Annotated in this window: 305 protein-coding genes, 2 tRNA genes, 1 other RNA gene and 3 pseudogenes; 176 read left to right on the top strand and 135 right to left on the bottom strand. The window is 40.5% G+C overall.

Features of this window, described 5'->3' with window-relative positions; genetic code table 11:
* Positions 1 to 126: 126 nt before the first annotated feature.
* Positions 127 to 753, bottom strand: a pseudogene (locus IQ244_RS01535) (ATPase); the annotation flags it as partial.
* A 313-nt stretch (positions 754 to 1,066) separates the two neighbouring features.
* On the opposite strand from IQ244_RS01535, the gene IQ244_RS01530 reads away from it, so the two are divergent.
* Positions 1,067 to 1,243: a hypothetical protein gene (locus IQ244_RS01530; protein WP_193889281.1), complete on the top strand. Its 177-nt coding sequence runs from the start codon at positions 1,067 to 1,069 to the stop codon at positions 1,241 to 1,243.
* A 226-nt stretch (positions 1,244 to 1,469) separates the two neighbouring features.
* Entirely contained in the window at positions 1,470 to 2,378 is a 909-nt protein-coding gene (locus IQ244_RS01525) for a S66 peptidase family protein (protein WP_193889280.1), read from the top strand.
* A 71-nt stretch (positions 2,379 to 2,449) separates the two neighbouring features.
* On the opposite strand, the gene IQ244_RS01520 is transcribed toward IQ244_RS01525, so the two are convergent.
* Positions 2,450 to 2,522, bottom strand: a tRNA-Ala gene (locus IQ244_RS01520).
* 72 nt (positions 2,523 to 2,594) lie between these two features.
* Between IQ244_RS01520 and IQ244_RS01515 the strand changes: the two genes are divergently transcribed.
* From IQ244_RS01515 to IQ244_RS01465, 11 genes are all read left to right on the top strand, one after another.
* The gene (locus IQ244_RS01515; protein ID WP_193889279.1) at positions 2,595 to 3,500 is read left to right on the top strand and encodes a rhodanese-related sulfurtransferase; all 906 of its coding nucleotides are present in this window, start codon (positions 2,595 to 2,597) and stop codon (positions 3,498 to 3,500) included.
* A 315-nt stretch (positions 3,501 to 3,815) separates the two neighbouring features.
* Positions 3,816 to 4,007, top strand: a complete 192-nt coding sequence (locus IQ244_RS01510; RefSeq protein WP_193889278.1) for a hypothetical protein — start codon at positions 3,816 to 3,818, stop codon at positions 4,005 to 4,007.
* A 491-nt stretch (positions 4,008 to 4,498) separates the two neighbouring features.
* Positions 4,499 to 4,798: a hypothetical protein gene (locus IQ244_RS01505; protein WP_228058667.1), complete on the top strand. Its 300-nt coding sequence runs from the start codon at positions 4,499 to 4,501 to the stop codon at positions 4,796 to 4,798.
* A 329-nt stretch (positions 4,799 to 5,127) separates the two neighbouring features.
* Entirely contained in the window at positions 5,128 to 5,736 is a 609-nt protein-coding gene (locus IQ244_RS01500) for a thioredoxin family protein (RefSeq protein WP_193889277.1), read from the top strand.
* A gap of 6 nt (positions 5,737 to 5,742) precedes the next feature.
* A complete protein-coding gene (locus IQ244_RS01495) occupies positions 5,743 to 6,432 on the top strand; it encodes a cytochrome c biogenesis CcdA family protein (protein WP_193889276.1) in 690 nt (229 codons plus the stop codon).
* Positions 6,433 to 6,640: 208 nt separating this feature from the next.
* Positions 6,641 to 7,150 (top strand): DM13 domain-containing protein, encoded by a 510-nt coding sequence (locus tag IQ244_RS01490; RefSeq protein WP_193889275.1) that lies wholly within the window; start codon positions 6,641 to 6,643, stop codon positions 7,148 to 7,150.
* A gap of 330 nt (positions 7,151 to 7,480) precedes the next feature.
* Entirely contained in the window at positions 7,481 to 8,089 is a 609-nt protein-coding gene (locus IQ244_RS01485) for a cytochrome b/b6 domain-containing protein (protein WP_193889274.1), read from the top strand.
* Positions 8,090 to 8,102: 13 nt separating this feature from the next.
* Positions 8,103 to 8,840, top strand: coding sequence for a molybdopterin-dependent oxidoreductase (locus IQ244_RS01480; protein ID WP_193889273.1), 738 nt, complete (start codon positions 8,103 to 8,105; stop codon positions 8,838 to 8,840).
* Positions 8,841 to 8,892: 52 nt separating this feature from the next.
* A complete protein-coding gene (locus tag IQ244_RS01475) occupies positions 8,893 to 9,693 on the top strand; it encodes a DUF928 domain-containing protein (protein WP_228058666.1) in 801 nt (266 codons plus the stop codon).
* Positions 9,694 to 9,724: 31 nt separating this feature from the next.
* Positions 9,725 to 10,648: a DUF928 domain-containing protein gene (locus IQ244_RS01470; protein WP_193889271.1), complete on the top strand. Its 924-nt coding sequence runs from the start codon at positions 9,725 to 9,727 to the stop codon at positions 10,646 to 10,648.
* Positions 10,649 to 10,680: 32 nt separating this feature from the next.
* Positions 10,681 to 11,439 (top strand): DUF928 domain-containing protein, encoded by a 759-nt coding sequence (locus IQ244_RS01465; RefSeq protein ID WP_193889270.1) that lies wholly within the window; start codon positions 10,681 to 10,683, stop codon positions 11,437 to 11,439.
* A 203-nt stretch (positions 11,440 to 11,642) separates the two neighbouring features.
* On the opposite strand, the pseudogene IQ244_RS32310 reads toward IQ244_RS01465, so the two are convergent.
* The 5 genes and pseudogenes from IQ244_RS32310 to ribBA all read right to left on the bottom strand — a co-directional run.
* Positions 11,643 to 11,882: pseudogene (locus IQ244_RS32310) on the bottom strand (universal stress protein); the annotation flags it as partial.
* A gap of 565 nt (positions 11,883 to 12,447) precedes the next feature.
* The gene (locus IQ244_RS01455; RefSeq protein WP_193889269.1) at positions 12,448 to 13,248 is read right to left on the bottom strand and encodes a pentapeptide repeat-containing protein; all 801 of its coding nucleotides are present in this window, start codon (positions 13,246 to 13,248) and stop codon (positions 12,448 to 12,450) included.
* Between the two features lie 10 nt (positions 13,249 to 13,258).
* Complete coding sequence (locus IQ244_RS01450; RefSeq protein WP_193889268.1) at positions 13,259 to 13,900, bottom strand: hypothetical protein; 642 nt, start codon at positions 13,898 to 13,900, stop codon at positions 13,259 to 13,261.
* A gap of 199 nt (positions 13,901 to 14,099) precedes the next feature.
* On the bottom strand, positions 14,100 to 14,456 hold the full coding sequence (locus tag IQ244_RS01445; protein ID WP_193889267.1) for a hypothetical protein: 357 nt from the start codon (positions 14,454 to 14,456) through the stop codon (positions 14,100 to 14,102).
* Positions 14,457 to 14,782: 326 nt separating this feature from the next.
* A complete protein-coding gene (ribBA, locus tag IQ244_RS01440; protein ID WP_193889314.1) occupies positions 14,783 to 16,453 on the bottom strand; it encodes a bifunctional 3,4-dihydroxy-2-butanone-4-phosphate synthase/GTP cyclohydrolase II in 1,671 nt (556 codons plus the stop codon).
* Between the two features lie 375 nt (positions 16,454 to 16,828).
* On the opposite strand from ribBA, the gene argC reads away from it, so the two are divergent.
* Positions 16,829 to 17,887, top strand: coding sequence for an N-acetyl-gamma-glutamyl-phosphate reductase (argC, locus tag IQ244_RS01435; RefSeq protein ID WP_193889266.1), 1,059 nt, complete (start codon positions 16,829 to 16,831; stop codon positions 17,885 to 17,887).
* A 67-nt stretch (positions 17,888 to 17,954) separates the two neighbouring features.
* Here argC and eno read toward each other — a convergent pair whose 3' ends face one another.
* Entirely contained in the window at positions 17,955 to 19,244 is a 1,290-nt protein-coding gene (eno, locus tag IQ244_RS01430) for a phosphopyruvate hydratase (protein WP_193889265.1), read from the bottom strand.
* A gap of 325 nt (positions 19,245 to 19,569) precedes the next feature.
* On the opposite strand from eno, the gene bchM reads away from it, so the two are divergent.
* From bchM to IQ244_RS01410, 4 genes are all read left to right on the top strand, one after another.
* The gene (gene bchM, locus IQ244_RS01425; protein WP_193889264.1) at positions 19,570 to 20,259 is read left to right on the top strand and encodes a magnesium protoporphyrin IX methyltransferase; all 690 of its coding nucleotides are present in this window, start codon (positions 19,570 to 19,572) and stop codon (positions 20,257 to 20,259) included.
* A gap of 254 nt (positions 20,260 to 20,513) precedes the next feature.
* Positions 20,514 to 21,002 carry a hypothetical protein gene (locus IQ244_RS01420; RefSeq protein WP_193889263.1) on the top strand — a complete coding sequence of 163 codons (489 nt, stop codon included), beginning with the start codon at positions 20,514 to 20,516 and terminating at the stop codon, positions 21,000 to 21,002.
* Between the two features lie 21 nt (positions 21,003 to 21,023).
* Positions 21,024 to 21,404 carry a DUF423 domain-containing protein gene (locus IQ244_RS01415; RefSeq protein WP_193889262.1) on the top strand — a complete coding sequence of 127 codons (381 nt, stop codon included), beginning with the start codon at positions 21,024 to 21,026 and terminating at the stop codon, positions 21,402 to 21,404.
* A 111-nt stretch (positions 21,405 to 21,515) separates the two neighbouring features.
* On the top strand, positions 21,516 to 24,548 hold the full coding sequence (locus IQ244_RS01410) for a pentapeptide repeat-containing protein (RefSeq protein ID WP_193889261.1): 3,033 nt from the start codon (positions 21,516 to 21,518) through the stop codon (positions 24,546 to 24,548).
* Between the two features lie 37 nt (positions 24,549 to 24,585).
* On the opposite strand, the gene IQ244_RS01405 is transcribed toward IQ244_RS01410, so the two are convergent.
* The 3 genes from IQ244_RS01405 to IQ244_RS01395 all read right to left on the bottom strand — a co-directional run bounded on the left by IQ244_RS01405 (position 24,586) and on the right by IQ244_RS01395 (position 26,671).
* Positions 24,586 to 24,897 (bottom strand): hypothetical protein, encoded by a 312-nt coding sequence (locus tag IQ244_RS01405; RefSeq protein WP_193889260.1) that lies wholly within the window; start codon positions 24,895 to 24,897, stop codon positions 24,586 to 24,588.
* A gap of 357 nt (positions 24,898 to 25,254) precedes the next feature.
* Positions 25,255 to 26,016 (bottom strand): DNA polymerase beta superfamily protein, encoded by a 762-nt coding sequence (locus IQ244_RS01400; RefSeq protein ID WP_193889259.1) that lies wholly within the window; start codon positions 26,014 to 26,016, stop codon positions 25,255 to 25,257.
* Positions 26,017 to 26,077: 61 nt separating this feature from the next.
* Positions 26,078 to 26,671, bottom strand: coding sequence for a MarC family protein (locus IQ244_RS01395; protein ID WP_193889258.1), 594 nt, complete (start codon positions 26,669 to 26,671; stop codon positions 26,078 to 26,080).
* A 177-nt stretch (positions 26,672 to 26,848) separates the two neighbouring features.
* Between IQ244_RS01395 and ssrA the strand changes: the two genes are divergently transcribed.
* The 8 genes from ssrA (at position 26,849) to IQ244_RS32305 (ending at position 36,344) form a co-directional block, all read left to right on the top strand.
* Positions 26,849 to 27,238, top strand: a transfer-messenger RNA (tmRNA) gene (gene ssrA, locus IQ244_RS01390).
* A gap of 227 nt (positions 27,239 to 27,465) precedes the next feature.
* Positions 27,466 to 28,503, top strand: coding sequence for a low specificity L-threonine aldolase (locus IQ244_RS01385; protein ID WP_193889257.1), 1,038 nt, complete (start codon positions 27,466 to 27,468; stop codon positions 28,501 to 28,503).
* 362 nt (positions 28,504 to 28,865) lie between these two features.
* A complete protein-coding gene (locus tag IQ244_RS01380; protein WP_193889256.1) occupies positions 28,866 to 29,498 on the top strand; it encodes a DUF2996 domain-containing protein in 633 nt (210 codons plus the stop codon).
* A 397-nt stretch (positions 29,499 to 29,895) separates the two neighbouring features.
* The gene (locus IQ244_RS01375; RefSeq protein WP_193889255.1) at positions 29,896 to 30,363 is read left to right on the top strand and encodes a hypothetical protein; all 468 of its coding nucleotides are present in this window, start codon (positions 29,896 to 29,898) and stop codon (positions 30,361 to 30,363) included.
* Between the two features lie 395 nt (positions 30,364 to 30,758).
* Positions 30,759 to 33,569 (top strand): filamentous hemagglutinin N-terminal domain-containing protein, encoded by a 2,811-nt coding sequence (locus tag IQ244_RS01370; RefSeq protein ID WP_193889254.1) that lies wholly within the window; start codon positions 30,759 to 30,761, stop codon positions 33,567 to 33,569.
* Between the two features lie 300 nt (positions 33,570 to 33,869).
* A complete protein-coding gene (acsF, locus tag IQ244_RS01365) occupies positions 33,870 to 34,946 on the top strand; it encodes a magnesium-protoporphyrin IX monomethyl ester (oxidative) cyclase (protein ID WP_193889253.1) in 1,077 nt (358 codons plus the stop codon).
* A 166-nt stretch (positions 34,947 to 35,112) separates the two neighbouring features.
* Positions 35,113 to 36,183 (top strand): DNA cytosine methyltransferase, encoded by a 1,071-nt coding sequence (locus IQ244_RS01360; protein WP_228058665.1) that lies wholly within the window; start codon positions 35,113 to 35,115, stop codon positions 36,181 to 36,183.
* A gap of 2 nt (positions 36,184 to 36,185) precedes the next feature.
* Positions 36,186 to 36,344, top strand: coding sequence for a hypothetical protein (locus tag IQ244_RS32305; RefSeq protein ID WP_228058664.1), 159 nt, complete (start codon positions 36,186 to 36,188; stop codon positions 36,342 to 36,344).
* 165 nt (positions 36,345 to 36,509) lie between these two features.
* Here IQ244_RS32305 and IQ244_RS01355 read toward each other — a convergent pair whose 3' ends face one another.
* Positions 36,510 to 37,676, bottom strand: coding sequence for an IS4 family transposase (locus IQ244_RS01355; protein WP_193889313.1), 1,167 nt, complete (start codon positions 37,674 to 37,676; stop codon positions 36,510 to 36,512).
* Between the two features lie 136 nt (positions 37,677 to 37,812).
* Here IQ244_RS01355 and IQ244_RS01350 point away from each other — a divergent pair, with 136 nt between their 5' ends.
* Complete coding sequence (locus tag IQ244_RS01350; protein WP_228058663.1) at positions 37,813 to 38,796, top strand: hypothetical protein; 984 nt, start codon at positions 37,813 to 37,815, stop codon at positions 38,794 to 38,796.
* Positions 38,797 to 38,812: 16 nt separating this feature from the next.
* On the opposite strand, the gene uvrC is transcribed toward IQ244_RS01350, so the two are convergent.
* From uvrC to IQ244_RS01305, 10 genes are all read right to left on the bottom strand, one after another.
* Positions 38,813 to 40,690, bottom strand: coding sequence for an excinuclease ABC subunit UvrC (gene uvrC, locus IQ244_RS01345; RefSeq protein ID WP_193889252.1), 1,878 nt, complete (start codon positions 40,688 to 40,690; stop codon positions 38,813 to 38,815).
* Positions 40,691 to 40,867: 177 nt separating this feature from the next.
* Positions 40,868 to 41,242, bottom strand: a complete 375-nt coding sequence (locus IQ244_RS01340; protein WP_193889312.1) for a hypothetical protein — start codon at positions 41,240 to 41,242, stop codon at positions 40,868 to 40,870.
* A gap of 87 nt (positions 41,243 to 41,329) precedes the next feature.
* The gene (locus IQ244_RS32890; protein ID WP_265578890.1) at positions 41,330 to 41,455 is read right to left on the bottom strand and encodes a hypothetical protein; all 126 of its coding nucleotides are present in this window, start codon (positions 41,453 to 41,455) and stop codon (positions 41,330 to 41,332) included.
* Between the two features lie 60 nt (positions 41,456 to 41,515).
* Complete coding sequence (locus tag IQ244_RS01335; protein ID WP_193889251.1) at positions 41,516 to 41,965, bottom strand: type II toxin-antitoxin system VapC family toxin; 450 nt, start codon at positions 41,963 to 41,965, stop codon at positions 41,516 to 41,518.
* Complete coding sequence (locus IQ244_RS01330; RefSeq protein ID WP_193889250.1) at positions 41,965 to 42,234, bottom strand: hypothetical protein; 270 nt, start codon at positions 42,232 to 42,234, stop codon at positions 41,965 to 41,967. Before IQ244_RS01330 ends, IQ244_RS01335 begins: the two co-directional genes overlap by 1 nt.
* 67 nt (positions 42,235 to 42,301) lie before the next feature.
* Positions 42,302 to 47,668: an AAA family ATPase gene (locus tag IQ244_RS01325; RefSeq protein ID WP_228058662.1), complete on the bottom strand. Its 5,367-nt coding sequence runs from the start codon at positions 47,666 to 47,668 to the stop codon at positions 42,302 to 42,304.
* A 219-nt stretch (positions 47,669 to 47,887) separates the two neighbouring features.
* Positions 47,888 to 48,133 (bottom strand): hypothetical protein, encoded by a 246-nt coding sequence (locus IQ244_RS01320; RefSeq protein ID WP_193889249.1) that lies wholly within the window; start codon positions 48,131 to 48,133, stop codon positions 47,888 to 47,890.
* Between the two features lie 151 nt (positions 48,134 to 48,284).
* Positions 48,285 to 50,459 carry a peptidase domain-containing ABC transporter gene (locus IQ244_RS01315; RefSeq protein ID WP_193889248.1) on the bottom strand — a complete coding sequence of 725 codons (2,175 nt, stop codon included), beginning with the start codon at positions 50,457 to 50,459 and terminating at the stop codon, positions 48,285 to 48,287.
* Positions 50,460 to 50,541: 82 nt separating this feature from the next.
* Positions 50,542 to 52,362: an HlyD family efflux transporter periplasmic adaptor subunit gene (locus tag IQ244_RS01310; protein WP_193889247.1), complete on the bottom strand. Its 1,821-nt coding sequence runs from the start codon at positions 52,360 to 52,362 to the stop codon at positions 50,542 to 50,544.
* A 1,156-nt stretch (positions 52,363 to 53,518) separates the two neighbouring features.
* Complete coding sequence (locus IQ244_RS01305) at positions 53,519 to 54,226, bottom strand: diacylglycerol/polyprenol kinase family protein (protein WP_193889246.1); 708 nt, start codon at positions 54,224 to 54,226, stop codon at positions 53,519 to 53,521.
* 61 nt (positions 54,227 to 54,287) lie between these two features.
* On the opposite strand from IQ244_RS01305, the gene yidD reads away from it, so the two are divergent.
* The 3 genes from yidD (at position 54,288) to IQ244_RS01290 (ending at position 56,478) form a co-directional block, all read left to right on the top strand.
* Positions 54,288 to 54,590, top strand: a complete 303-nt coding sequence (gene yidD, locus IQ244_RS01300) for a membrane protein insertion efficiency factor YidD (protein WP_193889245.1) — start codon at positions 54,288 to 54,290, stop codon at positions 54,588 to 54,590.
* Between the two features lie 344 nt (positions 54,591 to 54,934).
* Complete coding sequence (locus tag IQ244_RS01295) at positions 54,935 to 55,789, top strand: DUF4114 domain-containing protein (RefSeq protein WP_193889244.1); 855 nt, start codon at positions 54,935 to 54,937, stop codon at positions 55,787 to 55,789.
* Between the two features lie 329 nt (positions 55,790 to 56,118).
* Positions 56,119 to 56,478, top strand: coding sequence for a hypothetical protein (locus IQ244_RS01290; protein WP_322746012.1), 360 nt, complete (start codon positions 56,119 to 56,121; stop codon positions 56,476 to 56,478).
* A gap of 104 nt (positions 56,479 to 56,582) precedes the next feature.
* On the opposite strand, the gene IQ244_RS01285 is transcribed toward IQ244_RS01290, so the two are convergent.
* The 5 genes from IQ244_RS01285 to IQ244_RS01265 all read right to left on the bottom strand — a co-directional run bounded on the left by IQ244_RS01285 (position 56,583) and on the right by IQ244_RS01265 (position 62,826).
* On the bottom strand, positions 56,583 to 57,539 hold the full coding sequence (locus tag IQ244_RS01285; RefSeq protein ID WP_193889243.1) for a glycosyltransferase family 8 protein: 957 nt from the start codon (positions 57,537 to 57,539) through the stop codon (positions 56,583 to 56,585).
* Positions 57,540 to 57,565: 26 nt separating this feature from the next.
* Positions 57,566 to 58,174, bottom strand: coding sequence for a pentapeptide repeat-containing protein (locus tag IQ244_RS01280; RefSeq protein ID WP_322746011.1), 609 nt, complete (start codon positions 58,172 to 58,174; stop codon positions 57,566 to 57,568).
* 416 nt (positions 58,175 to 58,590) lie between these two features.
* Entirely contained in the window at positions 58,591 to 60,108 is a 1,518-nt protein-coding gene (gene trpE, locus IQ244_RS01275; RefSeq protein ID WP_193889242.1) for an anthranilate synthase component I, read from the bottom strand.
* Positions 60,109 to 60,250: 142 nt separating this feature from the next.
* Positions 60,251 to 60,670 carry a photosystem I reaction center subunit II PsaD gene (locus tag IQ244_RS01270; RefSeq protein WP_193889241.1) on the bottom strand — a complete coding sequence of 140 codons (420 nt, stop codon included), beginning with the start codon at positions 60,668 to 60,670 and terminating at the stop codon, positions 60,251 to 60,253.
* 149 nt (positions 60,671 to 60,819) lie between these two features.
* Positions 60,820 to 62,826, bottom strand: coding sequence for a DICT sensory domain-containing protein (locus IQ244_RS01265; RefSeq protein ID WP_193889240.1), 2,007 nt, complete (start codon positions 62,824 to 62,826; stop codon positions 60,820 to 60,822).
* Between the two features lie 646 nt (positions 62,827 to 63,472).
* On the opposite strand from IQ244_RS01265, the gene IQ244_RS01260 reads away from it, so the two are divergent.
* From IQ244_RS01260 to IQ244_RS01245, 4 genes are all read left to right on the top strand, one after another.
* Positions 63,473 to 63,853, top strand: a complete 381-nt coding sequence (locus tag IQ244_RS01260) for a hypothetical protein (RefSeq protein ID WP_193889239.1) — start codon at positions 63,473 to 63,475, stop codon at positions 63,851 to 63,853.
* A gap of 10 nt (positions 63,854 to 63,863) precedes the next feature.
* Positions 63,864 to 65,582, top strand: coding sequence for a caspase, EACC1-associated type (locus IQ244_RS01255; RefSeq protein ID WP_193889238.1), 1,719 nt, complete (start codon positions 63,864 to 63,866; stop codon positions 65,580 to 65,582).
* Positions 65,583 to 65,608: 26 nt separating this feature from the next.
* Entirely contained in the window at positions 65,609 to 65,683 is a 75-nt protein-coding gene (locus tag IQ244_RS33155; RefSeq protein ID WP_322746014.1) for a tetratricopeptide repeat protein, read from the top strand.
* A gap of 406 nt (positions 65,684 to 66,089) precedes the next feature.
* Positions 66,090 to 68,381 (top strand): amylo-alpha-1,6-glucosidase, encoded by a 2,292-nt coding sequence (locus IQ244_RS01245; RefSeq protein WP_193889237.1) that lies wholly within the window; start codon positions 66,090 to 66,092, stop codon positions 68,379 to 68,381.
* A gap of 114 nt (positions 68,382 to 68,495) precedes the next feature.
* Here the strand turns inward: IQ244_RS01245 and IQ244_RS01240 are convergent, their stop codons facing one another.
* Positions 68,496 to 68,810, bottom strand: coding sequence for a DUF2973 domain-containing protein (locus IQ244_RS01240; RefSeq protein ID WP_193889236.1), 315 nt, complete (start codon positions 68,808 to 68,810; stop codon positions 68,496 to 68,498).
* Between the two features lie 258 nt (positions 68,811 to 69,068).
* Positions 69,069 to 69,386: a DUF2605 domain-containing protein gene (locus tag IQ244_RS01235; protein WP_193889235.1), complete on the bottom strand. Its 318-nt coding sequence runs from the start codon at positions 69,384 to 69,386 to the stop codon at positions 69,069 to 69,071.
* Positions 69,387 to 69,740: 354 nt separating this feature from the next.
* Between IQ244_RS01235 and thrS the strand changes: the two genes are divergently transcribed.
* A complete protein-coding gene (gene thrS / locus IQ244_RS01230) occupies positions 69,741 to 71,582 on the top strand; it encodes a threonine--tRNA ligase (protein WP_193889234.1) in 1,842 nt (613 codons plus the stop codon).
* Positions 71,583 to 71,784: 202 nt separating this feature from the next.
* Here the strand turns inward: thrS and IQ244_RS01225 are convergent, their stop codons facing one another.
* Complete coding sequence (locus IQ244_RS01225; protein ID WP_193889233.1) at positions 71,785 to 72,297, bottom strand: DUF29 domain-containing protein; 513 nt, start codon at positions 72,295 to 72,297, stop codon at positions 71,785 to 71,787.
* A gap of 20 nt (positions 72,298 to 72,317) precedes the next feature.
* Positions 72,318 to 72,542: a hypothetical protein gene (locus IQ244_RS01220; RefSeq protein ID WP_193889232.1), complete on the bottom strand. Its 225-nt coding sequence runs from the start codon at positions 72,540 to 72,542 to the stop codon at positions 72,318 to 72,320.
* A gap of 116 nt (positions 72,543 to 72,658) precedes the next feature.
* Here IQ244_RS01220 and thrB point away from each other — a divergent pair, with 116 nt between their 5' ends.
* The 3 genes from thrB to IQ244_RS01205 all read left to right on the top strand — a co-directional run bounded on the left by thrB (position 72,659) and on the right by IQ244_RS01205 (position 76,092).
* On the top strand, positions 72,659 to 73,573 hold the full coding sequence (thrB, locus tag IQ244_RS01215; protein ID WP_193889309.1) for a homoserine kinase: 915 nt from the start codon (positions 72,659 to 72,661) through the stop codon (positions 73,571 to 73,573).
* Positions 73,574 to 73,670: 97 nt separating this feature from the next.
* Positions 73,671 to 74,177: a hypothetical protein gene (locus IQ244_RS01210; protein ID WP_193889231.1), complete on the top strand. Its 507-nt coding sequence runs from the start codon at positions 73,671 to 73,673 to the stop codon at positions 74,175 to 74,177.
* A gap of 301 nt (positions 74,178 to 74,478) precedes the next feature.
* On the top strand, positions 74,479 to 76,092 hold the full coding sequence (locus IQ244_RS01205; protein WP_193889230.1) for an NAD(P)H-quinone oxidoreductase subunit 4: 1,614 nt from the start codon (positions 74,479 to 74,481) through the stop codon (positions 76,090 to 76,092).
* 410 nt (positions 76,093 to 76,502) lie between these two features.
* On the opposite strand, the gene IQ244_RS01200 is transcribed toward IQ244_RS01205, so the two are convergent.
* Both IQ244_RS01200 and IQ244_RS01195 read right to left on the bottom strand, forming a co-directional pair.
* The gene (locus tag IQ244_RS01200) at positions 76,503 to 77,345 is read right to left on the bottom strand and encodes a tetratricopeptide repeat protein (protein ID WP_193889229.1); all 843 of its coding nucleotides are present in this window, start codon (positions 77,343 to 77,345) and stop codon (positions 76,503 to 76,505) included.
* 245 nt (positions 77,346 to 77,590) lie between these two features.
* Positions 77,591 to 78,511 carry a ribonuclease D gene (locus IQ244_RS01195; RefSeq protein ID WP_193889228.1) on the bottom strand — a complete coding sequence of 307 codons (921 nt, stop codon included), beginning with the start codon at positions 78,509 to 78,511 and terminating at the stop codon, positions 77,591 to 77,593.
* Positions 78,512 to 78,526: 15 nt separating this feature from the next.
* On the opposite strand from IQ244_RS01195, the gene IQ244_RS01190 reads away from it, so the two are divergent.
* Both IQ244_RS01190 and IQ244_RS01185 read left to right on the top strand, forming a co-directional pair.
* Complete coding sequence (locus tag IQ244_RS01190; protein WP_193889227.1) at positions 78,527 to 78,667, top strand: hypothetical protein; 141 nt, start codon at positions 78,527 to 78,529, stop codon at positions 78,665 to 78,667.
* Between the two features lie 109 nt (positions 78,668 to 78,776).
* Positions 78,777 to 79,511, top strand: a complete 735-nt coding sequence (locus tag IQ244_RS01185) for a phosphoadenylyl-sulfate reductase (protein ID WP_193889226.1) — start codon at positions 78,777 to 78,779, stop codon at positions 79,509 to 79,511.
* 135 nt (positions 79,512 to 79,646) lie between these two features.
* Here IQ244_RS01185 and IQ244_RS01180 read toward each other — a convergent pair whose 3' ends face one another.
* Positions 79,647 to 80,459: a response regulator gene (locus tag IQ244_RS01180; protein ID WP_193889308.1), complete on the bottom strand. Its 813-nt coding sequence runs from the start codon at positions 80,457 to 80,459 to the stop codon at positions 79,647 to 79,649.
* Positions 80,460 to 80,593: 134 nt separating this feature from the next.
* Positions 80,594 to 82,531: a scytonemin biosynthesis sensor histidine kinase gene (locus tag IQ244_RS01175; protein WP_193889225.1), complete on the bottom strand. Its 1,938-nt coding sequence runs from the start codon at positions 82,529 to 82,531 to the stop codon at positions 80,594 to 80,596.
* 933 nt (positions 82,532 to 83,464) lie between these two features.
* Between IQ244_RS01175 and scyA the strand changes: the two genes are divergently transcribed.
* The 24 genes from scyA (at position 83,465) to IQ244_RS01055 (ending at position 112,268) form a co-directional block, all read left to right on the top strand.
* A complete protein-coding gene (scyA, locus tag IQ244_RS01170; protein WP_193889224.1) occupies positions 83,465 to 85,357 on the top strand; it encodes a scytonemin biosynthesis protein ScyA in 1,893 nt (630 codons plus the stop codon).
* Between the two features lie 268 nt (positions 85,358 to 85,625).
* A complete protein-coding gene (scyB, locus tag IQ244_RS01165; protein WP_193889223.1) occupies positions 85,626 to 86,687 on the top strand; it encodes a tryptophan dehydrogenase ScyB in 1,062 nt (353 codons plus the stop codon).
* Positions 86,688 to 86,720: 33 nt separating this feature from the next.
* Positions 86,721 to 87,698, top strand: coding sequence for a scytonemin biosynthesis cyclase/decarboxylase ScyC (scyC, locus tag IQ244_RS01160; protein WP_193889222.1), 978 nt, complete (start codon positions 86,721 to 86,723; stop codon positions 87,696 to 87,698).
* A gap of 77 nt (positions 87,699 to 87,775) precedes the next feature.
* Positions 87,776 to 89,041, top strand: a complete 1,266-nt coding sequence (locus IQ244_RS01155) for a ScyD/ScyE family protein (RefSeq protein WP_322746013.1) — start codon at positions 87,776 to 87,778, stop codon at positions 89,039 to 89,041.
* Positions 89,038 to 90,426, top strand: a complete 1,389-nt coding sequence (locus IQ244_RS01150) for a ScyD/ScyE family protein (RefSeq protein WP_228058660.1) — start codon at positions 89,038 to 89,040, stop codon at positions 90,424 to 90,426. The genes IQ244_RS01155 and IQ244_RS01150 overlap by 4 nt, the downstream gene beginning before the upstream one ends.
* 152 nt (positions 90,427 to 90,578) lie before the next feature.
* Complete coding sequence (gene scyF / locus IQ244_RS01145; protein WP_193889219.1) at positions 90,579 to 91,739, top strand: scytonemin biosynthesis PEP-CTERM protein ScyF; 1,161 nt, start codon at positions 90,579 to 90,581, stop codon at positions 91,737 to 91,739.
* 229 nt (positions 91,740 to 91,968) lie between these two features.
* Positions 91,969 to 92,691: an EboA family metabolite traffic protein gene (locus IQ244_RS01140; protein ID WP_193889218.1), complete on the top strand. Its 723-nt coding sequence runs from the start codon at positions 91,969 to 91,971 to the stop codon at positions 92,689 to 92,691.
* A gap of 27 nt (positions 92,692 to 92,718) precedes the next feature.
* On the top strand, positions 92,719 to 93,642 hold the full coding sequence (locus tag IQ244_RS01135) for a TatD family hydrolase (RefSeq protein ID WP_228058659.1): 924 nt from the start codon (positions 92,719 to 92,721) through the stop codon (positions 93,640 to 93,642).
* Positions 93,643 to 93,672: 30 nt separating this feature from the next.
* Entirely contained in the window at positions 93,673 to 94,572 is a 900-nt protein-coding gene (gene eboC / locus IQ244_RS01130; protein ID WP_193889217.1) for a UbiA-like protein EboC, read from the top strand.
* Positions 94,573 to 94,619: 47 nt separating this feature from the next.
* The gene (gene tyrA, locus IQ244_RS01125; RefSeq protein ID WP_193889216.1) at positions 94,620 to 95,459 is read left to right on the top strand and encodes a bifunctional chorismate mutase/prephenate dehydrogenase; all 840 of its coding nucleotides are present in this window, start codon (positions 94,620 to 94,622) and stop codon (positions 95,457 to 95,459) included.
* A gap of 21 nt (positions 95,460 to 95,480) precedes the next feature.
* Positions 95,481 to 96,716, top strand: coding sequence for a 3-dehydroquinate synthase (locus IQ244_RS01120; protein ID WP_193889215.1), 1,236 nt, complete (start codon positions 95,481 to 95,483; stop codon positions 96,714 to 96,716).
* Positions 96,713 to 97,954, top strand: coding sequence for a metabolite traffic protein EboE (gene eboE / locus IQ244_RS01115; protein WP_193889214.1), 1,242 nt, complete (start codon positions 96,713 to 96,715; stop codon positions 97,952 to 97,954). The genes IQ244_RS01120 and eboE overlap by 4 nt, the downstream gene beginning before the upstream one ends.
* 18 nt (positions 97,955 to 97,972) lie before the next feature.
* Positions 97,973 to 99,349: an alkaline phosphatase family protein gene (locus IQ244_RS01110; RefSeq protein WP_193889213.1), complete on the top strand. Its 1,377-nt coding sequence runs from the start codon at positions 97,973 to 97,975 to the stop codon at positions 99,347 to 99,349.
* 294 nt (positions 99,350 to 99,643) lie between these two features.
* Positions 99,644 to 101,845 (top strand): anthranilate synthase, encoded by a 2,202-nt coding sequence (locus IQ244_RS01105; RefSeq protein WP_193889212.1) that lies wholly within the window; start codon positions 99,644 to 99,646, stop codon positions 101,843 to 101,845.
* 64 nt (positions 101,846 to 101,909) lie between these two features.
* Positions 101,910 to 102,746, top strand: coding sequence for an indole-3-glycerol phosphate synthase TrpC (gene trpC, locus IQ244_RS01100; RefSeq protein ID WP_193889211.1), 837 nt, complete (start codon positions 101,910 to 101,912; stop codon positions 102,744 to 102,746).
* A gap of 116 nt (positions 102,747 to 102,862) precedes the next feature.
* Positions 102,863 to 103,681, top strand: a complete 819-nt coding sequence (gene trpA, locus IQ244_RS01095; protein WP_193889210.1) for a tryptophan synthase subunit alpha — start codon at positions 102,863 to 102,865, stop codon at positions 103,679 to 103,681.
* Positions 103,682 to 103,842: 161 nt separating this feature from the next.
* Positions 103,843 to 105,072 (top strand): tryptophan synthase subunit beta, encoded by a 1,230-nt coding sequence (gene trpB / locus IQ244_RS01090; protein ID WP_193889209.1) that lies wholly within the window; start codon positions 103,843 to 103,845, stop codon positions 105,070 to 105,072.
* Positions 105,073 to 105,078: 6 nt separating this feature from the next.
* Positions 105,079 to 106,161, top strand: a complete 1,083-nt coding sequence (gene trpD, locus IQ244_RS01085; RefSeq protein ID WP_193889208.1) for an anthranilate phosphoribosyltransferase — start codon at positions 105,079 to 105,081, stop codon at positions 106,159 to 106,161.
* Positions 106,162 to 106,176: 15 nt separating this feature from the next.
* Positions 106,177 to 107,241, top strand: coding sequence for a 3-deoxy-7-phosphoheptulonate synthase (aroF, locus tag IQ244_RS01080; protein ID WP_193889207.1), 1,065 nt, complete (start codon positions 106,177 to 106,179; stop codon positions 107,239 to 107,241).
* 476 nt (positions 107,242 to 107,717) lie between these two features.
* Positions 107,718 to 108,248: a hypothetical protein gene (locus IQ244_RS32295; protein WP_228058658.1), complete on the top strand. Its 531-nt coding sequence runs from the start codon at positions 107,718 to 107,720 to the stop codon at positions 108,246 to 108,248.
* A 344-nt stretch (positions 108,249 to 108,592) separates the two neighbouring features.
* Entirely contained in the window at positions 108,593 to 109,879 is a 1,287-nt protein-coding gene (locus tag IQ244_RS01070) for a hypothetical protein (protein WP_193889205.1), read from the top strand.
* Between the two features lie 203 nt (positions 109,880 to 110,082).
* Complete coding sequence (locus IQ244_RS32290; RefSeq protein WP_228058657.1) at positions 110,083 to 111,021, top strand: DUF6174 domain-containing protein; 939 nt, start codon at positions 110,083 to 110,085, stop codon at positions 111,019 to 111,021.
* Between the two features lie 209 nt (positions 111,022 to 111,230).
* A complete protein-coding gene (locus tag IQ244_RS01060; protein WP_193889204.1) occupies positions 111,231 to 111,704 on the top strand; it encodes a TspO/MBR family protein in 474 nt (157 codons plus the stop codon).
* A 90-nt stretch (positions 111,705 to 111,794) separates the two neighbouring features.
* Complete coding sequence (locus IQ244_RS01055; RefSeq protein ID WP_193889203.1) at positions 111,795 to 112,268, top strand: TspO/MBR family protein; 474 nt, start codon at positions 111,795 to 111,797, stop codon at positions 112,266 to 112,268.
* A gap of 8 nt (positions 112,269 to 112,276) precedes the next feature.
* Here IQ244_RS01055 and IQ244_RS01050 read toward each other — a convergent pair whose 3' ends face one another.
* Both IQ244_RS01050 and IQ244_RS01045 read right to left on the bottom strand, forming a co-directional pair.
* Positions 112,277 to 112,984 (bottom strand): M15 family metallopeptidase, encoded by a 708-nt coding sequence (locus IQ244_RS01050; RefSeq protein ID WP_193889202.1) that lies wholly within the window; start codon positions 112,982 to 112,984, stop codon positions 112,277 to 112,279.
* A gap of 77 nt (positions 112,985 to 113,061) precedes the next feature.
* Positions 113,062 to 114,204, bottom strand: a complete 1,143-nt coding sequence (locus IQ244_RS01045; protein ID WP_193889201.1) for a hypothetical protein — start codon at positions 114,202 to 114,204, stop codon at positions 113,062 to 113,064.
* Between the two features lie 487 nt (positions 114,205 to 114,691).
* Between IQ244_RS01045 and IQ244_RS01040 the strand changes: the two genes are divergently transcribed.
* The gene (locus IQ244_RS01040) at positions 114,692 to 115,312 is read left to right on the top strand and encodes a CP12 domain-containing protein (RefSeq protein ID WP_193889200.1); all 621 of its coding nucleotides are present in this window, start codon (positions 114,692 to 114,694) and stop codon (positions 115,310 to 115,312) included.
* A gap of 72 nt (positions 115,313 to 115,384) precedes the next feature.
* Here the strand turns inward: IQ244_RS01040 and gatC are convergent, their stop codons facing one another.
* From gatC to IQ244_RS01025, 3 genes are all read right to left on the bottom strand, one after another.
* Positions 115,385 to 115,678 (bottom strand): Asp-tRNA(Asn)/Glu-tRNA(Gln) amidotransferase subunit GatC, encoded by a 294-nt coding sequence (gene gatC / locus IQ244_RS01035; RefSeq protein ID WP_193889199.1) that lies wholly within the window; start codon positions 115,676 to 115,678, stop codon positions 115,385 to 115,387.
* Positions 115,679 to 115,791: 113 nt separating this feature from the next.
* Positions 115,792 to 116,313 (bottom strand): photosystem I assembly protein Ycf3, encoded by a 522-nt coding sequence (locus tag IQ244_RS01030; RefSeq protein ID WP_193889198.1) that lies wholly within the window; start codon positions 116,311 to 116,313, stop codon positions 115,792 to 115,794.
* Between the two features lie 130 nt (positions 116,314 to 116,443).
* Positions 116,444 to 117,145, bottom strand: a complete 702-nt coding sequence (locus IQ244_RS01025) for an SOS response-associated peptidase (protein ID WP_193889305.1) — start codon at positions 117,143 to 117,145, stop codon at positions 116,444 to 116,446.
* 212 nt (positions 117,146 to 117,357) lie between these two features.
* On the opposite strand from IQ244_RS01025, the gene IQ244_RS01020 reads away from it, so the two are divergent.
* Positions 117,358 to 117,996 (top strand): glutathione S-transferase family protein, encoded by a 639-nt coding sequence (locus IQ244_RS01020; RefSeq protein WP_193889197.1) that lies wholly within the window; start codon positions 117,358 to 117,360, stop codon positions 117,994 to 117,996.
* A gap of 136 nt (positions 117,997 to 118,132) precedes the next feature.
* On the opposite strand, the gene IQ244_RS01015 is transcribed toward IQ244_RS01020, so the two are convergent.
* On the bottom strand, positions 118,133 to 118,558 hold the full coding sequence (locus IQ244_RS01015; protein ID WP_193889196.1) for an acyl-CoA thioesterase: 426 nt from the start codon (positions 118,556 to 118,558) through the stop codon (positions 118,133 to 118,135).
* Between the two features lie 130 nt (positions 118,559 to 118,688).
* On the opposite strand from IQ244_RS01015, the gene IQ244_RS01010 reads away from it, so the two are divergent.
* From IQ244_RS01010 to truB, 4 genes are all read left to right on the top strand, one after another.
* Entirely contained in the window at positions 118,689 to 119,288 is a 600-nt protein-coding gene (locus IQ244_RS01010; protein ID WP_193889195.1) for an MBL fold metallo-hydrolase, read from the top strand.
* Between the two features lie 25 nt (positions 119,289 to 119,313).
* Positions 119,314 to 119,526, top strand: a complete 213-nt coding sequence (locus IQ244_RS01005) for a toxin secretion, membrane fusion protein (protein WP_228058656.1) — start codon at positions 119,314 to 119,316, stop codon at positions 119,524 to 119,526.
* Positions 119,480 to 119,683, top strand: coding sequence for a nucleotidyltransferase domain-containing protein (locus IQ244_RS32285; protein WP_228058678.1), 204 nt, complete (start codon positions 119,480 to 119,482; stop codon positions 119,681 to 119,683). The genes IQ244_RS01005 and IQ244_RS32285 overlap by 47 nt, the downstream gene beginning before the upstream one ends.
* Before the next feature lie 327 nt (positions 119,684 to 120,010).
* Positions 120,011 to 120,889 (top strand): tRNA pseudouridine(55) synthase TruB, encoded by an 879-nt coding sequence (gene truB, locus IQ244_RS00995; RefSeq protein WP_193889303.1) that lies wholly within the window; start codon positions 120,011 to 120,013, stop codon positions 120,887 to 120,889.
* 211 nt (positions 120,890 to 121,100) lie between these two features.
* Here the strand turns inward: truB and IQ244_RS00990 are convergent, their stop codons facing one another.
* The 3 genes from IQ244_RS00990 to IQ244_RS00980 form a co-directional block, all read right to left on the bottom strand.
* Complete coding sequence (locus IQ244_RS00990; RefSeq protein WP_193889194.1) at positions 121,101 to 121,487, bottom strand: metal-sensing transcriptional repressor; 387 nt, start codon at positions 121,485 to 121,487, stop codon at positions 121,101 to 121,103.
* A gap of 144 nt (positions 121,488 to 121,631) precedes the next feature.
* On the bottom strand, positions 121,632 to 122,033 hold the full coding sequence (locus IQ244_RS00985; RefSeq protein WP_193889193.1) for an HNH endonuclease: 402 nt from the start codon (positions 122,031 to 122,033) through the stop codon (positions 121,632 to 121,634).
* The gene (locus IQ244_RS00980; protein WP_193889192.1) at positions 122,030 to 122,392 is read right to left on the bottom strand and encodes a hypothetical protein; all 363 of its coding nucleotides are present in this window, start codon (positions 122,390 to 122,392) and stop codon (positions 122,030 to 122,032) included. Before IQ244_RS00980 ends, IQ244_RS00985 begins: the two co-directional genes overlap by 4 nt.
* A gap of 376 nt (positions 122,393 to 122,768) precedes the next feature.
* Between IQ244_RS00980 and IQ244_RS00975 the strand changes: the two genes are divergently transcribed.
* Both IQ244_RS00975 and IQ244_RS00970 read left to right on the top strand, forming a co-directional pair.
* Positions 122,769 to 123,992, top strand: coding sequence for an HhoA/HhoB/HtrA family serine endopeptidase (locus IQ244_RS00975; protein WP_193889191.1), 1,224 nt, complete (start codon positions 122,769 to 122,771; stop codon positions 123,990 to 123,992).
* 472 nt (positions 123,993 to 124,464) lie between these two features.
* The gene (locus IQ244_RS00970; protein ID WP_228058655.1) at positions 124,465 to 124,701 is read left to right on the top strand and encodes a hypothetical protein; all 237 of its coding nucleotides are present in this window, start codon (positions 124,465 to 124,467) and stop codon (positions 124,699 to 124,701) included.
* Between the two features lie 282 nt (positions 124,702 to 124,983).
* On the opposite strand, the gene IQ244_RS00965 is transcribed toward IQ244_RS00970, so the two are convergent.
* The gene (locus IQ244_RS00965; protein ID WP_193889317.1) at positions 124,984 to 125,148 is read right to left on the bottom strand and encodes a hypothetical protein; all 165 of its coding nucleotides are present in this window, start codon (positions 125,146 to 125,148) and stop codon (positions 124,984 to 124,986) included.
* Here IQ244_RS00965 and IQ244_RS00960 point away from each other — a divergent pair.
* Entirely contained in the window at positions 125,087 to 126,268 is a 1,182-nt protein-coding gene (locus IQ244_RS00960) for an aldo/keto reductase (RefSeq protein WP_193889190.1), read from the top strand. The two genes, IQ244_RS00965 and IQ244_RS00960, sit on opposite strands and share 62 nt — an antisense overlap.
* Before the next feature lie 136 nt (positions 126,269 to 126,404).
* Here the strand turns inward: IQ244_RS00960 and IQ244_RS00955 are convergent, their stop codons facing one another.
* A complete protein-coding gene (locus IQ244_RS00955; RefSeq protein WP_193889189.1) occupies positions 126,405 to 127,733 on the bottom strand; it encodes a hemolysin family protein in 1,329 nt (442 codons plus the stop codon).
* 317 nt (positions 127,734 to 128,050) lie between these two features.
* Here IQ244_RS00955 and mfd point away from each other — a divergent pair, with 317 nt between their 5' ends.
* From mfd to IQ244_RS00925, 6 genes are all read left to right on the top strand, one after another.
* Positions 128,051 to 131,578 carry a transcription-repair coupling factor gene (gene mfd / locus IQ244_RS00950; RefSeq protein WP_193889188.1) on the top strand — a complete coding sequence of 1,176 codons (3,528 nt, stop codon included), beginning with the start codon at positions 128,051 to 128,053 and terminating at the stop codon, positions 131,576 to 131,578.
* Positions 131,579 to 131,631: 53 nt separating this feature from the next.
* Positions 131,632 to 131,829 (top strand): ribbon-helix-helix protein, CopG family, encoded by a 198-nt coding sequence (locus tag IQ244_RS00945; protein ID WP_193889187.1) that lies wholly within the window; start codon positions 131,632 to 131,634, stop codon positions 131,827 to 131,829.
* Complete coding sequence (locus IQ244_RS00940) at positions 131,826 to 132,209, top strand: type II toxin-antitoxin system death-on-curing family toxin (protein WP_193889186.1); 384 nt, start codon at positions 131,826 to 131,828, stop codon at positions 132,207 to 132,209. Before IQ244_RS00945 ends, IQ244_RS00940 begins: the two co-directional genes overlap by 4 nt.
* 67 nt (positions 132,210 to 132,276) lie before the next feature.
* Positions 132,277 to 132,501: a DUF433 domain-containing protein gene (locus IQ244_RS00935; RefSeq protein WP_193889185.1), complete on the top strand. Its 225-nt coding sequence runs from the start codon at positions 132,277 to 132,279 to the stop codon at positions 132,499 to 132,501.
* Positions 132,498 to 132,722 (top strand): DUF5615 family PIN-like protein, encoded by a 225-nt coding sequence (locus IQ244_RS00930; RefSeq protein ID WP_228058654.1) that lies wholly within the window; start codon positions 132,498 to 132,500, stop codon positions 132,720 to 132,722. The genes IQ244_RS00935 and IQ244_RS00930 overlap by 4 nt, the downstream gene beginning before the upstream one ends.
* 128 nt (positions 132,723 to 132,850) lie before the next feature.
* Positions 132,851 to 133,414, top strand: coding sequence for a Uma2 family endonuclease (locus tag IQ244_RS00925; protein ID WP_193889184.1), 564 nt, complete (start codon positions 132,851 to 132,853; stop codon positions 133,412 to 133,414).
* A gap of 88 nt (positions 133,415 to 133,502) precedes the next feature.
* Here the strand turns inward: IQ244_RS00925 and IQ244_RS00920 are convergent, their stop codons facing one another.
* Complete coding sequence (locus IQ244_RS00920) at positions 133,503 to 134,222, bottom strand: hypothetical protein (protein ID WP_193889183.1); 720 nt, start codon at positions 134,220 to 134,222, stop codon at positions 133,503 to 133,505.
* Positions 134,223 to 134,335: 113 nt separating this feature from the next.
* On the opposite strand from IQ244_RS00920, the gene IQ244_RS00915 reads away from it, so the two are divergent.
* The 3 genes from IQ244_RS00915 (at position 134,336) to IQ244_RS00905 (ending at position 136,168) form a co-directional block, all read left to right on the top strand.
* The gene (locus tag IQ244_RS00915) at positions 134,336 to 134,752 is read left to right on the top strand and encodes a hypothetical protein (protein WP_193889182.1); all 417 of its coding nucleotides are present in this window, start codon (positions 134,336 to 134,338) and stop codon (positions 134,750 to 134,752) included.
* Complete coding sequence (locus IQ244_RS00910) at positions 134,736 to 135,806, top strand: pentapeptide repeat-containing protein (protein WP_193889181.1); 1,071 nt, start codon at positions 134,736 to 134,738, stop codon at positions 135,804 to 135,806. Before IQ244_RS00915 ends, IQ244_RS00910 begins: the two co-directional genes overlap by 17 nt.
* Before the next feature lie 107 nt (positions 135,807 to 135,913).
* Positions 135,914 to 136,168: a hypothetical protein gene (locus IQ244_RS00905; RefSeq protein WP_193889180.1), complete on the top strand. Its 255-nt coding sequence runs from the start codon at positions 135,914 to 135,916 to the stop codon at positions 136,166 to 136,168.
* A 237-nt stretch (positions 136,169 to 136,405) separates the two neighbouring features.
* Here the strand turns inward: IQ244_RS00905 and IQ244_RS00900 are convergent, their stop codons facing one another.
* Together IQ244_RS00900 and IQ244_RS00895 are read right to left on the bottom strand one after the other, a co-directional pair.
* Positions 136,406 to 136,807, bottom strand: a complete 402-nt coding sequence (locus IQ244_RS00900; RefSeq protein ID WP_015115052.1) for a fasciclin domain-containing protein — start codon at positions 136,805 to 136,807, stop codon at positions 136,406 to 136,408.
* A gap of 128 nt (positions 136,808 to 136,935) precedes the next feature.
* Positions 136,936 to 137,256: a hypothetical protein gene (locus IQ244_RS00895; protein ID WP_193889179.1), complete on the bottom strand. Its 321-nt coding sequence runs from the start codon at positions 137,254 to 137,256 to the stop codon at positions 136,936 to 136,938.
* Positions 137,257 to 137,666: 410 nt separating this feature from the next.
* Between IQ244_RS00895 and IQ244_RS00890 the strand changes: the two genes are divergently transcribed.
* Positions 137,667 to 138,488 (top strand): alpha/beta fold hydrolase, encoded by an 822-nt coding sequence (locus IQ244_RS00890; protein ID WP_193889178.1) that lies wholly within the window; start codon positions 137,667 to 137,669, stop codon positions 138,486 to 138,488.
* 152 nt (positions 138,489 to 138,640) lie between these two features.
* On the opposite strand, the gene IQ244_RS00885 is transcribed toward IQ244_RS00890, so the two are convergent.
* On the bottom strand, positions 138,641 to 139,552 hold the full coding sequence (locus IQ244_RS00885) for a cation diffusion facilitator family transporter (protein ID WP_193889177.1): 912 nt from the start codon (positions 139,550 to 139,552) through the stop codon (positions 138,641 to 138,643).
* A 237-nt stretch (positions 139,553 to 139,789) separates the two neighbouring features.
* Between IQ244_RS00885 and IQ244_RS00880 the strand changes: the two genes are divergently transcribed.
* Positions 139,790 to 141,016: an OFA family MFS transporter gene (locus IQ244_RS00880; RefSeq protein WP_228058653.1), complete on the top strand. Its 1,227-nt coding sequence runs from the start codon at positions 139,790 to 139,792 to the stop codon at positions 141,014 to 141,016.
* Positions 141,017 to 141,054: 38 nt separating this feature from the next.
* On the opposite strand, the gene IQ244_RS00875 is transcribed toward IQ244_RS00880, so the two are convergent.
* The 4 genes from IQ244_RS00875 to IQ244_RS00860 all read right to left on the bottom strand — a co-directional run bounded on the left by IQ244_RS00875 (position 141,055) and on the right by IQ244_RS00860 (position 144,370).
* Complete coding sequence (locus IQ244_RS00875) at positions 141,055 to 142,143, bottom strand: alkene reductase (RefSeq protein WP_193889175.1); 1,089 nt, start codon at positions 142,141 to 142,143, stop codon at positions 141,055 to 141,057.
* Between the two features lie 162 nt (positions 142,144 to 142,305).
* Entirely contained in the window at positions 142,306 to 142,869 is a 564-nt protein-coding gene (locus IQ244_RS00870; RefSeq protein WP_193889174.1) for an antibiotic biosynthesis monooxygenase, read from the bottom strand.
* Between the two features lie 84 nt (positions 142,870 to 142,953).
* The gene (locus IQ244_RS00865) at positions 142,954 to 143,700 is read right to left on the bottom strand and encodes a nickel/cobalt transporter (RefSeq protein ID WP_193889173.1); all 747 of its coding nucleotides are present in this window, start codon (positions 143,698 to 143,700) and stop codon (positions 142,954 to 142,956) included.
* Positions 143,701 to 143,923: 223 nt separating this feature from the next.
* Complete coding sequence (locus IQ244_RS00860) at positions 143,924 to 144,370, bottom strand: DUF6640 family protein (protein WP_193889172.1); 447 nt, start codon at positions 144,368 to 144,370, stop codon at positions 143,924 to 143,926.
* Positions 144,371 to 145,035: 665 nt separating this feature from the next.
* Here IQ244_RS00860 and IQ244_RS00855 point away from each other — a divergent pair.
* The gene (locus IQ244_RS00855; protein ID WP_193889171.1) at positions 145,036 to 145,236 is read left to right on the top strand and encodes a hypothetical protein; all 201 of its coding nucleotides are present in this window, start codon (positions 145,036 to 145,038) and stop codon (positions 145,234 to 145,236) included.
* 351 nt (positions 145,237 to 145,587) lie between these two features.
* Here IQ244_RS00855 and IQ244_RS00850 read toward each other — a convergent pair whose 3' ends face one another.
* Together IQ244_RS00850 and IQ244_RS00845 are read right to left on the bottom strand one after the other, a co-directional pair.
* Complete coding sequence (locus IQ244_RS00850; protein ID WP_193889170.1) at positions 145,588 to 146,220, bottom strand: response regulator; 633 nt, start codon at positions 146,218 to 146,220, stop codon at positions 145,588 to 145,590.
* Between the two features lie 3 nt (positions 146,221 to 146,223).
* Entirely contained in the window at positions 146,224 to 148,536 is a 2,313-nt protein-coding gene (locus tag IQ244_RS00845) for a GAF domain-containing protein (protein ID WP_193889169.1), read from the bottom strand.
* A 154-nt stretch (positions 148,537 to 148,690) separates the two neighbouring features.
* Here IQ244_RS00845 and IQ244_RS00840 point away from each other — a divergent pair, with 154 nt between their 5' ends.
* The gene (locus IQ244_RS00840; RefSeq protein WP_193889168.1) at positions 148,691 to 150,907 is read left to right on the top strand and encodes an alkaline phosphatase family protein; all 2,217 of its coding nucleotides are present in this window, start codon (positions 148,691 to 148,693) and stop codon (positions 150,905 to 150,907) included.
* A gap of 364 nt (positions 150,908 to 151,271) precedes the next feature.
* On the opposite strand, the pseudogene IQ244_RS00835 reads toward IQ244_RS00840, so the two are convergent.
* A pseudogene (locus tag IQ244_RS00835) lies at positions 151,272 to 151,502 on the bottom strand (CRISPR-associated endoribonuclease Cas6); the annotation flags it as partial.
* A 252-nt stretch (positions 151,503 to 151,754) separates the two neighbouring features.
* On the opposite strand from IQ244_RS00835, the gene IQ244_RS00830 reads away from it, so the two are divergent.
* The gene (locus tag IQ244_RS00830) at positions 151,755 to 152,327 is read left to right on the top strand and encodes an HD domain-containing protein (protein WP_193889167.1); all 573 of its coding nucleotides are present in this window, start codon (positions 151,755 to 151,757) and stop codon (positions 152,325 to 152,327) included.
* 152 nt (positions 152,328 to 152,479) lie between these two features.
* Here the strand turns inward: IQ244_RS00830 and IQ244_RS00825 are convergent, their stop codons facing one another.
* Positions 152,480 to 153,346: an SDR family oxidoreductase gene (locus tag IQ244_RS00825; protein WP_193889166.1), complete on the bottom strand. Its 867-nt coding sequence runs from the start codon at positions 153,344 to 153,346 to the stop codon at positions 152,480 to 152,482.
* 584 nt (positions 153,347 to 153,930) lie between these two features.
* Between IQ244_RS00825 and IQ244_RS00820 the strand changes: the two genes are divergently transcribed.
* The 4 genes from IQ244_RS00820 to IQ244_RS00805 all read left to right on the top strand — a co-directional run bounded on the left by IQ244_RS00820 (position 153,931) and on the right by IQ244_RS00805 (position 158,162).
* Positions 153,931 to 154,593: a class I SAM-dependent methyltransferase gene (locus IQ244_RS00820; RefSeq protein WP_193889165.1), complete on the top strand. Its 663-nt coding sequence runs from the start codon at positions 153,931 to 153,933 to the stop codon at positions 154,591 to 154,593.
* A 43-nt stretch (positions 154,594 to 154,636) separates the two neighbouring features.
* A complete protein-coding gene (gene mnmE, locus IQ244_RS00815; protein WP_193889164.1) occupies positions 154,637 to 156,055 on the top strand; it encodes a tRNA uridine-5-carboxymethylaminomethyl(34) synthesis GTPase MnmE in 1,419 nt (472 codons plus the stop codon).
* A 466-nt stretch (positions 156,056 to 156,521) separates the two neighbouring features.
* A complete protein-coding gene (locus IQ244_RS00810) occupies positions 156,522 to 156,680 on the top strand; it encodes a hypothetical protein (RefSeq protein ID WP_193889163.1) in 159 nt (52 codons plus the stop codon).
* A gap of 162 nt (positions 156,681 to 156,842) precedes the next feature.
* Positions 156,843 to 158,162: an NAD(P)/FAD-dependent oxidoreductase gene (locus IQ244_RS00805; RefSeq protein ID WP_193889162.1), complete on the top strand. Its 1,320-nt coding sequence runs from the start codon at positions 156,843 to 156,845 to the stop codon at positions 158,160 to 158,162.
* A 134-nt stretch (positions 158,163 to 158,296) separates the two neighbouring features.
* Here IQ244_RS00805 and IQ244_RS00800 read toward each other — a convergent pair whose 3' ends face one another.
* The 5 genes from IQ244_RS00800 to IQ244_RS00780 form a co-directional block, all read right to left on the bottom strand.
* A complete protein-coding gene (locus IQ244_RS00800; protein ID WP_193889161.1) occupies positions 158,297 to 158,656 on the bottom strand; it encodes a hypothetical protein in 360 nt (119 codons plus the stop codon).
* 66 nt (positions 158,657 to 158,722) lie between these two features.
* Positions 158,723 to 158,989 carry a Precorrin-3B methylase gene (locus IQ244_RS00795; RefSeq protein WP_193889160.1) on the bottom strand — a complete coding sequence of 89 codons (267 nt, stop codon included), beginning with the start codon at positions 158,987 to 158,989 and terminating at the stop codon, positions 158,723 to 158,725.
* A gap of 94 nt (positions 158,990 to 159,083) precedes the next feature.
* Entirely contained in the window at positions 159,084 to 160,409 is a 1,326-nt protein-coding gene (gene gntT / locus IQ244_RS00790) for a guanitoxin biosynthesis MATE family efflux transporter GntT (RefSeq protein ID WP_228058652.1), read from the bottom strand.
* A 151-nt stretch (positions 160,410 to 160,560) separates the two neighbouring features.
* Positions 160,561 to 161,928 carry an NAD(P)/FAD-dependent oxidoreductase gene (locus IQ244_RS00785; RefSeq protein WP_193889159.1) on the bottom strand — a complete coding sequence of 456 codons (1,368 nt, stop codon included), beginning with the start codon at positions 161,926 to 161,928 and terminating at the stop codon, positions 160,561 to 160,563.
* A 387-nt stretch (positions 161,929 to 162,315) separates the two neighbouring features.
* The gene (locus IQ244_RS00780) at positions 162,316 to 162,759 is read right to left on the bottom strand and encodes a hypothetical protein (RefSeq protein WP_193889158.1); all 444 of its coding nucleotides are present in this window, start codon (positions 162,757 to 162,759) and stop codon (positions 162,316 to 162,318) included.
* Positions 162,760 to 162,962: 203 nt separating this feature from the next.
* Here IQ244_RS00780 and IQ244_RS00775 point away from each other — a divergent pair, with 203 nt between their 5' ends.
* The 6 genes from IQ244_RS00775 to IQ244_RS00750 all read left to right on the top strand — a co-directional run bounded on the left by IQ244_RS00775 (position 162,963) and on the right by IQ244_RS00750 (position 169,532).
* The gene (locus tag IQ244_RS00775) at positions 162,963 to 164,018 is read left to right on the top strand and encodes a BMP family protein (RefSeq protein WP_193889157.1); all 1,056 of its coding nucleotides are present in this window, start codon (positions 162,963 to 162,965) and stop codon (positions 164,016 to 164,018) included.
* A 36-nt stretch (positions 164,019 to 164,054) separates the two neighbouring features.
* Complete coding sequence (locus IQ244_RS00770; protein WP_193889156.1) at positions 164,055 to 165,518, top strand: ABC transporter ATP-binding protein; 1,464 nt, start codon at positions 164,055 to 164,057, stop codon at positions 165,516 to 165,518.
* A gap of 152 nt (positions 165,519 to 165,670) precedes the next feature.
* Positions 165,671 to 166,636: a hypothetical protein gene (locus IQ244_RS00765; RefSeq protein WP_228058651.1), complete on the top strand. Its 966-nt coding sequence runs from the start codon at positions 165,671 to 165,673 to the stop codon at positions 166,634 to 166,636.
* A 146-nt stretch (positions 166,637 to 166,782) separates the two neighbouring features.
* Positions 166,783 to 167,826, top strand: coding sequence for an ABC transporter permease (locus IQ244_RS00760; RefSeq protein WP_193889155.1), 1,044 nt, complete (start codon positions 166,783 to 166,785; stop codon positions 167,824 to 167,826).
* Positions 167,827 to 167,867: 41 nt separating this feature from the next.
* Positions 167,868 to 168,806, top strand: a complete 939-nt coding sequence (locus IQ244_RS00755; protein ID WP_193889154.1) for an ABC transporter permease — start codon at positions 167,868 to 167,870, stop codon at positions 168,804 to 168,806.
* A 330-nt stretch (positions 168,807 to 169,136) separates the two neighbouring features.
* Positions 169,137 to 169,532 carry a response regulator gene (locus IQ244_RS00750; RefSeq protein WP_193889153.1) on the top strand — a complete coding sequence of 132 codons (396 nt, stop codon included), beginning with the start codon at positions 169,137 to 169,139 and terminating at the stop codon, positions 169,530 to 169,532.
* On the opposite strand, the gene IQ244_RS00745 is transcribed toward IQ244_RS00750, so the two are convergent.
* The 4 genes from IQ244_RS00745 to IQ244_RS00730 form a co-directional block, all read right to left on the bottom strand.
* On the bottom strand, positions 169,501 to 169,905 hold the full coding sequence (locus IQ244_RS00745; RefSeq protein WP_193889152.1) for a DUF2294 domain-containing protein: 405 nt from the start codon (positions 169,903 to 169,905) through the stop codon (positions 169,501 to 169,503). The two genes, IQ244_RS00750 and IQ244_RS00745, sit on opposite strands and share 32 nt — an antisense overlap.
* A 591-nt stretch (positions 169,906 to 170,496) precedes the next feature.
* On the bottom strand, positions 170,497 to 171,132 hold the full coding sequence (upp, locus tag IQ244_RS00740; protein ID WP_193889151.1) for a uracil phosphoribosyltransferase: 636 nt from the start codon (positions 171,130 to 171,132) through the stop codon (positions 170,497 to 170,499).
* Between the two features lie 69 nt (positions 171,133 to 171,201).
* Positions 171,202 to 172,437, bottom strand: coding sequence for a URC4/urg3 family protein (locus IQ244_RS00735; protein WP_193889150.1), 1,236 nt, complete (start codon positions 172,435 to 172,437; stop codon positions 171,202 to 171,204).
* Between the two features lie 72 nt (positions 172,438 to 172,509).
* Positions 172,510 to 173,766 (bottom strand): GTP cyclohydrolase II, encoded by a 1,257-nt coding sequence (locus IQ244_RS00730; RefSeq protein WP_193889149.1) that lies wholly within the window; start codon positions 173,764 to 173,766, stop codon positions 172,510 to 172,512.
* A 453-nt stretch (positions 173,767 to 174,219) separates the two neighbouring features.
* Here IQ244_RS00730 and IQ244_RS00725 point away from each other — a divergent pair, with 453 nt between their 5' ends.
* From IQ244_RS00725 to IQ244_RS00710, 4 genes are all read left to right on the top strand, one after another.
* Positions 174,220 to 174,690: a tetratricopeptide repeat protein gene (locus tag IQ244_RS00725; protein ID WP_193889148.1), complete on the top strand. Its 471-nt coding sequence runs from the start codon at positions 174,220 to 174,222 to the stop codon at positions 174,688 to 174,690.
* Between the two features lie 30 nt (positions 174,691 to 174,720).
* The gene (locus tag IQ244_RS00720) at positions 174,721 to 175,785 is read left to right on the top strand and encodes an ABC transporter substrate-binding protein (protein WP_193889147.1); all 1,065 of its coding nucleotides are present in this window, start codon (positions 174,721 to 174,723) and stop codon (positions 175,783 to 175,785) included.
* A gap of 187 nt (positions 175,786 to 175,972) precedes the next feature.
* A complete protein-coding gene (locus IQ244_RS00715) occupies positions 175,973 to 176,725 on the top strand; it encodes an ABC transporter ATP-binding protein (RefSeq protein ID WP_193889146.1) in 753 nt (250 codons plus the stop codon).
* A 6-nt stretch (positions 176,726 to 176,731) separates the two neighbouring features.
* Entirely contained in the window at positions 176,732 to 177,547 is an 816-nt protein-coding gene (locus tag IQ244_RS00710; RefSeq protein WP_193889145.1) for an ABC transporter permease, read from the top strand.
* Positions 177,548 to 177,604: 57 nt separating this feature from the next.
* Here the strand turns inward: IQ244_RS00710 and IQ244_RS00705 are convergent, their stop codons facing one another.
* The gene (locus tag IQ244_RS00705) at positions 177,605 to 177,844 is read right to left on the bottom strand and encodes a hypothetical protein (protein WP_193889144.1); all 240 of its coding nucleotides are present in this window, start codon (positions 177,842 to 177,844) and stop codon (positions 177,605 to 177,607) included.
* A 202-nt stretch (positions 177,845 to 178,046) separates the two neighbouring features.
* Here IQ244_RS00705 and IQ244_RS00700 point away from each other — a divergent pair, with 202 nt between their 5' ends.
* The 3 genes from IQ244_RS00700 (at position 178,047) to IQ244_RS00690 (ending at position 182,275) form a co-directional block, all read left to right on the top strand.
* Positions 178,047 to 179,390, top strand: coding sequence for an FAD-binding oxidoreductase (locus tag IQ244_RS00700; RefSeq protein ID WP_193889143.1), 1,344 nt, complete (start codon positions 178,047 to 178,049; stop codon positions 179,388 to 179,390).
* A 110-nt stretch (positions 179,391 to 179,500) separates the two neighbouring features.
* Positions 179,501 to 180,781, top strand: coding sequence for an FAD-binding oxidoreductase (locus tag IQ244_RS00695; RefSeq protein ID WP_193889142.1), 1,281 nt, complete (start codon positions 179,501 to 179,503; stop codon positions 180,779 to 180,781).
* A 138-nt stretch (positions 180,782 to 180,919) separates the two neighbouring features.
* On the top strand, positions 180,920 to 182,275 hold the full coding sequence (locus IQ244_RS00690) for a (Fe-S)-binding protein (protein WP_193889141.1): 1,356 nt from the start codon (positions 180,920 to 180,922) through the stop codon (positions 182,273 to 182,275).
* 232 nt (positions 182,276 to 182,507) lie between these two features.
* Here the strand turns inward: IQ244_RS00690 and IQ244_RS00685 are convergent, their stop codons facing one another.
* Complete coding sequence (locus IQ244_RS00685) at positions 182,508 to 182,867, bottom strand: hypothetical protein (RefSeq protein ID WP_193889140.1); 360 nt, start codon at positions 182,865 to 182,867, stop codon at positions 182,508 to 182,510.
* 267 nt (positions 182,868 to 183,134) lie between these two features.
* On the opposite strand from IQ244_RS00685, the gene IQ244_RS00680 reads away from it, so the two are divergent.
* From IQ244_RS00680 to IQ244_RS00670, 3 genes are all read left to right on the top strand, one after another.
* Positions 183,135 to 185,549: an MASE1 domain-containing protein gene (locus IQ244_RS00680; RefSeq protein WP_193889139.1), complete on the top strand. Its 2,415-nt coding sequence runs from the start codon at positions 183,135 to 183,137 to the stop codon at positions 185,547 to 185,549.
* Between the two features lie 48 nt (positions 185,550 to 185,597).
* A complete protein-coding gene (locus tag IQ244_RS00675; protein ID WP_193889138.1) occupies positions 185,598 to 186,851 on the top strand; it encodes a sensor histidine kinase in 1,254 nt (417 codons plus the stop codon).
* 442 nt (positions 186,852 to 187,293) lie between these two features.
* Positions 187,294 to 187,770 carry a hypothetical protein gene (locus IQ244_RS00670; protein WP_193889137.1) on the top strand — a complete coding sequence of 159 codons (477 nt, stop codon included), beginning with the start codon at positions 187,294 to 187,296 and terminating at the stop codon, positions 187,768 to 187,770.
* Between the two features lie 193 nt (positions 187,771 to 187,963).
* Here the strand turns inward: IQ244_RS00670 and IQ244_RS00665 are convergent, their stop codons facing one another.
* The 3 genes from IQ244_RS00665 to IQ244_RS00655 form a co-directional block, all read right to left on the bottom strand.
* Entirely contained in the window at positions 187,964 to 190,732 is a 2,769-nt protein-coding gene (locus IQ244_RS00665; RefSeq protein ID WP_193889136.1) for a hypothetical protein, read from the bottom strand.
* Between the two features lie 674 nt (positions 190,733 to 191,406).
* Positions 191,407 to 192,177, bottom strand: a complete 771-nt coding sequence (locus tag IQ244_RS00660; protein WP_193889135.1) for an SDR family NAD(P)-dependent oxidoreductase — start codon at positions 192,175 to 192,177, stop codon at positions 191,407 to 191,409.
* Positions 192,178 to 192,269: 92 nt separating this feature from the next.
* Positions 192,270 to 192,779, bottom strand: a complete 510-nt coding sequence (locus IQ244_RS00655; protein ID WP_193889134.1) for a GNAT family N-acetyltransferase — start codon at positions 192,777 to 192,779, stop codon at positions 192,270 to 192,272.
* 283 nt (positions 192,780 to 193,062) lie between these two features.
* On the opposite strand from IQ244_RS00655, the gene IQ244_RS00650 reads away from it, so the two are divergent.
* Positions 193,063 to 193,728: a class I SAM-dependent methyltransferase gene (locus tag IQ244_RS00650; RefSeq protein ID WP_193889133.1), complete on the top strand. Its 666-nt coding sequence runs from the start codon at positions 193,063 to 193,065 to the stop codon at positions 193,726 to 193,728.
* Here IQ244_RS00650 and IQ244_RS00645 read toward each other — a convergent pair.
* The 3 genes from IQ244_RS00645 to IQ244_RS00635 form a co-directional block, all read right to left on the bottom strand.
* Complete coding sequence (locus IQ244_RS00645) at positions 193,725 to 194,303, bottom strand: protein-tyrosine phosphatase family protein (protein WP_193889132.1); 579 nt, start codon at positions 194,301 to 194,303, stop codon at positions 193,725 to 193,727. The genes IQ244_RS00650 and IQ244_RS00645 overlap by 4 nt on opposite strands.
* Positions 194,304 to 194,366: 63 nt before the next feature.
* Entirely contained in the window at positions 194,367 to 194,726 is a 360-nt protein-coding gene (locus IQ244_RS00640; RefSeq protein ID WP_193889131.1) for a DOPA 4,5-dioxygenase family protein, read from the bottom strand.
* Positions 194,727 to 194,749: 23 nt separating this feature from the next.
* Positions 194,750 to 195,163: a deaminase gene (locus IQ244_RS00635; RefSeq protein WP_228058650.1), complete on the bottom strand. Its 414-nt coding sequence runs from the start codon at positions 195,161 to 195,163 to the stop codon at positions 194,750 to 194,752.
* Positions 195,164 to 195,312: 149 nt separating this feature from the next.
* Here IQ244_RS00635 and IQ244_RS00630 point away from each other — a divergent pair, with 149 nt between their 5' ends.
* Positions 195,313 to 195,504: an RNA-binding S4 domain-containing protein gene (locus IQ244_RS00630; RefSeq protein WP_193889130.1), complete on the top strand. Its 192-nt coding sequence runs from the start codon at positions 195,313 to 195,315 to the stop codon at positions 195,502 to 195,504.
* Positions 195,505 to 195,760: 256 nt separating this feature from the next.
* Here the strand turns inward: IQ244_RS00630 and IQ244_RS00625 are convergent, their stop codons facing one another.
* From IQ244_RS00625 to sbcD, 3 genes are all read right to left on the bottom strand, one after another.
* Positions 195,761 to 196,015 carry a TIGR03643 family protein gene (locus tag IQ244_RS00625; RefSeq protein ID WP_193889129.1) on the bottom strand — a complete coding sequence of 85 codons (255 nt, stop codon included), beginning with the start codon at positions 196,013 to 196,015 and terminating at the stop codon, positions 195,761 to 195,763.
* Between the two features lie 215 nt (positions 196,016 to 196,230).
* Entirely contained in the window at positions 196,231 to 199,944 is a 3,714-nt protein-coding gene (locus IQ244_RS00620) for a HEAT repeat domain-containing protein (RefSeq protein WP_193889299.1), read from the bottom strand.
* Positions 199,945 to 200,589: 645 nt separating this feature from the next.
* Positions 200,590 to 201,843, bottom strand: a complete 1,254-nt coding sequence (gene sbcD, locus IQ244_RS00615) for an exonuclease subunit SbcD (RefSeq protein WP_193889128.1) — start codon at positions 201,841 to 201,843, stop codon at positions 200,590 to 200,592.
* 713 nt (positions 201,844 to 202,556) lie between these two features.
* On the opposite strand from sbcD, the gene IQ244_RS00610 reads away from it, so the two are divergent.
* The 3 genes from IQ244_RS00610 (at position 202,557) to IQ244_RS00600 (ending at position 208,631) form a co-directional block, all read left to right on the top strand.
* The gene (locus IQ244_RS00610) at positions 202,557 to 204,269 is read left to right on the top strand and encodes a pentapeptide repeat-containing protein (protein ID WP_193889127.1); all 1,713 of its coding nucleotides are present in this window, start codon (positions 202,557 to 202,559) and stop codon (positions 204,267 to 204,269) included.
* Between the two features lie 189 nt (positions 204,270 to 204,458).
* Positions 204,459 to 207,476 carry a UPF0182 family protein gene (locus tag IQ244_RS00605; protein WP_193889126.1) on the top strand — a complete coding sequence of 1,006 codons (3,018 nt, stop codon included), beginning with the start codon at positions 204,459 to 204,461 and terminating at the stop codon, positions 207,474 to 207,476.
* Between the two features lie 174 nt (positions 207,477 to 207,650).
* Positions 207,651 to 208,631, top strand: a complete 981-nt coding sequence (locus IQ244_RS00600; protein ID WP_193889125.1) for a magnesium transporter CorA family protein — start codon at positions 207,651 to 207,653, stop codon at positions 208,629 to 208,631.
* On the opposite strand, the gene IQ244_RS00595 is transcribed toward IQ244_RS00600, so the two are convergent.
* Positions 208,609 to 208,764: a hypothetical protein gene (locus IQ244_RS00595; RefSeq protein WP_193889124.1), complete on the bottom strand. Its 156-nt coding sequence runs from the start codon at positions 208,762 to 208,764 to the stop codon at positions 208,609 to 208,611. The genes IQ244_RS00600 and IQ244_RS00595 overlap by 23 nt on opposite strands.
* Before the next feature lie 506 nt (positions 208,765 to 209,270).
* On the opposite strand from IQ244_RS00595, the gene IQ244_RS00590 reads away from it, so the two are divergent.
* Genes IQ244_RS00590 through IQ244_RS00580 form a run of 3 tightly spaced genes read left to right on the top strand, consistent with a single transcriptional unit; the run spans position 209,271 to position 210,366 of the window.
* Positions 209,271 to 209,480 carry a DUF2997 domain-containing protein gene (locus IQ244_RS00590; RefSeq protein ID WP_193889123.1) on the top strand — a complete coding sequence of 70 codons (210 nt, stop codon included), beginning with the start codon at positions 209,271 to 209,273 and terminating at the stop codon, positions 209,478 to 209,480.
* A 38-nt stretch (positions 209,481 to 209,518) separates the two neighbouring features.
* Positions 209,519 to 209,905, top strand: a complete 387-nt coding sequence (locus tag IQ244_RS00585; RefSeq protein ID WP_193889122.1) for a DUF1257 domain-containing protein — start codon at positions 209,519 to 209,521, stop codon at positions 209,903 to 209,905.
* Positions 209,905 to 210,366, top strand: coding sequence for a ferredoxin (locus IQ244_RS00580; protein WP_096582614.1), 462 nt, complete (start codon positions 209,905 to 209,907; stop codon positions 210,364 to 210,366). Before IQ244_RS00585 ends, IQ244_RS00580 begins: the two co-directional genes overlap by 1 nt.
* Positions 210,367 to 210,839: 473 nt before the next feature.
* On the opposite strand, the gene IQ244_RS00575 is transcribed toward IQ244_RS00580, so the two are convergent.
* Positions 210,840 to 211,124: a YiaA/YiaB family inner membrane protein gene (locus IQ244_RS00575; RefSeq protein ID WP_193889121.1), complete on the bottom strand. Its 285-nt coding sequence runs from the start codon at positions 211,122 to 211,124 to the stop codon at positions 210,840 to 210,842.
* 119 nt (positions 211,125 to 211,243) lie between these two features.
* On the bottom strand, positions 211,244 to 213,217 hold the full coding sequence (locus IQ244_RS00570; RefSeq protein WP_193889120.1) for a sensor histidine kinase: 1,974 nt from the start codon (positions 213,215 to 213,217) through the stop codon (positions 211,244 to 211,246).
* Between the two features lie 295 nt (positions 213,218 to 213,512).
* Here IQ244_RS00570 and IQ244_RS00565 point away from each other — a divergent pair, with 295 nt between their 5' ends.
* Positions 213,513 to 214,199 carry a RibD family protein gene (locus tag IQ244_RS00565; RefSeq protein ID WP_193889298.1) on the top strand — a complete coding sequence of 229 codons (687 nt, stop codon included), beginning with the start codon at positions 213,513 to 213,515 and terminating at the stop codon, positions 214,197 to 214,199.
* Between the two features lie 82 nt (positions 214,200 to 214,281).
* Positions 214,282 to 215,469, top strand: a complete 1,188-nt coding sequence (locus IQ244_RS00560; RefSeq protein ID WP_193889119.1) for a GNAT family N-acetyltransferase — start codon at positions 214,282 to 214,284, stop codon at positions 215,467 to 215,469.
* Positions 215,470 to 215,495: 26 nt separating this feature from the next.
* On the opposite strand, the gene IQ244_RS00555 is transcribed toward IQ244_RS00560, so the two are convergent.
* Both IQ244_RS00555 and queA read right to left on the bottom strand, forming a co-directional pair.
* Entirely contained in the window at positions 215,496 to 216,629 is a 1,134-nt protein-coding gene (locus IQ244_RS00555; RefSeq protein WP_193889118.1) for a tetratricopeptide repeat protein, read from the bottom strand.
* 116 nt (positions 216,630 to 216,745) lie between these two features.
* Complete coding sequence (queA, locus tag IQ244_RS00550) at positions 216,746 to 217,912, bottom strand: tRNA preQ1(34) S-adenosylmethionine ribosyltransferase-isomerase QueA (protein ID WP_193889117.1); 1,167 nt, start codon at positions 217,910 to 217,912, stop codon at positions 216,746 to 216,748.
* A 221-nt stretch (positions 217,913 to 218,133) separates the two neighbouring features.
* Here queA and IQ244_RS00545 point away from each other — a divergent pair, with 221 nt between their 5' ends.
* Positions 218,134 to 218,523: a hypothetical protein gene (locus IQ244_RS00545; protein WP_193889297.1), complete on the top strand. Its 390-nt coding sequence runs from the start codon at positions 218,134 to 218,136 to the stop codon at positions 218,521 to 218,523.
* Positions 218,524 to 218,610: 87 nt separating this feature from the next.
* On the opposite strand, the gene IQ244_RS00540 is transcribed toward IQ244_RS00545, so the two are convergent.
* A complete protein-coding gene (locus IQ244_RS00540) occupies positions 218,611 to 219,156 on the bottom strand; it encodes a YraN family protein (protein ID WP_193889116.1) in 546 nt (181 codons plus the stop codon).
* A 14-nt stretch (positions 219,157 to 219,170) separates the two neighbouring features.
* On the opposite strand from IQ244_RS00540, the gene IQ244_RS00535 reads away from it, so the two are divergent.
* The gene (locus IQ244_RS00535) at positions 219,171 to 219,680 is read left to right on the top strand and encodes a pentapeptide repeat-containing protein (RefSeq protein ID WP_193889115.1); all 510 of its coding nucleotides are present in this window, start codon (positions 219,171 to 219,173) and stop codon (positions 219,678 to 219,680) included.
* A 123-nt stretch (positions 219,681 to 219,803) separates the two neighbouring features.
* Positions 219,804 to 220,169: a Lin0512 family protein gene (locus IQ244_RS00530; protein ID WP_193889114.1), complete on the top strand. Its 366-nt coding sequence runs from the start codon at positions 219,804 to 219,806 to the stop codon at positions 220,167 to 220,169.
* A gap of 7 nt (positions 220,170 to 220,176) precedes the next feature.
* On the opposite strand, the gene IQ244_RS00525 is transcribed toward IQ244_RS00530, so the two are convergent.
* Positions 220,177 to 220,446 (bottom strand): hypothetical protein, encoded by a 270-nt coding sequence (locus IQ244_RS00525; protein WP_193889296.1) that lies wholly within the window; start codon positions 220,444 to 220,446, stop codon positions 220,177 to 220,179.
* A gap of 463 nt (positions 220,447 to 220,909) precedes the next feature.
* On the opposite strand from IQ244_RS00525, the gene IQ244_RS00520 reads away from it, so the two are divergent.
* Positions 220,910 to 221,716: a prohibitin family protein gene (locus tag IQ244_RS00520; RefSeq protein ID WP_193889113.1), complete on the top strand. Its 807-nt coding sequence runs from the start codon at positions 220,910 to 220,912 to the stop codon at positions 221,714 to 221,716.
* A 57-nt stretch (positions 221,717 to 221,773) separates the two neighbouring features.
* Here the strand turns inward: IQ244_RS00520 and IQ244_RS00515 are convergent, their stop codons facing one another.
* Positions 221,774 to 222,235 (bottom strand): hypothetical protein, encoded by a 462-nt coding sequence (locus IQ244_RS00515; RefSeq protein WP_193889112.1) that lies wholly within the window; start codon positions 222,233 to 222,235, stop codon positions 221,774 to 221,776.
* A gap of 420 nt (positions 222,236 to 222,655) precedes the next feature.
* Between IQ244_RS00515 and IQ244_RS00510 the strand changes: the two genes are divergently transcribed.
* Positions 222,656 to 222,931 (top strand): hypothetical protein, encoded by a 276-nt coding sequence (locus tag IQ244_RS00510; RefSeq protein ID WP_193889111.1) that lies wholly within the window; start codon positions 222,656 to 222,658, stop codon positions 222,929 to 222,931.
* Positions 222,932 to 223,024: 93 nt separating this feature from the next.
* Here IQ244_RS00510 and IQ244_RS00505 read toward each other — a convergent pair whose 3' ends face one another.
* The 4 genes from IQ244_RS00505 to IQ244_RS00490 all read right to left on the bottom strand — a co-directional run bounded on the left by IQ244_RS00505 (position 223,025) and on the right by IQ244_RS00490 (position 226,610).
* Positions 223,025 to 223,558, bottom strand: coding sequence for a DUF1634 domain-containing protein (locus IQ244_RS00505; protein WP_193889110.1), 534 nt, complete (start codon positions 223,556 to 223,558; stop codon positions 223,025 to 223,027).
* Between the two features lies 1 nt (position 223,559).
* Positions 223,560 to 224,396, bottom strand: a complete 837-nt coding sequence (locus IQ244_RS00500; RefSeq protein WP_193889109.1) for a sulfite exporter TauE/SafE family protein — start codon at positions 224,394 to 224,396, stop codon at positions 223,560 to 223,562.
* A 72-nt stretch (positions 224,397 to 224,468) separates the two neighbouring features.
* Positions 224,469 to 225,104 carry a cadmium resistance transporter gene (locus tag IQ244_RS00495; protein WP_193889108.1) on the bottom strand — a complete coding sequence of 212 codons (636 nt, stop codon included), beginning with the start codon at positions 225,102 to 225,104 and terminating at the stop codon, positions 224,469 to 224,471.
* A gap of 48 nt (positions 225,105 to 225,152) precedes the next feature.
* Positions 225,153 to 226,610 carry an APC family permease gene (locus IQ244_RS00490; protein ID WP_193889107.1) on the bottom strand — a complete coding sequence of 486 codons (1,458 nt, stop codon included), beginning with the start codon at positions 226,608 to 226,610 and terminating at the stop codon, positions 225,153 to 225,155.
* A 622-nt stretch (positions 226,611 to 227,232) separates the two neighbouring features.
* Between IQ244_RS00490 and IQ244_RS00485 the strand changes: the two genes are divergently transcribed.
* Complete coding sequence (locus IQ244_RS00485) at positions 227,233 to 227,886, top strand: hypothetical protein (RefSeq protein ID WP_193889106.1); 654 nt, start codon at positions 227,233 to 227,235, stop codon at positions 227,884 to 227,886.
* 124 nt (positions 227,887 to 228,010) lie between these two features.
* Here IQ244_RS00485 and IQ244_RS00480 read toward each other — a convergent pair whose 3' ends face one another.
* The 3 genes from IQ244_RS00480 to hisD form a co-directional block, all read right to left on the bottom strand.
* On the bottom strand, positions 228,011 to 228,628 hold the full coding sequence (locus IQ244_RS00480) for a Uma2 family endonuclease (RefSeq protein ID WP_193889105.1): 618 nt from the start codon (positions 228,626 to 228,628) through the stop codon (positions 228,011 to 228,013).
* A 382-nt stretch (positions 228,629 to 229,010) separates the two neighbouring features.
* On the bottom strand, positions 229,011 to 229,763 hold the full coding sequence (locus tag IQ244_RS00475; protein ID WP_193889104.1) for a phosphatase PAP2 family protein: 753 nt from the start codon (positions 229,761 to 229,763) through the stop codon (positions 229,011 to 229,013).
* An 88-nt stretch (positions 229,764 to 229,851) separates the two neighbouring features.
* Positions 229,852 to 231,141: a histidinol dehydrogenase gene (hisD, locus tag IQ244_RS00470; RefSeq protein WP_193889103.1), complete on the bottom strand. Its 1,290-nt coding sequence runs from the start codon at positions 231,139 to 231,141 to the stop codon at positions 229,852 to 229,854.
* Between the two features lie 130 nt (positions 231,142 to 231,271).
* On the opposite strand from hisD, the gene IQ244_RS00465 reads away from it, so the two are divergent.
* On the top strand, positions 231,272 to 231,544 hold the full coding sequence (locus IQ244_RS00465; protein WP_193889295.1) for a hypothetical protein: 273 nt from the start codon (positions 231,272 to 231,274) through the stop codon (positions 231,542 to 231,544).
* A gap of 87 nt (positions 231,545 to 231,631) precedes the next feature.
* Positions 231,632 to 231,907: a clan AA aspartic protease gene (locus IQ244_RS00460; RefSeq protein WP_228058649.1), complete on the top strand. Its 276-nt coding sequence runs from the start codon at positions 231,632 to 231,634 to the stop codon at positions 231,905 to 231,907.
* 52 nt (positions 231,908 to 231,959) lie between these two features.
* Here IQ244_RS00460 and IQ244_RS00455 read toward each other — a convergent pair whose 3' ends face one another.
* The 5 genes from IQ244_RS00455 to IQ244_RS00435 form a co-directional block, all read right to left on the bottom strand.
* Positions 231,960 to 233,858, bottom strand: coding sequence for a DUF3370 family protein (locus IQ244_RS00455; protein ID WP_193889102.1), 1,899 nt, complete (start codon positions 233,856 to 233,858; stop codon positions 231,960 to 231,962).
* A gap of 100 nt (positions 233,859 to 233,958) precedes the next feature.
* Positions 233,959 to 234,276: a hypothetical protein gene (locus tag IQ244_RS00450; RefSeq protein ID WP_193889101.1), complete on the bottom strand. Its 318-nt coding sequence runs from the start codon at positions 234,274 to 234,276 to the stop codon at positions 233,959 to 233,961.
* Between the two features lie 541 nt (positions 234,277 to 234,817).
* Positions 234,818 to 235,063 (bottom strand): hypothetical protein, encoded by a 246-nt coding sequence (locus IQ244_RS00445; protein ID WP_193889100.1) that lies wholly within the window; start codon positions 235,061 to 235,063, stop codon positions 234,818 to 234,820.
* A gap of 71 nt (positions 235,064 to 235,134) precedes the next feature.
* A complete protein-coding gene (locus IQ244_RS00440) occupies positions 235,135 to 235,605 on the bottom strand; it encodes a response regulator (protein WP_193889099.1) in 471 nt (156 codons plus the stop codon).
* Positions 235,598 to 236,110 carry a response regulator gene (locus IQ244_RS00435; RefSeq protein ID WP_193889098.1) on the bottom strand — a complete coding sequence of 171 codons (513 nt, stop codon included), beginning with the start codon at positions 236,108 to 236,110 and terminating at the stop codon, positions 235,598 to 235,600. The genes IQ244_RS00440 and IQ244_RS00435 overlap by 8 nt, the downstream gene beginning before the upstream one ends.
* A gap of 199 nt (positions 236,111 to 236,309) precedes the next feature.
* Here IQ244_RS00435 and IQ244_RS00430 point away from each other — a divergent pair, with 199 nt between their 5' ends.
* Positions 236,310 to 236,555 carry a hypothetical protein gene (locus IQ244_RS00430; protein WP_193889097.1) on the top strand — a complete coding sequence of 82 codons (246 nt, stop codon included), beginning with the start codon at positions 236,310 to 236,312 and terminating at the stop codon, positions 236,553 to 236,555.
* Positions 236,556 to 236,680: 125 nt separating this feature from the next.
* Here the strand turns inward: IQ244_RS00430 and IQ244_RS32280 are convergent, their stop codons facing one another.
* Together IQ244_RS32280 and IQ244_RS00425 are read right to left on the bottom strand one after the other, a co-directional pair.
* A complete protein-coding gene (locus IQ244_RS32280; RefSeq protein ID WP_228058648.1) occupies positions 236,681 to 237,190 on the bottom strand; it encodes an NACHT C-terminal helical domain 2-containing protein in 510 nt (169 codons plus the stop codon).
* Between the two features lie 99 nt (positions 237,191 to 237,289).
* Positions 237,290 to 238,993 (bottom strand): NACHT domain-containing protein, encoded by a 1,704-nt coding sequence (locus IQ244_RS00425; RefSeq protein ID WP_228058647.1) that lies wholly within the window; start codon positions 238,991 to 238,993, stop codon positions 237,290 to 237,292.
* 334 nt (positions 238,994 to 239,327) lie between these two features.
* Here IQ244_RS00425 and IQ244_RS00420 point away from each other — a divergent pair, with 334 nt between their 5' ends.
* Entirely contained in the window at positions 239,328 to 239,732 is a 405-nt protein-coding gene (locus IQ244_RS00420) for a DUF3775 domain-containing protein (RefSeq protein WP_193889096.1), read from the top strand.
* 44 nt (positions 239,733 to 239,776) lie between these two features.
* Here IQ244_RS00420 and IQ244_RS00415 read toward each other — a convergent pair whose 3' ends face one another.
* Positions 239,777 to 240,601 carry a zinc-dependent peptidase gene (locus tag IQ244_RS00415; RefSeq protein WP_193889294.1) on the bottom strand — a complete coding sequence of 275 codons (825 nt, stop codon included), beginning with the start codon at positions 240,599 to 240,601 and terminating at the stop codon, positions 239,777 to 239,779.
* A gap of 101 nt (positions 240,602 to 240,702) precedes the next feature.
* Between IQ244_RS00415 and IQ244_RS00410 the strand changes: the two genes are divergently transcribed.
* The 4 genes from IQ244_RS00410 (at position 240,703) to IQ244_RS00395 (ending at position 243,779) form a co-directional block, all read left to right on the top strand.
* Positions 240,703 to 241,362, top strand: coding sequence for a Uma2 family endonuclease (locus IQ244_RS00410; protein ID WP_193889095.1), 660 nt, complete (start codon positions 240,703 to 240,705; stop codon positions 241,360 to 241,362).
* Positions 241,363 to 241,487: 125 nt separating this feature from the next.
* The gene (gene ilvA, locus IQ244_RS00405) at positions 241,488 to 242,999 is read left to right on the top strand and encodes a threonine ammonia-lyase, biosynthetic (RefSeq protein ID WP_193889094.1); all 1,512 of its coding nucleotides are present in this window, start codon (positions 241,488 to 241,490) and stop codon (positions 242,997 to 242,999) included.
* 102 nt (positions 243,000 to 243,101) lie between these two features.
* A complete protein-coding gene (locus IQ244_RS00400; RefSeq protein ID WP_193889093.1) occupies positions 243,102 to 243,473 on the top strand; it encodes a zinc ribbon domain-containing protein in 372 nt (123 codons plus the stop codon).
* An 87-nt stretch (positions 243,474 to 243,560) separates the two neighbouring features.
* A complete protein-coding gene (locus IQ244_RS00395; RefSeq protein WP_193889092.1) occupies positions 243,561 to 243,779 on the top strand; it encodes a hypothetical protein in 219 nt (72 codons plus the stop codon).
* A 62-nt stretch (positions 243,780 to 243,841) separates the two neighbouring features.
* On the opposite strand, the gene IQ244_RS00390 is transcribed toward IQ244_RS00395, so the two are convergent.
* Complete coding sequence (locus tag IQ244_RS00390) at positions 243,842 to 244,528, bottom strand: HAD family hydrolase (protein WP_228058646.1); 687 nt, start codon at positions 244,526 to 244,528, stop codon at positions 243,842 to 243,844.
* A gap of 18 nt (positions 244,529 to 244,546) precedes the next feature.
* Positions 244,547 to 245,494 (bottom strand): DMT family transporter, encoded by a 948-nt coding sequence (locus IQ244_RS00385; RefSeq protein WP_193889292.1) that lies wholly within the window; start codon positions 245,492 to 245,494, stop codon positions 244,547 to 244,549.
* A 175-nt stretch (positions 245,495 to 245,669) separates the two neighbouring features.
* On the opposite strand from IQ244_RS00385, the gene IQ244_RS00380 reads away from it, so the two are divergent.
* The 3 genes from IQ244_RS00380 (at position 245,670) to IQ244_RS00370 (ending at position 247,570) form a co-directional block, all read left to right on the top strand.
* Positions 245,670 to 246,086: a GFA family protein gene (locus tag IQ244_RS00380; RefSeq protein WP_193889091.1), complete on the top strand. Its 417-nt coding sequence runs from the start codon at positions 245,670 to 245,672 to the stop codon at positions 246,084 to 246,086.
* A 125-nt stretch (positions 246,087 to 246,211) separates the two neighbouring features.
* A complete protein-coding gene (locus tag IQ244_RS00375) occupies positions 246,212 to 247,024 on the top strand; it encodes an inositol monophosphatase family protein (RefSeq protein ID WP_193889090.1) in 813 nt (270 codons plus the stop codon).
* 159 nt (positions 247,025 to 247,183) lie between these two features.
* Positions 247,184 to 247,570: a COG3650 family protein gene (locus tag IQ244_RS00370; RefSeq protein ID WP_193889089.1), complete on the top strand. Its 387-nt coding sequence runs from the start codon at positions 247,184 to 247,186 to the stop codon at positions 247,568 to 247,570.
* 36 nt (positions 247,571 to 247,606) lie between these two features.
* Here the strand turns inward: IQ244_RS00370 and IQ244_RS00365 are convergent, their stop codons facing one another.
* Entirely contained in the window at positions 247,607 to 251,197 is a 3,591-nt protein-coding gene (locus tag IQ244_RS00365) for a CHAT domain-containing protein (RefSeq protein WP_193889088.1), read from the bottom strand.
* A 493-nt stretch (positions 251,198 to 251,690) separates the two neighbouring features.
* On the opposite strand from IQ244_RS00365, the gene IQ244_RS00360 reads away from it, so the two are divergent.
* Positions 251,691 to 252,293 (top strand): DUF3038 domain-containing protein, encoded by a 603-nt coding sequence (locus tag IQ244_RS00360; RefSeq protein ID WP_193889087.1) that lies wholly within the window; start codon positions 251,691 to 251,693, stop codon positions 252,291 to 252,293.
* A gap of 25 nt (positions 252,294 to 252,318) precedes the next feature.
* Positions 252,319 to 253,947: a DUF4335 domain-containing protein gene (locus IQ244_RS00355; protein WP_193889086.1), complete on the top strand. Its 1,629-nt coding sequence runs from the start codon at positions 252,319 to 252,321 to the stop codon at positions 253,945 to 253,947.
* Positions 253,948 to 254,077: 130 nt separating this feature from the next.
* Here IQ244_RS00355 and IQ244_RS00350 read toward each other — a convergent pair whose 3' ends face one another.
* Positions 254,078 to 254,896: a DUF928 domain-containing protein gene (locus IQ244_RS00350; protein ID WP_193889085.1), complete on the bottom strand. Its 819-nt coding sequence runs from the start codon at positions 254,894 to 254,896 to the stop codon at positions 254,078 to 254,080.
* A gap of 695 nt (positions 254,897 to 255,591) precedes the next feature.
* On the opposite strand from IQ244_RS00350, the gene IQ244_RS00345 reads away from it, so the two are divergent.
* The 3 genes from IQ244_RS00345 (at position 255,592) to IQ244_RS00335 (ending at position 258,449) form a co-directional block, all read left to right on the top strand.
* Positions 255,592 to 257,298 carry a CHASE2 domain-containing protein gene (locus IQ244_RS00345; protein ID WP_193889084.1) on the top strand — a complete coding sequence of 569 codons (1,707 nt, stop codon included), beginning with the start codon at positions 255,592 to 255,594 and terminating at the stop codon, positions 257,296 to 257,298.
* Between the two features lie 5 nt (positions 257,299 to 257,303).
* The gene (locus tag IQ244_RS00340) at positions 257,304 to 257,600 is read left to right on the top strand and encodes an ArsR family transcriptional regulator (RefSeq protein WP_193889083.1); all 297 of its coding nucleotides are present in this window, start codon (positions 257,304 to 257,306) and stop codon (positions 257,598 to 257,600) included.
* Between the two features lie 87 nt (positions 257,601 to 257,687).
* Positions 257,688 to 258,449 carry a MinD/ParA family ATP-binding protein gene (locus tag IQ244_RS00335; protein ID WP_193889082.1) on the top strand — a complete coding sequence of 254 codons (762 nt, stop codon included), beginning with the start codon at positions 257,688 to 257,690 and terminating at the stop codon, positions 258,447 to 258,449.
* 127 nt (positions 258,450 to 258,576) lie between these two features.
* On the opposite strand, the gene IQ244_RS00330 is transcribed toward IQ244_RS00335, so the two are convergent.
* Both IQ244_RS00330 and IQ244_RS00325 read right to left on the bottom strand, forming a co-directional pair.
* On the bottom strand, positions 258,577 to 262,110 hold the full coding sequence (locus IQ244_RS00330) for a CHAT domain-containing protein (protein WP_228058644.1): 3,534 nt from the start codon (positions 262,108 to 262,110) through the stop codon (positions 258,577 to 258,579).
* A gap of 460 nt (positions 262,111 to 262,570) precedes the next feature.
* The gene (locus tag IQ244_RS00325) at positions 262,571 to 267,265 is read right to left on the bottom strand and encodes a CHAT domain-containing protein (protein WP_193889081.1); all 4,695 of its coding nucleotides are present in this window, start codon (positions 267,263 to 267,265) and stop codon (positions 262,571 to 262,573) included.
* Positions 267,266 to 267,491: 226 nt separating this feature from the next.
* Here IQ244_RS00325 and IQ244_RS00320 point away from each other — a divergent pair, with 226 nt between their 5' ends.
* Positions 267,492 to 269,264: a tetratricopeptide repeat protein gene (locus IQ244_RS00320; protein ID WP_193889080.1), complete on the top strand. Its 1,773-nt coding sequence runs from the start codon at positions 267,492 to 267,494 to the stop codon at positions 269,262 to 269,264.
* A 14-nt stretch (positions 269,265 to 269,278) separates the two neighbouring features.
* Here the strand turns inward: IQ244_RS00320 and IQ244_RS00315 are convergent, their stop codons facing one another.
* Together IQ244_RS00315 and IQ244_RS00310 are read right to left on the bottom strand one after the other, a co-directional pair.
* On the bottom strand, positions 269,279 to 269,602 hold the full coding sequence (locus IQ244_RS00315) for an ArsR/SmtB family transcription factor (protein ID WP_193889079.1): 324 nt from the start codon (positions 269,600 to 269,602) through the stop codon (positions 269,279 to 269,281).
* A 131-nt stretch (positions 269,603 to 269,733) separates the two neighbouring features.
* Positions 269,734 to 270,486: a PAP/fibrillin family protein gene (locus tag IQ244_RS00310; protein WP_193889078.1), complete on the bottom strand. Its 753-nt coding sequence runs from the start codon at positions 270,484 to 270,486 to the stop codon at positions 269,734 to 269,736.
* 138 nt (positions 270,487 to 270,624) lie between these two features.
* Here IQ244_RS00310 and IQ244_RS00305 point away from each other — a divergent pair, with 138 nt between their 5' ends.
* The 3 genes from IQ244_RS00305 to IQ244_RS00295 all read left to right on the top strand — a co-directional run bounded on the left by IQ244_RS00305 (position 270,625) and on the right by IQ244_RS00295 (position 274,151).
* Positions 270,625 to 272,022, top strand: a complete 1,398-nt coding sequence (locus tag IQ244_RS00305; protein ID WP_193889077.1) for a Rieske 2Fe-2S domain-containing protein — start codon at positions 270,625 to 270,627, stop codon at positions 272,020 to 272,022.
* A 626-nt stretch (positions 272,023 to 272,648) separates the two neighbouring features.
* Positions 272,649 to 272,903, top strand: a complete 255-nt coding sequence (locus IQ244_RS00300; RefSeq protein ID WP_193889076.1) for a hypothetical protein — start codon at positions 272,649 to 272,651, stop codon at positions 272,901 to 272,903.
* A gap of 3 nt (positions 272,904 to 272,906) precedes the next feature.
* Positions 272,907 to 274,151 carry a murein transglycosylase A gene (locus IQ244_RS00295; protein ID WP_193889075.1) on the top strand — a complete coding sequence of 415 codons (1,245 nt, stop codon included), beginning with the start codon at positions 272,907 to 272,909 and terminating at the stop codon, positions 274,149 to 274,151.
* Between the two features lie 46 nt (positions 274,152 to 274,197).
* On the opposite strand, the gene IQ244_RS00290 is transcribed toward IQ244_RS00295, so the two are convergent.
* On the bottom strand, positions 274,198 to 275,067 hold the full coding sequence (locus IQ244_RS00290) for a DUF5895 domain-containing protein (RefSeq protein WP_193889074.1): 870 nt from the start codon (positions 275,065 to 275,067) through the stop codon (positions 274,198 to 274,200).
* 265 nt (positions 275,068 to 275,332) lie between these two features.
* Here IQ244_RS00290 and IQ244_RS00285 point away from each other — a divergent pair, with 265 nt between their 5' ends.
* Both IQ244_RS00285 and IQ244_RS00280 read left to right on the top strand, forming a co-directional pair.
* A complete protein-coding gene (locus IQ244_RS00285) occupies positions 275,333 to 276,037 on the top strand; it encodes a Uma2 family endonuclease (RefSeq protein ID WP_193889073.1) in 705 nt (234 codons plus the stop codon).
* A 168-nt stretch (positions 276,038 to 276,205) separates the two neighbouring features.
* Positions 276,206 to 277,375, top strand: a complete 1,170-nt coding sequence (locus IQ244_RS00280; protein ID WP_193889290.1) for a homocysteine biosynthesis protein — start codon at positions 276,206 to 276,208, stop codon at positions 277,373 to 277,375.
* 92 nt (positions 277,376 to 277,467) lie between these two features.
* On the opposite strand, the gene IQ244_RS00275 is transcribed toward IQ244_RS00280, so the two are convergent.
* Positions 277,468 to 278,484, bottom strand: coding sequence for a hypothetical protein (locus tag IQ244_RS00275; RefSeq protein WP_193889072.1), 1,017 nt, complete (start codon positions 278,482 to 278,484; stop codon positions 277,468 to 277,470).
* Between the two features lie 376 nt (positions 278,485 to 278,860).
* Here IQ244_RS00275 and IQ244_RS00270 point away from each other — a divergent pair, with 376 nt between their 5' ends.
* The 4 genes from IQ244_RS00270 (at position 278,861) to IQ244_RS00260 (ending at position 280,331) form a co-directional block, all read left to right on the top strand.
* Positions 278,861 to 279,736 carry a tetratricopeptide repeat protein gene (locus IQ244_RS00270; protein ID WP_193889071.1) on the top strand — a complete coding sequence of 292 codons (876 nt, stop codon included), beginning with the start codon at positions 278,861 to 278,863 and terminating at the stop codon, positions 279,734 to 279,736.
* A 99-nt stretch (positions 279,737 to 279,835) separates the two neighbouring features.
* A complete protein-coding gene (locus IQ244_RS00265; RefSeq protein ID WP_228058643.1) occupies positions 279,836 to 279,985 on the top strand; it encodes a hypothetical protein in 150 nt (49 codons plus the stop codon).
* On the top strand, positions 279,973 to 280,125 hold the full coding sequence (locus IQ244_RS33315) for an element excision factor XisI family protein (RefSeq protein ID WP_416209751.1): 153 nt from the start codon (positions 279,973 to 279,975) through the stop codon (positions 280,123 to 280,125). Before IQ244_RS00265 ends, IQ244_RS33315 begins: the two co-directional genes overlap by 13 nt.
* Positions 280,095 to 280,331 (top strand): XisI protein, encoded by a 237-nt coding sequence (locus IQ244_RS00260; protein ID WP_416209750.1) that lies wholly within the window; start codon positions 280,095 to 280,097, stop codon positions 280,329 to 280,331. The genes IQ244_RS33315 and IQ244_RS00260 overlap by 31 nt, the downstream gene beginning before the upstream one ends.
* 54 nt (positions 280,332 to 280,385) lie before the next feature.
* On the opposite strand, the gene IQ244_RS00255 is transcribed toward IQ244_RS00260, so the two are convergent.
* The 5 genes from IQ244_RS00255 to IQ244_RS00235 all read right to left on the bottom strand — a co-directional run bounded on the left by IQ244_RS00255 (position 280,386) and on the right by IQ244_RS00235 (position 285,211).
* Positions 280,386 to 280,793, bottom strand: coding sequence for a VOC family protein (locus IQ244_RS00255; protein ID WP_193889289.1), 408 nt, complete (start codon positions 280,791 to 280,793; stop codon positions 280,386 to 280,388).
* A gap of 26 nt (positions 280,794 to 280,819) precedes the next feature.
* Positions 280,820 to 281,419, bottom strand: a complete 600-nt coding sequence (locus IQ244_RS00250) for a tRNA-(ms[2]io[6]A)-hydroxylase (protein WP_193889070.1) — start codon at positions 281,417 to 281,419, stop codon at positions 280,820 to 280,822.
* 485 nt (positions 281,420 to 281,904) lie between these two features.
* Positions 281,905 to 282,621, bottom strand: coding sequence for an SDR family oxidoreductase (locus IQ244_RS00245; protein ID WP_193889069.1), 717 nt, complete (start codon positions 282,619 to 282,621; stop codon positions 281,905 to 281,907).
* A gap of 99 nt (positions 282,622 to 282,720) precedes the next feature.
* Positions 282,721 to 283,428, bottom strand: a complete 708-nt coding sequence (locus tag IQ244_RS00240; protein WP_193889068.1) for a diacylglycerol/polyprenol kinase family protein — start codon at positions 283,426 to 283,428, stop codon at positions 282,721 to 282,723.
* 31 nt (positions 283,429 to 283,459) lie between these two features.
* The gene (locus IQ244_RS00235) at positions 283,460 to 285,211 is read right to left on the bottom strand and encodes a DUF3685 domain-containing protein (RefSeq protein ID WP_193889288.1); all 1,752 of its coding nucleotides are present in this window, start codon (positions 285,209 to 285,211) and stop codon (positions 283,460 to 283,462) included.
* A gap of 103 nt (positions 285,212 to 285,314) precedes the next feature.
* Between IQ244_RS00235 and IQ244_RS00230 the strand changes: the two genes are divergently transcribed.
* Complete coding sequence (locus IQ244_RS00230; RefSeq protein WP_193889067.1) at positions 285,315 to 288,344, top strand: pentapeptide repeat-containing protein; 3,030 nt, start codon at positions 285,315 to 285,317, stop codon at positions 288,342 to 288,344.
* A 60-nt stretch (positions 288,345 to 288,404) separates the two neighbouring features.
* On the opposite strand, the gene IQ244_RS00225 is transcribed toward IQ244_RS00230, so the two are convergent.
* On the bottom strand, positions 288,405 to 288,854 hold the full coding sequence (locus tag IQ244_RS00225) for a Fur family transcriptional regulator (protein WP_193889066.1): 450 nt from the start codon (positions 288,852 to 288,854) through the stop codon (positions 288,405 to 288,407).
* Between the two features lie 487 nt (positions 288,855 to 289,341).
* Here IQ244_RS00225 and IQ244_RS00220 point away from each other — a divergent pair, with 487 nt between their 5' ends.
* Complete coding sequence (locus tag IQ244_RS00220) at positions 289,342 to 289,608, top strand: hypothetical protein (protein WP_193889065.1); 267 nt, start codon at positions 289,342 to 289,344, stop codon at positions 289,606 to 289,608.
* Between the two features lie 250 nt (positions 289,609 to 289,858).
* On the opposite strand, the gene IQ244_RS00215 is transcribed toward IQ244_RS00220, so the two are convergent.
* Positions 289,859 to 290,482 (bottom strand): FMN-dependent NADH-azoreductase, encoded by a 624-nt coding sequence (locus IQ244_RS00215; protein ID WP_193889064.1) that lies wholly within the window; start codon positions 290,480 to 290,482, stop codon positions 289,859 to 289,861.
* 523 nt (positions 290,483 to 291,005) lie between these two features.
* Here IQ244_RS00215 and IQ244_RS00210 point away from each other — a divergent pair.
* Positions 291,006 to 292,901, top strand: a complete 1,896-nt coding sequence (locus IQ244_RS00210) for a S8 family serine peptidase (RefSeq protein WP_193889063.1) — start codon at positions 291,006 to 291,008, stop codon at positions 292,899 to 292,901.
* Positions 292,902 to 293,022: 121 nt separating this feature from the next.
* Here IQ244_RS00210 and IQ244_RS00205 read toward each other — a convergent pair whose 3' ends face one another.
* Both IQ244_RS00205 and modA read right to left on the bottom strand, forming a co-directional pair.
* Positions 293,023 to 293,739: a PEP-CTERM sorting domain-containing protein gene (locus IQ244_RS00205; protein WP_193889287.1), complete on the bottom strand. Its 717-nt coding sequence runs from the start codon at positions 293,737 to 293,739 to the stop codon at positions 293,023 to 293,025.
* A 75-nt stretch (positions 293,740 to 293,814) separates the two neighbouring features.
* Positions 293,815 to 294,729, bottom strand: coding sequence for a molybdate ABC transporter substrate-binding protein (gene modA, locus IQ244_RS00200; protein WP_193889062.1), 915 nt, complete (start codon positions 294,727 to 294,729; stop codon positions 293,815 to 293,817).
* Positions 294,730 to 295,007: 278 nt separating this feature from the next.
* Between modA and ilvD the strand changes: the two genes are divergently transcribed.
* The gene (gene ilvD / locus IQ244_RS00195) at positions 295,008 to 296,699 is read left to right on the top strand and encodes a dihydroxy-acid dehydratase (protein ID WP_193889061.1); all 1,692 of its coding nucleotides are present in this window, start codon (positions 295,008 to 295,010) and stop codon (positions 296,697 to 296,699) included.
* 245 nt (positions 296,700 to 296,944) lie between these two features.
* On the opposite strand, the gene IQ244_RS00190 is transcribed toward ilvD, so the two are convergent.
* The gene (locus tag IQ244_RS00190) at positions 296,945 to 298,342 is read right to left on the bottom strand and encodes an ATP-binding protein (RefSeq protein WP_193889060.1); all 1,398 of its coding nucleotides are present in this window, start codon (positions 298,340 to 298,342) and stop codon (positions 296,945 to 296,947) included.
* A gap of 86 nt (positions 298,343 to 298,428) precedes the next feature.
* On the opposite strand from IQ244_RS00190, the gene IQ244_RS00185 reads away from it, so the two are divergent.
* The 3 genes from IQ244_RS00185 to IQ244_RS32275 all read left to right on the top strand — a co-directional run bounded on the left by IQ244_RS00185 (position 298,429) and on the right by IQ244_RS32275 (position 305,882).
* Entirely contained in the window at positions 298,429 to 299,121 is a 693-nt protein-coding gene (locus IQ244_RS00185) for a response regulator transcription factor (RefSeq protein ID WP_096583860.1), read from the top strand.
* Positions 299,122 to 299,942: 821 nt separating this feature from the next.
* On the top strand, positions 299,943 to 301,526 hold the full coding sequence (locus IQ244_RS00180) for a peroxidase family protein (protein WP_193889059.1): 1,584 nt from the start codon (positions 299,943 to 299,945) through the stop codon (positions 301,524 to 301,526).
* Between the two features lie 390 nt (positions 301,527 to 301,916).
* Positions 301,917 to 305,882, top strand: a complete 3,966-nt coding sequence (locus IQ244_RS32275) for an Ig-like domain-containing protein (protein ID WP_322746010.1) — start codon at positions 301,917 to 301,919, stop codon at positions 305,880 to 305,882.
* A gap of 5 nt (positions 305,883 to 305,887) precedes the next feature.
* Here the strand turns inward: IQ244_RS32275 and IQ244_RS00170 are convergent, their stop codons facing one another.
* Positions 305,888 to 306,115: a DUF2281 domain-containing protein gene (locus tag IQ244_RS00170; protein WP_193889058.1), complete on the bottom strand. Its 228-nt coding sequence runs from the start codon at positions 306,113 to 306,115 to the stop codon at positions 305,888 to 305,890.
* A gap of 219 nt (positions 306,116 to 306,334) precedes the next feature.
* On the opposite strand from IQ244_RS00170, the gene IQ244_RS00165 reads away from it, so the two are divergent.
* A complete protein-coding gene (locus IQ244_RS00165; RefSeq protein ID WP_193889057.1) occupies positions 306,335 to 307,648 on the top strand; it encodes a cytochrome P450 in 1,314 nt (437 codons plus the stop codon).
* A gap of 8 nt (positions 307,649 to 307,656) precedes the next feature.
* A complete protein-coding gene (locus IQ244_RS00160) occupies positions 307,657 to 308,376 on the top strand; it encodes a hypothetical protein (protein ID WP_193889056.1) in 720 nt (239 codons plus the stop codon).
* Between the two features lie 177 nt (positions 308,377 to 308,553).
* Here the strand turns inward: IQ244_RS00160 and IQ244_RS00155 are convergent, their stop codons facing one another.
* Positions 308,554 to 309,696: an NAD(P)/FAD-dependent oxidoreductase gene (locus IQ244_RS00155; protein WP_193889055.1), complete on the bottom strand. Its 1,143-nt coding sequence runs from the start codon at positions 309,694 to 309,696 to the stop codon at positions 308,554 to 308,556.
* Entirely contained in the window at positions 309,697 to 310,596 is a 900-nt protein-coding gene (locus tag IQ244_RS00150; RefSeq protein WP_193889054.1) for an isopenicillin N synthase family dioxygenase, read from the bottom strand.
* A gap of 71 nt (positions 310,597 to 310,667) precedes the next feature.
* Between IQ244_RS00150 and IQ244_RS00145 the strand changes: the two genes are divergently transcribed.
* The 3 genes from IQ244_RS00145 to IQ244_RS00135 all read left to right on the top strand — a co-directional run bounded on the left by IQ244_RS00145 (position 310,668) and on the right by IQ244_RS00135 (position 313,378).
* Positions 310,668 to 311,180: a GNAT family N-acetyltransferase gene (locus IQ244_RS00145; protein ID WP_228058641.1), complete on the top strand. Its 513-nt coding sequence runs from the start codon at positions 310,668 to 310,670 to the stop codon at positions 311,178 to 311,180.
* Positions 311,181 to 311,321: 141 nt separating this feature from the next.
* Positions 311,322 to 313,007: an NAD(P)H-quinone oxidoreductase subunit 4 gene (locus IQ244_RS00140; RefSeq protein WP_193889284.1), complete on the top strand. Its 1,686-nt coding sequence runs from the start codon at positions 311,322 to 311,324 to the stop codon at positions 313,005 to 313,007.
* 188 nt (positions 313,008 to 313,195) lie between these two features.
* Entirely contained in the window at positions 313,196 to 313,378 is a 183-nt protein-coding gene (locus tag IQ244_RS00135) for a hypothetical protein (RefSeq protein ID WP_193889053.1), read from the top strand.
* A gap of 34 nt (positions 313,379 to 313,412) precedes the next feature.
* Here the strand turns inward: IQ244_RS00135 and IQ244_RS00130 are convergent, their stop codons facing one another.
* The 4 genes from IQ244_RS00130 to IQ244_RS00115 all read right to left on the bottom strand — a co-directional run bounded on the left by IQ244_RS00130 (position 313,413) and on the right by IQ244_RS00115 (position 316,809).
* Positions 313,413 to 314,684, bottom strand: coding sequence for a proton extrusion protein PcxA (locus IQ244_RS00130; protein ID WP_193889052.1), 1,272 nt, complete (start codon positions 314,682 to 314,684; stop codon positions 313,413 to 313,415).
* Between the two features lie 86 nt (positions 314,685 to 314,770).
* Positions 314,771 to 315,445 (bottom strand): carbonic anhydrase, encoded by a 675-nt coding sequence (locus IQ244_RS00125; protein ID WP_193889051.1) that lies wholly within the window; start codon positions 315,443 to 315,445, stop codon positions 314,771 to 314,773.
* 88 nt (positions 315,446 to 315,533) lie between these two features.
* Positions 315,534 to 315,827: a P-II family nitrogen regulator gene (locus IQ244_RS00120; protein ID WP_193889050.1), complete on the bottom strand. Its 294-nt coding sequence runs from the start codon at positions 315,825 to 315,827 to the stop codon at positions 315,534 to 315,536.
* A gap of 4 nt (positions 315,828 to 315,831) precedes the next feature.
* Complete coding sequence (locus IQ244_RS00115; protein ID WP_193889049.1) at positions 315,832 to 316,809, bottom strand: sodium-dependent bicarbonate transport family permease; 978 nt, start codon at positions 316,807 to 316,809, stop codon at positions 315,832 to 315,834.
* A gap of 499 nt (positions 316,810 to 317,308) precedes the next feature.
* Here IQ244_RS00115 and IQ244_RS00110 point away from each other — a divergent pair, with 499 nt between their 5' ends.
* The 4 genes from IQ244_RS00110 to IQ244_RS00095 are packed head-to-tail and all read left to right on the top strand — an operon-like array spanning position 317,309 to position 320,208.
* Entirely contained in the window at positions 317,309 to 317,806 is a 498-nt protein-coding gene (locus IQ244_RS00110) for a COP23 domain-containing protein (RefSeq protein ID WP_228058640.1), read from the top strand.
* A gap of 41 nt (positions 317,807 to 317,847) precedes the next feature.
* The gene (locus IQ244_RS00105) at positions 317,848 to 318,636 is read left to right on the top strand and encodes a S1 family peptidase (RefSeq protein ID WP_193889048.1); all 789 of its coding nucleotides are present in this window, start codon (positions 317,848 to 317,850) and stop codon (positions 318,634 to 318,636) included.
* Between the two features lie 7 nt (positions 318,637 to 318,643).
* Positions 318,644 to 319,444: a S1 family peptidase gene (locus tag IQ244_RS00100; protein ID WP_193889047.1), complete on the top strand. Its 801-nt coding sequence runs from the start codon at positions 318,644 to 318,646 to the stop codon at positions 319,442 to 319,444.
* 35 nt (positions 319,445 to 319,479) lie between these two features.
* Entirely contained in the window at positions 319,480 to 320,208 is a 729-nt protein-coding gene (locus IQ244_RS00095) for a hypothetical protein (RefSeq protein WP_193889046.1), read from the top strand.
* Positions 320,209 to 320,294: 86 nt separating this feature from the next.
* On the opposite strand, the gene lptC is transcribed toward IQ244_RS00095, so the two are convergent.
* From lptC to metG, 3 genes are all read right to left on the bottom strand, one after another.
* Positions 320,295 to 321,557 carry an LPS export ABC transporter periplasmic protein LptC gene (gene lptC / locus IQ244_RS00090; protein WP_193889045.1) on the bottom strand — a complete coding sequence of 421 codons (1,263 nt, stop codon included), beginning with the start codon at positions 321,555 to 321,557 and terminating at the stop codon, positions 320,295 to 320,297.
* The gene (locus IQ244_RS00085; RefSeq protein ID WP_096585719.1) at positions 321,554 to 322,186 is read right to left on the bottom strand and encodes an NYN domain-containing protein; all 633 of its coding nucleotides are present in this window, start codon (positions 322,184 to 322,186) and stop codon (positions 321,554 to 321,556) included. The genes lptC and IQ244_RS00085 overlap by 4 nt, the downstream gene beginning before the upstream one ends.
* A gap of 171 nt (positions 322,187 to 322,357) precedes the next feature.
* Entirely contained in the window at positions 322,358 to 323,959 is a 1,602-nt protein-coding gene (gene metG, locus IQ244_RS00080) for a methionine--tRNA ligase (protein WP_193889044.1), read from the bottom strand.
* A gap of 375 nt (positions 323,960 to 324,334) precedes the next feature.
* On the opposite strand from metG, the gene IQ244_RS00075 reads away from it, so the two are divergent.
* The 3 genes from IQ244_RS00075 to IQ244_RS00065 all read left to right on the top strand — a co-directional run bounded on the left by IQ244_RS00075 (position 324,335) and on the right by IQ244_RS00065 (position 327,574).
* On the top strand, positions 324,335 to 325,060 hold the full coding sequence (locus IQ244_RS00075) for a lysophospholipid acyltransferase family protein (protein ID WP_193889043.1): 726 nt from the start codon (positions 324,335 to 324,337) through the stop codon (positions 325,058 to 325,060).
* A 340-nt stretch (positions 325,061 to 325,400) separates the two neighbouring features.
* On the top strand, positions 325,401 to 326,228 hold the full coding sequence (locus IQ244_RS00070; RefSeq protein ID WP_193889042.1) for an alpha/beta fold hydrolase: 828 nt from the start codon (positions 325,401 to 325,403) through the stop codon (positions 326,226 to 326,228).
* 194 nt (positions 326,229 to 326,422) lie between these two features.
* Positions 326,423 to 327,574, top strand: coding sequence for a hypothetical protein (locus IQ244_RS00065; RefSeq protein WP_193889041.1), 1,152 nt, complete (start codon positions 326,423 to 326,425; stop codon positions 327,572 to 327,574).
* Positions 327,575 to 327,705: 131 nt separating this feature from the next.
* Here IQ244_RS00065 and IQ244_RS00060 read toward each other — a convergent pair whose 3' ends face one another.
* Positions 327,706 to 328,368 carry a Uma2 family endonuclease gene (locus tag IQ244_RS00060; RefSeq protein ID WP_193889282.1) on the bottom strand — a complete coding sequence of 221 codons (663 nt, stop codon included), beginning with the start codon at positions 328,366 to 328,368 and terminating at the stop codon, positions 327,706 to 327,708.
* A 239-nt stretch (positions 328,369 to 328,607) separates the two neighbouring features.
* On the opposite strand from IQ244_RS00060, the gene IQ244_RS00055 reads away from it, so the two are divergent.
* From IQ244_RS00055 to IQ244_RS00025, 7 genes are all read left to right on the top strand, one after another.
* The gene (locus tag IQ244_RS00055) at positions 328,608 to 330,092 is read left to right on the top strand and encodes a leucyl aminopeptidase (protein ID WP_193889040.1); all 1,485 of its coding nucleotides are present in this window, start codon (positions 328,608 to 328,610) and stop codon (positions 330,090 to 330,092) included.
* Positions 330,093 to 330,287: 195 nt separating this feature from the next.
* Entirely contained in the window at positions 330,288 to 331,313 is a 1,026-nt protein-coding gene (gene plsX / locus IQ244_RS00050; protein WP_193889039.1) for a phosphate acyltransferase PlsX, read from the top strand.
* Positions 331,314 to 331,404: 91 nt separating this feature from the next.
* Entirely contained in the window at positions 331,405 to 332,403 is a 999-nt protein-coding gene (locus IQ244_RS00045; RefSeq protein WP_193889038.1) for a beta-ketoacyl-ACP synthase 3, read from the top strand.
* Between the two features lie 82 nt (positions 332,404 to 332,485).
* Positions 332,486 to 333,367, top strand: coding sequence for an ACP S-malonyltransferase (gene fabD / locus IQ244_RS00040; protein ID WP_193889037.1), 882 nt, complete (start codon positions 332,486 to 332,488; stop codon positions 333,365 to 333,367).
* A gap of 176 nt (positions 333,368 to 333,543) precedes the next feature.
* The gene (locus IQ244_RS00035) at positions 333,544 to 334,182 is read left to right on the top strand and encodes a lysophospholipid acyltransferase family protein (RefSeq protein ID WP_193889036.1); all 639 of its coding nucleotides are present in this window, start codon (positions 333,544 to 333,546) and stop codon (positions 334,180 to 334,182) included.
* Between the two features lie 101 nt (positions 334,183 to 334,283).
* Positions 334,284 to 335,321 carry an AI-2E family transporter gene (locus IQ244_RS00030; RefSeq protein ID WP_193889035.1) on the top strand — a complete coding sequence of 346 codons (1,038 nt, stop codon included), beginning with the start codon at positions 334,284 to 334,286 and terminating at the stop codon, positions 335,319 to 335,321.
* Between the two features lie 92 nt (positions 335,322 to 335,413).
* Positions 335,414 to 335,707: a DUF2288 domain-containing protein gene (locus IQ244_RS00025; RefSeq protein ID WP_193889034.1), complete on the top strand. Its 294-nt coding sequence runs from the start codon at positions 335,414 to 335,416 to the stop codon at positions 335,705 to 335,707.
* A 59-nt stretch (positions 335,708 to 335,766) separates the two neighbouring features.
* Here the strand turns inward: IQ244_RS00025 and IQ244_RS00020 are convergent, their stop codons facing one another.
* The 3 genes from IQ244_RS00020 to IQ244_RS00010 all read right to left on the bottom strand — a co-directional run bounded on the left by IQ244_RS00020 (position 335,767) and on the right by IQ244_RS00010 (position 337,786).
* Complete coding sequence (locus IQ244_RS00020) at positions 335,767 to 336,321, bottom strand: YdcF family protein (protein ID WP_193889033.1); 555 nt, start codon at positions 336,319 to 336,321, stop codon at positions 335,767 to 335,769.
* A 273-nt stretch (positions 336,322 to 336,594) separates the two neighbouring features.
* A tRNA-Arg gene (locus IQ244_RS00015) sits at positions 336,595 to 336,668 on the bottom strand.
* Between the two features lie 32 nt (positions 336,669 to 336,700).
* Positions 336,701 to 337,786, bottom strand: coding sequence for a tocopherol cyclase family protein (locus tag IQ244_RS00010; RefSeq protein WP_193889032.1), 1,086 nt, complete (start codon positions 337,784 to 337,786; stop codon positions 336,701 to 336,703).
* A gap of 335 nt (positions 337,787 to 338,121) precedes the next feature.
* On the opposite strand from IQ244_RS00010, the gene IQ244_RS00005 reads away from it, so the two are divergent.
* Positions 338,122 to 338,808 (top strand): hypothetical protein, encoded by a 687-nt coding sequence (locus IQ244_RS00005; RefSeq protein WP_193889031.1) that lies wholly within the window; start codon positions 338,122 to 338,124, stop codon positions 338,806 to 338,808.
* Positions 338,809 to 338,955: the final 147 nt, after the last annotated feature.

The following is a 338,955-nucleotide window of genomic DNA, read 5'->3' as shown; positions in this document are numbered from 1 at the left end:
GGTCATTAATGGAGTTCAAACAAGAGGAGAAAAAAGAAACTATAGTACACAACGTGTAAAATTTAACTCTAATTCTTCTACTTAATTGCTTGTTACATAGTTGTAAATTTTCACCACGGCTTACTTAAAGTTGACAGGATTGTTAATTTCATGGGCAATACCAGCAACTAATTGTCCTAAAGCCGCCATTTTTTCATTTTGTAATAATCGAGCATAATTATGTTGTAAGTCTTGAAAGCCAGCTTTGGCAATTTGTGATTGTTCTTCGGCTATCTGTAAATGAGTTAACGTCAAGGCATAAATTTGGGAGTAGGCTAACAGTAATTGATGAAAATCAATTAGTCCATAGCTTCCTGATTGAGTTGCTACTAAAATTGGCTCATATGCCAAATGGAATGATCTTTTTAATGCTTTCTGAGTTGCCTCTACAATTGTTATTTCTCCAGGAATTATCAATAAATCTGGCTGAAGAAAGTTATATAAGTTTTCAATTGGTCTCCGAGAAAATAATCCGAAACTATAGGGGCGGCTCATGTGTTCAAAAAACTTTTGCCGCGAAATCATTCCTACACAAAGCTGCCTTTTATTTAAAATTATTCCTGGAAGTAAAGGTTCCTGTCCGAAGAGTGTCATTAAGTCACCACCTGGACAATCTAACTCAACCTGAACTTTCCACATAGGTAATTCTTGCAAAGTTGACTCTAATCCCAGGTTAAGCTCATTAGCATTTGTGATGTAATGCTTCGCCAGCATAATATCAATCCTTTGCCTTTTAGGTTATGTTTCCAATCTTCGTCCTCAACCATAGTTGCAAATTAAGGTACGAAAAAAGGCAGTATTATCATCTTTAGTTTTCCCAAAACTCAATCACAAATCTTTACTCTAGGAAAGTCAAAAATCTCACGTAGTTTTATAATGCGATCGCACTGACATACTCAATAAACCTAAATTTACCATCTATCTAATGTTGCGAAACCACTCACAACTGCTTATTTCTCCAGCAAGATAGCAGAACTTTTTTGATTAAGCAGAATAGGTAGACATAAATCTCTGCAAAAAGGAAATTATGATGAAGGGTATAACATCTGTGATTCTAGCGGTGTTGATGACTACCGCTATTGGTGGAGTCTCCTTTTCTGATTCTCCATCTGCTAATCAAGCAGACTTGGTAATTGCACAACAAAGGCCTTCTCCTAGGCCGACAACACCTACACCCAGACCTACTCCTACACCTCGAAGATAATCACATCAGCTTATTCTCATCTTTCTCAGACAATTCATTCTCAATTCTAGCGACTGATTTTCCATCGCCTCAATTGAGTTTGTTCAAAATATCCTGTTCAGCAGAGTCAAGAATAATGATTGACTCTGTTTCTCTTGTGAAATGGTATGAGTGTACATCTCAAAGACTAAAGTATATAGTTGGAGTTTTGCTGATTCTGAAATTCTGCCTCCTAAAAAATTTATTGATGAAATCAACAATTTTACCTGCCCCCCTAAAACCTGGAGATTTACTGCGCGTGATTGCGCCTAGTGGTGCTTTACGAGAATTCGATGCTTTTGAGCGGAGTATAGAAATTTGGCGATTGCACGGTTATCGTGTAGAAATTAGCCCTAATATTGAGCAAAGTTGGGGCTATTTGGCTGATAAAGACGAAATTCGCCGCCATCAGTTAGCCGCAGCGTGGCATGACCCTGATTGCCGTGGTATTCTCTGCGCTAGAGGCGGTTTTGGCAGCACCCGCATTTTAGAAAGTTGGGATTGGCATAACAACTCCACATTTCCTAAGTGGCTGATTGGATTTTCTGATATTACAGCGCTGTTGTGGAGCCTGTTCAATGTAGGAATTTCTAGTGTTCACGCACCTGTGTTGACCACATTTGCCAATGAGCCAGATTGGTCGAGAGAGCGACTATTAAATTGGGTAGAAGGAAAGCAGATAGAGCCGCTGAAAGGTCGTGGCTGGGGTGGTGGGATTGTAACTGGGATTTTGCTTCCTGGTAATTTGACAGTTGCTACTCATCTTTTAGGTACACCGCTACAACCTGATTTTGAGGATGTGATTTTAGCCTTTGAAGATGTCACGGAAGCACCATATCGTATTGACCGGATGCTGACCCAGTGGCGGTTAAGTGGTGTGTTAGCAAACGTGCGTGGGATAGTTTTAGGTGGTTTTACGCGCTGTGAACCTCCAGCCAACGTCCCTAGCTTTAGTGTGGAAGAAGTTTTGCGCGATCGCTTGGGTGATTTAGGAATTCCTATTATTTCTGATTTACCCTTTGGTCACGGCGAACAAAATGCGGCATTACCGGTGGGTGTAAAAGTCGTTTTAGATGGCGATCAAGGAATCTTAGATGTTTCTCCCTATGTTTCTTAAAAAGCGGTGCGCCACCTGCTACGAAGGAAACAAACACGCCAACCCCTATATCTTTGCTTTTGGAAATTCAATGGAGGTTAGCGGACTCGAACCGCTGACATCCTGCTTGCAAAGCAGGCGCTCTACCAACTGAGCTAAACCCCCGTAAAATTAAGAAGGTAGTCAAATTTAACTACTTTTAAAATTTTACCTGAAGATTGTTCCATTGCCAAAGGGATGAACCAAGAAAATACCCAGATTGTTGCAACATTTTATAAATTTGTCAGTTTGCCCGACTTTGCCGATAAACAAGAACTTTTGCTGGCTTATTGTCTAGCACAAGGTATTAAAGGGACAATTTTATTAGCAGCCGAAGGAATTAACGGCACAATTGCGGGTTCGCGTCAAGGCATTGATGCTGTTTTTACTTATCTACAGAGCGATCGCCGTTTAGCAGATTTAGAGTCCAAAGAATCTTATGCTCAAACCCCACCCTTTGAACGCATGAAAGTGCGATTGAAGTCAGAAATTGTGACTTTGGGTTTACCGGAAATTGACCCGAATCAGCAAGTAGGTATTTACGTCAGTCCAGCAGAATGGAATGATTTAATTTCTGACCCAGAAGTTACGGTGATTGACACTCGCAATGAGTATGAAGTCAGAATCGGGACTTTTCAAGGAGCGCAGAACCCCCATACAAATTCTTTTCGGGAGTTCCCAGAATATGTTGAACATCACCTCAACCCTAATCAACACAAAAAAGTCGCTTTGTTTTGTACTGGTGGTATTCGCTGCGAAAAAGCTTCATCTTTGATGATTGCCCAAGGATTTAGTGAAGTGTATCACCTCAAAGGGGGCATTCTCAAATATTTAGAGGAAGTCCCCGCCGCCGAAAGCTTATGGGAAGGAGAATGTTTTGTCTTTGATGAACGGGTAGCTGTTCGTCATGGGTTAGAAGCAGGTAGCCATGAGTTGTGTTTTTGTTGTGGACATCCCATTTCGGAAGCCGATAAAACTTCTCCCCATTATGAAACAGGTATTTCTTGCCCCTACTGTTTTGATCAACTGACTGAAGAAAAACGAGTCCGTCAACAAGAAAAATGGCGACAGTATCAACTCCTGCAAGCAAGTCAAGAAGAATGAGAAAAAGTCAGAAAACAGAAGACCGAATTCAGAATCCACGAGAGACATCCTATTGGACTGCTATGTCAGCACACTCATCGTTTTTACCAGAAGCTAGACGAAAAATTGAGTAGCGAATGTAGCTTGGTTCCCACCCACCTAAATTCTGACTCCTGACTCTTGAGAAATATATCCAGCGATCCCACTGATAATTTTTAAGTCATTCCATTGCTGCATGACGAGATCATGCAATTCCAGGTATTATCACTACCAAATTTGGTAGATGATTACTTATATCAAAGCTGTTTAACAAAATTTGGCTTCGGAGTTGTAAAAATGTACGACAAAAGCGACATAGAGATAATGATAGAGAATATGAGTTTATCTGGTGTGCTTAGTATACTTTCGCAGGTCTGTTACGAAAAGGCTGAAAATTTGAGAGATAATTGGCAAGATGTAGAAACAGCTAGAACATGGGAGAAAGTTGGTAGAGCAGTCGGCAAAATCAAAATCAAGACCGATTTATAAATTCTCTCAACCTAACAATCGGGTTTTTGGTGGAAACTCTCAGATGGTAGACGTTCAGAAGTTCCCAAAAACCCGATTCTTCGTCAGGACTTAAGCAGTGAGATGAAGAATTCAGGCTTTAGTCAGGGGTTTAGGGATATATTGAGGTGTAAATTGGCAAAACCTTAACACCCTTATACTTCAAATCCATGTTGGTGAAGCAAAACGTCAAAAACCTACACCTGTCACTTCCCATCTCCCTATATCCAATTGCCACCAGCAAATTTTATGTTGAATTCCTAACTTTTTGCGTAATGCCCAAGACTAAAAGTGTACTAATTAATAGAAATCTTCCAATGGCTGATGAAGTTAGATTGTTAAGTAAAATTAATTTTTGCAAAGTAATTTTAAAAAAAAGTTAATTTATTATCAAAATCTGACTTCATCCGTATGATTATACAGGATGATCCTTGTCTATTTCTTTAGTAAGACTTTTAAGGGGTTTCATAAAGATGATGAAGTTAAAATTTGTTGGTGTGATTGCAAGTCTTGCTTTGATGGGAAGCTTAGTTGCTTGCTCAAGTGGTGATAATCCTGCTTCTACTTCACCTACTGCTACTCCTGCTAATGATACCGGCGGCGCGATGAAAAATGAAGGCGGCGCGATGAAAAATGAAGGCGGCGCGATGAAAAATGAAGGCGGCGCGATGAAGAAAGATGGTGACGCTATGAAGAAAGATGGCGACGCGATGAAGAAAGGCGACGCGATGAAGAAAGATGGTGCTACTCCCGCACCAACTAGCACACCCTAATAGTTGGGTTACTAAGGATACATTAACTAACAAGACAGTTTTTACACAAATAAGAAAAAGTTTGTATCCTGAAGCTGCTTGTGTATACAAGAATTGCTCAAAAAACTTTTTGTAACCATTCTTGAAAACTGTTTAGGCAAATTGGTAAATTTTTATACTGTAAAACTTCCATCTTGGGACTGTTTACAAATACAGATAAAAACTACCAAAGCCATTAATGGGTGCGTACACAACGCACCCATTTCTCCGAAAATTTGTTTCTGTATCTACGTAATCATCCGAAACTCAAAAGTATTCCAGTTGATCTTCGTAACTAGAACAATTGCTTTATGGATAAATATTTCCTCAAGCGCCGCCGACTTCTGACCTATCTAGGGTTAGGTGCAATCGGAGCAGGTGGAGTGGCGATCGCCTCTGGATGTTCTCAGAAAATCGCAATTCCCAATGCTGTTGCGCCTACGCCTAGTAGCGCTCCCACTCAAAGTGTTGCTGCGGTACCTGCTAACGCGCAACTACTCCCCGAATTTCAGGGAATTTCCCAGTGGCTCAACTCCTCCCCTTTAACAACGACTGATCTGAAAGGGAGCGTGGTATTAATTCAATTTTGGACATTTGCTTGTATCAACTGTCAGCGTACTCTGCCATACGTTACCCGTTGGCATCAAGAATATGCAGACAAAGGACTCAAAGTTGTAGGTGTCCACACACCAGAGTTTGCTTATGAAAAAGTGGTTAACAATGTCAAACAAGCCCTGCAAAAACACAAAATTAACTATGCAGTGCCGATAGATAATGAATTCAAAACTTGGAATGCTTACAAAAACGAATACTGGCCGCATTTGTTTTTAGCCGATCGCCAAGGCATAATTCGCTACGACCACATTGGTGAAGGTGCTTATTCAGAAACAGAACAGATGATTCGTCAGCTTTTAGGATAGGTCAAGATGGCAATCACTTCCCTATCGGCCGGATTAGCCATTTTGGCAGGGACTTTAACTGTACTGTCACCTTGTGTTTTGCCTGTTTTGCCTGTTTTGGTGGGGCGATCGCTTTCTACCCACCGCTACGGCCCTGTAGCTTTAGTCACTGGTTTAGTAGCTGGATTTGCCACAGCAGGTAGTTTGCTAGGAATTGCCAGCAGTTGGTTAGCTAATCTGGCCAGTACTTTGCGTTCTCTGGGTATATTTATTCTGTTGTTTTTGGGTTTATTATCAATTTTCCCCAAGTGGAGTTATCTGCTGCTGAGTTATTTGCAATTGGGCAGAATTAAAAGAACCACAGGGGTAGGATTAACGGGAGAATTTTGGTTAGGAACTCAACTTGGTTTGTTGTGGACTCCTTGTGCGGGGCCTGTACTGGGTAGCATTTTAGTTTTAGCAGCCAGCAAGCATGAAATTTGGGGGACATTTACGCTGTTATTGGCTTTTGGTGTAGGAGCCGCGTTACCGTTACTCGCTATCGCTTATGCTGGGCGTTATGCCAGCAAATCTTTGCTAGGTTTGCGTTCTCAAAGTGAAATGTTACAGAGAGTTGGTGGTGTTTTAGTAGCCGCATCTGCGATCGCCATTCTTCTGGGTTGGGATGTGCAAATTCAACTGTGGTTAGCTCCTATGTTTCCCAGCCTCCCACTGTAAAATCTCCAACAACCAGATCAAATTTCTGAGGCAATTTATAAATTCTTGCTAAATTTTCAGGGTTTTCCAGTACTTTCAGTGTAGTTAATAGTAACTTCATGGTAAGTTGCAATCATGACAGTAATTATCCTGAGTATGCAAACTTGAATGTGTTAGTCAACAAGAGCAAGAAATTAACAGAAATATCTGAATTGGAGGCTTTTGAGCCATGCAAAGGAAATTAATAATTTTGAGTTTTGCGGCTTTGGCGATCGCTGGTTGTGCAGAACAGGCAGCTATAAAGCCTACGGAAAATTCTGCCGGACAAGGTGTGCAGAATGTTCAAGTAGCTGAGACTGAACCTGCTAAAGTTCCAGGATCTCCCAAGGAAGCCGAGACACCAACAGTTGTCACATCAGGGAGTTTTGTGAAAGGAGAACACACAACCCTTGGTAATGCCAGCATTATTACTGAGAATGGTAAGACATTTTTAGAATTCGATCAAAATTTCAAGACCGACAGCGGGCCAGACTTGCTGGTAATTCTCCACCGCCAAAAGCAACCCAAAATTTACGGCATTACGGAAAAAGAGTACGTTAGTTTGGGGCGGTTGCAAAAAACCTCTGGTAAACAACGCTATGCCATCCCAGATAATATCAAGATTGCAGAGTTTGCCAGTACGGCAATTTGGTGTCGGGCTTTTAACGCTACTTTTGGTTATGCTGCCTTCAGCAAATAATCTCCAGGCTGGTTAATTATTAGTAATAAATATTAATTGGTAACAGGTAAAGAGTTTAGTCATCATTCTAGTATCAATCAAAAAAAAGCATAAAGTCGAGAAATAAACCTGATATAAGTATTAGGTATCCGTTATTCAATTAGCACCAGGAGATAGATAGAAGGGGTTATGCCTGAGAGATAAGTATTTTTGATTAAGTACTTCACACTTTTTCCAGTAAGTCATCAATAAAAAACTTTCTTTTTTAGCTAGATGAGTAAACTTTTTTAGCAATAAGGCAGTAGAACACCTGAGACATTTTAGGTTTGAATACAAAAATTAGGATTTTCTATGGCTTCTTCTAAAGCTGGTAAACGTAGCAAACCTCCTGCGGGGCCGAAACAAGAGTTATCTGCCAAAATATTTCATGGCATCAACATCGTTAGTTTGGTGGTGATGATTGGCAGCGGATTGCAAATTTACAATGCTAACCCTGTGTTTGGTGGGCGGGGAGCTTGGACATTTCCCAGGACATTCTTACTCGGAGGATGGTTAGGCGGGGGACGCAACTGGCACTTTGCTGCTATGTGGTTATTCGCGTTGAACTTGTTAGTCTATGGCGGTTACATATTTTTCACAAAGCGTTGGGAAAAGCGGTTTGTTTCCCAAGGTGACTTGCAAGTTTTACAAAAAGGGCAAAATCCGAAACGGAAAAACTATGCTTGGCATCGGTTAATTTATACAGGAATTGTCCCAGTACTGATCCTGGCGATCGCCTCTGGATTAGCAATGTATAAACCCGCACAACTACATTGGTTGTCTGGCTTATTTGGCAATTGGCAAATCTTACGCGTAGTTCACTTTGTTACCGTCCCCATTATTGTAGTCTTTGTAATCGCGCATTTTCTGCTATCCCAGAAAGTTGGCGGTTATCGTCTGATTAAATCAATGTTTACTTAGAAGAAGAGGTGGTATGGAAAAATTTACAGACCCGCGCCATCTATTGACACGCCGTCGATTGTTGGAACTATCGGGAATGTCAAGTATGGGGTTACTTCTGAGCAGTTGTGGTACTAACCTACTGTCAGAGCAAATTGGTAGCTTAACTGAGCCGCTGAACCTGAAAGTAGGAGAATTATTACTCAAACCGCAGACACCAGTCCCAGAATTTCCTGTCAGTGCAATTCAACCACAGGCCTTGCTGGTTAATGGTAATAGTACTCCCCAAATTGATCTCGAAACATTTCGCTTGACTATTGATGGTGAAGTCAATCAGCCAATGCAATTAAGTATGGCAGACATCCAAAAATTACCTCTAACATCAATGGTAATCCGTCATGTATGCGTCGAAGGTTGGGCGGCGATCGTCCAATGGGGAGGAGTACGCTTACAGGATTTACTGAATTTAGTCCAACCAAAATCTCAAGTTCGCTACGCCTACTTTCAGTCTGCTGATGTGGATGATACTGGTATCCCATACTATGAAAGCTGGGATATCGCCTCCGTTATGCACCCCCAAACCCTACTGGTTTATCAAAAAAATGGTCAACCTTTACCACCAGATAATGGAGCGCCATTACGTCTAGCCTCCCCCATCAAGCTTGGTTATAAACAATCTAAATGGGTAACTCGCATTACATTAACGAGTAATCTCCGCAGTCAAAAAGGTTATTGGGTTGACCAAGGTTATGAGTGGTTTGGGGGAATATAGTTAAATTTATGAAAATTCCGCAATAGTAGAAGTATATTTGATGCTCGCCGCGATGCCACAAAAAATCTGGCTAATATTCCTCACAGCTATTTTTGAGTTTACTGTCCTCTCTCCTACTAACATTGCGATCGCCCAGCCAGAAACAGAAACTCTACCAACTACTCTAGGGAAGCCGAAAAGAACAGTCCAGTCTGGTACTCGCGTGAGATTACGCCTACCACCATCTTTAGGAAATCCTAATCGAAGAGTACCAGCAGCTACACGCGGGGAAACCTGTGTAGCTAAAAAACAAAATCTCACAGCCTTAATTCCTCAGTCAAACTTAGGATTAACCACACTTGGGAATCCCACCTTATATTTCTTTATTCCCCAAAATGCTGCTAATAGTCTAGAGTTAGTGATTCAAAATGACGATGGCAATGGGCAAATAGTGTACCAGCAGAAGTATCAACCAAATACTCAAGCCGGAATAGTGGGAATACATTTACCACCGGACACTTTAGCTGTAAACCAAAAGTATAAATGGAATTTCTCAATCATCTGTAATTCCAAAGATCCTTCTTTAAGCAAGATTGTCCAAGGTACGATCCAACGTTTTGAAAATCCCTCACTGATGAATAAAATAGCACAAGCGACCCCTCAAGAGCGTGTTCTACTCTACGCAGAAGCAGGGATTTGGCATGATGCGCTTGATACTTTAGCAAGGTTGAGATATTCCCGCCCTAATGATTTAAAACTTAAAGCAGATTGGGAAGCGTTGTTAACAGCACCTGGAGTAGAGTTTGATCAACAACTAGTACAACAACCTTTAATTTCTGAAAAAGAAGCTCCACAACCGTTGTTAAATAATTAAGCAAAATTTCCCCATAGCAGAAGTCAAGCAGATGATCTCCCAAAAACTACAAACAATCGGGATAACAGTCTTAGCCACTACTGTTGGTTTCACGAGCCTTTTCTCAGTAAATACAGCAGTAGCCAGAGAAAAAATTATATTTGTCCCTCCCGTTCTTGGTAGTCCACGGAGATTGATCCCAGCGGGAACACGGGCGTATGAACCACCGTCTGGAGGGAATATAAATATAAATATAGACATCCTCCAAACGCAACCAGCACCAATAGTACCGCCTACTCGTGGTTTTGGTGGTAATGGTGGTAATATTGTTGTTCCCCCTATTAAAAAGACAATTCCGCCAAATCAAAACAGTAACGGAGCATCTGTAGCCGTTCCTAATCAATGTTTGTCAGGGAAAATACCTTTAACAGCTTTAATTCCCGAATCTCAATTAGGATTGACGACCTTATCTAATCCCGCCTTGTTTTTTTATGTTCCCCAAACTTCTGCACCAGAATTAGAGCTAGTTGTTCAGAATGAAACCGAGCAAGAGGTTTACACACAGAAATATAAACCTAACAATAAAGCTGGCATAATTAGCATACGTCTGCCTGTTAATTCTTTAGAAGTAAATAAACAATACAAATGGAAATTATCTGTAATATGTAATCCTACAGACAAGTCTCAAAATAAGGTTGTAGCTGGTTTGGTGCAACGTGTGTCACCAGACTCTCAACTGGTAAAAAGATTACAACAAGCTACTAGACAAGAACGGGCAATGGTGTATGCAGCAGCTGGTATTTGGCATGATGCTCTTGCTACTGTGGCACAAAGGCGCTACTTAATTCCTTATAATCCCGAAATAGCATCTGATTGGGAAGAATTGTTAACTGCAAAAGGTGTCAGCTTGAATCGGCAAATCGTGCAGCAGCCTTTAATTCCTTCCCCAGAAGTATTACAACCCAAAAACAAGTAAAAATTTTCAGATCCAACCGAAAATTGCGTAATATGAACAACCTTTTACCACGAAAATTTTTGTCTACAGCAATCTCTGCAATTGTAGGATTGACAATCTTAAGTTCCATAGTGCCAGTACAAGCAGAAGTCAAAATTAATTTACCAAATTTAGGAAAAGGCCCTGGTCGAAGAGTTCCAGGCGGTTCACGCGGGGTAAATTGTGTAGCCAAGAACCAGTATTTGACTGCTATTGTGCCGATATCGAATATTGGGTTAACAACTACAGCTAACCCTAGCTTATATTTTTATATACCTGAAAATAAAGCACCAGAAGTAGAGTTAGTCCTTCAAGATGAGAATGAGCAAGAGGTCTATAAACAAAAGTATAAACCTAGTGGTAATGCTGGCGTAGTTGGAGTTAGCCTACCAGCCAATACCTTAGCTAAAGGTCAAAAGTATAGATGGAACTTTTCCATTATTTGCAATACCCAAGACCGTTCTTTGGATAAATTAGTTCAAGGAACTATCCAACGCATTGATAATCCACAATTGATGAGTAAGTTAGTAAATGCTTCTCCTCAAGAACGCTTAAAGCTATATGCTGAAGCTGGCATTTGGCAAGATACCCTCGATACTTTGGCACAGTTGCGCTATTCTCGTCCTCAAGATTCAACACTCAAAGCTGATTGGGTGAGTTTGCTAACAACAGAAGGCGTAAAATTAGATACAGAAGTGGCTCAAGCACCATTAGTCCAAGGACAAAATGTGCTGCAACCAATTAATCAAACTTCAGATGTTACTACACCTTAATAGTTCCCGCAAAAGTTTCACTTTTTCTGAGTGAAATTCAATTTATAACCCTAGTTTCATGAAGAAACTAGGGTTTTTGCGTTCAGCACTAAAACTGATACGAACATCAGGTGTAATATCAAGTTCGGATAAATACTTATAATTAAGTTGCACTGGTTTTTGGCTACCAGTGGTGATGTTAATGGAGTATCTGGATTTACAGTCATTTCACCTTGGACTGTCAGAACTGAACAGGGTGCATAATGCAATACGTAATTACTCACACTACCAAGAAATAATTCACTAATTCCACTCAAACCACGCCGACTGATAACTATGACATCAGCCTTCCAAGTTCGAGCGACTTCACAAATCATGCGGCTAGGGTCGCCTAGTTCTTGGGTAAATTCTGCGGCTACACCTTTAGCGATCGCTGGATTTGTCAGTAATGTTAAAAATTCAACTCTTTACTCCTTTACACAGCAATTGTTGAATCATTTCTCCCAAAGATGCATTTTTACCAACAACTAAAGGAATATCTGCAATTTTCACATTACTAAAGGTAAAACAAAAGCTTCTTATTGAGATTCTAAAAAAGATGTTGCTGAATTTAACAATCTATCTAGCATATTAGAGTTTCCATAACAGATAGTGATATCTAAGAACATCTTGCCAGGTTGGTATTAGCGGGTTTTATAGCCACACATTCAATGAAAAAAAACGGGACTTCACGCAATACTCAAACTCTTACATTTTGAGCTTAGTTTTAATCAGCTTTGCTTTCAGGAGTTGGAGTTAATTAATTGGATCTTAGGTCTCACCGTCTTATTTATAGAAAGATAATTTGAGGAACTTGTGAGGATACAGCGACTAATCTATAAATTGTTGGGCGTTGTCTAATTCAAAAATAAATTATGGGGTTTCCTCATCTTGTGAGCTACAGATAATTGTAGGGGCGTTCGCGCTTAGCATTTTCGCAAGGTACGGCCGTTTGCCCCTACCTATGTACTTCGTTTGCCTCGCCCAATATTAATGACATACGTCAGGGATGATTGCATTCTCAAGATTTGCACCGATGAGGTTAGCGCCTCGGAGTTTAGTCCCAGTTAAGTTAGCGCCAGTCAGGTTAGCCCCTGCCAAGTTTGCGCCTTCAAGGTTGGCATAACTCAAGTTTGCACCTGTTAAGTCAGCTTCACTGAGGTTAGCTTGCGGCATATATGCACTACTTAGGTAAGCATAACTGAGATTAGCATTGCACAAATCTGTTTTGTAAAGGTAAGCTCCAATTAAATCTGCTTTGTAGAGGTTGGCTTTGCTGAGGTCGGCTGTAATTAAGTTGGCTTCAATCAAGTTGGCGTAGGCGAGGTTAGCGCGGATGAGTTTGGCTGCACCTAAATCAGCACCTTTGAGGTTAGCGTCTTTCAAGTCAGTGCCGATGAGAATAGCATGGGCGATCGCAGTTTCTTTCAAATTTGCTTCACTTAAGTCCGCACCAATAAAATTAGCATGGCTCAAATCTGCTTGTGTTAGCGTTGCACCTCTTAAGTTAGCCACACTAAAGTTAGCTCCACTCAAGTTGGCTTCAATTAGTTTGGCTTGATAAAGATTCGCGCCGCTTAAGTCTGCACCGTTGAGGTTAGCACGCACAAGTAAAGCCTGACTCAAATCGGCTTTGGTCAAGTTGACTTTTTGGAAATTTGCACCTCTGAGGTTTTCTCCTTGCAAGTTCACAGCGCTGAGGTCTGGTTTAATATGAGGATTTTTCTGTCTCCATTCACTCCAGGTAACTGCACCTGCTTTCAGTAAAACCAGATGCTCTTGATTTGCCATGTTCTCTCCTTTACTCCTGGCGGCCACTATTGGGATGTGTCCGACCAGCTACATTTTCAATTGCGGTTAATGCTCCCCTTGCTCCTGCTAGAATATCCTGTTCTTGTCCACCTAAGTACAGTCTGCCAAAACTACCTACAGCTTGTACTTCTAGGATATTTATGGATGCTGCTTTTTCTGCTTCATTGGCGGCTAATGCGGCGTAAGCAGCCGGTTCAACTTCTAATACATACAAGGTTTGTCCCGCTAGTAGCAGCTGTCCTCGGCGGGTGCGATTTATGAGTTGTGTTTGGTAAGCATCGATGTTGCGGATGATTTGGCTAGAGACAACACGCGGTTTGAGACATTCTTCTCGTCTGACGCCTAACATATTTAAAATGGCTTGACCAGCTGTGCGTGTTTCCCCTTGGGAGCCAGAATGAATTTCTAATAAACCGTATAATCGCTCAACTACCTGAACTCCAGGACGTACAGAAGCAGCTTTTAATGCTACATCTGTAATCTTATTGATTTCAATACCAGGAGAGATTTCAATCCACAGTGATGTATCTCCTGGTAATGGCAAGAAACCTTGAGCTACTGTTCCCATATAGGCTGCGTGTTGAGGTTGCAAGCTGTCAAGAAATACGAAACTGCGTAGTTCTATACCCAAGGTTTTGCTCTCCAGTCATAAGGTAAAGTTTACATATTGCAATAATATGTATGTAACTTTAAACTACCATAAGCTATGGTGAATACCTCAATCTTGGTAAAAACAAAGAAACCCCAGTGTCTTTTGAAAAACTGGGGTTTTGAAATCTCGCAATTTTCATCTATATATATGAGGCATTCTCTAGCAAGAGATCGCCTGCTTAACTCCCTAAATCTAATTGCACCTCTAACCCATTATTGCCATCTGTAGACTGCGCCGCTGGTTGTAAAAAAATGGAAGTACTGGGTAGTAAGATTGAGCGATTGAAGTGCAGTTCTTCAGAGGGTGATTTATTTGTTTGGTTGTTGTTGGAGGGACGGTTGATATTTCCTCCTTCAAAGAATTTCATAAAGTCATCTTCTGCTGTTCTTGTCCCAATTCCTTCTAGAGAATCACTAGTTATTTTGTAGCTTTCCTCATTGACAGTGGGCGCAGATAGTGACTGAGCGCGAACCGGGCTTTCTAAGCTGACAATAGCTGCCACAATTGTTAAAGCAGCAATGATTTTAGCTTGCATAAATTTTATCCCAATTCTGTTGTGTTGCTTGCTGTTATTATTTCAGCAAATAATTTACGTAACTTTTTAGATATAATCTACGTCTGCCAGTATTTTATTTAATATGTAAATTCTCTGTCAATGTTTTATCTAGCTTGATTACAAAACACAATTTATACATGATGAAATTTATAATTATTGCTGCTATTTGATAATAAATATTAAGATTAAAGTATGTGAGTAAAGTTTAATTTTATCTAGCAAATATAAATTCTTGTTAAATAAAAATATCCCCGCTTTCTTGGCAAAGTTGGGGATATAAGTTTTTGGGGGAGAAAATCAAAGCGTTACTCAGATTCTTTGGTAAAGCTATAAATTTTCTGCTTTTCTAGACTATCGGTAATAGATGAAGGCGCAGTATCTAATGATAAAATCTGGCGATCAAGTTGAATTTGCAAATTAGTCAAGGGGTCGCAACCAGAAGAAATCAGAAATTCTAGTTTTTGAATGTAGGGTAAGGTGGCTAGATTATCCAGCACTTGGAAGACTGCTTGCAAATAAGGATGACCAGTTTGCTTGTACCAATCACAACTTGCTACTTTGGCTTGGTCGAAACCTAAGTGTACTGTTAAAGATGGTTCATCGAATAAAGCGATCGCCAATGGACGAGCTTCTTCCTGCAACAATAAATCATTAGTTTTGGCGAAATGGCGCAATTTTTCCAACCGTTCATAACGTTTGGTGACTGATTGGGGGTCATCTTGCCAATGAATGGCGATGGTGACTAGATAGGTCTGCAATAGCATATGACCTAACTTTTTCGCCTTGGTTGCGAGGTAATAGGAATTGTAGTCGTTGGACTCAATTAATAAGGGGACGCGATCGACCACTTCCAAGCCATAACCTTTAACACCAGCAATTTTTCGGGGATTATTGGTAATTAGGCGGATATTTTTGACACCTAAATCCATCAGCATTTGCGCTCCCATACCATAGTCGCGTAGGTCGGCGGGAAAACCTAAACGCTCGTTGGCTTCTACGGTATCTAATCCCATATCTTGTAAGGAGTAGGCTTTGAGCTTATTAATTAAGCCAATACCCCGACCTTCTTGGCGTAGGTAAACAACGACACCTTGACCCGCAGTTTCAATCATGTTTAAAGCGGCTTGCAATTGCATCCGACAATCACAACGCAAAGACCCCAAAGCATCACCAGTCAAACATTCTGAGTGCATCCGCACCATCACTGGTTCGTCTTTGAAAGTAGCGGGATCACCTTTAACAATGGCAACGTGTTCGCAATTGTCCAGGGTGTGGCGGTAAGCGTAGATTTTAAAATGACCGAACTGGGTGGGTAACTCGGCAATACTTTCGCGGATCACAAGGCGATCGTGTTGCAGACGATAACTGATTAAGTCCGCAATACTGATAATTTTTAAATTGTGGTTTCTGGCGTACTCAATTAATTGGGGTAGCCGCGCCATTGAACCATCGGCGTTTTGAATTTCACAAATCACCCCAGCCGGGTACAGTCCGGCCAATCGAGATAAATCCACGGCGGCTTCTGTATGTCCGGCGCGTTTGAGGACACCGCCTGCTTTGGCGCGAATTGGGAAAATATGCCCAGGACGACGTAAATCTAAAGGGGTAGTTGCGGGGTTGAGGGCGACTTGAATAGTCCGGGCGCGGTCTTCGGCGGAAATCCCTGTACTGACACCTAGATGGGGGCCAGCATCGATGCTAACAGTAAACGCAGTTTGATTAGTGTCCGTAATGTTAGTCACCATCAAAGGCAAATCTAGCTCGTCTAGGCGATCGCCTGTCATCGCCAGACAAATTAGTCCTCTGGCTTGCACCGCCATGAAATTAATCATGTCAGGGGTGGCAAATTGGGCAGCACAAATCAAATCACCTTCATTTTCCCGATTTTCGTCATCGACCACCACAATGACGCGACCTGCTTTAAGATCTGCCAAAGCAGCATCAATGGAATCAAATTTAAAATTTGGCTGAGATATAGCAGTATCATTAATGGTTTCTCCCGCTTGAGGAGCTACACTCATTTGCGAGTTTTCGCCCTCAGCCGGAGTGCCATAAGACTGCCGTGTAGGTTTAGGCATTGACACAAAAGACTTCCAGTTAGTGATAGTAAATTTTTTTTAACAATTTCTATATTTTGATTGTAACTCCTTTATACGGCGGAGAATACACTAGCAATGATTTCGATAATATGATTTAGTCCCTACCGTTAAAATTGGGGTTTAGCACGAAAGTGCAATCAGCGTCAAACAGTCATGCTAGAGGGGAAGTAGAGAATAACAAAGGAAAAATGACCATTGACCCTTGACCATTCACTGATAAATTAATCAAAAGCAGATAAGGATTTCAGAATCATGGGCAATTTTAGGCGCGTACCCGTTGGGATTGTTGGCGCGTCAGGCTATGGTGGAGTGCAGCTAGTTCGCCTACTTATGGAACATCCAGAGGTAGAACTAGTTTATTTAGGCGGGGAAAGTAGTGCGGGAAAATCGTTTGGGGATCTGTACCCACATTTGGCTCATATAGTTAATTTGCCAATAGAGGCGGTAGATCCAGAAATTATGGCTCACCGCTGCGAAGTTGTATTTTTATCTCTCCCCAATGGTCTGGCTTGCCAAATTGCACCGCAACTATTAGAAAAAGGCTGTAAAGTACTGGATTTAAGTGCAGATTATCGGTTTAGTAATCTGGCAACTTACACCAGTTGGTATGGACAAGAAAGAAGCGATCGCACTGCTGCGGCCACAGCAGTTTATGGCTTACCGGAACTATACCGTGATCGCATTAGCGAAGCCCAATTAATTGGTTGTCCTGGTTGTTATCCCACTGCCAGCTTGTTAGCATTATCACCACTGTTAAAGCAAGGCTTGATTGTACCGGAAACAGCCATTATCGATGCCAAGTCTGGCACCTCTGGCGGTGGGCGGCAAGCTAAAGTCAACTTGTTACTTGCGGAAGCCGATAACTCTCTAGCTGCTTATGGTGTCGTTCGTCACCGCCATACCCCAGAAATTGAGCAGATTTGTAGCGACTTAGCGGGACATGAAGTGACTGTACAATTTACGCCCCACCTCATCCCAATGGTGCGCGGGATTTTGGCGACTGTCTACGCCACACTCCGCGATCCCGGACTGGCTAGAGATGATTTAATTACAATTTACAACGCTTTCTACCGTAACTCGCCTTGGGTAAAAGTTTGTGGCAGTGGTGTTTACCCGCAAACAAAATGGGCTAGTGGTAGTAATCTTTGCTTTATCGGTGTAGAAGTTGACCCGCGCACAGGTCGTGTAATTGTGATGTCAGCAATCGACAACTTGATTAAAGGGCAAGCGGGTCAAGCTATTCAGTGTCTGAACTTGATGATGGGCTGGGATGAAACCTTGGGGTTGCCCAAGTTGGGATTTTATCCTTGAAGTATGAAGTGTGAAGTATGAAGTATGAAGTAATAAATTTCACACTTCACACTTCTGACTTCAGACTTTATTTTGCCCCCAAACCTACAGCACCAGCATAAATGGCGCGATCGCCTAATTCATCTTCAATGCGGAGTAAGCGGTTGTATTTAGCGACACGTTCGCTACGGCACAGAGAGCCGGTTTTGATTTGACCAGCGCGGGTTGCTACTGCCAAATCAGCAATTGTTGTATCTTCAGTTTCACCAGAACGATGACTAATCACTGACCGGAAACTGTTGCGTGTTGCCAAGTCAATTGTCTCTAAGGTTTCGGTGAGGGAACCGATTTGGTTGAGTTTAATCAAAATGGCGTTACCAGCTTTTTCGTCAATGCCTTTCCGCAAGCGGGTAGCATTCGTGACAAACAAGTCATCGCCCACCAATTGCACCCGTGAGCCTAATTTCTGGGTCAGTAGTTGCCAGTTAGACCAATCTTCTTCATGCAAACCATCTTCAATGGAAACAATTGGGTACTGGTCAACTAGTTGTCCTAAATAATCGATAAATTCAGCGGGAGAGTGAGGTTTACCATCGTAAACATACTGACCATTTTTGTAAAACTCACTAGCTGCCACATCTAAGGCCAAAGCTACTTCTTCTCCAGGTTTGTAACCTGCTTTTTTAATTGCCGCTACCAGCAATTCTAAAGCTACTTGGTTAGATTCTAGGTTAGGCGCAAAACCGCCTTCATCACCCACACCAGTCAGCAAACCCTTTTCATCCAAGACTTTGCTGAGTGTGGCAAATACTTCTGCGCCCCAACGTAATGCTTCTTTAAAGGAAGATGCACCAACAGGGACAATCATAAACTCTTGAAAATCCACATTGTTGGCTGCGTGTGCGCCACCATTAATTACATTCATCAACGGGACTGGTAGCAAATTTGCCAAAGGCCCGCCCAAATAGCGATAAAGGGGAATCCCCAAAGACTCAGCACCAGCTTTCGCCGCCGCTAGGGAAACAGCCAAAATCGCATTTGCCCCTAAATTAGATTTGTTCGCCGAACCATCTACCGCAATCATTGTTCGGTCAAGCAATTCTTGGTTGAGTGCATCCAAGTTTAACAATTTGGGGGTCAGAACTTCTTTAATGTTCTGTACTGCCTTGAGAACGCCTTTACCGCCGTAACGGCTTTTATCATCGTCCCGCAGTTCGTGGGCTTCAAAAGTTCCTGTAGAGGCTCCACTGGGAACCTGCGCTAGTCCCACAGCACCATTTAGCAAATGCACCTCGGCTTCAACTGTCGGTCTACCCCGTGAATCGAGAATTTCCCGTGCCACAATCGCCTCTATGGCTGTATCTACAATGTTACTCATCTGTGCTTTGTCCTTTGTTCGAGTGCGTTCTTAGTGTTGAGCGCATAAAATCCAGTGGATTAACCTAACCGTTAGCATAGGCTGTTCAGCGAATTAATCGGCTGAGATTAAAGAAGATTTCCAGATATCGGGTAAATCGCTCTTCAGATACGCGGACTTTGGATTTTGGATTATTTTTTAGGCAAAAGTCAACAGTAAGTAAAATTGTGGCGAGGAGAAAGAAAGTCAGGACTTACGGATAATAGAGTTTTTCTGATTAAAGCGATCGCTCTGGTTGCCAACAATGATAATTTTAAGGATTGGGAACCCCTAAAAATCGAAGTTTATGAACGCAGCCGACGATAAAACGATTGTTCGTGAGTATTTCAATTCCACAGGGTTTGACCGCTGGAAGCGGATTTATGGTGATGGCGAAGTTAATAAAGTTCAGCTAGATATTCGCTATGGTCATCAACAAACCGTGGATAAAGTTATCGGCTGGCTGAAAAATGATGGCAATTTATCTACGCTATCAATCTGCGATGCTGGCTGTGGTGTAGGTAGTCTCAGCATTCCCTTAGCGACAGAAGGTGCTAAGGTTTATGCCAGCGATATTTCCGACAAAATGGTGGAAGAAGGCAAACAAAGAGCTTTAGAAGCTTTGGGAAATTCCACCAACCCTAGTTTTGCAGTCCAGGACTTAGAATCTTTAAGTGGCAAATACCATACCGTGATTTGCTTGGATGTTCTCATTCACTACCCCCAAGACAAAGCCGATGAAATGATTTCTCATCTTTGTTCTTTGGCAGAATCACGGATAATTCTCAGTTTTGCCCCCAAAACTTGCGCCCTCAGTCTCCTCAAAAAGATTGGCGGTTTCTTTCCAGGTGCCAGCAAGACTACTCGTGCCTATCTACACCGGGAAGCTGACGTAGTGAAGATTATCGAAAAAAATGGCTTTGCCGTCCAGCGTCAAGAAATGACCAAAACTCGCTTCTATTACTCCCGCTTACTCGAAGCTACACGGAATTCTTGAGTGCTGAGTTTTGAGTGCTGAGTGCTGAGTGCTGAGTTAAAAGAAAAGTAGGTTAGGTGTAAGGGTTTTAGTTACATACACCCCTACACCCTTTCACCTTTTGCCTTCTGCCTCCTGCCTTTTGCCTCCTGCCTTTTGCCTTCTGCCTTTTGCCTTTTGCCTCCTGCCTTCTGCCTCCTGCCTCCTAATTAAACTGGAACGTTTATGAAAGTGGGGTTAAAATCACAAGCAAAGTCTCAATTTAAAATCGAGTTATGAAGACTGCTGAAAAATTGGCGGCGGGTTGGCTACTGACACTCGGATTCATGTTTCTAACATTATCTGTCTCTGCGGTAAGTGAGAGAAATACTATGCTCAAACCCATTCCATCAGGGGATGATGCAGATTCAGGTAAGGATTTTGTGAATAAAGAAGCTCTTTATATGTTGGATACTACCGCTAACCAAGGTTTTATTTTTGGTGTGCCAACAATGGTGTTGGGTGGTTGGTTAAGTTTATCTTTATACCGTCGCAATAAGAGTGAACAAAAAGTATTACAGCAACAGGTGAGCGATCGCCTACAATTAATTTTCTATCAAATGTTACAAGAAAATCATGGCAGAGTTACTCTTTTAGGCTTTGCGATGCAGTCACAGCTACCAGCCTCGATGGCGCGGGAATATTTAGACGATAAAGCTAAAGAATTCAATGCGAATTTTAAAGTGAATGAAGAAGGGGCTGTATCATATCATTTTGATGTCTAAATCTGTCGATAAATAAGTCTCATGACGCAGATTTTTTTGAGTGTAGCCGCTGTTTTAGCTGGTTTGTCTGTTGCGGCTGGGGCTTTTGCTTCCCATGCTTTGCGAGAACATATTAGCGAGCGATCGCTGACAATTTTTGAAACTGGCGCTCGCTACCAAATGTACCATGCTCTAGCACTTTTAGTAGTGGCTCTCCTCATTAGTCGCCTCGAATCACCTCCAACTACTTTAATTGCTAGTGGATGGCTATTTATTATTGGTATTGCTATTTTCTCTGGCAGTTTATACGCTTTGAGTTTAACTGGCGTTAAATATTTAGGTGCAATTACTCCCATTGGCGGTGCAGCTTTTCTGGCTGGTTGGGGGGCTTTGGCTATTGCTGCTTGGAATTTGAAATTTTAAGGTTTTTCAACACAAAGGGGCGCAGAGTTTGACACAGAGAACCGCAGAGTGTTTTTAGCCGAAATTTTAAGCTACCCTCTTAAATATTGGTAATTTTGCGGGTCTCTGCCAATGAAAAGGCGCTTGTCACAAGTCTGGGAACGGTTGCAGCAATCTTTCTCTTTTGAGGAAAGTCTTAATACCACAATTGATACTAGCAAAACATTTTTAGATGCGGCAAAAACTCTTCAAGAGAATGGTAACAATTTAGCAGTTTTAAAACCTGTACTGCAACATTCATCTTCTTTATTAGATGTGTTGTGTTCACCGTTGGCGCAGGTGATAGGCGCGGGTTTGCCATTTGTACCGATGGGTATTGCTTTGCTGAAATTGTATCGTCAAAACAGCAAGGACGAACCACCGAACCTAGAAGACTGTGTATTTATAGTTAGTCAAGTTGCTTATTTAGACAGCGTTAAAGAAATTTTATCTTTAGATGTAGGTGTGAATTGGGATGCTCATCTTCAAAATAGTGAAGCAGTCCGAGAAAAACTCCAAAAACTCAACGATATTGAATTAGATTATGAAACTGCCAGTAAAACAATCATCTGTTTTCATCAATCAGAATTAGCACAAGCTTTTAATCAAATCTTATTGGCAAGGTTAGCAGATGCAAATATTACGAATGCGGCAATTTTGACGAAACGAGTCGCTTGGAATACTCACCGCTATCTTGTGAAAGCTTGGATAGAGTCAGGTGATGTTACCAAAAATGTGATTCAAACTTCTTTGAATGAATGGCAAAAAACAGAGCAGAAATTTCAGAGTATTGATGAATATTTAAACAATCAGATTGCCACTAAACCAGAAGAACAAGTTTTTAACGAAGACTTTGCTTTTAAAGATATTTATGTATCACTCAAAGCCAGAGACGTAGATCAAAATGGCAAGTTAGATACTAATATAAAACCTTTTGATTTAGAAACCTGGGCTAAAACTCTTCTCTTTGCTACCAGCCCGAACACACAACGCCAAGTCATGTTTATTCAAGGCGGGCCGGGTAGAGGTAAAAGTGTTTTTTGTCGGATGTTTGCTGATTGGGTGCGACAGAATTTACATCCTGTATGGACACCAATTTTAATTCGGCTGCGCGATATTGAGGATTTTCAATCAAGTTTAGAAGAAACTTTGCGTTCTAGAATTAAAAACGATTTTGCCCAATGTGATGACGGCTGGTTAACAGATGCCAACACCAGATTTTTATTTATTTTAGATGGTTTTGATGAGTTGCGAATTGAGCGCGGCAATAACCAAAGTGTAGACAGATTTTTGCGGCAAGTCGGAACATTCCAAAATGATTGTCACGAAAGTAAAGCAATGAGTCATCGAGTCATAATTACAGGTAGACAGATGGCTTTGCATGGCATTGACCGCCTACCGCCGAACTTGGAACGGGTGGAAGTTGCCGAAATGGATGTTAAATTACAAAAACAATGGTTTGATAAATGGTACAGGAAATTCCCTACCAATAAAACATTAGAATTTATGGATTTTCTGGTGAAACCAGAACATAAAAAATCCTGCCCTCCGCAAATTAAGGAGTTAGCAAAGGAAGCACTATTGCTGTATATGCTGACAGCAATGCACCGAGATAACATTTTAGATATTACTAAGTTTGAGCAAGCCACAGAGACAGAGGCAAAAATATTAGTTTACGAACAGGCTTTAAATTGGGTATTAACTAAACAGCGTGCTGATTCGCGCCACCCTGATTTAAATTATCAACTAACTCGACAACACCCAGAAGCATTACGCCGCATTTTAGCCGAAGCCGCGGTGTGTGTAGTACAGTCAGGCGGAGAAAGTGCTTCAATGCAGATGGTAAAAGCAAGGTTGCAGCAAGATGATGAAGCCAAAGAACTCATTGCTAAAGCCGAGAAAGAACTAGGAGAAGAAGCATTAAAAACTGCATTAGGTGCTTTTTATCTTAAGTCTAACGATAGTGGTGGAGTTGAGTTTTTCCATAAAAGTATTCGGGAATTTCTTTGTGCGGAACGCATTAAACAAAGCTTAGAAGAATGGACAGAATCAGGTAGACGCGGCAGAACTTTTAATGTTGATGAGCAGACAATGGACTGGGAAATTTATGATTTACTCGGTTATGGCGGACTTACACGGGAAATTGTTGAATATCTCACGGGTTTGTTGATTACCAGTGATGAATTTCGCCCAGTAGAGTTATTTAAGCGGTTAGAAAATTTCTATCTGCGTTGGTGCGATGGCGAATTTATTGACGCGCCGCCAGAAAACTTTCCGCAGAAAAAGATGCGGTTGCTGCAAGACCAAGGAATTAAGCAAGGTCAGCGTCAGGTAGATATTTATGCTGGGTTGAATGTGATGATTTTGCTTTTGGAGTTACATCGCTATGCTAGAGGACGGGATGAGTTGAAAGAGGAGATAATTTTTTATCCATCTGGTAAACCACAAGAAAATACTTGGACAACTCAGTTACTTCATGTCATCAACTATAGTAATGGTATTCATTGGGGAAGTTTTACAGATTTATTAGGGCAATTTCTCAAAGGTGCAAACCTCAGAGGTGCAAACCTCAGCAGCATAGACCTCAGTGGCACAGACCTTTGTAGCACAGACCTTAGCGGTGCTTTACTTACCAATTCCAACCTCGGTGACACAGAACTAAGCCACGCAAACCTAAGCCGCGCTTACCTAAGCCGTGCTTACCTCAACAACGCAAATCTTCAAGGTGCAGACCTCAACGATGTAAACCTCCGCAGTGCAGACCTCAGTACCGCAGACCTTAGTAATGTCAATCTCGACCATGCTCACCTCAGCGGCGCAGACCTCAGCGGCGCAGACCTTAGCCACGCCAACCTCAGCTGTGCTATTGTCGAGAGTGCTATCTTGCTAAGTGCAGATCTCAACAGTGCAGATCTCAGTTATGCTATCCTTGCTGGCTCTATCCTCGGTGGCGCAGACCTCAGCAGTACAGACCTCAATGGCGCAGACCTCAGTGGCGCAGACTTAAGTGATGATTTTTTTGGGGATGTCCGCTGGGATGAAAATACAAACTGGGAGAATGTGCAAGGGTTGGATACAGCAAGGAATGTGCCAGAAGCCTTAAAGCAACAGTTGGGGCTGAGTTGAGAGACACAATTAATAATGACGCGGTGATGCGAGACTATTAATGAAGCTCAAAGACTCGTGGGCGAGTATCCAGCACTCTCGCGCGAATATCAAAGACTCGTGAGCGAGTATCAAACACTCTCGCGCCAGTATCAAAGACTCGTGAGCGAGTATCAAACACTCTCACGCGAATATCAAAGACTCGTGGGCGAGTATCAAATACTCTCGCGCCAGTATCAAACACTCGTGGGCGAGTATTCAACACTCTCACGCCAGTATCAAACACTCGTGAGCGAGTATTCAACACTCTCGCGCCAGTATCAAACACTCGTGAGCGAGTATTCAACACTCTCGCGCCAGTATCAAACACTCGTGGGCGAAGCTCAAAGGTTTATTCATGAAATGTTAATTCGACAAGTCTGGTTTGACCTCTCCGACGCGGCTACCGTGTATACACAAATCCTCTGATCCCCCTAAATCCCCCTTCAAAAGGGGGACTTGAAGAAAATTCCCCCCTTTTTAAGGGGGGTTAGGGGGGATCAAAGTGCTACTAGGCAACTTGATAAGACTTGTGTGTACACTGTAGCTCCGACTCGGAGAGGGGAGCCAAGACCTTAATTTCTCGTTGCTCCTCCGTAGCCTTGCCAAGGGGAGGGTGTGCGACAGCGCGGGTGGGGGTATTTCATCTGCCTGAGAATTGCTATATATCTGACCACCGCTATAAAATTCATTCTTCAATAGTCTTCATTCTCAAACGTAGCAGCAAATCATTTAACGCCGCTTTAGCTGTGGGTGCTTCCGGTAATGTGCTGGCTTCATATACTGCTTGTAGCTGAGTGTGTAATCTTTCATATTCTTTGTGATGAAAAGCTAAATCAACATTTGATAAAGTAAAATTTTCTGCTTCTGCTAATTTTTGGGCAATTAAATCGGGAATATAGGGTAAATTAAACACTTCATTTAGAGTAATTAAATTTGCTTCTACTACTCCTGTTTGCATTAAATAAATTCCCGTGAGTAATACACGATAAACATACAGCAACGGCTTAACTCTGGGCGGTTGTTCTTTAGCAAAAAGTTTCCATTGTGTAGTAGCAAAGCCAAAATAATGATGACTATGGTGACGAGTAATACAATCTTTGGCGATAGATTTTAACTCTTGATGTTCTGGGCTTGTTTTTAAGATTAATGGTGAATAAAGCTGCTCTAAGACATAACCATTTTTTTTGAGTAACAGTAAAAAGAACTTTTGAACATCGTGAGTTACTAAATCAATTTCTAAAGAATCAGATACTTGTGAAATTTCAATAGTCTCATTTCCCTCTTCTAACCCAACAACTTCTATCACTGGCAAAATATGCACACCCCGCAAATCATAATCTGAATCGGGGGAAGGAAAGCCATATAAATGAGAACCACTAATGCTGGCAAATAACAACGGGTAAGGTTGTTGCTGAATAATATTGTTAAGAGAATTTGGTAGATTCATACCTTTCAGGAGAATTGCGATCGCTACTTTATTTATATCCAGCTAATCACCTTAAATATTTTTAGTGCAGAAACAACTCTTTAATTCCTGTGCTACCAATTTCTACTGCTAACGCTGCTAACAAAAAACCGAATAACTGGGTGACAATCACTGTACCTTCCACACCAATAAATTTATCAATCTGGTTCGCTAACCGCAAAATTAGCCAAGTGACCAACATCGCCACCACAATACCCAGCACTACACCCAAATGGGGACTCTGGGATTTTGACATTAATAACATCACTGTTGTCAACGTACCCGGCCCGGCTAATAATGGCAAAGCCAGTGGTGTAATAGCCACGTCCCGTCCTTCTTCTTGAATAGGTGTATCGAGTTCTCCCCGAAGCATTTGTAAGGCGATTAATAGCAGTAATAACCCGCCAGCTACCCGCAAAGATGCCATACTGACTTCGAGATAGCTCAAAATATATTGACCAGCAAAGGCAAATAACAACAAAACTGCGATCGCTACAATACTGCCTTTATCAATCACTTTATTTCTATCTTCTGGTGCCATACCCTTAGTTAAAGCTAAAACTATTGGTACATTGCCGACAGCATCTGCTAGAACAAACACCGCAATAAATGTTTGGACAAAAACGGAGGTATCCACAGGAGCGAGAGTTTATCAAGGTTCGATCACAACTTACCTTGAATCTGCCTCTGTTTTCCATAATCCATCGGAATATTGCCATCAAAAGCGATCGCCCAGAATCAGCTTTTAATATTTCTTTGTCATCTTGTAACACATTTGCCGCACCAGGAATTATAATAGGAATATAAAGCACATGGGTCCGTAACGGTTTCGACAGGTTGGCGAACGCTACTCTGTGATTCAGGTCGAGAGTGAGTCCCCTCTCGCAAATCAAGGCTCAAAAAAAAAGTAAATGCGAATAACATCGTTAAATTTGCTCGTCGGGAAGCTCTAGTAGCTGCCTAAAACGCCTCTTATAGGTTCGAGCGTCTCTAGTTTGACTCCGTTAAGGATTAGAGACCAACCCCCAACGGATGCTCTAACAAGCGTTCTCTGGTTGGCTTGTTAGCTAAGATTAAATCAGAGCATCCTACGTTCGGGATAATGAACGATTCCCGCCTTGAGGGTCAGAAAGGCTAAACCTGTGAATGAGCGGGGGGTCAATACCCAATTTGGACAGCAGTTCGACTCTGCTCGGATCCACTAAAGATAATTAACAAATCCACCAAACAATTGTTTAGGTGGATTTTGTTTTAGAGCTATGAAATAGTAGGTGACAGGTGATAGGTGATAGGTTATAGGGTTAAAAGTCTTTTACTTTCTAAGTTCCAATTTCCCGATATCCTAACCACCTTGGCTACTGCGATAAAATTCCGATGATGTCCAGTTGATGAATTATGTTTTGATAGCCATAATTGTTTCTTCAAAATAATATGAGTATGAATGCCGAACAATTTGCTAGTGATAATTACTCCGGTATTTGTCCAGAAGCTCTAGAGTATATGCTGCAAGCTAACCTTGGTAGTGCGCCAGCTTATGGTAATGATGAATGGACGCAAAAAGTTTCTGACTATTTTCGAGAACTATTTGAAATTGATTGTGAGGTATTTTTTACCTTTAATGGCACAGCCGCAAATTCTTTATCTTTAGCAGCATTGTGTCAGTCGTATCATAGTGTAATTTGTCATGAGACGGCGCATATAGAGACAGATGAATGTGGTGCGCCAGAATTTGCTTCTAACGGTTCTAAACTGCTGTTGGCTCCAGGTGAAAACGGCAAATTAACAGCGCAAAGCATAGAAGCCATTGTCACTAAGCGTCAAGATATTCATTACCCTAAACCAAAAGTTATTAGTATTACCCAATCAACAGAATTAGGCACTGTATATTCTATTGCCGAACTTTTGGAGATTAAAGAAGTTGCCCAAAAATATAAATTAAAAATTCACATGGATGGCGCGCGGTTTGCTAACGCTGTAGCGGCGATGAATAAAACCCCCGCAGAAATAACCTGGAAAAGTGGCGTGGATGTGTTGTGTTTTTGCGGGACAAAAAATGGTATGGCTTTAGGAGAGGCAATCCTTTTCTTTAATAAATACTTAGCCGAAGATTTTGATTATCGCTGCAAGCAAGCAGGACAATTAGCTTCTAAAATGCGCTTTATTTCTGCACCTTGGTTGGGTTTATTAGAAACAGGTGCGTGGTTGAAAAATGCTCGCCATGCTAACCAATGTGCAGAATATTTAGAAAATCAATTATTACAAATAGATGGCGTAGAAATTATGTTTCCGCGCGAAGCAAATGCTGTATTTGTCAAACTCCCAGCGCAAGTTATTCAAACTTTAAAAGAGAAGAATTGGCAATTTTATACATTTATTGGCGTAGGCGGAGTACGTTTTATGTGTTCTTGGAATACAACTAAAGCCAGAATGGATGAGTTAGTGCAAGATATTCAGGCAGCGATCGCCTAAACTTGTACAACAAAGTACAAGTAAAAAGGCTTTTTCTCCTAATCGTGATCCGTGCAGCAGCAAGAAGACTAAATCCTTATATGGAACTCATATTTGATTTGGAGAAAAAAACTCAGTCAACTTTTATTGCTTCTTACCTATTGCCTGTTCCCCGTTCCCTGTTCCCTTCCTATACCAGTAATACTCAGTAATCCTAAATTTTGCTAGAGAAATATCAGGTTTTTAACTATGAACCATTGACTTTTGACTATGGACTATTAACTCTTGACTATCAACTAGCTCTTATATGTCAAAATCAAGATAAATTAGTACAGAAAGGTGAGCGATCGCTCTGAAAGCTAGATAAAGGATTGACCTGAGCAATGGCAGACGAAACCAATCACAATCAAGCGGGAGAGGTAGCTCCCAGCACTGTGGACAAACAAGCTCCCACTGTCGCTGAAGCAAACGCCCCCAGCACCAGCGAACCAGTAGCTACAAATATACCTACTGCCAACACACCAGATCCCAAAGCAGCCAACCCCAAAGCTAACCCTAACGCTGCGAAACCAGCCGCCGCTAAAGCCGCAGATGGCGAAGAAAAACCCGCCGCCGCTAAAGCCGCCAAAAAAGAGAAAGCCCCAGCAGTTGAAGATAAACCGTTTCCAGAGTTTATCCAACAAGAGTACTTACCAGCTTTGCAAAAGGCGATCGCAGAGGAAGGCGTAAAAGATTTACAATTGTCTTTCGCTAAACAAAAGCTGCCCATCGCTGGTTTACCAGCGGATGAAGAATACTGGCAAGTTATCGGCAGTTGGCAAAATGGTCAGCGTCAATTTAATGTCTATTTCCCCGATGAAGATATTCAAGGGCAAAAAGGATTTTCCTGCAACGAAGGCAAAAAAACTAGTACCCTTGAGTCCTTCTTAATTGACGAACGCAAAACTACCCTTGACTTGTTGGTATTTGGTTTAGTACGGCGTTTGAACAGTCAAAAATGGTTAGGTAGAAATTAGATATTCTATAAAGAATAACTCCGTAAACTATTGTTACAAACCAATCCTTTGTTTTGCCAAAGGAAGCATATCTCAGGAAGTAATAGAAAGAACCCAATTTGAGGTTTCCTCTTGTTTCCTGAGAATTTTTTTAATATCCTTTTGGCTACTAACACTATGAGAAATGCAACAGATTTTAAATTATTTTTATTTAAAAAAAATACAAAATTTAACCAGCAAATAGCCGGATTTAGAAGTAGTATAAATTCAAGCCTTAGTTCTAGATAAAATCAGTGAAATAGAGTCAGATAAAATACTCTAAATCTCATGGATAGTGTAGCTGCCAAGATATGGTAAGCAGCACATTATTTTATAAATGATAGGCCAAATTCATTGCTGTTAATCAGGAGTTATTGATATGTTTCAAGTTTGGCAAAATTGGCTATTGAAATTATTTTTCGTAGTCACTCTAACTATAACCATGCTTGTTCCTGGAAATGATGCCTTAGCTTCAATTACAGAGCAAATGGGTATTCTATCCAAAATTGGTATGCAACCGCCCGTAGTCTTAGCACTCCCTACAAGCAGTTACTTACGCTTGAAATCTATAAAGAATTTTAGTACTAAACCTGGTCAAGTATATGTCAATATTCAAGAAACTGGACAAACTATGGGGCCAATAGCAATTGCTCCAGGACAAGAATTACCAGTTACTCTTAATTCCTGTTTTAGTAATCTAGTGACTGTAAAATTTGTTGAAGCTACTACAAAATACCAAGGGCAAAAAACAGTTTCTGTTGCGAATTCTACAATTACACCTTTGCAACCACTTGACTACGGATCTTACAAAATGAATTATGAAGTTAATCTAGTAGGCTGCCCATAGTTATATAAATTACATAGTTGAGTATGTTTATAAAACTGGGTAAGTATCAGAAAAAACTTTTCCTTCAAGAATAAACCCAGCAATATTTAGCTCAGAGAAAATTCAATAGAGTTCAGTTAAAGGTAGCCGTTACCTTACAAGGTGCGGCTATTTGAACAATGTCTGTAAGTTGGGAATTTATTGTGCCATAAGCTTCGGCTTATCAGGTTATTGAAACAATATTAGTTAAGCACAGTGTTACAAAAAACTTCTAACACTGTTCAGGTTTAATCATTTATATATTAAATAGCTTGATTGAATCCAATTAATAATTATCTTAAGTACAAATAATTATGAAAAATTACATATTTACCTCTTGCATCATTAGTGCAACAATCTGGTGCAGTCTACCTTTTATGGACTTATCTCAGGCTCAAATTGTTACTGATACAACCTTACCCAACAATTCTGCTGTTGCACCTCTAGATAATATGAACAGATGGAAAATTACAGAGGGTAGTGTAGCAGGTAATAACCTTTTTCATAGTTTTCAGCAATTTAGTATTCCTGAAATGCACACAGCAGATTTTGTCAATCCTAGTGCAAATATTCAAAACATTTTAGTTCGAGTAACTGGTGGAAGCCGTTCTGATATTTTTGGAACTCTCAAAACTTCTGGAATTGGTAGTCCAAACTTATTTTTGCTGAATCCTCATGGAATTTTATTTGGCCCTAATGCTAGTTTAAATGTTGGTGGCTCATTTGTAGCTACAACAGCAAATGCGATCGCATTTGGTAATCAAGGTTCTTTCAGCGCATCTGTGCCAAATAATCCAGCATTGCTCACAGTTAATCCTTCGGCTTTTTTATTCAACCAAATTGTTAGTTCTTCTATTACCAATCAATCTACATATCAAAACCCATCTACACAATCTGTAGTTGGTCTATCAGTTCCTAATGGTCAAAGTTTATTATTACTAGGTGGTAATGTTTTTTTAGATGGCGGAAATTTATCTGCTCCAGGTGGACGAATTGAGTTAGGCGCAGTAACAGGAGAGGGAAGTGTAGAACTGAATGCAAATAATCAGAATCTGCATTTGAGTTATCCCCAGAACTTAGCGCGAGGCGATATTTCAATTATCAATGGATCTGCAAATGTAGTATCTAATGGTGGCGGTAGTTTGACTATCAATGCCAGAAATTTAGAAATTATAGGAAGTAATCTGACAAATGGTATTATCGGCGATGGAACTCAGGCGGGAGATATTACCCTTAATGCAACGGAAAGGATAAATATTAAACAGAGTACAATTAGCAATAATCTTGGAGAACTTTTTCTGTTAGCTACTGGCAATACTGGTGGTATTTATATCAATGCTAAGTCATTTTCTTTAAGTGATAGTTTTATTAGGAGTGATATTGGAGCATTTTTATCTTCAGCCACAGGTGATACAAACGGGATTCATATTCAGGCAGAGTCACTGTCACTTAATAACAGTACTATTAGTAGTGATGTTAATGATGGTTCGATAGGCAACACAGGCGGTATTCAAATTGTGGCTGATTCAGTTTATATAAATAGCGATGTATCAAGTAGCGCGACTGGATTAAGTGCTATCACTTCAGGGAGTGGCACTACAAATGGAGTATTAATAAAAGCAAACAATTCTCTTGTGTTACAGAATAGTTTCATCAACACTCGTTCTAATAATAATAGCACTGGTAATGCTGGCAATATTAATATCCGAGCTAGAGACATATTTTTAACTGATGGTTCTTCTTTGGACACATCTTCATCGAGTACTGGCTCTGCTGGCAATATAGTAATTAATACTCAAGGACTTTTTTTGGATAATAGAAGTTCTATTAGAAGTGAAACCAATGGCATTGCTAATCCAGGACTAATTGATATTACAGCTAGGACTTTAACTTTAGCGAATGGTGCTGCAATTTTATCCAGAACCACTGGTTCAAAAAATGGAGGAAACATTCAAATTAATGCTACTGAGTCAGTCAAACTGATAGGATTTTCTCCAGATTCACAATCAGGATTATTGATTTCAGGGTTCTTTACTAGCACTGAGAATGAAAGGAATCTTACAGCATCTGGAAATGCAGGAAATATTGATATTAAAACTATAAGTTTGCAGGTAATAGATGGAGCAGTCATCAGCGCCCGTAGTAGGAGTGCTGGTGACGGAGGTAACATTAATATTATTGCTAACACCGTTGATTTGGCTGGTGGTGGTCAAATTTTGACCAGTGCATTCAATAGTGGGAATGCAGGTAATATTACTATCGAAGCAAAAAATGGGGTGAGAATTACTGGTAGCGATCGCACTTTTGCAGCGCGTGTGGAACAATTTGGCACTGAATCAATTGATAATGATGGTGCTAATAGTGGTTTGTTTGCTCGTGTGCGAGGTACTGAACGCGCCAATGCTGGCAATATCACAGTAAATACTCGTTCTTTACAACTTAATAATTTGGGAACAATCACCACTGGAACAACCGCTGGTGAAGGCGGAAATATTAATCTCAACATTAGAGATATTGTATTACTGCGAAATAATAGTAGTATTTCCGCCAATGCCGGTACTGCTAACGCCGGAGGTAATGGGGGAAATATCAGTATAAACACTAAATTTTTAATTGCTATCCCTTCTGAAAATAGTGATATTAGCGCCAATGCTTTTAATGGTAGAGGTGGCAGAGTCGATATTACAGCCCAAAGTATTTTTGGGATTGCGTCGCGTTTCAGAGATACTAACTTTAGTGACATTACTGCTAGTTCTCAACTGGGAATCAATGGAGAAGTTACCATTACTACCCCAGAAGTTAATCCTATCCAGGGCTTAAGTGAATTACCTACGACTATTGTTGATAGCTCAAGATTATTGGCAGCGGATTGTTCAAAAGATGACGAGAATAGCAACAGCCAATTTATTGTGACGGGACGTGGTGGATTACCGGACAATCCTTATGACCTTCTAGGTAATGATGTTCTATGGTCAGATACTCGCGGTAGAGAGATTGTAGCGATGAGAAATCAACCTGTAATGACGAAATCACCTTCCATAAACAAAACAGTGGCAATTGTACCTGCCAATGGTTGGGTGTTCAACGGTGCGGGGGAAGTTACTCTAATTTCTGATGTATCTGGGGCGGCCGATAATCCTTTAAGGTCTAATGCTTACGCCTGTCCGAAAGCAACAGCGATGAAATAATTGCCGATTGTTGAGAGTCACAAGAAAAAAGCTTGAAGTATTGTTGCAACTCTTAACGTTTCACATACCAGTTTTCCGTTGCCCCTTGGTAGACTGAAATTTATACAAACTAATTATTGTCCTTTGCTGCGTCTTATGAGAGCATTACCTTTGCTTTCATCTGAGGCAGTCTGGTCTTCTCTCAAAAGGAAAGGCTAGAGCCAAGGGGTTTTCCCTAGGAAGAACTGCCGTTAGCGATCGCAACAAAGGAGCGTCACCCAAAAGGCGTAATCAAGATAATACACTCGTGGCAATCAAGACATGGTAGATTCCCTCAAAAAACCAGGCTTTGAAGAAATACGGCCAGGGATTAAAGTCCCGGCAAAAGAAACCTTATTAACACCACGGTTTTATACTACCGATTTTGATGAGATGGCACGGATGGACATCTCTGTAAATGAAGATGAGTTACAAGCCATCTTAGAAGAGTTCCGCACAGACTATAACCGCCATCACTTCGTTCGGGATGCCGAGTTTGAACAATCCTGGGATCACATCGACGGGGAAACTCGCCAGTTGTTCATTGAATTTCTAGAGCGTTCTTGTACAGCAGAATTTTCTGGCTTCTTGCTGTATAAGGAATTAGGCCGCCGCTTAAAAGATAAAAGCCCCGTCCTAGCTGAGTGTTTCAATCTCATGTCACGGGATGAAGCACGTCACGCTGGCTTTTTGAATAAAGCGATGTCAGACTTTAATTTGTCTCTCGACTTAGGGTTTTTGACCAAGAGCCGCAATTACACTTTCTTTAAACCCAAATTCATTTTCTACGCCACCTATCTCTCTGAAAAAATTGGTTATTGGCGTTACATCACCATTTATCGTCATTTAGAAGCGCATCCCGAAGACAGAATTTATCCAATTTTCCGGTTCTTTGAAAATTGGTGTCAGGATGAAAATCGTCATGGTGATTTCTTTGATGCCATCATGAGAGCGCAGCCACAAATGCTGAATGACTGGAAAGCAAAACTGTGGAGTCGTTTCTTCCTGTTGTCTGTGTTTGTGACGATGTATCTCAATGACATCCAACGCAAAGACTTTTACGCTTCTATTGGTTTAGATGCACGGGAATATGATATCTACGTGATCAAGCAAACCAATGAAACCGCGGGTAGAGTCTTCCCAGTGATTTTGGATGTGGAAAATCCAGAGTTTTATGATCGCCTGGATTTATGTATTCAGAATAACGAAAAATTGAGCGCGATCGCTAACTCTAACACACCCAAATTCCTGCAAATCTTCCAGAAGTTGCCATTATATATCTCCAATGGTTGGCACTTCTTGAAGCTGTACTTGATGAAGCCAATTGATGCTGCTACTGCTCATGGAATGGCTCGTTAGATTTCCAAGATAATTTGATGGGCATGGTATTAGTTAACTAATACCATGCTTTTTTTGTAAATACATTATTTTGCCTTGTGTCACGACGAGTGAAAATAATCTTATTAAAAAAGCTTATGTTATAATATTTTACTCAGACGTTTAGAACAGTATTTTAGTAATTTTTATGGAGGAAGCAAAACTAAAATTTGCTGATTTATTTGCTGGAATTGGAGGTTTTAGATTAGCTTTTGAAAAAGCTGAGTATGAATGTGTATTTTCCTGCGAAATTAATGAAGCCTGCCGACAGGTTTACTTTAATAATTTTGGAGATATACCAGAATATGATATTAGAAAGATTGATATACAAAATCTACCTTACTTTGATGTTTTAACAGCGGGGTTTCCTTGTCAACCTTTTAGTATTTGTGGAAGAAGAAAAGGTTTTCACGACACTAGAGGTACTCTATTTTTTCATATTTGCGAAATTATTGAACATATTAAGCCACCTGTTGTTGTACTTGAAAACGTTAAGCATATATTACATCATGATCAAGGAAAAACGTTAGAAGTTATACTATATTCCTTAGAAGATATCGGTTATGAAGTAAATTACGAGATACTTAACTCTAAGGATTTTGGATTACCGCAAAATAGAGAAAGAGTAGTATTTGTGGCTACGAAAAATAAAAAATTTGATTTTGGCCTTCTCAAAAAAACTTATCCTTTTCCTACTCTAAAAGAATTTTTGTGTACTGGAGGAGATTTTGAATATTTAAATCCTCAAGATTACACAATGATAGAAAACCCCAAACAACAAGCTTCTGGTTTGATTTTTGTAGGTTATCGCAATAAAAATATTTGGAAAACAGGTATTAGACCAAATACAGAGCATTTATCTAGGGTTCATCATCAACCTAATAGAATATATTCTATTAAAGGTGTACATCCAACAATACCTTCTCAAGAGACTTCCGGTAGATTTTTTATTTATATCCCCGAAGAAAAAGCTGTTCGTAAATTAACTATTAAAGAGTGTTATAGAATTATGGGTTTCCCTACTAGTTTTAAAATCCATAGTAATTTAGGAGAGTGTTATAAGCAAATAGGTAATTCTGTGGCTATACCAGTAATGTATGAGCTTGCTAATCAAATTAAGAAACAATTCTTTGAAAATTCAAATCTTGAAAATGTAATCCCTAATCATTATATAAATTCTTATATTGAGCCACATATTCAACTAGAATTGCCCCTTTGATAATGAATCATAGAGAAAAACTTCTAGAAATTTATCAAAATCTACCTGAAATTGAAATTAATCAAATTCAATTACCAGAAGAATATAAAAGTTATCTTGCGGAAATTGCCAAAAAAAGCTTTAGCAGCAAAGGTGCTTATACTGCAATACGGTTCAGTTAAGGCTAAGAAGCTGATTAGTGATGTGAAATTTCGGAGCTTCTACTCGTTTTCCAGTACCTCTGTGTTTTAGTTTTTTAGAACGAAACTTTGATACAGGTTTTTTCACAACTCTGGGATTAATACGGTGAATTCGTTCGGGTAATAAATTATCCAGAATCTCTACGGTTAACCAATCGAAAAAAGGGGGAATTCTTCTGATTGCAAATGTTGAAATTTAGGAATGGCACGACGAAAGACCCGTAATGTTCCTGTAAAACTTAGACGCAAAGGAGGAACAGAAGCACTAGTTGCAGCTTGAAACATCAACACTCTGACTGACCAATGCCCCAACAACCAACCATACACTTCTTGTACAACTTCTCGTGGCTTTTGGGAACGAACATGGGTTTTTCGCCCCAAGAGATGTATTTTTAATTCATCAATGGTATTTTCTACTTCCCATCGTTGATGATATTCTTTGGCTAACAACTCTGCCGGGAATTTTTCAATGTCTAACAAGCTAGTAATCAAGCGATATGTGAGTTGTTCAGTAGGGTTTTCAGGATGCTCAATTGTGTATTCAATAACTCTCACGGCTAGCGGCTGACCCCCTTTTTTTCTTCGCTTTCCACATGGGTAAATCCACGATAGATAGGAGCCGTCTTCTAAAGGTTTTTCTGCCAGAAATTTAACATTCTTCTGGATTCTACCCACATAATCGCAACCCTTGGAAACTGTTGTCTGTACCATTGCATAGGAATGCAAACCCCTATCCCACATTAATAACATCCCGCTCTGTACTGAGCGTAATAATTTCAACGCTCGTACTCGTTCTCCCATACGATATGGACACATTAAAGCATCAAATATTATGTGTGTTCCTGCTTCTACTAAGATGACTAATCTTACTTTTGGGAATGCTGCAATTGCTCCAGGGCGACTGCTCGGACGACCAAAAACTCTTGCATTTTCTTCGCTGTCTGGGACATCAAAACATGTGCCATCAATGACTACAATTCTTAGCCCATTTAGAAATGCTCCTAATGTCTGTTGTGTCGCCATTGGTCGTATTAACTGATGAAATAATTGGCTCATCACTCTTGCGCCTATTCGCTGCCGAGCTTGTGTGATGGCTGACTTACAAGGTACTCGCCAGTATTTCCCAACCTTAATCCATGCCTCGGAGAGACCATCAATCAAGTTCTTCAGTACATCCCGCATTGAGTCTTTCGACCACAAACTCATAGCGATTACAAGGCTTACCACTAATTGTGCTGGTAATGACCGCTTGCGTTCTTCTTCACTTTGAGTTTTAGCGATCGCCTGTTCAATTGCCGTTGCTGGAATAGCCATTTCGATTGCTTTCAGCAAGTCAGCATTTTGTATCTCAGGAGACACAAACGAAAAATCCCTCAGATGCACGATACTTAATTTCCATTCTTGGGAACAATGCCTAATTTACATGACTTTCAGCCTTAACTGAACCGTATTGGCTTATACTGTATTAGTTACTCTCTTAGTACATAAAATTTTAAATCCAGCACAGGATATTCGAAACCACCAAGCCAAAATGATTGGTGGTTTCTCAGGAAGAAGTATAGATACAAAGTACATTACTCCTACATTAACAGAGTTAGGCTTACCAGCAATGGCTGAAAGTGGTTGGCTAACTCGTTCTTTAGAACAACCTTATCCCTATACATTAGAATATGAAGGCAAAATAACTCCTCTGTCTTTAAAAATAGCATTTCTGAATGTTATTGATTTTGTGCAAAAATATCCTGAAAAATCAGAAGATATATTGAAATTACTACTGAAATTGATCAAATCAGCTAAGGATGATAACTTGGTTGAGATTATTAAATTAACCAATCCTGAAAAACTAAATATAAAAAGTATAATCCAGGCTTTAGATGAACAGTTTAACTATAACTATGAAACTTTTGGCGGTTCAAAATTACCTGTTATTGCTTTCTATGCCATCTATCAAATTTTAATTAAAGAAATCTCCAGATATAAGTCATGTACCCTGGGAATATTAGGTAGTCATACAGCTTCTGATAGAACTTCTAAGACTGCGGGAGATATTGAAATATTTGACCAAAATAACCATCTTGTTGAAGCTATAGAAATAAAACATGGTCAAGAAATAACTTTACAGATTGTCTATCGTGCTAGAGAGAAGATTATTAAATATAATCCTGGTAGATATTATATTTTTGCTTCAAAAGATATTAAGCAATCAGACGCAGATAAAATTAATAACCTAATTAAAGAAATTGCATTGGAACATGGCTGTCAAGTAATTGTAAATGGAATTATCCCGACAATCAAATACTATTTAAGGTTAATCGAGTCCATCACTGATTTTATTGAGGGATATTCTCAGTTGATAGTGTCGGATAATGAACTACAAAAAATACACAAGGAAAAATGGAATGAGATTTTAGGCAGATTAATGATTGATGAATGAAAAAAATTCAGCTTTGTCAAGCAGGATGAAAGTAATCGTAAATTTCCTGCGCTAGTCTTGTCCCAATTCCCGCAACTTCGGCGAGTTGTGCGGGTGTGGCTTGGCGGATATAATCAACTGAGCGAAAATGCCCTAATAGTTGCTTTTGGCGATGATGTCCTAAGCCGGGGATTTCATCTAAACGCGATCGCTTTAGTTTATCACTGCGTTGTTGACGATGAAAACTTACAGCAAAGCGATGGGCTTCGTCTCGTAACCTTCTGAGTAATTGGACTCCTGGTTGTTCTGCGTCGGTGGGTAAGGGTTGTGACTCTCCCGGTAGAAAAATCTCTTCACGCTGTTTTGCCAAACTGACAACTCGCAAGTCTTCTAGTAAGTTCATCTCTTGCAACACGGTGACAACAGAGGATAACTGACCTTTACCACCATCAATCATAATTAAATCAGGCCAGTCAGGATTTCCGGCGCGTTGTAGTTGGGTATCTTCGCTATACTTGCGGAATCGCCGTTGAATGACTTCGGCTAAACTGGCAAAATCATCGGAATGGCCAATTGTGACGGTGGGATTTTTAATTTTGTAATGGCGATAGTATTGCTTACCCGGTAAACCATCAATAAATACGACTTGGGAAGCAACCGCATTGGAACCTTGGATATGGGAAATGTCGTAACCTTCAATGCGGTGGGGTAAATCTGGTAAGTCGAGAATATCAGCTAAATCTTGCATAGCTTGATTATTGCGATCGCCCAATTTTTGCATTCTTTGTAATTCGTATTGGGCGTTACGCTCGACCATCTCAATTAATTCTGCCTTAGTTTGGCGCTGGGGCGTGAAAATTGTGACTTTTCTACCCTTACGCTGCGTTAAAACATCCGCCAAAATTTCCGCGTCGGGTAACTCATGCTGTACCAAAATCTCGGCGGGAATTTCCACCGCATCAGCAGTTTGATAATGTTCTTCTAAAACGCGTTGTAAAATTGCACCTGGTTCAGCTTGTGCATCAGCAACAAACGCCAAGCGTCCGACTAATTGTCCAGCGCGAATTTGAAATAATTGAATGCAGGCGTGTTGTGTATCGGCGGCTAAAGCGATCGCATCCCGCGAAACTGTATCATCTGGTAAAGATACTTTTTGATCTGCCGTCAGAGATTTTAACCCAGAAATTTGGTCACGTATCCGCGCCGCTGATTCAAAGTTTAGCGACTCGGCGGCTGTTTGCATTTGTTCGGTCAAAATATCAATTAATTCTTGAGTTCTACCTTGGAACACCATCGCTACTTTCTGCACAGTTTTGCGGTATTCTTCTGGGGAAATCAATTGTTGACAGACACCAGGACAACGCCCCATATCATAATTTAAACAGGGACGGTCTTTAAATAATGGTTGTGGTCGTTGTCGTAGAGAAAAGATGCGCTTACTAATGCGGAGAATTTCTCTTAATAAACCTGTATCTGTATATGGCCCGTAGAATTTATCTTTTTCTTTACCTAGTTGGCGTTTACGTGTGATGAAGATGCGGGGATAATCTTCTGACCAAGTGATACAAAGATATGGATATTTTTTATCATCTTTGAGCAGCACATTAAAGTATGGCTGGTGCTGCTTAATTAAGTTGGCTTCCAACGCCAAGGCTTCAGCTTCGGTATCAGTGACAATAAATTCAATTTCTGTTACTTGTCTCGCCATTGTGGCGATGCGTTCGCTTTTATTGTAACCTTCACGGAAATAGGAACGGACACGCGATCGCAACTTCCGCGACTTACCTATGTATATAATGCGATCGCTGCCATCCCGCATAAAATAAACTCCTGGTTCCGGCGGAATTTCAGCTAGTCGGCTTTCCAGACGCTCTGGATCTTTAACCAGTGGTAGTATTTGAGCAGATGTTGTCACAATTAAATTTTCGGTAATCTTACGCTTTTACCTATCTCTATTTTAAGAAATAAATTGAGCGTTGCGGAATTTGAATATAAAAGGGAACAGGGAACAGGGAACAGTATAGGCGTTAAACAAGGATTTAAACCTACTGTTCCTTATTCCTTCAACCAAAGGTTGGTGAAAGTACACTAATTAACTAGCGATCGCTACTGACTTTTTACGACTGGGACGCTTACGGTCTGATTTTTTCTTTAATCCTACAGCTTGCGCTTGATCACTATCGGAACCATATTGTCCCCTAACAACTTCCTTCATGGCTAATACCGCATTGTGAAATTCCCACTCGGCTAATCTCGCCGCATCAGTCGCCGCACGGTATAAAGCGAGTTTTTCAGTTTCTACTTGTTGCAGCGTTAACATTTTTTGATAAGCTACTTGCAACGTTTCTTCTGTGGCATCAGCACGGGTGGTTGTGTAGTTAATAATCGTTTGCAAACCGTGTAAGGAAGTGGTGTCTTGAGTAATTGTCTGACGAGATAAACGACGTGTAGTATCTTGGGTAGGCATGGATGTTTCCGTATAGGGATACATATTTAAAGTACCCATTGCAACTGTAAAATTATCAGTAGATTACTTTTTTGCCTAGGATAAGATTTAGAGTAAGCGTGCAGTTTGATTGTCAACTGCTACATTGTGAATGTGAATTGTTACATTGATGATGTGAGCAGTCGCATTCATAATGTAAGCGATCGCATTGATGATGTGAGTCGTTACATTCACAATGTAAGTCTCTACATTCGTTATGTGAGTCGTTACATTCACATAATCATGATATTATATTTAACTTAAAAGCCAAGATTCTAAAGTCAGCATTTCTACTTGCTGAATCCGGCGAAAATCATTGTCTGTCGAAACTAAAGTGAGATTATAGTAAATTGTAGTAGCTGCAATCCAAAGGTCATTATCTCCAAAACCAAGGGATTGCAAGTTAAAATTTCGTCGTTGGGCTTTTTCTTTAGGCCCAAAAGCATTTACCAACTTGCCTTTAAGATTGCCATAAACCTCAGAAATTGATAAATTAATCGGATAAATATCAATTGTGTCTAAAAATCCTCTGACCTGCTGAAGATTAGCAATACTTTGATCAGATTTAGCCGCCATGTAAAGAAGTTCTCCACATACTACAACGCTGGTAGCAATGCCCGCTTCGCTATGAGCTTGTAGTTGTTGAATTAAGTTAAAATCACCAAAGATAATGCGACTGCAATGGTTAGTATCGAGTAAGTACATTAAAATTCTGTCTGGGAACGAGTGTCATAAACAAGCTGAAGGCATTCTTCAAAATCGTCTCCCTGCCATGTTTGAGCAAACTTTAGCAAATCTTTAGCTTTAGAACCACGCAAAATTGGTTCTCCCTCTTTTTGCGAAATTTCTAAAGATGAGTTTTGAGATTTCTGTTCTCTAGCTTTAAGATATTCAAGATAATCAAGTGTTTGCTCTAGAATTGATTCAGGTGCTGTTTCAATTGCCGCTAAGAGTTGTGCTTTGATAGAGTTCATGGCTGGCTAGACTATCAGATGTCATGAATATTATTTTAACTTTACTACAATATAAAAAAACAAATTTTTATAACTTAATCTCTTCTGGCAAAATAGTTGAAAGCTTTAATTCTGATTGACAAAGATTGAGATAAATTTGCGCGACTTGATCTAAGGGGTTTTGTTGTAAGCAATTTTGAAAATGTTGGGCGGCTAAGGTAAATTGTTGTGCTTCGTAAAGTGTCAGTGCTGCGGTAAACAATTCTTTAGTTACTAATTTACCTTGGCAAACTTCTGCAACATCGGCGGTAAATACTTCATGAACAGTCACAGCCGTAATTTTACCTTTGACTTTTACCTGTCCAACTATGCGAATATAAGAGCGATCGCAATTTTTTAACCGTTGAAATGTTTGGTCTGTAATTAATAATGGTGTGTTGAATGTTTTTGTTAAGCCTTCTATTCTTGAGGCTAAATTTACAGCATCACTAATTACTGTTCCATCCATGCGATTAAATCCGCCAACTGTGCCTAAAATCAATGAACCAGTGTTAATACCAATGCCAATTTGAATGGGGGTTTTACCTTGGGTTTGCCGTTCTTGATTATAAGTTACTAACGCTTGTAACATGGCAATGCCGGCTTGTACTGCATCATCGGCATTTCCCGCAAATAAAGCCATGATGGCATCGCCAATATATTTATCAATGAAACCATTATGTTGAATAATGATTGGTTCCATACAACTCAAATATGAGTTGATAAATTGAAAGTTTTCGGCGGGTGTTAAAGTTTCTGATAAAGTAGTGAAGGAACGAATATCGGTAAATAATACTGACATTTCTCGCTGGACTTGATCGCCTAACTGCACATCAACAATACTTTTTTTATTGAGAAATTGCAGAAATTGACGGGGAACAAAGCGTTCGTAAGCTTGGTTGAGGGCGGCTAAGTCGGTGTATAAACGAGCGTTTTCAATAGAAATCGCCGCCTGCGCGGAAAGTAAGTTAAGTAACTCTAAACGATCAGGAGTAAATGCGCCTGTTGTTAAGTTATTTTCTAAATAGATAATACCTGTAAGTTTGCCTTGGTTAATTAAGGGCGCACATAAAAGCGATCGCGGTTGAAATTGGCGAATGTAAGCATCGCGGATAAATTCGCCTTTGCGGGCAGCATCGTTAAGCACTACACTAGTTCTGGTACGGATAACATAATTCACAATTGCCACAGATAAAATCTGGCTATCTTCAATTGTTAGTGATTCCAATACCTGAATATCATTTTGCTCAACGCTGGCTTGGGCTTCAATTAAAAATTTACCTTTGGTTTCTAATAACAAAAACCCTCGCTGCGCTCCAGCATTTTCCATTAAAATTTGCATTAAGTTAGCCAGCAATTTATCTAACTTAATTTCTCCTGATAAAGTTTGCGAGGCTTTCATTACCGTCATCAAATCTAGTGAGGCGGAACCGCTGCTACTTGTGACACTGTTGGCGTTGGTGTTTTTGCTAGAAAGATGGGGGATGGTGATTCTTTCTGTCTTGCGGCTTAACAGTTGGGGATATTGAGTTTCTAGATATTTAACTTTAGCAGTTGCGCCCCATTGTAAATAAAGATAGGCAGCATCTTGCATATATCCTTGCGCTACCTTCTGTTTATTTTGGGCAAGATAAAACTTGGCGGCTAATTCATTTGCTAAAGCCGCTTCGTTAGGATAGTTGTTTTCTTGGGCTAAAGTAATGGCAAGATCATAACAAGCGATCGCCTCTGCTGTTTCGCTGTGGACTCGATGCCATTCTGCTTCAACTAATGCTAATTTATGGGCGTAGTTACTTGGTGCAGATTGCGCCCAAGTTTTTAGTTTTTTCTGATTTGCTGTTACCTGCTTGAGTAAGATTTGCCTTTCCGTTACAGTTTTTGTTGATGCTAAGGCTAACCGCGCTAAAGAATCATAAAAGTTGAACCAACCAATGATGAATAATGCCACTACAGCATCTAAATAAGGTATTGCTAATTCAGCATTTTGGCAAGCTGTATTGTAGTCTTCAAAGTAATAATTTAGTGTTAAAAGATGAGTGTACACAGTAAAAGTTGCTGTGCGATAATTAGTCTCGATATGTAGGGGTAACGTTGTAGTTGTATTGTAAAACTCCCCAACTAACTCACAGGGATTGGGATTTTTACCCTGCAAATTGGCGATCGCCTGACGATAAATTTGAATTAAATCAAAAACTGGCTTTTTCTTAAACTTCTGAATTACTTCGAGATAATTAGCTAAACTTTTATCTACTTCTTTTAAATCTTGACCACAAAAATAACTGTGACTAGTACCAACATTCGCAGCAAAAGCGGCATATTCAGTATCACCTGTATCTCGGCCAACTTGAAACGCAATTTGCAATGCAGGTAAGGTATTAGCAATTGGTTCGCGCCAGTGACGCACAAAACTATTCACAACAAACAGCACTCTGGCTTGTAGATTTTTGGCGTTAAAACGTTCTATCAGTTTTAACGCTAACTCACCAAACTCATATCCCCCTGTTAAATCTCCCACTACACCACACAAAATCAAGCCATAAGTAGCATAAGCAAAAGCTGATTCTGGCGCGTTACCATGTATGGCTGAGAGTTCCACCTGTTTAAACACAGTTAAAGGAAACAAGTTTGGCGCTGCGAGATAAGTTGATGAAGCGATACTCGCTAAGATGCGAATAGCCGCTAATTTAGTCGGGTTAGCCAGTCTGGGTAAATCAGCTAAGGTTTGCACCTGTCTACCAGTCAACGCCAGTTTAGTTTTCAACAGTCCCAAAAGAATTTGCAATTGTCCAGGGTTAGCTGCTAAAGGCACCCCCAACAGTTTGAGAACTTGCAAACCTAATTTTGCAGCTGTTAATAATTCATCTCTGGCGACGAGAGATTGAATTTTGATGCTATATACTTGGACTTGATCAATTGTTGTTTGGGCGTGACGTAACACCACTTCAATTAATTCGTCCATATATTCAAACGCCGCCGCCAAATAAGCTGCTTCCACGGCGGCTTCGTGCAGAGATAAAGCCAGAGAATAATGTTGTTGCCAACTTGTTGCTGTTAAACAGTTAATTCCCGTTGTGAGGTATTCCAACGCAGGTTCGTAAGCCGCGGAGGCTTTAGCTTTGTTTCCCGCTGTCAAATTTAACTGGGCTAATTGCTGTCGCTGTGTTGCATCTGTGATTAAATCCAAGCCAAAATTTAATTGGTTAACAATATCAAAAATCTTTTCTTCTTGTTCTGCGGTGGTGACGTTTTGTAATAACAGTTGTCCAATTTGCAAATGAACTGCTTGTTTTTCTTTGGTAGGAATCAGTGAATAAGCTGCTTGCTGGACGCGATCGTGTAAGAATTTGTAGACAACATCTAAATTTGTTAAGTTAGCGGCAACTTCGAGATCGCCCACTTGTAATAATTGATAGTCGTTACCTTGAGGGAAAATTAACCCCATTTCCACCGCTTCCCATAACTCTGCGGCTGTTTCTGGCAAAGATTTTTCTTGGACAATTGCCAAGGTTTTTAAATCAAATTGATTACCAATACAAGAAGCTAACTTTAAGGCTTGCTGAGAAGCTGTCGGCAGTTTTTGAATTTTACCCGCCATCAATTCCACAACGTTATCGGTAATTTGCGCCGCCTGAATTTGGCTAAGTTGCCAATCCCATTCACGCCGCTGAAAATCAAATTGCAGTAATCCTTCTGCATACAGCGACTTGAGGAATTCATTCATGAAGAAGGGATTGCCGTTAGTTTTCTGCTGTAACAGTTGTGCTAAAGGCGTTAACTTCGCCCAATCATGACTATTAAAGGTATCACTCAAGAGTGCATGAATTTGCGGCAGTTCTAACGGTGTTAAGGTGATTTCATGAATGATTACCCCGGCTGATTCTAAAGAAGCGATCGCACTCCGCAATGGATGGGTGGAATCTACTTCATGATCTCGATAAGCACCAATCAACAACAAATAGCGGCTGTCTAACTGACTAGTTAACAACTCAATTAATTGCAAAGATGCACTATCCGCCCATTGCAAATCATCCAAAAACATCACTAAAGGATGTTCTTTTTGGGTAAAGACTGTAATAAAGTTTTGGAAAACCAAATTAAACCGATTTTGCGCTTCTTGTGGTGGTAGTTCCACAACAGGTGGTTGCTTCCCAATAATCAGTTCTACTTCCGAAATTACGTCAATAATGACCTGGCCATTATCACCCAAAGCATTTAATAACTTTTCCCGCCAAATATTTATTTCTGTTTCGGTTGCCGTTAAAAGTTGACGAATTAAAGCCGTGAAGGCTTGAATTAAAGAACTATAAGGAATATTCCGTTGAAACTGATCAAACTTACCGGAGATGAAATATCCCCGCTTTTGGGTAATTGGTTTGTAAATTTCCTGCACTAAAGCTGATTTACCAATCCCGGAATAACCCGCAATCAACATAACTTCGCTTTGTCCATGACTAGCCCGATCAAAAGCTATGAGTAAATCTGTAACTTCTTGTTCTCGTCCGTAAAGTTTTTGGGGAATTTGAAATCTATCAGAACTATCTTTCTCTCCTAATGCAAAAGATGTAATTTCCCCTGTGGTGATGAATAAATCGAGGCATTGCTGTAAATCTACTTGCAAACCAAAGGCGCTTTGATATCTGTCTTCCGCCGTCTTTTCTAGTAATTTCATCACTATTTGAGACAGAACTGAAGGAATTTGCGGATTTATTTTCTGGGGAGGAGTTACTTGTTTAGCAATGTGACTGTGGACGAGTTCTACTGGATCTTCACTAATAAATGGTAATTGTTGTGTGAGTAGTTCATAAAATGTCACCCCCAAAGAATAAAAATCGCTGCGATAATCAATCGCCCGATTCATCCTCCCTGTTTGTTCCGGCGAAATGTACGCCAGCGTTCCTTCTAAGATATTCAGATTAAGTAAAGTAGGATTTTCTTTGGACAACAGTGTTGCAATGCCAAAATCAATAATCTTTGTCTGTTGTGTTTGGGAATTGAGGAGAATATTAGCTGGATTAATATCTTTATGAATAATTTGTTGCTGATGAATTGCACCTAAAGCCGCTGCAACTTGAATTGCAATGTGCAGAAAATTCTCCAGCCCCAGAGATTGTTGATTGAGGAAACTCCGCAGCGGTTGTCCACCAAAATCTTCTAAAACTAGAACGAGAGAATTTTTATATTTTTCGACGCTGTAGGCTTGGATAATTCCCGGAACTTGAAAGCGGCGTGTCAGTTCGTATTCAAGTTTAAACCGAGCGATCGCTTCTGGGGTAGGATATTCCTCCCGCAATAATTTCAACACCACTGGTTGGCGATCGGATTCTCGGTACCCTTGATACACCTGAGAACGAGGGCTATCATACAGTTCTTTTAAGATTTTGTACCCTTCCAGTGCGATCATAGATTGCTCAAGCATCAGAGCTATTTTTACCAGCCTAACCAGTATAGTTTGCACGCTTTTAAAAGTGACAAGAGTGCTGTATTAGTTTTTCTGAATTAGGTTCAGCAAGACTACCTAAAATCAAGGCATTTCGCTCAAAATACAAAAAGCTCAGTGTTTTAGCCGCACTGAGCTAGAATAAACTCTCTAAAATTGTGGGTAATTACCCAGCGTTTAAGCTTAAACCCCTAGTTTTTATTGTCCGCCGCCGTAGTTACCGCCATCATTACTGTAAACAGGACGACAGATGTATTTGGGATAACGGCGAGACTCATTTCCATCAGATGGATATGATGGTTGTCCGTCCGAGGGGAATTGTCCACCATAAGTTGGTCTTCCACCGGATATCGGTCTTCCACCAGCTTGTCCACCAGATAAAAGCTGCTGTTCTTCTGTTGATAAGTCAACAAATAAAGTAGATGTGATGAATTTATTTGACATGATTGTTTGCCTCACTTAGTTAATAGGTAGATAAAACCTATGCTTTGATTATTGATTATTTTATTCTTGAATAAATTATTCTCTGGTTATAGTTTATTTGCTTTTTACTCATTCTTTTGGTTTAGTTTGCACCCAAAATTAAGAGCATTTGCTATTTTAAAAAAGATAAAAACTTTAAATGTTCTCCTTGTTGAGAAAGAAATGTTTCTAGTGTACCTTGTAGTTGCACTTGACCTTGATCGAGCATAACAATCCAATCAGCACGATGCACTACACTCGGACGATGAGTAATTAAAATTGTGGTTTTACCTTGGCGGTATGCTAACAAATTATCTAAGACTTGCGCTTCGCTTACAGGGTCAAGTCCGGCTGTAGCTTCATCTAAAATCAATATAGGTGGATTGGTGAGAATTCCTCTGGCGATCGCTAATCTTTGTCGTTGTCCCCCAGAGAGATTAGCACCAAACTCTCCTAACACAGTTTGATAATTATTTGGCAGTTGACTAATAAAATTATCTGCATCCGCAATCTCACAAGCTTTGACAACTTCCTCAAAAGAAATATGGGGAGTACCTAAGCGAAAGTTATCTAAAATAGAACGACTCCAAAAATGCGGTTCTTGCGGTACATAAACTACTTGTTGGCGTAGACAATCCAGGGCAATATCTTGAATATTATAAAAACCAATGCGAATATTTCCCGAATTTAACTCATACAACCCCGCGATGAGTTTTGCTAAAGAACTTTTCCCGCACCCTGATTTCCCAATCAAAGCAATCACATTTCCCCCAGGGAGTTTCAGAGAAAATTCTTCTAACAAATCAACCCTCCCAGCATGATGAAAGGTGACTTGGGAAAACCGAATATCTGCATCCGCTGGTATTTGTACAGTTGGTTTGGGACTCCCGCCAATAACTTCTGGTGTGGCTTCAATTACTTCCAAAAGCCGAGAAACAGCCGTTTGCGAACGAAAATATTCATCCCCAAAACCAACTAAAGAGTTAATTAAATTTAAAACATTAACTTGTAAAGCATTAAAAGCTAAGATTTGACCAATACTTAATTGTCCCTGAATCACTAATAAGCTACCAAATCCTAATAAAACCACCCCACCAATAGTTGAAATTAATCTCGCAACAGTCCCGTTAATAATACCAATTTGAATAGTACTAAATGTGAGATGTGCTAAACGACCAAAACGACTTTGAAATTCATCCCAAAATTGCGGAGCAGCATTCGTCGTTTTAATTACCTGTGCGCCTTTAAATGTTTCTACTAACACACCTTGATTTTCTGCACCCAAAACCAACAAGCTGCGAGTTTTTTGTTGGAGAATTGGCAAAAAAGGTAAAGTGGATGCTGTAATTAATAAAGCAACTAAAATCACTGCCATTGTTAGCTGCCAACTATAAAACAGCATAATACTGAAAGAAATTACCGCAATAAAAAACTGACTGGGTAATAAAATGACGATTTGCGATACTAACTGATTAATTTCATCAATATCTCTTAATCGGCTCGAAATTTCCCCACTGCGGCGCGATTCATAATAACTCAAAGGTAACTGAAGAATTTTTCGCGCAAACTCCATTACCAATCCTAATTGCAAGCGTTGCCCAAAATGAGCAATCATCATGGATTGTACAACTTGCAAACTACTACTAAATAAGCTACTAATAATAACGGCTGAGATCACAACCGTAAGTAACTGTGTATCTCCCCGAACTAAAACATCATCAGTTAATAGTTGCAGCAAAACCGGACTACCAAGCGCCAGTACACCTAAAACAATATTGATGAGTAATACCTGACTCAGCAAACTGCGATAAGGCAAGACACGCTGAAAAAATCGTCCTAAACCCTGCTTTGTTTCTTCAGGAAACTGTACAAAAAACCGCGTCGGATCAGGCTCTAGTAAGAGCATCACTCCATTCCAAGCATCAGTTAATTCTTCGCGGCTAACATAGCGTAAACCGATCGCCGGATCACCAATTACATACTTTTTCCCCCGCTTACCGTACAGCACAACCCAGTGATAGCCGCGCCAATGAATAATTGCAGGTAAATTAATTTCTGTAATTCTATCTGCGATCGCTGGTGCAGCTTTAACGGCTCTGGCATTAAATCCCAACGTCTCACAGCCGCGTTTGAGTCCTAATAAAGTAGTGCCTAAATGTCCAGTGCCTACCGCTTCTCGGCTTTTACTCATGCTTAAGAAGCGTCCGTAATGTTTGCAAATGCTAACTAGACACGCGGCTCCACAGTCCTCTTCACTAGATTGTAAAACACACTGATATTTCTTCTGGCGTTTAAATAAACCAAACATAATAATTCGTAATTAAGATAAAAAACTTTTTTTATACCTTCTGCCTTTTGCCTTTTGCCTTTTGCCTTCTGCCGTCTGCCTTTTAAATATCTGCAATAAATCTCGCCTTTCGCAGAATGAACTGCATAACAGTTTCTTGACGAGAAATAATATCAGCGCGTCCTTCCATTCCAGGTTTGAGATGACATTGGCGATCGCCTCTACCAACAAATGAAGTTTGCGGTACAATTGTCACTTCATAAGCTGGCGCTGGCTGTAAAGTAGGCGATGTAACGTTTTTTTGTACAGCTAAAGCATCTGGCGCGATTGTGGTTACAGTACCCTGAAGTGTGCCGTAATCTGGATAAGGACAAGCCGAAATCTGCATTTGTACTTGTTGATTTGCTTTTACCTTGTCGATATCTTGCGCGGGTACTCTCGCTTTGATTTGCAATGGTGCATCGAGGGGCGCAATCTGGGCGATCGCTTCACTGGGTTGTACAATTTGTCCAGGGTTGCGGAGTTTAAATTGCAACAAAATTCCCTCACTCGGCGCGCGAATTACAGTCTTACTCAAGTCATTTTCGGTTTGTTGCAGTTGTTTTTGTGTGCTGTCTAATTGTTTGTGAAATTCTGTGCGTTGCTGAAGCAAGGTTTCTCTTTCCTTTTTCAAAGCCGCTATATCTGCTGCTTTTTTCGCCTGTTCTTGCTGAATACGCGCAGACGCGACAGCTACAGGCGAATCACTAGGATTGAGTGCAGTTTTCACTTTAATTAAGTTGGTTTCAGCAATTGTCAGTGCTTGATCTTTTTCTTCTAAGCTATCTTTCGCATTGGCTTTGGCTTGTTCTAACTTAGTTTCCGCCACTTTGACGGCTTGTACTTTTTCTTCTAAACTATTTTTGGCATTTTCTTGAGCTTGAGCAAGTTTAGCTTGCGCCGAAATCACCGCTTGTTCTTTGTCTTCCAGAAGATTTTTCGTATTGGCTTTGGTTTGTACTAATTTAGCTTCCGCTTCCTTGACTGCTTGCGCTTTTTCTTCAAATAAATTAAGTGGCACGGCTCCTAGTGCTACTATCGACTGCAAGCGATCGCGTTGTAGCTTCGCCATTTGTAAAGCTGCTTCGGCTTCTTGCACAGTAACCGTTAAAAGTTGATCACGCTGTAATCTATCTTTTTGCTGTTGGGCGATTTTCAAGGCAGTTTCCGCTGCTTGCACCGTTGATTGGATTAATTTTTCTCGCTGCAAGCGATCGCGTTGCACTCTAGCTAACGATAAGGCGGCTTCTGTTTCCTGCACAGTCGTAGTTAAGAGTTTTTCTCGCCGTAATCGGTCTTTTTGTAATTTTGCTAAAGTCAAAGCTGTTTGTGCTTGCGTCATTTCCGCAAAAGCTTTAATTCGCTGATCTTGATAGTTGCGTTCAGTCCCACTTAATTCTGCTTGCGCCGCGAGAATCGTCCGGTTCATTAATTCTGTTTGCGCCGCCAGTTGCAGATTAATTTCACTTAGTTGAGCATCAATTTGACTGAGTTGTAATTTACCTTTTTGAATACTACTTTGTTGCTGGCTTTTCTGATTTTGCAGTTGCGAATCATCAACATAGGCGATCGCTTGGCCTTGTTTAACTATCTGATTATCTTTCGCATCGATTTTCAGCACAGTTCCAGTAATAGCAGACTCAACAATTTTCAGTTCTCCTAAAGGTCGAATTGTTGCCGGAACTTTAACTGTGACATTGTATTTAAGAATCGAAGCTAAAGTTACTCCCAGCACAACAATACTGATCATTACGCTCCCAGCAACAGTAATCCATTTACCGATACTGGGGATAAATTCATTCACATCAAATATAGGGAGTTGTTCTGAATTCAGGTCACGAAAACTACTATCAGCATAGTTTGACTGAGTGCGTAATAAATTCACTATCTTGCACCTTGTTTTTGAGATTGATATATAAACTGAAGCTTGCATAAATAACTCGAAATTATTTATCTTTACCGTTAGGATGAACGATAAATAATTTTTTTAGTGATGCGCTTCATCATCTGATTGCCAATTTCAGATATGATAAACTAGCTATCTTTAGCAAGAAGTAAAAAAGAATATTTAGACAAAATTGTGTGTACCCCATAGCGAAAAAATAAGCAAATTGCCGATTTTAGCCGTAATGCGATCGCTCAGAGCAATTATTGCCTAAATTCCCTTAATAAAAAGCAGGCAACATCATCACAAATAATCCTTTATAATCAATTATGGGGGAGGAGAAAAGTGTGCCAAACAAGCACAACAATAACTTTTCTCATATCTCTAACGTGGGCAACGCGGAGAGAAAATAGAGGAGAATGCTCAGACTCATTCAAAGGCCTCACTTACCTTGAGCGAGCAATAAATATCTCCTCTCCCCTCTTCTTAATAAGGGCAAAACAATTGCCAAAATTACCTTTAGCACTATCAAAGCACTCATAATTACAAAGAGCGCAGAGATAGCTAATATCATAGAAATTATTCAGCGCAAAAATTGCCAGATCTCATATGTACCAGCAGCAAATACTTTTAGTCGTTGATTATGTAACTCGCTCAACAACTCTGAAACAAATATTGGATGTGACATGATTGTTAGCCTCATTTACGTTTGGTGGATTGACCACCTAAGTAACCAACTATAAGCACTGTTTGTCAGGAAATCATAAATCTATAGATAGAAATAAAAACAATAGTTTTACTACTCGCAGTAGATATAAAAAAATCTTTTATGTGTTCAACATATCCTAGTAGCCTGCAAGAAAAAATCGTACTTCCTGGTGAATAATTCCAGTTTTTGTCGTGAAGAGATTATTTATACAACAAACCTTAAATTATCGGGTGTATTGAAGCAAAACATAAGTCACCCAATTAAGTAGGGTTTGCTGAAAAAGTGATCTGTGAGGACAGGGAACAGGATAAGAAATAACAGAGGTATACTGAGTTTTTTTCTCCAAATCAAATATGATTCCTATATGTGAAGAAAAAGTAACTATGCTAAAATCCTCTTCACTTCTGCCTCCTGCTTCGATAAATATTCACTAAATTCTTTCTCAGTTTAGTTAGCTAACAATAGTTGCATTAATACAAAGGCCAGGCTGGCACTACCTAACGGAACAGTTAAATTATCAACACCCAAAAAGGAAATAGCCTCTAGACCAGTAGCTGCGATCGCTACAACCAATGATACCAGCCAAACTTGCCAGATATTTCCTTGCACACCTAGCAAAATTAAACTACTAACCACGTAGCTGGCTAAGGTCATCGTCAAAGAGCCTTCCCAGCTTTTACTTGCCCCAAAAACTTTATACTTATGTTTACCAACGCGTTGACCAACCAATGCAGCTAGACCATCTCCCCAAGTCATCGCCATAATACCTATCGCCGCATATTGGGGTTGTTGCAAATACCAGAACCACCCAACTAAAATACCAAAACTCACAGCATAAAAAAACGTTCCTAAGCTTTGGCGACCAACACTGTTAATTCCCGGTAAAATCGGCAATCGATAAGATAACAAAGTCACAATACTCGCTAAAATCGAAGCTGTAATGCCTACACTCGCCGGGATATCTAGCCACCAAGCTAACAAAATCACATTGCCAGTACCAATATGAACTATTTTCCTGACTATTTCGGAATCATCAGTAGCAACCCGACTTACCACCCATGAAACTAGAAGGATAAACAATACCCAAACTGCAACTATGGTAATTTGCAGCCACAAAGGGGGAATTGATGTTAAACCAAGGATCAGAGTTAACAAGGATGGTACACGCTAAAAATTTTTACCCTTGTTTCTAATTTATAAGATTTGGGCAACAGAAATGAAAATATTATTTATATGGCTAATTCGGGGTTACAGAATGTTTATCTCGCCGTTGTTTCCCCCAACTTGTCGCTTTCAGCCAACTTGTTCTATGTACGCTATCCAAGCAATTGAGCGGTTTGGAGTGGTACGCGGTGGCTGGATGGCAATTTGGCGCATCTTGCGTTGTCATCCATTTCACCCAGGCGGTTATGACCCAGTACCAGAAATCGCACCATCGGAAACAAAACAACAAGATTGTTGTAGTCACACTCAATTGAATTCTGAAAATGAAACTCAACCAAAACCGCGAAATCACTAAAAACCTTTTGCTGTCATCCGCAATCTCTACAGCCTTCCCACTTGAGCAGTGAATTGCTTGATGAGGAAAAAAGTGAAAAATAGCTTGATTTATCAACACTTGCGGATGAATAAAAATTGTACTTGCGTACTTTTACTTTCGTATTTGTTCAGTAATTATTCCTTTAAAAATCACTTTAAATAATTAACGTTGATGATTGTATTTCCAGTGTATATACATAAGTTTTGTAATTAGTTTTTATTAAATGCTTTCAATATAAAAAAGTGAACAAGTCTCTAAAATAAACTGGACACATTCATGGCTAATCCTTTACAAATGGATTCGTGATTCTAAAAAGGCAAGCTATGAAACACTCATTGTTCACTAAATTACTCGCTGCAACAACTTTAGTAACTGGTTTGTGGGTATCTGCTACACCAGCAAATGCGGTTAACATCCAAAGCAGAAATGAAGCCCCGTCCGATTTTAAAGATAATATCCAAGGCTTTAAAGATTTCGTTGGTAAAGAATCTCGTTACTTAGCACCTGAGACAATTGGAGCGCATAAAGTTGATTTATCTCAACTGACACTGAAATATGCTCACGATACTAAAGTATTCTTTATCGGTGAAACGGCTGGTGGTTATCGCAACCGTTTAGATTTTCAAGCAACTGATGGTGATAAAGTCACCACAGGAAAAATCTTTGGCGATACATCTTGTAGTACCAAAGACAGTGCTTTTCAAAATTTTAAAGAGTTTTGTGCAAATCCTAACGATGCTTTAGCTAATAAAACCCAACAAGACAGCCCATTAAATATTGGTGACTGGGTTAGCTTAGGTAAATTCCAAGCTGGTACTACACTTGATTTCCTATTACATTCTAATGATATCAATGGCGGTATCTCCGGCAAAAACAAACAAGGGCAAACTGTTAAAGGTGTGTTTGGCTTAAATGAAGCTACTAACCCAGATGGTTTGCAACACGTAATGACTTATGTGTACAAAAACTTCTTAGTTTTGGGTTATGAAGATTTATGGGGTGGCGGCGATAAAGATTATAATGATGTCGTTTTTGCCGTAGATATTGGTTCTAAAAATGCTGCTGCATTAACAGGTGTTAGTGTTCCAGAACCTTCCGCAACCTTAGCCTTAGTTGGTATCGGTGCAATTGGTGTACTCAAAACTCGTCGCCGTTCTCTGAAAAAAGCTAATAGCTAGTACAAAAAGGCTGAAGTATAAAGTCTGTTCGCCCTTGGCGTTCCCGAAGGGTAGTATGAAATGAAGTAACCCTTAGAGTCCGCTTTTCAGCAATTTATCATGGGTGCTTTATTTCCACCGACTTGTACTAGTAGAATTTCGGATTTTTAATAACTTGATTAGTCAGCTTTTGAAGCTTCAACTCTTCATTATCATTTTTCCACTTGATGCCTATATCAAGGGCGCATCTATCAATATAGATTTACAAGTTTACAATTTCACTACTCACTACTGTTTCAGGGTCACTAAATAAACTTTCTTTTCTGAGTGGTCAAAAAATACTGAATTTTTTGCGTACTTTTTCAAATATTTTCGTATCTGCCAGTATACAACTCAAGCGATCGCTTTCTCTTACTAGATTAAGCGATCGCTTATCACAGTATGAAGTAATTTTAGTCACTCCTGAAGTTAAGTCTGAGAAAATGGGTTTACCTTACCCTCTGCGTTTAAAGGTTATTCCCGATCCTGAACAGCAAGTATCAATTGAAAGTCTAATAGAAGCGACACTTAAATTGACGTTGCTCCATCATGGGGCATTGAAAGAACCTCGCTTACCAGTTCCATTATACGGTTCTGACAAAATAGCTTATAGGCGGTTACAAGGAATTGCTCCAGGTACAGTAGAAGGCGATCGCCAGTTTTGGCTATAGCCTCATATTAATAGTTGCGATATGAATTAAAATTTTTGGTGTTGCATAATAAAGGGATAAACTGTTCTATTACCTATTTCTTCCGTTCAAGAGTATTTGGTAAATCAAACAGGACTGCTGTTTTTATTCAAAAGGCTGCTTAACTTCCGCCAAATAAAGTTTGGGTACACAAGCAAGTGTTGGGATATCCGCGTATGCCAAGGCAGAAATTGTTCATAATAACGGTAAGAGATTCTTTGCAAAGAATAACCTTGTATAGCAAAATGCCAAGGTTTAATCGGCCCGATAAAATGCATAATTTTAATATCTACGTTAGATACACAGGGAAATAAAATTCCAGTTTCCGAAACTTTAGTGTAATGTGATGAACTTTTTTCTATTTCGGAGATAAATGTATTATAAATATCGGGTAGTTTTTCTTTAATGGCATTTCTCCAACAAATTATATTTAAAAATCCTTGATCGGGATTTTTAAAAGAATTCCATCCATACTCTGCTGTTAACGAGAGAAATTCTTGATGTAATTTACCATTACTCCAATATTCCATATCAAATAGAACTACGCCAGTATTAATACAATCTGTTGAGATAGGCACACCCTCCTTTTGCATAATAATTTCAGGATTCACATATTCAACTGATAAATTCCTGTCAAAACGCCTAGCTAATAAATGTCCATCCATTTCAAATAGAGGAGTTAAATCACCAAATATAAGTGTATCTCCATCAACATATAAAACTTTTTGATAGTGACTGAGGAGATGTACATAAAATATAAAATACACTCCTATCCCTAAATCTGTCCGCAAACCTAACTTTAGCTCTGCGGGATCAATAATGATGATTTCACAGCCTTTAAATAATTCCCGAACTGCTAATGAGTCGTCATCAATGATGACAGCAATCGGAATATGAGGATTAGAAATACGGCAGCTTTCAATGGTGATTCGCATTCCTTTGGCAGCGTAATCCCAATTGTGCTGAATACTCGCTGCCAAAAAAATACAGTATGGGGAGTTTGAACGAGATGGATTTGCTGCCGAGTATTGTTGTGCAATCATCAATTCCTGGTTGCCAATTTGATCAATTATTGGCTGACCAGTATTTCATACAAATCAACTTTTTTCAAGTTTACTTGTGACAAATCAACATTACTGAGATCAGCTTTGAAAAAGATGGTTTTTTTGAGACTGGCATAACTTAAGTCTGCTTTGTTCAAGTTGGCTCCAGTTAAGTTTACCGCATGAAGATTTGCTCCCGCTAAGTTAGCACCACTCAGGTTAGCGTAGCTCAAATCTGCATAACTTAAATCTGCACCACTGAGGTCAGCATTTTGTAAATCTGCTAAACGTAGGTCTGATTTCTGTAGAGAAGCTTTATGTAAGTCTACGTTACTCAGGTTAGCCCGAATTAGATTAGCGGCTTTTAGGTTTGTCCAAATTAAGTTAGCACCACTGAGATTAGTTCTCCACAGACATGATGCAGCCAAATTTGCTTCAATGAGGTTGGCTCCACTCAGGTTGGAATGAGATAGAGTCACGTTCACCAAACTAGCCCGATCTAAATTAATCCCAGCTAAACATACTTCACTAAGATTAACTGAGTGCAGGCAAATCTGAGTGAAATTTCTCTCTCCTGTCTGATAGCGTCTGAGAAGTTCATCAGCATCCATACAGCCTGCCTTCCAAATGATCATTTATGTAACTTGATGTAGTTGAAATTGGTCAATAACTGTACACCTGATCTGACTTTGCACTTAAAGTCTGAGGAAAAATGCTGGAATGCATTAATTCATCCTCTGTAAAGAAATATAACAAAAACGTTACAAAACTACAATATTTTCTCAGCTATAGGTTGATAGTTCCTATTTATAGGAGAGATAAGTAAGTCGGTGGCAAAGGCAGGAGGCAGGAGTGAAGAGGGTTTTAGCAGAGTTGATTTTTCTTCACATACTTTGGTTTGCCTGAGTCGTTCTACTTACAGCAGTCTGATTTGATTGGAGAAAAAATCTATGTAAAGGTTTAGGCTTCCCCCCTAGGAAGGATTTCTCGCAACGTAGCATTAATTGTCCGAGATTTCTATTTGAAGTTTGGCGAAATCTGGCAAGTGTCTTTATCGCAAACAGCGAATGGCTACTAATAGTCCTCTAGCTTTATTTAGCGTCTCTTCGTATTCTTTTTCTGGTTCAGAATCAGCTACCAAACCTGCACCAGCTTGAACACTGACGATGTTATCGCGTACTACCATAGTGCGAATAGCGATCGCACTATTTAATTGGCCTTCAAAATCGTAATAGCCATACACGCCAGAATACACCCCCCGGCGACTTGGTTCTAACTCGTTGATAATTTCCATTGCCCGAATCTTGGGTGCGCCGCTAACTGTCCCAGCGGGAAAACAAGCTTTGAGTAAATCCCAAGCAGTTTTATTTCGTGCTAATTTACCTACCACATTACTCACAATGTGCATCACATGAGAGTAACGTTCCACGACCATCAATTCATCCACGACAACACTACCGCTTTGGCAAACTCGCCCCAAATCGTTCCGTCCTAAGTCAACTAACATAACGTGTTCAGCAATTTCCTTGGGGTCTTGCAGTAAATCTTCGGCGAAGGCTGCATCTTCTTTGGTGGTTTTACCCCGTGGACGTGTGCCGGCAATAGGGCGGACTGTGGCGATAATGCCCTCATCGGGGTCACGTTCGGCTTTCACCATAACTTCGGGACTGGAACCGATAATCTGCCAATCCTGAAAGTTAAAATAAGCCATGTAAGGCGAAGGATTAATTTGCCGCAGCGAACGGTAAAGGGCAAAGGGGTCGCCTGTGTATTCTGTAGAGAGTCGCTGGGAAATAACAACTTGGAAGATATCACCAGCTTTGATGTAGTCTTTAGCCTTTTGGACGCTGGCGCAGAATTCTGGGCGGGTGAAGTTGCTGGTGTACTCTAATTCGGTGTTTTCTGCTTTTTGATTACCGGGAGGTGTCCATTCCAGGATTGTTTTTTGCGGCGACACTGGTAGAGATAACTTAGTGACCAGATTAGTCACGCGATCGCAGGCTGTTTGATACGCTGCTTGTAAATCTACATTCGGGTCACGTAAATCAGCATAAGCGATCGCCCAAATTTTCCGCTTTACTTGGTCAAAAATAATTAATTGGTCTATCTGCATCCATAACCCATCGGGGATGTTGCGCTCATCTTGGGGATGGACTGGGACACGCGGTTCGATCCAGTTAATCAATTCATAACCCCAAAAACCAAATAACCCCCCAATTCCTGGCGGTAGTTGGGGTAACTTGATAGGTTGATAAGGCTCAAGACATTGGGCTAAGGCTGTAAAAGGATCACCAGCAAACACAACTTGTGAACCATCACGGTGTGTCTGGGTGGTTGTTTCGCCTCTGGCTTCCAACACCCATAGCGGATCGCACCCGACGAAACTGTAGCGTCCGATTTTTTCACCGCCTTCCACCGATTCCAACAAAAAGCTGTAGGGCTGTCCAGCACAAACTTTGTACCATGCAGAGACTGGTGTATCTAAATCTGCTACCCATTCTTGATACACCGGGACAAAGTTACCTTGAGAAGCTAATTGAGCAAAATCAGAGAAATCGGGAAAAATCATAAGCTGTTATGGAATGGACGATTAGGGACTGGGCAGGATAAAGAGTTCCGCATCAAGGCTAAGGCATGAAATTAATTTCATACTTTACACTTCACACTTCATACTTTTTCTTACCCAGTCCCCTGGAACCTGTACCTATTTTCTAGGCATCATAGGTTTGTTTACCGCTGAACTTGAGTGCTGAGGGTTCGGGATTTTGGCCAATGCGACGGGGTACATGACGTACTTTCTCACGGCCTGGGTTAACTTTTTCAGGGAAGACACCATCTGCTGGGTGAATGAAGGTGGTTTCTCCGTTAGGCAAAATCCGGTAGATCTTGTAGTCTGTGATTTTGAACTTGCGGAGTTGACCGCCCAAAGCAATGCCGTATTCTTTACGAGCTAAGTACAGCAAGTTTTCGCCTTGGTTCATGGTAGCAGCGCCACCTGTAGGTAATTCAAACACCTGTGCCTTGGGGCTTGTCCAAGTGATAGCGTACTTTTCTTCCTCTTTTGCTTTGGTGAGCAAGCCGCCAGTACTACCAGCGAACAGTGGGGTTTTTCCAGAAAGTGTTTCTGCCATAGAGCATTCTCTCAAGGTTTTTAGGGCATCGTAACACCGCCATTACGATCATATTGCGATCGCGTTATAGTCTGTAACAGTTGTTTGTCATTCGTCATTGGTTATTTGTTATTTTTCATGACAAAGGACAAATGACTATTGACTAATGACTATTTACTCTTCACCTTTATCCGCTTCTCTTCCTGGCTACCCAAAACGATAGGAATGGTGAAATGAAACTGGCTACCTTGGTCTTTACCTGTGGACTCTGCCCAAATTTCCCCACCCCAACCATTGACAATTTGCCGACAAATTGCTAGACCCAAACCTGTGCCGCCCGCGGTACGCCGTAGCGCCCCTTCTTCTTGATAAAAGCGGTCAAATACTACTTCCAAACGATTTGGCTCAATACCACGCCCTGTATCCGCCACAGTGACTTCCACCATCTGAGTGGCATTTTGGATGGCATAAAGGGAAATTTCCCCCTCAGATGGCGTAAATTTGCAGGCGTTGTCGATGAGTTTTGCCAATACTTCCACTAGCCAATCACCATCGGCTTTGACTAAGGGCAGGTTATCGGGAATTTCCGCCGTGATCTTGGGAGGATTTTCCATTGTGGGGCGGGTACGAATGCGGCTGAGTGCTAAATCCACACACTCTTGTAAAGTGAGTGATTCGGGATGCCATTCCACACGGCCGCTTTCTAAGTTAGAAAGGGTGAGAAAATCCTGGACGAGTTTCCGCATCCGTTCGGAATCGGTCAGAGCTGTATTTAACATTACCTGCTGTAATTCCAAAGGCATATCTGGTTCACTGGCGAGGCTTTCTAAGCACACTTGAATGGTAGATAAGGGGGTACGCAGTTCATGTCCGGTAATGGCGATTAAGTTGCTGCGGGTACGATCAAGGGCTTCTAGTTGTTGGTTGAGTTCTTCGAGGTTGGCGTAGGCTTCAGCTTGAATTAAGGCGGCTCCGATTTGGGTGGCGATCGCTTTGACCAAATCAAATTCCCCTGCTTGCCACTGGTGGGGTGGTACGCTGCAATAGTGTAATTCCACAATCCCTAGCAGTCGTCCCTGAGATAACACTGGTTCCATCAACCAAGAACGAATACTAAATTTTTTGGCAATTAAGGAAAGGGCTGTGGAATTACTGATCCGCAAGTCGTTCAGGGTGTCAGCCACACAAACCCCTTCACCTTGCTGCACAACTTCCTGAAATAACAGATTATTATCTAAATCCCAGGTTTGCCCGTACACAGATAAAACACCAGCCGTCAAAAATTCATGTTCAATTGTTGCTTGAGCTTCTGTAGCTTGAGCGCGGTAAATTAAACAACGACTTGCCCCTAAGTGTTGCCCTAATTCTTGGGCAGCGATTTGCAGAACTTCATGGGGGTCAAGCGATCGCCGAATTGCCGTACTAATAGAATTGACCAAACGTTCTTTGCGGGCTTGGGCAATAATTGAGCGATAAGCTTTGTGCAATTTATACTGACTAGCTTGCAAATAAGTCACCAACCGCTGCACAAAGGGATCGGTATCAATATCACAAGCAAATTCGGTTTGTCCGATTTGCGAATAAGTTCTTGGCTCACCAATGCCAAATCGTTGGCGTGCCTCCTTGACTTTGCTGGCTAAGTCTGGTCGATAAACTATAATCCTGTCTAATAACAATTGTGCCGCTTTAATGCTGACTCCCCGCTCGGATGTCCAAACCCCCTCAAACCTGCGTGCTGTGTCTATGTCGAGGCCAGAACTAAACTCTGGTAGTTGCTGATTTTTGGCAATAGAGCCGAGGTTTTCTCGACACACTAAGCAAGTAGCATAATTATCAGCAATCACTACTAAGTGCCACTCTTGAGTTAAAGCGTCATCAGCTTCAAAGGCAACTTTCTCATAGTATTCTGAGCTATTGGCAAAGTCCGTTTCTGGTGCAGATAAAACGTATATTTGATTACTGCGCTGCGCCAACCTTTGATAGCGATGAGCTTCTTGACGATAAAATCGCTCTCGTTGAAAGCTGGCAATTACCAAAGGCCTGTCTAAAGTCGCCGCCAAAACCTGATCTTCCATCGCGTGGGAGAGGGCGGTTAGTGAAGCTTTGAAATATAGCTGGGGCCGCAGATAAGGAATGAACTGTAGCAGATCACTCAGCACGGAAGTCGAAATGCTCATGAATATTGTTTAAGGAGCCACTTTCACAGAAAAAATCCACGTCACAGCTGCATTGTACAAATTACAATGAACTCTCAAGCTAGGCAGGCAGTTGCATTATGTAAAGAATCCTAAACTGCGCTATTAAAAGGCAGTAGCAGTGATTTGCTTCCACTCAATGCTGCTAACTTGTGGACATCGGGACGTTTTAAATCATAAGCTACTACGCTCAATATACATTCTCGAAGGAGTTTAATGCACAAAAATAACTAGTATTTACCAGCATCGCTTACAGGAGATGGTTGTCATTTTTTCCTGGTAAGAGTTTTGGACATATAGACCTTTTGTAATATAGTTCGGTTGATTACCAGCGTACGTCCTAGATGAAAAATAAGACTAGTATCAAATAAGCAAAAGTAGTATTCTTCTGAGAAGATGCTCAAAAAAGATTTTTGGTTCTGATTTGTAATATGTAGCACAGATGTTTATCTCAGTAGATAGCTAAAACCTATATTTATTCTCAGATTAACCTAAGTCAAAAAAGTAAAATTATACCTTGCCAGCTTGCCAGACTTTTAAGACAACCTCTGAAATATGGGAAGTAAGAGACTCTTCGGGAATTTTGAGACTATTAGTTGAAGTCTTATCCATAAACCGAGAATTTATTATGCCTACTACATCTGATATACAAATCACGCTTGATCTGAGAAACCCTCAGTTAGATGACGAAGCATTGGAAAAGTTAACCCAAAGCCTTCGGCGCGAAATGCTTGACTTGGAAGAAGTAAAAGACGTTAAAAGTATTCTCGATCCTAACCCACCAGCAGGTAACAAAGCCTTTGGTGCAGCTATAGTCGGGTTGCTAACAGCTGAGGTGAATGCACAAAATATCAAGAATCTGTTTGGATTTTTAAGCGATCGCCTGCGTGGTAAAGCGATCACAATGGAAGTTGAAGCCAACGGCAAGAAACTCAAAGTCACAGCAAGCAGCCAGCAAGAACTGTTAGCAGCAATTCAGGCAGCCCAACAATTTATAGAATCCACATAAGAGGTCAAAAATGGCTAAGATGGCGCTTGCGATCGGGGTCAGTGATTACGAGCCGGGTTTGACCCCATTGCCTGGAGCTACCAGAGACGTAGAGGCGATCCAGAGAGTATTACAGCACCCTGATATGGGTGGATTTGATGATGTTAAAACGTTGTTAAATCCTGAGCCACTAGTGATGCAGGAAGCAATTGAAACATTGTTTTCGGGTCGTACAAAAGATGACTTGGTGCTGCTGTTTTTCTCTGGTCATGGGGTCAAAGATGACAACGGCAAGCTCCACCTTGCTACTCGTATTACTCGTAAAACCCACCAGGGAGAACTAATCCGAGCAACAGCGGTTCCAGCCAGTTTTTTACAAGACATCATGAGCAATAGCCGCTCTAGGCGACAAGTTGTAATTCTCGATTGTTGCTTTAGTGGAGCATTTGCCGAAGGTTGGTTAGCTAAGGATGACGGTTCTGTAGATGTTAAAAAACAACTGGGAGGGGAAGGAAGGGCTGTCCTCACATCTTCAACTTCCACCCAGTATTCCTTTGAACAGGAAGGATCAGACCTTTCGACTTACACTCATTATCTAGTCGAGGGGATTGAAACTGGAGCAGCAGACCTCGATAGCGATGGTGTAGTTTCAATTGATGAATTACATGAGTATGCCAAAGGGAAAGTCCAAGAAGCTGCGCCAGCAATGAAACCAGAAATCTATGCTGTCAAAGAAGGCTACAAGATCCATCTTGCTCAAGCACCCACCGAAGATCCCAAGTTAAGGTATCGCAAAGAAGTTGAGCATTTTGCCATTCGTGGCATGATTTCTGTTGTAGGACGTAATGCCTTAGATGCACTACGAGATGCACTGGGACTTAAACCTGAAGTTGCTGCGGTAATTGAAGATGAGGTGCTTAAACCTTACCAGGAGTACCAGAAAAAATTGCAGCGTTATGAGCAAGTTTTAGTTGAGGCTATTCAGCGTGAGCATTCTCTTAGTAGCGACACTCAGAACGAATTAAAACGCTTGCAGCGAGTTTTAAACCTCAGAGATGAAGACATTGCTCAAATTGAGGCTCAATTTATTTCCCAGAAAAAAGCAATTAAACCTTCAGGTGTGCCTGGGATAGCGATTCAGGCTCAAGCCCACTTCCACAATCAACTAGATGAATCAAAATCTGAATCATGGTTTACAAATATTGGCAACGTTAAAATCTATTGGTTTGTATGTGGAGCAGCTGTTTTAGTTGGGGTAGCAGGGTTTCTAATCTATACGCAAACAACGTGGATTAACCCGAAATACGCTTTATTACAAAGCCTGCTACAAGAGGGGAAATTCAACGAAGCTGATGATGAAACTGCTCGAATAATGGAGAAAGTAGCTGGTAAACAGCGAGAAGAATATCTTAAAGAAAAAGACTTTGAAAAATTGCCTTGCCCTGATTTAGTCAATATCGACAAACTCTGGATGAAAAATAGTCAAGATCAATTCGGATTTAGCGTACAGAGGCGCATTTGGCAATCCAGTGATGTGAATAATAACTTACAAAAGTTCGCTGTTCGTGTTGGGTGGGCGTATTTAAAGGAAGACGGTTCTTTTATTTATATTATCCCTAATAAGAATATACCCTTTAAACTTAGTAACCCACCAGGGCAACTTCCGTGGGCAGTGACCCTTAATGGTGGCAATCACGAGACGCGCAAGTCTTATATGTCAAGAATTATATATTGTATTCCAAATCGTTAGTTGAGCAGCAATTATCATTATAAAAAATCAAGGGGGCGATCGCCGACTACAATCAAGCCCCCAAACTCAACCCCGATTATGCCGAAGCCTACAACATATAGTGGGTTAGCCAAGTCTAAATTAGGAGACAATCAAGGGGCGGATCAATTCAATCGTCTATGAAAAATACACTATTTTTCAGTTATCGCGGCGGGCTTGCGTACCACGATGCTAAAAGTACTCAGCAGTTTTCCAAGGTCTATCTTAGAAAATAGAAGATAAAACTAGTAAAAGCAGAATATACACCAGGGCTGATGTAACCAGAGATGAAAATCCTTTATTCTCAGCCTTGACTTTAAACTTAAACAATATAAATTTATAAAGATTTGTTATGTAAATTTTGTCAAAATAAGTTTTCCATAACATCTTTTTTTTGCGGTTCTGAGCAGTATTCTTTCAGCTTGGAATTTGGGGCTGTTAAGTTACTCCAACTACGAACATATAGACCTGTAAACGGAACTTTGGCGAATGACACCAGATTTGCTCATCACCCAAGATAAAATTTCCCTGGATGGAAAGACTTTTATCCCAGCAGAACAATTACCTATACCAGAGTGGCCTTGTGTTGTGAGTGAAAGACCACAACCAACTATGACGGTAAAAGATGATGATTTATTTCTCGTGACAGATACGATAGGGAACATTTCTGGCTGTTCTCTGAATGAAGGCAACCCCAGTATGGGATTGTTTTGTGGTGATACGCGATTTCTCAACCGTCTGGAATTACAAATTGATGGGCGATCGCCTGTACTCCTGGGTAGCACTGCGGAAAAAGGATTTTCTCTTTCTGTTTTGTGTACTAACCCCAAAATTGACGATCGCCTCAAAGCTGAAAATATCGGTATTCGCCGCGAAATTGTCCTCAATGGCGCACTATTTGAAGAAATCGAAGTATCTAACTACAGTACCACTACTGTCAGTTTTGAACTTAGTCTTAGCTTTGATGCGGATTTTGTCGATTTGTTTGAAGTGCGCGGTTATGACCGACCTCAACGAGGTAAACTTTTACGTCTCATAGAACCTACACCCTCAGCCGGAACCACTTTGAATGGTGATGCGGTGGTTGTATCGCCTTACTTTGGTGAGGCACATAAAGAAGAATTCTTAACATTAGCCTATCAAGGTCTGGATGGCTTAGTGATGGAGTCGCGTATCCAATTCCAGCATTGCCTACCAGATTACTTTAAAGGTTACACAGCCGTATGGCAGCTAGAGTTAGCAACTCACGAAACTCTCAAAATCGGCTATCGCATCAATTTGTTAACCAACAATACCTCTAGTTCTACCGTTAGTGCAGCTTTTACCCTCGGACAAGCCAAAGCCGCAGAATTGATGGAAGAACAAAATTGGGTGCAACAAATTACCCGCATTAGTTCAGACAAAACTATCCTCAATCATGTCATTGACCGTGCTGAACAAGATCTGTACTTGTTACGCCAGTCCTTTGGCAAGTACAAGACGGTATCCGCTGGCGTACCTTGGTTTTCAACGCTGTTTGGTCGAGATTCCCTGATTACGGCTTCCCAAACATTAATCTTAAACTCGCAAATTGCTAAAGAAACCTTGATGCTATTGGCAGCATACCAAGGTAAAACTGAGGATGAATGGCGCGAAGAAGAACCAGGTAAGATTCTCCACGAATTACGTTTGGGGGAAATGGCTCGTTGTCAAGAAATTCCCCATACGCCTTATTACGGTACAGTTGACGCTACGCCGCTGTGGTTGATGCTCTATGGCGAATACTACATTTGGACTAATGACCACGAAACTTTAGAACATTTGTGGCCAAATGCTATAGCTGCAATGGAGTGGATTGATCGTCATCTGCAAGCAACTGGCTATCTGAGTTACTATCGCACATCTCAACGGGGTTTAACTAACCAAGGTTGGAAGGACTCAGGCGATTGTATTGTTGATCGGAAGGGAGATTTGGCTAACGGGCCAATTGCTCTATGTGAAGTCCAAGCTTACGTTTATTCGGCTAAAATTCGCCTAGCGGAAATTGCCAGAATGAAGAAGCGGCTGGATTTAGCTGACCGTTGGCAAGAAGAAGCCAGAAATCTTAAGGTGAGGTTTAATCGTGACTTTTGGATAGAAGACCAAGATTTTTGTGCTTTAGCTTTAGATGGCGAGGGTAAACAGGTAGATAGTGTGACATCTAACCCTGGTCATTGTTTGCAGTTGGGTATCTTTACCCCGGAAAAAGCTTACAGTGTGGCTGAAAGGTTACGCGCACCGGATATGTTTAATGGTTGGGGGATTCGGACTTTAAGCAGTTTGTCTCCGGCTTATAATCCAATGGGTTATCACATTGGTTCAGTGTGGCCCCATGATAATTCTTTGATTGCGACAGGTTTGCGATCGCTCGGTTTAATTGATCAAGCCTTGGAACTTTTCCAAGGTTTGATCGACATGACGAGTACACAGCCTTACCAACGTCCACCAGAACTTTTTTGCGGCTACGAACGCAATGGTGACAATGCCCCTGTACAATATCCTGTTGCTTGTACACCGCAAGCTTGGGCTACTGGTAGCGTATTTCAACTGCTGCAAATGATCGTTAATTTAGTCCCAGACGCACAAAATAACTGCCTACGAATTATCGACCCCGCTTTACCAGAGTCGATTAATCAGCTGTCATTTCACAATTTACGAGTTGGCACCACAATTCTAGATTTAGAATTTGAGCGTTCTGGTAATACTACTGCCTGTCGCGTAGCTAAAAAACGCGGTAATCTTCGCGTAGTTATTGAAGCGTAATCTTTAACTATCAAGTCTCAATAGGGCTAGAAGTTAGAGATTGGGGGCTAGAACTCAACATTTAATACTTGTCTGTTGCTTTATATATAATGTCTAGCTTCTAGCCCCTATGACCTATTTTTCATGATTTTCACTTTTTTGTCCTGGAGAAGCTTCGTAAATAGCATCTAATTGCTGTCTAGCATCTTCAACGTTAATTGAGCGCATAACTAAGAGGGGTTCTTTAATAATATTGCCAGCACTATCTAACAATTCTGGATGGGGGACTGATTTTCTGGCTGACAGATAACCTTGATTACCCATTGCAGAAGATCTGGCTGGATAATTTCGTTCTCGATCAAAACTAAACATGACTAGATTACGAATTAAATTAGCCACGGCGATACAAGCAAGAATCGTAAAAGCAAGAATGTAAAGTAGGTGCAACATAATATGGGTTTCCTCCAGGGGCAGCAAGTTTAAAAATCTTATACTGAAAAACTTCGCTGATGTTGGGAATCTCAGCGGGTGTAAATGTTTAACGCACTTTTAATGCGCCTATATTATTAATATGGAAAAATTTGTCAAAGGCTATTCAACTTACGGTAGCATAGGATACATTATTTGTTAATAAAAAATTTATTAAGGATTTTAAAGTATCTATGCGAATCATGTCATATACCGGTAGTGTCAATTAGTCGGTACATTTTAATTTTCTCTTTCTTGGTGGAAGCGCATAGCTACCTTCCAGCATTCTGTAACCAGTTGATGCCAAGGCTTTAGAGTTGTCATATCAATTCCGACTTGTTGATTAGTGGCTGTAAATAGCATCTTTGCTGTATTTAACTCTGCTTGTGCTTGCTTGACTCGTAACAGCAGGTCAGATTTTTCTTGATGACTCATAAATGAGAGTTGCTCAGTTTCCAAAAGGTTGCGTGATCGCGTAAACCAATATTCAAAGTCTTGTAACAAAGGCTCTAAGACGGTTTTTAGCAACTCAGTCCCTGGTAAATTTGAGTCTTGCATAGATCTGAAGGATACTTCTATTTTTCTGATTAATATTAACGTTTTTTACAAAACTTAACATTATTATATGCTACGTCCTCAGAAAGATAGTTAAATAAATCTGTCGTAGTAGTTACAAAATTTAAATTTCCGCAATCAAGACATAATACCTTTGCCCCATAAAATTAAGGCTCAAGACTGTAGACAAGAGAAAACACTGTCGGCAAGCTAAGATCAAGTTTCAGACTTCATGCAATGCTAGAGTGCATCCAGTGCAGTTAAAAGTCTGTCAAGCTGAAAGATAACCCTATGTTATATTTGGGTAATATTTTCAGCATTTTAACTAATAAATTACTTTTTGCAATCACTTCGCCAATGGTTCAGCAGCCAATGTCGCCTAATCAAGATCTGCATCAAGCAGAAAAACCAGAAAAAATTAATTTACCCCGTACCAGCGAATCAGAGAACTTAAAAAAGATTCGCCACACAACTTCTCATGTGATGGCAATGGCAGTGCAGAAGCTGTTTCCCAAGGCGCAAGTTACAATCGGCCCCTGGATAGAAAATGGATTTTACTACGACTTCGACAGTCCAGAGCCATTTACTGACAAAGACCTCAAAGCCATCCAAAAAGAGATGGCTAAGATTATTAATCGCAAATTGCCAGTAACAAGAGAAGAAGTCAGCCGGGAAGAAGCCGAACGCCGGATTAAGGCAATCAACGAGCCTTATAAATTAGAAATTCTGGCAGACCTGAAAGAACCCATTACTATTTATCACTTGGGTGATCAATGGTGGGATTTGTGCGCCGGGCCTCACGTTGAAAATACTCAAGATTTGAACCCGAAAGCCATAGATTTAGAAAGCGTTGCGGGTGCTTATTGGCGTGGTGATGAAACCAAAGCGCAGTTACAGCGTATTTACGGTACTGCTTGGGAAACTCCCGAACAACTAGCAGAGTACAAGCGCCGCAAAGAAGAAGCACTGCGCCGTGACCACCGTAAACTCGGAAAAGAACTCGGATTATTCATCTTTTCTGACCAAGTGGGGCCGGGTTTACCTTTGTGGACTCCCAAAGGTACTGTATTGCGGAGTATCTTAGAAGACTTTCTCAAACAAGAACAGCTAAAGCGTGGTTATTTACCTGTTGTAACTCCGCATATTGCTAGGGTGGATTTATTTAAAACTTCCGGTCACTGGCAAAAATATAAGGAAGATATGTTCCCCTTAATGGCAGAGGATGAAGCCGCAGCCGCACTTGAGCAAGGCTTTGTCATGAAGCCGATGAACTGTCCCTTCCACATCCAAATATATAAGAGTGAATTGCGTTCTTATCGAGAACTACCGATGCGGTTGGCAGAATTCGGCACTGTTTACCGCTACGAACAATCAGGGGAATTAGGCGGTTTAACCAGAGTGCGCGGCTTTACGGTGGATGACTCTCACTTGTTTGTCACCCCAGAACAGCTAGACGCAGAATTCCTCAGCGTAGTGGATTTGATTTTATCGGTATTCAATAAACTGCAACTGAAGAACTTCAAAGCTAGACTTAGTTTCCGTGACCCTGCAAGTGATAAATATATCGGTTCCGATGAAGCTTGGGAAAAAGCTCAAGGTGCGATTCGCCGCGCCGTGGAACAATTAGGAATGGATCACTTTGAAGGTATTGGCGAAGCGGCATTTTATGGGCCAAAACTCGACTTTATCTTCCAAGATGCGTTGGAAAGAGAATGGCAATTAGGTACTGTGCAAGTTGACTATAACTTACCAGAACGCTTTGATTTAGAGTATGTCTCTGAAGATGGTTCGCGCAAGCGTCCGGTAATGATTCACCGCGCGCCTTTTGGTTCCTTAGAACGGCTGATTGGCATATTAATTGAAGAGTATGCGGGTGATTTCCCCTTGTGGTTAGCACCTGTGCAAATTCGCTTGCTATCTGTAAGTGATGCACAGCTAGACTTTGCGAAAGCTGTAGTAGCAAAAATGCTGACCTTGGGTATCCGTGCAGAAGTTGACACCAGTGGCGATCGCTTGGGTAAATTAATCCGCAACGCCGAGAAAGATAAAATACCTGTAATGGCAGTGGTAGGTGCAAAGGAAGTTGAAACCAACTCTTTAAGCATTCGTACCCGCGCTTCTGGGGAATTAGGCGCAGTTTCTGTAGATGAAGTGGTACAGAAATTGAAAGATGCGATCGCTAATTTCGATAACTTCTAGCAACAAGTAGGCTGGGCAATTTACCCAGCCTACAGCAACTTATCCGAATTAGGCATTGCTAAATAGAAGTATTAAATTAACAAATGCCCTAAATTAAACTCTTACTCTCTGCGTCTTTGCTCCTCTGCGTGAAATAAACTTCATCTTCGGATTCAGTAACGTCACGAGTTACCAAATGGATCAAAATGTTGATTCAAATATTTTATGATTCTGAATTGTCCACTAATTCACTCGGCTCACCTGGATAAAAGCGATCATCCAAAATTTCAGCTAAGGTATAAAGACAAGTAGGAGGAAATGTCTGTTCTGGTAAATTGGTTTCTCCCATCGCCAAGTCCCTAGCATTTTCATACGCTTCTTGTAGTGCATCATCAAGATAAGGTTTAAGACTGGGGTTGTCTTTCAGTAGTCTTAATATGTCTCGGCGCTGGATGCGAAGTGTTGCCAACCAGCTACGACTACGATTTTGAGGTTGATATTCCCATTTCAGCAACTGTCCAATTAGCACACTTAAATGATTGCGAAGTTCCTGCCGTTGCTGCTTACCCAAAGACTCGATCTCCTCAATCAGGTTTGGCAGGTCGATTTGATTCCATTGTTTGCTGCGGAGTAACATTGCCTGTTCTTGTGTCCAAGCATAAAAATCTGTTTCGTAGAGATTTAGTCCAGCCATTGGAGTTTTTGCCGTTTTTGGGTTGGCTTCAGGTATTTGCATTGATATCTAATAAGTAACAACTACCACTCATCCCGCAACACTTTTTGTATTGCTAGTGCATCTCCCTGCCAAACTAATTTACCAGCAATATTAGAAAAATCATAATTAGATTTCTTCGTGCTGTCTGATGTAACCGGACTCAGCAAAATCACAATATTTACTTTGCCTGGCAATAGCTGTGTTGGAATTTCAAGATGCAAATGCTCAGAAGCATCAACAGTTGTCGTTAGTTGCAGAACTTCCATATAGCCCCTATTTGACCCCCATATAGCCCCCATTTGTCCCCCAAATGAGGTTGAGCAATGAACAAATCAACCAGTTACATGGGATGCTGGTTGATCGGTTAGGTGAGTATTTGCAGATGTCTGTTATTTCTTCTGTTACGGTTAAGGTTCCCGCTACAACTGCTAATTTGGGGCCTGGTTTTGATTGCATTGGTGCAGCGTTGACGCTTTGTAACCAGTTTAAGTTTACACGCCTAGATGAAGGTGGTTTAACAATTCATGTCACAGGTGCAGAAGCCGAACGAGTGCAAACTGATGAGAGTAATTTACTTTATCAGGCATTTTTGAAGTTATATCAATATATAGATCAGACACCGCCGCCTGTGAAAATTGAGATTGGTTTGGGTGTTCCATTGGCGCGGGGTTTGGGTAGTTCAGCGACAGCCATTGTTGGTGGTTTGGTGGCGGCGAATCAACTTACGGGTGAACCTCTATCTCAGGTGCAGGTGATGGAGTTGGCGATCGCAATGGAAGGACATCCTGATAATGTAGTTCCAGCATTAATTGGCGGATGTCGTCTGGCGGCTACTAGTGATGCTGGTTGGGAAATTTGTGATGTGCCTTGGCATGAGAGTATAGTTCCAGTGGTGGCGATTCCCGATTTTGAACTCTCCACCTCGGAAGCACGGCGGGTTTTACCAACTGAATTTAGTCGCGCAGATGCAATTTTTAATACTGCCCATTTAGGTTTATTGTTACGCGGTTTAGAAACTGGTAAGGGAGAATGGTTAAGGGCGGCTTTACAAGATAAGTTGCATCAACCTTACCGTAAAGCTTTGATTCCTGGTTACGATGCGGTGAATACGGCGGCGGTGGCGGCTGGTGCATTCGGGATGGTGATTAGTGGTGCGGGGCCGACGCTTTTGGCTTTAGCCGATGTTGCACATTCCTCAGATGTAGAGTTGGCAATGGCTTCAGCCTGGAAAGCGGCAGGTATTGATGCAGTTGTGCGATCGCTTGCTTTAGACACCCAAGGCGCAACAATTTTATGAAGGAGGCAGAGGGAGAAGTATAATCTTTAACTCAGCACTCAAAACTCAGCACGGGCTAAACGCCCCGCTACCGCTAACAGCACTTTACACTTTAACTATGGATCAGATTCATTCCGAGATAGTATCACTCAAGTCTCACATTCAAGTTCTTCAGCAAGAACGCGCTGCTCTGACTATTATTAATGAAATATCGGGCGATAATACACCTTCAGCAATGATTGAGGCTTATCGCCGCCAAGCTAGAGAAAATGCTCAACTGTCAGTGGAACTCAAAGGTATCGATGATGCGATCGCTGCTTTGACAAACCAGCTACATCACAAACAAGCCCAATTAACTCGTTGGCAAGTTGAGTCAAAAGAACTCACCATACACCAGCAACTAGAAGAAGCGAAAAAAGTGGCACAGGTTCACGCCGAACGCATTAACGAACTGGCTGCGGAACTAACAAGTGAAATCCGCCAGTTGAAATCTTCGGCTGATTACCTCAGTCCTTTATATTGGCAGGTTTATTACAAGCCCTTTATTACCGGATTCAAGACGATCTCAGTTCCCTATGTCCGTTCTGATGGGGAAGTTTGGACAATTGTCAACCGCATCGTTTAGAGGTTAACCCAAAATCTTCAGGGTAAAATACCTGCTTAGACCTACTTTTAGTTAAGGAATGTAACGGTGGCTGATGCCGCCGTTTTTGTTGACGTTACAAAAATTTATACCTAGAATGGACTTGCCATGAAATTGGATAAGTATTTATTCCTGTTTATGGTCAAAATTGCAGAATTAATGAGTATAGATACTCATCAATAATTAAAATTTAGTTTTCTGGAGATAAATAACGTTTACAAAAGTAACGATTCCTTAATATAATGTAATTAAAAGCGAAAACAAAAAACGATTGTCAGAAGTGATGAATGCAATTGATTTTCCCTGGCTAACTGCCATAATTGCCTTGCCGTTAGTGGCTGCCTTAGCCATACCCATAATTCCAGACAAAGAAGGAAAAACAGTCCGCTGGTATGGTTTAGGAGTTGCGATCGCGGATTTTGCCTTAATGATTTATGCCTTCTGGCACAACTATGATTTTCAAAGCTCAACTTACCAATTTGTCGAAAAATACTCTTGGATTCCCCAAATCGGTTTAAATTGGTCTGTAGCAGTTGATGGCTTATCGATGCCCCTCATCTTGTTAACAGGCTTAATCAACACACTAGCAGTCTTCGCGGCTTGGAAAGTTACCAACAAGCCGCGATTGTTTTATGGGTTGATGTTGGTAATGTATAGCGCTCAGTTGGGTGTGTTTCTTGCCCAAGACTTGCTATTGTTCTTCCTGATGTGGGAAATCGAGCTAGTTCCTGTATACTTGCTAATTTCCATCTGGGGTGGCGCAAAGCGTCGTTACGCTGCTACCAAGTTTATTCTTTATACTGCTGCTGCCTCAATATTTATTCTTGTAGCTGGTTTTGCGATGGCATTCTACGGAGATACCGTCACCTTCGACATGGCATCTCTAGGAATGAAACAATATCCTAAAGCCTTGGAATTATTAGTTTACGCTGGTTTCTTGATTGCCTTCGGTGTGAAGTTGCCAATCTTCCCCTTACACACTTGGCTACCGGATGCTCACGGTGAAGCATCTGCACCAGGTTCCATGATTTTGGCTGGTGTGTTGTTGAAGATGGGTGGTTATGCCTTAATTCGCTTCAACATTGAAATGTTGCCTAATGCTCATGTTTACTTCGCTCCAGTTTTAGCAATCTTAGGTGTAGTCAATATTGTTTACGGTGCTTGTTGCGCCTTTGCTCAAACCAACCTCAAACGCCGCTTGGCTTACTCTTCAATTGCTCACATGGGGTTTGTGCTGATTGGTTTAGCTTCCTACACAGAGATTGGAATTAGTGGAGCCATGTTACAGATGGTTTCCCACGGTTTGATTGCTGCTAGTTTATTCTTCTTGTCTGGGGTAACTTACGAACGCACCCACACCTTAATGATGGATAAAATGGGTGGCATTGGTAAGGTAATGCCTAGAACCTTCGCGCTGTATACTGCTGGTGCAATGGCTTCTCTCGCTTTACCCGGAATGAGTGGCTTTGTCGGCGAATTGATGGTGTTCCTCGGTATCGCTACCAGTGATGTTTACAGTTCCAGCTTCAAGATTGTAGTTGTGCTACTGTCAGCAGTCGGCGTGATTTTGACACCGATTTACTTACTGTCCATGCTGCGCCAAGTGTTCTACGGTAAGCAAAGTGAAGAACTACATCTAGATGCTGTAGTGGCTGATGTTAAACCTCGTGAATTGTTCATCACCGCTTGTTTACTACTTCCCATCATCGGTATCGGGTTCTATCCCAAACTAGTAACGCAGACTTATGATGTGAAAACAGTAGAAGTAGCTACTCACGCGCGTCAAGTCCTACCAGTTGTGGCTCGTCAACAGCCAACAAGTTTGTACTCGCAAATTTTTACCGCGCCAACCTTGGCTAATGCTTCAGTTGAAAATTTAGTTAATATTTCAAAGTAAGATTACATCCTAATTAGGGTGCTAAAAATAAATTCTAATCAGAGGGGAATATGGGGGTGATTATAAAATCACCCCTTAAATTTTGGGTTGATATAGCAGGGAACAGGTGAAAAATTTTCATGTTCAACACATCCCGCCTAGAACTAAAGTTCCAGGCTCATAGCCAAAGTCCACAAAGCGTGGACTGGAAGATATTTTTAGTTGAGTCATCTGAAGATGACTATTTTGAGAGGATGAATATAAGAAAAACGGCGTTGCTGATTGAGGGGATGATTTTTGTCTCACGCAAAGGCGCAAAGAGCAAGAGTTTGAAAATTAGGATTTTATGATTTCATCCCGCATTTATGCAACGCCGAAAAACAATGTTTTTAATTCTGTCCCCTGTAACCTGTCCCCTTTCCCCTACTCTACTATTGCCCAAGTTCCTGCATATTGTTCATTACTTGTTGATACAAGTCGTTATTGCCTTGACGTTGCAATATGGCGGCGGCTTGTTCTAAATCTTTGATTGCGCCTTGTTTATCTCCTTGGGCTGCACGGGCGTTACCTCGATTATTGTAAGCAGGTGCAAAATTAGGATTCAGGCGGATGGCTTCATTGTAATCGGATATGGCTCCTTGTTTATCGCCCTTTGCTGCACGAGCATTGCCTCGGTTATTGTAGGCGATCGCATATCGAGGATTTAAAATAATAGCTTGGTCATAATCATCCAGTGAACCGTCTTTTTCGCCTATAGCTGCACGGGCATTGGCACGGTTGTTATAAGCTTCAGCATAGTTGGGTGATATTTTAATCGCTTGGGTATAATCTGCGATCGCACCTCGATTATCTCCGAGGGAGGCGCGGGCGTTTCCCCGACTGTTCAAGGCTTCTGCATCGTTGGGAGACAGGCGCAGTGCGTCGTTATAATCAGCGATCGCTTTTTGCTTGTCTCCTGTATCAAAATAGGCGAGTCCTCGTCCTTTGTAGGCAGCACTGTAGTCAGGATTGAGGTTTAGTGCTTTAGTATAAGATGCGATCGCCCCTTGTAAGTCGCCTTTGAGGTGCTGGTTTTGTCCTTGAAGATACAGCGCCCCAGCTTGTGAGGTTTTAATTGTACGACGGCTAGGAGGAGTGAAGCCGATTTCTGTCACCAGCACATTCTTATCTCGATTGCAAGAGACAAGAGTGATTGCACTTAAGACAGTCAGCACAACTATAGTCAATGTTTTTTTAACCTTCACCCGCTTTTGCTCCCATAACCGCAGCTTCATAAGTTGCTTTCTACCACCATTCCACCTAGATTGAATTAGCACCCAATTTAATTAATGCTGGAATGTAGATGTGTAATGTCAATTAACACACTTTACTGATATTCCCTAGGTTTAATAACGGTTAACTCTGGACTTAACCGGGAAGTTTATCAACTTTTTGTCTTTTATGGTGTTATTTAAGGGTGATTAGTTATACTTTGAAATTTCATTATTAATAAAAACTAGGCTGAAATGAGTATTCTATTTTACTCATTTTCACTGTTAATTTCCTGATTTTTAGGAGTTAGTCGCCAAGCATTAGATGTATCTATATCTACAGATAATTGTTCTAAACTTTCTCCTAAATCTTTTTGTAGCTTCTGAGTCAAGGTAATCGAAAAATCTAAATTTATTCCTTGATTTTGTACCAGTTTTGCTAATTCTAAAAACTGTGTTTTCACGGTTTTGCGTTCATAGGCAGTCAACTTAAAGCAAGATGTTTCTGATACATTTTGAGCTTGCATAGCTTTTTTAATACGCTCTTGCAAATGTTCAAACTCAGAATTTAATAACTGCCATTGCTCGGCTATTTGTGTATATCTGGCATTCAGAGCTATTAAATCTTCTGTTTCTGGATCTGGATTGCCTGCTGATTGTAATTCTAACAAATGTTTATGCACTTGAGCAAGATAAATGCAGTCGAGGTAAGCGTAATCTATTTGTTCTTCAGTTAAAGGTCGTTGCCCCCAGTCGCTAGTTTGTTCTTGTTTATCAATATAGTGAAAGTTACACAGCACAGTGGCGAGAGTTTTGAGTTGGTAGTTAGGTACTGGCAAAAGATAGTAAGGAATTTTTTTAGCTATTTCTAGAGTACAAGTAATATTTTTAGCTTTTTTATTACCGAGAAACTTTACATCATAACTGGCATTATGAAATACTTTTTCTATATCTGGATTGACCATGATTTGCTCAATAAAATTAGCTACCACATCATGCTGATCAAGAACATCCAAAAGTAAAACGCGATCGCCACTCATATCGTCAGGATTATCTAATACTTGAATCAGTGATAATCTAGGATTTCGACTTTTATAGTCAGCGACTTCTGTATCTATCCATAGAGTTTTAGCTTGGGTATATTCAGCAACGCTGTTACGAATTTCACTAGCAGTATTCAAGTAAGGCATTTTGAGTATTTCTTAATGGCTAGGACTTACGCAAAAAAACGGGAAATTAAGGTTTTAGAGCAGGGTGTAGGTATTCAACACCCTTACACCCCATACCCTTATACCCCTACACCCAATCCCCACAGACAATTTTGGTGCGTAAGTTATGGAGAATGATGCTTTGTCTACAGTCACTGGAGTGATTTCCGTAAGTTGTTGTAGAGAATTGGTATAACAGCATCTTAAATTGGTAGAATTCAGGTTCAGAGAGAAGAGAACTTCAGACATGGTAGCCGCCCATACAGATTTAAATATTGCTGCTCTAGAAGCAGAATATAGTCAAAAATCCCCAAGAGAAATTTTGAAATTAGCCTTGGAAACTTTTGACAATATGGCAATTTCCTTCAGTGGTGCTGAAGATGTTGTTTTGATTGATCTTGCTTCCAAAATCACGAAAAACTTCCGGGTTTTTACCCTCGATACCGGGCGCTTGCACCCAGAAACATATCAGTTCTTGGATAAAGTTAGAGAATATTATGGCATTAAGTTAGAAGTAATGTTCCCTGATGCAGCAGAAGTACAAGCCTTGGTAGAAGAAAAAGGCTTGTTTAGCTTTTATCAAGATGGTCATAAAGAATGCTGTGGTGTCCGCAAAGTTAGACCACTGCGCCGCAAGCTAAATACCCTTGATGCTTGGGTGACAGGACAGCGTAAAGACCAAAGTCCTAGCACCCGCAACCATATCCCTGTAATTGAGCTTGATACTGCATTTTCTACCGCAGACCATCAGTTAATTAAGTTCAACCCCTTAGCCAATTGGTCTTCCGCCCAGGTGTGGGAATACATTCGCGGTTTAGATTTACCTTACAACAAACTACACGATCGCGGTTTTATTAGTATTGGTTGCGAACCCTGCACCAGACCTGTGCTACCCAACCAGCATGAACGCGAAGGTCGCTGGTGGTGGGAAGAATCTACTGCTAAAGAGTGTGGTCTACACGTAGGGAACTTACAAAAATAGTCAGTGAAGCCTACACTGTAAGGGCGTAAGTCTTTGCGCTCTTACAAAATCCCTGTTGTTCTGAAAATAAAGAACAGTGTTCCTAGACAGAGGATAGATAAAGAGTTTATACTCAGCACTTTGCTATACATTGGCTCAAAGTTCTTTATTTCTGGAACATAACCGCCAAGCATGAGGCGGTAAATCATGATGTTGGCGGAATTGACGTGAGAAATGACATACGTGTTGATAGCCTAAAAGTTTGGCAATTTGCTCAACCGTTTCATCAGTATTTTGCAGTAAGGAACGAGCTTCTACCATCCGCCGTTTGACAATCCAGTTATTTACAGTTTCACCTGTTTGTTTAGCTACTCGATTAGTTAAGTAAGCAGGTGAATAACCAACCGCCTCAGCTACATCGCACAGCGTAATTCCTTGGCGAAAATAAACTTCAATAAAGTCAAAAACCTCTTTTAATTGCGGTATAGAAGGAAAAATTGACTGAGGATGACGCGTGTCTGCGGAGTTTTCTTCTATTGATCCTGAAATTTTTTCATGTATATTATTGCAGAGCTTTTTCAAAGAGGCTTGTTTTTGGAGACGAATGGCGATCGCTCTGAGCAATTCATCTAGTGTAGAAGGTTTGGTAATATAATCATCTGCACCTAATTCCATTCCTTTGCGAATATCTGACCTACTGTCACTACCAGACAGAAAAATGAAAGGAATCACTGCTGTTAAGGGATTTTGGTTAAGCGCACTGATAACGCTGTAACCATCCACACAAGGCATCATAATATCGCAAACCACCAGATCAGGTAGATTTTCTTGGGCTTTTTGAATACCCACTAAACCATTTTCAGCACCTATCGCATCAAAACCTTCTAGCTTCAGACCCTTTAAATAAAGTGTACGGGTTACACTATCATCTTCAATAACGAGAATTGTTTTTGATGATTTAGAAATCATTGTTCTGTTACTAAAATTGTTGACAGGAAGTATTTCGTCACCTCTTTGCTGAGTCTTCAACAGAGACACAATTAATTACTCCTAAGTTCTTTTGTAGTTCCAAGTTATGAATTTTGAGTTGAAAGACTTAACACTCATAACTCTGAACTATGATAATTTTGCCTTCTAAATGGCAGCACGACATTAAAGGTAGTACCTAAGCCAACTTCACTTTCTACAGTGATTTGACCACCATGCAAATCAACTAGACTTTTAACAATTGCTAATCCTAATCCAGTACCAGGAATACCATCAATGTTGCTACCACGATAAAACGGTTCTAGTATCCGTTCTTGCTCTACTAATGGGATACCTATTCCTTGATCTATTACTTGAAATATTATTTTTTCTTTGTTATGAGAAAGTATGAAATTAATTATCCCACCAGATGGAGAATATTTAATAGCATTATCGAGCAAATTCTTGAGAATTGCCTCTAATATTTTTTTATCCATATAAGCTGGCAGATGGCTATTTTGACAGGTAAAGTTGATTGTATTTGACAGATTACTCATCTGCATTTGTGCTACTAAATTATTACATAATTTAACTAATTCTAGTGATTCTGGCTCAAATTTTAGTTTTGTTGCTTCTGCTTTAGCATAAAACAAAATTTCATCCAACATCTGACTTAGTTGTTCGATAGAAATTTGGATTTGTTCGAGTAAAGGTTGAATTGTTGACTCTGTTTGTTTATCAACATATCGCTTGAGTAAGTTATTAGAAAATGAAACAACATTCAATGGATTGCGTAGTTGGTGACAAACCATTGAAAGAAACCGTGATCTCAGATCACTCAGTTGTTTCGCTTGTTCTAAAGCCTTATTAAGTTCTGATTCTGCATTTTTATAATCAGTAATATCAATCCCAGCGATCATTTCAACTTGTTGACCTTGAAAATCAAGTGTTCCGTCAAGTCTGGCGACTGCACAAGCCAGCCAGCGTTCTGTACCGTTTTTGGTGAGGATACTTATCTCTTGATATTCAAAGTTATTAGCCTCTCTTGATTTAACTAACTGTCTGTGTTTTTTGCTTTTGATTAGTTGGCGAATATCAAAACCAGTTAGTAGCTCTGATTTTGTATAGCCCGTCAATAGTTCTACTGCTGGATTTACATAACAAATTTGTGTACCTTGAATCAAAAAAGTGCTTGCATCTGTTATTTCTGCTAAAGTCCGAAATCTCGCTTCGTTTAGCCGTAATGCTGCTTCAGCTTGTTTCGATTCAGTAATGTCCCAAACACTCCATACTCTACCAGTAATTTTTCCTTCCACCCAATGAGGTTGAGAATAGTTAGCAAATATTCTGCCATTCTTTAATTCGATCACATCGTAGCTTTCAACATCCGATTGGCTAGAAATTTCCCAAATCAGTCGATTAAAAGTTTCTGGATGTTTAATTTTGGTTTCAAAAAATGCTTTACATTGAGGACATCTCTTAGAGCGAAATAGGGATTTGGGAATTTGCCACATATCCAAAAATTTTTGATTAACACTGAGGATATCTCCCTCAAAGTTAATTGTCACAATGCCGATCGCAGTAGCTTCGAGTGTGGAACTAAGTAAAGATAGCGATGTTTCTAATTTCCTTTCTCTTTGCTTGAGTTCATAAATTTTCTGTTGTAAATTTTCGTTGGCATCTCTTAATTCGTTAATCCACTTTTGGACACTTAACTCTATAATTTCATGACTTTTATCCCGCACAAAAGCACAACTAAGTTTCCTACCTTGATCTTCTACAAAATTGAGAGATATTTCTACTAAAAATACCCTGCCGCCTTTAGCTCGATAACGAGTTTTTAAGGTAACAGTATCTTGGAGATTCTTTTCTGCCCAATTATGTAGCGAAAAATCTAAATCTATATCTTGCAAAGTCATTGATAACAACTCTTGACGGGAATATTCAGTCATTTTACAAGTTGCATCATTGACGTAAACAAATTGCCAGTTTGACCCTAAACAGAAGGCCGCATCTACAGAATTATTAATAAGAAAGTGAGCAAGCTTAAACTCTAATTCTGACTGTAGAGCCATTATAATTTATCACTCCTAATAATAAATATTTAATGTTGTGCATCTATGAAGGTTCCTTCTGTTTGTCAAAGGAAAGTACAAACTGTGATGCTTTACTCTTAATGTGAATGTTGTAGCAACTAGATGTTTCTGTTCTAGGCTAATGTTGCATTCATGGAGATTTCTTGATGTTTGATACTGTTAACTTTGTAACTTTTGAGCTTGTGCGACTTGGTTTTGTCGGTGTCGAAAACTCTCAGTAATTTTGGTTTAGTTCAAGATTACTGATGTAGCCTTTAATGCGGTTGAGCTTCCACTAGTTAGTTTTTACTCATCAATGAATTCCTTAATTTTTCTTAACTCATTCCTTCAGGAATCTAATATAGAAAAATCTCGTTTATCATCCGTCAAAAGGAATACATTATATTTCATATTTATGTAAGTATTCATACGTCATCTCCCATAAGGATTAACTTTAATTAATAAATTATCCCTAACACTTGAGCCGTTTTTTATACTGAGTTGTTTACGTAGATACGTGTATTCAACTCAAGAATTTGAGTGAGATTGAGGGAAGAATATTAAGTTATTTAAATTTAGTTTGACACAACTTGCTGATTAACGGAAAGTTTAATGCAACATACGCAAGTAAACAGCAACACTAATTCATGTAGCCGATATCACGATTGCGAAAAAATTGGTAACGGCATCAACAAATTGTTCATTGAAAATAAGTATTAATTTCCCGTACTCTGGTTTTCATAAGTACTGCTTTAATTTTCTTCACTTTTTCAAGAGTTTTTTACTGGGCTGAAAAGCCGCACAAACATCTACTGTCAAACCAGCCCGGTCATATCTGGAAAATAAGCAACAAATTTCTGAGTGTCATATATCACCAGTTTATCAATGTATACTCAAGAGCTTTGTGCAAGTATCGGGAATTAAGTGAAAGCAATGAGCCAAAATTATACTGATTCCAATTCTCAGCTAGTCACCACGGATATTTACCAAGAACTGCCGACAAACGGTACACATTATCCAGAATCTCTACCTCAAGATTCCCACCCACTTGAGCATTTAGAGCCTCAAAAGGTAATTTCAACTTTGTTACCCAGCGATCGCCACCCTCATCTAACAGTTGCCGAAGCGATCGCTCAAATGCTAGTCAACTTGGGTATATGCAGTGCTTTTGGCATTGCTGGGGGCGCAATGGCTAGTTTGTGGAATGCCCTATCAAACAGCCAAATGCAAGTGCTGAACTTTCGCCATGAAGCCGGGGCGGCGTTTGCGGCGACTGAAGCTTACTTTGCCAGCGATCGCCCAACTGTCATTTTTACCACCGCCGGGCCAGGAATTACCAATGCGCTCACGGGGTTATTTGCTGCCCGTGGTGAAGGTGCAAAGGTGATTCTGTTATCTGCTTGCACCTCCGCACCCCAACGTGGACGCTGGGCAATTCAAGAAACCAGCAGCTACACCTTACCTAGCGGCGGAATTTTTACATCGGGTGCATTGTTCAACTATGCAATCACCGTCGAGTCGGCTGCTCAACTGCCGCAAATTTTCCGTAAACTGGCGCTGGGTTTAGCTCAACCAGGGGGATTTGTCGCCCATGTGAGTATCCCGACGGCGGTGCAAACCAGTCTAGTTGAAGGCATTTCCTGGCCACAACTAGATGTTGATGCTTACCGAATCACTGCTCAAACAGAAAAAGTCGCTAAATCTGCGGAATTATTATTCTCTGAACCCTTCGCCATCTGGGTTGGTTTTGGGGCGCGGGATGCGGCTGATGAAATTTACGCATTGGCAGAAAGGACGGGTGCAGCCGTGATGTGTTCCCCCCGTGGTAAAGGCATCTTCCCAGAAGATCATCCGCAGTTTGTTGGTGTCACAGGTTTGGGTGGTGATGCTTCCGTCATTACCTATATGGAAAAACATCGGCCTGCTCGTACCCTTGTACTGGGAACCCGTTTAGGCGAACCGACTTCTTTCTGGAGTCCCACAATGGTTCCTGCAAAAGGCTTTGTCCATGTCGATATAGATCCAGAAGTTCCGGGTGTGGCTTACCCCCACGCTCATACTTTCTCGATTCAATCTGATATCCAAGCCTATTTACAGGAACTTTTGGAGCATTTACCCGAAGTTCCTTTTCCGACTGACTTGTTACCGAATCCCCAACCTGAAGTAATTGAAGCCGCCCCAGCCTCTCCAGTGAGGCCAGAGGTATTGATGACAGCTATTCAAAAGATAGTTGTAGAGGGTAGTGATGCGGTAGTTTTGGCGGAGTGTGGTAACTCTTTTACTTGGTCAACTCATTGTCTGCGCTTTACTGAACCTCATCGTTACCGAGTCAGTACCGGAGTTGGGGCGATGGGACACGCTGCAACAGGTGTAGTCGGTGCAGCCCAAGCCAGGAAAAGTAAAGCTGTTGCTATTGTGGGTGATGGAGCAATGCTGATGAATAATGAAATCAGCACCGCCGTCAAATACAAAATTCCTGCGGTTTGGATTGTCCTGAATGATGCCCGATACAATATGTGTCATCAAGGCATGAAAATATTGGGCTTAAAAGGTGCAGATGCAGAGATTCCTGCAACCGACTTTGCGATGATTGCCAATGGGATGGGTGCAGAAGGAGTTCAAGTCACCAGAGAGTCTGATTTAGAAGCGGCATTACAACAAGCGATCGCATCTGAAGTTCCCTTTGTCGTCGATGTTGTGATTGACGCTGACAGACCAGCACCTTCTGGCGGACGTAACAAAAGTTTAGCAGCCCAAGGTGTTAAAGCAAATGGCTCAAATACTATGAAAAATCCAGCCAAGCAAGTTTCCTTTCCTTTGGTTTAACTTTTTGGCTGGAGTATTTTGGGTCTTTGGCGATCGCTGACTAAAAAAAGCAACTTTTTAGTCAACAATTACACCATAAACATTAAGTTTTTACCTGTCATACATCTTACCAAAGTGGCAAAGTTAGCTAGAAAAAATTTAATATTTTTTTACATTTTTTGTTTTCTTATTTAGCTAATTTTGCCGCATTCTTTAGCCCAAATAGTGTTTCCTAATTTCCTCACCAACTTGCTCTAACCAACTCACAATCAAGAATAGGAGACCAAATATGCAGCTATTTGAAACTGTTAGAGAAATGGGTCACGAGCAAATCCTTTACTGTCATGGTAAAAATCCTGATATCAGAGCCATTATTGCCATCCATGACACGAGCTTAGGGCCGGCAATGGGAGCCACCAGACTATATCCTTATATCAACGAAGAAGCTGCTTTAAAAGATGCTTTGCGCCTTAGCCGTGGTATGACTTATAAAGCTGCTTGTGCCAATATTCCTGTTGGTGGAGGTAAAGCAGTAATTATTGCGAATTCCGCCGATAAAACCGACGAAATGTTGAGAGCCTATGGACGATTTATCGAAAGCCTCAAAGGACGTTTTATCACCGGACAAGATGTAAATATTACTCCCCAAGATGTCCGCACAATTAAACAAGAAACTAATTATGTAGTTGGGGTAGAAGAAAAATCCGGTGGCCCAGCACCAATTACAGCTTTAGGAGTATTTTTAGGCATTAAAGCTGCTGTAGAATTTAGTTGGCAGACCCAAAGAATTGAAGGCATGAGAATTGCTGTTCAAGGTTTAGGAAATGTGGGAAAAAATCTCTGTCAGCATTTACATGAGGATGGTGTTGAACTTTTTGTAACTGACATCAACCCAGAAAAAACAGCAGAAATTAAACGCTTATATGGTGCTACTGTTGTCGAACCCGAAGAAATTTATAGTTTAGATGTAGATATATTCTCTCCTTGTGCAATGGGGGGAATTATCAATAGTCAAACCATTCCCCTGATCCAAGCCAAAATTATTGCTGGTGCTGCCAATAATCAATTAGAAAATGAACGCCTCCACGGTCAAAGACTGATAGATAAAGGCATTCTCTACTGCCCTGATTATGTAATTAATGCTGGTGGCATCATCAATGTTTATAACGAAATGATTGGCTATGACGAAGATAAAGCCTTCAAGCAAGTGAATAATATTTACGATACATTGCTGAAGATTTTTGGAATTGCTCATCAGCAAGGCATTACTACTAACGATGCTTCTAAAAGATTGGCAGAAGAAAGAATTCTGAAAGCCAGAAATAGAAAAAATCAGCAAATTGCTGCATAAATCTGAGCTATTGATTAATTTGAGGAGCGACAAGTGGAAAAAAATACCTTTGCAACATCAGCTTATATTGCTACTTCACCAGAAAGTGCCTTTGAATATCTTTGTAGTTTAAAAAACTTAGATGAATGGACACTCTATAGCCGGATGCAAGAGCAAATTGACCAAGATACGTGGCTCGGAACTGCATCTGGCTATCAAAAAAATCTCTACTATCACGTTAAAAAGCTAGAAAGCTCTCTATTCTATGGCATTGAGTGGCACTGTGGGTTGGAGTACAATCAATACTTCCAAGTTTATCCAGTACTGCTTTTTCCTCCTAATTATATAGAGCCAGGAACAGACGAAGAAGGCGTGTATTTTCATTGGTTAAGCTTTGTTGACCCCAAACGCCAAACACCAATGATTATGCAAGGTATTCACACCGTCCACACTTCTGAGTGTCGTTCTCTCAAAGCTAATTTAGAGCGTAAACTGGGACGGAAAACAGCAGTTAAAGGACGCTACTTTATTGATACAGATACTATCTATATTGACGCTCCCGTAGAAATCGGAGTTGATTATTTAAAAGATGTCAAAAATATCAACGAGTGGGCGCATTTAGTCCGTCCCATTGGAGAAGTTAGTGGCTCATCAGGAGACTTTTTGGATGAGTATAACCAGAAAGTGCAAATCTCTGCACGTGTTCATAGCCTAAGCAAATACTACTTACTAGAACAAGAATATTTTTATCCAGACTACAACTATTACCAGCGTTCCGTTGCCCTAATTATTCCCACAGCTTACGCCTTTAATGACCCTAATGCTTCTGGTGTAATCTTACATCGTATTACCTTCTGGAAAGCGGGAGAACAACTAGCTCACGGCAAACTCCAAATAGAAGACTTTGGTGCAGAAAGCATGAACATCAAACGCCTTTTAGAAGGTAAAGCAGGCAACCTCAAATCCTTTGATCAGGGTATGAGTTATATCCCAGTAGCAAAAACTCAAGCGCCAGAATTAGTCGCTAAATAAAGGCTGTAAGCAAAAATATTCACTCCGCGCACCTCCGCATTTACCTCCTCATTCCTCCGCGTTAAAAAATGCAGCACATCAAACTACCACAACTAACCATTACTCTTTTCTCCTGCTGTGTTGCAGCTATATTAACTCCCATCACAGCTGACGCAGCCTCCTTTTCCGTCATTGCAGATGGCCTAAACAATGCCAGAGGGTTGAGTTTTGGCGGTGATGGTAATTTGTATGTCACAGAGGCCGGAACAGGAGGAAAAGGCGCTTGTGTGCCACCTGTGAGTGGCCAAGGCGGTGCTTTGTGCTACGGCACAAGTGGTAGAGTTCTCAAAATTGAGAATGGCCAAGCAAAACCTGTACTGACAGGCTTACCTTCCATAGCCTTAGCCGATGGTTCAGGAGCTGGTGGAGTGCGGGACATCCAATTTGATAGTGCAGGTAAGCCCTATATTTTAGTGGGATATGGAGCCGATCCAACCTTTCGCGATCGCAATTTGGGCAACACTGTATTGGGAAAAATCATTACCCCGGATTTTCAACGTAATTCCTGGACAACTGTTGCTGATTTAGCCAACTATGAACTCGTCAATAACCCCGATAGAGGTGATATTAATAGCAATCCTCTAGGTTTTGTCATCGATGGCGATCGCCTAGTTACCGCCGATGCTGGCGCTAACGACTTACTCAGTGTCAAGACTGATGGCAGTAACTTACAAGCACTCACAGTATTTCCCCAAGATATATTAACTAACCCAGTTTTCCCCCCAACAGGCACACCATCCAACGAACCAGGTCAAGTACCAACTCCCACAGAACCACCACCAACACAAATTGCTATTCAAGCAGTGCCTTCAAGTGTCGTCAAAGGTCTTGATGGTGCTTACTACGTTAGCCAATTCACTGGTTTTCCCTTTCCTGAAGGTGGCGCGAAAATCTATCGCGTGGGTACTGATGGTAAAACAACAGTTTATGCAGATGGCTTTACTCAAATAACAGACTTAGAGTTTGATACTGCGGGAAATTTGTATGCCTTGCAGTATGCCAATCAGTCAGCTTGGAAAGGTAATTTTGCTGGTTCGCTGATCAAAATTGCAGCTGATGGCACTCGGACAACGATTCTCAGTGGTGATGGTTTAGAGTCACCCAATGCTTTAACTATTGGCTCTGATGGTGCATTTTACATCAGCAACCAAAGCGATCGCCCCGGACAAGGACAAATCATCAGAGTTGAGAATCCCCAATCTATTCCTGAACCGACTTCTGTTTTTAGCTTATTAACATTTAGCGTTCTGGGCATGAGTTGGTTACGGAAGCGCAAACCCAGTAGTAGTAACTCCCTGGAATGACCACAAATTTTCCAACTTTACTAATACACAACTTACAACAAATGAAACTGAAAAATCTAACTATTACACTCTTTACTCTTGGTATTACCGTCGTTGCTGGAACAACAGCAGCCGAAGCTGCCAGTTTCAAAGTTATAGCCGATGGTTTAAATAACCCACGAAATTTAGACTTTGATCGTGAAGGAAATATTTACGTAACTGAAAGTGGTTTCGGTGGTGATGGCAGTGATGGCAGATGTATCCCATCGCCAAGCGCCGCATACATTCCTTTGTGTGCTGGTCAAAATGGTTCCTTAATCAAAATTGCTAAAGACGGCACCAGAACAAATATCCTATCCGGTCTGACTTCTTTAGCATTATCGCCTTCTGGGGAACAAGCCGCCGGGCCAGCAGACTTTAAATTTGATTCTAGAGGTAACGCTTATTTATTGACAGGTTTGGCAGGTAATCCGAATCAACGAGACACGGTGTTAAGATCACCTGACCTTGGCAAATTATACAAAGTAGACTTAAACACTGGTGGACTAACCACTCTGGCTGATTTTGCAGCTTATGAAGCCCTGAATAATCCTGATGGCTCGGATATAATTTCTAACCCTTATGCTTTTGCCATTAAAGGTAACAATGCTTTTGTCGTTGATGGCGGTGGAAATACGCTTTATTCTGTAGGACTTGATGGTAGTGGAATTCAGAATGTAGCAGCATTACCAACAAAACTCATAGCACCAGATAAACTACAGTTTCCTACACTTCCAGAAGGATCAGTAGACCCAACAGAAGGCGCACCATTACCTCCTGGTTATACAAGTGGTTCTAACGGTTTACCAGTATCTAATCAATCAGTACCAACAGGAATTGCTGTTGCTCCAGATGGGAGTTTAACAATTAGCGAATACACATACTTCCCTTATCCCGAAGGCGAAGCCCGAATCTTTTCAGTTAATCCTGATAATTTAGAAATTGAAACCCTCGCTGATGGTTTTACGCAGTTAACTGGTGTCACTTATGACCCGGAAGGCAATTTATATGCTCTGCAACACATCAATGTTTCTGAATGGAAAGCAATTCAGCAGGGTGGGATTATCACTGGTGATATAAGTGGCTCTGTCATCAAAATCGGGGCTGATGGTACTCGTTCAACAATCTGGAGTGGTGACGGCTTAGAAGCAGCTTCTGGAATAACTTATGGCCCTGACGGTAATTTATATATTTCTAACCGCGCTAGGCTGGCAGGTACAGGACAAATTATTAGGATTAATCCTCGTTCAGAGCAAGTTCCCGAACCTGCTACTATCGCGGGAACACTAATAGCAGCGGCCTTTGGTAAAGCGGCAATGGCGAAGAAGCGTAAACATGAAGCCTTAGCTAAAGCAGAGATGGTCTAATTCTTTGACTAACAGAATGGACTGCTGCCTCAATGCGAAAGTTTGGAACCACATAAGGGGCAGCAGCCCGAATTTTGACTTTCCCAAACGGGGTCTGGGAACAACATTTATCTAGGAAAGAGTATAACTCATCAACCAGAACTGTAAAACTTATGGGATTAGTAAAACATTTTGCGATCGCTGTTGTCAGTAGCGGATTTATGGTGTTGGCAACCTCTGCTCAAGCTTTGTCTTTAACCTTAAAATACGAACGTAGTATTGGTAGTCCTGGCTTTGCCTCTGGGCAGCTGTTTGTGCCTCAAGGCATTACCGTAGATAACGCCGGCAATACCCTAGTTAGTAACGGTCGTGGTCTTAACCCAGATGGTAGTTTTAATGCAGATATTGGCAACCGAGTTGAAGTATTCAACCCTCAAGGCGATTACATTGGCGCAATTGGCAGAGGCGGCACAGGGCCAGGAGAATTCGACGAACCATCAGCTTTAGAAATCTCTCCCCAAACTGGGAACCTCTATGTAGGGGATGTTTTTAATAATCGTGTTAATGTCTACGATCCTCAAGGTAACTTTATCAATTCCTTTGGTTCATTTGGCGGCCTCATTCCAGGTAGGGCTTTCTTTGGCCCTTCTGGTGTGACCTTTGACCAACAGGGGAATGTGTATATAGGTGATTTTAGCGGCGATAAAATTAATAAATACACGCCAGAGGGTGAGCTTCTTGGTTCTATTGGGACATCGGGTACTGCACCGGGGCAGTTTCAAGGGCCAGCAGGTGTGAGAATTTCCCCAGTGAGTGGAAATTTCTATGTGAGTGACCAATTTAACAACCGCGTTCAGGTACTCAATCCCGCAGGCGACCCAATTTTAACATTTGGCACACAAGGCGCAGGGCTAGGACAATTTAATCAGCCAATTGGCCTTGAAGTAGACGAGTTTGAGAATATCTATGTGGCTGATTCTATCAACAGCCGCGTCCAGGTATTTGATAAAAACGGTAACTTCTTAACTGCATTTGGTGAACCAGCCCTTGATGCGTCTGGCGAAATTGTACCGCCTCCTCAATTGGGTGAGCCACCTTTTGGCGACCCCATAGACCTCACACCAGGCAGATTTAACTGGACAGGTGGCACAGCCTATAAAGATGGCAAACTCTATGTCGGTGATTTCTTCCAAGGTCGTGTACAAGTGTTAGCAGTTGAAGGTAGAAACGAAGTCCCAGAGCCAAGCTCAATGTTAGGTATGGGAATATTTGGAATAGGGATTGCTGCTGCTAAATGGCGGAAAAATAGACAACAAAAATCAGCCATGAGTTAAAAAGGTTCTATTTGAAAATCGGGAGTTAGGATTTGGGAATCAAGCTATTACTTTCCCATTCCTAATAAGAATTCAGCACCTAGGAGTCAGAAGCCAGAACTTAGAAATATCTATAGGATGAGCAAATTAATTCATCAAATATTTCTCCTGATTATTTAAACCTTCTGACTCCTGAATTCTGACTCCTGAATACTTATCATTCCTAATCCCTAATATTTAGGTGTAGATTATGTCTGCTGTAATTGATGAAAAAATAACTAATATTAACGATTTATTACATCACTGGGTAGCCCGACAAATTAATCAAGAAGCTGTTACTTGGTTGAATGAAATTAGAGAGCAAATAAATAGTGGTGCTAATATACGAGTATTTTTTAGTGCTTTTAGTAGAGTGCCTCGTTATACAGGTAAACACCAACTAAAATTAAATTCTCAAGATTTAAATCATACTTCAGCAATAAGAACAGGCTGGGTTCCTAGTCATTGGAGTGTTGATCAAGCGGCGCGTACACTACTAGTATTAACTCTAGCGCAAGCTGATTCCGAGAAATATTTATCCGCTTTAGAACAAGTATTCATAACCGCTGATGTTGGGGAACTAGTAACGCTTTATCAAGCCTTACCTTTATTACCTTATCCAGAAAAATTACAACAGCGGGCGGCGGAAGGAATTCGCAGCAATATGACCGCAGTATTTAATGCTGTGGCTTTACGTAATCCTTATCCAGCCGAATATTTTGATAATTTGGCATGGAATCAGATGGTGCTGAAGGCCTTATTTGTGGGTAGTTCTTTGCAGCTAATTCAAGGTTTGGATTTACGTGCTAACTCTGAATTGGCAAGAATGCTAATTGATTACGCTGACGAACGGCGGAGCGCCAACCGTTCAGTTTCGCAGGAAATTTGTCCGTTAGTTGAAAAATTTATTGATTTAAAAGATTTACAAAATTAAGATAACCTAATTTTCCCAAAAATATCTATGAATACTAGCAATATGATGTTTATCGACCCCCATATTCACATGAGTTCGCGCACTACTGATGATTATCAGCAGATGCGAAAATCGGGAATTGTCGCAGTAATTGAACCAGCTTTTTGGTTAGGACAAGCGCGGACTAATGTTGGTTCATTCCAAGATTATTTCAGCAGCTTAGTTGGTTGGGAAAGATTTCGGGCTTCACAGTTTGGGATTAAACATTACTGCACAATTGGCCTGAATTCTAAAGAAGCTAACAACGAAGCTTTAGCAGAACAAGTCATGGAACTATTACCGCTTTATGCTTGTAAAGAAGGTGTAGTTGCCATTGGGGAAATTGGCTATGACGATATGACACCAGCGGAAGACAAATATTTTCGCCTCCAGCTAGAACTCGCCCAAGAACTAGATATGTTAGTGATGATTCATACACCACACCGTGACAAAAAGGCGGGGACAAGCCGCAGTATGGATGTCTGCATCGAACATGGCTTAAAACCATCCCAGGTGATTGTTGATCATAACAACGAAGAAACAGTAGAGGAAGTCTTAGATAGAGGCTTTTGGGCAGCATTCACAATTTACCCTCATACCAAAATGGGGAATGCGCGTATGGTAGAAATTGTCAGGCAATATGGCAGCAATAACATCATTGTTGATAGCAGTGCTGACTGGGGCGTTAGTGACCCTCTAGCTGTTCCGAAAACTGCTCTACTCATGTTAGAACGAGGAATTCCCGCCGCAGATGTGCAGAAAGTCTGTTATCAAAATGCCCTCGCTGCTTACAGCCAAAGCGGTCAAATGCAGGAATCTGACTGGCTAAACCTTTCACCCATCGACCAACGACAGACATACAGTGATAATTCCGTCCTCCGCGGGCAAGAACCACTGGTAGAGTCGCGCCAGGAATACGCACTCATTGAATAAACCTCTCTGCGCCTTTGAACGAGTCAAAATATGAACACCGCCACCTTTCAATCTCAACGCTTCTGGGCATATCTGCAATTACTCCGACCTGCCAATATTATCACCGCCTGGGCAGATATCATAGCTGGCTTTGCGGCTTCTGGGTATTTTGTCGAAGCAAATATTACACCATTGTTATGGTTAATTTTAGCGACCACGGGCTTGTATGGCGGCGGTATCGTATTTAATGATGTGTTTGATGCCGAATTAGATGCCGAAGAGCGTCCTGAAAGACCGATTCCCAGTGGTAGAGCTTCGCGTACAGGTGCAATTTTATTAGGAAGTGTGTTGTTGACTGTGGGTGTTGTGGCGGCTGTGCAGGTTTCGTGGCTGAGTGGGATATTTGCGATCGCGATCGCCACCGCTGCATTATTATATGATGCGATCGCCAAGCATCAGCCAATTCTCGGCCCAATCAACATGGGGCTTTGCCGAGGCGGTAACTTATTATTAGGAGTGAGTGTCGTCCCCACTGCCTTAGAAAATTCCTGGTTTTTAGCCTTAATTCCCATAGTTTACATTGCCGCAATTACTGCACTCAGTCGAGGTGAAGTACATGGCGCAAAACACAGCACAGGCATCATAGCAGTATTCCTCATAGTTGCAGTTCTTGTTGGTCTTTTTGGATTAGGATGGCTCACAGACTATCAAGTTCTCGCTGCATTTCCATTCTTAATCTTATTAGCTATCCGAGTATTGCTGCCTTTTATTCAAGCAGTACGCCAACCTACCCCAGAGCAAATTCGGATTGCTGTGAAAGCTGGTGTATTGTCACTAATTATTTTAGATACGACCGTAGCTGCTGGTTTTGCTGGCTTATCCTACGGTTTATTAGTTTTGAGCCTTTTGCCAATTTCGATGATATTAGCCAAAATATTTGCTGTGACTTAATGCCTCAAGTCTCAAAGAATAAATTTTTGAAAATTGGAGACTAGCAAATGGTTTTGCAATCCTCACTGAACCCAAAATTAGCATCAATGAAAGATGTCAAATCACGACAAATTACTATCATTGGTGGACGTGGTAGGATGGGCAATTTATTTCGAGAAAAACTTTTGGCAGTAGGTCATAAAGTAAATGTTCTCGAACAAGAAGATTGGGATTACGCAGACCAAATTTTAAATAATACAGAATTAGTATTAGTAAGTGTTCCTATTAAATCTACGGTTGATGTTATTAAGCGTGTAGCTAAATATCTATCGCCCAATACAGCTTTGTGTGACATCACAAGTATTAAAATTCAGCCAACTGAAGCAATGTTGTCATACCATACTGGCCCGGTTATAGGATTACACCCGATGTTTGGGCCAAGTATCAAATCTTTTTGGGAACAAAAAGTAGTAGTCTGCCCTGGGCGTAATCATGAGTCTTTTCAATGGTTATTAGATTTTCTGCAAAGCCAAGGTGCGGAATTAATTACTTGTACTCCAGAAGAACACGATCGCATGATGGTGTATATTCAAGCAACACAGCATTTTTGTAGACTTAGCCTTGGTGTTTTTCTAGCACAAACAAACCTTGACTTAGAGCAGAGCTTATCAATTTCATCACCTAGCTTTCGTCAAGAAATTGAAATTTTAAAACGGTTATTTTGCCAAAATCCTAATTTATGTGTTGACATCATATTAGCTACAGAAGAAAGATGTCAAGCCATCAAATCTTTAGCTCATACCTACAGCCGTTTAGCCAAATTAGTAGCGCAAAAAGACCGTGATAAATTAATTCAAGAATTTGAAAATACTCAAGATTTTTTTCAGAAAAACAATTTTTGTAACTAAAAATTATATACAAGCAAAACTATGATGTTTGATATCCAGCAAAAAACTAAATATACGCTGCAATCTATACAACAAACTGTTACAGTTACGTTTAATTATGAAATTCACTTTACTAATAATATATTTAGTTTAAAAAATCCTACCTTAGCACAGGCGATCGCATCTGATGGTGAAAAGAAACCCAAGAAAATTGTAGCGTTAGTAGATGCCGGATTATTAGAGTTTTGGCCAGATTTACTAGCGCAAATCACTAACTATGCAAAGTTTTATGCAGAGGTTATCACATTAACTGCTGAACCAATGCTGATTCCAGGGGGAGAAGTTGCAAAGAATGAACCCAAATTATTAGAACAAATCCACCAACTAATTGAAGCCGCAGGAATATGTCGTCACTCTTACCTATTAGGGATTGGCGGTGGTGCGGTATTAGATTTAGTTGGTTATGCAGCGGCGATAGCACATCGTGGAGTGCGCCTCATCCGCATTCCGACAACAGTGTTAGCGCAGAATGATTCTGGTATCGGTGTAAAAAATGGTATCAATGCCTTTGGTAAAAAGAACTTTTTGGGTACATTTGCCCCACCTTACGCCGTAATCAATGATTTAGACTTTTTGACTACATTATGCGATCGCGATTGGCGTTCAGGAATTGCCGAAGCCGTAAAAGTAGCATTAATTAAAGATGCTCACTTCTTTGATTTTATCCATACTCATACCACAGCCCTAGCCCAGCGTGACATGGATATTATGCAACAACTTATCTATCGTTGCGCCCAGTTACACCTAGAACATATAGCTAAAGCTGGCGATCCTTTTGAAATGGGTTCATCCCGCCCTCTAGATTTTGGACATTGGGCGGCGCATAAACTAGAACAATTGACAGACTATAGATTACGACATGGCGAAGCTGTTGCAATTGGGATTGCTTTAGATAGTACCTATTCTTACCTTCTTGGAATGCTATCTCATAAAGAGTGGCAAAAGATATTAAAGACACTTGCAGGACTCGGTTTTACTTTATATGTACCAGAACTAGCTGAACAATCATCACCTGAAAATACCCGTTGTGTATTCCGAGGTTTGACCGAATTCCGCGAACATTTAGGTGGTGAACTAACCCTGACTCTCTTACAAAGAATTGGTAAAAGAATTGAAGTTCACGAAGTAGATTTATCTTTATATAAACAAGCAATATCTCTACTGCGTGATTTTGAGCAACAACAAACTCTAGTTACAATGAATCGAGGAGAAAGATGAAAATAGGAATAGACAATAGCTTTCACCTCACATATTGCACTAACATTCACCCTGGCGAAGAGTGGGAAAAAGTTTTTGCAAATCTCAAGCAATATCTTCCATTACTTAAAGCAAAATTAGCACCAGATAAACCATTTGGTATTGGCTTACGTTTAGCAGATGTAGCAGCTAAAGAATTACTTCAAGGCAATACTTTGCCTCAGTTTAAGTCATGGTTAACTGAACAAAATTTATATGTGTTTACCTTAAATGGTTTTCCCTACGGACAATTTCATCGACAAATAGTTAAAGACCAAGTTTATACACCAGATTGGTCAAAGCAAGAACGCTTAGACTATACCTTACAACTAATACAAATTCTTGCTGAATTATTACCAGCGGATATAGAAGGAAGCATTTCCACATTACCCTTATCTTACAAACCCTGGTTTAAAGGAAATCAATTTGTTCAAACCTCGGTCATGGAAAGTGCTAGTTTGCAAATAGCACAGCTAGTAGAACAAATGGTACGCATTCGGACTGAACGAGGAAAACTCTTACATTTAGATTTAGAACCGGAACCAGATGGTTTAGTTGAGAATGCAACCGAAGTAATTGATTATTTCCAAAGATATTTATTACCAATTGCTGGTAATTATTTAACCAAAGATTTAGGAATTACTCAAGAAACTGCCGAACAATACATATTAGACCATGTGCGCGTTTGTTACGACACTTGTCATTTTGCTGTAGGGTACGAAAATCCCATCTTAGTTTTGCAAAAGTTTCAAGCTGCGGGAATTCAAATCGGCAAAATTCAGATTAGTGCAGCTTTGCAAGTGAACATACCCAAAGATGCACAACAACGACAGTTGATATTAGAAAAGTTGCAACCTTTCGCTGAATCAACATATCTACATCAAGTAATTGCTCGCACACGAAATAACAGATTAATTCACTATTCAGATTTAGAAACTGCCTTACCAAACCTAGAAAACACTACCGAGGAAGAATGGCGGATACACTTCCATGTTCCGATTTTTGTTCGTGATTATCAACTATTACAATCCACCCAAGACGATATTGTAAATGTACTAAATATGCTGCAAGATAATCACTTCTGCAACCATCTAGAAATCGAAACCTACACTTGGGAAGTTTTACCCGATGAAATGAAACTAGACTTATCAGCATCAATTCAACGGGAATATGAATGGGTTCTGACAAACCTACTAACAAAACAATTAGTTCATATTTAAATATTTTCTTTGCTTCCTATGCAAAAAACAGTCGTTCTCAATGTAGTCGGATTAACACCCAACCTGATAGGTGAACATACACCATTCCTCTCTCGTTGGACATCAACCGGAAAAGCCGTAACAATAAAACCCGTCTTACCTGCTGTTACCTGTACAGCGCAAGCAACCTACCTCACAGGTAAAACACCTGATGAACATGGAATTGTTGCTAACGGTTGGTACTTTCGAGACGAATGTGAAATTAAATTTTGGCGACAATCTAATAAATTAGTTGACGCTCCAAAAGTGTGGGATATTGCTAAACAAATAGACCCCAACTTTACCTGCGCCAACTTATTCTGGTGGTACAATATGTACTCCTCAGTGGATTATGCTGTTACCCCACGACCGATGTATCCTGCTGATGGTCGAAAAATCCCTGATATTTATACTCAACCAGAAAAATTGCGATCGCAACTGCAATCAAAATTAGGTCAATTTCCTTTATTTAACTTTTGGGGGCCGAATACATCAATTCGTGCTACTCAATGGATTGCAGACTCAGCAAAATCTGTCGAAGCGCACCACAATCCAACCCTAACACTGATTTATTTACCTCATCTAGACTACTGCTTGCAAAAATATGGAACTGACACAAACAAAGTAGCCAAGGATTTACAAAAAATTGACGCAGTATGTAGAGATCTGATTCAATTTTACGAAAATCGCGGCGCTCAAGTCATCGTTTTGTCAGAGTACGGCATTACATCGGTATCTAAACCCATACATATTAATCGCGTATTGCGAGAAAACGGCTTGTTAACCGTACGGGACGAACTTGGACGAGAACTGCTAGATGCGGGTGCGAGTAAAGCTTTTGCAGTTGCAGACCATCAACTAGCTCACGTTTATGTTAATGATCCTTTTTATATACCAAAAGTGCGATCGCTCCTCGAAGAAACTGATGGAGTTGCACAAGTTCTAGACGAAACTGAAAAGCCAGCTTACCATCTCAACCATTCTCGTTCAGGAGAGTTAGTTGCAGTAGCACAACCAGATGCTTGGTTTACTTATTATTACTGGCTGGATGATTCTCGCGCTCCTGATTTTGCCAGAACTGTAGATATTCACCGCAAACCAGGTTACGACCCTGTAGAACTTTTCATAGACCCAAAAATCAAATTACCTCAAGCCAAAATTGCACTGAAACTTTTACAGAAAAAACTAGGCTTTCGCTACTTGATGGATGTTATTCCTTTAGAAGCTGATTTAGTTAAAGGTTCACATGGTTGTCTTCCGCCTTCTCTGGGTGAAGCGCCATTATTGATTAGCCAACAAACCAATTTACTTGATTCTTCATCTATACAAGCTAGTAGTGTTTGTCAGTTAATTCTTGAGCATTTAACTAAAAAATAAATACTTATCTTTTGATAGAAGCAATAAATAAAAATATCTTCCTAAAGATGCTGGGATTAAATCAAAAAATATTAATTTTGTATTCATCCAAACAAAATAATATTAATCACAAATAAAATGTTATCTTATGCGAAAAATTATTCATTCATTAGCTAGTTTATTTTGAGTAGGCTAAATAAAGAATCTTAGGTTTTTCTATCTACAAAATATCTGACAAACACATCAATAGATATTCTAGTTGCATAATTTTCTCATCGTTCCAAGTTAGTTCTTAAAACTCTAAATAATTTATTTATGATTACTGAATCCCATTCCTATACAACCTTGGATAACGTGCGCGTCTCTCGTGCAATTACAGAAGTTAAGATGGATACTGCCATTGAAGAAATTCTGTTCTACCTCAATTCTCAGCGCGGAGGCTTGTTAACTAGCAGCTATGAATATCCAGGAAGATATAAGCGATGGGCAATCGGATTCATTAATCCACCATTAGAATTAACTACAAGAGAGAATACTTTTACTCTGACAGCACTAAACGATCGCGGTAAAATTCTCCTGGAATTATTGTTTGAACGCTTATCTAAAATACCAGAACTTCATCACATTGCTAAAAACCAGAACAGCATTACCGGATTAGTTAAATCTACAGCACAATGTTTTACAGAAGAAGAACGCAGTAAGCAACCTTCAACGTTTACCGTTATCCGCGAAATTCTGCGTACATTTTATAGTCAAGAAGATGAACATTTAGGATTGTATGGTGCATTTGGTTACGACTTAGTATTTCAGTTTGAACCAATTTCTCAATGTTTAGAACGTCCTACAGATCAGCGAGATTTAGTTCTATATTTACCTGACGAATTGATAGTTGTTGACTACTATCAGCAACAAGCGTTTCGCATAGAGTATGACTTTATCACAGCCCACGGTAGCACTTATAATTTGCCACGCACAGGTGAATCCGTTGATTATCGAGGTCAACGATTAACTCCTACAAAAAATGCTGACCATCAAATTGGCGAATATGCCAAGCAAGTTGAATTTGCTCTCGATTATTTCCGTCGAGGTGATTTATTTGAAGTAGTTCCCAGCCAGAACTTTTTCACAGCTTGCGAAGAACAACCAAGCAACCTATTTGAAACTCTCAAAAAAATTAATCCCAGTCCTTACGGTTTTATTTTTAATCTTGGTGGTGAATACCTTATTGGTGCATCGCCAGAAATGTTTGTCCGTGTGGAAGGTCGGCGTGTAGAAACTTGTCCGATTAGTGGCACAATTACCAGGGGACAAGATGCTTTAGATGATGCTATACAAATTCGCTCCTTACTCAACTCTCCCAAAGATGAAGCTGAGTTGACCATGTGTACTGACGTAGACCGTAATGATAAGTCCCGCATCTGCGAACCTGGTTCAGTACGAGTTATTGGTCGTCGTCAAATTGAATTGTACAGCCACCTCATCCATACAGTTGATCATGTCGAGGGTATATTGCGGCCAGAGTTTGATACTTTAGATGCTTTTTTGAGTCACACTTGGGCTGTCACTGTCACAGGCGCACCTAAACGAGCAGCAATTCAATTTATCGAACAGCACGAACGCAGCGCCCGACGTTGGTATGGTGGTGCAGTTGGATATTTGAATTTCAACGGTAATTTAAACACCGGATTAATTCTGCGAACCATCCGCTTGCAAGACTCAATTGCGGAAGTGCGAGTTGGTGCAACTCTTTTGTATGATTCTGTACCACAAGCCGAAGAACAAGAAACCATCACCAAAGGTGCGGCGTTATTTGAAACAATTCGTCGTGCTAAACAAAAAGACGAAAAAATTGACGAGTGCATTACTACAAACTTGAGCAAATGCGTTCCGAATGTTGAACCAGGGAAACGCATCTTACTCATTGACTACGAAGATTCATTTGTTCATACACTCGCTAATTACATTCGTTCTACAGGTGCAAGCGTCACCACACTCCGTCATGGTTTTCCTGAATCTCTGTTCGATACAGAACGCCCAGATTTGGTTGTCTTATCTCCTGGCCCTGGTAGACCGCATGATTTTAAAGTTCCAGAGACTGTTGCTGCTTGCGTCCATCATCAAATACCTATATTTGGTGTGTGTCTAGGATTGCAAGGTATTGTAGAGGCTTTTGGCGGAGAACTGGGAGTACTTAACTATCCCCAACATGGTAAATCTTCACGAGTTTTCGTCACTGCGTCTGATTCTGTGATGTTCCAAGGTTTACCAGAATCTTTTACTGTTGGTAGATACCATTCATTGTTTGCCCTACCCCAACGTTTACCAAAAGAACTTAAAGTAACAGCGATTTCTGATGACGAAGTAATCATGGGTATTGAACATCAAACGCTTCCTATTGCAGCGGTACAGTTTCATCCAGAATCAATCATGACTTTGGCTGGTGAAGTTGGTATGGCAATTATTAAAAACGTAGTGCGGACATATACGCAAACAAAAGAGTCAGTGGTTATTGGTTAATAGTCATTTGTTATTACTAAATCCGGTGATTAATTTACCTCACGCAAAGGCGCAAAGAATATTTATGACTAAACAAGTTGTCTCGCCTCGATATATCCTTGAAGAAATTGTTTGGCATAAACAGCAAGAAGTCGCACAAATGCAGCAGGAATTGCCTTTAACTGCTGTACAAAATCAGTTAAGTGCTGCGCCGCCTGTGCGAGATTTCTTGAAAGCCTTACAAGAAAATGCTCATCATCCTAGTTTAATTGCCGAAGTCAAAAAAGCATCACCAAGTCGTGGGATTATTAGAGCAGACTTTGATCCAGTAGCGATCGCCCAGTCATATCAAAAAGGTGGTGCGGCTTGTCTATCGGTTCTCTCTGATGAAAAGTTTTTTCAAGGTAGTTTTAATAACTTGCGGTTAGTGCGTCAGCAAGTTACATTACCTCTACTCTGCAAAGAGTTCATCATTGACCCTTATCAAATTTATCTAGCACGGACAGCAGGTGCAGATGCAGTCTTATTAATTGCCGCCATTCTTTCAGACGAAGAACTAAAAAGCTTTTTACAAATCATTCATGACTTGGGTATGAATGCCTTAGTAGAAGTTCATACCTTAGCTGAACTAGATCGAGTTTTACAACTAGATAACCTACGTTTAGTCGGTATTAACAACCGCAACCTCGAAGATTTTACGGTTAATTTAGACACAACAAAGCAACTTTTAACACAGCGACAGCAACAGTTACAAAGTTTTCGTATCACCTTCGTCAGCGAATCTGGTATTTATACACCTGCTGATTTATCTTTTGTCGCTGAAGTTGGTGCTAGAGCCGTTTTGGTTGGTGAATCTTTAGTTAAACAAAATGATGTAGAACAAGCTGTACAAATTTTATTAGGAAAAACTCACCAATTTTAAATCAACTCTTTGCAGAAGTTGGGTCGAGGGGAAAGATAAAGAATTAATTCTTTCCTTTCTCCCTTAACCTTTTCTTGCAAAAATTACGAATTACGAACTACAAATTACGAATTACTATGACTACTATCTCTAATAAATTTCAATCTTTACGCCAGCGCCAACAATGCGCCTTAATTCCCTTCATTACAGCTGGCGACCCAGATTTAGAAACTACTGCCGACGCTTTACGCATTTTAGATCGCAATGGTGCTGACTTCATCGAGTTGGGTATTCCTTATTCTGATCCCTTGGCAGATGGGCCTGTAATTCAAGCAGCAGCTACTCGTGCTTTGAACAAAGGAACCAAATTAGAGCAAGTGCTAGAAATACTACGAGATGTAATTCCTAGTTTAAAAGCACCCATCATTTTATTTACTTACTACAATCCAATTTTGCATCGGGGTATTAAGTCGTTTTTAGCCTTAATTGCTGATGTTGGAGTGCGAGGTTTAGTAGTACCAGACTTACCATTAGAAGAAGCAGCAGAATTAATTCAAACTGCCGCATCTTTTGGCATTGAAGTGATTTTACTCGTAGCCCCTACTAGTTCTCAAGATAGGATTGATGCGATCGCTCGTCAATCTCAAGGCTTTATCTACCTCGTCAGTGTGACAGGCGTTACCGGAATGCGGTCTCAAATCCAAAACCGCGTGCAACACTTACTCACAGACTTACGCAACGTCACTGACAAACCCATTGGTGTCGGCTTTGGCATTTCAGCACCAGAACAAGCACATCAAGTTAAAGAATGGGGCGCAGATGCAGTCATTGTCGGTAGCGCCTTCGTCAAACGCCTCGCAGAAGGTAGTCCAACTCAAGGACTACAAGCAGTAGAACAACTGTGTCGAGAACTCAAATCAGCAATATCTTTACAACCAGTCGGTTTAGCTAAATAAATCTTGGCGCGGCAGTTGCTCCAACGAGGGGAACCCCCGCAACGCGCTCGCTGCCTTGCTTCTGCGTCTTTGCGTGAGATAGATTTTAAAACGAACCGCAAAGGACGCAAAGGACACAAAGGAGAAAAGGCAAAGTTTTGAATGAGAGAGGATTTTAGACTGTGGTCAGCACTCCAGATATCAAGAATACATTTGCACAACCTGATTCTTTAGGCAGATTTGGAAAATTCGGCGGTAAATATGTACCTGAAACCTTAATGCCTGCCTTAAGTGAATTGGAAGCAGCTATTGAAAAGTATCGTCATGATGCTAACTTCCAAACAGAGTTACAAAATTTACTCCGCGATTATGTAGGAAGACCTAGCCCATTATATTTTGCAGAACGTCTGACCGCACACTACGCCAGACCTGATGGCACTGGGGCGCAAATTTACTTAAAAAGGGAAGATTTAAATCATACAGGCGCTCACAAAATTAATAATGCTTTGGCTCAGGTATTGTTAGCCAAACGTATGGGTAAACAGCGAATTATTGCTGAGACAGGTGCAGGTCAGCATGGTGTAGCAACTGCTACTGTTTGTGCGCGGTTTGGCTTGGAATGCGTAATCTACATGGGCATCCATGATATGGAACGCCAAGCCCTGAATGTGTTCCGGATGAAGTTGATGGGTGCGGAAGTGCGGCCTGTGGAAGCAGGTACTGGCACTCTCAAAGATGCTACTTCGGAAGCTATTCGAGATTGGGTGACGAATGTTGAAACAACACATTACATCTTGGGTTCTGTAGCTGGCCCTCATCCTTATCCGATGTTGGTGCGTGATTTCCACGCCATTATTGGGAAAGAAACTCGCGTACAGGCGCAAGAGAAATGGGGCGGACTACCAGATATTCTTTTGGCTTGCGTGGGTGGCGGTTCCAATGCGATCGGATTGTTTCATGAGTTTGTGAATGAACCTTCTGTGCGTTTTATTGGTGTAGAAGCAGCTGGAGAAGGTGTGAATACAGACAAACACGCTGCAACGCTCACATTAGGTAGGGTGGGAGTTCTGCACGGTGCGATGAGCTACATTCTCCAAGATGATGATGGTCAAGTTATCGAAGCTCATTCGATTAGTGCGGGATTAGATTATCCCGGTGTTGGGCCTGAGCATAGTTATTTGAAGGATCTGGGTCGCGCTGAATATTACAGTGTGACTGATCAGCAAGCGTTAGAAGCATTTCAGAGACTTTCGCAACTAGAAGGGATTATTCCAGCATTAGAAACTTCTCATGCGATCGCCTATTTAGAAACTCTCTGTCCGCAGTTAGATGGCAACCCGCGCATTGTGATCAACTGCTCTGGTAGAGGCGATAAGGATGTCCAAACTGTCGCTAAAGTCCTCAATCATTAATCGAATATGGTAGCCATCACTCAACATCCAGCAGACAAAATCTCTGTTACTTCTGACTGGTCTGCTTTATTGCAACAACTACTGAAACGGCAATCACTAACAGTTGACCAAGCTACAAATTTAATGCACGGTTGGTTAACAGATACTATTCCCTCCGTTCTTTCAGGAGCCATTTTAGCCGCAATTCAAACTAAAGGTGTCTCCGCAGAAGAACTAGTAGGTATGGCTAGTGTTTTGCAATCCCAATCTTCTTACCCCACTCTCAACTCCCCAACTCCCCTAATCGATACTTGCGGTACTGGGGGAGATGGTGCCTCCACTTTTAATATTTCTACTGCTGTGGCCTTTGTGGCTGCTGCGGCTGGAGTAAAAGTTGCTAAACATGGTAATCGTTCTGCCTCCAGCAAGGCTGGTTCTGCTGATGTTTTGGAAGCTTTGGGGATAAATCTCAACGCTCACCCAGAGAAGGTAAAAGCGGCAGTTGATGAAGTTGGTATTACCTTTTTGTTTGCTCCTGGCTGGCATCCAGCACTCAAGGCGGTTGCTGATTTACGCAAAACTCTCAAAGTAAGGACTATTTTTAACTTGCTTGGGCCTTTGGTAAATCCCATGCGTCCAACAGGGCAAATTATTGGTGTGAATGACCCACTGTTGATTGAAGAAATCGCCCAAGCCTTATCACAATTGGGATGCAGACAAGCGATTGCACTCCACGGCAGAGAAAGATTAGACGAAGCAGGTTTGGCTGATGTGACTGATTTGGCTGTGCTGCAAGCAGGAAAAGTCCACTGTCTGACGCTCAATCCGCAAGAACTCGGTTTAAGTCATGCACCGACCGAAGCATTACGTGGTAGCGATGTTCAAGAGAACGCAGAAATATTAAAGGCTGTACTCCAAGGAAAAGGCACTCCAGCACAACAGGATGTTGTCGCTTTAAATACAGCCTTAGCGCTGCAAGTTGGTGAAGCAATTGCAGGCACAACAGACATTTTAGAAGGTTGCGTCAAAGGTATTGCATTAGCTAAAGAAGTTCTGCAAAGTGGCGCTGCTTGGACAAAGTTGGAACAACTTGCTGAATTTTTGCACTAATTAAGGAAAACGAAAATGATTGTAGTCCTAAAAAACGGTACACCTACTGACGAAATTACTCGCATCAGCGAAGGTTTGAGAGATACTTGGGGAGTCACAGTCGAAAAAAGTATCGGCGAACATAAAGTCATCCTGGGGATGATTGGTGATACTTCTACACTTGATCGGGGGCAAATCCAAGAGTTCAGCCCTTGGATTGAGCAAGTATTGCGTGTGGAAAAACCTTTCAAGCGGGTAAGTCGAGAATTTCGTTATGGAGAAGCCAGTGAAGTTATTGTCCCCACTCCTAACGGTGATGTCTATATTGGCGAACAGCATCCGATAGTAGTGGTAGCTGGGCCTTGTTCTGTTGAGAATGAGGAAATGATTGTTGAAACAGCCAAGCGGGTAAAGGCGGCTGGAGCCAAGTTTCTGCGTGGTGGAGCCTACAAACCTCGCACCTCACCTTATGCTTTTCAAGGCTATGGTGAAAGTGCCTTAGATTTGTTAGCAGCTGCTCGTGAAGCCACAGGGTTGGGTATCATTACAGAACTGATGGATGCTGCTGATTTACCAGCATTAGCAAGAGTCGCTGATGTTATCCAAATCGGGGCGCGAAATATGCAAAACTTCGCGTTGTTGAAAAAAGTAGGCGCACAAGATAAACCTGTTCTGCTCAAACGAGGAATGTCAGCCACAATTGACGAGTGGTTAATGGCAGCAGAATACATCCTGGCTGCGGGAAATCCCAATGTAATTTTGTGTGAGCGGGGGATTAGAACCTTTGATAGTAAATATGCCCGCAATACCTTAGATTTATCTGTCATTCCCGTGTTGCGATCGCTTACTCATTTACCCATCATGATTGACCCCAGTCATGGTACAGGTAAATCTGAATATGTACCTGCGATGACTTTTGCTGCGATCGCTGCTGGTACTGATGCTTTAATGATTGAAGTTCACCCCAATCCAGCTAGAGCTTTATCTGATGGGCCACAATCTTTAACACCCGAAGAATTTGACTACTTAGCAAAAGAAATGTCAGTAATTGGTAAAGTTGTTGGACGTTGGACTATACCAGCTTTGCTTGCTACTGTTTAATATTCTTTTTTGCCTAAAACAAGAACAATGGAGGACTCGATTTTTCTAAAATTTACTGTTAATTGCCCTACACTTTTATGATTAGGGGCAATTTAAATTTAACCAAAAATTGGCGCATAATATCACAGCCATAATTATGTGCCTTTTTTGTTTTATGTGTATTGAATTTAATCTTGATTTAGCTAAAAATATTATATTTTTTATCAAAAACCAAAATATTTATCATTGTATTAACTGTAATAAATACTTAACATATATCTGGATAGATATTTATTCTAGCTTGATGAATATAAATAATATTTGTTAGTTATCAAGCGGCTAAATATCACAATAAATATTCGCTTACTTCTGCAAAGAACGCTAACTAGATTTAGCAAAAAGCAAGAGACAAAACTTAGTCTTTTGTAGTTTTTTTGTTTCTTGATTTTATCGGTACTAACAAAATTTACATCCGAAATCTAGGAGGATATTTTCTCATGGCAGATTCAAATAACGGCGGTAGCAATAACCCTTCTAGCAGCGAGCTTGAGGCTCTGCTTCGACAATCACCATTTGGGGCATTGCTAGACATCCCCGGTGTAGAACCAAACGACATTATTGAAGCTTTCAGTAGATCTACTGATGGTGGTGATAATCCATTTGGTAATGGTGGTAATCCAAATACTGGTGGTGGCGCTCCTTATAGTGGTAATCCCTTTGCTAACTTTGGCAACCCAAATGCTCCTGGTGGCCCTTTGACTGGCGGTGTCAATCCTTGGGCGAATATTAATCAAGGTAGCAGTGATCCTTTAACTGGTGGTGGAAATCCTTTTGCAGGTGGTGGCGCTCCTTCAACTGGTGGTGAAAATCCTTTTGCAGGTGGTAGCAATCCCTTTGCAAGTGGTAGCAATCCCTTTGCAAGTGGTGACAATCCCTTTGCAGGTGGTGACAATCCTTTTGCAGGTGGTGACAATCCTTTTGCAAGTGGTAGCAATCCCTTTGCAGGTGGTGACAATCCTTTTGCTTAATATTGATAGTTATTAGAACTCTGCAAAAAACCGCAGTTCAACACAGATAATCAACACTGATATAGCTGTGTTTAACTACGGTTTAATTTTTTATTTTTGAGTATTGTTATAAGCCTATTCTCATATTTTTAACATTGACCTAAAAATAAAAAGCAAAAAAATGTTATGCAAATCAAAAAATAAATCATTGCTTATTAGTTGAACATATCATAACTTTATTGAAGACATGATTAAGAATACACAAGATCAATAAGCTAGTAAAAAATCTTAAAAAGAAATAACTTAAATTTTAATTTTTTGCTGTTCTAAACAATACTTGAAGTAAAAATAGGAGATTAACGCTGATGGAAGAATCTGCTGTCAATCCTTTTGGTGCAGGTAATCCCTTTACTGGCAATAATGGCAGTCTGCCTCAGCGATCGCCTTTTGATAATCTCTCAAATATTGGTCAATACATACCTGAAGGCGTTAACAATCCTTTTACCAGTTCTAGTACCCTTCCTGGAGGAATCAACCCTTTTGCTAGCGATGGTGGTAGTCGGTTTGAGCAATTAATTTTTAATCGCTTGAAGTTAGTTTTAGGTGAGAATTTTTTTGATGGTACTAATACCCCTTTTACAAGTGGTAGAATACCTCAATTTAGTGGTGGCGGAAATTTATCAAAGTTGGGTACGCCACCTTTTAATGCGAATAACGCACCTGTTGGTAATGGCAACAGAAATTTTGGTACTAACAACGCAACTATTGGTAATTTCAACTCAAATTATGGTAATGACAGCGCCACTATTGGTAATGGCAATTGGAACTTCAGTAGTAATAACACCACAATTGGCAATGGTAATTGGAAATTCGGCGTTAACAATACAATAATTGGTAATGGTAACTGGCATTGGGACGATGGTAATAATAATGCCACTTTAGGTAATGGTAATTGGCAATTTGGACAAGATAATCAAACCGTTGGTAATGGCAATTGGAATTTTGGTAGCGATAATACAACAGTTGGTAATGGCAACTGGCATTGGGATGAAGGAAGCAATAATACAACAGTTGGTAATGGTAACTGGCAATTTGGTAGCGAAAATAAAACTCTGGGTAATGGTAATTGGGATTTTGGTACTAACAACATAATTGTAGGTAATGGTAACTTAGTTTTCACCAGCGGCAATATAATTGTAGGTAATGGTAATTTGCTAATAGATAGCAACAATACAATAATTGGTATTGGTGATGATGCCGAAAGTTTAAGTTCTCTTTTTCAAGGAACTCCAAGTGATGTTGATAGTTTAATAAACTCTCTTGTAGGAGCGTTTGGGCAAGAATTTAATCCCTTAACTGGTAATTTTGATAGTTTAGAAGCCCAGACTTTTAACAGACTGATTCTTTCTAGAGTGACTGGTGAAGATAACATTACTATATCCAATCAACTTGAGCAGTTTTTCACCAATCTATTCAGGAATATTCCATTTGATGAACTACCTTATCAGCCGGGACAAAATTTTCACCCTGTGCCAGAACCTTCAGCTTCAGTGCCACTAATAGTATCAGGTTTTTTATTATTGTTATTTTCTAAATTCAAACAAAAAGTGTTAGCAAAAAAACAGAGAGCTTTATCTAGTAGTTCTAAATAACTCTTGAATAACAAGATACCTAATTTCTCAAACAAATCGAGTATCTAAGTCTCTCGATTTTTATCAGTCAAAAAGGATTGTAATAAGTTATTGTACTCACATTGAGACTTACCTGCTGATGTGGGGTGTATAAGCCAGCATCGGAAACTTTTTGTAATTAGTGCTGTCTATTAGACTAATTCATTAGTTTATCAGGAAATTATATGCGATCACCTATCGTCATAGGTACAGGATTACTTGTATCTTTAATTTTGAATGCACAAGTATTCGCGCAATCTACAGTACAGTTACCACAACTCACTGCACAAGCTACCACTCAACAAATCTTAAATAAAAATACTAAAAAGCTACGTTCAGGTATTATTACTTTGCAAAGAACAGCTTGTTTTGGTGCTTGTCCAATTTATAAAATCACCATATTTCCTGATGGTAGAGTTGTCTACGAAGGGGAGCGTTTTGTTAAAGTTGTCGGTAAGCGAACTGCAAAAATCAGTCCACAAGCAGTAAATAGATTAGTTGCAGAATTTAATAAAGTCAATTATTTCTCTTTACCCAACAACTATCAAGGCGGCCCTACAGATTTGCCTTCAGCAATTACTTCTCTTACTATCGGGAAACATCAGAAAACTGTGAATCATTATCTCGGTTCACCCAATGCACCTCAAGCACTCACAGCCTTGGAAAATAAAATAGATGCTGTTGTGAATTCTCAGCGGTGGATTGGTGCAAAAAATGAACCAACACCAAATCCAAATGATTCCAATTCGACTCAGCTAAAAGTTAACCGCCAGTTATGGAATCAGCAAAGGCTGGCTAATTATCGCTTTACATTTAGCAGGAGTTGTTTTTGTTTACCCAAGGCTACCCAACCAGTAGTGATTACAGTCCGTAATGGTCAAGTTGCTTCTATTACTGCTGTCAACAACAATGAACCAGTTGATGCAGAATTATTCCAACAATATAATACAATTCCTAAACTGTTCGGGATAATTGACGACGCGATTACCAGAAAAGCATCTAGTCTCACCGTCAAATATGATCCTCAGCTTGGCTATCCAACACAAATTAATATTGATTACAACCAACAAGTTGCTGATGAAGAATTATTTCTCACAATTAGCAATCTCGAACCATTGAAGTAAGGTCTGACAAAAAATAGATCATCTGTAAGGGTGTACAGTTAGTTGTACCCCCTTTTATTTGTCTATCAAGCCTGTATAAACTGAAATATCTCCTACTAAAATCAGGTTCTCAGACTCAGGGATGATGAGTATTGAGTAACTAGATTGACAAAATCACACTATAAATAGTGATATCTCAGCGATATGCAGAAATTACAAGGAATAAAGGCATGATTAAATCATGGATGGTAATTGGTGGCGTAGCAATATTGGTCGCGTTGAGTGCTAATTTAAGTCCGCCTAGCGATCGCCAGTGGTTCAGGCGCTTACAAAGACCGAGATGGCTAACTTTTGAAGCAGCAATTCCTATTATCTGGACTCTTATTTTTATTTGTGGTGCTTGGTCAGCTTATATTGTCTGGGAAACTAACCCAGGAACCAAATCCACTTGGTTGTTGATGATTTTATATTTAATTTTAGAAATTGCTATTATTGCCTATACGCCTGTGATGTGTCGGTTGCGTAGTCTCCAAGCAGGCACAATTATTGGCGGTACAGGTTTTATTATTGGACTCATATTAACTCTTGCTGTTTTACCAGTCTCTGGTTGGGCAGTATTGTTATTATTACCCTTTTTACTGTGGAGTCCTATTGGTACTTATACCACTTGGCAGATGAGCAGTCTCAATCCTCAAGATGCTTAAGTATCAAACCTGCGATTGATTTCACCCATTCCTTATATTGTCAAACTGACAGTGTATAACTTGACAAAACATAAGGAAAAGGGTAAGGGTATGATTTCATCTGGTGCAATTATTGGGGCGATAACTTTCTTGATTGCTTTTGGGAGTTTTTTCATCACCCCCCGTGATGTGAAATGGTTCGCCCGTTTAAGCCGCCCACAATGGCTAGTTTTTGAACCGCTTATTCCCTTCATCTGGACGGCAATTTTTATTTGTGGTGCGATTTCTGCTAACATTGTTTGGCAAAAAAACCCTGGAAGCCTTGTTACCTGGTTTCTTATGGGTTTATACCTGTTTGTAGAAATCATCACCATTGCCTACATCCCAGTGATGCTCAGGTTACGCAGTCTGAAAGTTGGCGAAACTCTGGGGTTAGCCGGGATGATTTCAGCTATAGTTTTGGCTGTATGTGTTCTGCCAATTTCACCAATAGCAACTATATTACTGATACCCTATCTGGTCTGGAGTCCAATTGGCACATTAACTACAGACGAATTAAAAGAAATTAATCCTGAAGATGCGTAATTAAACATCTATAAAATCCGACCATAACGGGCTGTAAAATTATTGGCTGAATTTGTTTGATTATTTAACCACGCCCACATTTGATCACCAAAACAAAAATGCCACCATTCTCTAGGATTGCGTTGAAAGCCAGCTTTGAACATGACATCATTTAATAGCTGACGGTGGACATGATATTGTTGTGCTTCTGGATGCTGATGATTGGCATAATAATCGGGATGCGATCGCTCTGACAATTCATCAATAGGCGAACCCATATCTACTATTTGTCCGGCATCATCGACTAAGGTTACATCCACAGCAGCCCCTGTACTATGAGGTGGCGGCGTTTTTTCATCCATACTTGGAACAGCCCAAATTTGGTAAACCGCATCCCAAATTTCTTCGCGTTGGCTGGGTGATAACTCTGCTTCAGTCAGTCCCCTCGCTTGCACTGCCGTAGCAAAGCTGTAATCTACCATAAACTGCTGTACTGTTACCGGACGATAGCCGTCAAAAATTTGAATCCGCCAATGAGGATGTAGTAATTCCAAGTAATTTTGGGCTGTGATTAAATTTTCCACAACACTTTGGCGGAGATAATAAGGCGAATATTCCCCATAAATAGCCCCCAATTTTTCATAAGGATGGGGCGATTCTACCGCAAATATCTGCAAAGGAATTTCTACCAGAGCTTCACCGCATTCAACAATGGGGATATGGTGATAAGGTCTCATACCAATTTTGGATTTAAGATTTAGGATGACTTTCCAGAATCTTAAATCATACTACCTATTCCAATTTATTCAGGACATCAATAACCATAAGGATTTCCCTGCACTCCACCTGTAGACTGGCCAGGAACGGAAGTATTTGATGGTAGTTGAATGCCTCTAAAATAGCGATTGTTTTGATAACTTGCTGGAGCCGCAGGTGTCACAACGTATGCCGAGGAATTTGGGGCAGAGTAAGGTGTAGTGTTAGTTGGTAGAGATGAATTAACAGGTTGGGTCGTAGTTGTTGATGGTAATTGATTAGTCAACGGCTGGACAGTATTTGCACCGTTATAATAATTCACCGGTGGAGTTGGTACAGTAGGCTGGATATAACCTGTACTGCTATTTAAACTGGTGTTGGGCAGAAAGTTCTGATTATTAGTAGGTAAACTTTGAGGAACTGAGTTAGACGGAGTTTTACCAAGGTTATTGCCGAAATTTGTCGTCGTACTATTGATATTAGATAAATTCTGGGGAACTCCGTTGTATGCGGGTTGCCCAAAAGTATTGCTGGGGTTGGAAGTGGCACTATTAGTGTTAGATGGGACTAATTGGGGAGATGATGGTGCAAAAATTGTGGGTGAAGGGCTAATTGAATTGTATGGATTAATTGGAGTCTGATTGATGCCGGTTTGTGCAGCATAAGGGTTTGCGGCTGAACCTTGTGGTTGAGACGCAGAATTTATCAACTGACTGCTATTTTGTGTGCCAAACTGCAATAGATTCTCTGTTTGGGCGACAAAAGGATTTTTCCCTTCAGATAATATACCGTCACTGCTACCTAAACTAGGATTGAATTTAGGTTCTTTAGCAGATTTCTGCTTATTAATTACATCCTGTAAAAAATCTTTACCCTTTTTCGACTTGGAGTTATCTGTAGAGGAACTCACAATTGCGGGGCTATCTGATTTATCCACATCATTATACAGAACTGGTAAGTTATCAATATCTGCGGCGATCGCTTTATCTTCTGCCGACAGTGAAGAATTATCAGCTTTCTGTGTTGTGGCTTCGCTGTTTTGTTTGCTGGTAAACGCATTTGGGTTAGACCAGTATTCTCTAATTACCAGACCTAGCACGGATAAAAAAATCGCTGTTCCCCAAAAAGCCGGCTTGCTAAAATTCAATAACCTGGCTTTGAGATAACGTAGGTAGGCGGGTGGATAATGACGATTTGACATAGCTGAGTCTCAGAATTTACTGGCAAATGGGATACCTGGGTACAAACTTACAGCAAATACGAAATGTGTAGTGCTTTGGCTTGAATATTAGCAAACAGTGTTAGTTGTATTTGGATGGTGCTGAAATCATCCTAGCTTGTCTACGGATAAAAAATGAAAATTAAAGTATAAAATTTCATATTTTACCCTCCGCACTTCATACTTTACAAAATGATTCTGCCCATATTTTCAGCTTCGGTCACTTTCGATAACATCATGAACTGAAACCTGCACTAATTTATTGTTATGGCTGGGTAATTTTTCAAAAAAAAGGGAGTAGGGAATAGGGAATAGGAGTAGTGAGTAGATAGCAAGGGTCGGTTTTTCTAAAGGGAATGAGTCAGAACTATCAAACCAATGCAAGAATCATCATTTCTTCTACCCTACACCCTTACACCCCCACACCTGTTAGCTTACCTCCCCTGCTATTTACCAGGAGACTAGAGCAATGATGAAAGCTGAAGATATCATGACCAAGGATGTAATTACCATTCGCGGGTCTGCAACTGTCGCTGAAGCAGTTAGCCTGATGAAAGACAAAAACTTGCGTGCTTTGGTTGTTGATCGTCGCTATGATAATGATGCCTATGGCATGGTTAGCGAAACAGATATTGTCTATAAGGTAATAGCCTACGGTAAAGACCCTAAGCTTGTGCGGGTTTATGAAATTATGAGTAAACCTTGCATTGTCGTCAATCCTGAGTTGAGTATTGAATATGTAGCGCGGTTGTTTGCCAACACTGGTATTCGCAGAGCGCCAGTAATTCAAAGTAAGCTGTTAGGCATCATCTCAATTACTGATATTTTGACTAAGAGTAATTTTGTCGAAGCCCCAACAGCACTAAGGCTAGAGGAGAAAATTCAAAAAGCCGTAGAAACTGCCCGTGCTATTTGTACTCAATATGGAGCTTATTCTAAAGCCTGTGCTGCTGCTTGGGATGAAGTGGAAGAACTACAAGCAGAAGCCGCCCATCAAAAAGCAGAAGGTATGGTTTCGGCTAAAGGTTCGTTTGAAGAATACTGTCGGGAAAATCCTGATGCGCCTGAATGCCGAAATTATAAGCCTTAAATAAGGTATGAAGTCTGAAGGATGAAGTATGAAAATAGATTTCATACTTCATCCTTCAGACTTTAATATTTTCTACTCTGCGCTGTTGAGAATTTTCGGTACTTTGAAAAATTCCCCTTCTTGTTCTGGCGCACTTTCAAGTATTGCATCTCTGTCAGGATAAGGTTTTAACTCATCCTCTCGCGTCACATTGCTAACATCAATTGCTCTTGTAGTTGGTATTACATCAGTAACATCTAGTTCACTCAGCTGTTCCACATAATCCAAAATACTTCCTAGCTGAGTGGTAAATTGCTCTTCTTCTGCTGGCGTTAAGTCTAACCTAGCGAGAAGAGCTACTTTATGAACTTGCTCACGGTCAATCATGGTTTAGTTATAAGTCAAGAGTCAAAAGTCAAGAGTCAAAAGTCAAAAGTCAAAAGTCAAAAGTTTTTGCTGATCACATGATTAACAATTGACAATTGACTAATGACAATTGACTAAAAGAATACGTCAATTTGCATCCGTCCAGTGGTTTTCAGCCAGTTTTGCGCTTCAATGTAGTTATTGGGAGCCATCCGAATAGCTCGAATCCAATAATCTGCGGCTTGGTCAAACAGTGCTTCACCACCGTCATGATCTCCAGCTTCTTTAGCTTTTTCGCCTTGATAATGATAAATCACGGCGATATTATTCAAAGCTTGGGGTATGCGTGGGTTGATGTCAATTGCTTTGTGATAAAGTTCTAAAGCTTTATCGTGATCACCGTTACTGGCGTAAATTAGACCCATGTTATAGAAAATATAACTGCGATCGTTGGAGTCTTCTTCTAGTGTTAGGGCTTCTTCATAATATTCTAATGCTTCGGCATATTCTCCTTCTGCTTGTGCCGACATACCATCGCGGTAATAAACAAATGCTTCTTTCGCTTTTCTGTTAGTTGGCAGTATCTTGAGAATGATATCCGCCATGACGGTAAAAGATTTGTCAATAAAGTTATCGTTTTTCTGTGTTCTTGGCATAACTGCCTCTATGGTTGTACAGCTACTAGCTCAAAAGATGCTCTTGGAAATTACAGCATTTCTTGATTGGGTGTTTACTCAGCACTTAGCACGGGCTAAACGCCCCGCTACCGCTAACAGCACTCAATAGTTAATTTAACTGATTTGGGAGGGTATTCTCTTCACTTAGAGGGATAATACATTCTGGACTGTTGTGCTGGGGTTTGTTGACCAAATTGCTGACTGGGTAGGCTGTCATTGCTTCAGAGGGATAGGGATCTAACAGTGGCTGAAGTCTTTCTGGTGTTTGCACTTGCGTATCTAGCCACAAATCGTAATCTTCTGGTGCCAAAATGACTGGCATTCGCTCATGAATTGGTGCTAACAATTTGTTAGCTGTTGTTGTCACAATCGTACAAGAGGCAATTTCTTCTCCTTCTGGTGAGTGCCACATCTCCCATAATCCCGCAAAAGCAAAGGGTTGGCTATCTTGCAGCCGAAAATAAAAGGGCTGTTTTTTACCTTGTTGCTTTTGCCATTCATAAAAGCCATCAGCTATTACCAAACAGCGTCGGCGCTTAAAAGCTGTGCGAAAAGCTGGTTTTTCTGCCACGGTTTCGGCTCTGGCGTTAATTAGCTTTACTCCTATTTTTATATCTTTTGCCCAAGCAGGAATCAAGCCCCAACGTAATTGTTGAAATTCATCCTGTTTACTGGTGGGGTTATGTAGCACTGTTGGCACCATTTGTGTAGGTGCAATGTTATATTGGGCAGCTAAATCGGGAATTTGCTGGAGAGGGAAAGCCTTTGCCAGTGAGGATGCTGGCTGATTTAAAGTAAATCTTCCACACATATTTTTAATTGACCCCATTGAATTAAATTGAACATTTAAAGTTGATAAATACTAGAAATAATAAATAATTTGTTTTTTATTTTTTCAGATAAATCTAGTTTTGATGAAGATGCTTAAAAGGGAAAAAATTATCCTGTTTAACTCGAAAGATTTTGTAAGATATTGTATTTTAGAGCCTCATTTCTCCTAATACTCTTCATCATCTTTTTGGCATGGAAACGCTACGTCTGTACGATTTTTTACCCTCTGGTAATGGCTATAAGATACGTCTTTTATTATCACAAATGGGTATTCCCTATGAAAGAATCGAGGTGAATATCTTAAAGGGAGAAAGTCGGACACCTGAATTCTTAAGTAAGAATCCTAACGGCAAAATACCTGTATTGGAAGTTGAACCAGGGAATTACTTAACAGAATCAAATGCTATTTTGGCATATCTCAGTGAATACACAGAATTTCTTCCCTACGATCGCTTCTTAAAAGCACAGGTTTTGCAATGGTTATTTTTTGAACAATATAGTCATGAACCGTATATTGCGACATCAAGATTTTGGATTTCCATTTTAGGGAAAGCGGAAGAATATCAGGCTGCTTTAGCACAAAAGCAAGAACCTGGTTATGCAGCATTAAGAGTGATGGAAAATCATCTGCAATCTCAGATGTATTTTGTTGGCGATCGCTATACCATTGCTGATATTGCTTTATTTGCTTATACCCATGTAGCCGATGAAGGTGGGTTTGATTTATCTAGGTTTCCGGCTATTCAAAGATGGATAGAATGTATCAAAGCGCAACCAAGGTATATCAGTATTACACATGAGCCAATTCTCCAAGAAGCGGAATTCTGCTAAATAAATGTTGATCAGCATAAACTCTCGGAGTCAGGAAGCCCAAATTCATAATTATTCAATAATGATGATTCTTCGAGAGAGAGATTTGGCTAGTTTCTATATTTCTGACTTATGAATACTGACTCAAAATTGCGAATTATTCAGCTACACCCAAGCCTTGAATTTGCAAAAACTTGTCGGAAATTCTGTTAGGGATGGGTCGTGGACGCATAGTTTTAGCATCTACCCACACCCACAATGCTTCAGCCGTAACTAATAAATCATCTTCGTGTTGTTTGCGAATTTCGTAACATCGAAAAGCACGAGTACCACGCATTTCTTTTAACCAGGTGGTAACTTCTAAAGTATCACCTGCCACGGCTGGCCGGAGATAGTCAATTTCTACGCGCCGCATTACAAATACACCGCCCAACTCGCGGTAAACAGCTAAATTTGCACCGAGGTGTTCTGAGTGTTCAATAGCCGCCTGTTCCAAATAGTTTTGGTAAACGGCATTATTAACATGGCCTAAAGCATCCATTTCATAGTGCCGGACACGGAGTAAAGTCTTGAATAACTGCATGAAAATAATCGGAGTTAGTAAGTGGGGTTAAAAGAAAATGCGAATTTGGACTATAGGCGAAATTACTGATACATTATTGATGCAACTCTCTTAATTTACGATTTATTGAAGGTAAAGTACCAGAATCATTATGAAATCTCTGCACCGTCCCGATTTATATGGCTGGTCTACTTTCAATCCTGCAAGAAATATTGATTTCAATGGGATTGCTTGGATTCGTCCCGATGGCAATATCTTGATTGACCCAGTAGCTTTATCAAACCACGACTGGAATCACCTGGAATCTCTCGGTGGTGTGGATTGGATTATACTGACAAACTCGGAACATATTCGGGCAGCAAAAGAAATTGCGGTGCAAACCTATGCTAATGTAGCAGGCCCGGCAGCAGAAAAAGAATGTTTCCCCATAGTTTGCGATCGCTGGCTGTATGATGGTGATGAGTTTGTCCCTGGATTAAAGACCATTGAACTCCAAGGTTCCAAGACTCCTGGTGAACTAGCATTACTCTTGGAAGACACTACCTTAATTACAGGGGATTTAATCCGGGCGCATACAGCCGGGACTTTAACTATCTTGGCAAAAGAAAAGTTACTCGATTCAGAAGCAGCGATCGCTTCTGTCCACAGGCTGGCACAATTGAGTAATGTGGAAACAGTCTTAGTGGGAGATGGCTGGTCAGTGTTTCGAGATGGACACCTGCGGTTAAAAGAATTAGCCGCAAAATTGTGATAGTTGGGTTGGGAGAAGCAAGCTTATGAAAGATATCTCTGTCAAACATCGCCAAATGGCAATAATTTGTCATAAAGTTAAACTTAAACAGCAAAAAAGCGATTTTGCTTATTGGCAAACTCAATCGTATCAATCCCGACTAGAAGCCTTAGAGCAAATTCGCCAAGAATATCATAGTTGGAAAGATAATAGTGCTGAATCAAGACTTCAAAGAGTTTATACAATTTCTCAACGATAATAATGTTCGTTATTTGATTGTTGGTGGTTATGCAGTAGCGATACATGGTCATCCTCGCTATACCAAAGATATTGACATTTGGATAGAAATGAGTACAGAAAATGCCAATAATATAATTCAAGCTTTAAAACAAAACAATTTGGGTTTAGTTCTTTAGGATTAAAACCAGAAGATTTCCTGACTCCAGACCAAATTATTCAGCTTGGTTATCCTCCTAATAGAATTGATGTATTAACAACTATTGATGGGGTGAATTTTGAAAATTGTTATCCTTTAAGATTAGAAGTTAGAATTGATAATATTCTTGTTAATTTTATTGATTTAGATAATCTGAAAAAAAATAAAGAAGCATCAGGAAGACTTCAAGATTTAGCTGATTTAGAAAATTTGAATTAAAAATGTAGGCTATGTGTCCACATCGGACAATTCACCGTCAAAAATTCTGTTAAAAGCAACGCATCACAAAATTTTAAAAAATATTACTGTGCAAGGTTTTCTTAACTTAAACAAATCATTTGATTGGACTTCTCACGACTGTGTAGCGCGGGTACGCAAGCTGTTGCGCCTCAAACGGGTAGGACACGCAGGAACTTTAGATCCGGCTGCGACTGGGGTATTACCAATTGCACTGGGTAAAGCCACAAGATTATTGCAGTATCTCCCAGGAGACAAAGCTTACAAAGCCACTATTCGTTTTGGTGTACGTACCACAACCGATGATTTGCAAGGAGAAATTATCGCTTCACAACCTTGTGCAAATTTGAGTTTGGCTGAAATAGAAACTGCACTCACACAATTTGTTGGGAAGATTGAACAAATACCGCCAATTTATAGTGCAATTCAAGTTGATGGAAAACGCTTGTATGATTTGGCGCGTCAAGGTGAAACTGTCGAAGTTCCAGCACGTACAGTCGAAGTTTTTCAGATAGATATTTTAGATTGGCGAGAAGGGGATTTTCCGGAATTAGATGTAGCGATCGCCTGTGGTAGTGGTACATATATTAGAGCGATCGCTCGTGATTTAGGCGCAGTTTTCAACACTGGCGGAACTCTCGCCGCTTTAACTCGTAACCAAAGCAGCGGTTTTGATTTGAGTCAGAGTCTTTCTATTACTGAGTTAGAAGCACAGTTACAAACTGGGACATTTCAACCCATTCTTCCAGATGTCGCCTTACAGCATTTGCTAACCGTGAATTTACCTTCAGAACTGGCGCGAAAATGGTGTCAGGGACAAAAAGTTTCCCTTATTTCTGATAATTTGGGGCTTGTGCGCGTATATGAAAATGAAACGCGATTTTTAGGGATTGGACAATCACAAGATGAACTATTAATTCCACAAATGGTATTTGAACCAGTTGCGTGAATGTATGCTGATACCTTCCCAAAATTCCCTTGTTCTATTAAGAGAGATGATTTATCAAGAATTAATTGGGCGAGTATAAAATTCGCTACTACATCAACAAAGTTCATACAGGTGGACTTAATCAAACAACCCGCCTGCGCGGGTTTTGTCTGTATAGCGACGATTTCTAATCGCCAAGGCTCAAGAAAATGTGACTTTTAAATCAGCTTGATTAAGGCATAAATCGATCTAAAGCAGCCTTTAATTGTTCAATTTCCACATCTATATTGCCTTCCTTGGCGGCTCTGGCAACACATTCAGTTAAATGTTCATCTAGCACAATTCTTGCAACGCGATCTAATGCGCCCCGAACTGCGGCAATCTGCAATAATACATCAGGACAAGGACTACTTTGTTTCACCATTGTTTTAATACCGCGAATATGTCCTTCTATCCGCGACAGGCGATTGACAATTTTCCGTAAAGACTCTTCACTATGGACATGAACATGACTAGGCTCTCCATGTTCATGAATATGATCAGTATCGTGAGTATGGAAGTTTTCGGCTGATTGGTTGATAGGCAAGGACTCTGGAGTTAATCGGTTTGATCCATTCATGGCATTAAAACACTGGCAGTACTAAGATCCTAGCCTAGAGGGGGAATGGGTGTTATTTCTATTTAATATAAGGGGCGATCGCTTCTTGTTCGTCAGCGGGTAGAGCTTTCCGTTGGGCGATCCGCAAAACAACCTGTTACTCAACTACGGAAACAAATTCAAGCTAATCCAAAGTTGTCGTGCTGCCACTTGAGCAGGACTGTTCATCTCTAAATACTCTACAGTTACTTTTCCAACTGGAGTTGTACCTAAAATTTTGCCAGATTCAACATCAACTTGAAAATGTTCACTCCAATTATCCTCTCTTGGATTAAAAAAGCGAACTTCTGTGTTGGAATCAGAAGCAATCCCACTCACACGAATTCCTTTGCGGAGATTGCAAGAACGACAGGCAAGGGCTAAATTTGCTTCGTTGTTTGCACCTTGCCGAGAGAGTGGAATAATGTGTTCTACTTCAAATGGAAAATTAAAAACGACTTCAGGGGCTTTGCAATACTCACAGCGATGGTTGGCGCGTTGGGCGGTTAGCTTATAGTAGGGATTCATAAATTCCCTTGCTGCATCCATGCCGCAGTCCGGGCTGTTGCTGCCCTCAGTTCTGCTTCAACTAATCTATCCAATTCTGCTTGTTGTTCTGGCGGGAGTTGCTGCTGTTGATCTCGTGCTAACCGCCATAGATTCATTAACTCTGATAGCCGTTCTTGTTGCTCGGCATTGAAAAACGAGTCCGAACGAAAGCTTTGAATAATCAGTAGTGCGCTAAATTCAATTTCATCTAACTGGGCAGTTAAGGCATCGAGAGCCTGCCCCGCAGTTTTGCCAACAGAATGTTTATCTCCGGCGATCGCACGATAGGATTTCTCCCCGTTAGCATCAGATATTGGCAAAATTGCTACTGTATTCATGCGTCTAGCTGAAAATCACCCGCCTTAAATTATAGCTCTATTCACTCAAGGCCAAGTTACAGAACAGTTACCCTAGCAGAATTTAAATGAACTACCCTTACACCCCATATCCTTTCACCCCACAGATAATCTTTGTGCGTAAGTCCTGGTGATACCCGAACCTCTACAGGGTAAATGTCCGTAATAGCTATCAAGGGAAATTTTCAATTAATTTAAATTACAGGTAGTGAATACCATGCTTTAGTTCAAGTATTGAGTATCTAAAGCAGTAAACCAAAGTTAGTACGCAGGAGTTTCATCCTAGCTGTAAAAATAACTTTAGATAGATTTGTCACGACTAAGCAAAAATTCGGCTTCTAAAATTTAGGTTGTGATTATGCGATTGTCCAAAATAGCCCGTTCTCTACGTAGACTTAGTACCCATATTTTCGCCATATTTTTGGGAGTCTTGCTTACAGTTAGCACTCTGCGGGTGTTACCTTCCCAAGCGGAACCTGCACCTAGTTCTTTAAAAGTGGGTGATGCACCAGAATTAATTGCTCAAAGGCAATCACCAGCTACGGCTGCTATCGGTAATAGCAGTTTTGTCACCGCAGCGGTAAATCGTGTTGGGTCAGCAGTGGTGAGAATTGACACAGAACGCACAATTACTCGCCGTCGTTCCGACCCGTTTATGGAAGACCCATTTTTCCGGCAGTTTTTTGGTGATGGTTATTCTCAACAATTACCGCCAGAGCAATTGCGTGGTCTTGGTTCTGGATTCATTATTGATAAAAGTGGTTTAGTTTTAACTAATGCCCACGTTGTTGATAAAGCAGATAAAGTGACGGTTCGCCTCAAGGATGGTCGCACTTTTGAAGGCAAAGTTCAAGGCATCGACGAAGTGACAGATCTAGCTGTTGTGAAAATTAACGCTGGTAAAGATTTACCCGTTGCACCTTTGGGTTCTTCTAATGCTGTACAAGTGGGAGATTGGGCGATCGCAGTTGGTAATCCTTTAGGCTTTGATAATACTGTAACCTTGGGTATTGTCAGCACTCTCAAACGTTCTAGCGCCCAAGTGGGAATTTCTGACAAACGCTTAGACTTTATTCAAACTGACGCAGCTATTAACCCCGGTAACTCTGGCGGCCCTTTATTAAATGATCGTGGTGAAGTGATTGGGATTAACACCGCAATTCGGGCTGATGCGATGGGTATTGGCTTTGCCATTCCCATTGATAAAGCAAAAGCGATCGCTACACAACTGGAACGAGATGGTAAAGTTGCTCACCCCTATTTAGGTGTGCAAATGGTCACATTAACACCAGAATTAGCTAAACAAAATAACAGCGACCCCAACTCTACATTTGAAATCCCAGAAGTTAATGGGGTTTTAGTGATGCGAGTTGTCCCAAATTCCCCCGCAGCTAAAGCAGGTATCCGCCGTGGTGATGTCATCCTGCAAATAGATAGCCAAAGCATTACTAATGCAGAACAGTTGCAGAACTTTGTGGAAAATACCAACCTTGGTCAATCCTTACAGGTAAAAGTTCAACGAGGTAATCAGACACAACAGCTATCAGTCCGCACGGCTGAGTTGCAAAATGCTACTTCTTAAGTGCTAATTTCTGATGTTTGAAAATGGGGATAGGCTCAGGCTTATCCCCATATTTTTTTGAGTTATAGCAGTTTTGATATCCGAGAAAAAGAGATAAGGGAGACAAGAGAGAAAGACGTTTGTAAATCATTTTTTATCTTTTACTGTTACCTCATCGCCATAGGAAAACTTTATTAACTGAAGCGTATTGGTTTATGACTTTAGTCATCTTATAATCACGACTTTTTTCACATCCGAATTTCTGCGGAGTTTTCTAAACTGAATATGAAAGTTAATCAGCAATCTTATCGAGAATTTAAAAATAATTTATACCTAAACTACTGGCGTAAATATTTATCCTACTAGTGAAATCCCGTAAAAGGAAACGCTGTTATTTAAAGTATTTTCTCTGGTCTGCTCATGGGTGTAAGTTTCAAATTCTTGAATAAGGCTGTAGATAACTCAACAACAAGAAACTTCAGGAGATTTAAAGATGATTATCAAACGTATCCTTGCTGGAGCTTTACTAGCTTTACCACTCTCAGTATTTGCTGTGCAAACCCAAGCATCAGCCGCGCCGGTTATTATTAAACGTGATAACCACCGAACTGTTGTTGTACGTAAACCTGTTGTTGTCCGCAAAGTTGTGCGCCAGAGATGGGTTCCAGCCCACTGGGAAAGAACACCGCGCGGTCGTCGCTGGGTTCCTGGTCGCTACGAAAGGTATTAATCAATGACTGTGCTTACCACTGTAGTAACAGCGCATAACTAAAGATGAAATATAAACTGGGTGCAAATACCATAATTAGATAGTTTAAAACTACCATTGGTCAACAACAGACAATTGCGGAAATAGTTGGTTATTTTAAGATTTAGACTAACAAATCCTGGGGGTATGTTAGTCTAAATTCTTGAGAATAATTGCTGAAGTGACTTGCGAATACTGGGCAGGATATGGTAATTAGTCTTTTGGGACTGAAAAACTTCGCTATCTGACAACCAAAAACCTGACTTATTTGATGGCTCGATGGATATTACCAGTGTCAGGACTTGAAAAGATAAAAATATAGCGATCGCCTGATTGAGACTTGATACCAAAAATCCACAATCCACTAATGCTATACAGACGATTTGGACGCACAGAATTACAGATGCCGGTGTTTTCTTGCGGCGGCATGAGATATCAGTTCAAATGGCAGGATGTTTCTTGGCTAGAAATTCCCGCAGATAACCAAAAAAATCTCGAAGCCACTATTAACAAAGCAGTTGAGGTCGGAATTAATCACATTGAAACTGCGCGTGGTTATGGTAGTTCGGAAATGCAATTGGGCAAAATTCTACCAAAGTTTCCTCGTGAAAAATTGATTGTGCAAACTAAAGTTTCACCTGTTGCTGATGCCAGAGAATTCCGGCAGACATTTGAAAAATCGTTGCGTAATCTCCAGTTAGATTATGTTGACTTGTTTAGTTTGCATGGTATTAATCATGCTGAATCGCTGGAATATAGCATCCGTCCTGGTGGTTGTTTAGACGTAGCCAAACAACTGCAAGCTGAGGGCAAAGTTAGATTTATTGGCTTTTCTACCCACGGGGCTACAGATTTAATTGTGCAGGCAATTAATACTAACCAATTTGATTATGTAAATCTGCATTGGTACTACATAAATCAAACTAATTGGCCTGCCATTTTAGCTGCTACTCGCCTTGATATGGGAGTATTTATTATTAGTCCTTCCGATAAAGGCGGACAGCTTTATAAACCACCACAAAAATTAGTGAATCTGTGTGCGCCCTTGAGTCCAATGGTGTTTAATGATTTGTTTTGTCTGAGCCATTCTCAGGTGCATACCTTGAGTTTAGGCGCAGCCAAACCCCAAGATTTTGATGAACACCTGAAGACATTAGCGTTATTGAATGAGTCATCAGAAATTTTGCCCCCAATTTTGGCGAGATTAGAAGAGGAAGCGATCGCCATTTTAGGGGAAGATTGGGTAAAAACTTGGCATCTCAACTTACCAAGATGGGAACATACCCCAGGCGAGATAAATATTCCCATGATTTTGTGGCTATGGAATTTAGCTAATGCTTACGATTTAGTAGACTACGCCAAAACCCGTTACAACCTCATGGGTAACGCTAGTCATTGGTTTCCTGGGAACAAAGCAGATCAGCTTAACGAAGTAGATTTATGCCAATGTCTTAGCCGAAGTCCCCACGCCGATAAAATTCCTCGCATTTTGGCAAAAGCCCATGAAATGTTAGGTGGTGAAGAAGTGAAACGCTTATCTCAATCTTAGGGGCTAGGGACTCAATACTTTTCGGATAAAACTTGGGTAATCCTAAATTCAGATCCCCCCGCCTCCCTCAGCGTCGTGGATTTGGGGGGAGCTAGATATGTGCCATTTCACATTAAATTAGTATAATTCCTAACCTCTATTCATTTTCTTTCTTCGCCTGTGTTTGACTCCCCATTGGCACAACTAACACCTTATCTACGCGATTACCGTCCATATCCATCACCTCAACCCGCATTCCTTCCCATTCAAAATGATCGGCGGCGGAGGGGATGCGCCCTAAATGAGTAATCACAAAGCCGCCCAAGGTTTGATAGCTACCGCGTTCGTCAGATTCCCACTCTTCCATCTCAAAAAGTTCAAAAAATTGATCTACTGGTAACATCCCATCCAGTAGCCATGAACCATCTTCTCTTTGTACTGCTTGGGGTTCATCTTCTCCCGGCCCTGCGGGAACATCGCCGACGATTTCGCTCATGATGTCGTTGAGGGTGACTAATCCTTGAATTACGCCGTATTCATCCACGACAATCGCCATGTGGGTGATAGTTTGCTTGAATAACTCCAAAACCTTCAAGCCACGGGTGCTTTCTGGGACAAACACAGGTTGACGCAATCCCACTGTTAAATCTAGGGATTCTCCGCGAAAACTCCTGGCGAGTAAGTCTGTCACAGGGATAATTCCCAGTACATTGTCAAGTCCTCCTTGACAAACTGGATACCGAGAATAACCATTTTCAGTCATTTTTTGGCGGTTTTCTTCGGCAGTGTCTTCTAAATCTAGCCAGATGATATCAGGGCGGGGGGTCATAAAAGAACTGACAGGGCGATCGCCTAAACGAAAAACTCGCTCTACTATATCTTGTTCGGCTTCTTCAAAGGTTCCCGCTTCTGTACCTTGCTCAATTAGGATTTTAATTTCTTCTTCCGTGACTTGCGGCTCATCAGAAGGCGTAATTCCTAAAATCCGCAACACCAACTCTGTAGAAGCACTCAACAGATGCACCGCTGGGGATGCTAGAGCCGCTAACGCCCGCATGGGTATAGCAACAAAGGCAGCAATTTTTTCTGGGTTGTTTAATGCCAAACGCTTCGGTACTAATTCCCCAATAATCAGAGATAGATACGTAATAATTAAAACGACTATCCCAAAGGATACTGGTTCGCTATAGGGAGCTAAAACGGGGATAAGTTTTACATATACTGCCAGACGACTAGCAATTGTAGCTCCCCCAAAAGCACCAGTCAGGATACCGATCAGAGAAATTCCGACTTGAACAGTAGATAAAAAATTATTGGGAGACTCTGCTAGTTTTAATGCTGCCCTGGCTTTGGGATCTCCTTGATTGGCAAGCTGCTGAAGCCTGACCTTCCGCGCTGAGACAATAGCCATCTCAGACATCGAGAAGATGCCGTTGGCAATGATTAGTACCAAAATGATTAAAATTTCAGAAGTAATGGAGGACATGATTTGGATTTGCCGCTATGGGGAGCGAACTATGCTTAACCCCTAGTATCTAGTATTAAACGTTATTTAAAGTGCTGAGATATGTGCCTTGACCAAAAAAGGCTAAATATTCAGGGATGAAATTTAGACTTTACACTTTATATTTCAGTTGACTATGCACAAAGTAGTAGTTTAACTTCTTAAATTTATATATTTATAATTTCCATCATCATTCTTCCATAGAAGTAATAAGTAAGGTGTTAACACTTTTAAAATGGTGAACATAAACTACCTATAAATTTTCTTATCACCGAAGATTTCCACCTCTAGTAGAACTTATGGCATTTTCTTCTATTGTGCGTGCCTTGGCGCGATCGCCTCTCACCACAGAACTACTTTCCAAGCTCAATCGGCAAAAAGATTTACGCTTAAATGGAATTGCCCGTCTACCCAAGGGTCTGGTAGCCTCGGCATTAGCACAAAATTCAGGCAAAAATTTATTTGTAGTCTGTGCCACTCTGGAGGAAGCCGGACGCGCCTACGCTCAATTAGAGGCGATGGGCTGGCAAACAGTCCATTTTTACCCTACTTCGGAAGCATCCCCTTACGAACCTTTTGATCCCGAAACGGAAATGACTTGGGGACAAATGCAAGTTCTGGCGGATTTGGTCAAGAGTCAAGAGTCTGTCAATGGTCAGAATAAGACAATAGCGGTAGTTGCTACTACAAACGCATTACAGCCGCATTTGCCGCCACTAGAGGCTTTTTCACCCCTTAGCCTCACTTTAAAGAAGGGGATGGAATTTGACTTAAATACTTTCAGTACCAAAATTACCACCTTGGGTTATGAACGAGTACCCCTGGTAGAAACAGAAGGTCAATGGAGTCGGCGCGGTGATATTGTCGATATTTTTCCAGTATCTTCAGAATTACCAGTGCGCTTGGAATGGTTTGGCGACGAAATCGAGCAAATCAGAGAATTTGACCCCACAACTCAGCGTTCTGCTCTTGACAAAATTGCTCAGGTTGTGTTGACTCCTACCAGCTTTACTCCCATTATTCTGGATGCGCTTAAGGATAGTGCTGAATTCCAAGCTTTTCTTAAAGAAGAACCAGACTCAGCACTCAGCACTCAGCACGGGCTAAACGCCCCGCTACCGCTAACAGCACTCTTAGAAGGAAGTCGTAGGTTTTTGGGTCTGGCGTTTGCAAAACCAGCATCGATTTTAGATTATCTGCCCGAAAATACCTTAATTGCTATTGATGAACCAGAACAGTGTCATGCCCATAGCGATCGCTGGGTGGAAAATGCTGAGGAACAATGGTCTTTGGGGACTGGGGAATTAGATTTGGGTGCTGTGCAATTGCCGAAAATCCATCGGTCGTTTGATGACTGTCTGGCGGAACTTACCGAATTTCCCACTGTTTATTTATCGGAAATCGCCGAAGAAAACAACGGGATCAATTTAGCGAGTCGGTCTGTACCTGTTACACCACATCAGTTTGGTAAACTTGCGGAAACATTACGCCAAGAACGCGATCGCAATTTCTCGATCTGGTTAATTTCTGCCCAACCGTCCCGTTCTGTCTCTTTACTCCAAGAACACGACTGTCCAGCGCAATTTATCCCCAACCCGCGCGATTACCAAGCGATTGAAAAACTGCAAATCAACCATACCCCAGTCGCCCTAAAATATTCGGGGTTGGCGGAACTTGAAGGATTTATTCTCCCGACATACCGCCTAGTAATTATCACTGATCGCGAATTTTACGGTCAGCACTCCCTCGCCACACCGGGATATATCCGCAAACGCCGCAAGGCTGCTTCTAAGCAAGTTGACCCGAATAAACTGCGTCCGGGAGATTATGTAGTTCATAGAAGTCACGGGATTGGTAAATTTGTCAAGCTGGAAAGTCTGACATTTAATGATGAAACCCGTGATTACATAGTTGTGCAGTACGCTGATGGTCTGTTGCGGGTGGCGGCTGATCAAGTTGGTTCTTTGTCAAGGTTTCGTGCCACAGGTGATAAAGCCCCAGAACTGCATAAAATGACTGGTAAGGCTTGGGATAATACGAAAAACCGTGTCCGTAAAGCCATCAAGAAATTAGCGGTAGATTTGCTGAAATTATATGCAGCGCGATCGCAACAACAAGGTTACGCCTATCCTCACGATATGCCTTGGCAAGAGGAAATGGAAGATTCTTTTCCTTACCAACCTACCACCGACCAACTTAAAGCCGTCCAAGATGTCAAACGGGATATGGAAAGCGATCGCCCAATGGATCGTTTAGTTTGTGGTGACGTTGGTTTTGGTAAAACCGAAGTCGCAATCCGCGCCATTTTCAAAGCCGTGACTTCTGGTAAACAAGTCGCACTCCTCGCACCAACTACCATTCTTACCCAGCAACACTACCACACCCTCAAAGAACGCTTTGCCCCTTATCCCGTAAATGTCGGCTTACTCAACCGCTTCCGCAGTGCTGAAGAACGCCGGACTATACAAAAACGCTTGGCGACGGGTGAGTTAGATATAGTCGTGGGTACACACCAACTTTTAGGGAAAGGCGTATCTTTCCGCGACTTAGGTTTGTTAGTTGTGGATGAAGAACAAAGATTTGGGGTGAACCAAAAAGAGAAAATTAAAGGCTTAAAAACTCAGGTTGATGTGCTGACTCTTTCCGCCACACCCATTCCCCGCACCTTGTATATGTCGTTGTCGGGGATACGCGAGATGAGTTTGATTACCACACCACCCCCAAGCCGACGGGCGATTCAAACCCATCTTTCACCATTGAATCCCGAAACAGTCCGCAGTGCAATTCGCCAAGAATTAGACAGAAGCGGACAGGTGTTTTATGTAGTTCCGCGAGTGGAAGGAATTGAAGAAACCACAGCCAAATTGCGAGAGATGATCCCTGGGGGGAGATTTGCGATCGCTCACGGGCAAATGGACGAAAGCGAGTTAGAATCAACCATGCTCACCTTTAGTAATGGTGACGCAGACATATTAGTATGTACAACAATTATTGAATCGGGTTTAGATATTCCCCGTGTTAACACCATCTTAATTGAAGACGCGCACCGCTTTGGATTATCGCAACTATACCAATTACGAGGTCGTGTCGGCCGGGCAGGTATTCAAGCCCATGCTTGGTTATTTTATCCCAAGCAGCGGACATTATCTGATGCGGCGCGGCAACGGTTACGGGCGATTCAAGAATTTACCCAACTCGGTTCCGGGTATCAATTGGCGATGCGCGACATGGAAATCCGCGGCGTGGGTAACTTGCTTGGTGCAGAACAATCCGGTCAAATGGATGCGATCGGTTTTGACTTGTATATGGAAATGTTAGAAGAAGCGATTAGGGAAATTCGCGGTCAAGAAATTCCCCAAGTTGACGATACGCAAATTGACCTCAACCTCACCGCATTTGTCCCCGCTGATTATATTCCCGATATTGATCAAAAGATGAGTGCGTACCGTGCGGTAGCGGCGGCAAAATCGAAAGATGAACTAACGCAGATTGCAGCCGAATGGAGCGATCGCTATGGTACTTTACCCGTCCCCGCCAATCAACTGTTGCGCGTCATGGAACTAAAACAATTGGCGAAAAAATTAGGATTTAGCCGGATTAAACCAGAGAACAAACAACACGTAATTTTAGAAACACCAATGGAAGAACCCGCGTGGAATTTACTCGCAGCCAACTTACCAGAACATCTCAAAACCCGCTTTGTTTACTCTCCTGGTAAAGTCACAGTCCGCGGTTTAGCTGTGATGAAAGCCGATCAACAATTGCAAAGTTTGATTGATGCAATGGGGAGAATGCAAGGTGCGATCGCCGAAGCGGTTGTTGTTTAGAAAGTTTTCAATGAATGTTAGACTCTACTCACAGTTTTGAGGATTGAATGATTATGGCTTCTATTACTATTGATATTCCAGATAGCGAATTACAAAAGCTAGAAGAATTAGCGAAAGTACATGGTATTTCCCTGGAAGCATTGCTGCGTGTCAGTATAGAAGAATGGTTGAGCTATCAAAAAAGCGATTTCACTGATGCAGCAAATTATGTGCTTACAAAAAATGCTGAACTTTACCGACGTTTGGCATGACTCGTTATTTATCATTAGTTGAGGTACTGAATCTGCATCGTCAAATTATTGAGCAGTCAGGAGGAGCAATAGGTGTTCGTGATTTGGGTAGTTTGGAATCTGCAATTGCTCAACCTCGTATGACATTTGGTGGTAAAAATTTATACCCAATGGTTATTGATAAAGCTGTTGCTTTAGGGTTTTCAATTATCATGAACCATCCATTTATTGATGGAAATAAGCGCACTGGTCACGCTGCAATGGAAACTTTTATGATACTAAATGGAACTGAAATTAGTGCTGATGTTGATGAACAAGAGCAAATTATCTTAGCAGTAGCATCAGGTAATTTAGGTCGAGATGCACTTGTCGAATGGTTACGGTTGCATACTACAGGTTAATATGGCACATCGTAGAAACGGCTAGTGTTTAAATAGTAAATTAGGATTAATCATCAAGTAAAACTATATGTCAAACTTACTGAGCAGAATTACAATTAATCCCAAACAATGCGGCGGTCGTCCATGTATTCGAGGTATGAGAATTCGGGTGTCAGATGTATTAGATTTGTTTGCTGCTGGACTTAATGCAGAACAAATATTAGCAGAAATGCCTGATTTAGAAGCAGATGACCTCAAAGCCGCACTACTATATGCTTCACGGAAGCTGAATCATCCAGTGTTAGTAGCATGACAATCTGGATAGATGCACATTTATCGCCTGCCATTGCGACTTGGATCAGCAACACTTTTGGTATAACAGCTTTAGCTTTACGTGATGTTGGTCTGAGAGATACTGAAGACCTTGAGATTTTTGAGGCAGCAAAAACTCAAGGAGTTATCTTTTTAACTAAGGATAGCGACTTTGTTGACTTGGTTGAGCGTCTGGGAACACCACCCAAATTATCTGGTTGACGTGCGGAAATACATCAAATTCTCGGTTACAAGAGATTTTAATTGCTACTTTGCCAAAAGCATTAGAGCTTTTGCGAACAGGTGAAAAGTTAGTTGAAATCAGTGGAGAATAGGAAAGGTAGTCGCCAATGGTACAGACACCATCCAAAAATTTGACATTAGAGGAGTTTCTCAAACTACCAGAAACTAAACCTGCCAGTGAATACATTGATGGCCAGATTCTTCAAAAACAAATGCCACAGGGTGAACACAGTACAATTCAAGGCGAACTAATCATTACTATCAATGGAGTCACTAAGCCGCAGAAAATAGCGCGAGCTTTTCCAGAGTTGCTCTGCATTTTTGCTGGACGTGCGATTGTCCCAGATGTATCTGTGTTTCTGTGGGAGAGAATTCCGCGAAATGAGAATGGAGGTGTGGCAAATGTTTTTGCACTAGCACCCGATTGGATAATTGAAATCCTTTCTCCTGAGCAAAGCCAAAGTAAAGTTATTGCTAAAATCTTACATTCTTTAAAGCATGGAACTCAAATGGGTTGGTTGATTGACCCCAGTGAAAAAGTAGTATTTGTATATTTTTCAAACCAGCCACCAGAGGTATTTGATCAGGCAGAGCAGTTACTTCCTGTTCCATCTTTTGCAAGTGAATTACGGCTTACGGTAGGCAATCTATTCGGTTGGCTATTGGAGTAGAAAGTGAACATGAATATTAATCTTGATTTACCACCAGAGCTAGAAAAAGAGCTTGTGGTTATGTACTGCTAGTTAAGACATAAGTTTGTTAAACATCAGTATGATAGAATATTAAGTTTCCATCTTCATCTGAGGTTATAACGTATAGTGCAGTGCCTTCTAGAGGCTTAGGAGCAATGGGATATCTGTTTTTAGTTTTGTACTGTTTAGACCCAATTTTATTGGTATAAAACTCTCTTAACCAATTGTCCACAGATGTTGCAAAATTCATTATTTCTTCATCGTCAGCTTGGGGTTTCTTTTTCTTAGACAAAGTTTTAAAAAACTTTTCAGATATATTCTCTTTAACTTGAGCAAATGAAACGCAAGCTCCTATTTCTGGATTAATGAAGACTGTATATATTGCATCTATCACTCTTGATGCTTGTTCTCTAGCGCGAATGTATGTGGGGTGAATATAGGGATGATATGGTTTGTCTGGTTTGGGACGGTAACAGAATACCTCCAAGCCAGAACAAATTATTTTAGGATCATTATTTTCAAGATTTAGATCGTTTAACATATCCTTCAATCTTGAATCTTTAAAAGTGATTATCTCAGCATAGGTCGTCTCAGTATCGAAATCTACCTTATGAATGCGAATCATTATGATAGGCTGATGTCGCCAAACAATAAGCCCTACTTCATCACTTCTAATTATTTCGCCAACAAATAGACAAAGGCTATTAATAAATCCTTGTGTTTTATTAGTTCCTATCTCTTTGCTGTAAGCCCATTTAATATCAGTAGCTTTAATTCTTTTATTCACACTTAATAGTTTTTTCAAAGTTTGAAGTTAAAGATATATTTTACAAAAAAATGTATAAAATAGTGTTAAAAACTAGTAAAGGTTAAAATGAAGAAGAATTCTTGGTGTTGTCCATGTCTTCATCACAGACTCCATCTAGTTCTTCTCCATCCAAGACACAACTGACACCACGCGAAAAGGCGGAGAAACTTCTAACAACAGTTTTAGACCCTATTGATGTCGTCGGTAAAGCTGTGATGGGTGACTTATGGAAAACTTTTTACGAATCTGTACAGGATGCGATCGCACTCAGTCTATTACTCCATATTCCCAGCTTAATTGGAACTTTCATTTTAGGAAAAGAGTTTTCTGGATTTGATGCTTGTATGGGGGAAAGCCCATTTGGAGTTAACCGCTATGCCTGTTTTATCATTGTTGCTTCCGATTTTTGTCTTTGGATTGTTCTAGCAGGCCGGATAATTAGCCGCTTTCTGTCAGATATAAACCAACTTCTTGCGAAGAAGGGAGGTAAACGTGCTGGAAAGCCCTAAGTTACCCACACTAACAAAATTTCAAGTTAATCTGAAATCACTACTGAAGCAGGTTGTAATAGTTTTTCTTGGTTTTGTGGTCTTACTACTAGTAACCAGAGGTCGTTTACCATCCTCTTGGCTAACGCTATATATTTTTATTGCGGTTATTTTTGTAGCTTGGGATGAATACAGGCAAAATCGCAACTATTCCAAAGTAAGTAAACAAGCGTTTGAGTTAACTGAAGAACAATCAAATCAGAACTTAGAACCTTTAATCAGTAGGGAATTTTTAGTAGCATTGTTGCAGCGTAGTATTCCTGAATGGAATCTTTGGAGGCAACAAACATCAACAGAGATCCATCTCAGTCAAGTTAATCTTCGTGGTGCTGACTTATCTGGAGCTAATCTCTCTGGAGCAGATTTTCGTGAAGCCAATCTTCGTGAGACTAATTTTGATATGGCTGAACTTCAAGATGCTGATTTTCGAGATGCTCACCTCAGTAGAACTAACTTTTATGAGGCCAATCTCTTTGGTGCTAATTTCAGCAGAGCTAACCTTAGTGAAGCAAATTTTAGTAAAGCCAACCTCAGCGAAGCTAACTTCAGCAGAGCGCATATTGGTGGTTCTGATTTTAGTGAAGCTTACCTTAATGAAGCCAACTTCAGTAGGGCGCATCTTAGTGAAGCCAATTTTAGTAGAGCCTATCTTAATGAGTCTAATTTTATTGGCTCTGACCTCAGTGGCTCCGATCTAAGTGGTGCTAATTTTAGTGGAGTCAACTTTCTTGGTGCTGACCTCAGTGGAACTAACCTTCATGAAGCAAATCTAAACGGAGCTAAACTTTACAGGGCGGATCTTTGTGGAAGTAATCTGTTTAATACTATCCTTAGCTATGCTGATCTTACCGGTGCAGACCTTAGTGAAGCTGATTTTACCAGTACGATTGTAGAAAATACTATTTTTGGAGAAAATCGTGGCTTAACTGAAAAAGACAAAGCTGATCTAATTTCTCGTGGAGCTATTTTTAGAAAATCCCCTGATTCAGATGTTCTGACTTCAATGAGAAGTTAATATTCATCTCTGCTACACTAATTACTTTTGGCGATCGCAACCTTATACCCCTAAATAAAGCTAAACAGAGATAATTGATAGTAGGATTTTATTCAACATAGACAGCTATGAGTGAGCTACTAGAATACGCAATATCCCGATTGAAAACTTTACTCACTGATGAGCAAGATGCGTTAGCGAAGCTGTCCGTAGAAATCGCAGCTATGATTTTAGAAGAACTAGAAGATGAATGCCGTTGGGATCAAGCTTTTGCCAGTTCCCTAGACTTACTCGCTAAACTTGCATCTGAGGCGATCGCTAAATTTCGTGCAGGTAAGACCCAAGAGTTAGATCCAGACAATAGGCTGCTGTCTCAGTTTTAGGAATATAGTGCGATCGCTACTATATGTACAGATTTTGAAATCAAGTATTAACTTTGCTTACAATTGTGCGATCGCCTGTCGCATAGTTTCTTTTTACACCAAACAAACTCAATAATCAAATTTACTAATGCCCTTAAAGCTCAGTTAATCTCCCAAGCAATAGCTGTATTTACTGAAAACCCTACACTGTATGCAGTAGCATACAGTGTAGGAGTATGTCACCTATCAAGCTTTTGCTTATGCAGGAATTAACACTGTATCAATGACGTGAATAACACCATTATCAGCAGCAACATCTGGTGTAGCAACATTGGCATCATTAATTTTGACACCATTTGAAGCATCGATTTTTACGTCAGAACCTTCAACAGTGGTAGCTGACTTCAGCTTCACTACATCGGCTGCCAACACTTTACCTGAAACTACATGATAAGTCAGGATTTTCTTGAGCTTTGGAATATCCTTGAGCAATGAATCTACTGTACCTTCTGGAAGCTTTGCAAATGCTTCATCAGTCGGTGCAAAAACAGTAAATGGGCCAGTTCCTTTGAGAGTATCTACTAGACCAGCAGCTTTAACCGCAGCAACTAGAGTATTAAAAGAACCAGCATTCACAGCAGTATCAACAATGTCTGCCATATTTTTGATTTATTCCTTCACATTTCGTTACAACGGTAAGCTTTTTGCCATTAGATAGTATCTACCTTTAGATACATACCTAATTAAAAGAATCTTCAGTAACCAGAATGCTATGTATAGTTTTTTAGCTATGTATTATTTTTATCTAGCATAAAATCTTTATGGGCAGTCACAAGCATCTGTGCCTGTCTTAAGACATTGCTAAATAAATAAGTAGGAATCTGCCAAGCAGCAACAGTTATTTCTTTAGTAATATCTTGTACGCTAATTGCTATTAGTCCATGCTCTGCTGTCTCTCCCTGTACTGCACTAGACCAAGTAAAAGCTAATAAAAAATCATCATCTCCCGGTAAGGATGCAACTAAACACTCTTCGGGCGCTGCATGGCAAGTAATTCCATGTTCATTTGCAATGGCGATTAGTTTTTGGAAATCATTCAAATTCGTCATTTTTTGTTGTCAGCACTATCAAGTTTTCTCAAAGGTGAAAATCTAATTATTTGGTCTTAGTTTTAGCCAAGCTGTTAAAGATTTGTCAAGGATAATCCAAAAATCCTATCGCCAACTACTAATTTTATTAGCAACAATTGTTACTGTTTTACAGAAAGTTACTTATCTAAATTATTAGCAATATTTGCCCGATAAAAGCTGAATAAGAATTATTCAATAGCTTCAAAAACTAATTGAAAGCCAGATTCAAGTACACCGAGACTCACCCACTTATAGCGATTCCTGACTTAGTGAGCTACGGAAACAAGAATTAACCGCCGATAGAAGAGGATGAACGCAAATGATGAAATAATTGTTACTTTATCGAGGGCAAATTTTGTATTCCGATGGAGAAGCAAGGAGCCTAAAGGATGAGTATAATCACAACTCAAGACGGCACGCAGATATATTACAAAGATTGGGGTACAAGACAACCTGTGGTTTTCAGTCACGGTTGGCCTCTGAATGCTGATGCTTGGGACGAGCAATTGGTTTTTCTGGCAGATCATGGTTATCGGGCGATCGCCCATGATCGTCGCGGACATGGCCGATCCAGCCAACCTTGGAACGGCAATGAGATGGATACCTATGCAGATGATCTGGCGACACTGATTCAGACGCTGGACTTAAAAGATGTTGTCTTAGTTGGTCATTCTACTGGAGGTGGTGAGGTTGCCCGTTATATTGGTCGCCACGGGACAAATCGCGTGGCTAAAGCTGTGTTAGTGGGTGCAGTACCGCCACTTATGCTCAAAACTGAAGGGAATCCTGGTGGATTACCGCTAGAAGTCTTTGACAACATCCGCGCAGGTGTGGCGAGCGATCGCTCTCAGTTCTACAAAGACCTGAGTGAATCATTCTATGGTGCAAACCGTCCGACTGCCAAGGTTTCCCCAGGTGTACGAGAACAGTTCTGGCTATGGAGTATGCAGGTTGGTCTTAAAGGTGCGATCGACTGCATCAAGGCTTTCTCCGAAACCGATTTCACTGAAGATCTAAAGAAGTTTGATGTGCCAACACTGATCATTCATGGTGACGATGACCAAATTGTGCCGTTAGCTAACTCATCTTTACTTTCTGCACAAATTGTCAAAGATTCGATTCTTAAAGTCTATCCAGGCGCAGACCACGGATTATTTAGCACCCATCGAGACAAGTTTAATAGCGATTTACTGGCATTCCTCCAGAGTTAAACTGAGGAAAGTCAGTACTGCTCATCAAGCATGGCAGATGTTTTACTGTTAACGTCTGCCAAACTTCTCAACCAAGATTAAATGGCGATCGCAATATCTATAAACCTCATTTTACAGTTATTACATTATTAATTAATTACCTATTTTTTGGACTACTGGTTAATTGGACGCTCCAATTCCAAATCATTCCAAGATGTTGGGTCTTCTACAGGTTCGAGGTGGGTGATAATGCTGCTTCCTGGCAGGGCTTGAATAATTTTTAACTCAATTTCTTCACATAAATTGTGTCCTTGCTGCACTGTCCAAGCTCCCGGTACTAAAACGTGAAAGGAAATAAAGCGACGTGTCCCCGCTAACCGAGAGCGCATTGCATGGAACTGAATATTTTGATGTTCGTACTCGCTAAATATCCGTCGGATAATTTCTTGTTCTTCTTTTGGTAAAGCGGTGTCCAGTAGCCCAAAAAATGTTTCCCGCAGCAAACGGAATCCAGCCCAAACAATATTAACTGCTACCAATAGGGCAATGATGGGGTCAAGTATCAACCAACCTGTTACCTGCACCAGAAAAATTCCCAATATCACACCACCGGAAGTCCAGACATCAGTTAATAGGTGATGAGCATCTGCTCGCAAGGTAATTGAACGTAAGCGTTTTCCGGCTTTGAGTAAGACAACAGCCACCACACCATTCACTACTGTGGCTAATAATGACAAGACTAGCCCTAATCCCAGTTGATTCAGTGGTTCTGGATGCTGCAACCTTCCCCAAGCTTCGACTGCAATACTCATAGCCGCCACGACAATCAATGCACCTTCAGCACCACTCGAAAAATACTCGGCTTTAGAATGCCCAAAGGTATGTTCGGCATCGGCTGGTTTGGCTGCATAAGTTAATGCCCATAATGCCACTAGTGCAGCTAATAAATTTACACATGATTCAATGGCATCAGACAGTAGCCCGACTGAACCTGTTAATAGGTAAGCCCCAAACTTTAAAACAATAGTCACAACTGCGGCTGCAATTGATAAGAAAGCGTAAGAACGGGCTGTTGGGCTACTCATCTCAAACTACTTAACTGTAATTTTTACGTAACTGTAACAAATTTAGCCTTTAGTTTTATCTATCTTCAGACTTTTAGGTTTTTTTAAACACAGGCTGGTAAGACAAGGCAAAAGTCAAAAGAAAGACTAGAAGATTGTGGGAAAAGCATGGGGTCAAATTATTTTCCAGACCAAAAGGTGAGATACTGTTGAAAAAATAATTCTACAGGATAGATGTAATATATGCGGCTTTTTGGTATGCCCGTAGAAAAAGGCAGATGGTTGCTGATCCCGCTTGGGGCAACGGTGTCACTCTGCCTTGGCACTGTTTATTCATGGAGTATTTTTAGAAAACCTTTAGAGAAATTACTGAATATTAACGCAACAGAAAGTTTGTTGCCATTTACGGTTTTGTTAATCGTGTTTGCCATATTGATGCCCATTACGGGCTTTTACATCAACCGCTTCGGTACTCGGAGAATCACCGCAGTTGGTGGTGTAATTATGGGACTTGGTTATATATTGTCTAGTCTCAACGGCAATTTACAAGTACTGGCTTTGACCTATGGTGTAATTGCTGGTGCGGGTGTAGGTATAGTTTATGGTGTACCGTTAGCCGTAATAGCTAAGTGGTTTCCTGATAAAAAAGGTATTGCAGTTGGTTTAACTGTGATTGGTTTTGGGCTATCGCCATTAATTACCGCACCTTTGGCTAAATCACTAATTGATAGTTATGGAGTGCGGCAAACTTTCGTAATTTTAGGTATAGCTTTTACACTGATTATTTTAGCGATCGCCACTGTGTTGCAACCACCCCCCCAAGATTGGAAACCAGCCGGGTGGAATCCCAATGTTTCAGTTCAGGGAAGTACATCACTCACCAATTCTGAGATATTGCAAACGCCAGCATTTTACGGTTTGTGGATTTGTTATACAATCGGCACATTCTCAGGATTGGCAGCAATTGGTATTTCTAGTCCTTTAGCTCAAGAAATCATTAAACTAGATGCAACTACAGCCGCAAGTACAGTTTCTTTATTTGCAGTATTTAATGCTTTAGGCAGGATATTTTTTGGCTGGTTTACTGACCGTTTTAGTCCGAAGTTAGCAGCAATTGTTTCTTTTACTTTAGTATTAGTTGCGTCGCTGATGATGCTAAAAGCTGGCCAAGGAACTGTCACTACTTATTTAATAGCGTTTTCCCTATTTTACTTTTCTTTTGGTGGCTGGTTAGCGATCGCTCCAACCACCACCTTAATTTTGTTCTCCTCCGCCGACTATGCCAAAAATTACGGTCTAGTTTTCACAGCTTACGGTGCAGGGGCTTTGGGCGGAACTTTGTTAGCTGGCAGAATTAGAGATATATTTGGCAGTTATACGGTTTTCTTTTATCCAACTACAGCACTGGCAATTTTAGGAATTGTGTTGTCTGTATTTATGCTCAAACGTAGTTTTTCTAGTTCTGTGATTAGCCAAGCTAATTAGGGTTTTTATCGTGCTGAGTACTTTTTTCTTACTCAGCACTAAGAGGATAAAAAAGGATAGTCTGTGTAACCTTTCTCATCACCACCGTAGTAGGTATGGCGATCGCCTGAATTTAGGGGTGCATCTAATTGGAAACGTTTGGGTAAGTCAGGATTGGCGAGAAATAATGCACCAAAGGAAATTAAGTCTGCAATGCCATTTGCGATCGCAGCATTACCTTTTTGTTTATCGTAACCACCATTAGCAATCAACACGCCAGGATATAAAGGGCGAAACGCAGCTACAGGAATTGGTTTCCCACCGTGGCGAATATCTGCGGGTGTGGGTTCCATTAAGTGCAGATATCCTAAGTTAAAGTTCTTGAGGGCAGCGATCGCATAGCTAAAGGTTGATTTCGGATCAGAATCATGGATATCGTTAAATGTGTTGCTGGGTGATAGTTTCACGCCTACCCGCCCTGAACCCCAAACGCTACACACTGCTTCTGTTACTTCCAACAGAAACCGCGCCCGATTTTCAATGGAACCACCATAGCGATCGCTACGTTGATTAGCACCATCTTGTAAAAACTGATCAATTAGATACCCAAAAGCTCCGTGAATTTCCACACCATCAAAACCAGCTTCTAGGGCATTCTTCGCGCCTTGACGGAATTGATCAATCACACTGGGAATCTCATCTAAATCCAATGGGCGAGGTGTCACAAACGGTTGATCACCAGTGTAAGTCATGGCATTACCAGCAGGTGCGATCGCAGAAGGCGCTACAGGTAATGCGCCATCTGCTTGTAAGGAAGGGTGAGAAATGCGTCCTGTATGCCATAGTTGCAAAAAGATTCTGCCACCTGCACTATGTACTGCTTTTGTCACTTCTTGCCAGCCTGTAATCTGTGATTGAGAGTGAATTCCTGGTGTGGCGGGATAACCCAAACCTTGGGGTGATACTTGCGAACCTTCGGTGACAATCAACCCAGCCGTGGCACGTTGAGCGTAATATGTAGCATTCAGTGGCGTTGGTGCATTGTCCTCCCCAGCCCGATTGCGCGTCATCGGAGCCATAACAATTCGGTTGGGTAAAGTGTAGCCACCAAGCTGGATGGGTGAGAATAAATCTTGATTGTTGGTCATTTGTTCTGTGTCCTTTGTGATTGAGAAATTACCATTACAATTTACGCACAAAGATTTTCTGTGGAGACTGGGTGTAAGGGTTTTAGATACATACATCCCGTCATCCTCTCCACAACCCTTGATTTTTCGTTTTTATGCGTAAGTCCTAACCATATAACTTAATTACCTTTTGGATGGATAAAGCCAACCTTTAAACAAACGTGTTACCTGGGGCATAATCACCCAAGTCATCAAGGGCATCATGATGCTAATATTCACCAGACTAGCTATCCACACAGGTAGGACACTGGTAATGGGTGTGAGAAGATTCGGCAGAATCGAAATCACGGGATAAAGACCGACTGCACTGACGATCGCAGTTTTCCATTTGGGTGGTGGTAAGGCATTGGGTATTTCTGGGAGAGCAAACCAAGCTTCTAGGCTGTTGACACGCATAACCTTGGCTCCATCTACTGTGAGAGCTTCGGCGCGGGCAATCCAACCTTGACAAATCAAAGATTCTTCCCATTCGTGTAAATGTTTAGCTGTGTCAAACCGCAAAATTAACTGCCACTCGCCTTTTTTAGTTAGCGGATATAAAACATCACTCCCCATATAGCCGGGAAAGGTGCTGGCTGCTAGAATCACGCCTTTGGTTGCTTCCTCAAAAGCTTCTTCTAACCCTGGTTTGACACGACGAGCGATCGCAATCACACCAGGAGATGGGTATTGACATGGTTCTTTCATAATTTGTCATCCTCAAGCGGCAAAATCACTGCCAAAAATTCTGCCACCGCCATATTGCAAACGTATTGCCAAGCTTTGACTGCTCTAAATCACAGAAATTGCGGTTAATGCTGCACCTATGACAATTACGCCAACAGCACCCACCATCGATAAGTTTTGCAGCAGTTTAGCACTGTTGGGTAAATGATCTATCCATTGATGAGCATAAACAACAACCAACCCGATCGCCACCAACACCGATGCTAATCCGAGGCTAAATGCACTAACTAACACTACACCGTAAGCAGCTTGATGCAAAGCGATCGCACTCAATAATAAAACCAGTGCCGAGGGACAAGGTACAATACCCCCGGCAATTCCTAATGCAATTAGGGATTTGGTTGGTGGATGATGGTGATGATGCTTATGTGTGTGTTCATGAGTAGTCAGGCGTTCATCTAAGAGCCAAAAACCAACTCCGCATACAGTTAAACCACTGAGCAAACCGAGAATTGGATATAGTGTTTCTGGCAAGATATACTGTGCAGCCACCAAAGCCACAAGTCCCAAGATAAAAACTCCTAGTGTATGAGTGATGGTGGTGACAAGTCCCAATACTAGCGCCTGTTTTGGTGTTCCCTGCGAACCAACAAGATAAGCAGCTACCATTGTTTTGCCATGTCCTGGTGAAAGGGCGTGTCCGGCTCCAAATAGAAAGGCTATACCCAATCCCGTGATGATCAAACTTGGAGTTAGCTGTTGGTGAATCAAGATTTTGGTATAAAATTCGCCATGTCCAATATGAGCCAGTACTGGTTTTTCTAAATACAGAATCAGTAATCCAGATAGCACAAGGGTACTCCAAAAAATAAATTATTCAATTCGTTTCCTTAACAAAACTTCTATTTCCCTTGTCTTCTTTGTCCGTGAATAATGGGATATGTGTTTAATTGTCAGTTCCTAAACACAAGTAAGTACTCACACAGAGTTAATTGCATATCTTCTTTTTCTGTTCCCTACCTCTACTAATAAATTTAAATTTGTACAACTACTTAAGACATATACTCTGAACCAGCTAGATAATTTTTGTAGATGTCTTGAGGCTACTGCGGTAGAGCCAATAACTGATTGCTGCTAAGATTTCGTTAATGGTAGCAACGACAACGTTGGGATAAATTGGTATCCCAACAATTAAGGGTAGGGGTTCATCAGGTAATGCACTTAGGCTAGTACCAGGAACTAATAAGGTTGCGAAGAAAAAAGGTGTCCAGAAAAGTACAGGAACTAAAGTTGCAACAGTCACACTGATATCTGGTTCTAGCGATCGCCTCCACAGTAACCAGAGGGCAACTACCGATAAACTACTAAGTAGCCACAACATCACTACATCATGGAATCGGGCATGAGGTACCCAAGTGGGATTGAAGATATGGGTGGCATTCCAATCAACAGCTACAGAAACCACTGCTGTATTCACAATTACAACTGAAAGCAAAATCCGGCTCAGTTTTTGTTTTGACATGGTATTACTATGTCTTAATTCTCTTCTTCGGTATAGAACTTAACAGCAAAACCCCGAACATCACTCTCGGTATGGCTCTCAACATCTATGGTTTACTTTATAAAATCAGTTAACATTTGTCCCTAGTCCAAAGTTGAAGTTTTACATAGACCACAAGGTGAGTTGATGACTAACTAAGAGATAGGGATATGACCTTAACTTTTGGCTAGTGGAAAAAGTCTGAAGTATAAATAAGGTGTTTCGGTGATGCTTGGTTGTTTTTTACTTCTGCTCAATTGCCAAAAATTAGCCAGATCACTTCACAAGCATTGGAGAATCTACATCTAAAAGCCAATTCTCATCAATAAATTTATGATTTGAATCACAACGTGGACATTTCATAGAGATTCACCCTAATTCATATTCTTATTATGCAACGCCGTTAATCTGGTATTTGGATAGTCTGATTGAGGTTTTGGATGTAAAGTGTATTTGTTTTTGAGTTGTAGTGAAGGTAAATAGGTTCATGCTGATATGGAATCCCAATATATCCTGAAGAGCGGCTACAAAATAAACCAAGTGGTTCGCAGGAATACAGTTTATACTCGTAATTGTCAATGTAAAAAAATTTGATTAGATAATATTTTTGGTTGTTAAAACTGGCACTAGCAGCAATATCATACGTTGTGAAAGCTGCTCCTAAAAAGCTGAAACTGGACAATGCAAATACACATATCCACAGAATAATTTTCCCAGTAGTCGTTTTCCAGCGATTTTTTTTTACTAGAAACGATAGGAAAATTGCAATTGCAAATATAGGTGCCAACAAAGTTAGTGGAGTGGCTACTGGAACAGCCACAGCAAAAAATAATCGCATTAGCCAGTAACTTTGTTGTGAAAGCAGGAACAGTACAAAGGTCAAGCTAGAAAGTATTAGCGCCCCAAAACTGAGAAAATTCCAGAGATTCAAGAATGCCACCTATTTGTCAAAAAAACTACATCAGCATCTTTTTAAGGGAACAGGAACAACGCTTTTCTAGCTAGGCGTTCTTCTTTTCTATATACTATTATGTTACTTGCTAATTGTGCTTCACTCCCTCAAAAACGTTAACTGCATCCGTACTCAATCTCTGCCCAGTATTATGAAAATCTAACGCCTTAAAAATTTTTTGGGGGTTAGAAGATTTTCTGAATCTGAGTCAAACTGCGGTAATTAATGCTGCTAATCAGCGCATTCTTTATTGCAAAGTGACAATCCCACGTTTGAGGGCGGTGATGACTGCTTGAATGCGATCGCTCACGCCCAATTTACTGAGAATATGATTAACGTGATATTTCACAGTTCCTTCGGAAATCTGCAATACCGCCGCAATTTCTTGGTTGGTTTTACCTGTGGACATCAGCCGAATAACTTCTAGTTCCCGACTGCTGAGTTGCAATATCCCCACTCGTTCGGCTAATTTAGCGCCGACGGAAGTAGGAATGTATTTTTGTCCGGTGTTGACGATGCGAATGGCTAAAAGTAATTCATCTGGTTCTGCATCTTTGAGTAAATAACCCTTTGCTCCGGCTTTGAGTCCGCGATAAATATCTTCGTCGCCGTCGTAGGTAGTCAGTACAATGATGTTAGCATTGGCAAATTCTCTACATATAGCGGTAATGGCTGCAACTCCGTCCATTTCTGGCATTCGTAAATCCATTAAGGTGACATCAGGTTGCAGTTGGCGAAATATTTCTACTGCTTGATATCCATTACAAACCTGTCCGACAACTGTCATATCTGCTTCGCGATCAATCATGGCGGCTAAACCTTGGCGGACGACGGGATGATCGTCAACAATCAAGATGCGGATGGGATTGTTGTTAGTCATGGTTTATTTTCGATGAATCAGGATGGTAATTTCTGTGCCTGGTTGTGGCAAACTTTTAATGGTTAATTGGGCTTGGATGCGATCGCTTCTTTCTTTGATTCCCATCAAGCCAAAACCTTTAATCACAGCTAAACTCTCTGGCGCAAATCCCTGGCCATTGTCTTTCACCCGTAAGATAAATTGCGTCGGTTCATACACCAATTCAATCACAATCTCACTGGCAGAAGCGTGTTTAATGGCGTTTGTCAATGCTTCTTGGCCAATGCGTAACAAGTTGTTTTCGATATCGACTGTCAAGGGATAAGTTTCCCCAATCACTTTGCAGATAATCTGAGTATCAATCACCGCCGACATCTGCGTTACTAGGTGATGAAAGGCTGCGGGCAAATTCTGCGTTTCTAAAATTTGGGGACGTAGGGCATTTACCGAACGTCTCGCCTCGGCTAAACCTTCTCGCGCTAGTTCTCTGGCTTGGGTGATGTGTTCTTGTACTTCTAGTAAATCTTGGGGAATGATGCGGGAGGCTGCACCCAATTGGACGATGACACCAGTGAAGGCTTGCGCTAAGGTATCATGAATTTCTCGTGCCATCCGATTGCGTTCTTCTAAAATTGCCGCTTGACGACTTTGTTCCGCGAGATGAGTTAAATGAATAGCTAAGGTGGCTTGCTGTGCTAGGGCGATGATCAATTCAATATTTGGCGGTAAGCTAGTGCGGGGTTCTCGAAAACACAAACCAATGAATCCCAAGGGGCGATCGCCTAAAATTAAAGGTACACGTACAATTGCCCGATGTCCTTGAGCGCGATGCCATTTAATCCTTGAGCCTAGGAGTTTCTTGTCATCCTCAACATTAAAAAAAATGACCTCGCCTTTAAACAGCGCCTCTTGCCAATAAGAAAAAATATTTCCCGAAATTGGCACACGAAATTGAGCCATTTCAGGGGTTGTTTGAATGGGAATTACTTTACCTTCTTTGACATAGCGTTTCATCAGGCTAGTGTTAGTTGATGCGTCATACAGAAACAAAGCGGCGGCATAGGATTTAGCTTGGGCGGAGGCTTCTAGTAAAATATGTTCCCAGAAGGTTTCTAAATCTGGTTCATCTGCCAGGCGATTTACACAGCCACGTAGTGATTCATTAGCTCTGACTAATTCTGCGACTCGTTTTTCTACAGTACTGGCGCGTTCTTGAATCAGATGTGCCACCAACTGTTTGCGATGCAGTGCGGCTCCAATTCCCTCCGCCGCCGTGGTGAGGACATCCATTTCTTGCTGAGTCCAATGGCGCGGCGTGACACAATCATCAAAAGCCACACAACCGATGTAGCGTCCTTCGATGAATAAGGGTACGCCGCCAGATGATTTGATGTTCAGTGATTGAAATTGCTCTTTGATGGGATGGGGCAAGTCATCAACTATATACCACATAGAACGACCTACATATAGTTCTCTCAGCAAAAATTCGGCATCATCATTCTCAATGACTGCCATTGTCGGATGATCAATTTGGGCAGAGATACCTTCCGCTACCCATTCATAGGTGATGCAGTGTTGTAATGTTTGGGTGGCTGGGTTTTGGCGTTCGAGGATAACTTGCACTCGACTCATGTTTGCGACTGTGCCGATCGCTTGTAAAGCTTGAGGAATTGCTAAATCAATATCTTCCGTGTCTAGAAGATTTTTTGTAACTTGAGCAACTACAGACAAGAGGCGATCGCGCTGTTGTAACTCTTGGTTAACTCTTGCTAATTCTTCCGTGCGTTTTTGTTTGGTTTGGCGGATGCGTTGACTCTGAATTGCACTACCAATACAAGCGGCGGCGGTTTTTAACAATGTTAATTCGGCGGTGCTGGGGTGTTTGGCTTGACGACAGTGATCAAAACTCAAAATTCCCCAAAATAGTTCTTCGACAAAAATCGGCACAGCGAACAGTGCTTTTACACCAATTGCGGCTTGTCCACTGCGAAACGGTTCTGGCATTTCTTCTAGCAAACAGCTAATAGTTTCACCTTCGTGCAGTTGTTGATACCATTCTTCAATTCCGGCGTAGGTTCCTTGGGCTGTTGTGGGATGGGAGATTTGAGCAATTATATTCGCTGCATTCCACTCATAAAGCGATCGCCAACCTGGTAAAGTAGACGATGAAATCGGAAAATGTTCAATCACACCCAAGCGATCGCAATCTAAACTTTCTCCCATCACTTGCAAAGCCGTATTCACCGCTTCATCAAAGTTATCGATGGTGAGTAAAGCATTCACCGCTGTAGCTGTGGCTTCTAAAATGCGATCGCCCAAGTTAGAGCGTTTTAACATCTCTCCCTTGTCTCCCTTGTCTATTCATCTATCAAATTGAATTTCGAGAGAATTCTCGGCTTAAGATTTTCATAGTCTTTCGTTAACTTACCGTCAATAAATTTGATCTGCAATCATCCGATGCAAGTGACGGTCGTAAACTAACGGAGGACAAGTGAGCAAGTATTTAAAATTTTATGGCATAAATCAAACATGGCAATGGCTAAGGCAAACTTTTAGACATAAGTTATTTTTGCGCTTATCTGCTGTGGTGCTGGTGACTTTTTTCCTAAGTTTAAGTGTGCATTCTATCGCGGTTCAACCAGTAGCTAATACACCCAGCCCCAAAGTAATTTTAATTTCCCTGGATGGTGCCACACCAGATTTTGTCGAGCAGTATCTTAAAGACGGTGTATTAAATCGCCGCCAAGGATTAGGATTACTCAAAAGACAAGGTGTGTATGCCCAAAGAAATATTACTTGCAGTGCATCTTTAACTGCGGCTTGTCACGTAGCCATTGGTACAGGTTCGACAGCGGCTCGCAATGATATTAACTCTAATACATTTCATTTGGTTGCCAGTCCCTTTACCTCTAACATTAGTGGTTTTGGCGCACCGATTGGCGGTTATTCTACAATCGGCCCTAGCGCCAGTGTACAACCAACAGCAGAACCTGTTTGGGTTGGGCTTCAGCGCAATGGTAAGCAAGTTGTGGCGGCTACCTTTCCCGGCGCAGATGGCGTTGATGTCACAGTTCCAGGTTTAACTAATAGCCCAATTATTCAACCCGCCAGCACAAGAACTGTCTCTTACACCGTTCCCTTTGGGGCGTTTGCGGGGGTAGGTGCAAGAGGTTTTAGTTTAACTACTGCTAACTTTAGTTCTGCTGCTAGTCAAATAGTTACTCAACTGAATAACGCAGGTAGAATTTCCTACAGTCCCATTTTACAAGCAAGTTTAAATGATCAGTTTACTGTTGGTGGTGTCAATTATGATATTCAAGTTGCAGCACTAGATACAACTAACGATCGCCGCAGCAACTATGACACATTAGTATTTTTCGATGCTCAGATTGGGATTCCCACAGATAATTTTAGTTTACCTGCAACTGGCCCGGCTTATGTGAGAGTGCGCGATCGCAAATCTAGTTTATTTTATCTAGAAGGTAGTTCTAATCAAGCAGGTACAGCGTTTTACGTCAGCAATCTTGCCCCAGACTTGAGTACTGTTCGCATTGCGCGTTATTCTGCTAATGCAATTCCCCGCAATCCCGCAGTGCAAACTACTGTCGATGATGTCCTTAGTAACGTTGGTTTTTGGTCTCCTCAAGCTGATTTTCGGATTACAGAACGCCTCAGTCCAGGATTTACAACTTTCCCCGACAGCGAACTAGAAGCAATTTACGAAGACCAAGTGGAACTATTTGTTGATTATCAAACACGACTAGCATTGAGAGCAATTAACCAAAATCCCAATGCAGATTTAGTCATGGTTTATATTGAACAACCAGATGGCTCAGAACACCAGTTTCTTTTAACTAACCGTCGTCAACCTAGTGATCCAACAAATCCATTATCCATTGGCGCAGGACAAGATAGAGCTAAAATTGCGCGATATAGAACATACATCCAGAATGGTTATCAAGCTGCTAATAATGCCGTTCAGCGTATTATCAACGCAGTGGGGACAAATCGCCAAGGCACACCCAACAGTAATATCTTAGTAGTTTCCGATCACGGCTTTGCCCCTTTTCACACAGCCGTTAATTTAAATAACTACTTAAGAAATCGCGGCTTTGATTTAACTAAAGTCCGCGCTGTCACATCAGGGCCAGCCGCCAACATTTATATTAATCTTCAAGGACGTGAACCCAACGGTGTTGTTAGTCGCGCAGAATATATTACTCTGCAACAGCAACTAATCACGGCGTTGCGAGAATTAGTAGATAACAATCCTAATTACTTGCGGGGAAGACAACAAGCAGTTTTTGATTTAATTTACCCGCGCCCATTACCCACCAATGTCAATGATCCAAAATTTGGTTTAGGTACAAGCGAATTTGTGGGTCAAGATACTGGTGATGTGTTTGCAATTATGCGCGAGGGATATAACTTTGACGGTATACAAAGCCCCATCGTCACCCGTTTGGGAGACACCAATAACGCTGTATTTTCTGTACCAAATTTTTACGGGGCGCATGGTTATGATCCCACAATACCAAGTCTTAGCGCTATTTTTTATGCTGCTGGCCCTGACATTCAGCGTCGTGGCAATATCGGCACAATTCGCAATATTGATATTGCTCCAACTATTAACAGTTTACTCAATGTTCCCTCCGCTCCCACAGTTCAGGGTCAAGCACTGAATATCAAGGGAAGAGGTGATAGGTGACGGGTTTATAGAAAAGTAGGTTGGGTGGAGCGATGGCGAAACCCAACAAACAAAACTAATGTAAGATAACACATCAACAATTTAACTTAATACATTCACAATGTGAGGCGACACATTCACAATGTGACTTAATAGATTCACAATGTGAGGCGACGCATTCACAATGTGACTTGGTACATTCGCAATGTGAGGCGACACATTAACAATGTGACTTGGTACATTCACAATGTGATACCAAGATAGTATAGCGGTAGTCAGATATGTTAGGACAATTTGAAAGCTTGAATGCCAGGAATAGTAAGACTTTTCCTTATACTTTCTGCTTTCTGCTATATATCTTTTTAGTCGGAAGTTTCTTATCCCCTTACTCCCCTTGCTGCTTAATAGCTTTCCGCGCTAATTTGACATAGGTTTTCACCGTTTCCGGTCGCATTTGTAAATCATCAGCGATCGCCTCTAATGATTCTCCCATTTCTCGACAAGCTAAGATAGTTGCCCATGTAGAGGCAATTTTATCAGTGCGATCGCCCCCTTGACGTTTGTGTTGGGCTGTAAATAATTCTGTGAGTTCTTCAATTCGTTCTGCCAATATATTAAGTACCTCAATGTGAAGTTATCTTTCCTTAGAGGATGTCTGAGAAGTATTAAATCTTGTGCTTGATCCCCCCTAGCCCCCCTTAAAAAAGGGGGAAAATAAATCAAATTACCCTTTAAAAAGGGGGATTTAGGGGGATCTACAAGTCTCAAATACAACACCAAAAAGTTTTCAGACATCCTCTTACAAATTAAAGCAAAGTATTGCGGCTGATGTTGCCAAAGAATTTCAACTTTATCATCAAGATTGATTATGAATACAGTACAATTAACAGCCAAATTTGAATCAGCATTAGTTTATGCAACTCGTCTTCATGCTAATCAAACCCGCAAAATTAGCGGCGTTCCTTACATCAGTCATTTACTGAGTGTCGCCGCACTTGTTTTAGAAGCTGGCGGAACTGAAGAAGAGGCGATCGCCGCTTTACTACATGATAGTATTGAAGACCAAGGCGGAAAATCTACCCGTGAAGAAATACGTCAGCGTTTCGGTGAGACAGTCGTTACCATAGTCGATGGTTGCACAGAATCGGACACATACCCGAAACCACCTTGGGAGGAACGGAAAAAAAGGTATTTAGAAAATCTGCGTTCTGCTTCACCTTCAATTCGATTGGTATCTTTGGCCGATAAACTACACAATGCTAGGTCATTATTAGCAGACTCACACCAATATGGTAACGGCATTTGGCAAGAGTTTAAAGCTGGAAAAGAAGGAACTATCTGGTTTTACCAACAGTTAGAGCAAGTTTATCTCGCAACTGGCTCAGACTTTCTGACAGAGGAGTTTTCACGAGTCATTCAAAAACTCGGCAATGCAAGTTAAAAATTTGTGGCGTTGTCTAATTTCGGGATGATTTATTTCATGTAGAGGGAGCCAGAATAATGTTCAATTATAATACTCTTCTTTAATGAAGATTGTAATTTATCGGTCGTTGTAGAGACGTTGTATACAACGTCTCTACTTCTTCTTGTTAATTAACCGTTAATAACTTCTCCGCCATTTACATGAATGACTTGACCAGAAATGTAAGAAGCATCATCAGACGCTAAAAATACATAACTTGGTGCTACTTCTTCTGGTTGTCCTGGTCTTTGCATTGGGACTTGTTTACCGAATGTCTCGACTTTTTCTTCAGGAAAGGTCGAGGGAATTAATGGTGTCCAAATTGGCCCTGGCGCTACAGCATTTACCCGAATTTTCTTCTCGACTAAATTTTGGGATAGCGAACGAGTAAAAGCGACGATTGCACCTTTGGTTGCAGAATAATCTAATAGTTGAGGGCTACCTTTATAAGCAGTTACTGAGGTTGTGTTGATGATAGAACTGCCTTGTTTCAAATGTTTTAATGCGGCTTTTGTCAGATAAAACATTGAGAAAATATTCGTGCGGAACGTCCGTTCTAACTGTTCTTTGGTAATATCTTCAATGCTTTGTTGGGGGTGTTGTTCGGCGGCGTTATTTACCAAAATATCCAGTTTACCAAACTCACCTAGCGTTTGTTCTATAGCTTTTTGACAAACAGCTTCATCGGTAATATCACCTGCTATAGTTAACGCCCGTCTACCTTGTTGTTCTACCAAGTTTTTTGTTTCTGTCGCATCTCCATGTTCGTTCAGGTAAACAATCGCTACATTTGCGCCTTCTTTAGCAAATGCGATCGCTACAGCACGACCAATTCCACTATCTCCACCTGTAATTAATGCAACCTTATTTTTTAATTTACCACTACCGCGATACTGCTCATCTTCAGCTTTCGGTCTTGGCTGCATTTGAGATTCAGTTCCAGGTGGTTTTTGTTGCTGTGGTGGTTGTATTTTTTCTGTTTGTGTTGATGCTGGCATGAAATTTTTCCTGATATTATTGTTGTGTTCCTGGATTTAAAATGCCTATAAATAAACCTTGGATCGAAAACTCAAGCCAAGGTTCACTGATAGATTTTGCTTTCACTTACATATAGTAAGCTGGTGCATTTTTACCCCGGATATTAGCCAAATATATTCAACTGACATTAAATCTCCCCACACCCGAAACATGCTCTTAATCTGACCACGGAAAACAAAGTACACAACTTTACTATCGATAAAGAATTTAGGTCTCTTTATCTGTTTTTAAGTTAGCTATTAATTTTGGAGGATTAATCACTCTGAAGATGGAACCAGATTTTCTGGTGACTCAATCTGGAGGAGGAAATATATTCAGCAAAATATTGACAACCGCAGAGACACAGAGAACGCAGAGAGAATGAGAGATTATAGCAATTCCTAAGCACATTAAATACACCCCACCCGCGCTTTCGTGCACCCTCCCCTTGCCAAGGGGAGGGTTGGGGAGGGGTAATTTTGTACCTCACCAGAGTCGGAAACGCTATATTTGCAGAGTGATTTAAAATTACTATGTATTGCCAATTACAGCGCCTTTTATCTTGATGACTACTCAAACGTTGGGTTTGGAAGAAAATTTATATGAATATTTACTATCTGTATCGGTGCGAGAAGCGGAAATATTAACGCAACTGCGCCAAGAAACCGCCCAACATCCAATGGGGAGAATGCAAATTGCACCAGAACAAGGGCAGTTGATGTCTTTGCTGGTACAGTTAATTGGAGCGCAGAAAACTTTAGAAATTGGCGTATTTACGGGCTATAGTACTTTAGTTGTGGCGTTAGCATTGCCAAAAACAGGCAAAGTCGTAGCTTGTGATATTAGTGAAGAGTTTACCGCGATCGCTCGTCGTTATTGGCAACAAGCGGGAGTCGCCGAGAAAATAGACTTACATCTCGCCCCAGCAATGGAGACTTTAGACCGACTGTTAACAGATGGTGAAGCCGAAACTTTTGATTTTGCGTTCATTGATGCTGACAAAAGTAATTATGATGGTTACTATGAGCGATCGCTAAAACTCATACGTCCGGGTGGATTAATTGCTATTGATAATGTTTTATGGTCGGGTAGAGTTGCAGATATCCAAGTACAAGACAATCGCACCAAAAAAATCCGCGCTTTCAATCAAAAACTCCATCAAGATTCCCGCATCACCCTCAGTTTAATCCCAATTGCCGACGGCTTGACCTTAGTACGTAAGAATTAACTCTCAAAAAGACCTTTGCGCCGTTGTGTGAGATAAATAAACAATGTCAGAAATCTTTGCTACCACTGGAACCATCGCCGCGATCGCTACTGCTGTTGTCCCCCAACAAGGTAGCGTTAGTATTGTGCGCGTGTCTGGTTCCCACGCAATGGCGATCGCCCAAACGTTATTTCACGCACCAGGAAAGCAAGCTTGGGAAAGCCACCGCATTCTCTACGGTTATATTCGCCATCCCCAAACCCAAAAACTTGTAGATGAAGCCTTACTACTAGTAATGAAAGCACCGCGTTCCTACACACGCGAAGATGTGGTGGAATTTCATTGTCATGGTGGGATTATTGCTGTTCAACAGGTTTTGCAATTATGTCTGGAAAATGGTGCAAGATTAGCACAGCCGGGAGAATTCACCTTACGGGCGTTTTTGAATGGCAGACTAGATTTAACCCAAGCCGAAAGTATTGCTGATTTAGTCGGTGCGAAATCTGCCCAAGCTGCCCAAACTGCTTTAGCTGGGCTACAAGGAAAATTAGCTCATCCCATCCGCCAGTTACGCGCCAACTGTTTAGATATTTTGGCTGAAATTGAAGCCAGAATCGATTTTGAGGAAGATTTACCTCCGCTGGATGATAAGAGCATTATCTCAGAAATTGACAAGATTGCCGCCGAAATTACTCAGTTATTAGCCACAAGAGATAAAGGTGAATTGTTGCGTACAGGGTTAAAAGTGGCAATTGTCGGTCGTCCGAATGTGGGCAAATCAAGCTTGTTGAATGCTTGGAGCCGGAGCGATCGCGCCATTGTTACCGACTTACCCGGCACAACCCGCGATATTGTAGAATCCCAATTAGTTGTGGGCGGAATTCCTGTACAAGTGCTAGATACAGCAGGCATTCGAGAAACCGCCGACCAAGTAGAAAAAATCGGCGTAGAGCGATCGCGCCGTGCGGCTAATGCTGCCGATTTAGTCTTGTTCACCATCGATGCTAGTGCGGGTTGGACTGAAGGCGACCAAGAAATTTACGCCCAAGTACAACATCGTCCTTTAATTTTAGTCATTAACAAAATTGATTTAGTTGACGAAACTGCAAGCCAACTTCTTCAATCCCAAATCGTTCGACTGAACGCAGCCGAAGTCCAAAATCCCCAGTCGAAGATTTTCACAGCCGCTTCTCAAAATCAAGGCATTGATGATTTAGAAACAGCTATTTTAGCAAAAGTCAAACTCGGAACAATCCAAGCGGCTGATATGGATTTAGCCATTAATCAAAGACAAGCAGCCGCTTTAACCCAAGCGAAAATCTCCTTAGAACAAGTACAAGCTACAATTACCCAACAATTACCTCTAGACTTTTGGACAATTGATTTGCGTGGTGCAATTCAAGCATTAGGAGAAATCACTGGCGAAGAAGTTACCGAGTCAGTTTTAGAGCGAATTTTTAGCCGATTCTGTATTGGTAAATAAAAATAACTACATTATACTCAAAGTACTTTCCCGTCGTTTTTACCGCATGGCTATCTGTAACAATTCCCCAATGTGCTATGGAAATTTTATCTTGAATGCGCTAGGGATGATTACTGGCGGAATGTTGGTTGAAAATTCACCATAGTATAATTGGTAAGCCGGCAATGAAAGAAGCAATACTTGTCCAAAGAGTGAAGCGCTCAAGATTTCCTTCATCTAATGCAAGACTCATTTGTTTCATTGATGATAATAGTCCTGCTAATAGTAGTACAAAGAATGCAAAATATCTCACAGCAATCATACTTTGTCCTACTTTGAATCAAAGTAAACATAATAGATTTTTAACAGCCAATACCACCTTTTTCTGTGGTCTATTTAGCCGTTTTACTGCCAGTTTCATCTTTCCATCACCATTTTAAAAAAGTAACATCAAAAGTAATTAAGACTATTAGAAGTGCGTTGTCTGATGTTGACAGAAAAATCAGATGGAGCTAATGCTGCTTATCAATTGGGTTATGAAAATTTCTCACAGTTCAGCCGCGCATATTTTCGGATGTTCGGTACGCCACCGATTAAGGATTTTGAAGGTTTAATTAGTTCGTCACAAATAAACCTAACTCGTTAAGATGGTCATTTTTTACTTAATGACAGTAGGAGGATTAACTCTATAACTTTGACTACTTTTTGTGTTTTGTAAATTGTTCTAAATAGACGGCAATCGCATCATAATTCTGTTACATCTTTGTTAAGAAAAGTTACAAATCTCTTAACACAAGGAAATATTTTTATGGAAGTCTCAGGTGATAAGAATGCACTACATCAAGTTGTCATTGTCGGTGGTGGCTTTGGTGGGCTATATACAGCAAAGACTCTGGGGAAAGCCAATGTAAGTATTACTCTCATCGATAAACGTAACTTTCATTTATTTCAGCCACTTTTATATCAAGTTGCCACAGGTACTTTATCACCTGGGGACATTTCCTCGCCGTTACGAGCCGTATTTAGCAAAAGCAAGAATACACAAGTGTTGCTAGGAGAAGTCAAGGACATTAATCCAAAAGCGCAACAAGTTATTTTGGATGATAAAGTAGTTCCTTATGACACATTAATTGTCGCTACAGGTGCTAACCATTCTTATTTTGGTAAAGATCACTGGAAAGATGTTGCTCCTGGCTTGAAAACTGTTGAAGATGCTATCGAAATGCGTCGCCGGATATTTGGTGCATTTGAAGCAGCAGAAAGCGAAAATGATCCCGAAAAACGCCGTGCTTGGTTGACCTTTGTGATTGTAGGGGGTGGCCCGACTGGTGTAGAATTAGCAGGTGCGATCGCCGAGTTAGCATACAAAACCCTCAAAGAAGATTTTCGCAGCATCAACACCTCAGAAACAAAAATTTTACTATTGCAAGGGGGCGATCGCATCCTCCCACACATTGCACCAGAGTTGTCAGAAGTAGCAGCAGCATCCTTGCAAAAGTTGGGTGTGGTTATCCAAACTAAAACCCGCGTAACAAATATTGAAGATGACATCGTTACCTTCAAAAAAGATGGTGAAGTAAAAGAAATTCCCTCAAAAACTATATTGTGGGCAGCAGGTGTCAAAGCCTCTCCAATGGGACAAGTTCTCGCAGAACGTACAGGTGTAGAATGTGATCACGCCGGACGTGTGATTGTAGAACCAGACTTGAGTATCAGGGATTATAAAAACATTTTTGTAGTTGGAGATTTAGGTAACTTCTCCCATCAAAATGGTAAACCCTTACCTGGTGTAGCACCCGTAGCCACACAACAAGGAGAGTATGTAGCTAAACTGATTAAACGACGGCTTAAAGGTCAGACTTTGCCCCAATTTCATTACAACGACGTAGGTAGTTTAGCAATGATTGGGCAAAATTTAGCTGTTGTAGATTTAGGCTTAATCAAACTCCAAGGTTTCGTTGCTTGGGTATTTTGGCTATTAATTCACATCTACTTCTTAATCGAGTTTGACACTAAATTACTAGTAGTATTTCAGTGGGCATGGAATTATATTACTCGTAATCGTCGCTCTAGATTGATTACAGGGCGGGAAGCTTTTGTCGAAGCAAAAACTGTTAATGTACAATAGCAATCCTAAATTAGTTGTAAAAACTACTTGTTAAGGCAGGGAATAGGAAAGAATGACGTACAAATGTACTTTGTTTTTTCACCCAGGAAATAGGACTGCTATAGATATAGTATTGAATTCATTGCCAAAGTAGCTTATTGCGGATTTCTCAGTTTTTGTTGTAATCTGAGTGTCTCTATTTCTTGGCTTTGTTGTTCCCTGATTCTATCTCTTAGCAATGGCTCAAACTGTTGTTGCCTGAGTTGATTTTCGATACGAAATTGTTCGAGTCGATGTTGTTGTTGTAGTCTATTTTCATCTTGTCGTTGTCTAAATCTTTCCCAGAGTTCTTGAGAAGTCGATTGTTTCTTCACTTGTTTTATTGGGTGATTTATGTACTGTGGTTTTTGGGCTATCTTCTGATTAGTTCCAGCCTGTACAGGAGAATAAACTCCTAAATTTGTTGTCAGAATAACAAGTAGTAACCCTGATTTTATTGGCAATGAATTATTCATACAGTTTTCTCAAAACTTGAATAGAACAAAAGTATTACTAAATCCAAATAGAATGATAAAAGACGACTACTTTGATTTTCGTCCCGACTTAGGTGGTGTTCTGTGTTTACCGAAGTATTTCTCGCTCCGATAACGCAACCACACACGCAACACTTGTGGAATCTGCTCTTTTTCTTCTTTAGTCAGTTTGTTGTAAAGAGCTAATGCGCGTTCACGCTCACCCCGACAAGCAGCATTGTTATGAGCATCCCAATAGCTACGGGCTACCCGAATTCGCCGACAGACTTCTTTAATTAATGCTTCACCTACAAGTGGAGTTTCGTGCTGTGCCATTTGAGGATATAGGAATTCTATAAGTGATTGCTAATGCTATCGTAGCGATTTAGACGAAGTATTAGCAATCGCAACCCAACTTTTATTGCTTGATTCAGAGGTTACTAGAATATTTAGTTAATGTTGTTGGTAAGTGTAGTATTAAAGTTATTGCTCTGGCGGCCATAAATAAAGACATAGAGAGCCATAGTAGGTGACTATTATGGAAATACCAAGCTGTAATAGCCAATGGAATAAACCCGATCGCTGTGGCTTGAAGCATTGCTTGGCGGAGTATATGTCCTTGGGTTAATCCTAAAAAATAACCGTCTAGTGCATAAGCAATGGAACCAAATCCTAAAACTGGTAATAACCAAGGAACATAAGCACGCAAGTTATTGATAATTTCAGTATGATTTGTCAATAATCTTAGCAGTGATTCTGGAGCTAAAATAAATCCACCAGCAAAGGTTAAGCCTATAATCAAACTGCTGATGAGAGAAATTTTTAAAAGTTGTTTTAAAGAACTAGTATTGCCACTACCTTGATAAATTCCTGCTAAACTTTCAGTAGCGAATGCTAAACCATCAATAAAATATGCTGACAAGCCAACAATTTGCATAAGTATAGTGTTGGCTGCTAAAATTTCCGTCCCAAATATAGAACTTAAATTGGTAAACATTGCCATTGTTGATATCAAGGCAAAAGTCCGCAGAATAATTTCTCCATTGAGAATTAAGGCTGATTTTAAGGCGGACAGGTCAAATAGTTTTTGCTTTAAAGCGCGTATCTGTCTTAAGGAAACTTCTGGATAACATAGCGCAATACCTACTATGAGCATGAGATATTGGCTGATGGCTGTTGCTAAACCTGCGCCTCTACTTTCCCATCCCCATTGCACAATAAATAGATAATCCAGTAAGACATTTGCACAGTTACTAACAAATGAAAGTAACAACACCTTACTACTTTTTGCCTGACCCAAAAACCAGCCAATTAAGACAAAGTTAATTAGTGTTGCTGGCGCACCCCAAACTAAAGCATTATAGAATTCGACACCAGATTTCTTAACTTCTGGTGTTGCACTTAAAATTGCAAAACCGATTATTTGTAAAGGGTGTTGCAAAATAATAATGGTAAGACCTAATATCAAGGCTAAAATTCCATGCTGTAACCCAATTAACAGCACTGATTGATGATCTTTACGTCCTATCGCCTGTGCAACCATTCCGGTTGTACCCATACGTAAAAAACCAAATGTCCAATAAATATAGTTGAATAAAATTGTTGCTAGTGCTACACCTGCTAAATGCCGAATTTCGGTTAAATGTCCTAAAAATATGACATCTAATAGTCCAGCTAAGGGAACCATTAAGTTTGACAGCACATTTACAGATGCAAGTTTGACAAAATGGCGGATGAATGCTGAATCTTGAGCCAAAATAAATAATATGAGTAAATTTCTGGAATAGTAATATATATATTGTAATTTTTTACCGATAAACTATAAATATCTGTTTGAAGATTTAAGTCTATTTAAAAAGAAAGCGATCGCAGTAATTAATTTGAGGATTTACGCAGAGATAAACAGATTAGGCGTTGAGCGCCTGTCTATTGTTAGCTGGTGTGTAAGAATTTCTGCTATGACTATCTTCAAATGTAGCGAATCCTAGAGATTCTTTTTCGGTAATCAATCTGGCGCTACGTTTACGGGTGAGGTAGTTCCATCCCCACTGAATCATGACTAATACTTTGCTGTCAAACTCAATTAAGAAGTAGATGTGAATCAATAGCCAGAATACCCATGCAGAGAAGCCTTTTAATTTGATCAAACCTATGTCTACAACGGCTGAATTTTTGCCAATCATGGCTAGGTTGCCAAAATCAGTGTATTTAAATGGTCGCAGAGTTTTACCTTGCAGGCGTTTTTGAATTAATGCTGCAACGTATTCGCCTTCTTGTTTAGCGACGGGTGCGACACCAGGGAGGGGTTGACCATTTTGGTGGGAGAAGTTGGCTAAGTCTCCGACAACGAAAATGTTTTTGTGTCCTTTAATGCTTAAGTCTGGTTCGACAATCACTCGTCCGCTGCGATCGCATTCTACCCCAGTTTTTTGAGCTAAGACTTTGCCCATTGCTGAACCTTGTACGCCTGCTGCCCATAATACAGTTTTGGCGGCTATTTCTTTGAATTCATCACCTTGTTTGAGGGTAATGATATCGTTTTCAATATTGGTCACACGGGTTTTTGTCTGGACAATTACACCCAGTTGTGTTAAGGATTTTTCTGCTTCTTGGGATAATCCTGGCGAAATGTGTGGGAGGATGCGATCGCCCCCTTGCAATAGTAAAATTCTGGTTTCGGCGGTGTCGATGTTGCGGAAGTCTTCTTGCAGGGTTTTGTATGCTAATTCGGCGATCGCGCCTGCTAATTCTACCCCGGTAGGGCCAGCACCCACAATCACGAAAGTCAATAAAGCACGGCGTTTTTGCGGATCAGTTTCATGTTCTGCTGCTTCAAATGCCTTAAAGATCCGGCGACGCATTTCGATCGCATCTTCAACGGTTTTTAAGCCAGGCGCAACTTCTCTCCAGTTATCTTTACCAAAGTAAGAATGCTTTGCACCTGTGGCGACAATTAATGTATCATAAGGGATTATTCTATCAGCCAAAATAACTTGTTGTGCTTCTGGATTAATCTCATTTACTTCTCCTAGCACCACTTTGGTATTTTTGCTTTTGCTGAGGATTGAGCGCAATGGTGCGGAAATATCAGCAGGTGATAGCGCCCCCGTTGCAACTTGATATAAGAGTGGCTGAAATAAATGAAAGTTTCGTTTATCGATGAGGGTAACATTGACATTCGCTTTAGCAAGTGCCTTTGCTGCATACAGTCCACCAAAGCCACCACCAACAATTACGACTTCATGTGGTTGATGATTCTCAAGTGAAGCTTGCATAATTAATATTTCCTTGTGTTAAGAGGTTTGTAACTATTCTTAACTAATATGTAACAAATTCATGATATTTGTTACAGTCTATGTTGAACAATTGGCAAAATAATTAAATTAATTCAAGTTACGAATTTTAAGTTTTCTAGTACTATTTACTCAAATCTCATTTTGATTGCTAATCTTGAAAACCTTGTCTTATCAGTATTAAAGAGAATGAGGCGTTAGGTATAATTAATCAATTTGTGATAATTATAAGTGCTATAAAATTTTCTTTATTGATAATTAGCAACTAACTAAATAGTTGGAAATAAAATGAGTGAATACTCTCAAAATTATTAATAAATAAATAGTTGAATAATTTTATACCTCACGCAAAGATTTATAGCGAAGTGCTTATTTAGTATGAGGTTTGAATCGCACTATAGATAAAACTTGATAACCCTCACCTTGACGCAGACATTGACCCTCAACATCTAAAGGACAAGCAGTTTCAGCAAGATTTGGACGAGTCCCTTGCACATACTTGGCTGTAATTTCAACTTGTTGATTATGAAATGATTGCAAATTGGTATGAGAAACTTGAAGAGATGGACGCAAAATTAATCTATTTTGGTTTGATGTATCGGTAATTAGAAAGAATTCCTCGCCTTGATAAGCACGAAGCGACATCACAGGCGGAATTTCCTCATAAATTAATTTTCCCCGGAAGGTAGATATTTGAGATTGATGCACAACTCTATTTAATTCCTGTCTTGAGTTGTCTTTAGGCTGAATTGTCTGTGCGTCTACAATTCCCACAACTTGACCTAGGACTAAAATTAGTTGTAGTAAATCCATATATTAATGTGTATTTATTGATATAAAATAATTAATTTTATTTCAGTAATTAGGGTGTTACTGTGATGAGACTCACAATGTGCAAACAGGTATAGCTTTGAAATTAAACACCGACATACAATCCAAGATGGTTATTTTTTAACTCTAAGTGAACAATTACGAGTAATTTAGTATTGAATATGAATTAATCAACAGGCTAGTGTATGAGACTAAATTTTAGTCGCCGTCAATTTGTGGTATTTGGTTCAGCTACCTTTGCTACCAGCTTATTCCTCAAAGCTTGTAGCAGTAACCAAACCCAGACACCCACAGCGAGTAGTGGCGCTGAAGGGTTTAAAATAGCGATCGCCCTCCCTGGAGTCATCAGCGATAAAGCCTGGAATCAGTCTGGGTACGAAGGCGTAAACCTCGCTAAACAAAAACTCGGTGCAGAAATCACATATATAGAACAAGTCGCCCAAGCTGATCAAACAGAAGTATTAACAGACTTTGCGCGTAAAGGTTACAATTTAGTCTTCGCCCACGGTGGACAATTTGATGCAGCAGTAGAACAAGTTGCGACACAATTTCCCAATACATTTTTTGTTGGTGTGAATGGGAATGTGAAAGGCGAAAACATTGCTTCTTTACGCATAGATCACTTACAAGGTAGCTATTTGTGCGGCATTATTGCTGCTGATATGACCAAATCTAACAAATTAGCTTACATTGCTGGACAAGAATTTCAAGCAACTCAAGAAGAATTACACGGCTTTGAATTAGGTGCAAAATCAGTTAAACCAAATATTCAAATTGTTTCCACATTTACAGGAGATTGGAATGATGTCGCCAAAGCAAAAGAAGCAACACTCGCCTTAATTTCTGCTGGTGCAGATGTGATTTATCAATGGTTAGATAGCGCCTCACCCGCAGTTTTGCAAACAGCCAGCGATAAAGGTGTTTACGCCTTTGGGAATACAAAAGACCAATTAGATGTTGCACCAAAAGCAGTATTAACTAGCGCTGTGAAAAGATTAGATTTAGCCATAGCTTATTTAGCAGAACTAAGTAAACAAAAACAATTAAAAGGTCAAGTATATGCAATCGGTTTAGAACGACCGGATATATTAACTTTAGGAAACTTTGCCGCAGTCGTACCAGAAAAAGTAAAAAATAACGCCCTAAAAGTAAAACAAGAAATTATCGATAAAAAACTGACATTTGAAAATTGTCAAGAAGCTGGTAAAGATACACGTTGTCTTAAGAAATCATCAGCATAATTAGATAAACCTATGTTCAAAAAAACTATGAATTAAATGCTGTACTTAGAAAACCTCACTAAAAGCTTTGGCTCATTTGTTGCCAATGATCACATTAGCTTTAATGTTGATACAGGTAAAATTCATGCGATTTTAGGTGAAAATGGTGCAGGTAAAACCACTTTAATGAAGATGATTAGTGGTTTATATCAACCAGATGCTGGACAAATTTACATCCAAGATAAACCAGTTAAAATTACCTCACCTAATACTGCAACAAAACTAGGTATTGGCATGATTCATCAACATTTTATGCTAATACCTCAATTAACTGTTACCGAAAATATTATCTTAGGTTGGGAAAATAGCTGGCGCTTAAATTTGCGGACAAAACAACAAGAAATTGCGGCTTTATCTCAAGCTTACGGTTTAGAAATTGACCCCACCGCCAAGGTAGAAGATTTACCAGTGGGAATACAACAGCGTGTCGAAATTCTCAAAGTTCTTTACCGTCAAGCTAAACTTTTAATTCTCGATGAACCAACCGCAGTCTTAACACCACTAGAAGTTGATTCATTAATTATTATCTTACGGCAATTAGCCGCGGCAGGCAACACAATTATTTTTATCAGTCACAAGTTAGAAGAAGTAATTAACCTGTGTGATACAGTCACAATATTACGCCGGGGAAAAGTAATAGCAACAACTACTACTAAAGCAGCAACACCTCAGAAGTTAGCAGAATTAATGGTAGGACATAAAGTTGATTTACACATTAATAAATCACCAGCTTCACTAGGAAAAGTCATCTTATTGGTGCAGAATTTACAAGTTGCAGATGATAGAGGTATTACTGCTGTGCGTGATGTTTCCTTTCAACTACACTCAGGGGAAATATTAGGAATTGCTGGTGTCGATGGAAATGGACAGCGAGAATTAGCCGATGCAGTTACAGGCTTACGCAAGATTAGACAAGGTAAAATTGAGGTAAAAAAATCTTCAACGATTGCTTATATACCTGAAGATAGGCAAAAGATAGGTTTGATATTGCAATTTAGTATTGCCCAAAACTTAATTTTAAAAGCTTTTAAAAAATTACCTTTTTGTAGGAATTATTTATTACAACCAGCAGTAATCAAAAATCACGCCCAAGCTGCAATGCAAACATTCGATATCCGCGCGACAGGAGAAGATATCAAAGTTAGTCAACTATCGGGAGGAAATCAACAAAAAGTAGTGTTGGCGCGAGAACTTGCAGGTGAACCTAATTTAATTGTCGCTATGCAACCCACACGGGGGTTAGATGTAGGGGCTACGGCGGCGGTACATTCACAGTTGTTAGCAGAACGCGATCGCGGTGCGGCAATATTGTATATTTCTACTGAGTTAGACGAAATCATGGCGATGAGCGATCGCATTGCCGTAATCTACAGAGGAGAGTTCGCCGCTATTTTAGACGCACAGACGGCGACAGTGGAAGAAATCGGTTTATTGATGGCTGGGAGGAAAACTATAAAATAAAAGCGGACATTCAATTCCAGAAAAGGTGATACGTAAAAGGTATGAAAGAGTCAGGAGAAATTAAATAAGTAGACATAGTTTGACAAGTTATGTTAACTTGGCTTGATTTATTCCAGGGCTAATTACTATGTCACAAAATATTAGAATTTGGGATGTTTCTTCTTCAGGCATTCTCAGCGAGATTAAAAAATCTAAGCTTGACTTTGAACAGCGTATACAAGATTGGTTGGAGCAAGATATTTCTATTATTTCATATTTCACCTAACTTATTAGTAATAGGGAAAGAGGTTCAAACAGATTATGCTGGATTTATCGACTTTTTATGCCTAGATCAAAAAGGTGATATTTTTATTATAGAATTAAAACGCGGCAAAACTCCCAGAGAAGTTACTGCTCAAGCCTTAGATTATGCTTCTTGGGTAAAATATTTATCCAATGACCATATTACTAACATTGCTAATAGTTACTTGATAAACAAATATAATCTAGAGCTAGATAAAGCTTTTCAAAAAACATTCAAGATAGAATTGCCAGAAGTTATAAATACAAATCATCATATATTAATTGTTGCTTCTGAAATAGATAGTAGCTCTGAAAGAATTATTAATTATTTATCAGAAACTTATAGTATCAGTATTAATGCTGTAACATTTCAGTATTTCCTTAGTGAATATGGGAAAGAATTACTAGCAAGAGTATTTTTAATTGAGCCAAAACAGGTAGAAGGAAATACACAGCGTCAAAATAATTCTAAAAGACAACCAAATTTATCTTATGAAGAACTTGAAGAAATTGCTAAAAGTCATGGCTTAGAAACAATATATTCTACAATTTACAATAATTTAGTTAATAAATACTTTACTGTTGTGTCAACAACAAGAAGTTCATTGAGCTTGAAAAAAGGTAACAAAACTATATTTACTTTAATTCCTGTAGAAAGTAGTGCAGAAAAAGGTCTTAAATTCCGTATATATACGACAAGATTTTCAGATTTTTTGGGTATAAATCTAGAGGATATAACAAATTTATTGCCTGCATCACAATATGCTTGGGAAAATTACCCTGGTGCTACACTTGATTGGTCTGGACATGAAGGATTCTTCAATAATTTAGATTAAGTAGACACATTTATTGCCGGATTAAATACAATAACTTTGAAATCAGCTTAAGATATCGGTGTTGCACAAAGTAAGAGATGAAATTGATATATTCCAATTTCATCTCTTACTTTGTGCCTCTGCGTCTCTGCGTGAAATTCCTATAAATGACACCAATTAATCGAATTCACCCAGCATTATTGCCTATCCTATCACCGCTAATTGCAATTACCTCTGCCCTGATGGTTGGTGCTATCCTCATCATCTTTGCAGGCGCAAACCCTATCACTGCATACACAGCTTTATTTCAAGAGTCACTTGCCAATTACTTTGGTTTTGGTAACACCCTCACCAAAATGACACCGCTATTATTCACGAGTTTAGGTGTCTTAGTTGCATTAAAGGCTGGTCAATTTAATATCGGTGGCGAAGGACAAATTTATCTTGGTGCGTTGGGTAGTGCTTTAATTGGGCTATATGTGCAAAGATTACCGGCAATTATTCATATTCCCTTAGCTTTGTTCGCCGGATTTCTCTTTGGTGCAGTTTGGGGATGGATACCGGGTTATTTGAAAGCTGTGCGGGGAGTGAACGAAGTTATTACAACCTTGCTGCTGAATTACATTGCAGTGAATTTGGTTAGCTATTTGGTACAGAATCCTTTAAAAGCTCCAGCCGCACCTAGTCCTTATTCACCATTAATTGCCAAGTCTGCCCAGTTACCGATTATTTTAACGGGGAGTCTGGCTCATGCGGGAATTATCTTGGCGATAATTGCAGCGATGATATTATGGGTTTTGTTAGAGCGATCGCCTCTAGGATACCAAATCACCGCCGTGGGATTAAACCCCATTGCCGCCCGTTATGCTGGTATGTCGGTAGAACGCACTATTATGTTAGTTATGGCGTTAGCTGGTGGTTTAGCTGGGTTAGCGGGTGCTAGTGAAGTAATGGGGTTGAAATATCGCTTATTTGAACAAGTTTCTCCTGGTTATGGCTTTGATGCCATTGCGATCGCTTTCTTAAGTCGCGGTAATATTGGCGGTGTAGTCCTCACTTCATTATTTTTCGCCGCCTTGCGTAGTGGTGCAAATGTGATGCAACGTAGCGCCGGGGTTCCAGTTACTGTAGTTTATGCTATTCAAGGCTTGACTGTGTTATTTGTTGCTATTAGTCTCGCCATAGAAACCCAAAGGAAAGCTGAGGCTTAACGCCAAGAAATCTCTGCAATACTCTGCGTTATAAAAATCCGATGAATAACCTCAACTTCTTCTCTGATTATCTCGTCGCTAGTTTACACCTCTCTGTCCCCCTAGCTTTTGCATCCTTGGGCGGATTATATTCTGAACGGTCGGGAGTGTTGAATATTGCCCTAGAAGGAATGTTGCTGACTGGTGCTTTTACTAGTGCAGTAGCTACCTTTTACAGCGGAAATGTCTGGGTTGGTATGCTTGCGGCGGTGATAGCTGGGGGTTTGGTGGGTTTACTCCATGCTTTTTTATGCGTAACTTTACGCGTTGACCAGTTGGTATCGGGGTTAGCAATTAATTTGGTAGCTGCTGGGTTAACTGCGTTTTTCGCGCGGTTGGTGTTTAACGGTGCTAACACCCAAAGATTACCAGGAATTGAGCCTTTGAGCATTCCAGGTTTGGCAAATATCCCGGTGTTGGGAGTGCTGTTATTTCAGCAAGATATTCTTGTCTATTTACTGCTAATTTTAATTGCCGCTAGTGTATATGTTTTATTTCATACCAGCTTTGGCTTAACTTTACGGGCGGTGGGGGAACATCCCCAGGCGGCGGTGGCGGCTGGGATATCCGTAGTGATGGTGCGCTACTACGCGGTGGTGCTGAGTGGCTGTTTGGCGAGTTTAGGTGGCGGGTATCTAGTCTTGGTGCAAATTCGGTTTTTCAGTGAAGGGATGAGTGCAGGTAGAGGATTTATTGCGATCGCTGCTTTAATTTTTGGTAGATGGCATCCTATAGGTAGTACTTTAGCTTGTTTACTGTTTGGGGCAACAGAAGCTTTACAGTTACGTATTCAGGCTTTAGGCGTTAGCATTCCTTACCAGTTTCTAGTTATGTTACCTTATGCGATCGCTTTATTTGCATTACTTGGATTAGCTGGTAAAGCTTTACCCCCAAAGGCTTTGGGCGTGAAATATCATTCCGAAAATCGTGGGCTAGAATAAGTTCTATAACATTCGTTAGAAAATTTGATACTTGCTATAGTTGCATATAACCCTTGAGGGAATGTACACTTTTAATCATGATGTTTGCTTGATATTGCCACTAGCTTGTCATTGTCTACCCTTAACTTCAGCATAGACAATCCACCTAGTGAGTCATGTACGAGCTAGTTCATTCCGAGCCGCATAATAGGCGCGTGAAGATAACCTCGTAAACTGTTCAAATATTTACCAGAGAATGCTAATGCTACCCCGCTAAAAGCGAGGTAGTTTTTAGATAGAAAATGTAGAAGTCGGGTAGGTAGTCTTTAATTTAAAGGTGACTTGTTGTTTATGAATGGACAGCCACTAATTTTAGTTGTAGAAGAAAACTTACACAATTTAGAACTGCTAAATTATCACCTCAAATCCTTACACTTTTCTTGCATTTGCGCCAAACAAGGAATCAAGGCTTTAATATTAGCACAAACACATCAACCCGATTTAATCATCTTAGATATGATGATTTCTGATATTAGCGGCGGTCAAGTGATTGATTACCTCAAACGAGAGAAAAAAACTGCCAAAATTCCCATCTTTGCAGTTATTCCTTGGTATCTAGAACAAAACTCCGAACGCCTCTTTTTAACAGGTACTGATGGCTATCTCACCAAACCCTATAATTTGAGTAAATTAGACCTGCTGTTGTCCCGCCATCTTACTCAGTTAAATTCTTCAAGTTTGCTTTAGGAATAGATTCAGGATTCCGTACTTCTGGGATTTGTTGTAATACTACAATTATCCCAGTCCGACCTGTCACTAAATTTGTATTACTCATCAGGTCGAGTATTGGTTTACCAATTATTTCTTCAATTAAGTCTTGAAGTTGCTTTTTAATAATTTTGTCTAAAAATAAGCGTACTTGTTCTGCTAAATTATCATATCCACCAGATATCAGTGTCATCTCAACTTGGGTAGCAGATTTTTCTAGAGAAATCACCAATTCTGTATCAAAAAAATGACATATCACTTGGCTAGGACGCTGCCCTAGTTGTTCATAATATAAAGCACTGATACGCTGTGCAATTTCTCTTTCAAGTTGTCCAATAGTTGGGTATGACATTATTTTCGTCAGTATTTAGGCTCTAGTGGTTTGAGTGTTTGAATATGGTTTCAATAACATTATTATTGATTGATTCATATAATGTATATTCATACTATATATAGTATTCTCGGCAAACAATCAAGAGCAGATTAAATTATATTTTTTGGGTTGAATTTTGCTCAGAAAATTACCCATACTAAATAACAAAAAACTTATAGATAAATAATTACCTTAGCTATTATCACTTAAAAATAACCCACGTCAAGCAGAATATTGAGGATTAGAAGCAACCGTCAGTGAGAGAGAGAAACAAAGTTTTATCACATTAATTGTGTCTTCACATATTGCGCTATTTTTGATAAAATTAAGTATACTGACTTAATTTTTCTCAACCTCATTAGTAGGTGTAAGCGTACTTTGTTTGTGTAGCAGCGAATTCTATTCGACTAATACTTTTCAAATAACCTCTTAGACAAAGAATAGTAAATAAAATATTCCTTCTTTTCTGCCTCAAGATAGAAATCAGTAATGGAAGGTCAAACAGGAAGTAAAAAATTATCTTGTTTTTTGCTTTTTACTTCCCAAAGAAATTTGGCTGATGACATCTACTTATTTTGTGCCAAATAAGCGATCGCCTGCATCTCCCAAACCGGGAATAATATAACCATGCTCATCTAAATACTCATCAATGGCAGCAGTATAAATCGGCACATCAGGATGAACTGCACAGAAATGTTCTAGACCTTCTGGGGCGGCTAGTAAACAAACAAATTTCATTGATAAAGGGTTAGTAGATTTCAATCGTTCCACAGCTGCAACAGCAGAGTTGCCCGTCGCTAACATTGGATCAACAATAATCATGTCTCGCTGCTCAACATCATGGGGAACTTTGAAATAATACTCAATAGAAATTAATGTTTTCGGGTCGCGGTATAAACCAATATGACCAACTCGTGCTGATGGCATTAATTCTAACATTCCATCTAGAATTCCCTGTCCCGCCCGCATGATAGAAACTAACACCAGTTTTTTATCAGGCGCAAGCACTGGCGCATTCATTGGGGCGAGGGGTGTTTTAATCTCTTCATATTTCAAAGGGAAATTGCGTGTTACTTCATAACCTAGCAACAAACTAATTTCTTTCAGGAGATGGCGAAATTTCGTCGTACTAGTTTCAGCTTTCCGCATCAAAGTCAGTTTATGTTGAATTAATGGATGTTCAATAACTGTTACTTGATTTTGCATTTTTATGATTAGTCATTCGTCATTCGTTATTAGTCATTGGTCAATTGTGAATAAAATGAACAATGACAATTAAAATACTGTCCCATCACTGTCAATTTGGATAGGGGGTTTACCACCTTTTCTCAGTTGGGCGGCAATTTTACGCCCGGCTGTCCAGGTTCCCCCTTGGAGAATTTTCACTAAAGGCAGTTCTGCAACACTCATACCCAACTTTTTGCGGACTGTTGCAGCAATTTCATCTAACAAAATGACAGTTAAAGCCCGCCATTCAATGATTAACTCGGAATCGACAGAGTGAGATGAATGCAAAATTTCTGGGTCTTTGAGGCGAATTAATCCTAAATCAAGACATAACCCACCATTGCGATATTCGGGTAATCCAGTTAGGGCATCTAACTCAGTAATGATTAAACCAAGTTCTTGTAATGGTTCTAATAAAGAGTATGTTAACCATTGGGAAAGTTTGTGAAAGGGAATTAACCCATTATCAGTGATAGCAGAATGTTGCCAGACATCACCAAGATTCACCCCATCAATAGTTAATCTTCCCGGCCAAATATCACTCAGTCCTGCTAAAACTGCACTTAAAACTGTTGTCGCAGCTAACTGCCCATTTTGTGACTTACTAACAAGATAATTAACTAAATTTCCTGGGCGCGGGGTTTCTTCGCCAAATAAATGGGGGAAAGCAATTACCACTCGACCCAATCTCTGCAATAATTGCGATCGCCCACTCATTCCCACTAATGGATTTTCTGCACTTACCTGAAACCCCTGTGCTAATTCCACCTCAGTTAACCTGAGTAATTTCAACCCATCAACTTGCGGTAAACCTGAAAGCGAAAACGCCCCTTCACAAAACATCTTAAAGCTGGCAATAGCCAACCCTTCAGAACGTGCCAAACTTAAGCCTGTTTCCGACTCATGATAACGCCAACTTTCCCCCGCCCCCGCATCTAACAACACACTCACAATTGCCAAATCAAATTTAGCAATCGCTTGTTGTAAAGGCGTTAGTCCCGCTAACAAATTAGCCAACTTTGCCAAACGCGGTACACCCTGCGCTTCAAAATTCCGCCAACGACTATGAAAGGGAATATTTAAATCAGGATACCCATCCCGCGTCACCTCAATTACATAATCTGCCACCCGCCCCAACTGCGACAAATCACAAGTAAAATGACGTGACTTACCCTCATTCACCAGCGTAAAAATTTGCCCACACCTTTCTCTTATCGCTCTGGGCGACCGAAGATACTCAATTACTCTCTGTGAACTCTGCGTCTCTGTGGTTGGTATTTCCACCCTTCACCTCACACCCAAAATAATCAGGAGTAGAATAAGTTTTTACAAATCCCTAATCCCTACTCCCCTTGTTTACTCCAAAGAACGTCCTTTCACCTCAGCCAAACCGTCTGTATCCAAAACATCACCTGTAGTGTAATAACCCGCCGCCTTCTTCGCTTCAATTTCCACCCGCGCATCTTGAGGAATCAAATCTTCCGGTATCGCAATGCGTTCCACAATTTCAATACCTGATTGAGTAATGGCGTTGAATTTCATATTACTCATCGACACCATCCGGTCAATGCGGGTAATACCCAGCCAATGTAAGACATCGGGCATTAATTCCTGAAAGCGCATATCTTGGACACCCGCTACACATTCTGTCCGGGCAAAATAGGCATCAGCGCGATCGCCTCCTTCTTGACGCTTCCGGGCGTTGTATACTAAAAACTTCGTCACCTCGCCCAAAGCCCGCCCTTCTTTACGACAGTAGACAATAATTCCCACCCCACCTTCTTGGGCAGTTTGGACACATACCTCAATGCCGTGGACTAAGTAAGGGCGACAGGTACAAATATCTGAACCAAAGACATCAGAACCATTACACTCATCATGTACCCGCACAGCCACAGGTTTAGTAGGGTCGGTAATTGCGGCTAAATCTCCCACAATATATACAGTTAAACCGCCAATGGGGGGTAAAAATACTTCTAAATCAGAACGCGTCACCAGTTCGGGGAACATCCCCCCAGTTTGTTCAAACAACGCCCGCCGCAAATCTCCTTCGGTAATACCAAAACGTTTAGCAACTCCAGGTAAATACCACACTGGTTCTATGGCGGCTTTCGTGACAACCAAATCACCACCAGGTTTCATAATTTGCCCATCTACCTGCAAGCGCCCTTTCGCTACAGCCTCCTGCAGTTCTGGCATATTAATATGTGCCTTGGTGATGGCAATTGTCGGGCGGATATCGTAACCCTGCTGCAAATAAGCCGAGAAAACCTCTGGTGCGATCGCGCCAAAGGGATCAAGTGAGACAATTTTATCAGGGTCAGCCCAACTAGGATGGGGGCCAATATGCTCAATGGGTGAAGTATTCGTTAAATCAGCGCGGTGGTCTGTTTGCAAAGCACCACTTGCCACCGCTAAAGCGCGATAAATTGCATAACCGCCCGAATGAGTTCCAATCACATTACGATGTCCTTGGTTAGTCAACGTTGCAATTACCGGGCCGCGTTCCATCGCTTCACTTACACCCCAGCGAATTGGTATTGGCTTCGGGCCAAAATTACTCGGATGGGATGTTAAAACAATATGCCGGGACACACTATTTGGCTTTGGCATAGTCATACAATTTTAGATTTTAGATTTTGGATTGACCCCATAGAGAAACACGGGGTTGGAGAATTTTAGACTTTAATAGATCCGAGTTAAAAAATTGAGGATTTTCGATTGATTCAACAGATAACCCGGAGGGCTTCTACCATCGAGGAACTATTAGTCATGGGTTGATGTAATTTTTTTATGAATTATTAATCACTAAGTAGTTGTCAACTATCTGTAGTAAGTTTTTTGTTTTTAATGTGTGCTTGTTTAATGACTAATTATTTACAACTCCGTTATGTATAGTTTCGTATTTGTCAGTATTGGTTAATACAATTACTAACACAAAATTCTCTGATAATTCATACTAGTGTGGAATAAGTTTAAAGATGAGATTAAATGTCACTGAGAAGATAATTTTGTGCGAAAGTTATTAATAAGGTAAAAACACTAATCTCTAAATCTCTCAAATTCATGGATTCTTTATCTATTAATTCCTTACTTGAAGATTTGAAGAACCCTAATGCTTCAGTCCGGGAAAAAGCAACTAAGAAACTGTGGCGGATCTGGTTTCAGCAAAAGGGAATTCATGGTCTGGAAAAAATCGACCAAAGTCAAAAATTACTGGATGCTGGTAAAACTACTGAATCTGAATCACTGTTAACCCAACTGATTCAAGAACAACCCGATTTTGCCGAAGCCTGGAATCGTCGAGCTTTTCTGTACTACAGTGTCGGTAAATATAAAGAATCTTTGGCAGATTGTCAGATGGTCATCCAAATTAACCCAGTGCATTTTGGTGCATTGCATGGTATGGGCTTATGTTATGCCGCCATCGGTCAGTATGTTGATGCGATCAAAGCCTTTAGACGCGCTTTAGCAATTCAGCCTTACTCTTTAGTAAATCAAAAATTGATCTTAGAATGTACACTCAGACTCAGCTAAAACATTTGTCTGACTACATTCTTTTGTTCTATGAATCCGTTACCACCCTCAACAACAGTGATTCATCGCCTTAGTCGCCGCCAGTTTATTCAATATGGTTCGGTTTGTGTGGGAAGCAGCCTGCTTGCTGCTTGTAACAACAGCAACCAACCAGCAGATTCTAGTTCACAGTTAGATAAAGTCAGCTTTGGTACAAACTGGTATGCACAAGCAGAACACGGCGGATTTTATCAAGCGATCGCCACAGGTATTTATCAAAAGCATGGTCTAGATGTCACCATTAAAATGGGCGGCCCACAAGTACCTAGCGGCACTCAGTTGTTAGTAGGGGGTGCAGTTGATTTCTTTATGGGATATGGCATCGATGCTATTAACGCCATTGCCCAACAAATCCCCAAAATTACCGTTGCGGCCATCTTTCAAAAAGATCCGCAGTGCCTCATTACCCATCCCAACACAGCAACCAAAACTCTTGCCAACCTCAAAGGCAAACCAATTTACGTCTCAGCAGCAGCAAACATCACATATTGGCCACTCCTCAAAGTTAAGTATGGTTTTACCGACGACCAAAAACGCCCCTACAACTTTAATCCCGCCCCCTTCTTAGCAGACGAGACTTCAGCACAGCAAGGTTACATCACATCAGAACCTTACGCCATTGCAAAACAAGGCGGTTTTAAACCCACAGTCTTTTTACTAGCAGATTATGGTTACTCTACCTACGCCACAACTATTGAAACCACAAAAGCACTAGTAGAAAAAAATCCCGCTTTAGTCCAGCGATTTGTTGATGCCTCAATTCAAGGTTGGTACAGCTACCTCGAAAATCCCCAACCAGGAAATCAACTCATCAAAAAAGAAAATCCCGAAATGACCGATGACCAACTAGCTTACGGCATTGGAAAACTCAAAGAGTATGGGATTATTACTTCTGGGACTGCCGAAAAACAAGGTATTGGGGCAATGACAGAGGAACGCTGGAAAGTACTCTACGATAGTATGGTCAATGCTGGGATTTATAAGCCCAATATTACCTATCAAGATGCCTTTACCTTGCAATTTGTCAATAAAGGCATAGACTATTACAGCAGGTGATAGGGATAGGTTACAGGTTACAGGTTACAGGTGATAGGATTGCGAGACAAATCTAGATTAGGACTGACGCAAGAACTCTCTCAAACTCTTATAACTTCGCGTCCTACCCTGCGGGAAGCCGCTATCGCACGCGTCCTTTGCGGTACCCTACCCTTCGGGAAGCCGCTTCGCGTCTACGTTCAAAAGAATGAATAACCATCCAGCGATTACACTAAGTCACATTAGCAAGGTCTACGCTAATGGTACTGTTGCCTTACAAGACCTGAACTTAGAAATTCCCGCATTGCAATTTGTCAGCTTAGTAGGCGCGTCGGGATGCGGTAAAAGTACCGTATTGCGACTAATAGCCGGATTAGGTAAAGTTAGTTCCGGTAACATTGAATGGGGCATACCGCCAGCAACCCGAAAATTAGCCTTTGTCTTTCAAGATGCCGCCCTCATGCCCTGGGCAACCGTAAAAGAAAATGTCCGCCTACCACTGAAATTAGCGGGAATTTCTCAGCAAGATGCTCAACCCTTAGTACAACAGGTATTAGCATTAGTAGGACTAACAGATTTTGCCCATAGTTATCCTAGGCAATTATCTGGGGGAATGAAAATGCGAGTTTCCATTGCTAGGGCGTTAGTTACTCAACCTAACATTCTATTAATGGATGAACCCTTTGGGGCTTTAGATGAAATTACCCGCAGTAGACTTAACAGCGATTTATTAGATTTGTGGCAGAAATATCACTGGACTGTGGTGTTTGTGACTCATAATATTTACGAGGCGGTGTATTTATCGAATCGCGTCTTAGTTATGGGGACAAATCCTGGGCGGGTTGTGGCAGATATCACCATTGATGTAGCATATCCCCGTGATGAAGAGTTTCGCACATCAGTGCTGTATAACGAATATTGTCGGCAAGTTTCCCATTGTTTAGCCGCAGCGATGAATTAACCGCCGATGAAGATTTTTGAGAGGAATACACAAAGTAAGTTTATTTCTGCTGAAGTTTTAGCACCTGTTGTAGTTGGTGTGTTGGTATTGCTGCTGTGGGATATTTTGGTACGGTTGACTAAATTACCGCCTTATATTTTGCCTGGGCCGTTATTAGTATTTCAAACGTTAATTACCGACTGGAATGAATTATTTCCTTCGTTATTAATTACGTTACAAATTACGATAGTTGCCTTTATTGCTGCTGTAGTTTCTGGGTTACTAATCGCAATTTTGTTTACCCAAAGTAAGTGGATAGAAAAAAGCTTATTTCCCTATATGGTCATTTTACAGACAACGCCGATAGTAGCGATCGCACCTTTAATCATCCTCTGGTTCAAAAATAACACCTTCGCCGCCCTCGTAGTCTGTGCCTGGATAGTCGCCTTTTTCCCCATCGTCTCTAACACCACCCTCGGACTCAATAGCGTTGACCGCAACTTACTCAACCTCTTCCAACTCTACAAAGCCTCACGCTGGCAAACCCTCTGGTATCTCCGCTTACCCAGTGCCATGCCTTATTTCTTAGGCGGGTTGAAAATTAGCGGTGGTTTAGCCTTAATTGGCGCTGTCGTCGCTGAATTCGTCGCCGGCACAGGTGGTGCAAAATCAGGAATTGCCTACCGTATCCTCATTTCCAGCTATAACCTGCAAATTCCGCGAATGTTTGCCGCCTTATTTCTCACCACTGGCTTAGGTGTATTAATATTTGTCAGCCTCAGTTACCTATCGGATTTTATATTAAGTAAATGGCATGAAAGCGCCGTTAAAAATGAAAACTAGGTCGTATTTGTTAACTTTCATCTTTATATACCTCACTACGATGTCTAACTTCGTAAATCAAGCAACGTCCTTGTTTTTTTCATTAACGATTTCTTGTTTAATGTCCTCCCAAGCAATCAGACTATTATTTTCAACATCACTCTTAGCAGCATAATATGCTTTTAAATCATTTTCTTCCTCTTCATCTTCGATTTTTTGCAGTAGAGCGTAAATCTCATCTAGGGTAGTGTCATAAGCTTGATTTAACAGTGAGTTGATTGCTTTGATTAATTGTTCACGTTCGTGTTCGGTTTTCATTTTTATCTCTCTTCTAAAGTTTGTAAAAGTTCAATTATTTCCTGATTTAGCATTATTAGCAATAATGATCCTAGCTCAGAATTAGTTTAGACCTTATATTAAGTAAGTGGCATGAAAACTAATAAAACGCAGAGTAACGCAAAGAAATTCTCAGCGTACCTCCGCGTTAACCTTAGCGCCCCTCTGCGTTAAACAAAAAACTATGGCAACTACCAATTTAGAAACCCTCACTGCTGCTTTTACAGATATAGAAACCATCACCGACCCCAACCAAGTAGCTAAATTATCCCAGGATTACCATACCTTTAGCCCTGTCCTTGTACCCAAATTAGCAGGCAAAGTCGGAGATATTGTTGTCCGTCCTAGCAACGAAGCAGAAGTAATCAAAGTAGCATCGATATGTGCAGAATTACGCATACCTGTAACTGTGCGCGGTGCGGGAACAGGGAATTATGGGCAGTGCGTACCGATGCACGGTGGCGTAATTTTAGATATGACCAAAATGCAGGAAATTCTCTGGGTCAAACCAGGGATAGCACGGGTACAAGCTGGGGCGAAATTAGCAGCTTTAGATAAAAAAGCGCGAGAAAGTGGCTGGGAAATGCGAATGGCACCCTCAACCTACCGCACAGCAACTATTGGCGGGTTTATCGCTGGTGGGAGTGGTGGTATTGGGTCGATACAGTATGGGTTGTTAGGCGATCGCGGCAATCTTTTGGCCTTGCGCGTGGTAACTTTAGAAGATGAACCCCGGATCATCGAACTGCGCGGCGACGAAGTGCAGAAAGTTAACCACGCTTGGGGTATTAACGGTATCATCACTGAAGTGGAAATTCCTCTAGCACCTGCTTATCCTTGGGCGGAAGTTATTGTCACCTTTGACGACTTTATGACAGCTGCTAAGTTTGGTCAGTCATTAGGTAACGCTGATGGAATGATCAAAAAAATCATCTCTATTTTTGCCTCACCCATCCCGCAATATTTTAGCCCCCTACAGCAATATATTCCTGATGGTACTCATGCAGCGTTATTAATGGTTGCCGAACCCAGTTTAGAATTTCTACCTGGTTTGGTACAGCAATACGGCGGTCAAATTACTTATCAAAAGCCAGCCCAAGAAGCAGGTAAAGGCTTAAATCTGGCTGAATTTACCTGGAACCACACCACCTTACACGCCCGGACTGTCGATACTTCTATTACTTACTTGCAAAGTATCTTTCCCGCCGACAAAGGTTTAGAACTAGTAGAAGAGCTATATCATTATTTCGGTGATGAAGTGATGATGCACTTAGAATTTATTCGCGTCAACGGTCGGGTAATTCCTGCGGCTTTACAACTTGTGCGTTACACCACCGAAGCACGCCTGAATGAGATTATTCACTACCACGAAGCAAAAGGTGTGTTTATTGCCAATCCCCACACCTATATTATTGAAGATGGCGGTAGAAAAGTAATTGACCCTGAACAGTTGAAATTTAAAGAAATGGTTGACCCTTATGGGTTAATGAATCCTGGTAAAAGTAAAGTGCTGAGTGCTGAGTTTTGAGTGCTGAGTGCTGAGTAAACATTCTTTTCCTGCCATCTGCCTCCTGCCTCCTGTCATCTGCCCCCTACCTTGCCATAACGATAATTTTTAACACTGAGCCACTTAAACTAATGAAAGGTATTGCGACTGATATTGCATCTATTGTTGGCGAAGAAAATATTGTTCTTTGGGAAAATCTGGAAGTCAGTCAACAAAAACCTATTCAACAGGCGACAACTTCTATCAATTCGCCTTGTATTGTCTATCCCCCCACACAAGCACAATTATCTCAAGTCATGGCTACTGCCTATAAAAATAAGTGGCGTGTTCTGCCTTGTGGGAGTGGGAGTAAACTGAACTGGGGTGGTTTAGCCAAAGGCATTGATATTATAGTCAGCACAGAACGGATGAACCAACTCATTGAACACGCGGTTGGTGATTTGACTATAACTGTGGAAGCTGGGATAAAATTCTCTCAAATGCAAGGTATTTTGGCAAAATCACGCCAATTTCTCGCCCTTGACCCTACTGCACCAGATGAGGCAACTATCGGTGGTATTGTGGCTACTAGTGATACAGGTTCTCTGCGACAACGTTATGGTAGTGTCCGTGACCAGTTGTTAGGTATTACTTTTATCCGTGCTGATGGACAAATTGCCAAAGCTGGTGGACGAGTTGTCAAAAATGTTGCCGGTTACGACTTGATGAAGTTATTTACTGGTTCTTACGGTACATTAGGAATTATCAGTCAAGTAACTTTTCGTGTCTATCCGATGCAGGAAGTGTCGGGTACTGTGGTGTTGACTGGTACAGCCGAAGCTATATCTCAAGCGGCTTCTACATTGCGAAGTTCAGCTTTAACTCCAACTCAGGCTGATTTGCTATCCAAACAACTTGTATCTAATTTAGGTTTGGGTCAAGGACTGGGATTAATTGCCCGGTTTCAAAGTATTAGTGAGAGTGTCAAAGAACAATCAAACCGACTTTTGGAACTCGGCACACAGTTGGGTTTAAATGGGGCAATATATGCCGATGCCGATGATACTAATCTATGGCAGAGATTGCAAAATCAAATCAAATCTCCTAGCACAGAGTCTATAATTACTTGCAAAATAGGAATATTACCTAGTGCCGCTGTGGAGATTTTGCAGCAGGTGAAAATTGGGTTAATTCATAACAGTAGCGGTTTAGGCTGGCTAGAATTAGAGGAGAAAAATCAGGTTTTAAAAATCCGCGATCGCACTCAAGCTCATCAAGGTTTCTTATCAATTTTAACTGCACCTGTCACAGTCAAACAAAATATTGATGTTTGGGGATATTCAGGGAATGCTTTACCTTTGATGCGCGGGATTAAATCACAGTTTGATAACCAAAATATTTTAAGTCCGGGTCGATTTGTCGGTGGAATTTAACTCACTAATACCAATAAATTCCTATTGAAACTTATTTCATAGACCAGCATAAAAGAGTGACTAGTATGTTTACTTAGCACTCAGCACGGGCTGAACGCCCCGCTACCGCTAACAGCACTTTCAACTTAGAGGAAAAATATGCAAGTTTCAGAAAATTCTGTTAACAATACCGCTAGTATTAAAAATTTAAAAGGTTTTGATAATAATCATCCACCTGACCCCAAGTTGATTGATACTTGTGTACATTGTGGATTTTGTCTTTCAACTTGTCCTAGTTATCGAGTAATTGGTAAAGAGATGGATTCTCCCAGAGGGCGTATCTATCTGATGGATGCAATTAATGAAGGGGAAATTGCCCTAAATACAGCCACAGTTGAACATTTTGATACTTGTTTAGGGTGTCTTGCTTGTGTTTCCACTTGTCCTTCCGGCGTACAATACGACAAACTAATTTCCGCAACTCGCCACCAAGTTGAACGTAATTATTCCCGCAGTTTACCAGATAAAATTATACGTCACTTAATATTTTCTCTGTTTCCCAACCCAGATATTTTACGCATTTTACTTGTGCCGTTATTTGTTTATCAAAAGTTGGGATTTTCTAAGTTATTGCAGTCAACTGGCATTCTCAAAAATATCTCGCCACGATTGGCAGCAATGGAATCAATTCTGCCACAAATTACTGTCAAATCATTTCAAGATAATTTACCAGATATTATTCCGGCAAAGGGACAGAAACGCTATCGAGTTGGGATGATTTTGGGATGTGTGCAACGGCTGTTTTTCTCACCTGTAAATGAGGCGACAGTACGAGTATTAACAGCAAATGGTTGTGAAGTTGTGATTCCCAAATCTCAAGGTTGTTGTGCTGCACTTCCCGAACACCAAGGACAAACAGAACAAGCCAAAGCCTTAGCCAGACAGATGATTGATAGTTTTGCTAATACTAATGTAGATTTTGTTATTATTAATGCTGCTGGTTGTGGACATACATTAAAAGAATACGCGCACATTTTAGCTGATGATCCAGAGTATCGAGAAAAAGCGGAGAATTTTGCAGCTAAAGTTAAAGACGCGCAAGAGTTTTTAGCAACTGTTGGCTTAACAGCCAAACTATCACCAATCACAGATAAACCTTTAACTTTGGTTTATCAAGATGCTTGTCATTTATTACATGGGCAAAAAATTAGTCTGCAACCGCGTCAATTATTACTCCAAATTCCCGGCGTGACTTTAAGAGAACCTTTAGATGCGGCTTTATGTTGTGGTAGTGCTGGTGTTTATAATCTACTGCAACCAGAAGTAGCAGAGGAATTAGGTAAACAAAAAGTCCAGAATTTATTAAATACTGGTGCTAATTTAATTGCTTCTCCAAATCCTGGTTGTGCTTTACAAATTACCAAACATTTAGAATTACAGGGGAAAGATATTTCGGTGATGCACCCAATGGAGTTATTGGATTATGCAATTCAGGGTTTACAGTTGAGATTGTAAGACTTATTCAGATTTCCTAGTATGCTGAGGTACGAATTTATCTATAGCAATCTGCGGTTAATTATTTTCACTGTACCTCAGTAAGAATAAGATTTTCTAGTTTATAGTCATCTAAATTACCTTCAATTTGACTACAAAAGTTCAGAGAATAGTAGGTTGGGTGTAGCGATAGCGTAACCCAACAAAGCCTTGAGAATGTTGGGTTCCGTTCCTCCACCCAACTTACACCAGTCTAAGTTGTTGCCTGTTGTCCTAGCCAGTTAACTCTGATTAATTCACGTTCACTAAAAAGACACCATTCAATTAACTGGCGCACAGACAATGGAGTAATAATCGAATCTATTTCCCATTGTGGACAAAGTACACGAATCCATTTATTACCTGCATCTGGTAGCCCAGGAAATTCTTTACCAATGATAATTAAATAACGTGTTGATGCAGGCTGCTGTAAATGATATTTAACAATAAAATCTTTATTTTCAGAAGTTACGTGTAAGACAAAATCAGCCGAATCTGGATCATCTTTTATATACCAGATAAATTTACGATTATTAATTACAATTTTCCGCCGATTTTTAGTGCTGACAGCCATAATCTTAAACTCTTATAACTTTGTGTCCTACCCTTTGGGAAGCAACTTCGTGTCTATGCGTCCTTTGCGGTACCCTACCCTTCGGGTTCTCCGAAGGAGTACGGGAAGCCGCTGGCGCGTCTACGTTTCTTCATACTTTTGCGTAAATCCTTTGGGATCAAAAAAAACTAATGCTTTACTTGTAACGATCTACTTCTTTGGGAATCATAAGTTAGACAACCTTTGTTGAAGGTTAAATTCCTTCTGCAATTCGTATGGAGACTATAAATGCAGCTAAATACGATAAAGCAGCAACTCCTAGTCAAGCTTGACTGCCCATTTATCTTAGCAGCGCTGATTATTCCTCTAGTTCACCTCGGACTAGGATACATCGGTTTATCTATGACATTTGTCGGTGGTGCATCGGCATTTTGGCCTTCCTTGGGTGTATTTGTAGCGGGAATGTTATTAATAGGCTATCGGGTTTGGCCTATCTTATTTGTCAGCGATTTTATTGTTAGTTATATTATTTTTTTTAAACATAATCTTGTAATTAGTACTATTATCCCTGCCGTTAATTTAATTACACCTTTTGTTGCAACTTTTTTAATTCAGCGATTTATTAAGCGCCGCCATTTTTTAGAGCGATCGCAAGATGTTTTTAAATTTATAGTTATCACTATACCCAGTCCCCTGATCAGTTCTGTACTGGCTGCACTGACGCTGTGTATCAGTGGGATTGCACCTTGGACAGTATTCGGTAACGTTTTTCAAACCTGGCTAACATCGGACAGTGCAGGTATTTTAATTGTCACACCTTTACTGTTGGCATGGTTGCAAAAGTCTCCATCACCAAGAAGTTTTCGTCGGCGACAAATTATCGAACTAGCATTTGTTTTACTGTTAATGATGGCGGTTGTTCGGGTGGCTTTTTCTGGGGGATACCCAATTGAATACATGATTATTCCTCCACTGATTTGGACAGCATATCGATTTGAAGCGCGGATATCGACTTTAGCTGTACTGATTGTCTCAGCGATCGCAGTTTTTGGTACTGTTAACGGTTTTGGTTCCTTTGCCAAACAACAATCGCCTAATGAATCACTCATTTTGCTGCAATCATTCATCTGTGTCATCGCTATCACTACTTTTATCATCTCTGCGGTAACACATGAAAATCAAAAATCAGCCATGATTCTCCGCCAAGCTAATGATGAACTAGAACAGCGTGTAGCAGAACGCACGGCTGAACTCCAGGAAGCTAAAAATATTGCAGAAGTTGCTAATCAAGCCAAAAGTGAATTTCTCGCCAACATGAGCCATGAATTACGCACACCCTTAAATGGCATCCTCGGTTACACTCAAATCTTACAACGAACTGAAACCTTAACAGAAAAAGGATCTAAAGGTATTGAAATTATTCATCAATGCGGCTTTCATCTCTTAACTTTAATTAATGATGTGCTGGATTTATCGAAAATCGAAGCCCGCAAAATGGAATTACATCCCATTGATTTTCATCTTCCTTCATTTCTAGAAGGAGTTGTGGAAATCTGTCGGATAAAAGCTGATCAAAAAGTAATTGCTTTCAATTATCAGCCAGACCCTCAATTGCCCATTGGCATTCAAGCTGATGAAAAAAGATTAAGGCAAGTGCTAATTAATCTTTTAGGTAATGCAATTAAATTTACAGATCAAGGGGGCGTTACTTTAAAAGTAGATGTCATTAGTCAAACAGAAAAACAACAAATAATCAACTATAAAATTCGCTTTCAAGTTGAAGATACAGGTGTAGGAATGACAACGGCACAATTGCAGAAAATCTTCCTACCCTTTGAGCAAGTAGGCGAGATTAAAAAACAAGCTGAAGGCACCGGATTAGGATTAGCTATTAGTCAAAAAATCGTCTATCTGATGGACAGTAATTTACAAGTTAAAAGTCAAGTTGGTCAAGGTAGTATTTTTTCGTTTGAAGTGGAATTACCAGAAGCAAAACAATGGGCAGCAAGTTCTAGGATAATGTCACAAGGCGCTATCACAGGTTATCAAGGCAAAAAACGCAACATTTTATTAGTAGATGATAAATGGGAAAACCGTTCTGTGCTGCTCAATTTACTAGAACCCATTGGATTTGAATTAATTGACGCTAGTAATGGAGCAGAGGGAATTAATCAGGCTGTAGCTTCTTTACCTGATTTAATTATTACTGATTTAATCATGCCTGTGATGGATGGCTTTGAATTTATCCGACAGATTAAACAATCTCCTCAATTACAAAATGTTGTAATTATTGCTACTTCTGCCAGCGTGTTTGATAGTGACCAAAATCAGAGTTTAGATGTTGGGGCGAATGCCTTCTTATCTAAGCCTATTGTCGCTGAAGTTTTACTAGAACTACTGCGAGTACATCTAAATTTAATTTGGATATATGCGCCAAGCTCTTTAATTGATGACAATCCCAAGAAAGCTAATGTTATATCTAATTACAATGATTTGACTTTACCCACTGTTGATATATTGACTCACTTATATGAGTTGGCTAAAGGAGGTAATATTGATGGATTATTGCAAGCAGCCAATGATTTAAAGGCTAGTAATCCTATTTATGCTAATTTTGCTCAACAAGTAATCCAATTGGCGGAAAATTTTCAAATGAAAAAGCTCAGAGAAGTGTTAACGCAATGGATAAATCAAAATAACTAGAAGATTAATAATGTTAATTATTGTTAATAAAGGGCGATAGTTAAAGCAATGCCAAACTCAGAATTTATTTTAATTGTTGATGATAATCCCACTAATTTGTCAGTCTTATCACAAGCACTAAAAAGCGCAGGTTTTGCGGTGAGAGTTGCTGAAGATGGAGAAAGTGCAATTGAATTAGTCCAGCATAAACCACCAGTACTGATTTTATTAGATGTGCAGATGCCAGGAATAGATGGCTTTGAAACCTGTCAGAAACTCAAAGCTGATCCTATTACCCAAAGCATCCCAATTATTTTTATGACAGCATTGGCGGATACGGAAAATAAGGTGAAAGGACTTTCTTTAGGTGCAGTTGATTACATTCCTAAACCCTTTGAACAAGCAGAAGTAATTGCCAGGGTGCAAATGCACTTGCAACTTAAGCAATTGACCGATGATCTGGAACAACGGGTAATAGAGCGCACAGCAGCCTTAAAACAAGCACAAGTGCAACTGGTACAACAAGAAAAGCTGTCCATGCTTGGTCAGTTGGTTGCAGGTGTAGCCCATGAAATGAATAATCCCATTAGCTGTATTGTGAGCAATCTTCCTCCCGCACAAGAATATGTTACGGATTTGTCGAAAATTCTGCAATTATGTCAGCAACATTATGAGCAATTACCAGAAGTTATTCAAGATGCGATCGCTCAAACAGATTTAGAATTTCTCTTAGAAGATTTACCAAAACTCCTCAATTCTATGCAGGTTAGCGCCCAAAGAATTGAAGATATTTCTGTTTCACTACGCAACTTTGCTCGTACTGACACATCGGCAAAAGTTAAGTTTGATGTTCATGAAGGACTTGATAGTACACTGTTAATTCTGCGCCACCGCCTGAAAGGGTTTGGGGCGCGCCCTGAAATTCAAATCCTCAAACAATATGCGGCTTTACTAAAGGTTGAGTGTTATCCAGGGCAACTCAATCAAGTGTTTATGAATATCTTAGCTAATGCCGTTGATGCTTTAGAAGATGTTTGGCAGCAAAAAAAGCGAGCCGATGATTCCTTGATAATCAAAATCTCCACAGAAATGTCCAGCCCGAAAGATCTCACGATTCGGATTGCTGATAACGGTATTGGGATGACAGACGAGGTGAGACAACGGATGTTTGACAGTTTATTCACCACGAAAGCAGTTGGTAAAGGTACAGGATTGGGACTAGCGATCGCTCATCAAATTATAGTTGAAAAGCATGGCGGCGCAATTAAGGTTAATTCCACCCTCAATCAAGGAACTGAATTTGTCATCATCTTGCCTTTGTAAGCACAATCTGAGTTATCTCCCCAGAGATGAATAGGATAGAAGCTCGGAGCATTATTGCCTGATATGTAAGTGTTAATAGATGTAGCGATCGCTCGACTATTGGCTGTCGTAGAGACTGTTTGAAATTTAGTATAGCTGGTAAATTGGACTAATTTAACACAATAAGAATACTCCCTTTTATGTCTTTAAAGTCCGTAAAATTATGTCTTTTATTTTGTTGTAATTTTCTACCATGAATACAAAAAAAATATATCCTATTAATTAGACTGATTCTCTAAAACTAAGCGCCAGACACAACATCAAAAACACTGATTATACTGACATTCTTAATTAGAGACTGAATTTATATCACTGCAACAAAAGACTAATTTAGTCTTGCTAACTTGCATAAACAACATCCAGCAAACAAGACTAAATTCCTCAAAATCAAGGATTTTCTCAAATGACTTTATATTCTCGTTCTGCTGGAATTTTATGGCAAGTAGGCCTATTTCTTACAGGATTAATTAGCTGCGTAAATTTCACATCTACTCCAGCATCAGCACAAACTTTAATAGAAAGCCCAATCAGTGATTTTTCCTCTGGAGATCCAGGTTCTTTTGCCGGTGCAGTAGTATATGTTACTCCTAGTAATTATTTATCCACTGCTGCTGCTCAAATCAACCCCCCTATAGGTACGTTTTTTGCAGGATTCAACGGTAGTTATACAGTTACAGGAGTTTCATATATAGATCCGGTAACTCATATTTCCACACCAAGCGTTACACTCCATACTGGCGGACTATTACCACTGCCTTATACAGTACCAGAAGGTTCTATCAGAGCAGCCATAGTTGAAAAACTAAGATACGGTAATCTGACACTGGATGAATTTGCAGCACTTGTCAGGGCGGCTGTTGGTAATGATGGCCTAGACTAGCCTGCAATTGTAGAGACTTTTTCCATACTTTTCAGTTGGGTGGAGCGATCGCAAAACCCAACAAATTTCTCTTCAAAGTTATACTGTTAGGATTTATGCAATAACGTTTTAAAGTCTGATTTATTTGTGTTATGGACTGAGGGAAACTGCTAACTTATCTATGCGTCCTCTTAGGTTCTTTATGTTAGCAGGTTTAGAATCGAAAGCCCCCCTCAAAACGAGCTTCAAATGTATTTCCACTCATTCCCCAGCGAGACTCCCAAAACATCCCATTACTAGGAATATCATATTTAATTAATAATCCATAAGTAAAATCATTAACTCTACTCTTAATACCACGGCTAATATCCTGAAAATTTTGCAGATAAGCGCCAAAATACCAATTAGAGTTTATTTTTTGAGTACCTTCTAATGTGTAGAAAAAGTTTTCACTGAGTTCTCCACTAGTTTTCAACACCAAACCTGTGCTTAATTCCAATTCACCCTGAAAAAACCCAGCTTGTCGTAAACGACGAGTTTCATCATAAAATACAATCCCTGTCGCTAAAGAATAGTTATTTCTATATTTATCTTGATGAATAAAAGAGTAACTCAAATTTATATAAGCAGGATTTTGATAGTTAGCTCCACTATTCCAATGGAATCGTAATGCGGGAATGTGGCTTGTAATAGTTTGAGTTTGCCCAGATTCATTCAACTCTATATTAGTATTAATATAGTTTAATAACCCATTAGTATAAACACCAAATGTAGGCTCTGAAACACCAAGATTATTGGCGATATTAAATACATTATCTGCATTCAAATTAAACCAGATACCTGAATTAATACTGTAATTCCAATTGCCGGCAGAACCAGCCCATAAACCTTCGAGACTAGGTAAAGATAAATATCCATTAAAAGTTTGCAAATTAGTAATCAATCGTCCATTTTGACTTAATTCGATATTATCAAAAGCCAAATCAAATGAATTTATATTTACCGGCACAGATGTAGGATCAGATGAATTAAATTTCTGCACAAAATTTTTACCATCGGGACTAATCAAATTCACCTGTAAAGCTGATGAGCGATTATTTGGAAAAATAGATGTTTGTTTTGCAGGAATAGGTACATTAACAGATGATAACCCGCCAAAATTTCGATTTGAAACAGCTATTTTAGAAATATAAGTCTCACCTTCTCTCCAAGTCCGTTTCCCATCTATGAATTGGACTGCTCTACGATAATTACCAGTGCGGATTTGGAAAATACTAGAGCTATTGGGTGTAATCGTACTTGGTAAGGTAAAAGTTCCAGAAATTTGCTCTAAACTACTTGTCCGATTACCTAAAAACAATGTTCGATTGAGGGTTTGATTAATTTTTCTTCTTTGTTCTGGGGTAGATTTTGAGTTGATAGGTGCAAAATTTTCTTGTCGAGAAAATCTCTCGTGAGCTTCTTGTAAACTTTGTTCTACTTCTGGAAGAGATATTAACTCAAAAAGTCCTCCTGCAAGCATTCCTAAAGAAGTATTAGCAGTTTGTATCTGATCTACATCTATTGGATCAACAGAAAAAGATAGAGACACACCAGGATTACTATAAATATTAGTATATGTTGCTTTATTGAGCAAAGAATCGTACTGTAATAAAGCCCGATTATGCGGACGACTAAAATAAAATCTCTGCCAGTTTTGATTTTCTGTTTTATCTCTAGTTCTGAGTAGAGTTTGTCGTTGACCTAAAGTCACCCAAAATAGTGAATTGAGGTAAGAAAAATTCCGTTGTTTATCACTAATATCAGGATTTAGCAAAATGTCAAACAAATCATAATTATCAAATTGTTGACGATTCCCTAATTTGATTCCTGCTATAGATGTAGTTGGCGCTTGAAATCGTGTTCTTTCGCCGGTTAAAGGATTTCCCCAAATAAATCCAGCCTGTTTTAAATTATCTCTAGGAACTATACTTCCTCTACGGAGACTGACATCTCCTAATAATGGTTGTAAGTTATTAGTAGGAAAAGATTGTAAAATTAAAGGCGGATTATTGGCATTTAAGCTAGAAAGATTAGGAATGAGCGCAGTTATATCTAAACTATTCCCTATCCTTGGGTTATTAATCCGAACAGGAGGTGCAGGAATACCCACTGGATTAACTAATTCGGCTGCAATTGATTGAATAGAAAATTGATTTAAGCCAGTTTCCCCTACTAGTTCTTGAAAACCTTGAGGAAGGGAGGAGACAGCTTGCATTCCCCAAAGTCTTTGAGTTAATCTCACAATCTGTGTACGTTCAAAGTCTGTGGTTTCTCCTTGATATGAAATACCACTTTGCCATCCCTGAGTTTCTACTACAATTCGATTACCGGGTAATACCCAGTAGAATTGCTCTGCTTGAGGAAATTGGGCAAAGTTAAATCGCTCAACAATGGGATCTTCTGCTGAAAATTTAAGGGAAAAATCAATATAATTAGTATTTTTTAAAAAATTAAATGAGGAAGCAGCAAAAGTTAAACTATCTCTGGGGCTAATTATCCAAGGATATCTACTGGCGCTATTCGTCAGAGCATTTAATATAAATATTTGTAGATTCTTTTTATCTAAAATAGGATTCTTCCCCGGCTCATTTGGAGTAGTTGGCTTGGTTGCATCAGGTTCATAAAAATCAGTATCTGGTCTCAGAAGTGGATTAAATAATTTTGGTGTATTTATATCATTAAAGTTAGGAAAAACTCTAACCGGCTCGGAATTTATATTTTGTGCAGTATATACATTTTTGAACCCATATAAATTTTCATTGAAATAAATGTTATTTTCTCTCGCTGCCAAATCGACATTATCTGTTTTAGCGGAAGTTATTAACTCTTTAATTTGAGGAGTTTTTGCTTCTACTTTATTAATTATTAACTGAGTTAAAAATAATAATGTAAACAGCAATATTGTCATATATTGTTGGCTACGAAATAATTGGTTAAACATGAGCAAATATAATATAGCGTTTTCGACTCTGGTAAGGGACAAAATTACCCCTCCCCAACCCTGCCCTTGGCAAGGAGAGGGTGCGCGAAAGCGCGGGTGGGGTGTATTTCATGTGCTTGGGAATTGCTATATATGCTTTTAGATAGTGATACAGATGAAATAGTTTGGTAAATAGTAAAAATTTACTCACAAAGTTTAAACCAGGAAAATCGAACCTAGAATTTTAGGACTTGCTCAATAGAAAATATAAATAGGACTTTAATAAAGAAATAAAGTCCTGGAGATTTTATAGTTGTATATGTCTTTGATGATGCCAAATATTCTGAATTGGCAAATGGAGATACGCCCTACATATTGCTGAGAATTTTAGGCTATTGAAGTATTTAATTCTATTGAACTAGAGACTGAATTAACTATCGCAATAACAAGCTATATTGAATAGTTTTAGCGAGTATTTTATATAAAAAGTACTCAGAATTAATGTCTGAAAAATAAATTTTATGGCTAAGATTTAATGCTGAATTTGTGTATAATAAACTATTCTATTGGGAATTTTTATCTTTTATCTGGCAACAATTAATGTCAAATTGGACTGCTATATCTATAATTTTGCAGTAAAAATATATGCAAATATATGGCGATCGCACTTATCTATCAGCCTAATCTAAGTTGTATTACCAAGGTAACTTGCTTCCATCCCAGGAAAAGAATTGACCACTATCGCCTGCTTGCAGTTGTTCAATTACAGTTAATAATTGGGTAACAGTTCGTTCTACTGAAAATAATTTGTCTGGTGGTACATTGCGCTGAAATGGATGAGAAAGACGAGTATCAGTTGTTCCAGGATGTAAGGTTACAACCAGGGTGCTAGGACAACTCCTTCCATACTCAATTGCGGCTGTTCGCATCAACATATTCAGCGCCGCTTTAGACGCACGATAACCATACCATCCTCCTAGTTTGTTGTCGCCAATACTGCCAACTTTAGCCGATATCGTAGCAAATACACTGGGTTGTTTATGACGAAATAGTGGTAATAAGTGTTTAGCGACTAGCACTGCACCAATACTGTTAATTTGAAAGTAGCGCAGTAAATTTTCTGGATTAATTTGTCTTAAGCTTTTTTCTGGTTGTAAATCACCATCATGTAACAGTCCTACGCAGTTAATAACTAAGTGTAGTTTGTTGATTTGTGTACTGATAACTTTGACTGCTTCAACAATCTGTGACTCATCAGTAATATCCATTTCTATGCAAGTTAATTTATCTGCATATTCAGATGTTAAACTCAATAATTCTTCAGCAGTTTGTTGTTGACGATATGTGGCGTATATTTTGTTGACTCTTTTATCTAGAAGTAGTTTTTTCACAAAACCTAAACCAATACCTTGACTGGCTCCAATAATTAGGGTATTAGCATTTTCAAAATCTTTAATAAAAGACATTTTAGTTAATTCGTTAAATTCCAAGTTAGATATTATCAGATTTTTTCCCAGTTAAAAAAAAATCTATATAGCCAGTATCCCTAATTTTATAGTTAAGCTTTTAATCGATAAAATAAATGAGGAAAATTTGCATATATAAACTCACGCTCATACTTAAAGCCTAATTTTTCCATAACCCGTTGTGAAGCTAGATTTGTCGTTAGAGTAAAACAAACAACCTCCCGTAAGTTTAGGAGTTCAAAACCTATTTTCAATATTTTTTCTCCCATTTCAGTGGCTAAACCTAGACCCCAAAATTTAGCCATAAGAGCATAAGCTAATTCAACTTCATTACTGCCTTCTACATTTGTATTGCGAAGACCAGCACGACCAACAAACTGATGATTAATTTTATCTCGAAATACCCATAAACCAAATCCATACTGCTGCCAATGATGCAAGTTATTGAAAATAAATAGCCGTGTTTCTTCATCAGAAAGCACACCACCTAAAGTTGCCATTACTTGTTGATTTTGGTGCATCCGATTTAATTCGGTTAAATGTTGAAATCGCAGCCGTTCTGCCAATAAACTATGAGTTGTAAATGTCTCTATTAACGGCATATTATTTTACTAATTCAATTGTTGATCAAAAATTATTGACTATCTTATATTGGTACAGCTAATTTTTTTATCCAAATCAATGTGCCTCTTGGCATTTGATATTAGAACGTAACATAACACCATCACATCCAGTGAGACAAGCCCATTGCGATCGCCTAACTCCGTAGGATAATAGTCTTTGTTCAGGCTCTTAGCATAATTAATACTACGATAAATCGAGCAAGTTACCGTTTTTGGTAAAATACTCACACAAATATGCAACAAACGCAAGCTCCGAGAAATTATGTCTACTGCTAAAACACTGAATCTGACACCAAATTTGTACGAATATCTCTTGTCTGTATCCCTACGTGAACCAGAAGTACTTTTGCAGTTACGGCAAGAAACTGCTCACCATCCCCGTGCAAATATGCAGGTTGCGCCAGAACAAGGACAGTTTTTAGCACTCTTGGTTAAGTTGATTGGTGCCAAGAAAACTTTAGAAGTGGGAGTTTTTACTGGCTATAGTTCTTTGAGTGTTGCTTTAGTATTACCGCCTGATGGTAAGATTATCGCCTGTGATGTTAGTGAAGAGTTTACATCTGTTGCTCGGCGTTATTGGGAGAAAGCAGGTGTGGCAGATAAAATTGACTTGCAACTTGCTCCAGGAACGGAAACTTTAGAGTATCTTTTAACACAAGGTCAGGCAGAAACTTTTGACTTTGCCTTTATCGATGCAGATAAGGAAAACTATTATCGTTATTACGAATTGGCCTTAAAGTTAGTGCGTCCTGGTGGTTTAATTGTGATTGATAATGTGCTGTGGTCTGGAAAAGTGACTCAATTAGAATTACAAGACTCATCTACCACAGCTATTCGTGAATTCAACAGCAAGTTATCTCAAGACGATCGCATAGATTTAAGTTTGATTGCCGTTGCCGATGGGCTAACTTTAGCACGCAAGCGTTAAGTTAGTTCATCAAAGCAGTCATGGTGTGTTAGGTAAAACAGACGACAATCATTTAACAGGATATTCAGTTCCTTAACAACTTTGAAGGGATTTCTCAGAGTTAACGCAGCTGCGATCGCAGCTTCATAAGGATTTCTACCTGTTCTTCTTACGGCGGCGATCGCATCTTGATTAGAGAATCCCCGAATACTCACTAACCATGCAGCTAGTACATGACCAGTGCGGCCAATCCCACCGGAGCAGTGTACAACTACTTTCTCACTTTCTTTGTCTGCTGCTAATAAAAAAGGAATTATTTTTTGTGTGAGTGTTTCTAAATTCGCAAAATGGAAATCTTCAATAGGTGTCCAACAAACTTTTTGACTACCAAATTCTTGTTGATATGTGCTTAAAAGATGAGGATAAAGAGCTAATTGTTCTTCGCTCAAAAGACAGCAAACTCGTTGAACATTTTGCTGTTTCATGAACTCAATCCAATTAGATACTTGTTGATGAGAGTAACCTGGTCTGGAAGCTCCAAATACAATTGGTTCATGCTCCCAAGCCGCAGCGAATTTGTATGTATTTCTAGTCATATCTTCTGGTAGCTAATTCCCATCACCTCATCTCGTTTTCCAGGCAAAGATATGTGGAGGTTTTTAAGAGGCGTTAGGTCTAATTCGTTGTAGGACTTGGATATTCAATTCCAGCTTATTTCCTAGCCATAAAGCGTGTGCTGTATGGTCTGTGACATCATCACCAGTCTCAGGATGGACGAGAATATCTAATCCCTCACGGTTCAGCATTAACCAAGGTACAACCTGCGGAAATTGATTTGGTGCAAAGGCAACTTGATACATTGATTTAGGGTGTGGCCCAATTGGCTGATCATGCCAACGTCCCAGTTGCACTTCAAATCTTGTACCTAATCCTTCGCGGATTTGAGCCGCAATATCACGAGTTTCTAGATCATAGTAAACATGAGCATGAAAACCGATGATCATGCTATTTTCTTTCATAGTTTTACCTAGATTATTTTCTATCATCTTAATAAATATTTGCTTAAAAAAGCCTTGACTTCATCGGCACATAAACCAAGATGAACTATCTTTCCGGGTGTTCTCAGAATTTCCAATCCTTTGCCATCATTACGAGGATCTGGATCAACTATAGATACATATATTTCATCTACACGAGGATCTTCCGCAAGAGTTAGAGCGCACGCAGGTGTCCGTCCATAAAAAGAACAAGGCTCAAGAGTTACATACATTTTCAAGCAGTCAAAAGCTTTTCCTTGAATCTGTTTCAGCGCATAAGCCTCCGCATGATGTTTTCCTGGTGATTGTGTATATCCTTGAGCTACTATTTGTTCCTTGTCTACGATTACACAGCCTACTGGTGGGTTGGGCAAACATTGTGGTAAAGCTTTTCTACTTTGCTCTAAAGCAGTTAGCATAAATATTTCATGCATCATTTATTTCAGGGAACAGAGTTGAAAGTCTTTTAGTGTATAGATTTTGCAGTCAATCCTGTATCTCATTCAAGTGCATACCGCTATAAAATAATCTTGATGTGCAGTGTGAATTACATTCAACAAGCGGCAAAATGATTAAACTCGACCAGTTTTTAAAGTTGCTAGGTATCGCCGGAACTGGAGGACAAGCCAAACTGATGATTATTAATGGTGATGTTAAAGTCAATGGTGCCGTTGAAACCCGTCGCGGTCGGAAATTAGTATCCAGCGACCAAGTAACGGTAGCAGGACAAATTTTCAAAGTAGAGGACGTAGTTCAATAGGAGTTTTGCTTCTAGTTTATCGGGGAAAGCGATCGCTCACTTTTTCCCAGGTAACTTTGTCCCCATCTCGGTCAAGGCTGAGAAAATCAAATATATAATGAGCAACCCAGCACTGAGCAAAAAAATGACAATATCGTGATTCATATAGCAATTTTATTTAATTTACAAACTTATTCTTCAAGATAGAAAACGAGGAACAGAAGCTGTAGTAAGTTTTTTTCACAAATCAAATAGGAGTTCTATCGGACTGTTAGATTCATGATTTTTGATTTTGTGATTTAAATCTGCCAGCCACAAACTCTCGTTTATTTAAATGTTTAGTTTTACGTTTAGTAACTCTTTCTCGCCACATCCGAAAACTGGATGCTTTCATTTGCTGACGCATTAAGGCAATTACCTGTTTTTCTTGCAGTCCAAACTGTGCCTCAATTGCCTCAAATGGGGTTCTATCTTCCCAGGCCATTTCAATAATTCGATCAATTGTTTGGGGTTCAAGATTTGATAGTTTCATTCCTTTGCTAATAAGTTATGACTACAAGTAAATAAGTAACAGAGACTAGAGGGATGTACCTCAATAGGATGAAAACCACTGTAATTTGCTTTCATAATATAGTATAAGAGATTGTCTCTAAAGAAATGTAAACAGAGCAAAGTAAGGTGATCTGCACAAAAGAAAATTGAGTATGTTATGTAAGTTAAATGTGCAACAGCTGATCACCAAAATTTTTAGCCTAATTCTGCTAACTTTTTCTTAGCCAATTCCCGCACTTGCTCATCTGGGTCATTGGCGGCGCGATCGCGTAACAATGGTAATGTTTGTGGATAGTGGGGATATTGTTCGGTAATTGCTTCTAGTGCGACTTGGCGGGGGTTATCTTGAAAACTATATTCTCGTGTAAAAGGGTCATTAACAGCACAAGTATAAAACACGTCAAATAAGTCAAGTTTGTCTTTAAAACCTCTGGCTAATTCTTGCACAGCCACTTGTCGCACATTAGATGATTTATCTACAGTGGCGCGTTTCTTCAAAATGACGAGAGTATCAGGATCATGTTTGAATCTTCTGGCTAATTCTTGCACAGCCGCTTGGCGGACATCTGCATATTTATCAGATGTGGCGTGTTTTTTCAGGATAGGGAGAATATCGGGATCATTGGTGAAATGTTTGGCGAGTTCTTGCAATGCTGTGCGGCGGACATATTCATTATCATCGGTTGTGGCGCGTTGTTTGAGAATCAGCAAAGTATCGGGGGAATTTTTGAATCCCCTTGCCAATTCTTGCACGGCGGCGCGGCGCACATCAGAATATTGATCAGCGATCGCTCGTTGTTGCAAAATCAAGAGAGTATCAGGATCATCTTTAAAACCCCTAGCTAATTCTTGCATAGCAGCGCGGCGCACATACTGATCATTATCAGTAGTAGTACGTTGTTTGAGCCAAAACAAAATTTCTGCTTCTTCTTTGAACCCCCGCGCCAATTCCTCAACTGCTGTTTGACGTACACCGGAATATTTATCAGTCATGGCGCATTGTTTCAGGATAGCAAGAGTATCAGAATTATCTTTAAAACCCCTAGCTAATTCTTGCACAGCAGCTTGGCGCACATATTCATTTTCATCGTCGATGGCGCGTTGTTTGAGGATAGTAAGAGTATCAGAATTATCTTTAAAACCCCTAGCTAATTCTTGCACAGCGACTTGGCGCACAGTCCAATCATTATCGCTGGTGCGTTGTTTTAGCCAAGGAAGAGTATCTAAATCATCTTTAAACCCGCGGGCTAATTCTTGCACTGCTACTTGTCGTACCGTACCTGAATTATCCGCAGTCACACGCTGTTTCAGCCAATGTAAAATATTGGGTTTGTCTTTAAAACCTCTGGCTAATTCTTGCACAGCGGCTTGGCGGACATATTCATTCTCATCTGTTGTGGCGCGTTGTTTTAGCAGCGGTAAAATTTCCCAGTCATCTTTGAAATTTCTGGTTAATTCTTGCAGTGCTACTTGGCGTACTGTCCAATCATTATCTGCGATCGCGCGTTGTTTTAACCAGACTAAAGTTTCAACATGATCTCGAAAACTTCTCGCTAATTCTTGCACAGATATTCGTCGCACATCTTCATGTTCATCCACATTAGCCAGTTGTTTCAACCAAACCAACGTATCAGCATCATCTTTCCAAGTCGTAGCCACAGATGTCACAGCTTTAGTGCGAATTTCTTGAACTAATTTAGTTTCTTCTTCATCTCGATAAGGTTGATAATAGTAACCAAGGTCATATTTCGTTAAATCTTTCAGGTGATTCAGTAATTTATTCGCCGTTGAAGTGACTAATAACCGATTGCGGACTTCTGCAAGACATTTAGCCGCTAAAAAAAGATTAATAAACTTTTCTGCTTCCCCATTTTGCGCCATTAAATATTCTAGAATTTCACAAACAAACCTTGGCTCAATCATCCCAGTAATCAGGCGTAACACTTCATGCCAAGTTTCATAACGCCAATGCTTACCAAACACTTCATTATTTAATTCTTTAATCGAAAGTGTTTGTGTTTCTTTGAACTGCCAAACAAACTCCCAAGCACAAAAATACTCTAAAAAAGTCCGATGTACAAAAGCATAATAGTCTGCACCTAAAAAACATAACATAAAATTGCGAGTCCTCAATTGATTAATCATCACTCTCGCCACTTTAGTTGGGTTTTCAAATTCGATATTTTTTAAATAACGAATTAAAATCTTTTCTAAATCCTTAACACTAATTAAATTGCCAGTTAAACCTTTTGCACTAGTTTGCATATGATAAGCAACTTGACGCAACATTGCCTGCTTATCTTTATAGTCAATCGTTTTTGGATCAAGGCGGGAATCTTCTACTAAAGCACGTTCCACATCCCATTGATGCAGTAGAACTCGTGATGCTTGTTCATAAAGTGTTGCTCTATCTCTAGGCAATTCTTGGTTACGATTCAGAATCGCCATCATCGTTAATAAAAGCGGATTTCCTGCTAATTCAGCAATAGATTTTGACGTGTCAATTGCTCTTTGCAAACGTTCACGTTTACGTAATTTATCTTCTTCATCATGTAAGGTTAACTCATGCCAGCGAATGATAAAATCTTGAATTTGTTCTGCTTCTAAATCTTGCAGCATGAAATGGCGAAATTCTGCATCTCGCAAGCGTTGGGGTTTATAGCCAATCACTCGAGAAGTTACAATTACCCGCACATTAGGATAGACATTCGTAAAGCGATGAATGTCTGTAATGACATCTTCTCTTTTACCTAATTCAAATACTTCATCTAACCCATCAAACATCACTAAAGCATTACCAGTTTTTAAATGTTCGTGCAGTTGATGTTGATTAAGATGATGGACTATGCCACTACATTTATGGAAAAATTCTAAGAAATTACTACATTCATTATTTTCTCTCCTTCTAATATAAGTGCGTAACTCGATTAATAAAGGAATCGGTTGAGAAATTATGTTATTCAGCGGAGATTCTGCCCAATTTAAAGCTAAAAACTGCAATAGTGTCGATTTACCTGAACCTGGATCACCTAAAATAACTAGATATTTATAAACAGGATTATTGATAATATCTAAAACAGAAACTATTGGTTGTTCAAAATAAACTCTGCGGTAGCTTTCTAACTCTTCTAGTAAAACTTCTGCTTCTACTTGATTAGCGTCTCTGAGTTTTTTGAGATGTTCTTTGGGTAATTCATGTACTTGGGGTAAAACTTGGTGAACTTCGCGGACATTCTGAGCAATAAACATCCGCCATAGCTTCAACTCATTATAAGCATACCCAGTGGTATCCAAACTATCTAATTTGAGATTGCCGTATCGCTCATAGAGTCCTTCTTGATATATATTTAAGTCAAAATCCGTGGGTATTCCCACTATTTTTTGCAGATTTTTATTTACGTCTTCTAAAGTTTTGCTATCTAACAAAGAGCGTAACTTATCAGATTCTCGAATAATTGCTTTGACTTTTTTTACATATCTTTTAGTTAGTCTTTCCCACTCAAATTTCTGGGGTAAAGTTGGTAAATTCATTTCATACCAAGTATGAGAGAATACTTGAGCATCTAAAAGTTGACATTCTGCTTGAAAAGCATAACCCAGAGTTTCTCTAATCAATGGATTGCTAATAAAATTCTTTAAAATTTTAGTATACTGCTTAAGTTCTAGTTCTTCTATGTCTGCATCTTCCAATTCCTGCTGCGTTAACTCTAAAAATTCCTTTAATGCTTTGCCAGCCGCAATTTCAATATCTTCCTTTTTAAGTTGCTGTAAAATGTTCTTGGGTATACATTTTAATAAATCTTTAGCCCAGTCTTTGACTACATCTTTTGCTAATTCCTCAAAAATCGGTTTAAAAGTAAACCCGACAGCTTGAGTTACGCCCCAAACAGCCAACCAATCTATGATCATCATCGTGTTTACCCAGTTGAAACTTTGAGGATACTTAATCGGTTAAGAATTTTAGTTACAAGGTAAAATGCAAAATTTTATGCGTATTTTTCTCTAAACAGCACCCTATACCATTTTGACTTTTAGATTTTAGATTTTGGATTGGGACTTGCTATTTATGTGTAGTTTCGGTCAATCCATCGGTTGCAATCAGTTTGTCATTTGGTATTATATTTAATTCTATCTAAATACTTATATATTGTGGGTAAATTGAATAATCTAAACTGGTAATTCTGTATTTATCAGGATGATTTAGTATCGTTTTTTATGTATCAATATTTTGTTAAATATTAGTAATAACCGAATAAAAATTGATGTGTACAAGATACTCCACTTTCTTGTGCCACAAAGATTGAATATGAGCATTCACGCAACAGCTTTATCTAACCTTATAATTTAAGGAGCAATAGTATGTTTAAGACCAACTAAGCGTACAACTGAAATTTCTTTCTCAGTCATTACCACTTCTTCTCCAAGTAATCCCTGAGTTACCAGTTCAGAAAACTTGGTAGTTCTTTCAGAAATGTTGACCGTTATACTTATTTGTTCCTGTAATTGTTAATTTCTTATGCTCATATTATCAAGTCTCGAAGTAAAAGCGATCGCTTAATCAGCCGCAGCACCTTCTAACCAAATTTCCACATCATCAGATAACAATTTTTCCGCAGCCTCTAGCATAGTTGCAGCAATTTCTTTTAAGTCTTCACGATTATTTAAGTAGGTTTTCAAAGCTTCCATTGGGTCAATACTACTACTCGCAGTCAATTCGGGAACACGGGGACGGGCTAACTGACTGAGTAGTTCTGGTTGAATCGTGTAGGTATGGGCTGCTTTTAAGGCAGTATGTAAGGCAGCATTTTCAATTACATCTAACTGTTCGGAACGCAGTTTGTAAATTAATCGCACTACTGCATCTTGAATATCATGTTTAGCGATCGCTTTCAAAATTGCTCCCTGGGGATCTTCGGCTTTAGATATATCTACTTCAATGGTGCGAAAACTGCGAACTGGTAAGGGACAAAATTCCCAAGTAGTATTTCCCTGTTCCAGTTCAATCATCACATAGCCTTTATCCTCTTTTTCTTCGCTAAAATCTACCCGTTCAATACTCCCCGGATAAATCACTGGCGGGTTGTTATGTTTATTTAAATTTTGGTGTTTGTGAACGTGTCCCAAAGCTACATAATCAAAACAAGGTCGCGTCAGCAAAGACAACGGCAAAGTAAAACCCTTACCCACCGCCAGTAAACGTTCTGCGCCTAAAGTTGCATTATCCGCCATTAAGTGAGCTAATAATATTGTTGGTACATTTGGGTCAAGGCGGCGGATTTCTCCTTCAATCACCACTTGTAACCTGTCTGTTAATAACTGATTGACTTCCGCTAAAGACAAACCCTCTGTTTCTTGGCGCGTCATTAATGTCGAACGAGTTAACCAAGGAAGCGTAATTACTTGAACTTTTCCGTTGCGGGTTTGAATAGAGTGAGTTGTCAACGTATCACCAACCACAAACCCCGGTACACCCAAAGTCCGGTAAATATTCAAGCTTGCGCCTCCCAAACCTTGGGAATGTTGGTCATGATTTCCGACTAATAAGACTGTGGGGATATTCGCATCCACAAGGCGGCGAAACTGACAGGCGAAAGCTTCTTGGACATAAGGCGGTGGTGTCGCATCAGGAAAAGCATCCCCACCAAAGATTACCAAATCGACAGGATCTGTCAAAGCGTGATCGATACACAGCGCTAAAGTATTCACAAAATCCTCCAAACGCGTGTTCAACCCTGTAGCCGGATTAATTCTACCGTGGGAAAAACCGCTTCCCATGTGGATGTCGGAGAGATGGAGGATTTTAATCATAATCAAAAAAGGCAGGAGTTAAAAGGCTGGAACAGAAGGTTGAGTAGTATTATGTCGTAAGCCAACGCACCTTGATTTGTTGACGGTGCGGCGCTTGGGGAAAACAAACCCTAGAGGCAAATTTTTAAACCGAGAAACACTATTTTTCAGTTTCCGAAAAAATACTGGCGATCGCTGTCAACAGTAATTTTACAACTATAAAAATCCGCTTGGGCAGTTTTAGCAATTGTTCCCACTGATATGTAAGCACTTACAACAGTATTTACTAAGAAGCATTGCGCTATTTTAAGTTTTACCTGACTTTCTTAGATATTTATACGGGGATTGTTATTCTTAAACAAAGCATAATAATTAAGGAAATTTACACAAATGAACACTTCTAAACCCAGCCAAGTAGGTGTATCTGTATTTATGGGCGTTCTGGTTATATTAACCAGTGTAAGTGTGATTACGATTATGAATATGTTCTAGGTTGGATTCTGAGAATTTTAATAAAGAAAATTTACATAACCTTGTTCAATTATGAGCAGGGTTTTTACATTTTGTCATCTGAGGGGATAAATTTAAACGCAAAGGGCGCAAGGGTAAGCGCAGAGTAGCGCAAAGTTGTATTCAGGAACAAAGATAGCTGGGAATTTATCCGTAATCCTAGATTTTGAGCTTGTAAAAGTGATCAGCAGCTTGAGGATGAGTTACGGAGACTACGAAGATTTATGACAAATACTAAATCAAAAAATATCCAGAAATTTTTGATAACTCTGACTTTTTTGACTCCACTGTTAATCACAATTCCGGTTTACGCCGAAAAACCAGAGCATTACAAACAGCTAGTAGACACAAATAAATGTCCGAAATGCGATTTAAGTGGGTCAAATTTGAGGCGGAAAAATTTAATTCGTGCTGATATCAATCAATCTAACTTAAGTGGTGCAGATTTAAATGGGGCAGACTTGAGCGGTGCTAATTTGCGTAATACTGATTTACGTAGGGCTGAACTATTTCGGGCTAATTTATTTCGCTCTGACTTACAAAGTGCTAACCTCAGTAATGCAGACTTGAGTGGGGCTAATTTGAGTGGTGCAGATTTGCGAAATGCTAATTTAACTAGTGCTGATTTAAGTAATGCGGATTTGAGTGGTGCTAATTTGAATGGTGTTACTCTCAGTTCTGCTAACTTGCGGGGTGTGCGATTTGATAATGTCAATCTCCAAGGCGTGAATTTCAATGGTGTAGATTTAAGTAATGCAGATTTGAGAAGTTTTAATTTTCGCGGTGTGTCTTTGAATGGTGTTAACCTGAGTCGCGTGAACTTGAATGGCTATAACTTAAGCGGTGTAGAACTGAAAAATGCCAATCTCAGTTATGCGAACTTACAAAATGCTGACTTGAGTAATGCACGGCTGAATAATACTGACTTGCAAAATGCGAACCTCTACAACGCGAATTTGCAAGGTGCAGATTTAATTGGGAGTAAGCTAAATAGCGCCAACTTAGACAATGCAGATTTAAGAGGCGCAAATCTTGATTTTGAGAGTCTACCTAACAATATTCGTGCTGAAGCTGGAGATTACAGCCGCTGGGGAAATACACTCAGCAGTAAAGGGAGATATCCCAACGCGATCGCCTATTACAACAAAGCGATAGAATTAAATCCTAGAGATGCTCAAGTTTATACCAGTCGCGGTTTTGCTCAGAATAAATTAAAAAATTATCCAGCTGCGATCGCTGATTATAACAAAGCTATTGAAATTGACCCTAACTATGCCAAAGCATACAGCAACCGCGGCCTCACTCGCATTGAGCAGAATGATTATCCCAGCGCCTTAACTGATTTTGACCAAGCAATTCGCCTCGACTCCAACAACGCCGAAGCTTATAACGGACGCGCCACAATTCGCCGGATGCAAAAAGATTATGCAGCCGTAATTACCGAAGCTTCTCAAGCCATTAGAATCAATCCTAAATTTGCCGAAGCCTACAATAACCGAGGTTTAGCGCGTTTTGCCCTGCAAGATTATCAAAGCGCAATTCAAGATTATGATAAAGCCATTGATAATTCTAGTGGTTGGGCTTGGGCATATTTAAATCGTGGCCTCGCCCGTTCAGCTATCAGCCAACATAAAGATGCAACTAAAGATTTTGACCGCGCCATTGAAATTGATGAAAACTATATCGAAGCTTATTATCAGCGCAGTTTAGCCCGGTTTAATCGCAAGAAATATGAGGATGCAATTAAAGATTGCGATCGCATTATTCAACGAGACCCCAATTATGCCGCAGCTTATGAAAATAAGGGTAATGCTTTATTAGCTTTGAAAAAGAAACCAGAAGCTAAACAAGCCTTAGAACAAGCAATGAAACTCTACTCACAAAAACAAGACAATCCCAGTGTAGAACGAGTGCAGCAAATTATCGCCGGATTGTAAGAAACGCCCTATCCTCTCTGCGCCTCCGGTTACTGAGTTTCGACTACGCTCAACTACCGCGCAGAGTTCTTCGAGTTTTGAGAATTTCTCATCTCAGAGAGATGCGGAAATTTCTCCATTCTCAGATTCTAGTAATATAGTTACGACTTATGACATACTTTCCTTGAGCAATAGATTGGCTGCCACAAAATGCTTTGGAAATGGTGCTTGAGACTGTTCGTAATACTCCTGGGAATGTGGCTATTTTTGGATGTAGCCTCCCGTTTAGGAGCAGAGATTTTGTGGTTTCAAGAAGTTGGCTATCTGCAAGTATTCTTGTTGAGATCAGTAACTAAAGTTTCTCTAGTATTCTCTGTTGCAGCTATTAGTGCTATTTACTTATGGGGAAATTTAGGGTTAGCACAGCGGCTAAAATATCCCTCATCTTTGAAAATTGACCAAGTTAAGCGTGAAGAAGCTGGACTGCGTGCAGAGTTTAAAAACCTACTCAGTCCGCAGTATGCAAAATACAATAATAGTCCAATAACTTACACAGGTATATTACCTATCAAATTACGCTGGTTACTACCAATAGTTGTGATATTCAGCTTGTTGGTTGGGTTAATGCTGGCGCACTACGGTCAAATTGCCTTTGCATATTGGCAGTCTTCTGTGAACCAGACTAGTTTACCTGTAATTTCCCTGTTCCGACTAGAGACAATTTGGACGTTAGGTAGGCAAATTACTACTCAAGTTTTATCTATTGGCTTAGTTGTAGGAGTCGCGATCGCTATTGTAATTTATCCTCGTTGGCTGTTAACGGCGATCGCTGGTGTGTTTAGTGTCTTGTTTGGTTGGATAATTTACCACAACTGGACAAAAATCCTCAAATATTTGCATCCGACTGCTTTTAACAATTCCGAGCCTTTATTTAATCGAGATATCAGCTTTTATATCTTTTCCCTACCAGTTTGGGAATTGATGGAACTTTGGTTGATGGGTTTATTTTTATTTGGGTTCGTCGCCGTTAGTCTAACTTATCTTCTTTCCGCAGACAGTTTAAGTCAGGGAATTTTCCCAGGATTTTCACCACAACAACAGCGTCATTTGTATGGGATGGGTGGCTTGTTAATGCTAGTCGTCGCCCTGAGTTATTGGCTGAGTCGTTATGAACTAGTTTATTCTCAACAAGGTGTAAGTTACGGAGCCAGCTACACCGATGTGCAAACACAGTTACCAGCCTACACAGTATTGTGTGTTTTCGCAGTGGCGATCGCATTTTACCTGTTGGGGCGCACCGTTGTTTGGCGACCCAAGTCTCCCTATCGTCACTGGGTAGTGTACGGGTTTGGGGTTTATCTGCTGGTGGCTGTAGCCGCTGGGGTTATTGTCCCGACGGTGGTGCAGTATTTAGTTGTACAGCCAAACGAATTACAGCGAGAGGAACCATATATTAAGCGGACTATTGCTTTGACTCGCCAAGCCTTTGATTTAGAAGCAATTGACGCTCGAACCTTTAACCCCCAAGGAACCTTAACTGAAGCTGATATTCAAGCTAATGACTTAACAATACGCAATATTCGCCTTTGGGATCAGCGACCACTCTTAGAAACTAATCGTCAACTGCAACAAATTCGTCCTTACTATCGTTTTCCCGATGCGGATATTGATCGGTATACCCTAGAAACTGAAGCAACTTCACAGCGACCATCTGCGCCTGAAACCCCAATAGCACCAACCAAAGAACCAACTGAATTAACGGAACGGCGACAAGTCCTCATTGCTGCGCGGGAATTAGACTACAATGCTGTACCCCAACAGGCGCAGACATGGGTAAACCAACATCTAATTTATACGCATGGCTATGGATTTACCCTCAGTCCAGTGAATACAGTCGCACCGGGGGGACTACCAGAATATTTCGTCAAAGATATTGCTGGCAATGCCAATGAAGCCCTGACTACTTCTAGTGAAGCTATTCGAGATAGCATTCCTATTGGTCTACCCCGAATTTATTACGGTGAAATTACTAATACCTATGTGATGACTGGCACTAGAGTTAGAGAATTAGATTATCCCAGTGGCAGCGATAACGCTTACAACATTTATGATGGTATGGGTGGCATTTCAACTGGGACTGGTTGGCGACGCTGGCTATTTGCCATGTATTTGAAAGATTGGCAAATGTTATTTACACGGGACTTTTTGCCAGAGACTAAAGTATTATTTCGGCGGAATATCAATCAACGAATTCGGGCGATCGCACCTTTTCTGAAATTTGATAGCGACCCCTACTTAATCGCCGCTGATCCTCGTATTGGTTCTGGGTTCCCTGGGACAGAAAATTATCTATATTGGATGGTAGATGCCTATACCACTAGCGATCGCTATCCTTATTCTGACCCGAATAACGAAGGCATTAACTATATTCGTAACTCCGTCAAAATAGTCATTGATGCCTACAACGGTACTGTTAACTTTTACATTGCTGACTTTAGCGATCCCATAATTAGAACTTGGGCAAACATCTTTCCCAAGATGTTTAAACCTCTCAGTGCTATGCCAGCTACAATCCGTAATCATATCCGTTATCCCGCAGATTTCTTTCAAATCCAAGCGGAACGGTTGATTACTTATCACATGACCGACCCCCAAGTATTTTACAACCGCGAAGATCAATGGCAAATCCCCAACGAAATTTATGGTGATAAAGCGCGACCAGTTGAGGCGTATTATTTAATTACCAGCTTGCCGACAGTTCCCTTTGAAGAATTTATCTTACTTTTACCTTACACTCCCAGACAGCGAACAAATTTAGTTGCTTGGTTAGCGGCGCGATCGGATGGCGATAACTACGGTAAATTGTTGTTATATATCTTTCCCAAACAGCGCCTCATCTACGGGACAGAACAAATTGAAGCACGCATTAACCAAGATCCAGTAATTTCTCAGCAAATTTCTTTATGGAATCGTCAAGGCTCAAGAGCAATTCAAGGAAACTTGTTAGTTATCCCCATTGAGCAATCATTATTATACGTCGAGCCTATTTATTTAGAAGCCACTCAGAATAGTTTACCAACCCTAGTGCGGGTAGTCGTCGCTTACGAAAACCGCATTGTCATGGCGCAAACCCTAGAACAAGCACTGCAAGCCATCTTTCAACCAGAAATCACACCAGCACCGGCTATCGTCCGTCCCTTTGATGAAGGAACTTCACCTAGTCAGTGATCAATCTCAATTTAATTCAATTGTTAAATATCTGCCATGCGCCATCAACGAATTCATGATATTTATGGAAAACATGAGTCGTTGTGATGCTCACTTAAAAGCAAAATTCTGATGCCACTAAGAGGAATAGAGTTGCTTTGTGAGTAATCATCACAACTGAATTAGGAACTTTATATGCTAACTCTGTTGACATTTTCTCAGAATCACCTAGAGTTATTCTCTAGTAAAGATGTTGAGCCGATCCTGAAAAAGATTGATGGTTCTCAGAATATCTGGTTACGCTGTATTCACTTCCGCGATCGCACTGGAACTGCCAAAATTATTAACCACTTTCAACTCGACCCATCTCGCATTGACATGATTTTTAACCATTCCCTCACAGGAATTGATGAAGACATGGAAGATTGTTTATTTGATGGCTATGAAATTCTCACCCATCAACTCAAAAATCGAGAGTTTCAGGTAGCGCGAGGCAGTATTGTCTTAGGTCGCAACTTTATTATTACTTTTGAAGTTACAGAAATCAAAGTTTTAACTATATTACTCAATAATATCCAAAAGCAAAATATAGATATTCAAAGCTGGGGAGTAGATTATATTTTATATTTGATTTTTAAAGACATTTTAAATAATTATCATAGTGTATTTGATCATATTTCTAGACAACTTGATGATTTAGAAGATGAAGTTTTAGCCAATTCTGGTGATGAAACAACTTATCATAAAATTGCTGCCATGCGGCAATCTACTCGCTCCGGGCGGAGAAATTTCCAAAATCTCAAGTCACTTCTAGCAATGATGAATTATGAAGATTTTCAATGGATTACGCTGCCAGTCAAAACATTATTTAATCAAGAATTGGTTTATCAAATTGATCATCTCTGGCAAGAATATCAAGCTTTGCGAGCTTGGATGTCAGAATTAATGGAAATTCAACGCGATAATATTGCGAGTAAAACCAGTGAACGAATTAATCGCTTAACTATTCTTTCAACTGTATTCTTACCCATCACCTTCATTACTGGCTTTTATGGAATGAACTTTAAATATATGCCAGAGTTAGAGCAACCTTGGTCATATCCAGTTGTGATTAGCGTGATATTATTAATTGTCTGTAGTAGTATTGCTTTTGCTAAACAACAACGTTGGTTGTGAATATAGTAGGGCTGAACATAAAGTATCTCTTAGCATTATTGGCTGTTCCACCATCCAATAGCATATCTTGGTCTTTAGTAGCGATCGCCATCTGGATAATTTGGATAATTTCAACGCCCCCATATTTTGGCAAGTCGCGGGGCTAAAAATATTGATTAGCTACCAGAATAACCTGATCGTGATGACCGGGAAGCTAATTCATAATGCTGTTGCTCAATGGGTACGTAGCTATTTGAGCAACACCTCTACTCCCCAACCTCTCAGAATTTACCACCCTAGAGAGAATAGGGTTTGTTTAAAAATAATGATAAAATTTTTCAATAAATTACACAATTTTATGACCTACCTATCTAGCTATGCTACCGCTAGTGCGGATTTATCAGGCATTTAGCCCTGAGTTTACAAGCTCAATTATCAACTTGACTATTCCATAAGGTTAAGAGAGACTAACTAATGACAGATGTGCGGACTTATTAAATTAATAATTTTTGTAAATTTTCTGAGATATTTATTTTGAGAGATGGAACATTAGTTAAAAAATGGCAAGTTTGTGTCTAAGTAACAATGTTCCCTGGACAGGCTTTTTAGCATTGTGCTAAGGGGTAAAGTCCAAACTTACTATCGTGGTTGGCCAAAAGCATGGAGACATTAGAATTCATAATTTATCCAGACGGTCGCGTACAAGAGAAAGTCACTGGCATTATAGGTGCTTCTTGCGCTGAGGTAACTGCTGCAATTGAAGCACAACTGGGGCAAGTACTTAATCAAGAGCCAACCTCAGAATTTTTCGCCAATCAGGTACAACAATCCAATCTGGCGAATACACAAGCTACTTATAGCGAATGGTAAGTTTTCCAGCAGTTTATTGTCGTTGATTTACAACCACCATGTCACACTTTAGCCAAATTAAGACTCAAATCCGTAACCTTGATTCCTTAAAAGATGCGCTAACTGAATTGGGCATCGACTGGAAACCCGGCCCCCGTGAGGTACGTGGTTATCGCGGTCAAACCCATCCGGCGGAAGTGACCATTGAGCAGGAAAATGGCTATGACATCGGCTTTAGATGGAATGGCAAAGAATACGAACTAGTTGCTGACTTGCAATACTGGCAACAAAATCTGTCTGTAGATGGTTTCTTGCGCCAAGTAACCCAGCGTTATGCTTTCCAAACAGTTGTCAAAGAAACTGCGCTGGCTGGTTTTCAAGTTGCTGAACAACAAAAAAATGCCGACGGTTCTATTCGTTTAGTAGTACAACGCTGGAGTGCGTAATGGCTGATTTTCTGCCTTCGCCAGAAGAACAGGAAGATAATCGTTCCGGTTTGGAACCAGAATTAGGCGGTTTTTTGCGGGATGACCCGGAACGTTCTGGTTTGGAACCGGAATTGGGCGGAGTGTTGCGGCAAAAAGGTGTTTATGTTGACGAAATCACCTGTATTGGCTGTAAACACTGCGCTCATGTTGCGCGAAACACTTTTTACATTGAACCAGATTACGGGCGATCGCGCGTGATTCGTCAAGATGGGGACGCGGAAGAAGTTATCCAAGAAGCAATTGACACCTGTCCCGTTGATTGTATTCATTGGGTAGATTACACAGAACTCAGAAACTTAGAAGATGAGCGCAAGTATCAAGTAATTCCTGTTGTCGGTTATCCGGTAGAACTGGCAGTTGCGGCTTCTGCAAAACGAAAGCAAAAGCAAAAACTCAAAAACAAAAAATCCCGTTATTAACATAAAACAATTAAATAATTATAAAAAAGGACTGCTTAACCCAGTCCTTTTATTTTTATTAATGATGACTGGTGACAATACAGTTCAGTTAAGAAAGTTGTCTTGTGGAGATCAGGGAACAGGGAACAGTAAAAGGCAAAAAAGCTTAACTGAACCGTATTGGTTTATGTAGTTCTTTGCGTCTCTAATACCAATTCACCAAAATCTTGATACACATACAAAAACTCGCAGGGGCGAACGGCCGTTCGCCCCTACACCTGTATTTGTATCATCTATAAAGTGAAATGGTATAAGTGGGATAGAATACAATACTTTTCGGATAAAGGTTTACTCATTCTAGATTTAGATCCCCCCGCCTACAGCGACCCCCTTAAAAAGGGGTAAAAAACAGTTATTAGCCCCCCTTAAAAAGGGGGGTTGGGGGGATCTGAACAAGATAGAGATGTTAACCGAAATGTATTGGGATAGAATATTCATTTTAAATTTAAAGAATCGTGTTGTGAAAGCAACTTTTCAACTTTTGCCTCGTCAATTCTCGCCGTTAATCTTTTAGCTTCATGTAAATCTCTGGTAGTTTTGGCCAAGGTAAAAGTTGAACCCACAGAAAAAGTTAAACCCATACCCATAAAGCCTTTAATCCAGCTATCAACAGGCAAATTAACTATACCAAAGGTAGTCATAGAAAGAGAAATTATAAAAGCAGCCCATGTTTGAATGATCCAAGCTGCACTGTCTTTTTGTGAACTTAGTGGTTGCATATTTCCAACCTGTACTTTTAGTGATTTAATAGCGATCGTACTGATTGGTATACGCAATAACAACAATGGAAATACCAGTTTGCTAACTGGACTATAAAATAGCGTTGAAGATTTAATGCTTAACTTTTGGAGATTTTTTCTACTAATGGTAGTTGATAATTATCTTCCTGAGAAATTGTTTCGTTGGAGGTATGACAGGAATTTACCTCTGCGGTGTTTTCGTCTTCAGAGGTGGCTTTTATATTTTCCCCATTCTCGTTGATGAGTGGCAAAATAATTTTGACAGTTGTGCCTTGATTAAGACCAGCACTTTCTAGGGCAATACTACCACCCATAAGTTCAATTAAGTTGCGAGAAATTGCTAGTCCTAGTCCTGTACCATCAAACTTACGTGTAGAACCACCATCTATGCGGACAAAGGGGCGAAATAATTTGTGTTGTTGGGTAGGTTCAATACCTAAACCTGTGTCTGTTACAGAAACAATTACTTGAGAATTGCTATTGTAATTTTCAATTGTAGTAGCGATCGCAATACTGCCTTCATCGGTAAACTTAGTAGCATTACCAATAATATTAATCAGTACTTGGCGCAGTTTGGCTGCATCCGCCTTTACCGGAATCGGCTCATCACCCAAGATGGTTTTTAACTGTAAACCTTTTTGCTGCACAGTTACCGATTGGATGTTAATTACCTCCAGCAGGGTTTGTCGTAAATCCATTGGGATGGAAACAACCGAGAGTTTACCTGCTTCAATTTTAGAAATATCCAGTAAATCGTTAATAATACCTAGCAAGTGAATAGCGGTTTCATCAGCACGTTTGAGAAACTCTAGTTCCTCATCGCGGTTATCGCACATATCTTCTCTAACTAGGCGCACACAATTAATAATGATATTGAGTGGGTTACGCAACTCATGAGAAGTTGTCGCCAAAAACTGACTTTTGATTTGGTTGGCCGTTTTGGCTTCTTTCCAAGCAATTTCTAGTTCTTCTGACCAGGCTTTGAGCCTTTCAAACATTTGATCAATTGCTTGTGCTAGTTGATTAAACTCCCGGATTTTAAAATTTTGTGGGACTGTTTGGGCTGCATGATGACTGTGAATATTCAGCACATAATCTCGCAATTCTTCTACAGGGGCTGCCAAGTAAGGAGCCAAATATAACGATGCCAACAAAGTTGCACCAATTAAACCAACTGTCAAGACAATTAAGATTAATTTAATTTCTTCTAAACCAAACAGTGCATTATCTACACTGGTCACAGCTAAAATAATCCATTGTTGTGGCTGTTGGGCAATGGGATTGCTAATAACACTGTAACCAGCAACTAATTCTTTGCCTTCTTGAAACGATAAGTTAAGGGAATTACTTTGTCCTGTAATGGCATTTTGAATAATGCTTTGTAACCGCTTGGCATCAGGGTAGTCTTGAATATTACTGCTGATCCGTTCGGGAATTGGGTGTGCGAGGATTGTGCCATCGTCAGCAATCACCAATGTGGAACCTGCCAATGAACCTGGATGATTTTTTGTGTGTTTGTACAGTGACGACTGCATACTTAAAACATACTTGAATTGCCCATTTTGACTGTACACAGGGGCAGATAGTACTATTTGCAGTTGGTTTTCTGTTTCTCTTTGGCCCGTTGTCCCGGCTTTTGGGGGTAATATTGCCTGAATTTCCAGATTGTCAGCCAAAAAAGGCAATTTCGGTTCTCTAATTGCTTTGTCACCACAACTACTAGCAATGATGTCGCCGTTTTGCAGATTGCTTAATTGTACACACTCAATGTAGGTTGGTAGTTCTTTGACTACCTGATTCATAAAATCTTGGACTTCAGCCTCTGAACCCGATCGCAGTACCGATGTTTGACTAGTAACCAATACACTGGTTTTAAGGGCTGCGATCGCATTGACTATCTTCTCACCTTTGAGAACCGCACTTTCTGTGAGATTTTGACGGGCAGTATTCAGTAAGCTAGAACGTGCTTTATTTAAAGCGACAATTTCTCCCAGAAGTAACACTGGGACAAACAGTAGCAAAATTCTTGTTACTAAAATACGTCTAAATGACGATTGACGGAAATTAGCCATCGGGTGTCTCACTTCACATCTGCAAACCACAACAGCAAACAATATGCAATTAGATTAGCTAAATGAGACATTCTGTTACGTTGGGAGAGTTTTGTTAACAACCCCTAACAGTATCAAACATTGAATGCACAAAAAGAAATCCGGTATACCAAAACTCTTATGGGCTAGATTGAATTGCGACTTATGTTGCATAAAAATAAAGTGATGAAATTGGTAAACAGTAGCTTGCTTGGCAAAGATTTTTTACAATCAACACACTAGCAAGAAAAATACTTCAGACTATCAAACCAACCAAATGGCGCAACATCGTCCTCATACCACAGTAGTTTTGGCAATGAGTGCAGATGGCAAGATAGCAGATTTTAGGCTATCGCCTGCTCGATTTGGCTCCGGGGCTGATCAAGCACACCTAGAAAAACAAATCGCTGCTTCTGATGCCGTTTTATTCGGTGCTGGAACTCTCCGTGCTTACGGTACGACACTTACCGTATCACATCCAACACTGCTGCAACATCGAATTAAAGAGGGTAAGACCCCCCAGCCGGTTCATATAGTCATTACACAATCTGCGGATTTTAATCCGGAAATCAAGTTTTTTAAACAGCCTATCAAACGTTGGTTATTGACAACAACAGTAGGAGCAAGTATTTGGCAAGGACGCTCAGAATTTGAACAGATTTTAGTTTTTGACACACCAACAGGAAAAATTGACACTACTGCTGCTTTGCAACATCTGGCATCTCTACATATAGCACGCCTAGCAGTCCTAGGTGGCGGTCAATTAGTAGGTTCTATGATTAACTCAGATTTGATAGACGAACTCTGGTTGACTATCTGCCCATTGATTTTAGGTGGGACTACAGCACCCACACCAGTAGAAGGACAGGGATTTTTGTCTAATTTGGCTCCTCGGCTTAAACTTCTAGAAGTTGAACAGGTTGAGCAAGAAGTCTTTTTACACTATCAGGTGCAACGACATTAAACTAAATAAAGTAAAAAGTAAAAGGGCAAAAGTCAAAAGCTTGTTTTACTGTTTAACTTGCAAGTCCTAATCTTCTAACAAGATGGTGGAACAACTGAAGCCGCGCTATTCTGTTGCTTGGATTAACAAAATCGCTGAAGTACCTCAAAGTGCCTGGGGTGCTTTAGCACTGCCTTTAAAAACTCCGTTTTTAGAGTGGCAATGGTTAAAAAATCTGGAAACTTCTCACAGTGCGACAGATAAAACTGGCTGGTTGCCCAATCACTTAACGCTGTGGCGAGACAGAACCTTAATTGCTGCTGCACCTTTTTATGTAAAAGGACATAGTTATGGTGAATTTGTCTTTGATCATCAATGGGCAGAATTAAGCGATCGCATCGGTGTCCAATATTATCCCAAACTTTTGGGTATGGCTCCCTTTACCCCGGCGGAAGGCTATCGCTTCTTAATTGCGCCGGGAGAAGATGAAGATGAAATCACAGCCATGATGGTGCATGAAATTGATACTTTCTGCACTAAATATAAAATTTCTGGCTGTCACTTTCTCTATGTTGATCCTGAATGGCGGCCTGTTTTAGAACGCAACGGGTTTAGTTCTTGGTTACACCACAGCTATATCTGGGAAAATCTCGGATTTAATACTTTTGATGACTACTTAACAGTGTTCAACGCCAATCAACGCCGGAATATTAAACGGGAACGCAAAGCTGTAGAGAAGGCGGGTTTACGACTACAACCACTGACTGGTGATGAAATTCCCAAATCTTTGTTTCCGTTGATGTACCAATTCTACGCAGATACTTGTGATAAGTTTGGCTGGTGGGGAAGTAAGTACTTAACAAAGCAATTTTTTGAACAGCTACACGCCGATTATCGTCATCGGGTGGTATTTTTTGCTGCTTACAGCGAACAGGATGATCGCCATCCGGTGGGTATGTCTTTTTGCCTTTATAAAGACGATAGATTATATGGGCGCTATTGGGGAAGTTTTCAAGAAATCGATTGTCTGCATTTTGATGCTTGCTATTACACCCCAATTGAGTGGGCGATCACTCATAATATCCAATTATTCGATCCCGGTGCAGGTGGAAGGCACAAAAAACGCCGTGGGTTCCCGGCTGCACCTAATTACAGCCTGCATCGTTTTTACAATCACCGTTTAGCGCAAATTTTACTTCCTTATATTAAGGAAGTTAACCAACTCGAACAGCAGGAAATTGAGCAAATTAATGCGGAAATGCCATTTAGTCAGAAAAAGGATGAAGTCTGAAATTGATACTTCAGACTTCACTTTTTTTAATTAGTTGATTGTTCTAAAGATACAGGTACATCACTGGAATTAGTAGGTGTTGTGCCTGGAGTTGCGGGGGTAGGTTGTTCTGGTGTGGCTACATTCTCAGTCGGTGCGGGTTTTTTGCCTGCTTGACGTTGCTGTTGTTCTTGTAATTTCTGTTGGGCAATTTGCTGGGTAATTTGCTGCATTAACTGTTCAACTTTGGCAGTTTGTTCAGTGTTACCTTGAGTGCGGTAGTTATTCAGCGCATTTTTCAAGGCTGCATTCGCTTTTTTGAGTTCGCCTTGATTGTATAAAGTGATGCCTAAGTTATGGTAGGCTGTGGCATTTTTAGAGTCTTGGCGAATTGCTTGCTTATAAACAGTAATTGCTTCGGTAGCCTGACCTTGAACTACCAGCAGACCAGCCATGTTATTATAAGCAGCAATATTTTTGGGATCTAGCTGAATAACTTGACGATAAGCGGCGATCGCTTCTTCTAATTTTCCTTGTTCTTGAAAGGCGATCGCTAGATTAAAATGTGTACTCACATTACCGCTATCTAGATTAGCTGCTTGCTGATAAGCGGCGATCGCTTCTTGCGGTTGTCCTAGTTCTTGCAGCACTACACCCAAGTTATACTGGGCGGCGGCCATTTTCGGTTCGATGACTAAAGCTTGGCGGTAAGCTGTTACAGCGGCTTCTTTCTGCCCTTGTCGTTGTAATACCAACCCTAAGTTGTAATAAACCTCACTCTGATTCGGATTGATTCTAATTGCTTCGCTATATTCTTGAACAGCTACATCTAAGCGATTTTGTCTTAATAAAATATTCCCTAAGTAATTCCGTGCCATCCCAATATTAGGATCGTGTTCTAACGCTTGACGAAAGGCCGATTCTGCACCATCTAAATCTTTGCGGTTATATAGTGTCACTCCTTTTTGGTAAAAAATCGCTGCATCCAAATCTTGAGAGATGACATTCTCTGCTAATAACCTGCTTCCTGGTAAATCTATGACTGATGGTGCAGCTAACACCAAAAACGCCGAGGCCGCTGAGATAATTGTTAAATGCGACTTCCGCCAATTGATAACTTGGTGAAACGCCATTCTAGAAAAGCCGCAATACCACTGACGAATTTGATGCTGTTTATACATAAATGGCAGCCTGTCTTTGTAGTGAGATCCTATAAGTCAGAGTACCCACTACAGCAAAGAAAATTACAGTGGTTAGGGGTTAGCGGCTAGATGATAAAAGCTTAAAACTTCATACTTCACACTTCAGGCTTTTCTCTCCCTGCTGGTAAAACTAGCATGGCATCACCAAAGGAGTAAAAACGATATCGAGAGGCGATCGCTTCTTGGTATATTTTCAATAATCTTGGTCTGCCAATTAAAGCACTTACCAGCATCAGCAAACTTGAACGGGGTAGGTGAAAATTAGTAATTAACCCCTCCACTACCCGCCATTGGTAGCCAGGATAAATAAATAAGTTAGTTTTGCCGCAAAATGGTTGTAATTCTCCCGATTGGGCTGCACCTTCTAAAGAACGTACTACCGTTGTACCGACAGCAATAATTCGCCCACCAGCGGCTTGAGTGGCGCGGATTTGTTCTACTGTAGCCGCAGGAACTTCAATCCATTCTTCGTGCATTGCGTGGGTAGTGACATCTTCCACTTCCACAGGGCGAAATGTACCCACACCAACGTGGAGAGTGACAAATGCTTGATGGATATTGCGATCGCGCAACTTTGCTAGTAACTCTGGAGTAAAGTGTAACCCAGCTGTGGGGGCAGCGATCGCACCTGGTTGTTCGGCGTATACAGTCTGATACTGTTCATCCGCCGCGGCTGAAGTAGTGATGTAAGGCGGTAAAGGAATCTCGCCAAATTTATCTAACAGTTCTACCAAAGATTTTCCTGGCGGGACATCAAATTGCAACAAACGCCCGCCCGTCGCCACATCGGTTTCTAACACTGTTGCTGTGAGTTGGGGAGTGGGGGAGTTATTTTCTAATCCTTTACTAGAAAAGATAATTTGGGAACCTGATTTAAAACGCTTTCCTGGCTTAACCAAGGCTAACCAACAATTATGTTGCCTCTCTTCTAAAAGTAATACTTCAATTTCTGCTCCAGTAGATTTATTGCCATAAAGTCTGGCGGGGATAACTTTGGTATTATTCATCACCAACAAATCACCAGGGCGCAGCAGTTCAGGTAAATCACGGAAGATGTGGTGTAGAGGGGCTGCATCCTTACCTGTAGCGGCAGAGTTGACGACTAATAACCGAGAACTATCTCTGGGAACTGCCGGATTTTGGGCAATTAGTTCTGGAGGTAGTACGTAGTCATACCCAGTTAATGAACGATCTAACTGTACTTCTTCTACTTCTGTGGCAGTCACTTTATTAAAATTTCCTTGCGTTCTTGCTGGCTCCATTGAAGGTTATGCTAAGTTTTATGGGTTTATTTCATATTTTCTAAGGAAAATCGCCTTTCATTCATCGAGTTTTCCTACGGGCATCATTAAGTAATACCTAATGATGAGTCATAAATATGGGTAAAACTCCCCATCCAAAGACGGGGGCTTCTACCCTACCGGGAAACTGATCTATTGAGGATGATAGAAGTGTAGGATTGGCTTTGATCCCAAGCACCAACATGGAATATTTGTATTATCTGGCAAATGCCAGTCTAACATTGAGGGTAGTTCAACATCTGCACGCAACGCCCCAGATACCAGTCTCGTTCGTTACCGTAATTCATCAAATAGATGGCTGGGTGGTTAGGATCAAACTTAAAGGTCAAGTCTCAGCGCAACAGGATGGAGACTTTCGGGCTTTCCTAAATGAATTAGGAATTTGCTACGAGCCACCTATGCGTGTGCAAATGGCACTTTGGAGTTTGGAAGCAGGTCAGTGTCCTGTAGACGTAATGCGCCGCTATCAAGTAGCAATAGTTTCTCATGGTAGTCCAGAGAGAGACGAAATTGAAGCATTCCGCCAACAGTTTGTCCGTGGATTAGGTTACTGTCCCGAAACCCTAGCGTGAAACTCTTTATTGTGAGGGCGACTGCAAAGAATTTGTAATTGCTGACAAAGATATTGAAGTTGTGATCAATTATTATTCGCCCTCACTTTAATCAATTAAACAATCAAAAGCTGCTGGGATATATTCTTGCAGATGAAATTCATATCCCGCAACTGATGAACTAAATAGAGTATTTTGGGCTGATGTGATCTGAGTAGGTAACGCTGATATTTGCTGACAACTCACAATAGCTACATCAAACCGACAGGGATAATCAGCCTTGTCGGGATATTTAGCTAAAAATATTTCGGCTGTACGCCATAGTTTTGTCTGTTTTTGCAGAGTGATAGCACTTCTTCCGCCTGCATCCCAATTACCTGGACTGCGGGTTTTCACCTCGACAAAAGCGAGTGTAGAGTGCTGAGTGCTGAGTGCAATACTCCCTTGTACCCCTGCACCCCTGCACCCTGGCTCCCCTGCTCCCTGCTCCTCTACCTGTTCCCCTTGATATTGAGCAATAATATCAATCTCTCCCCAACGGCAAGAAAAGCGACGATGTAGAATCAACCAACCTGTAGACTGTAACCATTGTGTAACTAAGTCTTCACCTAGTTGACCAATATCGGGATAATGGGATGGAGGATGATTCGCCATTGGTGAAAAATACAATGAATTCTAGGTTAAGCGATCGCATTTGGGCAAGCATACTCAGTGTATTGCTGGGGGTAGTGTTAAGCATTACAGCCACTTTTAGTTATCCGCCAACAGCTTTAGCACTTGAATATAACAAAGAAATATTAGTAGACGCTGATTTTTCTGGACGTGATTTAACAGATTCTAGCTTTACCAAAGCTAATCTCCGCCAAAGTAATTTTAGTAATAGTAACTTGCGTGGTGTGAGTTTCTTTGCTGCTAATTTAGAATCGGCAAATTTACAGGGAACTGACTTGACAAATGCTACCTTAGACTCAGCGCGACTGATGAAAGCCGATTTGACTAATGCCGTTTTAGAAGGTGCATTTGCGGCTAATGCTAAATTTGATGGCGCAATTATTGATGGAGCAGATTTTACTGATGTCCTGCTGCGCCCAGATGAACAAAAAAAGTTGTGCAAAGTGGCTAAAGGTACTAATCCCACCACAGGAAGAGATACCCGTGATACTTTATTTTGTCCTTAGTGGAATGAACTTACGCCCAGAGGTTAGTTATGAAAATTGGGCGTAAAAGTTTTAATTACTTACACCAATCAAATCTAATTACAGTAGTTAAGTACAAATATCGGCGATATCCAGGAGGTGACTGTGGTGCGTAAACGCTTAGTGATTGAAATGGGTATGGGTATAGATCAGCACGGACAGGAACCAACTGTAGCAGCTGCAAGAGCAGTACGCAATGCGATCGCCCATAATGCTTTACCAGGAGTCTGGGAAGTAGCTGGGTTGAATGATCCCAATGAGATGATTGTTGAAGTTCAAGTAGCAGTACCCTATCCCGAACAAGTGAGAACGGACGAGGTTCTCGCAGTACTACCTTTTGGACGCAAAACTATCACTGTTGAGTCTGGGGGAATGGTGGTGGAAGGACGGGCGATTCCTTCTCTCAATGATAAAAATGATGAAATGTTAATTGCGATCGCGGCTGTCACAGTCCTGATCGAAACTGATTAAAATTTAGCTAAATCTGATTTTCCGATTTCTGCATATCCTCAACCGCAGAAATCGAGGCTACGGGTTGAGTAGACATATCTAGCTGTGGTGTTTCTAGTGATGCAGCGATTGATGTGTCACTGAAGTAAGAACCCACAATCTTGTCATAGTTAGAAGCAACGGCTAAAAACGCCCCACCTAAAATATAAATCGGTAACGGCAGAGAAAATTCTTGTAACCAATCAAACAGTTCTGCCAATGCGAACAGTAGCACAAAGCAAGCCAACCAAATTCTCATCGTTCCATCCCCATAACCAAACAACTCTACTAGTTTACTAATAGGGTACACAGATTGCATGATACCTGATGTTGACTGAAACACATATTCATTGGGCTGATTGTGAGCGATCGCATATATCCTCGGAAAAGAAGTAGAAGCCAGAATAGTCTCAAACTAGGGCTTACAGGTTGATTTGTACTAGCACTGACTTGTTTAGCAGACACGGCTATGGCATACTTTTGTTCAGCCATTATAAAAAACTACATTCCTATCAATTTACCGTATTTATTAATTAGCTACTAGTTGGTAGCAGCAAAAACCTGTTTTCAGGCAAAATAGACCCTTTTAAGTCAACTCCAAACTAGTACAGCATCACGTAATGACAGCTACCATTAAAAACAGATAAAAAGCCTGTAAAATAAGCATTTTGACTTTTTAGTTTGGAACTTTTCCTTTTTGTACTAGTGAATTTGACAGCCAGATGAAAAAAAATCAAGCTTTTAATAATGCTGGAAAATTGACAGCCATTTTATGTTTAATTACTATTTTTCTCACACCTTGCGTGATAGTTAATGCAGGGGAACGTGGCGTATTAATGAAGTTTGGCGAAGTGCAGGAACAAATATTAGGTGAAGGACTTCATTTAATTATCCCAGTAGTAAATACAGTTGAAAAGTTAAGTATCCGTGTGCAGAAACAGGAAATATCTACTGAGGCTTCTGCTAAAGATTTACAAGATGTGTTCACTGATGTGGCGCTGAATTGGCATATAGTACCAGAAGAAGTTAATATTATTTTTCAACAAATTGGCAATAAAGAAAATGTAATTGCTCGCATTATTAATCCAGCAGTTGAAGAAGTTATCAAAGCAATTATCTCTCAATATATGGCAGAAGAAATTATTACTAAGCGAGGAGCTATCAAATTAGGCTTAGATGAAGCATTAACTACTCGTTTGCGTAGCTATCATATCGCAGTTGATGATATTTCTTTAGTTCATGTTCATTTTTCTGAGCGCTTTGGTGAGGCGGTAGAAGCAAAGCAAATTGCGGAACAAGAAGCCAAGCGCGCGGAATTTATGGCTTTGAAAGCAGTAAAAGAAGCTGAGGCGAAAGTTAATTTAGCTAGAGGTGAAGCGGAAACTTATAGATTACTCCGCGATGGTTTAACAACTGAGTTACTCCAAAAGCAAGCAATTGAAAAATGGAATGGTAAGCTACCATTAGTTATTGGGAAAGAAAATTCTAAAGTTTGGGATTTTAGTGAATTACTTAAAGCCTATAACTAAGAAATCAGGATTGGTAATTCTGTATCTGAATCCTGATTTCTGAACTATACTCTACTATTAACTCTTAGCGAATAATACAGGAGCATCAAGAATCTTCAACTGAATCAATAAAATAATAACGATAGTGTAAATGGTTGAAGAAACTAAACCTGATAACAGTTCTTTTTTGAGGTTACGTTCTTGAGAATCTTTTTGAAAAATATCCTTAGAACCATATTGCATCAAGAGGATTCCCACAACATTGGAAAGCCAGTAACCTATAATGGAACAAGGGATGAGCAATTTTGGGGAAAGTAAACTACATAAGTACCCAAAAAAATAAGCAATAGGTAAATTGAATAAAAGGTCATTCCACCAACATAAAGGGGATAATAAATATCCCAAAACCAGTAAGAATCCACCTCTGAGCTTTTTGAAAATATTTTTTGGGGATTCGTGAGGAACAGTCTGTGGCGATCGCTCTGGGGCTGTGTTTACTGCTAAACTCAACTCTTGAATAACTTTTGGGGCGCTTTCCATATAAACACACTATTCCTATCGGCTTAGTGTATTTTAAACGCTAACTGGACACAAAGTCTACTACAATTCTAAATTCATTGGAATTCTGCTGTGTTATACCATTTCACCAAATAAATGATACAAATAATTTCTCCTCTGATCCCCTGCTCCTCTGCCCCCCTGCGGCCTATTTGTATCAAACTTAAAGTGAAACGGTATTAGTTAGGTAATCAACAGTTAATACACTGATGCTACACGATGATAAAGCTTTTGGTTAGGGTAAGAGAAGGGTGAGATAGAGTGATCGCTTCTCTATATCAACCTTTTGATAGATGTAAAAACATATTTAATGCTAATTTTTGCTATTGTTTATAACAGCAACTTACATAAATAATGACTATAATAAAAATATTTGTATACACAATAATTAACTAACTTAAAATGGCAAATTTTCCTTTAACAAATATCTTTTTAACCCTAGGTATTGTTTTTCTTGTGATTGCTGTCTTAGGACAATCAAAATTAGGATTTATTGAAATTAATCCAGGCTGCTTAGGTAGAGTATTGGCTTTATTTCTTGGGGTTGCTAGTTTAGCTTTTGTCCTTTTAGGCGGAACTTTCCCAGTAGAAACTATTGACGTAATTAGAAACTATTTAGCGAAGGCGAAGGCTATTCAGCAAAATCTCGCCCCGCTTAACAACCTACTCAATTCTTAGTTTTAACTAAAAATTGTCTTGTTAAAGTAGAGTGTAACGCACCAAATTTCAGGGTGCGTTACGATTAATTTCCATATTTTTACATCCTCAAAATTAAAAATACGCGCCTACTAGACTATAAATTAAACTAGCCAAAACTACCAGAGTAACTACAATATAGGTTACTTCTCGTTGTACTATAAAAGCCAATAAAGAAATTATTACCCGTAAGATTGGCGTGGCAATTAAGAGTAAGAGTCCTAATTGAATAATGCCTCGACGGCTACCAGATAAAACTGCATTGATGACACCATTCGGTGAGCGAAATTCCGAGGGTTCGCCGTGAAAAATTTGATATGTTGCAGGTTCAGAACCGTGGTGAATTAAATATAATATCCCGCCTAACAACACAACAGCACTAGCTATTAACACACCATACTTTAAAAGATTGCTGAGTATATATTCTAATTGCTGCTCACCGGGCGTTTTGCTAACTATATGACTAGCATTCATCTCACAACTATTCAGTTGTTCTTCTAATTGTTGAATATCCGAGTCGGGTTCTGCTGGTGGCAAAGTTATTGCCACCACTTCAGTTTCTGATGCTGGTGATGAGTGCCAACTAAAACTAGAATTAAACTCATACATTTTACAGCCCCCCTATTAGACTGTTGTAGACCATTTTCAAAGCCATTACCACCAGCACAAGACTGAAGATAATTCGCAAAATTTGCGTTTTAGCGCCTATTAGCACTTTTGCTCCTAAAAAAGCGCCAGGTAATACTCCTAACATTACTGGCATTGATAATCCCGGATCGATGTAACCTCTGGCTAAATAAACCCCCGCTGATGCGGCAGCGGTGACACCAATCATAAAATTGCTAGTAGTAGTAGAAACTTTAAAAGGGATACGCATGGCTTGATCCATTGCTAGTACCTTGAATGCGCCTGAACCAATACCCAATAATCCAGACAATATTCCAGCAATGAACATGACACTAAACCCGGCTGGTACAGCATGAACTTTGTAAGACATCAAGCCATCTGGCGTGGGATAAGTACCATTCAGGTGGAAATAATCGGCTAAGGGATCTGCGGGTTGATTTTGATCAATTTCCAGTCTTGGGCGTTGTGAAAGATATGCAGAATAAATCAATACGATCGCCAAAACAATCGTTAACATTTTTACAGAAACAAACACTGCAATCATCGCCCCGATAATTGCCCCAATTGTGGTTGCAACTTCTAAAAACATTCCTAAGCGCAAATTGGTGTAGCCTTTTTTGATATATGTGGAGGCTGCACCCAAGGAAGTCGCAATCACAGATACCAATGAAGCACCAACCGCGTAGCGAAGATCTACGCCAAAGACGGAAGTTAATAAAGGGACAATGACGACTCCGCCACCCAAACCCGTTAACGCACCGACAAAGCCAGCACTAAATGAACCAAGCCAAACTAGTAAAGAAAATTCTAGTATGTTCAAATCTCATACCTCTGTTGATATATGGAAATCCTGAGATATTTTGCTGATGCATCTCCGGCTATCTTGTTTTATTTAAGATAAATTCAATAAACTTAAGCTGCCACTATCGATCACAATAAAAGCACCTAATCCCATGAGTACAAAAGGCATAAAATTATTACCATAACGAGTTAAAAGGCTGGCGATCGCAGTTTGGTTAGTTAATTGATTAGCTAAGTAACACAAACATCCCACCAACGTAAAAAACACACCCAAAATTATTAATAGACTTTCCCAAGTGGCGCTGGCAAACAAAGGCACATAAATACTAATGTTGTCCGTACCATTAGCAAACGTCACTGCTGCTACGCTGTAAGTTTGCAAATTGAATAATTTCGCTAAAAAAGTATCTTGAGATGCTTCGGTTTGTGCTTCAACTGCTGCTGATTCATCTTCTGCTTGACTCAACAAGCACTTGATCCCAATAGCAATGGGAACTAAGCCAAATAATCCAATCCAAGGACGTGGTAGGATTAAGCCACCAAAAAAACCCGGTAGACTCGCCAATACCAGTGCGGTAAAACCGAGATACTGTCCAGCAACAATCTGCCAGCGGCGAAACTTGGCATTAATCTGGGAGAAAAATAGCGTCAATATGACTAAATCGTCGATATTTGTGGCGCTAAAGGCAAATGCCCCGGTACTAATTGCAGTAACTAACCCGTTCATATCAATTTAATTCAAATCAGAGTTTTGGTAATTAAAAAATGCAAAAACTTAAGGAATCTTGCTGCGATCGCTAAATTTGGCGTGAATCTCTTCAATTCCTTGGCGCATTCCTGCAACTAACTGGGGAGAACGCCTTCTTTTGACAATGAACCAGCTGCTAGTTGCGACCATATACATCAAAAATAAGTAGGGGAACATATCGTAAGGTGCTTCGGGAACTGGAAAAAGGCTGCTACCAGGAATCCCTACACTACCCAAAACCGGAATCATCATGAATCCCACACCGAGAAGAGAAAATACTATATCTCGTAGGCGCAGTTTGTTGATTTTATATAGGTAAATGGGAGCCGCAATGGAAATGAGAATATATACAGTCAAAAACCCATAGCTACAGATAGCTCCCAAATACCCCATACACTCAAATAATTTGATATTAAATAATGACATCCCCGCCGGCACAAGAAATGTGATCAAGGAACACATCGTGACGGCAACGTGAGGTGTTTTGTTGGCTGAGTGTGCCGTACCTAAAGACGCATGAAATAAACCATGACGCGCCATTAAAAAGAAAACTCTAGAGGCTGGGTTAATACTGCCTAAAATACAGGCAAAGAAGCTAAATAACGCACCCAAACCCACTAATTCCCCCAAAAATCCGACTCCCGCTTGCCGGGATAAGAAACCTAAAGGTTCTTCTGTGCTGGTAATAGATACGCCAGCACCGCTAAAACCCAATACTTCTATATACGTTGTGGAAACATAAAACAACCCCGCCAGGATGACACTACCCATTACCGATTTAGGTATGGTTCGCAAGGGATTTTTCGCTTCATCACCCAAAGATGTCGCACTTTCAAAACCAGAGAACGCAAACATCACCAAAACTAATCCCGTCGCTACACTACCGGGAGTCGCACCAGTCAAAGTTAACTGGGACATATCCAATGCAAAACCTTTGTGCGCCCAGATAATTATGCACAACACAGCAATTAAAACAATTGAAATACCTTCCATCCACAACATAGCAACAGCCGAAAGTTGAATATCTTTATAAGCTGCATACCAAGAAATTCCGGCACCGATCGCCAGTAATGTAATACTTGAAGGATGAATGCCCAAATGTCCAATTAAAACACCACTAAAATTGGCAAAACCGCAAAGCACAGACATCCCGGTGAATAAATAAGCCAGTACTAAACTCCAGCCACAAATCACTCCGGCTGTCGTCCCTAAACCTTTGCTTATGTAGGAATAAAGTGAACCTGGAGATGCTGAACGACTAGCAAATTGATTGATATTAATACTGACAAATAATAGTCCAATTAAGCCCAGCAAAAAACTGAGCCAAGTACCATTACCTGACAGAGCAACGATTAAGCCAATATTAGATGCTGGTATTGTTGTTGGTGCAATTACCGCAAAAGATTGCGCTAGAACTTCCGTGAAAGAAAGACATTCTGGCTTTAAACCATGAAGACTCTGATGAGAAGATATTTCCTTTTTCATCTTGCAAGTTTTAATTTGGCCAATGGCGCATATAACGATGGTTTTGACAAGGAATTAGTTGAGAGTTTTTCAGGTGAATGCTGCTAAAAACAATTCCTAACTTTTACTTACAGATATCGATATATTTATCACTGGTCAGCGCCTATTTTTAGTTTTATGTCTCAAGATAGATTTAATACTACCCCATGTATTTTCTACAATCAAGTAGACAAAAAATCTAACTTTAATGATTTCTTAATATGAGTGAAATCCTTAATCTACCTGGATATATGGGTATTTTGTATTTAAATTTACAGATTTTTTTTTAAAAAATTGTACAAAACAATACACGACAACACCATCGGAATAAGTGCCTTTTTGGCTAACTAAGTTATGGAACTATGACAAGCTAGATAATTGACAAATGCAGGTGTGAAAAACATAGAAAAAATGAGAGTATAAAAATAAAAAATGATTATGTTGTTTAACTACTATGCAAAGATTAGTCCAAAAATCAAATGAAATAAATTAAGAGTATAACAGGATTTTTCTGACAAAATTTAACTAGAGTAGCTAGTTATAATCTTGACAAGACTATTAAGATAGTCATAAGCTGCAATGTTGTAAAAAGGGGTACGCATATATGAAAAGATTTAAATACTTTCTGCTGACAGTTATATTATTTGCAAGTTTAATATTTGCTCCGCCAGCTTTAGCCGATCGCCCAAAAATTAGCAAAAATCCTGATTATATAACCCTCACCAAAGAGCTAGAGCAATTTCGCTCTGTCAAAGCAACACAAGGACAATTAGAAGGTTATACCCCAGAACAAATTGACCAAAAAATCAATGAATTAAAATTACAAAAATATGCCTTTGAGTCGGGAATTGACTGGGGACAATGCACCAATCAAACAGGACAGACAATAGCTATTTACGGGCCAGAAGCAAATTTAGATGAGGATGAATACTCAGAATCAGCCGCACTTTATTTTTTAGCTGATGGCGCAACAACCAAAGATAGATGGAATTGCAAAGGTATCTATCTACCCGCAGATGTGAATGCTGTAGCTTTAAATCCAGACCGTCCTGGACAAGAATTTATTGGTGATGTTGTGCTAAAAGTTCCCAATGGGACAAACTTAGTTCTTAAAACTAATCCTGATACTGGGGCAATTGAATTTAATCAAGTTGGCGCTACAATTCTCAAAGCCAGTGATGTCAATTGGTTTATTCCCAAAGTATCGCAGACAATTGTTGAGGCTCATGTTGCAACTGCACCTACGAAGAAGGGGTGAATAGGAAAGTAGAGAGTAGTATTACTGTAGTTACGCACAAAGTTTAGTGATTGAGATTGTGTATGGGGTGTAAGAGTTCTGGTAACTTACATCTCTAACGCCTCAAAATGTGCTATGGCGTTGTTTACCCTAAGCGAAAAACTTGATTAGTAGTCAAATTCAGTTCCGCAAATGTCGGTGATAGAATATGTTCGCCTTGTCTAAACTGGCTAACTTGATACTCACCTTCAACCAACTGATAAACAGATATAGTGGGCTGTTTGGGATTACCAATAAAAGCCCTACCACCCAATGCAGCATAATCTACAATCCAGTATTCAGGAATGCCCATTTCCTCATAATCAGCGTGTTTCTTGTAGTAGTCATCACGCCAATTACTACTAACAACCTCAATAATTAGCTTGACGCTGGTAGCATTCTCAATGATTGACTCTTTGTTCCATCGTGGTTCATGACTTAGAGCCTCTTGATCTAAAACAATGATGTCAGGTTCATATCCCGACTCACTAGTAGGCTTAACAATCGATTCTCTGGGAATTGTCCAAATACTACGTTTTCCCATCTGGATGATTACCAGGATTAATTCTTCTATCAAAAAGCCAGTCACATTAGAATGCTTTCCAGAGGGTTTGGGCATTTCGATAATCACTCCATCGTGTAACTCATAGCGTACATCTGAGTTTTCTGGTAGCCATTCAATAAATTGATCAAAGGTGATTCGTTTGGGTAAAGCTTGAGCCATAAATTAGCTTGAGGGACAAATTTATCTGTGGTTAATTACTCTTGTCTCTACCTCACTGGGGTGAGAACCACTATATATATTGCCAATCTTAACAAGAAGTGAGTTCAATTACCTCTCCCCAACCCCTCTGTCTTGAAAAGTTTTGCGCCGGGAAACCCGGACGCGCAAACTTTTCGCTCCGACGCGGAGAGGGGCTTAAATATCTTGAAATATCGACGAAAAATGAAGGTTTAGAAGCCTCTCCCCTGGAAGGAGAGAGGTTTGGAGAGGGGTTTTTTAATTCGTCGAACTCACGTTAACAAAAATTATATCACCCATAGCTTTCAGTTCTACGCAGTCAACATCTTTGATGCAGGCTTGCACTAGTTTTTAGCAAAAAGACTCAATTATTAGCGGCTAAATCGTCCTGTTCTTCCGGGAGTAAAGTAGTTTCCGTAGCAGGTTGCACACCAGGGACAGGTGCAGTTTTCACCAGATGGGGTTTAATAATCATACTCACACCAGTTCCCCAAGCGATCGCCACCATCCAACCCGCGATAATATCACTGGGAAAGTGAACTCCCAAATACAGGCGTGTCCAAGCAATAGTGAAGACATACAAACTCCCAAAAATCCACACCACCCAGCGCCAAGAACTTTGCCAAGCTAAAATCAGCAAAATGATAGCCAAGGTTGTACTCGTCATAGCATGGCCGCTAGGAAAGGAAAAATCTAACTCTGGCGCGAGGGATGTCCAAAAATCTGGGCGGAGACGATGCCATAATTCTTTGGCTGTGCGGTTGATCAAAGCATTTCCCAAGGCAGTGATGAGTAGGTAAACTAGCGATCGCCAGCGTTTTTGCCAGAGTAAGATGAGGGCAACTGTAGTTAAAATCGGTAACACAGTCCAAAATGAGCCTAACTTAGTTAGCACCACCGCTAGAATATCTAACTGGGGGTTGGCTGTAGAGTGAACTGCTAACAAAATCGGCACATCCCAGGGGAAGCCAGCTTGATATTGCCAAACTTGGACAGCCAGCAGTTGAAATATCTGCAATGGTAAATATACCCCAAGAAACAGGAGTAACAGCGATCGCCAACGGGCAACCAGCAGATTTTTGATAAAAGAAACAGGTGTCCTTTTCTCTGCATCCATATCAACTTTTGTTTTTTATACAAGGGATGACCAACCTTTTCAAGAGTGCTGAGTAAAAAGCAAAATTAATTTCACTCAGCACTCAGAACTATTCAAGTGATTGTAAACGTACAGCCACACTACCCGCATGGGCTGGTAAACCTTCCGCCTCAGCTAAAGTCACTGCTGCTTTACCAATTTCCTGCAATGCGGCTTGATTGCATTCTAAATAAGTAATGCGTTTGAGAAAATCATATACACTCAAACCAGACGCAAACCGCGCTGAACGGGAAGTTGGTAATACATGGTTAGGTCCACCCAAATAATCACCTATCGCCTCTGGGGTGTAGCGTCCTAAAAACACACTACCGGCGCATTTAATTTGACTAGCTAGTAATTGCGGGTTATCTACACATAACTCAACGTGTTCAGGAGCCAATTGATTCAGCAATGGTATACTTTCTGCCAAATCACTTACTACAATAATTGCACCATGATTTTCCCAACTAGCAGTCGCCACCGCTTGAGTAGACAGCTTGCTAAGAACTTGTTCAACGGCAGTGATAACTTGCTGGGCGAAAACTTCCGAATCAGTAATTAAAATAGATTGGGCGCTGGGGTCATGTTCTGCTTGCGATAATAAATCCCAAGCTATCCACTCTGGGTTATTTTGATCATCAGCTACCACCAAAATTTCCGAAGGGCCAGCGATGCTATCAATTCCCACAGTTCCGAATACCTGACGCTTGGCTTCTGCAACATAAGCATTACCAGGGCCAACAACTTTATCTACAGGCGTTAGAGTTTCTGTACCATAGGCGAGGGCGGCTACTGCTTGCGCCCCACCAATACTATATATTTCCGTCACGCCAGCCACTTGTGCCGCCGCCAATACAGCCGGGTTAATTTCCCCATGAGGCATCGGTACTGTCATGACAATGCGTTCCACCCCGGCAATTTTGGCAGGTAAAGCATTCATCAACACCGAACTAGGATAGCTGGCGCGTCCACCGGGAACATAAATCCCGACTTGGGAAAGAGAAACCCAATTTAAACCGAGTTTTACGCCTGTTGCGTCGGTGTAACCAATATCTTGGGGCAGTTGTTTTTGGTGAAAGCTACCAATGCGTTCTGCGGCTAATTCCAGGGCGACTCTCACATCAGGTGGACATTTAGCGGCTTGGGCGGCGATAAAATCAGCACTCAGATGCAAAGATTCTGGGCTGAAATGGTCGAAACGAGTAGTATATTCCTTAACTGCGGCATCACCCCGCACTTTCACATCAGCCAGAATACCGCGTACTGTACCACTAACATCAACCGTGGCTTCCCGGCGATTATTGACGAGTGCTTGGAACGCGGTGGAAAAATCTGTGTCAGTTGTTTTAAGTAGCTGCATGGACAGTATCTTTGAAATCAGTGCAGGTTGGCAGTCAGGATATTAATTAGTGTAGAGTATGAGGCGATCGCCCGGTGGGGTTGCTGGTAGATACTACAATAATTTCAACAGCCAAAGTAGTGTAATTGTGATGCAATCTATTTTTTGGAGTGTAGAAGAAGTAGCCTCACGCGCTCAACAATTTTACGAAAACGGTATTCGTCAAAATGTTGAGCATAGCGATAACATCGGTAAAATGATTGTGATTGATGCCGAAACTGGTGAATATGGTATTGATCCAACGGGTGTAGAGACAGCGTTAAAGTTAAAACAGAAAAATCCGAATGCTAGATTGTTTACTATCCGCATTGGTTATGATGTTGCAGTAAGTTTTGGTGGTGCAATGGAGCGTACTGCTAAATGATTTATGGAAAAGTAATGGATAGTAAAGCAATCATTCCAGTAGTTTTTCGTTTAGCTTCGCAGCCAGATTTTTCTTTAGATTTTGTGATTGATACTGGATTTAACGACCATCTTAACTTTACCACCACAAGCAGTCAGTGCGATGAATCTTCCCTTATACTCTAGTACATCTGCAAGATTAGCCGACGGGACTGAAGCTTTGTTAGCTATACATTTTGCCACAATTATATGGGACGGTATAGAAAAAATAGTTCCTGTTTTAGCGGCTGGTTATAAACCGTTGCTAGGAACTTCTATGATGGCTGGATATCACCTGGAAATAGATTTTCAAGACAATGGTTTAGTTTTGTTAGAGAAACTTTAATTAATCAGTTATTGTTTAGCTGGAGTTCTAAGGTGGGCATTACGGCAAAAACTCACATCTGCGTTCTCACAGTTAAAACCTGCGGTGGGGTAGCATCAGGCGGATATAAAAAGTCTACTTGAACTTGCCGTTGATTTCCGGCTGGCATTTGCAAAGTTATCAAAGCTTTTCCTACTTGTCCCCGTCGCTGTACCAAATGAACATAGCGCGTTTGTTCTACTTGATTATCATCGGTGTAACGTAATCTTACTGTTCCCCGAAAGAATATCTGTTCAACTTGGGGATTTAAAAACAGCAGTCTATCCCTACCACCCTCATCTTTTAACGGCGTTTCTATTGATACAGTTACAGTCTGAGTTTGGTTGCTAGGATTGTGTAGTGGCAAAGTGAGATTGTATTCTACACCATAGTTACTGTGAGCAAAGTAGGCTGTATCGTTGTAGCGTTTCAGCATAGGCGCACTTTGAATTTGTCCGGTGCTGAGTGTAATTAAATGTACTGTTCCTATGGGATAAGAGAATGCTTTGCCTGGTTGGGGTATAGTTAACTCAGATACGTTGGAATTATCTGTAACTTTTGCTTGCCATTGTGTACCTTGAGACACACCAGCCACACGGCTAAAAACTGTTGGTTCTCTAGGAGGGTCTAGGGGTGTAGGAATGGGGTCGCGCTTACCTGCTAGACTACCTGTATCTAAAAGTGTTTGCCACTCGCTGACAGAAGGCGGAACTTGACTATTCTTTACTAAGTTTGCCAGATAAATTGGGCGATCGCTCACTAATCGCATCATTGTTGTTCGGCCATTGGAACTCGGCGCTTGTACAGGAATGGGTAAGTTTGCCAATATTTGCGTTTTTCCTGGTTCTATGACTAACTTATCGGGAAAATTTGCCTGTCTGACACCCCGCAACACATCGTTCATTGTTCTACTACCAGGGCCAGCGTAAACTGTACTTTGGGCATTATCCGCCACATCAGGTAAATCAATAAACGGTGCTTCTCTGGTTTGGTAACTAGCTGCTTGTAGTACTTGCAATGTTACTGGTTCATTTCCTGGGTTGTGAACAATTATCCCTTGATAAACCGTGCGGTTTTGGGCTGGTGTTTCTGCCCTAACGATATGATGGGCGAATACATCAAATCTGCCTTGGAATGGGTAGTTTAAATGCGCTTCCTTGACTTGTTTGCCATCTGGGGGGAAAGTTGAAAGTAAAATCCCTTCAGTTGTAACTAATTCGGGGCTGTTACTGTTAAAGGTGGGAATAGTATCAAGTTGTCCCGGTAAAGAACGCACTTCTAAAGGATATGCTTGGACACCTGCAATATACTCTGGGGGAACAGTGTAGATATTTAAAGCCCGACACATCAACGCTGCAACTTCGCCTCTGGTAACACTTTGCAGTGGTTTTAGCTGTTTAACATTGGGATAATTAACAACAATACTGTTTATTGTGGCAGATGCGATCGCATTTTGCGCGTAGTTGGGAATTTGTTGAGCATCTGTAAAATACCGTTGTAATATTTGCGCTGGGTTAGGTTGAGAACTATAATTTTTCGCCCCCGCCACAACACCGATAATTTGCGCCCTCGGAATTGCTTGGTTAGGTTGAAATACTCCACCCGGATAACCAGAAAAAAATCCTTTTTGATAAGCTGTAGAAATCGCCTTTGCTGCCCAATAATTAGCAGGTACATCTTTAAATGTAGTTGCACTGCGTTTAATTGCGGCATCAGGAAAGGCGTTAAGCATGAGTACAGCCGCTTCTGCCCTGGTAACGGTAGAATTAGGGCGAAAACTGCCATCAGGATAACCTGTGATTAGTTTCCGTTCTCCCAGTTTTTGAACACAAGCTTCTCCCCAATAATTTTGAGTATCTGTAAAAGCTAGTACACGAGAGTCTGAAAGACTCAGAACTAAGCCTGCTGCTAGAGAAATCTTGCCCCACTTCATTTTTATAAATACAGATAAACACCGATAAATTATCTATGTTTATCTGGGTGTATCTGTGGTTCGTTACGAAAAATTATTCTTCAATTTTGCAATCTAAATTTTATGTGGGGAAAACCAAGCGTCTGCCTAAAAGAATGGCTCCTAAATTTGCGAACAGACAGATGCTTCCTAGTCCCAATAAAATGTATGTGGGAGCCATGACAACTCCAATCGTAAACCAAGCAAATACATGAAGTATCATTAATAAAGAAAATATACTTGCAATTACAGCACTTTGCCAAATCTCAATAGCTGGACGAGACGATAATCTTAAACCTATAGTGAACGCGGTGGCAATTATGTTGGCTGGAATGAGAAAGGCACAAATACTAATGCAGTAATTACTGGAAAATAGCGTCAAAGTGTTGAAGTCTAACATAATTTTTACTAGGGTAAATTGCCAAATTTTAGATAAATATTTGTTCCGATATCCTGAAGGCTATAGGACTTTAAAATATTTGTTGCTTGATAGCCGAAACTGTCTTACGCGATGTGCGACTTATTTTCTCAACCCCACTTCCATTCCTCTCCCCGCAACGGCTACGGTGTACACAGAAATATTCGTGTAGTGCATCTGTCCCGCCTCGGAATGAATTCCGAGTCTCATAGCGCAAGTCATCTGAAGATGACTCAACTAAAAATATCTTCCAGTCCACAAAACGTGGACTTTGGCTATGAGCCTAGAACTAAAGTTCCAGGCGGGATGCGGTTTCAGACTGCAAATTTTCGACTTGTGTGTACACTGTAGCCCCGCAACGGAGAGAGGCTTTGATTCTTTCTCCCCTTCCCTACAAGGGAAGGGGTGGGGGGTTAGGTTGGAGATAAAGTTGCACACGGCGTTATCTGGTTAATCATTAAAAGCTTGAACCACCAACTTCTTGGTGGTTCACCGAAGATATTATTAACTATTAGTCAAGCAATTAACCAGGAAAGAAAGCCTGGATAATCAATGTTCTGGCAAACCCAGAGATACCAAGAGCCAGCACAATCATAGTAAATAATAGGCTGATTCGAGGTTTAGAATCTAGTTTGTTATCTTCTCTACCGCCTGTGAAGAATAAAGACCATGCTTGTGAAGGATTGATAGTCTTAAAGCTATTAAAGTCAGGTGTGAAAACAACAGAACCAAATAGCTCAGGAGATTGGAAGTTTAAATTATTTATCATGTAAACAAGTATAACAAAAATCTTGCGGAAATGCTGAGTCCATGATAAAGCGGGATTCAGGTAGCGATCGCCTAATTTCCTGGTAATTCTTCACTGAATTTCAGCAGTTTTGTTGCTTCTGTTAGTAAATGCTGTATCTTTGAAGGCTTTTGGATATAAGTTTGAAACCCAGAAGCCAGCGCCTTTTTCTGTGCGTTAGCTTCAGTATTGCCAGTATAAGCGATCGCTGGAAGTTCTCTTTTTTTTGGAGATGTAATTTTTCTGATTTGCTCTATTAACCAATAGCCATTTTCTCCTGGCATATTAATGTCACTAATTAAGAGGTCTAGTGTAAACTTTTCCACTAACTCAAATGCTTCTAAGGCATTAGAGGCCGTCATTACCTTCATTCCATAGATTTCAAATATATCGGTAATAGAAAGCCGCATATTTTCATCATCGTCCACTACCAGAATTGTCAATTCTGGCAAAATATCTAAGTCTTTTGTATCGTCGGCTAAATTTACATTCTCAAAGTTATGCGACCCATAGATTTTATTCATAATTTTCCTTGATTCCTGTTAATAAGCTATCTGCTACAGCCAGACCATTAATAAAGGAGTGTTTGAGTTTATCAGCCAATAAATTGTTTCTGCCAAATGGTACTAAATGATCGATCATGACAAGTAATTTATCCAAGTCAATTGGTTTGAGTAAATATCCTTCAAACTCTATCTCTGGAATTTGCTCAATACTCCCATTGACACAGGTGGAAGTCACAATAATTGGAATATGATTCTTACTTAAGGATTCTATTTCCGTCAATTTATTCAGTAAAACATAGACATTTTCACCCAAAAATCTTATTTCACAAATGATGATATGGGGAAAGAAGCAAGTCAGGCTGTTTACCGCCTCCTTGATAGAGACTGCTGTGATCACATTTGCACCAAAATAAGAGAGAAAGATCGTAAGTAGGACTCCACTATCGATATCGTTATCTACAACGAGTATTTGCACACCTTTGAGTGTTCCAACCTTAATAGAAGAAGTAATAGTTGGATTCATAATAAAACCTACAATCAGGATTTCAAGTGCAAAGTGGGATGAAAAAAACCGTAATTACAAAGTGGCTAAATCAGCAGATATTCAAATCAAAATTAGTGTGAGTTTGATCAATCTTTCCCTAAAATCTCTCCGATGCTAAGAGAGGCAGAAATATTCAGCGGGTTCCACAAAAAATTAGGTTTTCAAAGCCTCTCTCTCTGTGGGCTACCGTGTACACACAAGTCGAAAATTTGCCGTATCCCGCCTAGAACTAAAGTTCCAGGCTCATAGCCAAAGTCCACAAAACGTGGACTGGAATATATTTTTAGTTGAGTCATCTTCAGATGACTTGCGCTATGAGACTCGGAATTCATTCCGAGGCGGGAAAGATGCACTCAACGAACATTTGTGTGTACACCGTAGCTCTGTGGGGAGAGGGTTTTTTCTATCCGTCGAACTCGCATAAAAGTAGGAGAGAATAACTTTCTGCACCTATACTATGATTTGGTGTTGTTTGATTTTGTGAATTAGTTGATTAACTACGACACAAAACTTATTTATGCTCATTTTTGGGAAATTTAACGAAAAAAACTATTGCCATTCCCTGTCTTCCAGTTCTTTCTGCGGCAACAATAAAGTAGCTTCAATTTCTTGCCTAATAGCAGCAGTCACTTCACAATTGCTATGCAGACAATCGAGTAGTAATTGATTAGCATCGTAGTAGCGTTGTAATACTTGTACTTGCTCAGGGCTAAACTGCCACTGGTGATTAATATTGCGATAGTTCATCACTGTTGTTCTCAACTGTTCCGCCCAGGCTGTATAGCTAGTCTGCATCCACAGCCGAAACCGTGCTTGATTTTGATGAGAATTGGGCAATTGGTCAGAGAGTTTTTGCAGAGATTTAGAGAGTCCAACATCGAGAACAATACCCAGAATGTTCGAGAGAGCATCTCCACAGGCGTGGAAGTGGGCAAAGTCCTGACTTTCATCAATTGCACACTCTAGCAGCAGGTTATCTAAGGCTGCATCGAGAAACATTCCTTGGTCAAGGCTGCTGGCTAAGGCAAAGTGAGGTGCTACGCGGGGAGTCCGGCTCAAGGCTAGGTAAAATGCTCGGACTGTCGCATCTTTTGGTAGGCTAGGAATAGTGCGAGATTTTTGGCTTGCCCAAGTTAAAAACTCTTGTATATAAGGGTCTTAGGCAACTAGAGCATCAATTTGTTGCTTCATTAACTGTACCAAAGAGTCCGCACTCCGCAGCATGGTAGCTGTCAACAAAAAAATTTCCCGCCAGTGTGGGTCGGTGATGTGACTGACCAATCCTCCCATTGCTTGCTCAAATGCTTGTAAATTATGGCTGGCAACAATTTTTCGCGCTGTAAAATATTCTTGAAACGCTAGATAGGAAAAAGAGAAAATTCCCCGCGCCCGTTCTGCTAGTAACCCATGTTGCGCCTCTATCGCTTTCAACGCTGCTTCGCTTTCTATTTGCAGTTCATCTGCATCCATTGACACGTTAGTGAGATTTTGAATATAGTCACCAATGTATTGCTCAACGACACGTTGCTCAAAAAAGTACTGACCCTGCTCAAATGTGGCTGCTGCAATCTGACTCAATAACTTGAACTTTTGCGGTAATAAGAATCCCCGGTAAACTTCATCCCGTTCCACACCTTTAGCTTCATCCCATTTACCCAATAGCAGGTCTAAGCCTTGTTTATAAAAATCAGTGCGCTTTGTGGGAAATTTTTCTTGACCTTGAAACACCCAGCAAGCAAGATGCAAAAATAAAGGTGTGACGACAAGTTGGCGAAATTGCCAGTTTTCATCTAAGTCTAGCTTTTGAATAAACTCAACGGACTGGACTTGACCATCTTCAATGTTGGTCTTGGTAAAGGCTACAAACCATTTTTGCGCGAAGGCTTGGATTTGTTCTAAGGTAAATGGGGCAATTTCAACATCGGTAAAACCTCGGAGTCTCAATCTTTGGGCTGCTGTACGACAGGTAGCGACTAACTGATTTTTATGATATTTATCTGAAAAAGAGCGAATTTCGCTTAAGACACCATTGCTCTGTTGGTTGAGAACTTCATCCATACCATCCAGCAACAATAATACTCTGCCTGCATTGAGTAAGGTTTCGATGACTGAGGTATCAGAAATACCAGAGGTGAGGAACTCCTGGCGGATATAATTTAATAGGCTGAACTCGTTCGTAACTTTAGACTCTTGGGCGAAATTTCTCAGTGTGATAAAGATTGGGACTTGATTGGCTGCAAATGCGCCCTGGTTGCACTGAATGGCCAGATGTTGCAAAAAAGTAGTTTTACCTACGCCTGGTTTGCCGAGTACCCTTAGCTTAGAGTATGTTTCAACTGCTCGTTTACCCGGTATTTGTGTTTGAGAGACTTCGCCTAAGCCAACCCGGTCAAATTCTTTGGGATCAAGGTTTTGCAGTTCCGTAATTTCTAGATACTGAAAACTAGGAATCTCCTCCAGAATATTCACATCTATATATATGTCATCGATCGCTACGGGATGGCTGATATCCAATAACTGCAAAATACCACACTGGTCTTGAATTTTCTCGAAGCGCTGCGATCGCAATTGTTGCACTAGTGTATCAATATCCCAGACCAGGGGCTGGCGGAATTCTTCTTGGTCAAGAAATTCAGCGGGGGGATGAGTCGCAATTTCCCGCCAATTTAATTCCAACACCGAGCAAATTTCTATAAAGGTATGACGCTCAACCGGACGACCACTAAAAAATCGCCAAATCGGTTGTCTAGTCTTAATATTAATTTCTCCAGCTAAGTTGTCTTGTGTCCAACCCTTGCGTACAAATGCTTTTTTAGCCTCTTGAATTCCCTTGAGTGATGCTTGGAGCGATCGCTTGACCATAGGACAAAAAACCTGCTCCCCAGATCATGAACTTTAACTTTTATTAATATCTGCAATCTTATAGTTTTCTCTGTGATACTAACATTTTACTACCAGAAAGTTATACAAAATCCCAGAGATCCTCTCAAGATTTTGAATTTTTGTGACAAACTCAAACGTTATACATCATATTATACATTTCAAACTGTTGGTAAGACTTAAATTCAAACACTAAACTGTCATACTTAAGTAAAAGTTGCCAGATTAATTAGTGATTATATTTTTACATTAGGAAAGTTTTGTTAATGCATATAGATAAGCTTTTATTTGTTATTTTTGAATTTAATACAAATATATGATGTTATTGTCAATAAAGAAAATAGAGAATTTTTTAGAAATAGCTGAATTAATTCATGGATCAAGAGGCTCTGGGAGAATAAAGCCAGTTGAAACATTTCTAGATAAATTGTCTAATTATTTAGATGATTTTCATCTCACAGGAAAATATTCATTACTCATACTACATAAATATATTGAGGAATTTTCCCAGGAAGAAAAAGCAGAATTAATAGCCTTGATGTGGCTTGGTAGAAGTGTATCAAATGAATCTCAACAAGACTTTAGCTACTTAGTTGAAAAAGTAAGAGAGCTTATCCCTCAAAATTATGCAACAACTTATATTATTAACAACAGCTTGTTAGTAAGATATCTGCGAAATGGTCTACAAAAAATCAATATTTGCGCTGCTGCTGCATCCTAGAAAATCATCAGACTAAATATTGATTGACCAGCACGATATCTTGATTAAATCCAATACTCAGGATTGACTTGATAATATCTTTTTAATAAATTAAAAAGTGCTGAATGCTTTTCTAACAATTGCTGTGGCTTTTCAAAAAAAGTCTCAGTCGCTACGGCAAAAAATTCAGCGGGATTAGTCGTCCCATAACTATCAATAACAGTTTTGATATTTTGTTGAATATCATTGCAGAGTTGTTGATATTCTGCTGTCATTACCTGCGCCCAAACAAGATAATCTGATTTGTTGGGCAAAATCGGTACACCTTCAGCTTTCCCATCTTCTTGATCTAATTGATGGGCAAATTCATGCAGCACAACATTATGTCCATCACTCCAGTTTTGGGTGTCTCGTTGCACCTGTTCCCAAGATAATATTACTTGGTCTTTTACCCAAGATTCTCCTAGTCTGGCATCGCGTCTTTCTTCGACAACATAATCACTCACCGCCACAGTTTGATTGACAAAATAAGTGCTGGGATAAATCAAAATTGAACGCAGTTTAGGAAAGTATTCACCGCGTTCATTTAATAGAAGTAAACAAGCAACAGCCGCAATTGTAATTTTCATTTCTGTTGTGACTTGCAAGCCTTGACAGCCAATAAATTGTTTTTCGGCTAAAAATACTTGAATATGTCCTTGAAGTCGTCGGCGTTCTTCTGGGGAAAGGCGTAAATAAATAGGGAGATTATTGTCAATCACAGCAGCCCAAAGTGGGGGAAAAGGACGCTTTTTAAGGCGCTTTCGTCGCTGTTTAGTCAAAATGGGACTGATGAAAATTGCAGTGACAATCAACCCCAGGATAAGAAAAATAATAATTGCTGCACCCATTGATTTTGTGTGATGCTGTGCCACTGCTAGTTAGTATAGCGATCGCACCCCATCACCAGCCATTAAACTAGACATATACTCCAGATAACTTCATCCCCCCTATGTCTCTTGCTCAAGATTTCAACACTCGTCAAGACACACCAGAAGATGTTATCTTTCCCCCTGGTGACTTATATAGTGATGAGCCTCCGTTGGAAACTGAACTACATCTACGACAGATCATCTTACTTTTGAAATGTCTGGAATGGTTGTGGCGGGACAGACAAGACTTTTACGCAGCGGCTAACCTGACAATTTACTATAGTCCTAACCAGCGCAAATCGGAAAACTTTCGCGGGCCAGATTTTTTTGTAGTGCTAGGAACTGAACGCCGAACGCGAAAAAGTTGGGTCGTTTGGCAAGAAGAGGGCAAATATCCTAACATAATTGTCGAAATTCTTTCACCAAAAACTGCGGATACTGATAAAGGTTTAAAAAAACAGATTTATCAAGATACTTTTCGTACCCCTGATTATTTTTGGTTCGACCCAGAGAGTTTAGAATTTGCCGGGTATCATCTCTTAGATGGAGTGTATCAACCCTTAGAACCCAATCCTCAAGGGCATTTGTGGAGTCAACAGTTAAATTTATATTTGGGAATTCATCAAGGATTATTGCGATTTTTTACACCTTCAGGCAAACTAATTCCGACACCAGAAGAAGTTGCAGAACGTTTAGCTGCGAAATTACGAGAATTAAATATTGACCCAGACACAATTTAGTTTTTGTATCTCTACAAAAACTATTTTCCAGCGAAAAGATCCCCGACTTCTCAACAATTCAGGAATCTGAGTACACAAGTGCCGTAAAATTAACATCTATCTGGCATCTGCTAACCTTTGACACCATGCTTTGCGACTATCTAGTACAAATACTGACCGCCCGTGTGTACGATGTTGCCCAAGAAACCCCACTGGAGTATGCCCCGAATCTCTCCAAACGGCTGAATAATCAGCTGCTATTAAAGCGGGAAGATATGCAGTCGGTGTTTTCTTTCAAGCTGCGGGGTGCATACAACAAAATGGTAAACTTACCGCCGGATTTGTTAGCACAAGGTGTCATTGCGGCTTCGGCGGGAAATCATGCCCAAGGTGTGGCTTTAGCTGCTAGTCGCCTGGGAACAACTGCTATTATTGTGATGCCCGTTACAACACCCCAGGTAAAAATAGATGCTGTTAAAGCTAGGGGTGGACAAGTTGTTTTGCATGGCAATACTTACGATGACGCTTATGCTTATGCGCGACAATTAGAAACCGAAAAAGGCTTAACCTTTATTCATCCTTTTGATGACCCTGATGTAATTGCGGGACAGGGAACCATCGGGATGGAGATTTTGCGTCAATACCAGCAACCCATTCATGCAATTTTTGTGGCTATTGGTGGCGGTGGTTTAATTTCGGGAATTGGGGCGTATGTGAAACGATTACGTCCAGAAATTAAAATTATTGGTGTGGAACCTGTCGATGCTGACGCGATGCACCAATCATTAAAAGCTGGAAAACGGGTGCGGCTGTCGCAAGTTGGTTTATTTGCTGATGGGGTAGCGGTGCGGGAAGTCGGGGAAGAAACCTTCCGCCTGTGCCAAGAATATGTAGATGAAATTATTTTGGTGGATACCGATGATACCTGTGCCGCAATCAAAGATGTCTTTGAAGATACCCGTTCTATTTTAGAACCTGCGGGGGCATTGGCGATCGCAGCTGCTAAAGCTTATGTCGAACGAGAACAAATTCAAGGACAAACTTTGGTGGCTGTGGCTTGTGGTGCGAATATGAATTTTGACCGCCTGCGGTTTGTCGCTGAACGCGCCGAGTTGGGTGAACGCCGCGAAGCCATATTTGCAGTCGCCATTCCCGAAGAACAAGGTAGTCTGCGGAAGTTTTGCGAATGTATTGGTCAACGCAATTTAACTGAGTTTAACTATCGCATTGCTGATGAAAAGGAAGCCCATATTTTTGTTGGTGTGCAGATTCAAAACCGCGCCGATAAAGCCAAGATGATCGAAACCTTTGAAAATTGCGGCTTTAAAACCATCGATTTAACTGATGATGAACTGACAAAATTACACTTACGCCACATGGTAGGCGGACATTCGCCCCTCGCCCACAATGAATTACTGTATCGGTTTGAGTTTCCCGAACGTCCCGGTGCATTGATGAAGTTTGTCGGTTCCATGAGTCCTAACTGGAATATTAGTATGTTCCACTATCGCAATAATGGCGCAGACTATGGGCGCATTGTCGTCGGGATGCAAGTCCCACCCCACGAAATGCAAGAATGGCAAGCCTTTCTCGATACCCTTGGTTATCAATATTGGGATGAAAGCCAGAATTTGGCATATAAATTATTTTTGGGATAGTACTACAAGGCAAAAGATGAAGGAGATTTCCCTATTGCCTGTTTGCCCCGATAAACGAAACTTTCGCTAAAATCAGGGTGTTTACTTATTTGTGGTCAAGTTGTGACTACTGTATCTTGTCCTCGTTGCCACCAACTTGTTGAGAGTCAGGCTATTACCTGTCCTCATTGCCGAACAACACTCAAAGCCTTTGGCCATCCCGGTATCCCCTTGCATCGCGCTACCGGGGACGAGTATTTGTGTAATAGTTGCACCTACCACGCAGACGACACTTGCAATTTTCCCCAGCGTCCCTACGCCAAAGAATGTACCCTTTATCAAAATATTGCCGAATACAAGTTACAGCAAGAACAGCAGCATCATAACAGCAGTGTTGCCACAACTTTTCAAAGTTGCATAAAACGCAATCAAACTTGGCTATTATTACTTGTTTTATTACTCATTTGTTTAGTCATCGCTTTGGCAACATCTTGATAAAAAGTTAAGAGAATAGGTATGAGGAAGAGTTAAAACAAATACGACAATTTACTGATTTATTAGATCCGAAAAAGTAGAGTTATTATGAAAGCACACCGTATAGAAACAAAGTTAACTAAAAACGGAACATTATTGCTTGAAAATTTACCATTTCAGGCATTTCAAGACGTAGAAATAATAATTATAGAACGTTCTTATCAACCCTCAGATTCTAATCCTTACCCTTTACGGGGAAAAGTCATTCATTACGATGATCCATTTGAGCCTACTGCACCTATAGAAAATTGGGAAGTTCTGCAATGATAATTTTAGATACCCATATTTGGATTTGGTGGGTGGATAACAATGCGTTCTAATTGTAAAAGTCATGGTTTTTTGCTATGAATAAGCAATTTAGCAATTTCATCTAGAGAATGAGCAATAAAATCGGCACCGTGAGTTTTTAATTCTTGCTCAGTTCCATAGCCGTAAGTGACTCCAATAGTGGTTAAATTATGAGACTTGGCTCCTATGATATCGTGTTTGCGATCGCCTACCATCACCACATCCCCAGGTAAAATATTTTCTGTCACTAAAATATGGTGAATTAAATCAGCTTTGATACTCCGCACACCATCAAGTTCACTACCATAAACACCATCAAACAGCGGCGATAAACCAAAATATTCAATAATCTGCGTTGCATAAATATAAGGTTTGGAAGTCGCCACAAAAGTTTTATAACCAGCAAAACGAATAGCTTTAAGAGTTTCTCTAATCTGCGGATAAAGAGTATTTTCAAATAATCCAATTGTGGAAAAACGACAACGATAGAGTGAAATTGCTTGTGTAATTATTGTCTCATCTAATGTCTTTAGTAGCTGCGAAAAACTATCTTTGATGGGCGGGCCAATACACCAATCTAATTCATCAGCCTCCGGTGGTGTATGACCAAGTTCCGTCAGCGCATACTGAATACAGCGAGTAATTCCCAGTTTAGGGTCTGTTAGTGTGCCATCTAAATCAAACAGTATTGTGTTAGCCGACATATCTTCTACCAATTCATCAAGCATAATTAAGTGATTCAGATTTTACGACGAACTACGCCTTTCTCCACTCAGCAACGCAATTCCCAATGTCACCACACCAATTCCCAAACTTTGAATCACGCTTAAAGTCTCGCTAATTGTTGCCCAGGCGACTAATGCTGTCAAGGCTGGACTACTAGCACCGATAATAGAAGCCTTCGTTGCACTAATCATCCGAATTCCCAAATTATTGAGAGTGTGTCCCGCAAAACTGACTACACCGGAAAAAATGCTACCAATCCACATCGGTGTCCAATCAAGTTGGGTACTAGGAATTGGCCAGAACAGTAAGCTAACACCAGAAAGCACTAAGGTAGAAGCAAAACTAATCCAAGTGAAGGGGACTGGATGGAATTTTTCTAAGCATTTTTGGGCGATAACACAATAAAAAGCGTAAACAATCCCCGCACCAACGCTGGCAATAATCCCCAGAGTAATGGCAGAATTGCTGTAGCTAGTGGAAGATGGGGGAATCGTTAGAACACTACCTACTAAAATAATACCCATCACCAGCCAACGAAAAAGTGTGGGGCGATCGCCAAAAAATTTCCAAGCCAGCAGCGCCGTAAACACGGGATAAGAAAAGAATAGGGTGATTGCAATTCCTGTAGGAATCAAGCCTATGGAAATGTAGAGTAAGGCAATATACACAAACATCAACACCCCACAGCCCAAGGCTTGGCTGATCACATCTGTGCGATGATGCTTGAACACATTTTGCAATTCTTTCAGCGCCGATGGATATAACTTGAACGCTAAAGAAGCCATGAGTGGAACCACCAGCAGCATCCGCATGAACATCAACAAGAATGAATTCTGCAAATCTGGTTTAACGTATCCACCGAGTAAAAATAAACCCAGCACGAGATGTTCGGAAAACAAAACTCGCACAGTAACGTTGTGAAACGCCAACACAAAGGAGGATAAAAGCACCGTCAGGATGCCTAACACACTCAAAAGGTTCCTAATAGACAACCCGATTGTTTGATTTAGCAGTATTGCATGGCTGTAGGTAAAGTTCAAGCCCTTTGACAATAAAATATATGTAAAACTAAATAAATGTTTAGCTAATTATTAGTACAACTAAATATATATTTATTCTTGTCAAAGTCAGTGAAGAGAACGTATGGCTGAACTAGTTAGTGGAGGATGTCTCTGTGGCTACGTGCGATATGTGTACACAGGAGAGCTAGAATCAGCAAATTACTGCCATTGCCAAGATTGTAGAAAGACCACAGGTAGTGCTTTCAATGTTGAGGTGCGTGTGCAATCAACCGCACTTAGTATCGTATCAGGTCAAGTAAAAAGTTATTCCAAAATTGGTGACAGTGGCGGGACAATCATTCGGGAATTTTGCCCAGAGTGCGGTTCGCCACTATTTACAAAAGCGCCAGCAAAGCCGCAGTTTGTTTGGATCAAAGCAGGAAGTCTCGACAATCCTATGTTGATCAAACCAGCACATCAAATCTGGACTGATTCAGCAGTACCTTGGGCTTACATCGCTGCTGATTTGCCTAGTTTTCGCCGGAATCGTCAGATTTAATTGATACATATAATCTGCCTCCGAACGAGCCTATATACCTAAACATCTGATGTATGATTCAGTGTTGAGTAGTGAGTACAGAGTATGGGACTATTGACCATTGACTATTGATCATTGACTAACCCATGACTCAACTACAAATTTTTCTCGACATTGCGACCGAGGCGGCTTTAGCTGCGGGTGCAGTTTTACAAGGTTATTTAGGTAAATTAGAAGATGCAATCACAGAAAAAGGCCGCCCTGGTGATTTGGTGACTGCGGCGGATAAAGCCTCAGAAGCAGTGGTTTTAGAAATTCTGCACCGTCACTTCCCTTTGCATTCTATTTTGGCGGAAGAATCAGGCAAAATAGGTAATCAAGATAATGAATTTCTGTGGGCGATCGATCCCTTAGATGGAACTACAAACTACGCTCACCAATACCCTTTTTTTGCAGTTTCTATAGGGCTATTAATTGACGGTGCGCCACAGGTAGGCGTAATCTACGACCCACTTCATAATGAGTTATTTCAAGCTGCGGCTGGCTTAGGCGCGACACGTAATCGCCGCCCCATCAAGGTTTCTGAAACAAGTGAATTACGTAAAAGCTTATTAGTAACTGGATTTGCTTACGATCGCCGCGAAACCTCAGATAATAATTATGCTGAATTTTGTCACCTGACTCACCTTACCCAAGGAGTGAGACGTAGCGGTTCAGCATCCATTGATTTAGCCTCTGTAGCCTGTGGTCGTGTTGATGGTTACTGGGAACGGGGACTATCGCCTTGGGATATAGCCGCTGGCATAATTTTGTTACAAGAAGCTGGTGGTCAAGTCACAGCTTATGATGGTAGTCCTTTACAAATCAACTCAGGTAGACTTCTTGCTACTAACGGTTATATTCATGAAACTCTCAGCCATGAATTAACACAAGTTCCGCCATTGTCTTCTTGGAAATAGATCCCAAATTTTCACAGCCCATACAAGTCTTTTATTGTTCTGTAAATGTTAAAACTATTCTGCCTTAACCCCTATGCTGTTGGGGCTTTTTATTGCCAAGCGGAATTGGCATAGTCAATGTGTATCTATTAAATATTTATCACATAAAAATCTTGAGCAATGAAAGCTTTTATCCCTTATGTTGCATTGTTGGGATTGAGTACTGGTTTACTGGTTCACACTTCTAGCTTGCAAGCAGTAACTCCTAGCAGTGAAAAATTTGTCGCTGTAGGTACAGAACCTTTTTGGAGTGTCACTGTTAGTAAAAATGGCATTGTTTACTCTTCTCCAGAGGTGAAGCAACAAACCTTTCCTTACGTGAAACCCTTAACAGCCGCAGGCCGTCCTGCTGATTTGGTCAGAGTTTACCGACTCAGGGGGAATAATATATTAATTCTAGAAAAAGTCAGCGCTTGTAGTGATGGGATGTCAGATAAAAATTACCCTTACTCGGCGGTGCTGATATTAGGCAACAAGGTTTTAGACGGTTGCGCCCAGAAGCAGTAATTCTGGGAGATAACCGAGTGAAGTTCTATGATATTTTTACTGCCATTCTCCTTGTAATGTAAACGCAGCCCAATAATAAGGTGCAGCATAATTTGGATTACGTGACATTTCTATTTGTGCTGCCCTTAATGCCGCCGCAGGTTTTAAATTTTTGCGTAACATATTGGCATAAAATAACTTCATTAATTCTGATGTAGCTTCATCATCAACACTCCATAAACTCACTACAACACGCGGACTTCCCGCATACATAAATCCTCTGGTTAACCCAACTAATCCTTCTCCTTTGACTTCTTCACCTAAACCTGTTTGACAAGCACTAAGAACTATTAACTCTGCTGGCAAATTCAGGTTAAAAATATCACGGAGGCGCAAAAAGCCATTTTGGGGTGTTCCTTTGCTATCAAACAGCGATAGCACTACTCCAGATAATTCTGGGTTAGTACTATTTAAAATACCGTGAGTGGCAAAATGAATAATTTGATATTGGCTTAACTCTTGGCTGGTGGCTAAATCACGACTGGCGGTAAAGTCTAAGGCTTGCTTACGTTCTTTATTAGATACTAAAGAGAGAATTTCCTCAGCTTCTTTGCGAGTAAACCGCAGGCGTTCAAAATCAATGTCTGCTTCTCTGGCGGAACGTGATAATTGTTGCTGGTCAAAGAGATTCAAGTCTGGAGTGATGGATGGCCGATTTGCTGCTTGGCCTTTAAGGCGTTCATCTTGGGCAGAAAATACGGGATCTGCCAGGACAGCTAAGGTTTTGGCGGCTTTTTTGCGCCCTTTGACTTCCTGGCGTAGTAGGGCGATAGTTGAGGCTGAGGGAAGGGAGATAATTTCGTTGGTGGTGACTAGTGGCTGATAGGTTTGGCTATTTGGTACTGCTAATGCAGTGATGGGTACATACTGTAAAGCCCCATCACTGACAACGACTAAACGTTTTTTTCCGAGTTGCTGGGCGACTGGTGCAAGGATCATCTGTGACAATTCTTGTGCTGCTGTGATGCTTCTGGCAATACTAGTTCTTTGGGATGGGGCGGTTAAAGCATCGCGGAATTTTTGGACGGCGGTTTTGATTTCGGCACTTTTCGGTAGTGCGTAACTGGTAATATTGTTTTTGCTGACAGCCCAAAGATAACTGCGTTCTTCGCCCAAGGAGTATTCGAGGAGCAAGGTATTATCATCTAAGACTTGCTGCTGAATTTGTTTTAATGATAAGGGTTGCGGTTGGGTTAAGGCAGCGTAACGGGGACTGCTATTTTTAATTTCTGCCTGGACTTGTTGATACTGTTGCAGCAGTTCTGCGGTTTTTTTGTCTAAATTTTGGATCTGTGCTTCTGTATATTTACCGCTTAAAAGTTGAATGCGGAGTTTTTCTCTAGCATTGAGTTGTTGTTCTAAGCTGCGTTCTGTTTGCAGTAGCTTGGGATTTACACCTTGGCGAATATCTGCGTTGGCTTCTGTAAGTAAGTCTAAAAGACTACGCGCTCTAGCACGTTCGCTAACTTGTAATGCCAAAGCATCATAACCCTTTGATGGTTCTTGTTGATGTAGCCGCATCAACAGGTCAATATAAAACTGGTAATATTTCTGCACAGAGGCAAAGTAAGATGTCCGCAAGTCTTGGCTGGTAACGTTGGTGCGGATATCTTCGACAATTTTAATGGTGCTTTCTATTTGGGTACGGGCGGCGGTGAGATTGCCCCGATCGCGTTCTGTCTGAGCTATATAATACAGGGTGTATGCTTCCCCGGTGCGATCGCCTATCATCTGCCGCAATTTTAATTCTTGATTATAGGTGGCGATCGCTTGTTGTGGTTGTTTTAAGGCTTGATAAGTTCTACCTAAATTACCAATAATATTGGCTTCGGCATCTTTCTGTCCTAATTTTTGCCAGCCAGCAGCAGCTTTTTGCGAAGCATCTAGGGCTTTTTGATAATCACCCGCAGCCAAATAAACTCTCCCAAAGAAACCATAAGCACTAGTTTCGGCAAAGCTATTTTTTGTTTGCTGTGCTAATGCCAAAATTTGGTTAGCTGCATCCAGGGCTTTGGGATAATCTTTTAAAGATTCGTGTACTCGAAGGATACCGCTGATGGCACTGACTTGACCAATGACATTATTTTGTTCGCGGCGTAACTGCTGCGCTTGTTTGTAATATTCTAAGGCTTGGGGATAATTTTCTAAAGCCCGATAGGCACTGCCAATATTATCTAAAGCTTGTGCTTCTTTATCGCGATCGCCTGTACTTTTAAATTTCTCTAGGGCTTGATTATAAGTTTCAATACTCGCCTTATTATCACCAAGCAAACTATAAACTGAAGCAATATTTTTCAGTGTGTCGCCTTCCCCCTTAACATCTTTCACCTCGCGTTCAATATTTAGGGCTTGGTTGTAAGTATTAATAGATTTTTGATAATCCCCTAATGAAGCATAAATCCCCGCCACAGTATCAAGGGTGAAGGCCTCCCGCGCCCGATTTTTTGTAAAACGTTGCAATACCAATGCTTCATTTAAAACATCCAGGGCTTTTTGCTTTTCACCTAACCTATCGTAGACTAAAGCAACCTGTCCTAATAGTTCGGCTTCTGAGTGGGGATTACCTGCCTTTTGTAACAGCGATCGCGCTTGGTTATAATATTCTAAAGATTTTTGTGGTTCACTAAAAGAATAGCTCCCGGCAATTCCAGTCAAAGTCACAGCTTGCTTAGTCAGGTTAAATGCCAAAGCTATACCTGAAAGATTGCCTTGACTTTGTTGTTGCAGTTTGAGCGATTGATTGAGAGCTTCCCGCGATTTTTGCTCATCACCAATAGATAAATAAAGTACGCCGATATAGTTGAGTGCATCGGCTTGTCTACTCAGATTATTTCTCGTCTTTTGAATTTCTAAGGACTGTTGAAAAGCTTCTAAGGCTTTTTGCGGTTCACCCAAATTAGTATAGGTAATGCCGATAACTTGCAAAATATCGGCTTGTCCATCTAAATCTTTTTGTTGGCGTTGAATTCCCAAGGCTTGATTGTAAGCTTCTAGTGCTTGTTTTGTTTCTCCTGCATTAAAATAAACTCCCCCAATACCAACTAAGGTGTTAACTATAAAATAAGGTTTTTTTTCGGCGCGGAATAATCGCAATGCTTGGCTATAAAATTCCAGTGCTTTTTGTGGTTGACCCAAGTTAGCGTTAGCATTAGCAATAGAATTCAGCATTACTGCTTCGCCAAAACGGTCTTTTTGTTCGCGGCGAATAATTAGCCCTTGCTGAAAATATTCCAGTGCTTTTTGGTTATCATTTTGCGTGTAATAAAGTGTGCCGATCGCTAATAATGTTGTAGCCTCATAACTGCGATCGCCAATTTGCTGCCAAATTTTTAACGCTGCTTCATATTTGGCGATCGCTTCTTGCCGACCTGTGGCTGTACCTTGTTCATATAATTGCTGTGCTTCTTGCAGCAGTTGTTTGGCTTGGGTGGCGGCTCTTTGCCTTTCTGGACTGGTATTTTGCGGTTTTTGGGCTATGTAGAGATCATTTGCCCTGGCTGCCGATAACATCAAATCTGATGTCATCAGCATACTGACAAAGAGAACAAGGGTGCGATTGGTGAACGCTGACATATTTCTCTTTGCCATAAATGCTCCCAGCTACGAGAAGTAGTATTTCTTAACTGAACAACTGTAATTTTACAGTTTGTGTTCCTGTATCATCTTACTTCTGATAGAGATCATTGAAAGGAAACAGCCAACAGTCAGAGAATACAGTTATTTCAGCAATATTGAAGAATAGTTACATATTTATATTAGGTAAGTCAAAAGATTAGGGGCGATCGCTCATGAGATAATTAATTGCCAAAAATCAATTATTGATGTTGATTTATACTTCATACTGAAGCATCTATTCAGGCTATGAAGATTTTTATTAAGGTAGATCATTTTCTACTCTGCTAAGTGTATGGAAAATAAATTTTCATCTTGTAGAGTAAGACAGTGACAACTGCTGTTTACCAAAATTCGACCAGCTAGGAGTAACTTCTAGTCAAATTTAATTATAGGAAACCAACTGTCATCCTTGAGAGTCTGGTTTCAAAATAGGTAACAGCACCAGCCCCTACCAGCCCGATCACCTATGCTAAAAGTTATGCACTCGGCCGCCGACCCAGCCACACCCAATTCCCAATGGGAGGATTTAATCAAGCTTCCGACCCCAAACACAGTCCAATGGGATAATATCAAAACTCAGTTGGACTTGGTACTGTTGGCGCTAGAAACCTTAACTGGGATTGGTTCTGAGGCAATGCTCTCAGCGGCAGTTAACCTAAATTTAGAGTCAAGAGTGCCAGACCGCGTAGCTTTATGGCGACTACGACAGTCTAATCCTCTACGCAAAGGTCAAGGAGGGCGAAAAAAGCTAGATGTTGAAGAAGCGCGATCGCTTGTTTTAATCATCTGCTATCTCGCCAAACAGCACCAAGAACTCATTCGCCGTGCTGTTGGGTTACTAGAGCAAATGGCGGAAACCAACCGGGAACCTCATCAGGCTGCTTTACTTGGAGATTACATTGATGCTTTTTGCAACACTTACCAAGAGCGGATGGAAGAGGATGACCAAATTTCAACGGAATTATTGACCCACCTAGCACTCAAGCTGCTTGTAGACTTGTTGTTCTACAGCGCTCCTGGTGGACACCGCCGTCTCTGGCTCGCACTCATCGACTCCGCCAAATATTGAAAACATCTCCTTCCCAGTTTCTCCCATGCCTGTATCAAATTCTGTCATTCGTCGCTACACACCCCCCACTTGCACACTAGAAGTATTGGCGCAAAGCTCTCCTTTGTCCCGTTGGATGGGGAAAACTGTCATTAAGCAACTCAGCTTTGAGTTACGCTTTGACGATCCACGACTACCAGAAGAACGCAGGGTTGTAATTCGGGGCGATCGCGACCAACTCGAAGCTTTGTGTGATGCCGTCACCAGTTATGTGCAAGAATTTCTTCAACAGTCCCCAGAAAGCTTTGGAATTGGTTTTGCTACTCCCCAAGACTCAACCACAACATCTGATGATTCAGGGTTGAGCGATGTTCACCAATCTTCCCTATCTACCCAAACTTTAAAATCTTTCACATCAGATATACCCAGAGCCAAAATATATTTAGAACCAAGCAGTTCTTTAACTCATAAGCTGCATCTTGGTTCTCTCGCCAGTCAAGCATCTAGTCCATTCATTCAATTAAGTCTGTTGCAGCTTTTTGATTTAGCCTCAGCCTTGGATGAATACTCAGCTGATGTCATGGCGTTACCTGCTCTGAATAATACCAGTTCTGTGATTCGCTTCCCTGCTTGGACACCTGTCGCCGCAGTTTTGGTTTTAAGTGTCGGTTTATTGCCTCTAACTGTACAATACGCCAATAGTTATCGGCAAAATCAACCAACAACAGCCAACAAAAATACTTCCACAGAGTCTGATGTGGCTTTAGCACCTCCGTCATCAGCAAACCTGAATACACCGTTACCTGGCCTAACACCGTCAGATAATTTGCCATTGCTACCACCTATCGACTCAACTCTGCCTCTGCCAACTTCCCGTTTGCCGACACAACCTGTTTTGTCGTCTGGTGCTAATATTTCGGCTAACTCTCCAACTTCCCTTGGTTTACCGTCAACATCTGGTAAAAATGCTCTGAACATACCTCAGACAGCAATTAGCTCCAAGAATAATGCCCCAAATACTGCATCTACAACAATTCCTGGTCAACAAATTGCGCTGAATCCAAATCTCAATCTGAACCCTGTAACACCAATTACCAAGGGTGAACTTGCTTTACCGCAAAGGCGTAGTCTCCCACCTCGTCTGTCTTCTGGGACGGATAATTTATCCTCTACTAATCTCCCAATAGTTCCACCGCCTCTGGCTAACATCCCAAATGAAACCCGCAGTAATAATCTGCCTCCAGGGTATTCACAAACAAACCAACAACTAGGAGAAAAAATCACTTCTTCTCTCCTACCTTCAGCAGCTGATAATAATCCCTTTGTTGATAGATTGGGTGATGCGCCACAAGCTGCCACATCACCCAATATAGCTACCAACAGCACAATATTTGACACAACCCAAATCGCAGAAGCTCGAAGTTTCTTTCAGAAGCGTTGGCAACCGCCATCGGGATTGTCACAAACATTAGAATACAGCTTGACTGTGGATGTGGATGGTTCCATTATGCGGATTTTGCCGCTGAATAAGCCAGCCAGAGAATTTATTGATAATACAGGAATACCAGCTATTGGTAAGCCGTTTGTTTCTGCTAATAAATCGGGTCAGAATGTCAGAATTCGGGTTGTTTTCAGTCCTGATGGTAAAGTACAAACATTTTCAGAATCTGAATAATTAAATCCTCCAAGTTCATGCCATTTGTCTAACTGGTACAAAACTATGTACCAGTTATTTTTCAAATTCCCCAGGGTGCATCCCAGTTTTGATGATTTTTTAACTGCCCTTCAGGTGAGGCAGAGGCTTGTTATTGACTAGAAGCAGTAGTGGTATTGAGTGGAATTAAAGGCTGCTTAGACATTGCATCTAATCCTACCGATCGCAAAATATCATCCCAATCACGTACTATCGTTAAATCATTAGGACGGGCAGCACGTAAATCAGCCAGAGCTTTTAATGTGTCATGCCAATAACCATTTTCTGCATAGATCAGTACGCGCTGTTTAGGTGTTGCTGTTTGTAATTTACTCGCCACTGTTGGGGGTACTTCGACGCGTTCGATCCAACCACTAGCAATAGGATCACCACTGCGATCGCCATTGGTGGAATCGCACAATAGAGAAAAGCGCCATTGATATTTCTTCCCGACTTCTAACCCGGCAAAATCCCTTGGTAAGCCATAGCTCATAATTCCTGCGCTGGCTGTTAAGGGTAAAGTTTTGTCGAGTAATTCTTCTCCGGCTTCATCCCTGAGTAAAAATCCGGCTTGCTGGGCTGATGTTTGCGGCACATTGACAAAAAATGTTGGGCGATCGCTAACTGTTAATTCTACGGGAATTTGATTAGCTGCACTCTTAGGTGGTTTTGGTGGTAAAACTCCACTAATATTTTGTGGACTGCATTTTCCCCGTGCTGCGCCTGCTTCCAGATTGCGAGAACCACGAATTCCCGGAACTTTAAATCTTAATAGGGAACGGCGACGAGGAAATAATCTGGGTGTGGAACGCGGAATACTGAATTGAGCAACATTATTAATAGGTGCGGCGATTGAGGGGAATGCACCCAGGAACAAATCTGGAATGAGAGTTAAGCCTAGTGTAATTAATAGTAAGTTTTTTTTGAGCATATTTTTGATAATATGGATGTTTTTATTAATGACTATTTCATAGTATTTAAAGTTTCAGTTTGTGAATCTTTTCTACTTGAATTTAATGAATTTTGTTGTGTTCTAGCCTCAGTGAAATCACTATAGCACTTCTAATTGAAGAAGAATTCAGCAGTCAGAATTCAGGATTCAGAACACGGGAGTGAGGGATTCAGACCCACCACTAATTGCCGACCGCTAAATTTTCGATTTAGTGGGATCAGCCGCTCGCAGTCACACAGAATTCAATTGGAGAATTCTGGCTCCTGACTCCTGAATTTTTTGATGATAACGAGATTCCTGACTGGTGAAAGAACTTGATACTCTGAACTTTATACATCAATTTCATATAGAAATATTAAATAAGGAATGACAGAGTGAAGAAAAACAGGTAATTTGGACGCACATTAGCTAAATATTTATTTACAGCAAAGAAATTATCACATCCAAATTTCTTAGAGGATGTCTGAGAAGTGAAGTATTAAATCTTGTGCTTGATCCCCCCTAGCCCCCCTTAAAAAAGGGGGAAAATGAATCAAAGTCCCCCTTTTTAAGGGGGATTTAGGGGGATCTACAAGTCTCAAATACAACACCAAAAAGTTTTCAGACATCCTCTGAGGGAAGATGACTAGTTTTTAAAATTTACACTTTAACTAATCGATCAAGAGGTAACGCCAATGGTCAGTCCAGATGCCAAGCTCCGCAACTTCCGTCAAACAGTGTTAAGCATTGGCGGGACAGTCGTTGTCACCAGTGTAGCGATCGCCGGATTAATTTTGGGATTGCGAGAACTGGGTAGTTTGCAGGGAATGGAGTTAGCTGCATTTGATTGGTTAATGCGATCGCGTCCCGATGAAGGAGTAGATAATCGCTTTTTAATCGTCGGTGTCGATGATACAGATATCCAAACCCGCAAAGAATATCCTCTTGAAGACGGCACAATGGCGCAGTTATTAACAAAACTCGAAGAACACGAACCGCGCGTAATTGGGATAGATATTTTGCGGGATGTGAAGCAAGGCGCAGTTGCAGGCCGGACAGAATTAATCCAAACATTATCCGAAAACGAAAATATTGCCGCTGTCTGCGTCGTTAGTAAAGCCGATTCTCCCGGTATCGCCGCTGCACCAGGAATTCCCGAAGATAGGGTGGGAGTCGCTGACTTCCCTGTCGATGCAGGTGGTACAGTCCGCCAAGGAATGATTCTTTCCATTCCCAAAGCCTCTAAATTGCCGAAACCTAGCGAACATATCTGCAATATCGCCGACCCCGAAAATCAACTCCCATCTCTCAGCTTTCAAATGGTGGTGCGTTACTTAGCCGCACAGGAAATTGAACCCCAACTGACAAAATCAGGTGAATTACAGTTTGGTTCTACAGTTCTCAAACGCTTAACGCCTAAATCTGGTGGTTATCACAAAATCGATACAGCAGATTACCAAATACTGCTGAACTATCGTTCTGCCAAAAACGCTGTTAAGCAAGTATCACTCAGCGATGTCCTCGCAGATAAAGTTGACCCAGCCTTAATCAAAGACAAAATTGTCATGATTGGCTACACGGCACAGATTGTCAAAGATACCTTTTACACACCTTACAGTGCAGGGTCAGCAGATAGCCAAAAAATGCCAGGGGTAGTAGTTCATGCTCAAAATGCCAGCCAGATATTAAGCGCTGTTTTGAATAAACGACCTTTATTTTGGTATTGGAACGAATTAGAAGAAGGTTTGTGGGTATTTGCTTGGTCATTAGTCGGCGGATTTTTAGCGTGGCGGATTCGGAAACCTTGGTTATTAATCTTGGGTGGAGGAGTGGCGATCGCTGTATTATTAGGAGCCAACTATATGATATTTCTCCGCGCTGGTTGGATACCTCTAGTACCACCTGTTCTAAGCCTTTTAGGCAGTGCGGTTGCTGTGGTCTTGATAGACAGATATGCTGCCACAATTGTTAAAACTGTTAAAGGCTTTCTGAAAATCAACATTGACATTGATCAAGACAAAAAAAATCAAGAAGTTGCAGCCATCACCGAAAGTAATTACTTTTTAGAATTACAACAAAAAGCTAAAGATTTGCGGGATAGAGATAATGAAGAAAACTTACCAATCATAACTACATCTGTTGTGAATAACTTAGATGTCAATCCTCTTTTACCTGACACAATCATTAATCAACCTACAAATCTCGAAACTACAGAAATAGATTACTTACAGCAAGTACGTGACAGACGAAACAAAACTCACTCCCAGGAAACTTTGCTTCCCCAAGACCAAACAAATAACCTAGACATAAAGACAACCCCAACAACAATTGAAGACCCAGACGAATTAGAATACTTAGCAGATTTACAACGCCGTAGTAAAAAATTGAAGGAAAATAAATAATCATTATGAATTACCAAGAACCTGATGAATCATCACCCCAAAATAGTAAGTTAGATATCATAGATTTACCTGACGAACAGCGACAACTAGTTAATTGGATAACTCGCCAGCAAAAAGTTAGTTTATCAGAAGTATCAAGTTATCTGAATATTACAGAAGAACTGGCACAACAGCAGCTACAAATATTAATTACCCAAGGGTTTATTCAAGAATCAGAGGATAGTCAATTAGTTTTTTATCAACCCCGCTTTGTTACTCAAAAGAAAAGTAATCTGAATCAAAATATATGGGATAAACTCTAAACTATATAGATTTATTCTCAGCACTTTGTTATGTTACTCTGCGCTCTCTGGGTTTGGGCGATTCGCTAAAAGAAAATCACTTTTATCATGTCAAAAATTGTATCTATCCACTCATTTCGCGGCGGTACAGGTAAATCAAATTCCACCGCTAACCTAGCCGGAATAGTTGCACGTTATGGTTATCGGGTTGGGATTGTTGATACAGATATCCAATCTCCTGGGATTCACGTTTTGTTTGGGTTTGATGAGCAGAAAATTAAATATTCTCTAAATGATTATCTTTGGGGACGCTGTAATATTGAAGAATCTGCCTACGATGTTAGCTCGATTTTGGGTCAAGGAATAGGAGCCAAAGGACGTATTTATCTTATCCCTTCTAGTATTAAAGCTAGAGATATTACCAAAGTTCTCCGAGAAGGATTTGATTTTAATTTACTTAATGAAGGCTTTCAAAAACTGCTAATTGCTTTAAAATTAGATTACCTATTTATTGATACCCACCCAGGACTCAATGAAGAAACCTTACTTTCAATTGCTATTTCTGATATTTTAGTGCTGATTCTCCGACCCGATCGCCAAGATTTTCAAGGTACAGCCGTCACAGTAGAAGTAGCCCGCAAACTTGAAGTACCAAAAATGTTGTTGTTAATTAATAAAGCACTCCCAGTCCTAGATTTTGATGCACTCAAGCAACAGGTAGAAAAAACATATAATGCACCTGTAGCGGGTGTTTTACCACTGTCTGAAGAGTTGATGCAACTAGCCAGTAGCGATTTATTTTGCTTACGTCATCCAGAACACCCCTTGAGTTATGTTATGGATAAAGTAGCCAAGATGATTATGCAATAGACATCGAGCGAATTTAAATATGTGGTATCCAGAACCTCTGTAGAGACGTAGCATTGCTACGTTTCTACTTCTTCACCAGATGTCTAATAGCCAAAATAATTCTGCTTCTTATCCATTTCCTATTCCTTTACCAAGGATTACCAATCATAGTAAAAGCAGACCAGAAAAAAGGATGAGTCAACTTTTTATCACCAAGTTCTACTAAAACTTCTGGTAAAGGTAGATCACCACGAGCAGTTCTGAGTTTACCCATCTCTAACCGCACTTCACCTTTAAGCATTGCTACTTGCGCGCGTCGGAGAGCTTCAGCTTTGATAGGGGCTTGTTTTAACTTTTCGTAAAATTGGGTCATCAAACCAAAAGTCCCTTCATCGGAGACAGACCATAAACTCGCCAATGCAGACTTAGCACCAGATTGTACTGCAAAGCCAGCAAAACCAAATTCTGCGTCTTCGTCACCCAAGGCTGTACGACAAGCACTCAGTACCACTAGTTCTACCGGTGGGTTATTCCAGCCGAGTTGGCGCAGCTGATTCATCCGAAGTTGACTATCCCACAATTGAATGTAAGAGTTACCAACAGCTCCTGATTTGAATTCCCCGTGGGTGGCTAGGTGAACAATTCCAAAGGCTTTTTGTCGTCGTTGTCCTCTGAGATTATTAAACGTGAAAGCTTCATTTAAAAAGGTTCTACCAAGCCAAAGCTTCCGAGTGATGGTGGTTAACTCTGACGGTACAGATGGTAGTGGGTCTAGGTTCATGAATTGGGATGCACCCATCCCCAAAACTTCAGCTTTTTTAATGTCAACATATTTAGTATCAGTCAGGCTAAAACTAGGCATTAAACTGACACTGTAGTTTTCAATCAGATACTTTTGACCATCATAGAGGGCAGCTGTGGGCATCGATCGCAAGCCCGCATCCGTAATAAAAACTAGATTATTAACTTGCCGTGCTTGTAGCTTATCGTTAAGTGGTGCAATTAGCCAATTGTAGAGTTGTTTGCTAGGCACAATGTAGTTTTTCGCCGAACCTGGATTTGTGACGTAGCTGGTAAATACTTTACTAGTTGCTAATACCTGCGATCGCGTTACATTCATTACTTTCCGAATCGGCACACCTTTACCTGTCACCATGATTAACTCTAAAATGTCCTCATCTTGTGGTGCAAGATTTTGCTCTGTTAAAACATCACCATTGAGAGTTTTTGGTATAAAAGAAATGTAAATTAAAGCAGGTTTCACACCTGTTGTAGCTTCAATATTTACTAAGGTATCACGGGTTTCTTGAATAGTTTTCATTACAGGCCTGTCTGTACCTAAGTATCGGACAAACTCGTTAGTAAACCTTGCATCAATTTTAGATATCGCCTTATCTATATCTTCATCTGCATCCGCTTCTAGAAGAGATTTATCTTTTTCCGATATTGGTATACTGGCAGTGATTTTGTCTTCTTCTAAGTTAACAAAACTATTGAGGTCTACAGTCAGCAGATTATTTATTTCTGGATTGAAAAAATTATTTGTTTCTAAAGTGGGGTTATTATTTTGGTCTAGATTAGTGAGGTTGTTTGTAATTATTGGTGGTATTGGTGGTATTGGTGGCAAAGTAATATTGATGTTGACTTGTTGCGGTACAGACTCAGAAACACCATCACTAACTCTAACAGTAAAAGCTGGAATTTTACCGAGAGAACCTTGTGGCGGCGTATACACCAAAACCGTATTTGCATTCAGAATTGTTCCTTGGGTAACTGGGGTTCCATCTTGGAAGTTAAGAGAGCCAGACGATGTTCCATCAAAAATTATGTTGCGATGATCATTGTTTAGATCATTCGTATTGATATTTAATGAATCAAATCTAAATGTAACAGACTGATTTGGTCGAATATTTAGTAAATTTGAATTACCTGAAAAAGTAGGTGGGGTGTTAACAGAAATAATAGAAATCCGGCTAGGAGTACCATCAGCAGTTCCCCCTAGGGGTTTCACAGGAAAAGTATGAACTGCTGATGTGGGAGAAATTTGTGAATTTGTACTATCTAGGAATAATATGCTCCTAATCGGATCAAAACCAACAGGACGAAACTGACTAACATTAATTGCTGCTGCTGTACCATTCAGTCTTGCATCGCCAACAATAAATGGGACGTTATTTGCTCCTCCGTTATGTTGAATTTTTACAGCGCCAGGCTGATTAAATGCACTAGTAAAAATAGAATTACCTGTAGGCTGTCCACGATCAAAAATTTCCCCCACTACCCTAACAGTTCCGTTGGCTGAAATATTAACATCACCGCCTTGAGCAAACAGTGGAATGTTATACTGCATATCTTTTTCCTGGCTGGATATACCGACGAGCCGGATATTTTGGGAATTAAAACTCATCGCTGTGGTATTAATACTTTCAACAGTAATATTGCTGTCAGATGTTAACGTGACTCCACCAGATGTAGCTGTTCCAAATGTTAATGCTGCTGAAGTATCAATATTATTGGTTGTAATGCTACCACCTGCTGTTAAAGTGACTGCACCAGCTGTAGCAGTTCCAAAACGACTGAAAGCTGAAGTATTAATATTATTAGTTGTAATATTACCACCTGCTGTTAAAGAAACCGCGCCTGCCAGACCTGTAAATTTATCAGCAGTGATGATATCTTGAGTTGTGATATTACCTGCCGCATTAATAGTAACAGCACTACGAGTAACAATATTAACAGTGCTAACAATATCGCCATTTTCAACCTTCAAACCAGAACCTGTTAACCGTACCTCGCCATTATTCACCACCAAACCAGAAGCATTCCCAACACCACCACCAGTTAACAGTGCTGGTAAAGAATTGGATGGTAAATTATTATTAGTTGCATTCAGCGGTTGAATTTCCAAACTCAAAGGATTCCCCGCCATACTCAATTTGAGTAAGCTACTCCCAGGTACAGTGGCAATTGTCACGTTCCCACCAGGTGCTGATAAACTCCCTGTACTAACGATTGTGCCGCCAAATAAACTTAAATTATTGCCTGATGTGACTGCCAAATTACCTTGATTGAATATCGCACTAGCAACGCTGCTATCAAAGGCAAAACTATTGGGTGTACCGATAAGTTGGCTGTAGTCGTTTGTGCCAACGGCATTTAACCAGTTATTATTCCCAAAACCCAGGCGTGTGGCTGTGGTAGCTGTGAACGATGCTGGGACATTTAAACTAGAATTAGCACCAAAGATAATTCCGGCGGGGTTGATTAAATATAAGTTAGAATTCCCACCACTGACGCGAATTAAGCCGTTAATTATCGATGCTTCTCCACCTGTGACTCTGCCTAAGATGTTTTGAATTGATGGTTGCGATAAAAAGTTGGCTGTTTGGTTCGCATCTAGGCCAAATTTGCTGAAGCTGTGAAACAAATTGGCTTTGTCACTACTGAGGCTACCGCCACTAATATTAATATTGTTGCCTTGGGGGTTAACAATTGTGCCTGTACTATCGTTGGCGGGGGTGATGTTTTGGGCTTGGGCTGTTATGGGTATTAGAAATAATCCTAAAATGATGCTGGTAGATTTTGATCTGTGGACTTTAAATAGAAATAGTTGGAAAGCTGGCGGCTTTTGTGGAAAAATTCGTGGGAAGTTGACTGTAATTTTCTGAAATTTAATATTCAAAAAAAAACTAATAGCATAATTTTTTAAGTTTTAGCTTGATTTAATTGTATTTTTAGGTGATTTAAATTATAGCTGATTAAGTATATACTTAAAAAGATTTAAAAATAAAGATTTGCCAAAAATTAAGCAAATATTTAAGCATTATGTAAATGGGATATTAATTATTTGTTCAAAAATAATTAATATCATGAGCGGCTGATTATACCAATTCCATGAGAAGCTGCACTCCATAAATTCTGTAGAGACGTTGCAGGCAACATCTCTACAACAACCGATAAATTGCATCTTTCTTGGCGCTTCTGTACCCCTGTGGTCTTAATGATAAGTTTTTAACCAGATACGATATAAAAACCCAAATTTCCTGAAAAGTTGTGTGAGGAAAGTTCCTATATTTTTCATCATAAAAGAATGCTTTTATGTGAAAAACATCTAAGATATGATATCCAGCTAAATCTGCTGTCTACCAAGGATTACCAATCATGGTAAAAGCTGACCAGAAATAGGGATGAGTGAGGTTTTTGTCGCCGAGTTCTAGTAGTACTGCTGGGAGAGGTAAATCTCCATGAGAAGTTTTGAGTTTACCGTTTTCTAGGCGTACTTCTCCTTTGATCATAGCTAATTGTGCTTGACGCAGAGCTTCGGCTTTAATGGGGGCTTGTTTCAACTTTTCGTAGAACTCGGTCATTAAGCTAAATGTACCTTCATCAGAGACATACCACAAACTCGCCAATGCAGACTTAGCACCAGCTTGGACTGCAAAGCCAGCAAACCCTAATTCTGCGTCTTCATCACCCAAGGCGGTACGACAAGCACTCAGTACTACTAGTTCTACAGATGGGTTATTCCAACCAAGTTGGCGCATCTGATCCATTCTTAGTTGGCTATCCCACAATTGAATATAAGAGTTACCTGGCGCACCTTTTTTAAATTCGCCGTGGGTTGCGAGGTGAATAATTCCGTATGGTATTTGTTGTCGTTGAGCTTTGAGATTTTTTAAAGTGAAGGTTTCATTTAAGAAAGCTTTACCAGGCCAAAGCTTCTCAATGGTACTTAATTCTGTGGGGACGGCTGGTAGGGGGTCTAGGTTCATAAATTGAGATGCACCCATCCCCAAAACTTGAGCTTTTTTAATGTCAACATATTTAGTATCAGTCAGGCTGAGACTGGGCATTAAACCAACACTATAGCGTTCTACTAGATATTGTTGACCATCATAAAGTGCGGCTATGGGCATCGATCGCAATCCCGTATCCATGAGAAAAACTAAGTTATTAATTTCTCGTGTTTTGAGGTTAGATTCAATGGGTGCAATCAGCCAATTGTATAGTTGTTCAGCAGGTTTGATATAGGTGCGGCGTAGTGCGGGATCTGTTACTGCACTGGTTAATTGACGACTAGCTGTAATAACTTGCGATCGCGTCACATTTGTTAATACTTGCCGAATTGGTTCACCTTTAGCTGTCACCACTACCAATTCTAAAACGTCATTATCTTGACTGATGATTGGTAATTGGGCAGTGGGTTTGATAGTTGCAGGTACAAATGAGACATAAATTAGGGCAGGTTTAGCACCTGTAGAAGCTTCAATGCTAGTGAGAATCTCCCGCGCTTCTTTGATACCCTTAATTGGCTGTTTACCTTCTCCTAAGTACGTTCCCACCTGATCTGTAAACTTTTCATCTTGAGGAAAATCGGTATCAGTTGGGGGAGTTTTTGGTGGTTCTGGAGGTTGTGGTGGTTGTACACACAGAATAGTACATTGTGGTGGCGTAACAATAATATTTACTTGTTGAGGCGCTGACTGAGAAACAACATCACTCGATCTCACGGTAAAAGCCGGAATCTGACCACTAGCTCCTGATGGTGGTGTATACACTAAAACAGTACTGTTACTTAGTACACTTCCCGATGTGACTGGTGTACCATCTTGAAAAGTTAAAGTACCTGATGAAATGGCATCAAAAATGATAGTGAGATTGTCATTATTTACATCACTGGTAATCGGATTTAAAGACCCAAATGTGAAAGTTATTGATTGATTTGAGTCTGCGGAAAACAGGGAATTGGTTGTGATGGTAGGTGGTGTGTTAATTGAGATAAAATTAGCACCATTACCAGCATCTGTAACTGTGCCACCATTGGGTAATACAGGAAAAGAATTAACAGTTGTTGGGGTATCATTCCTCACAATTCTTCCTGATGTACCATTAGTAGCAGAATTACCAATAATAAATGGGACGTTATTTGGCCCACCATCATGTTGAATTGTAATTGAGCCTGAAACACTACCACCAGTAGTATTAATTGTATCTTGACTGTCACCATTAAAAATTCTGCCTGTGCCTCTCACCAATCCATAGGCCAAAATACGAACATTTCCACCATTACCACCCTCTCCTTCTCCAAAAAAACCTTGAGTATTGATACTATTAAAAGTAATATTCTTACCAAATGTACCGCTAGTTCCTGCTTGGAGTGTGACTGCACCTGCAATTACATCTCCAAAACCTATTGCAGATGTGTCAATATCTCCTGTAGTAATGCTATTTCCGGCTGTAAGATTTACTTGACCTGCTGTACCACTATCTTCGTTGTTAAATGATGTGTCAATATCACCGGTGGTAATGCTACCTCCGGCGGTTAAAGTCACAGCACCGCTTGTTCCACCACTAGCAGTAGTAATATCGGTGGTGCTAATATCGCCTCCGGCTGTCAGTTCGACTCGACCACTAGTATTATTTATATTGTCAGGACTGGTGATATTTTGAGTCGTAATATTACCTGTAGCACTGATAATTACAGGGCCACCATAATTACTAAATGAAATATCACCTGTGACATTCACATTACCCGGTGAAGATGTGCTTGCTGATGATGTGAATAAAGATCCACTGGTGATAAAACTTGATGGATTACCAGTAGTAACTTCTTGTAAGCTGGACACACCTGCTCGTAAAATTAAAGCTGGCTGACTGCTCAAAATTTGACCGTCTGGAGTAGTACTAGAAAGGGCGGTATCTGCATTAGTAATCACAATTTCGCCAGTCGTAATACTGCCAAGGGATTCTACTTTTAAAGATGGGCCAGTATAGTTACCAAAGGTAACATCTTGGTTAGAGCTAAAAATTGGGTCAACTAAACTAATAAAGTTAGCTGCTTGCTGCTGAGAATTGAGAATCGAAAATTTACCACCGCTGGCAAAATGAGCGTCTAAAGAAATCTTGCCATCACTAACTAAGGTGAAATTACCACCGCTGATAAAAGGTGTTGTGTCTAAGTGCTTAATTGCAAAAATATCAATACCTTGATTCCCTTGAATAGTAAGTTTATTGCCAGCAACAGCCGAGAAATTGTGAGCGACATTATCACGAACTCTGACTGTATCTTTAGCAAGTAAATTTAAGTTGTTAGTAGCGGAAAGTTGACTTTCTGGTAATGTTAAATTGTGGTAAGCGGCGAGGGTGACATTTTTTCCAGAAGCTTGATTGACGACAACATCACCATTGCTAACAGTCAAACCAGAACCAGTTAACTTCACCTCACCATTATTTACCACCAAACCAGAAGCATTACCAACACCACCACCAGTTAACAGTGCTGGTAAAGAATTGGATGGTAAATTATTATTAGTCGAATTCAGCGGTTGAATTTCCAAACTCAAAGGATTCCCCGCCATACTCAATTTGAGTAAGCTACTCCCAGGTACAGCGGCAATTGTCACGTTCCCACCAGGTGCTGATAAACTCCCTGTACTAACAATTGTGCCGCCAAATAAACTTAAATTATTGCCTGATGTGACTGCCAAATTACCTTGATTGAATATCGCACTAGCAACGCTGCTATCAAAGGCGAAACTATTGGGTGTACCGATAAGTTGGCTATAGTCGTTTGTGCCAAAGGCATTTAACCAGTTATTATTCCCAAAACCCAGGCGTGTGGCTGTGGTAGCTGTGAACGATGCTGGGACATTTAAACTAGAATTAGCACCAAAGATAATTCCGGCGGGGTTGATTAAATATAAGTTAGAATTCCCACCACTGACGCGAATTAAGCCGTTAATTATCGATGCTTCTCCACCTGTGACTCTGCCTAAGATGTTTTGAATTGATGGTTGCGATAAAAAGTTGGCTGTTTGGTTCGCATCTAGGCCAAATTTGCTGAAGCTGTGAAACAAATTGGCTTTGTCACTACTGAGGCTACCGCCGCTAATATTAATATTGTTGCCTTGGTGGTTAACAATTGTGCCTGTACCATCGTTGGCAGGGGTGATGTTTTGGGCTTGGGCTGTTGTCGGTATAAGGCATAATAGCAATGCTATGTTGCTTGCTGTTAATACTTTGATTTGCTGTAAAAGACTATGAGATTTTGGAAAAGTTTGCTTCTTAGCTTGAGAAATAGCCAGAAAATTTAGCTTGCTATCTGGAATCAGGGCTTTATTTGGGAAATTTGATTTGTTAAGGTGTCTGCGTTGTCTTGCTTTGAGAATTGCTAGTTGAGAGTTTTTGATTTGCTGGCGTTGTCTTTGCCGCGATGACATTTCTGGATGGGTGCGGTAGTAGTATAGGGGCTGATAGATATGCTCTACTTCTGCTACTTCGGAAAGTCGGAGACACAAATCGTAATCTTCCGCCGTTGTCAGTGACTCATCAATTTCTCCCACTAAGTCCAACACTTCCCGACGAATTAGCCGAAAGTGAAATGTCATAAACCGATTTAACAGTGCTTCACGGCTATAGGGTACAAGACAACGATAGCCATAGCTGAGGATGGTATTGTTCTCGTCAATATCTAAATAGTCGGTGTAAACCCAGCCAATATTGGGTTTAGTATCTAACACGGCAGCTGTTTCTGCCAGTGCTGTGGGTGCTAGTAAATCATCACTATCTACCCAACCGATATATTTACCACGAGTTTGAGCGATCGCATCTTTTAAGGCGCTGGCTTGTCCTCTATTATACCTGCTGGCTATTACCCGCACGCGGCGATCGCGCTGTGCATACTCACGGGCAATTTCTAGGCTATTATCTGTGGAAGCATCATCCCAAATCACTAGTTCTAAGTCTTGCCGCGTTTGCGATAAAACACTTTCTATAGCTAATCTGAGATAATTTTCCCGATTGTAAACTGTGATGATTAAGGAAATTACTGGCAGCATAAAAATTAGATTTTTTTAATTTATTTATATAGATTTTAAAGTTTTTAGTTATCCTTTGGATCAATAGAATATACATTAACTGATTAAGTTGCCTATAATTAGACAAATTTTAATTTTCACTTGTTCAGGATGTTAATTTTTGCGAATATTGGACGAATTAATTCTTGTTAGATGTGTTTGCTAAAGTTGATGCCTAGTTAAATCTTATTGACAAAGTTTAAAAAATATGAGATGTTTGCAACCTACTGCCAAGGTAAGACGAAGACAAGCTATTAATAACTGGTTGGGAAAAACAGCCAAATCAACGAGTATTGTTGGGGGACTAACGGCAGTTTTTTTATTAGCAAATTCGTTAGTCCCAACTACGTTGTTTGCCCAAGAAAAATTAGAAATTAAAGACTTTGACTATTGGGCAAATTTTTGTAAGTTGTTGGCAGAGGAAAAGAAATATGATGAAGCGATCGCCGCTTGTAATCAAGGAATTGCAATTAAACCCGACGAAATAGAAATTTGGGTAACACGCACAGCAATTTTGCTCAAGCAAGTCAAGTATAGTGAAGCGTTAGTATCAGCCGATCGAACCTTACGCCTGCAACCAAAATATTCTTTAGCCTTAGCTCAAAGATGTGAAGCATTATTAAGTTTAAACAAATATGCCGAAGCGATCGCCGCCTGTGATTTAGCTTTGCGTTCTGATGGTAACTGGGGCAATACTACAGCAGTGGTCGCATGGTACAATCGCGGTTTAGGAGAAAGTAAATTAGGACAACTAGACGCAGCGATCGCCTCATTTAATCGCGCCTTAGAAATTACGCCTGAGAATTCTTTAGCCTTAGTGGGAAATTGTCAAGCCTTAGCAAATTTAAACAAGTTGAGTCAAGCGATCGCAGCTTGCGACTCAGCAATTAAAGTAAATCAGAATTGGGGTGAAACAACGCCAGCGATTGCTTGGTACACTAAAGGCTTGGCACAGAAAAAAAATGGGCAATTAGAAGAAGCGATCGCCTCCTTTGATCAAGCAGTGGCGATGAACCCAAAAGATGCCGACATTTGGTTAGAACATGGTAGATCATTAGCAGCGATCGGCAAACCAGAACAAGCCGCAGTTTCTTATGAGTTTGCCGTGAAACTGAGTCCTAATTATGCCTTAGCCTTAGCCAGTCAAAGTACCAGCTTCAACAAATTAGGCAAATTTAAAGAAGCACAAGCAGCCGCAGAACTTGCACTCCAAGGTGATAGTCGCTGGGGTGATATTAGTCCCGCCTTAGCGTGGGAACAGAGAGGTATCGCCTTAGCTGGATTAGGAAATTACGAAGAAGGATTAGCCTCAATCGAAAGAGCGATCGCCCTGAATCCCAACTATGCTGAAGCATGGAATAATCGTGCAGCTACCCAATGGTATTTAGGCAGATATGCCGATGCAATTGCTAGTAGCGATCGCGCCACCGAAATTAATCCGAAATACGCTCAAGCTTGGTTTAATAAAGGTAGAATTCTCAAAACCTTAGACCGCTATCCAGCATCACTTGCAGCCTATAATAAAGCATTAGAAAACGTGGGCAAATTTACAGAGAAATCACTCTTAGCCAATATTTGGGCGAACCGGAGTGTTGTCTTGTGGCATTTATCCCGCAATCAAGAAGCCTTAGTATCTGTAGATAGAGCGATCGGCATTAACCCTAATTTATCGCAAGGATGGTATAACCGAGGCATAGTACTATTTAATTTAGCTCGATATAATGAGGCGATTAATGCTTACAACCAAGCTAGTACACTGGCTCCTATGGATGCCAATATCTTAGCGGGTAAAGGAGTTGCTTTATTGAGATTAGGTAAATTTCAAGATGCTGTCACTACTTTTGCTGCCACCTTACAACTTGATCCTAAAAACTCATTAGCATTAGCTAATCAAACCATTGCTCAACAACAATTGGCAGCACAACAAGCACAACAAAAACCCAAATTACCAGTAGTACCAGATAGTACTAAAGTGCGTTAGTAATGAATAGAAAATTAGTCACAGCAAGAACGCACAGGTGATACTAAACCCTGTTGGAGATAATCTGCTAAATATTGCTCTAAAACACTAAATTGAGGAATATTTAAACTGTAATAAATCCAACGTCCTTCTTGACGAGAATTAACTAAGCCAGCTTCCTTGAGAGTTTTGAGGTGAAACGAGAGTTTTGACTGACTTACACTCAAAGCATCGCATAAATCACACACACAAAGTTCTTGCTGTCGCAACAGTTCCAGCACATTAATCCGTAAAGGATCAGAAAGGGCATGAAAGCCCGCAGCGATTAAATTGGGAATAGTGGAAGGAGAAGTTTGCATGAAATATTGATGAGTGAGGTGAGAATAGGGAGTGGGAGTAGGGAGTAGCAAGATTATTTTTGAAGCTTAGTATTGTAGATTTCAAATATAGCAGTTGTTTTAACTCCTGCCTTCTGCCTTAATTTTGATTGCTATTGCCTTTGAGAGACTAAAATTGTTCCCTTTTCGCCACAAGTAATCCGTAACTCCTCATCAAGATAGAGAATTTCTAGACGACCTTTAGGCGATCGCTCCATTATAAACTTAACTTCTCCAGTCTCAGAATTCATTGTTTGTGACGCAACCAGACCAAACATTAACCGAAATAAACCTAACATCAAATTTTCTTTCAAAGAGCGTTTGGCATTTTGTTGCTGCTGACCAAAAACTGCCTGCCATTCATCCATGTTAGTTGAGTCTTGAGGTGCTAAAATTCCGCCAGTAAATTTGACTTGTAGCACCGTATCACTAATCGGTTCACAAACACCTAAGTTACGCACAACTCCAGATATTTGGGGATAATTTTCATCAGCAGTCGTAAATTCCACAACAATATCATGACTACGCTGTTCGCCATTTCCTAATAAAAAAACAGGTTGGGAAACTCGGTCAATCACTACTTTTAGTTTTGCTGGCTGAAACATATTAAAAGCCAGGCGACCCAGAGTATACGCAAACTTCCCACTTGCCAACCGTTCACCCCCAGGAAAATTCGGCGCACTAATCAATACCCAGTTACTATCTAATAGCTTACCGTTGCGAGTTGGCGCAGGATTTGGGTTGAGCGATCGCAGATTTTCAATCGCCGCAATTACAGTTTCATCCTTAGTATTGCCACCACAAGCAGCCAACGCCTGACGTAAAGCTAGTTTCGCCTCTACACATTCTCTTGTGTCTACTGCCATAGTGTGGAAATTGTTTTGTGCAACTGCTTGTTAATTTAGACCATTGGCTGATTTCATGCTGCCTGCCTGCCATCTTCGTTAAAAAATTGTTACATTTTTGGTGGGTAGACAATTATTACTTGACGCATCTCACTCATTATGTCCAACAGCCTGTTAGAGTCATTATCCCCAACAACCACAGAAAATTTACCTGCTGGTGGACTAGACCCAGAACGCTTTGACTGGTTAGAAGTTTGGTATCCTGTCCACTATGTTGCAGACTTAGATCAATCCCAGCTAACGCGCTTCACCTTACTAGAGCAAGACTTAGTTTTATGGTGGGACAATAATGAACAAACTTGGCGCGCCTTTGAAGACCAATGTCCCCACCGTTTAGCCCCACTTTCCGAAGGCAGAGTGAACGAAGATGGCTGGCTAGAATGTCCTTATCACGGCTGGGCATTTTCCGGAACAGGCAAATGTGAAAGCATCCCTCAACAAGCACCAGGAGGAAAGGCAGAGACATCTCCCCGCGCTTGTGTGAAATCACTACCAACCACAGTCAGGCAAGGCTTATTGTTTGTTTATCCTGGTCAAGCTGAGAATGCTGCCAAAACTCCGGTTCCTATCGTTGACGTTTTAGAAGAGGAAACTGAAGGCTGGGTTTGCCTGAATACCTTTCGAGACTTACCTTATGATGCTTTGACATTAATGGAAAACGTTCTCGATTCCAGCCATATTCCTTATACTCATCATCGCACTGTCGGCAACCGCGCCAATGTTGCACCAGTAGAATTAGAAATTGTCGAGTCTGGTAAATGGGGATTTAAAGGCCTTTGGCAAGAAGGCCCCCGCAAAGGCACGTTAGGCAAACAAGATACCACCTTTATTGCGCCGGGGTTGATGTGGCATGATCTCACCTCCAAGCAATTTGGCAGAACATTAACAGTCGTTTATGCAACTCCCATCCGCAAAGGCGAATGTCGCTTATTTGCCCGTTTTCCTTTCAAATTCTCATCAAAATTACCAGAATTATTTATTAAACTCACGCCTCGCTGGTACTCCCATCTAGGACAAAACGGCGTACTCGAAGATGACCAGATTTTCTTACATCACCAAGAACGCTATTTAGAACAAAAAGGTGGCACTGATAACTTTACCAAAGCGTTTTATTTACCAACTAAAGCTGATATTTTTGTATTTCAGTTACGTTCTTGGGTGAAGCAATATTGTGCAGAATCATTTCCAGGAAAAACCTTACCACCCCCACTGCCCAAAGAAGCTTTATTAGATAGATACCATTCCCACACGAAACATTGTAGTAGTTGTCGAACTGCCCTAAAAAACCTCCAAAGGTTGCGTTTAGGAGTGGTGATAGCAACAGCATTAATTTGGAGTTTGCTGTCTTTATCGGTATTAATTCCTGGTCATACTGCTAATATCACGGTGATTATTGCCAATTTAGCCGGATTACTCGGTGGCGGAATTTGGTTTGGTTTAGGCAAATTAGAACAACAGTTTTATCAAGGGCGAGAAATTCCGCCGCGAAATCAGTAAATCTATATAAATAAAGCTATGGCAGGGGACAGGTGAGAGGTGACAGATAACAGAATTTACAGTCTTTTATTGTCTAAGTTTTATCGCTTACCGATGTCCTAATACCAAATCTCTGTAAGCTTGCACTAAATAATTATTTTTTTCTTCCTTGGCGTTCTTGGCGGTTCGTCAAAAAATTAAGTGCATCCTCATGGAGAATTGGTATAACTACCTTGCTAAAGCTATCACTAGTTAATACCATTTCACTTTATGGATGATGCAAGGCAAACGGCCGTTTGCCCCTACGAGTTCTTGTATGTGTATCAAAATTTTGGTGAATTGGTATAAGATTGTCATTTGCCATTAGAAAGGGTTTTGCTCACTGCATCTATGCAGAAACGGCAAAACCCTTTCCTCTGAGTACTTAATGCTCAATCACTCTAAATTTGTCGAACTCACTTTTGAGGAACAGGTTCAAGCATTGACCGTCTAGAGGGACAATGAAAGTCAAGACTTAGGAGTAGTACCTCATGGTTAATTAATGCAAAACTCTCCAGAAAGCTGTTCTTGCTCCCGTATGCTTACCCTTTCCATTCTGGAGTGACATGGTTAACATGGGTTGAACATATTTTTCATGATTCAACTTTATGGCTAGAACACCGAGTGAATACGCTGTATACCTGTTGCTGGAAAATGGTCATCGTGAAGAAGTCCGATTTCCAACTATTCAAGAATTCCAAAAATGGTATAGTGGCGAACTAGTACCCAAGTCTGCCTCGAATGATTTTATTAGTGTACCGATCAAGAATATTCAAGGAGAGTATATGGTTGTCCGCCCATCTCGGATTGTAGCAATCCGGGTAGAACCACTGTTTAGTTCTAGTGTTGAAAGATTCGACTAAATCATGAGAAAAACCCTTGCTTTGGCTTCTTTGAGTCTGGGAATTGCCTTTGTAAACACAATTTGGCCAGCTATTGCTCAAGTTCCGACGACGATACCGTTACCTGTCCCATTACCAACACAGCCAAGCACTCAACCTGAGTTACAATTACCACTCGAACCAGTAGAAATCAGTAATACTTGTACTCCTGTGTCTACTTGCTTGGGATGGGATGAGCAAATTTTTGGTAGTAGGGGTAAACCAGGCGATCGCAAAGCTGTCTTAGCCGCTATTGATAATAGTTTAGATTATTTGGCAAAAGATAAAGCGATCGCTGCATATCAAAATTATCCGGTTCCAGGAATTACCCGCGATCGCGTCTGGCGTAGTTTGGTGCGTTTCCGGCAATTAGTCGCAACTGCTAAATCTGCAAGCCAACTCCAAGCAGCTATTCAGCGGGAGTTTGTGTTTTACAAGTCCGTCGGCAATGATGGCAAGGGTACTGTTAAATTTACTGCTTACTATGAGCCTATTTATCAGGCCAGTCGCGTTAAAACTTCTATATATAAGTATCCCCTTTATCAACTACCGCCGAATTTTGAGCAATGGGCTAAACCCCACCCAAAACGCATTGATTTGGAAGGAAAAGACGGTTTACAAGGGGATAAAAGCCAGTTGCGGGGTTTGGAATTACTCTGGTTCCGCGATCGCCTAGACGCATATATGGTACATATCCAAGGTTCTGCTCAAATCAGGTTAACCAATGGTAAGACTACTTCTGTAGGTTACGCCGGAGGAACCGATTATCCTTGGACTAGTATTGGCAAAGAACTAGCCAAAGATGGCAAACTGCCCCTAGAAGGCTTGACAATGCCTCGCCTGATTAGCTTTTTCCGCCAAAATCCCCCAGAGTTAAATAATTACTTGCCCCGCTGGGAACGGTTCGTTTTCTTTAAAGAAGCTCCTGGGAGAAAAGCTACTGGTAGTCTTAATGAGCCAGTCACCGCCGAACGCTCGATTGCTACCGATAAATCTCTCATGCCTCCCGGCGCATTAGCATTAATTAATGGTTCATTTCCCTATCCGGCTGCTGGGGGTAAATTACAACCGCGGAGGGTGAGCCGTTTTGTCCTCGATCAAGATACAGGCAGTGCCATTAAAGGCCCAGGCAGAGTAGATTATTTTATGGGAACTGGGAAACTAGCAGGCGATCGCGCTGGGATTACAGGTGGCAATGGTTCACTATATTATTTACTGCTGAAAAAATAGCGCATAAAGTACGAAGTCTGAAATTTCAGACTTCGTACTTCACACTTTAGTAAGGTGGATAGCCAAAATCATCTTCATCAGCATAAATATAGGAACTAGAAACACCCGCCAACACTGGTTTACTAGTTTCTGTTCTCACAGGTTCCTTCCCAAATTCCTTGTATTCTTCAAAATATTTGCAGATAATTGCCGACTCAGGCGCATCAGAAGCAATTAGGTATTGGGTTAATGTCCCAACTGTTGGATGCTTGTAATCTACAGTGGAAGCAACTAAGACAGTATTTGGTTCAATACCTCTTTCTTCACACTCAATTATCGGACAAAAAATTCCGTGCGCGTGGAACAAAGGGCCTTTTGGTGTTAATGGTTGTTTGCGATATACAGCATAAGCTTTTTCTAATTCGGCAACAAAACCACTCATCACTTTGCCTTGTTGAAACTCACAATAGGTTTTGCTGAAACTTGCTCCGGCTGCACCATTGAGGGTTAATTGTAGTGGCAAGTCATGTAAAAATTTCTTATTTTCACTAACTAGAAAAATTAAATAACGCGTAAAAGTTTTAAATTTGAGTTTATCAGCTAAAAAGGCATCATAATTTTCTTTTAACGTACCCAACTTCAGCCCTGTTTCGCGGTCTTTGACTGACAAAGGCCCTCGACGCACTATCACTAAGCGCGGAGTAGTAGTCATAAAAACTGTTTCGACACCAGAGCTAAATTCATGCTCTACTTGCTGCCAATTTTCATCCGGCTGAAAACCCACAGCATTAGCATTATCTAACTTGATGGCAAGACCATAGGTTTGCATCCCATCAGTGCCATACCGAGGATTAATCATCTGACACCAAGGGATGACTTGAGAAGGCGGCGCATTAAATTTCTCGTCCTCAAAGTCGAACTTAGCAGATGCTTTCATCGTTTTAGGCTGTAGGTAAGTTTTACTATCCAAGTTGATTGTTAGGCGCTGATGTGGGAATTGTATTTTCCATTTGTACCATTCAAATGGTACATTCAACACATTCTGAAGTAGATTTTAACAGGAAGGACTAGAGGCTAGGATGAGAAATAATCTCGCAACCAAATATAAAAAATCTTTTCCCCCTACACTCTTATACCCTGACACCCTGTTTCTAGCCAGACGTTAAAATAAACCCATCCCTACCAGATGCAGTCATCTCCTCATGTCCCTCGCCAAAGAACTAGACGCTCCTCAAGCAACCCCAGAAGATGTTATCTTTCCTCCAGGTGATTTATACAGTGACGAACCTCCCTTGGAAACAGAACTGCATCTGCGGCAAATAATCTTACTTTTTAAATGCTTAGAATGGTTGTGGCGAGACAGAAATGACTTCTACGCGGCTGGAAATCTAACTATTTACTACAGTTGGAATAAACGCAAAGATGAACACTTCCGGGGTCCAGATTTTTTTGTGGTGCTGGACACAGAACGCCGTACTCGTAAAAGTTGGGTAGTTTGGGAAGAGGAAGGGAAATACCCCAACGTAATTTTAGAAATTCTTTCGGAATCAACTGCAAAAACCGATAAAGATTTAAAGAAAAAGTTATACCAAAATACCTTCCGCACACCTGATTATTTTTGGTTCGATCCAGAAACTCAAGAATTTGCCGGGTTTCATTTAGTTGATGGTCAGTATCAAGTTATAGAACCCAATGCTCAAGGATATTTGTGGAGTCAGCAGTTAGGTTTATATTTGGGGATTCATGAAGGATTATTGCGATTTTTTACCCCAGAAAACCAATTAGTTCCTACCCCAGAAGAAGCAGCAGATTTTGAACGTCAGCAAAAAGAACTAGCGCAAGCACGAGCCGAAAAGTTAGCAGCGAAACTGCGAGAATTAAATATCGACCCAGAAACAATTGATTAATCGGCAATAGGTGATAGGTTACAGGTTACAGGTGATAGGGAAAAGTTTGCGAATCCATGAGGACTTACGCATAAATGTTAATTATTGAGACTGGGTGTCAGGGTTTTGAATACCTACACCCCTACACTCCTACACCCTCATACCCTTACACCCCTCATTTTGGTTATTATGCGAACGATCGCCGAAATTAACGAGAAAATCAGCCGTCAGCGTGCAGTCGTTTTCACAGTTGAAGAAGTCAAAGCACGAGTCGCAGAAGTCGGCGTGAGCAAAGTTGCTAAAGAAGTTGATGTCATTACCACTGGAACTTTTGAGCCAATGGAATCCAGTGGTGCGATTATGAATCTCGGACACACCGATCCCCCCATCAAAATGCGCCGTTGTTGGATCGATGGTGTACCAGCATATACAGGGTTTGGGGCTGTCGATTTATACTTGGGTGCTAGTTGTGCAGTGGATACAATGGATGGCGAAGAAGTCCGCGAACGTGGCGGTGGTCATGTTATTGAAGATTTGATTGCCGGGAAACAAGTACAAGTCAGAGCGCAAGGACAAGTCACCGATTGTTATCCACGAGCTACTTTTGAAACAACCATTACCCGTGATACTATCAATCAATTTTATTTATTTAATCCCCGTAACCTTTATCAAAATTTTATTGTGGGTGTAAATGGTGGCGATCGCCCACTTTTTACTTATCTCGGCCCTTTACAACCCCATCTCGGTAACGCTGTCTACTCTAACCCTGGGGCAATTTCGCCTTTGTTCAACGACCCCGATTTGCAACTAATTGGCATTGGGACGCGGATTTTTTTAGGCGGCGGTATCGGCTATATAGCTTGGGAAGGTACACAACACTTCCCCTTACAAAAGCGGTTAGCTAATCGCACACCTATAGGCCCCGCTGCCACCTTAGCCTTAATGGGGGATGCCAAACAAATGCAAGCCCGTTGGGTGCGTGGTTGTTACTTTAAAAGTTATGGCCCTTCGTTGATGTTGGGTGTGGGGATACCATTCCCCGTATTAAATGAAACTGTAGTCGAACACTGTGCAGTGCAAGACAAAGATTTAGTCGCGCCCATAGTCGATTTTTCCATTCCTCGGCGCGTGCGTCCTACCTTTGGGTTAGTGAGTTACGCCCAACTCAAATCTGGGCGACTCACCATCGAAAATAAACCAGTGCGAACGGCACCTTTAGCCAGTATGTCTTTATCTCGGCAAGTTGCCCTAGAGTTAAAACAATGGATTACCGCCGGCACTTTTACCCTAACAGAACCAGTTGCCCCAATTCCAATGGAGCGATCGTTCTTACCCCAAGACCGTTGGACAGATTTTTAAGAAGGAAAAAGTAAAAAAGCAAAAGGCAAAAGAAAGAGCTAATTCTTATCTTTTACCTTTTAACTTTTAACTTTTAACTTTTAACTTTTTCCTTACTCTTGCGGTGGCTTTTGTTTCTTAATTGGTTTAGGAGCAGGAGTAGAAGTTTTTGGCAGAGGTTTAGACACCGCCGAAGGTTCGCCGCCTATTTTCTTGATTGGGCGTGGGCTGGGGCTGTCTCCTCCAGTGCGTCTGGGGGGGAATGGTCTGCGACCACCACCACCGCCACCACCACCACGGAAACCACCGGGGCCACCTCTTTGGGGTGGTCGGCGTTTTTTGGGTAGATCTGCGATCGCCTCAGCCGTTTCTATGGCTAATAAATCACCATCTCGTTTCACTTGGAAGTCCCAGAACTTGCCCACCGCTTTGGTGGTAAGGACACCTTTGAGTTTTAGCTTAAAGTATTTAGGTTTTTCATCGTGTTTACGAGCAGCCTGCTTAATTTTGACAACCAAGTTCTTGTCATCAAAAGACTGGTAAACTACCTCGCCACGCACAGAAAAACCACCATCGGGAATATCTGATGAAGGTTTGATGTCACTTTTATCAGTTACAGCATCATCGGCTTGTGGTAATTCATCATCTGGCGAATCTTGTGCTTGCTGTTTTGCCAGATTTTCTGGTTCCCAAACGCCCACAATTTGCAAATGTAAGGCATCATTTTCTTGCTTAGTCCGTGGATAAACTACCCACAGATGATTTTTTTCTAAATCAAGATGGTTTTTCACTAAGCTCATAATGCGACCGAGGAGAACGGCCTGGATTTCCACACCATCCGCAGTCAGGAGCGTACCTTGAGTAAACTGTTCACTGCTTGCAATGTAGCGACCTCGGACTAAACCGATCGCTCTGTACTGCATTGGTTCGCTGGGTGGGGGAATCGGTTGCTGTCGATTGGCTAAGTTAGCATCGTTGGCGGTCTCATCAGGGTCAATAGACGAATTTTCCGATTCCGAAATTGGAGCTGCTACTGTTGGTACATCAGCGGCTATATCTATATCGGTTTCAGGTTGATTGGACTCAGGCAAATTAGAAGATTCAGGCGAAGGCATCAGGTCGGAATTCATAAAAACTCCTTGCGGCGGAGACACATCCCATTGTGGGATTTTAAGAAAGCAACTGGAAAGAGCGCTTGTGCGGCTGATGAAAGTATATTTGTTTTCCACCAAATCACACGACAACGCCCAATACAATTTTAAAAACGCTAAATTTACATTTATACTCTAAATGTTTAATCTAGCGTCTAGACACCAGTTTCGGAAGCATATCATAGGTATAACTCTGACGGCTCCCCCTAAAGTCATCACTTACTTTAGCAGTGGAAATAGTTATTTGTTATAAAATTCACAGGCAATTGGCGGTATTCCGCAAAGTTTTGGAAATTTTTCATTTCCAACTTGTGTCAATGATAATGTCATTAGAGTTCTGGAGAATTACACAACTGTGTCTGAACCGCGTAATCGTTGGATAGTTCGAGTAATCTTGGCATTAGCAGTTCTAATGTTTGTAGGTGTATCTATAGTTCCTATTATTAGCGCCTTCAATAGCCCGACACCGACAAACCAGAATACTGCTCCCAAAGGTAACTTAGCTTCCTCTGACCAAAAATCAAAATTACAAGACGAAGTACGGGGTTATGAACTAGTTTTACAACGGGAACCTGAAAATCAAACTGCCCTGAAAGGTTTATTACAAGCGCGGCTACAACTTTTAAGCTTGAATCAAGGTGATGTTCAAGGAGTTATCGCTCCTTTAGAAAAACTAGCTAAACTCAACCCCGACAGATCGGAATATGCAGTCCTCCTCGCCCAAGCCAAACAGCAAATTGGCGATAAAGAAGGAGCAGCCCAAGCATATCGCACAATTCTTGATACCAAACCCGGCGATTTGAAGGCTTTACAGGGTATGGTATCACTGCTCTTAGACCAACAACGCCCAGAAGCAGCTATTGGTCTATTACAAGAAACTTTAAATAATGCTACCCAAGCCAATACCATTCAGCCCGGAAGTGTGAATGTGGTCGCTGTGCAGGTGCTACTAGGCAATGTCTATGCTGCTCAAAAACGCTACCCCCAAGCTGTTAATGTCTATGACCAAGCAATCAAGAAAGACCCCAAGGATTTTCGCCCAGTCTTAGCTAAAGCCATGTTGTTGAAGGAACAAGGGAAAACAACTGAGGCAAAACCTTTGTTTAATAGTGCCGTAGGTTTAGCACCTGCTCAATATCGAGACGAAATTAACAAAGCCGCAACCGCTTCCCCAACTCCTGCGCCTGCTGCATCTGCCGCACCTGCACCTGCAAGTACTCCCAAACCATAAGAAATTGGGTGGTTTAAGATAACTGGAAAAAATAAATGTTTTGGGGTTTCTGTCGCAGGAACCCCTAATAAATGCAAAAATACCCATCTGGAGTGATCAATGGCACGTCCACCAATTCACCCAGGAGAAATTCTTGGGGATGAAATTACAGAAATAGGTATGACAGCGAGTGATTTAGCTCGCGTTCTTTATGTTCCTATGATTATTTTGTCTCCAGAAGAGGAGGCGATTATCAAATGGCAAATGTAGAACTATATCGGCAACTTATTCAAGAACTTTTACAGGCTTACAGCGAAATTAAAAGTAGTAACGAAGAAGTCGAGGCTGAAGTTATTTTTGATCAAGAGCGCGTTGGGCTTTGCCCCGCCGCAGGCATCGCTATCAATTAGTTCATGTCGGCTGGTCAAACAAACGGCGTGTATATGGTTGTGTTTTACACTTAGATATTAAAAAAGAAAAAATCTGGATTCAGCACGACGGTACTGAAGGCGGTATTGCTGATGAACTGACTAGCCGAGGTGTACCAAAACAAGATATTGTCTTAGCCTTTCATTCTCCTTTTAAACGACAATTTACAGAGTTTGCTGTTGGCTAACAGAAAAAGGCTGCGTGCTGAGTCTACTAAATAGCTTTATTTGCACCAAGCTACTTAATTAACTGTTCCTAAATTACTGAAGATTTCAATTAGATTACCATCTGGGTCACGAAAATGAGCGGTGCGGAGTCCCCACGCTGGACGGTCTAAGGGTTGGGTGACGACTACGACGTTGCGTTCTTTGAGTTTTTCGTAGACTGCATCTACGTTATCAACGGCGAAAATCAAGGCCATTTTATTTTGACATTCTAAAGCCGAAGGTAGATAAGCACTGGGAATTGCTTCAGCCATGAAATCTTTTCTAAATAACGCCAGCTTGAGGTTATCTCCGGTGTGTAACTCGGCATAGCCGCTATTTTCATCACCCCAATCAATCCAGAAGCCTAGCACGTCACGGTAAAAGAAAAAACAATCTGTGTAGTTGGTTACTAGCAGCCTGATATGTGTTAACTGAAGCATGATAACTATGATGTCTAGTAGTGAATATACTAACTGTGAATTCTCGGCTCTGGATGCAAGTTTACCAGCAGATCGCTCTCAACAATTGCTAACTCCTCAAGCCGTTGCTGGACTGTTTCGCGGTCAAAATAGGTATCCGCTAAAACCCAGTATGTACCAAAGTGTCTTGCTTCTGATGCCATTAAACCTTGATAAAATTTAGCTAATTCTGGTTCAGGACAGTGTGTAGCTAAAAGCCCTAACCTTTCGTGACTGCGGGCTTCGATTAAGCCGGTGACGAGTAAGGAATCTAAAAAGCGGTCGGGTTCGTTGGGACGGACAGCGGCTTTCAAACCCGCACCGTAGGGAGGCGGGGATAAAGGTGCAAGGCATATATTGCGGCGTTCTAGCCACTGGTTGACAAGCTCAAAGTGTTCTAATTCTTCACGAGCGATCGCAGTTAATTCCCTGACCATTTTAGTATTGGAAGGATAGCGAAACATAAAATTTAACGCCACACCCGCTGCTTTACGTTCGCAGTGGGAATGGTCAAGCAAAATAATATCTAAATTGGCGATCGCTTGTTCTATCCAAGCATTGGATGTAGGCTGCTTGAGGGCGTTGATAGTCGGTAATCCAGAAGTAAGCACAGGCTAACACTTAAGAAATTGCAATCCTGCTGAGTATCCCAGCACATCGATTGTAATAGCGAATGGGGTGAATTAGTGTGGGCAATTTTTGAAGAGGCAGAAGGCTAAGGAAACTGAGGGCTACAAGACAAATGACTATTGAGGATTGACCAAAATTAAGTAAATCACCAAAGCGTAGTAATTCTCCTATGTTGTTGCATTAAATATTATGGCTGAAGTTAATCAACCCTAATTTTTTAGGAGTAATTATCTATCGCTTTGGTGCTTTTTTAGCGGATATTTCCGCCATAAGGGTAAAAGTAAAGGGCTTATAAAGTCTATAATAGCTCTCTAGAAATTACTGTATCAGCCCACACCATTTGCCCAAATTATCAAATTACTTTTGACTAGTGATCCTCTTGTCAGGAACATCGGATACTTAATCAAAATCGGCACTGTTAATTATCATTAATACTTTGTATTGATAAATAACTAAATATAAAATTTTACCAAGCAATTGGTTGGCGATCGCGGAAAAATCCCCCAGTTACACCATCATCTGGAAGGGTAGCCAGCCAGACAATTGTATCTACTCCTTGTTCTGGAGTACGTGGTGCATTTGCGCCACCCATGTCAGTTTTTACCCAACCAGGACACACAGAATTAACTAATATATTTGTGCCGATTAATTCACTGGCAAAAATTCTGGTTGCAGCATTTAAAGCTGTTTTAGAAATGCGGTATCCGGGAGAACCACCCTCCATATCTGTTAACTGTCCCATTCCCGAAGAAACATTAACTATTCGCCCGTAATTTTGTTTCTTCATCAAGGGAATTAAAGCTTGAGTAACTCGCACAACACCATAAACATTTGTATTAATTGTTGTCTGTAAAGTATCAATTTTGGTATCAACAATGCTGTTGCTTTCTGCTTGAGCATCAATATAAATACCCGCATTATTTACCAGTGCATCAAGTTTGCCAAACTGCTGATCAATAAACTCAGCTAAATTTTGACTACTTTCATCACTGGTAACATCTAAAGTATAAGCAATTACATCTAATCCCTCAGCCTGTAACTTTTGTGCTGCGGCTTTACCTTTATCTTCGTCTCTGCTGGTGAGAATTACCTTATATCCTTGTCTCGCCAATTGACGAGAGGCTTCAAATCCCAATCCACGATTTCCACCAGTAACGACAGCAACTTTTTGGTTTGTACTCATGGTGATTTTCTCCGCATCATATTTTTGTGGTGGCAACTTTTACAATACAAGGGGTGAACCGACATCACACCCATCATTTGACAGAACCCAAACGATAAATTAAATCTGCATCAAACCCCAAATCACACCCGCTGTAACTAGTGGGACACCAAGGTTATCTGTTCCGTGGGGTGATATAGCTTCGACTAAAGTTGCCAAACTAGCACTCACTAATGCTATTAATAAAGCCTTTCCCGCACCAACAGAAACGGCTAAAGGGCTAATCAAAGAACCAGGTAAAAATAGTAATACCAAAAAGATTGCTGTTCCACTGGCTAAAAACATCGCCAGTGAACCTTCCCAAGAACGCACAGATGAGCCTACTTGGTATTGATGTTGTCCAAAACGTTTACCAATTAATGCAGCTAAAGCATCTCCCCAAGTCATAGCCATAATTCCCCCTACAGCAATGGAGACATAATCAATTGGGTCATCTGGTCGCCAGAATAACCCAAAAAGTATTGTTACCGAAATTGCAAAATAAACTGTACCAGGAGAACTATCTTCAGTATCCATTGCACCGATGATCCGATAACGGTAAAGCAGATAATTGATCCCAATAAAGGTAGCGAAGGGGATAATACCGATTTGCCAATGTTTAAATAGCAGTAGTACACCGAAAACCCACATCCCCGCACCAATATGGATAACCTTGCGGGTTAAATCTGGCTTAACACTAAAAAATCTTCGCAGTCCTTCACCAAGAGCTAATAAACCGATAGCGTAGGTGTAAGATGCTGCTAATCCGATCAGATCACTGTTATTCATTATTTAATGGCTTAAGTGCTGAGTATGATTTTCACTTTGGTCTTTCGCTATTGCGTTTGAAATTTTTATCGGGAAACGACACACTCCCAATTCCTTGCAAAATACCACGACCGATTAAACCTAAACCACGACCGATGATTTGGGTAAGGACGAAGACAATACCACTACCTAAAAAAGATAATAGGGATTGTAGCCGAGGAGCGATCGCATCCCAAAATTCCAGCCCCAGCGTCACCAATAAAGGAACGCCTGAAAGGTTTGCTAATTCTGCATTCCGTGGAGCATAAATCGATGTTTTGGCAATTCCCCGCGGTGCTAACACTAATAACTCATAACGACTTTCAAAAATTGCTTTAGCCTCATTCACATAATTGTTTAAACGGTATTTCCAGGACAAGTCATTTCTAAAGCGTTCAATTTCTCTTGTCGAAATTAACTTCTGAGTATAGAAATTTTTCTTAATTGCTTCTATATCTGCTAAATAATTCAACAGTGGTTGCAATACCCCATTTCCTATCTGAATCAACAAATTTTCTAAAATCATTAATGCCTGAGATTTAGCATCATAACTATCAGCTAAATAAGCATGATTATCAATATATAAATCTGTTTGAAATAGTAAATAAGAAAATAATTCTAATACAAAAGGAATTTTATTTAATATTTCTGTTTGAATAACTCTAGGATTTTGCAACAATACGTTGACAACTGCGATATTTTGCTTCCCGACTTGCACTTGAGAAAACTTACCGAAAAAATCTGTAACTGTGGCTTGCCAAACATCAAATAATATAGTATTTTTAAATCCCTCTAACTGCTCAATTGTAATTTGCGAAGCGCGTAATTCATCTAATTGTTTCGTTAGTTTTTGCAATATTAAATAAAGTAAGCCACGTTTTTTATCTTCACGTAAAATATCAATTTCCAAAGGAATATCCGTGACATTTTCTAAAGAAAATTGTAACTGATTTATACAAGTTGCGAATAAGTCAAATTGCAAGGCGCTTGGGGTAATTTCTGGTAATAGAGTTAGCTGCTGTTCCCCATCATTTGGAATAATTGCACTACTAGGTGAAGGCATCACTGTCAATTCTTCAACAAGGGGCGTTAATGATTGTCGTTCTGGGGGTGAACTTAACAAGTTATTCAGTAACCACCGCGCCGCTAAAAGTTCTCGCCGTTGTCCAGCCAGGACAGCCCGATCTAGTATTGGTAAGCCAGGGGTTTGTAGTTGTAATGTAACTTTTGCTAAGGAATTATTAATGTAATTAACTCCAGATAAACACTGGTTTTGCCATAGCTGCAATAAAGGCATCTGGGGAGGTGGAGAGATGGTAATTTGAGGAGGATTGGGATCTAATACCCAATAGGAACCACCTATTGCTACTTCTGCTATGACAGCAATTATTTGAGATATGGGAGTACCTTTAGGGATGTAGCCATTTATACCGAACACCCTAACAGCAGCAAGTATTTCTGGGTTTTGGATAGAACTCAGCAGTAAAACTGGCAAGTTGGGGTATGAAGTTTTTAACAGGCCACAGAGTTCTAAACCTTGCAACTGACTGTCAATTGAACGACCGTTTCCCAATTCCAGAACCACTATATTTACTTGCGTGGGGTCTTGATTGGTAAGTTCTGCTAGTTTTTGCAAAGCAGCCGTATCGGTTTCTACTTCTGCGACAACTTGCAAATCTGGCATTTCCGCCAACGCTACCCGCAATCCCAAACGAAAAATAGGATCTTGGTCAATTAATAATAATTTTAGAGGGCGATCGCTCATCATTGGCTGAGACACGAAAGATATTCCTACTCATTGTTACCTGTTTTCGTCAACCAATAAATGAATCATAATTACATAGGCGGAGTCTTATTTGTGTAATTAAATGAACCTCAGTATCCGGCAATGGTTGGCAGAACGCCAAATTGAAATCCATCAAATTAGAGAATTTTCCCTTGGTCAATTGGCGGGGGTTGCCTACCGTATTGTCCAGGATATGGAAGTTAAAAGCCTGGCACCACTGGATATCTGTACTTTAGCAGAGGTCTTAGAACTGCCTTTGGGCGCTGTTTGGGAAGATATCAATGTCATTGCCCGATTAACAGAAAGCCTCTTGCGTAGTCTCAGTGAGAAAAAAGCCTTAAAACGTAACGAAGGTACATGGCTGGCGTTTCAAATTGCCTATCTCCAAGCTTTACAACAGGTGATTGAGCAAGAAGTCAACCTGCAAAAACCTTGGCTGAATCGAGTTATGATTTCTACTCAAGCGGAAATATTAAAAGGGATAATTAGCAAACTCAATCTCCAAGATATTCAACTTCAAGGACTGTTGAAAACTCTCACCCTGAGTAAATTAACTGATACTCAAGCTGAACAAGCACTGTCTGTAGTGGCAGATTCATTATTAGTACAACAAATGAATAATGCTACTGTTGCTTGGTTTATCGCCAATGGTGCTGAAGATTTAGAAGCAAAACTGTTAACCCAGCGTTTAACTCATTCCTTGACTGGATATTTACTCAAAGTTATTGCTGAGAATGCACCACAACTGGCACAATTACAAAAATTTTTCCAATTGAGTTCTGCTAGTAATATTTACTCATCAGCAGCAGGGACTTTAGGAACATCTGTTAACTCGACGGTAGGGGACAAAATTGATTTATGTCGAGAAAATTATCGGGCGATTTTGCTCCAAAATCTGAGTACACCTTTGTTCATGGAATCCTTTGCCCTCAAAGATATCTATGTGCCTCTCAAGGGTTTACTAACCGACGCAAGTAATACCCCATCTGTGGATTTAAAAAAATGGGTAAAAGACCAGTTAGCAGATAGCGAAACTATCACTGTCATTGCATCAGAACCGGGATATGGTAAAACCAGTTTCTGCCAAATTTGGGCAGCAGAAGTAGCACGAGAACTTTATCCTCATTGGATACCAGTGATCATTCGCCTACGTGATATTAAATATGGGCAAACTTTAGCAGAAACTCTCAATTCTGGTTTTTCTCTGAACGCTCAGACTAATTTGAGTGATTGGCTAGAACAAGAACATCCCCAGTGTTTGTTACTTCTTGATGGTTTGGATGAATTACCGGCTTCTAGTTTAGGCATAAGGGCAAAGGCAATTTTTCTCCAGCAACTGATTGAATTTCAGGCTAAAGGTAGACACAAAATTGTGTTAACGAGTCGCAAAAATACTTTAGCAGAAATCAATTCCGAGATATTAATGCAGTTGCAGCAAATAGTAATTCAACCATTGGAACAAGAGCAATTAAAACAATGGTTTCAACAGTGGGCAATTTTACAATCATTACCCATCGCCCAAAATTTCTTTACATTCTTAAAGCAATCTGGTCTATTTGTCAGTAATTCTAAGTTTCCCGAACTTGCTGCTTTGGTGCGTCAACCCCTAATGTTGTATTTATTAGGAGTTTTACACCGTGATGCACTCATAGATGATGAAATATGGCAATTAGCAGAACAAACTAGCACTTATACCGTAATCTGGGAAATATACCATCGTTTGAGTCGCTGGTTATTGGGCTATCCGGCAACTGGTGGTATTAAAACAATGCTATTGCGTTCGGGTTCGGCTCACATTCATCGTACACAAGAAGCGAGTGCAAATTTACTGTCAGGTCGCCATCCCCAAGATTTATTAAACCAAATGCAGGCGATCGCTCTCCAAATTTTACACAGCGATCGCTATCAAATTCACACACCAGAAACTTCCCATTCTCATACTCTACCCGCCTTCTACTTCAAAACTTCCCACTCAGCACTCTTAACAGAATTTTCCCACCCCAAATTAGGCGAATATCTCTGTGCTAAAGCGATTGCTCATCAACTCCAAGTCCTGACTCAGCAGGAAAAAGATGCTTACGGAACGCTAATTTTCTGCTTAGATTCTCCTAATAGTGTGGCTCAACATCTATATAATCTTCTTGGTTATGGTGTAATCACTCAGGAAATTAAAAAACTGGTGATTGAAACTTTGCTACACCAGCCTAAAAGTGATTTTTCTTTAGATTTGTTACTGCAACGTCTAGAATTATTTTGGCGTGGTTACTGTCAAGGTCGTTGGTTGAATGAAGGTATAGTTCATCAAGCTTGGAATTATTTCCACACACTGGATAATCCGATTAATGTCGAACAAATTAATGCCAACCTTGGTATAAATATATTTTTATTATTATGTGCTGGCTATCGAGTTACAAAAGTTGCTTTTTCCCCTTGTGGTAATCCTCAAAATATAACTGAATTCTATCCAGAAGCTTTGACAATGTTGATGGGTAAATTGGCAATTTTATCTAATCAGGTCTTGCTCAAGCGAATTCTCCCCCAATCTTTAGTGGGAATAAATCTCTCAGGCGCATCTTTGTTACAAGCGATGTTAGCTGGAGCAAATCTTGAGCAAACAAATTTAACTGATGCAATCTTGATCGGCACAAATTTAGCAGGTGCAAACCTTAGCCATACAAATTTAACTGGTGCAAACCTTAGCCATACAAATTTAACTGGTGCAAACCTCAGCCGTGCAAATTTAACTGGTGCAAATTTGACTGGTGCTAATCTCAGCAATATTAATTTTGAGACTGTCAATCTCAGCAATGCTTGCTTATTTGATACTATTTTGACTGATACTGACAGAGAAATTGCCACAGTTAATGGTGCTGTATTCTCTTTGGAACAGTTCTACACCCTCAAAAAATTACTCTCACAAACATCTTTGATGAGCATCACCACTAGCGCCGATAAAACGGAAGCTTGGTTGCACAACAACCCCGATATTCAAGGCATTGAAAGCATTGAAGGCATTGAAGGAGAGACAATGGTCTCAGTGGATTTATACAATGATGATGATGATGTCAAAGATGAAACTGTATTTAGTGTAAATCCCAATGATTATGATTGATGGTCAATAGTCAATAGTCAATGGTTCTTCTTCTCCCTACACCTTTATACTCCTAAACTTTTACTCATTTTCTGATGGCTGGCGATAACCATAAAAGTTAATACTATATTCAGTAATTTGTACACCTGTTTGTTCTTCAACTTGACGCAGCAATTCTTCTGGTAATTCTATATGTACATCTAGAATTTGATTAGTATCGAGACAGTTGACATGGCTGTGAGCGTCACTAATGTTGCCATATAAACGGCCATCACAGTGTTCGATACACTCAATAATGCCTTGACTTGATAAGGCTTCCAGGTTTTGATATACAGAAGTATGACCAATGTCTTTGCCTTCTTGGTTTAGGCGATCGTAAATTTCTCTAGCAGATAGATGTTCATTTGCTTGCCACAATAGTTCTAAAATAAAGCGGCGCTGGCGACTAACGCGCATACCCAGTATTTGACACCGATCTAGCGCATCTTCTAAGGAACGAATTGGTTTTTTAGCTATCGTTGGTTTTTGCATATTAGATTTGGCTAACTATTCAGGAAATTGGCTATTTCCATGTTTAATGTTGCTTTTTGATATAAAAAAATATTATATGCTGCTTTTTCCCTTCAACTGTGTTGTGTTTAGCGATCGCTGCACAACTTACAGTCTCAAATAACAGTATTTACAGTTTGTTGATGGTTTGCTCATCATATTCCTATCTAAAACAAACTCATTACAACTTTAGCTTAAAATTCAAATTAATGTCCACCTTAAGATAGGTGTGGTTTATATGACTCAATCTAGCCGCAATCTAGTTCAGTTCATATTTATGTTCTCCCCTGCGGAAACTCGCTAATCTCGGTAATATTTTTATCCTGTTTTCTGAATTAAAATTGAGCAAAAAACCTTAAAACTGTCTCATAACAGAGATTTCGGTAGTTTGACTGGTGAGATTCAAAAAAAGAGCGAGTATAATCGGTGACTGACAATTGACAGTCTAGTTATCCTAAAGGACTATTTTATGTCAGACCAATTTACCTTTACCGTTACCAATGACACCGACCTAGCAATTACCGAGTTGTGGGTATCTGTTGATGATGATGAGTGGCTTCCATTTACCTTGAGTGATGAAGGGATTCCATCAGGTGAAACAGCAACAATTGCGTGGGCTGAATATACGAATGATTCTCCCTGTGAATGGTATATCTCTGCTGTATTTGAAGATGAATCAGAAACTGATTCAGCCTTATTTAACTTTTGTGAAGAACCAGCTTTAACAATTGGATAAATTGCTGACTGTAGCAGAGTTTGACACATAACGCTATAAACAAAAGCCCCACCTAGATACTGTCGAGGTAGGGCTTTAAATTTAGTCCCTTGTTCTTTGTATTGATATAGCAGTAGTCAGATATGTTAGGACAATTTGAAAGCTTGAATGTCAGGAATAGTAAGACTTTTTCTCCTGCATTCTGCCTTCTGCTATAAATGACAAGGAACTAAATTTATGGGTGATTCTGTAGATGTGTTTTAACGAATCTTTACCAGTTAGCCACAGCTTGCGCGATCGCTTCCTTAGCTGCTGCTAATGATTGTTGACGAGCATCATCACCTAAATTCAGGCTGTCAGCATGAATAAATGTCACATCTGTTAGACCAATAAAACCCAAAATACCGCGGAGATACGGTTCTTGATAATCATAAGCTGCAAAGGGTGTACCTGGGGGAAAAGTCCCACCACGAGATGTAATAATCAGGACTTTTTTGCTGCTATCAACTAAACCTTTATAGCCATTTGCATCAACAGCGAAGGTACGACCAACACGGACAATTTGGTCAATATAAGCTTTGAAGGTAGAAGGTATATTCAAGTTATACATCGGTATACCAAACACATAGCGATCGGCCGCTAGAAGCTCATCAATTAAACTATCCGAAAGCTTAATCGCCTCAGCTAGTTCTGGTGTGTGTGCATCTGGAGGTGTAAAAGCCGCAGCTATCCATGATTCGTCCACATGGGGAACGGGATGATGACCCAAATCTCGGTAACTAACTGTATCCCCTGAATGACTATCTTTCCAGGATGTGATGAACTCATAAGTGAGTGCGCGTGAAATAGAACGTTCGCCACGAGGACTAGAATCAATGTGTAGAATATTTGCCATAAATAAAGCCTAAAATCAGATTATTACTCAAATTTGTTGGGTTGAACGAGCAGTCAAAAAAGTGACACCCAAAAACTACATCAGTAAATCAGACGCGAAGGAAGTCTGTCAAGTCAACCCCACAATCGACAGCATCAGTGATGCAAGCATATTATACTGGGCTAAAAGCATGACAGGGTAAACCGATATTTGTTGCCTGATAGTCGCTTTAAATACTCACAAAGGTCGTACTTTGTAGATAGAAATGACAGTCTTAAGCAAAGAATGTTCAAGTTGAACACAGACTAACTATGCTTGTTATACCAACCTCATAAGCTTGATACCAACTTTTATGGTATTATCTAAAAAATCTTGACTGAATAAAGCTTCTGCGGTGTGGCTAGAAGAACACTTATCTAACCAGTAGGTTTGTATGAATACTTGCTGCTGGAAATTTGGTGTGCGAAAAACCGCCCAAATTCGTTAATTGTTTACTTAATTCCAGTCAGATACCAGGGCAAAATATAAGTGAAAATATTCTGATATGCTTTCTGAGCAAAAAAATATAAATCTTATTTCTAGCGCGACTAGTAAGCCGAATATTTGGGAAAATCATCACCATCAAGTCAGCTTAATATCTCCTACAAAAAACGGACTGAAATCTCTAAATTATCAGAGTTATTCATCTGCTTTAAAATCCAGTAATGCTGGATCTGATATCACTAGCTCAAATCAACAAAATAACCAAGTAAATACTCAAGCGATCGCTCTGACATCTGCCCAACCAGACCTAATAGTACAAAATCCTGTAGCTCCAGCTTCAATAACTGCTGGTAGTACAATTAACCTGAACTATCAAGTCAAAAATCAAGGTGCAGAAAATGCTTTTTCTAGCTACACACTTTTTTATCTATCGCATGATCAAACTGTGAGTGATGATGATGTGTACTTAGGCTCAGACTACGTTGATGGTATTACTGGTGGTGCTTATAGTTCAGAATCAGTCGCACTCAAAATCGAAAATAATCTTGCCGCTGGTAGTTATTATTTACTTTCTCAAGCTAATGGTAATGGTGATGCTATTGAAAGCAATGTAAATAATAACACTTTTGCTCAGGCTATCAATATTACTCAAACGAAGACAGATTTGATCATTCAAAATGCTGTTGCTCCCAGTTCTATATCTGTGGGAGAAAGCTTTAAAGTTAGTTATCGTGTCAAGAATCAAGGTGTTGGCAAAGCCTTTCCTAGCTCTACAATGTTTTATCTATCTAGGGATAAAACAGTTAGTAATGATGATTTGTATTTAGGTTCTGATGAAATTGCTAGTCTAAATCCAGGTGCTTACAGTTCCCGAACAGTCACTTTTAGCATTGAGAAGAATATTACCGTAGGTAGTTATTATCTGTTATACAAAGCTGATGGTAACAACAATGTAGTTGAAACGAATGAAAGTAATAATATCGTTGCTAAAGCGATCGCCCTGAAGAATAGTTTTAGTTCTACAAATGGTTACGGCTTAATTAATGCAGCCGCCGCAGTGGCTCAAGCTTTAGCTCAAACTACCTTTGCAGATGTTCCTGACTTGGGGGGTCACAACTGGGGCGCAGACTTGATCAAAGCGCCAGAAGTCTGGGCTAAAGGATATACAGGCGCAGGAATTACTGTTGCGGTTGTAGATAGTGGCGTTGACCGCAACCATCGAGATTTAAGTTCTAATATCTGGAAAAATACCAAGGAAATAGCAGGTAATGGTAAAGATGATGATGGCAATGGCTATATTGATGATGTCTACGGTTGGAATTTTGTGAGTAACAACAATAACACCCTAGACAAGAACGGTCATGGTACTCACGTTGCAGGTACGATCGCCGGAGTAAAAAATAGCTTTGGTGTGACAGGTATTGCTTATAATGCCAAGATTATGCCAGTGAAAGTTTTAAGTGATAATGGTTCTGGCGCTGATAGTGCGATCGCAAATGGTATTCGTTACGCTGTGGACAATGGAGCGAATGTGATTAACCTAAGTATTGGCAAGGATCAGCCAAATACAGATATCCAATCAGCTGTTCAATATGCCAGTAGTAAAGGTGTAATTGTCGTCATGGCTGCGGGAAATGCCAGTGGTTCCACACCATACTATCCTGCCAGCTATGCCAAAGATTGGGGTCTGGCAGTGGGAGCAGTTGATCAATCTGGGAATATGGCAGACTTTTCTAATTTAGCTGGCGCTGAACTACTTAGCTATGTGACAGCCCCCGGTGTAGGTGTTTATTCTACACTTCCAGGCCATAAGTATGCTGCTTGGAACGGCACATCAATGGCAACACCTCATGTTGCTGGGGTAGTAGCTTTGATGCTCAGTGCCAATAAAAATCTCACTGATGCCCAAGTACGTAAGATCATCACAACTACCGCCAGCAATAGTTTGACAGCATAAGGTCATTAACAGGACTTACACACAAAAATTGTCTGGGGAGACTGGGTATAGGGATGTAAGGGTTTTGAACACTTACACCCTTATACACCCTATACTCCTTCACCCTACTCCCTAACGAAAACTAACAACTCGCAGCTTTTTTGCGCTTCAACCAACTGCCTAGTAACCCAGCAATAGCGATACCACCAATAGTGGTTGGTTCAGGTACAGCTTGGTTCCCGCTACCTTGTGAATTCCCATTACTGACTCGGTAAACACTCACATCATCTAAGTTTAACCAGTCATATCCAGTACGACTGGCAAATGTTAAATCTGTAACTCTCGATGTAGCGACAAAATTAACGGTGTATTTTTGGAAATTCTGTAGGGAATCAGGATTTAAGGTGAGGTTTGTTAGTTCTAACTGCTTTTGTCCACCGACAAATACTTGAAATATGTTATCAAGACGAGGTGCTTCTTCTACAGAGGCTAAGTAAAAGCTGAGTTCATACTCCTGATTTTTCTTTGTAGCTAGAGTCTGTGAAAGGTAAGCTAATGTTCCAGGCGGAGTATAGCCAAGTTCGACGCTACGTAAACCATTGGTCGCTGGGTTGGGATAATTTGACAAACGATTAGCAAAGATATCAACACCAATCAGACTGTTATTATTCCAGCCAGTAATAAAAGGATTAGGTAGAGTGGGGTCATAATCAGGATTTACCAGTGGGTCTGCTTCAAAATCGCCGTTCTGCACTAGATTTACTCTTACTGCTTGCGCCTGGGGAATATAAGCACCAGTAATAGCAATGGCGCTAGTCATACCAACAACAAGCAATCCTATATTTTTCGATGATTTCATCAGATTTAACTCCAAATAGTTTAAATGTCACGAGAATAAAAAGTTGCTGAAAAAGCGATCGCAGATTTTCTGAGGTTAGGGAGTACCAAATCCACGAGTAGTAAACCTACCTCTGGCTGTAGAGCTTGATAAGAAGTTGGCAAAACTAGTTGCAGCCGTAAGATTAGTAGTTCTGTTGAGTACAGCCGCCGGATAGACAATCGAACTGTGGCAGTTTTGTGCCACAGTTGTGATGAAGGTAGTACTATTAGAAATTCTTTGGTCAGTTGTGTAAACTAGACCTGCATCAATTGTGTTGCCACTAAGCGTTTTATTTTGTACTGCCGCCAAGACGTTACGGACATTACTCGCAAATACTAGCTTGTTGGCAGTCGGACTATTTAGGAGTGTGTTGTAGCTACCTGCACCACAACCACTGAGGGTGCTTTGGAGAGCTTGTTGAGCATAGGCTCCGGCGGGGACGGTTGCGGGATCACCGATAGCAATCCCTCTAATGCCAGTTCTGGGAGGACTGCTGGTGGTGCTGTTTGTCAGTCTATCAATACCGGCGATCGTCGGACTTGGTGCTGGAGAAGTCGGTGTATTCGGTCTAATCAAGACTAGACGGTTAGTTGCAATTGTCACAGGCCAACCGGAAGCTAATTGTCCAGCAGTCTGCAAGCTAGTCATTTGCGTTGTCGCTGCCGAGATAAAAATATCTGGGATACCTGCTGACTGATTGGCTGGCAAGTTGATTTGATTGAGCAACGCACCAGAAGAATCAAAAGTGTTGACAAAAGTAGCTCCCAAGCTGGGGTTAGCGGCAATGAAGGCACTTTCAATTTCTGGTAGTACTTCTGATAAGCTAACTGCGGCAAAGACCCGCAAGGTAACTGCCGCCTGTGCTTTTTCGGCTGTCTGATTGAGCAGCGGTAAGCCTATTACTAACAGTAAGCTGGTAATTGCCGCAGCTATCCAGGTGATCAAACCTCTTTTTCGAGTTAGAAACATTCTGAATCATCTAGTTGGTGTAAGGTTGACGCAGGCGTATATTACCAACCACAGGGGAATTTACCAATATATTTGGTAATAATACTATGAGTAATCCTACCAGGGTTGGTAGTTATTACCAATATATTTGGTAATAAAATCCTGACAAAATACTGTGGTAAAAACTCGGCAATAAATAAATTGATCAACACTGATTCAGATGCTCTTGTGTGCTACGTAGGCATGAGAAAATCAGATAATACGATCGCCATACAAGCGATGAAGGCAAAGGAAGAAAGATGTCGGATAATTTGAGAAGCCGGATTGTAACACAAGGTGTACAGCGATCGCCGAATCGCGCGATGCTGCGGGCAGTTGGTTTTCAAGATGCAGATTTTAACAAAGCAATTGTCGGTGTTGCCAATGGCTACAGCACTATTACTCCCTGTAACATGGGGATAAATAAACTGGCACAAAGGGCAGAAGCTGGTATTAAAAGTGCTGGAGCTATGCCGCAAATCTTCGGTACAATTACCATCAGTGATGGGATCTCAATGGGAACGGAAGGGATGAAATATTCCCTAGTGTCAAGAGAAGTAATTGCCGATTCCATTGAAACCGCCTGTACAGGACAAAGTATGGATGGCGTGTTAGCCATTGGTGGGTGTGATAAAAATATGCCAGGGGCAATGCTGGCGATCGCGCGGATGAATATTCCGGCGATTTTTGTCTATGGTGGTACCATCAAACCCGGACACTACAACGGTCGTGATTTAACTGTAGTCAGTTCCTTTGAAGCGGTTGGTCAATATAGTGCTGGCAAAATTGACGAAACTGAATTAACCGCAGTTGAACAAAATGCTTGTCCGGGTGCTGGCTCTTGCGGCGGGATGTTTACAGCTAACACCATGTCATCGGCTTTTGAAGCAATGGGGATGAGTTTACCTTATTCTTCTACAATGGCAGCCGAAGATGCTGAAAAAGCCGACAGTACGGAAAAATCAGCTTTTGTTTTAGTAGAAGCTATTCGTAAGCAATTATTACCACGCCAGATTATCACCCGCAAATCTATAGAAAATGCTATATCGGTAATTATGGCAGTCGGTGGTTCTACCAATGCAGTATTACATTTTTTGGCGATCGCCAGTGCGGCTGGTGTGGAATTAACCATAGATGACTTTGAAACTATTCGCGGACGGGTTCCCGTACTGTGCGATTTAAAACCCAGTGGTAGATATGTAGCCACAGACTTACACAAAGCTGGCGGTATTCCCCAAGTCATGAAAATGCTGCTGGTACATGATTTGCTGCATGGTGACTGTATTACCATCAGTGGTCAAACCATTGCCGAAGTGCTTGCAGATGTGCCGAATGAACCCAGGGCTGACCAAGATGTGATTCGCCCTTGGGATAAACCCATGTATGCTCAAGGTCACTTGGCAGTTCTCAAAGGTAATCTCGCTACTGAAGGTGCAGTAGCTAAAATTACCGGGGTGAAAAAACCAATCATTACCGGCCCCGCCAGAGTATTTGAATCGGAAGAAGCTTGTTTAGATGCGATTTTGGCAGGCAAAATTCAAGCTGGTGATGTCCTGGTGATTCGTTACGAAGGCCCCAAAGGCGGCCCAGGAATGCGGGAAATGTTGGCTCCCACATCGGCAATTATTGGTGCTGGTTTGGGTGATTCTGTAGGATTAATTACCGATGGACGTTTCTCCGGCGGTACTTACGGGATGGTAGTTGGTCACGTTGCCCCAGAAGCAGCTGTCGGCGGAGCGATCGCCTTAGTCGAAGAAGGTGATACCATCACCATTGATGCTCCAGCGCGGCTGTTACAGTTGAATATTTCTGATGAAGAATTAGCCCGCCGCCGTGCTAATTGGCAACCCCCAGCCCCACGTTACACTAAAGGTGTATTGGCCAAGTATGCCAAGTTAGTATCTTCCAGTAGCCTTGGTGCAGTCACAGACTTAGGTTTGTTTGATAGTTAATCAACCGCAGATAAACGCAGCGGAAAGTTTGCGCGTCCGGGTTTCCCGGCGCAAAACTTTTCCAGACAGATGAACGCAGATAAATAAACAGCTAATCACGAGAAAATCTTACAACCAAACATGAAAGAGCAACTCTTGACTAGCTACTAGAATTTTTACTCAGCACGGACTGAACGCCCCGCTACCGCTCTAAGCGCAGCCATGCTCGCAGGGCTTTACAGCACTTTCAAGTTAGGAGTATACCTTCAATATCTAGCATCCTCTGTGTTTTCTTGAGGAATCATGATCGTAAATGTCGTACCTGTATCTACTTTACTCTCTACGATAATTTTTCCTTGATGTAGTTCTATACATTTTTTGACAACTGCTAACCCTAACCCTGTTCCAGCGATATTTTCAACATTTTGGCATCGGTAAAAAGGCTCATATATTTTATGTTGCTCTGCTAATGGAATACCAATTCCTTGATCAATAACTTGAAAAGTTATCAGATCCGCTTCAGATTTTAGTATTAAATAAATTGCGGTTTCGTTATTTGAATATTTGATAGCATTGAATAACAAATTGCTAAGAATAGAATACAAAAGCCTTTCATCAATACTAGCTCTAACAATAGAACCCATTTTTTGAAATCTGATTTTATTTGCTGTTGTAGCAAAAAGCTGGAAATCTTCTACTAGATTTAAACAAAAGTTTTCTAAATTTATTACTTGTAATTTAAAATCTAACTGACCTGCTTCGGCTCGCGTTAAAATTAATATATCAGTTAATATATGATTCATGATTTTAGCAGAAGATTGAATACGAAAAACATTCTTTAAGTGCTGTTCATCTACTAGATTTTCGAGGCTTTCACTTAATAACTGGGATGAAAGTAAAATTATACTTAAAGGTGTCCGAAATTCATGAGAAATCATAGAAAACAATTGAATCTTTAAATCACCTATTTTCTTTTCTTGAGCTAAAGAAGATTCTAAGTCTCTAATTAGCTCACGTTTAATCCATTGCTTTTCCAGAATTACACATAAACCAAAAATTATGATTAAAATTAAAAATGTTGTGAAAACTTCGATAAAAATTCGGAAATAAATACTTTGTTTTGATTGCTCTAATGAATCTTGGAGATAAGTTTGTTCTTCTGCTTTAATATCTGCTATCACCTTTAAGATTTCTTCTCGAATCTGAACACTGCTAACGGTAATATTATTTTGTACCAACAATGCTTTTTTATCTTTTTGGTAAAGTTTTATAGATTGCTCTAACAAAGATAATCTTTGATTGACTAGTAAATTGAAACTTACTAATCGTTTTTCCTGATTCCCATACGGATGTATTTGTTTTTGCAATATTTGCAGTTGAGAGCGCATATCTGCCGTTGCATGATAATAACGCTGCAAATCCTGACTACTACCTAAAAAAATATATCCTCGTCTAGCTGATTCTGCGGCAGTCATTGCGCCATAGAAATTTGTCAAAGCATTGAGGGTTTGATATGTCTGCTGCACCCTGTTAGCTCCATATTTGATTTCATCTGTGTTTTTTAACGAAACAAAACAGATAATTACCATCAGCAACAGGGTTAAACCAAAACCTCCCATAATCCATTTTTCGGGGAAAGTCCATTTGATCAATTGCTGAGTCATAGATTGAGTTAAACAATAGTTGCTTATACATGATAAATTAAAGGCATTGCTGATATCTTTGCCTGTTACTCAATAAAAGATCAAATATGCGGATTTTAGTAGTTGAAGATGATATTCAACTCGCAGAAGTACTAGCAGAAGCACTCAACAGACGGCAATATGTGGTGGATATTGCTAAAGATGGAGAAGCAGCTTGGAACTCTACACAATCCATGAAATATGATTTAATAGTCCTGGATATAACCTTGCCTAAGCTAGATGGAATTAAGTTTTGTCACCAGTTACGTACTGTCGGCATAAACAATGCTGCACATCGTAATGCGACTATACCAGTGTTGATGTTAACAGCCCGTGATACCGTAGCGGACAAGATTGCTGGGTTAGATGCTGGTGCAGATGATTATGTAGCCAAGCCATTTGATTTAGAAGAATTAATGGCTAGAATTCGTGCGTTACTTAGACGAGGTAGTTCCAGCAGCACAGTAAGTCTGTTATGGGAAAAATTGTACCTAAATCCCAGCACCTATGAAGCTACTTACGATAGCTATCCCTTATCATTAACTCTAAAAGAATATGCAATTTTAGAATTACTGGTTGCTAATGGTAGACGAGTACTAAGTCGTTCTAGCATTATTGAACAAGTTTGGTCAGTTGATGAATCCCCTGTTGAAGAAACAATCAGATCTCATATTAGGTGCATTCGACAAAAGCTGAAGGCGTTAGGTGCAGCAGAAAACTTCATTGAAACTGTTCATGGACTAGGATATCGCTTGAAATAGTCATCATGATGCTCATCTCATCAGCAGCGTTGAAAATTTAGTCAGGATTATCTACACGAATTATACACAAACTCTACACGAGGATTGCATATTAATATAATATTCTAATATTTGAAGTTAAAAAGATAAATATCAAATTCCACTTTTCAGTATTGGAGTTGGTATTCAATTGTCTCTATTTAATTATTTATCAGGGTTCAAAAAATTTACTTGATTTGGAGTAATTAAAGAAAACAGAGTTTACTAAACTTATGAATAAATGTGATCGTGGTAGTGGTAGATATGACAATCTGCTTTTAATTAATGAGCTTTGTTCATCTATTACTTTCTATTCATCAATCATTACCGAAATTAACAGAGAACTTACGTAGTGAGACAAGCAATCAAGGATTTCGGGAAGGGTGTATGGATGTATGTCTCTCAAACCTTTACACCAGATAACCTCATGCGTAAGTCCTATACATGGAGTATGAATACCATATACCTTCACGTTAATTAATTTTAAATTTTTAAATAAGCTAATAAAAATCTCTATTTTCTCTGTAAGAATAATTACCCCTGTCCTGTAAGTTTGCTGTCGTTATACATTTTAATTGGCAAATTTAGTACAGGTTGATGTTGGATTAGCTTGTAAAGATAAAGGTTTGGTATTGTCTTTAGGTTTTTACTATTTTTGTGTTTTCCCTTTTTTTAAAAGTAAAATCTGAGATTACTTCTGTGTTTTACAAGAACTGTGGCTGACGTAAACGGATAGAGTCAGTTTTGTGCAGATGTCATAACTGCACATACTTGTTTTTTGTTAAGTAGTCCTAATGAAAATTATGAATAGCCCAAAAGTTAAAGGCTCGAAAGATAAAGCACTCTTGAAAAAGAAAATTCTTTCTGTGTTAGCGATCGCTATTACTGCTATTTTTACTATCGGTGTGATAGTGGGTGGTTTTCTTGACAGAGAAGTGAAAGCACAGTCTGTTGATGCGACTCTACCCAGTAGATTCGGCCGGATGTTTCGTAATCTACCACCCTTTGCGCCACCCAGCCCAGTTGTTAAAAATGCTCTGATGGAAATGGGTAAACCTGGGGGTATCTTAGATGCTAAAGACAATTTAGCCGCAGGGCCAATAGCCCTGATCACTGATCCTACTCTCAACGTTAACAATCCCAACAACCCTACCCATACAGCTGGTACAACCTTTATGTCCCAGTTTTTGGATCTTGACATAACCTTTGATACGACATCTCGACTTGGCCAAGTAACACCTCCAGTCACTGCAACAAACTCTCGAACCGCAGCCTTTGACCTTGATAATATATACGGTTCTGGGCCGATAGGTTCGCCAAATTTATACGACCCTAAAGATCCAATCAAGCTGAGACTTGAAAGTGGCGGCTTGTTTGAGGATTTACCAAGAGACGCAAACAATCGAGCGATTATCGCTGATCCACGCGGCGATCAGCATCTAATTATCAGTGGGTTGGTAGCTGCATTCTATAGCTTCCACAATCATCAGGTGGATTTAATTAGATCCAAGTCTCCTAATATCTCGAACGATGATGTTTTTCGTCAAGCTCGTCAATTGACCACATGGCACTACCAATGGACAATCCTCCATGAATTTTTGCCACTGGTAGTTGGTCAGGATATGGTAAATGACATATTAAAAAATGGGCGTAAATTTTATAATCCCTTGCCAAATAGAGGATTTATCCCTGTTGAGTTTCAAATTGGTTATCGTATCGGTCACAGTATGATCCGGCCTTCTTACCGAGCCAACTTAGCTGGTGACAATGGACAGCCCTTCTTTGCATTCATTTTCGATCCTTCTCAAGAGGGAAAACCTGATCCAGATGACCTCCGCGGTCGAGCAAGAGCAGCACGACGCTTTATTGGATGGCAGACATTCTTCGACTTTGGAGATAATCAAGTCAGACCGAATAAATTAATCGATACGAAAATTTCTAGCCCACTGTTTAACTTGCCACTTCAGACTATTGGTTCAGGTACTCCTCCGACTTCACTTATCCAACGTAACCTGCTCCGACACTTAACTTGGCTACTACCATCTGGTCAAAGCATCGCTCAAAAGATGGGTGTACCCGTACTAAGTAAGTACGACTTGGCCGAGCTTCGGAGTATTTACCCTACCTTCGATACCTCCACACCGCTGTGGTACTACATCCTCAAAGAAGCTGAACTGAAAGAAAAAGGCTTACATCTGGGTCAAGTTGGTGGTCGGATTGTTGGTGAGGTAATTATCGGTCTGCTTCAGGTTGATCCAAATTCTTATCTCAATGTAAATCCGTCTTGGGTGCCAACTTTACCTACCAAAACTGGCAAACCTCAAGATTTTCGGATGACTGATTTCTTAACTTTTGCTGGTGTAGCTCCGGCTAGTCGTGGTCAGTGATGTTATTGTCGGACTTTTCATAACATAGTTTGATTTATTTCCACCGACCTAACTACGACTGAGCAGTTTGAGACAATATCCAAAAAGCAAAGAAAGCAAAAAGCAAGTGATTTATACTCACCTGCTTTTTGCTTTTTTATAAATATTCTCTAAATTTACCTTTTCCTATTATTCCCTTAACCTTGATTCAGTAAGTTTTCGGAGACGATTGACACAGAAAAATTAGTCTCTACTTAAGTTGCAGTATATACAAAAACACTCAATGCAGTAGTGTGGCAAGTCTGATCAGGACTGCCTGATTGAAGCGTAATTCTATGTTTACGAGCGAAGCATATCTGTCTATCGCTCTAAATTTCATGTCTCTGCAAATATCTCTGAGGACAAACAGTAATGTCGATTCAATTTAATGGCTCTTATTCTGAGAACTTTGATAGTTTGGCATCTTCTGGTAACAGTAGTGTAGTTCCTTCTGGTTGGGCATTGTTGGAAACTGGAACCAGTGCAAATGTCAATGGACAGTACACTACTGGTACTGGCTCTAATACCGCAGGCGATACATACAGTTTCGGTGCAACAGGTTCTAGTGAGAGAGCTTTTGGAACATTACTTTCAGGTACGATAACTCCCACAATCGGCGCAAGTTTTACGAATACAACAGGTAGCACAATTACAACGTTGAATCTGTCCTATCGAGGTGAACAATGGCGTTTGGGTGCAGCCAATAGAGGATCTGATCGCTTAGATTTTCAGTACAGTCTGGATGCAACGTCTTTGAATGCAGGAACTTGGGTAGATGTTGATAATTTAGATTTCAATTCTCCCGTAACTACTGGAACTGTAGGAGCGCTGGATGGAAATACAAATAGTACTCAAATCACCACAGCTATTACAGGGCTAAATATCCCCGTTGGAGCCACCTTTTGGTTCCGTTGGGTGGATTTTAACGCCTCCGGTTCAGATGATGGTTTGGGGATTGATGATTTTTCCCTTTCTACTGGAGTCACGCCGCCTGCGGTTCCCACAGTGGCGATCGCAGCTACTGATGCAACAGCCGCCGAAGCAGCAACCGACCCCGGAACTTTCCGCATTACTCGCACAGGCGATCCAAGCAATGCGCTGACTGTTAATTACACAGTTGCTGGTGGTGCAGATCAAACAGACTACACACCAAATCTGACGAGTAGTGTGATTATCCCTGCTGGACAGTCCTTTGTGGATATCACAATTACCCCCGTGGATGACTCTTTAGTAGAGGGGAATGAAACCGTTACGCTAACGCTGGTGGATACTGTTGATTACAATTTAGGCGCAACCGCCACAGCTACAGTCACAATTACTGATAATGATGTTGCACCTGGGGCAATCCGCATTCATGACATTCAAGGCACAGCACATATTTCATCTCTCAATGGCCAAGGGGTTGTGAATGTAGCCGGGATTGTCACAGCGATCGCTTCTAACGGCTTCTACATCCAAGATCCCACTCCCGATAACAATGATGCAACTTCTGACGGGATTTTTGTTTTCACTGGGACTACTTCTGCTCTTCTCAGCGCCCGTACCGTCGGCGAAGCGGTCTTAGTTAGTGGTACAGTGTCAGAATTTCGCCCAGCTAACAACTCCAACAACCTGACTATTACCCAAATTGGTAGTAACAATAATGTGCAGAGTCTGAGTGTGAGTGCTTGGACAGATGCACCGACTACAACTATTACCCCAACAATACTAGGCAATGGCGGACGGACGATTCCCACCCAGGTAATCAACGATGACTTTGGTACTAATGGGAATGTAGAAACGGGTGGAGATTTCGATCCAGTCAATGAAGGTATCGATTTTTACGAAAGCTTGGAAGGGATGTTGGTGCAGATTAATAATCCTGTGACTACATCTCCCACTGGCAACTTTGGTACTTCTGAGGAAATCTGGGTGCTGGCAGATAACGGTGCTAATGCCACAAGCCGGACTGAGCGAGGCGGGAGCTTGATTACAGCCACCGACAGCAACCCAGAACGGATTCAAATTGATGATTTAATCAATGGCTCAATCACATTGCCAAGTGTAAATGTCGGCGCTCAACTCAGTACAATTACAGGTGTAGTTAACTACGATTTTAACAATTATGAAGTTCTGGTTTCATCTGCACCGACAGTAGTACAGCCATCAACTCTGCAAAGAGAAGTTACAAACTTAACAGGCACTGCCGATCAATTAACGGTTGCAACTTTCAACGTGGAAAACCTTGATCCGGGTGATGGTGCAACTCAGTTTGATAACTTGGCTAATCGCATTGTGAATAACCTGGGAGCGCCAGATATTCTTTCTCTGGAAGAAATCCAGGACAACAACGGGGCGACGAATGACAGTGTAGTTGATGCCAGTTTAACTTTTCAGACATTAATAGATGCGATCTACACAGCTGGCGGCCCCAGATATGAATATCGTCAGATTAACCCAGTGGATGATACTAATGGTGGTGAACCAGGCGGTAATATTCGCGTTGGTTACTTGTTTAACCCCGAACGTGTTACCTTTGTAGACCGTCCCGGTGGTGGTTCCACTACGAACATTTCCGTCACTAATGTTGATGGTACTCCCACTCTTTCTACTAGTCCTGGGTTAATTGACCCCACTAATTCTGCGTTCAGTAGCAGCCGTAAACCCTTAGTTGGTGAGTTTGTCTTCAACGGTCAAACTGTTTATCTTATTGGCAATCACTTTAACTCCAAAGGTGGCGACCAACCTTTATTCGGCCCAAGTCAACCGCCAGTTCTCAGCAGTGAAGCGCAACGCCAGCAACAAGCCACAATTGTGAGAAACTTTGTGCAAGAGATTTTGGCAATTAACCCCAATGCCAATATAGCGGTGCTGGGTGACTTGAACGACTTTGAGTTTTCTAATCCTATCAACACACTTGAAGGTGCTGGACTGACTTCCTTAATTGAAACTCTGCCTGCAAATGAGCGTTACACCTATAATTTTCAAGGTAACGCCCAGGTACTTGACCACATTTTGGCGAGTCAAAACTTGGTCAATAACTTAGATGGCTATGATGTCGTTCACATAAACTCAGAGTTTTTTGATCAGGATAGCGACCATGATCCTGTGATTGCCAGGTTTAATTTACCACCAGCCAACCAAGCACCAACTGCGGTGACATTTAATAATGCCGTTACTAGCATAAATGAAAATAGCAACACAACTAACCGCATCAAAGTTGCAGATATATCTATTACCGATGATGGACGAGGCACAAATAACCTAAGTTTGACTGGTGTAGATGCTAGTTTATTTGAAATCGATAATTCTGTATTGTATCTGCGGGCTAACACTAATTTAGATTTTGAAACCCACTCTAACTACAGTGTGACAGTAGCTGTTGATGATCTGACAGTTGGTAATACTCCTGATGCGGTGGCTAATTTCAATTTAGCTGTAACTAACGTAAACGAAGCACCAACCGCTAGGAATGACAGCGCCACAACTACGGATATTCAACCAGTAATTATTAACGTGTTGGCAAATGATAGCGACCCAGATAGTAATCCCCTGACTATCAACAGCTTTACCAATCCCACAACAGGTAATTTGGTGAGAAATAACGATAACACCTTTACCTACACACCGCAAATTGGCTTCACTGGCGCTGACAGTTTTACCTACACCGTTAGTGATGGCAATTTAACTACCACAGCTACAGTTAATCTCACTGTTACCCTTGGTAGTAACCAGATTAACGGCACTAACGGTAATAATATCTTGCTAGGAACTAGCAGAATTGACGTAATTCGGGGTTTGGGCGGTAACGATATTATTAGCGGCTTAGGTAATAACGATATCCTTTATGGTGGAGATGGCAGTGACATACTCGATGGCGGGGCTGGGAATGATAGCCTCTATGGTGAGAATGGCAGTGATATTGTTTATGGTGGAGATGGCAATGACACCTTAAATGGTGGTGCGGGTGACGATATGCTGCTTGGTGATGCTGGGAATGACACCCTCATCGGCGGCTTAGGTAAAGATATTCTGGCTGGTGGAAATGGTAGAGATAGCTTTTATCTCAATCGTGGGGCGGGAAATTCCGATATTATCACTGACTTTGTGTCTGGTATTGATAATATTGTTGTCTCTCAGTCAGAATTTGGACTTAATCAAACCCTAGGTACACTTGACCTTGGCTTATTCCGTTTGGGTAGTAGTGCAACAGCAGCCAGCGATCGCTTTATCTACGACAGAAACACAGGTAAACTGTTCTTTGATCAAGATGGCGTTGGTAGTATTGCCAAAGTTCAAATAGCCCAACTATCTAATCGACCAACCTTGAGCAATACTGATTTCACTGTGATTGCATAGCTTAATTAAAGCTTCTTGTAGGGTAGGCTTTCTGTCCTACCCTCATAGTCCTGTCCCCAACTTCCAGCTAAGGAATAAACTAGTTCTTTCCATTGCTGGGGAGTAACTGTATTGCTTAGTTGATGGGCATTTAGATATTTAGCACGAATAGATTCAGCAAAAGTGAGAATCTCACTAGCTTGGTCTTGAGGAAGAGATTTGACGAGTTCATAAATTTGTTCGGCGATAGTCATACAGAGTCACTCAGCAAGTACATATAGCAGGGGACAGATAATAGGTGACAGGGTTAAAAGCTTTGTGGTGTCTAAGTTTTATTATTTATCGATGTCCTAAGAAACTTGGCTACTGCTATAAAACTAGAAAACGTCCTTATTGGCCACAAAATATTCTAACGTAAGTTTCCCACAGAGACATAAGTTAATTAAAATTGACAAAGTGCGATCGCGAGTCTCATGAATAAATTATCACTACCACCAGGAAGCTTTGGTTTACCAGTTGTCGGAGAAACTCTATCTTTTTTGGCAGACTTAAACTTTGCAGAAAAACGCTATCAGCGTTATGGTGCGATTTTTAAAACCCATATTTTAGGTAGACCAACAGTAGCAATGATAGGGCCAGAAGCAGTTGAGTTTGTCCTTTCTAGCCATATCGAAAATTTTTCTTGGCGTGAAGGCTGGCCGGAAAATTTTAAAGTATTGTTAGGTGAATCATTATTTTTACAAGATGGCGAAGAACATCGCAGAAATCGCCGTTTGATGATGCCAGCATTACATGGGCCAGCACTGGCAAATTACGTCACCACAATGGACAAGATTACCTGTAATTATCTCAAACAATGGCAAACTAAACAGGAATTTACCTGGTTTGAAGAATTTAAAAAACTCACATTTGATATTGCTAGTCAACTGTTATTAGGTACAAGTTCCAGTGAGGAAGTTATCCGTTTAAGTGGATTATTTTCCAACCTCACCAACGGTTTTTTTGCTTTAAATACTTTACCCCTACCTTTTACTACCTTTAGCAAAGCGATCGCATCTCGCAATCAAATTTTAGACCATGTTGCTCAGGTTGTAAAAGCACGCCAGCAAAATCCCAGCAAAGATGTTTTGAGTTTATTAATTCAAGCGACGGATGAAGATGGTAACAACCTCAGTGAAAAAGAAATTATTGTCCAAGCCGTGCTATTACTCTTTGCGGGACATGAAACCACAACTGCAATGTTGACTTGGTTCGCAACAGAGTTAGCCCTTCATCCAGAGATTTTACACCGCGCCAGAGAAGAACAGTTGCAACTTGCTCAATCCGGTTCTTTAACTCTAGAACAATTGGGTAAAATGCCTTATTTAGACCAAATTTTATGGGAAGTAGAACGACTACATCCACCAGTCGCCGGGGGATTTCGTGGGATAGTCAAAGAATTTGAATATGATGGTTATTATGTCCCGGCTGGTTGGCAATTATATTATTCAATTTTAACTACTCACAACCTAGCAGAAATCTACCCTGAACCAGAACGGTTTGATCCTGAACGTTTCAGCCCTCAGCGCCAGGAACATAAACAATATCCTTTCAGCTTAATTGGTTTTGGTGGCGGGCCGAGGGTGTGTATTGGTGTGGCATTTGCCAAAATGGAAATGAAGATTGTTGCTGCCCATCTTTTACGCAGCTATGATTGGGAAATCTTACCTAACCAAAGTTTGGCTACAGTCCGAATTCCCACAAACCGTCCCAAAGATGGGTTGAAAGTTCGATTCCAGCCCCGGTGAAATTGTATATGACACCTCAAATCAATATCAGTTTGCCGTCAAAAGTTTCTCAAGGTTGGCAAAGTATGAAAGATTTTGTCCACCAAGAAGCTAACTCTGTAAGTAACTCAGCAGAACAACTTGGACAGTCATTACACCAAACAGCAACAACAACTCTAGAACAAGCTAAATCTTCCATTGGACAAGGGTTACAAACCGCTGACCAGTTTAAGAATACAACATCAGATGCAATTGAAACTGCGATCGCCTCTTCCATCAATGATTGGCTGACACAGCATCCCATCATGTTGCGTCTACTTCACACACTCAATTGGGCAGCAAATCACCCTATTATTAGTTTAGTAATTTTACTGTTTAGTCTTGCTATTCTTTTCAGTATTATCAACGCCATTATTCGTGTATTTACAACAGCAAGTTTTTCGATATTGCAAGCACCATTAAAATTATTACAAGCCCTAATCAGCGTTATATTCCTAACCTTAGCCAAAGTTGGGGGTTTTACTTTTCATAAAATCACCAATCATCATCAAATAAATAATACCAACACTATTCAAACTATTTATCAAGATAAACAACAAAGATTAGCAGAAATTTCTTCTCGCTTAGAAATACTGCAACAAGAACAACAGCAACTTTTACAAGAAGCCGCCGAAATCATCGCCACAGACACCACAAACCTCGAAATTAAAGAAATTAGATTCCCTCAAAATCACATCAATAATCTTTAAACATTCATATATAGCAGGGGACAGGTGACAGAGTTAAAAGTCTTTTGTTGTCTAATTTTTATCGCTTACGGATGTCCTAACTACCTTGGCTACAGCTATACCTCATAACCTAACGAAAAAAACTCCGCGTAACTCCGCGCCTACCTCAGCGCCCCTTTGCGTTCAAAAAAGACCTCATTAAACCTGCATAAATCCCGTAATAACTTCATCTTCCTTACCAGTAACAAAATTAGCAAAACGTTGTGCCAAAGGTGGGACAAAAACCAGAGGATTACTAAATCCTGAAAAAATATGCACACCTTTCAATTCTGGCATAGCACTAATTACAGGTAGCCGATTATTACTAAACGCCACTAAACAATGATGCCAAGTTCCTGGTAAATTACCCAAAGTTGGTAACACTGACACAATACTATTTCGTAACCATTGTTCGCTTTCTTCTGAATTTACCTGTGCATGAGGATTTGTTAGCACTCGACTAATTTGACCTAAGCGTAAACTCCCATCTAAAAACTGAACTGCGCCTACATCTAATATTGGTGAGACTAATTCATTTCCTAAATCATCCCACAATTCATCAACTTGTGTGGATGCTGTTTCTAATGAAAATCTTTGCAGATTAGCTGGCATTACTAAAGTATTTAACCGTAAATCCACAGGCGGAATTTCGAGCATTTCGGCGTGGGTAAAATATACCTTAATAGAAACCCCAACTGATTTGAGTAATTGTCGGCTAAATCCACCAGCGCAAATCACAACGTTAGCACTGTGATAATTTTCGGTATTTGTTTGGACACCACCTTTAATAACCTGCAAAACTTGACTAATCTGCATTTCACCCCCAGCACGTAAAAAAGCTTGAATATAAGCTTGTGCAGTTTTTTCTGGATGAATATGGCCATGTTTGACAGTTAACGCACCGGAAATAACTTCCCGATTTAATAGTGGTTCTAACTCACAAGCTGCTTGTACACTCAGTAACTGCGGCGGCACTGCACATTTAGCATAAACACTAGCGGCTGCTTCTGGGTTGCTATCGGCGGAAATCGTCAGTAATAAATCTAATTCCCGCAACTGAATATCAGCGTCTAATTCTTGCGAGAGGATATTGTAACGGGCGATCGCTTCTTGGCATAATTGACGAGTGAGTGGTGTTGTCCCCGACCAATAAGCTAATCCACCATAACTATATCGAGTTGCATTGTCTGGTGTGGCGTGTTGTTCTAATAACAGTACACTCAAGCCGACTTTAACTAATTCATAGGCAAGTGTAGCACCTGTAATTCCGCCACCAACCACAATCCAGTCGTAGGTTTTCATTCAATAGGTTGCTTGTAGACGACTCAAAAGATATTCTCCCGCCAGGATGGGAGGATATATCGGCTTACCTTCTTTTTGGCAAGTTTCCAGACAAGTAATTTCTGTATCATCATTAGGATGACAGAAAAAGGCAATAGAATAGCGCGATCGCTCCAACTTGTGATTGTGAGGAATTATCACCCGATGCTTGGTGGAACAAAACACATCATTTGTCCACCGCTGCATCAAATCGCCAGTATTCACAATCACAGTATCAGGAATTGTCGGCGCACTCATCCATTCCCCCGCAGTTGTTTTTACTTCCAAACCACCCACATCATCTTGGAAAAGTAAGGTAATACTGCCATAATCAGAATGCTCACCAGCGCGTATTTGTCCAAGTTTAGGCGGTGTTTGGAAGAGGGGATAATGTAGCAATCTCAGGGTATGATTTTGTTGATTATGTCTAATACTAAAAAAATCCTTTGGCAATTCTAAGGCTAAAGCCAATGCTTGCAAAATTTTATTTGCTAGTTCTGTACAAGCTTGATAAAAGACAAAAATGTCAGGCTCATATACTGGCGATTCCAGAGTAAGTAACTCTGCTTGGCTGAAATTAAATGCTTCTTTTAAATCTCCTGGTTGATTAGGGTCAAGGCGTTCTCTTTCAATACCTACATACCCGATGTTACTCAATTCATTTTTCCAAGCTAGTTTTTGTTTAGCCGCTAAAGGTAAATTAAATAATGATTTACTGTGAGAGAATACTTGGGCAATCAAATCTTTTGATATGCCTGAATTTTGCAAATACATGAAGCCAATTTTATGACAAGCATCATAAATTTCTCTGGCTACAACTTGTTGAGATTTGATATCACTTTTTATAAAAGTAGCTAAATCAATAATTGGGATTTTCGACATAGAAAATATTAAATTGAGATTTTTATATAAAAACTGCCAAGATTTACAAAATTAATTAAAAAAAGGAAGTTATGTTGCTAAGAATTATTCAATTTGAGCCTGAACAAGATAAAACTCATGTAAAAGATTTGTTGTTTGAATATTTTACCTGGATAAACTCCATGTGGAGTCAGGAATTTAAAATGAGTTTTGATGTTAATACTTCTTTAGAGGAATGTCTTGCTCAACTAGATGAATTTATGCCACCAGCAGGAAGCTTACTTTTAGGAAAATATAAAGGCAAAATCGCTGGTTGTGTTGGCTTACGCAGAATTGATGCGGGGATTGGCGAAGTCAAAAGAATGTATGTCAAACCAAAGTTTCGTGCTAAAGGTATAGGTCGAGCTTTATTAGAAAATATCATCTATGAAGCTGCCAATATTGGTTACTCTAAATTACGCTTAGATACGGCTCCTTTTACTAAGGAAGCGCAAGCACTCTATCATTCACTCGGTTTTCAAGATATCGAACCATATTTGGAAAAACTTGAAGTTCCGCCAGAATACAGAGACAACTGGGTTTTTATGGAATTGCGACTTGAATAATGCAAATCTGAGTAACTACTCTGCACTCTTGAGATAATCAATTCCTTCTATAGCCATCTGCGATAAAGATTTATGAAGAAAATATAACAAAATTGCATATAATGATTTCATTCACACACATAAGTATTTTTGCTTACTGCCATGATAGCGGATGGATTTCCTTGGCTAACTACGATTATTATGTTGCCACTTGTTGCTTCAATACTCATCCCTGTACTGCCTGATAAAGACGGCAAACTTGTGCGATGGTATGCGCTAGGTGTGGCGATCGCAGACTTTATCTTGATTTGCTATACTTTTTGGCAACATTACGATGCCAGCAGTGCAACTTTTCAACTCGTGGAGAAATATGCCTGGTTGCCTCAGTTAGGTCTGAGTTGGGCAGTTTCAGTCGATGGAATATCCGCACCACTGGTGTTATTGGCAGGGCTGGTGACGACGCTTTCAATATTTGCAGCTTGGCAAGTTAATCTCAAGCCACGCTTGTTTTACTTCTTGATGTTGCTGCTATATAGCGCTCAAATCGGAGTGTTCGTTGCCCAAGATTTATTATTGTTCTTTATTATGTGGGAACTGGAACTGGTTCCTGTTTATCTACTCGTCTCTATTTGGGGCGGTCAAAAACGCCGCTACGCCGCGACAAAATTCTTACTTTATACCGCCGCCGCTTCAATTTTTATCCTCGTTGCTGGGCTGGCAATGGCTCTCTATGGTGATAATACAACCTTCGATATAGTCGAACTTGGCGCTAAGAATTATCCTTTGGCTTTAGAACTGTGGTTATATGCCGGACTGTTAATTGCTTTCGGTGTTAAGTTAGCCGTATTTCCCTTGCATACATGGTTGCCGGATGCCCACGGTGAAGCATCTGCTCCTGTATCCATGCTTTTAGCAGGCGTATTATTGAAAATGGGTGGATATGGATTAATTCGCCTTAATTTAGAATTGTTATCTGATGCCCATGTTTACTTTGCGCCAGTTCTAGCAACTCTCGGTGTCATCAATATTATTTATGGTGCATTAAACTCCTTTGCTCAGACGAACATGAAGCGCCGTCTCGCCTATTCGTCTATTTCCCACATGGGCTTTGTCTTGTTAGGTATTGCCTCTTTCACCGATGTCGGTGTCAGTGGGGCAATGCTGCAAATGCTTTCTCACGGTTTAATTGCCGCAGTACTATTCTTCTTAGCTGGTGTAACCTACGATCGCACTCATACAATGGCAATGGAAAGCATGGGCGGTATTGGCCAAGTTATGCCAAAAGTCTTTGCTTTATTCACCGCTGGCGCAATGGCATCACTAGCCCTTCCTGGTATGAGTGGCTTTGTGAGCGAACTTCAGGTATTTGTTGGCATTACCACCAGCGACATCTATAGTTCCACATTCTGCACAGTCATGGTGTTCTTAGCCGCCGTGGGAGTTATCCTCACCCCCATTTATCTGCTATCGATGTTGAGACAGGTATTTTATGGTACTGGTGCAGAACTCACCTGTGACATCAACAATGCTTCTGTAGAAAATCAAGAAGATGAGGGAACAGTTTGCTTCGGTACAGACTGTCTGCTACCCAGCGAAGCCGTCTATCGAGATGCTCAACCGCGGGAAATATTTATCGCTGCTTGTTTCTTGGTGTTGATTATTGGCTTTGGTCTCTATCCCAAGTTGGCGACGCAAATGTACGATGTGAAAACTGTAGCTGTCAATACTCAAGTACGCCAATCATATATTCAATTTGCCCAAGCTAATCCCAAAATATACGCCAAGGGATTATTTGCGCCTCAAATTGCTCAACCAGAAACTACACCCGTTTTCGGAATAATTAAATAACTGCTTAAGTTGGAAAATTAATTAGCCGTCATGAACTGTGTTGTGATATCCGCAGTTGATGACGGCTAATTTATTCATAATCTGCTTTATACATAGCCAGCTTCATCCAAATGCCTACTTTTAGATATATGAATATTCGCCCTGTTATTAGTTAATCTAAAATCAGAGACTACAACAGGTAGAAAAATATGAATAAAACATTAATCACTAGTGTGATTTTTGCAATGTTAATTTTATTGATTATTTCTCCTTTTGCTGCCCTTGCTAGTTTAATGATTGTGTTGCTAGTATCAGCAATTTTCTGGTTTATCAAAAACCTATTGCAAACAATTATTAACGGCAATGTTCAGTCAACAAAAGAAGGAGATTAATTGCTACCAAGATAATCTGAAGCAATGAGTAATGCTACTCGTTAATTTCTTTGTATGTAGCTAGTGCTGAAGGTGACAAGCGACTCAGGTAACGGAATATCCAGTATTTTACAACCGTATCTAAAATAACAGGAAATGTGGCAATAAAGAGAAATATCAAACTTTCATTTGCTGCTACGCCAAGATGTTCGGCTAAACCTTCAAGAATAACTTCCCAGCCATGTGGTGAGTGGAACCCAACAAATATATCAGTGAACAAAATAATTACAAAGGCTTTGGCACTATCGCTCAAACCAAAGATAATTTCATCCATAAAAGACTTAATAGCCGCAATTTCTCTTTTTCCGTTAGCTACTACTACTGCAAACGCTACTAAAGAAATAAAATCAGCAAAAACATTACTAATAGCGTCTTTACTTTTCCATCGAAATTCTTGAGCTATTTCTATGGCTTTCTCTTTGACACTTGCCTCAATTTCCTCTGAAGATAAAACTGGAGCTTTCTTGAGTAAAGTTTGAAATTTTAATTTTTCTTCAAAAATTTTCAACTCTTTGAAAGCTTCTTCTTCCATTTCCGAATTGATAAATACTGGAGTAATTTGTTGACTTCTCACACGCTCTACTATCGGACTAACTAAAAATTCTTTAGATAATTGCCGTGTTAATAAAGGGATAACAATTAAAAGTATCAAGAAGCGAATCGAAGTTCTTGTCCGATTTTGAGAAATATGATAATTCCGAATAAAGTCTGCTTCAGCTTGAGGAGAAAAGTCCGTAGTAATTCTATTAATTGTTCTGCCGATAGAACTGGGGAGAAATCCTATACTTTTACTGTTACTACTAGGATTGATAAAATTAGATGTGTTTTGGTAAATTTCATTGTCAATTTTTATCGGGTGGGAGATTGATTGTTTGTTTATATTGCTAATTGCTACTGTTTGTTGCTGATATCTATCAATAACTTCATCAATAAACTGGAGTTTGTTTAATAAAACTGGATTAGCAATTTCTAGTAGTGAACGACTAGCCTGAAATTCTGCTAATCTCAGTTTAATAATAGTTAAATTTTGTGTAAGTATACCCTGCCAATAAGATATGACATTTGGGGTCTCATTTACGGATGCAACAGCAATAACTTGCCCGTGAAAATGCTCTATTTCAATGTTGCGTATTTTCTGTGCAGCCTCGTAAGCTTGTGCCAGCGATCGCTCTGGTGTATTCATGAACCATTGCTTCATCACTTCCCAATATTCAGACACTTTTTGTAGCAGCAAATCACTATTCTTTATAAACAAAAAATTCTTCATTGCCGGATTCAGGGTAATCTAGAATTAAGATAGGGTAATAATGAGTTTAAAATCTCACTACTACCCTATCAGACATAAACAATTAATTACTCTGAATATACACCAATCAAAGGATTCGGTACAGGGAAGGGTCGATTTTCTAAAATCTTAAATTGACCATTTTCAGCATCATAAGCAAAAACTTCTCCAGTCTCAATTTCATAAATCCACGCATGAAGAGTCAATTGGCCGCTGTGAAGTCGAGAACGAATAATTGGATGGGTTTCGAGATTTTCTATCTGCGTTAGTACATTCTGTTCAATGGCAATTTTTAAGAGCTTGTCAGGTGGATAATCTTTGTAGTTATCCATAACTAAGCGGCGAGTCGGTTCAGCATAATGCCGCAACCAGTCATAAACTAAAGGCATTTGCTGTGCCAAACTACCTATTTGTAATAATCCTCTCATCGCGCCACAATGAGAATGACCACAAATCACTATATCATCAATATTTAAAGCTTGAATTGCATATTCGATTCCCGCAGCTTCAGCGCTATTAGGTGAGCCATAAGGCGGAATAATATTACCAACATTACGAATAACAAATAAATCGCCAGGCTGACTCTGAGTGATTAAAAAAGGATCAATCCGAGAGTCTGAACAAGTAATAAATAATACTTCTGGATTTTGTCCTTGGGATAAGTTTTCAAATAATTCTCGGTGTGTAGTAAAATAATTGTCGTGAAATTCATTCAGCCCCGCAATAATGCGTTTAATTGGCACGGTTAAATACTCCTTAGTAATATTATTAATAAGCTAAATGTGATTTTTAGAGACGCTGATACTATCAATACGTCTCCTCAGAGCTTATCTAATGTGCAATCCACTTGGCATCAGAGACAATACACACACCTCCAAACTTTTTCAAAATTGGCTCAATTGCTGTTACTAATTCTTGTTCTTGTTCTTGTGTACAAACGCTCATCACATATCCATTGGTGAGTGCATGGGTTTCTAAATCATTAAAAACTTTACCTCTATCTCCTTTACCTGTGACATCTTCAATTACTGTATAGCCAGAAACTCCGACCTTTTCTAAAATTTCTAGAACCTTTGTTATTTCTAAAGAGTTTGTAACTATTTCAATCTTCTTGATGGCTTCCATTTGATTAAACTCCAATAGCTTTAATAATGTTGAAATACAAAGGAATGCCAATAATAATGTTGAAAGGGAATGTTAGAGCTAATGCCATCGATACATATAAACTAGGATTAGCTTCGGGAACTGTCATTCTCATCGCTGCGGGAACTGCTATGTAAGAAGCACTAGCACAAAGAACCGCAAATAGTAAGGAATTTCCCGCAGACATCCCAATTAATTTTGCTAAAATTATGCCGACAATGGCATTAGCTACAGGCATCAAGATAGAGAAAGCAATTAAAAAAGAACCTGTCTTCCGCATATCTTTGATTCTTCTAGCTGCAACCATACCCATATCTAGTAAAAAGAAGGCTAAAACTCCGTAAAAAATATCTTGGGTGAATGGGTGTAATTTTTCCCAACCTCTTTCGCCTGTGAGGGTACCAATAATTACGCTACCGATGAGGAGAAAAACCGAACCATTCAAAAAAGCTTCTCGTAAAACTTCACCCCAAGCAAATTCTCCTTTTTTGTTTTCTTGACTTTGCGCGAACAATCTCACTAGCAAAATTCCCACAATAATTGCTGGTGATTCCATTAATGCTAAAGCAGCTACCATGTGTCCGCCAGAGGAAATATTGAGAATTTTGAGAAAGGACTGAGCAGTAATAAAAGTGACGGCGCTGATAGAACCATAAGTTGCGGCGATCGCAGCTGCATTATATACGTCTAGTTTGAGTTTTAAAATGAAAAAAGAGTAAACAGGTACAGCCGCAGCCATCAAGATTGCTGACAAAAGTGTCAGGGCAATTTCCGTATTGATGCCACTCTGCGTAATCTCATATCCTCCCTTAAACCCAATAGCTAGTAACAAGTATAGCGAAAATAATTTGGGCAAAGGTTGAGGTATTTCAAGATCAGATTTTAAAAAAATTGCCAGCATTCCTAAAAAGAAAAATAGTACTGGCGGATTTAATATATTGGACAGAATTAAACTTGAATTCATGTCTAGCTTCCCTGATATTGATTCAGAACAATGACCAATAAACTAACAGATTGATTCATAACTAAAAATTTCTTTCATAAATAATCAACCATGCTCGGTTAATATATTGTAATATTGTGAAGAACGTGTGTTTTTTTGATGTCATTGGTGTGAATTAGCTAAAAAATATACTGTAATCCCATTTCAAGGAATAGCAACGCTAATTGAAGAAGAATTCAAGATTAAAAGGAAATAGATAATAGTGAAATCCACATAATTAAAATTAGAGGAAAAGTAAATTGCTATTCACGACAATAGTTGTACTATCCGTGGTGCAACTAGGTTTAAGGTAAATTAATTTTATATTTGGAACTATTACCGTGATTTTACGGTCAATGCTGTTTTACACTTTCAGTAAGACACCTAATATTGTCGAGGAAGTTAAGTGTTAACCATAAAATTGCGGTTCTTTGGCCAAGGGTTAATAGGGATTGCAGTAACTTCTGTGGCTGCATTGAGTATGCTTGCAACTATCGATCAGCCCAGTTATGCAGGAGGGACTATCTTTAAGTGTGAAAAGCGTCAGGGTGTACCGATGACAGTTGCTCAAACTCAAGATGGTAGGAAAGTCCCGATGATTCAATGGTCATCGCAGGATTACTTTTCTAGGGAGTGGAATTCGGAACGCCGTTGTTATGAAGTATCGCGGAGATTTCAAAAAAGCTATGACAACGGTAAACTAAAGTACATTAAAACTGGCATCATTAGAGGCGAACCGGTGGTATGTGCCGCGGTGAATCAGAATGCGCCTTGTACAGATAGTTCTTTGTTATTCACGCTTAAGCGTGGTAGTAATGCCAAAGCAACCTTGAGAAGACTGATGAATCGTCGGGGGTTAGTGGCAGGAAATGTACTCAATGAAAGTGGTGGAGACTCATTGAATATTGATTTTGATACATATCTGAATCATGCTACAAATGAGCAAAATAGCGATATTAATCAAGATATTAATGAATAAAGATGCGATCGCTATTTCATACCCCTTGTAAATACAGATAGATGAATTGTTCTTTGTTGACACTGGTTGTTTGTCTTGGCAGTATCTCCCTTACACTGTCGGCTTCAGCACCAGTTGTCAGTATTTCTGTACCAGATTATATTGCTCAGTCAGTATCTCTTTCACAACAGGCGCGGTCTATTACTGTCAAAGTTAGATCTCCAGATTTTTTGGGATCAGGTATTCTGTTGCGGCGTAAGGGTACGACATATATGGTGCTGACTAATGCTCATGTCTTACAAGCTGGTGATCCTCCCTATCGTATACAAACTCCAGATGGTAGGATTTATACAGCTAATTTACCTCAACGCTTAAACTTCGGGAAAAACGATTTGGCTGTGTTGCAATTTAAAAGTGCAGGCAGTATCTATGCAGTAGCATCTGTTGGTGTATCTCCCACACCAGGAGATGAAGTATTTGCTGCGGGTTATCCAGCAGTGGAAGAGAGAGGGAAAAAACAAAGCTTTGCATTTACCACAGGTAAGGTCAGTTTAGTATTAGCCAAACCATTAGAAGGGGGTTATCAGCTAGGCTACACCAACAATATTAAAAATGGTATGAGTGGCGGCCCTTTATTAAATCGTCGGGGTCAAGTGGTGGGAATCAACGGGATGCAGGCTTATCCCTTGTGGGATCAACCTTCGGTATTTGCTGATGGTTCCAAAGCTGAGGAAAGACTGCATCAAATGATTATTCGCCTGAGTTGGGCTGTACCAATCACAAAGGTAATGCAAATGATGCCGAAAGCCGAAAATACTACGGTTACTACTGTATTCAATAAGGCTGATTAGAGGTCAGATGATGAGACTTAATCGTGGATTAACAACAGCAATTATCGGAGTAGCGATCGCCTTTACGCAAGCAGAAATTGCTCGACCCTTAACTGCTCAAGATGTCACTAATCTTGCTAAAGATATTACTGTATTGATTAGTGGCCCCAAACTCGGTTCTGGAGTAATTATTTACCGCAAAGGTAAAACTTACAGCGTTCTCACCAATTGGCACGTTGTTGATGAGTCAGGAACTTACACTGTCCAAACACGGGATCAGACTCAATATCAAGTACAACCAACATCAATTACCCGTGTGCCAGAGGCAGATTTAGCAATTTTACAGTTTAACAGCGATAAGGCACACAATGTAGCCATTTTTGGTAATTCTGATGCCACAAGGGAAGGGACAAATGTATATGTATCTGGCGCACCAGAACCATTAAATGGCATTGAAAGCCGGACTGTGTTAGTCCCAATGGGGCAAATTATCGGCACAAATTCTCAAGACAAAGAAGGTTACACCTTAATTTACAGCAACACTACTTATCGCGGGATGAGTGGTGGCCCTGTACTAGATGATAACGGCCGTTTAATTGGGATTCACGGACGAGGTGCTAGATCTGGTGGCGAAAAAGTTGGGTTTAATTTGGGCATTCCCATCAAAATCTTTATTAATTCTCAAGCTGTTAACACTTTAAAATTTTCCATACCAATTTCTCAACCCAAAGATAGGCCTGCATCTGCAAATGTTCCTACCATTGGTAGACCAAGCGTTATCAATGGTTCGGGTGGAGCCGCCGGATCTTGTCCTGGTAGAATTTGCTAATTATTACATCTTTTTTACGTGACGAATTTTTTAAGATGAAAAATTGTTTAAAATCTAGCCTTTTAGCTGTATTTGTATTACCAACATTGCTGAATTTTTATGATGGCAGAGCGATCGCTCAAAGTGCAATTGATGAAGATAAACTCAATACTGTGAATGGGATGCCTTGGGCTGGTGGTGGTTTGCCTTTTAGTAAACTCGTTAATATTCAAGATACCCTGGTAAATTCCGCTTTAGGCAAAGTAGTCATTGATGCCCACGGTGAAGATCCATTAAGCAGTTTGATTAAAAGCCCCTTTAACGGCCCCCGTCCCGGTAGATTTGTAGTTGTTTCTCTTTGGGGAAGCAAAATTGAAGGCTGCTTTGCCAAAATTGTTGTGCAAACAGCCCCCAGCAATGGCCAAGCTACATTAGATGAAATCGCTCCCACAACAATAGAGTTAGGCATTGATGGTCAAATTCTCCAGTTAACTCCTACTCCTAATAGCAAAGTCAGGGGCTTTTCTAGCAAATATACATATACAGAATATGAAAACAATCAAAACGTTTCATATAACAATACTTGGTATATGTCAGATACTTCTTTTGCCATCAATGCTGATGCTGCTAATATTTTACGCAAAGCTCCAGCAAAAGAAGTTCGTGCGCGGTTAACTTTTGCCAATGGTGATACCAAAGTCTTTCCCATCGGGAAGGGAACAGTGAAACATTGGCAAGAAGCTTATGGGTTTAATAGTGCTTGTACTGCACCTAGTCAGCCGTAAATAAGGCAAAAGGCAAAAGGTAAAAGGCAAAAGAATAGATGCTATATTTTTTTTACTTTTTACTTTTTACTTTTTACTTTTTATTTTTAGTTCTTCGGTGTTGGTGATTCAGGAATAATTTCTGTCACCACTCGATTACCTGTTTTACCGCCACTAACAACAATATTTTCTGTTTCCAGATTACCAACGGCGGTGTCTCCATTGAAAGTTAACGCTGGAGATACTTGTTTGTATACAACGTTTCCCTGTGCTTCTAGTAATTTTTTATCGAGATACCAAGTTAAATTCTGGGATTTTAAAGACTGTCGACGCTGACCAACGGCGTTAACATTACCTACTAAATAAACCGTTTTTTGCGGTATTTTCATCTCAGCTTGATTACCTGTCACCGTCAATTTTTCCGCACGGTGGAAGACGCGCACCGCAGAATTTGTCCTGACGTTTTCTCTATTCATATCCCAGATCATGGAGTTACTCAGGATTTGTACTGGTGGGTCTAATAAATCAGCCTGGGCATTTTGTTTAATTGTAACAATCTTAGTTTTTAAGTTAACTTCGGCGGAATTGCCACGGCCACGATCTGTGATTTGATTATTTTTATAACGTTCAAATTGTAAAGGGCGATCGCCAATTAATTGTTCTTGTTTAATCTGCCAAATTAAATGCTCAGTCCGCATTCGTAATTGGGGATCAGTAGAGTTAGCAACAACTTTGCCGAAAAAATCTACTACTTGGGCGCGGGTTTTAACTCTTGCTTCTTGCGCTACTGCTTGTAACTGTTTATGTTTACCGTTGATTTGATTGCGAACAATTAATAAATCTTCTTTGGGTAGCCATTCCATTTCATTTCCTTGTAAAACCACTCCATTATTAGGGTCTGTGGCCAAGATTTTGCCTTTGAGAAATAGCCGCTTACCATCTTGTTGAATGTCTGCTTGGTCTGCTTTAATTTGATAAATTACTTTGCCATCTTGATATAACTCTCCGTAGGGATTTTCGGCTTGACCAATTTGTTTTTCTTTGGTGTATACTGCCTGTTTGGCTCGGACTTTCCATAGCGGTCGTCCTACTTCATCAGCTTGTTCTAAAGTTACATCAAAAAAAGTTAAGTTACTCTCTGAATCTGCTGCTGAATGTTGATTATTTTGATTAGAGCTTGTAGGAGATTTACCGCCACAAGCTCCTAAACTTATCATTAAAAGCAGAGTTAAAGGCAGGTAATACCAATTTGTTTTGATTTGAATAAAACTCCCAAAAGAAAATGTATGAAAGTGGGGGGATTTATTTACTTTTCCCCCCATAAATCTTAAATTTCTTTTTGCTATTTGCCTGCCTTGCTGATGCTTCATGTATCTTGAATTTCTAGATGTCCATCATGGTCTGTGGGGTCATCCAAAAAACCTATTCCCGACAAAGGTCGATATGGGTAACTCTGGCGTGGTGTTTTTTGGATATCTTCTTTGATAGCTTCTAAATCAATGTAGCGATCGCTCACATTAATTAAGCTATCACTGGTCATGGAGCGTAAACTCACAACCTCTACCCTGACACCACGATAACTTACAGAATTGACAGCGTAGGCTAAATCCCCATCACCGCTAACCAAAACCGCTGTATCATAGGAATCGACTAAAGCCATCATATCCACGGCTATTTCGACATCTAAGTTGGCTTTTTTAGAACCATCCGGTAGCTGCACTAAATCTTTAGCAATGACGCGATAACCATTCCGACGCATCCACAACAAAAAGCCTTGTTGTTTTTCGTTGGTTCTATCTACACCTGTGTAGAAAAATGCCCGCAACAGTCGAGATCCACCTGTTAAACGACACAATAACTTGGTGTAATCAATTTCAATTCCTAATTGCAAGGCAGCGTAAAACAGATTTGAGCCATCAATAAATATAGCGACTCGACCTCGATTTTCTAAAACTTGCTCTGGCGTAAATATCGAGTCATTTTCTAAATTATTCAACATTGTTGTCATACCTCATTTTTATCTTGTTATTTCTGATACAAATTTCCAACTTTTACATTTAGTTAGAGAGTTTTATGATAATTTTCCGGGGCTAATTATTTAAGTTCAGCCCCGATAAATTTTTTGAGATTTTTGAGAGATAAGAAAATTGTGTGAAAGAGATTAAAAAAACTAATCGTTTTTCGGAGGTTCTATGCGTTTAAAGATTGGTTGAGGATTCCCCAACAGTTGTTTATTAGATAGTAACCCCCATTTGGAATGAATGGAAAATGGGGCAGCCGTTGCTGTTTGATTTTGTGCGTTAAAGTCGATTCCAAAACCTAGCTGCTGATAAATCTCGCCACTGATATTGGGAATAACTGGTGCAAGAAGATAAGCTGACAGCCTCACAGATTCCAAAACTGCGTAAAGCACTTTTTCTACTTCCTGCTGCTGTCCTTGTTTATATAGTGACCAAGGGGCTTGATCATCAATAAACTTATTACTGGCTTGTACCAATGACAGGATAGCTTCACAGGCTTGATTGAAAGCTAACGCTTCATAGGCTTGTTGAACCTTTTCCCCTAGACCTAAGCCAATCTTTTTTAACGGATTTTCGGCAGAAATGGTTTCATCGGAAATTGACAGGTCATTGCCAGCACAGTACTTCTTCACCATGTTCAAGGAGCGATTGAGCAAATTACCTAAATCATTTGCCAAATCTGCATTTAGAACATTAATGAATCTACTTTCATTAAAATCGCCATCTTTGCCAAATTCGATTTCCTTAAGAAAGTAATAACGAACCGCATCACTACCATATCTCTCGACAAGAGCAATAGGATCGAGGGTATTACCCAGCGCTTTCCCCATTTTTTGCCCATCTTTGGTCAAAAAACCATGCCCAAACACTCTTTCTGGCAAAGGTAAATCTGCTGACATTAACATAGCTGGCCAGTAAACTGCATGAAAGCGCAGAATGTCTTTGCCAATCAAATGCAAGTTAATCGGCCACCATGCCGTTAAAGCGTTATCTAAGGTTGGTTCCGCATCGGGTTCTAATAAGGCTGTGACATAACCTAGCAGCGCATCAAACCAGACGTACAGGGTTTGTTTAGGGTCAGTTGGGACAGGGAAACCCCAATCGAGATTAATGCGGGAAATCGAAAAATCTTGTAAACCTCGGCTAACAAAACTTAAGACTTCATTACGACGGCTTTCTGGTTGAATAAAATCTGCGTGTGACTGATAAAATTCTTCTAGCTGGGTTTGGTATTTCGATAATCTAAAGAAGTAATTTTGTTCGTCGCGCCACTCAACTTGTTTATTCGTATGAATCGGACAACGTTTATCGTCTAATAATTCTCTTTCTTCTTTAAATTCTTCGCAGGCTACGCAGTACCAACCTTTTTGTTGTCCTTGGTAGATATCACCTTTTTGCCAAACTCTCCCAAAAAATTCTTTGACGATCGCTTCATGACGGGGTGCAGTTGTCCGACTAAAACGATCATATTGAATGTTTAATTTTTCCCATAAGCTCACAAAACTAGGGACAATCCCATCACAAAATTCTTGGGGTGCTTTTCCTAAAGACTCCGCTGAACGTTGAATTTTTTGCCCATGTTCATCTGTACCTGTTATTAGCAGTACACGATGTCCCTTGAGTTTTTGGAACCGAGCCACTACATCTGCGGCGATCGTTGTATAAGCACTTCCAATATGGGGTACATCGTTTACATAATAGAGGGGTGTTGTCAGTGCAAATGTCTTGTCTGTTTTATCCACTAGGTTCATGCAAAATAAAAATAAATTATTAAACCGTTTTTTAATTAATTATGAGGGCAAAACCACGCAATTATATAACATTATTATCGCTTTTTCAAAGTTCTCCTTAATATTAGCAAATTTATCGAGTTCAGAAATGTTTTGTCATAAGTACAAATTAGGCTAATTTCTGAACTAAAAACGGAATGTAGAAGTTAATATCCTTGCTCTGATGCTATTTCTTACATACTATTGTGACTAAAAGTACAACGCTCCAAACATAGAAAAATCATTTGCTTTTAACAGATAAGACATTTCTATCCTAAGACGGTCGTAGTATTAGTAAAGAAATGTAAAAATTAAGTCAAGATAAACTACGATATTTTCCCAAACCTATATTTAGATATGAGTCTAAATAGTCCTTTGGACATTTCTCGCTTACTCTTAGCAACGTTTTCCACACGAATATTTCGCTATTACGAGGATCGCATTCCTCGTGATGCAAGTTTGTTAATAGTGAGCAATCATCGCAGCTTTATGGATGCGATGATTTTAATGTCAGCTTTATCAAGTCCGATTCGTTTTGCTTGTCATCACTATATGGGACAAGTCCCAATTTTGCGGGAGATTGTCACCGGACAATTAGGTTGTTTTCCTTTAGATATAAATCAAAACCGTCAGCAAAGCTTTTTTGCCCAATCACAGATGCTATTACACTCTCAACAGATGGTAGGGGTTTTTCCTGAAGGGGCTGAACCGATGGTGCAATCAACTCCAAAATCTGTAGTTGGGGAATTTCAGCGGGGATTTGCCCATTTGGCTTTGCGTTCTGGCGTACCAGACTTAGCAATTTTACCAATTGCGATCGCCTCCTTAGAAGAAGTCAACACTACAGCTTTTCCCCTAAAAATGTTGAGTTTGTTCGACCCTTCTGAACCTTTATTTAACCAATATGGATGGCATCCATTAGTAATATATCAACGAGTAGCTGTGTTAATTGGTCGTCCTTATTGGATTACAAACGATCATCAACACCAATATCATGGAAAACAAGCAAAAAATGTTGTCTCTGAGCTAACCGAACACTGCCATCGTGAGATAAGTACTTTGCTACAACAGGGTTGTTATTAATGCCTAATGTAGCAAAAAAGAAAATTAATCAGCAGAATTTTTTGGTAATTTACCTGATCGAGAATTGTAATTTTTTGCCTAGTTTGCATGTATCTTGCTAAATAGTGTCGGAGATGATCTGCTAATAAGATTAAGTTATCTTTACGATAACTTGATTAGAGATTTAAGTGAGTTTTTATTAGCTGAGTTATGCTTTTAACAGACTTTTACCTGTAACACTGTAGAGAAGCTATTCAGTTATGTCTAACGACAAGCCGCTGAGTGTCTATGCCTAAACCAAAGGATAGTTATTGTATGCAGGTCAATCTATCAAAATAGCCAAGGAAATTGAAATTGTAAAATGCCACAAGTTGAGCTAAAGCCGTGTTTTCTGACTCCTAAACGAGTCCAACCAGAGTATCCGTTGTTTGTTTATTTACCGGGAATGGATGGCACTGGTGAATTGTTGCGATCGCAAACATCTGGGTTAGAAGCTGGCTTTGATGTGCGCTGTTTAGCGATCCCCAGAAAAGATCTAACTAGCTGGGAAGAATTAACTAAAAATATCTTGGACTTAATTCATGCAGAATTAGAGAAAAGTTCCCAAAGACCAGTTTATCTGTGTGGGGAATCATTCGGCGGCTGCTTGGCGATGAAAGTAGCCACCAAAGCAGCGCATTTGTTTAAACGCATAATTCTCATTAACCCAGCCTCAGCTTTTCGCCTGCGTCCGTTTTTAGATTGGGCATCCCAGATAACATACTTAGTGCCAGAATCTTTTTATGATGTCGGTGCATTGGGACTATTACCGTTTCTCGCATCCTTAGAACGGATGACTAGAAGCGATCGCCACGAACTGCTAAAAACCATGCGTTCTGTCCCCTCAGCAACAGTTAATTGGCGGTTGGCTTTATTGCGAGAATTTGCAGTGGATGATAGCCAGTTACGCCGCTTAACTCAACAAGTGTTGTTAATTGCTGGTGCAGGCGATCGGCTTTTACCTTCTGTAGATGAAGTGAAGCGGATAGCTGGTATATTACCCAATGCCGAGGTTTTGGTATTGCCAAACAGTGGACACGCCTGTTTGCTAGAACAAGATATTAGTCTCTATGAGATTCTCAAAAACACTAACTTTTTAGAACCCAGGGAGCAAAAAGTTTATCAGCTACAGGTCAAGGAAGTTAGTTAAGCGTTAGTACTTAGACTAAAATAACCGCTTTGTTCTCTGTGCTTAAGTTGGGAAAGCCGCCCACCCAAGTGTCATCTTCTGCGCCTCTGCGTGAGATAAATTATTCCGCAAGTACATAACAAACTTGTACTTGTTGGAAGATGTCAAGTCGCTTTAAGTTTCGCTACAAATTGAATAGAGCGACTTGCAAAAAAATGGCAGACCAACACCAAAAAAAACCAGAAGTAGAAATCACCCATCAAACATCCGCCCCAGAACAATCATCGCCTTTAGATGGTTTGGCTACAACTGGTCAAGCATTTGTCGATACAGCCTGGGAATTTGGCGTAGCCGCAGCCAAACAAACACATAAATTATTTGGACAAGCTACTCAATCTACTGGTGAAGTAGTCAATTATCTCAATCAAAATTGGCTAATCCGCAAACTATCAGGATTTTTGAATCTCAATTGGCTAATTGGTGCTAGTGAAAATGTTGATTTAGAAAAAGCAGCAGCCGCAGTCAAAAAAATCAAGCAGCAGCATCCCCAAGAATCACCCAGCCAAATTTCTCACCGCATTATGCTGGAAACAGCCACAAAAGCTGGGGGGATTGGATTCGCCAGTAGTATTTTACCAGGGGTAGCAGCAGCATTATTAGCAGTTGATTTAGCCGCAACCCTGAAATTACAGTCAGAAATGTTGTATCAAATTGCGGCTGCTTATGACTTAGATTTAAAAGATCCCGCGCGAAAAGGCGAAGTTTTAACGATTTTTGGTTTGGGTTTGGGAGGGAATCGACTAGTGAAAGCCGCCGGATTGGCGTTGCTGCGAAATGTCCCGTTTGCTGGTGCAGCGATCGCCACGAGTTCTAATGCTGCTTTAAGCTATTCTCTAGGTTATGCCGCTTGTCGATTTTACGAAGCCAAACTAGATGAGTCCGTTTCTCTAACATCACCAGAAACTTTGGCAAATCTCAAAGCCGAAAGTGAAAATTACTTAGAAACTGCGATCGCTCAACAAGCAATCATGGATCAAATCTTAGTTCACATGATTCTCGCCAGCCATCCCGAAAAAACCTGGGAAAAAATTTTACCAGAATTGCAAGCATTAAACCTCAGCCAAAATTCCCTGAGTGCGATCGCCAACAATATCAAATCACCACAACCTTTAGATACACTACTCAATCAACTCAACCGTGATTTTGCTGTGCCTTTGTTGGCTCAATGCCAAAAAATTGCCCAACTTGACAAGCAAAGTACGCCATTGGAGCAAGAAGTAATTAGTGCGATCGCCAATAAATTTGACATTAACACCACTGAAATCGAGTCAATAGTGAAGACTTCTGATTCCAACACTAGCCTCTAGCTTCCAGTCCCTAGTACAACACGACGGAAATAAAGATACCATTTCAAGTTAGTGAAAAGCTTGTGATCTAAGCTTTTTGGCTTTTGCCTTTTTACTTTTTACTTTTTAATTCCGCGTAGCGGTACTAGCCTCTATTCTTGTTCAATTTGCTCAGGATCAATACCCAGTTCTCGGAGGCGTTGCTTTAATTGTTCTACTTGTTGTTGTGCTTCTCGTAAGGCTTGCGCCTGTTCTGTGGGATTCAGCAGCTTTTCCCCTGTATCTTCTCGATAAAAACCAATCAGTTCTCCTTCTACCTGCAACCGCAATCCTAGAGGTTCACTGCGATTGTCCGTAATCAACTCATATACATCTTGCCGTAACCGATAACCTTGCAACTGTCCCTGCACCCATTCGCCTTTGGGGTCAAATAACCAGTATTCTTTGACACCAAGTTGCTCGTACAAAATCTTCTTAAATTCCTGATCGTGATTTTTTGTTCCTGCCGAAGTCATTTCAAAAATCACAGATGGAACTTCCCCTTCTTCCCACACCTTATAATTATCTCTACCACCAGGGGCGATATTAAAAATCACCATCACATCTGGGGCAACTCGCAACTTGGGAAATCCTTGAGAGTAGTAGAGAAACTGATTAGCAAGGACTGTTGCCTGTTGTCCTGCTAAATACTGGCGGAGAACTTCCAACGTCGCCAGTAAAACGCATAGATGGGCATAGCTTTCTGCCACAGGTTCACCATCAGAACTAGGATAGAATACTTCTGCCCGTTGGTTTGAAGATAAGGCTGGAGTCATATTCACGCCATGCAGAAGGTTGGGATGTTTCAATTATAAAATTCATTGGTCATTTGTTACTTGTACTGAGCGTTCGCGCAGCGTCTCCGACAGGAGAAGCCGAAGTATTGGTCAAGAGTCAAAAGCCCAAACTTGATATGATCTTTCAGACTTCATACTTCAGACTTCTGACTTCCCTTCACACTTCAAAATTTTGAGCAATACTGGTACAAGAAGGAATCTTTAAACAAAATCCCAACATGGCAGCAATTCAACTCAGTAATCAGCCTCTCTTGGAGTGGGCAGGCGATACTTTAGCAATTGGATTATTTGAAGATGCAGTAGAGTTAACAGGTGAACTGGCAACTTTAAATGACAAGTTTGCTGGCATCTTAAAAGAAGTAATTGCCGAAGAAGAATTTACAGCCAAAGCCAACAGCACTGTCTTTACTCGTGTCAGTGGCGGTGGTGCAGTTAAAAAAGTAATTTTAGTTGGCTTAGGAAAACCGGACGCGCTGAAAGTAGATAGTCTGCGGCGGGCGGCGGCGGCGGTTGCAAAGGTAGCCAAAAAACAAAAAACCAAAACTCTCGGATTTAGCTTTCCCTTGTGGAATAACGACCCAAATGCCACAGCCCAAGCGATCGCCGAAGGTGTACAGTTGGCGTTATACCAAGATGTACGTTTTAAATCAGAACCAGACGATAAAGGCTCAAAGGTCGAAACCATAGAATTGCTGGGTTTTGATGGGCAAGAAGCGGCAATTACCCGTGCAAATCAAATTGTATCCGGGGTGATTTTGGCGAGAGAGTTGGTAGCAGCCCCAGCCAACGCAGTTACACCCATTACAATGGCAGAGACAGCCCAAGCGATCGCCAAAGACTACGGTTTACAAATAGAAATACTCGAAAAAGAAGATTGTGAAAAGCTGGGTATGGGGGCTTTTTTAGGAGTTGCCCTAGCCTCTGACTTACCACCCAAATTTATTCACCTCACTTACAAACCAGAAGGCACACCAACAAAGAAACTAGCCATTATTGGTAAAGGTTTAACCTTTGACTCTGGTGGATTGAATATTAAAGGTGCAGGTAGCGGCATCGAAACCATGAAAATTGATATGGGTGGTGCAGCTGCAACCTTGGGTGCGGCAAAAGCGATCGCTCAACTTAAACCTGATGCCGAAGTTCATTTTATCTCCGCCGTTACCGAAAACATGATTAGCGGTCGCGCCATGCACCCAGGCGACATCCTCACTGCCTCTAACGGCAAAACCATCGAAGTGAATAACACCGATGCTGAAGGACGTTTAACCTTAGCTGATGCTTTGGTATATACAGATAAATTAGGCGTAGATGCGATCGTTGATTTAGCCACACTCACAGGTGCTAACGTGATAGCGTTGGGTGAAGATATTGCCGGCTTGTATACTCCCGACGATGCTTTAGCTGCTCAGATAGAAAAAGCCTCTGCCACATCCGGCGAAAAAATTTGGCGAATGCCAATGGAAGAGAAATATTTTGAAGGCTTGAAATCTGGCATTGCCGATATGAAAAACACCGGGCCGCGTCCTGGGGGTTCCATCACCGCCGCCTTATTCCTCAAGCAGTTCGTCAAAGATACCCCTTGGGCGCACTTAGATATTGCCGGGCCAGTATGGTCAGATAAAGAAAATGGCTACAACGGCTCCGGTGCAACAGGCTACGGTGTGCGAATGTTGGTTAATTGGGTACTAGGAACTGGAGTGTGAAGTCTGAAGTATGAAGTCTGAAATATGAGTTTTTAGACTTCATACTTCAGAATTAATACTTTATTCGTGTTATCTTGGGCTTGCCGCCAAAATCAAGTTGCAATAGTAACAACAGTAATTTGGCAGTTAGAAAGTTACGGTTTTTTAACAAAGCCAATCTGGTAAAATTTGTAAGGTTTCTAGAAGCTCTGAGCAATGGGATCGACTTGCGCACGGATAGCAATTGACGCAATGGGGGGGGATCATGCACCCAAAGAAATCGTTGCTGGGGCATTACGCGCCAGTGAAGAATTGGGTGTGAAAGTCTTGTTGGTAGGTGATCCCCAACAAATTAAAGCTGTCATGCCGCCAAAAACTACTTTGGAGAGGGTGGAGATAGTTCCTGCTGAAGATGCGATCGCTATGGATGAGGAGCCTTTAAATGCGGTGAGACGCAAACGCAAGGCTTCGATTAACGTGGCGATGGATTTGGTAAAAAATCAGCAGGCGGATGCTGTGTTTTCTGCTGGACACTCTGGGGCAGCTATGGCAGCAGCTTTGCTGCGCTTAGGCAGGTTGCCAGGAATTGATCGCCCAGCAATTGGCACAGTTTTCCCCACCATTATGGCTGGCAAGCCAGTGTTAATACTGGATGTGGGTGCTAATGTAGACTGCCGTCCTAAGTTTTTAGAGCAGTTTGCGATGATGGGTTCGATTTACAGCCAATACGTCTTGGGTACAGACACACCCAAAGTCGGGTTATTGAATATTGGCGAAGAAGATACTAAAGGTAATGAGCAAGCCCTCCGCGCCCATCAACTACTGCGAGAGAATGCTCTAATTAATTTTGTTGGTAATGCCGAAGGGCGTGATGTGCTTTCGGGCGAATTTGATGTAATTGTCTGCGATGGCTTTGTGGGTAATGTGTTATTAAAATTTGCAGAATCCCTCGGAGGAGTAATTCTGCAAATTTTACGGGAAGAACTGCCCCAAGGATTGCGCGGTCAAATTGGGACAGCACTGTTAAAACCAAATCTCAAGCGAATTAAGCAGCGTATGGATCATGCGGAGCATGGAGGTGCTTTACTGTTAGGTGTGGCTGGAGTTTGTTTTATCGGCCACGGCAGTTCGCAAGCACCTTCAATTTTTAGTGCAATACGGATGGCCAAAGAAGCAGTGGATAATCAGGTACTGCAAAGACTTCATTCCCAATACGAAATCCTTCAGCGTGATAGCGGTTAGTAATGGGTCAATTGTCATCCGTCATTTGTCCTTTGTTGTGGGAAAACAGCAGAGACAATGATCAAAATGCTGAGAGCTTGGGAGAGCAGGAGTGCAAAAGTTAGGCATAGCATTTACAGGAAGTGGCTCGGCAGTTCCCGAAACTTCCCTCGACAACCAGGCGCTAACAGCACTGGTTGAAACATCAGATGAATGGATCACCACAAGAACGGGAATTCGTCAACGACGAGTATCACAACCTTCAAATTCCTTGAGTTCCTTGGCGGCGGCGGCTGGTCGTCAAGCGATCGCATCTGCCGGAATTCAAGCCACTGACTTAGATCTGATTCTGTTAGCAACATCTACCCCTGATGATTTGTTTGGTACTGCTTGTAAAGTGCAAGCGGAGTTGGGAGCGACGAAAGCAGTAGCATTTGACTTAACCGCCGCTTGTTCTGGCTTCGTCTTTGGTCTGGTTACTGCTGCCCAATACATCAGAACCGGTGTATATCAGAATGTACTTTTGATCGGGGCAGACATCCTCTCTCGATGGGTAGATTGGCAAGACCGCAGAACTTGTATTTTGTTTGGTGATGGGGCGGGAGCAGTAGTTTTACAAGCTAGTGAAAGCGATCGCCTGTTAGGATTTGCCCTCAAAAGTGATGGTACGCAAAATCATTACCTCAACCTAGGCTATTCAGCGACTTCTCAAGAAATACTCCCAGGCATCAATGTTTCTCAAGGCACTTACCAACCCATCACGATGAACGGCAAGGAAGTATACCGCTTTGCTGTCCAGAAAGTCCCAGAAATTGTTGATAAAGCCCTATTTGAAGCGAATCTGACTGTTGACCAAATAGATTGGCTCATCTTACATCAAGCCAATCAACGCATTCTGGATGCTGTTGCTCAACGGCTAGGAATTCCTGAACAAAAAGTTATTAGTAATCTGGCAAATTACGGCAATACCTCCGCTGCTTCTATTCCTCTGGCCTTAAATGAAGCAGTGCAACAAGGTAAAATTCAACCCAACGACATTATTGCAGCATCAGGCTTTGGCGCAGGTCTGACCTGGGGTGCAGCAATTTTTAAATGGGGAAATAAGCATTAATAAGTAAAAAGTTAAAAGTAAAAAGGTAAAAATTTTTTACTTTTGCTTTTTGCCTTTTGATTTTTTTATTGACTATTGACCAATGACTAAAACCGCATGGGTGTTTCCTGGACAAGGTTCCCAAGCCCTGGGAATGGGAACAGATTTATTAGATATACCAGGTGCTAAAGAAAAATTTACTCAAGCTGAGGCAATCTTAGGCTGGTCTGTTAGCGAAATCTGCCAAAACCAAGAAGAAAAGTTAGGACAGACACTTTATACTCAGCCCTGTCTTTATGTTGTGGAAAGTATTCTCGCGGACTTGATGCGAGAAAGGGGACAGCAACCAGATCTGGTGGCTGGGCATAGTTTGGGTGAATATATTGCCCTTTATGTGGCTGGCGTATTTGAATGGTCAGCTGGGTTGCATTTAGTCAAACGTCGTGCAGAACTGATGGAGAGCGCCGCTGGTGGGATGATGGCGGCGTTAATGAACTTTGACAGAGAACAATTAGAAACAGTTATAGCCGCAACACCAGATGTCGTTTTGGCAAATGATAACAGTCCCGCACAGGTAGTAATTTCTGGGACTCCTGATGCTGTACAAACAGTCATGTCGCAAGTTAAAGCCAAGCGTGCTATTCCCTTAAAAGTTTCTGGGGCGTTTCACTCACATTTGATGGCTGCGGCTGCGAGTGAATTCCAAGACATTCTGGAATCTGTAGAATTTCAGCCTGCAACTGTACTCGTGATGTCCAATGTTGAGCCTTTACCCTCAACTGATGCCCAGATTTTAAAACAGCGTTTAACTCAACAGATGACTGGTTCTGTCCGTTGGCGAGAAATTTCGCTGCAATTACCCGCTAACGGTATTGAGCAAGTCATAGAAATCGGCCCTGGTAATGTTTTAACTGGTTTAATTAAACGCACCACTTCTGATTTAATCTTAAAGAACGTCCGTAATGCTGCTGAATTAACGGACTAAAAAATTCAAAAGTGTGAAGTATGGAGTATTTCATACTCCATACTTCACACTAGCCTGCGGCAAGCCCTGACGCTCCTTCTCCCAAAGGGAGACGCTACGCGAACGTCGCTACCGCTTCGCTAACACCGCTAAAAGAAAGCGTCTACATACTTCATAATTCACACTTCATACTTCCTATGTCTCGCAGTCGTGAACCGCTTATTAGTCTGGCACTTTACCACGCCTTTAAATGGTCGGTTGTCAGCCCCATGCTTCATGCTTACTTTCGGGGCAAGATTTATGGGGTGGAAAATGTGCCGCAATCTGATCCATTAGTAGTTGTTAGCAATCATGCTAGTTACTTTGACCCGCCAATTGTTTCTAATTGTGTGCGTCGCCCAGTAGCATATATGGCTAAACAAGAATTATTTGAAGTTCCGGTTTTGGCACAAGCAATTAAATTGTATGGTGCTTACCCAGTGAGTCGAGGTAGTGCCGATCGCAATGCGATTCGCGCAGCTTTAGAATGTTTAGAAAATGGTTGGGCTGTGGGAGTTTTTTTACAGGGTACTCGCACCCCCGATGGTAGAATTACTGACCCGAAAAAAGGTGCAGCCTTACTAGCTGCAAAGGCGCAAGCACCGATTTTACCTGTGAGTTTGTGGGGAAGTGAAGAAATTTTAGAAAAAGGCTCGTCTCTACCCCGTGCTGTTCCTCTCACAATCAGAATTGGTGAGGTGATTGACCCTCCTAGTTCTACTAATAAAGAACAACTAGAGGCTGTAACTCAAAAGTGTGCAGCAGTAATCAACGAAATGCACGATTTAGGGCGTTGAGGAGAAATATACTTTTAGATAGTAGCGATCGCCACTCGATATTTTATATGTTGCTAATGTGTAGTAGCGATCGCTAAAATAATCTATTTTTTAAACATTATATGAGTGGATTGGATGCCAAGCATTTTTGGAATCGGTTGAATAATTTGGCGTTAGTCCGCTTTTTGCTTTTAGTGGCTGCTGGCTGGGCTTTTGTCCAACTTTTAGGATATTTTGAAGCGGTCATAGTTATTTTTACATTTGCCGCAATTTTAGCTTTTTTACTCAGCTACCCTGTATATTGGTTGCGGCGGTTTTTACCTCATGCTGTGGCTGTGATTGTCGTTTTCTTACTTAGTATTGTGATTCTGGGAGGCTTGATGATCACGGTTGGTATAGCCGTGTTATCCCAAGGACAGCAATTAATAGACAGTATTTCTGGTTTTTTAAGTTCTCTTGCGCCTTTTTTAGAAAGAATAGAAGAATTTCTGCGGAACCGCAATCTACAAATAGACTTAAGTGTAATTGAAGAGCAACTGCGGAATCAGGCGATATCAGGTTTAGTAACTAGCTTAACTGTTCTACAACAGTTATTGACTAATTTCGTCACATTTATTTTGATTGCTGTTGTAGCATTTTTTATGCTATTAGATGGCGAAAAGCTGTGGAATTTTATTTTGAAGATATTACCTAAACAGCGCCGTATTAGATTTACTAATATTATCAGACGTAGCTTTTTAGGCTTCTTTCGCGGTCAGTTATTACTAAGTTTGTTTTTAACAGTTGCTACTTTTGTTGTTTTTGTATTACTGCAAGTACCTTTTGCTTTATTATTATCTATAATAGTTGGCTTTTTAGATATTATTCCTGGGATAGGAGCAACTTTAGGCGTTGGTATCATCACGTTGATTGTGCTATCTCAAAATGTTTGGTTAGGATTAAAAGTATTCATTGCTTGTATTATCCTTCAGCAAATTCAAGATAATCTAATTGCACCTCGGATTATGCAAGGTGCGCTGAATCTCAATCCTGTTGTAGTATTTTTTGCTTTATTAGTAGGTGCTAGAGTTGCAGGTTTGTTAGGTGTGTTTATCTCTATTCCAATTACGGGAGTGATCGTGTCTTTATTTGAAATCGATGAGATGAAAGCAGAGGTTTAGTTAAAAGTCCTTTGTGATTCTACTCTAACCCTGAGTCCCTAGCTCCTAAACTCTAATGTAAAATCAGTTAATCACAACCAGCAAAAGAAATCATGTCGGATTTAAGAGCAGAATTAACAGAAAGCTTAGATGAAGCGGAATGGGAGTGGTTAATTCCTCATGTTCAGCGCGATGCAGTAATTTTGGTAGCCCAGGGTTTAAGCTTGTTAGATGTAGGAGAAGCGATCGCTAGTGATAACACTCAATCGGTACAGCAGTGGATTGATGAGCAATTAATTGGCAAACCTTCCATCGATCAAGTTGGAGAATGGAATTGCGATCGGCAAAAACGATTCAACACCCTGATTTTACAACCCTTTGTTCTAGTGCAAGAAATCGCAGCATAAGCTAAGTAAAAAGTAAAAAATAAATAATTTTTTACTTTTTACTTTTGCCTTTTACCTTTTTACTTCCTACTCTCAATTCTCGCTTTACCGCTTTTTTTAACACCATCAACACCCGTATAACCAGTAGCAACCCACACCAAGGCTCTGGCTCCATCCCGGATAGATTTCTCTAGCGGTTCTGGTGGTGATTCTGAAGGTACAGATACAGGTTGGAAATCAATTCCCCGGCTACCTAAGACAATCTCACCAATCACAGAAGCACGACGCATATGGAAATCTGAAGTAATCAAATAAACTCTCTTAATTCCGTGGGATTTCAAATCATCCACTAAGCTGGTAAAATTAGTAACTGTGTCTACCGCCTCATAATCCAAGTGTAACCGCTTAGGATCAACTCCAGCCTTGAGAAATACCTTGCGAGTGGATCTAGGTGGACTACCCCCAGAAATCCAAATTGGTAACTTTGGATGCTGGCGAACAAACTCCGCTGTAAATTTTTCTCTCTCTAATTTTTTGGTTGAACCACCTAAAACTAAGACCGCTTCAGGTTGTGTAGCTTGTTTTTGGACTTCTTTATAACCAAACCACATTAATAGGGGTACGGCAAGAACCATAAACCGAAAAGATTTACCTGTAAACAAAAAATTGTTCTTCAAGGCTCTATGATTTCGTGTACTAAGATGTAATATTCTCTAAATAAGTTAAAAACATATGTTAGGGTAGCAGATTTTTGTCAAATCTACCCTATTTTGGTGAAAAAAATTTTGTTGTATACAGGCTAAATTGGGCATAAACACTCTCGGTGGCAATTTAGGTGTTAGCTTCACATAAATTCGGAAGATTTGCTGAAAACTCCCGATTAATTTTTTTGAATTTTTAGATAATGACGGGACTGGTGCGTCTCGAACGCACGACCTAGCGCTTAGGAGGCGCTCGCTCTATCCAACTGAGCTACAGCCCCAACTACGAGGCATAAATATAATAGCAGTAGTTTTAGCTAGAGTGCCAAGAATTATCCCAAGAACCGCCACCTATTTCTAGACCACACAGAGAACTCTGTGATTTGAGGATAATTTTAGATTGTTTTTCACTGACGTTTCGCAATTCTAAATTCAGTTTTCCTTGCATGGTATCCCGACAACAAAACATTAAACCATTTGTAGTCGGCGCACGTAGGGGTGTACCTGGCAGATGCGTGGTTCCTGTCAACTCAACCTCATATTTTAAGTTCCTAGCTTGCATTTGCCATCTGCCCCAAGGTTGAATTTGCCATTGGACTTGAGAATTCCAGGGGACAAATTCATAAAATTTGCCTTGATAATGCACCCCAATCATGGCGACAGATTCCATCCACCACAACACACCGCGTCTACCACCGCCAGCGGTTAATGCTAAATCAGGTTCGCCATCAAAGCAATTACAGTTTAGCCAAAACCATTTTTGTGGAAAAGCACCTCCCCAATTTTTTTCTCCGTAGGCTGGCGCGTTGGTGAATTCATAGATTTTGCCATTCCAGTCTATCCAGCCACTCGCCAAGCCATGCGCCATCAAAATTTGCCAACCAGGTTCAAAAATTTGTAAAAATGACAGCCAACCAGCAGTTGATTGTTGAAGACTATTTTGATTACCCCAACCATATATTGGCTGAATTTCATAAAACCAGCGGCAATAAGAACCCGTTGCAGGATCACGAATTATTCCTTGGTTTATGGTAGCTGTAGCTTGATAACCTTCTTGAATATGTTGTTCAAATTCTGCACTTAAGAGGTAGAGGGGTTGAGTGTTGAGATTAGTTTTACCCCAATGGCCTAAAGCTAATACATCTCGACTAGCCCAAAATTTTGCCACATCGGGAAAAGTCCGACACAAATACTCATCATCGGGGCCGAGGACTTGGGCTGAACCACCACTGTAGGGTTTGCCACCAATGGGGTCTTCAATAGAGTACATAAAGGCAAAAGTTTGTCCGCAGTCTGGCAAAGTTACCCGGTAATACCAGCCTTCAAAAAAACGCCGACTATTGCCATCCCAATGGTAGCCGCTATGTGGTGTTTGAGAATTTCTCGGCAATGAAAACATCAATTTAATCTGCTTGTTAATTGACTATTGTTTAGTATGCGCGATCGCCTGTGAGCAAGTTTGACTATTTTGCCGCGATTGCCAAAATACCTGCCTGATAATTGGCTAATAACCGGATATATCTACTTGATGCTCACTCTTTTGGCAGATGATCAATTCCCAACTTTAGATAGAACCATCTGTGCAATTACAGAGGGTATGCTGAATATCATTAAAAGCCAAGTAAAAAAAAGAACTCAAGCTATATCAGAAGTTTTGCTAGTTTATACTTCAAATTCTTTTATACGCAAGGGTTGAGATGTGCAGAATTAGACTTTAGGAGTGTAATTAATCGTATGACAAATTCAGGCGATCGCGAAACTTATAACAACGACACTAGACAAGAATCTTACACCGATAATTACGGTAACACTCACACTAACGTGACACGCACCAGTGAAACAGTTAATAACAATCCCAACAATATCAACTCTTACAAAACTGGTTACGTCAATGGTCAACAAATTGAGCGTAACTACCAGCAAGCTAATTTAGCTGCACGTGACAATGAAAATGCGTCTCGTGGTTTATTATTAGGAATTTTGCTCACATCTCTAGCTGGTTTAATAGTGGGTGCATTTTGGTACTTTAATCAACCCAGAGAAACCGTCATTGAACAGACTCAACCAGTAGTTAATCCTTCACCAAGTAATGACCTTCCAACTCCCCAACCACAACAAACCACAATTATCGAAAGAACACGAGAAGTCCCTGTTCTAATTCCCCAACAGCAAGCCCCATCTGTAACTTTACCGCAGTCCTCTCCAGAGATTAACATTACTGTTCCCCCTCAACAGCCTGCAAATTCGGGAACACAAACCACTCCTCAAAGAAATAGTTCTAATGATAATTCTGCGGCAGGCAGTCCAGCGAATACTTCTAAAACTGATATACCCAAAAGTTCACTCCAGTCTGAGGAGAAATCAAATACTGATTCCTCTAGCACTGGTGATAGTGGTATAGATAAGAGTAACTCTCGATAATATAATCTTTGTAGATACTTAAAAGCCCCTTTCTGAAGAGAAAGAGGCTTTTAAAGTATAGAACCTGGCACCGAGCAATTGTGGCAGGAGGCAACCCTCCAACTATCGTAGCCGCAGCAGCGTTTCACCTCTGAGTTCGGGAAGGTA

Source organism: Nostoc sp. LEGE 06077 (assembly GCF_015207705.1).
Classification (GTDB): domain Bacteria; phylum Cyanobacteriota; class Cyanobacteriia; order Cyanobacteriales; family Nostocaceae; genus Nostoc_B.
The sequence above is the reverse complement of the archived record's forward strand: the minus strand, read 5'-3'. Positions and strand labels throughout refer to the sequence as shown.

Bases quoted from the DNA above. Each gene is read 5' to 3' on its own strand.
- IQ244_RS01530 (WP_193889281.1), top strand. From the start codon at position 1,067: ATGATGAAGGGTATAACATCTGTGATTCTAGCGGTGTTGATGACTACC.
- IQ244_RS01525 (WP_193889280.1), top strand. From the start codon at position 1,470: ATGAAATCAACAATTTTACCTGCCCCCCTAAAACCTGGAGATTTACTG.
- IQ244_RS01515 (WP_193889279.1), top strand. From the start codon at position 2,595: ATGAACCAAGAAAATACCCAGATTGTTGCAACATTTTATAAATTTGTC.
- IQ244_RS01510 (WP_193889278.1), top strand. From the start codon at position 3,816: ATGTACGACAAAAGCGACATAGAGATAATGATAGAGAATATGAGTTTA.
- IQ244_RS01505 (WP_228058667.1), top strand. From the start codon at position 4,499: ATGATGAAGTTAAAATTTGTTGGTGTGATTGCAAGTCTTGCTTTGATG.
- IQ244_RS01500 (WP_193889277.1), top strand. From the start codon at position 5,128: ATGGATAAATATTTCCTCAAGCGCCGCCGACTTCTGACCTATCTAGGG.
- IQ244_RS01495 (WP_193889276.1), top strand. From the start codon at position 5,743: ATGGCAATCACTTCCCTATCGGCCGGATTAGCCATTTTGGCAGGGACT.
- IQ244_RS01490 (WP_193889275.1), top strand. From the start codon at position 6,641: ATGCAAAGGAAATTAATAATTTTGAGTTTTGCGGCTTTGGCGATCGCT.
- IQ244_RS01485 (WP_193889274.1), top strand. From the start codon at position 7,481: ATGGCTTCTTCTAAAGCTGGTAAACGTAGCAAACCTCCTGCGGGGCCG.
- IQ244_RS01480 (WP_193889273.1), top strand. From the start codon at position 8,103: ATGGAAAAATTTACAGACCCGCGCCATCTATTGACACGCCGTCGATTG.
- IQ244_RS01475 (WP_228058666.1), top strand. From the start codon at position 8,893: ATGCCACAAAAAATCTGGCTAATATTCCTCACAGCTATTTTTGAGTTT.
- IQ244_RS01470 (WP_193889271.1), top strand. From the start codon at position 9,725: ATGATCTCCCAAAAACTACAAACAATCGGGATAACAGTCTTAGCCACT.
- IQ244_RS01465 (WP_193889270.1), top strand. From the start codon at position 10,681: ATGAACAACCTTTTACCACGAAAATTTTTGTCTACAGCAATCTCTGCA.
- IQ244_RS01455 (WP_193889269.1), bottom strand. From the start codon at position 13,248: ATGGCAAATCAAGAGCATCTGGTTTTACTGAAAGCAGGTGCAGTTACC.
- IQ244_RS01445 (WP_193889267.1), bottom strand. From the start codon at position 14,456: ATGCAAGCTAAAATCATTGCTGCTTTAACAATTGTGGCAGCTATTGTC.
- argC (WP_193889266.1), top strand. From the start codon at position 16,829: ATGGGCAATTTTAGGCGCGTACCCGTTGGGATTGTTGGCGCGTCAGGC.
- eno (WP_193889265.1), bottom strand. From the start codon at position 19,244: ATGAGTAACATTGTAGATACAGCCATAGAGGCGATTGTGGCACGGGAA.
- bchM (WP_193889264.1), top strand. From the start codon at position 19,570: ATGAACGCAGCCGACGATAAAACGATTGTTCGTGAGTATTTCAATTCC.
- IQ244_RS01420 (WP_193889263.1), top strand. From the start codon at position 20,514: ATGAAGACTGCTGAAAAATTGGCGGCGGGTTGGCTACTGACACTCGGA.
- IQ244_RS01415 (WP_193889262.1), top strand. From the start codon at position 21,024: ATGACGCAGATTTTTTTGAGTGTAGCCGCTGTTTTAGCTGGTTTGTCT.
- IQ244_RS01410 (WP_193889261.1), top strand. From the start codon at position 21,516: ATGAAAAGGCGCTTGTCACAAGTCTGGGAACGGTTGCAGCAATCTTTC.
- IQ244_RS01400 (WP_193889259.1), bottom strand. From the start codon at position 26,016: ATGAATCTACCAAATTCTCTTAACAATATTATTCAGCAACAACCTTAC.
- IQ244_RS01385 (WP_193889257.1), top strand. From the start codon at position 27,466: ATGAGTATGAATGCCGAACAATTTGCTAGTGATAATTACTCCGGTATT.
- IQ244_RS01380 (WP_193889256.1), top strand. From the start codon at position 28,866: ATGGCAGACGAAACCAATCACAATCAAGCGGGAGAGGTAGCTCCCAGC.
- IQ244_RS01375 (WP_193889255.1), top strand. From the start codon at position 29,896: ATGTTTCAAGTTTGGCAAAATTGGCTATTGAAATTATTTTTCGTAGTC.
- IQ244_RS01370 (WP_193889254.1), top strand. From the start codon at position 30,759: ATGGACTTATCTCAGGCTCAAATTGTTACTGATACAACCTTACCCAAC.
- acsF (WP_193889253.1), top strand. From the start codon at position 33,870: ATGGTAGATTCCCTCAAAAAACCAGGCTTTGAAGAAATACGGCCAGGG.
- IQ244_RS01360 (WP_228058665.1), top strand. From the start codon at position 35,113: ATGGAGGAAGCAAAACTAAAATTTGCTGATTTATTTGCTGGAATTGGA.
- IQ244_RS32305 (WP_228058664.1), top strand. From the start codon at position 36,186: ATGAATCATAGAGAAAAACTTCTAGAAATTTATCAAAATCTACCTGAA.
- IQ244_RS01355 (WP_193889313.1), bottom strand. From the start codon at position 37,676: ATGGCTATTCCAGCAACGGCAATTGAACAGGCGATCGCTAAAACTCAA.
- IQ244_RS01340 (WP_193889312.1), bottom strand. From the start codon at position 41,242: ATGCCTACCCAAGATACTACACGTCGTTTATCTCGTCAGACAATTACT.
- IQ244_RS01335 (WP_193889251.1), bottom strand. From the start codon at position 41,965: ATGTACTTACTCGATACTAACCATTGCAGTCGCATTATCTTTGGTGAT.
- IQ244_RS01330 (WP_193889250.1), bottom strand. From the start codon at position 42,234: ATGAACTCTATCAAAGCACAACTCTTAGCGGCAATTGAAACAGCACCT.
- IQ244_RS01325 (WP_228058662.1), bottom strand. From the start codon at position 47,668: ATGCTTGAGCAATCTATGATCGCACTGGAAGGGTACAAAATCTTAAAA.
- IQ244_RS01320 (WP_193889249.1), bottom strand. From the start codon at position 48,133: ATGTCAAATAAATTCATCACATCTACTTTATTTGTTGACTTATCAACA.
- IQ244_RS01315 (WP_193889248.1), bottom strand. From the start codon at position 50,459: ATGTTTGGTTTATTTAAACGCCAGAAGAAATATCAGTGTGTTTTACAA.
- yidD (WP_193889245.1), top strand. From the start codon at position 54,288: ATGAAAATATTATTTATATGGCTAATTCGGGGTTACAGAATGTTTATC.
- IQ244_RS01295 (WP_193889244.1), top strand. From the start codon at position 54,935: ATGAAACACTCATTGTTCACTAAATTACTCGCTGCAACAACTTTAGTA.
- IQ244_RS01285 (WP_193889243.1), bottom strand. From the start codon at position 57,539: ATGATTGCACAACAATACTCGGCAGCAAATCCATCTCGTTCAAACTCC.
- IQ244_RS01280 (WP_322746011.1), bottom strand. From the start codon at position 58,174: ATGATCATTTGGAAGGCAGGCTGTATGGATGCTGATGAACTTCTCAGA.
- trpE (WP_193889242.1), bottom strand. From the start codon at position 60,108: ATGATTTTTCCCGATTTCTCTGATTTTGCTCAATTAGCTTCTCAAGGT.
- IQ244_RS01270 (WP_193889241.1), bottom strand. From the start codon at position 60,670: ATGGCAGAAACACTTTCTGGAAAAACCCCACTGTTCGCTGGTAGTACT.
- IQ244_RS01265 (WP_193889240.1), bottom strand. From the start codon at position 62,826: ATGAGCATTTCGACTTCCGTGCTGAGTGATCTGCTACAGTTCATTCCT.
- IQ244_RS01260 (WP_193889239.1), top strand. From the start codon at position 63,473: ATGCCTACTACATCTGATATACAAATCACGCTTGATCTGAGAAACCCT.
- IQ244_RS01255 (WP_193889238.1), top strand. From the start codon at position 63,864: ATGGCTAAGATGGCGCTTGCGATCGGGGTCAGTGATTACGAGCCGGGT.
- IQ244_RS01245 (WP_193889237.1), top strand. From the start codon at position 66,090: ATGACACCAGATTTGCTCATCACCCAAGATAAAATTTCCCTGGATGGA.
- IQ244_RS01240 (WP_193889236.1), bottom strand. From the start codon at position 68,810: ATGTTGCACCTACTTTACATTCTTGCTTTTACGATTCTTGCTTGTATC.
- IQ244_RS01235 (WP_193889235.1), bottom strand. From the start codon at position 69,386: ATGCAAGACTCAAATTTACCAGGGACTGAGTTGCTAAAAACCGTCTTA.
- thrS (WP_193889234.1), top strand. From the start codon at position 69,741: ATGGTTCAGCAGCCAATGTCGCCTAATCAAGATCTGCATCAAGCAGAA.
- IQ244_RS01225 (WP_193889233.1), bottom strand. From the start codon at position 72,297: ATGCAAATACCTGAAGCCAACCCAAAAACGGCAAAAACTCCAATGGCT.
- IQ244_RS01220 (WP_193889232.1), bottom strand. From the start codon at position 72,542: ATGGAAGTTCTGCAACTAACGACAACTGTTGATGCTTCTGAGCATTTG.
- thrB (WP_193889309.1), top strand. From the start codon at position 72,659: ATGTCTGTTATTTCTTCTGTTACGGTTAAGGTTCCCGCTACAACTGCT.
- IQ244_RS01210 (WP_193889231.1), top strand. From the start codon at position 73,671: ATGGATCAGATTCATTCCGAGATAGTATCACTCAAGTCTCACATTCAA.
- IQ244_RS01205 (WP_193889230.1), top strand. From the start codon at position 74,479: ATGAATGCAATTGATTTTCCCTGGCTAACTGCCATAATTGCCTTGCCG.
- IQ244_RS01200 (WP_193889229.1), bottom strand. From the start codon at position 77,345: ATGAAGCTGCGGTTATGGGAGCAAAAGCGGGTGAAGGTTAAAAAAACA.
- IQ244_RS01195 (WP_193889228.1), bottom strand. From the start codon at position 78,511: ATGCCTTACTTGAATACTGCTAGTGAAATTCGTAACAGCGTTGCTGAA.
- IQ244_RS01190 (WP_193889227.1), top strand. From the start codon at position 78,527: ATGGCTAGGACTTACGCAAAAAAACGGGAAATTAAGGTTTTAGAGCAG.
- IQ244_RS01185 (WP_193889226.1), top strand. From the start codon at position 78,777: ATGGTAGCCGCCCATACAGATTTAAATATTGCTGCTCTAGAAGCAGAA.
- IQ244_RS01180 (WP_193889308.1), bottom strand. From the start codon at position 80,459: ATGATTTCTAAATCATCAAAAACAATTCTCGTTATTGAAGATGATAGT.
- IQ244_RS01175 (WP_193889225.1), bottom strand. From the start codon at position 82,531: ATGGCTCTACAGTCAGAATTAGAGTTTAAGCTTGCTCACTTTCTTATT.
- scyA (WP_193889224.1), top strand. From the start codon at position 83,465: ATGAGCCAAAATTATACTGATTCCAATTCTCAGCTAGTCACCACGGAT.
- scyB (WP_193889223.1), top strand. From the start codon at position 85,626: ATGCAGCTATTTGAAACTGTTAGAGAAATGGGTCACGAGCAAATCCTT.
- IQ244_RS01150 (WP_228058660.1), top strand. From the start codon at position 89,038: ATGACCACAAATTTTCCAACTTTACTAATACACAACTTACAACAAATG.
- scyF (WP_193889219.1), top strand. From the start codon at position 90,579: ATGGGATTAGTAAAACATTTTGCGATCGCTGTTGTCAGTAGCGGATTT.
- IQ244_RS01140 (WP_193889218.1), top strand. From the start codon at position 91,969: ATGTCTGCTGTAATTGATGAAAAAATAACTAATATTAACGATTTATTA.
- IQ244_RS01135 (WP_228058659.1), top strand. From the start codon at position 92,719: ATGAATACTAGCAATATGATGTTTATCGACCCCCATATTCACATGAGT.
- eboC (WP_193889217.1), top strand. From the start codon at position 93,673: ATGAACACCGCCACCTTTCAATCTCAACGCTTCTGGGCATATCTGCAA.
- tyrA (WP_193889216.1), top strand. From the start codon at position 94,620: ATGGTTTTGCAATCCTCACTGAACCCAAAATTAGCATCAATGAAAGAT.
- IQ244_RS01120 (WP_193889215.1), top strand. From the start codon at position 95,481: ATGATGTTTGATATCCAGCAAAAAACTAAATATACGCTGCAATCTATA.
- eboE (WP_193889214.1), top strand. From the start codon at position 96,713: ATGAAAATAGGAATAGACAATAGCTTTCACCTCACATATTGCACTAAC.
- IQ244_RS01110 (WP_193889213.1), top strand. From the start codon at position 97,973: ATGCAAAAAACAGTCGTTCTCAATGTAGTCGGATTAACACCCAACCTG.
- IQ244_RS01105 (WP_193889212.1), top strand. From the start codon at position 99,644: ATGATTACTGAATCCCATTCCTATACAACCTTGGATAACGTGCGCGTC.
- trpC (WP_193889211.1), top strand. From the start codon at position 101,910: ATGACTAAACAAGTTGTCTCGCCTCGATATATCCTTGAAGAAATTGTT.
- trpA (WP_193889210.1), top strand. From the start codon at position 102,863: ATGACTACTATCTCTAATAAATTTCAATCTTTACGCCAGCGCCAACAA.
- trpD (WP_193889208.1), top strand. From the start codon at position 105,079: ATGGTAGCCATCACTCAACATCCAGCAGACAAAATCTCTGTTACTTCT.
- aroF (WP_193889207.1), top strand. From the start codon at position 106,177: ATGATTGTAGTCCTAAAAAACGGTACACCTACTGACGAAATTACTCGC.
- IQ244_RS32295 (WP_228058658.1), top strand. From the start codon at position 107,718: ATGGCAGATTCAAATAACGGCGGTAGCAATAACCCTTCTAGCAGCGAG.
- IQ244_RS01070 (WP_193889205.1), top strand. From the start codon at position 108,593: ATGGAAGAATCTGCTGTCAATCCTTTTGGTGCAGGTAATCCCTTTACT.
- IQ244_RS32290 (WP_228058657.1), top strand. From the start codon at position 110,083: ATGCGATCACCTATCGTCATAGGTACAGGATTACTTGTATCTTTAATT.
- IQ244_RS01060 (WP_193889204.1), top strand. From the start codon at position 111,231: ATGATTAAATCATGGATGGTAATTGGTGGCGTAGCAATATTGGTCGCG.
- IQ244_RS01055 (WP_193889203.1), top strand. From the start codon at position 111,795: ATGATTTCATCTGGTGCAATTATTGGGGCGATAACTTTCTTGATTGCT.
- IQ244_RS01050 (WP_193889202.1), bottom strand. From the start codon at position 112,984: ATGAGACCTTATCACCATATCCCCATTGTTGAATGCGGTGAAGCTCTG.
- IQ244_RS01045 (WP_193889201.1), bottom strand. From the start codon at position 114,204: ATGTCAAATCGTCATTATCCACCCGCCTACCTACGTTATCTCAAAGCC.
- IQ244_RS01040 (WP_193889200.1), top strand. From the start codon at position 114,692: ATGATGAAAGCTGAAGATATCATGACCAAGGATGTAATTACCATTCGC.
- gatC (WP_193889199.1), bottom strand. From the start codon at position 115,678: ATGATTGACCGTGAGCAAGTTCATAAAGTAGCTCTTCTCGCTAGGTTA.
- IQ244_RS01030 (WP_193889198.1), bottom strand. From the start codon at position 116,313: ATGCCAAGAACACAGAAAAACGATAACTTTATTGACAAATCTTTTACC.
- IQ244_RS01025 (WP_193889305.1), bottom strand. From the start codon at position 117,145: ATGTGTGGAAGATTTACTTTAAATCAGCCAGCATCCTCACTGGCAAAG.
- IQ244_RS01020 (WP_193889197.1), top strand. From the start codon at position 117,358: ATGGAAACGCTACGTCTGTACGATTTTTTACCCTCTGGTAATGGCTAT.
- IQ244_RS01015 (WP_193889196.1), bottom strand. From the start codon at position 118,558: ATGCAGTTATTCAAGACTTTACTCCGTGTCCGGCACTATGAAATGGAT.
- IQ244_RS01010 (WP_193889195.1), top strand. From the start codon at position 118,689: ATGAAATCTCTGCACCGTCCCGATTTATATGGCTGGTCTACTTTCAAT.
- IQ244_RS01005 (WP_228058656.1), top strand. From the start codon at position 119,314: ATGAAAGATATCTCTGTCAAACATCGCCAAATGGCAATAATTTGTCAT.
- IQ244_RS00990 (WP_193889194.1), bottom strand. From the start codon at position 121,487: ATGAATGGATCAAACCGATTAACTCCAGAGTCCTTGCCTATCAACCAA.
- IQ244_RS00985 (WP_193889193.1), bottom strand. From the start codon at position 122,033: ATGAATCCCTACTATAAGCTAACCGCCCAACGCGCCAACCATCGCTGT.
- IQ244_RS00980 (WP_193889192.1), bottom strand. From the start codon at position 122,392: ATGAATACAGTAGCAATTTTGCCAATATCTGATGCTAACGGGGAGAAA.
- IQ244_RS00975 (WP_193889191.1), top strand. From the start codon at position 122,769: ATGCGATTGTCCAAAATAGCCCGTTCTCTACGTAGACTTAGTACCCAT.
- IQ244_RS00970 (WP_228058655.1), top strand. From the start codon at position 124,465: ATGATTATCAAACGTATCCTTGCTGGAGCTTTACTAGCTTTACCACTC.
- IQ244_RS00960 (WP_193889190.1), top strand. From the start codon at position 125,087: ATGCTATACAGACGATTTGGACGCACAGAATTACAGATGCCGGTGTTT.
- IQ244_RS00965 (WP_193889317.1), bottom strand. From the start codon at position 125,148: ATGCCGCCGCAAGAAAACACCGGCATCTGTAATTCTGTGCGTCCAAAT.
- IQ244_RS00955 (WP_193889189.1), bottom strand. From the start codon at position 127,733: ATGTCCTCCATTACTTCTGAAATTTTAATCATTTTGGTACTAATCATT.
- mfd (WP_193889188.1), top strand. From the start codon at position 128,051: ATGGCATTTTCTTCTATTGTGCGTGCCTTGGCGCGATCGCCTCTCACC.
- IQ244_RS00945 (WP_193889187.1), top strand. From the start codon at position 131,632: ATGGCTTCTATTACTATTGATATTCCAGATAGCGAATTACAAAAGCTA.
- IQ244_RS00940 (WP_193889186.1), top strand. From the start codon at position 131,826: ATGACTCGTTATTTATCATTAGTTGAGGTACTGAATCTGCATCGTCAA.
- IQ244_RS00935 (WP_193889185.1), top strand. From the start codon at position 132,277: ATGTCAAACTTACTGAGCAGAATTACAATTAATCCCAAACAATGCGGC.
- IQ244_RS00930 (WP_228058654.1), top strand. From the start codon at position 132,498: ATGACAATCTGGATAGATGCACATTTATCGCCTGCCATTGCGACTTGG.
- IQ244_RS00925 (WP_193889184.1), top strand. From the start codon at position 132,851: ATGGTACAGACACCATCCAAAAATTTGACATTAGAGGAGTTTCTCAAA.
- IQ244_RS00915 (WP_193889182.1), top strand. From the start codon at position 134,336: ATGTCTTCATCACAGACTCCATCTAGTTCTTCTCCATCCAAGACACAA.
- IQ244_RS00905 (WP_193889180.1), top strand. From the start codon at position 135,914: ATGAGTGAGCTACTAGAATACGCAATATCCCGATTGAAAACTTTACTC.
- IQ244_RS00900 (WP_015115052.1), bottom strand. From the start codon at position 136,807: ATGGCAGACATTGTTGATACTGCTGTGAATGCTGGTTCTTTTAATACT.
- IQ244_RS00895 (WP_193889179.1), bottom strand. From the start codon at position 137,256: ATGACGAATTTGAATGATTTCCAAAAACTAATCGCCATTGCAAATGAA.
- IQ244_RS00890 (WP_193889178.1), top strand. From the start codon at position 137,667: ATGAGTATAATCACAACTCAAGACGGCACGCAGATATATTACAAAGAT.
- IQ244_RS00885 (WP_193889177.1), bottom strand. From the start codon at position 139,552: ATGAGTAGCCCAACAGCCCGTTCTTACGCTTTCTTATCAATTGCAGCC.
- IQ244_RS00880 (WP_228058653.1), top strand. From the start codon at position 139,790: ATGCCCGTAGAAAAAGGCAGATGGTTGCTGATCCCGCTTGGGGCAACG.
- IQ244_RS00875 (WP_193889175.1), bottom strand. From the start codon at position 142,143: ATGACCAACAATCAAGATTTATTCTCACCCATCCAGCTTGGTGGCTAC.
- IQ244_RS00870 (WP_193889174.1), bottom strand. From the start codon at position 142,869: ATGAAAGAACCATGTCAATACCCATCTCCTGGTGTGATTGCGATCGCT.
- IQ244_RS00860 (WP_193889172.1), bottom strand. From the start codon at position 144,370: ATGTCAAAACAAAAACTGAGCCGGATTTTGCTTTCAGTTGTAATTGTG.
- IQ244_RS00850 (WP_193889170.1), bottom strand. From the start codon at position 146,220: ATGACTAACAACAATCCCATCCGCATCTTGATTGTTGACGATCATCCC.
- IQ244_RS00845 (WP_193889169.1), bottom strand. From the start codon at position 148,536: ATGTTAAAACGCTCTAACTTGGGCGATCGCATTTTAGAAGCCACAGCT.
- IQ244_RS00830 (WP_193889167.1), top strand. From the start codon at position 151,755: ATGAATACAGTACAATTAACAGCCAAATTTGAATCAGCATTAGTTTAT.
- IQ244_RS00825 (WP_193889166.1), bottom strand. From the start codon at position 153,346: ATGCCAGCATCAACACAAACAGAAAAAATACAACCACCACAGCAACAA.
- IQ244_RS00820 (WP_193889165.1), top strand. From the start codon at position 153,931: ATGACTACTCAAACGTTGGGTTTGGAAGAAAATTTATATGAATATTTA.
- mnmE (WP_193889164.1), top strand. From the start codon at position 154,637: ATGTCAGAAATCTTTGCTACCACTGGAACCATCGCCGCGATCGCTACT.
- IQ244_RS00810 (WP_193889163.1), top strand. From the start codon at position 156,522: ATGTTGACAGAAAAATCAGATGGAGCTAATGCTGCTTATCAATTGGGT.
- IQ244_RS00805 (WP_193889162.1), top strand. From the start codon at position 156,843: ATGGAAGTCTCAGGTGATAAGAATGCACTACATCAAGTTGTCATTGTC.
- IQ244_RS00800 (WP_193889161.1), bottom strand. From the start codon at position 158,656: ATGAATAATTCATTGCCAATAAAATCAGGGTTACTACTTGTTATTCTG.
- IQ244_RS00795 (WP_193889160.1), bottom strand. From the start codon at position 158,989: ATGGCACAGCACGAAACTCCACTTGTAGGTGAAGCATTAATTAAAGAA.
- IQ244_RS00785 (WP_193889159.1), bottom strand. From the start codon at position 161,928: ATGCAAGCTTCACTTGAGAATCATCAACCACATGAAGTCGTAATTGTT.
- IQ244_RS00780 (WP_193889158.1), bottom strand. From the start codon at position 162,759: ATGGATTTACTACAACTAATTTTAGTCCTAGGTCAAGTTGTGGGAATT.
- IQ244_RS00775 (WP_193889157.1), top strand. From the start codon at position 162,963: ATGAGACTAAATTTTAGTCGCCGTCAATTTGTGGTATTTGGTTCAGCT.
- IQ244_RS00770 (WP_193889156.1), top strand. From the start codon at position 164,055: ATGCTGTACTTAGAAAACCTCACTAAAAGCTTTGGCTCATTTGTTGCC.
- IQ244_RS00765 (WP_228058651.1), top strand. From the start codon at position 165,671: ATGTTTCTTCTTCAGGCATTCTCAGCGAGATTAAAAAATCTAAGCTTG.
- IQ244_RS00760 (WP_193889155.1), top strand. From the start codon at position 166,783: ATGACACCAATTAATCGAATTCACCCAGCATTATTGCCTATCCTATCA.
- IQ244_RS00755 (WP_193889154.1), top strand. From the start codon at position 167,868: ATGAATAACCTCAACTTCTTCTCTGATTATCTCGTCGCTAGTTTACAC.
- IQ244_RS00750 (WP_193889153.1), top strand. From the start codon at position 169,137: ATGAATGGACAGCCACTAATTTTAGTTGTAGAAGAAAACTTACACAAT.
- IQ244_RS00745 (WP_193889152.1), bottom strand. From the start codon at position 169,905: ATGTCATACCCAACTATTGGACAACTTGAAAGAGAAATTGCACAGCGT.
- upp (WP_193889151.1), bottom strand. From the start codon at position 171,132: ATGCAAAATCAAGTAACAGTTATTGAACATCCATTAATTCAACATAAA.
- IQ244_RS00730 (WP_193889149.1), bottom strand. From the start codon at position 173,766: ATGCCAAAGCCAAATAGTGTGTCCCGGCATATTGTTTTAACATCCCAT.
- IQ244_RS00725 (WP_193889148.1), top strand. From the start codon at position 174,220: ATGGATTCTTTATCTATTAATTCCTTACTTGAAGATTTGAAGAACCCT.
- IQ244_RS00720 (WP_193889147.1), top strand. From the start codon at position 174,721: ATGAATCCGTTACCACCCTCAACAACAGTGATTCATCGCCTTAGTCGC.
- IQ244_RS00715 (WP_193889146.1), top strand. From the start codon at position 175,973: ATGAATAACCATCCAGCGATTACACTAAGTCACATTAGCAAGGTCTAC.
- IQ244_RS00710 (WP_193889145.1), top strand. From the start codon at position 176,732: ATGAAGATTTTTGAGAGGAATACACAAAGTAAGTTTATTTCTGCTGAA.
- IQ244_RS00705 (WP_193889144.1), bottom strand. From the start codon at position 177,844: ATGAAAACCGAACACGAACGTGAACAATTAATCAAAGCAATCAACTCA.
- IQ244_RS00700 (WP_193889143.1), top strand. From the start codon at position 178,047: ATGGCAACTACCAATTTAGAAACCCTCACTGCTGCTTTTACAGATATA.
- IQ244_RS00695 (WP_193889142.1), top strand. From the start codon at position 179,501: ATGAAAGGTATTGCGACTGATATTGCATCTATTGTTGGCGAAGAAAAT.
- IQ244_RS00690 (WP_193889141.1), top strand. From the start codon at position 180,920: ATGCAAGTTTCAGAAAATTCTGTTAACAATACCGCTAGTATTAAAAAT.
- IQ244_RS00685 (WP_193889140.1), bottom strand. From the start codon at position 182,867: ATGGCTGTCAGCACTAAAAATCGGCGGAAAATTGTAATTAATAATCGT.
- IQ244_RS00680 (WP_193889139.1), top strand. From the start codon at position 183,135: ATGCAGCTAAATACGATAAAGCAGCAACTCCTAGTCAAGCTTGACTGC.
- IQ244_RS00675 (WP_193889138.1), top strand. From the start codon at position 185,598: ATGCCAAACTCAGAATTTATTTTAATTGTTGATGATAATCCCACTAAT.
- IQ244_RS00670 (WP_193889137.1), top strand. From the start codon at position 187,294: ATGACTTTATATTCTCGTTCTGCTGGAATTTTATGGCAAGTAGGCCTA.
- IQ244_RS00665 (WP_193889136.1), bottom strand. From the start codon at position 190,732: ATGTTTAACCAATTATTTCGTAGCCAACAATATATGACAATATTGCTG.
- IQ244_RS00660 (WP_193889135.1), bottom strand. From the start codon at position 192,177: ATGTCTTTTATTAAAGATTTTGAAAATGCTAATACCCTAATTATTGGA.
- IQ244_RS00655 (WP_193889134.1), bottom strand. From the start codon at position 192,779: ATGCCGTTAATAGAGACATTTACAACTCATAGTTTATTGGCAGAACGG.
- IQ244_RS00650 (WP_193889133.1), top strand. From the start codon at position 193,063: ATGTCTACTGCTAAAACACTGAATCTGACACCAAATTTGTACGAATAT.
- IQ244_RS00645 (WP_193889132.1), bottom strand. From the start codon at position 194,303: ATGACTAGAAATACATACAAATTCGCTGCGGCTTGGGAGCATGAACCA.
- IQ244_RS00640 (WP_193889131.1), bottom strand. From the start codon at position 194,726: ATGAAAGAAAATAGCATGATCATCGGTTTTCATGCTCATGTTTACTAT.
- IQ244_RS00635 (WP_228058650.1), bottom strand. From the start codon at position 195,163: ATGCTAACTGCTTTAGAGCAAAGTAGAAAAGCTTTACCACAATGTTTG.
- IQ244_RS00630 (WP_193889130.1), top strand. From the start codon at position 195,313: ATGATTAAACTCGACCAGTTTTTAAAGTTGCTAGGTATCGCCGGAACT.
- IQ244_RS00625 (WP_193889129.1), bottom strand. From the start codon at position 196,015: ATGAAACTATCAAATCTTGAACCCCAAACAATTGATCGAATTATTGAA.
- IQ244_RS00620 (WP_193889299.1), bottom strand. From the start codon at position 199,944: ATGATCATAGATTGGTTGGCTGTTTGGGGCGTAACTCAAGCTGTCGGG.
- sbcD (WP_193889128.1), bottom strand. From the start codon at position 201,843: ATGATTAAAATCCTCCATCTCTCCGACATCCACATGGGAAGCGGTTTT.
- IQ244_RS00610 (WP_193889127.1), top strand. From the start codon at position 202,557: ATGACAAATACTAAATCAAAAAATATCCAGAAATTTTTGATAACTCTG.
- IQ244_RS00605 (WP_193889126.1), top strand. From the start codon at position 204,459: ATGCTTTGGAAATGGTGCTTGAGACTGTTCGTAATACTCCTGGGAATG.
- IQ244_RS00600 (WP_193889125.1), top strand. From the start codon at position 207,651: ATGCTAACTCTGTTGACATTTTCTCAGAATCACCTAGAGTTATTCTCT.
- IQ244_RS00590 (WP_193889123.1), top strand. From the start codon at position 209,271: ATGGAGACATTAGAATTCATAATTTATCCAGACGGTCGCGTACAAGAG.
- IQ244_RS00585 (WP_193889122.1), top strand. From the start codon at position 209,519: ATGTCACACTTTAGCCAAATTAAGACTCAAATCCGTAACCTTGATTCC.
- IQ244_RS00580 (WP_096582614.1), top strand. From the start codon at position 209,905: ATGGCTGATTTTCTGCCTTCGCCAGAAGAACAGGAAGATAATCGTTCC.
- IQ244_RS00575 (WP_193889121.1), bottom strand. From the start codon at position 211,124: ATGCAACCACTAAGTTCACAAAAAGACAGTGCAGCTTGGATCATTCAA.
- IQ244_RS00570 (WP_193889120.1), bottom strand. From the start codon at position 213,217: ATGGCTAATTTCCGTCAATCGTCATTTAGACGTATTTTAGTAACAAGA.
- IQ244_RS00565 (WP_193889298.1), top strand. From the start codon at position 213,513: ATGGCGCAACATCGTCCTCATACCACAGTAGTTTTGGCAATGAGTGCA.
- IQ244_RS00560 (WP_193889119.1), top strand. From the start codon at position 214,282: ATGGTGGAACAACTGAAGCCGCGCTATTCTGTTGCTTGGATTAACAAA.
- IQ244_RS00555 (WP_193889118.1), bottom strand. From the start codon at position 216,629: ATGTATAAACAGCATCAAATTCGTCAGTGGTATTGCGGCTTTTCTAGA.
- queA (WP_193889117.1), bottom strand. From the start codon at position 217,912: ATGGAGCCAGCAAGAACGCAAGGAAATTTTAATAAAGTGACTGCCACA.
- IQ244_RS00545 (WP_193889297.1), top strand. From the start codon at position 218,134: ATGGAATATTTGTATTATCTGGCAAATGCCAGTCTAACATTGAGGGTA.
- IQ244_RS00540 (WP_193889116.1), bottom strand. From the start codon at position 219,156: ATGGCGAATCATCCTCCATCCCATTATCCCGATATTGGTCAACTAGGT.
- IQ244_RS00535 (WP_193889115.1), top strand. From the start codon at position 219,171: ATGAATTCTAGGTTAAGCGATCGCATTTGGGCAAGCATACTCAGTGTA.
- IQ244_RS00525 (WP_193889296.1), bottom strand. From the start codon at position 220,446: ATGAGAATTTGGTTGGCTTGCTTTGTGCTACTGTTCGCATTGGCAGAA.
- IQ244_RS00520 (WP_193889113.1), top strand. From the start codon at position 220,910: ATGAAAAAAAATCAAGCTTTTAATAATGCTGGAAAATTGACAGCCATT.
- IQ244_RS00515 (WP_193889112.1), bottom strand. From the start codon at position 222,235: ATGGAAAGCGCCCCAAAAGTTATTCAAGAGTTGAGTTTAGCAGTAAAC.
- IQ244_RS00510 (WP_193889111.1), top strand. From the start codon at position 222,656: ATGGCAAATTTTCCTTTAACAAATATCTTTTTAACCCTAGGTATTGTT.
- IQ244_RS00505 (WP_193889110.1), bottom strand. From the start codon at position 223,558: ATGTATGAGTTTAATTCTAGTTTTAGTTGGCACTCATCACCAGCATCA.
- IQ244_RS00495 (WP_193889108.1), bottom strand. From the start codon at position 225,104: ATGAACGGGTTAGTTACTGCAATTAGTACCGGGGCATTTGCCTTTAGC.
- IQ244_RS00490 (WP_193889107.1), bottom strand. From the start codon at position 226,610: ATGAAAAAGGAAATATCTTCTCATCAGAGTCTTCATGGTTTAAAGCCA.
- IQ244_RS00485 (WP_193889106.1), top strand. From the start codon at position 227,233: ATGAAAAGATTTAAATACTTTCTGCTGACAGTTATATTATTTGCAAGT.
- IQ244_RS00480 (WP_193889105.1), bottom strand. From the start codon at position 228,628: ATGGCTCAAGCTTTACCCAAACGAATCACCTTTGATCAATTTATTGAA.
- IQ244_RS00475 (WP_193889104.1), bottom strand. From the start codon at position 229,763: ATGGATGCAGAGAAAAGGACACCTGTTTCTTTTATCAAAAATCTGCTG.
- hisD (WP_193889103.1), bottom strand. From the start codon at position 231,141: ATGCAGCTACTTAAAACAACTGACACAGATTTTTCCACCGCGTTCCAA.
- IQ244_RS00465 (WP_193889295.1), top strand. From the start codon at position 231,272: ATGCAATCTATTTTTTGGAGTGTAGAAGAAGTAGCCTCACGCGCTCAA.
- IQ244_RS00455 (WP_193889102.1), bottom strand. From the start codon at position 233,858: ATGAAGTGGGGCAAGATTTCTCTAGCAGCAGGCTTAGTTCTGAGTCTT.
- IQ244_RS00450 (WP_193889101.1), bottom strand. From the start codon at position 234,276: ATGTTAGACTTCAACACTTTGACGCTATTTTCCAGTAATTACTGCATT.
- IQ244_RS00445 (WP_193889100.1), bottom strand. From the start codon at position 235,063: ATGATAAATAATTTAAACTTCCAATCTCCTGAGCTATTTGGTTCTGTT.
- IQ244_RS00440 (WP_193889099.1), bottom strand. From the start codon at position 235,605: ATGAATAAAATCTATGGGTCGCATAACTTTGAGAATGTAAATTTAGCC.
- IQ244_RS00435 (WP_193889098.1), bottom strand. From the start codon at position 236,110: ATGAATCCAACTATTACTTCTTCTATTAAGGTTGGAACACTCAAAGGT.
- IQ244_RS00425 (WP_228058647.1), bottom strand. From the start codon at position 238,993: ATGGTCAAGCGATCGCTCCAAGCATCACTCAAGGGAATTCAAGAGGCT.
- IQ244_RS00420 (WP_193889096.1), top strand. From the start codon at position 239,328: ATGATGTTATTGTCAATAAAGAAAATAGAGAATTTTTTAGAAATAGCT.
- IQ244_RS00415 (WP_193889294.1), bottom strand. From the start codon at position 240,601: ATGGGTGCAGCAATTATTATTTTTCTTATCCTGGGGTTGATTGTCACT.
- IQ244_RS00410 (WP_193889095.1), top strand. From the start codon at position 240,703: ATGTCTCTTGCTCAAGATTTCAACACTCGTCAAGACACACCAGAAGAT.
- ilvA (WP_193889094.1), top strand. From the start codon at position 241,488: ATGCTTTGCGACTATCTAGTACAAATACTGACCGCCCGTGTGTACGAT.
- IQ244_RS00395 (WP_193889092.1), top strand. From the start codon at position 243,561: ATGAAAGCACACCGTATAGAAACAAAGTTAACTAAAAACGGAACATTA.
- IQ244_RS00390 (WP_228058646.1), bottom strand. From the start codon at position 244,528: ATGCTTGATGAATTGGTAGAAGATATGTCGGCTAACACAATACTGTTT.
- IQ244_RS00380 (WP_193889091.1), top strand. From the start codon at position 245,670: ATGGCTGAACTAGTTAGTGGAGGATGTCTCTGTGGCTACGTGCGATAT.
- IQ244_RS00375 (WP_193889090.1), top strand. From the start codon at position 246,212: ATGACTCAACTACAAATTTTTCTCGACATTGCGACCGAGGCGGCTTTA.
- IQ244_RS00370 (WP_193889089.1), top strand. From the start codon at position 247,184: ATGAAAGCTTTTATCCCTTATGTTGCATTGTTGGGATTGAGTACTGGT.
- IQ244_RS00365 (WP_193889088.1), bottom strand. From the start codon at position 251,197: ATGGCAAAGAGAAATATGTCAGCGTTCACCAATCGCACCCTTGTTCTC.
- IQ244_RS00360 (WP_193889087.1), top strand. From the start codon at position 251,691: ATGCTAAAAGTTATGCACTCGGCCGCCGACCCAGCCACACCCAATTCC.
- IQ244_RS00355 (WP_193889086.1), top strand. From the start codon at position 252,319: ATGCCTGTATCAAATTCTGTCATTCGTCGCTACACACCCCCCACTTGC.
- IQ244_RS00350 (WP_193889085.1), bottom strand. From the start codon at position 254,896: ATGCTCAAAAAAAACTTACTATTAATTACACTAGGCTTAACTCTCATT.
- IQ244_RS00345 (WP_193889084.1), top strand. From the start codon at position 255,592: ATGGTCAGTCCAGATGCCAAGCTCCGCAACTTCCGTCAAACAGTGTTA.
- IQ244_RS00340 (WP_193889083.1), top strand. From the start codon at position 257,304: ATGAATTACCAAGAACCTGATGAATCATCACCCCAAAATAGTAAGTTA.
- IQ244_RS00335 (WP_193889082.1), top strand. From the start codon at position 257,688: ATGTCAAAAATTGTATCTATCCACTCATTTCGCGGCGGTACAGGTAAA.
- IQ244_RS00325 (WP_193889081.1), bottom strand. From the start codon at position 267,265: ATGCTGCCAGTAATTTCCTTAATCATCACAGTTTACAATCGGGAAAAT.
- IQ244_RS00320 (WP_193889080.1), top strand. From the start codon at position 267,492: ATGAGATGTTTGCAACCTACTGCCAAGGTAAGACGAAGACAAGCTATT.
- IQ244_RS00315 (WP_193889079.1), bottom strand. From the start codon at position 269,602: ATGCAAACTTCTCCTTCCACTATTCCCAATTTAATCGCTGCGGGCTTT.
- IQ244_RS00310 (WP_193889078.1), bottom strand. From the start codon at position 270,486: ATGGCAGTAGACACAAGAGAATGTGTAGAGGCGAAACTAGCTTTACGT.
- IQ244_RS00305 (WP_193889077.1), top strand. From the start codon at position 270,625: ATGTCCAACAGCCTGTTAGAGTCATTATCCCCAACAACCACAGAAAAT.
- IQ244_RS00300 (WP_193889076.1), top strand. From the start codon at position 272,649: ATGGCTAGAACACCGAGTGAATACGCTGTATACCTGTTGCTGGAAAAT.
- IQ244_RS00295 (WP_193889075.1), top strand. From the start codon at position 272,907: ATGAGAAAAACCCTTGCTTTGGCTTCTTTGAGTCTGGGAATTGCCTTT.
- IQ244_RS00290 (WP_193889074.1), bottom strand. From the start codon at position 275,067: ATGAAAGCATCTGCTAAGTTCGACTTTGAGGACGAGAAATTTAATGCG.
- IQ244_RS00285 (WP_193889073.1), top strand. From the start codon at position 275,333: ATGTCCCTCGCCAAAGAACTAGACGCTCCTCAAGCAACCCCAGAAGAT.
- IQ244_RS00280 (WP_193889290.1), top strand. From the start codon at position 276,206: ATGCGAACGATCGCCGAAATTAACGAGAAAATCAGCCGTCAGCGTGCA.
- IQ244_RS00275 (WP_193889072.1), bottom strand. From the start codon at position 278,484: ATGAATTCCGACCTGATGCCTTCGCCTGAATCTTCTAATTTGCCTGAG.
- IQ244_RS00265 (WP_228058643.1), top strand. From the start codon at position 279,836: ATGGCACGTCCACCAATTCACCCAGGAGAAATTCTTGGGGATGAAATT.
- IQ244_RS33315 (WP_416209751.1), top strand. From the start codon at position 279,973: ATGGCAAATGTAGAACTATATCGGCAACTTATTCAAGAACTTTTACAG.
- IQ244_RS00245 (WP_193889069.1), bottom strand. From the start codon at position 282,621: ATGAGTACAAACCAAAAAGTTGCTGTCGTTACTGGTGGAAATCGTGGA.
- IQ244_RS00240 (WP_193889068.1), bottom strand. From the start codon at position 283,428: ATGAATAACAGTGATCTGATCGGATTAGCAGCATCTTACACCTACGCT.
- IQ244_RS00235 (WP_193889288.1), bottom strand. From the start codon at position 285,211: ATGAGCGATCGCCCTCTAAAATTATTATTAATTGACCAAGATCCTATT.
- IQ244_RS00230 (WP_193889067.1), top strand. From the start codon at position 285,315: ATGAACCTCAGTATCCGGCAATGGTTGGCAGAACGCCAAATTGAAATC.
- IQ244_RS00225 (WP_193889066.1), bottom strand. From the start codon at position 288,854: ATGCAAAAACCAACGATAGCTAAAAAACCAATTCGTTCCTTAGAAGAT.
- IQ244_RS00220 (WP_193889065.1), top strand. From the start codon at position 289,342: ATGTCAGACCAATTTACCTTTACCGTTACCAATGACACCGACCTAGCA.
- IQ244_RS00215 (WP_193889064.1), bottom strand. From the start codon at position 290,482: ATGGCAAATATTCTACACATTGATTCTAGTCCTCGTGGCGAACGTTCT.
- IQ244_RS00210 (WP_193889063.1), top strand. From the start codon at position 291,006: ATGCTTTCTGAGCAAAAAAATATAAATCTTATTTCTAGCGCGACTAGT.
- IQ244_RS00205 (WP_193889287.1), bottom strand. From the start codon at position 293,739: ATGAAATCATCGAAAAATATAGGATTGCTTGTTGTTGGTATGACTAGC.
- modA (WP_193889062.1), bottom strand. From the start codon at position 294,729: ATGTTTCTAACTCGAAAAAGAGGTTTGATCACCTGGATAGCTGCGGCA.
- ilvD (WP_193889061.1), top strand. From the start codon at position 295,008: ATGTCGGATAATTTGAGAAGCCGGATTGTAACACAAGGTGTACAGCGA.
- IQ244_RS00190 (WP_193889060.1), bottom strand. From the start codon at position 298,342: ATGACTCAGCAATTGATCAAATGGACTTTCCCCGAAAAATGGATTATG.
- IQ244_RS00185 (WP_096583860.1), top strand. From the start codon at position 298,429: ATGCGGATTTTAGTAGTTGAAGATGATATTCAACTCGCAGAAGTACTA.
- IQ244_RS00180 (WP_193889059.1), top strand. From the start codon at position 299,943: ATGAATAGCCCAAAAGTTAAAGGCTCGAAAGATAAAGCACTCTTGAAA.
- IQ244_RS32275 (WP_322746010.1), top strand. From the start codon at position 301,917: ATGTCGATTCAATTTAATGGCTCTTATTCTGAGAACTTTGATAGTTTG.
- IQ244_RS00170 (WP_193889058.1), bottom strand. From the start codon at position 306,115: ATGACTATCGCCGAACAAATTTATGAACTCGTCAAATCTCTTCCTCAA.
- IQ244_RS00165 (WP_193889057.1), top strand. From the start codon at position 306,335: ATGAATAAATTATCACTACCACCAGGAAGCTTTGGTTTACCAGTTGTC.
- IQ244_RS00160 (WP_193889056.1), top strand. From the start codon at position 307,657: ATGACACCTCAAATCAATATCAGTTTGCCGTCAAAAGTTTCTCAAGGT.
- IQ244_RS00155 (WP_193889055.1), bottom strand. From the start codon at position 309,696: ATGAAAACCTACGACTGGATTGTGGTTGGTGGCGGAATTACAGGTGCT.
- IQ244_RS00150 (WP_193889054.1), bottom strand. From the start codon at position 310,596: ATGTCGAAAATCCCAATTATTGATTTAGCTACTTTTATAAAAAGTGAT.
- IQ244_RS00145 (WP_228058641.1), top strand. From the start codon at position 310,668: ATGTTGCTAAGAATTATTCAATTTGAGCCTGAACAAGATAAAACTCAT.
- IQ244_RS00140 (WP_193889284.1), top strand. From the start codon at position 311,322: ATGATAGCGGATGGATTTCCTTGGCTAACTACGATTATTATGTTGCCA.
- IQ244_RS00135 (WP_193889053.1), top strand. From the start codon at position 313,196: ATGAATAAAACATTAATCACTAGTGTGATTTTTGCAATGTTAATTTTA.
- IQ244_RS00130 (WP_193889052.1), bottom strand. From the start codon at position 314,684: ATGAAGAATTTTTTGTTTATAAAGAATAGTGATTTGCTGCTACAAAAA.
- IQ244_RS00120 (WP_193889050.1), bottom strand. From the start codon at position 315,827: ATGGAAGCCATCAAGAAGATTGAAATAGTTACAAACTCTTTAGAAATA.
- IQ244_RS00115 (WP_193889049.1), bottom strand. From the start codon at position 316,809: ATGAATTCAAGTTTAATTCTGTCCAATATATTAAATCCGCCAGTACTA.
- IQ244_RS00110 (WP_228058640.1), top strand. From the start codon at position 317,309: ATGCTTGCAACTATCGATCAGCCCAGTTATGCAGGAGGGACTATCTTT.
- IQ244_RS00105 (WP_193889048.1), top strand. From the start codon at position 317,848: ATGAATTGTTCTTTGTTGACACTGGTTGTTTGTCTTGGCAGTATCTCC.
- IQ244_RS00100 (WP_193889047.1), top strand. From the start codon at position 318,644: ATGATGAGACTTAATCGTGGATTAACAACAGCAATTATCGGAGTAGCG.
- IQ244_RS00095 (WP_193889046.1), top strand. From the start codon at position 319,480: ATGAAAAATTGTTTAAAATCTAGCCTTTTAGCTGTATTTGTATTACCA.
- lptC (WP_193889045.1), bottom strand. From the start codon at position 321,557: ATGAAGCATCAGCAAGGCAGGCAAATAGCAAAAAGAAATTTAAGATTT.
- IQ244_RS00085 (WP_096585719.1), bottom strand. From the start codon at position 322,186: ATGTTGAATAATTTAGAAAATGACTCGATATTTACGCCAGAGCAAGTT.
- metG (WP_193889044.1), bottom strand. From the start codon at position 323,959: ATGAACCTAGTGGATAAAACAGACAAGACATTTGCACTGACAACACCC.
- IQ244_RS00075 (WP_193889043.1), top strand. From the start codon at position 324,335: ATGAGTCTAAATAGTCCTTTGGACATTTCTCGCTTACTCTTAGCAACG.
- IQ244_RS00070 (WP_193889042.1), top strand. From the start codon at position 325,401: ATGCCACAAGTTGAGCTAAAGCCGTGTTTTCTGACTCCTAAACGAGTC.
- IQ244_RS00065 (WP_193889041.1), top strand. From the start codon at position 326,423: ATGGCAGACCAACACCAAAAAAAACCAGAAGTAGAAATCACCCATCAA.
- IQ244_RS00060 (WP_193889282.1), bottom strand. From the start codon at position 328,368: ATGACTCCAGCCTTATCTTCAAACCAACGGGCAGAAGTATTCTATCCT.
- IQ244_RS00055 (WP_193889040.1), top strand. From the start codon at position 328,608: ATGGCAGCAATTCAACTCAGTAATCAGCCTCTCTTGGAGTGGGCAGGC.
- plsX (WP_193889039.1), top strand. From the start codon at position 330,288: ATGGGATCGACTTGCGCACGGATAGCAATTGACGCAATGGGGGGGGAT.
- fabD (WP_193889037.1), top strand. From the start codon at position 332,486: ATGACTAAAACCGCATGGGTGTTTCCTGGACAAGGTTCCCAAGCCCTG.
- IQ244_RS00035 (WP_193889036.1), top strand. From the start codon at position 333,544: ATGTCTCGCAGTCGTGAACCGCTTATTAGTCTGGCACTTTACCACGCC.
- IQ244_RS00030 (WP_193889035.1), top strand. From the start codon at position 334,284: ATGAGTGGATTGGATGCCAAGCATTTTTGGAATCGGTTGAATAATTTG.
- IQ244_RS00025 (WP_193889034.1), top strand. From the start codon at position 335,414: ATGTCGGATTTAAGAGCAGAATTAACAGAAAGCTTAGATGAAGCGGAA.
- IQ244_RS00020 (WP_193889033.1), bottom strand. From the start codon at position 336,321: ATGGTTCTTGCCGTACCCCTATTAATGTGGTTTGGTTATAAAGAAGTC.
- IQ244_RS00010 (WP_193889032.1), bottom strand. From the start codon at position 337,786: ATGTTTTCATTGCCGAGAAATTCTCAAACACCACATAGCGGCTACCAT.
- IQ244_RS00005 (WP_193889031.1), top strand. From the start codon at position 338,122: ATGACAAATTCAGGCGATCGCGAAACTTATAACAACGACACTAGACAA.